Origin of the sequence: Falsiroseomonas oleicola, assembly GCF_019029495.1 — a bacterium.
Taxonomy (GTDB): Bacteria; Pseudomonadota; Alphaproteobacteria; order Acetobacterales; family Acetobacteraceae; genus Falsiroseomonas; species Falsiroseomonas oleicola.
In genome coordinates this window covers 338,940-757,856 of sequence record NZ_JAERQM010000002.1, presented here as the reverse complement: position 1 = coordinate 757,856, position 418,917 = coordinate 338,940, and the positions used below count along the sequence as shown (strand labels likewise).

General features: G+C 70.5%; 400 protein-coding genes, 3 tRNA genes, 1 pseudogene and 1 riboswitch (1 of these 405 cut by a window edge). Of the genes and pseudogenes, 158 read left to right on the top strand and 246 right to left on the bottom strand.

The window, feature by feature from the left end; genetic code table 11:
* Positions 1–217: 217 nt before the first annotated feature.
* From JJQ90_RS10445 to JJQ90_RS10430, 4 genes are all read right to left on the bottom strand, one after another.
* A complete protein-coding gene (locus JJQ90_RS10445) occupies positions 218–1,198 on the bottom strand; it encodes an NAD(P)-dependent oxidoreductase (RefSeq protein ID WP_216875003.1) in 981 nt (326 codons plus the stop codon).
* 117 nt (positions 1,199–1,315) lie between these two features.
* Positions 1,316–2,257: a PDR/VanB family oxidoreductase gene (locus JJQ90_RS10440; protein ID WP_216875002.1), complete on the bottom strand. Its 942-nt coding sequence runs from the start codon at positions 2,255–2,257 to the stop codon at positions 1,316–1,318.
* A 167-nt stretch (positions 2,258–2,424) separates the two neighbouring features.
* On the bottom strand, positions 2,425–2,712 hold the full coding sequence (locus JJQ90_RS27625; protein WP_230410582.1) for an MOSC domain-containing protein: 288 nt from the start codon (positions 2,710–2,712) through the stop codon (positions 2,425–2,427).
* Between the two features lie 213 nt (positions 2,713–2,925).
* Positions 2,926–3,909: a Bug family tripartite tricarboxylate transporter substrate binding protein gene (locus tag JJQ90_RS10430; RefSeq protein ID WP_216874998.1), complete on the bottom strand. Its 984-nt coding sequence runs from the start codon at positions 3,907–3,909 to the stop codon at positions 2,926–2,928.
* 96 nt (positions 3,910–4,005) lie between these two features.
* Between JJQ90_RS10430 and JJQ90_RS10425 the strand changes: the two genes are divergently transcribed.
* Positions 4,006–4,575, top strand: a complete 570-nt coding sequence (locus JJQ90_RS10425; RefSeq protein ID WP_216874996.1) for a helix-turn-helix domain-containing protein — start codon at positions 4,006–4,008, stop codon at positions 4,573–4,575.
* 288 nt (positions 4,576–4,863) lie between these two features.
* Here the strand turns inward: JJQ90_RS10425 and JJQ90_RS10420 are convergent, their stop codons facing one another.
* From JJQ90_RS10420 to JJQ90_RS10385, 8 genes are read right to left on the bottom strand one after another with little or no spacing between them, the layout of a single operon-like run.
* Complete coding sequence (locus tag JJQ90_RS10420; RefSeq protein ID WP_216874994.1) at positions 4,864–5,229, bottom strand: HesB/IscA family protein; 366 nt, start codon at positions 5,227–5,229, stop codon at positions 4,864–4,866.
* 14 nt (positions 5,230–5,243) lie between these two features.
* Positions 5,244–5,615 carry an SUF system Fe-S cluster assembly protein gene (locus tag JJQ90_RS10415; RefSeq protein WP_216874992.1) on the bottom strand — a complete coding sequence of 124 codons (372 nt, stop codon included), beginning with the start codon at positions 5,613–5,615 and terminating at the stop codon, positions 5,244–5,246.
* Positions 5,608–6,087, bottom strand: a complete 480-nt coding sequence (sufU, locus tag JJQ90_RS10410; protein ID WP_457851882.1) for a Fe-S cluster assembly sulfur transfer protein SufU — start codon at positions 6,085–6,087, stop codon at positions 5,608–5,610. The genes JJQ90_RS10415 and sufU overlap by 8 nt, the downstream gene beginning before the upstream one ends.
* Positions 6,084–7,325: an aminotransferase class V-fold PLP-dependent enzyme gene (locus JJQ90_RS10405; RefSeq protein ID WP_216875262.1), complete on the bottom strand. Its 1,242-nt coding sequence runs from the start codon at positions 7,323–7,325 to the stop codon at positions 6,084–6,086. Before JJQ90_RS10405 ends, sufU begins: the two co-directional genes overlap by 4 nt.
* Entirely contained in the window at positions 7,325–8,635 is a 1,311-nt protein-coding gene (sufD, locus tag JJQ90_RS10400; RefSeq protein WP_216874990.1) for a Fe-S cluster assembly protein SufD, read from the bottom strand. Before sufD ends, JJQ90_RS10405 begins: the two co-directional genes overlap by 1 nt.
* On the bottom strand, positions 8,632–9,381 hold the full coding sequence (gene sufC, locus JJQ90_RS10395) for a Fe-S cluster assembly ATPase SufC (protein ID WP_216874988.1): 750 nt from the start codon (positions 9,379–9,381) through the stop codon (positions 8,632–8,634). Before sufC ends, sufD begins: the two co-directional genes overlap by 4 nt.
* Positions 9,382–9,392: 11 nt before the next feature.
* Complete coding sequence (gene sufB, locus JJQ90_RS10390) at positions 9,393–10,886, bottom strand: Fe-S cluster assembly protein SufB (protein ID WP_216874985.1); 1,494 nt, start codon at positions 10,884–10,886, stop codon at positions 9,393–9,395.
* An 11-nt stretch (positions 10,887–10,897) separates the two neighbouring features.
* Positions 10,898–11,344, bottom strand: coding sequence for an Rrf2 family transcriptional regulator (locus JJQ90_RS10385; protein ID WP_216874983.1), 447 nt, complete (start codon positions 11,342–11,344; stop codon positions 10,898–10,900).
* A gap of 149 nt (positions 11,345–11,493) precedes the next feature.
* Here JJQ90_RS10385 and JJQ90_RS10380 point away from each other — a divergent pair, with 149 nt between their 5' ends.
* A complete protein-coding gene (locus JJQ90_RS10380) occupies positions 11,494–12,381 on the top strand; it encodes an alpha/beta fold hydrolase (RefSeq protein ID WP_216874981.1) in 888 nt (295 codons plus the stop codon).
* Here JJQ90_RS10380 and JJQ90_RS10375 read toward each other — a convergent pair.
* Genes JJQ90_RS10375 through JJQ90_RS10360 form a run of 4 tightly spaced genes read right to left on the bottom strand, consistent with a single transcriptional unit; the run spans position 12,359 to position 15,215 of the window.
* Positions 12,359–12,718 carry a hypothetical protein gene (locus JJQ90_RS10375; RefSeq protein WP_216874979.1) on the bottom strand — a complete coding sequence of 120 codons (360 nt, stop codon included), beginning with the start codon at positions 12,716–12,718 and terminating at the stop codon, positions 12,359–12,361. The genes JJQ90_RS10380 and JJQ90_RS10375 overlap by 23 nt on opposite strands.
* Positions 12,719–12,737: 19 nt before the next feature.
* On the bottom strand, positions 12,738–13,703 hold the full coding sequence (locus tag JJQ90_RS10370) for an ABC transporter substrate-binding protein (RefSeq protein ID WP_216874977.1): 966 nt from the start codon (positions 13,701–13,703) through the stop codon (positions 12,738–12,740).
* A gap of 20 nt (positions 13,704–13,723) precedes the next feature.
* On the bottom strand, positions 13,724–14,485 hold the full coding sequence (locus JJQ90_RS10365) for an ABC transporter permease (protein ID WP_216874975.1): 762 nt from the start codon (positions 14,483–14,485) through the stop codon (positions 13,724–13,726).
* The gene (locus tag JJQ90_RS10360; protein WP_216874972.1) at positions 14,478–15,215 is read right to left on the bottom strand and encodes an ABC transporter ATP-binding protein; all 738 of its coding nucleotides are present in this window, start codon (positions 15,213–15,215) and stop codon (positions 14,478–14,480) included. Before JJQ90_RS10360 ends, JJQ90_RS10365 begins: the two co-directional genes overlap by 8 nt.
* Positions 15,216–15,363: 148 nt before the next feature.
* Here JJQ90_RS10360 and JJQ90_RS10355 point away from each other — a divergent pair, with 148 nt between their 5' ends.
* From JJQ90_RS10355 to JJQ90_RS10335, 5 genes are read left to right on the top strand one after another with little or no spacing between them, the layout of a single operon-like run.
* Entirely contained in the window at positions 15,364–16,275 is a 912-nt protein-coding gene (locus JJQ90_RS10355) for an SDR family NAD(P)-dependent oxidoreductase (RefSeq protein WP_216874970.1), read from the top strand.
* A complete protein-coding gene (locus JJQ90_RS10350; protein ID WP_216874968.1) occupies positions 16,275–17,426 on the top strand; it encodes an acyl-CoA dehydrogenase family protein in 1,152 nt (383 codons plus the stop codon). Before JJQ90_RS10355 ends, JJQ90_RS10350 begins: the two co-directional genes overlap by 1 nt.
* Positions 17,423–19,465, top strand: a complete 2,043-nt coding sequence (locus JJQ90_RS10345) for an acetate--CoA ligase family protein (protein WP_216874966.1) — start codon at positions 17,423–17,425, stop codon at positions 19,463–19,465. Before JJQ90_RS10350 ends, JJQ90_RS10345 begins: the two co-directional genes overlap by 4 nt.
* A gap of 22 nt (positions 19,466–19,487) precedes the next feature.
* Complete coding sequence (locus tag JJQ90_RS10340; protein WP_216874964.1) at positions 19,488–20,300, top strand: nitroreductase family protein; 813 nt, start codon at positions 19,488–19,490, stop codon at positions 20,298–20,300.
* Entirely contained in the window at positions 20,293–20,982 is a 690-nt protein-coding gene (locus JJQ90_RS10335) for an NUDIX hydrolase (RefSeq protein WP_230410521.1), read from the top strand. Before JJQ90_RS10340 ends, JJQ90_RS10335 begins: the two co-directional genes overlap by 8 nt.
* A gap of 21 nt (positions 20,983–21,003) precedes the next feature.
* Here JJQ90_RS10335 and JJQ90_RS10330 read toward each other — a convergent pair whose 3' ends face one another.
* From JJQ90_RS10330 to JJQ90_RS10310, 5 genes are read right to left on the bottom strand one after another with little or no spacing between them, the layout of a single operon-like run.
* The gene (locus JJQ90_RS10330) at positions 21,004–21,876 is read right to left on the bottom strand and encodes an MBL fold metallo-hydrolase (protein WP_216874960.1); all 873 of its coding nucleotides are present in this window, start codon (positions 21,874–21,876) and stop codon (positions 21,004–21,006) included.
* Positions 21,873–22,787, bottom strand: a complete 915-nt coding sequence (locus tag JJQ90_RS10325) for a DMT family transporter (protein WP_216874958.1) — start codon at positions 22,785–22,787, stop codon at positions 21,873–21,875. The genes JJQ90_RS10330 and JJQ90_RS10325 overlap by 4 nt, the downstream gene beginning before the upstream one ends.
* The gene (locus tag JJQ90_RS10320) at positions 22,787–23,731 is read right to left on the bottom strand and encodes a DMT family transporter (protein WP_230410520.1); all 945 of its coding nucleotides are present in this window, start codon (positions 23,729–23,731) and stop codon (positions 22,787–22,789) included. The genes JJQ90_RS10325 and JJQ90_RS10320 overlap by 1 nt, the downstream gene beginning before the upstream one ends.
* Complete coding sequence (locus JJQ90_RS10315) at positions 23,724–24,557, bottom strand: FAS1-like dehydratase domain-containing protein (RefSeq protein WP_216874956.1); 834 nt, start codon at positions 24,555–24,557, stop codon at positions 23,724–23,726. Before JJQ90_RS10315 ends, JJQ90_RS10320 begins: the two co-directional genes overlap by 8 nt.
* Positions 24,557–26,155: a hypothetical protein gene (locus JJQ90_RS10310; RefSeq protein ID WP_230410519.1), complete on the bottom strand. Its 1,599-nt coding sequence runs from the start codon at positions 26,153–26,155 to the stop codon at positions 24,557–24,559. Before JJQ90_RS10310 ends, JJQ90_RS10315 begins: the two co-directional genes overlap by 1 nt.
* Positions 26,156–26,384: 229 nt before the next feature.
* Here JJQ90_RS10310 and JJQ90_RS10305 point away from each other — a divergent pair, with 229 nt between their 5' ends.
* From JJQ90_RS10305 to JJQ90_RS10280, 6 genes are read left to right on the top strand one after another with little or no spacing between them, the layout of a single operon-like run.
* Positions 26,385–27,140 (top strand): class I SAM-dependent methyltransferase, encoded by a 756-nt coding sequence (locus tag JJQ90_RS10305; RefSeq protein ID WP_329959421.1) that lies wholly within the window; start codon positions 26,385–26,387, stop codon positions 27,138–27,140.
* Between the two features lie 14 nt (positions 27,141–27,154).
* Entirely contained in the window at positions 27,155–28,204 is a 1,050-nt protein-coding gene (locus JJQ90_RS10300; protein WP_329959420.1) for a glycosyltransferase family 2 protein, read from the top strand.
* A complete protein-coding gene (locus JJQ90_RS10295; protein WP_216874954.1) occupies positions 28,201–28,551 on the top strand; it encodes a DMT family transporter in 351 nt (116 codons plus the stop codon). Before JJQ90_RS10300 ends, JJQ90_RS10295 begins: the two co-directional genes overlap by 4 nt.
* A 1-nt stretch (position 28,552) precedes the next feature.
* A complete protein-coding gene (locus JJQ90_RS10290) occupies positions 28,553–29,698 on the top strand; it encodes an MFS transporter (protein ID WP_216874952.1) in 1,146 nt (381 codons plus the stop codon).
* Between the two features lie 10 nt (positions 29,699–29,708).
* Positions 29,709–30,101, top strand: coding sequence for a DUF3574 domain-containing protein (locus JJQ90_RS10285; RefSeq protein ID WP_216874950.1), 393 nt, complete (start codon positions 29,709–29,711; stop codon positions 30,099–30,101).
* A 48-nt stretch (positions 30,102–30,149) separates the two neighbouring features.
* On the top strand, positions 30,150–30,530 hold the full coding sequence (locus JJQ90_RS10280) for a rhodanese-like domain-containing protein (protein WP_216874948.1): 381 nt from the start codon (positions 30,150–30,152) through the stop codon (positions 30,528–30,530).
* A gap of 134 nt (positions 30,531–30,664) precedes the next feature.
* Here the strand turns inward: JJQ90_RS10280 and JJQ90_RS10275 are convergent, their stop codons facing one another.
* From JJQ90_RS10275 to JJQ90_RS10255, 5 genes are all read right to left on the bottom strand, one after another.
* Positions 30,665–33,496 (bottom strand): phosphoenolpyruvate carboxylase, encoded by a 2,832-nt coding sequence (locus JJQ90_RS10275; protein ID WP_216874946.1) that lies wholly within the window; start codon positions 33,494–33,496, stop codon positions 30,665–30,667.
* Positions 33,497–33,607: 111 nt separating this feature from the next.
* Positions 33,608–34,738 carry a DegT/DnrJ/EryC1/StrS family aminotransferase gene (locus tag JJQ90_RS10270; RefSeq protein WP_216874944.1) on the bottom strand — a complete coding sequence of 377 codons (1,131 nt, stop codon included), beginning with the start codon at positions 34,736–34,738 and terminating at the stop codon, positions 33,608–33,610.
* Positions 34,739–34,753: 15 nt separating this feature from the next.
* On the bottom strand, positions 34,754–35,740 hold the full coding sequence (locus JJQ90_RS10265) for an NAD-dependent epimerase/dehydratase family protein (protein WP_216874942.1): 987 nt from the start codon (positions 35,738–35,740) through the stop codon (positions 34,754–34,756).
* Positions 35,741–35,820: 80 nt separating this feature from the next.
* Complete coding sequence (rfbB, locus tag JJQ90_RS10260; protein WP_216874940.1) at positions 35,821–36,882, bottom strand: dTDP-glucose 4,6-dehydratase; 1,062 nt, start codon at positions 36,880–36,882, stop codon at positions 35,821–35,823.
* A gap of 131 nt (positions 36,883–37,013) precedes the next feature.
* The gene (locus tag JJQ90_RS10255) at positions 37,014–37,364 is read right to left on the bottom strand and encodes a RidA family protein (RefSeq protein ID WP_216874938.1); all 351 of its coding nucleotides are present in this window, start codon (positions 37,362–37,364) and stop codon (positions 37,014–37,016) included.
* A gap of 66 nt (positions 37,365–37,430) precedes the next feature.
* On the opposite strand from JJQ90_RS10255, the gene JJQ90_RS10250 reads away from it, so the two are divergent.
* The 3 genes from JJQ90_RS10250 to JJQ90_RS10240 all read left to right on the top strand — a co-directional run bounded on the left by JJQ90_RS10250 (position 37,431) and on the right by JJQ90_RS10240 (position 38,736).
* Positions 37,431–37,919, top strand: coding sequence for a YqhA family protein (locus tag JJQ90_RS10250; RefSeq protein ID WP_216874936.1), 489 nt, complete (start codon positions 37,431–37,433; stop codon positions 37,917–37,919).
* A 2-nt stretch (positions 37,920–37,921) separates the two neighbouring features.
* A complete protein-coding gene (locus JJQ90_RS10245) occupies positions 37,922–38,368 on the top strand; it encodes a GNAT family N-acetyltransferase (protein WP_230410518.1) in 447 nt (148 codons plus the stop codon).
* 113 nt (positions 38,369–38,481) lie between these two features.
* Complete coding sequence (locus JJQ90_RS10240) at positions 38,482–38,736, top strand: hypothetical protein (protein WP_216874935.1); 255 nt, start codon at positions 38,482–38,484, stop codon at positions 38,734–38,736.
* A gap of 25 nt (positions 38,737–38,761) precedes the next feature.
* Here JJQ90_RS10240 and JJQ90_RS10235 read toward each other — a convergent pair whose 3' ends face one another.
* Genes JJQ90_RS10235 through JJQ90_RS27275 form a run of 3 tightly spaced genes read right to left on the bottom strand, consistent with a single transcriptional unit; the run spans position 38,762 to position 40,502 of the window.
* Complete coding sequence (locus tag JJQ90_RS10235) at positions 38,762–39,625, bottom strand: metal ABC transporter permease (protein WP_216874934.1); 864 nt, start codon at positions 39,623–39,625, stop codon at positions 38,762–38,764.
* Between the two features lie 5 nt (positions 39,626–39,630).
* Positions 39,631–40,368, bottom strand: coding sequence for a metal ABC transporter ATP-binding protein (locus tag JJQ90_RS10230; RefSeq protein WP_216874933.1), 738 nt, complete (start codon positions 40,366–40,368; stop codon positions 39,631–39,633).
* Positions 40,368–40,502 carry a hypothetical protein gene (locus JJQ90_RS27275; protein ID WP_268958611.1) on the bottom strand — a complete coding sequence of 45 codons (135 nt, stop codon included), beginning with the start codon at positions 40,500–40,502 and terminating at the stop codon, positions 40,368–40,370. Before JJQ90_RS27275 ends, JJQ90_RS10230 begins: the two co-directional genes overlap by 1 nt.
* A 65-nt stretch (positions 40,503–40,567) precedes the next feature.
* Here JJQ90_RS27275 and JJQ90_RS10225 point away from each other — a divergent pair, with 65 nt between their 5' ends.
* Entirely contained in the window at positions 40,568–41,869 is a 1,302-nt protein-coding gene (locus tag JJQ90_RS10225) for a DUF445 domain-containing protein (RefSeq protein ID WP_216874932.1), read from the top strand.
* 223 nt (positions 41,870–42,092) lie between these two features.
* Here the strand turns inward: JJQ90_RS10225 and JJQ90_RS10220 are convergent, their stop codons facing one another.
* Entirely contained in the window at positions 42,093–43,211 is a 1,119-nt protein-coding gene (locus tag JJQ90_RS10220; protein ID WP_216874931.1) for a class I SAM-dependent methyltransferase, read from the bottom strand.
* A gap of 74 nt (positions 43,212–43,285) precedes the next feature.
* Positions 43,286–43,756, bottom strand: coding sequence for a nucleoside deaminase (locus JJQ90_RS10215; RefSeq protein WP_216874930.1), 471 nt, complete (start codon positions 43,754–43,756; stop codon positions 43,286–43,288).
* A 56-nt stretch (positions 43,757–43,812) separates the two neighbouring features.
* On the opposite strand from JJQ90_RS10215, the gene JJQ90_RS10210 reads away from it, so the two are divergent.
* Positions 43,813–44,862, top strand: coding sequence for an LLM class flavin-dependent oxidoreductase (locus JJQ90_RS10210; protein ID WP_216874928.1), 1,050 nt, complete (start codon positions 43,813–43,815; stop codon positions 44,860–44,862).
* A gap of 327 nt (positions 44,863–45,189) precedes the next feature.
* Here the strand turns inward: JJQ90_RS10210 and JJQ90_RS10205 are convergent, their stop codons facing one another.
* Together JJQ90_RS10205 and JJQ90_RS10200 are read right to left on the bottom strand one after the other, a co-directional pair.
* Positions 45,190–45,501, bottom strand: coding sequence for a hypothetical protein (locus JJQ90_RS10205; protein WP_230410517.1), 312 nt, complete (start codon positions 45,499–45,501; stop codon positions 45,190–45,192).
* A gap of 26 nt (positions 45,502–45,527) precedes the next feature.
* The gene (locus tag JJQ90_RS10200; RefSeq protein ID WP_230410516.1) at positions 45,528–45,794 is read right to left on the bottom strand and encodes a hypothetical protein; all 267 of its coding nucleotides are present in this window, start codon (positions 45,792–45,794) and stop codon (positions 45,528–45,530) included.
* 211 nt (positions 45,795–46,005) lie between these two features.
* Here JJQ90_RS10200 and JJQ90_RS10195 point away from each other — a divergent pair, with 211 nt between their 5' ends.
* Positions 46,006–47,607, top strand: coding sequence for an ArnT family glycosyltransferase (locus JJQ90_RS10195; RefSeq protein ID WP_216874923.1), 1,602 nt, complete (start codon positions 46,006–46,008; stop codon positions 47,605–47,607).
* A 7-nt stretch (positions 47,608–47,614) separates the two neighbouring features.
* On the opposite strand, the gene JJQ90_RS10190 is transcribed toward JJQ90_RS10195, so the two are convergent.
* From JJQ90_RS10190 to JJQ90_RS10155, 8 genes are all read right to left on the bottom strand, one after another.
* A complete protein-coding gene (locus tag JJQ90_RS10190) occupies positions 47,615–48,064 on the bottom strand; it encodes a hypothetical protein (RefSeq protein WP_216874921.1) in 450 nt (149 codons plus the stop codon).
* A 75-nt stretch (positions 48,065–48,139) separates the two neighbouring features.
* On the bottom strand, positions 48,140–48,937 hold the full coding sequence (locus JJQ90_RS10185; RefSeq protein WP_216874919.1) for a YdcF family protein: 798 nt from the start codon (positions 48,935–48,937) through the stop codon (positions 48,140–48,142).
* Positions 48,938–48,940: 3 nt separating this feature from the next.
* The gene (locus JJQ90_RS10180) at positions 48,941–49,813 is read right to left on the bottom strand and encodes a glycosyltransferase family 2 protein (protein ID WP_216874917.1); all 873 of its coding nucleotides are present in this window, start codon (positions 49,811–49,813) and stop codon (positions 48,941–48,943) included.
* Complete coding sequence (locus JJQ90_RS10175) at positions 49,813–50,703, bottom strand: glycosyltransferase family 2 protein (protein ID WP_216874915.1); 891 nt, start codon at positions 50,701–50,703, stop codon at positions 49,813–49,815. The genes JJQ90_RS10180 and JJQ90_RS10175 overlap by 1 nt, the downstream gene beginning before the upstream one ends.
* Positions 50,700–51,821, bottom strand: a complete 1,122-nt coding sequence (locus JJQ90_RS10170) for a glycosyltransferase (RefSeq protein WP_216874913.1) — start codon at positions 51,819–51,821, stop codon at positions 50,700–50,702. Before JJQ90_RS10170 ends, JJQ90_RS10175 begins: the two co-directional genes overlap by 4 nt.
* Complete coding sequence (locus JJQ90_RS10165) at positions 51,818–52,864, bottom strand: glycosyltransferase family 4 protein (protein ID WP_216874911.1); 1,047 nt, start codon at positions 52,862–52,864, stop codon at positions 51,818–51,820. The genes JJQ90_RS10170 and JJQ90_RS10165 overlap by 4 nt, the downstream gene beginning before the upstream one ends.
* Complete coding sequence (locus tag JJQ90_RS10160; protein ID WP_216874909.1) at positions 52,861–54,381, bottom strand: flippase; 1,521 nt, start codon at positions 54,379–54,381, stop codon at positions 52,861–52,863. The genes JJQ90_RS10165 and JJQ90_RS10160 overlap by 4 nt, the downstream gene beginning before the upstream one ends.
* Positions 54,382–54,496: 115 nt before the next feature.
* Positions 54,497–55,228 carry a sugar transferase gene (locus JJQ90_RS10155; protein ID WP_216874907.1) on the bottom strand — a complete coding sequence of 244 codons (732 nt, stop codon included), beginning with the start codon at positions 55,226–55,228 and terminating at the stop codon, positions 54,497–54,499.
* Between the two features lie 273 nt (positions 55,229–55,501).
* Here JJQ90_RS10155 and JJQ90_RS10150 point away from each other — a divergent pair, with 273 nt between their 5' ends.
* Both JJQ90_RS10150 and JJQ90_RS10145 read left to right on the top strand, forming a co-directional pair.
* A complete protein-coding gene (locus JJQ90_RS10150) occupies positions 55,502–55,669 on the top strand; it encodes a hypothetical protein (protein ID WP_216874905.1) in 168 nt (55 codons plus the stop codon).
* Between the two features lie 146 nt (positions 55,670–55,815).
* Positions 55,816–57,330 (top strand): DUF6311 domain-containing protein, encoded by a 1,515-nt coding sequence (locus tag JJQ90_RS10145; protein ID WP_216874903.1) that lies wholly within the window; start codon positions 55,816–55,818, stop codon positions 57,328–57,330.
* 6 nt (positions 57,331–57,336) lie between these two features.
* Here the strand turns inward: JJQ90_RS10145 and JJQ90_RS10140 are convergent, their stop codons facing one another.
* From JJQ90_RS10140 to JJQ90_RS10120, 5 genes are all read right to left on the bottom strand, one after another.
* The gene (locus tag JJQ90_RS10140) at positions 57,337–59,385 is read right to left on the bottom strand and encodes a hybrid sensor histidine kinase/response regulator (RefSeq protein WP_216874901.1); all 2,049 of its coding nucleotides are present in this window, start codon (positions 59,383–59,385) and stop codon (positions 57,337–57,339) included.
* Between the two features lie 218 nt (positions 59,386–59,603).
* The gene (locus JJQ90_RS10135) at positions 59,604–60,581 is read right to left on the bottom strand and encodes a Bug family tripartite tricarboxylate transporter substrate binding protein (protein ID WP_216874899.1); all 978 of its coding nucleotides are present in this window, start codon (positions 60,579–60,581) and stop codon (positions 59,604–59,606) included.
* A gap of 97 nt (positions 60,582–60,678) precedes the next feature.
* Positions 60,679–62,664 (bottom strand): acetyl/propionyl/methylcrotonyl-CoA carboxylase subunit alpha, encoded by a 1,986-nt coding sequence (locus tag JJQ90_RS10130; RefSeq protein WP_216874897.1) that lies wholly within the window; start codon positions 62,662–62,664, stop codon positions 60,679–60,681.
* The gene (locus JJQ90_RS10125) at positions 62,661–64,283 is read right to left on the bottom strand and encodes a carboxyl transferase domain-containing protein (RefSeq protein ID WP_216875250.1); all 1,623 of its coding nucleotides are present in this window, start codon (positions 64,281–64,283) and stop codon (positions 62,661–62,663) included. The genes JJQ90_RS10130 and JJQ90_RS10125 overlap by 4 nt, the downstream gene beginning before the upstream one ends.
* A gap of 144 nt (positions 64,284–64,427) precedes the next feature.
* Positions 64,428–65,534 (bottom strand): OmpA family protein, encoded by a 1,107-nt coding sequence (locus tag JJQ90_RS10120; RefSeq protein WP_230410515.1) that lies wholly within the window; start codon positions 65,532–65,534, stop codon positions 64,428–64,430.
* A 301-nt stretch (positions 65,535–65,835) separates the two neighbouring features.
* Between JJQ90_RS10120 and JJQ90_RS10115 the strand changes: the two genes are divergently transcribed.
* Complete coding sequence (locus JJQ90_RS10115) at positions 65,836–66,711, top strand: TauD/TfdA dioxygenase family protein (RefSeq protein ID WP_216874895.1); 876 nt, start codon at positions 65,836–65,838, stop codon at positions 66,709–66,711.
* Between the two features lie 57 nt (positions 66,712–66,768).
* Here the strand turns inward: JJQ90_RS10115 and JJQ90_RS10110 are convergent, their stop codons facing one another.
* Positions 66,769–67,857, bottom strand: a complete 1,089-nt coding sequence (locus JJQ90_RS10110) for an alpha/beta fold hydrolase (RefSeq protein WP_216874893.1) — start codon at positions 67,855–67,857, stop codon at positions 66,769–66,771.
* 80 nt (positions 67,858–67,937) lie between these two features.
* Here JJQ90_RS10110 and JJQ90_RS10105 point away from each other — a divergent pair, with 80 nt between their 5' ends.
* Complete coding sequence (locus tag JJQ90_RS10105) at positions 67,938–68,846, top strand: aminotransferase class IV (RefSeq protein ID WP_216874891.1); 909 nt, start codon at positions 67,938–67,940, stop codon at positions 68,844–68,846.
* Between the two features lie 152 nt (positions 68,847–68,998).
* Here JJQ90_RS10105 and JJQ90_RS10100 read toward each other — a convergent pair whose 3' ends face one another.
* Entirely contained in the window at positions 68,999–70,612 is a 1,614-nt protein-coding gene (locus JJQ90_RS10100; RefSeq protein WP_216874889.1) for a thiamine pyrophosphate-binding protein, read from the bottom strand.
* Between the two features lie 108 nt (positions 70,613–70,720).
* Between JJQ90_RS10100 and JJQ90_RS10095 the strand changes: the two genes are divergently transcribed.
* From JJQ90_RS10095 to JJQ90_RS10085, 3 genes are all read left to right on the top strand, one after another.
* Positions 70,721–71,467 (top strand): SDR family NAD(P)-dependent oxidoreductase, encoded by a 747-nt coding sequence (locus JJQ90_RS10095; protein WP_216874887.1) that lies wholly within the window; start codon positions 70,721–70,723, stop codon positions 71,465–71,467.
* A 74-nt stretch (positions 71,468–71,541) separates the two neighbouring features.
* Positions 71,542–73,089, top strand: a complete 1,548-nt coding sequence (locus JJQ90_RS10090; protein ID WP_216874885.1) for a UxaA family hydrolase — start codon at positions 71,542–71,544, stop codon at positions 73,087–73,089.
* A 57-nt stretch (positions 73,090–73,146) separates the two neighbouring features.
* Positions 73,147–73,473: a TM2 domain-containing protein gene (locus JJQ90_RS10085; RefSeq protein WP_216874883.1), complete on the top strand. Its 327-nt coding sequence runs from the start codon at positions 73,147–73,149 to the stop codon at positions 73,471–73,473.
* Here the strand turns inward: JJQ90_RS10085 and JJQ90_RS10080 are convergent, their stop codons facing one another.
* Entirely contained in the window at positions 73,474–74,511 is a 1,038-nt protein-coding gene (locus JJQ90_RS10080) for a phosphotriesterase family protein (protein WP_216874881.1), read from the bottom strand.
* A 316-nt stretch (positions 74,512–74,827) separates the two neighbouring features.
* Between JJQ90_RS10080 and JJQ90_RS10075 the strand changes: the two genes are divergently transcribed.
* Positions 74,828–75,475, top strand: coding sequence for a DUF4189 domain-containing protein (locus tag JJQ90_RS10075; RefSeq protein WP_216874879.1), 648 nt, complete (start codon positions 74,828–74,830; stop codon positions 75,473–75,475).
* 1 nt (position 75,476) lies between these two features.
* Here JJQ90_RS10075 and JJQ90_RS10070 read toward each other — a convergent pair whose 3' ends face one another.
* The 4 genes from JJQ90_RS10070 to JJQ90_RS10055 form a co-directional block, all read right to left on the bottom strand.
* Positions 75,477–75,833, bottom strand: coding sequence for a DUF952 domain-containing protein (locus JJQ90_RS10070; protein WP_216874877.1), 357 nt, complete (start codon positions 75,831–75,833; stop codon positions 75,477–75,479).
* Between the two features lie 34 nt (positions 75,834–75,867).
* Positions 75,868–76,176, bottom strand: coding sequence for a hypothetical protein (locus tag JJQ90_RS10065; protein ID WP_216874875.1), 309 nt, complete (start codon positions 76,174–76,176; stop codon positions 75,868–75,870).
* A gap of 388 nt (positions 76,177–76,564) precedes the next feature.
* Positions 76,565–77,011, bottom strand: a complete 447-nt coding sequence (locus tag JJQ90_RS10060) for a cell wall hydrolase (protein WP_216874873.1) — start codon at positions 77,009–77,011, stop codon at positions 76,565–76,567.
* Positions 77,008–77,385: a hypothetical protein gene (locus JJQ90_RS10055; RefSeq protein ID WP_216874871.1), complete on the bottom strand. Its 378-nt coding sequence runs from the start codon at positions 77,383–77,385 to the stop codon at positions 77,008–77,010. The genes JJQ90_RS10060 and JJQ90_RS10055 overlap by 4 nt, the downstream gene beginning before the upstream one ends.
* Positions 77,386–77,457: 72 nt before the next feature.
* On the opposite strand from JJQ90_RS10055, the gene JJQ90_RS10050 reads away from it, so the two are divergent.
* Entirely contained in the window at positions 77,458–77,682 is a 225-nt protein-coding gene (locus tag JJQ90_RS10050; protein WP_216875248.1) for a hypothetical protein, read from the top strand.
* Here the strand turns inward: JJQ90_RS10050 and terL are convergent.
* The 12 genes from terL to JJQ90_RS09990 form a co-directional block, all read right to left on the bottom strand.
* Positions 77,679–79,115, bottom strand: a complete 1,437-nt coding sequence (gene terL / locus JJQ90_RS10045; protein ID WP_216874869.1) for a phage terminase large subunit — start codon at positions 79,113–79,115, stop codon at positions 77,679–77,681. The two genes, JJQ90_RS10050 and terL, sit on opposite strands and share 4 nt — an antisense overlap.
* Positions 79,112–79,420 carry a hypothetical protein gene (locus JJQ90_RS10040; RefSeq protein WP_216874867.1) on the bottom strand — a complete coding sequence of 103 codons (309 nt, stop codon included), beginning with the start codon at positions 79,418–79,420 and terminating at the stop codon, positions 79,112–79,114. Before JJQ90_RS10040 ends, terL begins: the two co-directional genes overlap by 4 nt.
* On the bottom strand, positions 79,417–81,699 hold the full coding sequence (locus JJQ90_RS10035; protein WP_216874865.1) for a hydrolase: 2,283 nt from the start codon (positions 81,697–81,699) through the stop codon (positions 79,417–79,419). Before JJQ90_RS10035 ends, JJQ90_RS10040 begins: the two co-directional genes overlap by 4 nt.
* Before the next feature lie 26 nt (positions 81,700–81,725).
* Positions 81,726–82,166 (bottom strand): hypothetical protein, encoded by a 441-nt coding sequence (locus tag JJQ90_RS10030; protein WP_216874863.1) that lies wholly within the window; start codon positions 82,164–82,166, stop codon positions 81,726–81,728.
* Positions 82,166–84,046, bottom strand: coding sequence for a hypothetical protein (locus JJQ90_RS10025; RefSeq protein WP_216874861.1), 1,881 nt, complete (start codon positions 84,044–84,046; stop codon positions 82,166–82,168). The genes JJQ90_RS10030 and JJQ90_RS10025 overlap by 1 nt, the downstream gene beginning before the upstream one ends.
* On the bottom strand, positions 84,043–84,618 hold the full coding sequence (locus tag JJQ90_RS10020) for a hypothetical protein (RefSeq protein WP_216874859.1): 576 nt from the start codon (positions 84,616–84,618) through the stop codon (positions 84,043–84,045). Before JJQ90_RS10020 ends, JJQ90_RS10025 begins: the two co-directional genes overlap by 4 nt.
* Positions 84,619–84,714: 96 nt before the next feature.
* Complete coding sequence (locus tag JJQ90_RS10015) at positions 84,715–85,554, bottom strand: phage capsid protein (protein ID WP_216874857.1); 840 nt, start codon at positions 85,552–85,554, stop codon at positions 84,715–84,717.
* A 144-nt stretch (positions 85,555–85,698) separates the two neighbouring features.
* The gene (locus JJQ90_RS10010) at positions 85,699–86,421 is read right to left on the bottom strand and encodes a capsid assembly protein (protein WP_216874855.1); all 723 of its coding nucleotides are present in this window, start codon (positions 86,419–86,421) and stop codon (positions 85,699–85,701) included.
* 8 nt (positions 86,422–86,429) lie between these two features.
* Positions 86,430–87,857, bottom strand: a complete 1,428-nt coding sequence (locus tag JJQ90_RS10005; protein WP_216874853.1) for a portal protein — start codon at positions 87,855–87,857, stop codon at positions 86,430–86,432.
* Positions 87,858–87,861: 4 nt separating this feature from the next.
* The gene (locus JJQ90_RS10000; protein ID WP_216874851.1) at positions 87,862–88,107 is read right to left on the bottom strand and encodes a hypothetical protein; all 246 of its coding nucleotides are present in this window, start codon (positions 88,105–88,107) and stop codon (positions 87,862–87,864) included.
* Between the two features lie 183 nt (positions 88,108–88,290).
* Positions 88,291–88,725 carry a hypothetical protein gene (locus tag JJQ90_RS09995; RefSeq protein ID WP_216874849.1) on the bottom strand — a complete coding sequence of 145 codons (435 nt, stop codon included), beginning with the start codon at positions 88,723–88,725 and terminating at the stop codon, positions 88,291–88,293.
* A complete protein-coding gene (locus tag JJQ90_RS09990) occupies positions 88,722–89,147 on the bottom strand; it encodes a hypothetical protein (RefSeq protein ID WP_216874847.1) in 426 nt (141 codons plus the stop codon). The genes JJQ90_RS09995 and JJQ90_RS09990 overlap by 4 nt, the downstream gene beginning before the upstream one ends.
* Before the next feature lie 196 nt (positions 89,148–89,343).
* Between JJQ90_RS09990 and JJQ90_RS09985 the strand changes: the two genes are divergently transcribed.
* Positions 89,344–89,994 carry a S24 family peptidase gene (locus tag JJQ90_RS09985; RefSeq protein WP_216874845.1) on the top strand — a complete coding sequence of 217 codons (651 nt, stop codon included), beginning with the start codon at positions 89,344–89,346 and terminating at the stop codon, positions 89,992–89,994.
* Between the two features lie 60 nt (positions 89,995–90,054).
* Here the strand turns inward: JJQ90_RS09985 and JJQ90_RS09980 are convergent, their stop codons facing one another.
* Genes JJQ90_RS09980 through JJQ90_RS09970 form a run of 3 tightly spaced genes read right to left on the bottom strand, consistent with a single transcriptional unit; the run spans position 90,055 to position 94,017 of the window.
* Positions 90,055–90,447 (bottom strand): VOC family protein, encoded by a 393-nt coding sequence (locus JJQ90_RS09980; RefSeq protein ID WP_216874842.1) that lies wholly within the window; start codon positions 90,445–90,447, stop codon positions 90,055–90,057.
* Positions 90,448–90,463: 16 nt separating this feature from the next.
* Complete coding sequence (locus tag JJQ90_RS09975) at positions 90,464–92,401, bottom strand: lysylphosphatidylglycerol synthase domain-containing protein (RefSeq protein WP_216874840.1); 1,938 nt, start codon at positions 92,399–92,401, stop codon at positions 90,464–90,466.
* Positions 92,398–94,017 (bottom strand): lysine--tRNA ligase, encoded by a 1,620-nt coding sequence (locus tag JJQ90_RS09970; protein WP_216874838.1) that lies wholly within the window; start codon positions 94,015–94,017, stop codon positions 92,398–92,400. Before JJQ90_RS09970 ends, JJQ90_RS09975 begins: the two co-directional genes overlap by 4 nt.
* Positions 94,018–94,313: 296 nt before the next feature.
* Between JJQ90_RS09970 and JJQ90_RS09965 the strand changes: the two genes are divergently transcribed.
* The 5 genes from JJQ90_RS09965 to JJQ90_RS09945 all read left to right on the top strand — a co-directional run bounded on the left by JJQ90_RS09965 (position 94,314) and on the right by JJQ90_RS09945 (position 101,721).
* On the top strand, positions 94,314–94,979 hold the full coding sequence (locus JJQ90_RS09965; RefSeq protein WP_216874836.1) for a carbonic anhydrase: 666 nt from the start codon (positions 94,314–94,316) through the stop codon (positions 94,977–94,979).
* A 62-nt stretch (positions 94,980–95,041) separates the two neighbouring features.
* Entirely contained in the window at positions 95,042–96,052 is a 1,011-nt protein-coding gene (locus JJQ90_RS09960) for an aspartate-semialdehyde dehydrogenase (protein WP_216874834.1), read from the top strand.
* 294 nt (positions 96,053–96,346) lie between these two features.
* A complete protein-coding gene (locus tag JJQ90_RS09955) occupies positions 96,347–99,163 on the top strand; it encodes an ATP-dependent DNA helicase (protein ID WP_216874832.1) in 2,817 nt (938 codons plus the stop codon).
* 3 nt (positions 99,164–99,166) lie between these two features.
* Positions 99,167–101,218, top strand: coding sequence for a prolyl oligopeptidase family serine peptidase (locus JJQ90_RS09950; protein ID WP_216874830.1), 2,052 nt, complete (start codon positions 99,167–99,169; stop codon positions 101,216–101,218).
* Positions 101,219–101,280: 62 nt separating this feature from the next.
* Positions 101,281–101,721 carry a tellurite resistance TerB family protein gene (locus JJQ90_RS09945; RefSeq protein ID WP_216874828.1) on the top strand — a complete coding sequence of 147 codons (441 nt, stop codon included), beginning with the start codon at positions 101,281–101,283 and terminating at the stop codon, positions 101,719–101,721.
* Positions 101,722–101,730: 9 nt separating this feature from the next.
* On the opposite strand, the gene JJQ90_RS09940 is transcribed toward JJQ90_RS09945, so the two are convergent.
* Both JJQ90_RS09940 and JJQ90_RS09935 read right to left on the bottom strand, forming a co-directional pair.
* Positions 101,731–102,912 carry an amidohydrolase family protein gene (locus JJQ90_RS09940; protein WP_216874826.1) on the bottom strand — a complete coding sequence of 394 codons (1,182 nt, stop codon included), beginning with the start codon at positions 102,910–102,912 and terminating at the stop codon, positions 101,731–101,733.
* Positions 102,909–103,865 (bottom strand): threonine dehydratase, encoded by a 957-nt coding sequence (locus tag JJQ90_RS09935; RefSeq protein WP_216874824.1) that lies wholly within the window; start codon positions 103,863–103,865, stop codon positions 102,909–102,911. The genes JJQ90_RS09940 and JJQ90_RS09935 overlap by 4 nt, the downstream gene beginning before the upstream one ends.
* A 74-nt stretch (positions 103,866–103,939) precedes the next feature.
* On the opposite strand from JJQ90_RS09935, the gene JJQ90_RS09930 reads away from it, so the two are divergent.
* Complete coding sequence (locus tag JJQ90_RS09930) at positions 103,940–104,464, top strand: hypothetical protein (RefSeq protein ID WP_216874822.1); 525 nt, start codon at positions 103,940–103,942, stop codon at positions 104,462–104,464.
* 70 nt (positions 104,465–104,534) lie between these two features.
* Here JJQ90_RS09930 and JJQ90_RS09925 read toward each other — a convergent pair whose 3' ends face one another.
* The 3 genes from JJQ90_RS09925 to groES form a co-directional block, all read right to left on the bottom strand.
* Positions 104,535–104,738 carry a cold-shock protein gene (locus JJQ90_RS09925; RefSeq protein ID WP_216874820.1) on the bottom strand — a complete coding sequence of 68 codons (204 nt, stop codon included), beginning with the start codon at positions 104,736–104,738 and terminating at the stop codon, positions 104,535–104,537.
* Between the two features lie 324 nt (positions 104,739–105,062).
* A complete protein-coding gene (gene groL / locus JJQ90_RS09920; RefSeq protein WP_216874818.1) occupies positions 105,063–106,709 on the bottom strand; it encodes a chaperonin GroEL in 1,647 nt (548 codons plus the stop codon).
* 98 nt (positions 106,710–106,807) lie between these two features.
* Positions 106,808–107,119 carry a co-chaperone GroES gene (groES, locus tag JJQ90_RS09915; RefSeq protein WP_216874817.1) on the bottom strand — a complete coding sequence of 104 codons (312 nt, stop codon included), beginning with the start codon at positions 107,117–107,119 and terminating at the stop codon, positions 106,808–106,810.
* Positions 107,120–107,411: 292 nt separating this feature from the next.
* Between groES and JJQ90_RS09910 the strand changes: the two genes are divergently transcribed.
* The gene (locus JJQ90_RS09910) at positions 107,412–107,696 is read left to right on the top strand and encodes an usg protein (protein ID WP_216874815.1); all 285 of its coding nucleotides are present in this window, start codon (positions 107,412–107,414) and stop codon (positions 107,694–107,696) included.
* A 211-nt stretch (positions 107,697–107,907) separates the two neighbouring features.
* Here JJQ90_RS09910 and ubiM read toward each other — a convergent pair whose 3' ends face one another.
* The 3 genes from ubiM to JJQ90_RS09895 all read right to left on the bottom strand — a co-directional run bounded on the left by ubiM (position 107,908) and on the right by JJQ90_RS09895 (position 110,662).
* Positions 107,908–109,101 carry a 5-demethoxyubiquinol-8 5-hydroxylase UbiM gene (gene ubiM / locus JJQ90_RS09905; RefSeq protein WP_216874813.1) on the bottom strand — a complete coding sequence of 398 codons (1,194 nt, stop codon included), beginning with the start codon at positions 109,099–109,101 and terminating at the stop codon, positions 107,908–107,910.
* A gap of 71 nt (positions 109,102–109,172) precedes the next feature.
* Entirely contained in the window at positions 109,173–109,850 is a 678-nt protein-coding gene (locus JJQ90_RS09900) for a TVP38/TMEM64 family protein (protein ID WP_216874811.1), read from the bottom strand.
* Positions 109,851–109,852: 2 nt separating this feature from the next.
* Positions 109,853–110,662: a glycosyltransferase family 2 protein gene (locus JJQ90_RS09895; RefSeq protein ID WP_216874809.1), complete on the bottom strand. Its 810-nt coding sequence runs from the start codon at positions 110,660–110,662 to the stop codon at positions 109,853–109,855.
* Between the two features lie 97 nt (positions 110,663–110,759).
* On the opposite strand from JJQ90_RS09895, the gene JJQ90_RS09890 reads away from it, so the two are divergent.
* Genes JJQ90_RS09890 through tldD form a run of 3 tightly spaced genes read left to right on the top strand, consistent with a single transcriptional unit; the run spans position 110,760 to position 115,539 of the window.
* A complete protein-coding gene (locus JJQ90_RS09890; protein WP_216874807.1) occupies positions 110,760–111,827 on the top strand; it encodes a COX15/CtaA family protein in 1,068 nt (355 codons plus the stop codon).
* Positions 111,824–114,112, top strand: coding sequence for a PAS-domain containing protein (locus JJQ90_RS09885; RefSeq protein WP_216874805.1), 2,289 nt, complete (start codon positions 111,824–111,826; stop codon positions 114,110–114,112). Before JJQ90_RS09890 ends, JJQ90_RS09885 begins: the two co-directional genes overlap by 4 nt.
* Complete coding sequence (gene tldD, locus JJQ90_RS09880) at positions 114,109–115,539, top strand: metalloprotease TldD (protein WP_329959419.1); 1,431 nt, start codon at positions 114,109–114,111, stop codon at positions 115,537–115,539. The genes JJQ90_RS09885 and tldD overlap by 4 nt, the downstream gene beginning before the upstream one ends.
* 524 nt (positions 115,540–116,063) lie before the next feature.
* Here the strand turns inward: tldD and JJQ90_RS09875 are convergent.
* From JJQ90_RS09875 to JJQ90_RS09710, 34 genes are all read right to left on the bottom strand, one after another.
* The gene (locus JJQ90_RS09875) at positions 116,064–116,285 is read right to left on the bottom strand and encodes a hypothetical protein (protein WP_216874803.1); all 222 of its coding nucleotides are present in this window, start codon (positions 116,283–116,285) and stop codon (positions 116,064–116,066) included.
* A 112-nt stretch (positions 116,286–116,397) separates the two neighbouring features.
* Complete coding sequence (locus JJQ90_RS09870) at positions 116,398–116,790, bottom strand: hypothetical protein (protein ID WP_216874801.1); 393 nt, start codon at positions 116,788–116,790, stop codon at positions 116,398–116,400.
* On the bottom strand, positions 116,787–117,410 hold the full coding sequence (locus JJQ90_RS09865) for a hypothetical protein (RefSeq protein ID WP_216874799.1): 624 nt from the start codon (positions 117,408–117,410) through the stop codon (positions 116,787–116,789). Before JJQ90_RS09865 ends, JJQ90_RS09870 begins: the two co-directional genes overlap by 4 nt.
* A 381-nt stretch (positions 117,411–117,791) precedes the next feature.
* Positions 117,792–118,565: an N-acetylmuramoyl-L-alanine amidase gene (locus JJQ90_RS09860; RefSeq protein WP_216874797.1), complete on the bottom strand. Its 774-nt coding sequence runs from the start codon at positions 118,563–118,565 to the stop codon at positions 117,792–117,794.
* Complete coding sequence (locus tag JJQ90_RS09855; RefSeq protein ID WP_216874795.1) at positions 118,562–118,909, bottom strand: hypothetical protein; 348 nt, start codon at positions 118,907–118,909, stop codon at positions 118,562–118,564. The genes JJQ90_RS09860 and JJQ90_RS09855 overlap by 4 nt, the downstream gene beginning before the upstream one ends.
* 46 nt (positions 118,910–118,955) lie before the next feature.
* Positions 118,956–119,273, bottom strand: a complete 318-nt coding sequence (locus JJQ90_RS09850; protein WP_216874793.1) for a hypothetical protein — start codon at positions 119,271–119,273, stop codon at positions 118,956–118,958.
* Positions 119,274–119,369: 96 nt separating this feature from the next.
* The gene (locus tag JJQ90_RS09845) at positions 119,370–120,101 is read right to left on the bottom strand and encodes a hypothetical protein (RefSeq protein WP_216874791.1); all 732 of its coding nucleotides are present in this window, start codon (positions 120,099–120,101) and stop codon (positions 119,370–119,372) included.
* Positions 120,102–120,114: 13 nt separating this feature from the next.
* The gene (locus JJQ90_RS09840; protein ID WP_216874789.1) at positions 120,115–122,307 is read right to left on the bottom strand and encodes a hypothetical protein; all 2,193 of its coding nucleotides are present in this window, start codon (positions 122,305–122,307) and stop codon (positions 120,115–120,117) included.
* A gap of 3 nt (positions 122,308–122,310) precedes the next feature.
* On the bottom strand, positions 122,311–122,730 hold the full coding sequence (locus JJQ90_RS09835; protein ID WP_216874788.1) for a hypothetical protein: 420 nt from the start codon (positions 122,728–122,730) through the stop codon (positions 122,311–122,313).
* Between the two features lie 43 nt (positions 122,731–122,773).
* Positions 122,774–123,046, bottom strand: coding sequence for a hypothetical protein (locus tag JJQ90_RS09830; RefSeq protein ID WP_216874786.1), 273 nt, complete (start codon positions 123,044–123,046; stop codon positions 122,774–122,776).
* Positions 123,043–123,285 carry a hypothetical protein gene (locus JJQ90_RS09825; RefSeq protein WP_216874785.1) on the bottom strand — a complete coding sequence of 81 codons (243 nt, stop codon included), beginning with the start codon at positions 123,283–123,285 and terminating at the stop codon, positions 123,043–123,045. Before JJQ90_RS09825 ends, JJQ90_RS09830 begins: the two co-directional genes overlap by 4 nt.
* Complete coding sequence (locus JJQ90_RS09820) at positions 123,285–123,974, bottom strand: hypothetical protein (protein ID WP_216874784.1); 690 nt, start codon at positions 123,972–123,974, stop codon at positions 123,285–123,287. Before JJQ90_RS09820 ends, JJQ90_RS09825 begins: the two co-directional genes overlap by 1 nt.
* Complete coding sequence (locus JJQ90_RS09815) at positions 123,975–124,760, bottom strand: hypothetical protein (RefSeq protein WP_216874783.1); 786 nt, start codon at positions 124,758–124,760, stop codon at positions 123,975–123,977.
* Between the two features lies 1 nt (position 124,761).
* Positions 124,762–126,468 (bottom strand): hypothetical protein, encoded by a 1,707-nt coding sequence (locus JJQ90_RS09810; RefSeq protein ID WP_216874782.1) that lies wholly within the window; start codon positions 126,466–126,468, stop codon positions 124,762–124,764.
* Positions 126,465–129,371: a hypothetical protein gene (locus JJQ90_RS09805; protein WP_216874781.1), complete on the bottom strand. Its 2,907-nt coding sequence runs from the start codon at positions 129,369–129,371 to the stop codon at positions 126,465–126,467. The genes JJQ90_RS09810 and JJQ90_RS09805 overlap by 4 nt, the downstream gene beginning before the upstream one ends.
* 3 nt (positions 129,372–129,374) lie before the next feature.
* Entirely contained in the window at positions 129,375–130,052 is a 678-nt protein-coding gene (locus tag JJQ90_RS09800; RefSeq protein WP_216874780.1) for a hypothetical protein, read from the bottom strand.
* Positions 130,049–130,264, bottom strand: a complete 216-nt coding sequence (locus JJQ90_RS09795; protein WP_216874778.1) for a hypothetical protein — start codon at positions 130,262–130,264, stop codon at positions 130,049–130,051. Before JJQ90_RS09795 ends, JJQ90_RS09800 begins: the two co-directional genes overlap by 4 nt.
* Positions 130,265–130,365: 101 nt before the next feature.
* Entirely contained in the window at positions 130,366–130,965 is a 600-nt protein-coding gene (locus JJQ90_RS09790) for a hypothetical protein (RefSeq protein ID WP_216874776.1), read from the bottom strand.
* Positions 130,966–130,969: 4 nt separating this feature from the next.
* Entirely contained in the window at positions 130,970–131,209 is a 240-nt protein-coding gene (locus tag JJQ90_RS09785; protein WP_216874774.1) for a hypothetical protein, read from the bottom strand.
* A gap of 102 nt (positions 131,210–131,311) precedes the next feature.
* On the bottom strand, positions 131,312–132,496 hold the full coding sequence (locus JJQ90_RS09780; RefSeq protein ID WP_216874772.1) for a phage tail tube protein: 1,185 nt from the start codon (positions 132,494–132,496) through the stop codon (positions 131,312–131,314).
* A 16-nt stretch (positions 132,497–132,512) separates the two neighbouring features.
* The gene (locus JJQ90_RS09775) at positions 132,513–133,010 is read right to left on the bottom strand and encodes a hypothetical protein (RefSeq protein ID WP_216874770.1); all 498 of its coding nucleotides are present in this window, start codon (positions 133,008–133,010) and stop codon (positions 132,513–132,515) included.
* Positions 133,003–133,332, bottom strand: coding sequence for a head-tail joining protein (locus tag JJQ90_RS09770; protein ID WP_216874768.1), 330 nt, complete (start codon positions 133,330–133,332; stop codon positions 133,003–133,005). Before JJQ90_RS09770 ends, JJQ90_RS09775 begins: the two co-directional genes overlap by 8 nt.
* On the bottom strand, positions 133,329–134,108 hold the full coding sequence (locus JJQ90_RS09765; RefSeq protein WP_216874766.1) for a hypothetical protein: 780 nt from the start codon (positions 134,106–134,108) through the stop codon (positions 133,329–133,331). Before JJQ90_RS09765 ends, JJQ90_RS09770 begins: the two co-directional genes overlap by 4 nt.
* Positions 134,109–134,112: 4 nt before the next feature.
* Complete coding sequence (locus tag JJQ90_RS09760) at positions 134,113–134,448, bottom strand: DUF2190 family protein (protein ID WP_216874764.1); 336 nt, start codon at positions 134,446–134,448, stop codon at positions 134,113–134,115.
* 65 nt (positions 134,449–134,513) lie between these two features.
* Positions 134,514–136,496, bottom strand: a complete 1,983-nt coding sequence (locus JJQ90_RS09755) for a prohead protease/major capsid protein fusion protein (protein ID WP_216874762.1) — start codon at positions 136,494–136,496, stop codon at positions 134,514–134,516.
* Positions 136,497–136,528: 32 nt separating this feature from the next.
* Positions 136,529–138,007 carry a phage portal protein gene (locus tag JJQ90_RS09750; RefSeq protein WP_216874760.1) on the bottom strand — a complete coding sequence of 493 codons (1,479 nt, stop codon included), beginning with the start codon at positions 138,005–138,007 and terminating at the stop codon, positions 136,529–136,531.
* A 3-nt stretch (positions 138,008–138,010) separates the two neighbouring features.
* Positions 138,011–138,229 carry a phage head-tail joining protein gene (locus tag JJQ90_RS09745; protein WP_216874758.1) on the bottom strand — a complete coding sequence of 73 codons (219 nt, stop codon included), beginning with the start codon at positions 138,227–138,229 and terminating at the stop codon, positions 138,011–138,013.
* Positions 138,230–138,238: 9 nt separating this feature from the next.
* Positions 138,239–140,293 carry a phage terminase large subunit family protein gene (locus JJQ90_RS09740; RefSeq protein ID WP_216874756.1) on the bottom strand — a complete coding sequence of 685 codons (2,055 nt, stop codon included), beginning with the start codon at positions 140,291–140,293 and terminating at the stop codon, positions 138,239–138,241.
* A complete protein-coding gene (locus tag JJQ90_RS09735; protein WP_216874754.1) occupies positions 140,259–140,801 on the bottom strand; it encodes a hypothetical protein in 543 nt (180 codons plus the stop codon). Before JJQ90_RS09735 ends, JJQ90_RS09740 begins: the two co-directional genes overlap by 35 nt.
* Positions 140,802–141,068: 267 nt before the next feature.
* Positions 141,069–141,596 carry a hypothetical protein gene (locus JJQ90_RS09730; protein ID WP_216874752.1) on the bottom strand — a complete coding sequence of 176 codons (528 nt, stop codon included), beginning with the start codon at positions 141,594–141,596 and terminating at the stop codon, positions 141,069–141,071.
* 242 nt (positions 141,597–141,838) lie between these two features.
* On the bottom strand, positions 141,839–143,686 hold the full coding sequence (locus JJQ90_RS09725) for a hypothetical protein (protein WP_216874750.1): 1,848 nt from the start codon (positions 143,684–143,686) through the stop codon (positions 141,839–141,841).
* Positions 143,683–144,168: a hypothetical protein gene (locus JJQ90_RS09720; RefSeq protein WP_216874748.1), complete on the bottom strand. Its 486-nt coding sequence runs from the start codon at positions 144,166–144,168 to the stop codon at positions 143,683–143,685. The genes JJQ90_RS09725 and JJQ90_RS09720 overlap by 4 nt, the downstream gene beginning before the upstream one ends.
* 176 nt (positions 144,169–144,344) lie before the next feature.
* Positions 144,345–144,668, bottom strand: a complete 324-nt coding sequence (locus JJQ90_RS09715) for a hypothetical protein (protein WP_216874746.1) — start codon at positions 144,666–144,668, stop codon at positions 144,345–144,347.
* Positions 144,665–145,168 (bottom strand): phage regulatory CII family protein, encoded by a 504-nt coding sequence (locus JJQ90_RS09710; RefSeq protein ID WP_216874744.1) that lies wholly within the window; start codon positions 145,166–145,168, stop codon positions 144,665–144,667. The genes JJQ90_RS09715 and JJQ90_RS09710 overlap by 4 nt, the downstream gene beginning before the upstream one ends.
* A 112-nt stretch (positions 145,169–145,280) precedes the next feature.
* Between JJQ90_RS09710 and JJQ90_RS09705 the strand changes: the two genes are divergently transcribed.
* Positions 145,281–145,817 (top strand): hypothetical protein, encoded by a 537-nt coding sequence (locus JJQ90_RS09705; protein WP_216874742.1) that lies wholly within the window; start codon positions 145,281–145,283, stop codon positions 145,815–145,817.
* Between the two features lie 6 nt (positions 145,818–145,823).
* Entirely contained in the window at positions 145,824–146,153 is a 330-nt protein-coding gene (locus JJQ90_RS09700) for a hypothetical protein (protein WP_216874740.1), read from the top strand.
* Here the strand turns inward: JJQ90_RS09700 and JJQ90_RS09695 are convergent.
* Positions 146,150–146,386: a carph-isopro domain-containing protein gene (locus tag JJQ90_RS09695; protein ID WP_216874738.1), complete on the bottom strand. Its 237-nt coding sequence runs from the start codon at positions 146,384–146,386 to the stop codon at positions 146,150–146,152. The two genes, JJQ90_RS09700 and JJQ90_RS09695, sit on opposite strands and share 4 nt — an antisense overlap.
* Positions 146,387–146,410: 24 nt before the next feature.
* Between JJQ90_RS09695 and JJQ90_RS09690 the strand changes: the two genes are divergently transcribed.
* The 3 genes from JJQ90_RS09690 (at position 146,411) to JJQ90_RS09680 (ending at position 148,092) form a co-directional block, all read left to right on the top strand.
* On the top strand, positions 146,411–147,046 hold the full coding sequence (locus JJQ90_RS09690; protein ID WP_216874736.1) for a helix-turn-helix domain-containing protein: 636 nt from the start codon (positions 146,411–146,413) through the stop codon (positions 147,044–147,046).
* Positions 147,047–147,139: 93 nt separating this feature from the next.
* Positions 147,140–147,529 carry a hypothetical protein gene (locus JJQ90_RS09685; RefSeq protein ID WP_216874734.1) on the top strand — a complete coding sequence of 130 codons (390 nt, stop codon included), beginning with the start codon at positions 147,140–147,142 and terminating at the stop codon, positions 147,527–147,529.
* A gap of 20 nt (positions 147,530–147,549) precedes the next feature.
* Positions 147,550–148,092: a hypothetical protein gene (locus tag JJQ90_RS09680; RefSeq protein WP_216874732.1), complete on the top strand. Its 543-nt coding sequence runs from the start codon at positions 147,550–147,552 to the stop codon at positions 148,090–148,092.
* Here the strand turns inward: JJQ90_RS09680 and JJQ90_RS09675 are convergent.
* Positions 148,059–148,355, bottom strand: a complete 297-nt coding sequence (locus tag JJQ90_RS09675) for a hypothetical protein (RefSeq protein ID WP_216874730.1) — start codon at positions 148,353–148,355, stop codon at positions 148,059–148,061. The genes JJQ90_RS09680 and JJQ90_RS09675 overlap by 34 nt on opposite strands.
* On the opposite strand from JJQ90_RS09675, the gene JJQ90_RS09670 reads away from it, so the two are divergent.
* From JJQ90_RS09670 to JJQ90_RS09620, 11 genes are all read left to right on the top strand, one after another.
* Complete coding sequence (locus JJQ90_RS09670) at positions 148,354–148,671, top strand: hypothetical protein (protein WP_216874728.1); 318 nt, start codon at positions 148,354–148,356, stop codon at positions 148,669–148,671. The genes JJQ90_RS09675 and JJQ90_RS09670 overlap by 2 nt on opposite strands.
* A gap of 67 nt (positions 148,672–148,738) precedes the next feature.
* Positions 148,739–149,959, top strand: a complete 1,221-nt coding sequence (locus tag JJQ90_RS09665) for a helix-turn-helix domain-containing protein (RefSeq protein ID WP_216874726.1) — start codon at positions 148,739–148,741, stop codon at positions 149,957–149,959.
* Entirely contained in the window at positions 149,956–150,387 is a 432-nt protein-coding gene (locus tag JJQ90_RS09660; protein ID WP_216874724.1) for a hypothetical protein, read from the top strand. The genes JJQ90_RS09665 and JJQ90_RS09660 overlap by 4 nt, the downstream gene beginning before the upstream one ends.
* A gap of 223 nt (positions 150,388–150,610) precedes the next feature.
* Positions 150,611–150,829: a hypothetical protein gene (locus JJQ90_RS09655; protein WP_216874722.1), complete on the top strand. Its 219-nt coding sequence runs from the start codon at positions 150,611–150,613 to the stop codon at positions 150,827–150,829.
* Entirely contained in the window at positions 150,826–151,026 is a 201-nt protein-coding gene (locus JJQ90_RS09650) for a hypothetical protein (protein ID WP_216874720.1), read from the top strand. Before JJQ90_RS09655 ends, JJQ90_RS09650 begins: the two co-directional genes overlap by 4 nt.
* Complete coding sequence (locus tag JJQ90_RS09645; protein ID WP_216874718.1) at positions 151,023–153,257, top strand: ParB/RepB/Spo0J family partition protein; 2,235 nt, start codon at positions 151,023–151,025, stop codon at positions 153,255–153,257. Before JJQ90_RS09650 ends, JJQ90_RS09645 begins: the two co-directional genes overlap by 4 nt.
* A complete protein-coding gene (locus tag JJQ90_RS09640; protein WP_216874716.1) occupies positions 153,254–154,426 on the top strand; it encodes a DNA polymerase III subunit beta in 1,173 nt (390 codons plus the stop codon). The genes JJQ90_RS09645 and JJQ90_RS09640 overlap by 4 nt, the downstream gene beginning before the upstream one ends.
* Complete coding sequence (locus JJQ90_RS27270; protein WP_216874714.1) at positions 154,426–154,539, top strand: DUF5131 family protein; 114 nt, start codon at positions 154,426–154,428, stop codon at positions 154,537–154,539. Before JJQ90_RS09640 ends, JJQ90_RS27270 begins: the two co-directional genes overlap by 1 nt.
* Positions 154,540–154,773: 234 nt before the next feature.
* A complete protein-coding gene (locus tag JJQ90_RS09630) occupies positions 154,774–155,115 on the top strand; it encodes a hypothetical protein (RefSeq protein WP_216874712.1) in 342 nt (113 codons plus the stop codon).
* Between the two features lie 50 nt (positions 155,116–155,165).
* Complete coding sequence (locus tag JJQ90_RS09625) at positions 155,166–155,465, top strand: helix-turn-helix transcriptional regulator (protein WP_230410514.1); 300 nt, start codon at positions 155,166–155,168, stop codon at positions 155,463–155,465.
* Positions 155,422–156,633, top strand: coding sequence for a site-specific integrase (locus JJQ90_RS09620; protein WP_216874708.1), 1,212 nt, complete (start codon positions 155,422–155,424; stop codon positions 156,631–156,633). The genes JJQ90_RS09625 and JJQ90_RS09620 overlap by 44 nt, the downstream gene beginning before the upstream one ends.
* Positions 156,634–156,713: 80 nt before the next feature.
* Here JJQ90_RS09620 and JJQ90_RS09615 read toward each other — a convergent pair.
* From JJQ90_RS09615 to thrS, 11 genes are all read right to left on the bottom strand, one after another.
* A tRNA-Arg gene (locus JJQ90_RS09615) sits at positions 156,714–156,790 on the bottom strand.
* Between the two features lie 133 nt (positions 156,791–156,923).
* Positions 156,924–158,036 (bottom strand): 3-isopropylmalate dehydrogenase, encoded by a 1,113-nt coding sequence (gene leuB, locus JJQ90_RS09610; RefSeq protein ID WP_216874707.1) that lies wholly within the window; start codon positions 158,034–158,036, stop codon positions 156,924–156,926.
* A gap of 87 nt (positions 158,037–158,123) precedes the next feature.
* Positions 158,124–158,741 (bottom strand): 3-isopropylmalate dehydratase small subunit, encoded by a 618-nt coding sequence (gene leuD, locus JJQ90_RS09605; RefSeq protein ID WP_216874706.1) that lies wholly within the window; start codon positions 158,739–158,741, stop codon positions 158,124–158,126.
* A gap of 1 nt (position 158,742) precedes the next feature.
* Entirely contained in the window at positions 158,743–160,167 is a 1,425-nt protein-coding gene (gene leuC, locus JJQ90_RS09600) for a 3-isopropylmalate dehydratase large subunit (RefSeq protein WP_216874705.1), read from the bottom strand.
* Between the two features lie 69 nt (positions 160,168–160,236).
* Positions 160,237–160,620, bottom strand: coding sequence for a 50S ribosomal protein L19 (gene rplS, locus JJQ90_RS09595; protein ID WP_216874704.1), 384 nt, complete (start codon positions 160,618–160,620; stop codon positions 160,237–160,239).
* Between the two features lie 25 nt (positions 160,621–160,645).
* Positions 160,646–161,404: a tRNA (guanosine(37)-N1)-methyltransferase TrmD gene (gene trmD / locus JJQ90_RS09590; RefSeq protein WP_216874703.1), complete on the bottom strand. Its 759-nt coding sequence runs from the start codon at positions 161,402–161,404 to the stop codon at positions 160,646–160,648.
* The gene (gene rimM / locus JJQ90_RS09585) at positions 161,401–161,916 is read right to left on the bottom strand and encodes a ribosome maturation factor RimM (protein ID WP_216875246.1); all 516 of its coding nucleotides are present in this window, start codon (positions 161,914–161,916) and stop codon (positions 161,401–161,403) included. Before rimM ends, trmD begins: the two co-directional genes overlap by 4 nt.
* Positions 161,917–161,948: 32 nt before the next feature.
* A complete protein-coding gene (gene rpsP, locus JJQ90_RS09580) occupies positions 161,949–162,290 on the bottom strand; it encodes a 30S ribosomal protein S16 (protein ID WP_216874702.1) in 342 nt (113 codons plus the stop codon).
* A 22-nt stretch (positions 162,291–162,312) separates the two neighbouring features.
* Positions 162,313–163,698, bottom strand: a complete 1,386-nt coding sequence (gene ffh / locus JJQ90_RS09575; protein ID WP_216874701.1) for a signal recognition particle protein — start codon at positions 163,696–163,698, stop codon at positions 162,313–162,315.
* Positions 163,699–163,944: 246 nt separating this feature from the next.
* On the bottom strand, positions 163,945–164,469 hold the full coding sequence (infC, locus tag JJQ90_RS09570; RefSeq protein ID WP_216874699.1) for a translation initiation factor IF-3: 525 nt from the start codon (positions 164,467–164,469) through the stop codon (positions 163,945–163,947).
* 127 nt (positions 164,470–164,596) lie between these two features.
* Positions 164,597–166,558, bottom strand: a complete 1,962-nt coding sequence (thrS, locus tag JJQ90_RS09565) for a threonine--tRNA ligase (RefSeq protein WP_216874697.1) — start codon at positions 166,556–166,558, stop codon at positions 164,597–164,599.
* A 136-nt stretch (positions 166,559–166,694) separates the two neighbouring features.
* On the opposite strand from thrS, the gene JJQ90_RS09560 reads away from it, so the two are divergent.
* Positions 166,695–168,194: an NYN domain-containing protein gene (locus JJQ90_RS09560; protein WP_216874695.1), complete on the top strand. Its 1,500-nt coding sequence runs from the start codon at positions 166,695–166,697 to the stop codon at positions 168,192–168,194.
* Between the two features lie 37 nt (positions 168,195–168,231).
* Positions 168,232–168,774: a hypothetical protein gene (locus JJQ90_RS09555; protein WP_216874693.1), complete on the top strand. Its 543-nt coding sequence runs from the start codon at positions 168,232–168,234 to the stop codon at positions 168,772–168,774.
* Here JJQ90_RS09555 and JJQ90_RS09550 read toward each other — a convergent pair.
* From JJQ90_RS09550 to JJQ90_RS09525, 6 genes are read right to left on the bottom strand one after another with little or no spacing between them, the layout of a single operon-like run.
* The gene (locus JJQ90_RS09550; protein WP_216874691.1) at positions 168,740–169,660 is read right to left on the bottom strand and encodes a glycosyltransferase family 9 protein; all 921 of its coding nucleotides are present in this window, start codon (positions 169,658–169,660) and stop codon (positions 168,740–168,742) included. The genes JJQ90_RS09555 and JJQ90_RS09550 overlap by 35 nt on opposite strands.
* The gene (locus tag JJQ90_RS09545; RefSeq protein WP_216874689.1) at positions 169,657–170,781 is read right to left on the bottom strand and encodes a glycosyltransferase family 4 protein; all 1,125 of its coding nucleotides are present in this window, start codon (positions 170,779–170,781) and stop codon (positions 169,657–169,659) included. Before JJQ90_RS09545 ends, JJQ90_RS09550 begins: the two co-directional genes overlap by 4 nt.
* A 57-nt stretch (positions 170,782–170,838) precedes the next feature.
* Complete coding sequence (locus tag JJQ90_RS09540; protein ID WP_216874687.1) at positions 170,839–171,792, bottom strand: isopenicillin N synthase family dioxygenase; 954 nt, start codon at positions 171,790–171,792, stop codon at positions 170,839–170,841.
* Positions 171,793–171,805: 13 nt separating this feature from the next.
* Complete coding sequence (locus JJQ90_RS09535; RefSeq protein WP_216874686.1) at positions 171,806–172,414, bottom strand: TRM11 family methyltransferase; 609 nt, start codon at positions 172,412–172,414, stop codon at positions 171,806–171,808.
* A 39-nt stretch (positions 172,415–172,453) separates the two neighbouring features.
* Positions 172,454–172,987: an SRPBCC family protein gene (locus JJQ90_RS09530; RefSeq protein WP_216874685.1), complete on the bottom strand. Its 534-nt coding sequence runs from the start codon at positions 172,985–172,987 to the stop codon at positions 172,454–172,456.
* Positions 172,984–173,385, bottom strand: coding sequence for an ArsR/SmtB family transcription factor (locus tag JJQ90_RS09525; protein ID WP_230410513.1), 402 nt, complete (start codon positions 173,383–173,385; stop codon positions 172,984–172,986). The genes JJQ90_RS09530 and JJQ90_RS09525 overlap by 4 nt, the downstream gene beginning before the upstream one ends.
* 308 nt (positions 173,386–173,693) lie before the next feature.
* On the opposite strand from JJQ90_RS09525, the gene JJQ90_RS09520 reads away from it, so the two are divergent.
* Complete coding sequence (locus JJQ90_RS09520) at positions 173,694–174,854, top strand: fumarylacetoacetate hydrolase family protein (RefSeq protein ID WP_216874684.1); 1,161 nt, start codon at positions 173,694–173,696, stop codon at positions 174,852–174,854.
* Positions 174,851–175,585: an alpha/beta hydrolase gene (locus JJQ90_RS09515; RefSeq protein ID WP_216874683.1), complete on the top strand. Its 735-nt coding sequence runs from the start codon at positions 174,851–174,853 to the stop codon at positions 175,583–175,585. Before JJQ90_RS09520 ends, JJQ90_RS09515 begins: the two co-directional genes overlap by 4 nt.
* Position 175,586: 1 nt before the next feature.
* Here JJQ90_RS09515 and JJQ90_RS09510 read toward each other — a convergent pair whose 3' ends face one another.
* Positions 175,587–176,426 (bottom strand): Rossmann-fold NAD(P)-binding domain-containing protein, encoded by an 840-nt coding sequence (locus JJQ90_RS09510; RefSeq protein WP_216874682.1) that lies wholly within the window; start codon positions 176,424–176,426, stop codon positions 175,587–175,589.
* Between the two features lie 67 nt (positions 176,427–176,493).
* Here JJQ90_RS09510 and JJQ90_RS09505 point away from each other — a divergent pair, with 67 nt between their 5' ends.
* The gene (locus tag JJQ90_RS09505) at positions 176,494–177,330 is read left to right on the top strand and encodes a tetratricopeptide repeat protein (RefSeq protein ID WP_216874681.1); all 837 of its coding nucleotides are present in this window, start codon (positions 176,494–176,496) and stop codon (positions 177,328–177,330) included.
* 3 nt (positions 177,331–177,333) lie between these two features.
* Here JJQ90_RS09505 and JJQ90_RS09500 read toward each other — a convergent pair whose 3' ends face one another.
* From JJQ90_RS09500 to JJQ90_RS09475, 6 genes are all read right to left on the bottom strand, one after another.
* Complete coding sequence (locus JJQ90_RS09500) at positions 177,334–178,059, bottom strand: hypothetical protein (RefSeq protein ID WP_216874679.1); 726 nt, start codon at positions 178,057–178,059, stop codon at positions 177,334–177,336.
* Between the two features lie 64 nt (positions 178,060–178,123).
* The gene (fzlA, locus tag JJQ90_RS09495; RefSeq protein ID WP_216874677.1) at positions 178,124–178,792 is read right to left on the bottom strand and encodes an FtsZ-binding protein FzlA; all 669 of its coding nucleotides are present in this window, start codon (positions 178,790–178,792) and stop codon (positions 178,124–178,126) included.
* 94 nt (positions 178,793–178,886) lie between these two features.
* Positions 178,887–179,999 (bottom strand): endo-1,4-beta-xylanase, encoded by a 1,113-nt coding sequence (locus tag JJQ90_RS09490; protein ID WP_216874675.1) that lies wholly within the window; start codon positions 179,997–179,999, stop codon positions 178,887–178,889.
* Positions 179,996–184,519, bottom strand: a complete 4,524-nt coding sequence (gene gltB / locus JJQ90_RS09485; protein WP_216874673.1) for a glutamate synthase large subunit — start codon at positions 184,517–184,519, stop codon at positions 179,996–179,998. The genes JJQ90_RS09490 and gltB overlap by 4 nt, the downstream gene beginning before the upstream one ends.
* Before the next feature lie 5 nt (positions 184,520–184,524).
* Positions 184,525–185,964, bottom strand: coding sequence for an NAD(P)-dependent oxidoreductase (locus tag JJQ90_RS09480; RefSeq protein ID WP_216874671.1), 1,440 nt, complete (start codon positions 185,962–185,964; stop codon positions 184,525–184,527).
* A 187-nt stretch (positions 185,965–186,151) separates the two neighbouring features.
* Positions 186,152–187,099 (bottom strand): complex I NDUFA9 subunit family protein, encoded by a 948-nt coding sequence (locus tag JJQ90_RS09475; protein ID WP_216874669.1) that lies wholly within the window; start codon positions 187,097–187,099, stop codon positions 186,152–186,154.
* A gap of 150 nt (positions 187,100–187,249) precedes the next feature.
* Between JJQ90_RS09475 and JJQ90_RS09470 the strand changes: the two genes are divergently transcribed.
* From JJQ90_RS09470 to JJQ90_RS09425, 10 genes are all read left to right on the top strand, one after another.
* A tRNA-Leu gene (locus tag JJQ90_RS09470) sits at positions 187,250–187,336 on the top strand.
* A gap of 50 nt (positions 187,337–187,386) precedes the next feature.
* Positions 187,387–188,010 (top strand): ribonuclease D, encoded by a 624-nt coding sequence (locus tag JJQ90_RS09465; RefSeq protein ID WP_216875244.1) that lies wholly within the window; start codon positions 187,387–187,389, stop codon positions 188,008–188,010.
* Between the two features lie 230 nt (positions 188,011–188,240).
* Positions 188,241–188,867, top strand: coding sequence for an LPS export ABC transporter periplasmic protein LptC (lptC, locus tag JJQ90_RS09460; RefSeq protein ID WP_216874667.1), 627 nt, complete (start codon positions 188,241–188,243; stop codon positions 188,865–188,867).
* The gene (locus JJQ90_RS09455) at positions 188,864–189,871 is read left to right on the top strand and encodes an LptA/OstA family protein (RefSeq protein WP_216874666.1); all 1,008 of its coding nucleotides are present in this window, start codon (positions 188,864–188,866) and stop codon (positions 189,869–189,871) included. Before lptC ends, JJQ90_RS09455 begins: the two co-directional genes overlap by 4 nt.
* An 8-nt stretch (positions 189,872–189,879) precedes the next feature.
* The gene (gene lptB, locus JJQ90_RS09450; protein WP_216874665.1) at positions 189,880–190,659 is read left to right on the top strand and encodes an LPS export ABC transporter ATP-binding protein; all 780 of its coding nucleotides are present in this window, start codon (positions 189,880–189,882) and stop codon (positions 190,657–190,659) included.
* Positions 190,660–190,709: 50 nt separating this feature from the next.
* On the top strand, positions 190,710–192,194 hold the full coding sequence (gene rpoN / locus JJQ90_RS09445) for an RNA polymerase factor sigma-54 (protein ID WP_216874664.1): 1,485 nt from the start codon (positions 190,710–190,712) through the stop codon (positions 192,192–192,194).
* Between the two features lie 72 nt (positions 192,195–192,266).
* Positions 192,267–192,869 (top strand): ribosome hibernation-promoting factor, HPF/YfiA family, encoded by a 603-nt coding sequence (gene hpf, locus JJQ90_RS09440; RefSeq protein ID WP_216874663.1) that lies wholly within the window; start codon positions 192,267–192,269, stop codon positions 192,867–192,869.
* A gap of 81 nt (positions 192,870–192,950) precedes the next feature.
* Positions 192,951–194,762 carry an ABC-F family ATP-binding cassette domain-containing protein gene (locus JJQ90_RS09435; RefSeq protein WP_216874662.1) on the top strand — a complete coding sequence of 604 codons (1,812 nt, stop codon included), beginning with the start codon at positions 192,951–192,953 and terminating at the stop codon, positions 194,760–194,762.
* Entirely contained in the window at positions 194,759–195,973 is a 1,215-nt protein-coding gene (locus tag JJQ90_RS09430) for a M24 family metallopeptidase (RefSeq protein ID WP_216874661.1), read from the top strand. Before JJQ90_RS09435 ends, JJQ90_RS09430 begins: the two co-directional genes overlap by 4 nt.
* A 5-nt stretch (positions 195,974–195,978) precedes the next feature.
* Positions 195,979–196,635, top strand: coding sequence for a glutathione S-transferase family protein (locus JJQ90_RS09425; protein ID WP_216874660.1), 657 nt, complete (start codon positions 195,979–195,981; stop codon positions 196,633–196,635).
* A 3-nt stretch (positions 196,636–196,638) separates the two neighbouring features.
* Here the strand turns inward: JJQ90_RS09425 and JJQ90_RS09420 are convergent, their stop codons facing one another.
* Positions 196,639–197,331 (bottom strand): FadR/GntR family transcriptional regulator, encoded by a 693-nt coding sequence (locus JJQ90_RS09420; RefSeq protein ID WP_216874658.1) that lies wholly within the window; start codon positions 197,329–197,331, stop codon positions 196,639–196,641.
* Between the two features lie 121 nt (positions 197,332–197,452).
* On the opposite strand from JJQ90_RS09420, the gene JJQ90_RS09415 reads away from it, so the two are divergent.
* The 7 genes from JJQ90_RS09415 (at position 197,453) to JJQ90_RS09385 (ending at position 206,707) form a co-directional block, all read left to right on the top strand.
* The gene (locus JJQ90_RS09415; RefSeq protein WP_216874656.1) at positions 197,453–198,439 is read left to right on the top strand and encodes a Bug family tripartite tricarboxylate transporter substrate binding protein; all 987 of its coding nucleotides are present in this window, start codon (positions 197,453–197,455) and stop codon (positions 198,437–198,439) included.
* On the top strand, positions 198,436–199,899 hold the full coding sequence (locus JJQ90_RS09410) for a sulfatase family protein (protein ID WP_216874654.1): 1,464 nt from the start codon (positions 198,436–198,438) through the stop codon (positions 199,897–199,899). The genes JJQ90_RS09415 and JJQ90_RS09410 overlap by 4 nt, the downstream gene beginning before the upstream one ends.
* A 13-nt stretch (positions 199,900–199,912) precedes the next feature.
* On the top strand, positions 199,913–200,881 hold the full coding sequence (locus tag JJQ90_RS09405; RefSeq protein WP_216874652.1) for a Bug family tripartite tricarboxylate transporter substrate binding protein: 969 nt from the start codon (positions 199,913–199,915) through the stop codon (positions 200,879–200,881).
* An 8-nt stretch (positions 200,882–200,889) separates the two neighbouring features.
* On the top strand, positions 200,890–202,371 hold the full coding sequence (locus tag JJQ90_RS09400; protein ID WP_216874650.1) for a sulfatase-like hydrolase/transferase: 1,482 nt from the start codon (positions 200,890–200,892) through the stop codon (positions 202,369–202,371).
* A 4-nt stretch (positions 202,372–202,375) separates the two neighbouring features.
* Positions 202,376–203,326, top strand: coding sequence for a formylglycine-generating enzyme family protein (locus tag JJQ90_RS09395; RefSeq protein ID WP_216874648.1), 951 nt, complete (start codon positions 202,376–202,378; stop codon positions 203,324–203,326).
* Between the two features lie 173 nt (positions 203,327–203,499).
* Positions 203,500–205,452, top strand: coding sequence for a BCCT family transporter (locus JJQ90_RS09390; RefSeq protein ID WP_216874646.1), 1,953 nt, complete (start codon positions 203,500–203,502; stop codon positions 205,450–205,452).
* A 4-nt stretch (positions 205,453–205,456) separates the two neighbouring features.
* On the top strand, positions 205,457–206,707 hold the full coding sequence (locus tag JJQ90_RS09385) for an MFS transporter (protein ID WP_216874644.1): 1,251 nt from the start codon (positions 205,457–205,459) through the stop codon (positions 206,705–206,707).
* Here the strand turns inward: JJQ90_RS09385 and JJQ90_RS09380 are convergent, their stop codons facing one another.
* From JJQ90_RS09380 to JJQ90_RS09335, 10 genes are all read right to left on the bottom strand, one after another.
* On the bottom strand, positions 206,708–207,694 hold the full coding sequence (locus JJQ90_RS09380) for a Bug family tripartite tricarboxylate transporter substrate binding protein (protein WP_216874642.1): 987 nt from the start codon (positions 207,692–207,694) through the stop codon (positions 206,708–206,710).
* Between the two features lie 32 nt (positions 207,695–207,726).
* Positions 207,727–208,914 (bottom strand): hypothetical protein, encoded by a 1,188-nt coding sequence (locus JJQ90_RS09375; protein WP_216874640.1) that lies wholly within the window; start codon positions 208,912–208,914, stop codon positions 207,727–207,729.
* A 114-nt stretch (positions 208,915–209,028) separates the two neighbouring features.
* Positions 209,029–209,523, bottom strand: a complete 495-nt coding sequence (locus tag JJQ90_RS09370) for a GAF domain-containing protein (RefSeq protein ID WP_216874638.1) — start codon at positions 209,521–209,523, stop codon at positions 209,029–209,031.
* Entirely contained in the window at positions 209,520–210,422 is a 903-nt protein-coding gene (locus tag JJQ90_RS09365) for a branched-chain amino acid ABC transporter permease (RefSeq protein ID WP_216874636.1), read from the bottom strand. The genes JJQ90_RS09370 and JJQ90_RS09365 overlap by 4 nt, the downstream gene beginning before the upstream one ends.
* Positions 210,422–211,294 carry a branched-chain amino acid ABC transporter permease gene (locus tag JJQ90_RS09360; RefSeq protein WP_216874634.1) on the bottom strand — a complete coding sequence of 291 codons (873 nt, stop codon included), beginning with the start codon at positions 211,292–211,294 and terminating at the stop codon, positions 210,422–210,424. The genes JJQ90_RS09365 and JJQ90_RS09360 overlap by 1 nt, the downstream gene beginning before the upstream one ends.
* A 127-nt stretch (positions 211,295–211,421) precedes the next feature.
* Positions 211,422–212,627 (bottom strand): ABC transporter substrate-binding protein, encoded by a 1,206-nt coding sequence (locus JJQ90_RS09355; RefSeq protein WP_230410511.1) that lies wholly within the window; start codon positions 212,625–212,627, stop codon positions 211,422–211,424.
* A 31-nt stretch (positions 212,628–212,658) separates the two neighbouring features.
* The gene (locus JJQ90_RS09350) at positions 212,659–213,372 is read right to left on the bottom strand and encodes an ABC transporter ATP-binding protein (RefSeq protein WP_216874632.1); all 714 of its coding nucleotides are present in this window, start codon (positions 213,370–213,372) and stop codon (positions 212,659–212,661) included.
* Complete coding sequence (locus JJQ90_RS09345) at positions 213,369–214,157, bottom strand: ABC transporter ATP-binding protein (RefSeq protein ID WP_216874630.1); 789 nt, start codon at positions 214,155–214,157, stop codon at positions 213,369–213,371. The genes JJQ90_RS09350 and JJQ90_RS09345 overlap by 4 nt, the downstream gene beginning before the upstream one ends.
* Before the next feature lie 69 nt (positions 214,158–214,226).
* Complete coding sequence (locus JJQ90_RS09340) at positions 214,227–214,448, bottom strand: hypothetical protein (protein WP_216874628.1); 222 nt, start codon at positions 214,446–214,448, stop codon at positions 214,227–214,229.
* A 184-nt stretch (positions 214,449–214,632) separates the two neighbouring features.
* Positions 214,633–215,247 (bottom strand): nuclear transport factor 2 family protein, encoded by a 615-nt coding sequence (locus JJQ90_RS09335; RefSeq protein ID WP_216874626.1) that lies wholly within the window; start codon positions 215,245–215,247, stop codon positions 214,633–214,635.
* A gap of 130 nt (positions 215,248–215,377) precedes the next feature.
* Here JJQ90_RS09335 and JJQ90_RS09330 point away from each other — a divergent pair, with 130 nt between their 5' ends.
* The 4 genes from JJQ90_RS09330 to JJQ90_RS09315 all read left to right on the top strand — a co-directional run bounded on the left by JJQ90_RS09330 (position 215,378) and on the right by JJQ90_RS09315 (position 219,494).
* Positions 215,378–216,349 carry a tripartite tricarboxylate transporter substrate-binding protein gene (locus JJQ90_RS09330; RefSeq protein WP_216874624.1) on the top strand — a complete coding sequence of 324 codons (972 nt, stop codon included), beginning with the start codon at positions 215,378–215,380 and terminating at the stop codon, positions 216,347–216,349.
* A gap of 11 nt (positions 216,350–216,360) precedes the next feature.
* Positions 216,361–216,963 (top strand): nitroreductase family protein, encoded by a 603-nt coding sequence (locus tag JJQ90_RS09325; protein WP_216874621.1) that lies wholly within the window; start codon positions 216,361–216,363, stop codon positions 216,961–216,963.
* Positions 216,964–217,222: 259 nt separating this feature from the next.
* The gene (locus JJQ90_RS09320; RefSeq protein ID WP_216874619.1) at positions 217,223–217,969 is read left to right on the top strand and encodes a response regulator; all 747 of its coding nucleotides are present in this window, start codon (positions 217,223–217,225) and stop codon (positions 217,967–217,969) included.
* A complete protein-coding gene (locus JJQ90_RS09315) occupies positions 217,857–219,494 on the top strand; it encodes a PAS domain-containing sensor histidine kinase (protein ID WP_329959417.1) in 1,638 nt (545 codons plus the stop codon). Before JJQ90_RS09320 ends, JJQ90_RS09315 begins: the two co-directional genes overlap by 113 nt.
* Before the next feature lie 408 nt (positions 219,495–219,902).
* On the opposite strand, the gene JJQ90_RS09310 is transcribed toward JJQ90_RS09315, so the two are convergent.
* Together JJQ90_RS09310 and JJQ90_RS09305 are read right to left on the bottom strand one after the other, a co-directional pair.
* Positions 219,903–220,499 (bottom strand): nucleotidyltransferase domain-containing protein, encoded by a 597-nt coding sequence (locus JJQ90_RS09310; RefSeq protein WP_216874616.1) that lies wholly within the window; start codon positions 220,497–220,499, stop codon positions 219,903–219,905.
* 193 nt (positions 220,500–220,692) lie between these two features.
* A complete protein-coding gene (locus JJQ90_RS09305; protein WP_216874615.1) occupies positions 220,693–221,736 on the bottom strand; it encodes an alpha/beta hydrolase in 1,044 nt (347 codons plus the stop codon).
* Between the two features lie 119 nt (positions 221,737–221,855).
* Here JJQ90_RS09305 and JJQ90_RS09300 point away from each other — a divergent pair, with 119 nt between their 5' ends.
* The 3 genes from JJQ90_RS09300 to JJQ90_RS09290 all read left to right on the top strand — a co-directional run bounded on the left by JJQ90_RS09300 (position 221,856) and on the right by JJQ90_RS09290 (position 224,811).
* Positions 221,856–223,265, top strand: coding sequence for an MATE family efflux transporter (locus JJQ90_RS09300; protein WP_216874614.1), 1,410 nt, complete (start codon positions 221,856–221,858; stop codon positions 223,263–223,265).
* A gap of 54 nt (positions 223,266–223,319) precedes the next feature.
* Positions 223,320–223,742, top strand: a complete 423-nt coding sequence (locus JJQ90_RS09295; protein ID WP_216874613.1) for a hotdog fold thioesterase — start codon at positions 223,320–223,322, stop codon at positions 223,740–223,742.
* Positions 223,743–223,809: 67 nt separating this feature from the next.
* Positions 223,810–224,811, top strand: coding sequence for an asparaginase (locus JJQ90_RS09290; protein ID WP_216874612.1), 1,002 nt, complete (start codon positions 223,810–223,812; stop codon positions 224,809–224,811).
* A 183-nt stretch (positions 224,812–224,994) separates the two neighbouring features.
* Here JJQ90_RS09290 and JJQ90_RS09285 read toward each other — a convergent pair whose 3' ends face one another.
* Together JJQ90_RS09285 and aspS are read right to left on the bottom strand one after the other, a co-directional pair.
* Complete coding sequence (locus JJQ90_RS09285) at positions 224,995–225,861, bottom strand: EipB family protein (protein WP_216874611.1); 867 nt, start codon at positions 225,859–225,861, stop codon at positions 224,995–224,997.
* Between the two features lie 30 nt (positions 225,862–225,891).
* The gene (gene aspS / locus JJQ90_RS09280; protein WP_216874609.1) at positions 225,892–227,709 is read right to left on the bottom strand and encodes an aspartate--tRNA ligase; all 1,818 of its coding nucleotides are present in this window, start codon (positions 227,707–227,709) and stop codon (positions 225,892–225,894) included.
* Positions 227,710–227,819: 110 nt separating this feature from the next.
* Between aspS and rnd the strand changes: the two genes are divergently transcribed.
* The 3 genes from rnd (at position 227,820) to JJQ90_RS09265 (ending at position 230,283) form a co-directional block, all read left to right on the top strand.
* Positions 227,820–229,001 carry a ribonuclease D gene (gene rnd, locus JJQ90_RS09275; RefSeq protein WP_216874607.1) on the top strand — a complete coding sequence of 394 codons (1,182 nt, stop codon included), beginning with the start codon at positions 227,820–227,822 and terminating at the stop codon, positions 228,999–229,001.
* 126 nt (positions 229,002–229,127) lie between these two features.
* Positions 229,128–229,568, top strand: a complete 441-nt coding sequence (locus tag JJQ90_RS09270; protein WP_216874605.1) for a hypothetical protein — start codon at positions 229,128–229,130, stop codon at positions 229,566–229,568.
* Positions 229,569–229,713: 145 nt separating this feature from the next.
* The gene (locus JJQ90_RS09265) at positions 229,714–230,283 is read left to right on the top strand and encodes a lipid-binding SYLF domain-containing protein (protein ID WP_216874603.1); all 570 of its coding nucleotides are present in this window, start codon (positions 229,714–229,716) and stop codon (positions 230,281–230,283) included.
* A 189-nt stretch (positions 230,284–230,472) separates the two neighbouring features.
* Here the strand turns inward: JJQ90_RS09265 and JJQ90_RS09260 are convergent, their stop codons facing one another.
* Entirely contained in the window at positions 230,473–231,099 is a 627-nt protein-coding gene (locus tag JJQ90_RS09260; protein ID WP_216874601.1) for a transposase, read from the bottom strand.
* Between the two features lie 76 nt (positions 231,100–231,175).
* Positions 231,176–232,828, bottom strand: a complete 1,653-nt coding sequence (locus tag JJQ90_RS09255; protein WP_216874599.1) for a DNA methyltransferase — start codon at positions 232,826–232,828, stop codon at positions 231,176–231,178.
* A 240-nt stretch (positions 232,829–233,068) separates the two neighbouring features.
* On the opposite strand from JJQ90_RS09255, the gene JJQ90_RS09250 reads away from it, so the two are divergent.
* Both JJQ90_RS09250 and JJQ90_RS09245 read left to right on the top strand, forming a co-directional pair.
* The gene (locus JJQ90_RS09250) at positions 233,069–233,569 is read left to right on the top strand and encodes a GNAT family N-acetyltransferase (RefSeq protein WP_216874597.1); all 501 of its coding nucleotides are present in this window, start codon (positions 233,069–233,071) and stop codon (positions 233,567–233,569) included.
* Positions 233,570–233,682: 113 nt separating this feature from the next.
* The gene (locus JJQ90_RS09245) at positions 233,683–234,186 is read left to right on the top strand and encodes a DUF5675 family protein (RefSeq protein WP_216874595.1); all 504 of its coding nucleotides are present in this window, start codon (positions 233,683–233,685) and stop codon (positions 234,184–234,186) included.
* Between the two features lie 129 nt (positions 234,187–234,315).
* Here JJQ90_RS09245 and JJQ90_RS09240 read toward each other — a convergent pair whose 3' ends face one another.
* The 3 genes from JJQ90_RS09240 to JJQ90_RS09230 all read right to left on the bottom strand — a co-directional run bounded on the left by JJQ90_RS09240 (position 234,316) and on the right by JJQ90_RS09230 (position 238,837).
* Complete coding sequence (locus JJQ90_RS09240) at positions 234,316–235,815, bottom strand: Ppx/GppA family phosphatase (protein WP_216874593.1); 1,500 nt, start codon at positions 235,813–235,815, stop codon at positions 234,316–234,318.
* A 76-nt stretch (positions 235,816–235,891) separates the two neighbouring features.
* A complete protein-coding gene (locus tag JJQ90_RS09235) occupies positions 235,892–238,126 on the bottom strand; it encodes an RNA degradosome polyphosphate kinase (protein ID WP_216874591.1) in 2,235 nt (744 codons plus the stop codon).
* Between the two features lie 9 nt (positions 238,127–238,135).
* Positions 238,136–238,837, bottom strand: a complete 702-nt coding sequence (locus JJQ90_RS09230) for an HdaA/DnaA family protein (protein ID WP_216874589.1) — start codon at positions 238,835–238,837, stop codon at positions 238,136–238,138.
* A gap of 238 nt (positions 238,838–239,075) precedes the next feature.
* On the opposite strand from JJQ90_RS09230, the gene JJQ90_RS09225 reads away from it, so the two are divergent.
* Positions 239,076–240,296: a sensor domain-containing phosphodiesterase gene (locus JJQ90_RS09225; protein WP_216874586.1), complete on the top strand. Its 1,221-nt coding sequence runs from the start codon at positions 239,076–239,078 to the stop codon at positions 240,294–240,296.
* 13 nt (positions 240,297–240,309) lie between these two features.
* Here the strand turns inward: JJQ90_RS09225 and JJQ90_RS09220 are convergent, their stop codons facing one another.
* From JJQ90_RS09220 to JJQ90_RS09200, 5 genes are all read right to left on the bottom strand, one after another.
* Positions 240,310–240,789: an RES family NAD+ phosphorylase gene (locus JJQ90_RS09220; RefSeq protein ID WP_216874584.1), complete on the bottom strand. Its 480-nt coding sequence runs from the start codon at positions 240,787–240,789 to the stop codon at positions 240,310–240,312.
* Complete coding sequence (locus tag JJQ90_RS09215; RefSeq protein ID WP_216874582.1) at positions 240,786–241,232, bottom strand: antitoxin Xre/MbcA/ParS toxin-binding domain-containing protein; 447 nt, start codon at positions 241,230–241,232, stop codon at positions 240,786–240,788. Before JJQ90_RS09215 ends, JJQ90_RS09220 begins: the two co-directional genes overlap by 4 nt.
* Before the next feature lie 80 nt (positions 241,233–241,312).
* Complete coding sequence (locus JJQ90_RS09210; RefSeq protein WP_230410509.1) at positions 241,313–242,506, bottom strand: AI-2E family transporter; 1,194 nt, start codon at positions 242,504–242,506, stop codon at positions 241,313–241,315.
* A complete protein-coding gene (locus JJQ90_RS09205; RefSeq protein ID WP_230410508.1) occupies positions 242,503–243,084 on the bottom strand; it encodes a CDP-alcohol phosphatidyltransferase family protein in 582 nt (193 codons plus the stop codon). Before JJQ90_RS09205 ends, JJQ90_RS09210 begins: the two co-directional genes overlap by 4 nt.
* Positions 243,068–243,814 (bottom strand): hypothetical protein, encoded by a 747-nt coding sequence (locus JJQ90_RS09200; RefSeq protein WP_216874580.1) that lies wholly within the window; start codon positions 243,812–243,814, stop codon positions 243,068–243,070. The genes JJQ90_RS09205 and JJQ90_RS09200 overlap by 17 nt, the downstream gene beginning before the upstream one ends.
* A gap of 117 nt (positions 243,815–243,931) precedes the next feature.
* On the opposite strand from JJQ90_RS09200, the gene purM reads away from it, so the two are divergent.
* Genes purM through JJQ90_RS09185 form a run of 3 tightly spaced genes read left to right on the top strand, consistent with a single transcriptional unit; the run spans position 243,932 to position 245,849 of the window.
* Complete coding sequence (gene purM / locus JJQ90_RS09195; protein WP_216874578.1) at positions 243,932–244,993, top strand: phosphoribosylformylglycinamidine cyclo-ligase; 1,062 nt, start codon at positions 243,932–243,934, stop codon at positions 244,991–244,993.
* Positions 244,994–244,995: 2 nt separating this feature from the next.
* A complete protein-coding gene (purN, locus tag JJQ90_RS09190) occupies positions 244,996–245,673 on the top strand; it encodes a phosphoribosylglycinamide formyltransferase (RefSeq protein ID WP_216874576.1) in 678 nt (225 codons plus the stop codon).
* Between the two features lie 17 nt (positions 245,674–245,690).
* The gene (locus tag JJQ90_RS09185) at positions 245,691–245,849 is read left to right on the top strand and encodes an aa3-type cytochrome c oxidase subunit IV (RefSeq protein WP_216874574.1); all 159 of its coding nucleotides are present in this window, start codon (positions 245,691–245,693) and stop codon (positions 245,847–245,849) included.
* A 64-nt stretch (positions 245,850–245,913) separates the two neighbouring features.
* On the opposite strand, the gene ndk is transcribed toward JJQ90_RS09185, so the two are convergent.
* Complete coding sequence (ndk, locus tag JJQ90_RS09180; RefSeq protein ID WP_216874572.1) at positions 245,914–246,336, bottom strand: nucleoside-diphosphate kinase; 423 nt, start codon at positions 246,334–246,336, stop codon at positions 245,914–245,916.
* 68 nt (positions 246,337–246,404) lie between these two features.
* Entirely contained in the window at positions 246,405–246,890 is a 486-nt protein-coding gene (locus tag JJQ90_RS09175; protein ID WP_216874570.1) for a nucleoside deaminase, read from the bottom strand.
* Positions 246,891–246,968: 78 nt separating this feature from the next.
* Between JJQ90_RS09175 and JJQ90_RS09170 the strand changes: the two genes are divergently transcribed.
* Complete coding sequence (locus tag JJQ90_RS09170; RefSeq protein ID WP_216874568.1) at positions 246,969–248,837, top strand: ABC-F family ATP-binding cassette domain-containing protein; 1,869 nt, start codon at positions 246,969–246,971, stop codon at positions 248,835–248,837.
* Positions 248,838–249,121: 284 nt separating this feature from the next.
* Complete coding sequence (locus JJQ90_RS09165) at positions 249,122–250,081, top strand: Bug family tripartite tricarboxylate transporter substrate binding protein (protein ID WP_216874566.1); 960 nt, start codon at positions 249,122–249,124, stop codon at positions 250,079–250,081.
* Between the two features lie 84 nt (positions 250,082–250,165).
* Here the strand turns inward: JJQ90_RS09165 and JJQ90_RS27620 are convergent.
* The 4 genes and pseudogenes from JJQ90_RS27620 to JJQ90_RS09140 all read right to left on the bottom strand — a co-directional run.
* Positions 250,166–250,801, bottom strand: a pseudogene (locus JJQ90_RS27620) (N-acetylmuramoyl-L-alanine amidase); the annotation flags it as partial.
* A gap of 224 nt (positions 250,802–251,025) precedes the next feature.
* Entirely contained in the window at positions 251,026–251,484 is a 459-nt protein-coding gene (locus JJQ90_RS09150) for a DNA polymerase III subunit chi (protein ID WP_216874564.1), read from the bottom strand.
* Entirely contained in the window at positions 251,484–252,773 is a 1,290-nt protein-coding gene (locus JJQ90_RS09145; protein ID WP_216874562.1) for a leucyl aminopeptidase family protein, read from the bottom strand. The genes JJQ90_RS09150 and JJQ90_RS09145 overlap by 1 nt, the downstream gene beginning before the upstream one ends.
* 302 nt (positions 252,774–253,075) lie before the next feature.
* Positions 253,076–254,563 carry a leucyl aminopeptidase gene (locus JJQ90_RS09140; RefSeq protein WP_216874560.1) on the bottom strand — a complete coding sequence of 496 codons (1,488 nt, stop codon included), beginning with the start codon at positions 254,561–254,563 and terminating at the stop codon, positions 253,076–253,078.
* A 108-nt stretch (positions 254,564–254,671) separates the two neighbouring features.
* On the opposite strand from JJQ90_RS09140, the gene cysQ reads away from it, so the two are divergent.
* Both cysQ and JJQ90_RS09130 read left to right on the top strand, forming a co-directional pair.
* Entirely contained in the window at positions 254,672–255,430 is a 759-nt protein-coding gene (cysQ, locus tag JJQ90_RS09135; RefSeq protein WP_216874558.1) for a 3'(2'),5'-bisphosphate nucleotidase CysQ, read from the top strand.
* Positions 255,427–256,398: an L-threonylcarbamoyladenylate synthase gene (locus JJQ90_RS09130; RefSeq protein ID WP_216874556.1), complete on the top strand. Its 972-nt coding sequence runs from the start codon at positions 255,427–255,429 to the stop codon at positions 256,396–256,398. The genes cysQ and JJQ90_RS09130 overlap by 4 nt, the downstream gene beginning before the upstream one ends.
* Positions 256,399–256,483: 85 nt before the next feature.
* Here the strand turns inward: JJQ90_RS09130 and JJQ90_RS09125 are convergent, their stop codons facing one another.
* The 3 genes from JJQ90_RS09125 to JJQ90_RS09115 all read right to left on the bottom strand — a co-directional run bounded on the left by JJQ90_RS09125 (position 256,484) and on the right by JJQ90_RS09115 (position 259,226).
* Positions 256,484–256,873, bottom strand: a complete 390-nt coding sequence (locus JJQ90_RS09125) for a hypothetical protein (RefSeq protein WP_216874554.1) — start codon at positions 256,871–256,873, stop codon at positions 256,484–256,486.
* Positions 256,874–257,089: 216 nt separating this feature from the next.
* Positions 257,090–258,139: an alpha/beta hydrolase family protein gene (locus JJQ90_RS09120; protein ID WP_230410505.1), complete on the bottom strand. Its 1,050-nt coding sequence runs from the start codon at positions 258,137–258,139 to the stop codon at positions 257,090–257,092.
* 112 nt (positions 258,140–258,251) lie between these two features.
* Positions 258,252–259,226: a Bug family tripartite tricarboxylate transporter substrate binding protein gene (locus JJQ90_RS09115; protein ID WP_216874552.1), complete on the bottom strand. Its 975-nt coding sequence runs from the start codon at positions 259,224–259,226 to the stop codon at positions 258,252–258,254.
* Positions 259,227–259,375: 149 nt separating this feature from the next.
* On the opposite strand from JJQ90_RS09115, the gene JJQ90_RS09110 reads away from it, so the two are divergent.
* The 10 genes from JJQ90_RS09110 to JJQ90_RS09065 all read left to right on the top strand — a co-directional run bounded on the left by JJQ90_RS09110 (position 259,376) and on the right by JJQ90_RS09065 (position 270,937).
* The gene (locus JJQ90_RS09110) at positions 259,376–259,948 is read left to right on the top strand and encodes a chromate transporter (protein WP_216874550.1); all 573 of its coding nucleotides are present in this window, start codon (positions 259,376–259,378) and stop codon (positions 259,946–259,948) included.
* Positions 259,945–260,475 (top strand): chromate transporter, encoded by a 531-nt coding sequence (locus JJQ90_RS09105; protein WP_216874548.1) that lies wholly within the window; start codon positions 259,945–259,947, stop codon positions 260,473–260,475. Before JJQ90_RS09110 ends, JJQ90_RS09105 begins: the two co-directional genes overlap by 4 nt.
* 26 nt (positions 260,476–260,501) lie before the next feature.
* The gene (locus JJQ90_RS09100; protein ID WP_216874546.1) at positions 260,502–261,941 is read left to right on the top strand and encodes an FAD-binding oxidoreductase; all 1,440 of its coding nucleotides are present in this window, start codon (positions 260,502–260,504) and stop codon (positions 261,939–261,941) included.
* A gap of 29 nt (positions 261,942–261,970) precedes the next feature.
* Positions 261,971–262,651, top strand: coding sequence for a trypsin-like peptidase domain-containing protein (locus JJQ90_RS09095; protein WP_216874544.1), 681 nt, complete (start codon positions 261,971–261,973; stop codon positions 262,649–262,651).
* 66 nt (positions 262,652–262,717) lie between these two features.
* Entirely contained in the window at positions 262,718–263,890 is a 1,173-nt protein-coding gene (locus tag JJQ90_RS09090; protein WP_216874542.1) for an LptF/LptG family permease, read from the top strand.
* Positions 263,891–263,982: 92 nt separating this feature from the next.
* Positions 263,983–265,116, top strand: a complete 1,134-nt coding sequence (lptG, locus tag JJQ90_RS09085) for an LPS export ABC transporter permease LptG (protein WP_216874539.1) — start codon at positions 263,983–263,985, stop codon at positions 265,114–265,116.
* Positions 265,116–267,419 (top strand): LPS-assembly protein LptD, encoded by a 2,304-nt coding sequence (locus JJQ90_RS09080; protein WP_230410504.1) that lies wholly within the window; start codon positions 265,116–265,118, stop codon positions 267,417–267,419. Before lptG ends, JJQ90_RS09080 begins: the two co-directional genes overlap by 1 nt.
* Before the next feature lie 191 nt (positions 267,420–267,610).
* On the top strand, positions 267,611–268,933 hold the full coding sequence (locus tag JJQ90_RS09075; protein ID WP_216874537.1) for a peptidylprolyl isomerase: 1,323 nt from the start codon (positions 267,611–267,613) through the stop codon (positions 268,931–268,933).
* Positions 268,934–269,071: 138 nt separating this feature from the next.
* Positions 269,072–269,905 (top strand): 16S rRNA (adenine(1518)-N(6)/adenine(1519)-N(6))-dimethyltransferase RsmA, encoded by an 834-nt coding sequence (gene rsmA, locus JJQ90_RS09070; RefSeq protein WP_216874535.1) that lies wholly within the window; start codon positions 269,072–269,074, stop codon positions 269,903–269,905.
* A 66-nt stretch (positions 269,906–269,971) separates the two neighbouring features.
* Positions 269,972–270,937, top strand: coding sequence for a D-2-hydroxyacid dehydrogenase (locus JJQ90_RS09065; RefSeq protein WP_216874533.1), 966 nt, complete (start codon positions 269,972–269,974; stop codon positions 270,935–270,937).
* 24 nt (positions 270,938–270,961) lie between these two features.
* Here JJQ90_RS09065 and JJQ90_RS09060 read toward each other — a convergent pair whose 3' ends face one another.
* Both JJQ90_RS09060 and JJQ90_RS09055 read right to left on the bottom strand, forming a co-directional pair.
* Entirely contained in the window at positions 270,962–271,348 is a 387-nt protein-coding gene (locus tag JJQ90_RS09060) for a PH domain-containing protein (RefSeq protein ID WP_216874532.1), read from the bottom strand.
* Between the two features lie 12 nt (positions 271,349–271,360).
* A complete protein-coding gene (locus tag JJQ90_RS09055; protein ID WP_230410503.1) occupies positions 271,361–272,083 on the bottom strand; it encodes an alpha/beta fold hydrolase in 723 nt (240 codons plus the stop codon).
* 233 nt (positions 272,084–272,316) lie between these two features.
* Here JJQ90_RS09055 and JJQ90_RS09050 point away from each other — a divergent pair, with 233 nt between their 5' ends.
* From JJQ90_RS09050 to JJQ90_RS09030, 5 genes are all read left to right on the top strand, one after another.
* A complete protein-coding gene (locus JJQ90_RS09050) occupies positions 272,317–274,446 on the top strand; it encodes a DEAD/DEAH box helicase (protein WP_216874528.1) in 2,130 nt (709 codons plus the stop codon).
* A gap of 128 nt (positions 274,447–274,574) precedes the next feature.
* A complete protein-coding gene (locus tag JJQ90_RS09045) occupies positions 274,575–275,795 on the top strand; it encodes an acyl-CoA dehydrogenase (RefSeq protein WP_216874526.1) in 1,221 nt (406 codons plus the stop codon).
* Positions 275,796–276,154: 359 nt separating this feature from the next.
* Positions 276,155–277,078, top strand: coding sequence for a Bug family tripartite tricarboxylate transporter substrate binding protein (locus JJQ90_RS26905; protein ID WP_268958609.1), 924 nt, complete (start codon positions 276,155–276,157; stop codon positions 277,076–277,078).
* 44 nt (positions 277,079–277,122) lie between these two features.
* The gene (locus JJQ90_RS09035) at positions 277,123–277,392 is read left to right on the top strand and encodes a CopG family ribbon-helix-helix protein (protein ID WP_216874524.1); all 270 of its coding nucleotides are present in this window, start codon (positions 277,123–277,125) and stop codon (positions 277,390–277,392) included.
* Positions 277,389–277,697, top strand: a complete 309-nt coding sequence (locus JJQ90_RS09030; protein ID WP_230410502.1) for a type II toxin-antitoxin system RelE/ParE family toxin — start codon at positions 277,389–277,391, stop codon at positions 277,695–277,697. The genes JJQ90_RS09035 and JJQ90_RS09030 overlap by 4 nt, the downstream gene beginning before the upstream one ends.
* 13 nt (positions 277,698–277,710) lie before the next feature.
* Here the strand turns inward: JJQ90_RS09030 and JJQ90_RS09025 are convergent, their stop codons facing one another.
* The 9 genes from JJQ90_RS09025 to JJQ90_RS08985 all read right to left on the bottom strand — a co-directional run bounded on the left by JJQ90_RS09025 (position 277,711) and on the right by JJQ90_RS08985 (position 289,564).
* Positions 277,711–278,421, bottom strand: coding sequence for a PP2C family protein-serine/threonine phosphatase (locus JJQ90_RS09025; RefSeq protein WP_216874522.1), 711 nt, complete (start codon positions 278,419–278,421; stop codon positions 277,711–277,713).
* The gene (tagF, locus tag JJQ90_RS09020) at positions 278,418–278,936 is read right to left on the bottom strand and encodes a type VI secretion system-associated protein TagF (protein ID WP_216874520.1); all 519 of its coding nucleotides are present in this window, start codon (positions 278,934–278,936) and stop codon (positions 278,418–278,420) included. The genes JJQ90_RS09025 and tagF overlap by 4 nt, the downstream gene beginning before the upstream one ends.
* 64 nt (positions 278,937–279,000) lie before the next feature.
* Positions 279,001–282,489, bottom strand: coding sequence for a type VI secretion system membrane subunit TssM (gene tssM / locus JJQ90_RS09015; protein WP_216874518.1), 3,489 nt, complete (start codon positions 282,487–282,489; stop codon positions 279,001–279,003).
* 1 nt (position 282,490) lies between these two features.
* On the bottom strand, positions 282,491–283,864 hold the full coding sequence (gene tssL / locus JJQ90_RS09010; RefSeq protein ID WP_216874516.1) for a type VI secretion system protein TssL, long form: 1,374 nt from the start codon (positions 283,862–283,864) through the stop codon (positions 282,491–282,493).
* Entirely contained in the window at positions 283,861–285,201 is a 1,341-nt protein-coding gene (tssK, locus tag JJQ90_RS09005; protein WP_216874514.1) for a type VI secretion system baseplate subunit TssK, read from the bottom strand. The genes tssL and tssK overlap by 4 nt, the downstream gene beginning before the upstream one ends.
* Before the next feature lie 26 nt (positions 285,202–285,227).
* Positions 285,228–286,673, bottom strand: coding sequence for a type VI secretion system-associated FHA domain protein TagH (tagH, locus tag JJQ90_RS09000; protein ID WP_216874512.1), 1,446 nt, complete (start codon positions 286,671–286,673; stop codon positions 285,228–285,230).
* Between the two features lie 11 nt (positions 286,674–286,684).
* The gene (locus JJQ90_RS08995; RefSeq protein ID WP_216874510.1) at positions 286,685–286,987 is read right to left on the bottom strand and encodes a PAAR domain-containing protein; all 303 of its coding nucleotides are present in this window, start codon (positions 286,985–286,987) and stop codon (positions 286,685–286,687) included.
* 1 nt (position 286,988) lies between these two features.
* Positions 286,989–287,579: a DUF6931 family protein gene (locus JJQ90_RS08990; protein WP_216874508.1), complete on the bottom strand. Its 591-nt coding sequence runs from the start codon at positions 287,577–287,579 to the stop codon at positions 286,989–286,991.
* Positions 287,579–289,564 carry a type VI secretion system Vgr family protein gene (locus JJQ90_RS08985; protein ID WP_216874506.1) on the bottom strand — a complete coding sequence of 662 codons (1,986 nt, stop codon included), beginning with the start codon at positions 289,562–289,564 and terminating at the stop codon, positions 287,579–287,581. Before JJQ90_RS08985 ends, JJQ90_RS08990 begins: the two co-directional genes overlap by 1 nt.
* Positions 289,565–289,813: 249 nt before the next feature.
* Between JJQ90_RS08985 and JJQ90_RS08980 the strand changes: the two genes are divergently transcribed.
* Both JJQ90_RS08980 and JJQ90_RS08975 read left to right on the top strand, forming a co-directional pair.
* Positions 289,814–290,854: a hypothetical protein gene (locus JJQ90_RS08980; RefSeq protein WP_216874504.1), complete on the top strand. Its 1,041-nt coding sequence runs from the start codon at positions 289,814–289,816 to the stop codon at positions 290,852–290,854.
* A 105-nt stretch (positions 290,855–290,959) separates the two neighbouring features.
* Complete coding sequence (locus JJQ90_RS08975) at positions 290,960–293,959, top strand: caspase family protein (protein ID WP_216874502.1); 3,000 nt, start codon at positions 290,960–290,962, stop codon at positions 293,957–293,959.
* Between the two features lie 103 nt (positions 293,960–294,062).
* Here JJQ90_RS08975 and JJQ90_RS08970 read toward each other — a convergent pair whose 3' ends face one another.
* Complete coding sequence (locus JJQ90_RS08970) at positions 294,063–294,542, bottom strand: Hcp family type VI secretion system effector (protein WP_216874500.1); 480 nt, start codon at positions 294,540–294,542, stop codon at positions 294,063–294,065.
* A gap of 66 nt (positions 294,543–294,608) precedes the next feature.
* Positions 294,609–297,260 carry a type VI secretion system ATPase TssH gene (gene tssH, locus JJQ90_RS08965; protein WP_216874498.1) on the bottom strand — a complete coding sequence of 884 codons (2,652 nt, stop codon included), beginning with the start codon at positions 297,258–297,260 and terminating at the stop codon, positions 294,609–294,611.
* Between the two features lie 263 nt (positions 297,261–297,523).
* On the opposite strand from tssH, the gene tssA reads away from it, so the two are divergent.
* The 12 genes from tssA to JJQ90_RS08905 all read left to right on the top strand — a co-directional run bounded on the left by tssA (position 297,524) and on the right by JJQ90_RS08905 (position 310,765).
* Positions 297,524–298,639, top strand: coding sequence for a type VI secretion system protein TssA (tssA, locus tag JJQ90_RS08960; protein WP_216874496.1), 1,116 nt, complete (start codon positions 297,524–297,526; stop codon positions 298,637–298,639).
* Between the two features lie 187 nt (positions 298,640–298,826).
* Positions 298,827–299,333: a type VI secretion system contractile sheath small subunit gene (tssB, locus tag JJQ90_RS08955; protein ID WP_216874494.1), complete on the top strand. Its 507-nt coding sequence runs from the start codon at positions 298,827–298,829 to the stop codon at positions 299,331–299,333.
* 3 nt (positions 299,334–299,336) lie between these two features.
* A complete protein-coding gene (gene tssC / locus JJQ90_RS08950) occupies positions 299,337–300,827 on the top strand; it encodes a type VI secretion system contractile sheath large subunit (RefSeq protein WP_216874492.1) in 1,491 nt (496 codons plus the stop codon).
* Between the two features lie 4 nt (positions 300,828–300,831).
* Positions 300,832–302,346 (top strand): type VI secretion system contractile sheath large subunit, encoded by a 1,515-nt coding sequence (gene tssC / locus JJQ90_RS08945; protein ID WP_216874490.1) that lies wholly within the window; start codon positions 300,832–300,834, stop codon positions 302,344–302,346.
* A 121-nt stretch (positions 302,347–302,467) separates the two neighbouring features.
* The gene (locus JJQ90_RS08940) at positions 302,468–303,256 is read left to right on the top strand and encodes a type VI secretion system accessory protein TagJ (protein ID WP_230410501.1); all 789 of its coding nucleotides are present in this window, start codon (positions 302,468–302,470) and stop codon (positions 303,254–303,256) included.
* A gap of 2 nt (positions 303,257–303,258) precedes the next feature.
* Complete coding sequence (tssE, locus tag JJQ90_RS08935; RefSeq protein ID WP_216874486.1) at positions 303,259–303,750, top strand: type VI secretion system baseplate subunit TssE; 492 nt, start codon at positions 303,259–303,261, stop codon at positions 303,748–303,750.
* 79 nt (positions 303,751–303,829) lie between these two features.
* Positions 303,830–305,659, top strand: coding sequence for a type VI secretion system baseplate subunit TssF (tssF, locus tag JJQ90_RS08930; protein ID WP_216874484.1), 1,830 nt, complete (start codon positions 303,830–303,832; stop codon positions 305,657–305,659).
* A complete protein-coding gene (gene tssG, locus JJQ90_RS08925) occupies positions 305,656–306,645 on the top strand; it encodes a type VI secretion system baseplate subunit TssG (protein WP_216874482.1) in 990 nt (329 codons plus the stop codon). Before tssF ends, tssG begins: the two co-directional genes overlap by 4 nt.
* Complete coding sequence (locus JJQ90_RS08920) at positions 306,642–308,156, top strand: class I SAM-dependent methyltransferase (RefSeq protein WP_216874480.1); 1,515 nt, start codon at positions 306,642–306,644, stop codon at positions 308,154–308,156. Before tssG ends, JJQ90_RS08920 begins: the two co-directional genes overlap by 4 nt.
* 68 nt (positions 308,157–308,224) lie before the next feature.
* Positions 308,225–308,848: an OmpA family protein gene (locus JJQ90_RS26900; RefSeq protein WP_329959416.1), complete on the top strand. Its 624-nt coding sequence runs from the start codon at positions 308,225–308,227 to the stop codon at positions 308,846–308,848.
* 64 nt (positions 308,849–308,912) lie between these two features.
* Positions 308,913–309,554 carry an OmpA family protein gene (locus JJQ90_RS08910; protein ID WP_216874478.1) on the top strand — a complete coding sequence of 214 codons (642 nt, stop codon included), beginning with the start codon at positions 308,913–308,915 and terminating at the stop codon, positions 309,552–309,554.
* 107 nt (positions 309,555–309,661) lie between these two features.
* Positions 309,662–310,765 (top strand): hypothetical protein, encoded by a 1,104-nt coding sequence (locus tag JJQ90_RS08905; RefSeq protein ID WP_216874476.1) that lies wholly within the window; start codon positions 309,662–309,664, stop codon positions 310,763–310,765.
* Positions 310,766–310,786: 21 nt separating this feature from the next.
* Here JJQ90_RS08905 and JJQ90_RS08900 read toward each other — a convergent pair whose 3' ends face one another.
* Complete coding sequence (locus JJQ90_RS08900) at positions 310,787–312,811, bottom strand: serine/threonine-protein kinase (RefSeq protein ID WP_216874473.1); 2,025 nt, start codon at positions 312,809–312,811, stop codon at positions 310,787–310,789.
* Positions 312,812–312,915: 104 nt separating this feature from the next.
* Positions 312,916–313,653, bottom strand: a complete 738-nt coding sequence (locus JJQ90_RS08895) for an FkbM family methyltransferase (protein ID WP_216874471.1) — start codon at positions 313,651–313,653, stop codon at positions 312,916–312,918.
* Between the two features lie 139 nt (positions 313,654–313,792).
* Here JJQ90_RS08895 and JJQ90_RS08890 point away from each other — a divergent pair, with 139 nt between their 5' ends.
* The 3 genes from JJQ90_RS08890 (at position 313,793) to JJQ90_RS08880 (ending at position 317,074) form a co-directional block, all read left to right on the top strand.
* Positions 313,793–315,061, top strand: coding sequence for a class I SAM-dependent RNA methyltransferase (locus tag JJQ90_RS08890; protein ID WP_216874469.1), 1,269 nt, complete (start codon positions 313,793–313,795; stop codon positions 315,059–315,061).
* 98 nt (positions 315,062–315,159) lie between these two features.
* Positions 315,160–316,137: an MBL fold metallo-hydrolase gene (locus tag JJQ90_RS08885; protein ID WP_216874467.1), complete on the top strand. Its 978-nt coding sequence runs from the start codon at positions 315,160–315,162 to the stop codon at positions 316,135–316,137.
* A 13-nt stretch (positions 316,138–316,150) separates the two neighbouring features.
* Complete coding sequence (locus JJQ90_RS08880; RefSeq protein ID WP_216874465.1) at positions 316,151–317,074, top strand: MBL fold metallo-hydrolase; 924 nt, start codon at positions 316,151–316,153, stop codon at positions 317,072–317,074.
* Positions 317,075–317,199: 125 nt separating this feature from the next.
* Here JJQ90_RS08880 and JJQ90_RS08875 read toward each other — a convergent pair whose 3' ends face one another.
* The 6 genes from JJQ90_RS08875 to hrpB form a co-directional block, all read right to left on the bottom strand.
* Positions 317,200–318,318: a YbfB/YjiJ family MFS transporter gene (locus JJQ90_RS08875; RefSeq protein ID WP_216874463.1), complete on the bottom strand. Its 1,119-nt coding sequence runs from the start codon at positions 318,316–318,318 to the stop codon at positions 317,200–317,202.
* A gap of 48 nt (positions 318,319–318,366) precedes the next feature.
* Positions 318,367–318,684 carry a hypothetical protein gene (locus tag JJQ90_RS08870; protein ID WP_216874461.1) on the bottom strand — a complete coding sequence of 106 codons (318 nt, stop codon included), beginning with the start codon at positions 318,682–318,684 and terminating at the stop codon, positions 318,367–318,369.
* 10 nt (positions 318,685–318,694) lie between these two features.
* Entirely contained in the window at positions 318,695–320,155 is a 1,461-nt protein-coding gene (locus tag JJQ90_RS08865) for a HAMP domain-containing sensor histidine kinase (protein ID WP_329959415.1), read from the bottom strand.
* A gap of 13 nt (positions 320,156–320,168) precedes the next feature.
* Positions 320,169–320,846 carry a response regulator transcription factor gene (locus tag JJQ90_RS08860; protein ID WP_216874459.1) on the bottom strand — a complete coding sequence of 226 codons (678 nt, stop codon included), beginning with the start codon at positions 320,844–320,846 and terminating at the stop codon, positions 320,169–320,171.
* 111 nt (positions 320,847–320,957) lie between these two features.
* Complete coding sequence (locus JJQ90_RS08855; RefSeq protein ID WP_216874457.1) at positions 320,958–322,055, bottom strand: S1C family serine protease; 1,098 nt, start codon at positions 322,053–322,055, stop codon at positions 320,958–320,960.
* Positions 322,056–322,133: 78 nt separating this feature from the next.
* Positions 322,134–324,608, bottom strand: coding sequence for an ATP-dependent helicase HrpB (hrpB, locus tag JJQ90_RS08850; protein WP_216874455.1), 2,475 nt, complete (start codon positions 324,606–324,608; stop codon positions 322,134–322,136).
* A 186-nt stretch (positions 324,609–324,794) separates the two neighbouring features.
* Between hrpB and JJQ90_RS08845 the strand changes: the two genes are divergently transcribed.
* Positions 324,795–325,571 carry a DUF4189 domain-containing protein gene (locus JJQ90_RS08845; RefSeq protein ID WP_216874453.1) on the top strand — a complete coding sequence of 259 codons (777 nt, stop codon included), beginning with the start codon at positions 324,795–324,797 and terminating at the stop codon, positions 325,569–325,571.
* A gap of 59 nt (positions 325,572–325,630) precedes the next feature.
* Positions 325,631–326,545 (top strand): polysaccharide deacetylase family protein, encoded by a 915-nt coding sequence (locus JJQ90_RS08840; protein WP_216874451.1) that lies wholly within the window; start codon positions 325,631–325,633, stop codon positions 326,543–326,545.
* Positions 326,546–326,789: 244 nt separating this feature from the next.
* Here JJQ90_RS08840 and JJQ90_RS08835 read toward each other — a convergent pair whose 3' ends face one another.
* The 12 genes from JJQ90_RS08835 to JJQ90_RS08780 all read right to left on the bottom strand — a co-directional run bounded on the left by JJQ90_RS08835 (position 326,790) and on the right by JJQ90_RS08780 (position 340,383).
* Positions 326,790–327,740, bottom strand: coding sequence for a Bug family tripartite tricarboxylate transporter substrate binding protein (locus JJQ90_RS08835; protein ID WP_216874449.1), 951 nt, complete (start codon positions 327,738–327,740; stop codon positions 326,790–326,792).
* 10 nt (positions 327,741–327,750) lie between these two features.
* Positions 327,751–328,725: a tripartite tricarboxylate transporter substrate binding protein gene (locus JJQ90_RS08830; RefSeq protein WP_216874447.1), complete on the bottom strand. Its 975-nt coding sequence runs from the start codon at positions 328,723–328,725 to the stop codon at positions 327,751–327,753.
* Between the two features lie 32 nt (positions 328,726–328,757).
* Positions 328,758–329,747, bottom strand: coding sequence for a substrate-binding domain-containing protein (locus JJQ90_RS08825; RefSeq protein WP_216874445.1), 990 nt, complete (start codon positions 329,745–329,747; stop codon positions 328,758–328,760).
* A 2-nt stretch (positions 329,748–329,749) separates the two neighbouring features.
* On the bottom strand, positions 329,750–330,328 hold the full coding sequence (locus tag JJQ90_RS08820; protein ID WP_216874443.1) for an SRPBCC family protein: 579 nt from the start codon (positions 330,326–330,328) through the stop codon (positions 329,750–329,752).
* Positions 330,325–332,658: a xanthine dehydrogenase family protein molybdopterin-binding subunit gene (locus JJQ90_RS08815; RefSeq protein WP_216874441.1), complete on the bottom strand. Its 2,334-nt coding sequence runs from the start codon at positions 332,656–332,658 to the stop codon at positions 330,325–330,327. Before JJQ90_RS08815 ends, JJQ90_RS08820 begins: the two co-directional genes overlap by 4 nt.
* Positions 332,655–333,140, bottom strand: a complete 486-nt coding sequence (locus JJQ90_RS08810) for a (2Fe-2S)-binding protein (RefSeq protein ID WP_216874439.1) — start codon at positions 333,138–333,140, stop codon at positions 332,655–332,657. The genes JJQ90_RS08815 and JJQ90_RS08810 overlap by 4 nt, the downstream gene beginning before the upstream one ends.
* On the bottom strand, positions 333,137–334,000 hold the full coding sequence (locus JJQ90_RS08805; RefSeq protein ID WP_216874437.1) for an FAD binding domain-containing protein: 864 nt from the start codon (positions 333,998–334,000) through the stop codon (positions 333,137–333,139). The genes JJQ90_RS08810 and JJQ90_RS08805 overlap by 4 nt, the downstream gene beginning before the upstream one ends.
* Complete coding sequence (locus tag JJQ90_RS08800; protein ID WP_216874434.1) at positions 333,997–336,297, bottom strand: xanthine dehydrogenase family protein molybdopterin-binding subunit; 2,301 nt, start codon at positions 336,295–336,297, stop codon at positions 333,997–333,999. Before JJQ90_RS08800 ends, JJQ90_RS08805 begins: the two co-directional genes overlap by 4 nt.
* Entirely contained in the window at positions 336,294–336,764 is a 471-nt protein-coding gene (locus JJQ90_RS08795) for a (2Fe-2S)-binding protein (protein ID WP_216874433.1), read from the bottom strand. Before JJQ90_RS08795 ends, JJQ90_RS08800 begins: the two co-directional genes overlap by 4 nt.
* Complete coding sequence (locus tag JJQ90_RS08790) at positions 336,761–337,612, bottom strand: FAD binding domain-containing protein (RefSeq protein ID WP_216874432.1); 852 nt, start codon at positions 337,610–337,612, stop codon at positions 336,761–336,763. The genes JJQ90_RS08795 and JJQ90_RS08790 overlap by 4 nt, the downstream gene beginning before the upstream one ends.
* Positions 337,609–339,426 carry a thiamine pyrophosphate-binding protein gene (locus JJQ90_RS08785; protein ID WP_216874431.1) on the bottom strand — a complete coding sequence of 606 codons (1,818 nt, stop codon included), beginning with the start codon at positions 339,424–339,426 and terminating at the stop codon, positions 337,609–337,611. The genes JJQ90_RS08790 and JJQ90_RS08785 overlap by 4 nt, the downstream gene beginning before the upstream one ends.
* 99 nt (positions 339,427–339,525) lie before the next feature.
* Positions 339,526–340,383, bottom strand: a complete 858-nt coding sequence (locus JJQ90_RS08780) for a GntR family transcriptional regulator (protein ID WP_216874430.1) — start codon at positions 340,381–340,383, stop codon at positions 339,526–339,528.
* 164 nt (positions 340,384–340,547) lie between these two features.
* Here JJQ90_RS08780 and JJQ90_RS08775 point away from each other — a divergent pair, with 164 nt between their 5' ends.
* Genes JJQ90_RS08775 through JJQ90_RS08765 form a run of 3 tightly spaced genes read left to right on the top strand, consistent with a single transcriptional unit; the run spans position 340,548 to position 344,328 of the window.
* The gene (locus JJQ90_RS08775) at positions 340,548–342,203 is read left to right on the top strand and encodes a class I adenylate-forming enzyme family protein (RefSeq protein WP_216874429.1); all 1,656 of its coding nucleotides are present in this window, start codon (positions 340,548–340,550) and stop codon (positions 342,201–342,203) included.
* Complete coding sequence (locus JJQ90_RS08770; RefSeq protein WP_216874428.1) at positions 342,200–343,180, top strand: NADPH:quinone oxidoreductase family protein; 981 nt, start codon at positions 342,200–342,202, stop codon at positions 343,178–343,180. Before JJQ90_RS08775 ends, JJQ90_RS08770 begins: the two co-directional genes overlap by 4 nt.
* Before the next feature lie 14 nt (positions 343,181–343,194).
* A complete protein-coding gene (locus tag JJQ90_RS08765) occupies positions 343,195–344,328 on the top strand; it encodes a glutamate cyclase domain-containing protein (RefSeq protein ID WP_216874425.1) in 1,134 nt (377 codons plus the stop codon).
* Here JJQ90_RS08765 and JJQ90_RS08760 read toward each other — a convergent pair.
* The 6 genes from JJQ90_RS08760 to JJQ90_RS08735 form a co-directional block, all read right to left on the bottom strand.
* Positions 344,315–345,166 carry an alpha/beta fold hydrolase gene (locus JJQ90_RS08760; RefSeq protein ID WP_216874423.1) on the bottom strand — a complete coding sequence of 284 codons (852 nt, stop codon included), beginning with the start codon at positions 345,164–345,166 and terminating at the stop codon, positions 344,315–344,317. The genes JJQ90_RS08765 and JJQ90_RS08760 overlap by 14 nt on opposite strands.
* Positions 345,159–345,881: an ABC transporter ATP-binding protein gene (locus JJQ90_RS08755; RefSeq protein ID WP_216874421.1), complete on the bottom strand. Its 723-nt coding sequence runs from the start codon at positions 345,879–345,881 to the stop codon at positions 345,159–345,161. Before JJQ90_RS08755 ends, JJQ90_RS08760 begins: the two co-directional genes overlap by 8 nt.
* Positions 345,874–346,743, bottom strand: a complete 870-nt coding sequence (locus JJQ90_RS08750) for an ABC transporter ATP-binding protein (RefSeq protein ID WP_216874419.1) — start codon at positions 346,741–346,743, stop codon at positions 345,874–345,876. The genes JJQ90_RS08755 and JJQ90_RS08750 overlap by 8 nt, the downstream gene beginning before the upstream one ends.
* Positions 346,740–348,611, bottom strand: a complete 1,872-nt coding sequence (locus tag JJQ90_RS08745; protein ID WP_216874417.1) for an ABC transporter permease — start codon at positions 348,609–348,611, stop codon at positions 346,740–346,742. Before JJQ90_RS08745 ends, JJQ90_RS08750 begins: the two co-directional genes overlap by 4 nt.
* Positions 348,612–348,627: 16 nt before the next feature.
* A complete protein-coding gene (locus JJQ90_RS08740) occupies positions 348,628–349,755 on the bottom strand; it encodes an ABC transporter substrate-binding protein (protein WP_216874415.1) in 1,128 nt (375 codons plus the stop codon).
* 89 nt (positions 349,756–349,844) lie between these two features.
* Positions 349,845–351,248 (bottom strand): NAD(P)/FAD-dependent oxidoreductase, encoded by a 1,404-nt coding sequence (locus tag JJQ90_RS08735; RefSeq protein ID WP_329959414.1) that lies wholly within the window; start codon positions 351,246–351,248, stop codon positions 349,845–349,847.
* A 105-nt stretch (positions 351,249–351,353) separates the two neighbouring features.
* On the opposite strand from JJQ90_RS08735, the gene JJQ90_RS08730 reads away from it, so the two are divergent.
* Positions 351,354–351,575, top strand: coding sequence for a DUF4089 domain-containing protein (locus JJQ90_RS08730; RefSeq protein WP_216874411.1), 222 nt, complete (start codon positions 351,354–351,356; stop codon positions 351,573–351,575).
* Positions 351,572–352,966, top strand: a complete 1,395-nt coding sequence (locus JJQ90_RS08725; protein ID WP_216874409.1) for an AtzE family amidohydrolase — start codon at positions 351,572–351,574, stop codon at positions 352,964–352,966. The genes JJQ90_RS08730 and JJQ90_RS08725 overlap by 4 nt, the downstream gene beginning before the upstream one ends.
* A 16-nt stretch (positions 352,967–352,982) precedes the next feature.
* Here the strand turns inward: JJQ90_RS08725 and JJQ90_RS08720 are convergent, their stop codons facing one another.
* Complete coding sequence (locus tag JJQ90_RS08720; protein ID WP_216874408.1) at positions 352,983–353,945, bottom strand: Bug family tripartite tricarboxylate transporter substrate binding protein; 963 nt, start codon at positions 353,943–353,945, stop codon at positions 352,983–352,985.
* Positions 353,946–354,168: 223 nt separating this feature from the next.
* Here JJQ90_RS08720 and JJQ90_RS08715 point away from each other — a divergent pair, with 223 nt between their 5' ends.
* Entirely contained in the window at positions 354,169–355,140 is a 972-nt protein-coding gene (locus tag JJQ90_RS08715) for a Bug family tripartite tricarboxylate transporter substrate binding protein (protein WP_216874407.1), read from the top strand.
* Positions 355,140–356,114: an NAD(P)-dependent oxidoreductase gene (locus JJQ90_RS27475; protein WP_216874406.1), complete on the top strand. Its 975-nt coding sequence runs from the start codon at positions 355,140–355,142 to the stop codon at positions 356,112–356,114. Before JJQ90_RS08715 ends, JJQ90_RS27475 begins: the two co-directional genes overlap by 1 nt.
* On the opposite strand, the gene JJQ90_RS08705 is transcribed toward JJQ90_RS27475, so the two are convergent.
* The 3 genes from JJQ90_RS08705 to JJQ90_RS08695 are packed head-to-tail and all read right to left on the bottom strand — an operon-like array spanning position 356,108 to position 359,555.
* The gene (locus JJQ90_RS08705) at positions 356,108–356,554 is read right to left on the bottom strand and encodes a (2Fe-2S)-binding protein (RefSeq protein ID WP_216874405.1); all 447 of its coding nucleotides are present in this window, start codon (positions 356,552–356,554) and stop codon (positions 356,108–356,110) included. The two genes, JJQ90_RS27475 and JJQ90_RS08705, sit on opposite strands and share 7 nt — an antisense overlap.
* Positions 356,551–357,276 carry an FAD binding domain-containing protein gene (locus JJQ90_RS08700; RefSeq protein WP_216874404.1) on the bottom strand — a complete coding sequence of 242 codons (726 nt, stop codon included), beginning with the start codon at positions 357,274–357,276 and terminating at the stop codon, positions 356,551–356,553. Before JJQ90_RS08700 ends, JJQ90_RS08705 begins: the two co-directional genes overlap by 4 nt.
* Entirely contained in the window at positions 357,273–359,555 is a 2,283-nt protein-coding gene (locus JJQ90_RS08695; protein ID WP_216874403.1) for a xanthine dehydrogenase family protein molybdopterin-binding subunit, read from the bottom strand. The genes JJQ90_RS08700 and JJQ90_RS08695 overlap by 4 nt, the downstream gene beginning before the upstream one ends.
* A 61-nt stretch (positions 359,556–359,616) precedes the next feature.
* Here JJQ90_RS08695 and JJQ90_RS08690 point away from each other — a divergent pair, with 61 nt between their 5' ends.
* Positions 359,617–360,783, top strand: a complete 1,167-nt coding sequence (locus JJQ90_RS08690; RefSeq protein ID WP_216874401.1) for an NADH:flavin oxidoreductase/NADH oxidase — start codon at positions 359,617–359,619, stop codon at positions 360,781–360,783.
* Between the two features lie 262 nt (positions 360,784–361,045).
* Here JJQ90_RS08690 and JJQ90_RS08685 read toward each other — a convergent pair whose 3' ends face one another.
* Positions 361,046–362,065, bottom strand: coding sequence for an ABC transporter substrate-binding protein (locus JJQ90_RS08685; protein WP_216874399.1), 1,020 nt, complete (start codon positions 362,063–362,065; stop codon positions 361,046–361,048).
* A gap of 66 nt (positions 362,066–362,131) precedes the next feature.
* A complete protein-coding gene (locus JJQ90_RS08680) occupies positions 362,132–365,506 on the bottom strand; it encodes a DEAD/DEAH box helicase (RefSeq protein ID WP_216874397.1) in 3,375 nt (1,124 codons plus the stop codon).
* Between the two features lie 244 nt (positions 365,507–365,750).
* Between JJQ90_RS08680 and JJQ90_RS27470 the strand changes: the two genes are divergently transcribed.
* The 3 genes from JJQ90_RS27470 to JJQ90_RS08665 all read left to right on the top strand — a co-directional run bounded on the left by JJQ90_RS27470 (position 365,751) and on the right by JJQ90_RS08665 (position 369,754).
* Positions 365,751–366,437, top strand: a complete 687-nt coding sequence (locus tag JJQ90_RS27470; RefSeq protein ID WP_329959413.1) for a cold-shock protein — start codon at positions 365,751–365,753, stop codon at positions 366,435–366,437.
* Between the two features lie 175 nt (positions 366,438–366,612).
* Positions 366,613–367,584, top strand: a complete 972-nt coding sequence (locus JJQ90_RS08670; protein WP_230410499.1) for a Bug family tripartite tricarboxylate transporter substrate binding protein — start codon at positions 366,613–366,615, stop codon at positions 367,582–367,584.
* A 106-nt stretch (positions 367,585–367,690) separates the two neighbouring features.
* Positions 367,691–369,754 (top strand): LysM peptidoglycan-binding domain-containing protein, encoded by a 2,064-nt coding sequence (locus JJQ90_RS08665; protein ID WP_216874395.1) that lies wholly within the window; start codon positions 367,691–367,693, stop codon positions 369,752–369,754.
* On the opposite strand, the gene JJQ90_RS08660 is transcribed toward JJQ90_RS08665, so the two are convergent.
* Positions 369,700–370,113 (bottom strand): hypothetical protein, encoded by a 414-nt coding sequence (locus tag JJQ90_RS08660; protein ID WP_216874393.1) that lies wholly within the window; start codon positions 370,111–370,113, stop codon positions 369,700–369,702. The two genes, JJQ90_RS08665 and JJQ90_RS08660, sit on opposite strands and share 55 nt — an antisense overlap.
* A gap of 6 nt (positions 370,114–370,119) precedes the next feature.
* Between JJQ90_RS08660 and JJQ90_RS08655 the strand changes: the two genes are divergently transcribed.
* From JJQ90_RS08655 to JJQ90_RS08640, 4 genes are all read left to right on the top strand, one after another.
* On the top strand, positions 370,120–370,848 hold the full coding sequence (locus JJQ90_RS08655) for a phosphatidylserine decarboxylase (protein WP_268958608.1): 729 nt from the start codon (positions 370,120–370,122) through the stop codon (positions 370,846–370,848).
* On the top strand, positions 370,845–371,738 hold the full coding sequence (gene pssA / locus JJQ90_RS08650; protein ID WP_216874389.1) for a CDP-diacylglycerol--serine O-phosphatidyltransferase: 894 nt from the start codon (positions 370,845–370,847) through the stop codon (positions 371,736–371,738). The genes JJQ90_RS08655 and pssA overlap by 4 nt, the downstream gene beginning before the upstream one ends.
* A 95-nt stretch (positions 371,739–371,833) precedes the next feature.
* On the top strand, positions 371,834–372,676 hold the full coding sequence (locus JJQ90_RS08645) for a c-type cytochrome (RefSeq protein ID WP_216874387.1): 843 nt from the start codon (positions 371,834–371,836) through the stop codon (positions 372,674–372,676).
* The gene (locus JJQ90_RS08640; RefSeq protein ID WP_216874385.1) at positions 372,673–373,086 is read left to right on the top strand and encodes a protein-tyrosine phosphatase family protein; all 414 of its coding nucleotides are present in this window, start codon (positions 372,673–372,675) and stop codon (positions 373,084–373,086) included. The genes JJQ90_RS08645 and JJQ90_RS08640 overlap by 4 nt, the downstream gene beginning before the upstream one ends.
* A 12-nt stretch (positions 373,087–373,098) precedes the next feature.
* Here the strand turns inward: JJQ90_RS08640 and JJQ90_RS08635 are convergent, their stop codons facing one another.
* The 6 genes from JJQ90_RS08635 to JJQ90_RS08610 form a co-directional block, all read right to left on the bottom strand.
* Positions 373,099–376,839 carry a cellulose synthase subunit BcsC-related outer membrane protein gene (locus JJQ90_RS08635; RefSeq protein WP_216874383.1) on the bottom strand — a complete coding sequence of 1,247 codons (3,741 nt, stop codon included), beginning with the start codon at positions 376,837–376,839 and terminating at the stop codon, positions 373,099–373,101.
* 1 nt (position 376,840) lies between these two features.
* On the bottom strand, positions 376,841–381,391 hold the full coding sequence (gene bcsA / locus JJQ90_RS08630) for a UDP-forming cellulose synthase catalytic subunit (RefSeq protein ID WP_216874381.1): 4,551 nt from the start codon (positions 381,389–381,391) through the stop codon (positions 376,841–376,843).
* Positions 381,388–382,215, bottom strand: a complete 828-nt coding sequence (locus tag JJQ90_RS08625; RefSeq protein ID WP_216874379.1) for a cellulose synthase operon protein YhjQ/BcsQ — start codon at positions 382,213–382,215, stop codon at positions 381,388–381,390. The genes bcsA and JJQ90_RS08625 overlap by 4 nt, the downstream gene beginning before the upstream one ends.
* Positions 382,216–382,245: 30 nt before the next feature.
* Complete coding sequence (locus JJQ90_RS08620) at positions 382,246–382,806, bottom strand: hypothetical protein (RefSeq protein WP_216874377.1); 561 nt, start codon at positions 382,804–382,806, stop codon at positions 382,246–382,248.
* 360 nt (positions 382,807–383,166) lie between these two features.
* A complete protein-coding gene (locus JJQ90_RS08615; RefSeq protein WP_216874375.1) occupies positions 383,167–384,279 on the bottom strand; it encodes a 2-aminoethylphosphonate--pyruvate transaminase in 1,113 nt (370 codons plus the stop codon).
* A gap of 48 nt (positions 384,280–384,327) precedes the next feature.
* The gene (locus JJQ90_RS08610) at positions 384,328–384,951 is read right to left on the bottom strand and encodes a DUF1194 domain-containing protein (protein WP_216874373.1); all 624 of its coding nucleotides are present in this window, start codon (positions 384,949–384,951) and stop codon (positions 384,328–384,330) included.
* 88 nt (positions 384,952–385,039) lie between these two features.
* On the opposite strand from JJQ90_RS08610, the gene JJQ90_RS08605 reads away from it, so the two are divergent.
* The 4 genes from JJQ90_RS08605 to JJQ90_RS08590 all read left to right on the top strand — a co-directional run bounded on the left by JJQ90_RS08605 (position 385,040) and on the right by JJQ90_RS08590 (position 389,967).
* Complete coding sequence (locus tag JJQ90_RS08605) at positions 385,040–386,017, top strand: Bug family tripartite tricarboxylate transporter substrate binding protein (protein WP_216874371.1); 978 nt, start codon at positions 385,040–385,042, stop codon at positions 386,015–386,017.
* 230 nt (positions 386,018–386,247) lie between these two features.
* A complete protein-coding gene (locus JJQ90_RS08600; protein WP_216874369.1) occupies positions 386,248–386,955 on the top strand; it encodes an exopolysaccharide biosynthesis protein in 708 nt (235 codons plus the stop codon).
* A 19-nt stretch (positions 386,956–386,974) separates the two neighbouring features.
* Positions 386,975–387,595: an exopolysaccharide biosynthesis protein gene (locus tag JJQ90_RS08595; protein ID WP_216874367.1), complete on the top strand. Its 621-nt coding sequence runs from the start codon at positions 386,975–386,977 to the stop codon at positions 387,593–387,595.
* A 31-nt stretch (positions 387,596–387,626) separates the two neighbouring features.
* A riboswitch (cobalamin riboswitch) is annotated at positions 387,627–387,860 on the top strand.
* Between the two features lie 160 nt (positions 387,861–388,020).
* Positions 388,021–389,967 carry a TonB-dependent receptor plug domain-containing protein gene (locus JJQ90_RS08590; protein WP_216874365.1) on the top strand — a complete coding sequence of 649 codons (1,947 nt, stop codon included), beginning with the start codon at positions 388,021–388,023 and terminating at the stop codon, positions 389,965–389,967.
* 63 nt (positions 389,968–390,030) lie between these two features.
* Here the strand turns inward: JJQ90_RS08590 and JJQ90_RS08585 are convergent, their stop codons facing one another.
* The 3 genes from JJQ90_RS08585 to otsB form a co-directional block, all read right to left on the bottom strand.
* Positions 390,031–391,083 (bottom strand): acyltransferase family protein, encoded by a 1,053-nt coding sequence (locus tag JJQ90_RS08585; protein ID WP_216874363.1) that lies wholly within the window; start codon positions 391,081–391,083, stop codon positions 390,031–390,033.
* 116 nt (positions 391,084–391,199) lie between these two features.
* A complete protein-coding gene (locus JJQ90_RS08580; protein ID WP_216874361.1) occupies positions 391,200–392,612 on the bottom strand; it encodes an alpha,alpha-trehalose-phosphate synthase (UDP-forming) in 1,413 nt (470 codons plus the stop codon).
* Complete coding sequence (otsB, locus tag JJQ90_RS08575; protein WP_216874359.1) at positions 392,609–393,337, bottom strand: trehalose-phosphatase; 729 nt, start codon at positions 393,335–393,337, stop codon at positions 392,609–392,611. The genes JJQ90_RS08580 and otsB overlap by 4 nt, the downstream gene beginning before the upstream one ends.
* Positions 393,338–393,457: 120 nt before the next feature.
* Here otsB and JJQ90_RS08570 point away from each other — a divergent pair, with 120 nt between their 5' ends.
* Complete coding sequence (locus JJQ90_RS08570) at positions 393,458–393,856, top strand: cupin domain-containing protein (RefSeq protein ID WP_216874358.1); 399 nt, start codon at positions 393,458–393,460, stop codon at positions 393,854–393,856.
* A gap of 28 nt (positions 393,857–393,884) precedes the next feature.
* Positions 393,885–393,969: transfer RNA gene (locus JJQ90_RS08565), tRNA-Leu, on the top strand.
* Positions 393,970–394,002: 33 nt separating this feature from the next.
* Here JJQ90_RS08565 and JJQ90_RS08560 read toward each other — a convergent pair.
* From JJQ90_RS08560 to JJQ90_RS08540, 5 genes are all read right to left on the bottom strand, one after another.
* Complete coding sequence (locus JJQ90_RS08560; protein ID WP_230410498.1) at positions 394,003–394,905, bottom strand: DMT family transporter; 903 nt, start codon at positions 394,903–394,905, stop codon at positions 394,003–394,005.
* Between the two features lie 111 nt (positions 394,906–395,016).
* Positions 395,017–395,547, bottom strand: a complete 531-nt coding sequence (locus JJQ90_RS08555) for a hypothetical protein (RefSeq protein WP_216874356.1) — start codon at positions 395,545–395,547, stop codon at positions 395,017–395,019.
* A 2-nt stretch (positions 395,548–395,549) separates the two neighbouring features.
* On the bottom strand, positions 395,550–396,785 hold the full coding sequence (locus JJQ90_RS08550; RefSeq protein WP_216874355.1) for a CaiB/BaiF CoA transferase family protein: 1,236 nt from the start codon (positions 396,783–396,785) through the stop codon (positions 395,550–395,552).
* A complete protein-coding gene (locus JJQ90_RS08545) occupies positions 396,782–397,537 on the bottom strand; it encodes a CoA-transferase (protein WP_230410497.1) in 756 nt (251 codons plus the stop codon). Before JJQ90_RS08545 ends, JJQ90_RS08550 begins: the two co-directional genes overlap by 4 nt.
* A 124-nt stretch (positions 397,538–397,661) precedes the next feature.
* Positions 397,662–398,489 carry a CoA transferase subunit A gene (locus tag JJQ90_RS08540; protein ID WP_216874354.1) on the bottom strand — a complete coding sequence of 276 codons (828 nt, stop codon included), beginning with the start codon at positions 398,487–398,489 and terminating at the stop codon, positions 397,662–397,664.
* A gap of 118 nt (positions 398,490–398,607) precedes the next feature.
* On the opposite strand from JJQ90_RS08540, the gene JJQ90_RS08535 reads away from it, so the two are divergent.
* The 4 genes from JJQ90_RS08535 (at position 398,608) to JJQ90_RS08520 (ending at position 401,668) form a co-directional block, all read left to right on the top strand.
* On the top strand, positions 398,608–399,750 hold the full coding sequence (locus tag JJQ90_RS08535; protein WP_216874353.1) for a hypothetical protein: 1,143 nt from the start codon (positions 398,608–398,610) through the stop codon (positions 399,748–399,750).
* Between the two features lie 21 nt (positions 399,751–399,771).
* Positions 399,772–400,326 (top strand): GNAT family N-acetyltransferase, encoded by a 555-nt coding sequence (locus JJQ90_RS08530; RefSeq protein ID WP_216874352.1) that lies wholly within the window; start codon positions 399,772–399,774, stop codon positions 400,324–400,326.
* A 58-nt stretch (positions 400,327–400,384) separates the two neighbouring features.
* Positions 400,385–401,095 (top strand): DUF3047 domain-containing protein, encoded by a 711-nt coding sequence (locus JJQ90_RS08525; RefSeq protein ID WP_216874350.1) that lies wholly within the window; start codon positions 400,385–400,387, stop codon positions 401,093–401,095.
* 69 nt (positions 401,096–401,164) lie between these two features.
* Positions 401,165–401,668 carry a flavin reductase gene (locus tag JJQ90_RS08520; protein ID WP_216874348.1) on the top strand — a complete coding sequence of 168 codons (504 nt, stop codon included), beginning with the start codon at positions 401,165–401,167 and terminating at the stop codon, positions 401,666–401,668.
* On the opposite strand, the gene JJQ90_RS08515 is transcribed toward JJQ90_RS08520, so the two are convergent.
* The 4 genes from JJQ90_RS08515 to JJQ90_RS08500 all read right to left on the bottom strand — a co-directional run bounded on the left by JJQ90_RS08515 (position 401,669) and on the right by JJQ90_RS08500 (position 406,376).
* Positions 401,669–402,487, bottom strand: coding sequence for a carbohydrate ABC transporter permease (locus JJQ90_RS08515; RefSeq protein WP_230410496.1), 819 nt, complete (start codon positions 402,485–402,487; stop codon positions 401,669–401,671).
* Between the two features lie 14 nt (positions 402,488–402,501).
* Positions 402,502–403,401 (bottom strand): carbohydrate ABC transporter permease, encoded by a 900-nt coding sequence (locus JJQ90_RS08510; protein WP_230410495.1) that lies wholly within the window; start codon positions 403,399–403,401, stop codon positions 402,502–402,504.
* The gene (locus tag JJQ90_RS08505; RefSeq protein WP_216874344.1) at positions 403,398–404,720 is read right to left on the bottom strand and encodes an ABC transporter substrate-binding protein; all 1,323 of its coding nucleotides are present in this window, start codon (positions 404,718–404,720) and stop codon (positions 403,398–403,400) included. Before JJQ90_RS08505 ends, JJQ90_RS08510 begins: the two co-directional genes overlap by 4 nt.
* Positions 404,721–404,813: 93 nt before the next feature.
* Entirely contained in the window at positions 404,814–406,376 is a 1,563-nt protein-coding gene (locus JJQ90_RS08500; protein ID WP_216874342.1) for a sulfatase-like hydrolase/transferase, read from the bottom strand.
* A gap of 65 nt (positions 406,377–406,441) precedes the next feature.
* On the opposite strand from JJQ90_RS08500, the gene JJQ90_RS08495 reads away from it, so the two are divergent.
* Positions 406,442–407,404: a Bug family tripartite tricarboxylate transporter substrate binding protein gene (locus tag JJQ90_RS08495; protein WP_216874339.1), complete on the top strand. Its 963-nt coding sequence runs from the start codon at positions 406,442–406,444 to the stop codon at positions 407,402–407,404.
* 31 nt (positions 407,405–407,435) lie between these two features.
* On the opposite strand, the gene JJQ90_RS08490 is transcribed toward JJQ90_RS08495, so the two are convergent.
* Together JJQ90_RS08490 and JJQ90_RS08485 are read right to left on the bottom strand one after the other, a co-directional pair.
* Positions 407,436–408,557: a branched-chain amino acid ABC transporter substrate-binding protein gene (locus JJQ90_RS08490; RefSeq protein WP_216874337.1), complete on the bottom strand. Its 1,122-nt coding sequence runs from the start codon at positions 408,555–408,557 to the stop codon at positions 407,436–407,438.
* Between the two features lie 77 nt (positions 408,558–408,634).
* Positions 408,635–408,937, bottom strand: coding sequence for a 4a-hydroxytetrahydrobiopterin dehydratase (locus JJQ90_RS08485; protein ID WP_216874335.1), 303 nt, complete (start codon positions 408,935–408,937; stop codon positions 408,635–408,637).
* Between the two features lie 61 nt (positions 408,938–408,998).
* Between JJQ90_RS08485 and JJQ90_RS08480 the strand changes: the two genes are divergently transcribed.
* Positions 408,999–409,391 carry a metallopeptidase family protein gene (locus JJQ90_RS08480; protein WP_216874333.1) on the top strand — a complete coding sequence of 131 codons (393 nt, stop codon included), beginning with the start codon at positions 408,999–409,001 and terminating at the stop codon, positions 409,389–409,391.
* Between the two features lie 50 nt (positions 409,392–409,441).
* On the opposite strand, the gene JJQ90_RS08475 is transcribed toward JJQ90_RS08480, so the two are convergent.
* From JJQ90_RS08475 to JJQ90_RS08430, 10 genes are all read right to left on the bottom strand, one after another.
* A complete protein-coding gene (locus JJQ90_RS08475) occupies positions 409,442–410,533 on the bottom strand; it encodes a branched-chain amino acid aminotransferase (RefSeq protein ID WP_216874331.1) in 1,092 nt (363 codons plus the stop codon).
* 162 nt (positions 410,534–410,695) lie between these two features.
* Positions 410,696–412,279, bottom strand: coding sequence for an ABC transporter substrate-binding protein (locus tag JJQ90_RS08470; RefSeq protein ID WP_230410494.1), 1,584 nt, complete (start codon positions 412,277–412,279; stop codon positions 410,696–410,698).
* A gap of 178 nt (positions 412,280–412,457) precedes the next feature.
* On the bottom strand, positions 412,458–412,967 hold the full coding sequence (locus tag JJQ90_RS08465) for a F0F1 ATP synthase subunit B family protein (RefSeq protein ID WP_216874329.1): 510 nt from the start codon (positions 412,965–412,967) through the stop codon (positions 412,458–412,460).
* A gap of 12 nt (positions 412,968–412,979) precedes the next feature.
* Positions 412,980–413,480 carry a F0F1 ATP synthase subunit B family protein gene (locus JJQ90_RS08460; RefSeq protein ID WP_216874327.1) on the bottom strand — a complete coding sequence of 167 codons (501 nt, stop codon included), beginning with the start codon at positions 413,478–413,480 and terminating at the stop codon, positions 412,980–412,982.
* A 91-nt stretch (positions 413,481–413,571) separates the two neighbouring features.
* On the bottom strand, positions 413,572–413,799 hold the full coding sequence (locus tag JJQ90_RS08455; protein WP_216874325.1) for an ATP synthase subunit C family protein: 228 nt from the start codon (positions 413,797–413,799) through the stop codon (positions 413,572–413,574).
* A 75-nt stretch (positions 413,800–413,874) separates the two neighbouring features.
* Complete coding sequence (locus tag JJQ90_RS08450) at positions 413,875–414,630, bottom strand: F0F1 ATP synthase subunit A (protein ID WP_216874323.1); 756 nt, start codon at positions 414,628–414,630, stop codon at positions 413,875–413,877.
* A 58-nt stretch (positions 414,631–414,688) separates the two neighbouring features.
* Positions 414,689–414,988, bottom strand: coding sequence for an AtpZ/AtpI family protein (locus JJQ90_RS08445; protein WP_329959411.1), 300 nt, complete (start codon positions 414,986–414,988; stop codon positions 414,689–414,691).
* A gap of 115 nt (positions 414,989–415,103) precedes the next feature.
* Complete coding sequence (locus tag JJQ90_RS08440) at positions 415,104–416,996, bottom strand: ABC transporter ATP-binding protein (protein ID WP_329959410.1); 1,893 nt, start codon at positions 416,994–416,996, stop codon at positions 415,104–415,106.
* 121 nt (positions 416,997–417,117) lie between these two features.
* Positions 417,118–418,092: a Bug family tripartite tricarboxylate transporter substrate binding protein gene (locus JJQ90_RS08435; RefSeq protein ID WP_216874322.1), complete on the bottom strand. Its 975-nt coding sequence runs from the start codon at positions 418,090–418,092 to the stop codon at positions 417,118–417,120.
* Between the two features lie 124 nt (positions 418,093–418,216).
* Positions 418,217–418,917: the end of a putative bifunctional diguanylate cyclase/phosphodiesterase gene (locus JJQ90_RS08430; RefSeq protein ID WP_216874321.1), read on the bottom strand. The gene runs 1,630 nt beyond the window's last position; the window shows 701 of its 2,331 coding nt (coding positions 1,631–2,331); its start codon lies beyond the right edge, outside the window; its stop codon occupies positions 418,217–418,219.

Below are 418,917 nucleotides of genomic sequence, written 5' to 3'. Positions count from 1 at the left end.
CCGCCTCAATCGCCGGCGCGTCCTCCGGACGCTTGGCTGCGCGACACATGTCGCGGCGGCCATCCGGCCGCTCAGACCGGTCATGCGACCGGTCTGCACATGATTCCGCCTCAATCGCCGGCGCGTCCTCCGGACGCTTGGCTGCGCGACACATGTCGCGGCGGCCATCCGGCCGCTCAGACCGGTCATGCGACCGGTCTGCCGGTCGGGTGCGCGTCTAACCCGCTACGCCCAGCGCCTGCGGATTGACGCAGGCATCCGGCGGCAGCGCCTGCCCGCGCAGCGCCGCCAGCACATGGGTCGCGGCGGCCTGGGCGGTGGCGCTGCGGGCGACGGTGGTGGCCGCGCCCATATGCGGGCTGAGCACCGCATTCGGCACGCCGATCAGCGGATTGCCCGGCAGCGGCGGCTCGGTGGAGAGCACGTCGAGGCCGGCGCCGTAGATCCGGCCCTCCCGCAGCACCTCGGCCAGCGCCGCCTCGTCGATCAGCCCGCCGCGCCCGGTATTCACCAGGATCGCCTCCGGCCCCAGCAAGGCGAGTTCGGCGGCGCCGATCATCTGGCGGTTCTGCGCGCTCATCGGCGCATGCAGCGACACGACATCCGACTGCCGCAGCAGATCATGCAGCGACGCCGCGGCGGTGACGGGCGCGATGTCGCCGCGCCGCGCCAGGTTGGGGCTATAGGCCGAGACCTTCATCCCGATGGCCAGCGCCATTCGCGCCAGCCCCTGCGCGATGCGCCCATAGCCCACCAGGCCGAGCCGGCGGCCATGCAGCTCGATCCCCATCCTGGACCGGTCCCAGGCCCCGCCCTGGGTGGCGACCGTATGGCGCGGGATGTTGCGCGCCACGGCCAGCATCAGGCCAAGGCTGTATTCCGCCACCGACTGCGCATTGGCGCCCACCGCCGTCAGCACCGGAATGCCGCGCGCCGTGGCACCTTCCACATCGATCAGGTCATAGCCCACCGCGGCGCGGGAGATGACGCGCAGGCTCGGGCAGCTCGCCATGGCCGCCCCGGTGATCGGAATGGCGCGGGAGATGACGCCCTGCACCGGGGTGGTGGCGAGCTTGCGCTCCATCTCCGCCCGCCCGCCCTCCAGGCTGACGAAATCCACCGTGCAGCCGGCGGCTTCGAGGAGCGAAAGGCCCGCGGGTTCCAGGCGGGCGGCGGTCACGAGGATATGGAAGCTCATATGGTGGGAATCGCGCGCGAGCGGGGCGCGGTCAATACGCGCATGGCGTTCCACCACTGATGCGCGATTCGCAGCCGCGGCCGGTTTCCCCGGCCGCAGGTCGCCCGTTAGGGGGCATCACAGCGCCAGCCGCAGCCGCCCCCTGCCCCGCGACACGCAGGCCGTCATCACGCCGCGCCGGGCGGCGGGGGAAAGACACACGTCGCGATGCTCCGGCTGCCCGGCCTCCACGCCCACCACGCAACTGCCGCAGGCGCCATATTCGCAGGCGGCGTCCACATTGTGGCCGGCCTCGCGCAGCACCTCCAGCAGGCTGCGATTCGCCGGCACGGGCAGCACGGCGCCGGAGGAGGCGATCTCCACCTCGAAGGCCTCGCCCTGGCGCGCCACCTCCCGGTCCAGGCCGGTGAAGTGTTCCAGATGCGCCGTGCCTTCCGGCCAATGCGCAGTCGCGGCGGCAAAGCCTTCCAGCATCCGCGCCGGGCCGCAGGCATAAGCATGGGTGCCGGGTGTGGGCGTCGCGAGCAGCGCGGCCAGGTCGAGTCGCGCACCCTCCGCCGCGATCCAGGGATGCAGACGCGGGCCGAGCCGGTCCCGAAGCTCCGCCAGGAAGGGCGCCTCCACCCGGGATCGCGCGCAGAAATGGAGCGCAAAATCGGCGCCAGAGCGCTCCAGCTCCGGCAGCATGGACAGGAAGGGGGTGATGCCGATGCCGCCCGCCACCAGCACATGGCGCACCGCGCCCTCCGCCAGGCCGAAACCCTGCTGGGGGTGGCTGGCCAGCAGCCGGGTGCCGGGCAACGCGGCCGCATGCAGCCAGGCGCTGCCGCCCTGCCCCGCATCCTCCCGCAGCACCGCCACCTGCCATTCCTCGGGCCGCGCCGGGTCGGAGGTGAGCGAGTAGAGGCGCCGCCGGCCATCCGGCAGCGCCAGGATGGTATGCGCGCCACCCCGGAAGGCGGGGAAGGCCGGGCGCTTCGTCGGCCGCAGGGTCAGCGCCACCACGCGCGGCGTCACCTGCTGCCGCGCAACCACCTCCACCCCCATCAGCAGCTTCATATAAAAGCCCTCAGTCGTGCCACAGGCACGCCCATGGCGTGACGGGCGCGCGCTTGGCTCGTCGCGCCGAAGGCGCGCCTTCGGCGCGAAGCACTTGCGGCGGCGGCCATTCGGCCGCTCGGCCGGCAAAAGGCGCCGGCCGCAGGTGGCACAGTCGTGAGCACTGTTCAGACCGGCTCGATCACATCGCCCGGCCGGATCGTCCCACCCTGGATGATGCGGCAGTTGAGGCCGGAGCGGTTCAGCAGCGGGTTGAACAGCGGCCGGCCCAGCAGGTCGTCCAGGTACTTGCAGGGCACGTTCAGCCGGCCGCCGAACAGCACCACCTCCCCCACCTTGAAGTGGCGGCCGACCAGATGGTTCAGCGGCACGCCCTGCGTCGTCAGGTTGCGGCGGCTTTCATGCGGCGCCAGGTCCAGCCCATGGTCGCGGCGCAGCCCTTCGAGCGTTTCCATCTCGATCAGCGTGCATTGCCGGTCCTCATGCGGCTTGTAGCTGTAGGTGCCGCGGCCGGTGGCGTAGCGGTCGCCCTCGATGCCGACACCGGCGATCATATGGGCGGCCGCCAGTTCCTCCATCTCCATCGAGGCCTGTTCAGCGATATGGGCGGCGATCAGCCGGCCGCGCCATGGGTATGTTTCTGTCACCTGCGTTCCCTTTTATCGTGTTCAGCCTGCGGTGACGCCCGCCAGCAGCGGACGCCAGCGCGTCACCTCCCGGTCCACCAGCGCCCGGAAATCCGCGCCGCTGCCACCCAGCGGCAAGGTGCCCTGCTGCGTCAGCCGCGCCTTCGTCTCCGGCGCGGCCAGCGCCTCCGCAAAAACCTGGTTGAGCCGGACCAGCACCGCGTCCGGCGTGCCGCGCGGCGCGACGATGCCGGAGGTGGAGCCATTCTCCAGCCCTGGCAAGCCAGCCTCGGCCGCCGTCGGCACATCCGGCATCAGCCCCACCCGTTCCGGCGAGGCCACCGCATAGCCGCGCAGCGTGCCGGCCTGGACATGGGCGATGATGACCGGCGTGGCCTCCGCCGTCATGGAGACCTGGCCGGCCAGCACCGACTGCACGCTGGCGGAACCGCTGCGGAAATGCACCTCCAGCAGCTTCGCCCCGGTCAGGTTCTGGAAGGCCAGTTGCGTGAGATGCGGCGAACTGCCGGCGCCGGCGGTGCCATAGGTCAGCGCCTCCGGCCGCGCCTTCGCGGCAGCGATCAAACCGGCCAGGTCGCGGGCGCCGACGGAGGGATGCGCCACCAGCACATGCGGCGTGCTCGCCACCGCCACCACCGGCACGAAATCCCGCCCTGGATCATAGGGCATGTTCGGATAGATGACGGTGTTGACCGAGAACATCGAGACCGAAGCCACCAGCAGCGTATAGCCATCCGGGGCCGCCTTCGCGACGAAATCCCCGGCGATATTGCCATTCGCCCCCGGCCGGTTCTCCACCACGATCGGCACGCCAAGCCGGCTGCCCGCACCTTCCGCGACGATGCGGGAAACCAGGTCGGTGATGCCGCCCGGCCCGAAAGGCACCACCAGCCGCACCGGGCGGCTGGGATAGGCCTGCGCCCTGGCCAGGCCAGGGGCCAGGAACGGCGCGGCGAGGCCCGCAGCCAGCAACAGGCGGCGGGGAATCGGCTTGCAATCGGTCATGTCACGTCAGCCCTCTGTCGGTGATGCCTCCCCGGTTGAGCCTGTGCTAGGCTGTCCGGGTTTCCTGTGTGGAAACAAGTATCCTGCGAGGAAACCGTGTCGTCAACAGAAATGGAAGCACCCGAGGCCGCCGGGCTGGGCGACCGCCTGCGCGCCCGGCGACAGGCCGCCGGGCTGAGCCTCGCCGCCCTGGCGGAAGCCACCGGCCTGACCAAAGGCTACCTCTCCAAGGTCGAACGCGGCGTCGGACAACCCTCGATCGGCACCATCTACCGCCTGGCCGACGCCCTCGGCCTGCCCGCCGCACAACTGCTCACCCATGGCGGCCCACCCAGCGCCCTGGCCGACATCACCCGCGCCAGCCCCGCCACCCCACCCCAGGACGGCGACCTGCTGTTGCGCCCGCTCTTCCCCAGCAACACCGGCCAACTCATCGCCCTGGAAATGTGGCCACCCCTGCAAGCCCGCCCGAGCCAGGACACCTCCACCCACGCCGGCGAAGAACTCCTCCACGTCCTCTCCGGCCAGATGGAAATCCTGTTCGAAAACCAAACCCTGCTGCTCAACACCGGCGACACCCTGCGCTTCGACGCCCGCCGCCCCCACCGCACCCGCTCCCTCGGCCCACAGCGGGCCCGGGTGCTGCTGGTTCTGGTCGAAGGGTAGGCCGGGGGTGCTGCGCTGGTTGTTTGCAAGGAGGGCTCCGCCCTCCCTGCACGCTCCCGCCAAGGGGCAGTGGCCCCTTGGAACCCTTTGATTCATGAGCGGAAATGGAAAGGGGCCAGAGGTCCCGCCTGTTCGACGGTCCCGCTGGCCCCTTTCCATTTCCGCTCAAGGTCCTGAGGTCCAGGAGGCCACTGCCTCCTGGCAGGGGGTGCAGGGGGACGGCGTCCCCCTGCAAATCACCCAGCGCAACCCCAGGCCTAACCCTCCGCCAGAATCACCCGCCCGGGTTCAGACGTGGAAGCTTTCGCCGCAGCCGCAGCGGCCTTTTTCGTTGGGGTTGGTGAAGGTGAAGCCGGCGGACATGGCTTTCACTTCGTAGTCCATGATGGTGCCGATCAGGAACAGGGTGGCTTTGCGGTCGACCACGACGGTGACGCCCTTGTCGGTCACCACTTCGTCGCCGGGGCCGGGGCCGTCGACCCAGGTCAGGTCGTAGGCCATGCCGGAGCAGCCTTTGGTCTTGACCGCGATGCGCAGCGTCTTGCCGGCTTCACCGGTGGCGTAGAGGCCGCGCAGGCGTTCGGCGGCGGCGTCGGACAGGCCCATCAGGGGTGGCAGGGCGCGGCGTGGGCGGGTCTGGGTGGTGGTGCTCATCGGGGTATCCCCCTTCAATACATGTTCAGCGCGAGGCGCGCGTCTTCGCTCATCCGGCTCTGGTCCCAGGGTGGGTCCCAGACGACTTCGACGGTCACGTCGGTGACGCCGGGCACGGCGCGCACCGCTTCCTCCGCCTGGGCCGGCAATTCCTGGGCCGAGGGGCAGGAGGGGGTGGTGAGGGTCATTTCCACCTTGACGTGGCCGTCATCGCCGATTTCGACGGCGTAGATCAGGCCGAGTTCGTAGATGTCGACCGGGATTTCCGGGTCGAAGACCGTCTTGAGGACGGAGATGACGGCGTCCTCGTTCACCCGCACGGGGGGTTCCGTGCCGCCCTCGGGGGTCCAGGTGCCGTGGATTGGCGCTGTCGGGGTCTCACTCACTGCTCGCCTCCTTCGCGCCGCCGTCGAGCGCCGCGTTCAGCGTGTGCCAGGCCAGCGTCGCGCATTTCACCCGGCTCGGAAAGTCATGCACGCCGGAGAGTGGTGCCAGGCGTTCCATGTCCTCCGCGATGTCGCCGCCGCAATCGGGGCAGATGCCCGTCATGGCCAACGCCCGGAAGTTCTCGCCCATCTTGCGGGCCTGGTCCTGCGTCTTGCCGCGGACCGTGTCGGTCATCAGGGAGGCGCTGGCCATGGAGATGGCGCAGCCCCGCCCTTGAAAGGCCGCGTCCTGGATATGGCCATCCGGCGCGAGTTTCAAAAACAATTCCATGCGGTCGCCGCACATCGGGTTGTCCCCGCGCGCGCTGCGATCCGCGTCGTCGAGCCGCTTGAAATTGCGCGGCTTGCGACCGTGATCGAGGATCACTTCCTGGTACAGGTCGCGAAGGTCATCGAACAGACCGCCACTCATCGAAAGAACTCCCGCGCCTGTTGCAGCGCATCGGCCAGCAGATCGACCTCCGCCGGCGTGGTGTAGAGGCCGAAGGAGGCGCGGCAGGTGCTTTCCACATCGAAGCGCGCATGCAGCGGCTCCGCGCAATGCCGGCCGGAGCGAACGGCGATGCCGGCGCGGTCCAGCAACGTCGCCACGTCATGCGCATGGGCCGTGTCGAGTGCGAAGGCGAAGACGCCGCCGCGATCCTGGGCGCGGCCGAGCAGCGTCACGCCCTCGATCTGCGGCAGGCGGGCCATGGCGCGATCGACCAGGGCGCGTTCATGCGCCTCGATCGCCGGCATGCCGATGGCGGTGACGTAGTCGATGGCGGCGTGCAGGCCGATCGCCTCGATGATCGGCGGGGTGCCCGCTTCGAACTTTGCCGGGTAGGGCGCCCAGACGGACCGCTCGAAGGACACCTCGGCGATCATGTCGCCGCCGCCGAGGAAGGGGGGCATCGCCTCCTGCAAAGCGCCCTTGGCATAGAGCACGCCGATGCCCGTCGGGCCGTAGAGCTTATGGCCCGTGAAGACGTAGAAATCGGCGTCGATCTCGCGCACATCGACGCGGCGATGCACGGCGGCCTGGCTGCCATCGAACAGCACCTTGGCGCCGGCCTCATGCGCCATGCGGGCGATCTGCGCGGCGGGGGTGACGGTGCCGAGCACGTTGGACATATGCGTGACGGCAACGAGGCCAACCTTGCCGTCCGCCAGCTTCGCGGCGAGATCGTCGAGATCCAGCTCGCCGCTGTCGGTGATGCGGCACACCCGCAACTCCAGGCCGTGCGCGTCGCGCGCCATCTGCCAGGGCACGATATTCGCGTGATGCTCCATCTCGGAGATCACCACCGCCTGCCCCGGCTTCATCACGCCGCGGCCATAGCTGTGCGCGACAAGGTTGATGGCGTTGGTGCTGCTGCCGGTGAATATGATCTCGCGCACATCGCCCGCGTTGAGAAAACGCGCCACGGCGCCGCGCGCGGCCTCATAGGCCTCGGTCGCCTGCTCGCTCATGTGGTAGGCGCCGCGATGGACGTTGGCGTAGGCCGTCTCCATCATCCGCACCATGGCGCCGATCACCTGGCGCGGCTTCTGGGCGGAGGCGCCGCTGTCGAGGAAGGTGAAGGGCTTGCCCCGCACCTTCTCCGCCAGGATCGGGAAATCCGCGCGGATTGCTTCCAGGTTCAGCGGCGGCGCCATGTGCCCGTCCATCACGCGGCCTCGATCCCGCCCTGGATGCCCTGGCGCTGCCACCAGCCGGCAACGGCGCCCGACAGCGCTTCCCGGATGTGTTCATCCGCCACGGCGTCCACCGCCTCCGTCAGGAAGGCCTCGACCAGGATCGCCTTGGCCTGCTCCGCCGGAATGCCGCGGGAGCGCAGGAAGAAGATCTGCTCCGCATCCAGCTCGCCCACCGTGGCGCCATGGCTGCACTTCACATCGTCGGCGTAGATTTCGAGCTGCGGCTTGCTGTCGATCTCGGCCTCGGGCGAGAGCAGCAGCGCCTGGTTCATCTGATAGCCGTCGGTCTTCTGCGCCACCTGCCGCACCAGGATCTTGCCCTGGAACACACCGCGCGATTTTCCCGAGAGCACCGTCTTGTAGGTCTGGCGCGAGGAACAGTCGGGGGCGGCGTGATCCAGCGCGGTCGTGGTATCCGCATGCTGCCCATCGGCCAGCAATTGCACGCCGTTCATGTGGCATTCCGCCTTCGGCCCGCAAAGCGCGACATGGATCTCGTTGCGCGCCAGCCGGCTACCCGCGTTGAGCGTGAAATTGTCGTAGGTGCCGCCTTCCTGCACGCGGGCATAGACGGTCGACAGGAAGAAGGCCTCGCGCCCCTCCTGCTGAAGCCGGCCATGATTCATCCGCGCACCTGCGGCGACCTCGATCTCGAATACCGGATTGTGCAGGTAGCGCGCGCGCACCGGCCCCGCCGCCGTCTCGATCAGCGTCAGCGACGCGCCGGCGCCGAGCCGCACCAGGTGGCGCGGATGGAAGGCAGGCGCCCGCTCGCTTTCGGTCGCGAAGGAAACGAGGTGCAGCACGCCGGCCGCGACACCTTCCGGCACGCTGACCACCAGCCCATCCTCGAACAGCATGCCGTTCAGCGCGGCGAGCGCCTGCTCCTCCGGCCGCACCAGCGCGCCGAGGCGCGCCTCCAGCGTCGGCAGCGCCCAGGCGAGGTTCTCGACCGTGTAGGACAGGCCCTCGAGGTTCGAGAGATCGGCGCGAAAACGGCCGTCGATGAAGACGGCGCGCGGGCCGGTCGCCGGCGGCAGGGCCAGCGCATCATCCACGCCGGTCAGCGGCTCGCCGAAGACGCTCGCATTGACCGCAGCAAGGTCGGTGTACTTCCAGGCTTCGACGCGCCGCGTCGGAAAGCCCTGCGCGCGGAAAGCGGCGGCGCTGCGGTCGCGCAGCGCCTCCACCCAGGGAAGGGAGGCGCCGGGCAGCCGCCCGCGCAGCCCCTCATGCCGCCCCAGGAAGGCGGCGGGTCCGGTACCGTTCATCGCGGTCATGCGGCGGCTGCCTGGATGGCGCCGTAGCCGGAGGCTTCCAGCTCCTCGGCCAGTTCCGGCCCGCCCGACTTCACGATGCGGCCGGCGGAGAGCACATGCACCCGGTCCGGCACGATATGCGTCAGCAGTCGCTGGTAGTGGGTGATGACAAGTGCCGAAAACGCCGGCCCGCGCAGGCTGTTCACCGTATCCGCCACCAGCTTCAGCGCATCGATGTCGAGGCCACTGTCGGTCTCATCCAGCAGCGCCAGCTTCGGCGACAGCAGCGCCATCTGGAGCATTTCGTTGCGCTTCTTCTCGCCGCCGGAGAAGCCGACATTCACCGGGCGCTTCAGCATGTCATCCGGCATGTTCAGCACCTTCATGCGGGCGCGTGCCAGCTTGAGGAACTGGATGGCGTCGATCTCCGCCTCGCCCTTGGCGCGCCGCACCGCGTTCAGCGCCGTGCGCAGGAAGTTGGCATTGCCGACTCCGGGCAGCTCAACCGGCGCCTGAAAAGCCAGGAACACGCCGGCCACGGCGCGTTCCTCCGGCTCCATCGCCAGCAGGTCGATGTCGCCGAGGGTGACGGAGCCTTCCGTCACCTCATAGCCATCACGCCCCGCCAGCACGTAGCTCAGCGTGGACTTGCCGGAGCCGTTCGGCCCCATGATGGCGTGGATCTCACCCGCCGGAATCGTCAGGTTCAGCCCATTCAGGATCTGCTTGCCGTCGACGGTGGCGTGCAGGTTTTCGATCTTCAACATATCAGCAATCCTTACCCGACCGAGCCTTCAAGACTGATCTGCAGCAGCTTCTGCGCTTCCACGGCGAATTCCATCGGCAGCTCCTTCAGTACCTCGCGGCAGAAGCCGTTGACGATCATGCCAACCGCATCTTCCTGCGTCAGGCCGCGGGAGCGGCAGTAGAACAACTGGTCTTCCGCGATGCGGCTGGTGGTGGCTTCGTGCTCCACCTTCGCCGTCATGCAGCGGTTCTCGATATAGGGCACGGTATGCGCGCCACACTGGTCACCGATCAGCAGGCTGTCGCATTGCGTGAAGTTGCGCGCGCCGGCCGCCTTCGGGCTGATTTTTACCAATCCACGATAGGTGTTCTGGCCGAAGCCCGCCGAGATGCCCTTGCTGACGATCGTGCTGCGCGTGCGCTGGCCGATGTGGAACATCTTCGTGCCAGTATCGGCCTGCTGGTGGTTGTTGGTGATCGCCACCGAATAGAACTCGCCCACGCTGTCATCGCCGATCAGCAGGCAGGACGGGTACTTCCAGGTGATGGCGGAGCCGGTTTCCACCTGCGTCCAGGACACCTTGCTGCGCTTGCCGCGGCAGGCGGCGCGCTTGGTGACGAAGTTGTAGATTCCGCCCTTGCCTTCCGCATCGCCCGGATACCAGTTCTGGACCGTGCTGTACTTGATGCTGGCGTCATCGAGCGCGACGAGTTCCACCACCGCCGCATGCAGCTGGTTCTCGTCCCGCATCGGCGCGGTGCAGCCCTCGAGGTAGCTGACCTTGCTGCCCTCATCCGCGATGATGAGCGTCCGCTCGAACTGCCCCGTGCTCTTCGCATTGATGCGGAAGTAGGTGGACAACTCCATCGGGCACTTCACGCCCTTGGGGATGTAGACGAAGCTGCCATCGGTGAAGACGGCGCTGTTCAGCGCGGCATAGTAGTTGTCGCCCTGCGGCACCACCGAACCGAGATATTGCTGCACCAGTTCGGGATGCGTCTGCACCGCCTCGCTGATCGCGCAGAACACGATCCCGTCCTTCGCCAGCCGCTCCTTGTAGGAGGTGGCGACGGAGACGCTGTCGAACACCGCATCCACCGCGATCGGCATGCGCCCGCCTTCGGAGGGGCTGTCGCCCGCGCCCTCGACGCCGGCCAGGATCGCTTGCTCCTTCAGCGGAATGCCGAGCTTGGCATAGGTCTTCAGCAACTCCGGATCGACCTCATCGAGGGACTTCGGACCCTGCTTCGGCGCCGCGTAGTAATAGGCGTCCTGGAAATCGATCGGCGGATGCTTCACGGCGGCCCAATGCGGCACTTCCATGGTCAGCCAATGGCGATACGCCTTCAGCCGCCATTCCAGCAGCCAGGCGGGCTCCTTCTTCTTCGCGCTGATGAAGCGAACGATGTCCTCGTTCAGCCCCTTCGGCGCGAAGTCCATCTCGATATCGGTCTCGAAGCCCCACTTGTACCCGCCGTCATTGACGGCCTGAACGGCTTCGATGGTTTCAGTGACGGCGGCCATAGCGGCTGCTCCTACTCGGCGGCGAGAACGGGCTGGGGGACGGCACGGCGGGCGGGCATGGGGGAGGCGATTTCGCTGACCATGATGGCGGAAAGCGCGCCGCGGATGGCGGCATTCACCGGGTCCCAGCGACCGCGCACGGGGCAGGTCTGCTCCGCCTCGCAGAAGCCGAAACCGCCATCGACGCAGGCGGTCAGCGCGATCGGTCCGTCCATGGCGACGATCACCTCCGACAGGCCAAGGGAGGCCAGGGGGCGCAGCAGGCGGTAGCCGCCGCGGGCACCGCGCAGCCCCTCCACCACCCCGGCCTGGGACAGCATTTTCAACACCTTGGCCACCGTGGGCTCGGCAATGCCGGTGCCGGCGGCAAGGCCGGGCGCGGTCTGCACCCCGCCCTCCGCCTCAAGACGGGAGAGCACCACCACGGCGTAATCGGTGAATTTCGAAACCCGCAACATGCGGTAAGAACTCCTGCCGCCGTTTAAAGGGGACCTTATCAGTCCGGATTGCAGATGCGCTTGCCCCCCTTCGATGTCAAGGCGAGGCGTCTTGCGATAGGAGGACTCAATCGGCACGATTGGGCTTTCCGACCTGGGATACCAATACCATGCCGAGTCTGCTGACCGATGACGGGGTGACCCTGCACTATGAGGAGGCCGGCAGCGGCACCCCGATGGTCTTCGTCCATGAATATGCGGGCGACCATCGGTCCTGGGAGGCGCAGATGCGCTTCTTCTCCCGCCGCTATCGCTGCATCGCCTATGCCGCCCGGGGCTACACCCCCTCCGAAGTGCCCTCCGACCCGGAAAAGTACAGCCAGGACCGGGCGACGGATGACATCGCCGCCGTCATCAAGGGGCTGGGCCTGGGCCCGACCCATGTGGTGGGGCTTTCCATGGGCGGCTTCGCCACGCTGCATATGGGCCTGCGCCATCCGGACCTGGCCCGCAGCCTGGTCGCCGCCGGCGTCGGCTATGGCGCCGCCCCGGGCAAGACCGCGCAATTCCATGCGGAGACGGACGCCGCCATCGCCCGCATCCGGGCGGAGGGGATGGACAGGTTCGGCCTGACCTACAGCCGCGGCCCGACCCGCCTGGTCTTCGAGGAGAAGGACCCGCGCGGCTATGCCGAATTCCAGGCCCAGCTCTGCGAGCACAGCACGGAGGGCTCCGCGCTGACCATGAACGGCGTGCAGCGCCGCCGGCCCAGCCTGTTCGACCTGGAAGCCCAGTTCCGCGCCATGACGGTGCCGACGCTGGTGATCGCCGGCGACGAGGACGACCCCACGCTGGAGGCCAGCCTCTACCTCAAGCGCACCATCAAGAGCAGCGCCCTGCTGGTGATGCCGAAGTGTGGGCACACCATGAACCTGGAGGACCCGGACGCCTTCAACCGCGCGGTGCTGGATTTCGTGACCCAGGTGGATGGCGGCCGCTGGACCAACCGCATTCCGGCCAGCCTGGCCGGCGGGATTATCGCGGCGTCGGAGAAGTAGGCGCGGCGCCGGCCTGCCGGCGCAGCCGCTTCACGCGGCGGCGCTGGTAGGCCGCAATATCCCGCGCCAGCGGCAGGCGCGGGTCGAAGCGCAGATGCGTGAGGGAGACATAGGCCGCCTGCCCCGTCGCATCCGCGCCGAAGTCCAGCTTGCAGACGATGCCACCCTCATCCCCCGCATAGCTGAGCGCCACGATATGGCAGTCCGGCCCGAGCCGCATGGTCGGATTCTGCTGCCGGAGCATGGCGAGCAGCTCCGGCGTGGGGTGCGCGGGCAAGGGCAGCGCGGCTTCGATCCGCGCCTGAAGGCGGCCGGTGGCCTCGATATCGTCGATCACCCCGGCCGCCCTCCCCTGCTCAGATCATAACGCGCCCAGCGGCAGCCGCCGCCAGCGGTTCCTTCCAGATCACTTCGGCCGGCGTCACTTCCTTGCTCAGCCGGTTCATGCCGCGAAGCTGGTCGATGGCGAGCTGGATATTGCCGACGCTGTCGGGCGTCAGGTTCATCTTGTACTCGACCTTGGTCATCAGCTCCGCGATGAAGGCACGGTCCTGGCGCAGGAAGCGCGCGACCTGGGCGGCGGCCTCCGTCGGGTTGCTGGCGATGAATTCCTGCGCCTGGATCAGCGCGCGCATCATGCGCGTCGTCGCCTCCATGTTCGACTGCGCCCAGCCCTTGTTCATGTAGACGAAGTTGCGGACGATCTGGATCTGCTCGTTGGAGACGAGGATCTTGGTGTTCGGAATGGCGCGCATGGCGCGCGTCGGCCAGGGCTCCCACACCGCGAAGGCGTCGATATTGCCGCGCTCCAGCGCCGCCACCATCTCCGGCGCCTCGACATTGACGATGGTGTAATCTGCGGGATTGAGATTGAGCTTGGAGACGACGGATAACCAAAAAGTCTCGCTGCCGGTGCCGCGCGCGACGCCGACCTTCTTGCCCTTCAGCGCCTCCATATTCTCCACATTGCGGCCGAGCACGCTGATCCAGCGCAGCAGCGCCGTGCCCTCCGCCACCGCGACCACATTCGGGTCCACCAGATGGGCGGAGACGCCGGCCTGTTCGGCGCCATAGGCGGAGTTGATCTGATTGCCGATCAGGAAGGCGATCATGGCGGAGCCGGAGGGGCCGGTGTTCACCGTCACGTCCAGCCCGTTGCGGGTGAAGAACCCGCCTTCGCGGGCGACGTAATAGGGCGCGAAGGACGGGTCCACGCCGGTGGCGATGGTCATCTTGATCGGCGCGTTCTGGGCAAAAGCGGGGGCGGCCAAGGGGGCGGCGAGTGCGGCGCCGCTGGCGGCGAGAAGGGTTCGGCGAAGCATGTTGTTGTTCTCCCTGTTGGTCACATGGTCGGGTTGAAGCGACCCGCGAAGGCGCGGATCAGCAGGCGAAACACGCGGTCCGTCGCGAAGCCCAGCAGACCGAGCGAAATCAGCGCGACAAAGATGTCCTCCACCTGCATGAACAGGCGGGCATCCCACAGCATCTTGCCCAGCCCGTCATTGCTGGCGACAAGCTCCGCCGCCACGATGGTGACGAAGGCATTCGCCATCGCCAGCCGCATGCCGGTCAGGATGTAGGGCACCGTCGCCGGCAGGGCGACAAGCGCAAAAACCTGGAACTTGTTGGCGCCCAGGCATTGCGCCGCGCGAATCTTGTCCTTGCCCACCGCGCCGACGCCGGCCGCCGTGGCGATCACCACCACGAAGACGGTGGTATAGGCGATCAGGAAGATCTTGCTCTCCTCCCCGATGCCGAACCAGATCACCGCGACGGTGATCATGGCGACGGCGGGGATGAAGCGGAAGAACTCCGTCCAGGGTTCCAGCAGCAGACGCACCGGGCGAAAGCTGCCGATGGCGAGGCCGATGGGGATGCCGATGGCGGAGCCCAGCAGAAAACCCTGGATGATGCGGCGCATCGAGGCCCAGACGGATTCCTGCAGCAGCCCGTCCGCGATCAGCACCCAGCCGCGCTCGAAGACCGGAAACGGCGAGGGAAACAGCACCGAGCGGACAATGAAGACGGAGGCCAGGTGCCAGATGGCGAACAGCAGCGCGAAGCCGATCAGATAGCCGGCGACGGTGGCGGCGCGGCTATTCATGGGGGTGGATCTCCTCATGGATCAGCGCATGCACCTGGCGGAAGCAGGCCATGAAGGCGTCGGAGGTGCGTTCCCGCGGGAAGGGCAGGTCGATCGGCACCACGGCCTTCAAGGTGCCGCCCGGACCGCGCTTCATCACGCCGACGCGGGTGGCCAGCGCGCAGGCCTCCTCGATGTCATGGGTGATGAACAGCACCGTCTTGCGGTTCTCCGACCAGATTCGCGAAAGTTCGCCCTGCAGCACCGCCCGCGTCATCGCGTCCAATGCGCCGAATGGTTCGTCCATCAGCAGCATGCGTGGGTCGTTCGCCAAGGCGCGGGCGATCTGGATTCGCTGCTTCATGCCGCCCGAAAGTTCGGAGGGGTGCTTCGCCCCCTGCCCCGTAAGACCCACCATGTTCAAAAAACGGTCGGCAATGGCGCGCCGCTCGCCGCGCCCCATGCTCCGCAACCGCAGGCCGAAGGCAATGTTGTCCCGCGCGGTCAGCCAGTCATAGAGGCTGTCATGCCCCTGGAAGACCACGCCCCGATCGGCGCCCGGGCCGCGCACGGGCCTGCCCTCCAGCCGGATTTCCCCGCTCGTTGGCCTGTCGAACCCCGCCAGCATGTTCATCACCGTGGTCTTGCCGCAGCCCGAAGTGCCCAGCAGGCAGAAGAATTCGCCCTCCGCCAACTCCAGGTTGAAGTCCCGCACCGCCTCATAGGCGCCGGTGCGGCCCCTGAACGTCATGCCGACCCCATCCAGCTCCACAAAGCCCAAGGTGATCTCCCACTTGTATCCAGGGTTGAGTTTAGGGCACCGCCGGGTTGCGGCAAGCCGGCTTCACGCCCCGGCGGTGCGGGATTAGAAGCGGGCTGCGCAGATAGGAGGCAAACGGATGATGCTCGAGGGCAAGGTGGCGGTCGTCACCGGGGCCGGTGGCGGTATTGGGCGCGAAATTGCCCTCGCCATGGCGCTGGCCGGCGCGAAGGTCGTGGTGAACGACATCGGCGCGAGCCTGACCGGCGAGGGTCCGACCAGCGCGAGCCCCGGCGAGCAGACGGTGGCCATCATCCACCAGCGCGGCGGCCAGGCGGTGGCCAATACCGACAGCGTGGCCGACTGGGCCAGCGCCCAGCGCATCATCGGCAGCGCGCTGGAGGCCTTCGGCCGCATCGACATCGTGGTCAACAATGCCGGGATTCTGCGGGACCAGATCTTCCACAAGATGTCGCCGGAGGAATGGCTGGCGGTCATCAATGTGCATCTGAACGGCAGCTTCTTCGTCAGCCGTGCCGCCGCCGAACATTTCCGGAAGCAGTCGTCGGGCGCCTATGTGCACATGACCTCCACCTCCGGCCTCATCGGCAATTTCGGCCAGGCGAATTATTCCGCCGCGAAGCTGGGTGTGGCGGCGCTGTCGAAGTCGATCGCGCTGGACATGCAGCGCTTTGGCGTGCGGTCCAACTGCATCGCCCCCTTCGCCTGGTCGCGCATGACCAGTTCCATCCCTTCCACCACGGAGGCCGAGAAGGCCCGCGTGGCGCGGCTGCAGCAGATGACGCCGGACAAGAACGCGCCGCTCGCGGTGTTCCTGGCCAGCGACGCGGCGAAGGACGTCACGGGGCAGATTTTCGCCGCGCGCCACAACGAACTGTTCCTGTTCAGCCAGCCGCGGCCCATCCGCTCCACGCACAGCGCCGGCGGCTGGACTCCCGAGACGATCGCCGAGACCGCTCTGCCCGCTTTGCGCAGCCACTTCCTGCCGCTCGATCGCTCCGGCGACGTGTTTTCCTGGGATCCCGTCTGATGGACTTCTCGCTCACCGAGGAACAGGTCGCGTTCCAGGATTCCGTCCGCCGCTTCGCCGAGCAGCACCTGGCCAAGGACGCGCTGGCCCGCGCGCATGATGAGCGCTTCCCCTGGGATGTCGCCAAGCTGATGGCGGAGAACGGGCTGTTCGGCATCATGGTGCCGGAAGCCGATGGCGGCCAGGGCGGCACGCTGTTCGATGCGATCCTCGCCATGGAACAGATCGCCTATGTCTGCCCGCGCAGCGCCGATGTGCTGCAGGCCGGCAATTTCGGCGCTTTTCGTACATTCGCCGAATACGCGACCCCGGACCAGAAGACGCGCTATTTCGAACCGCTGCTGCGCGGCGAGACCATCGCCGCCGTTGGCATGACGGAGCCGGATGCGGGATCGGCGCTGACCGACCTGAAGACCACCGCAACCAAGGTGCAGGGCGGCTATCTGCTGAACGGCGGCAAGGTCTTCACCTCCAATACCGAGGATGCGGGCGTCTTCGTCATCTACTGCCGCTTCGCCCCCGGCGTGAACGGCATCGGCTCCGTCCTGCTGGAACGCGGCATGGAGGGATTCCGCCTCGGCCAGCCCAGCCGCTACATGAATGGCGAGACCTGGTGCGCGCTCTATTTCGACAATGTCTTCGTGCCTGACGAGAACCTGCTTCTCGGCGAGGGCGGATTCCGGAAGCAGATCGCGGGCTTCAACGTTGAGCGCGCGGGCAACACGACGCGCGCCTTGGCGCTCGGCGAATACTGCTTTCGCCAGGCCAAGGCCCATGCCGAACAGCGCAAGCAGTTCGGCCGGGCGCTGATGGAATTCCAGGGCCTGCAATGGAAGTTCGCGGAGATGCGCGTCGCGCTGGATAGCGCGCAGCTGCTGCTCTACCGCGCCGCCGTGCGCGCCAAGGACGGGCTGCCGGATGCGCAGGACGTCGCCATGGCGAAATACGCCTGCAACCAGGCGGGCTGGATGTGCTCGAACGAGTCCATGCAGATCATGGGCGGCACGGGCTACAGCCAGGACCTGCTGATCGAATACTGCGTGCGCAAGACGCGTGGCTGGATGATCGCGGGCGGCAGCCTCGAGGTGATGAAGAACCGCATCGCCGAGGGCGTCTTCGGCCGCAGCTTTTCGCAGAGGCCGCCCAAGTGACGCCTCTGGCGCAAGCGCTTCTCAATCCGCGCCGCATCGCACTGATCGGTGCCTCCGCCGACGAACAGCGGCTGACGGCGCGCCCTCAGCGCTACCTGCGCCGCCATGGTTTCACGGGGGAGTTGTTCCCCGTGAATCCGCGTGCAGCCGAGGTGCTGGGCGAGCGCGCCTATGCCACCCTGGCCGACATCCCGGGCGAAATCGATTTCGCCTACATTCTGCTCGGCACGGACAATGTCGAGGCGCAGGTCGTGGCTTGTGCAGCCCGCAAGATTCCCGTGGCCTGCGTGCTGGCCGACGGCTTTGCGGAATCGGGGCCGGAGGGCGCGGCCTTGCAGGCGCGCGTGCTGGCCGCCGCACAGGCCAGCGGCCTCCGGCTGCTCGGCCCCAACTCCATGGGCATCGTCAACCTGAACGCCCGCACGGCGCTCACCACCAATGCGGCGCTGGAGGCGGAGGAACTGCCGGCCGGTCGCGTCGCCCTGGTCTCCCAATCCGGCTCGATGATGGGCGCGCTGCTGTCGCGCGGCGCGGCGCGGGGGCTTGGCTTCTCGCATCTCATCGGCACGGGCAATGAGGCCGATCTGACGGCGGGCGAAATCGCCTCCCTGCTGCTCGACGATCCGGATGTGGATGCGGTCGCGCTGTTCCTGGAAGCGATCCGCGCGCCGGAGCAGATGGCCACCGCCGCCGCCAAGGCGCGCGATCTGCGCAAGCCGATCATAGCCCTGAAGCTCGGCCGCAGCCCCTTCGGCGCGGAGCTTGCCACCAGCCATACCGGCGCACTCGCGGGCAGCGATGCGGCGGCCGATGCCTTCTTCCGCGCCCACGGCATCTTGCGGGTCTCCATGCTGGAATCCCTGCTGGAATTACCCCTACTTGTCGCCGGGCGGCGTGCGCCCGCGCACAGCCATCGCGCGGTCAGCGTGATGACGACGACGGGCGGCGGCGGTGCGCTGGCGGTCGACGCGCTCGGCGTGCTGGGGATCGAGGCACGCAAGCCGGACGCCAAGGCCGGCGCGAAGCTGAGCTCGGGAGGATTCAACAGCCATGCGCGGCTGCTGGACCTGACGCTGGCCGGCGCCCGGCCGGATCGCGTCATGGCGGCGCTGGATGCGCTGCGCGCCGCCGATGACACGGACCTGGTGCTGGCCGTCATCGGCAGCTCGGCGCAGTTCCGGCCGAAGGATGCCGTCGCCGGCATCGTCGAGGGCGTGAAGGTGCCGGGCAAGCCGGTGGCCGCCTTCCTCGCGCCGCAGGCCGAGGCGTCGCTCCGCCTGCTGGCGGAGGCCGGCATCGCCGCCTTCCGCACGGCCGAGAGCGCCGCGGATTGCATCAACGCCTATTGCGCCTGGCAGGCCCCGCGCGACATTCCCGCCCCCACCCCGCCCACCACCACCCTGCCCGCGCGGCCGGATGAGGCGGATGCGCGCGGGTTGTTCGCCACGCTGGGCCTCGATTCGCCCTTCGCCGTCATGCAGGACACGCCGCCGGAGGGCATCGCCTATCCGGTGGCGCTCAAGATCCTGTCGCCGGACATCGCGCATAAGACGGAAGTCGGCGGCGTCATGCTGAACATCCCGGACGCGGCGGCACTGGCGGAGGCTGCCGCCGCCATGCGGGCGCGCGTCGCCGTCGCGGCGCCACAGGCGAAGATCACCGGGCTGCTGGTGCAGACGATGCGCAAGGGTCTGGCGGAGGCCATTCTCGGCTTCCGCCGCGATCCGGAAGTCGGGCCGGTGGTTCTGCTGGGCGCCGGCGGCGTGCTTTCCGAACTGCATCGCGACATCGCCCTGCGCCTGGCACCCGTCGATCTGGAGACAGCTCGGGACATGATCGCGGAGGTGCGCGCGCTGAAACCGCTATCCGGCTGGCGCAACCTGCCGAAGGGCGATCTGGACGCGCTGGCGGAAGCGGTCGTCGCGGCATCGCGCCTCGCGGCGCTGGACCAGGTGGCGGAGGCGGAGATCAACCCGCTGATGGTCGGCCGGCCGGGCGAAGGCGTGACCGTCGCCGATGCCTGGGTGGTGCTGCGCTGAGCGGCGTGGGAGGCTATAGGACATGGACGCCGAAAACCTGATCCGCGCGCGCTACGGCGCCCTGCCCTTCACCCCGCCCGCCGAAATCCCCGCCGGCCTGGCCATGCTGCTGGACCGGCGGGTCACCCGCCGCTACCGGCCGGACCCGCTGCCGGATGCGCTGCTGGATCTGGTGCTGGCCGGCGCGCAATCCGCGCCCGCGAAATCCGACCTGCAGCAATATTCCATCCTGGTGACGCGGGATACGGCCAAGATTGCGCAGGTGGCGGATGCCATCGGCACCATGCCCTGGATCAAGGACGCGCCGGTGCTGCTGCTGTTCTGCGGCGACATCCGGCGCGGGCGCGAAATCTGCGCGGCCCATGGCCGCGACCATGCCAATGACAGCATCGACACCTTCCTGAATGCCAGCGCCGACGCCGCGCTCGCCATGGGCTTTGGCATCCTGGCGGCGGAGGCCCTGGGGCTCGGCACCTGCCCGATCTCCTATGTGCGCAACAACCTGGATCTGGTGCGGCACCTGTTCGGCCTGCCAGAGGGGGTGTTTCCCCTGGCCGGCCTGACGCTCGGCTTCCCCGCGGCGCGCAACGAGACCTCCCCCCGCCTGCCTCCCTCCGTGGTGGTGCATCGGGAGGTCTATGACGACAGTGGCCTTGCCGCCGCCCTGCCCGGCTATGACGCGCTGCGCCCGCCGGGCAAGCCGCGCTATCCGGATGTGCATGGGCCGAAGCCGGAAGGCTGCACATGGTCCGAGAATGCGGCGCGGCAGTTGTCCGTGCCGGAACGCGCGAATTTCCGCGCCTGGCTGGCGACGAGGGGCATCAACCTTGGCTGACGCGACCGCCGACAACCCCGGCGGCGCCGGCGACCTGATCCCGGCGCCGCGCAAGCGCGCGGTGGTGCCGCGCCATGCGGCCAGCCTGATCGTCTGGCGGCCCGGGACCAAGGGGGGCTCCGGCGAGCCCGAGATCCTGATGGGCATGCGCCACGCCAAGCACAAGTTCATGCCGAGCATCCTGGTCTTCCCGGGCGGCCGGGTGGATCGCGGCGACCACGGCGTGAAGACGCTTTCGGAGATGAAGCCGGAGACCCTCGGGCTGCTGGCACACCGGGCCAAGCCGTCGCTGGCGCGCGCCTTGGGCGTCGCCGCCGTGCGTGAATTGTATGAGGAGACGGGGCTGCTTCTGGGCGAGCTTCGCGGCACGCGGCTGCTGGCCGACCTCGCCCCGCTCGACTACCTCTGCCGCGCCGTGACGCCGACCACGCGCAGCATGCGCTTCAACGCCCGCTTCCTGATCGCCCCCGCCGAGGCGGTGCGCGGCGAGATCAGCGGGTCGGGAGAGTTGGAGGGGCTGGCCTGGTATCCGCTGAGCGAGGCTCGCGCGGCGAAGCTGGCGGATATCACCGCCAAGATCCTGACCGAGTTCTCGGAATGGCTGGAGGTGCCGGCGGCGAAGCGGGCGGAGCGGCCGCGGATCGTCTTCCGCGGGCAGGACAACCGGCTGAGCGACGGGTAAGGCGCAGGCCCCCCTCCGAGGTCAGCGCGGCTCGAAGCAGTTCCCATCCTGCCGCGCCGCGCCCTCCGCCACCAGTTTCAGCAGATGCGCCAGCAGGCTGCGCGCCGCGGCGGGCACCAGCTTCATGTCCAGCACCGGACCATAGACCGCCGGCACCAGTTCCAGCGCGCTGGCGCGACCGGCGATGCGCAGGGCGTCCAGGACCATCGCCTCCCGCTCCCGGCGATGCGTCGCCAGCGCGGCGACGAAGGGCGCGGGGTCGGGCAAGGGCGGGCCGTGGCCGGGCAGGTAGAGGCGGGCCTCGCGCGCCGCCAGTTTTCCCAGGGAGGTCATGTAGGCGGCCATGTCGCCATCCGGCGGGCTGACCACGGTGGTCGACCAGCTCATCACATGGTCGGCGCTGAACAGCACGCCGTCCTCCCGCGCGAAGCACAGGTGGTTGGCGCAATGGCCCGGCGTGTGGATCGCGGTCAGGCGAAACTCATCCCCCTCCAGCACCGCGCCATCGGCCAGCGTCACATCGGGGGTGAAGGAATGGTCGCCGCCCTCCCCGCCCTGGTCGGGCGGCGTGAGGTGCGGGCCGAAGCCGTAGCTCGGCGCACCGGTGGCCGCCTGCAGCGCGGCCACCCCCGGCGAATGGTCGCGATGGGTGTGGCTGACCAGGATGTGCGTGATGGTCTCGCCTTCCGTCGCGCGCCGGATGGCGGCGAGATGCGCCGCATCCACCGGCCCGGGATCCAGCACCGCCACCCGCCCCTGCCCGATCAGCCAGGTATTGGTCCCGCGCCAGGTGAAGGGTCCGGGATTGCCGCACAGGATGCGCCGCACGCCCGGCGCCACCTCCGCCACCACGCCCGGCGGCAGCGGGTCGTCCCGCAGGAAGGGGATGCTCATGACTTCTTCCTTCCGCGCAGCATGATCTCGCGATGCATGATGTAGAGGCTGGCCAGCACGATCGCCAAGGCACCGGCCAGTGTCGAGACCCCCGGCACATCGCCGAAGGCGACCCAGCCGAACAGCACCGCCCAGAGCAGCGCCGAATAGGAATAGGGCGCGAGGAAGGACACCTGCGCACTGGCCCAGGCCTCCGTCAGCAGGGTCTGCGCGGCGCCGCCGATCAGGCCGATGGCGATCAGCATCAGCAGGTCCATCGGACCCGGCGTCACCCAGACGAAGGGCAGCCAGAACAGGCTGAAGAAGGTCATCAGCAGGGACTGCCACAGCACGATGGTGCCGGAGGATTCGGTGGAGGACAGCGTCCGCACCAGCATGGTGGTGCCAGCCGAGAACATGCCATGCGCCAGCGCCGCGATCATCCCCCAGCGCGCCGCGCCGCCAAAATCCCCGGTGAAGGCGCCCTGGCCGAGCGCGATGATGACGATGCCCAGGAAGCCCACCAGCACCGCGCCGCCGCGATGGATGCCCACCTTCTCCCCCAGCAGCGGGATCGACAGCAGGGTGACGAAAAGCGGCGTGGTATTGGTCAGCGCCGTGTGCTCGGCCAGCGGCAGATGCGCCAGCGCATAGAAGGAACAGGCCTGCGCCGCGGTGCCGGTCAGCGCCCGCAGCACATGGCCGGGAAAACGCCTGGTGCGCAGCGTGCCAGCAATGTCGCCGCGCAGCCCGACGCGGCGCAGCACGATCAGCATCACCACCGGCAGGGCGAAGGCACCGCGAAAGAACATCTGCTCCAGGAAATGGACGCGGTCCGACAGCTCCTTCACCAGCACGCTCATCGCCGCGAACAGGGCGCAGGCGGCCAGCATGAAGATCACGCCGCGCCTGGGATCATGCCGCAAGGCCATCAGCGAGGCTCCCTCAGCGCCGCGGCGCGGTCCTCGCGCCGGCGCACCTGCTCCCGGTGCAGATTGTACAGGCCGGCGGCGATGACGATGACGGCGCCCGCCACCGTATTCCAGGCCGGCACCTCGGCCCAGATCAGGAAGCCCAGCACCCCGCCCCAGAGCAGCGTGGTGTATTCATAGGGGGCGAGGGCCGAGACCGGCGCGATGGCGAAGGCACGCGAGAACAGCAGATGCGCGAAGCCGTTCGCCATGCCGAGGAAGGCCAGGCAGATCACGATATCCCAGCGCGGCAGCAGCGGGCCGAGCGGCGGGAACACCGGCAACAGAAGCAAACCCACCGGCACATGCGCCGCCAGCAGCCAGAAGGCGATAGTCTGCGGCGTGTCGGTGGAAGCCAGCACCCGGGTCCAGATCCGCGTCAGGCCGAGCGTCGCCGCGCCGGCCAGCAGCATCAGCGCCTCCCACCGCCACAGCTCGCCGCCGGGCTGCAGGATGACCATGACGCCGACGAAGCCGACGCAGGTGCTGGTCCAGCGCCGCCAGCCCACCTTCTCCCCCAGCAGCGGAATCGCCAGCAGCGTCATGATGAGCGGCGCGGCGGCATTCACGGCGTAGGAAGCACCGAGCGGGAAGGCGTTGAACCAGGCCAGGTAGAAGGCCACCGTCACCACGCAATGCAGCAGCGAACGCAGCGCCAGCAGCGGGCGGCGTACGGGCATCAGCCCGCGGCCGCGCACCAGCAGGGCGATGGCCAGCATGCCGAAGGCGCCGCGCCAGATCATGGCGACCGCCACCCCCACCTCCGGCAGCGCCCATTTCACGGCGGCATCGGCGGCGGAGATAACGGTATAGCCGGCAACGATGATGGCGATGCCGCGCAGCGTGTTCTGGGTCAGCGGCAGCAGCGGGCGCGCTGCCGCCGTGCCCGTTTGTCGTTCAGGCAAGGGTATCGGCCAGTTCGGCCTCGGCCTGCATGCAGGTGGCGCCGCCGTCGTCGCGGGTTTCCAGGCGCATCTGATCGCCCTCCACCCGGCCCAGCACGGTCAGCGCCCGGCTGTCGAAGGCCGGGCGGCGGCCGCGGAAGGCGAAGCTGTGCAGGCGCTTGCCGGGCGACTGCGCCAGCGCGTGCTGCGCCATCAGCGTCGCCTGCAAGGGGCCATGGACCACGAGGCCGGGATAGCCCTCCTCCCCGGTCACATAGGGGTGGTCGTAATGGATGCGGTGGCCGTTGCCGGTCAAAGCGGAGTAGCGGAACAGCATCACCGGGTCCGGCATCACCGCCATGCTGCTGGCCTCCGGCCAGGCCGCCGCGGCCGCGGCGGGCTTCACCGCCGCGCCCTCCGCCCCGCGATAGACGATGTCCTGCTCCTCCTCCACCGCCAGCCCGGCCGGGCCGTGCAGCAGGTGGCCCACGGTGACGAAGACCAGCCGGCCCGATCCGCCCGACTTCTCCTCCACCTTCAGGATGGTGCTGGTGCGGGTGACGATGTCATCGGCGTGCAATGCCACCGGGTGGAAGCGCAGCCGCCCGCCGGCCCACATGCGGCGCGGCAGATCGTGCACGGGCGGCAGGAAGCCGCCCCGCTTCGGATGGCCATCCGGGCCGATCCCCTCCGGCATCACCCAGTCCTGGAAGAACATCCAGTGCCACAGCGGCGGCAGCTCGGCGGGAATCGGCAGGCCCAGCGTCGCGGCCATGCCGCGCAGCAGTCTCGGGTCGAGCCGGTCCTCGCGGGTCTCGCTGCGGCCGACGTAATCCTGATGCGACATCAATCCTCGCGCAGATAGAGAAGGTAGGTGTTCATGTGGACCACCCGTGTGTAGTGGCGCCAGGTCTCGGCAAAGGCCGGGTGGCGGGAGAAATAGGCGATCGGGTCGAAATCCTCCGCCCCGCAACGGGGAATGCCGGAGTTCTTCGCCACCAGAACCGCACCCGGCGGGGCACGCGCGAAATCCTCCGCCACCGTGCGGTAGACCAAAAATTCGGGGCGCGACATCTCCCAGGGTTCACGATAGCGCGGCGCACCCTCCGGACAGTCCGGATAGGCGCCGATCAGCAGCCAGAGGTTCATGGTCCGCAGGGTGGACCGTGCGCGGGCGTAGTTCAGCGCCGGATAGACCGGGTAGATGTCCGGCGAGAGCACCAGCAGGCGTTCCCCGGCGACCTCCCGCTTCAGCGTGGCGGAAAGCTGGCCCTCCGCCAGCACCCCGTACCAGATCTGCCGCCAGGGGCTCTCGCCGCGGATATGCACGGCCGCCAGGGCCACCACCATGCCGATCGCCAGCATCGGCGCCGCCGCCATGGCCCGGCCCGGCGCCAAGGCGCGGTCGAACCAGCGGGCGATCACCCAGCCGGCCAGCAGCGCGGTGGCCATGGCCATCGGCACCACATGATAGGACCAGCCCTTGTGCTGCACCCAGGCGGAGAGCATCCCGCCGACCCCCGCCGCCGCCAGCATCCGCGCCGGCACCCCGGCGCCGGGCCAGAGCAGCAATGCCATGGCCGCCAGCAGCGCCAGGGTGGCAGCCCCCATCCGGTCGGTGAACAGCACGTCCCACAGCCCGATGCCGCCATTGCCGAGGTAGAAATCCATCACCAGCGGCACGACGAAGCCGAGATAATCGGGGAAGACCAGCGGCAGGCTGGCCAGGTACAGCAGCCAGATGCCGGCCATCAGCCAGGGCAGCCGGTCGCGCAGCGCCGCCGCCGGGCCGCGATGGGCCAGCACCAGCACCTCCACCAGCGCCGGGATCGCCAGGAAATGCGGCTTCAGCGCGAAGCCGAGCGCGGCGGCGACAGTGACGCCCAGCGCCAGCCCGCGCGGTGTCGCCAGGCCCTGCGCCCGGCGCGCCGCCAGCAGCGCATAGGGCAGCGCGAACAGCGCCATCAGATGCTCCCGCTGGCCGACATCATAGGCGACCATCACCAGCACCAGCGGGATCAGCGCATCCAGCACCGCCCGCTCCACCGGCCCTTCCTCCGCCCTCTGCCGCAGCCGCAGGCACATCCACCAGGACAGGGCGCAGAGGCACAGCACGCAGAGCAGCCAGGCGGTGACGATATCCAGCGGGGTGAAGCGGCTGATCAGCGCCGGGATGGCGGTCAGCACGAAGATCAGCGGAGGGTTGACGTCGATCAGGTCGCGGAAAAGCGATTCGCCCGCCACCCAGCGCTCGGCGAAGTTCAGGATCGCCGCGACGTCGTGATTCAGCGGCGGCGTCAGCGCCATCAGCAGGAAGGCCAGCGCGGGCAGCAGGGCCACGGCACGCAACAGCCGCAGGCGGGTCTCGGGCGCCACCCGGGCCGGCAGATGCGGCAAGGCTTCGGCGATCGGGCGGGCCGGCGGGGACGGATGCTTCGGGGTCATGACTGGCTCTCGGCTGGCCACATCCTCGGCCGCCTTGCCACAGGGTGCAACCGCATTGCGGCATCCGCTGGGCGGATGCTGTGTTTCGTAAAGTACGCCGCATAAGCGGCGGCGGCCGTTCGGCCGCTCGGCCCGCATGGCGGGCCGCCTTCGCTAAAGTGCCGTGGCACCGGGCGGCGGCGCAGCGCCTGCCCCCGATCCGCCTTGCCGGTGCCTTGCGGTTGCCCCGGTGCGGCGTCACAAGGGCGTGGTGGAACCCGCAGAATACGACCTGATGGACGCGGCCGAGGACGGCATGTGGTGGTATCGCGCCGCCCATGCCCGCATCCTCGACGCCTTGCGCGAACGGCCCGGCGCCCCGGGGCCGGTGCTGGATGCCGGCTGTGGCACCGGCGGCTTCCTGGCCAAGCTGGTCCAGGACCAGCCGGCCCGGCCCGCGGTGGGGCTGGAATATGTCGCCGATGCCGCCCGCCGCGCCGCGCAGAAAAGCGGCAGCCCGGTCGCGGCCGGCGATGCCAATGCCCTGCCCTTCGCCGATGCCAGCTTCGGCGCCGCCGTCAGCATCGACGTCATCTGCCATGCCGGCGTGGACCCGGCGCGCGGCATGGCGGAGTTGCACCGGGTGCTGCGCCCCGGCGGCACCGTGGTGCTGAACCTGCCGGCCTATGAATGGCTGCGCAGCGCGCATGATGCGCGGGTGCACACCGCCCGCCGCTACACCGCCCGCACCGCCCGCGCTTTGCTGGAAGCCGGCGGCTTCACTGCCATCACCACCCGCTACTGGAACGGCCTGCTGCTGCCGCTGATGGCGCTGCAACGCAAGGTGTTGCAGGCACGCCCCGGCGCGCCCAGCGACGTGACCCACTTCCCCCCCTGGATCGACACCACCCTGCACACCGTCTCCGAGATCGAGCGACGCATCGGCCGCGCGGGCATTTCCATGCCCGGCGGCGGTTCCGTCCTCGTCATCGGCACGCGGCCCTGACCGGAGAACGCGACGTGACTGAGATCATGGCCAAAGCCGCCGGATCGGCGGATGCCCGCCCCACCGGCACTTTCGGCGCCGGCGCTGCCGCGGGACTGTCCTCCGGCCTGCCGCAGGCCGAGGGCACGCCTGTCGGCCTTTCCATCGTCGTCCCGGTCTATCGCGGCGCCGCCACGGTGGGCGCGCTGGTCGAGGCGCTGTCCGCGCTGCGCCCGGCCGGCGGCATCGAGATCATCCTGGTGAATGACGGCAGCCCGGACAATTCCGGCGAGGTCTGCCGGGCGCTCGCCGCCCGCGCCACCGTGCCACTGGTCTATATCGAGCACGCCCGCAACTTCGGCGAGCACAACGCGGTCATGTCCGGCCTGCGCCAGGCCCGCGGCGCCTATGTCATCACCATGGATGACGACCTTCAGAACCCGCCGGAGGAGGTGGTGAAGCTGTACGACCATGCCCGGCTCGGCGGCTGGGACGTGGTCTATACCCGCTATGCCAAGAAGGAACATGACGGCTGGCGCAACCTCGGCAGCCGCTTCGCCAATGGCGTGGCGGACATGCTGCTGGACAAGCCGAAGGGCCTCTATTTGTCCTCCTTCCGCTGCATGAGCGCCATGGCGGTGCGGGAGGTCGCGAAATACAGCGGTCCCTACCCCTATGTGGACGGGCTGCTGATGCAGGTGACCCAGCGCCTCGACAGCATCGAGGTGATGCACCTGCCGCGCGCCGAGGGACGGTCGAACTACACGCTGAAGCGGCTGGTGCTGCTGTGGATGAACCTCGCCACCAATTTTTCCGTCCTGCCGTTGCGGCTGGCCATCCTGGCCGGTGCGGTGATGGGCATCTTCGGCCTGATCGCCGCGGCCATCGTGCTGTTCGAGGGGCTGAGCGGGGAGACGCCTTCCGGCTGGGCCTCGATGATGACGGTCACGCTGCTGGTCGCCGGCGTGCAGTTCCTGATCCTGGGCGTGCTGGGCGAGTATGTCGGCCGCGCCTTCCTCTCGGCCAATGGCAAGCCGCAGGGCGTGGTGCGGGATGTGGTTCGCAGCGAAGGCAAGGGCGCATGATCGCCGCCTGGACGACGCTCGCCGCGGCCATCACCACCTCCCTCATCGGGCAGATCCTGCTGAAGGCCGGCGCCTCGGGCTCCGTCGCGGCGGAGGCCGGCTTCATCGACCAACTGTTCCGCTGGCAGACCATTGTCGGGCTGGGCTGCTATGGCGGCGCGGCGCTGCTCTACATCATCGCCCTGCGCAAGATCCCGATGTCCGTCGCCCTGCCCTGCACGGCGGCGAGCTATGTGGTCATCGCCCTGATCGGCTGGGGCATGTTCGGGGAGAGCCTGGGCATGGCCAAGATCGCGGCGATCGGGCTGATCTCCGCCGGCGTGGTGCTGCTCGCGACCACGGCCTGACATGCGGCCAGGGCTGGTGCTGGGGGCGCTGGGCGTCACCCAGATCCTCGGCTGGGGCACCGCCTATTTCCTGCCGGGCGTGCTGGGCCCGGCGATGGAGCGCGACCTCGGCCTGGCGCCGGGCGGCGCCTTCCTCGGCATCCTCATCATGCTGGGGCTCGCCGGCGCCCTGGCGCCGATGGTGGGGCGGGCGATCGACCGGCATGGCGCGCGGCTGGCCATGGTCTGCGGCTCCTTCGCCTTCGCCGCCGGGCTGGTGCTGCTGGCCGGCGCGCAGAACAGCGCCCAGGCGCTGATCGCCTGCCTGGTGATGGGCCTGGCTGCTGCCCTGGCGCTGACCGAGGCCGCCAATGCCGCCATCGCCACGCTGGGCGCCGAACGGGCGCGTAAACGCCTTGGCCTGCTGGCATTGGCGAGCGGGCTTTCCTCTGCCGTCACCTGGCCGGCGCTGGCAGCGCTGGAGGCGGGTTTTGGGTGGCGCGGCGCGGTGCTGGCCTCGGCGGCGGTGCATCTGCTGCTGGCGTTGCCGCTGCATCTGTTCTTCGTGCCGGCCGCGCCACGCGGCGCCCGCCCCCTGCGCCTGCCGGGCGGGCGCCTGCCGGCGCGGCTGCGCTGGCTTTCCGCGGCCTTCACCATGCAGACGCTGATGGGCAGCGCCATCCTGGCCAATATGGTCCTGCTGGTGGAGGCGCTGGGCATGGAGCGCGGCAGCGCCATCTGGTGGGCGGCCCTGGTCGGGCCGGCGCAGGTGGCGGCAAGGCTGCTGGATGTGGTGGGCGGCGGGCGCTTCAGCGCCGTGACCATGGCCTCCGCCGCCTTGCTGCTGATTCCCTTCGCCTTGGTCCTGCCGCTGGTCGCGCCGCTGGGCGTGACGATCGCCGCGCCGGTCTTCGTGCTGACCTATGGTCTCGCCTCCGGCATCATGTCCGTCATGCGCCCAGCCTGCCTGATCGAGCTGCATGGGACGGAGGGCTATGCCACCGTCGCCGGCCAGGTGATGGCCCCGGTGACGGGCGCCATGGCCCTAGCACCCGCCCTCTTCGCACCCCTGCTCTTCGCCCTGGGGGCGGAGGCGGCGCTGGCCGTCGCGGCTGTGGGCGTGCTGGGCGCCTTTACCCTGCTGCGCGTGGCGGCACGTTCAGGTTAGCCTGTCCGCCATGCGCCTTCTCGCCCTGCCCCTGCTCCTCGCCGCCTGCGCCACCCCGCCCTGCCCGCCCGGCATGCAGGCCGCCACGCTGGCGGAGGGCTATTTCGGCCGCAACGCGGGCGGTGCCGAAGTGGTGGATGACGCCGCCTGGGCGCGCTTCATGGATGAGGTGGTGACGCCCGCCTTTCCCGATGGCCTGACCGTGCTGGACGGCGCCGGCCAATGGCGCGGCCGGTCGGGCGTGGTGGCGCGGGAACGCAGCAAGGTGCTGGTCCTCGCCTTGCCCGGCGCCGAGGCCGCCACCGCCACCGCCCGCCTCGCCCCCGTCATCGCCGCCTATCGCGCCCGTTTCGGACAGGAGAGCGTGATGGTGACAACCACCGGCACCTGCCTGGCTTTCTGAATCCCCCCGGCCCGGCCTATCGTCCCCGCGACCAAGGGAGAACGATCCATGCCGACCACCGTGAAAGACATGCTCGCCGCCGCCAATGCCGCCGTGCCGCGCATCAGCGCCGCCGAGGCGCAGGCCCTGGCCGCCGATCCGCAAACCGTGCTGCTGGATGTGCGGGATGCGGCGGAGGTGAAGACCAGCGGCAAGGCCAAGGGCGCGCTCGCCGTCTCCCGTGGCCTGCTGGAATTCCGCGCCGATCCCGAAAGCCCGCTGCATGACGCGGCCTTCGACCGCGCCAAAACCATCATCGTCTACTGCGCCTCCGGCGGCCGCGCGGCGATGGCCGGCAAGACGCTGAAGGACATGGGCTACAGCGACGTCCGCAACCTCGGCGGCTTCAAGGACTGGGTCGAGGGCGGCGGCGAGGTCGAGAACGGCTGATTATTTTGGTGCCCTCAAGTGCCGGGCGGCCGCATCCGCGGCCTTGGCTCGCCGCATAAGCGGCGGCGGCCATTCGGCCGCTCGGCCGGCGTAAGACGCCGGCCGCATGTCAGACCTCTGCGGCCTGCCGGCCTTCACCCGAAGGCGCCCACCTCATGCACAATGGCGGCCGAGCATTCGCGCACCTGCGCGAACAGCGCCGCCATCGGCGTGAACAAGGCGGCATGTTCCGCGGCATAGGACGCGCCACCCCGCCCCGGCGCCGGCTCATGGAAATCGAGGCCGCTGGCAGGGTCGGGGCGCGCCGGAAAGACCTCCGCCAGCAGCGCCAGGGCGCGTTCCACATCCAGCTGCAGGATGCCGCGGATCAGCGCCTCTCGCGTCGCGCCGTGGCGCGGGCTGAATTCGGGGATCTGCACGGCCAGAAGCCAGATGCGGTGGATCAGGGCGAGCCGCAGCGCATGCAGCAGCACCAGCCTGTCCGGCATGCGCGGCAGCTCCGGCCAATTGGCGCGCAACGCCAGGTGATCCGCCTGCAAGCGCCGGAACATCCGCCGCACATCGGAGGACAGGCCCAGCTTTTCCAGCGCGGCGGAGATATGCATCAGCTCCTCCCGCCGCCCCGGCCGCCTGGTGGCGCCGGCACGGTCGAGCCAGGGGCCGGGGTCGAGCGTATCCACCCCCGCCCGCAGCACGCCGAGATCCGAACAGGCCGCCGCCCTGGCCGCCATGGCCACGGCACGTGCAAAGCGCGGGCTGCGTGCCAGCATATCGGCGAAACTGTCGGGATTGGCGGCGACCGCCGCGCCCATGCCGTGCAGCGTATTCGCCAGCCAGCCCATCTGGTGCAGGATCGCGTTGTTCGGAATGGCGCGGAGCTGCGACGGATGGCTGATGCGCGCCGGCCCGCCCATGTCGGATTGCCGCGCCGCCGGGCGTGACCCTGTGCGGTCCAGCAGCCCCGGCCCGAAGGCGCCGAGCAGCGCCGCATAGCCCGGATCCTCCACCAGGATCTGCATCTCCCGCCGGATCGTGGCGAAGAAATCCGCGCCATAATCGCTCTCGGCATAGATCGGGTCGGGCTCACCTTCCGGCTCGACAAAGGCATGTTCCGCGATGCGGGCGACGGTCGCCGCCGCCAGCGCCGGCGTGCCGAACAGCAGATAGCCATCGCCACCCTGGAAGCTGCTCTCCTCCCGCAGCTTCAACCCGGCCTTCGCCAGGGCCGCCCGCGCCTGGGGTGGGGAGAGGTAATTGAGCCGGTCCGCCAGGCTGTCCGGATGCCCACCCCGGCCGATGCTCTCGCCATGGGTGTCGAACAGCACCAGCTCGATCTCGCCCAGGCCGTGCCGGTGCAGCTGGTCCCCCAGCCGCAGCTTCAGCCGCTCCGCCAGGTAGCTGGCCGGCAACTGCCCGACATAGCGGCCGGAATCGGAATAGCCGAACTGCAGGCACAGCCGGCCATGGGCGCGCAGATAGTCGCGGAAGAAGGGGCTGCGCAGCGCCTCCTCCACCACCTTGTCGCCACGTTCCAGCGCCTCCGCCGTCTCGAACAGCGGAGAGATTTCGATATGCCGCTCGATCCCCAGGCGTTTCGCGAGCCACAAGGCCCCGAGCAGCGTGTAGCCGCTTTCCGTCTCCGCGATCAGGAAGCGCACGGGCTGGGAGGCATCCACATGCTTGGTGATCTGCGCCACCGTCATCATCAGCCGCACGGCGGAGGCCTGTTCCGCCATCAGCGCGCCGAAATCCACCGGCTGCGGCGTGACCTCCGCCAGCGCCGCATTCATTGCCGCCAGCAGGCCGCGCCGGCTGGCCATGTCGTCCGGGCTGGCCGTCAGCCCCAGGCGCTGGCGCAGCGCATTGTGGATCTGGCTGGCATTCAGCCGGGTATGGGTATGCGCGAGCGCCAGCCCATGCCCGACCAGCCCGGCGCGGATCACCACCAGCGCCAGCCGCGCCGCTTCATCCGGCGCCGCCGCCATCGCCGCGGGAAACAGGCCGAGCAGCGCCGCCGGATTGGTCATCGCCGCCTGGCGCTGGCCGATCAGCACCTCCGCGAAGCCCTGCACCGCCTCCGCCACCGGCGTATGGGGCAGCGCCTCCAACTGCCGGGCCACCGCCGCTTCGGCCTGCGCCACCCTGGCCGACAGCGCCTGGGCGCAATCGCCGAGCGGGGCGAGTTGCGCCGCCATCCGCTGCAATTGCAGCCGCTTCATGGTCAGCCGCAGCCCGATCGTATCCCACCAGCCGATATCGGTGCGGCCATCCGTGTCATAGCCGACCCAGGAGGCCAGCAGGATCGGCGCCGGCAACAGGGTCTGCCAGCGATCGCCCCAGATGCCCCGTGCCGCCCGCAGCAGCGCGCCATTCAACGCATCCAGCGCATCGCGCCCACGCTGGATCGCCGCCACCGCCTGCACGAATTCCTCCGTCAGCGTCGGCGCCGCCGGGCGATGCGACAGGCCGCGCGGCATCTCCGCGCCGGAGGCGGCTGCCGCCACCGCCGCGCCCGTTGCTGGCGGCAGGGAAAAGGTGGGATGCGCGGTGAACACCGCCGCGAAACGCGGCCGCTCCACCACCTCCCGATACGCCGCGAAAGGCACCGGGCTGTCATGCGGATCGGGGCGGACCAGCCGCGCCGCCAGGGCATCCAGCGTCGCCGCCCCGCGCTCCACCCCCACATAAGCGGCAATCCGCCGCGCCCGTTCCGCCGCCGCGGTATCCGCCAGCCGCGCGATCAGCGCGCCCACGCCCGCCACATCCAGCCGCCCATCATCCAGCCGCCGACTGATCGCCAAGGCAATCAACAACACCGGATCCCCGAACGGATCCGTCGCCGCCGCCTCCCGCGCCTCCCTCAGGCGCAGCAGCAACTCAGCCAAGGTGTCACCCACCCCATCCGCCCCAGGCGGCACGGCAGCAGAACGGGTCCCGGCGCCCAGCGCCTCAACGGTCTGATCCATACCCCATGCTGCACCTGCGAAGGCCCGGAACGCCAGCACGTATTTGCCCGGTCGTTGCGAGGGTGTGTGGGTGGTCCTTGCAGGGGGCGCTGCCCCCTGCAAGGACCACCCTCACAACCCTCGCAGCACCTGGCAGACGTGCTCGACCTGGGTGTCGGTCAGTTCGGGGAACATGGGCAGGCTCATGACTTCGCTGGCGGCGCGGGCGGTTTCGGCGCAGCCGGCGGGGCCCATGGGGGTGCGGCCGCGATAGGCGGGTTGCAGGTGGACGGGGGCGGGGTAGTGGATGGCGGTGGCCACGCCTTCGGCGCGCAGGCGGGCCATCAGGGCGGTGCGGTTGGGCACGCGCAGCACGTATTGATGGTAGACATGGCCGGCATCGGCGCGGCGAACGGGCGGCGCGTAGGGGCCGTTGGCCAGCGCCGCGTCGTAGGCGGCGGCGATTTCGGCGCGGCGGGCGTTGGTGCCGTCGAGGTAGGGCAGGCGCGTGCGCAGGATGGCGGCCTGGACCTCGTCGAGGCGGCTGTTCACGCCGATGCTGTCGCTGATGTAGCGCTCCTTCCAGCCATATTGGCGGATGGCGCCGATGCGGTCGGCGAGCGCCGCATCATCGGTGGACATCACGCCGCCATCGCCCAGCGCGCCGAGGTTCTTGGTGGGATAAAGGGAGAAGCAGGCGGCGTCGCCCATGGTGCCGACCTTGCGGCCACCCAGCGTCGCGCCGTGGGCCTGGGAGCAATCCTCGATCACCATCACGCCGTGTTCGCGGCAGGCGGCCAGCATGGGGTCCAGGTCGCAGGACTGGCCGTAGAGGTGGACGGGGATGATGGCGCGGATCGGCGGCAGGCCGGGCGGCGGGTCGTTGAGGACGGCGACGAGTTCGTCCGGATCCATGGTGAAGGTATCCGGGTCGATATCGACCAGCAGCGGTGTGGCGCCCGTCATCTCGATCGCGGCCACGGTGGCGACCGCGGTGTGGGAGACGGTGACGACGGTGCAGCCGGCGCCGATGCCCATGCCGCGGAGCGTCAGCATCAGCGCGTCGGTGCCGTTGGCGCAGCCGACGGCGCGCTGTGCGCCCTGCCAGGCGGCGAATTCCTTCTCGAAGGCCGCGCCTTCCTGGCCGAGGATGTACCAGCCGGAGTTGAGCGCGCGCAGCACCGCCGCGTCGATCTCGTCCTTATGGGCACGGTAGCCGGCGCCGGGATCGGCCTGCGGCACGGTGATGGTGGTGGCGTTCATGGGCGTGCCTCCTGTTCAGGCGACATATTCGGCAAGGCGCGGGCGGTACCATTCGAGCGAACGGCGCAGCCCGTCATCGACATCGACGCGCGGCCACCAGCCGGTGGCGGCGCGGAAGGCGCGATCGTCGGCGGCGTAGCTGCCGATGTCGATCTGCGCCCGATCGGCCGGGAAGGTCTTCGTGACGAAGCTGCCCTGACCGCCATTCGCCGCGATCAGGCGTTCGGCCAGTTCGTGCAGGGACAGTGGGGGCGGCCCGCCGATGTTGAAGACCTTGCCGTTCACCTCGGGCCGCGCGGCCTGCAGGCCAGCTCGGAGAAAGGCGTCGGTGACGTCGTCCAGATAGGTCAGGTCGCGCAACTGCTCCCCGCCCCAGACCTCGAAGGGCTCGTTCTCCAGGACCTTCCGGATCCAGATCCCCAGAAAGGTCTGCTTGGCGTCCTTGATGCGCAGCCGGGGGCCGTAGCAGTTGGTCAGGCGGAGGGAGACCACCGGGCGGCCGTGGACGCGGCTTTCCAGCAGCCAGTACTGCTCGCCGGCCCATTTGGAGACGCCATTGGCGTCCGGCGGGTTCACCGTGTGCTTCTCATCCACCGGCAGGTATTGCGGGCGGCCGTAGAACTGGCGGGTGGAGGCATGCACCACGGTGGCCTTCGGCGCCGCCTCCCGCATCACGCCGATCAGCCGCACCTGGGCCACGGCGTTGATGGCGATGTCGGAAACCGGGTCGCGCTGCCCGCCCATATGGCTGGTCTGGGCGGCCATGTTGAACAGCACGTCGATGCCGTTGCAGAGGCTGTGCAGCTCCGCATCGCGGATGTCGCCCCGCACCAGCATCACGTTGCTGCCTTCGAGGTTCAGCGGATTGGCGCCGCCCTCCGGCTCCATCGCATCCAGCGCCACCACGCGGGCGCCTTCCGCGGCCAGGGCATGGCACAGCCCGCTGCCGAGGAAGCCGGCCCCACCCGTCACCAAAACGCGCTTGCCGCGCCACCCGTCCATTTTGTCGCGTTCCTTCGTTGAGCCGTCGAGCATCTCTGAAAAGCCCTCTCCCCCGCTTATGGGGGAGAGGGCTTTAACTCCTACCCAGTCTGGCCGAGCCGCTGCCCCGCATATCGTGCGGCCCGGATCGGCCCCCACCAGGCCTCGTTGTCGAGGTACCAGCGCAACGTGTGTTCCAGCCCGCGTTCGAAATCGTACTTCGCTGTCCAGCCCAACACCTTCTCCGCGCCCGACGGGTCCATGGCATACCGAAAATCGTGCCCGGGGCGGTCCTTCACGAAGGTGATCAGACGCTCGCGCGGCCCAGCCGGGTCCGGCCGCAGCCGGTCCAGCACGGCGCAGATAGCGCGCACGACGTCGAGGTTGCTGCGTTCCTGCCGTGGTCCGATGCAATAGGTGCCGCCCGGCTTGCCGGCGCCCAGCGCCGCCAGGCACAGCGCCTCCGCATGATCCTCCACATGGATCCAGTCGCGGATATTGGCGCCGTCGCCATAGACCGGCAGCGGCCGCCCCTCCAGCGCGTTCAGCGAGACCAGCGGGATCAGCTTCTCGGGGAATTGCCACGGCCCGTAGTTGTTCGTCGTGTTCGAGACGAAGGCCGGAAAGCCGTAGGTGTGATGCCAGGCGCGGACCAGATGGTCGGAGGCCGCCTTCGACGCGCTGTAGGGGCTGCGCGGGTCGTAGGGCGTGTGTTCGTCGAAGGGTTTTGCTTCAAGCGTCTCCAGCGAACCGAAGACCTCGTCGGTGCTGATGTGGTGGAAACGGAAGGCCGCCTTCCGGGCGGGGTCGAGCGCGGACCAGTAGGCGCGCGCGGCCTCCAGCAGCACCTGGGTGCCCACCACATTGGTCTGGATGAACTCGGCCGGGCCGTCGATGCTGCGGTCGACATGGCTCTCGGCCGCGAGGTGCATCACCACCTCCGGCTGCCACTGCGCAAGCACGGCGCTCATCGCCGCCGGGTCGCAGATATCCGCCTTCACATGCACATGGCGGGCATCGCCCCGCGCGGCGCCCAGCGCCTCATGGCTCGCGGCATAGGTCTCCTTGTCCACATTCACCACCAGATGGTCGGTGGTGGCGATCAGGCGGCGGACGACGGCGGAGCCGATGAAGCCAAGGCCGCCGGTCAGCAGGATATTCATGAAGACTCCTCGGTCGGCCCATCTATGGCAGCGGATTGCGGCGGCCACAGGGCCGAGCCCGGGCGGCGCCATGGCCGTGCGCTAAAATGCCCGGCCCGCCGCCCGCGGTCGAGGGGGGATCACGCCCATTATCACGCGGGCGCGAGCGCCACCCCGGTGATCTCCACCTTCCAGCGCGGATCGACCAGCGCCGCCTCGATGGTCATCCGCGCCGGCTTGGCGGCGGGGTCGAGCCAGGCGTCCCAGGCGCGGTTCATCGCCGGCGCGTCGCGGATATCGGCCAGAACGATGGTGACGCTGAGCAGGGCGCGCTTGTCGGTGCCGGCCTCGGCCAGCAGCGCGTCGATCTGCGCCAGGATGTCGGCGGTCTGGCCCTCCGCATCCAGGGTCGGATCATCGGCCACCTGCCCGGCCAGCCAGATGATGCCGCCACCCATCACGGCGCCCGACAGGCGCTGCTCCTCCGCAATTCGCCGGATCATTCTGTTGTCTTTCCCTTCCAAAATGACGCGGCACAGGGCACATCCTGGCCGTCCCCGGAGGGTGCCATGCAGGTGCTGATCGACAAAGTCGTGCTCGCCAGCCGGCATGTGCTGGTGGTGTTCTTCCTGGGCCTCGGCGTGGCACTGGCCATCTATGCGGTGGGCTTCCTCGCCAAGTTGTGGAAGTTCGCCGGCAATGCGCTGACGGGATCGGACAACCGCCAGTTGCTGGAACTGCTGCACCTGCTGGATGCGGCGCTGGTCGCCTCCCTGGTCGTGACGGTGATGATCTCCTCCTATGACAGCCTGGTGTCGCGGCTGGGCAAGCATGAGGATGCGGAGGGGGTCAGTTGGGTGGCCAACATCGACCCCGGCAATCTGAAGATCAAACTGGCCTCCGCGCTGATCGCCATCTCCTCCATCCACCTTCTCCAGATCTTCATGGAGGTGACCAGTTACGACGACCGTTCCGTGATGTGGGGGCTGGCGATCCATGGGATGTTCGTGGCCGGCGCGGTGGCGCTGGGCGTACTGGACCGGCTGACGAAGAAATAGCGATGACCGTGATCCGAAGCGCGATGCCGGGGGACCTGCCCGGGCTGCTGGCGCTCTATCCCCACCTGAATCCGGGCGACCCGGCGCCGGACCCCGCGCGGGCGGAAGCCGCCTGGGGCGAGATGCTGGCCGCCTCCCCCCTCGTCACCGTCATCGTGGCGGAGCGGTATGGCGACATCGTCGCCTCCTGCATCCTGATCCGCGTCCCGAACCTCACGGTCGGCGCAAGGCCTTATGCGGTGATCGAGAATGTGGTGACCCACGCGGCGCATCGCTGCGAAGGTCTTGGCCAGGCGGTGCTGGCGGCCGCGCTGGAGGCCGCCTGGGCGGCGAATTGCTACAAGGTGAGCCTGGCCACCGGGTCCCATCAGGAATCGACGCTGCGCTTCTACGAAAAGGCGGGCTTCACGCGGAATGCCAAGACCTTCTTCGAGGTCCGGCGGATCTGAAGCGATGCGGCCCTGCGTGGTGGTGCCGCGGGTGCTGGGCCGGCTGCCCGCAAAGAAGACAAAGTCTTAACCATCACGTCGCATCCTGAGCCCGCTGTCTCAGGAGAAGCGACATGTCCGAAAAATCCCTATCCGCTCCGCGCCCATTGACGGAGGCGGAGGCCGCGACCGTGGCGGGCGGCGTCTGGTGGAAAGAGAACGCCAGGCAGCATGCTGTCGACCACTATTACCACCTGAATCCGGACGACGCGCATCCGCGCACCCACAATGATGCCACGGACCAGATGCAGCAGGTGCGGGATGAGATCCAGCGTCTGACCGGGAGCCAGGACCTGTCGGACACCCTGCGGTCCATGGGGGAGCTTTGATAAAGCGGCCTCAAGGCCGCCACGGCTACCCCGCCAGATGCGGCCGGCGCACCCAGCGCGCCACCAGCCCATCCACCGGCCCGGCGATGACCGAGACGGCCCAGAGCACCCCCGCCATCAGCACGATGGCCGGGCCGGAGGGCAGGTCCAGGTGGTAGCTGGCCAGCAGGCCGAAGGTCGCCGACAGCACCGCGATCGCGACCGCCGCATAGGCCATGCCTGACAATTCCCGCGCCCAATGGCGCGACGCCACGGCCGGCAGCATCATCAGCCCGACGGCCATCAACGTGCCCATGGCCTGGAAGGCGGCCAGCACATTCAGCACCACCAGCACCAGGAACAGCGCGTGCCACAGCCCGCCGCGCACACCCTCCGCCTGGGCAAATCCCGGGTCGAAGCATTCCAGCGCCAGCGGCCGCCAGGCGAGCGCCAGCACCGGCAGGGTCAGGGTGGCGACGCCGGCCATCATCAGCAGCGCCGGGTCATCCACGCCGAGCACCTGGCCGAACAGAAGATGCGTCAGGTCGGAGGTATCGCCGCGCAGCGACACCAGGGTGACGCCCAGCGCGAGGGCGATCAGGTACAGCGCCGTCAGCGCCGCATCCTCCCGCCCCCCCGTCGCACGGGACAGCGCTCCGGCACCGACGGCCACCAGCAGCCCCGCGATCAACCCGCCGATCGACATGGCCGGCACCGAAAGCCCCGCGATGAGGAAACCCGCGGCGATGCCAGGGGTGACGCCATGCGCCAGCACCTCCGCCGTCAGCGAGGTCCGCCGCAACATCAGGAACACGCCGAGCAAAGGCGCCGCCACGGCCAGCGCCAGGCAGCCCACCAGGGCGCGGCGCATGAAGCCGAATTCCAGGAACGGCCCGAACAGGAAGTCCATAGGTCCTAGGCCGCGCAGGCGGGGGCGGATTCGTCCCAGGCCTCGGCCATCATCCGGGCGCGCAGGCGGTTCTGGGCGGAGAGCACCTCGGCCGTCGGGCCGCAGGCAATCGCCTCCCGCGCCAGCAGCAGGCAGTCGGGGAATTCGCGCTCGACCAGGTCCAGGTCGTGCAGCACGGCCAGAACCGTGCGGCCCTCGCCATGCCAGCGGCGCAGCACGGCCAGAAGATCGGCGGCGGTGCGCGCATCGACGGCGTTGAAGGGCTCGTCCAGCAGGATCAGGTCGGCATCCTGCACCAGCAGGCGCGCGAAGAGCAGGCGCTGGAACTGGCCGGCGGACATGGCACCGACCGGGCGCCGCGCGAAGCCGCCGAGGCCCACCGCCTCCAGCGCATGCTGCGCCCGGTCCCGGTCCGCCGCGCTGGCGCCGCGAAAGGCGCCGAGGCGGGACCAGAGGCCCTGAAGCACCACATCGAGGCAGAGGATCGGAAAGGCGCGGTCCATGCCGGATTGCTGCGGCAGCAGCGCCACGCGCGGCTTATGGCCCGAAAGGGTGACGCGCCCCTCATCCACCCGGTGCAGCCCGGCAATGCTGCGCAGCAGGGTGGTCTTGCCGGCGCCATTCGGCCCGACGATGGCCGCCAGCGACCCGGCGGCGAAATGCGCGGAGACGTGATGCACCGCCGGATGCCGCTGATGCGTGGCGGTGAGGTTGGCCAGATCGACCGCCGGACCACGCGGCATCACGCCGACATCGCCCAGGCCACGGCCGCCCAAAGCGCCGCCAGCACGGCCCCGGCCAGCACCAGCCGCGCGCCCACGCCGCCGGACAGGGCGAGCGGGTCGGCAAGGGACAGGCGGAGGGGCTGGATTGACATGGTTACCTTATAACATCGGCAGGGGTCCTGGGCAAAGGCCACCGGGCGGACTACCTGCGCAGGCGATGCAGGACAGCCCCCCGCCCCCCGCTCCCCTCCCCACCCCCGATCCGGAGGCTCCGCTGCGCCTGGCGCTGCGCCGGCATCGCGCCGCCGCCACCGGGCTGCTCGCCGGCATGGGCGGGCTGCTGCTGGGCAGCTACGCCCTGCCGCCGGGCTATGGCACGGACCTGCTGCAGGCCGCCGCCAAGGCCGGGGTGGTCGGCGGCATCGCCGACTGGTTCGCCGTGACCGCGCTGTTCCGCCACCCGCTCGGCCTGCCGATCCCGCACACCGCCATCATCCCGATGCAGAAGGAAAGGCTGGGCGCGGGCCTCGGCCGCTTCGTGGCGAACCACGTCTTCACCGAAGCCGAGGTCGCCCGGGTTCTGTCCAAGGTGGACCTGGCGCGGGTGCTGGGGGATTTCTTCTCCGACCCCGCCGCGGTGCAGCCCGCCGCCGGCGCCCTGGCCAAGGCCCTGCCGCGCATCCTGGCCAGCCTGGAGGATGGCCGCGCCCGCCGCCTGCTCGCCCGCCTGCTGCCGCGCATCGCCGGCGGCCCGGGCGCCGCGCGCGTGCTGGCCCGGGCGCTGACCGCGCTGATCGAGGGCGGCCGGCACCAGGAGGTCTTCGACCTCGCCATCGGCCAGCTCAAGGCGATCCTGGCGGCGAAGGAGGACCAGCTCCAGGCCGCCATTTCCGCGCGGGTGCGGGCGGAAGGTGGCGCGCTGGTCGGCTGGATCGCCGGCGCCGGCATCGCGCGGCGCGTGCTCTCCGCCCTGAATGCCGAGCTGGACCGGGTGCAGCCCGGCGATTCCGACCTGCGCGCGGCCTTCGAGACCTGGATCCGCGCCGAGATCAAGCGCCTGGAAACCGACCCCGAGCGTGCCGCTGCCGTGGGCCGCGCGCTGCGGGAGGCGCTGTCCCACCCTGCCGTCGCCGCCTGGCTGTCCGACATCTGGGGCCGGCTGCGAGGGGCGCTGGAGGCGGACGCCACCAATCCGAACGGCCGCACGGTGCAGGCGCTGCAATCCGCGCTCGGCAATCTCGGCACCATGCTGGCCGAGGACCCGGCGGCGCGCGACCGCCTGAACAAGGGCGCCGAACGCGCCCTGATCGCCCTGCTGCCGCGCGCACGAAACCAGCTTTCGGAGTTCATCGCCGGGGTGGTGCGGAACTGGGACACGGCGACGGTGACGGAGAAGATCGAGCTGCGGGTCGGCAAGGACCTGCAATATGTGCGGATGAACGGGACGCTGGTGGGCTTCCTGGTGGGTGGGGCGCTGTATGCGGTGCTGACGGCGGTGTTCGGGCGCGTGGCGGGGTAGGTTCGCACTCCGCGACAAGTCTCATGAAATCGCGTTCAGTTTAGTTTTTTGGAATGTTTCGAAGCGCAAGCTTCCGTCGTTGCCCCAGGAGGAAACGACAGATGCCGAACCACCGCCCCGCCGCCCCCGCCCCGCAGTCCCTGCTCTCCCGCGACCCGCTGCTGGCCTTGCTGGACAGCATGTACCTGGCGGTCATGCGACGCCTGTCACGGGCGCACTGACATCAGGCGGGTTTGTCGCGAAGCAGGTAGGCGCCATAGGAAGCGCCGCCCGCCTCGCGGAACTCGTCCAGAGCCAGGAAATGCCGGGCCAGATAGGCGCGCCCCTCCGCCAATGTCGGCCAGTCGATATCGTCCACCACCAGGACGCCCGACTCGCTCAGCAGGGCAGACCAGCCGATGATGTCGCGCAGCGCCTGATCGGGCGCGTGCGATCCGTCGAGATGGATGAGATCGAAGCGCTGATCGGCCAAGGCGAGGCGGGCCTGGTCGGAGGAAATCTCCAACATGCGGATATGCCGCGTCAGGCCCAGCTTCAGGCCGGCGACGTGGAAGCGGGACTTGACCAGATTGTAGTCGAGATTGCGCCAGTAATCGTCATTGGCCCCGGTGGTCGGCTCGGCGACCGCGATATCGGGCGACCAGGGCTCGACGCCGAACGTTACCCCGTCCCAGGCCGAAATCACCGCCGCGATCGGCAATAGCGACTTGCCGCCATGCACCCCGATTTCCAGCGCCCGCGTGACGTGCCGGCTTTCCACGAGATGCGCGAGCCAGAGCGCCTTTTCCCGGGTGCACCAGCCATCGGCGGCCTGCCAGGCCATCAATGCCCGGTCCTGCGGCGATGCCCTTGAGAACCGGCCGAAATCCACCTCGACCTGCGGCATTCCGGCGCAGAATTCTCGCGCCTTCCGCTCCAGCGCAATGACGTTCTCCTCGAGGTCGCTGATGCGGGCCTCGCGTTCCAAGACAGTGTCCTCGCGGTATTTGAGCCTGATCTCGTAATCGCTCTGGATCTTCCGTGTCGTCGCCTGCTCGTTCTGGATGGCCATCTCGCGCAGATTGATCAGCTCCTCCAGCGCAATGACGTTCTCCTCGAGGTCGCTGATGCGCGCCTCGCGTTCCAGCACCGTGTCCTCGCGATATTTGAGCCTGATCTCGTAATCGCTCTGGATCTTGCGGCTCGACGCCTGCTCGTTCTGGATCGCCATCTCGCGCAGATAGATCAGCTCCTCCAGCGCCTTGATCCGCGACTCGCGCATCAGCAGCCAATCCCGTGCCTCGCGCGCGCTCGCACCCGTCATGTCGCGGTACATCCGCTTCACGCCTGCATAGACATTCATTTCAACTCGCCATCTTCAATCGGATCAACGGCAGGATACGGTATGGAAATGTTCGTGGAGCGTCCATCACCCCCTCAATACGCCACCCGATCCGCCTTCCCCGCCCATTCCTCAAACACCGTCAGCGCTTCCGCCCCCAGCAGCCGCTGCATCGGCAGGCTCCGCGCCGCGATCGGCTTGGGCACTTCCTGGTACAGAAACTCGTCGTCGAAGCCGATCGCCGCCGCCTGCTGGCGGTCATTCGCATAGACCACGCGGTCGCAGCGTGCCCAGTACAGCGCGGCCAGGCACATCGGGCAGGGCTCGCAGCTGGTGAACACCGTGGCGCCGCGCAGGTCGAAGCGGCCGAGCGTCGTGCAGGCGCGACGGATGGCGACGATCTCGGCATGGGCCGTCGGGTCGAGGGTCGAGGTCACCTGGTTCCAGCCCTCCGCCACCACCTGGCCCTCCAGCACCACCACCGCCCCGAAAGGCCCGCCCGCGCCGCCCGCCATGCCGCGGCGGGACAAAGCGATGGCGTGGCGCATGAAATCCTCATCGGTCATCGGCCACCTCGACGCGGCGGGACACAGGCCCCAGGTTACAGGCTGGAGGGTCCCCGATGCCGCTTGCGCTGTCCATTCTCGACCAATCGACCATCGCCTCCGGCCGCGGTGCCGATGACGCGATCCGGGAGACGCTGGCGCTCGCGAAGCTGGCGGACCAATGGGGCTATCGCCGCTACTGGCTGGCGGAGCATCACAACAGCGCCTCCCACGCCGGCACTGCGCCCGAAATCCTGGTGGCCGCCATCGCCGCCACCACCCAGCGCATCCGCATCGGCACCGCCGGCGTCATGCTGCCGCATTATGCCGCGCTGAAGGTGGCCGAGCAGTTCCGGGTGCTGGAGGCAATCGCGCCAGGCCGCATCGACCTCGGCGTCGGCCGCGCCCCGGGCTCGGACGGCCGCACCGCCTATGCGCTTAACCCGGATGCGGCCCAGGCCGGGGACCGATTCCCGCAGCAGGTGCAGGACCTGATGGGCTGGCTCGGCGACGGGCTGCCGGAAAGCCACCCCTTCCGCATGGTTGCCGCCAATCCGGCGATCCCGACGCGGCCGGAGGTCTGGATTCTCGGCAGTTCCGATTTCGGCGCCCAGCTCGCCGCCTATTTCGGCCTGCCCTATTGTTTTGCCCACTTCATCACCGATGGCCGCGGGAGCGAGGAAGCGATGGCCCTGTATCGCGAGGGTTTCCGGCCGCATCCCGGCGTGCCGGGCCGGCTGGCGAAGCCGCAGGGCGTGGTCGCCGTCTTCGCCCTGACCGCGGCGACGGAGGCCGAGGCGTTCCGGCATTTCCGGTCCCGCGCCATCTGGCGCCTGTCCCGCGACCGCGGAATCTACCCGCCTCTGCCAAGCCTGGAGGAGGCGGAGGCCTATCCGCTGACGCCGGAGGACTCCGCAAAGATCGAGCGAATGCGCGCCCGCGCTTTGGTCGGCGCCCCCGAACAGGTGGCGACGCGCCTGGCCGCGCTGGCGGAAGCGCATGGGGTGGAGGAAGTCGCCGTCCTCACCCCCTGCCACGACCCTAAAGCGCGGCAGGAGTCCTTTCGGTTACTGGCGGAGGCGGTGGCGGCCGGCGCCACACGCCACGGTGCGTATCAGCATGCCTAGGAAGGTCATCCTTGGCACCCGGCCCGATACTTCGAAGTGGCCTCCTGGCGTCCGCATGATGACCAATGACGAGACGAGTTGGCTGGGCCTGGACGACGATGGACGGCTCTACTGGGATGGGAAGCCTGTGGAGGTAGGCCGCCGAATTTCACTCTCCCGATGGCAGGCGGTAGGCGCCTCGGTAGTCGCAGCCGCAGCGATATTGGGGGGTTTGGGCGGCTTCATCCAGGGTGCCGTGGTGGGACACGAAACCGCCTGCAAACACGGATGGCTCCAGGCTGGGTGCAGCAGTCACACATCGATCCCGTAGTGGCTTCCACAGATAGCTCACCCCCGCGAAAAATCCGCGGGCCGCTGCCGGTGCACGCGGCGCGCCCGGCGCCGGGCGGCGACTTCGGCGATGGCGGGCAATCCCAGCAGCGGCGCCGTCAGCACCGCCAGCAACCCGAATCCCGCGCCCCAGCGCGGCCCGCCCAGCGCCAGGGCGGCGCCGGCCGCTGTCCAGGTGGCGCCATTGACCAGCAATCCGATGCCGAACAGCCAGCGCATCCGGCGCAGCCGCAGCGCGGCCTCGGCCGGGTCGCCCTCGGTCCAGGGGGTGCCGCGGGGGGAGACGTCGTAAAGCCGGTCCTCCGCCACCCGGAAGGGCGGCTCGGGTGGCGTGCTCAGCGGCGCATCACGACGAAGACGGGCCGGCCCTGCTGGCTCGCGCGCCGCAGCCGCCACCAGATGGAGCCGGCGCCGATCAGCCCGGCCACGAGCAGCACCGGCAGGATCAGCCCGACGAAGACCACGGCCAGCGAGGCGAGCACCAGCCCACCCGCGACCAGCGCGACCAGCAGCGCGACGCCGCCGACACGTGCCAGCACGCGGTCCAGAAGGCCGGGCTGCGGCGGGGTCGGCGGCTGCCGGAATTCCCCGTCGGGCGTCATGTCCAGGACGGGCGGAGGTCGATGCGGTTCCATGGCTGGTCATGTTGCCCGTCCCTGCCCCCGGTTCAAGGGTGCCCCCTGCCCCGATCCCGCCTTCACCCCGCCCGCACAAAGCCACGCGGCGCGCGCATCAGCGCCGATAGAGCGGTTGCATCCGCGCCCCAGCTTTGAGATGGGTAGCGCGTGAGCCATCACGGCCGCGTGAGAGACCATGCTGGACGGTCGCATCCTGCCCGACGCCCCCACCGCCACCCTCGCCCGCCCCGGCGGGAGGGATGCTCTGGCGCTGCTGCTCATCATCACCGCCACCGTGCTGCTGCGGCTGACCTCCTTCGTCCCGGCCGTGGTCGATACGGATGAGGGGCTCTACATGGTGCAGGCGCGGGAATGGCTGAACGGCGGCTGGCCGCTGGTCGCCGCCTGGGACATGCACCCGATCGGCGCGCCGGCCATGTTCGCCCTCGCCTTCCTGGCCTTCGGCGTGTCCGTGGAGGCGGTGCGGCTGCTCGGGCTGATCTGCGTGGCCGCCACGGCCTGCGCGCTGTTCGGCGCGGTGCGGGCGGCGGGGGCGCCGCGTGGCGTCGGCGTCAGCGCCGGCGTGATCTATGCGGCGCATACGCTGCTGCTCAGCGGGCTCTGCACCAATACGGAACTTCTGATCGCGCCCTTCATGGCCAGCGCCATGGCCATCGCCATCCATGGCGCGGCCCAGGCGCTGGGGCCGGAGCGCCGGGCGCCGGGCTGGCCCGCCCTGATCGCGATGGGGCTGCTGGTCGGCTGGGCGCTGGTGGTGAAGCAGGTGGCGGTGCCGGCGGGCTGCCTCGCCTTCGCCGTGCTGCTCGGCCCGGCGCTGTGGCGCGGCGCCCTGCCCTGGCGGCGTGCCCTGGCCATGGCGGGCGCCTATGCCGCGCTCTGCGCCACGCCCTTCCTGGTCTTCGCGCTGATCTACTGGGCGCAGGGCTGGCTGGCGGACTACCTGGACGGCTCGATCCTCGCCCCCTTCCGCTATTCCATGGAGCGGATCGCGAGCGGTGAGGCCTGGCGGCGCATCGCCGCGGCGGCGGTGCAGCTCAGCCTGATCTTCGCGGCGGCGCTGGTGGCGCTGGCGCTGTGGCGGCCGCGCGGGCCGGCGGCGCTGCTGACGGCGGTGGCCTTCGCCTGGTTCGGCATCGCCAGCATCGCCATTGCCGGGCCGGGCTTCTTCTTCGCGCATTACTTTCTGCTGTGGCTGCCCTCGCTCTCCCTGCTCGCGGCGGTCGGCATATGGCGCGTCGCGGGGCTGCTGGCGCGCCCGGATGTGGTGCGGCCGATGATGGCCGTGCTGCTGCTGGCGCTGGCGGCGCAGGGCTGGGTGCCGGAGATGCATGAACGGCTGGAACGCGGCCCCGGCCTGCTGCACCGCGACCCGGTGCGGGAGGTGGCGGCAGCGATGGCGGCGGCGGGCGGGCCGGGGGCGGATGCCTTCATCGCCAACTACCACACCAGCGCCTATGTCCTGTCCGGCCTGCGCATCGCCACGCGCTTCCCCTTCCCACCGCATCTGACCGGCGAATTCGAGGATCTGTCGGATACGAACACCGAGGCCGAGCTGGACCGCGTCCTGGCCGCCCGCCCCCGCGTCATCGTCGTGGACCGCGCCTGGATGCAGAACATGCGCCCGGCCGCGGCGGCGCAGGTGATGGCGGCGGTGGCCCGCGATTATGAACTGGCGGCGACAGTGGCGGAGCGCCGCGGGCCGGTGGAGATCTATCGGGTGAAGGCCGCCATGCCGGTGCCCGCAGCAACTCCGGACGGCTCGACAAGCCCTGGTTGAGGCCGCCTCATGCGAGGCCGGATGACGACGCCACCGCCTGAACGATCAGCCGCCCGATCGGCCTGCCCAGGAGAATGGAGGCAGACACGGCGCCGGCCAGCAACAGGGCGCCCAGACACATCAACAACCCAATCACCGCGGCACTCCGGCTGCCGACGACCATCTGCCAAAGTCCCTGAAGGCAGATGGCCGTAGCGGCGATCAGCGCCAGGAAGGCGAAAGCCCAGCCGGCGATCAGCAGCGCCCCCGCTGGCTCCGCACCCGCCTCGCGCTGGACGAGCGCCAAGCCCGGGGACAACCATTGCTGCGGAAAAGGATCCTGCAGCAGGGCGGCCATCCCCAAGGCCGCCGAGCCGGCCAGCAGCAAGCCGAGCGACATCAGCAACATGCCGCTGCCACGGATCTGGTGTTTGGTCAGATGGTGGTCGATGGCGAAACGTCGGAAGCGGATCTGCATGGCGTCGTCACCTCGCCAGCACCATCTACCTGAGCAGAAAAGTATACAATAGCATCATGGGAAGTTGATCTGCGGTCACGGCCCCGGAAACCAGGCCCCTGTCCGCCCCGTCAGCCAATAGACCGTCAGCCCCACCCATTCCCGCAGCGCCCATTCCGCCTGGTTCAGCCGGGTCGGAAAGGGATTGTCCCACCACAGCGCCGGATCGTCGCCCGTGGTGTAGTTCACCGGCCAGGGTACCACCCGCCACCCCGCCGCGCGGAACACCCCGACCGAGCGCGGCATATGGCTGGCGGAGGTCACCAGCAGCCAGGTCTCGCCTGGCTGGGGGTTCAGCAGGCGGTGGGTGAAGACCGCGTTCTCATGCGTGTTGCGGCTTTCATTCTCCAGCAGCAGCCGGTTCGCCGGCAGGCCGAGCTGAGTGAACAGCAGCCGCGCGGTCTCCGCCTCGGTGGGGCCTGACTGGTCGAGGGCGGCGGTGCCGCCGGTGAAGACCAGCCGCGCCTCGGGATAGCGCAGCGCCAGCGCCATGCCCTCCGTCATGCGTTCCGCCGCGCCATTCAGCGCCGGGATGCCGCGGGCCGCGGTCATGCGCTGTTCCACCGCGCCGCCCAGCACGATGATGCCGGTGACGAAGGGCGGCGCCGTCGCGGGCCGGGGGAAGCGATTTTCCAATGGCAGGGTCAGCAGTGCCGCGACCGGCAGGCAGAACACCGCCGCATACCAGCCGAGGCCGAGCGTCAGCGGCCAGCGCCCGAAGCGCCGCCCGCGCCAGACCAGCACCAGCCCGAGCACCGCCAGGGCCAGCGCCAGCGTGTTCGGCCGCAGCAGCCCCCAGACCAGCTTGGAGACAAGGAAGAAGGCGCCGTCCATCTACTACAGCTCCAGGATGCGCGCGGGATGCGCCCGGCCGCGCAGCAGGTCGAACAGCGCGATCAGATTGCCGCGCAGCCGCCCGAAGCGATCCACATGCGGCTCCGGCGCCAGGGACCGCAGCGCGTTCATCGCGGTGTGGCGCGCGGCGGAGGGGATGGCGTGGCTCCAGGGGAAGGTGCCCTTGCGCGCCAGATAGACCGGGTTCGCCACCTGGCTGTAGCCAAGCCGCAGGCCGGAGACGCGCCCGGACTTGCTGCCGAGATGCACGCCCCGCGCCCCTTCCAGCCGCAGGATGGTGCCGTGCCGGCCGAGCGCCCGGGTCACGTCGATATCCTCGTACCAGCCATAGAGCGGCAGGGCCTCATCCACCCTGATGCCATGCGCGCGCAGGGGGGCGAGGCGAAAGGCCATGTTGCAGCCATAGCCATTGAAATGCGGCGCCACCGCCATGCCGTCGGCGGGCGGCACATCGGCCGCCAGCACGGCGCGGCCTTCCGCCACGCCCAGCCCAGGCCCCTTCGCCCCGTCCGCGATAACCGTGCCGGTGGTGACGACGCAATCGGGATGCGTGACGAGCACCGCCTCCGTCACCGCCAGGTAGTCCGGCGCCGGCAAAAAATCATCGTCGAGGAACAGCACCGCATCGCAATCGCCGAGCCGGTCCAGGATGGCGTTGCGCTGGCGCGGCAGGCCGGCCGGGCTGGCCAGGAATTCCACCTGGGGAAAGCGCGCCGGCAGCCCGGCGACGTCATCCTCCGTCACATGGCAGACCAGCACCCGGTCCGGCGCGCGGGACTGCCGGGCCAACTCGCAAAGCACCTCGCCCAGGATGGCGGCGCGGCCGCGCGTGGCGATGCCGATGGCCAGCCGCATCACTTCGAATCCGGCTTGCGGCCCTGGATCGCCGGGCGGATGCGCCCGGCCGTCGCATCGCCGCGCAGAAAGCCGCGCAGCCTTCCGAGGAAGGTCATGCCGTAATAGGCCGCATCGCGCGGCCGCAGTTTCACCAGGCTCAGCGCCAGCCCGCCCAGCGGGCGGATCGCGAAGGGCATCCAGACGACGGCCGGCACCGAATGACGCCGCAGCGCGAAGCCGAGCCCGGCGCCGTAGAGCCAGGCCCGCGCCACCGCCACTTCCGACAGCCGCTTGTCCGGGTGGATGATGCGCAGGCTGGGGTCGTAGATCGCCTTGTGCCCCACGGTGACCGCGCGCAGGACCAGGTCATTGCCCTCCGCCGAGCCGAGCTGCGTGCCCGGCCCCATCTCATCGTCGAAGCCGCCGAGGCGCAGCGCCAGGTTGCGGCGGAGCCAGAGGTTGAACTCGATGATGCTGGTCCAGGCATTCTCGGGCGTGATCGGCCCGCCCTCCTGCCGCCAGCGGCCCGAACCGAGGCCGCCCTCCGGGCTTTCCGCCGGGCCGGTCAGGATGGTCAGCGCCGGATCGGCGTCGAAGGCCGCCGCCACGCGGTCCAGCAGATGGGGCGGGTAGAGGCAGTCATCATCCGGGAAGCTCACCAGCTCCCCGGCCGCCAGGCGCAGGCCAAGGTTGCGCGCATGGTTGGCGCGGGCGACGGAGGAGCGCAGATGCGTCACTGGCAGCCGGTCGGCATAGGGCGCCAGCAGCGGGGCGAGGCGGCCATCCTCGTTCTGGTCGACCACGATCACCTCGACATCGTCGCGCCCCTGGGCGGTGACGCTGTCGAGGAATTCCACCAGCTCCGTCGTCCGGCCGCGCGTCGCGACCACCAGGCTGAACTGGATCATGATGTGGCGATGCCCCGCGCCGCGCAGGCCTCCGCGACAAGCAACCGCATGCGGTCGCGGAAGACGGCGCGGGAGAAGCGCTCGGCATTGGCGCGGCAGGCCTCGGGCGCGATGGCGAGGGTCTCGAAGCGGTTCACGGCGGCGATCAGGCTGGAAGCCTCCTGGCGAGGGAACAACAGGCCGGTGATGTCCGGCTGGACGATATCGGTGGCGCCGCCGCGGCCATAGGCGATCAGCGGCGTGCCGCAGGCCTGCGCCTCGACCATGCCGATGCCGAAATCCTCCTCCGCCGCGAAGACGAAGGCGCGGGCATCGGCCAGCAGGGCGACGAGATCCGGCTGGCTGACCCGTCCCTTGATCTCGATGTTGTTCGAGTCGCCCGCCGCTTCGCGCACCCGACCCATCTCCGGCCCGTCGCCGGCGATGATGAGGCGCCGGTCGGGCATCTGGCGAAAGGCCTCGGCGATCAGATCGATGCGCTTATAGGGCACCATGCGGGAGGCGACGACATAGGCATCGCCCTTCAGTGGCTGGAAGGGAAAGCCCTCCAGATCCACCGGCGGGTGCACCACCACACTCTCCCGCCGCCAGGACTTGCGGATGCGTTCCGCGATCCAGGCGCTGTTGGCGGCGATGACATCCGGCCGGGCGCCGGAGGCGAAATCCCAGGCCCGCATGCGGCCCAGCAGCCAGCGCGTCAGCGCGCCCTTCATGCCCGATTCCATCCGCGCCTGGCGCAGATACTGGTGCTGAAGGTCCCAGGCATAGCGCATCGGGCTGTGCACATAGCTCACATGCAGTGTCCCCGGCCCGGTCAGCACCCCCTTGGCGACGGCGTGGGAGGAGGACAGGACCAGATCGTAGCCGGAAAGATCGAACTGTTCCACCGCCAGCGGCATCAGGCCGAGATAATGGCGGAACCAGCGCCGCGCCCGCGGCAGGCGCTGGATGAAGGAGGTGGTGGGCACCCGCCCGCCCAGGAAATGGCGCTCGGAGTCCGGCAGGAAGTCGCAGACCGCATAGAGGTCGGCCTCCGGATAGATCGCAAGGAGCTGTTCCAGCACCCGCTCGGACCCGGCATAGCTGTCCAGCCATTCATGGATGATCGCGATCCTCATCGATGCTCCATCAGGGCCAGCAGCCGGTCGGCGGCGGCCGGCCAGGAATAGATGGCGGCGCGGGCACGCCCGGCCATGCGCAGCTTCTCGGCCAGGAAGGGCTCGTCCAGCAGGCGGGTGAGGGCGGCGGCGGGCGTGCGCGCGCCCTCGGCGTCGAACCACAAGGCGGCGTCGCCACAGACTTCCGGCACGGCGCCGGCCTGCGCCGCCAGCACCGGGCAGCCGCACCACATGGCCTCCAGCGGCGGCAGGCCGAAACCCTCATAGCGGGAGGGGAAGATCAGGCAGAGCGCGTTCTCATACAGCGCACGAAGCTCGCCATCGCTGACCCGGCCCAAAGCGAGGGCGGCATCGACATCGCCGGCATCGCGGAAGACGCTGGCATCGGCGGCGCCCGCGACCGCCAGCTTCAACCCGCGCGCGGCCAGCAGCGCCACCGCCTCCCGCAGCGCATCCAGGTTCTTGTGGGCGGCGCGGGTGCCGACGACCAGCACGAAGCGGCCGCGCTCCAGCCCGTGCTTCGTCAACACCCCCGGCTCCGCCGCATCCCGAAGCGCATGCTCCCCCCCTTCCGCCACCACGCCGATACGCGCGACGGGCAGGCCCAGATGCAGGGAAAGGCGCGCGCGGGAAAATTCCGAGACGGTGACGATGCGCGCACCCCGCCGTGGCAGGGTCCAGTGCAAGGCGCGATACCAGGCGCGGAAGGCGAAGGAATAGCTTTCGGGCGTGTCGAAGACGCCGGCATCGTGGATCACCAGGGTCTGCGCCGCGCCCAGGCGCAGCGGCGCGGTATTGCCCAGGTTCAGCAGGTGCTGGCCGGCGACGGCACCGGGCAGGTCGAACTGTTCCCAGGCCTGGCCGCTGCGCCGCCCGACGCGCTCCACCGGCAGGCCGGCAAAGGTCGCGGGCGCATCGCGCGGCGCGAGCAGGCGGAGCGGCGTGCCGGACTGGGCAAGCGCGGTCACGATTTCTCGTGAAAAGCGCTGCACGCCGCTCAGCTTCTGGGTCAGGAAACGGGCGTTGATGGCGAGTGGGGTCATGCGGGTTCCCCGCGCAGCACGGCGCGGATGCGCCAGGGGCGGCGGAGCAGGCCACGCGCATCGCGGCGCTCCGCCTCGGTCAGGGCCAACAGGCCGGCGGCGGCGAAGGCGGCCAGGACCAGCAGGGCCAGCGGGATGGGCAGCAGGCCCGGCAGCAGGATGGCGAGGCCCAGCCCGCCGGCAAATAGCGGCCAGGCAAGCTGGCGCGCCGCGACGCCGGCCGCCGGATACAGCCGCCCGACCAGGAACAGCCGCCCGAAGACATCGGTGGCGCAGCGCAGCGCCCAGGCGGCGGCCGCGCCCTCGATGCCGATCCAGACCAGCAGCAGCGCCGAGAGCGGCAGGAAGACCAGCGCCTGCAGCAACTGCCACTTGGCATTGGCATCCGGCCGCCCGATCGCATCCAGCAGCGCACCGGGGGCGAAGGCGGCACAGGAGAAGAAGACGCCGACCGAGAGGATCTGCAGCACCCGCCCGCCGCCCGTGGCGAAATCCTCGCCGAGCCAGAGGCCCAGGATCTCCGGCCCCCAGATCACCAGCACCAGGCAGGCCGGCAGCACCGCCGCCATCACCAGCAGGGCGCCGCGCCGCAGCAGCCCGGCCGTGGCCTCGGCATGCGAGAGATAGGCGCTGGCCATGGCCGGAAGCAGCGCCTGGGACACCGCGACGGGCAGGATCCACATGCGCATCACCAGGTCGAGCGGCGTGGCGTAATAGGCGACGGCGGCCAGGGTCAGCAGCGCGCCCACCAGGAAGCGGTCCGCATAGAGCAGGGCCTGGGTCAGCACGCCCGATGCGCTCATCCAGCCGCCCATGCGCAGCAGCGGCGCCACCAGGTCCCAGCGCGGCCAGGCCGGGTGCAGGCCGGGCAGGTCCCGCCGCGCCAGCCAGGCATAGGAGAGGGTATTGGCCAGTCGGCAGGCGAGCAGCGCCAGGATCACGCCGACCAGGCTCTGCCAGACCATCAGCACCAGCACCGGACCCAGGTAGTAGAAGATCGCCACCGGGATCGCCGCCAGATTGGCTTCCTTGAACCGCTGATGCGCCGCCAGCGTGCCCCAGAGCGCCGCATTCACCACGACCAGCGGCGCGGCGGCGCATAGCCAGTGGAAGGCGGTGATCGCCTCCGCCTGAAGCTCGGGCGGGGTGTTCAGCACACCGGTGACCAGGGCGGGCACGAAGGCGAAGGCGGCGGCGGCGATAACGGCGCTCAGCAGGAACAGCGCGCCGATCGCGGCCCCCGCCAGCTCCGCCGCGCCCTCAACCTCTCCGGCGCCGATGCGGGCGGACAGCGCCCGGGTCAGCGCCGCGCCGACGCCGAGGTCGAACACGCCGAAGACGCCGACCAGAGCCAGGGCGAGGGTGAAAAGCCCCCAGCGGTCGATGCCCATCTGCGCCACCAGTACCGGCGTCAGCGCCAGGGCCAGCAAAAGCGGAAGGCCACGCCCGGCGGCGTTCCAAAGGGTACCGGAGAGAAGTCGCCCGCCGGAGGCGCGTTGTTCGGCCGAATGGGCCATGACCTGCGCCGTTCCTGCCTGGTCGGTGGCGATGGCCGCCGATCCCTGGTGTCTCATGCCGCGCGGTATGCCCCGCGCGGCATCCTATGGGAAGGCACGCGGTGCTGGCGCGGCCTCAGTAGGCGCCGCGACGGGCCAGCACCGCCTTCGGGGTGCGCAGCAGGATGCTGATATCGCCCAGCAGCGAGTGGTGGCGGGCATAGGCCACGTCCAGCGCCACGCGCTGGGCGTAGGAGGTGTCGTTGCGGCCGCCGACCTGCCAGGGGCCGGTGATGCCAGGACGAACCGCCATGTAGTGCTGCGCGGCCGGGCCGTAATAGACCGCGAGCTCGGCGGCCTGCACCGGGCGCGGGCCGACCAGGCTCATCTCGCCCTTCAGCACATTGATGATCTGCGGCAGCTCGTCCAGCGAGGTCGCGCGCAGGAAGCGGCCGATGGCGGTGATGCGGGGGTCCGCCTTCAGCTTGCGGGTCGCCTCCCATTCAGCCCGGGCCTGCGGGTCGCGGTCGAGCAGCTCGGCAAGGCGACGGTCCGCATCCGCCACCATGGAGCGGAACTTGAGGCAGCCGAACAGACGCCCGCCACGGCCCACACGCTCATGCGCATAGAAGGCCGCGCCACCGTCCATCCGCACCAGCGCCGCGATCACCAGGAAGGCGGGCAAGCAGAACAGCAGCAGGGCGCCGGCGCCGACAATGTCGAGCGCCCGCTTCGCGGCCGCCTGAAAGCCGGCGGGGGTGACGACGGCGGGGCCATGCGGCTCCGCCCCCGCCGGGGCGTAGGTGAAGACGGAGCGCCGGGTTTCCGGTTCGCGAAGCAGGGTATGGACGACTTCCAGGCCGGGCATGGAGGGTCCTCGTTGAACGGCGGGGGGGCCGCAGCTTGTGTTGCGGGTCTGAACCCTGGCTGAGCCGGCTGGCCTTCTGGCCACCCGTTTCAGGTCAGGACCCGTTCCCTTGATGAGCTAGATACGCAGGGGGACGGGCGGGTTTGCGACGCGCTTGCGGCGGGATTGTGGCGGCGCCAAAAACTTCAGGAAATCCCTCGGCTTGCCTTTCAAAATATCATGATTGTGCCGCTTTTGCCTGCCGCCACTGCCCCTTTTGCGCCAGAATTCGGCATGAACAACGCCCTTCACCGCCGCCCGCCCCCCGCAATCCGGTCGCCGCGCCTGCCGTCGCAACGCCGCCTGGCGGACCGGCCGGCGCGTGGCAGCGCGGTGCGGGGGATTGGCGTGGCCTTGCTGCTATCGGCCCTTTTCTGGGTGGGGCTCGCCTGGGTGGTGTGATTTCCAGCGCCTTGCCGCTGCGGTAGAGGATTCGGGCGCAGCCGAGGAACGCCTCCATCCTGACCGATCGCCAGGCCGCCCTGGCCTCCTATCTCGCAGCGCTCGCGCTCGGGCTGGGCCTCGCCCTCTGGGTGTTTCCGCTGGATGTGCTATTCCCCGGCGCCGGGCTGGGCTGGCGGCCGGCGGGCGATGCCGCCCAGCATGTGGTGGCCCAGCGCTACCTGATCGCCGATGCCTGGCGCTGGCCGCCGACCATGGCGCTGAACCTGAACACCCAGGAAGGCGGCATGAACACCGCCTTCGCCGATTCCATCCCGCTGCTGGCGCTGATCCTGAAGGCCCTGCGCGGCTGGCTGCCGGAGGGGTTCCACGGCGTCGGCCTGTTCTACGGACTGGCCTGGCTGGCGCAGCCGCTGACCGCGGTCTGGGCGCTGCGCGGCGCGGGGGAGAAGCGGCTGCTGCCCGCGTTGGGCATCGCGCTCGCCGCCGCCTCCATGCCCGCCTGGATCGGCCGCTTTGGCCATGCCGCCCTCTGCGGCCATTTTCTGCTGCTGCTCGGCCTTGGCTTCTACCTGCGCCTGGTGACCCGACCCGGGGTCGCGCTCTGGATCGCGGCGGGGCTGCTGCAAGTGGCGGCGCTGCTGGTGCACCCCTATCTGGCGGCGATGACCCTGGCGCTGCTCGGCGCGGTGCCGGCGACACGGCTGCTGCGCGGAGAGGCCTTCATCGGACCGGCTCTGGCGGTCGCGGCCAGCTTCGCGGCCGTGCTCGGCGTGATGGCGGGCTTCGGCTATCTCGGCGCGGCCGGCGATGGCGGCTACGGGCAATTCGCCATGAACCTGCTCTCGCCGCTATGGCCGGCGGGGTCGCTGCTGTCCGGCTGGCCCTGGTCGCCGCAGTTGGACGCCACCGGCCATGGCGGGTGGGAAGGGTATAACTGGCTCGGCGCCGGGCTGCTGGCGGCGCTGGCCCTCGGGCTGGTGCTGCGGCCGGGCCTCGCCTGGCGCGGGCTGCGCCGGCAGGCCGGGCTGGCCGTGGTGCTGCTGGCGCTGACGGCGCTGGCGCTGTCCTTCCAGGTCGGCTTCGGCGACCGGATCGTGCTGGATCTCGGCCCGCCACCGGCGGCGCTGGAGCAGTTCCGCGCCTCCGGCCGCTTCTTCTGGCCGGCGGCCTATGCCCTGCTGCTGGCGGGCATGGTTCTGCTGGCGCGGGCCGGCCGCGCCGGGCCGGCGCTGTGCCTCGCCGCCGGGCTGCTGCAATTCGCCGATGCCACGCCGCTCCGCGCCGCCATCGCCGGCTGGGCGCAGTCCCGCCCCGCCTGGTCCTTCGACGCCCCTGCCCTGCGGCAGGAACTGGCGGGCGCGCAAGCGCTCACCCTGCTGCCGAGCTGGCGCTGCGTCCCGGTGGCGGATCACGAGAGTTTCGCCCTGCTGCTGGAAACGCTCGCCTTGGCGGCGGAGCATCCGGTGCCGGCCAGCACCATGTATGTCGCCCGCTGGCGCAGCCCGCCCGCCTGCCGCGACGCGGCGCTGGCGGCGGCAGACTTCGCCCCCGGCGAGGTCCGGCTGATCCTGCCCGCCGCGCAGCCGGAACTGGCACCGCTGGTGCCCGGGGGCGCGACCCGCTGCCGCCCGCTCGGCCCCTTCCTCGCCTGCCGCTGACGTCCCCTATGCCCCCTCGACTTGCTCCACCGGGCGTTCGCGCAGGGTCTCGATCAGGTCGAGCAGGCCACGCATCGTGAAAGGCCTGCGCAGCACCGCATCGAAGCCGGCCGCGCGCCCATCCGCCTCCCGCTGCTCCGCCGGATCGACCGTCATGGCGATCAGCTTCAGCCGCGCCTCCACCCCGGGCAGGTCGCGCACCGTCCGGGCAATGCCAAGCCCGCCCAGACCCGGCATGTGCAGATCCAGCAGCGCCATGTCGAACCGCCCGCCCCGCAGCGCGGCGAGCACGGCGTGCCGGTCATTGGCCAGCGTGACCACATGGCCGGCACGTTCCAGGACCGTGCTCAGCAGCATCCGGCTCGCCTGCACATCCTCCGCCACCAGCAGGCGCAGCGCGAAGCCGCCTTGCATCAGGGCCGGCGACGCGCCGGGGCGGAAGGGCACCCAGAAGACGAAGCGGTTGCCGCCGCCGGCCAGGGCCTCCGCACCGATCGCCCCACCCATCGCCTCCACCAACCGCCGGCAGATGGCCAGGCCGAAACCGCGCCAGTCGCCGGGTGCCGCCTCACGGAAGCGGTCGAACAGCCGCGGCAGTTCTGCCTCCGGTATGGCGGGACCGGCATCGGAGACGGCCACCTCCACCCGCTCCGGCCGCGGCGTCAGCCGGGCGGAGAGCACCACCTCCCCCGCCGGGGTGGCGCGGATCGCGTTGTCCAGCAGCTTGGTCACCATCTGCCGCAGCCGCAGCGGATCGCCGCGGATCCAATGCGGCAGCCCCGGGTTGATCGCGAGCCGCAGTCGAAGACCCTTCTCCTCCGCGAAGCGTCGCAGCAGCGCGGCGCAATCCTCCAGCAGCGGCGCGATTTCGATATCGGTGTCATCGAAGCTGAGGCTGCCATCCTCCAGGCGGGCGAAATCCAGCACATCGCCCACCAGCGCCAGCAGCGCCTGCCCGGCCTCCCGCTGCTGCCGCACCCAATGCGCCGCCTGGGGCGGCAGGTCGGCGCCGGCCAACTGGTCCGTGTAGCTCAGCAGGCCGGACAGCGGTGCGCAAAGCTCCTGGCTCACCATCGCCATCGAGGTGGTGCGATTGCGTTCCGCGGCGGCGTCGCGGGCCAGGGCCTCGTGGTGCAGGCGCCGCCGCAGGGCATCGTGGCCACCCTCGCGCAGGCTCGTCTGGGCCGCGATGGCGATGCCGGCGAGAAGCGCGGCGGCGCCGGCGGCCAGCACCAGCCAGAACACGGCGACCTCCGCCACACCGCGCGGCGCCGCTGCGACAACCAGCGTCCATCGCGAATCGCCGATCGCCAGACCCATCGCCAGCAGGCCGTCCGCCTCGACGATGCCGCGGCGCTGTTCGAAGACCTGGCGCATGGCTTCCGGCTCCGCCCTGCCACTGGCGGCGCGTGCGATCAGCCGGCCGTCGCCATCGAGCAACAGGGCGGACCAGCCGGCCGGCAGGCCGGCGCGGTCCAGCAACTGCGCGAAGGTCGTGGCTTCCTGGGTCGCCACCAGGGCGAAGCGCACCGCGCCATCGACCCGCACCGGCACGCGGAAGGAGATCCGCCCCTCCACCAGCCCGCCCGGGGCGGCGTAGCCGGTGCGCAGCACGCTGCCCACCGCGGCCAGGTCCTGGATGGGCGGCAGCGGCGCGCCTTCCGGATAGCGCAGGTTGAGCAATTGCCGCTCGCCATCGGTCAGGGCGATGGTGAACCAGTAGGGCTCGCGCGCCAGAAGACGCTGGGCTTCCTGGCGGAAGCCGGCCAGGTCGCCGGTCTTCAGATGCTGCGAACCCGCCAGGGCATCCAGCGCCCGCAGCGCGGCGCGCAGTTCCGAATCAAGGCCGGCCGCCAGCACATTGGCGGTGCGCAGCACATCCTCGCGCCGATCCGCCTGGCGCTCCGCCCCCAGGCCGATCAGCAGCACCAGGACATAGAGCGCGAGCGGCAGCAGGGCGAGGAAGGGCGCCAGCCGCGCCAGCAGCCACCAGCCTCGCCGCCCCGAATCCTGCCCCGGCCCCTGCCGCGCTTCAGCCTTCTCGTCCGGGGGCATCCTGGGGGACAGCACGGATGCGCAAAAGCCTCGCGAAATCTGGGTCTGACGATGCGGACGATATCCCGGCGGGCCGGGCGAGACGGCATCGGCCCGGCCGGCACGGTTTATCGCCCCGCCGATCTTATGCATCGGCGGTTGCATTGTCACCCAGACGCGATCAGCGCCGAAGCGGGGGCGAAATCACGTCCCTGCCAGCGGCGCCTCGCCTGGTGTCCTCATTGCGGCTGGATCCGCGCGGCGGCGACCAAGGCCTGGTTCCGCGTGATCTCGTCGGCGATCACCGCCTCGAACCGCGCCGCGGATTCGGTCAGCACCGTCAGGCCGAGATCGGCCATGCGCGCGGCGACCGAGGATTCCGCCGCCGCCTGGTTCACCGCCGCATTGGCGCGCTGCACGAAATCCGCCGGCAGGCCCTTCGGCCCCCAGACACCGGTCCAGCCCTCATAGACCATGTCGGCGAAGCCGGCATCGACCAGGGTCGGCACATCCGGCAGCACCCGCTGGCGGCTGGCGGAGGTGACGCAATAGGCGCGCAGCCGGCCATCCCGCACCAGCGGGATGGCCGGGCCGAGCGGGGCAAAGAACAGGCTGACGGCGCCGGAGACCAGATCGTTCATCGCCGGCCCGGTGCCGCGATAGGACACGAAGGTGGTCTCCACCCCCAACTTCTGCCACAGCGCCGCGGTGGCGAGCTGGCCGACCGAGCCGAGCGAGGAGCCGGCGAAGGAAAAGCGATCCGGCGTCGCGCGCAAGGCGGTCAGCAGCGCCGCCATGTCGGGCGGTGCCAGGCCGCTGCCGCCCACCAGCACATAGGGGATGGAGACGGTGCGGGCGACCGGCGTGAAATCCGCCCGCAGGTCGAAGGGGATGTTGCGCTGCACGAAGGGCAGCACGGTCAGCACCTCGTTCGAATAGAGCAGCGTCGTGCCATCGGCCGGGCTGCGCGCCACCACCTCCGCCCCCACCACGCCATTGGCGCCGGAGCGGTTCTCGATCACCCAGCTCACGCCCAGCCCCTCGGCCGCCTTCGGCGCGATCAGCCGCGCCGTGAGGTCCGTGGTGCCGCCGGGCGGATAGGGCACGACGAGTCGCGCATTGCGCGGCTGGGCCCAGGCGGGTGGGGCCAAGGCGGGTGCCGCCAGGGCGCCGAGGCCAAGCGCCAGCGTGCCGCGGCGGCCGATCCGAATGGTCATCTGCTGTCCTCCCCCTGCGATCCGCTTCTGGCGGGCGCTGAAACGGCCCGACGGCGAATACTTCACTATCTAAGCATGTGAGGGGATGGGGCGCCGGTCAAGCCTCGGCAGGCTCCAGCAGCACCAGTTCATGGCCATCCTCCACCAGGTCGCCCACCCGGCAGCGCAGGCTGCGGACGAGGCCATCGGCGGGGGCGGCGATGCGCATCTGCACCTTCATCGCCTCCATCACCAGCAGCACCGCGCCCCGCGCCACCGCCTGGCCTTCCGCCACCAGGATCTGCAGCACCCGCCCCGGCATCGGCGCGAGCACCCGGCCGCCGCCTTCCGCGACCGAATCGCTGGCAGTGCCAGGGTCGATCAGCCGCAGCTCATGGGTCGCGCCATCCAGCAGCACGGTCAAAGCGGGACCCTCGCGCAGCACGGTGGCGCGCCGCGCCTGGCCGTCCAGCGCCATCTCCAGCCGGTCCCCGGCCCAGGTGGGCGCCACGGCCTCGGCGGGGCCATCGGGCAGGTCGATCCGCGCGGTGGCGCCGGGATGCAGGCGCAGCTTCACCACCGCCTCCCCCTCCGCCAGGGCATAGTCCTGGTAGCCCGTGCCGTTCAGCCGGAAGGCGCTGGCCTGCCCCCAGGGCGAATGCGGATCGGCCGGGTCGGGCCGCGCCGCATCCCGCAGCAGCCGCAGCGCGGCGGCGGCCAGGGCGGCGCGCGGCGCCGGGCCAAGCGGGGCCAGAAGGCTTGCGGCATGGCGGGCGATGAAGCCGGTATCCACCGCGCCCCGCCGGAAATCCGGATGCGCCGCGATGCCGCGCAGCAAGGGCAGGTTGGTCTGGATGCCGGCGACGGCGGCGGCGGCCAGCGCGCGATCCAGCCGCCGCAGCGCCGTGGCCCGGTCCGGCCCATGGGCGATGATCTTGGCCAGCATCGGGTCGTAATGGATGGAGACGGCATCCCCCGGCCGGACTCCCGCATCCACCCGGATACCGGGCAGCCCTTCCGGCAGGTCCAGATGGCGGAGCCGGCCGGTGGAAGGCGCGAAGTCCCGGGCCGGGTCCTCGGCATAGAGCCGCATCTCGATGGCATGGCCTTCCAGCGACACCTGGTGCTGCGCCAGGGGCAGGGCTTCCCCCATGGCGATGCAGATCTGCCATTCGACAAGGTCGAGGCCGGTGATCGCCTCCGTCACCGGATGCTCGACCTGGAGGCGAGTGTTCATCTCCATGAAGTGGAAGTCGTCACCCTGCGCGATGAACTCCACCGTGCCGGCGCCGACATAGCCGACCGCCCGCGCGGCGGCGCAGGCTGCCTCGCCCATCGCGGCGCGACGCGCCGCCGTCATGCCCGGCGCGGGGGCCTCCTCCACCACCTTCTGGTGCCGGCGCTGGATGGAGCAGTCGCGTTCATGCAGATGGATGATGTTGCCCTGGCTGTCGCCGAAGACCTGGATCTCGATATGGCGGGGTGATTGGAGAAAACGTTCCAGCAGCAGGCGGTCATCGCCGAAGGCGGCGCGGGCCTCGCCCCTGGCCAGCGCCAGCGCTTCCTCCAGCTCCGCCGCCGTGGCCGCCACCTTCATGCCCTTGCCGCCACCGCCGGCGCTGGCCTTCACCAGGATGGGGAAGCCGATGCGCGCGGCCTCCGCCAGCAGCCGCGCCTCCGACTGGTCCTCCCCGTGATAGCCGGGCACCAGCGGCACGCCGGATGCCTCCATCAGCGCCTTGGCCGCGGCCTTGGAGCCCATGGCGCGGATGGCGGCCGGGGGCGGGCCGATCCAGACCAGGCCGGCGGCGAGGCAGGCTTCCGCGAAATCCGCATTCTCGGACAGGAAGCCGTAGCCGGGATGCACCGCCTCCGCCCCCGTGGCCCGCGCGGCGGCGAGGATGGCGGGGATGTCCAGATAGCTGTCGCGCGCCGGGGCCGGGCCGATGCGGATCGCGGCATCGGCCTGGGCCACATGCGCGGCGCCGGCATCGGCATCGGAGAAGACGGCGATGCCGCGCAGACCCATGCGGCGGGCGGTGCGCAGGATACGGCAGGCGATCTCGCCGCGATTCGCCACCAGCAGGCTGGAGAAGGGCGTCACAGGCGGAACAGGCCGAAGCGGGCCTCCCCCTGCCAGCCCGGCACCGGGTTGTTCCGGGCTGCGGACAGCGCCAGGGCCAGGACCAGCCGGGTATCCTCCGGCGCGATCACGCCATCGTCCCAGATCCGGGCGGAGGCGTAGCCCGGGCTGCCCTGGGCCTCATACTTTTCCGAAATGGGCGCCTTGAAGGCCGCCTCCTCCTCGGCCGACCAGGTGCCGCCACGCGATTCGATCGAGTCGCGGCGCAGCGTGGCCATCACGGCGGCGGCCTGTGGCCCGCCCATCACGCTGATGCGCGCATTCGGCCACATGAACAGGAAGCGCGGCGAATAGGCGCGGCCGCACATGCCGTAGTTCCCGGCACCGAAACTGCCGCCGATGATGACGGTGAATTTCGGCACCCGGGCGGTGGCCACGGCGGTGACCATCTTGGCGCCATCCTTGGCGATGCCGCCCGATTCGTATTTCCGGCCGACCATGAAGCCGGTGATGTTCTGGAGGAAGACCAGCGGAATGCCGCGCTGGTCGCACAGCTCGATGAAATGCGCGCCCTTCTGGGCCGATTCGGAAAACAGCACGCCGTTATTGGCGACGATGCCGACAGGGTAGCCCCAGATCCGGGCGAAGCCGGTGACCAGGGTGGGGCCGTAGAGCGGCTTGAACTCATCGAAGTCGCTGCCGTCGACGATGCGCGCGATCACCTCCCGCACATCATAGCCCTCCGCGAAGTCGGTGGGCACGACGCCGCCCAGCTCCTCCGGTGGGTAGAGCGGCGGGCGCGGCGGGGCCGGGTCGTCATGGCCGGCGGGCTTGGCGCGGTTCAGCCCGGCGACGATGCGCCGTGCCAGGGCCAGGGCATGGTCATCCGATTCGGCCAGGTGATCGGTGACGCCGGAGGTGCGGCTGTGCAGCTCCGCCCCCCCCAGATCCTCGGCCGAGACCACCTCCCCGGTCGCGGCCTTCACCAAGGGCGGGCCGGCGAGGAAGATGGTGCCCTGGTCGCGGACGATGATGGCCTGGTCGGCCATGGCCGGCACATAGGCGCCGCCGGCCGTGCAACTGCCCATCACCACGGCGATCTGCGGGATGCCGGCGGCCGACATGCGCGCCTGGTTGAAGAAGATTCGGCCGAAATGGTCGCGATCCGGGAAGACCTCGTCCTGGTTCGGCAGGTTGGCGCCGCCACTGTCAACCAGGTAGAGGCAGGGCAGCCGGTTCTGCTCGGCGATCTCCTGCGCCCGCAGGTGCTTCTTCACGGTGATGGGGAAATAGGTGCCGCCCTTCACCGTGGCATCATTGGCGATGACCACGCATTCCCGCCCGGCGACGCGGCCGATGCCCGTGATGATCCCGGCCGCCGGCACCTCCCCACCATACATTCCCTGGGCGGCAAGCTGCGAGAATTCCAGGAAGGGGGAGGCCGGGTCGATCAGGGCGCGGATGCGGTCGCGCGGCAGCAGCTTGCCACGGTCGAGGTGGCGCTTCCGGGCCACCTCCCCGCCACCCTGGCGAATCGCCTCCACCGTGCCGCGCAGCGCCGCCACCAGGGCGGCCATGCGGGCGGCATTGGCGCGGAAGGCCTCGGATCGCGGATCGGCGGTGCTGACAATCGCCGTCATCGCCCAGGCCCCGTCATGCGCCACTCCCCCTTGCTTTGGAGCCAGTGCGACATGCCGGGCAGGTCCCCGTCAACCGCTACCGCGCGCAACAAAAAAGGGCGCCTTGCGGCGCCCTTTCCCGTGATGGTCGCGAGAGGCCTGCGATCAGCGCAGGACGATCTCGACGCGGCGGTTCTGCGGCTCGCGCACGCCGTCGGCGGTGGGCACCAGCGGGCGGCTCTCGCCGAAGGCCTGGATGGCCATGGCGGCGCGCGGAACGCCACGGCGCTCCAACTCGGCGGCAACGGCCGCCGCGCGGCGCTCGGACAGGCGCTGGTTGTACTGCGGCGTGCCGGAGCGGTCGGCGTGGCCGGAGACCTCGATGCGGGTGGCGCCGACGCGCTGGCTGTTCGTCGCGGCCTCGGCGATGATCTGGCGGGCGCGGTCCGTCAGGTCAGCGCGGTCGAAGTCGAAGAACACCAGATAGGTGCGGGCGACGGCCGGGGCGACGGCCGGCGGCGGGGCCGGGGCCACGACCGGCGGCGGCGGCGTCACGCCGAAGGCGTAGCGCAGGCCGAGCAGCAGGCTGTGGTTGAAGTTGTCGACCTCGGCATTGCCGGCGGCGCCCGGGACGATGCTGCTGCGCGCATCGATCTCAGGCGAAAGGGTGCCCATGAAGCGGTATTCGGCGGTCACGGCCAGGCCGGGGACGGCGGCGATCGGGAAGGCGGCGCCGGCGATCGCCTGGTAGGCGAAGCGGCCCTGCTCACCGTCGATCGTGCTCGTGCCATTCACGCCACGGGCGCGCACGCTGTCGTATTCATGCCACTGGTAGCCGGCACCGACGCCGAGATACGGGGTCATGAAGCTGCCCGGACCGAGGTCGAAGTCGTACAGCGCGTTCAGCATCACACCGTAGGAGCGGGCCTTGCCATCGGCGCGGACCGGGCGGACCAGGGCGGTGAAGCCGCTGACGCCATCAACCTCGTTCTCGCGGTAGGAGGCTTCCAGTTCGACGCGCAGCCCGTTGCCGTAGCCATAGCCAAGGCTCAGCACGCCGACATAGCCGTAGTTGAACTCAATCTGGCCACTGCGCTGCGCGGCGGTGGCACCCGCAACCACCGGGCCGGTGATGGAAACGTCGGATTCCTGCAGCAGGTTCGCACCTGCGCCGGCCCCGATATAGAGACCTGTGATCGGCTGCGCCTGGGCTGCCAGAGGCAGGGCCAGGAAGGTGGCGGCCAGCAAGGCGTTCCGAACTCGCATCATCATCGCTCCATATCCCCCGGCGGTGCCGGGGCGGCGGCGGGCCGTCAGACCCGCGCGCTCTATCCAGGTGGCACCCTATCGCCCAACCGTCACGTTATCGAGGGTGGTGCAGGCAAGCTTCGCAGGAGCGCAGGCGCCTGTTGCCGCGGCGCAACACTCCCTGGGGCCGACAGCGCCCCGAGGGTCACCCGGCGGGTGATTCCGCCCGATCCTCACCTCGCGCCAGACAGCTTGACCCGGCCGATTCGGGGGTCGCATAAAACGGGAATGCCAGGCTTCAAGATCTGGCGCGGGAGTGACGGCCATGCAGGTGACCCCGATCGGTCGGGATTTCGTGGCGGAGGTCGCGGACCTCGACCTTCGCCGGCCGCTGACCGCCGAACAGGTGGCAGCATTGGATGCGGCGGTGGACCGCTTCGCGGTGCTGGTGTTCCGCGACCAGGACCTGGACGACGACCAGCAGATGGCCTTCGGCGCCGCCCTCGGCCCGCTGGAACAGGAACCGGCGACGGTCGATGCCGAGAAGCGCCGGCTGCGGCACGCGCAGATGAACGACATCTCCAACCTCGACGAACAGGGCCGGCTGCTGGCGGCCGATGACCGGCGGCGCATGTTCAACCTGGGCAACCGGCTGTGGCACAGCGACAGCAGCTTCAAGCGCGTGCCGGCGAAGTATTCCATGCTGCATGCCCGCAGCGTGCCGCCGGCCGGCGGCAATACCGAATTCGCCGATATGCGCGCAGCCTGGGACGCGCTGCCGGCCGAGGAACAGGCGACGTTGCGGGAGATGGTGGCGGAGCACTCGCTGATCTTCTCCCGCGCCATGCTCGGATTCGGGGAATTCACGCCGGAGGAGCGGCTGAAATTCGCGCCCGTGCCGCAGCGCCTGGTGCGCCGCCATCCGGGGTCGGGGCGGCTGTCGCTGTACCTGTCCTCCCATATCGGCCGCATCCGCGGGCTGCCGGTGCCGGAGGCGCTGGCCCTGGTCCGCGACCTGACGGAACACGCGACGCAGCGCCCATTCGTCCATGCGCATCACTGGCGGCCGCATGACCTGGTGCTGTGGGACAACCGCTGCACCATGCACCGCGCCCGCCCCTTCGAGGATACCCGCTACCCGCGCGACATGCGGCGCGTGACGCTGATGGACAGCGCGCCGACGCTGGAACAGGCGGCCTGAGTCCCGGCCGCGCAGCCAGGTGGCCGCAGGCCGCGCAGGCGACCGAGGGCGTTGTCGCTAGAAAAAGTTCAGCAGCCGTTCGACGACCGCCTCCGGCTGTTCCTGCTGCACCCAATGGCCGGCGCCCTCGATCAGGTGCAGGCCGCGGAAATCGGCGCAGGTCTGCGCCTGCATCTTCGCCAGGGCCAGGGGAAACTGGTGGATTCCCCAGTCGCTGGCGCCGGCGATGAAGGTGGCCGGCACCTCGATCCGCCTGCCGCTGAACAGCACCAGCTCCGCCGCATTCGCCCCGCCGGTGGCGCAGCGATAGGATTGCAGGCCGCCGGCAAAGCCCGTGCGGGCATATTCGCCGACATAGACATCCAGCTCCGCATCCGTCAGCCAGGGCGCCTCCCCGGCCGGGGCATAGGGGCGCACCGCCTCCGGCATCGTCGCGTGCAGCGGCATTACATAGTAGTCGGGCAGCTTCGCCAGTTCCTCGGCGGTCCAGCCGGTCAGCTCGAAGGGCATGTTGCCGGGCCAGTCGGCGCTTTTCTGGTGGTAATAGGCGCGCAGGAAGGCGGGCAGGCCCTGCGGCGGATGGTCCATATCCGCCGCCGCGCGGCGTTCCGCATAGTACCACTGGTAGTGCTTGCGCGGCGGGTCCAGCGCGGCGAGTGCGGCATGCACATCCGGCCCCTGCGGCGGGTTGCGCTGTGGCGGGCCGGCGAAAGGCGAGCTCATCAGGGCGACGCGGCAAAAGACATCCGGCCGGACCAGCGCGCACCAGGCAGCAACCGGCGAGCCATAGTCGTGCCCGACCACGCCATGCAGCGCGGCGATGCCCAGCGCATCGAGCAAGGCCAACTGGTCGCGGACGATGTTCAGCATCTGGAAGGGCGCCAGCGGCGCGTCATACTCCGCGACCCAGCCCGTGGTCCGGCCATAGCCGCGCAGATCCGGCGCGATGACATGAAAGCCCGCCGCTGCGAGGCCCGGCATCACCTTGCGCCAGGAGAAGGCCAGTTCGGGAAAGCCGTGCAAAAGCAGGATGGCGGGGCGACCGGCCTCCCCGGCTTCCAGCAGATGCACATTCAGCCCGTTCACATCCGGCACCATCCGGGCACGCAGGCCCCGCGGCAGCAGCCCGTCATCCATCGGCATCATGCGCCTTGTCTCCCCACTCATATTGCCGCGCCCGACTCGGCCGCGCAGACTTGGCGCATCGCGATACAGGAACATGCGGCATGTGGCAGGCCCACACCATCATCCACAACGGCCAGGCGATCCCCTTCGCCGAGGCGCGGCTGCACCCGCTGGCGGTCGGCGTCGCCTATGGCGTGGCGGTGTTCGAGGGTCTGCGCGCCTATATGAACCCCAGCGATGGCAGCCTCAGCGTGTTCCGGCTGGAGGAGCATCTCGCGCGGCTGCAGCAGGGCATGAAGGTCATGCGTTTCGACTCGCCGCCGAGCACGGAGGTGCTGCGCGCCGCGGTGCTGGAAGTGCTGCGGCTGAACGCGCCGGATGAGGATGCCTATCTGCGGGTGCAGGCGCAGATCGAGGGCATCGGCACGCTGGCCAGCACCGGGCCGGTCGGCTGGATCGCGGCGGCGCTGCCGCGGGAACGTTCGGCCAAATTCGCCACGGGCCTGGCCGCCACCGTCTCCTCCTGGACCCGCATCTCGGACAACGCCATGCCGCCGCGGGTGAAGGCCACCGCCAATTATCACGCCTCGCGCCTGGCGAATCTCCAGGCGCGGACGGATGGCTATGACAGCGCCCTGCTGCTGACGGCGCGCGGCAAGGTCTCGGAGGCCGCGGCGGCCTGCCTGTTCCTGCTGCGCGATGGCGTGCTGGTGACGCCGGGCAAAGGCAGCGACATCCTGGAAAGCGTGACGCGGGAGACGGTGCTGGTGCTGGCCGCCGAGGCCGGGCTTGCCGTCGAACAGCGCGATGTCGATCGGACGGAGCTGTATGTGGCGGAGGAGGTGTTCCTCTGCGGCACGGGGCAGGAGCTGGTGGCGGTGACCAGCGTCGACCGCCTGCCTGTCGGCGACGGCACGCCCGGACCCGTGACCCGGCAGTTGCAGGCGGCCTATGAGGCAGTGGTGCGCGGCACCACCGACGCCCATCCGGAATGGCGCACGCGCGTCTGATATAAGCGGACCGGTCTCTTGACCGGTCCGAGCGCCCGAATGGGCGCCGCCGCTTATGCGGCGAAGCCAAGCCGCCGGAGGCGGCGCCCGGCGCCTGAGGGCGGCCCGGAGCGGTCACGCGAAAGGGCCGTTGGTATGAACCCGCGCCGTCCTCAGCCGCGTAGCGCCTGCAGCTGCGCGGGGTAGCCCGCCGGGTTGACCTGCACGTCGACCAGGCTCGGACCTTCCACCGCGAAGGCCGCGCGCAGCGCGGTGCGGTAGGTTTCGGGCGTGTCGGCCCGGAAACCGGGCACGCCAAAGCCCTCGGCGACCCTGGCGAAATCCGTGGGCGCGAATGCGACGCCGGCCGGGGTGAGTTGCCGCTGCTGCTGCTTGATGTCGATCAGCGACAGGGCGCTGTCGTTGAAGACGATGGTGACCAGCCTTGCGCCCATCTGCCGCGCCGTCGCCAGTTCGCCGACGCACATCATCAGCCCGCCATCGCCGGTGAAGGCCACCGCGCCGCGCGCCGGATCATGCAGTGCCGCAGCAATGCCGGCCGGCAATGCAAAGCCCATGGAGGCGAGGCCGTTCGAGATCAGCAGGTCGCGCGGCTGCTCCGCCTGCCAGAAGGCGGTGGCGGAGAACATATGCGCGCCCGCATCCACCGTGGCGCGCGGCGCGCGGCTGACGGCGCGGGCTTCCTGCTGGGCGATGCGCACGATATCCGGCGGCGAGACACCCCCCTGCCCCTGCCAGTCCAGCGCCGCCAGCGCGGTGTCGCGATGGCCGGCGATTTCGGAATCGGTCCAGGCGGAGGGCTGCGCCACCGAACGCATCACCTCCAGGCTCGCGGCGATATCGCCATGCAGCGCGGCGGTGGGATCGGCATAGCGCACCGGATGCGGCCGCAGCGCGATATCGAGGATCGGCGCCTTGTAGCGCCAGCTCTGCGGAATCAGCTCCACCGGATCGAGGCCGGCCTGGATGATGAGGTCCGCCGCGCCGACGCAGGGCGCCTCCAGCGCGCCGCCGGTGAACAGGCCCGCATAGAGCGGATGCGCATCCGGCAGCACGCCCTTGGCCTTGTAGGTGACCAGCACCGGGCAGCCCAGCGCTTCGGCCAGCGCGCGCAGCGCCATGCTGGCGCCTGGCTCGGCGGCCTCGACGCCCGCCAGGATCACCGGCCGCCTGGCCTGCGCCAGCAACGCCGCCGCATCGCCGATGGGCGCGGCCATGGCCGGCGCTGCCCGGCGCGGCCCGGCCGGCGGCGCCGCGCGCCGCGCCGCCTGGACCGTGAGGTCGAGATGCACGGCGCCGCGCGGCGCCTGCTGCGCGAGGTCCAGGAGCCCGGCGATCTCGTCCCGCGGCGCATCGCCCTCCGCCCGCGCATAGCCCTTGCCGATCGCCGCCGTAGCACCCTGCTGGTCGAAGACCTGATGTGTCACCCAGCCCAATTGCTGGCTGGAAAAACCATCCGAGAGCAGCAGCAGCGGCGCGCGTTCCAGCGTGGCGCAGGCGAGGCCGTTGGCGGCATTGGACACGCCCGGCCCCTTGGTGGTCATCACCACGCCCGGCGCGCCCGTCAGCTCGGCATCTGCCAGCGCCATCATCGCCGCATTGGCTTCCTGCCGGGCCAGGATGAAGTCCACCCCGAAGCGGGGCGCGGCGGCGATGACATCGAGCGAGGAACCACCGCCCGGCACGCCCCAGATGCGCCTGGTGCCGCGCCCCGCGAGGTCCTCCAGCAGCGCCTGCGCCACTGTCTGGCTTGCCGTGTTCGGCATGACTTGGATACTCCCACCCCGCCGCATCACTGCCCCGGACGGCGCGACTTGCCAAGCCGGGGGCGAAGGGCTTCTGCTGCGATCCGAAAATGAGCGAGGGTGACGGCCATGACGAATTTCGCGGGCAAGCATGTGCTGGTGGCGGGCGGCAGCCGTGGCATTGGGCGGTCCATCGCACTTGGCTTCGCCCAGGCCGGCGCCAACGTCTCCATCTGCGCGCGCGATCCCGCGGCGCTGGAGGCAACGCGCGCCGAAATCGCGGCGCTCGGCGTCACCGCCCATGCCGTCTCCGCCGATCTCGGCGTGGCGGGCCAGGTGACGGGTTGGGTGGAACAGGCGGCGGCGGTGCTGGGTGGGGTGGATGTGCTGGTGAACAATGCCAGCGGCTTCGGCGCCAAGGATACGGAGGAGGACTGGGCGCGCGGGCTGAACGTGGATGTGATGGCGACCGTGCGCGCCAGCCGCGCGGCCGCGCCCTTCCTGAAGGCAGCGCGCGGCTCCATCATCAACGTCTCCTCCATCTCCGGCTACCGGCCCTCGCTGCGCACGCCGGCCTATGCGGCGGTGAAGGCGCTGCTGGTGAACTACACATCCAGCCAGGCCGCCGCCTTCGGGCCGGAGGGGGTGCGGGTGAACGCGGTGGCGCCGGGCTCCATCGAATTCCCGGGCGGGTCCTGGGAAGAGCGGCGCAGCAGCGCGCCGGATCTGTACAACCGCGTGCTCGCCGCGATCCCCTTCGGCCGGCTCGGCACGCCGGAGGAAATCGCCGAGGTGGTGCTGTTCCTCGCCAGCCCCGCCGCGCGCTGGGTCACCGGCCAGACCATCATCGTCGATGGCGGCCAGATGCTGAGCTAGCCTCGCCGCGGGCCGGCGGAGGCTGACACGGGCGCCGGAACATGGTGGATTGGGGGCAACAGGAGACGCACCCAATGATCGACCTCAAAGCCAAACGCCTGAACGGTCCGGTGATCCGCCTGCACCCCGACGACAACGTCGTCGTCGCCCGTATCGATATCGAGCCCGGCACCTCCATCCCCGGCGAGAACATGCTGGCGCGCAACAAGGTGCCGGCCGGCTACAAGATCGCCACCACGCAACTCCGCAAGGGCGACCCGGTGCTGAAATACCAGGTCACCATCGGCTTCGCGGCGGAGGACATTCCCGCCGGCACCATGGTGCACGCCCACAACATCGATTTTCGCGAATTCGACCGCGACTACGCGATCGGCCGCGACTACCGGCCCGTGGAGATGATCCCCGAGGATCAGCGCAAGACCTTCGAAGGCTACCTCCGCGCCGATGGCCGCGTCGGCACGCGCAACTTCATCGCTGTCGTCTCCTCCGTGAACTGTTCCGCCACCGTGTCCCACGCCGTGGCGGACTGGTTCACGGCGGATCGCATGGCGGAATGGCCGAATGTGGATGGCGTCGCCGCCTTCACCCATTCCACCGGCTGCGGCATGGAATTGTCGGGCGAGCCGATGCAGCTGCTGCGCCGGACGCTGGGCGGCTATATGCGCCACCCGAACGTCTCCGGCGTCGTCGTCATCGGCCTCGGCTGCGAGCGCAACCAGATCGCGGGGCTGCTGGCGGAACAGGGCCTCACCCCCGGCCCGATGCTGCGATCCCTCGTGATGCAGGAGGTCGGCGGGACTCGGAAGAGCATCGAGGCCGGCGTTGCGGCGGTGCGCGAGATGATGGCTGAGGCCAACAAGGCATCTCGTACAACCGTCTCCGCCGCCCACCTCTCCGTCGGCCTGCAATGCGGCGGCTCCGATGGTTTTTCGTCGATTACCGCCAACCCCGCCCTCGGCGCGGCCATGGACCTTCTTGTCCGCCACGGCGGCACCGCCATCCTCTCCGAAACCCCGGAAATCTACGGCGTTGAACACACGCTGACGCGCCGCGCCGTCAGCCGGGAAGTCGGCGAAAAACTGATCGAGCGCATCCGCTGGTGGAAGGACGTCTACACCCCCGGCCGCGACACCCAGATCAACGGCGTGGTCAGCCCCGGCAACCAGGCCGGCGGCCTCGCCAATATCCTGGAGAAATCCCTCGGCTCCTCCATGAAAGGCGGCACCGGCCCGCTGATGGACGTGTTCCACTACGCACAGCCCATCACGACCAAAGGCTTCGTCTTCATGGACACGCCCGGCTTCGACCCCGTCTCCGCCACCGGCCAGGTCGCGGGCGGCGCCAACATGATCGCCTTCACCACCGGCCGCGGATCCATGTACGGCGCCAAACCCGTGCCCAGCGTGAAACTCGCCACCAACACACCCATGTTCCGCCGCCTGGAAGAAGACATGGACATCAACTGCGGCGAAATCCTCGACGGCACCGCCAGCCTCGCCGAAATGGGCGAACGCATCCTCGACCTGCTGCTGCGCACGGCCTCCGGCGAACCCACCAAAAGCGAACTGCTCGGACTCGGCAAACACGAATTCGCGCCCTGGCAGATCGGCATCACCGGTTGATCGCTTGACGCAACGGGGCGGCCGGCCGATGCAGGGCACTCCGTTTCGGAGTGCCCCATGATGTCCAGCAACCTGCCGCCTTCCGGCCCGTCCCGCGACGCCGTCGTGATGATGCAGTACGACGCAGCGAAGAAGAATGCGCTGCTGGCCTATCTGCTGTGGTTCTTCCTCGGCGCTTTTGGCGCGCACCGCTTCTATCTGGGCCAGACCGGCTCCGGCATCGCCATGCTGGTGATCTTCCTGCTGTCCTTCCCGCTCGCCTTCGTGGCGGTGGGTTTCCTGGGATTCCTGGCCATCGGCATCTGGTGGCTGGTCGACGCCTTCCTGATCCCCGGCCTGGTCGCGCGGCACAACACGGCGCTGATCGCGCAGTTGCAGCGCTGATCAGCCGGGCAGGGTCAGCAGCCGGCGCGGTGTGTGCACCAGCATCGCGTCCAACTCGGCCTGGGAAAATCCGCGCTCCCGCATGAAGGGCACGATGTTGCGGAAGATATGGCCGTAGCCGTGGCCGCCATGGCTGCGCAGGCGGGTCAGGCGGCAGATGTCCTGGCTGATGACGACCTGATCGCCATGGCCGCGGTCCAGCAGCCGGCGGATCATGTCGATGCGCGTGCCGTCATTCGGCATGTTGATCGGCGCGAAGGACCAGTAGGCGTGTTCATAGCCGAACAGGTCGAATTCCAGCACGCAGCCGGTATCGGCCAGGGCGAACAGCCGGTCGTCGTCGAAGATGGTGCGGTCGACATGGTCGATGATGGTGCGCGGGATGTCGCCGCCATGGGCGCGCAGGAAGGCGATGATCTCGGCCGGTTGGTCGGGATGCACGCCGGGGTGGATGGTCAGCGCCGCGCCGGTCTCCTGCTGCGCCAGCACGGCGCCGGCCATCACCCGGCGTTCCAGCGCGGTCCAGGGGGCGGAGCAGCCGATCTCCCCGATCAGCCCGGCGCGGATATCCGTGCCCCAGGCGCCCTGGCGCAGCGCGCCGAGCATCTCTGCGGCGAAATCCTCGACACTGCGGGCGTGGTTGGCGGGGTCCTGGAAATCCTCGACATATTGGCCACAGCCCATCACCAGGGTGACGCCCGTGCGGCGCGACACCTCGACCAGGCCTTCGGGGTCGGGCGCCAGGCCGCCGATGGTCATTTCCACCATGCTGGCGCCGCCCTCGGCCCGGAACATCGCGAGTTCCGCCACCGCCAGCTCGCGGTCCAGCATCACGGTCTTGCCGGCATGCGGATGGCGGCCGTAGTCGATGTCGTAGCGGCTTTGCAGCGTGATGGGCTGGACCAGCTCCGGCCGCGCGGCGATGGCCTCGCGCAGGCTGCGCGGCGTGATGTCGCACAGCACATGCTCATGCATCAGGGTGGGGCCGAGGCTGTCCGGGGCTACCGGACCCAGCACCGTCTGCACATAGCCTGCCATATGCCCCGCCTTGAATCCGCCACCACGGCACGATGCTGCGCAGAGCAGAACTGCGCAAGGTCATGACGCGGCCATGACTCTGACAATTGTTCCGCCGCGCGGCGAAATACCTGGCCATGCGAGGTGTTTTGGATCATTATACAAAGTGCTGGATCGCCAAGGATTTTGCAGGGCGCGCGTCTGACGTTTGCCTTCGCAGCGCCGCAACCACGGCTTCAGCTTGACGCTTTTTCAGTGTCATCTACCGACCGGCAGCCCCGACAATTCGTGCGCTGGTGACCGTTGTCGCAAGGCAACCAGACAAAGGAGGCCGTTGATGGCTGATCGAGGTCGCGCAGCGCGATGGATGGGGCTTGCCGGTCTTCTGCTGGGACTGTGCGGCCCGACGATGGAGGCGGCAGCGCAGACGCGCACCGCCAGTCGCTCGTGCCAGCAGCAATGTCTGTCCCAGCCCCTGGCCCGGTCCACCCCCCGGAACATGCAGGTCTGCCTGGTGCGCTGCACCGCCGGCGAGGCGCATGTCGCGCGCCAGCGCCGCGGCGGCGCCGCGGCCGCATCGGGCCTGGGCATCGCATCCCGCAGCACCTCCGTGGTCCGCCAGAGGCCCAGCCTGGTGATCTATACGGGGGCCCTGCCCCAGTCCGGCATCGCCATTTCCCACCCCGCCCCGCGTGGCGTGGCGCATCGGGCGGCGGAGACGAGTTGCTATCGCCGCAACGGCGGCCGCCCCTGCAGCCTGCTGATCGAGACGCAGCAGCGCTGCGTGGCCGTCGCCCGCAGCATCCGGGCGCGTGGCCTGGTCATCACCCGGGACCCCGCCACTTTCGCCGTGCTGCATTATGGCGCGGGCGAGGGCAATACACAGGCCGCCGCGCGCCGCGTCGCCATGCAGGATTGCACCTCGCGGCTGCTTCCGGGCGACGCCTGCCGCCCGATGGTCGCCCGCTGCGCCCCACCCCGCTGACTCAGGGGATTCCTGCCGGGAAGATATGCGTCCCTTCGGGGCTGAGCGGCAGGCGCGTGGCGGACAGCACCGCGTCCATCCCCAGCGGCGCGTAGAGATGCGGGAACAAGCCAGGCCGGCGGCCACCCGCCGCCGGTTCCCAGCGCAGGGCATCGCCGAGGCGCCGGGCATCCACCTCGATCAGCCAGAGGTCAGCCTCACCGACGCGGTGTTTCGCCGCACTGGCCCGCAACTGCGCGGCGGTGGAGAAATGCAGGAATCCGTCCCGCGCATCATCGGCGCTGCCGGCATAGGCGCCGGCCTGTTCCGCCGCGCGCCAATCGGCGTCGCGGACCATGGTGTAGATGCGGTCTTCCATCAGGTGCCCTGACCCAACACAGTTAGCGAAAATACTAATCGGGTAATTTTTCCGGCCATAGAGCAAAAATAGAGTAGGCCACGCCAGCCACACCGGCAACAAGAAGAAAAAAAGTCGTGCTGCCAAGAAGTCTAAGAACAAGCGGATCAATGATGCCCCATAAAAGGGTCGCTGACCCGGACATTGTGGCGCCATCAAATATCTGCGTCAGCAAAACCTTATTATTTGGTACGATCTTCCCTGTGCGGCACGCTCGCAACAGGAGCGCCGTCAAAAGGTAGCCGACCATGATGATCAGCACCCATCTGTAGAAGCCTGCTTCGTCGACCGGGTAGGTGAACAATTACCCTCGCAGCGCGAGAAGGGCTCCAACAAGAGCGCCTAGGCCAGCTGCCGCACCCTCTTTGGCGAGGGTCGGTTCAACACCGAGATAGGGCAGCGATACGCCGAAAAGCGCCAGCGCGGCTATACTGCATCCAGCGGCAGACTTGAGAAGCAACACGAAAGAGACCGCTTTGCGAGCGTGCGTCATCATACGAACGACACTCCCTGGGTTCTCCTTAACGCCGCGTGAAGCCACTCTTGCCATCTCCCGACCAAACGCAGGTATTGCAGCAGGGTTGCGAACCGCTGCGCAATCACCACTGGCTCCCGCTATCGCGCAAAGCACCACGGTCGTCAACATTACGAAATCACACAGATAGGGCGGCAGCGCCCCTATCCTCTCGTGCTCAGCCGAGCAGGCGGTAGAAGACAAGCCCGCCGCGCTCCGCCGCCGGCACCAAGCCGATCGCCCAGCGCGGCAGCCGGTCCGCCGCATGGTAGTGGGTCGCGCCCTGGGTCGCATCCGGCAGGGCGCCGGCCAGCGCGCGGGCGGCGATGCGCCGGCAGATGGCGAAGCCGGGCTCCTCCAGCAGCGCCGGGTCGCGCAGCCGGGCGTAGCGCGGATGCCGGGGGTGCCAGCAGCCGAACTGGAAGGGTGCGCGGCAGATTCCGGGCACGTCCAGGCCCAGATGGCGCGGCCCTTCCGGAAGGCTGGCCAGGCGCTGGCGGTTCATCACCACCGCCGCCACCCCTTCCACCGCCCGCACCGTCAGATGACCGGCCTCCCCCCACAGGGTCAGCTCCAGCACGGCCGCGGCCAGGCTGGCCGGGCGGCGGGACAGGGGTGCGCTCATTGGCCTTCCTCCGACTCGGCGCGGGCGGCAAAGCCCATCTTCCGAGCGGGCATGTTCTGGCCGGCGATGGCGCTGGCCGTGGTGGCGGCGCGGCTCACCTCGTCCAGCTTCTCCTCGATCCGCAGCAACTGCAGCGACAGGCGCGAATCGAGGTCGCGGATCAGCGACAGCGGTACATAGGTGCGCGCCACCTCCAGCTTGAAATCCACCAGCTCGTCGCGGGACGGGCCGGGACGGGATGCGGGCGGAGCGGCTGGTGCCTCGGGGCGCGCCTGAAGCTCGCGCCGCAGGATGTACATCACCCACAGCATCAGCGCGGCCAGCGGCGCATCGGCCAGGGCTGCCAGAAGCTGCGGGGGAAATTCGGGTATCATCGGGGGACTCCTTGAAGGGAAGCGATGACAGGCCCACCCTGGGGGGCGAACCGGAGCGACCGTCACCGAACGATGTGGAACCAGCCCTATCTCGAGACCTGCTGCCGATCCGCCCTGCACCGGCTGACGCTGGTGGGACGGCCCGGCCGGCCGGATGGGCTGAAGGATGGCCCCTGCCTGAAACGGCTGGAGGGGATGGGCCTGGCACGGCAGCGCCCGGATGGGCGCTTCGAGATCACGGCGGCCGGGCAGGACCGCCATGCGACGGAAATCGCGCCCATCAAGAAAAGCGCCTAGCCACCGCGCCAGGGCAGCGTTGTCGGCCGCGCCGGCGGCGCGAAGGGCAGGCGCACCGGCTCGGCGAGCAGGCAGCCCGCCACCGCATCCAGCGCGTCGTCATGCTGGCCCGGCGTATCGGGGCGCCATTCCGCCATTTCCTGGGCGAAGCGGGTGCGGAACACATCCTCCCGCGCCCAAAGCCGGCGTGCGGCGAGAACCGGGTCCAGCGCCGCCAGAATGCGCTCCGCCTTGGCACGGCGGCTGACCGCCTCCACCACCGTGCAATTGTAGCCGATGCGGCGGAATTCGCGCTTGAGCAGGCCGGGCAGGAACTTGCCGATGCCATTGCCCTCCACCCGCATCACCGGCAGCAGCAGGGCGCGCGCGATCTCCGCCACGGCGCGGCATTGCTGGGTGGCGGCATCGTCCTCCGCTTCCGGATCGTGCAGCAGATAGGCCAGGCGATGCAGGTAGTGGCGGCCCTCGCCATCGGCATAGGTGCAGGCCAGCACGCTGGCATCGCCGAGGCCCGGCCGCCCGAAGGCCGGATCCCACCAGCCGCCGCCCGAGACCATCTGCTGGCCCATCAGCGTCAGCACGCCGCGCCCATTCGCCTCGCGGTAGTCGGTATCCTCCGCGTAGCGGATGATCAGCGCGGGATCGAGCCGCGCCGCCTCCTCCGCCACCGCCTCCAGCAGCATCTGCCGACGGAAGGCGAGCGGCCCGACGCGCTGGCGCAGCGCGGCGATGCCGGCTTCCGTGAATCGTTGCGGCCAGGCGCTGGCGCCCGAGGCATCGACCAGCGGCAGCACCAGGCGGCGATAGCCGGCGAGGAAGGCCTCCTCCCCCTCCGCATAGAGGCTGTCGGCGCAATGCGGCGTGCCGACGAAGATCATGCGGCCGCCGGGCACCAGTACGAATTCCGTCTCCGTCAGCCGTTCCCGCAACTCCGCGCGCTGGCCCGGCGATCCGCAATTGCCGGCCACCTCGACATCGTCGCAGATGATGAGGTCGGCGCGCGCGCCGGTGATATTGCCGCCGATTCCGGCGGCCAGCATCGAGGCATCGCGCAGCACCGCCTCCCGCGCCACCGTGAAGCGGTCCGACGCCCAGGAGCCTTCGCCATGATCCGGCAGCAGCGTGCCACACAGCGGATGGCGGCCGAGAATGCGCCGCACCGCGGCGACCATGCGCGTCGCCAGCGCATGGTCGGCGGCGACCACCAGGATGCGCGTCTCCGGCGCGCGATAAAGCTGCCAGGCGCAGTAGAGGCCCACCAGCGTCGATTTGCCGCAGCCGCGAAAGGCCATCAGCAGCAGGCGGAGATCGCCCGCCTCGCCGCGCTCCATCAGCCAGCCGAGCATGCGGCGATGCACATCGGGCGTGCCGAGGCCGGCAAGGCGATTCCAGATCCAGGCGAATTCCAGCAGATCGGCGGGCCGTTCCGTCATCCATCACCTTCCTTCGCCATCTGCGCCCGCATCGCCGCCAGGATCTGTTCCGCATCCGGCGGCGCATCGCCGGGTCTGTGGACCTCGCCCGCCGTCATCGCCGCCAGCTCCGCCATATGCGCCAGCGCCGAGCGCGCGGCGGCCTGGTGCGCGGCGAAGGCTTTTGGGTCCGGCGGCGCCTCCCCACGCGGCCAGGAGGCGACGAATTCGGCATAGTCCACCGCGACGCGCTGCATCGCCGCCTCCAGCGTCTCCCTCGGCAAAGGCGAGCCCTGGGGCGCCTTGCCCCGAGCCGGTCGCTTCATGCCTTCACCACGCGCACGCGCACCGTGCCGGCACTGAGATCCAGCGCCGCGCCGCTGCGATTCCAGACGGTGACCGTCACCACATCCTGCGCGCCGATCTGCGACAGGAAGACGGCACCGGAGGTGGAGAGCGAATAGGCCGCCTGCACGAAATCCCCGGGCCGGGCGCCGGGCAGCGGCACATTCACCTGGGTGCTGCCGCCGGCGGCGATGGAGGGCGGGTCCCAGGCCAGTTCCGCCACCAGGTCACGCTTGCCGATCGGCAGGTCGGGCAGGCCGTACATCAGCGCCGGCGCGTGGCGCGGATCGCAGTTCAGCCGCAGCGCGCGCAACTCGTAATCCGTCGAGATGCGTGCCACGCCGATCACCGCCGTGGCGACGGCCGGCGACAGCCGCAGCGCCTGCAATCGCGACAACCCTTCATCTGTCATGTCCGCAGCGCCCTGCCACCAGCGCGCCGTCGGGTTCCAGACGACGGACTGGCCGGAGGCCAGCACCAGCGGGCCGAGACTGTCGGTCAGCAGGTTGTTCGCGCCATCGAAGCACATCACCACCAGGCGCGGCGCATCGGCATCGACGCTGAGCGCGAAGTCACGGCATTGCCGCGCATCGACGATGAAGCCCAAAGCGCGCCCACCCGTCAGCATCACGCCGCGATTGGTCAGCTCGAAGGCATCCAGGCCCGGGAAGACGAAGTCATGCAGCACGGCCGGACTGCCGGAGACATTGGAGGAAAGACAGGCCAATTTCTCGAAGCCGATCTCCGTCGCATTCCAGCGGATGGCGGCAGCGCGCAGCGAGGGCACGCTCGCCACTTCCCGCGTGGCTTCGCGATGCGCCGCCGCCTGGTGCAGCGCGCGCACCACGCCGCCGAGGCGGGTGGAGGCGCTGGCATGCTCGATCTCCACCATGTAGCCCTGGCTGGCCCAGGCCACTTCGTAGACATGGTCCTGCGCCGGGCCGGTATGGCGGGCGACGAAGCCGGTGCAGCCTTCCATGCGCATGTCACGGGCGATGACGGCGCGGCTGCTGACCTCGCAGAGGAAGGGAATGCCGGCGATCGGCCGGCCTTCCGCATTCAGCTCGAAATTCGGCGCGTCGAAGACATGCCGGTTATGCGCGACATAGGCGCCCGGCGCGGCGGAAAACCGCACGCCGAAGCGGTCCTTGTCCACATGCGTGGTGGAGCCGACGGCGAAGTGGCCGCCATGGTAGCGGATGGAGGTGTTCCAGGCCGCCGCCGTCGCCGTGTGCACATCCAGGCCGATGCGGTTGTTGACGATACGGCCCAGCACCAGCGTGCTGTCCTCGAAGCCCCGCCCATCGCCCAGCGTGCGGATGCCGATCGAAAAACCCTCGACACGCCGCACCTCAATGATGGAGGCATCGTGGTTGCGCAGCAGGATGCCGATGTCGCCTTCATTCTCCCAATCCGACTGGTTGGCGCGCAGCACCGTCAGGCCGCTGTGCAGCTTGCTGGCATTGCGCGCGCTGCCGCCATCGCCGATGGTCAGCGCCGGCTGGCCGGCCGGCCCCGCATAGATGATGCTGCCGCGCATGATGAGGCCGGCGGAAGCGCCCGGCAGGGTCAGGGGCTGGCTGCTGCGGAAGGACCCCTCCCCGATCAGCAGCGCCTTGCCGGAGACGCCGGCCGCATTCATTGCCGCCTGAAGCGCCGGCCCATCCTCCGTCACGCCATCGCCGGTCGCGCCGAAATCGCGCGCGCTGAGCTGCTCGGCGAGCTTGTCCTCCACCGTGTAGGGCACGGCGCCGGGAAAGGGCGCGCCGATCAGTCCGGATTCGCGCGGCAGCACCACCAGGTCGCCGCCGCCGTCGAAGCCCAGCACGCGATTGGCGCGGGCTGTGCGCAGCGGCAGGGTGAAGGCGCCGCCGACCTCGGCCGGGTCCTGGCGCAGCGCGCCCGACAATTCCTCCCGCTGTTCCTGCAGGGCGGCGACGATGCGGTCCAGCTCGTCATTCAGCGTGCGCGCCCGCAGCACGCCGTTGTCCTGGAAATCGGTGCTGCGCTCCACGCGAATGCGACGGCGCAGCGTGACGGTGCTGCCCTCGGCCGGCGCCGCCGCCAGGGTGACGAGGCCGCCCTCGCTGCTGCCGGCGCCGGCGACGCTATAGCCGCCGCTGAGCGGCACGCCATCCAGGCGCAGCTCCAATTCCGAGGCCAGGAAGATCGGGAAGGGATAGGTGAAGGCGGTGCGCAGGCCATCGCCCAGATACTGGACGCGCGGCGCGACATCGCCGATGCGGATATGCTCGGCCATCAGGGCCTCCGTTCAGGGGTTGCGGCTCAATCGAGCAGGTTGCGCAGCGAGGTGCCGAAGCTGGTGCCGGCGCGCAGGTAGCTGGTCAGCGAACCATCATTGTTCAGCAGGCTGCGGCGGCCGGCGGCGAGGCGGCTGGCGAAGATCTGATCGCTGTCGGATTGTGCCGCCGCGGCCTCCCGCTCCATGCCCGTGGTCAGCGCAGCGGCGGAGCCCTCATCCGGCGAGATGCCGCTGGCGGCCAGGCGCGCGCGGGTGGAGGCGAGCGTGCCGGCCAGCCGCGATTCCCGCGCGCGGGCCTCCGCCGCCTGTTGCAGCGCCGTCTGTTCCACCCGCGCCGCCTCCTGCACCCGCGCGGCATTGGCCTGCGCCTTGGCATTGGCGGATTGCGCCTGGCCCTGCTGCACGCTGTTGAAGACCGACACGCCCGCGGTCAGGGCCGTGGCGATGGGGGCGAGTTGGGCCATCAGGTGGTGATCCTCAGATCCATGGTGACGGAGAGCAGCGCGAGCGGCAGCGGCGTGGCCCCTTCGATGCGCCAGAGCGGCGCCATCGCATCGCGCCGCCAGCCCAGCGCACGCAGCGCGACATCGCCGGTGAAGGGCGCCGGCGGCGCATCCAGCAGCGGCGTGTCCAACCGGCGGAAGGGCACGTTCTGCGCGCCGCGCCCCAGATCCACCTCCAGCGCAGGGGTCGCCAGCAGGCGGAAGGTGACGGAGACCAGACGCAGCGGCGCGGCACCGGCGCCGCTGGCACCGCCCAGTTCGGCCGGAAGCGGTTCGATCATGTGCCGGAAGGGCAGGCCGACCTGCACGGCGGTGGCGGGGTTGTCGACGCGGATGACCCCGCCCAGCACCGTCGCCACCGCCTGCGGCGCGCCATCGGCCAGCACGCCGACCGACTGCCCTTCGAGATGCGTGAGCCCCGACCAGTCGTCGCGCGGCGTCGTATCGCTGCCCGTCAGCGCCGCATCGAAGCCGATCGCCGCGTCGAAGCGTTCCAGCCGATGCGTGCCGAAGCGCTCGACCAGCGCATAGACGCGGCCCTCGGTCTCGGCGACCGCACGGAAGGCGCCCTCGGTCTCCTGCCGCGTCCAGGCGATGACCTGCTCGGCGCGGTACAGCGTCAGCGTCGCCAGGGCGCCATCGGCCATCGCCACATGCAGCAGCCGTTCCGCCTGGTCATAGGCCATGGAGACCGGCGCCTGCACCAGATGCCGCGCCACCAGCGCCAGGTCGTTCGCCTGATAGGCGTCGGCCACATCGGTATAGGCGAATTCATGCACGCCGCGACCTGACCGCGCGACGAAGACCGTGGCGCCATCGACATCCACCGGCGGCACCTGCCGGTCCACCAGCGTGCCGACGCGGGTCTGCCGGTTGAGCTGGATGGAGGAGGGCGTCAGCGGATCGCCCGAGACCATCCATTCGGCGCCGGAGGTGAAGACCTGAAGATGCCGGCCGGAGAAGACGGCGCGGATCGCATTCACCTGGTCGGAGACCAGCGAGAAGGCGATCGCCTCGTCATCCAGCCCGGTGCCGCTGTCGAAATTGCCGAGATCGCCGGTGCGCGACAGCCACAGCCGGTTTGGCGCATCGCGTGACCCGCCGAGCACCAGCCGGTCCTGATGGAAGCAGGCGCAGACCGGCCAGCCGCGCACGCCGCTGAAGGCGGTTTCCTGCCAGTCCTGCGTCGCCAGCACATCCTCCAGCACATCCTCCACCAGCGCCGTCGCATTCTGCGGCCCCTCGACGGAAAGGATCACCACGCGCTTGCCCTTCAGCAGGAAGCGGGAGGTGACGTGGCCGCTGGAAAAGACCGGCGCGGAACAGGTCAGCGCCACGGTGCCGCTGGTGGCGGAGGCCGCCATGGCGACGTCACGGGTGAAGTTGAGATAGGGCACTTCGGTGAAGACGAAGGGTGTGATGGTCCAGGCGATATGGCTGGTGCGCGTCAGGCGCTGCGGCGGCATCTCCGGATGGAACAACAGCAGCGTGTCGGCGCTCTGCGTGAAGGCGAGCTGCGGCAGCATGGTGGTGGACCAGGGCGCGGGCAGGCTGGCCACCTCGGCATCCTCCAGGAAGACCTGCAGGCGGCCCTCGCTCAGCACCAGCAGATAGGTCTGCTCCGTGTTGAACTCGAAGGGCACCAGCCGCGCCGCGCCGGGCAGCATCGCCACATGGCGCAGGCCGGGGCGGCGCGCGACGCCGCCGGTCGGCTGGATCACCACATTGCGCAACCGCCTTGCGCCATTGGCGAAGGCGCGCAGATCGGCGCGGCCATACAGCTCCGGCGCCAATTCGCCCGCGGTGAAGGAGGCCTTGATGCGGCGCGTGGCGGCCGTCATGCGCGCCCCCTGACATCGACCAGCGGGAAGTGCTCGATGGCGCGCGGCGTGTCCTGCTGGCTGTCGATCAGCCGCGCGCTGCGCAGCTCCCCCTCCGCCAGGCGGAACAGCATCTCGGCGCGGGATGCGCTCTCGGTCAGCGGCAGACAGAATTCCGCGGCCAGCCGGGCCACCAGTGCCTGGGCAAAGAAGGGCGGAAAAGCGCTTTCGTCGGGCCGAAAAATGTAGGTCAGCGTCACGCTGGTGGCATCCGCATGCAGCCGGTCCTCATGCAGGCGATAGGGCATGCCACGGCCGCGCCCACCGCTGCCGGCCGACAGCGCGCGCAGGAATCCGGCGGGAAGCTGGAAGGCATGCGCCATGTCGGCCGGCGGCACCGCGGCCAGGCGCGGCAGGCCGGTCTGCGCGGTGGCGAAGGACCAGGGATGCGCCGAGAGCAGCGTGTCGCGCGTCGGCGCGTAGAGATTGGCGGCCACCTCCGCTTCCGCGGTGCCCTCATCGAGCGAGGCGACGGGCTGCGCACCAAGGCGCAGCAAGGCGCGCGAGCAGAGCGCGACAGCGGTCAGGGACATTTTGGGGCATCCGATCTGGAATCAGGAGGACTGGTGAGGATGGGAAGCCCCCCTCACCCAACCCTCTCCCCCCCCTTGGGGGGAGAGGGCTTTTTGCTATTCCGCCGCGCGCATGCGCACGACGCCGAAGGCGTCGACCAGAACGGCACCCTGGCTCATCATGTTCGCGACAAAGTGCGCGGCGCGGTCGCCGTGCCAGGTGATGTCGGTCTCCACCTCGGCGGCGCTGGCATGGCCGATGGCGGTGCGGTGGTAGAAGTAGCAGTGACGCAGCGCGCCGGACCTGGTCAGGCCGGAATGCGGCATCCACAGCGCGCCGAGCCAGCGCTTCGCCTGGCTGCCCTTCCACGGCAGCGCGTCGTCACCGACATATTCCGAGGAGGCGAATTCCTCGATCTGCAGCAACTGCGACCACTGCTTCCAGCCGACCACGGCGAAGCGCCCGCCATCATCCGGCACTTCCGCCGCGCCCATCATCTCGAAGGCCAGCAACACCTTCTCCTTCGTCAGGCCATCGGCGTCCGTGGTGCCGGTGGAGGTGCCCACGGCCTCCTGCGTCGCGGTGTCCAGGGCGGCGATGATGAGCTCGTCGGTCTTGCGGCCCAGCGCATAGGCGCCGGCATTGGCGACGACGCCGCGCTCATCGATATTGGTCTTCAGCTCGTCCAGCCGGTCGATCCAGTCGCCGGCATAATAGTCCTGCAGGATGCATTCGACCTGGGCGTGTTCCAGATTCATCACCGGCACGGAGCCATGCCGCGTCTTGGCGGCGGCGACGCCCTTGCCGACCTTGGGGAAGAAGGTGCTGGTGCCGGTCACGCCGGTCTTGGAACGCACGGTGGGGCGCAGCTTGCTGCCCTGGCGCTGATAGGCCTCATGCACCTCCGCCTGGAACTGGCGGGCGAAGACGGCATCGATCTGGGTGGAGACGGACATGCGGATTCCTCATGGAATAGGGGAGATGAAGCGGCCGCGCCGCCGGTTGTCCCTCGCGGGCCGGCGACGGAACGCGCGCCCGCAGGCCCGCCCGGCGCGGCAGCCAGGCGGGTTGGTTGCGGGCGAAATCGGAGGGAGGCGACGCTAGGCGCGGACCAGCCGGCGAAAGCCTTCCGTCACGCGCTGGACGAAATCAGGCTCCCGCGTCCGCCAGTAGCGCGGGTCGCGCATCATCTTCCGCAGCTCCGCCTCATCGGGTCCGGCCTCGGCCTGGGCATCGCGGGACAGGCTGGGCTCCTTGCCCTCCATCATCCGGTGCAGGGCGACGACGCCATCGGCGGTGGAGGACAGGGCGGTGAACACCGCCTCCGGCAGATGCGCGCGGCCCCAGGCGGAAAGCTGAACAGCGATGCGGCGGAAGCGGTCCTCGCCGCCGAAATGCGCACGCAGCTTTTCCACCTGCCGCCCGGCCTCGAATTCCGCCGCCGCCTCGGCGATCAGCGGCAACAGGCGCTCGGCGGCCAGGTCATAGACAAGCTGCACCTGGCGCGCATTGAAGCCGGCCTCGTGCAGCCGCTGGTTCACCGCATTGTCCGGGGTCAGCAGCTCGTTCGGCGGCGTCACCTCATAGCCATCGGGGCTGTCCGGAATGCCGAGGGCACGGCGCCAGCGCAGCCGGTCCTCCTCCGGCGCGTCCTCGGCAGGCGGCGCGAAGCGCTGGGACAGGCGGCGTTCCAGCTCGATGTAGGATTTCAGCAGGGCATCGACGCGCAGCGCGCCCTTCGCCTCGTCCCAGAATTTTTCGGGCACCTCGGCGGGCCGCGTGCTGGCGGTCTCGGTCGCGGCGTCGAGAAGATTGTCGGACATGCCGGGGCTCACTCCTGGATGGGGTTGATGGTCGCGGCCGGGCGGATGATCTCCGCCGGCGCGCCGAGGGTGCGGGCCAGCCAGCGAGCGGCGGCCGGCGCGTCGAGCACCGCCTGCGCCTCCGCCCCCAGCCCGGCGGCGGCCTGCAGGAACAGCAGCGTGTCGGCGGCATCGGCCCGCGCCTGCACCCGGGCGAGCGGGGAGGCGTAGACCAGCCGCGCCTCCTGCCCGTCCAGCAGCAACGGCGGCACCTCCCCCCGCCGCCGCAGCAGCGACAGGCAGCGCGCCACCAGCGGGCCGAGCAGTTCCGCCTGCAACCGGCCATAGATGGCGCCGAGCAGGCGGACCGAGATGGCGCTGCGTTCCGTCACCTCGGTCGCCGTCATCCCCGCCTTGTCGGAGGCGGCGATGCGATCGGCGAGCAGGGCGCCCCGTATGCGCGCCCGCAGATCCTGCAGGATGATCTGCGAGACATCGAAATTGCCCGGCGCGGCCAGCGGCGTCAGCCCCGCCGAGCCCTGCGCCTTCGGGATGATGGCGCCGGGCACCAGCCGCACCGTGGCGGGGTTCAGCACGCCGTCATCCTCCGCCTGCCAGATGCCGGTGGCGGCGATGGAGGCGTTCTTCAGGATCAGCTCCACCACCTTGTTGGCGGTGCGGATATCCGGCAGGGCCTTGGCGACGGGCCCACGGCCATAGGTCTCGCCCGGCCCCTTCAGCCAGCGGAAGGCGATGAACGGATTTTCGCGGAACTGCCCCTCGGCGAGGAGTTCCGGCGCGCCCTCCCCGCCATCCAGCACCACGGCGTAGCGATGGCCGGCAAGGGCGTCCGGCCAGACGGCTTCCACCAGGCGAAGCGGCGCGGCCTCCTCCCCCTGGGGCTTCGGCAGGGCGATCCGCGCCGCCGGCCAGCGGGCCAGGATTTCGGCCGGCGTCAGCCGCAGCGCGCGGAACACGGTCTCCAGCCGGCCGGAAGGTCCTTCCTCCAGCACCGTCTCGCGCAGCGGCACCGCGGTGAAGCGCAGGGCGGAGACCTCGCCCGGTGGCGCTTCCTCCACCAGCAGCACGGCGGTGCCGGTGACCACCAGTTCGAGAAAGGCCTGGTGCAACTCCAGCCCGAAATTGGAGCGGTCGAGATGGCCCTGCAGCGTCGCCGCCGCCATCTCCATCCGCTGCGCCACGGCCTGGGCTTCGGGGCCGGTCTCCAAGTGGCGGGCCGGGGCCAGGTTGAACCAGCGCGACCAGGGCGGCGCCAACTCGGCGAGCAGCGAGGCGGCGAGCTGTTCCGCCGCATCCGCCGCCGTCGCATCGAACAGCGGCGCGGCCTGGGCGCCCGGCAAAGCGTGGTCGTAGCAATCCTGCCAGCCGCCCTCCAGCGGCCGGCGGCGCTGCGCGGCGCGGGCATGGCGGGCGAGGATCTGTTCGGGGGTCAACATCGCCTCACTCCCCCAGCAGGTTCTTGCGCGCGGCGAAGGCCGGCGCCGGGTCCAGAACCCCGCGGGCGGAGGTGGCGATGGTGCCGGCCAGGCCCCGCCGGGCGCGTTCCAGCGCCCGCTGGCGGGCCTGCTGCGCGGCATCCTCCGCGCTGGCCTCGGTGGCGGCGGTCTTTGCCGCGGCCGACTGGGTGGCGAGGTTGGTGTCCTCGGCGGAGACGACCGGCTGCGGCGCCTTGAACAGGCCACCCATGCGCGCTTCCTTCAGCTCGGGGGTTGAGCCTCACCCATGCGCCCAAAAAAGAACCCGCCCGGCGGGGGGCCGGGCGGGTCGAAGTCTGGGGAACCGGGAGAGGAGGATACCGAGGGGCGCATCTCGCCCCGTGGCACGGGTCTGATAGACCCGTGATGCGATCGGCGTCAATATTTATTCCTATTATCCATGATTATTTTCCTGTTCCCGGCCGCCAAGCGCCTGAAACAGTTGGAACGGCGTCCAGGCCGGGGGCGCCTTCGGACCCAGCAAGGCCTGGCACAGCCCGACGCAGCTCAGCGGCCGCGGCAGGGGCCATGCGTGCGGCATGGGCGCCTCCGGCAGGAAGGGACCGAGCACCCGCAGCCCGGCGCGGCGGTAGAAGCCGGGCAGGTCGAAACCAGCATCGACCGGCAGCCGGGCCACCATCAGCCGCCCGGTCAGCGGCTCGATCACCGTCCAGCCCGCCTCATCCGACAGCGCAGCGAAGCAGTGGCGGAAGCCGGGGCGCAACAACCGCATCCAGGGCTGGTCCGCCACCCCGCCAAAGGCGATCCAGACCTGCTGGCCCGCCGCCTGCGCCACGCGCCGATGCGCCGCCTTGCTGGCCGGGGTCACGACCGGCGCCCGGGGAATGCGATCACCTCGGCCTCCGCCATGCCGCGGGTGGGGCCGGCGACGATGCCCTTGGCGCGCAGCGGGAAATCCAGCCGCGCCATCGCCTCCCGCCACAGCCGCAGCTCGCCGGCCTCCTGCGGGATGCGCGGGCTGGGCGCCTCGTGGCGCTCGCCCCAGATGCGCAGGATCCGGGCATGGGCCAGGTCGATGCGACGCTGGCGGTACAGCCGGTCGAGGCATTTCACCACGTCATCCGGCTCGCAGGGCCGCACCACCAGGCCGCGGCCGGCGCCGATGCGCGCGCCATCGCGCCGGGCGGTCAGGGCTGCCATGGTCCAGAACCAGGCATCCTCGGCACTGGCGAAGGGTTGCGCGCGATCCAGGCTGGCCAGGATGGGCGTGTGACGGGGGGCGATGGACATGGATCGGGGGTCCTCCGAGGGGCGCGTTCCCGAACAAAACAGGAACACTTGCTGCGTATCCCGATCCATCGGAGGTTGCAAGGATATAGTTCCTATTGCTTTCCGACTCGAAACCTAGGATGTGCAACCCAGGGCGCGCCTCCCCCGAAGCGCGTCGCGGTCCGATTCGGGCCAAATCCCTTGAGGAACCTTGGCCATGCGGCACGAGGACATCTGGCGGGCGATCGACGCACTCGCCGCCGAGCACGGCCTATCGGCCTCCGGCCTCGCCCGGCGCGCGGGGCTGGACGCCACCGCCTTCAACCCGTCGAAGCGCACCGGCGCCGATGGCCGCGCCCGCTGGCCCTCCACCGAAAGCGTCGCCAAGGTGCTGGGCGCCACCGGAACGGGTTTCGAGGCCTTCGCCTCCCTCGTCACCGGCGCGCCGGCGCTGTCCCGCGGCAGCAGCCGCACCGCCATTGCCCGCCGCATCCCGCTGATCGGCCTGGCCCAGGCGGGCAGCGATGGCTTCTTCGACGATGGCGGCTACCCGGTCGGCGGCGGCTGGGACGAGATATCCGTCCCCGACGTGCCGGACCCCAATGCCTATGCGCTGGAAATCAGCGGGGAGAGCATGGAGCCGGTGTTCCGCGACGGCGACGTGGTCATCGTCTCCCCCGGCGCGCCGGTGCGGCGTGGCGACCGGGTGGTGGTCCGCACCCGGCAGGGGGAGGTGATGGCCAAGCAGTTGCTGCGCCAGTCGGCCCGGCGGGTGGAACTGGCGAGCCTGAACCCCGAACATCCGAACTACAGTTTCGACCTCGCCGAGTTGGCCTGGATGCATCGGATCGTCTGGGCGTCGCAGTAGTATTTTTGCATGCCCTCAGGCGCCGGGCACCGCCTCCGGCGGCCTGACGCCGCGCGAGCCTCAATATTCCGCGTAGATCTCGATGATGTTGTCCTCCGGGTCGCGGAAGAACAGGGTGCGGTGGCGCCAGGATGGCAGGTCCGTCGGACCCCGCAGAATGGGCACGCCCTTGGCGACAAGCTCGGCGCGGCAGGTCTCGATCGCGGGGGGCGCCACGCGGAAGGCCAGTTGCACCGAAGCCGACCCCTCCACCGCTACACCATCGTCACAGACGCTCCAGGTCCCGCGCGGTCGCAGCGACAGCAGCGTGGCGCCGATGCGGAAGCTGACCCAGTTGGGGCGGTCCTCCTCGATCGGAAAGCCCATCACGTCCCGGTAGAAGGCCCGCGTCGCCTCCATCCGGCGGCACAGCAGCACGCTGTGGTCCAGGTTGCGGATGCCGCCGAGACTCATATCTCACCCTCCACGGCTATCGCGGCGGCAGCAGTGGCGCCAGCAGTTCCAGATCCTTCTCCGCCCGGCAGACCAGGAAGCGCGGCCCATCCCCCGGCCCCAGCGCGCCCACCGGGAAGGCGGTCAGGCCGATATCGCCATAGACCCGCAGCAGCCCGGGTCCGACGCGCCAGAAGGCCGCATCCACCCCCGCACGCTCGCACATGTCCCGGAAGCGCCAGATGGCGGAGACGCGGTCCCGCTCCTCCCCCGCCGGATCGCCCAGGCCGAGCCAGAGGCCGTTGCGCCGGACGAAGGCGAAGCCGGCGCGCCCGCTTTCCCCGAACACCGCGCCATCGGCCAGTTCCGGTGCCTCCGCCCCCAAAGCGCGCAGTCGTGCCCGGGTCTCCAGGCTCCAAGCCTCCGGCACCAGCCGGGCCGGGCGCAGCAGCCGCACCACGGCGACCAGCAGCAGCACCGCCGCCAGGCCTACCGAGAAGCGCAGGCTGTCCGGCGCGAGGGGGGAGGCCACGACCTCCCACCAGCTTTCCGTCGCCACCTTGCCGCCATAGCTGACCAGCGCCAGCATCAGCGCGCAAAGCCCCACCACCACCAGCGGCAGCAGCGAGGCGCCGGCCAGCGGTTCCCGCATCAGCCGGGCGCTGCGGTAGAAGGCGCTGCGCATCGCCGCCAGCAGCCCGGCCACCAGCAGGAAGGCGCCCCAGATCCACCAGCCATCCGCCCGCAGCCAGCAGATCAGCGCACCGACGATCAGCAGGACGATGCCCGCCCCCCAGGCCAACGTCAGCCGCCGCAGCAGCCCATAGCCCATCACCAGCAGCAGTGATCCGATCAGGGAGGCCGCGAAATGCGAGGCGACGGCGGCCTCATACCCCGCCCATTCCGCCACCGCCGTGCCGCCCGCCGGCAGCGCGCCGACGAATATCAGCAGCGCGCCGCCCAGGCCGACCAGGCCCGCGATCGCCGGCACTTCCAGCGCATCCGCCACGCGCTGTTCCGCGGCGAAGCGCACCAGCACATGCCGCCGCTGCGCGATCTCGAAGCCCGCGAACAGGATGCCGGCCAGGAACAGCGGCACGATGTAGTAGTACAGGCGGAACAGCAGCAGCGCGCCGACCACCTGCGCAGGCGTCAGCCAGGGCGCCAGCCCGATCAGGATGGCGCCGTCGAACACGCCGATGCCGCCCGGCAGGCTTGCGGCGATGCCGGCGGTATAGGCGGCGACATAGATGCCCAGGAAGCGCAGGAAGGTCAGCCCCTCCGCCTCCGGCAGCAGCACGTAGAAGATCATCGCCGTCACCGCGACATCGACGCTGGCCAGGGTGGTCTGCGCCACCGCCATGCGGAAGCCGGGCAGGTCGATGCGGTGCTTGAAGATCGTCACATGGCTGCGGATGCGCGACAGCGTGACATAGGCGATCACCAGCCCCCACATCGCCAGGCCGATGAGGTTCATGGCCCAATGCGGCACATGCTCGCCGAGGCCGGGCACCACCTCCGGCTCCACCAGCAGCACGAGGCCCCCCAGGGCGAAGCCGCCCAGGCCGAAGGTCAGGCTGGTGAAGGCCACCACCTTGGCGATGGCCAGCGGCGGCAGCCCCCAGGCGGCATAGAAGCGGTAGCGCACCGCGGCGCCGGACACCGCCGCGAAGCCCAGATTATGCGCCAGCGTATAGGCGCAGAAGCTGGCCAGGGAGGTGCGGGCATAGCTGACCGGATAGCCGGCATAGACGCTGCCGAGCCGGTCATAGATGGTCAGCACGGCATAGGCGAGCAGGGTCCAGCCGGCGGCGATCCATAGCGTCAGCGGCGGGATGGCGGCCAGCGAATTGCGGATATCCGCCATCGACAGGCTGCGGAATTCCTTCTGCACCACCCAGATGGCGGCGATCAGCAGCAGCACGCCGAAGCCTGCCACGCCGTGGCGGCGCAGCAGCCCGCCAAGCTTCTTCATGCGGCCGCGTCGCCGACGGCAGGCCGGGCCAGGGCCGTCTCGATCAGCCCGATGGTGCCGGCGATGCCGTACAGCGCGACGAAGCCGCCGAAGCGCGGCCCCTCCGGCTGGCCGAGCAGCACCTGGTACAGCGCGTTGAACCAGGCCCGCGACACGCCTTGGCGGCCATCCTTGGTCATCTCGATGAAAGGCTCCCGCCGCCCGGCATCATAGACGACATCCTGGATGGCGCGGGCCTGCTCATCCGGCGGCAGCAGGTCGAGTTCCGGCAGCCTCTCCCGCAGCATCGCGGCCAGGGCCTCGAAGGCCGGGCGCTCGGCCTCGGTCGCCGGGCGGTGCTGCTTGTTGGGCGCGACGCGGTCCCGGTAGTAGGCGACCGCGTGTTCCACCAGGCGTGCCAGCAGCGGATGCGTCTCGCCGCTCGCCTCGGGGGCGTAGCGGCGCAGAAAGCCCCAGAGCATCTCCGGCGCATCGGCATTGATGACGCTGGCGAGGTTCATCAGCATGGTGAAGGACACCGGCGTGCCCGGGTCGTTCGTCGGCCCGCCATGGATGTGCCAGGCCGGATTGTCCGGCCCCGGCGCCGTGCGCAACCGGTCCAGGTTCTGCACGTATTCGTCGACGGCGCGCGGGATCACGTCGAAATGCAACCGCTTGGCGCGGCCCGGCTGGTTGTACATGAACTGGGACAGGGATTCGGGCGGCGCGTAGTGCAGCCATTCGTCGATGGTCAGCCCATTGCCCTTCGACTTGCTGATCTTGCCGCCGGCCTCGTCCAGGAACAGCTCATAGGTGAAGCCGATCGGCGGCTGGCCGCCCAGCACCTTGCAGATGGCGCCGGAGAGCTTGACGCTGTCGATCAGGTCCTTGCCGGACATCTCGTAATCCACGCCCAGCGCGAACCAGCGCAGCGCCCAGTCGGCCTTCCACTGCGCCTTGCAATGGCCCCCGGTGATGCGCGTGCCGTGGCGTTCGCCGGTCTCGGGATCGACCCAGACCAGCAGGTCCTCGGCCGGCCGCACCTCCTCCATCGGCACCTGCATCACCACGCCGGTTTTCGGATGGATCGGCAGGAAGGGGGAGTAGGTGGCGCGGCGTTCCGGGCCGAGCGTCGGCAGGATCACCGCCCGCACCTCCTCATGCCGTTCCGCCATGCGCAGCAGCGCCGCGTCAAAGCGCCCCGATCGGTAGTAGTCGGAGGACGACGCGAATTCGTATTCGAACCCGAACCGGTCGAGAAAGGCGCGCAGCCGGGCGTTGTTGTGATGCCCGAAGCTTTCATGCGTGCCGAAGGGGTCCGGCACCGCCGTGACCGGTCGGCCGAGATAAGCGGACAACATTTCCCGGTTCGGGACATTGTCCGGCACCTTGCGCAGCCCGTCCATGTCGTCGCTGAAGGCGATCAGCTTGGTGGGCATCCCGGTCAGCTTCTCGAAGGCGCGGCGCACCCAGGTGGTGCGCGCCACCTCACCGAAGGTGCCGATATGCGGCAGGCCGGAGGGGCCGTAGCCGGTCTCGAACAGCGCCGCCGTTTTGCCGCTGGCCTTGACCCGATCGGCGACCTTGCGCGCCTCCTCGAAGGGCCAGGCCTTGGCAGCGGTGAAATCGGCGGTCATGGCGACGGGGCACCTCATTGCTGGAACCGGAGCGGGTTATAGGTGGGGTGCGCGATCCAGGCGAGGGCATCCGCCGCCGCGAGGCCGTTCACCGCTTGGCAGATATTTGAGCCCTATCTTTCGCCACACCCGGTTTCGGACGATGCTGGAACCATTCCAGTGCCGCTCCATGCCCCGCCCCGCTGATCCTGCAACCCCGTGATCCGCAACCCGAGGACAACGCCATGCCGGCCTGCACCTGCTGCCCCCCCCATCTTGGCCGTCATGTCGGAAAAGGCTTTGGCCGCCGCACCCTCATGGCCAGCCTCGCCGGCATCGGACTGGCCAGTCTGGTCGGTCCGGCGCGGGCCGCCAGCGGCCTGCCGCCGACCACGCTCACCCCGGACCAGGCGCTGGAACGGCTGATGGAAGGCAATCGCCGCTTCCTCGCCGGCAGCGCGCCGAGCGGTCCGAGCAACCTCGAGCGCCGCATCCAGCTCGCCACCGGGCAGGCCCCCTTCGCCGCCGTGCTGGGCTGCGCCGACAGCCGCGCGGCCCCGGAAGTGCTGTTCCAGGCCGGGCTGGGGGAGATCTTCGTCGCCCGCAATGCCGGCAACCTCGCCGATACCGGCGCCATCGGCAGCCTGGAATATGCGGTGGGCAATCTCGGCGTGCCGCTCATCATGGTTCTGGGCCACGAGCATTGCGGCGCCGCCGGCGCGGCGCTGGCCATGGCCCAGCAGAACCTCGCTTTGCCCGCCCATCTGCGCGACATGCTGCTGCCGATCCTGCCCGCCGCGCTGACCGCGCTGCGCGCGGGGGGCGACACGCTGGACGGCACGGTGCGGGCCAATGTGACGCTCAATGTCGGGCGACTTCAGACCGAAAGCTCCGTCCTGGCCGCCGCGGTCCAGGCCGGGCGGCTGAAGGTGGTCGGCGCCCATTATGACCTGGACACGCAGCAGGTCTCCGCCATCTCCTGATTGGCCCGGCCCGCGCTTTGCGCTATGCGGGCCGACCATTCTTGCAACAGGAGCAACGTGCGATGCGTGTGGGTGTGATCGGCGCCACCGGAGCGGTGGGGCGGGAGCTGGTGGAGGTCCTCGGGCGGCGTCGCTTCCCGGTGACGAAACTCCGCCTCTTCGCCTCGGGTCGCAGTGCCGGCACGATTATGCCCACGCCCTTCGGCGACACGGTGATCGAGGAATTCAGCCAGGAGGCCGCGCGCGACCTGGACCTGGCCTTGCTCGCCGTCTCCGGCGATTTCGCGAAGAAGCACGCGCCGGGCCTGGTCGCGGCCGGCGTCACCGTGGTGGACAATTCCTCCGCCTTCCGGCTGGAGGACGGCATCCCGCTGGTGGTGCCGGAGGTGAATGCGGCGGCCATCGGCGATGCGAAGCTGATCGCCAACCCGAACTGCACCACCGCCATCCTGGTGGTGGCGCTGGCCCCGCTGCACGCCGCCTTCGGCATCAAGCGCGTCATCGTCTCCACCTACCAGGCCGCCTCCGGCGCCGGAGCGGAGGCAATGGAGGAACTGCTCCGCGAATCCCGCCGCGTGCTGGTGGACGGCGCCGAGGCAGGACACGATGTTTTCGTCCACCCGCTGGCCTTCAACGTCATCCCGCACATCGACAGTTTTCAACCGAATGGTTACACGCGGGAAGAAATGAAAGTGACCTGGGAGACCCGGAAGATCACGGGCCTGCCGGACCTGCTGGTCTCCTGCACCGCCGTCCGCGTGCCGACTTTGCGCGTCCACGCCGAATCCGTCACGATCGAGACCGAGCGCCCCGTCACCGCCGAGGCCGCGCGTGCGGTGCTCCGGGCCGCCGCCGGCATCCGCGTGGTCGACGACGTCGCCAACAACGTCTACCCGATGCCAATCACCGCGACCGGCCAGGACGATGTGGAGGCCGGCCGCATCCGCGCCAATCCGGTGTTCGGCGATCACGGCCTCGATTTCTTCCTCTGCGGCGACCAGCTTCTGAAGGGCGCGGCGCTGAACGCCGTGCAGATCGCGGAGCGTGTGCCGGCGCTGCGCGTGCCGGCCTGAGGCCGGTCTTTCGGCTGACCTGATCCGCCTCTCGGAAACCCAGCGACTCCCTCTCCCCCTGACGGGGGGAGAGGGATGGGGTGAGGGGGGTCTTCCGAGTAGGGCTCTGACGACGCCGAAGGGTGCCTCGCCTTTTCTGTGATTGGCGGACCAACCGGCAAAGCCCCCCTCACCCAACCCTCTCCCCCTGTCAGGGGGAGAGGGCTTTCCCCCGCGCGTCGCCATAATGGGAATTCGCATGCCGCCGCGCTTTTCCCTCTTTGTTCCATCCCGCCCTGCCGCCACATTGGCAGCATGACGACGCCTCGCCCGGCCGCCGCGGCATTCGCGCAACCCCGCCTGCTGCTGCCGGACAGCCCCGCGCTGGTCGCCGGCTTCGGCCGTGGCACGCTGCTCACCCCGGATGGCGAACTCTTCTCCGGCCCCGCCATCGAGATCGGCCGCCGGCTGCGCGACATGCCGCCGCCGATGGTGGTGCATGCCCCCGCCGCCGCCCGCCGCCTTGGCCTGAATCCCTTCCCCGCCTGCGACCTGCTCGAGCTTTTCGCCTTCTGCCAGCCGGCCCGCCCCGCCGCGCCCACCCCGCGCGGCCTGGCCCTCGCGCTCGACCGCGAACCGCCGGAGGAGGAGGAGGCGCTGGCCGCCCTGCTGCCGGAACTCGCCACCGACCTGCTGCGCCACCTGGCCGCCGGCCGCCACAGCCCGATGAACCGGGACGCCGCCGCCCTGGCCGCCAAGCTGCGGCAGGAAACCGGCTGGCCCTGGGCGGATTCGGTGCTTGCCGCGCTCGGCCAGGCCCAGGCGCGGCCCTCCCCCGACCCGCTGAAGGTCTGGCGCCGCCTGCCGGATTGGGAGGAAGCGGCCCCGCCCCCGCCCCCCAGCCAGCACCCCGTCTCCGCCACCGAGGCCCGCCAGCGCCTCGCCGAAATCCTCGGCGAAGGCTCCGAACAGCGGCCGCAACAGGCCGACTACGCCTCCGCCGCCGCCAGCGCCTTCCAGGCGCGGGACGTGCCGGGCGCGCCGCATCTGGTGCTGGCGGAAGCGGGCACCGGCACGGGCAAGACCCTGGGCTATGTGGCGCCGGCCAGCCTCTGGGCGGAACGCAACGGCGCGCCGGTCTGGATCTCCACCTTCACCCGCAACCTGCAACGCCAGATCGACCAGGAAACCGCCCGCCTCTACCCCGACCCGACCGAGCGCCGCCGCCGCATCGTCGTGCGCAAGGGGCGGGAGAACTACCTCTGCCTGCTGAACATGGAGGAGGCGGTGGGCGCCGCCGGCATGGCCGGGCAATGGCTGCCGCTCGGCCTGATCTCCCGCTGGGCCCTGGCGACCCGCGACGGCGACCTGCAAGGCGGCGATTTTCCGGGATGGCTGTCGGAGCTGTTCGGCCCGCACAATGTCTGGCCCCTGGCCGACCGGCGCGGCGAGTGCATCCACTCCGCCTGCGGCCATTACAAGCAGTGCTTCGTCGAACATTCGATCCGCCGCGCCAAGGGCGCGACGCTCGTGGTGGCCAACCACGCGCTGGTGATGGTGCAGGCGGCCCTCGGCGGTGGCGAGGATGGCCGGCCGCAGCGCCTGGTCTTCGATGAGGGCCACCATCTGTTCGATGCCGCCGACGCGGCCTTCTCCGCCGACCTGTCGGGCGGGGAGGCAGCGGAGCTGCGTCGCTGGCTGCTGGGCGCCGAGGGCGGCCGTTCCCGCGCCCGTGGCCTGTCCCGCCGGCTGGAAGAGCTGATCGGCGACCGCCCCGACCTGCTGCTGCCCTTGGAAGAAGCCTTGCAGGCCGCCCGCGCCTTGCCCGGCCCCGGCTGGCCCAACCGGCTGGCGGAGGAGGAAGCGGACAGCGCCCGCGGCGCCACCGAGGTCTTTCTGCAATCCATCCGCCGCCAGGTCCTGGCCCGCGCGCGGGACGAGGAAGCGGGCTACGGCATCGAATGCGACCTGCATCCGCTGGCCGAGCCGGTGGCCGCGGCCGCCGCCGACCTCGCCGACAGCCTGACCCGCCTGCGCACCCCCCTGCAGACCCTGCATGACCGCCTGGCCGCGCGGCTGGAGGATGAGGCGGAGGAGCTGGAGCTCGGCGACCGCATCCGCATCGAGGCCGCCTGCCGGGGCCTGGAACGCCGCGCGCTGATGCCGCTGACCGCCTGGGGCGCCATGCTCGGCACCCTCTCCGCCCCGCCTCGCGCGCCCGGCATCCGCCCGGATTATGTGGACTGGTTCGCGCTGGATCGGCGGGAGGGGCGGGAGGTCGATTGCGGCATGCACCGCCACCACCTGGACCCCACCCAGCCCTTCGCCATGGCTGTTGCCGCCCCGGCCCATGGCGTGCTCATCACCTCCGCCACCCTGCGCGACCATGGCAGCCTCTCCGAGGCCGAGGCGGCGGAGGAAGCGCCGGAGGCCGCCTGGCGCGCGGCCGAAGCCCGCACCGGCGCCGCCCACCTGCCCAGCCCGGCGATCCGGGCCGCCGTTGCCTCTCCTTTCGATTACGCCAGCCGCACCCGCGCCATCGTGGTGGAGGATGTGAACAAGGCCGATCCGGGCCAGGTCGCCAGCGCCTATCGCGCCTTGTTCGGCGCCTCCGGCGGGGGCGCGCTCGGGCTGTTCACGGCGGTGCGGCGGCTGCGGGATGTGCAGTCGCGCATCGCCCAGCCGCTCGCGGAGCGTGGCATCCCGCTCTATGCCCAGCATGTCGATGCGATGGACAATGCGACGCTGGTCGACGTGTTCCGGGCCGAGGAAGCCGCCTGCCTGCTCGGCACCGATGCGATGCGGGACGGCGTGGACGTGCCGGGCCGGTCGCTGCGCCTGCTGGTCTTCGACCGGGTGCCATGGCCGCGGCCCTCCATACTGCACCGGGAACGCCGCACCCATCTCTCGGAAGGCCAGCCCAAATCCTATGACGACGCCATCGCCCGCCACCGGCTGCGCCAGGCCTTCGGGCGGCTGATCCGGCGGCATGACGACAAGGGCGTCTTCGTGCTGCTCGACCGTTCCTGCCCGTCCCGCCTTCTGGCAGGGCTGCCGACCGGCGTGGTGGTGCGGCGGATGGGGCTGCGCGATGCGGTGGCCGAAACCCGGGACTTTCTCGCGGAGAGCTGAATCATGGATGTCCGCCCGACCCTCGATGCGCCGGATGACGACCCGTATCTGTGGCTGGAAGAGGTGGAGGGCGACCGCGCCCTCGCCTGGGTCGCCGACCAAAACGCCCGCACCCGCGCCCGCTTCGCGAATGCGGCGTTCGAGGCCGATCGCGACGCGCTGCGCACCGCGCTGGACCGCCCCGGCCGCCTGCCCCATGTCACCCGCCGGGGCCCGCATCTGTTCAACTACTGGCAGGATGCCGCCAATCCGCGCGGCCTCTGGCGCCGCACCACCATGGACAGCTTCCGCAGCGAATCCCCGGACTGGGAGGTGCTGCTGGACCTGGATGCGCTGACGGCGGCGGAGGGCGCGGACTGGGTCTGGAAGGGCGCCACCACCCTGCCCGGCCGCCATGACCGCGCCTTGCTGCGCCTGTCGCGGGGCGGCGGCGATGCCGTGGTGCTGCGGGAATTCGACCTGACGACCCGCAGCTTCCCCGCCGATGGTTTTGCCCTGCCCGAGGCCAAGGGCGGCGCCGCCTGGCTGGACCGGGACACGCTGCTGCTGTCCTCCGCCCTCGGTGGCGCCACCAGCTCCGGCTATTCCCGCACCGTCCGGATCTGGCGGCGCGGCGCGGACCCGCTGGCCGCCCCGGTGATCTTCGAGGTGCCGGAGACCAGCATGGCGGGCTCCGCCGGGGTGGACCGCGAAGGCGGGAAGGAGGTGCTGGTCTTCTTCGAACAGCTCGGCTTCTACGACGCCCGCATCCATCTGGGCGATCGCGACGGGCCGAAGGCGGAAATCCCGCTGCCCACCGACGCGCATTACGCCTGGCAGCGCGGCCATGTCGCGGTGAAGCCGCGCACGTCCTGGACCGTCGGCGGCACCACCCATGCCCCCGACACGCTGCTCGGCCTGTCCTTCGACGCGGTGATGCAGGGCCAGCCGGTGGCGGAGGTGCTGTTCACCCCCGAACCGCGCCGCGCCCTGCAAGGCTTCACCTGGTGCGACGGCACGCTGGTGCTGAGCATCCTGGACAATCTCGAACCGCATTTCGCCCTGCTGACGCCGGGTGCCGAGGGCTGGCAGCGCCAGGAAGTGCCGGGCCTGCCGCGCATCGGCGTGGTCGACCTCTGGGCGCTGGATGCCGAGGCGGAGGAATCGGACGGCACGCTGCTGGTCATGGCGCAGGACCCGGTGACGCCGCCGCGCCTGCTGCTGACCCGCACCACGCCCACCACGCCCGCCTTGCTGAAATCCGCCTCCCCCAGCTTCGACGCGGCCGGGCTGGTCGTAACGCGGCATGAGGCGGTGTCCTCGGACGGCGAACGCATCCCCTATGTCCAGGTCGGCCCCAAGGACGATAGCGGCCGGGCGCCGGTGCATCTCTCGGCCTATGGCGGCTTCCAGGTCTCCCGCCTGCCGAACTACGCCGCGACCTCCGGCCTGCTCTGGCTGCAGAAGGGTGGCACCACGGTGCTCGGCCAGATCCGCGGCGGCGGGGAATTCGGCGTGGCCTGGCACGAGGCCGGCCGGCTGGCCAACAAGGTGAAGAGCCATGACGATTTCGCGGCCATCGCCGCGGATCTGGTGGCGCGCGGCGTGACCGTGCCCGGGCGCATCGCGGCGGAGGGGGGATCGAATGGCGGGCTGCTGATCGCCAATATGCTGACCCGCTACCCGGAGCGTTTCGGCGCACTGTTCTGCACCATCCCGCTGATCGACATGCGCCGCTACACGAAGCTGCTGGCCGGCGCATCCTGGATGGCGGAGTACGGCGACCCGGACAAGGCCGAGGACTGGGCCTTCATCCGCCACTTCTCCGCCTATCACGCTGCCGAGCCCGGCCGCCCCTACCCGCCCATCCTGCTGGCCACCACCCGCCGCGACGACCGGGTGCATCCCGGCCATGCCCGCAAGATGGCGGCCAAACTCCAGGCGCTGGGCTATGATGCCTGGCTGCTGGAACCGGAGGCCGGCGGCCATGGCTATGGCAAGGACAATGCCGAGGTGGCCAGCTTCGCCGCCCTCGGCGCCGCCTTCCTGCGCCGGTCCATTGGCTGGGATGTGTAAAACCCTCCCTTGACCCGCCTCGCCGCAGGCGCGACCAACGGGCCGGAGATCGGAGACCCATCATGCCCAGCCGCGCCACCACCGAGCCCGCCGTTACCAGCTTCACCGCGCAGGAAGCCCTGGTCTGCGCCATGGTGCTGATGTCAATCGCGGACGGGCCGATGTCCGATTCTGAACTCGCCATGATGTCCCGCATGGTCCAGGACCTGCCGGTCTTCGCCGATTTCCACAGCGCGGATATCGAGACGGTGACGAATATCGTGGCCAGCCTGCTCGGCCGCACCGATGGCCTGGACCGCGCCATCACCATGCTCTGCGACACCCTGCCGATGCGGCTGCGGGAGACTGCCTATCTGCTGGCCTGCGAGGTCTGCGCGGCGGATGGCGATGCGACGCAGGAGGAGCTGCGCTTCCTCCAGGACCTGCGCATCGGCCTGGATATCGACCGGCTGATCGCGGGCGCCATCGAGCGCGCCGCCAAGGCGCGCTTCCAGGTCATCTGAGCAGGGGGGTCACCCTGCCAGGCGGAGCACCCCGTCCCGCGCCACCACCCGCCCATGGCTGAGCACCAGCCGGCGCGGCGGGGTGGCGACCACGGCCTCCGCCACCGTCTCGGCCTCCACCAGCACCAGGTCAGCGCGGGCGCCCACCACCAGACCGTAATCGGCGAAGCCGCAGCCCTCCGCCGCCCAGTCTGTGACGGTGGCCAGCGCCAAAGCGATCTCGTCGTCGCGGCGGAATTCGTTCTTCAGCCCGATCAGCATGGCCCGCTGCAACATGTCCGGCATGTTGTAGGGGGTCCAGGTGTCGCGGATGCCGTCATTGCCGCCAAAAATCCGCCCGCCGGCGGCGCGCATGGCCTTCACGGAGGGCACGGCGCGGGATGGCGGGGCGGTGGTCGCCACCGCGATTCCGGCCTCGGCCAGCGCCGCATAGAGCGCAGGAGCGCGGGCGACATCGCCCAGGCAGAAGCCATGGCTTATGACCACCTTCCCCTGCATGCCCAGCGCCAAAGTCCGCTCCACCGTCAGCTCCAGCGCGAAGGCGCCCAGCTCCCCCGGCTCGTGCAGATGGATATCCAGCGGCTTGCCGTGCTTTTCCGAGAGCCCGAAGACCACATCCAGATGGCCCTTCGGGTCGCGATCAATTCCGGAGGGGTCGAGCCCGCCGACGATATCCGCGCCATTGCGCAGCGCCCGGTCCAGCAATTCCAGCGTGCCGGGGCGGACCAGCAGGCCGGATTGCGGAAAGGCGACCACCTGGAGGTCCATGGTGCCGCGCAGATCCTCCCGCAGTGCCACCAGCGCATCGCTATGGGCCGTGCCGATCTCGGTATCCACATCCGCAAAGCTGCGGATGCGGGTGGTGCCGCGGGCCAAAAATTCGCGGGCCAGCCGGGCGGATTGCGTCGCCGGATCGAAGCCGCCGCGGCGCGTGGCGCGTTCCGTGTCGATGCGGTCGATCAGGCGCGGGCCGACCTCATTGGTCCACCAGCCCATGCCCCAGCGCGACTTGTCGAGATGGGTATGGCCCTCGACGAAGGCCGGCAGCGCCAGCAGCCCCTGCCCGTCCAGCACCGTCGCACCCTCCGGCACGGCAAGCCCCGGCCCGATGGCGGCGATCCGCTCGCCCTCGATCAGCAGGTCGACGGTGGCGCCGCCCAGGGGGCGGCAGTTGCGCAGCAGCGTTGTCATGCGGCGAGCACCCAATCCCGGAACAGGTCGAGGTCGATATTGCCACCGCAGAGGATCGTGGCCACCCGCCGGCCGCGCATGCGGTCCTTTTCCTGCAGCAACGCGGCGAGCGGCGCGGCGCCGGCGCCTTCCGCCAGGTTGTGGGTGTCCTGCCAATAGGCGCGGATGGCTGCTGCCACCTCGTCATCCGTCACCGTCACGATGCGCGCCGCGCCCTTGGCGATGATGGCCAGCGCCGCCGGGTCCGGCACCCGCGTCGCCATGCCATCGGCCAGGGTATCGGCGCGCTCCGTCGTCACCACGCGGCCGGCGGCGAAGCTGCGGGCATAGGAATCGGCGCCGGTGCTCTGCACGCCGATGATCTCGGTGCCCAGGCCCAGCAGGTCGCGGGCCATGATGCAGCCGCAGATGCCGGAACCCAGGCCGATCGGCACATAGAGCGCATCCAGCCTTGGCGCCGCCCGGAACAGCTCCAGCGCATAGGTCGCCACGCCGCGCACCAGGTCCGGCGCGAAGGAGGGGGCGAATTCCAACCCCTCGGCCGTCGCGAGCCGCATGGCATGTTCGCGCGCCGCGTCGAAATCCGCGCCATGTTCCACCAGCCGGGCGCCCTGGGCCCGCATGGCGGCGTTCTTCTCCCGGCTGTTGCCCTCGGGCACCACGATGGTGACCGGCACGCCGAGGCGCTGGCCGGCATAGGCCAGCGACTGCCCGTGATTGCCCCGGGTGGCGGAGATGATGCCCGGCGTCTCCGGCCGTTCCCGCTTCAACCGCTCCATGAAGACCAGCCCGCCGCGCACCTTGAAGGCGCCGGTCGGCGTGTGGTTTTCGTGCTTCACCCAGACTTCGGCGCCGGTCCGTGCCGCCAGCAAGGGCCAGGCATATTGAGGGGTCGCGGGGAATTCCGCGTGAACCAGTCTCGCGGCGGCCTCCAGCCCAGGCAGGTCGAACACGCAACATCCTCCTTTTGGAAACATCGGCCCGCCGCCGCGTTCCTCTCGTGAACAGCATAGTGGAGGAGGCCGCCATGGCCATCACCGTCAACAGCAGCCAGTGGACCGGCGAGAGCAGCGAAAGCGCCAAAGGCGTGCCGGTGGTCTGGGGCGAGTTCGCCAGTGACGCGGCGCGCGATGCCGCCATCGCCCACCTCAAGGCCGATGGCGCGAAGCGACAGACACCGACGACCGACACCGACCGCCCGGTGAGCCCGCCGGATGAGAACCCGGAGGAAGCCGACCTTCGCAACCGCCGTCAGCTTGGCGTGGGCATGTCCATGGCGGCAACGGCGATGGGCGCGGCGGGGCTGGTGATCGCCAGCGGTGGCGCCCTTCTGCCGGCCGTGGCCGCCGCGGCGGCAGCCGGTGCGGGCGCTGGCCTGGCCGGAGAGGCCGTGGCCGGCGCGGTGACGGAAGACCAGCAGGAAGGCGCCCGCCTTCCGCCCAGCGATGCCCCGCTGATTGGCCTTCGCGCGCCGGATGAGGCGACCCGCCATGCGGCGGAGGCGGCGTTGCGGGACGCCGGCGCCATCAACATCATCATCGACGAGGATTGATAAGGGCGCCCCACTGAAAAACGGGGCGGCGGAAGGCGGGCGGCATCAGCCGCCCGCCTCAACCCGTTGACTACAGCGGCCGGAGATTGATGGCAGCCGCCTTGCCGCGCTCCATCGCCACTTCGTAGGAGACCTTCTGGCCCTCATTGAGGCCCTGCAGGCCCGCCTTCTGCACGGCGGTGATGTGGACGAACACATCCTTGCCGCCATCCTGCGGAACGATGAAGCCAAAGCCCTTCGTTGCATTGAACCATTTGACGGTGCCAGTCGACATGCGACTTGGTTCCTCCCTGGACTTGCTCGCCCGAGCGCCGATCGCCTGAGCGGGACGCCATGCGGCGGCGGAACCTGGAGGCACCCTGGACAGAGCCGGGGAGGCACGGCGAGGCAAGCCGATACGCAATGACCGGCCGAGGATGCGCAGCCACATTACAAAGAGTCAAAGCTCACGACCAATCGGTCACGGCGATGTCATATTTGTTGCGGTCGCAACAAAAAAAGAGGCGGACCCTAAGGCCCGCCTCCTTCTTTCGGCAAAATCCTGCTCACGAGAAGCTGCCGTCCCGCTGCGATGCAGCGATCCGGCAGCCCCAGGCGATCAGAAGTCCATGTCGCCGCCCATGCCGCCCATGCCGCCGCCGCCGCCGGCCGGGGCCGAGGCCTTCGCCGGACGCTCGGCCACCATGGCTTCGGTGGTGATCAGCAGGGACGCGACGGAAGCCGCATCCTGCAGGGCCGTGCGCACAACCTTGGTCGGGTCGATGATGCCGGCGTCCACCAGGTCCTTGTACTCGTCCTTCTGGGCGTCGTAGCCGTAGGTGTAGACGTCGCTGCGGAGCACTTCACCCGCAACCACGGCGCCATCCTTGCCGGCGTTCTCGGCGATCTGCTTCAGCGGCGCCTGGATGGCGCGGCGAACGATCTCGATGCCGACCTGCTCGTCGCTGTTCGCACCCTTCAGGGTGTGCAGGTTGGTGCTGGCGCGCAGCAGCGCGGTGCCACCGCCCGGCACGATGCCTTCCTGAACCGCGGCGCGGGTCGCATGCAGCGCGTCGTCGACGCGATCCTTGCGCTCCTTCACCTCGACCTCGGTCGAGCCGCCGACGCGGATGACGGCGACGCCACCGGCCAGCTTGGCCAGACGCTCCTGCAGCTTCTCGCGGTCGTAGTCCGAGGTGGTCTCCTCGATCTGCGCCTTGATCTGCTCGCAGCGGCCCTCGATCTCGGTCTTCTCGCCGGCGCCGTCGACGATCGTGGTGTTTTCCTTCTCGATCTTCACCAGCTTGGCGCGGCCGAGCATGGCGAGGGTCACGTTCTCGAGCTTGATGCCGAGATCCTCGGAAATCACCTGGCCACCGGTCAGGATCGCGATGTCTTCCAGCATCGCCTTGCGGCGATCACCGAAGCCCGGCGCCTTGACGGCGGCGATCTTCAGGCCACCACGCAGCTTGTTGACGACCAGGGTGGCCAGGGCCTCGCCCTCGACATCCTCGGCCACGATCACCAGCGGACGGCCCGACTGCACCACCGATTCGAGCAGCGGCAGCATCGGCTGCAGCTGGGACAGCTTCTTCTCGAAGATCAGGATGTAGGGGTTTTCCATCTCGGCGATCATCTTCTCCGCATTCGTGATGAAATACGGGGAGACATAGCCGCGATCGAACTGCATGCCCTCGACGACGTCGAGCTCGGTCTGGATGGACTTGGCTTCCTCGACGGTGATGACACCCTCGTTGCCGACCTTCTCCATCGCCTTGGCGATCATCTCGCCGATCTCGTTCTCGCCATTGGCGGAGAGCGTGCCGACCTGCGCCACTTCGGCGGAGGTGGTGATCTTCTTCGTCTTGGCCTCGAGCTCGGCCACGATCTGCGTCACGGCCTTGTCGATGCCGCGCTTCAGGTCCATCGGGTTCATGCCGGCGGCAACCGCCTTGGCACCCTCACGGACGATCGCCTGCGCCAGGACGGTCGCGGTGGTCGTGCCGTCGCCGGCCGTGTCGTTGGTCTTCGAGGCCACTTCGCGCACCATCTGCGCGCCCATGTTCTCGAACTTGTCGGCCAGCTCGATCTCCTTGGCGACGGTGACGCCGTCCTTGGTGATGCGCGGCGCGCCGAAGGACTTGTCGATGACCACGTTGCGGCCCTTGGGGCCCAGCGTCACCTTCACGGCGTCGGCCAGGATGTCCACGCCACGGATCATGCGTTCACGCGCATTCGCGCCGAACTTAACGTCTTTAGCTGCCATGTTGATAATTCCCGATCAATCCGTTGAGGAAACCAAGCGAAGAAATGGCCGAGCGGCCGGAAATGGGGCGCGGCGTGCCGTGCCCCGTTCCGCCGTCGTCAGGCCGCCTTCGCCACGGAAGGGGTGTCGAGGATGCCCATGATGTCGGACTCCTTCATGATGAGGAGCTCCTCGCCATCGAGCTTCACTTCGGTGCCCGACCACTTGCCGAACAGGATGCGGTCGCCGGCCTTCACGTCGAGCGCGCGGAGCTCGCCCTTGTCGTTCAGGGTGCCGGAGCCGACGGCGATCACTTCGCCTTCCTGCGGCTTTTCCTTGGCGGTGTCGGGGATGATGATGCCGCCCTTGCTCTTCTCTTCGGCCGTGACACGGCGAACGAGAACGCGGTCATGCAGTGGACGAAAGCCCATGGACTTCTCCTGTCGCTTCCAGTGATTGGCAAGCTCTTCCGGAGATAACGGCGACCAGCGAACCCGTTATGGCGTCCGCTAGCACTCCCCCCAGAGGAGTGCCAGCGATGTAGGCCAAGCCCCCTTTTTCGTCAAGTCTCGGCAGCACTCAGAGAGTGCGAGTGCTAGTGGATTGATTATGAAGGTTTTTCTTGCACTCCCTTAACCCCTCCATGCCATGCTCGCCGTGCCGGGCAGGAACCGCCCGGCATGTCGCGCAGATAGTGACCCAGAAGGGTCAGGAAGGAGCACGATGCAACTCGAAGGCCTGGAACGCTTCGCCCGTCTCGCCGCCATCCCCGACTGGCACCTGACCACCGCCGAGATCCTGTACCACATGCCGGACCATCCCGGCCTGCTGCAGACCTTCATCTGGCAGAAGCACGACCTGGCGCCGAGCTTCCCGGCGCTCGGCAAGTTCCTGGCCTTCTGGCAGCGGGAGATCGAGGGCCCGCTGCATTCCGTCCGCGTCGCCTCCACCGCCCTCACCCGCCCGGCGGAGCTGCGCTATGCGGGGGGGCAGTTCATCCTGCACTGAGCAGGCATGACATCACCGGCCCTATCGCGTGACCGCTACGGGCCGACCTCAAACGTCGGGCGCTCGGACCGGTCAAGTGACCGGTCCGCTGCCATGACGGCTCCGGCAGGGCTTGGTCAGCTTCGCCTCGAATTCGCTGGCGTGGTCCCTGATGGTGCGCCTCCCTGCGACAGGGTGGCACGTTGCCAGAATCGAGGAATTTAATCTCTCGTCATTTCAATTCTGCGCCGATATGCCCCCTGGAATGGCCAGGTGCCGCATCCATCAGCCGGCCCACGATCGCCCGCCGCAGCGGCGCCAGCATGGCCCCCGCCCCGATCAGAGCCGCACGCGCCAGCCGCGCCGGGGCGCGGTCATCCGAATACAGCCGCGCCACCGCATTGGTCGCCAGGAACAGCGGCAGGGTCGCCCCCCGATGTGCGGTGGCGTAGCGGAACAGCCCGGCGATCGCCCCGGGATCAGCGCCACGACGGATTTCGCGCGCCAGGATCTCGGCGCCGGACAGGCCGAAGTTGAAGCCATGCGCCGTCACCGGATGCATCCCCACAGCCGCATCCCCCAGCAAGGCAAAGCGCCGCCCGGCGAAGCGATGGGCATAGGCCGCGACCAGCGGATAGGCATGCCGCGTGCCGGCCAGGATCATGGCGCCAAGCCGTGCCGCATAGCGCCGCGTCACCTCCGCCCCGAAAGCCTCCGGCGTCATCGCCATCGCCGCCGCGGCCTCGGCGGGCGGGAGGGTCAGCACGACGGAGGACATCGCCCCGTTCAGCGGCAGCATGGCGATGGTCTGGCCATGGCCGAACCATTCGGTCGCCACGCCGCCATGCGGCGCCTCATGCGCCACGCGGGCCACGATCATGGTGCGCCCGAAATCCAGCATCGCCGCGCCGATCCCGGCCAGGCGCCGCGCCTCCGAGAAGCGCGAATCCGCCGCGACGACGAGCCGGGCGGTCGCCACCTCCCCGCCCTCCAGCGTCACCCTGGCGCCTTGCGGTGCCAGCGCCAGGCCGGTGACGGCGCGCCCGGCGACCAGCCGCGCCTCCGTGGTGGCGGCCGCCTCGAACAGGGCGCGGCGGATCAACTGGTTTGGCACCAGCCGGCCGAGCGGCTCCCCTGCCCGCCCCGGCGCGAAGCGCAGCGCCAGCGGCGAGGCACCGTTCAGCACCTTCGCCTCCCGCAGCGGCGCGGTCTCGGCAGCCGGAATCCGTCCCCAGGCGCCGAGGTCCCGCAGGATGGCCTGGGAGCGATGGGTCAGCGCGATCTCCCGCCCATCGAAGGCGGGCTCGGCGATGGCCGCCTCGGGCGCCCGCTCCAGCAGCGTCACGCGCAATCCGCTGCCCGCGAGGGCGCAGGCCAAGGCGAGTCCGGCGGGGCCAGCCCCGATGATGGCGACATCCGTATCCATGACGCCTCCTTTCACCCAGGCGAGCTGGGTCGTCCTTGATGCGGCGCAAGCCGCCGCTCAGCTTTCGTCATTCAGCTTTCGTCATCGAGGGCCCGCGCCGCCCGGTGCCGCCGCAGCAGCCACAGGCCGAGCCCGAAGGACACCGCCAGCAGTGCCGCCGCCAGCCCGAGCTGCCAGGCGCCCTCCACGCGAATCCCCTTGCCGAGCAGCGCGAAGACCACCGTCTGCGGCAGGTAGCCGAGCGCGGAGGCCGCGAGGAAAGGGCCCGCCGCCAGACCGGCCATTCCCCCCAACAGGTTCAGCGCCAGGTTGTTCCCCACCGGCAGCAGCCGCAGCGCCAGGGTGGCGGCGAAGGGCTGTGCCTGAAGCGTGTCGCGCAGCGGCCGCAGCCGGTGGCCGAAGCGCCCAGCCATCCGCCGCTCCGCCCATGCCCGCCCCAGCAGCCGCGCCCAGGCATAGGTGGCGGCGCATCCCAGCAACTGCGCCAGCAGGCCCAGCGCCGTGCCCAGCACCGTGCCGAAGCCGTAGCCACCGAGAAAGGCGATGCTCTGCCGTGGCACCCCGGCGGCCGTCAGCGCGGCACCGACCAGCACGAAGATCATCTCGCCCCACAGCCCCTCGCCGCGGATTTCGCGATCGATCCAGCCGGTGCCGGGCACCCCGCCCATCTGCCGCAGCAGGGCGCCCGCCGCCAGCAGCCCGGCCGCCAGCAGCAGCAGCTTCGCGATGGAGCGCCAGCGTTCCGCCATGCTCAGCCCGGCGGCGGCGCGGGCGCCACGCGTTCCGCGCGCGGCCGCTTCCAGCGGCGCTGCAGCCAGATCACGCCCAGCATATCGGAGATGCTGACCAGCAGCCGGTCCAGCGTGCCGTAGTTGGATTGGCCCCGAAGGCGCGGCCGGTGGTTCACCGGCTCGCTCACCACCCGCCCCCCGGCGCGCAGCACCAGGGCCGGCAGATAGCGGTGCATGTGGTCGAAGCGCGGCAGTTCCAGGAACAAGGCGCGCGGAAACACCTTCAGCCCGCAGCCGGTATCCGGCGTCGCATCGCCCAGCAGTTGGGCACGGACGGCATTGGCCAGGCGGCTGGTCACCCGCTTCACGCCGCTGTCCTTGCGCTTCGTGCGATGCCCGGCCACCAGCAGGTCCGCCTGGCCCTGGCTCAGGCCCTGGGCCCGCGCCCAGAGCGCCGGGATATCCGCAGGGTCGTTCTGGCCATCACCATCCAGCGTCGCGATCCACGCGGCCCGCGCCGCCAGCACGCCGCTGACCACGCCGGCCGACTGGCCGCAGGATTGCGCATGGCGCAGCACCACGACCGGGTAGCGCGCCGCGGCCTCCGTCAGCCGGGCCAGCGTGTCGTCGGAGGAACCGTCATCGACGCAGACGATCTCATGGGCCGTGCCGGCCAAAGCCTGTGCGATCTCCTCGATCAGCGGCAGGACGTTCGGACCCTCGTTGCGCATGGGGATGACCACCGAAATCAACGGCGTGTCGCTGTGCGGGGGCAGGTCCGGATTGGCAGGGACGGGCCGCTCCGGCCTCTGGAACGGGTCGGGGGCCATGAGGCGCGGGGTAGCAGGGGGCGGAGCGGGCGGCAAGCGGGGTGGCCGAGGGCGCGGGATGCTGCAAAAATGCCCCGCGCCTTATATATGTCCCGCCATGCCCTTCGATCCCCCGCCTCCTGACATCACCCAGCGCGGCGCCACCCGCGCCGTGGCCACCTGGCTGTTCGGCGTCGCCGGGCTGGTCTGGATCATGGTGGCCATCGGTGGCGCCACCCGGCTGACCGGCTCGGGCCTGTCGATCATGGAATGGGCGCCGTTGTCCGGCACCCTGCCGCCGCTGAGCGAGGCGGAGTGGCAGCGGCTTTACGAACTGTATCGCACCATCCCGCAATATGCCCTGGTCAACCAGGGTTTCGGGATCGAGGGCTTCAAGCAGATCTTCTGGCTGGAATGGATCCACCGTTTCTGGGGCCGGCTGATCGGGCTGGCCTATGCCGCCGGCCTCGCCTGGTTCTGGCTGCGCGGCCAGATTCCCGCAGGATCGAAGGGCCGGCTGCTGGGCCTGCTGGCACTGGGCGGGCTTCAGGGCGCCGTCGGCTGGTACATGGTCGCCTCCGGCTTCGAGGCGGATCGCACCGCCGTCTCCCCCTATCGCCTGGTGATCCATCTGGGGCTGGCGCTGCTGATCTATGCCGCCCTGGTCTGGACCGCGCTCGGCCTGCTGCGGCCACAGGGCGATGCGCCGCCGGCGGCACGTCCGGCGCGGCGCATGCTGAAGGTGGCGGTCTGGACGCTGGTGGGCGCCATGCTGGCCGGCGGCTTCGTGGCCGGCATCCGCGCCGGGCTGAGCTTCAACACCTTCCCGCTGATGGATGGCCAGTTGGTGCCGGACGGCTATTGGCTGCTGTCACCGGCGTGGACCAACCTGACCGCCAATGTCGCCGCGGTGCAGTTCAACCATCGCCTGCTGGCGACCCTGACAGGGCTGTTCGCCATCGGCGCGGTCTGGGCGGCGCTGCGGCGGCTGCCGCCGGGATTGGCCCGCAGCGCCGTGCTCGGCTTCGGCGCCGCGGTCGCCCTGCAATATGCCCTCGGCGTCGCCACGCTGGTCCACGTGGTGCCAGTGTCGCTCGGCACGCTGCACCAGGCGGTGGCGGTGCTGGTGCTGACCACGGCGCTGGTCGCGTTGCACGCGCTGCGGCCGTCGCCCTCCCCCCCGTGACATCTTCTCCCACCGCCCCGGTGGACCGGCTGCGCGCGCTTCTCGCGGCGCTGCCGGTCGCCGTGACGGTCTATGACGCGGAGCATCGCCTGGTGCTCGCCAGCGATGTCAGCTTCGCCTGGCACGGCCTCGACCCCGCGGCGGTGCTGCCCGGGACCAGCCTGGCGGAGATGATCGGCTTTCTCGCCTGGAACGGCGCCTATGGCCCCGGCGACCCGGCCCAGATCATCCGCGCGCTGCTGTCCATCGACCGAAGCCAGCCGCATAGCCGCCTGGTGCGCAGCCGCACCGGCCGCATCGGCCTGACCGAAAGCCGCCCCCTGCCCGGGGGCGGCTTCATGACCTGCACCACCGATGTCACCGCGATCCATCGCGCCGAGACGGAAGCCACCCTGCGCGCCCGCCTGCTGGAGACGGTGCTGGCGCGGCTGCAATCCGGTGTCGCGGTCTTCAATTCGGACCTGCGGCTGACCCTCTCCAACACGGCCTATGAGTCCCTGATCGGCCTGTCCGGCGGCGGCGTCCACCCGGGCATCACGCATCGGGAGATCCTGGACCTGCTGCAGGAACGCGGCGAGATGGATGCGGCGGAGGTGCGGGAGACAGCCGACCGCATGGCGCATGGCCGCTTCCAGTCCGGCACGCGCCAGCGCACGCGCCCGAATGGCGATGTGCTGCGCATCGGCAGCCAGCCACTGCCCCCCGGCGGCTTCATGATCGAGCTGGACGATATCACCGCGCTCAAACGCGCGGAGGATGAGGCCAGCCAACGCGCCGCCCTGCTGGACGGGGTGCTGGAGGCGCTGCCGCACGGCGTCTGCGTCTTCACGCCCGACCGCCGCGTCGCCAGGTTCAACCGGGCCTATGTCTCGATCATGGCCGGCTCCCCCATCGCCAGGGGGGAAAAGCTGGAGGATCTGGTGGCGCGGCGCCTGGCAGAGAGGGAGTTCACCGCCGAGGAAGCGGCCCTGGTGCTGCGCCGCCCCACCGAGGCGACAGATGGCGGGTTGTTGCGGCATGTGCGGCCGAACGGCACGGCTGTGGAAAGCCGCGTCGCGCCGCTGCCGGATGGCGGCCATATCAGCGTCCTGACCGACGTCACCGCCCTCCATCGCGCCGAATCCGAGGCCAGCCACCGCGCCGCGATGCTGGAGGCGATGCAGGGGTCGATCCGCCAGGGCATCTGCATGTATGGCCCGGACCACCGGCTGCTGACCATCAACAGCCGCACCGCGGCGCTGATCGGCCTGCCGGACTCCTTCCTCCAACCCGGCAGGGCCGTGAATGAGGTGCTGGACGAGCAGGTCCGCCGTGGCGAGATCTCGGCGGAATCGGCGGCGCGCGCCAAGGCCAATGACCGGACCAAATCCTACGCCTACCACCGCAGCACCCGCGATGGCCGGGTGATCGAGGTCACCTCCGACCCCATGGCGGATGGGGGCTTCGTCATGACCTTCACCGATGTGACGGAGGAATACCGCATCCGCGCCGAGCTGGAGCGCGCCCGGGTCGCGGCGGAGGCCGCCTCCGAGGCCAAGTCCCGCTTCCTGGCGACGATGAGCCATGAGCTGCGCACCCCGCTGAATGCGGTGATCGGCTATTCCGAGGCGCTGGCCGGCGAACGCGACCGCAAGCGGCAGGAGGATTATGCCCGCTGGATCAACGAGGCCGGGCGCCACCTGCTGCTGCTGATCGACGACATCCTGGATGTGGCGCGCAGCCAGACCGGGGCGCTGGAGATGGCCGAAGCGCCGGTGGAACTGGCCCCGCTGCTCGCCGGCGCCCGTGCGGCGATCGCGGTGGAGGCGGAACGCGCCGGGCTGACGCTGGTGATGGAGGTGCCACAGGGCCTGCCCTCATTGCGCAGCGATGCGAAGCGTCTGCACCAGTTGCTGGTGCAGCTTCTGTCCAACGCGGTGAAGTTCACCCCGGCCGGTGGCCACATCACCCTGACCGCCACCACCTCCGCCGAGGGGCTGGCGATCCGCATCGCCGATACCGGCATCGGTATCGCGCCCGAGGACCGGGAAAGGGTGTTCGAGCCCTTCACCCAGGTGGACAATTCCCTGGCCCGCCGCTTCCATGGCTCCGGCCTCGGCCTGTATCTGGCACGCAGCCTGGCGGAGGCCCTGGGCGGCACGGTGGGGCTGGAAACACCATCCGGCCCCGGCACCGTCGCCATTCTGCGCTTCCCGGCCGACCGGCTGATCGCCATGCCGCCGCCAGGTGACTTGGCGGCCGGGACCCCATATCCCGTCACAACGCCTGTGAAGGACTCGCCGTGACCGACGCCCTGGCTGCCACCGATGCGCTGTTCTTTGCCCGGCTGGACCGTGCGGAGGCCGAGCGCCTGACCCGCCTCGCCACCGCAGGCGCCGAGGATGGCGAATTGTTCCTCGAACACCGGGAGAGCGAGGGGATCACGCTGGAGGACAGCCGCATCCGCTCCGCCAGCTTCGATGTCACCAGCGGCTTTGGCCTGCGAAGCGTGGCCGGCGAGGCCGCCGGCTATGCCCATGCGGCGGAGATCACCGAGGCCGCGCTGGGTCGCGCCGCGGAGACGGTGAAGGCGGTGGCCGCCGGCCATTCCGGCACGCTGGATGTCGGCCCCCGCGCCACCAACACCCGGCTCTATTCCGAGCTGAACCCGCTGTCCGCCATGGAATTCGCCACCAAGACGGAGATGCTGGCGGAGATCGACGCCTATGCCCGCGCCCGCGACCCCCGGGTGAAGCAGGTGATGGCCTCCATCTTCGGCGAATGGCAGGCGGTGCAGATCCTGCGCCCGGATGGCTCCCGGGTGGCCGACCTGCGCCCGCTGGTGCGGCTGAACGTCGCCGTGGTGGTGGAATCGAATGGGCGGCGGGAGACCGGCAGCACCGGCACCGGCGGCCGCTTCGCCTATGAACGCGTGCTGAACCAGGCCACCTGGAAGGCCGCGGTGGAGGAAGCCCTGCGCCAGGCGCTGCTGAACCTCGACAGCGTGCCCGCCCCGGCAGGCGAAATGGAGGTGGTGCTCGGCCCGGGCTGGCCCGGCATCCTGCTGCACGAGGCGATCGGCCATGGGCTGGAGGGCGACTTCAACCGCAAGAAGACCAGCGCTTTCGCGGGGTTGCTCGGCCAGCGCATCGCCTCCCCCGGCGTCACCGTGGTGGATGACGGCACCATGCCGGATCGCCGCGGCTCGCTGAGCGTGGATGATGAGGGCACGCCCTCGGGGCGCACCACGCTGATCGAGGACGGCATCCTGGTGGGCTTCCTGCAGGACCGGCAGAATGCCCGGCTGATGGGCGTGGCGCCGACCGGCAATGGCCGCCGCCAGTCCCATGCCCATATCCCGATGCCGCGCATGACCAATACGGTGATGCTGGGTGGCGACCGCGACCCCGGCGAGATCCTGGCCAGCGTGAAGCGCGGCATCTACGCGGTGAATTTCGGCGGTGGCCAGGTGGACATCACCTCCGGCAAGTTCGTGTTTTCCGCCAGCGAGGCCTATCTGATCGAGGATGGGAAGATCGGCGCGCCGGTGAAGGGCGCAACGCTGATCGGCAACGGGCCGGATGCGCTGACCAAGGTGGCGATGGTCGGCAATGACATGGCGCTGGATGCCGGCATCGGCACCTGCGGCAAGCAGGGCCAGGGCGTGCCGGTGGGCGTCGGCCAGCCGACCCTGAAGATGATGGGGCTGACCATCGGCGGGACCGCCGTCTGATCCAACGCCCGAGAAGGCTGACCTGCGGCCGGTGAAGCCGGCCGAGGTCGCGTATGCGGCGAGCCAAGCCCGCGGAGCGGGTGGTGGAGGCGCTGTTCATCGCGGCAGAGATGCAGCGTGGGCACCGGCGGCTGCGCCTGGCCGACGGTCGGCAGGGGCGCGAGCGCCTGGCCTATGCCGGACACGCGCCGGTTCCGACGCTGGCCATGCCTGACGCCGGGCCGGGTCGCGCCGCAGGCCAACTGCCACAGCGCCCGACGCGCGCCTGGGCCGCCGGAAATCCTACCGAAACCACAAACAAGCTGAGGAAAATGACGTGGCCGCTCTCGCAAAGCGGCAAACCTGGCGGACCCGAAGAGATTCGAACTCCTAACCCCCAGATCCGTAGTTATGGGAATTGTATTATAAATCAACGACTTGTTGCAGTGACAGAGGGGCTGTCGGCGGTCAGAGAGGAATGTGATTGGCGGTCGTGCAACAGAGGTCAAGGCATCCCGGCCGGGTCGTCTTCTGCACGTCATCCATCACCAGTTCCTCCCACGCTTCGCCCGCGCCTTCGCCTTGCGCTTGGCGGTCCATGTGTCGTCGCGAGGCGGCGGGGGGGGCGCCTGCGGCGCCGGCAGGATGCGACCCCCTGGCGCCTTGCGCTCGCCCGGCCCGATCTGCGGCGTGGCGAAATCATGGAGGGGCTGCGCCAGCGCCAGCAGGGCGGCGGCGGCCAGCAGGCTACGGCCATGCGGGTTCATGCGAGCACCCATGTCGCCGCGCTGGCGCCGGCCAGGAAAACCGTCGCCAGCATCAGCGCGTCTGCCAGACGGCCAAGCCGCCGCTCCGCCGGGGTCGTCTCGGGGCTGCTTGTCATTGGGCAATCCTCGGCTTGGCCGCGTGCCGCCGCGCGATGCTCGCTGCGTTGGTCTGGATGTGCAGCAGGTCGGCCTCTCCCGCCGCGGCCATGTCCACCCCAGCGGCCGACGCCAGCGCCGCCAAGGCGAGAACTGCATGCCCAACCTCCAGCGCGATAGGGTCGGGCGGCTTGGCGAAAACATACCTGACGACCTGGATTGCAGCGCCTTCCGTGAGGCCTGGAGAGCCGTCCGGCCCCGGCGCCTGAAAAACCTCCAGCGCCTCTTCCAGGAACCGCAATCGCCGCTCATTCAGATCGGCGGCGCTGGAATCGCCAAGGCACGCCGCAACTGCCACGGCAACCCGCGCCTGGAACGGCACGACGGCCGTCGGATTTTGCTCGGTCATGTCTTGCCCCTCCGCTTGTTCAGCGCGGCGCCGAAGGCTGGCGTCCCGCGCTTTCCGAAATGGCGGGCCAGCGTCCGCTGCCCGATGCCCGTCCGCGCCGCACACTCGGGGCCGGACAGGTCGTGGTTGAACCAGATAGCGCGGGCAGCCTCCAGCCGATCGGCGCTGATCCTGGCCTTGCCTGCCGGCCTGCCGGGGCTTCCCTGGCGCGCGCGCTCCATGACGGCCTTGCGCTCATCCGCCTTGATGTCGGCGGCCAGCCGCAACCCGGCCGCGACCCCATCCTTGGCCTCGGGAGGCACGCTGTAGCGGTCGCCCGTGCTGGCGATGCAGAGGACGGCGCCGTGCTCGCTGATCTTGGCCAGGAAGCGCAGGGCTTCATCCTCCATCGTGGCGATGACCGCCGGGCGAGACACCCACACTTCATCGCCCGGCCGAGCGGAGCCGATGATGTGGTCGCGCTCCGGCTGCGCCGCCTCGCCGGGGCGAGGCTTCCGCATGGCCCGATCGAGATATGCCTCTGCCATCTCAGCTTCGGTCAGGCCGGCCGCTGCAAGGGCCGCTCGCTGATCTGCCAGACTTGGGAGGCCTTTGCGCTCGCATAGATACACCAGCCTCACCGCTTGCCGTCCTATCGTATTTGGCAATTTGCCACTTGCTATGCAGAACGGCAAGGCTAGAATATGGGCACTTAGCGAGCAAGGCCGGAGGGCGGTGCCCGCGATCCCTAACCCCGGAGGCCGAAATGCCCTTACTCCACCCGAACGACCCGGCGGTCGAAGCCAAGGCACGAGCGCTATATGAGGCGCGTCGCAAGACTGTCTCAGGCCGCCCCGCTTGGGATCGGCTGAACCCGGCGGACCCCTACGATATGGGCATGAGGCAGGCCGCGATTGCTCACGCCCGCGACGCCCTCGCCGAAGCGTCCACGCAACCCCCCGAAACGCAAAAAGCCCCGCCCGGCACATGGCCTGGCGGGGCTTTCTGATTCGGCACACCTATCACCCCACCAGCCGCCGAAACCGCGCCATCGGAAAGGCCGGCCCCGGATCCTGCTTGCGGCCGGGCGAGATGTCGTCGTGGCCGACCACGTCCCGGATCGTTGGATAGGCCGCCAGGATGGCGCGGGTCAGATCGTCCAGCGCGCGCAACTGCGCCTCCGGATAGACCTCCCACGCCATACTGGCGCCGCCGTTGCGATGCGCGGCCAGCAGCACCTGCCCCACCGGCACGGCGCGGCTGAGGCCGTCGCGGGTCCAACCATCCGGAACCCGCTTGTTCAGCCAGCCGATATTGGCGATCTCGATCCCGATCGAGTGCCGGTTGAGGTCGGTATGGCCGCCCCAGGCAGACACGCCGGCATGGTAGGCCGCGCGATTGCAGGGCACGGTCTGGATCACCCTGCCGTCACGATCGACGAAAAAATGCGCCGAGAGCCCAGCCTGCTTGATCGCCCGAACCGAGTTGGCCGCCGACCAGCCGGCCGTGTAGTGCATCACCAGGAACAGCGGCGTGATGACGCCGCCCAGGCGCGGGCTCGGGTCGAAATTGGCGCCGACGAGCCTGTGATTGTCGATACGCATCCAGGCGACCGCGGGCGCGGCCACCACGGGCGGCGGGGGCGGCGCCGCCAGGGCATCGCCCACGGCCGGCACCGGCAGGGGCGCGCGTGGCGCCACGGGGGCGCTAGCGATCGGCGCGGCGGTGCTGGCGGCCGGCGCTGCGACCTCCCGCCGCCCGGCCAGCAAGGCGAAGATGGAGGAAAGCCAGCTCATTGGCGGCCCAGCATGCGCGCCGCCTCCTTGCTGCTCAGCACCAGGTTGGGCGCACCTGGCGGCGGGGCGCGCGCCGCCTCACCCAGCAGCTCCGCCGCCTTCAGCACCGCCTGCGCCTCGGGCGGCGGGGCGTCCGGGGTCAGGATGCGCTGCACCTGCACCGCCGCCACAATCACCGCGCCCAGCATGGCCACGATACGCGCGGTATAGGCCTCCGCCTGCGTCAGCAGCGCGTCCATGTCGACGCCGAACGCCACCGCGGCCAGCACAACCAACAGCCCGAGCTGGCCGACGGCCGCGCGCGTACTGTCCTCGCCCAGGCGGGCGAGAATCCATTTCCACATGATCGTCTCCTTGGGATGTGCCGCCCGCACCCGGGGCGGCGCGGGGCTACTGGCCGTTCAGCCGCTTCCTGGCGGCTTCCGCCAGCATATCGATCAGCCGGGTCCCCAGCACGCCGCTGAACCCGCCCACGCCGCCAACCACCAGCATGCCGCGCCCGGCGTCGAATAGCTCCGGGCTCCAATACAGCGCGCCGGACGCCGCGATGATGCCGAGCGTGGCGCCGACGCACGCCTCAATAGCCAGCAGTACCGGCGACCTGAGCCCGCCATGCAGGGCCAGCACGACCCGCGCGAAGGCCCCGAGCAAGCCGGCGCCCGTCGCGATTTTGAGGGCAAGCCACTGGTCATCCGTCATGCGCCGCATGTCTCGTGTCTCCGCATCGTGGTGCCTCCATTCGTGCGGGTGGTGCGGCGTCGCCGCGTTGAGCGGCGCGCCCCTGCGGGGCGCGCCAGCGGCGGCCTACACCGTGATGCTGCGGCGCCCATAGTAGCCGCGCAGGTAGGCCGCCATTGCGGCCCGCTCCAACGTTGTCAGATCGACGTCGTAAATCACGGAGCAATAGGCATCGACGTCGCCCGTATAGCCCGCGTTGTAGCCGGAGCCGATGCGGATCGCGCCGCCGCCGCCCACCTCCCGATCCGCCGTGGTCTCGAATGTGCCAGACAGGCCAGCCGTCTCGTCCCGCATGGTAGGACCGACGCCTTCGGTCACGGTGTTCACCAGGATGCGTGGGACCGTCAGGTCCGGGACGGTCACCGTCCCGTTGCGGATCGCTGCGCCGAAGTCGGCGCCACCTGCGATCACCGCCGCCGAGGGTGTGCCGGACAGCGCGAAGATGTTGGCGCCGCCCTGGCTGCTCGACACGAAATTGCCGATGAAAAAGGGCTTGTCGATCCCATCCATCGTGGCGGGGGAGGACGCCACCTGGATCAGCGTGATGTTCGCGGTGTCCACGAAGGGCGTCTGGAGAAAGTTGGTGAAGCCCTTGAAGCGCGCGGAATGCGCGCTGTAAGTCGGCGACCCGACCACCGTGGCATCCATGGAGCCATCCGGCACCCAGAGGTTTTTCCGGGTCCGCGCGGCGTCGCCACCGTGGAACCACCAGCCCACCAGACCTCGGGTGACCGGCGGCCGGAACCCGGTGGGATTGGCCGCGATGGCCCCGTTGGTCGAGCGCAAAATGAGCGTCATGCGAAAATCCCTTTCAGGCGCTGGCGGCGATGAACGCGGCGGTGGCTTCGGCGAGCTGGCGCCGCGCGATCTCGACTGGATGGATGTGGTCGGTAACGTCGCCGGCGATGACGCCGGTCTCCGGATCCGTGGTGGCGCTGGCCGTGGCCCAGCCGTCGTCCGGCGTTTGGTGCGCCCAGGCCGAGACCACCGTGGCCAGCGGGTCCTCCGCCGCCCGCACAGTGCTGATGAGCGCGCGGATGGCGCGGGCCTTCAGCGTCCATCGCCCCTCGCCCAGTGAGCCGAGGGCCTGGCCTGAGCAGGCAAAACCAATGCGCATCCCCGGCACCGCCGCCCGCGCCTGCGCCAGCACGATCGCGACCGCATCCGCCACCACGGCGTCGACGGTCGTGGGGGTCTCCTGACAGTCGTTTTCGAGGAGGTTGACCCACAGGATGTCCGGGTCCGCAAAACTGAACCGGTCCAGATAGAATCGCAGATCGAACACGTAGCCGTTGCGCACGATCTCCGGCGGGTCCTCTTCGGTTGCCAGCCGCAGGAACGGGTTGCGCGTGATTTTGTCGGCCTTGCTCATTGCAAGATAGGCGGCCTCGTCGCCAGCCGCGACCGGGATCGCCTCACCGTCCAGCACCGAATAGACCAAGTCCCCGTAAGCCCGGCTCTCCCGCGCCTCGGCCAGCGGGCCGCCACTGCCGCCCGAAGTCAGACTGTCAGTTGTGTTGACCGTGCCCATCCAGACAGGATTGATGCCGAGCGCGGCCAGCCGGGCCTGCACGAGTGTCGGTTGCTGGCGGTTGGTGATGCTGTCGCCGATCATCAGCACCCGCGGCGTCTGGCTGGCCGGCGTCGCGACATGGATGGCGAGCGGTATCTTGAGGCGCGCATTTGTCGCCGGCCCGTCCCGCACCACAGTGAGCGTCCCCGTCGCGCCGCAGCGCGCGGGATCGATCAGCAATTCGTCGCGCCCGGTCGTGACGAAGTCATCGCTCGACAGGCTAACGCGCGCGACTGCCGCATCAGCTCGCGCGGCCAGCAGCATCTGCGGATAAAGCGGCATCGGCCTGTCGGGCAGCAGATACAGATCCCCGCCAAACAGCGGATCGAGGTCAGGCGCCGCCGGCTCCGGCTCTGGCGCCACCACTCCGCTGAAATCGCCGTCATCAGTGATGTGGCCGTACCAGAACCCTTCTGGGTCGGCGAACACGACGGCAATGCCGGGGATGTCCGCGTAGCCGATTTCGGCCGCGCCGGGCACCAGCACCCCCCCCTCGGCGAGCGGCACCAGCCGCGCCACGCCCGCGCTGTCCATGATCGCGCCGCGCCCGGCCTCGTCCACGCCGATGCGCAGTTTCGCGATCCGGGCGGCCAGCGGCGTGGCGCTGATGCCCGGCAGCGCCGTCGAGCCGGGCGCCACTTCCAGGAGCTGGTAGCCGTCCTCGTCGCCCACCGCGAACAGCGAGCCGCCGAAAGCCGAGAGCAGCACCCCCGCCAGCGCCAACCCCTCCGCGGTCAACGTCATAACGCCGGAGGCGTCGCGCGTCGTGACCGTGGTGGCCCCGCCAGGGCCGTCGCCCTCCAGGCTGCCACCGCCGAAGATCAGAGACAGAAAGTCGCGGCTGACGCGCAGCCCTTCCATCCCGTCGGTATCGACAAGCGAAAGCGCCGCGCGGTCGTCATTTGCCGCAGCGTAGAACGGCGCGACCAGCGCCAGCGCGGCCTCCAGCGTGCGGGTGGTCGGCCCGTCATAGACCCATGCGGCACCGTCCCAGCGGTATCGCGCGTTGCGGTTGCTGCCGTCCGGATTGGCCGTCGCGGGGGCTGCGGGGTCGGCGTAGACCTCGGCCACCTGGCCTGCCGCCGTGCCGATCACCGATTGCAGCGCCGCCAGCGTGGCGGCCAGCACGGCGGCATTGGCCACCGCGTCGGCCGTGCTGGCGGCGGCGGCCTGGGCTTGGTCGCGCGCGGTTTCCGTCTCGGCCAGGATGGGGGCCGCCGCAGTCTGCACCAGGCCAGGCACAGCGCCCTCTGCCACCGCCCGCGCCTCTGCCTCGGCAGCAATCTCCGCAGCCGCGACGGCGGTATCCTCGATCAGTCCATAGGTGGTACGCTTCACGCCCGTCGCCGTGTTGAGGACAAGCGCGTCCTCACGCGCGGGCGCAACCAGCGGGCGCGAGGAAACGCGCCCGACGCGAATCTTGCTTGCCACGTCTCAGGCCTCCATCGCCGTGCCGTCATCCAGCAGCAGATACTCACCGTCATCGTCGACCAGCACAGGGCCGGCCTCAGCATCCAGATCGATGCTGCTCGCGACGACGCCGAATGCGCGCTCATCGATGCGCGCGCCCAGCACCTCGATCCGCACAAACCACCCCCCGATATCGTCGGGGGTGATCGATGCCGCGTAGACCCCCGTGGACACCACCTGCCCCACCAATCCGTTGAGCGGCGTCCCGTCTGGTGCGGCGTAGACAAAGACGACATCGCCCGGCGCAGCCCGCAGGACCTTCGTCACCGGGTCGCGAAACTCGGCAAGCCAGGTGACGGTGCTGCCCACGAAAAATTGCGGATCGAGCCCCGAGACGCGCGCAGCCGTCCGCAAGCGCCCGATCGGGGCGACGGAAACAGACATCGCAGAACTCCCTCGATGGAATCAGCCGGCGCGCGGCCAGGCGTCAGGCCTGCGGCAGGAACATCGCCGCGTAGCGGTCACGCAGCTCGGCATCCCCGATCGTGCCGGGCAGGTCATCGGGCGCCGCCGCGTCGATCTCCGGCGCTGCCGGCGCATCGCGCAGCGCCTGCTTGCGGGCGACGATGTCCGCCGCGGATTCGCCGGCCTCCAGCGCGCGCAGGAACGCCGCATCCAGCGCTGCCAGCAGCGGCGCGCGTGCGGCGCGCAGCCGGTCCCGATGCACCGCGCGCGCCCGATCAGGATCGATGACGATCATGCCTCACCCCCATGCCCGTCCGGGCTGCTGAAATCGGCGGTCCAGGCATCGCGCCAGGTGCGATCCGCTGGCAGCTCCGACGCGAGCGCGATGCGGAATGGCCGGCCCGCCGGAACCACCTGGCGCGCCAGCCGAAGCAATGCCTCCGGCGGCGTCTCATCGCCCCGCGGCACCACGCGCGCCGGCGTCACCACGGCAATCGGCCCGCCATCCTGCGGATAGATGATCCGTTGCAGCATCACGGCTCTCCCAGAAACGACACGCTCATATAGGGCGCATCAACGGCGGTGCGGCCGGAGGCGCTGACATCATAGCTGCACAGCATCCGGCAGGCGGAGGCGGCGATCTGGCTGGTATCGGATCGCGGCTGAAAGGTGGTGATGGCGCCGTCGCTGGAGATCAGCGATGCCGTGCCCAGGATGCAGTAATTCGCATCCGGAAAGGCTTCGTCGAAGGTGAAGGTCACGTCGCCCACGCCATGATCCGTGATGCTGGCGATGCCATGGCTGGCGATCAGACCAGACCCGTTGAACACCGCCCAGGCCTTCGGAACGTTCACGGCATGCAGCGCATTGTCGGTATCGAGCTGCGGCGTGCGCGCGGCGATCGGCGTGAGAAAGACGTAGCGCGTGCCCGCCGGCCAGTTCAGCGCGCTGCCCGAGACGGATGCGCCGTCGAACAGGCTGTTGCGGATGGTCGCCCGGGTCAGGGTCCAGGGGCTGCCCGTGGTCAGCACACCCTCGCCGATCTCGCGCGCCGTCGGCGCCGTCAGGCTGTCCACCACCACGAAGGACACGCGACTGCCGCTGGCCACATTCGCATCCGCCGGATGGAAGTAGCCGGCCACCGCGCTGCCCAGCGCATAGGTGCCGGTCCCCGTCGTGGTGGTGGTGACCAGCACCGCATCCCCAAGCACCGTCCGTGCCATTCACAGATCCTCCACAACCGAAAAACTCGCGCTCCAGCGCAGGGGCGTCACGATGCGGGGCGAAGGCGGCGTCTCGAATCGCCCAAGGACAAAGCCCGCCGCGCCCGCCTGGGTGCGCGGGCTGGCCACCACCTGGCCGAAGTTGCCGGCCGCCAGGGCCATGTCCTCAACCACGTCTGCCTCCGCATCGGTCAGCAGCGGCAGGCTGAAGGTCGGGTTACGCAGCGTCGCGCCGCGCTGCGCCGACAGGATGCCGGAAATTGTGCTGCGCTCCGCCAGCCCGGCGCTGATAACGCCGCGCGCATGATCGGTGCGGCTGAATGGCACGGCAGGCCGGAAGTCCGGGCCGATCCACAGCCGCCCGAGCTGCAGGTATTCGCCCGCACCGCCGGAGACGAAGCGCAGCTGGATGAATCGCACCTCCGCCGGCACCGGCAGCACATACCGCCATGCGCCGCGCCCAGCCGGCAAATCCAGCGGCGCCAGCGCGACATCCGCCACATCATCGCCGCCGGCGGCGACGGCACTCAGGAACAGTCGCACGCTGTAGCCCGCGACCAGCAGGCCATCCCGCGGGGCGAACAGCGCCACCAGGCCGATCGTCCGCGCGCCGCCGAGGTCCACATTGACATGCGCCGCCGCGCCGGAGGCCAAGGGCGGGCAGCGCCAGACCTCCGCCACGGGTTCGGTCAGCAGGTTGCGCACGCCGAGCCCGGCCCCCTCCGACGTCGCGGAGATCTCCGCCGCCGCATCGGCCAGGTTCACCCAGGAAATCAGCGTGCCCATGTCACCCCCACAGCAGCAACTCGGCACGATCGCCGCGGATCGAAATGCCCCGGGCCAGCAGCGTGCGACCAGAGGTCAGGCCGTGCCGCGGCCAGATCAGCCGCAGCGCCGTGCCCGGCTGTACCGCCAGCCCGGCCCGGTTGAGCGCCACGCGCCATGTCCGGCGCGGCACGCCGTGCAGCCCCTGCAACTGCGTCGCCAACGCCGCAGCATCCCCTTCCTGGTCGAAGACGCTGATTAGGTTCGGCGCTTCATCCGCCTGCGGATAGGTCGCCCGCACCGTGGCGTCGAAGGCAACGGCAGGCTGGAATTCCTTCCCCCAGGCGTCGCGATCGGCGGTGGAAACACTGCCTGCCAGATCCTCCGCCCGCATCACCCGGCCCGGCGCCGCATAGCCCACCGTGGTGCGCCAGCGCGGCGCATCCGGCGTGCCGGCTTCCTCCGGCGGGGCGCGCAGCATCCAGGGCTGGATCACCCAGGCGGCCCCCATGCCCTCCGGCGCGGTCGCCTGCCCACCGTCGTATCGGCCCATCCGATCAGCGCCCCACCAGCCGGCGACCCCGGCCGCGAGCGCGTCCATCGCCTCCGCCACCGTGCCGCCGATCAGGTACAGCCCCGCCTCGCCGACCGGCCAGGCGCCGAACGCGTCCTGGACCAAGGCCGCGGCGGAAAGGCCGCCAGGCCCCAGCAGCAGCTTGCGAGCAATGCTGGCGGGCGTGCCCGCCGAATAGCCGCCAAAGGCCGTGGCGCCCCGCGCATCGACCGTCAGCAGGGACACGCCATCGGCCCCGGCAGGTTCCACCCGCACCATGCCGGCCGACCGGCAGGTGCGGAATTCGCCCGCGCCCGGCACGAAGGATTCCAGCGCCGCGTAGGACAGCGAGTCCCCCACATCGGTCAGGGGTGCGCCGCGATCCCGCACCGCGATGACTTCCTCGATCGCGCCGTCGTGGATCTGGTAGATGTAGCGGGCGGGATCGACCAGCACCGGCTCGATCCGCCGCTTGATCCCGTACAGCACCGGCTTCGGCGCCCCGGCGAGGTCGCTGCCACCCTCCGCCCCACCCGCGCCGGCATAGAGCGGCGCAAGCGGCACGGACAGGTCCGCGCCGGGATCGCGCAGCGGCAGGGCGAGGCGGGATGTACCGCTGGCCGCGCCGCGCGCGCGCAGCCGCGCCACCTCCACAAACTCGGCAAATGGCGCGTGGCGAGGCCGGCGATGCGGGCCGCGCAGCAGCGTCACAGGCTGCCCGCCCACCCGCCAGTCCCCCGCCAGATAGTCCAGCGCGCCATCGCCATTGGCCAGCAGCACCTCCCCCGCCGTCGCGACACGGCGGCGGGCGGATTCGGGCAGCACCGGCAGCGTGAATTCCAACGCCGGCGGCTCCATCATCCGCGCCGCCCAGATCAGGTTCGGCGCGGCCAGGTCATCCGGCTCACCAATCCAGCCGCGGTCGGAAACGCGAATCTCCGGCGCATCGCTGGGCACATCGGCCGGCCGGTCCGGCGCCGCCAGCGGCGCGCCGGCCATCATGCCGAGCGGCGCCGGCGCCGGCGTTCCGGTGGCACCGGACACGCCCAGCAGCAGCATCCACACCGCCTCCCCGCCCACCAGGTCGGCGGGGGCGAGCACGGCGACGGCCTGCGGCGTGGCCTGGGTCCACAGCGCCGCCAGCGGCGCGGCGGCAAGCGGGGCGAGGGCCGTCATCCGCGCGCGGACAGCAGGCGGATGCCACGCAGTTCCTCTCGCATCGCGGTCACCTCATTGCGCAACAGTTGCAGCTCATTCACCTGCCGTTCGCCAGCGCGGTAGATCGCGCCCGTCAGGTCATCGGTGAAACCGGGCAGGTCCAACTGCCCGCCCACCGCGATGATCGCGCCGCGCACCTGCGCTTCCACCGCCGCCGCCTGCGCGCCGCCGCCGTTGAAGGCCGAATTGGCGGTGAGCAAAGCCTCCGCCGACCGCACCAGGCCGGACAGATCGGCGGATTCCGTGCCCGCCGCGCCGGCCGCCGCCAAGGCATTGTCGAACTGCGACCGCGCCGCGGCGAACTGCGACTGCGCCGACCCGGTCGACCGCGCCCGCGTTTCCAGAAAGCCGCCGAGGATCCGCGACCGCTGTGTCAGCCCGCCGAGCAACCCGGCCTCCGACCGGGTCTCGGCCAGCGTCACCGCTTCCTGCTGGCGCCGGTTCAGCTCGTCCTGCGCCAGGCCGTACTCCGCCGCGCTGGCGCGGGCCGCGTCGAAGACGACGCCGATCTGCCGCAGCTCCGCCGTCAGGGCGGAAACCGGCGCGGCCGTCAGCGATTCGATGGCGGCTTTCACCGCCTCGAAATTCTGGGCGATGGCCAGGGCCTCATCCAGCGTCGCTTCCGGCCGGCGATCCAGCGCCGTCTGGACGTTGCCGTTCCCGCTGCTGAAGCGGAAGGTGCGCAGCGCCTCTTCAAAGCTGGCGGATTGGCTGCCATCGGTCGGGCGATTGCCGCCTCCGGTGACAGCGCGGTTGTTGTCGCGCACCGTCAGCCCGGCAGCGGCCAGCGCGGCGTTGATCTGCGCCACCTGCTGCTGCGCCGCGGCGATCGCCTGATCCCCGCCCGCGCCATCGCCCGTGGTGGACAGCCCGGACAGGCCAAGCTGCCCGCCGGCGGCCGTCACGCCATAGCCGAAGGCGTTGGTCTTTTCGCCGGGGCCGAGGACGCCACCCAGCGCGCCACCCAGGCCGCCGCCGATCAGCCCGCCCACCGGCCCGCCGATCAGGAAGCCGGCGCCGGCGCCGAGCCCCGCGCCGATCTGCGCACTGGTCTGCCGCGCCGCGCTGTTGCCGGCGATCAGGCCGCCGATGGTGCTGCCGATGGCGAAGCCGCCACCGATGCCGCCCAGCGCCTGACCGAAGGTCGCGCCGCCCAGCCCGAGGGCCGAAGGCGCCGCCGGGCCGTAGACGCCCGGCCCCAGCGCGGCCAAGGCACTGTTCGTGGAGCTGGTCAGCGCCGCCTGGCCAAAGATCGGCTGTGCCAGCAAGCTGCCGATGCCGCCACCGCTGCCGAGCCCCAGAAGGCTGGTCGCCTGGCCGAAGGTCTGGCCGAGGCCCAGCAGGTCCGACAGGCCGCCGGCGCCGCTTCCCAGCCCCAGCGCATTGACGCCGGAGGCGACCACCGGGCGGATAAGCGCCTCCGCCCCGAAGCGGATGACCGTGCTCTGGGCCGTCTGCTGCAGCTTGCGCAGCGTCGCCGCCCAGCCGCCCTCCACGCTCTGGAACAGGTCCGCGAAGCCATCGGCCGCATAGCGGGTGATGCTGTCCGTGACCCGCTCCGCCGAGCGTTCCCGCACCGCTTCCTCGCGCTGCTGCGCGCGGGTGATTTCGGTCTGGACGCGGCTGAAGGCATCGAACTGCGCCTCCGCCGTTCGCCGGGCCAGTTGCTCGGAACGCTGGAAGTCGCGCTCAAGCTCGGCCGCGTCGCGCGCGGAGGTGTCGGCGATGCGGCGACCGACGGCTGCCGCCGCTGCCGCCGACGCCGGCAGCCCGGCCGGCGCCTCCGGACCGGCAGGCTCGCCGTAGATGGCGCCCTGGATCAACGCGCGGGCGTTCTGGAATTCCGCCGCGGTTTCCGAAAGCCGCTGGATTTCGCCCTCGTATTGAAGGCGCTCGTTTCGCAGCGCGGTCACACGCTCCCGCGCCGCCGCAGCAGCTTGGGCCGCACGATTAGCCTCGTCGATTGTGCTGGCGCCGAGCAGGGTACGGTTTCGCAAAATCGGACTCTGCGCATCCGCCCCCGCCTGCACAGTCAGGCTAACGGCACGCGCCTCCGCCTCTGCGGCCGAACGCTCGGCCTGCACCAACTGTGCGTCAATTTGAGGCAGTCGCGCGATAGCCGCAGCGCGCCGATCAAGGTTAACGCCGAAGCTGCTTTCCAGGCTCGCCAGATTGGCCTTGCGGATTGCATCCGCCGCAGCATTCGCGGCAGCGGCCGTCTGCTCCAGAGTCGGATTGAGGCGCAGCAGCGTCTCTTGCCACTGGCCCATCGCGCCACTGGCGGTCTGCGCCGCCTCGCCAGCGGTGCTGATGCCGAGTCCCACGGATTGCAGGAACAGCGGCAAGGCGACGATACCGGCCACTGCGGCCAGCCGCCCGGACAGTAGCGACAAGGCGCCCTCGAAGCGCCCCGCGGCCAGCCCAGCCGTGCCGAAAAGATCGCCGACGTTAGAGATGATGCTGCTGACATCGCCCACCCGCTGGGCGATGGTGCTGGCGCCGATCAGATCCAGCGCGCCCCGCAAATCACCGGCCGCGCGACGCGCTGCCGTCGTCTTGCCTTCCAGGTCGCCCAGCGCCGTGGACAGCCCGCCCACCGTCTGTGTCGCGCGACCTGCCGAACTGGCACCGCGATCCTGTTGCTCCCGCAACTCCACCGCCCGCTTCGCCGCCCGTTCCGTCGCGGCGGCAGCCACCTCCATGGCGCTGGCCAGTTGCGGGCTGGATCGCACCAGGGTTTCGATGGCGCGGTTGGCGGCCTCGGATTCGCCCGCGACGCTGCGCAGGTCCTGGACGAATTCGGCGAACCCCTCCGCCTGGATGCGGAAGTTGTAGGTGCCGCGGCCGCGCGATCCGCTCATGAGCTATTCCCCAATCAGCGCGGCCGCCCGTTCGATATAGACCGGCGCCAGCTCCACCCATTTTTCGATGATCGGCAGAGGCTTCAGGCGGGCCGGCAGCACCACCGCCCGCACCAGCACAAACAGCAGATCGTACCGCTTCGGCTGCCGCCCGCTCCGGCGCGTGCCGGGCTTGCCGCGCGTGAAATCCCGCCCTGCCTTTCGCGTCGCGGCCAGATAGCCCAACGCTTTTGAGCCCGGCCGTGCCGGCACGAAATGCAGAGAGTCCCGCCCAAAAGTCGCGCGGTATTGTTCCGGCGTCATCTGACGCCGGCGCTGATAGCCGATGCGCGGCACCCCGCGCAGCGGGATCGCCAGCGCCTTGCCGCCACGCGGCGTAATGGTTGCGCCAGTATGCGATTCCAGCAGCTCGGCGACATTGGCGCCACGCCGCGGATAGATCAGCGCGGCCGGCGGCAGCCCCCGCTCCGCCCCGCGAGCTTCCCCCGTGATCGTCGTGGGCAGCCGGCTGGATCGCGGGAAGGCATCACGGATGTTCTGCCGCAGATCCAGCAGGACGCCTTCCGTCACGCCTTCCATGCCCGCTTCAATCGCGGCCAACTGGCGGCGCCCCTGCGCCTCTATCGCGGTCGAGGCCGACATGCCGGAAACGGTCATCGTCGCACGAATGCGCGCCATCACGGCTCCTTCTGGGTTCGCAGCTTTTCCAGGCGCGCGCTTTCCGCATCCAGCACCTGGAAGGCGGAGAGCAACCAGGCCGCCTGGCTGGCGACACCGCCCGCCTCCGGCAGCCAGCCGGCGCCGCCCATGCCGCCCTGGCTGTAGCGCCACAGATCCACCACGCGGCGCCAGGGCTTCGGCAGCACGTAGCGCGGGTTGTGCCACCACTGCACCGGCCGCCCGTCCCATTCCCCGGTGACGATCCACCCGCCCTCCGGCGGGCGAAGGCCCCAGGCGAAGGCGCCAGGCGCGCGGGCCAGATGCAGGGCGGCGATCAGTTTTTTACCGCGTCTCCATTCGGCTGCGCCATCTCCCGCAGCACGGCGACCAGGCCGGCGACATGGCCCGCCGGCATCAGCCCGGCTTCGTCCACCGTCATCTTGATTTCCTTGCCATCGATGGCGATGACACCGGCGGAGACCATGCAGGCCGTCTCGAACTGCACCGCGTCGATCAGTTCCTGCCGCAGGCGGATCACCTCCGCATCGCCCTCCGCCGCATAGACGGCCATGCCGCGGCGCCGCTCCGCCGCCAGCACCGCGCGCTGCGCGGCCCGCAGCTCCGCCGCATTCTGCGCGGTCCACTCCGCCAGGCCGGCCGCGTCAGCCAGCGAGGGCCGCGTGAAAAACAGCGCGGAGAGCGCATCCTGCGCCGCGTCATGCTCGGCGAAGGCCGATGCCAGCTCCGCCTTGCCGCGCGCCTCGCAGGCCGCACGCATGGCGTCGGAGACCACGGCCTCCCCGGGACGGGGCATGGCCAGGGCGGCCATCTGCATGCTGGAGACCTGCGCATGCGTCAGCGCGCGCAGGGTGTAGGAGGTGCCGCCCAGCGGCACCTCCCGCGTCTGGCCCGCGGCCAGGATGGGATGGGTCATGCCGTCACCGCTTCGGCGGCGCGCGGTCGCAGCCCGGCGTCGCCCCATTGCTCAGGACGATCCGCGCCACATCGGGCACCACATCCAGCCGCTGCAGATCGAACCACTGCGATTCGGGCAGCTTGCCATCCGGCTGCATCATTGGCACCACGAGCGCCTGGTTGCAGCCGGTCAGGTATTCGACCACGCCCGTCACCACGCCGGAAAATCCGGTGATGCGGTCGCGCACGGTAAAGCCATTCATCGTCATATCCCCTTGCCGGAGGAGGTGGTGGCGGGCGGCACCGGCATGCCGCCCGCCTTTCGGGTACCCGAATCGCCGCTGCCGGGCGGATCGCGCCCCGCGTCAGAACGACGCGAGGAAAAAACCTGCGCCGGGCTTGGCGTTGACGAGCGTGAGGTTGTCGACGCCCAGGCCGTTGCGGTCGCCCGGCTGGTTGTCCGCGATCGCCAGCAGCGGCAGGGCAATGCCGAAGCGGTTGCCGGCCGTGCTGCCGAGGATGCAGGACAGGTTGGTGCGCCCGCCGGCCCGATAGGCGGCAAAGCGCGTCGGGCTGTTGGTGCTGTTGGCATAGGCCACCAGGCTGGCGGACACCGCGCGACCCGTGATCTGCGCACTGTCGAAGCCGTTCGCATTCTCCGGATTCTCCGGCAGCGCCACCGCGGTGCCGAGGCCGATGGACAGGGTGGCACAGCGCAGGATGGACCGGCCGAGCTGCGCCTCCCCGGCAATCCAGATCGGCGGCGGCAGACGCAGCGCCGCGGCCGTCGCTGCACCGGCCGGCATGGCCTGCTCGGCCGGGTTGGCCACCAGCACACCGATCAGCGTGCCGGACAGCATGGCCGGCTGACCCGCCGCCAGCTCGATCACCGGGTTGGACAGATGGCAGTTGATCGTCTTCATTAACTGCCCGGCAAAGTAGAAATAGGCGGTCAGCCGCTGCCAGTCGGTTTCGAGGTCCGACAGCGCGTAGCGATTGTTGATCGGGATCTGCGCCAGCGTGTCGGTATCCAGCGTCGGATCGAAGGTGCGGCCCAGAGTGGCGACGCGCCCCACGCTGTAGTCGGTAACCATGGTGGTGCGCGGCACCACCGGCTCGCCCGACAAGGTGATGGGCATGCCGGCGTAGAGGTCCGCCGTTGCGGCAAAGGGATCGGCCAGCGTCGCCGTGGTGGTGGTGCCGGCCGTCGCGGCGGTGGGTGCGCCCACGGCCGCGGCGGTGGCGGTGGGCTTGAGGCTCGCAGCCAGCAGCAACCGCGCGATCTCCGGCTCCGCTCCTGCCGCGCCGGCGCCGCGCAGCATCATCCGGATCGGCACGGCGATGGAGGCGCCGCCGACGATGGGCGGTGCGCCGTCCAGGCTGCCGGTGTAGCTGGTATCCTGCACCTGCTGCACCAGCACGCGCGGATCGAAGCTGGCATCGACCCAGTCGCCGGCCGCGGGCGTGCCGTCGATGGCGTCCACATCATCGGTGGATTGCAGCTTGAGCGCGAGCGCCGACCCCGTGCGGGACCGTTCGAAGGTGGACATGCGATGGTCTCCGCGTTCAGGGGATGGTGATGAAGGGGTCGCCCCAGGGCGTCCGCAGATCGAAATTCAGTTCCAGCAGGAAGGAGGCCATGGGCGCCTCACTTTCCGTCACGCTGGCAACCTCGACGCGCAGCGCGCCTTCCAGGATCTGGATGTCGTGGATGCCGTCGCCCAGCGGAATCGCCATGGGCTGCGCCGCGCCACCAGGCCGCACCAGGGCGCGCACCACCTGCGCATGCAGCAGGTTGATGGCGGTCGCGACCTGCGCCGTCGTCTCTCCCACCAGATAGCCTTCCAGCAGGCCACGGCAGGCGTGGCGGGCTTCGAGCGTGTCGCCTTCCTCGGGCTCCTGGTCCCCGTCATGCAGCACCAGGCGCGGCATCTCGCCCTCGCCGACCGGATCGGCCCGGTTGCGCTCCACCGCCAGCGGATAGCCGAGGCTGGTCAGCGCCGCCGCAACCAGCGCAGCTTCGATCGCCACGAAGGCGGCCTCGCGGATCGGGATTTCAGCCATCGCTCAGTTGCCGCTTGAGGCCGAGGGCGAAGCTGGTGCCGCGCGGATCCTGCGAGATGCTAGAAATCTTGTAGGACAGGCCGGAAAAGGCCAGCAGGTCGCCCGCTTCCGGTCGCCCCGGCAGCGCGTCCGCCGGCAGCATGACCACGACCTGCACGCCCATCATCGGGGTGGTGCCGGTGCCGAAGGCCTGTTCGGGGCTGGAGGGCACCACGCGCACGTCCAGATGCGGCCCACCCTCACGGGACGTCCACCTGGCGTCGACGCCGACATTCGGGTCGGCGGCGACGTCGCGCAGCATCGCGGCGATCGCGTCGTTCATCGCAGGTCTCCCCAGGCGTCGCCTTCGAAGGTCGCCGTGCCGCTATGCGTCAGCTGCACCGCCGGATCAGCCCAGACATCGCCGCCCAGGTCGCGCCAGCGACGGCAAAAGGCAAAGTCTTCCGAGAGGTAGTTTCCGGCCTCATCGATCCAGCAATCGAACAGCGCATATGTGTGGTCGCGCCAGGCGCCTGCATCGCCGGGGCCGGGCAGGTAGCGAAGCGGGCTCGTCAGGGGCTGGCCCTTCCTGCCCCGCCGCAGCGTCGCGCGGATCATCCGGTTGATCGTGCCGCGCTGGATCAGCAGGAAGCCGGTGCCGACCGCCGCGCAGCTGACGGCGCCGGTCACCGGATTCCGCTTTTCCTGGTCGGCCGGCATCCGGTTCCAGCACCAGTCGCTGGCCGCCAGGGTCTTGCGCCGGTACAGGCCGCCGATCAGCGGCACGTCATGCGCGATCAGCCGGAAGGCGGCCTCGGCGGTGAAGCCGATATCGGCGTCGACGAACAGCAGATGGCTAAAGCCGGGCCGGGCCAGGAATTCCGCGACGCAGCGGTTGCGGGCACGCTGCACCAGGCTTTCGTTTCGGATGGTCGTGGTGCAGAAGGGGATGCCACGGATGTGGCAGGCCATCTGCAATTCCATCAGCCCATGCAGCGCATGGTCTAACAGCACCCCACCATAGCAGGGCATGCCCACCATGATGCCGCCAACGGGCAGGTCCGCTGCGATCGGCGGCGCGGCCGGGGCAATGCCGCGCCGCGCCGCCGGATCGGCCACGGCCTCAGAAACTCCCGTTCAGGCGGATATCCACAGACGTCACGCCATCGGCCACCGGCGTGGTCACGACGCCGGCCAGCGTGTTGCTGGTCGCACTGGTCGTGATCTGCTTGCCGGTGTCATCCCAATAGACCTTCGCGCCGCGCGTCATCGCACCGGAGCCGGGCTTGGGCAGCGTCACCACGCCGCGCGTCTTCAGCGCCAGGGGGGCGCCGGATTCGGCGGCATGCATCGCCACGCCGAACATGGCGCCCACCAGGGCTCCGGCACCGGAGGCAACGGCATAGGGCGCCACCGTGTCGATGATGTCGCCGTCTTCCTGAACGATATTCTTCGCCATGACCGAAATGTCCTTCCACGGGACGGAGGGGATGGAAGGCGCGCGCCGCGGCGCGCGCCGCGCCGTCAGGCGCCGGGGTTGAAATAGGCGCTGCGCCAGTCGATGCCGCCGACGGCGAAGTCGAGCTTCACCTCGACCTCGAAGCCATCCACGCCGCGCTGCGGCCCGGCCGCGACCATCGGCCCCTGCTGCCCGCCGAGGTAGCCGTAGACGAAGGCCGGGTGCTGGCCGGGCTCGGCGAACAGGTACCACTTGTTGCCGGTCACATTCGCATCCGCCACCGGCTCCAGCCGCCCCGCGAAGGGATTGACCTTCGCCGCCTCGGCCGGCTGCACGCCGGCGGCGGTGAACTGCTCGGCCACGGTCAGATAGGCCGGGCCGGTCAGCAGGATGCGCGGCACGATGTTGAGCTTCAGGCCATCGAGGCTGGTGAAGCCCATCATCGCCGTGCGGCCGGCGCTGATGGTGGTGACATCGATGGCGCCGCCGGAGGTCGCGCGATTGCCGCGCCCCGTGGTCATCATCGCCGCGGCGCCTTCCAGCAGCGTCGGGCCGGCGCCGCTGTTCTCCGCCAGCTTGGCGAAGGCGGTGGCGTTCTCGAAATCCAGCACGCGACGGCCGATCAGCCGACCGAAATCGGCGAAGGCGCCCAGGCTGTCATTCACCAGCAGCTTGCGCGTCACGGAAATCCGGCGCGCGAAGGTCTTGAGGCTGACGACCTCCTTCTTCTCCGACATGGCGCCGGACTTGATCTCGCCATGCTCGCCCAGCTCCAGCAGCTGGGGGAAGTCGCCGGCCTGGAGGAACTGGTGTTCCTTGAAGTCGTTGAAGTTCCGCTGGGCGAAGATGCGGCGATAGGTCGGCGTCGCCTGCATGTAGTCCGCCATCAGCATCATGTTGGTGGCGGCGGCCATCAGCAGCGGGAAGTCCGTGGTGCCCAGCATGTTGCGGGTGCCGAAGGCCAGGTCCGCCAGTTCCTCCCGCGCCTTCGGGATCACCCGCTCGCCCCGCGCGCGCAGCAGCTCCGCCGCCATGTCGGAGGGGCGCCAGCCGCGATATTCGGCGGCGCGGGCATGGGTGACCTTGAAGCTGGGCTGGTGCGCGGCGGCGATGGCCTGGGCCATGGCCGTGCGGATTTCCGCCGGGTCCGTGTGGTCCTGGCCCATCTCCACCCGCGGATTGGCCGGCGGCGGCGCCGGAGTGCGCTTGGCCAGCTCGTCGGTCATGCGCATCGCGGCCTGTTCCACGGTCAGGCCGCTGTCGCACATTTCGTCGATCAGCGGCTCGCCCAGGTTCAGCGCGCGGGCGCGCTTGCGGATTTCGGCGGAGCGCGCGCGCTCCGCCTTGCGGGCGTCTTCGGGGGTTTCGGTCGCGGGAGCGGCCGGCGTCTGGGTCTCGTCGGGCATCTGCCCCTCCGGGATATGGGCGCCGGGCGCCCGGGTGGTGGTGGTGGGTTCGGGTTGCGGCGGCGCGCCGCAGGCGCTCCGCGTGCCGGCGCCCGCATCGGCGGGGACCGGCACGAAGCTGACCTCGTGCGGGATCCAGGCGCGCGCGATCCAGCGCGGCACCTGGCCCTGCGCCTCGATCTTTTCCCAGGTCTGCACCCGGTAGCCGATCGAGACGTGGCGCAGATGGCCGGCGGCCACCTTGGCCTCCGCCATCTGGCCCTCCTCGCTGGTACGGTCGAAGCGCAGCCGGGCCGTGCCCTGGTTGCCTTCGACTCGGGCACTGCCGGGGGCGATGCTGCCGACCAGGTTCCGGACTTCAGCCCAGTGGTCCAGCAGCAGCGGCGCCCCGGCCTGGAAACGCGACAGGTCCGCGCCGGCCAGGTCCAGCTCCTCGTCGTAATAGGTGCCGTCCCACCAGTCGAAGCGCCGCACGGCCGCGCCGGTGGACCACACCACGTCGACCTCGCCCGTATCGGCATTGTAGCTGGCCGGGGCGAAGGCCAGCGCCGCATCCGCCAGCAGGCGCACGGCATTGTCGCCCGCGCGCGGCGCGCGACGGGTCAGCACCGCGCCTTCCGGCGCCGCCTGGGCTTCGGGCATGTCTCTGTCCTCTCAGTTCAGCGGCGGCGGCTTCACGCGCCACCTTCCGGCTGCGCCGTCCCGGTCGTGGATTTCGGCCGCTGCACCCGGCCACGCCCCACCGGCATGCCCAGGCCCACCAGCCTTTCGTTCCATTCCTCGATCCGCGCCGCCTGATCTTCCGGATCCATGCCGCGCGCGGCGACCGCATCGGGCCAGGTGGTCAGGCCCAGGTCGAGTTCGGCTTCCACCGCCTCGATGTCCTTTTTCGGGTCCACCCAGGGGCGCTTCGGGAAGGCCCATTCGACGGCCGGCGCGATGCCGCCCGTGGTCCGGCCCGCCGCGAAGCGTGCCTCCCCGAACCGGCGCCAGGCGCCGCGCAGCAACTGGTCGTAGACCATGTGCCACTGCCACTGGTCGACCAGGTCCCAGAACAACAGCTTGCCCTCGCGCAGGCTGCTGTAGTTGGCCTTGGAAAGGTCACCCGAAATCATGTGCGCCGGCAGGCCGATACCCGCCGCGATGGCGAATATCCGCGTGTCCCAGAACATCCGGAAGTTCTCGTCGGGCGGCGGCGTGATCTGAGAAACGGTCTCGCCCGGCGCAACGTCCAGCACCGCCGCCGGCGAAAGCTGCAACGTGTCCCGCCCTTTCGTATCCTTGCCGGGCGCACCAAGCGGCGTCCCGGCCACACCCGCGCGGGTGCGCACCAAAGCGAGGCTGGACGCCATGCGGGCCTTCCAGATGGCGGCCTTGTCGTTCTGGGCCATGTCATCGATATCGACGGCCACCGGCGACAACCAGGGCACGCCGCGCCGCTGGCCCAGCCACAGCGCTTCGTGCAGCAGGTCCACCTGATCGGCCGGGTAGAACCGGCTTTGCGGCAGGCGGGCGTTGATGGTGTCCAGCGGATGCCGGTCATACAGCCACCAGCCCACCGTCACCCCGTCCGGGTCGACCTCCGCCCCGCCGATCACCGTGTTGTCGCGGCCCTGCGGCTGGATGCGCAGCGCATCGATGTAATCCGGCGGCAGCGCCCGCCAGGTCAGCGGGATGCGGCGATTCTCGGCGGAGGGGCGGAAGTTCCACACCACCAGGCAATCGCCCGTCTCCACGATGGTGCGCACCATGCGCGCGACCTCGGCATCCCAGTTGGCCGCGCGGGCACCGCTGGCATTGCCCTGTTCGCGGAACCACGACCAGTCATCCGCCACCGCCTGGCGCACCCGCTTGCCCTTCTCGGCCACGCTGGCCGTCACCTGCGTGCCGACGATGGCGGCAGGCAGGCGGCGCAGGGCGGCGGCGGCCCAGGCATTGTTGCGCCCCAGGTCCCGCACCCGGCGCAGCATCAGCGGCGCGCCGGCCTGCAAGACCTGGTTGGGCGACAGCCCCGTGGGCTGCCAGTCCTGCGTCAGCCGCCCCGATTCCCCGGCCGCGTAGCCGCGAATCTGCGCCAGCTGCGCGCGGTGCACCGCCCGCTCATGCGCCGCGGCGGGGCTGAACCATTCGATCAGGCGTTCCAGGACCGGCATGCCTCACCCCCGATCCCAGGTCGCATAGCGCACGCCCGGGCCGCCGGGCGGGGTCAGCAGGCCGGCGCTGACCAGCTCGGCCTCCACCATCGAAATGGCGCGGCCGAGGGCGTCCAGGCTCTCGTACTGCACCGTGGTGCCATCCGGCGTCGTCACGCGCAGCACGCCACGGGCGTACTGCGTTTTCATCGCGGTCAGATGGGCCAGGGTGAAGGCGGTCATGCGGGGTCCTCACCAGGCGGCGCCTCCCGTCCAGCTCGGTGCGGGGCCCCACGCGGTCATGTTGGGCGGCGGCGCCTCGGGCTCCGCCTCGTTGAGTCTCTCGCGCTCCGCCTGCCCGCGCCTCGCGGCCTCGGCCTCCGCCTTCAGGCTGGGCGTCACCATGGCCAGCAGGTCGCCCTGCGCGGCTTCGGGGGCGCCCTGTGTCTCCGCGATCAGCGCATCCCAGTCCTCGGCGGTCAGGGACATCGACATCGCCCGCGCCTGGGCGCGGGTATAGACGGCCAGGTCCCAGGCCTCGTTGCGGGCGGCGAGCCGCGCCCAGACCCGCTTTCCGGTCTTCGGGTCCTCCATGAATCGCTCGGCGAGCAATTCTTCGATCCAGGCCCGGTCCACCATCTGGCCGTTCCAGCGCAGCGCGCCGGGCGACCAGCCTTCCGGCCCCGGACCGCGCTCCGTCAGCCGGATCGCGGAGGCAAGTTCCGACTTCAGGTCCCAGGTGCCCACCGGATAGATCGGACACTTCGGCAGTTGTTCCGGCGGGATGTGTTCCTGGCCCGGCGAACGGACCGGGCGCCAGCTTTCCTTACCGATGGGCGGCAGGCCCCATTTTTCGCGGCCGTCCAACGCCATGACCTGGAACGGGTGGCGTCCGGCCTGCATCAGGACGTGCCGATAGACGTGGCCGGACAGGTAGCCCGAGTCGATTCCCCAGCTACGCGGCCTGACCTCCCGCCCCCAGGCATCGCGCCAGCTTCGGCCCAGCAGGGCCTCATGCTGGCGCCAGACCAGGTCCTGCGTCGGATCGCCGTGCAGCTCGCCCGTCTCGATCAGCCACTGGCCGAAGTTGCGGTCGAAGCCCCACACCGCCCAGACCAGGCGATTGCCCTGCACGTCGGTGCCGCCGGCCAGGAACAGCACCCCGGGTGGGATGCGCTTGACCGGCCAGGCGTCGCCACGGGCCAGCAGGATGTCCGCCTTCGGCAGGTCAAAGGCTTCGTCCCAGGGCTCGCCGAGCGCCTGCTGGTAGAACGGCCGCAACCCGCCGGTCGGGTCCTTCCGCGCCTTCTGGTACCGGCGCGCCACATCCACCCAGGGCACCACCGGCGAGTACAGGATGTTGATCCGGTAGCTCGGGTGGATGTTCTCCAGCTCCGGTCGCTCATGCACCCAGGCGCCGGCCGTCATCATCGCTTCCTTTTGGTGCGGCGCGATGGCCTCCCCACACAGCGGCGACTGGCAGAAATATTCCGCGCTGTCCGGCTCATCCGCCTCGCTGTCGAAGCGCAGGTTGGCGAACAACAGTTCCTGGCCGAAGCCGCAATGCGGGCAGGGCACATGGAAGGCGGCCTTGCTGCCCAGCTCGTATTCCGAGGATACCTCGCACTGCCCCTTCACATGCGGGGTGGAGCAATCGAAGATCTTCTCGCGGCCGGTGTACATGTCGGTCCGCGACAGGGCGAGCTTGATGGGGCTGCCGCGCCCCTCGACATTTCGCGGATACTTCGAGATTTCCTCGAACAGGATCACCCGCGCGGTCCGCATCTCCAGCTTCTTCGGCGTGTTCGCGCCGACCAGTTGCAGGTAGCCGCCCGGGAACCGCTTGAAGAAGCTGGTCGACCCCCGTTCATCCCGGCTGGTCTGGTCCTTCACCTGGCTGCGTAGTGCGGGGGTTTCGCGGATCGTCGGGTCCAGCTTCAGGCGGTTGTAGTCGGCCGCCTCGCCATCGGTCGGCAGCACCACCAGCACCGGCGCCGGCGTCTCGGCCATGATCTGGCCCAGCATGTTGACGCCGCACTCGCTGCCACCGATCTGCGCCGACTTGCGGAAGGTGACGCGCCTGGCGGGGTGGGAGAGGCTCAACTTCTTCATGATCTCGCGCAGGTAGGGCACGCGCGCCGTGCTCCACCGGCCCGGCCAGGGGGAGCCCGACTCCGCCGAGACCACGCGCTCCGCCTCGGCCCATTCGGCGACGTTGCGTCGCGGGTTCGGGCGCAGCGCCCGCGCCGCTGCGCCGAAGACGGCAGTGGCTTCAGGCGGCGCCGCCATCCTCGGCGGCGGGCTCATGGCGGGCTAGATCCTCCAGGTTCTCGGCGAGGCGGGTCAGCTTGTCTTCGAGGTCCGTGCGCAAGGCATCGGCGACCAGGCGGTCGCTGGTCATCGGCACCAACTGCGGCGCGATGGTCTCGGGCCAGGCCAGCAGCTCATCGCGTAGACGGCGCAGCAGGTCGAATACGCGCGCCTCGACACTGGCCCGCGTCAGCCGCAGGCCCTCCATCTCATCGGCCCGCACCCGGGCGATGCGCGCCTGCGCGTACTCCCGCTCGGCGCGGGCGGAGATGGGGGATGATGTGGGCAGCGCCGCGGCGGGCGCGAATTCCAGCTCGTCGGCGCCGGGCGCGCCCAGCATCTGGTCCGCCAGGATGACGTTGATGCGCCCGTTGGCCATCAGCGCCGGCGCCGCCAACCGCTCCTGCCGGATGAGCTTGGAGATGTAGGCGGCGGAGCACCCGCGATGCTCGGCATAGCGCGCCTTGGTGACGACGCCGACGGCAGGCTTAACCTCCCCCGCCATGCTGAACCCCACTGAACCGTTTTTCTGAACCACCCCACTGCCGAACCCGGGCGGGCATTCTCACCGTATTAGCCGGAGCGCCAGAGGGACCCACCGCCGGCAAGCGGCGTGCCAACCAGAGGCCGTCAAGCCCGAAATGCGACATTCGGCCTTGTAAAGGGCCAAATGCGACATGGAGGCCCGCAAACGCGAACGCCCGGCCGAATTTCCCCGGCCGGGCGCGCAACTCCATCATGCCGAACCGATACCCCTTCGTGCCGTGCCGCGTCAAGCGGCTTCGCGGTCCTCCACCCACCCCGCCAAGTCCGCGTAGTGCAGCAGGCCTTCCTGGATCAGCCGCAGCGCCCGCCCGTCATCCATCCCGTACTCCCGCCGGATCGCGCGAGGCGTCCACCCATCCACGCAAAGCTTGAGCGTGATGGTCAGCAGGCTCAGCTCCGGCTTGACCCTCTGCCCCTCCGCCCACTCCGCCCAGGCCCGATACCGCGCCGCCCGCAGCCGCACCGACGCCGGCTCCCCGCCGCCCGCCGCCCCGCCCCCATCCACCCGCTCCGCCATCCCGCCCGAGCTGCGCCCGATCGGCACGATCCATCCCGCGACATAGGCCTCGATGTCCCGCGCCGCCGCCACCTGGTGCGCGCGCAGCCGCCCATCCTCCGCCAGCTCATCGATGATATGCGCGTGCCGCACCCTGGCCCGCACCTCGCAAGCCCCTGCCAGACTGGCCGACTTCGCATCCTCCGCCAGCACGAAGGCCTCGCCTGCCACCACGCCCGCCATCGCCACCCGCTTCATCGCCCGCCCCTTTCCGAAACCTCACGCCGCCTCACACCAACTCACAAGCTAACTATCTCTATTCATTCATTTATATTGATATTGTGAGTTTGTGAGTTTGTGAGTTGCCACCCCTTAAGCACACCAACAAAGCCGGCCCTGCCCTTCCGACCTTCGCGCCTACGCGCGCGCGACCTCACAAACTCACAAACTCACACCCGTTGCTACGACTGGCGTTTCGCTGTGAGCCCGCGTGAGCCGTCTCACAAAACCGGAGGCGCCTCCCCTTCCGGGGGCGCGGGGGGCAGCCCGCCCAGCGCATCGCGGGACACGAAGAAAGCCCCGCTCGCCACATCCCCGATCCGGATATTCTTCAGCCCGCGCCACGCCCCCGGCTGCGACTGCATCGCCCGCCACCAGGCCTCCCCAGGGCTCGCCGTCTTGTCGAACAGCCGCTGCAACTCCGAATGCTTGCGCCCGAACCACACCCCGACCAGCGGCCATTTGCGGACCTGCGTGTCATCGATGTCCCGCAGCAGCCGAACCGCATCCTCCGGCGAGAGGCTGTCCGTTCGCATCCCCCATTGTCGCAACTCAGTCTCCGCCGCCGAGGCCAGCCCGATATCCTCGCGCAGCGCATCCCGCACCAGCTCCCCGATCTGCCGCCTTTGCGTGCCGGATCGCAGCGTGACGGAGGTGGTGGCCAGCGCCAGCCAGGCGCGCCGCGCCGCCGATTCCTCCCGCACCATCGCCTGCTCGGGAATGTAGGCCGCGCACATCGCCACCAGCCCCTTCGCCTCCGCCTCCGAGGGCAGCGCGTCCGACGACAAAATCCACCACCCCGCCAGCAGCGAGCCGAGCTGGTCCGAATCCCGTGGCGAGCATCCATGCCGCAGCAGCGCCCCGCGCAGCGTCGCCAGCGTCGCCACCCAGCGCGGAAAGCCCGCCAGCACGCGCCCGAACAGGGCCGGCGCCAGCTTGCGCGCATGGCTGCGCAATTCGGAGATCGACTCCTTCGCGCTCTGCCCGTCGCGCGGCGGCATCAGGTTGATTTCGGTGAAGCGGTTGCGGTGTTCCACCTGCATCGGCGGCGGATGGATCGCGGCGAAACACACCGCGCCGAGCACCCGGAAGCCACGCCCCGTGCCATCGGCCCGCGCGCGATACCCCTCCGATCCCTTGCCGCCCGTCGCCGGCAGCATCAGGTTCAGCAGCTCCTTCGCGCCACCCTTGTCACCCTGCACCGCCTCTTCGACATGGATCGGCCCCGGCCGCATCGTGATGCGCGCGACAAGCCCGGCGCGGGAGGTGTCGTTGCTGTAGACATGCACGATCTGCAAGGCGCGCATCAGCGCCATCAACTCGGATTTGCCCGAGCCCGAATCACCCAGCAGGAACAGGTTCGCGCGCCACTCCGCCGCCGCACCCAGCAGCGCCATCGCGACATGGCCGAGCACCAGCATCGCCCCCGCCGGCCCGTCTCGAAAAAGCCAGATGTCCTGGATCCGCTCCAACAGATGCGCGATCTCCGCCGCCGCGCAGGGCCGCGCCGGCCGGGGCGCCGCACCGCGCCGCTCATAGATCACGCCGTCATGCCGTCCGCCGGCATCGACCAGCGACCCATCCGGCATCGCCAGCACATCGCCGAGATGCGCCACCGGCCGCCCCGCCTCATCCGCCCAGATGCCGGGCTGACGAATCTCCACCACCTCGGGATCGAAGACGCCCATCACATGGCAGCGCCGTTGCAGCGCCTGCGCCGCACCACTCACCGAAACCCGCTTCCGGCCATCATCCCCCAGCGCGAAGAAATGCTTCTTCAGCCAGCGGTCATCGCCGCCGAACATCGCCAGCAGCTCCGGCTTGCCGAACAGATCGCGCGAGCGCAGCTCCCGGAACTGCCCCGAGGAATCGAGGAAGAAATACACCCCCTTGCCGTGCCCGATACAGGTGACGGGGCAGCCATCCCAATCGACGACGATCCGCCCGCCCTCGCCGCCGTCGCCGCCATCCTCCGGCGCGTCGTCAGCTTCCCGCGCGCGCTTGCGGCGTTCCTTCTTCGCGGCGCGCTCCATCTCCCCGAAGGGCACGATTTTTTCGGAGGAGGTCATGCCGCGACGAACAGCTTTGGCATCGCCACAGGCACCTCCAGCAGTTTCTTCATCGCCCGCGCCGAGGCCAGGTCCGGCGCCGTCACCGCCGCCGCCCCGCGCAGATAGGCCGCGCGCGCCGCATCATCGCCCAGCGGCAGCACCGCGACCCGCCCACCGAACAGCACATCCGCCACGCTGGCGGCGACGCGCAGCGGCGCGGATTCGGTCGCCCGCATCGCCACCTCCCCATGCGGATCGCCGAGCGCGGAGGCCATGCCCGTCAAGGCACGGGGCGGCCTGGAAAGGCGGAAATCGCAGGCCAGCAGGTCCACAACCTCCGCCCCCGACAGCAGGCAGCAAAGGTCGATCTCTTCGTGATCGCGTGGGAGCCCGCTGACTGGGTCGGCAAACTCGGCGGGGTAGGCGATCCCGAAGCCGTCGTCGCCGACCACCATCCAGCGATCAGGAATGCCCGCCCGGACCGCAACGATAGGCCGCACATTTCGCGCCTCCGCCGCGCCTGCGGGCAGCACCTCGAAATGATACGCACCGACCGCCCGAACAGGCGCCAACGCAAGCACATCCCGGAACCGCCACCACGTCGGACCAAGCCGATCACGCAGCCAGGGCGCGGAGCCGCGCTGCCAATGCCGAAACACGCCCTCCGGATCGCCGATCATCGCGCCAGCACCTCGCCGCCGATCGCCAAGGCCTCAGTCTTGCCAAGGGCTGTCGCTTTCAGGAAGGTGACGGTGCGCGACGGCGACTGGCCGGAAACCACAACCCGCGCGACGGAACCCAGCAGGTCCCACATCCGATCCGCGCCGCCCGCCACATCGCCCGCGCGAAACTGCGCCAGCGCCGGCGCAAACCCCTTGTCCCGCCGCGCCGCGAATTCCAGCAGCACCTCCGCACCCCAGAGGTTCCCGCCGCCTTCCAGTTGCAGCAGCACCGCCGCCGCGTCGTAGCGCGCTTCGGCTTCGAGATCGGCCGCTGTCACGGCCGCGCCACCTTCCCGAACCCCGGAAAGCTCGCCAGCTTCGGCCCCGCCAGCACCGCCCTTGCCTCCATCGCCGCGGCGATCAGCGCATCCAGCGGCCCGCCGATCCCGGCGCGCTCCGCATCCGTCAGCGCCCCATCCGCCGCCGCCTCCAGCTGCAACGCGGCGGCCTCCGCGCAGGCGCGCACCGTCTCCGCCATCGCGCGGGACAGGCACTCGCCGCCCGTCGGCACCGGCACCGCCACATACCCCACCTGCCGCGCCATCAACCCCACGATCAGCGGCCGATGCCCGACCTGCACCGCCGCCCGATCCAGCCGCACCGCGTCATCGATCCGCAGAAACGCGGAGGCATGCACATTGGTGAACCCGTGCAGATGCCCCCGGCCGTGCCCGGCGACCCCCTCCGCCACATCCCAGCCGCCGAGATTGTCGATGGTCTGGCGCACCACCACCTTCAGCCCGGACTTTTCCCAGTCCGCCAGCGAGTCACCCGGCATCGCGATCACTCCCCCGAACATTGTTTGGATGCGTCATCTGTGTTGACGCGCTTGGATGCGCGCCATGCGCAATCCCGGCTATCGTGGCGCCCCCGCAATGGAGGACTGCCCCATGGAACTCATGACCCTGGCCATCGGCCTCGGCACCGTCGCCATCCTGTTTTTCGGAATCCGCGCCCTGTTCAACAGCGGCGGCGACAACCCGGACATCACCGGCCTGACCACGCTCGCCCGCATCACCCAGACCATCGCCGCACTGACGATCCTCGGCGCGATCGTCATCCGCCTGTGGTGGCACCCGGCCTTGCACGACCTGGCCTATGCCGGCGGCTTTGCCGGGCTGCTGATTCTGCTGCTGGCCACCGCCGCCGCCCGCTTCGACGCGGCGGCCGGCGCGCTGCAACGCGAAACGGCGGCGGCCACCGCCCATCTGGCGAAGCTGGCGGCGCTGGCAGAGGCGGAGGAGATGCGCCGCGAAATGGCCCCCATCGCCGCCCGCCTGCGCGAGAAACACGCGCCCGAGATCGCCGACGCGGCGGTCGCCGAGATGATCCGCACCCGCCAGCAGGGGCACCAGCTGGCGGAGGCCGACGCGGTCAGCCGCGCCGAGTCCAATGCCCGCTACTACGCCAGCCGGCGGCAGGGATGACCGGCGATGCAGGACTTTGCCACATGGATTGGCCGCCTCGCCGCCGCTGGCGCCGCGGTGCTGGCCATCGTCTGGTTGCTGGAGGCACGGCCGCCCGGCCCGCAGCAGCCCACCGCCGCCGAGGCCGAGATGCAATGGCGATGCACCGTCGACCGCCTCAACCCGCCACCCCGAGGCAGCCAGGCCGCCCTCGAAGCCGCCCGGCGCTTTTGCCCCGAGGTTCGGCCGCCGCGCACCGGCTGGGACACGGACCTCGCCATGCGCGGCCTGCTGGCGGCGCTCGCGGCGGTCTGCATCCTGCTGCTGAGCGCGATGGCTGGGCGGCGGCATGATTAGGCGACCCTCGCCTGGTCCATTCCGGGCCGGGCGAGCAACTGCCGAAGGGCGTCCGCATTCGGCGGCGCCCAGCCAATCTCTCGCTCCAATGCGATCCGCCAGAGGGCCAAATGATGCTCGGCGGGAATCGCCCCCCGCGTGCGCCACATCGCCACGCGCCCCCGGGCAAGCCCCAGCAGCCTCGCGCAAGTCGTCGCGCCACCGAGGGCGTCAATGAGGTCTGCATCGGTCATGGCCCGCATCATACGTCACATAGCGTGACATTCGTCAATCACCATCCCGAGTCAAAGCGGGTCGTGCTGCGCTGCGGCACCAGCGTCACAACCTGTGGCATGCCGAAAACGACAACGCGCCCCGCCGGCGCCACCGAGCAACTGCGCCAGGCAGGCCTACGCCTTGCGGCGGCGCGGGAGGCAATGCGCCTCAGCCAGGACCAACTCGCCAAGCAGATAGGCGCCAGCCGAACCGCATTGGCCAACTGGGAAGGCGGCACGCGCAAGCCGGATGTGCTGGCCCTCGCGCGCGCCCAAGAGATCGGCATCCCGATGGAATGGGTCATGCTCGGCAACCGCCGACACATAGAATTCGGCATTATGAATGACTTAGAAGAAGCATGCGCCCGCATGGGCGCCGTCATGGACGGCCCGGTCGCGAGCTGGCCTATGGCGGCGGAGCGGCGCCAGGCCGTCGATCCGCGGGCACCCTCCGCCGCCGCCGCGCCGCGCCGGAACGATACCGCCTTGCACGAGACACCGAAGCCGCCGGCCGGGATGAAGGAACACCAAACCGCCGCACCGCGGCCAGGCCGGAAACGCGGGCGCCCACCCGGCTCCGGAAGGTCAGGCAAGAAGACGCCAAAGAATGACCCGCCAAAGCGACATCCGGCCGCCTAGGCGAATCTTCTTACGTCACTGCGCGTGACATTTCATATTGCACCCCGTCACGTTGCGTGACATTTTTGCCCCCGTCCCCAGACGGAGGCGTCCATGCCCACCCGCACACCCCCACCCGGCACGCAGCTCGTGGCCGGCGCCGGCCTTGCCCGCCCCGCCTTCTGGCCCAGCCCGGCGGGCGAGGGCCGCGAATGGCGCTACGGCAGCAATGCCGGCTCCGCGCACCTCGCGCCCCACCTCACCATCCCGCCACTGCCCCGCGCCACGGCCCAGGCCCTGGCCGCCCCGCGCCAGCCCGGTATCCCGGCGGATGTGGTGCAGCAGATGCTGGAGGCCCTGCGCTCCTTCGACCTGCTGCTGACCACCCAATGCCCGGCGGGTCCTGACAGCGCCCTGGCCCGCGCCCAGGACATCGGCCCCCAAACCCTCGCCACCTGGCGCGCCGCCCGCGCCGCGATCGCGGTTGGGGAGGCCGCGCTGTGATGTCAGAACGCACCCCGCCCGTGGCGCCCGCCTGGCCGCCCCACATCCTCGAAGCCGCCGCCCTGGCGCTGATGACGCCGATGGCGCGCGAGCATGCGGACACCTTCCACGGCGGCAGGCCCGGCCCCGGCCACATCGCCGACGTGCGGCGCGTGCTGGAAGCCGTCGCCCCGCACCTCCCGGCCGCGCGCCAGCCCGGCTTCGACCTTAGGGCATTCGGCGTCGAAAACCGCACGCGCTGCGAGGCGCCGAACGGCTTTGGCCACCGGCTCCACGACTGGTCCCTGTCGGACTGGATGACCGCGACCCTCGGCGAACTCGGCGAGGCCGCGAACATCGCCAAGAAGCTGAACCGGGTGCGCGACGGCCTCGGCCGATTCAACGCGGAAACCGAAGACGCGCTTTGCACCAAGATGGCCGACGAAATCGCCGACTGCGCCATCTATCTCGACCTGATGGCGCAGGCCGCCGGCATCGACCTGGCCACGGCGATCCGCCGCAAGTTCGACCGCACTTCCGCCAAGATCGGCTACGTGGCGGCGCCTGGGGCGCCGGCGCCATGACCCGCTTCACCTTTGCCCCTCCGCCGGAATGCCTCGATTGGAACTGGCAACTGGAGGAGAGCATCCAGGCTGACCTGGATCGCACCACCACGCCCCTCCAGGTCAGCCAGCACCGCTACGCGGCCGGCGTGGCCTACGCCCGCACCGTCGCCATCCAGCTCTGCACCGCCGAACAGGCGGATCAGACCCTGGCCCGCATCGGCCAGATGGCCGCCGAGGCCCTGACCCGCATCGCCGCTTTGCCGGCCGGAGTAACCAGCCATGCCCGACCTCACCCGCACCCTGGCCCGGCTGACCATGCTGCTGCACCACCTGCCGCAGGTCCCACCGCCCTACCATGCCGACGCCCTGCTGATCTCGGCGGAGGCGATCGAGCAATTGGCGGCAGCCCTGCCGCCGGAACATCGCCCGTCCCGCGCCTGGGGCCAGACGCTGGCGCAGCAGCTTCGGCAGGTGGCGGAGACCTGCCAGCGCCTCGCGCCACAGGTGGCCGATGCCCCCTATCCCGCCCAGGCCACCGCCCGCCTGCTGGCCCGCGACCTGCCCGCACCGCGCGGGATCTGGCCCTCGCCGCGCTGATCCTGCTGGGCGCGGCAGCCATCGAGGTCGCGCTCGGCGTAGGCATCATCGTCCAAGGCATGACGCCATGACCCCCGCCACCCACCGGCTGGCCACCCTCCGCCGCCTGTATGACGGCGCGCCCGACGCCGCCCGCCACTACCTCGGCGCCGCGCTGATCGGCGCCGAGCTGATCGCGGAGACCCTGCCCGCCGATCCCGCGCCCTCGCTCGCGACGATGCGCGCCCTTTTTGTCGCCAGCGCCCCGCCGCCGCCCGCCCCGGCGGCCCTCGGCCCGACGGACATGCACGACGCCACCTGCGTCGTCCTGCCGGCCGAGGCAGGGCCATCGGCCGCGAGCATCCTGGCCAACGCCCTCAACATCACCGGCGCTCAGATGGCCGCCGACCTGGCCGCCGCCGACCACACCACCCTGCCCTCCGCCCCGCCGGCCGCCCCGGCCCCGGCGGCGGAGAGCCCGCCGCCCGAGGCGGAAACCGCCCACGCCGCTTGCACGGCCGAGGGCGGAATCGGGCAGAGCCCGCCCGCCGAACCCTCCCCCCACGGCCGGGGCGCAGCGGGTGGAAGCCCCGCCGGCCGGGGCAGTGCCCCCCCCAAGCCGCGGCCTGCGCCAATGGATAGCCCGCGCCGCACCGGCACCACCTGGACCGAGGCGCGCCGCGCCATCCTGACGGCGCGCTACCCGGCCGGCGACCCCATCCAGGACATCACGGCCGCCATCAATGCGGAGCCCGGCCCGACCGTCACCGCGAAGCGGGCCGGCATCCAGGCGGCCAAGATGGGGCTGCGCCGCCCCGCGACGCCGCCGCCCGCGCGCGCCAGGCCGGAACCGGTCAGCAAGGCGCCCGGCACCGCCAGGCCCAGCCCTGCCCCGAAGCCGCCGAAGGCCGAGGCCCCGCCGCCGGCCATCCTGCCGAAGGACGTCGCGGAGGCGCGGGAGATGATGCGGAATTCCAGTTGCGACCACGAAAAGCTCGCCCAGTGGTTTGGCTGGGCGCCGCCGGATGCCAAGCGGATCGCCGCCGAGCTGCTCGACGAAATCGCCAGCGCCGACCGCGACAAGGCGCCTGCCGCCGCGCCGCCAGCGCGCCCCGAGCACGGCCGCCATGGCACCGGGCGACGCGCCGACCTGCCGGCCGAGCACCCGGACAAGGCGGAGGCCCGCGCGATGTTCGCGGGCGGCGGCACCGCCCGCGACATTGCCGCGGACTTCGGCATCCCGCTGGCCACCGTCAGCACCTGGATCGCCGAGTGGCGCCTGTTGGCGCGCACGGCAGGTGCCGCATGACCCGCGCCCGCCCCGCCGCCCAGCAGCCCGATTGGCTGACGCCGGAGCGCGCGGCGCTGCTGCGCACCCTCTGGCCCGCCAAGGACCTGACCGTGCCCGAAATCCGCCAGCGCCTGTCCGCCCTGCCCGGCCCGGATGTTCCGGCACCCGACGCGCTCCGCTGGCAGGCCGCGCGCCGCCTCCGCCTGCCCAACCGGCGCCATCGCCCGCGCGGCCCGCGCGCCGCCAAGGACCTGCCGCAGGACCCGGCGCTGGACGGCCTGTGGCCGCAGGATATCGCGGAGGCGCGCGTTCTGCTGCGCAGGCCCAGCACCGACGCCAGCTACCTCGCCGAGTATTTCGGCTGGCCGCCGGATCGCGCCGTGACCGTCGCCGCCATCCTACGCGACGACCTCGCCAGCGCCGACCGCGACAAGGCGCGCGCCTGATGTTCGCGCCCACCCGCCCCTGCACCACCTGCCGCTGGCCCCATTGCGGGTGGTTCGCCCGCGTTTTCCACGCCCGGAGCAGCGCCCGATGCAATCATCCCTCTTCGCGCCCGCCACACCCCACCGCGCCGACCGCCGAGCCCACGCCGCCCCCGAGGCGCGGTTGCTGGATCCAGCGCCCGCCCGCCACGCCCAGCGGCCCGAGCGGCCAGCTTCACCAGCCGTGACCGCGCTGGCCCTGACGGGTGACGAGCGCCTGGCCCTGGCCAGCATCGCCGCGCTGCTGTCCTGCCGCATGCCGGCGGAGGCGCTGGCCCTGCTGCGCGGCCGGGCGCAGCGCGTCGGCCAGGCCATCGCCGCGGCGATCGAGGCCGGCACCAACCACCTGGCCGCCAGCCGCATGGCCCGCGACCTGCTGGCCGAGGCGGCCCCACGCCGATGACCCCGCGCCGCCCCTGGCCGCCCGAGCCCGCCGAGTTGCTGCCACCCTTCCCCATCCCCGGCCGTCGCCGCCTCGGCACCCCGACCATCCTGGTCGTGCTGCACGACGACGCCACGCGGCAGGACCGCATCGACACAGCCCGGGAGCTGCTGGCCGGCACCGGCCTGACCCTCGCACCGGAGAGCCCGACGCCATGACCGCCCGCCCCAACAGCGGCCTCGCCCTCACCATCCCCCTCGCCTCCATCGTGGTGCCGGAGGATGGGCTGCGCCGGGTGCGCGCGACGGCGCAGCAGGACGCCAACCTGCTGTCCACCGTCCAGGCGCTCGGCCTGCTGGTGCCCATCATCGTGCGCCCGCATCCCGCCGACGCCGCGCTGTGGCTGCTGGTCGACGGGCGCCGCCGCCTTGCCGCCGCCAAGGCCGCCGAGCTGGAGACCATCGCCGCCGTCGAGCGCGCCGACCTGACGGATGCCGACGCCACCGCGATCGAGGCCGCCGCGAACATCCAGCGCGCCGCCCTCGCGCCCGTCGACCAGTGGCGCGCGATCCGGCAGTTGCAGGATCTCGGCTGGACGCTGGACATGGCCGCCGAGGCCCTGGGCCTGTCGCAACGCCTGGCCAGGCGCCTCGACAAACTGTCCCGGCTGCACCCCACCGTGCTGGCCGCCATCGAGGCGCATGGCATGCCGCACGCCGACTACCTGGCCATCATGGCCATGGCCCCGCTCGACGTGCAGGCCGCCGCCATGGCCAAGACGCCGGAGGGCCATGAGCCCGCCTGGCACTTCATCGCCCACGCCTGCAGCCAGCGGCGCATCTTCCGCGAGCGCGCGATCTTCGACACGGACCTCGCCGGCGTGGTGTTCGAGGAGGATCTGTTCGCCGAGCCCGGCACGCCCGCCCAATTCGCCACCACGGACATCGAGGGCTTCATGGAGGCGCAGCGCGCCGCCCTGGCCAAGCGCGTGGAGGATTCGCGCGGCCGGTTGCAGATTGCGACCGTCGACAAGCACGGCGACGCGAAGCTGCCCAAGGGCTGGCAGCACACCGGCGGCTGGACCTTCGGCGATGCGAAGATGCCACGGGGCATCACGGGTTTCGTGTGGGTCGACGCGAACGGCGATGTCCGGTCCGAGGCCGCCCGCGCCCCCGCCACCGAACGCCCCGCGACAAGGGTCAAGGCGCCCCTGCCCGCCGGCCACGACACACCGCCGGCCGAGGACACGCCGGAGCCCGACGCCGGGCGCGGCGATGACCATGATGATGATGATGATGCCGACGCCGGCGAGGCCGACGAACCGCCGCCGCCGCCCGCACCCAAGCCGCGCCTGACCGAGGCGGGCCGCCAACTGCTGGCGGAGCTGCGCACCGATGCCCTGCGCGCCGCGCTCCGCGACCGCCCGGCGCCCGCCACGCCCGCCCTCGCCCTGCTGCTGCTGGCCCTGTCCGCCCGCAACCTGACCGTCCACGGCGAGCGTGGCAACAAATACGGCCGCACGGATTTCGAGGATATCGCCGCCGCCACCTTCGCCGCCTTCGCCGAGCCCGACGCGCGCCGTCATCGCGAGATGCTCGACCACATCGCGCGGGAGGCCGTCGCCCGCATCCTGATCTGCGACCAGACCAAGGCTGGCAATGGCAGCGGCCCCGCCGCGGAATGGATCGGCATGCTGGTCGGCGCCGGCGCCGTGATGCCGCGCCTCGATCGCGCGGACCTGCTGGCCACCCTCTCCGCCGACACGCTGCGCGAGCTGGCCCAGGCCGCCGAGATCAAGCCCGGCAAGGTCGGCACCATGCGCGCCGCCCTGACCGGCAACACCCCGAACATGCACCTGGCCGAGACCGCCTTCGGCGCGCCCCTGCCGGAGCTGGAGCCCGAGCCCGCGCCCTGCGACCGCGCCGCCGGCGCCGACCGCTGCCATTGCGGCTGGAGGACCAGCGACGGCGACACGGCCGAGGACTGCGCGCTGGCCACCTGGCAGGCCCAGATGCGCCGGCTAGGCCTGGCCCGCGCGCCTGAGCCGCCGCCCGCGCCACCGCCCGAGGCCCCGCGCGCCTGCCCCTGGGATGGCGCCAGCCCCTGCCCCGCCCGCGCCGAGGATCACTGCCAGCACGCCTGCGACCGCCGCGCCGCCTACGACCGCTGGATCGTGGACGACGCCGCGCGCGCGACGCGCCAGCAGCACGAGGCCCAGCGCGCCGCCGACGCCACCGTGTTCGACGCGCCACGCGACCCGGTCACCTGCGGCTGGGACGGCGAGACGATCTGCCGGGATGAGGGCACGACCGTCTGCCACAAGCTGTGCGACCGCCACGCCAAATACGCCACCTGGGTGACCACTCCCATCGGCAAGGCCGCCCGTCGCCGCCTGGACAACGCGGAGGCCCGCAAGCGCATGCGCGAAGGCCGAAGGATCGCACCATGACCGCCCGCCGCAAGCCCGCCGCCGAGCCCGGTGGCGAAGTGCAACTGACCGCCGAAGATCTCCGCGCCGTGCTGGCCGCCGCCAACCAGGGCGCGGAGCGCAAGGCCACCGTGCCCATCCTCGCCAACGTGCTGATCGCCGCGACCGGCGGCCGGCTGACCGTGACCGGCACGGACATGGAGATCCACGTCACCGCCTCCACCGATGCCGACGGCGACCTGTCGCCGGCCACCGTCAATGCCGAGCGCCTGATGGGACTGGTGGCGTCGGCGGACTCGGCCGAGACGGCGACACTGACGATGGACTGCGATGGCGACGCGCTCATTCTGCGCATCGGCAGCCTCCGCGCGCGGCTGATGACCCTGCCGGTGGAGGACTTCCCGAGCGTCACCCGCAAGCGCGGCAAGGCCTGGGAGGTGGACGCCGCCGAGCTGCGCCGCCTGCTGACCCGGCCGGCGCATGCGATCTCCACGGAGACCGCCCGCTACTACCTCAACGGCATCTATCTGCACCTGCGGCAGGATGGCGCCACCCGAATCCTGGCAGGCAGCGCCACCGATGGGCACCGCCTGTTCGTGGCGCTGGCGGATGCCCGCGCCTCGGCAGCGGCGCCGGCGGACATGCCCGGCATGATCGTGCCCCGCGCCACCTGCGGCGCCCTGGCGGCGCTGCTGGAGGGCGAGGCGACCGGCGCCGCGGTGGAGGTGACCGCCACCGACAACCTGCTGTCGGTCGCCGGCCGGGACTGGCAGATGGACAGCAAGCTGATCGACGGCCAGTTCCCGGAATACGACCGGGTGATTCCCGCGCCGGGCGGCACCGTGCTGCATGTGCCCGCCCCGGGGACGCTCGCCAAGCACATCACCACGGTCAGCATCATGGGCGAGGGCAAGGCCAAGCCGGTGCGGCTCGGCGCGGCCGAGGACGGCCTGGGCGTGACCCTGCAAGGCGCCTCGCTGGATGCCGGCGAGGCGACGATCGACCTGTCGGACACCGTGGCGGTGTGGGAGGCGCCGGGCGGGCCGCCCCTTAGCATCCAGGCCCGCTACCTGCGCGACCTCTGCGCCGCCCTGCCGAACGGATTCCGCGCGCAGATCAAGGCGAGCGACACGCCGGCGCTGATCCAGGAGGATGACGCGATCGCGGTCCTCATGCCGATGAGGGTGTGATGGGCCAGGACAGCAAGATCGAATGGACCGACCACACCTTCAACCCGTGGTCCGGGTGCCTCCGCGTCAGTCCAGGCTGCGACAACTGCCGGCGGCAGGGGTGGTGCCCGTGACGCCGGCCGCCAACCCCATCCGCGGTGACCAAGCCGACAGGCGTAGCTGCGCCACCTGTCGGTACTGGGGCACTGCGCCCGCGACCAACGTGCCCGCGTCGCTGGTGAAATGGATGCCGGGAGACCCTTCCGCTTACCGTTGGTGCCATCAGGACACCACGCCAGAGCATATCGCAGCCGGAGACGCCACGGTCAGCACAGCCGCAGGGCTCTGCGATGGATATGAGGCAGCCGATGCCTAACCCTAGCCCCATCCACGGCGACGCCCGCGCCGCCCGCGTGATCCAGCAGGCCAGGGAGCTGCGTGCCGCATCCGAGCCTCTGGCCCGCGCCTTCCTGGCCGGCCTCCGCGCCGCCGAGCAGGCCTGCCGCGACCGTGCCGACACGCATTACGAGGCCAGCGATCGCGCAGCCGGCACCACCCGTGCCGCCGAGAATCAGCGCGCCGCCGAGGCCATCGCCTGCGCCGAGCGGCTGCTGGACCTCTCCATCACCGCCGCCCGCGCCACCGGCCAGCCCCTGGCCGGCAAGCGCAGCATCCGGACGCTGCTGGCGCGGCTGACGGGGGCCAAATGACCGCTCGCGCCACACCTGGCGCCGGCCGCAGGGCCGCGCTGCCGCCGGGTATGGAGCCCCGCTATCTGTCGCGCGAGGAGGCGGCGGCCTATCTCGGCGTCTCGCTCGACACCTTCCTGGGCGAGGTCGCCCGGGGGGAATGGCCGCCGCCCCGGCTTCGCGGCGCCGAGGGCCAGCGGTTGACATGGGACCGCCGGGCGCTGGACGCTGCGGCCGACCAGGCCTCCGGCCTCTGCCCATCGCCCCCCGAGGTCGCGGCCGCGATGCGGGCGGGCGCGGAGGCGGCAGCCATTGCGGGAGCGCAGAATGCCCAGGCCGGTAAGCAGCGGGCTCAACGCCGTCAGGCGTAAGCTGGCGGACGGAACCACCACGACCGACTTCTACCACCGCCGATCCGGCGCCCTGCTGGGCCGGGAGCGGGACGGCATGACGCGCGACCAGGCCGTGGCCCTGTCCACCGCCCGCGAAGCGCCAGAGGCTCCGCGCCGCCCGCCGACCGGCAGCTTCGGGGAACTGGCCGCGCTGTACCTGGGCAGCACCGGCTACGGCAAAAAGGCGCCGAGGACCAAGGCGGAATATGCCGACCATATCGAGATCCTGCGCGAGGCCTGGGAAGCTGTGCCCCTGGCCGGCATTACCCGGAAGGCCGTGGCGGTGTTCCACGCCGGCTACCGGGATCGCCCCTTCCGCGGCAACGCCATCCTCCGCACCCTCCGCCTGGTGCTGAACTACGGGAAGGATGAGCTGCAACTGCCGGAACTGGCGCAGAACCCGGTGGAGGGGTTCGAGATGTTCGACACACGCCCTCGCGACCAGGTCTGGCCGCAGCATCACATTGATGCCGTGCTGCAGATCGCCAGCGAGCTGGACATGCCTCGGGTACGCAAGGCGATGGCGCTGCTGCTGTACAGCGTGCAACGGCTCTCGGATGTGCTGGCCATGGGCACGCCGATGGTCTGGGTTGGGGAGGGGCGCACCTGGATCCGGCTGCGCCAGGCCAAGACGGGCGCGCTGCTGGACGTGCCGTGCCATGCCGTCCTGGCCGAGGAGATGCTGCGGCCGGAACCTGCGCCGCCGCGAATCCGGAAGGGCACCTCAGCATCCACGCTGCTGCTGCCCAGCCCCACCGGCCTGCCCTGGAGCCGTCGGAATTTCTCGCGAACCTGGGACCGGGTGATTGATCGGGTGAACCTGCGCCTGGCGCGGCAGGCGATGCGCGCCCGCGGCGGCCTGCCCCGCAACCGTGACGGCCGCGCCAAGGCCAAGGCCATCATCCGCGCCGGGCTGATTCTGGATCTGCAACGCCGAGACCTGCGGCGGACCGGGGTAGTGCAGATGGCACTGGCCGGCGCCACCGTGCCGCAGATCGCCGCCATCGCCGGCTGGAAGATCGACTACACGCAGGCGATCATCGACACCTACCTGCCCCGCCGGCGTGACGTGGCCGCCCTGGCGATGGATGCGTGGGAGGCGGCGCCCGGCCCAAGCGTTATCCCCATGGCGCCGCGCCGCCGATAGCTGTTGCACAACGCCTCAGACGTTCTGCAACCATTGTGCAACAGGCTGACAGCCGGCCGTCGCTAAGGGATTGGAAAACCTGGCGGACCCGAAGAGATTCGAACTCCTAACCCCCAGATCCGTAGTCTGGTGCTCTATCCAATTGAGCTACGGGTCCCGCGCAGGTGCCGGTAAATAGCGGGGGAGCCGGGGGGACGCAACCCCGCGGAGACAGATTCCAGGGCAAAAAAAATCCGCCGGCGCGATCGCGTCCGGCGGATTTGTTGCTTGCGATTCAAGTGCTTCTGAGGTCAGGCGGAGAGCTTCTCCAGCTCCCGCAGCACCGCCTCGCCCATCACCGTGGTGCCGACGCGGGCCATGCCCGGGGCCATGATGTCGGCGGTGCGCAGGCCGCCGGCCAGCACCTTCTCGACCGACTTCTCGATCAGCGTCGCATCCTCATCCATGTCGAAGGACAGGCGCAGCAGCATGGCGAAGGACAGGATCTGCGCGCAGGGATTGGCGATGCCCTTGCCGGCGATATCCGGCGCGCTGCCATGGATCGGCTCGTACAGCGCATGGCGGCGGCCATCGGCCTGCACGGCGCCGATGGTGGCGGAGGGCAACATGCCGAGCGAGCCCGTCAGCGCCGCCGCGAGGTCCGACAGCACGTCGCCGAACAGGTTGCCGCCGAGCACCACGTCGAACTGCTTCGGCCGGCTGGCCAGCTGCATGGCGCAGTTGTCGGCATACATGTGCTCCAGCTCGACGTCGGGGTATTCGGCCTTGCCGACCTCACCCACCACGGCGCGCCACAAGCGGCCGGACTGCATGACATTCGCCTTCTCGACGCTCGTCACCTTGTTGCGGCGCTTGCGCGCCAGGTCGAAGGCCACGCGGGCAACGCGGGAAATCTCGTCCTCGGAATAGACCTCGGTGTCGATGCCGACGCGCTTGCCCTGCTCATTCACATGGATGCCGCGCGGCTCGCCGAAATAGATGCCGCCGGTCGTCTCGCGCACGATCATGATGTCGAGGCCGCGGACGAGATCGGCCCGCAGGGCGGAAGCCTCCACCAGCGGGGCCAGCACCACGGCCGGGCGCAGATTGGCGAAGAGCTGCAGATCCTTGCGCAGCCGCAAAATGCCGAGTTCCGGCCGCTGGTCGAAGGGCAGGCTGTCCCATTTCGGGCCGCCGACGGAGCCGAACAGCACCGCATCGGCGGCGCTGGCCGCGGCCACCGTCTCATCCGGGCAGGGAGAGCCGGTAGCGTCCAGCGCGGCGCCGCCGACCAGGCCCTCATTGATGTCGAAGGTCACGCTGCGACGGCGGTCCATCCAGTCGATGATGCGGCGCACTTCGCGCATCACTTCCGGCCCGATGCCGTCGCCGGGCAGGATGAGGAGCTTTTTGTTGGCGGGCATCTTGGCGTTCATCCTGGTCAGGGGAGTCGGAAAGACCCTGCCCGACCGCCCAGGCGCCGCCAGAGCCGGTCAGGCAGGTCCTTGGTCTCAGGCCTCGGCATACAGCCAGGGCTGGGCGGCGCGCTGCTTCGCCTCGAAGCTGTCGATCGCCGGGGCGTGCTGAAGCGTCTGGCCGATATCGTCCAGGCCGTTCAGCAGCAGGTGGCGGCGGAAGGGGTCGATCTGGAAGGGAATTTCCTCGCCGTTGGGGCGCACCACCACCTGGCGTTCCAGATCCACCGTCAGGCGCGCATTGCCGCCCATCCGCGCATCTTCCATCAACTGCTCGCAGACCGCGCGCGGCAGGGCCACCGGCAGCACGCCGTTCTTGAAGCTGTTGGAATGGAAGATATCGGCGAAATCCGGCGCGATGACGCAGCGGATGCCGAAATCCAGCAGCGCCCAGGGCGCATGTTCGCGGGAGGAGCCGCAGCCGAAATTGTCGAAGGCGATCAGGATTTCCGCGTGGCGATACGGCTCCTGGTTCAGGACGAAGTCGGGATTCTCCGACCCGTCCTCCCGGTAGCGCATATTGGCGAAGAGGCTCTTGCCCAGGCCGGTGCGGGCGATGGTCTTCAGGAAGCGCGCCGGGATGATCTTGTCGGTGTCGATATTGGCGGCCGGCATCGGCGCGGCCACGCCGGTGAGTGTGGTGAAAGCCCGCATCTCACACGCCCTCCTTGATCTCGACCTTGCGGATATCGACCAGATGGCCGTGCACCGCCGCCGCCGCGGCCATGGCCGGGGAGACGAGATGCGTGCGGCCGCCCGGGCCCTGGCGGCCCTCGAAATTGCGGTTCGAGGTGCTGGCGCTGCGCTGGCCCGGGGTCAGCTTGTCCGGATTCATGCCGAGGCACATGGAGCAGCCGGCCTCCCGCCATTCGAAGCCGGCCGTCTTCAGGATGACGTCCAGCCCCTCATCCTCCGCCTGCTTCTTCACCAGGCCGGAGCCGGGGACGACCAGGGCGCGCACGCCCTCCGCCACCTTGCGGCCACGGGCCACGGCGGCTGCGGCGCGGATGTCCTCGATGCGGGAATTGGTGCAGGAGCCGATGAAGGCGACGTCGATCTTCAGCCCTTCCAGCTTCTGGCCGGGCTGAAGGTCCATGTACTGCAGCATCCGCGCCATCTGCGCGCGGCGGTCCTCATCCTCGACCAAGGCCGGGTCGGGCACTTCGCCGGTGATCGGCAGCACGGCCTCGGGGTTCGTGCCCCAGGTGACCTGCGGCGCGATCTCGGCGGCGTCGAGCACCACTTCCTTGTCGAAATGCGCACCCTCATCGGTCGGCAAAGTGGACCACCAGGCGACGGCGCGGTCGAAGGCCTCGCCCTTTGGTGCGAAGGGGCGGCCCTTCACATAGTCGAAGGTGGTCTGGTCCGGTGCCACCATGCCGGCGCGGGCGCCGGCCTCGATGGTCATGTTGCAGAGCGTCATGCGCCCGGCCATGTCGAGGGCACGGATCGCCTCGCCGGCATATTCGATGACATGGCCGGTGCCGCCGCCGGTGCCGATCTTGCCGATGATGGCCAGCACGATGTCCTTGGCGGTGCAGCCCGGCGTCAGCGTGCCGTTCACCGTGACCCGCATGTTCTTCGCCGGCTTCTGGAGCAGCGTCTGGGTGGCCATCACATGCTCCACCTCCGACGTGCCGATGCCGAAGGCGAGCGCGCCGAGCGCGCCATGAGTCGAGGTGTGGCTGTCACCGCAGACCAGCGTCATGCCCGGCAGGGACAGGCCCAGCTCCGGGCCGATCACATGCACGATGCCCTGGCGGATATCGGTCAGCGGGATATAGGGCACGCCGAATTCGACGACGTTCCGCTCCAGCGTCTCGACCTGCTGGCGGCTTTCCGGATCCTCGATGCGGCCGTAGCGGCTGCTGTCGGTGGCGATGTTGTGGTCGACCACCGCAATGGTGGCATCCGGCCGGCGCAGCTTGCGGCCGGCGAGGCGAAGGCCTTCGAAGGCCTGGGGGCTGGTGACTTCGTGGGTGAGGTGCTTGTCGATGTAGAGGACCGCGGTGCCATCCGGCAGCGTATCCACCACATGGGCGTCCCAGATCTTGTCGAACAGCGTGCGTGGCTTGGCCATCGCTTTCCCCTTTGCCTTCTCGCCCCCCAGCCCAAAGGCCCCGCCATCATTGGCGGGGCCGATGCCGGATCAGGCTGCCGCGGTTTCGCGCTTGTCGCGCGCCCGCTCCTCGATGCGCGCGGACTTGCCGGTCCGGCCACGCAGGTAATACAGCTTGGCGCGCCGCACCTTGCCGCGGCGGACCACGATGATCTCCGCCACATTCGGCGAATAGAGCGGGAAGATGCGCTCCACGCCCTCGCCATAGGACAGCTTGCGCACGGTGAAGTTGCTGTTCAGGCCGCGGTTGCTGCGGGCGATGCAGACGCCTTCATAGGCCTGGATACGCGTGCGCTCGCCTTCCACGACCTTCACCATGACGCGGACGGTATCGCCCGCATCGAAGGCCGGGGTCGCCCGGTTGGCGGAGAGGCGCGCCTGCTGGGCGGCCTCGAACTGCTGGAGCAGGTTCATCGGTGGTTCCTTCCAATCATTGCATCTAGGCGGCGGCCGGGTGGCCGTCCAGCCGCCCCGCCTTGGCCGTGTTCTGTTGTTCCGCCATGCGGCGGGAGAATTGGTCCCAGAGGTCCGGCCGCCGCGCGCGGGTCGCGGCCTCCGCCTCGGCGCGGCGCCAGCGTGCGACCTCGGCATGGTGGCCGGAGAGCAGCACGTCCGGCACGCGCCGGCCCTGCCATTCGGCAGGGCGGGTATAATGCGGGTATTCCAGCAGGCCCTCGGCGCCGTGGCTTTCCTCCGCCGCGCTGGCCGCCCCGCCCATCACCCCCGGCAGCAGCCGGATGCAGGCATCGAGCAGCAGCAGCGCCGCGGGTTCGCCGCCGGACAGCACGAAGTCCCCGGCGGAGACCTCGACCATGTTCCGGGCCTCGATCACCCGCTGGTCGACGCCTTCGTAGCGACCACACAGCACCACCACGCCGGGACCGGCCGACAGGTCACGAACCAGCGCCTGGTCCAGCAGCCGCCCGCGGGGCGTCAGATAGACCAGCGGCGCGTCGGGATTGGCCGCCGTCGCCGCTTCGCAGGCCGCGTCCAGCACATCCGGCCGCATCACCATGCCGGCGCCGCCACCGAAGGGGGTGTCGTCCACCGTGCGGTGCCTGTCCGTGGCGAAGCCGCGGATATCCATCGCCTCCAGCGCCCAGCGCCCCTCCCGCAACGCCTTGCCCGCGAGGGACAGACCGAGCGGGCCGGGGAACATCTCCGGGAAAAGGGTCAGGATGGTGGCCCGCCAGCTCACGCCGCGTCCTCCCCGGCTTGCGGGGCGACGATCACCTCGGCCGGCGGTGCGACCACCACCCGGCCCGCGGCGATATCCACCACCGGCACCACCTTCTTCGTGAAAGGCAGCAGCACTTCCCCGGCCGGGCCATCGATCACCAGGAAGGCCCCGGCGCCGTGATCCTCCACCGCGCGGATGGTGCCCAGCGTGGCGCCGTCCTCGGTCAGTGCGGGCAGCCCCTCCAGGTCACAGAGGAAGAACTCCTCCGGATCCTCAGGCGGCGGCAGGCGGTCGCGTTCGGCATAGAGCTTGATGCCGGTCAGCTTCGCGGCCTGGTCGCGATCCGCCACTCCCTCGATACGGGCGAGCCCGTCCGGCAGGGCGGTCAGCGCGATGCGGCGCGTGCCTTCGGCATCGGTCAGGGGACCGTAATTGGCGATGGCCATCGGGTCGGCGGTGAAGGCGCGCAGGCGCAGCAGGCCGCGCACGCCATGCGGCCGCCCGATCTCCCCCACCAGCACCCGTTTCACCCGCGCCACGGCCTAAGGCCCCCTGTCCTGCCTCAGCCCGCCGCGGCGGCGTTGGCGGCGGCGCGTTCCTGCGCCTTCTTCTTCGGCAGCGACTGCTTCGGCTGCTCGGCGAAGACCGGCATCGGCGCGAGGCCGGCATGGCCGAGGAACTTGGCGACGCGATCGGTCGGCAGCGCGCCGACCGACTTCCAATGCGCGATGCGCTCGGCGAACAGACGCACCCGCTCCGGATGGTCGGAGGGCAGCATCGGGTTGTAGCTGCCCAGCTTCTCGATGAAGCGGCCGTCGCGCGGGCTGCGGCTGTCCGCCACCACGATGTGGTAGTAGGGGCGCTTCTTGGCGCCGGCGCGCGCGAGGCGGATCTTGAGGCCCATGAGGGTTACCTTCTCCTGATCTTCAAAACGGTCGTTTGTTACCAAGGCCGGGCATCAGCGAGGCGAGACCGCCGCGCATCATCCCCTTCTGGCCCATCTTGTTCATCCGCTTCATCATGTCCGACATGTCGTCGAACTGCTTCAGCAGGCGATTCACTTCCTGCACCGTGGTGCCGGAGCCGGCGGCGATGCGCTTCTTCCGCGATGCCTTGATGAGATCCGGCTTGCGCCGTTCCTTCATCGTCATCGAGGAGATGATCGCCGACTGGCGCTTCAACATGGACTGGTCAAGATTGGCGTTCTCGATCTGCGCCTTCATCTTGCCGATGCCGGGCAGCATGCCGAGGATGCCGGAGAGCGAGCCCATCTTGCCGATCTGCTTGATCTGCTGGGCATAGTCCTCGAGGTCGAAAGACCCCTTCTGCATCTTCTTGGCGAGCTTTTCCGCCTCGGCCTGGTCGATGGTCTCCGCCGCACGCTCGACGAGGGAGACGATGTCGCCCATGCCGAGGATGCGGTTGGCGATGCGGTCGGGATGGAAGTCTTCCAGCGCATCCAGCTTCTCGCCGGCACCCAGCAGCTTGATCGGCGCGCCGGTGACGGCCCGCATGGACAGTGCCGCGCCACCGCGCGCATCGCCATCGACGCGCGTCATGACGATGCCGGTGACGCCGACCTGTTCGTTGAAGGCGCGCGCCGTCTGCACCGCGTCCTGGCCGGTCATGGCATCGACCACCAGCAGCGTCTCATGCGGTTTTGCGAATGCCTTCACCGCGGCCACTTCGGCCATCAACTCGGCGTCGATGGAAAGGCGGCCCGCCGTGTCGAGGATGACCACGTCGAACAACTCGCGCCGCGCCACGTCCATGGCACGCGCCGCGATCTCCAGCGGCCGCTGGCCCATGACGATCGGCAGGCAGGTGACCTCGGCGCGATCCGCCAATTGCTGCAACTGCAACTGCGCCGCCGGGCGATGCACGTCGAGCGAGGCCAGCAGGACCTTCTTGCGATCCCGCACCCGCAGCCGCAGCGCGATCTTGCCGGAGGTCGTGGTCTTGCCGGAGCCCTGGAGGCCGACCATCAGGATCGGCAACGGGGACGGCGCATTCAGGTCGATGCCGCGCTTGCCGTCATCGCCTTCGCCACCACCCAGCGCCTCAACCAGCGCGTCGTTGACGATCTTGATGACCTGTTGGGCAGGGGAGACGCTGCGGATGACTTCCTGGCCCACGGCGCGGTCGCGCACGCGGTTCACCAGGTCCTTCACCACCGGCAGGGCGACGTCGGCTTCCAGCAGCGCGATGCGGACTTCCCGCAGCGCCTCCTGGACATCGGCATCCGACAGCGCGCCACGACGGCGCAGCTTGTCGAAAACCCCTGTCAGCCTGTTGCCCAACGCCTCGAACATCGTGGCGGAAACACCCCTTGCGGTCCCTGCGCTCACCCCAAACGAAATCGCGCCGCTGCGCGAGCCTTCGCGGAGCGACGGAGCCGATCCGCACGAGGCGGGCCGACCAATGCATCAGGGGTGACCTGATCGGCGCTTCCTACCCCCCCGGGACCGGGCGGGTCAAGCGGCGCGCCAGCCGCCTGCCCCATTGGCTGCCCCGCGCGGGGCGCGGACCAGCCAGAAGGGAGCCAAACGTCCAGGCGCCTATTTCGGCGCGAGCACCATGATCATCTGGCGATTTTCCAGGCGCGGCATGGATTCCACCTTCGTGGCCTCCGCCAGCTCCGTCCGGATCCGGTCCAGCACCTTCAGGCCGAGGTCCTGATGCGCCATCTCGCGGCCGCGGAAGCGGAGCGTGACCTTCACCTTGTCGCCCTCGCCGATGAATTCCTTCATCTGGCGCATCTTCACGTCGTAATCGTGGTCGTCGATATTCGGACGAACCTTGATTTCCTTCAGCTCGACAACCTTCTGGCGCTTGCGCGCCTCGTTGGCCTTCTTCTGCTGTTCATATTTGTACTTGCCGTAATCCGTGATCTTGCAGACCGGCGGGACGGCATTCGGGCTGATCTCGAGCAGGTCAAGGCCGACCTCATAAGCCCGCAGCAGTGCATCGCGCGCCGACATCACCCCGATCATTTCACCGTCCTGATCGATCAGGCGGACCTGGGGTACACGGATGTCTTCATTGACCCGCGGGCCGTCGCGCGTCGGCAACTGGGCGGGCATCGGACCTCGGGCTATAGCGCTCTCCTGTCGTCGTTCAAGGCGTAATCGGGCTTGTTATGGCGATGCGACCCCGCCGAAGCAAGCGGGCGCCGCGCGCCACGGGCGCGCGACTCCGTAAAATATGGCATTATTGCGCCGCAATATCCGCCATTGCGGCCTCGGCCAGGTCCGGCGCCGTGGCTTCCGCCACCAGCCGGGCGACTGCCTCTGCAAGCGGCAGGCTCTCCTGCTCCCGCCCCGGAAGGCGGCGCAGGACCAGCATGCCCTCCTCCGCCTCCCGCCGCCCGACCACGGCCAGCACCGGCACGCGCTGGGCGATGTGGTCCGGCACCTTGCGGTTGATCTTTTCGTTCCGCAGGTCGAGCTCCACCCGCAGCCCGGCCTTGGCGAGCGCCGCCGCCGCCTTGCGCGCATAATCGTCGGCATCCGAGACGATGGTCGCCACGACCACCTGCACCGGCGCCAGCCACAGCGGGAAGCGCCCCGCATGCTGCTCGATCAGGATGCCGAGGAAGCGCTCGAAGCTGCCCAGGATCGCCCGGTGCAGCATGACCGGCCGCTTGCGGGTGCCATCCTCCGCCGCATAGACAGCATCCAGCCGCTCCGGCAGCACGAAGTCCACCTGCAGGGTACCGCATTGCCAGTCGCGGCCGATGGCGTCGCGCAGCACGAATTCCAGCTTCGGGCCGTAGAAGGCGCCCTCCCCCGGGTTCAGCTCATACGCCACGCCGGCGACGGCGCAGGCCTCCTTCAGCGCGCCCTCGGCCCGGTCCCAGGTGGCGTCGTCGCCGGCCCGCACCGCGGGGCGATCCGAGAACTTCACCCGGAACTCGGAAAAGCCGAGGTCGCGGTAGACGCCCGACAGCAGCGCCACGAACTGCACCGTCTCATCCGCGATCTGGTGCTCCTCGCAGAAGATATGCGCATCGTCCTGGGTGAAGGCGCGCACGCGCATGATCCCGTGCAGCGCGCCCGAAGGCTCGAAGCGGTGGCAGGCGCCGAATTCGGCCATGCGCAGCGGCAGTTCGCGGTAGCTGCGGACGCCCTGGTTGAAGATCTGCACATGGCAGGGGCAGTTCATCGGCTTCAGCGCATAGGTGCGGTCCGCCTCGTCCTTGTCCTCGACCTTGGCGAGGAACATGGCGTGGCGGAATTTCTCCCAATGCCCCGATTCCTCCCACAACCGGCGGTCCACCAGCTGCGGTGTCTTCACCTCCTGGTAGTCGGCCTGGTCCAGGCGGCGACGCATATAGTCTTCCACCGTCCGGTACAGCTTCCAGCCCTTCGGGTGCCAGAAGACGCTGCCGGTGGCTTCCTCCTGGAGATGGAACAGGCCCATTTCCTTGCCGATGCGGCGGTGGTCGCGCTTTTCCGCCTCCTCGACCTGAAGGAGGTAGGCATCCAGCTCCTTCTGGTCGCGCCAGGCGGTGCCGTAGATGCGGCTCAGCACCGGGTTCTCGGACTTGCCGCGCCAATAGGCGCCGGCGACCTTGGTCAGCTTGAAGGCGGTGCCGACATCGCCGGTGGAGCGCATATGCGGCCCGCGGCAAAGGTCGATCCAGTCGCCCTGGCTGTAGAGGCTGATCTCCACGCCCTCCGGCAGGTCGCGGATCAGCTCGACCTTGAAGGCCTCGCCCTTCTTCTCGAACAGCGAAGTGGCTTCCGCACGCGAAACCACACTGCGCTTGAACGCGGCATTTCGGGCGACGATCTCCCGCATCCGCCCTTCGATCGCGGCGAAGTCCTCGACGCTGAAGGGCTGATTGCGGAAAAAGTCGTAATAGAAGCCGTTCTCGATGGTCGGGCCAATCGTCACCTGGGTGCCCGGAAACAGGTCCTGCACCGCCTCCGCCAGCACATGGGCGGTGTCGTGGCGGATCATCTCCAGCGCCTCGGGGTCGCGGCGGGTGATGAAGCGCAGGCTGGCATCGGCCGAAATCTCGTCCGACAGGTCGCGCAGCACGCCGTCCACCATCATGGCGAGGGCGGCCTTGGCCAGGCCGGGGCCTATGCCGGCGGCGACCGTCGTGCCCGAGACGGGCCCGGCGAAGTCGCGGACAGAACCGTCAGGCAGGGTGATCGCGGGCATCGGGATACAAGGCTCCTGGTCTGTGCCATAAAGGGCGCGGACCATGACCAGCCTGCCGCCTTGCCGTCAAGGCGACTTCCGACATGACTGCCCCCTGATGACCAGAATGCCGACACTCCTTCGGCCGGATGACTCCATGACCCCACAAGAACAGCCGCCCCGCGCGGCGCTCTACGTTGATTTCGACAATGTCTTCATGGCGCTGCTGCGATGGGATGAAAGGGCCGCCTACGCCTTCGGCGAACGCCCCGACGCCTGGCTCGCCTGGCTGGAAGGGCGCGGCGAAAGCGGCCCGCCGGCCACCCGGCGCACGCTGGTGCGGCGCTGCTACCTCAATCCCGGCGGATATCATGATTTCCAGCCGGGCCGCCCGGTGGCGCGCTACCGCGCCACGCGGGACCTGCGCAACCGCGCCTATTTCTCGGAATTCCGCGCCAATTTCGTCCAGGCCGGCTTCGACGTGGTGGATTGCCCGCCGGTCGCCTGGCTGAAGAACAGCGCCGACATGAAGATGGCGCTGGATATCCGGGAGGCGCTGGACCACCGCACGCGCTTCGATGAATTCGTGCTGCTCTCGGGCGACAGCGACTTCCTGCCGGCGCTGGCCCGGCTGCGGGCGCATGACCGGCGCATCACCATTCTGGCGCAGGACACGGCCAAGGCCGCCTATCTGGCGGCTGCGGACCTGGTGGTCGGCCTCGATGAATTCGCGCATGAGGGCATGGGCAACCTGCCCATCGCCCAGGTCAGCGCCGCGGCCCCCACCCCTGCCCCACCCCAGCGCGGCCCGGATGCGGCGGATCTGCGTGGCCAGGTGCTGGCCTGGCTGCGGGATGCGCTGGCGCGCAGCCCGGCCGGTGCGCTGCGCCTGGCCGATCTCGGCCAGACCCTGCCGCGCACCTTTCCGGCGCTGCGGCAGACCGACTATGCCGGCGCCGGCTCGCTCGGCGCGCTGATCGAAAGCGCGCAGGATCCGCGGCTGTCGCTTTCCGGCCCCCCCGCCCGGCGCTGGGTCTTCGATGCCGAGCGCGGCGGCGCCCCGGCCGAGGAAACGGCCCCCGAGGCGGAGGCGGAGCCGGCTGCCGTCCCACAGGTCGAGGCCCCACAGGTCGAGGCCCCATCGGTGGAGGAGGCCTCCGCGCCCGCGGCGGTGGCGGAGGAACGGCCCACACCGCAACCCCCCGCTTCCGAACCCTCAGCACCGGATGAGCTGACTCCCGAGGCCGCGGCGATGGAGGCCGCGCTGCTGCTGCGCGACCTGCTCTGGGGCTCCCGCGACCCCAAGGGCCTGCCGCATGACCTGCCCGCCTTCACCCCGGCCGAGATCGGCTTCCTGCTGCCCGCCATCGCCGCCGCTTTGCCGCTGGAGCCCGTCAGCGCCGCGCCCGAACTGGCGGAAGCCGCCGCCGCCCAGGGGCTGTACATCTCGGCGCGGGAGGTGACGGCGCTGCTGCGCTGGCTGATGCGCGGCTATGTGAAGCTGCATGAGCCGGTGGGGCCGGAAGGCACCGCGCGCCTCGCCCGGGTGCTCTACGCCACCCTGCTCAACACCACGCGCGGCCTGGGCGAAAAGCTGTCTGAGGTGGAGATGGAGGCGCTGCGCGCCTGGGCGCATGGCGGCGTCCCTGCCGGCTGACAGGCCTTGATGGAATCAGGAGGTTGCCGCAGGCGCCATGCGCAACTTTCCTGGTGACATCTCATCGCTGTCCTGTCTCATATTTCGTATGCGCGAAACAGCCATCGAGATGGTGCAAAAGCTTGATGCCGAGGTTGCTGCCGCCTCGCGCTGGGCTTTTGGGCTTCTGATCGGCTTCCTCGGCACGGCGGCGACGGTTGCTGCCAACGGCAAGGAAATCGTCCCAAGCCAGGCGCTATTCAACGAAAAGCTGCCGATCCTATCCATTTTTTTGCTGACGACCGCCCTCTATGATTACTATGTCTTCGCGGTCCGACGCCAGGCGATGAAGCTGATTGAGATCGGATCAGGACGGCCACCAAGATCCAAGCATTGGTCTGATGATGCCCCTTCAGAAACCGAACAAAACCCCATCCTTGAATTCTTGAAACGGAAACTGAGCCGAGACACCTGGTTTCGGTTCGGGGCCTTCACGACGCTAATGATCTTAGCCATCTTCGTCATCATCGAACCATTTGACTCGATGCCGACGAAAAAGTTCAAAATTATCGCTCCGGCAGCGCTGCCATGGCGGCCCTGACCTCCGCCAGCCCCAGCGCCGCCAGTGGCAGGTGTCGCAGCACCGCCACGGCGGGGCCGCGCGGGGCGCAGAGGGCCGGGTCGCTGTCGCCGCCGAACAAAGCGAGCGTCGGGCAGCCGGCGGCGGCGATCAGGTGGGTCGGGCCGGTGTCATTGCCCAGGGCGAAGCTGGCGCGCCGTGCCAGGGCCGCGATCTCGGCGAAGCCGGTGCGGCCGGCCAGGCTGATCGTGCCAGGCGCCGCCGCGACGATAGCCTCGGCCAGGGCCACCTCCGCCCTGCCACCCAGAACCACGCAGGGCAGCGAGCTGGTGGCGGCGAATTCGGCGAAGCGCGCCTCCGGCCAGCGTTTGCCCGGCCGCAGCGGGGACGCGCCCGGCACCAGCAGGACAAAGCGCGGCGGCAGGTCGAAGGCCGACAGGTCCGCATCCAGCCAATCCAGCGCCGGCGGCGGAAATTCCGTGATCCCCGCCGCTTCCAACTGCTCCCGCTGCCGCTCGATGGTGTGCAGACGGTCGCGGTCGGGGTTGGCGTGGGGGTGCGAAGCACCGCGCGCGATGCCGGACCACTCCACGCCCAGCCCCACCAGCCAGCGATAGCGGGAAGACCGGCTGGAGGTCTGCAGGTCGTAGACCCGTCCGAACCGCGCCGCCCGCAACCTCCGCCGCAGGCCGAGCACCGCCCGCGGATCGCGCCAGGAGGGGCGGCCCTCCGCCCAGACCTCGTCGAACCAGGGGCTGCGCCGGGCGAGGTCGGCGAAGGGCGGCGTGGTCAGCAGCACGATGCGCGCGCCGGGGTGATGCGCGCGGATCGCGGCGAAGGGGCCGAAGGACTGCACGAAATCGCCCAGCGCGCCGAGCCGGATGACCAGGATGGCAGGCTCGGTCATCCCAGAAGCTCCCGATAGACGGCGATGGTCGCCGCCTGCATCGCGGCGGTGCTGTAGTGGCGCAGCACGGAGTCGCGGGCTGCATCGCCCACCGCCTGCCGCGCGGCCGTCGGCATCGCCAGCACCCACGCCAGCATCGCCGCCAGCGCCAGGGGATCGCCGGGCGGCACGCGCCAGCCGGTCACGCCATGCTCCACCGTCTCGCGCGGCCCGCCGAGATCGGCGGCGACAACGGGGCGCGCCATGGCCTGGGCCTCGATCACCGTGCGCCCGAAAGCCTCGGCATCGGTGCTGGCATGCACGACGATATCGGCGGCGGCCATGGCCAGGGCCAGGTCGGGCACATGGCCGGCCAAGCGCAGCCGGTCGGCGACGCCATGGCGCGCGGCCAGGGCCAGCAATTCGTCGCGGAAATTGTCGCGGCCGCCGCCCGCCAGCACGATGCGGGCGGTGGGTGGCAGATGGGCCAGCGCCTCGACCAGCACGGCCTGGCCCTTCCAGCGCGTCAGCCGCGCCGGCAGCAGGATCACCGCATCGCCCGGCCCCGCGCCCCATTCAGCGCGCTGCGCCGCGACGGCCTCTGCCGAGAGGCTGGCCGGGTCGAAGCGTCGCGGATCGACGCCGCGTGGGATCAGCCGGATGCCGGATTCGGGCACGCCATGCCGGGCCTGGATCAGGTCGGCGATGAAGCGGCTGATGGCGATCACCCGGTCGCCGCGCGCCATGACGGAGTTGTAGATCCGCTTGCCCGGCAGATTCTCGTTATAGGCGCCGTGATAGGTGGTGACGAAGGCCGCGCCGCTGCGCCGCGCCGCGAGCAGCGCCGACCAGGCGGGCGCGCGCGACCGGGCATGGATGATCCGTACGCCCTCCGCCTGCGCCAGTGCCGTCAAAGCCGCCGCGTTACGCCACAGGCCGAGCGGCGACTTGGTCGCCAGTGGCAGCGTCACATGGGTAACGCCCAGCCGTTCCAGCTCCGTCACCAGCGAACCGCCGGCGGAGGCCACGATGGGCCGCAGCCCGGCGTCGCGGATCGCCTCGGCGATTTCGATGGTGCCGCGCTCGACCCCGCCGGAGGCCAGAGCGGGCAGCACCTGGAGCACGGCGGGGGGTAGGGTCATGGCAGGCGGTTCCTACCGCCACCCACGCACCGCGTCCATCAGCCGGCCGGTGATGGATCAGGACCCGCGGCGATGCGCATAGGTCGCGTCCAGCTTCTCCCGCAGATAGTCGGCGCCGGTCACCGGCGGGTAGCGGGCCGGGTTGTCCGGCCCGGTGCAGCCGGGCAGCACCGTCACCATCGTGTCCGGATTGGGGTCGAGGAAGAAGGCGGCGGAATAGCGCTCCGCCGACGGTGCCCGCACCCGATGCGGCGTCGAGACATAGACATCATTGGTCCAGCGCATCAGGCAGTCGCCGATGTTGCAGACGAAGGCGCCCGCCACCTGCGGCACCTCCTCCCAGCCCCCACCGCGGCGTTTCACCTCCAGCCCCGCCACGCCATCGGTCGCCAGCACGGTGACATTGCCGTAGTCGGTATGCTCGCCGGCCCCCAGCGCCGCCTCCGCGCCACCCCCGGCCGGGTAGTGCAGCAGGCGCAGCGTCGCCAGCGGGCGGTCGAGCTTGTCCTCGAAAAAGTCCTCGGCGATGCCGAGGTCCAGCGCGAAGCCGCGATGCAGCAGCCGGCCGAGCGCCCAGGCCGCGTCGAAATGCGCCATGATGGCCGTGCGCAATTCCGGCGCGCCCTCCGGCCACAGGTTCACGCCCCGGAAGGGCTTTCCCGCAAGCACCTCCGAATCATCGGCGGCCAGGTCGAGGCCAATATTGAAAGCCTCCTTCCGGTCCGCCGGCTTCGTCGGGTCGAGCTGTTCCTCCGACATGCCGACATAGCCGCGATTATGCGGGGAGCGGCGGATGGACATCGCCTGCTTCGCCGCCTCCGGCAGCGCGAACAGCGCCCGCGCGGCGCCGAACAGCCCGGCGGTGGTGGAGTCGGGAATGCCATGCCCGGTCACCAGGAAGAACCCCGCGCCGCGACAGGCCGCGCCCAGCTCCGCGGCCACGGCGCGGCGCGCATCCGGCTCAGCCGCGCGCAGCCCAGCGACATCGATGATCGGCACGGTCGGGCTCATCAGCAAAACTCCTTCAATCGGCGAACAGGAAGGCGGGCGGGCCGCGCCGCTTGCGGGCGTGGTCGAAGACCAGCCAGGCATGGTGATGCTGCGCGCCATTGGTTGCCTCGCCCTGGTCGAACCAGCGGATGCGGCGGGTCAGGGCGATGACATGGGTGCAGGGCGCGGCCTGGATCAGCGCGGCGGCGCGCTGGCCCGCGATCCATTGCAGCCGCACCAGCAAGGCGAGCTGCGCCTGCCGCACGGCGGTCAGCGCCAGCATATGCCGCAACAGGTCCAGCAGGGCGGAAGGCGCGCGCGGCCGCGCCCGCTGCTCACCGCCATCGCCATAGGGCGGGTTGGTCACCAAGGCACCGCAGCCCGGCGGCATCTCGGTGCAGCCCAGCAGGTCGATTCCCGTCCGGCCATAGCCATGATCGGCGATGTCGCTGGCCTCCACCGGATAGGCGCGGCGCATCAGCACCTCCGCGATGGCGCCGGTGCCGCAGCAGGGTTCCCAGACCCGTCCGCGCAGCGTGACGTGGCGCAGCAGCGCCTCCGTCACCCAGGCGGGCGTCGCGTAGAAATCATGCGCAATCCGGGCATGGGTGGAGGTGTGGATGGGGCGGGGCGGCGCGGGCATGACCGCCATGCTGCACCGCCCCGGGGGATGGCGTGAAGCTCAGGCCGGGAAGCGCCCGTCATATTCCGCGCGCAGCCGCACCCAATTGTCCCAATGCGCGGGCTTCGCCTGCCCGGTGACATCCGCCGCCAGCATGTCGAGATGCGCGTGCCAGCCGGCGCTGACATTCAGCAGCGTGTTCCGATCCGGCGCGCGGCGGTGCAGGATGGTCAGCAGCACCTGCGTCCCCCTTGGCTCCAGCGTGAAGGTCACGCCGCCGCTGGCACCCCAGGTGATGCCGAGGCGGCGGGGCGGGTCGATCTCCGTGACGGTCACCACCATCCGGTGTTCCTCCGGCATGCCTTCCGGGCGCGCGGTCGGCGGATCGTTCAGCTCCTGGTTGCGCCAGACCAGCTCGGTGCTGGCGCCGAGGCGCTGTTCCATCGCGCCGGAGGCCAGCCAGCGGCGACGCAAGTCGCTGTCGGTCAGATAGGCCCAGATGCGCTCGATCGGGCCGGGCAGAAGGCGTTCGATGCGCAGCGTGGTGGGCTCCACCAGCACGCCATGGAAGTCGAGCAGGGCGGTGTCGTTCATGGGTCATCTCCTTTCGGGGTGGGGCGGGCATCCTCCTCGCGCAGGAGCCCTTCGAGCACGTCGAGACGCTCGGTCCAGAACGGCTCGTAGACGCCCAGCCAGCGATGGGCGCTGGCGAGCGGACCGGGGTCGAGGCGGCACAGATGGGTGCGGCCGCGCACCTCGCGGCGGATCAGCCCCGCATGTTCCAGCGCCTTGATGTGCTTGGAGGCGGCGGCCAGCGACATGGCAAAGGGCTTTGCCAACTCGCCGACCGTGCGCGCGCCGCCAGCCAGTTCGCGCAGCATGCGCCGGCGCGTGGCGTCGCCGAGGGCGTGGAAGACGCTGTCCAGATGGGCGGTGTCGATGCGGGGGGTTTGTAATTCAACCATGAAGTTGAATATAAAATCGCCCCGCAAAGAGTCAACCGTTCGGTTTAATTAAATCCGGCAGACGGCCCGCGGCGCCCGCCTCACGCAGCCCGCGCCATCTGCACCCCCGTAGCGATCGGTGGCCAGCATGGCGCGTGTTCCTCGTCTGATGCCCATCCTGGGCGGAGGGGCCTTCTGCCGTCCAACCGTTTCGCGACGGTGGCGCGCCGGTGGGGAAACGGGTTTCGCGCGCATGTCGCCTGTTGCATCCGTGACGGCGCCGCGCCGCCTTTGGCAGGCGCGACCGCTGCGGCTAGGCTGCCGGAAAGACCGGAACAGGGAGAGTCCAGCCCGTCATGACCCAGCACGCCGCCTTGCCCGCCGACCTCGATTCGGGGAGTTTCGCACTGCGCCTGATGACGCCGGAGGGGCCGAGCGTCCTTGCCCTGCGCCAGGGCGCCGCCTTCGACATGACGCCCGCCTTCGCCACCGCCAGCGCCTGGCTGAACAGCGAGGACCCCATCGCCGCGATCGCCGCGCGCGGCGTGCCGGCCTCGCTGGATCTGCCGGCGGCGCTGGCCAATGCGCATCACGCGGCGCACGACCCTGCCCGCCCCTGGCTGCTGGCGCCGATCGACCTTCAGGTCATCAAGGCGGCCGGCGTCACCTATGTGCGGTCGATGCTGGAACGGGTGATCGAGGAGCGCTGCCGCGGCGATGCCAGCCAGGCAGAGGCGATCCGCGCCGAGGTGCGCGGCATCATCGGCGACGACCTGGCAAGTCTCATACCCGGTAGCCCGGAGGCGATGCGGGTCAAGGCCTCCCTGGTCGAGAAGGGCTGGTGGAGCCAGTACCTGGAAGTCGGCATCGGCCCCGACGCCGAGATTTTTACGAAGGGTCCCGTGCTGTCGGCCGTTGGCGCCGGCGCCAAGGTCGGCGTGCACCCCGGCAGCAAATGGTCGAACCCCGAGCCGGAAGCGGTGATGGTGGTGAATGCGTCCGGAAGAATCGTCGGCGCGACGCTGGGCAATGACGTGAACCTGCGCGACGTGGAAGGCCGCAGCGCCCTGCTGCTCGGCCGCGCCAAGGACAACAACGCCGCCTGCGCCCTCGGCCCGCTGATCCGCCTGTTCGACGAAGGTTTTGCGCTGGAGGATGTGCGGCAGGCCGAGCTGACGCTCGACATCACCGGCCGCGACGGCTTCGAACTGCATGAGACCGGCCGCATCGGCGCCATCAGCCGCGACCCGACGGAGGTGGTGGGCCAGATGATCGGCGCGCATCACCAATACCCCGATGGCGCGGTGCTGTTCCTCGGCACGCCCTTCTCGCCGAGCAAGGACCGCGGCGCGCCGGGCATGGGCTTCACCCATCATCCGGGCGACGTGGTCCGCATCTCGACGCCGCGCCTGGGCGCCCTGGCCAATGAGGTGGACCGCACCGATTCCTGCCCGCCCTGGTCCTTCGGAATCGGCGCGCTGATGGCGAACCTGGCGAAGCGGGGCTACCTGGCGTGAGCGAGGAAACAGGGCGCCTGGATGGCCGACTGGCCTGGGCAAGGCTGCCGGGGCGCGGCCCCGGCGTGGTCTTCCTGCCGGGCTATCGCAGCGACATGCAGGGGTCGAAGGCGCTGGCGCTGCGCGACCATTGCGCCGCGCGCGGCCAGGCCTTCCTGCGGCTGGATTATTCGGGCCATGGCGAAAGCGCCGGGCGGTTCGAGGACGGCACCATCGGCCAATGGGCGGCCGATGCCCTGGCGGTCTTCGATGCGCTGACCACCGGGCCTCAGATCCTCGTCGGCTCCTCCATGGGCGGCTGGATCGGGCTGCTGCTGGCGCGGCAGCGACGCGAGCGCCTCGCCGGCTTCATCGGCCTGGCGCCCGCGCCCGATTTTTCTGAGTTGCTGATGTGGCCTTCCTTCTCCGCTGAGCAGAAGCAGGCGGTGATGCGGGAGGGGGTGATCCACCTGCCCAGCCAGTATGGCGAGCCCACGCCGGTGACCCGCGCCCTGATCGAGGATGGCCGCCACCAATCCGTCCTCGGCACCCCGCTCGACCTGCCCTGCCCCGTGCGCATCCTGCAGGGCATGGCCGACCCCGACGTGCCCTGGCGCCACGCGCTGCGGCTGGTCGACACACTGACCGGCGGCGATGTGCGGCTGCACCTGATCAAGGATGGCGACCACCGCCTGTCCCGGCCGGAAGACCTGCGATTGCTGGCCGAGACCTTGGACAGCCTTCTGGTGTGACCTACCCCGCCAGGATCGCTGCCAGCCCGGCGCGGTAGGTCGGATAGCGCCATTCCAGGCGCAGCGCCGCCTTGGTCTGGGCATTCGCCACGCGGCGATTTTCCGCCCAGAAGGACAGCGCCATGGGCGACATCGCCTGGGCGGCCTCCGCAAAGGGGATCTCGGGCGGCGGCGTCACGCCGAGCAGCCGCGCCGCCTCCGCCACCACATCCGCATTGGGCGCGGGCTCGTCATCCACCAGGTGCAGCACGCGTTGCCCCTGGCCGCCCTGCCGCGCCGCGGTGACGACGGCCAGGGCGATGTCGTCGCGATGGATGCGGCTGAAGGCATGGCCGGGCTTCACCACCCGCCGCGCCGTTCCGCGCCGCAGATCCTCCAGCGGCGAACGCCCGGGGCCATAGATGCCGCCGACCCGGAACAGGTCCAGCGCCGCGCCGCCCACCGCCTGCCGCCAGGCGTCTTCCGCCGCCAGGCGCTCGATGGAGCGCGGCTGGCCCGGCGTGGGGGCGGTGGCCTCCCTCACCTCCCCCCCATCCCGATCCCCATAGACGCCGGTGGTCGAGAGATAGCCGATCCAGCGCAGGCCCGACGTGGCTGCAATGGCGGCCGCATGGGCCGCGAGCACCGGGCAGCCGGCCTCGCCCGGCGCGGCGGTCACCACCAGATGCGTCGCCGCGGCAATCGCCGGCCCGGCTTCCGCGAAAGCGCACAATTCCACCCCGGCCGGCGCCACCGCCCGGGACGGATCGCGCGCGGTGCCGATCACGGAAAAGCCCGCCGCCAAAGCCTCCGCCGCGATCGCCGCGCCGCTATAGCCCAGCCCCGCCACCACCATGCGCATGCCCTGAAATCCCCTGAAACCGCGTGCAACTGGCGTCGTGCCACGGTGATGGGTAGGATCAGACGCCATGCGACGCCAGACCCGAACCGTCCTGCTCGGTGCCTTCGCCGCCGCCGCCCTCGCGGCGGTGGGTCTGGCCGGCTGGGTGACGCTGACCCCCCGCACCGCCATGACGGCGGAAGACACGCTGCCGACTCCGCCGCAGCCGCCGCCCAGGCTGACCGAGGCGCCGGAATTCGAGCGTTGCCTGACCCTGCTGCGCAGCGACCCCGAGGCCGCCCGCCGCTTCGCCGAGAATTGGGACGCGGCCGGCGGCGGCGAAGGGGCGCGGCAATGCACCGCTTTGGCCCTGCTGGCCATGGGCGAGCCGGCCTCCGCCGCGCAGAGGCTGGAAAGCCTCGCCAGCCTGTCGGAGGCCAGCGGCCCGGCCCGCGCCGCGGTCTTCGCCCAGGCAACCCAGGCCTGGCTGATGGCCGGCGAGCCGAATCGGGCCTATGGCGCCGCCACCATGGCGCTGACCCTGGTGCCGGAGGATGTGGACCTGCTGGTGGACCGCGCGGTGACCCTCGGCGGCCTGTCGCGCTATGCCGAGGCGATCCAGGACCTCGACCGCGCCCTGGCGCTGGAGCCGGAGCGGGCGGAGGCGCTGGTCTTCCGCGCCGCCTCCCACCGCCATCTCGACCGCGCCGAACTGGCCGCCCGCGATATCGAGCGTGCCCTGGCGCTGGAACCCGCGAATGCCGAGGCGCTGCTGGAACGCGGCATCATCCGCCAGCTTCGCGGTGATGCAGCCGGGGCGCGGGCGGATTGGGAACGTGCCATCGAGGCCGCGCCGCTTTCCGCCACCGCCGACCTCGCGGCGCAGAATCTCGCTTTGAACGAGGCCGGGCCGGCGCGGCGCTGAGTTTCAGAACGGCCCGGCCAGCGGCGTGGCGGGGCTGCGGCCATACAGGCCGCGCCGCAGTTCGGTGCGCGCGGCGAGGGTGAAGGTCTCCAGCCGATCCAGGAAGGCGGTCTGCTCGGCGGTCCGCACGCCGTCATGCCAGTTGGCGGCATTTCGGGCAGTGCCGGTGGCATAGGCGGCGGGGGCGAAGCGGTAGTCCACCCGCAGCAGGTGCATGTCCTCGCTGAGCAGCAGCTGGGCCGCGATCCAGCGCGGCGGGATGAAGCCCGGGCGACCCTCGCCCAGCCTGTAAAGGCTGCGCATCCAGGCCGGGGTCGTGGTTCCAGCGCCGGCGCCCTGGTTCACCAATCCGCGGCAATCCAGGCTGCCGCGCACCGCCTGTTCGACATGCCGACGCAGCGCATCGGTGCGGGTGCAGATGCCATGCGGGTCCCAGACGGTGCCGACATCCGCGGCAGCGGTGGCCAGGATCACGCCGGCCGCGCGGCCCGCCACTTCCTGCACCAGCACCGCGCGGTGCAGCGCGGTGGGAACGGTGAGATCGCGTGTCCGCCCCGGCTCCGCGCCCTGATACACGACACGCCACGGCCCCGGCGGCAGCGCCACCACCTTGCTGCCCAGGGTGAACGCCCCCCGCACCGTCTGCGTCCCCTGCGCCGATGCCTCCGGCACGGCGACCCGCAGCGCCATCAGCAGCGCGAGCAGCGGAAACAGGCACAGGCGACGCATGGAGCCTCCGAGGCGCGATCCGGTGCACCATACGGACCGTTCCGAGAACCGGACAAGTTACCGCTCAGAAATCCAGGTCGTCGTAATGCGCCGGCGGCGTCACGCCGGTCACCCGGTCGCCGAGCAGCGGGCGGAAGCTGGGGCGGGACTTCACCCGCGCATACCAGTCCTTGGCAGCATCCGAGATGCTCCAATCCACATCGCCGATATAGTCCAGCGCGGAAAGCTGCGCCGCGGCCGCGAGATCGGCGAGGCCGAGCTGCGGTCCCGCCAGCCAGGCCCGGCTTTCCGCCAGCCAGCCGATATATTCCAGATGCGGCTTCAGGTTCGCATAGCCCGCGCGCATCGCCGCCGCATCCGGATTGCCGCGGCCGAGCACCCGCTTCATCTGCTTTTCGAAGACCAGGTTGCGGGTGACCTCGGCGTAGAACTTCTGGTCGAACCAGGCGACCAGCCGCCGCACCTCCGCGCGCTCCGCCAGCGTGCGGCCGAGCAGCGGATTGTCCGGATAGGCCTCGTCCAGATATTCGCAGATCGCGTAGGAATCGGCGATCCAGAGGCCATTCGCCTCCTGGAGCACGGGCACGGTGCCGGCGGGGTTCACGGTCATGAACTCCTCCCGCCTTTCCCAGACCCTTTCGATACGAAGATCAAAAGGTAGCCGTTTCTCGGCCAGCGCGAGCCGGACCTTGCGGGCGAAGGGTGAGAGCGGGAGATGGAAAAGGATCCGCATGCGGGCCTATATTTGAGACGCCCTGACATATGACACGCGCCGCCGCCGGGGCCAACCCGCGGCCCGGCCATGACCCCGGTCAGCCGCGCCCGATTCAGCCGCGCCGGGGCGCCGCGTCGAAGGCCGAAGCGATGGCCGCCCACATCGGCTTGCGCCGCATCGCCTCGTCATAGGGCAGCGGGCGCGGCCGGGCATTGTCGGACCGGCGATGTTCGGCCAGCAGGCCCTGCTGGATCCAGGAGTGGCGGTCGCTGAGGCCCCAGGTGATGACGCTGCGCACGGCAGGCTCCGCCAGGGTCGCATCCAGGAAGCGGCGCACCAGATCGGCAGCCAGCGCATCGCGCCGCGCCGCGGCGGCCGGCAGCGCGGCGCAGTTCACATCCAGCTCGGTAATCTCGATGGTCAGGCCGAGCGCCGCGACCTCCGCCAGGAAGGCCCGCCACTCGGAGGCCTCGAAGGGCTGGCCGGCCTGGAGATGCCCCTGCACCCCCAGCACCTGCACCGGCGCCCCCGCCCGCCGCAGCGCCTGCAACAGGTTGAGCACGCCCAGCCGCCGCCGGCGCGACCAGAGATTGGCGTGCTCGATGCCGAAGTCGTTATAGGCCAGCCGGGCATCGGGATCGGCGGCACGGGCAATGTGGAAGGCCTGCGGCAGGTAGTCCGGCCCCAGACGGTTCAGCAGCCAGGTGCGGCGCAGGAAATCCGGCCGGCCATGTTCCGGCGCCACCGCCTCATTCACCACATCCCAGGTGCCGATGGCACCCCGCCAGCGCAGCGCCGTGGCATCGACATGCGACGCCATGGCCGCCGCCGTGCCCCGCGCATCCAGGCTGCTGAGCCAGCGCGGCTCACTTTCATGCCAGAGCAGGGTATGGCCACGCAGCGCCATGCGATTGCGGCGCGCGAAGCTGACCAGCTGGTCCGCGAGGCGGAAGCGGCGCTGCCCGGCCTCCGGCTCCAGCTGCGACCACTTCATCTCATATTCCGCGACCAGCAGCCCGCAATCGGCGCGGTAGGCCGCCATCAGATCCGGCTCACCCATGTGCCGCGTGGCCAGCGCCGCGCCGAAGGCGAGGCCCTTGGCCGCCGCCCGCGCATGCAGCCCGCCACCGGGCGCCGCCGGTGGCGTGACCAGCCCGGGCTGTGCCGAGGCACAGCCGGGAACCGCCGCCGCCAGCAGCGCGCGGCGTGTCGCGCGGAAAGTCACTCCGCGGCGATGGCCACAGCCTCTTCCATCGGCTGCGGCAGGTAGCGGGCATAGTCCTTCGGCACGACATGCCAGAAGTTCAGCCGTTCCGTCGCCCAGTCGTTCAGCAGGCGGCTGGCGAAGGGGCTGCCGGTTTCCTCGACATGGCGGGCGATGTGCTCGCGCAACACACCGTCCCAATGGGCGGAGGCGCCGATGCGACGCCAGCGCAGCGTCTCCGGATTCACCCGCTGCTCGAAGGCGCCTTCCGCGTCGTAGAGGAAGGCCATGCCGCCGGTAAAGCCGGCGCCGAAATTGTCGCCGACCGGGCCGAGGCTCACGACGGTGCCACCCGTCATGTATTCGCAGCCATTGGCGCCGACGCCTTCCACCACGGCCAGCGCGCCGGAATTGCGCACCGCGAAACGCTCCCCCGCCTGGCCTGCCGCGAACAGCGCGCCGCCGGTCGCGCCATAGAGGCAGGTATTGCCGACGATTGTGTTGTCGCGCCAGACGAGGCCGGAAGACGGCGCCGGACGCACCACGATGGTGCCGCCCGACAGGCCCTTGCCGACATAGTCATTGGCATCGCCGAAGACTTCCAGCTTCAGGCCCCGCACCGCGAAGGCGCCGAGCGACTGGCCGGCGGAACCGCGCAGGCGCACCGTGAGATGGCCGCGCTGCAGCCCCTCCATCCCGAACTTGCGGACGATCTTGCTGCTGATCTTCGTGCCGATGGCGCGGTGCGTGTTCCGGATGTTGTAGGCGAGTTGCATCTTCTCGCCACGCTCGAACAGCGCCGCGGCGTCGCGGATCATGTCGGCATCCAGCGTCTCCGGCACCTCATTGCGGCCCTCGATGGTGCAATAGGCGGCATGCGCGCCGGCATCGGCCTTCACCAGCAGCGGGTTCAGGTCGAGGTCGTCGAGATCCTCCGCGCCACGGCTGACCTGGCGCAGCAGGTCGGTGCGGCCGATCACATCCGTCAGCTTGCGGAAGCCAAGGCCGGCGAGGATTTCCCGCACCTCCTCCGCCACGAAGCTGAACAGGTTGATGACCTTCTCCGGCGTGCCCGCGAACTTCTGGCGCAGGGCATCGTCCTGCGTGCAGACGCCGACCGGGCAGGTGTTGCTGTGGCACTGGCGGACCATGATGCAGCCCATGGCAACGAGCGACGCCGTGCCGATGCCGAATTCCTCGGCGCCGAGCATCGCCGCGATCACCACGTCGCGGCCGGTCTTGATGCCGCCATCGGTGCGCAGCTTCACGCGATGGCGCAGGCGGTTGAGCATCAGCACCTGATGCGTCTCCGTCAGCCCCATCTCCCAGGGCAGGCCGGCATGCTTGATGGAGGAGACCGGGGAAGCTCCCGTGCCGCCGGAATGGCCGGAGACCAGGATCGCATCCGCCTTCGCCTTGGCCACGCCGGCGGCGATGGTGCCGATGCCGCTGCGCGCCACCAGCTTCACGCAGACGGTGGCTTCCGGGTTGATCTGCTTCAGGTCGTAGATGAGCTGCGCCAGATCCTCGATCGAATAGATGTCGTGATGCGGCGGGGGGCTGATGAGCATCACGCCCGGCGTGGAATGCCGCAGCTTGGCGATCAGTTCCGTCACCTTGAAGCCGGGCAACTGCCCGCCCTCACCGGGCTTGGCGCCCTGCGCGACCTTGATCTCGATTTCCTTGCAGTTGTTCAGGTATTCGGCGGTGACGCCGAAGCGGCCCGAGGCGATCTGCTTGATGGCGGAATTCGCATTGTCGCCATTGCGGCGCGGCCGCGCCCGCACCGGGTCCTCGCCGCCCTCGCCGCTGTCGCTGCGCGCGCCGATGCGGTTCATGGCGATGGACAGCGTCTCATGCGCCTCCGGGCTCAGCGCGCCGAGCGAAATGCCGGGCGCGACAAGGCGCTTGCGGATTTCCGTGATGCTCTCGACTTCCTCCAGCGAGACGGCCACGCGGCCCTCCGCGCGGAAATCCAGCAGGTCGCGCAGCGCCACCGGCGGCAGGCGGCGCACGCCTTCCGAATAGCGCTTGAAGGTCTGGTAGCTGTCGGTTTCCACCGCGCGCTGCAAGGTGTGGATCAGCGAGCCGTCGAAGGCGTGGTTCTCGCCGCTCTTGCGCAGCTTGTAGAGCCCGCCGACCGGCAGCGTCACCGCATCCGCATCCCAGGCCTTGGCATGCAGCGCCAGCACGCGGCGCGCGATGCCGGACAGGCCGATGCCGGAGATGCGGCTGGCGATGCCGGGGAAGAATTCGGCGACCAGCGCGCGCGACAGACCAATGGCCTCGAAGTTCATGCCGCCGCGATAGGAGGAGATGACGGAGATGCCCATCTTGGACATCACCTTCAACAGCCCCTTATCGACCGCCTTCTTGTAGCGACCGACGCAATCCTTCAGCGACAGCCCTTCGAACAACCCGCGGCGATGCCGGTCGGCAATGCTCTCCTGCGCCAGATAGGCATTCACCGTGGTGGCGCCGGCGCCGATCAGCACGGCGATGTAGTGCACGTCGATGGATTCGGCGCTGCGAACGTTCAGGCTGGTGAAGGTGCGCAGCGAGTTCTTGACCAGATGCGTGTGCACGCCACCGACGGCCAGGATCATCGGAATGGCGGCACGCTCGGCGCACTGCCCCTCATCGGTCAGGATCACATGCGCGCAGCCGCTGCGCACACCTTCCTCCGCCTCACGCCGGATGCGCTCGATGGCGTCGCGCAGCCCCTGCTCGCCGGCGGAAACCGGGAAGGTGGAATCCACCACGCAGGCGGTGTCGCCCATATAGGCGCGCATGGCGGCGAATTCCGCGTTGGACAGCACCGGGCTGTCCAGCATCAGCATGTCGCACTGGGTCGGATCCTCATCGAGGATATTGCCCAGATTGCCGAGCCGCGTCTTCAGCGACATCACCCGCGTCTCACGCAGGCTGTCGATCGGCGGATTGGTGACCTGGCTGAAGCTCTGCCGGAAGTAGTGGTGAAGGCCGCGATACTGGCTGGAGAGCACGGCGATGGGCGTGTCGTCGCCCATGCTGCCGATGGCCTCGGCCGCTTCCTCCACCATCGGATGCAGGATCGTCTCCAGCTCCTCCAGCGTATAGCCCATGGCGAGCTGGCGGCGGCGCAGCGCCTCTCCGGTCAGCTCCGCATGCTCATCGGCGCCAGTCTTGACGATGGCGTCGATGCGCGTGGTGCGGCTGGTCCATTCGCCGAAGGGCTTGCCCGAGCTCAGCCGGTCCTTCAGCTCGGTATCGCCGTAGAAGCGCCCGGTCGCCAGTTCCACGCCGACGCACTGCCCAGGGCCGACGCGGCCCTTGGAAAGAATGCGGTCCTCGGCGATCTTCACCATCCCGGTCTCGGAGCCGATGACCAGGATGCCGTCATGGGTGATGGTGTAGCGCATCGGGCGCAGGCCGTTGCGGTCCAGCCCGCCGATCACCCATTTGCCGTCGGTCGCCGCGATGGCCGCCGGGCCGTCCCAGGGCTCCATCACCGCATTGCAGTACAGGAAGAATTCGCGATGCGCGTCGGGCATGGTCGCGTTGCTGCCCAGGCTTTCCGGGATCAGCATGGACTTCGCCATCGGCGCGTCGCGGCCGCCGCGCACCAGCAGTTCGAAGACATTGTCCAGCGTCGCGGTGTCGGAGCCGCCGGCCTGCACGATGGGCTTGATGTCGTCCATATGCGCATCGAGCAGAGGATGGGCCAGCCGCGTCTCATGCGACTTCATCCAGTTGATGTTGCCGTGGACGGTGTTGATCTCGCCGTTATGCGCCAGCATGCGGAAGGGCTGCGCCAGCCGCCAGGTCGGGAAGGTGTTGGTGGAATAGCGCTGGTGGTAGATGGCGAAGCGCGAGACGAAGCGCACATCCAGCAGGTCCGGGTAGAATTCCGTCAGGCTCTCCGCGAGGAACATGCCCTTGTAGACGATGGAGCGGCAGGACAGCGAACAGAGGTACAGTTCCGGAATCTGCGCCGCGATCGCCTGCTTCTCGATCTTGCGGCGGATCACGAACATGTCGCGCTCGTAGCTGTCCTCATCGACGCCGCGCGGATTCCACAGCAGGATCTGCTCGATCTCCGGCCGCGTCGCATTGGCCTTCTCGCCGATGCAGGCGACGTCGATCGGCACCTGGCGCCAGGAATAGATGCTGTAGCCGGCGGCGAGGATTTCGGATTCCACGATCTGCCGGCAGCGCTCCTGCGCGCCGAGATCGGTCTTCGGCAGGAAGACCATGCCCACCGCGATGCGGCCCGGGCGCAGGCGGTCGCCACCACGCTCCACGACCTCGGCGAAGAAGTCCTGCGGGATCTCGACATGGATGCCGGCGCCGTCGCCGGTCTTGCCATCCGCATCCACCGCGCCGCGGTGCCACACCGCCTTCAGCGCATCGATGCCGGCCTGCACCACCTTGCGATGCGCCTGGCCATCGAGCGAGGCCACCAGGCCGACACCGCAGGCGTCATGCTCCGTCAGGTCCACATGCGCGGTGGACGACAGCAGCGCGTGCTGGGACTGGTAGTCTGCGACGTAGTTGTCCATCGTCGTCACTCCGCCGCCACGGCGAGCGCCGCGGTCTTCTGCTCGATATAGCTGTGCATGGTCTCGGCCGCGTCGCGCCCGTCGCGGATCGCCCAGACGACGAGGGATGCGCCGCGCACGATGTCACCGGCGGCGAAGACGCCCGGCAGCGCCGTCATCATCGTGCGATGGTCCACCTTCAGCGTGCCCCATTTCGTCACCGGCAAGGCCGGCTCGTTGAAGGCCTTGGGCAGGTCCTCCGGGTCGAAGCCGAGTGCCATGATGACGATATCGGCCGGCAGGTCGAAGCCGCTGCCCGGGATCGGCTGCACCTGCTGGCGGCCGGTCGCATCCGGCAGGCCGAGATGCATGCGGTGCGCGCGCACGGCAGTGACCGCGCCATCGCCCAGGAAGGCCTCCGGCGCGCCGAGCCATTCGAAGACGACGCCTTCTTCCTCGGCGTTGTACACCTCCCGCATCGAGCCCGGCATATTCGCCTTGTCGCGCCGATAGAGGCAGGTGACGGAGGTGGCGCCCTGGCGCACCGCGGTGCGGACGCAATCCATCGCCGTGTCGCCGCCGCCGATGACCACCACGCGCTTGCCGGCGGCGTTCATCGCCCCATTGGCCATGCCGGGCACAACCTCCCCCAGCCCGGCGCGGTTCGAGGCGGTCAGGTAATCCAGCGCCGGCACGATGCCGTCGAGGCCAATGCCCGGCGCGGCCATGTCGCGCGCCTTGTAGACGCCGGTCGCGATCAGCACGGCGTCGTGCTTCAGGCGCAGCGCCTCCAGCGTGATGTCCTGGCCGACGGCGGTGTTCAGGTGGAACTGGATGCCGCCTTCCTCGAACTGCTTCCAGCGGCGCAGCACCACCTCTTTCTCCAGTTTGAAGTTGGGGATGCCGTAGATCATCAGCCCGCCGACGCGGTCGTAGCGGTCATAGACATGCACCTGGTAGCCGCGCATGCGCAGCCGTTCCGCCGCCGCCAGCCCACCAGGCCCCGCGCCGATGATGCCGACGGACTGCGGCAGTTCCCGCCGCGGCTTCGGCGCCTTGACCCAGCCCATCTCCCAGGCCGTGTCGGTGATGTACTTTTCCACCGACCCGATGGTGACGCTGCCAAAATCTTTCTCAATGACGCAGTTGCCCTCGCACAGGCGATCCTGTGGGCAGATGCGGCCGCAAATCTCCGGAAAAGTGTTGGTGGCGGCGGAGACCTCATAGGCCTCCTCCAGCCGGCCTTCCGCCGTCAGCTTCAACCAGTCCGGAATATTGTTGTTCAGCGGGCAATGCACCTGGCAGAAGGGCACGCCGCACTGGCTGCAGCGGCTGGATTGCGCCTTCGCCGCCGCCGGGTCGAATTCCTTGTAGATCTCGGCGAAATCCTCGCGCCGCGCCGTGGCCGGACGCTTGTCCGGCTGGTGCTGGTCGAGGCGCACGAATTGCAGCATCCGTTCGGCCATGGCGGCGAGGCTCCTAGAGTCGCGCGCCGTCCGGCGGCGGCGCGGGGGAGCCTCCTACACCAGCATAGCAACGGATGCGAGTCCGTTTTGCGTCGAAAGGACAGCATGACTGTCCTAAAATCGTATTTTCCTTACCGCCCCACCTCGAGGCACCCCGGACCTCCATCATAAAAGGCCCGATCCGGCCTCATGCGGTCGCGAGGTCGCGGCGACCGCCGCCGGGCCGGAAGCGGCGCAGATAGGCCGGAACCACCGCCTCCACCGATTTCGGCGCAATCCCCAGCGCGGCGAGGCCCGGCGCGCCCTCCGCCACCACATTGTCCTTGGCCAGCAGCAGAAGCTGGTCGCGGGTCAGCGCCGGGCTCGGCAGTTTCTCCAGCACCGCGGCCTGAAGCCGCATCAGGCCCATCGGCATGTCCACCATTCGGCGCGGACGCCGGATGGTGTCCAGGATGAAGCGCAGCACCTCCCGCATCGTCATCACGCGCGGCCCGCCGAGTTCATAGGTGCGGCCCTGCGCCGCATCGTCCTTCAGCGCCACCATCACCGCATCGGCCACATCGCCGACGAAGACCGGCTGGAAGCGGCTGTCGCCGGAGACCACCGGCATGAAGGGCAGCATCTGTGCCATGCCGGCGAAGCGGTTGAAGAACTGGTCCTCCGCCCCGAACACCACGGAGGGACGCAGGATGGTCGCGCCAGGGAAGGCCGCCAGCACGCCCGCCTCCCCCGCCGCCTTGCTGCGGGCATAGCGGCTTTCGCTGCCCGCATCGGCACCGATGGCGGAAAGATGCACCATCCGGCGCGCGCCCGCCTTGCTGGCGGCAGCGGCGATCAGGCCGGGCGCCTCGCCCTGGATGCGGTCGAAATCGCCATGCAGGATGCCGACCAGGTTGATGACGACATCCGCCCCCTCCACAGCCCGGGCCAGCGCCGCCGGGTCGGTGACGGAGACCTGCAAGGGCACGATCTGCCCGACCCGCCCCTGGGTGGTCAGGAAGCGCGTCGCGGCCGGGTGGCGGGTGGCGACCCGCACGCCATAGCCCTGCGCCGCCAGGCGCTGCACCACATAGCGTCCGATGAAGCCGGCGCCGCCGAACACCGTCGCCACCTTGCGATCCTGCCCCACCTGCATCACCCGCGCTCCATATCCATGCCGCCCTTCTATACGCCGCCGGCCGGGTCCGTACCAAGCGACACGACATTGCAAGAAACCGCATGACCCCCGCTTGACGGCCCCGAGGCCCGCCCGTAAATCCCGCCCCACGTCGGAAGACGCCCCTTTGCCCAGGTGGCGGAATTGGTAGACGCGCTGGCTTCAGGTGCCAGTGACCGCAAGGTCGTGAAGGTTCGAGTCCTTTCCTGGGCACCACCAAGCGGGATCATCATGGCGTGGGTTCCACCCTTTTCACCCGGGACGCCATGATCCGCCTCCATAAACATGACCTTCCCGACGGCATCGACTTCGGCGCCTCCGTCGCCATCGACACCGAGACCATGGGCCTCGACCCGCGGCGCGACCGGCTGTGCCTGGTGCAGCTTTCGGCCGGCGACGGCACCGCCCATTGCGTCCAGATCCTGCCGGAGCGGCTGGGCGGCCGTGGCGCGGATTGCCCAAACCTGAAGCGCCTGCTGGCCGACCCCGCGGTGCTGAAGATCTTCCACTTCGCGCGCTTCGATGTCGCCGCGCTGTACAATGCGCTGGGCGTGGTCGTGGCGCCGGTGGTCTGCACCAAGATCGCCTCCAAGCTGGTCCGCACCTACACGGATCGGCACGGGTTGAAGGACCTCTGCCGCGACCTGCTGGGCGTCGACCTGTCGAAGCAGCAGCAGTCCAGCGACTGGGGCGCGCCGGAGCTCACGCCAGAGCAACTGACCTATGCGGCCTCCGACGTGCTGCACCTGCATGCGCTCTGGGCCCGCTTGAAGGCGGTGCTGGAACGTGAGGGGCGGCTGGACATTGCCGAGGCCTGCTACCACTTCCTGCCCATGCGCGGTCGGTTGGACCTGCTGGGCTATGAGGACCCGGACATCTTCGCGCATTGACCCTCCGGCGCGACGCGCTGGCGGAGGGCAGGCTGACTGCCACGTGACATCGAAGGTGCCGTCGCACCCAATATGTGGCACGTTTTTTGTCCGGGGAGGCGCCGCGGATCGCTTCGCGCGTTGACCCCTCGCCCAGCAAGGCCCTAGAAAGCACCGTGAGACTGCCGCCGCCCACTTCTCTTCGGCCCAGCGCCGCCCCGGGCGCCGCCTCGCGCCCGCCGGCGCGGCGCATGCTGGCGCCCTCGCGGGAACGCACCGCGCCCAGTGCGGGGCAGTTGGCGCGGCGGCGTATCCTGGTGGCCGTCGCCAAGCGCATACTGCCCCTGGCCGCCGTCTGCCTTTTGGCCGCCGTGGCTCTCTGGCCGGAGATCGACAGCGCCGCCGATCGCGGTCGCGTCGCCTTCCGCCGCGTGTTGCAGGCCGCGCCCGACGCGCTGCGCATCGTCGATCCGCGCTACCAGGGGGTGGATGAGCAGGACCGCCCCTATACCGTCACCGCCGACCTCGCGACCCAGGGTGGCAATGAGGATGTGGTGGCGCTGGCAGCACCCCGCGCCGACCTGCTGCTCGGCGATGGCGCCTGGGTCTACCTCGAATCGCGGGAGGGTCGCTTCAATCGCCCGACCAACAGGCTGGGTCTGGCCGGGCAGGTGACGGTGCATCATGACGACGGGACCCAATTCGTGACCGAGGCCGCGGAGATCGACCTGAAGGCGGGCGCCGCCTCTGGCGACCTGCCGGTCGCGGCGCAGGGCCCCTTCGGCAATCTGACCGCCGAGGGCTTCCGGTTGTATGACCGGGGCCAGGTGGTGATCTTCACCGGACGCGCCCGCGCGGTGCTGGAGGGCGGACAATGAGGCGCTTGCTGCCGCCGCTGGCGGCGCTGCTGCTGCTGGCGAACCCGGCCTGGCCGCAGAGCCTGGATCTGAACCAGGGCGGTCCCGTCGAGATCACCGCCAATGACGGCATCGAATGGCGCCAGCAGGACCAGCTGGTGGTCGCCCGCGGCGCCGCGCGGGCGGTGCGCGATGGCGTGTCCGTCGATGCCGACCGGCTGATCGCCCGCTACCGCCCGCGCGGCGGCCCCCAGGCCCCCGCTCCGGCGGGACAGCCCGGCGACAGCCCGCTTTCGGGCGGCGAGATCTGGCGGCTGGAGGCGGAGGGCAATGTGCGCGTCACCTCCGCCACGGAAACGGCGGAGGGCCAGCGCGCGGTCTATGACATGGACCAGGCGGTCATGGTGCTGTCGGGCAGCGGCCTGTCGCTGACCACGCCGGACCAGCGCATCACCGCCCGCGACAGCCTGGAATACTGGCCGCAGCGACGCATGGCCGTGGCGCGTGGCGCCGCCGTGGTGGTCAGCAGCGACAACCGCCGCATCGCCGCCGATACGCTGGTCGCCTATTTCCTGGAGGAGGGTGCCGAGGGCGCCCCCACCCCAGCCGCACCCGCGCGCCCCGCCGCCCCCCCCGTCGCCGGCCTGCCCGTCGCCGGGGAGAACAGCCGGATCGACCGGGTCGAGGCCTATGGCAATGTCGAAATCCGCACGGCGGATGAGGTGGTCCGCGGGGAACGCGGCATGTACAGCCCCCAGACCGCACTCGCGCGGCTGGTCGGCGGCGTGCGTATCACCCGGGGGGAGAACCAGTTGAACGGCCAGGAAGCCATCGTGAACCTGCGCAGCGGAGTCTCCCGGCTGGTTTCGGCGCCAGGCACCCGCGTACAGGGCCTGATCGTTCAGGGGCAGCAGCAGCCGAGCCAGGCGACGGTGCCGCCGGCACAACGCCCGGCCCGACGCACCCCCGCCCCGCCGCCGCAGCGACGGCCGAGCCAGGGCGCGGCCGAGACGCCGGCCCGATGAACGGCCCAATGAACGGCCCGGATCGCCCCGGCGAAACCCGCCCGAATGTGCGGCTCGCCACGCAGAACAGTGGCCTGGTCGCGACCGGCCTGGGCAAGCGCTACAAGAAGCGGCCGGTGGTGCGGAATGTCTCCCTGACCCTGCGGCGGGGGGAGGCTGTGGGCCTGCTCGGCCCGAATGGCGCCGGCAAGACCACGACCTTCTACATGATCACCGGCCTGGTGCAGCCGGATGAAGGCACGGTGACCATGGATGGCCATGACGTCACCTTCCTGCCCATGTACCGCCGCGCCCGCCTCGGCCTCGGCTACCTGCCGCAGGAGGCCTCGATCTTCCGGGGCCTGTCGGTGGAAGACAATATCCGCGCGGCGCTGGAGGTGGTCGAGCCGGTGCGCGACCGGCGGGAGCAGATGCTGGACAGCCTGCTGGCGGAATTCGGCATCGCCCATCTGCGCCGCGCCCCGGCCCTGGCGCTTTCGGGCGGTGAACGCCGGCGCTGCGAGATCGCCCGCGCCTTGGCGACCCAGCCCAGCTATATCCTGCTGGACGAGCCGCTGGCCGGCATCGACCCCATCGCCGTCGGCGAGATCCGTGACCTTGTAAAACATCTGAAGGATCGCGGCCTCGGCGTGCTCATCACCGACCACAATGTGCGGGAGACGCTGGAGATCATCGACCGCGCCTATATCCTGCATGACGGCCAGGTGCTGATGGAGGGCAACCCCCGCGACATCGTCGCGCATGAGGGTGTGCGGCGTGTCTATCTCGGCGAAAGGTTTTCGCTCTAGGCTCGCACCATGGACAGGGCCGCGCATAACCGGGTTGGGGACTGAGGACCGTGGCACTCGGGCCGCGCCTCGACCTGCGCCATTCGCAGTCCCTGGTGATGACGCCGCAATTGCGGCAGGCCATCAAGCTGCTGCAATCGAGCAATGTCGAAGTTTCCGCCTTCGTCGAGGAGGAGCTGGAGCGCAACCCGCTGCTGGAGCGGGATGAGCGCCCGGAACTGCCGAGAACCGCGGAGGACAACCCTGCCCCGGCCACCGAGCACCTCGATTCCCACGCCGCCGCCACCTCCGGCGAGATGCCGACGGAGGCCTCGGCGCCGCTCGATGCCGATTGGGGCAATGTCTATGACAGCGATGGCGGCGGCGGCGGCTTCGCCGAATCCGGCGGACGTGGCGGACGGGCCGATTTCGACGACAGCCTGTCGGATATCGAGGACCTGGCCGATGGCCGGAAGTCGCTCCGCGAGCACCTCGGCGAACAGGTCCGCCTGACCTTCGGCGATGCGCGGGACCGGCTGATCGCGGCGCAGATGCTGGCGCTGGTCGACCCCGCCGGGCGGATGACCATCACCGACCTGCAGATCGCCAATGCCATGGGCTGCCCGGAGGCCCAGGTGGCGGGCGTGCGCCGGCTGCTGCAGCGCCTCGACCCCGTCGGCATGTTCTGCCGCGACCTGCGCGAATGCCTGGCGGTGCAGCTGGCCGACCGCAACCGGCTGGACCCCTGCATGGAAAGGCTGCTGGACAATCTGGACATGCTGGCGCGGCGCGACCTGCGCGGGCTGATGAAGGTCTGCGAGGTCGATTCGGAAGACCTCGCCGACATGATCGCGGAGCTGAAGCGCCTCGACCCCAAGCCCGGCGCCAGCTTCGACGCGCCGCCGGCCATGGCGGTGGTGCCGGATGTGCTGATGAAGCGCCTGCCGGATGGCGGCTGGGCGGTGGAGCTGAACCCCGAGACCCTGCCCCGCGTGCTGGTCAATCGTGGCTTTCACGCCCGCGCCGTGGTCGGCGTGAAGACCCGCGACGACAAGGCCTTCATCGCCGACCGGCTGCAATCGGCCACCTGGCTGGTGAAATCCCTGGAACAGCGGGCCAATACCATCCTGAAGGTCGCCGCCGAGATCGTCCGCCGGCAGGACGCCTTCTTCCGCCTCGGCGTCGCGCATCTGCGGCCGCTGATCCTGCGCGACGTCGCCGAATATGTGGCGATGCACGAAAGCACTGTCAGCCGCGTCACCGCCAACAAATACATCGCGACGCCGCGCGGCACTTTTGAGCTTAAGTATTTCTTTACCACTGCCATCGCCGGGACCTTGGGCGGGGAGAGTCATTCGGCCGAGGCGGTGCGCTTCCGCATCCGGGAGATGATCGGCGCCGAAAGCAGCGAGGATGTGCTTTCGGATGACGCAATCGTCGAGCGTTTGCGCAAGGAGGGAGTGGACATCGCCCGCCGAACGGTGGCCAAATACCGCGAGGCGTTGCGCATTCCATCGTCCGTGCAACGCAAGCGGGAGAAGGCCGTCCCGGCCTGATCCGCGGCGCGGTTCACGCCGCTTTTCCCCGGGCGCGGCCTTCCCCATAGGTGAGGAAGGAGCAAAGCTCGCATGCATATCACCGTGGCCGGCAAACAGGTCGAAACAGGCGAAGCGTTGAAAACGCATGTCCGTGACGGGCTGACCGTTATATCCCGCAAGTATTTCGACCACGCCGTCGAAGCAAACGTCACCTTCAGCCGGGACGCCAAGGGCCACGCCTTCCTGTGCGACATCAACCTCAAGGCCGGGCGGAACCTGTTCCTGCGCGGCGAGGGGGAAGGCGCCGATGCGCATCGCGCCTTCACGGTGGCGGCCGAGCATGTCGCCAAGCGGCTGCGCCGCTACCGCCGCCGCATGAACGACCACGCCCGCAGCATGGCCGCCGAGCGCGAGCCGGAACAGGCCGAGATGGCCCGCCAGGTGGTGCTGCGGCAGGAGGAGGAGATCGAGGAAACCCCCGATCCGGCGATGGAGGAGGCCGGCGACAACCCCGCGGTGGTCGCCGAGACCCCGGCCGAAATTCATCGCCTGACGGTGGGGGAGGCGGTGATGCGCATGGATCTGGCGCATGTCCCGGTGCTGATGTTCCGCAACCGCGCGACCAACGGGCTGAACGTGGTCTATCGCCGCGGCGACGGCCATATCGGCTGGATCGATCCGAAGACCACGTAACTCCAGGCATGGGAGGGTCCCACCCCCTCCCACCCGCGATGCGCGCTTGACGGGCGCCGCGCATCCCCGCAATCCCCGCCCATGGCCCTGCCCCCCCTTCTGCATCTCCGTGACATCCGCCTTCGCCTCGGCTCCACCCAGTTGCTGGACGGGGCGGAAATCGCCGTCTCGGCGGGGGACCGGCTGGCGCTGGTCGGGCGCAATGGCTCGGGCAAATCCACCCTGCTGAAGATCGCCGCCGGAATCATCGATTCCGATGCGGGCTCCGTCTTCATCCAGCCCGGCGCGACCATCCGCTACCTGCCGCAGGAGCCGGACCTGGCCGGCTTCGCCACCACCGGCGCCTATGTCGCCGCCGGCCTCGGCCCGGGCGACGATCCGCACCGGGCGCGGGTGCTGATCGAGGGCCTCGGCCTGACCGGGGAGGAGCACCCGGCCAACCTCTCGGGCGGCGAGGCGCGGCGCGCGGCGCTGGCCCGCGTGCTGGCGCCGGAGCCCGATATTCTTCTGCTGGACGAGCCCACCAACCATCTCGACCTGCCGGCGATCGAATGGCTGGAACAGGCGCTCGGCCCGCTGCGCAGCGCGCTGGTGCTCATCAGCCACGACCGGCGCTTCCTGGAACGCCTCTCGAAATCCATGGTCTGGCTCGACCGCGGCACCACCCGCCGCCTCGATCAGGGTTTTTCGCATTTCGAGGCCTGGCGCGACCAGGTGCTGGAGGAGGAGGAAACCCAGGCGCACAAACTGGCCCGCAAGATCGTGCGGGAGGAGCATTGGCTGCGCTATGGCGTCACCGCGCGGCGCAAGCGCAATGTGAAGCGCCTCGCCGGGCTCCAGGACCTGCGCAAGCGGCACCGCGAACGTGTGACGGTGCCTGGCGCCGTGCGGATGGCGGCGAGCGAGGGCGATGCCTCCGGCTCGCTCGTGGTGGCGCTGGAAGGCGTGACCAAGGCCTATGGCGATGCGCCGCCCGTCGTGCGCGATTTCTCCACGCGGATCATGCGCGGCGACCGGGTCGGCATCGTCGGGCCGAATGGCGCCGGCAAGACCACGCTGCTGAACCTGCTGACCGGCGCGCTGAAGCCGGATGAGGGGCGCGTGCGGCTGGGCGCGAGCCTCGAGATGGTCACGATGGACCAGACGCGGGACAGCCTGGACCCCGCAACCTCCCTGCAATCGGCGCTGACCGGCGGTTCCGGCGACGTGGTGCGGATCGGCGGCGAGGTGAAGCACGTCATCGGCTATATGAAGGACTTTCTGTTCCTGCCCGAACAGGCGCGGACGCCGGTCAGCGCGCTGTCGGGTGGCGAGCGGGGCAGGTTGATGCTGGCGCGCGCCTTGGCGACACCGTCGAACCTGCTGGTGCTGGACGAGCCGACCAACGACCTCGACCTCGAAACGCTCGACCTGTTGCAGGAACTGCTGGCCGAGTATTCGGGCACCGTCATCGTCGTCAGCCATGACCGCGACTTCCTCGACCGCGTCGCCACCAACGTCATCGTCAGCGAGGGCAACGGCCACTGGCAGGACTATGCCGGCGGCTATTCCGACATGGTGGCGCAGCGCGGCCGTGGCGTGCAGGCGAAGGCGCGCGCCGCCGCGGCGGAAGCGGCCGAGCGTAGCGGGGTCGAGGCCCCGCGCCTGGCCGCAAAAGCCAAGATGTCGTTCAAGGACAAGCACGCGCTCGAATCCCTGCCCGTGCGCATCGCGCAGTTGGAACGGGAAATCGGCGTGCTGCAGAAGGCGCTGGCCGACCCGGCCCTCTACACCAACGACCCGCCCGGCTTCGCCGCCCGCAGCAATCTCCTGGCGAAGAAGCAGGCGGAACGCGATGCGGCCGAGGAAGACTGGCTGCGGCTCGAAATGCTGCGCGAGGAGATCGAGGGATGACCATCGGCGTCGGCGGGTCCGACTTCGCCACCGAACTGGCCCGCATCACCAACCAGCGCGATGTCGTGCCGCCGATCGGCGCCGAAGCGCATGAACAGCGCGTCGCCGCGGCGCAGGCGCGCATGGCGGAACTCGGCATCGATGCGCTGTGGCTGGACGGCACCACCAACCTCGCCTGGCTGACCGGGCTGAAGCACGGCCAGTCCGAGCGCCCGGTCGGCGCCGTGCTGCCGGTGCGCGGCGCCCTCACCTATCTCTGCCCGGAATTCGAGGTGGAGAAGCTGAAGACCATGCTGGCCCTGCCCGGCGCGGTGCTTGGCTGGGAGGAGGATGAAGACCCCTACGCCCTGTTCAGCGACATCCTGCGCGCCGGCGACATCGCGGGTGGCACGGTGGCGCTGGACGACATGGCACGGGTCTTCGTGGCGGAAGGGCTGCGCGCCGCGCTGCCGAATCACCGCTTCATCGCCAGCGGCGCCGTCACCAGCCATCTGCGCCAGCGCAAGTCGGAGCACGAGGTGGCGCTGCTGCGCCAGGCCATGGGCATGACGCTGGCGATCCAGGCCGCCGCCGCCCGCGCGCTGCGCCCGGGTGTGACCACGACGGAGGTCGGCGAATTTCTCGCCGCCGCGCATCGCAAGGCCGGCTTCGATGGCGGCCCGTCCTTCTCCATCGTGCTCTTCGGCGAGGCCACGGCCTATCCGCATGGCGTGCCCTATCCGCAGACGCTGCGGGACGGCGATGTGGTGCTGATCGATGTCGGCGCGCCGCTGCATGGCTATGTCTCCGACATCACGCGCAGCTACGTCTTCGGCACGCCGACGCAGCGCCAGCGCGACATCTGGAACCTGGACCATGCGGCGCAGGCCGCCGGCATCGCCGTGGCGAAACCGGGCATCACCGGCGGTGCGATCGACGATGCGGTGCGCGGCGTTGTGGTGGCCGCCGGCTTCGGCCCTGGCCACAAGACTCCCGGCCTGCCGCATCGCGCGGGGCACGGCATCGGCATGGATGTGCATGAGGCGCCCTATTTCGTGAAGGGCGGCAAGGAAGTCCTCGCCCCTGGCGTCACCGGCAGCATCGAGCCCACCATCGCCATCTACGGCGAATTCGGCATCCGGCTGGAAGACCACATCGTCATCACCGAGACGGGTGCGGCCTGGCTGACGCCGCCGGCGAAATCCGTCGACGATCCCTTCGGACAGGATTGAAACCCATGCTGACCATCTATGGCTGCCTGCGCTCCCGCGCCTCGCGCAATGTCTGGCTGGCGCATGAGGCCGGGCTGGAATTCCGGCAGGTGCCGGTGATCCAGGCCTACCGCCTGGCGGACCCGGATGCGGCGGATGCGCCGATGCACACGCGGTCGCCCGAATTCCTCGCGGTCAATCCGAACGGCCATATCCCGTCCCTGGTCGATGTCGAACTGGTTCTGCATGAGAGCCTGGCCATCAACCTGTACCTCGCCCGCAAATATGGCGGCGCGCTCGGCCCGGCCGATGCGGCGGAGGATGGGTTGATGGGCATGTGGTCGCTCTGGGCGGCGACCGAGGTCGAGCCGCACAGCATCGAAATCCTCTACAACCGCATCGGCAAGCCGCCGGCAGAGCGCGATGCGGCGAAGGCCGATGCGGCGGTCGCCGCCCTGCGCGCGCCGGTCGCGGTGCTGGACCAGGCGCTGGCCGCCACGGGCTACCTGGTCGGGGGCCGCTTCACGGTGGCGGACATCAATGTGGCGGAGGTGATGCGCTACGCCCTGCCCGCGCCCGAACTTTTCGCCAATGCCCCGCAGGTGAAGGCCTGGATCGCCGCCTGCCACGCCCGCCCGGCCTATCAGCGCATGATGGCGGAACGGGAGAAGGAGCCCGCCTGAGGCTCACCCAGCCAGCGCCGCCAGCCGGGCACGCCGCACCGCCAGAAGGTGCCGGCGCATCGCCGCCCGCGCCGCCGTCGCCGCGCCCGCCGCGATGGCCTCCGCGATCTGCGCATGCTCGCCGAGATTCTGCCGGCGCCGCAGCGGTGACACCGCGAGCCGGGTGAGGCGGGAGGCGACGGGCGCGGCCTGATCCGTCCAGAGCTCGCCGACGATGCGCGCCAGCACCGGATTGCCGGAGGCCTCGGCAATGGCCAGGTGAAAGTCGCGATCCGCCGGATCGCCCACGCGGCCGGCCACGGTCTCGGCGCGCATCCGGCCGAAGGCTTCCGCAACCGCCGCCCGCGCCGCCGCATCCGTGCTGCGCGCCGCCAGGGCCGCGCAATCCGGCTCCACCAGCAGCCGCGCCTCCAGCACGTCGAAGGGGCCGGGCGCATCCGTGGCGGGGCGTGACGGCGCCGGGGCGGCGGCGCGGACATAGACGCCGGACCCGCCGCGCACCTCGACCAGCCCCTCGATCTCCAGCGCGATCAGCGCCTCCCGCAAGGAGGGCCGACTGACATTCAGCCGGGGTGCCAGGTCGCGTTCGGAGGGCAGGCGGCTGCCGGGCGGCAATTCGCCGGCGGCGATCATGGCGGCGATCTGCTCGGCGATGCGGCGGAACAGGCGGCGGGGTTCGAGTGGCTGGAAGGGCATCCGGCAGATATCCAGGCGGTTGACAGTCCTGGCAAGGCGGCGCCAGCATGCCGAAACTGGTCAGGCCACTTTGCCAAACGGGGGTGGACCAAACAAGGACCGGAGAGGAAAGGGAAACGCCATGACGACGCAATCGGCTATGGGTCGGCGCGCGATGCTGGCCGGGACGGCCTTCGCCCTGGCGGGGCCAGCCCTGGCACAAAGCACGGCGCCCTGGCCCTCCCGCCCCATCCGCTTCATCGTGCCCTTCGCCCCCGGCGGCGCCTCCGACACCACGGCGCCGCTGACCGGCCAGCACCTGTCGCAGCGCCTCGGCCAGCCGGTGGTGGTGGAGAACAGGGCCGGCGCCGCCTCCGTCATCGGCACGGCGGAGGCAGCGCGGGCAGCGCCGGATGGCTACACGATCCTGCTGGCGCCGCCGCCCTTCGTCATCACGCAATTCGCCTATCCCAATCTGCCCTATGACCCGGAAGCCGCCTTCCGCCCGGTGATCCTGCTGGTCACCAGCCCCTCCCTGCTCTTCTCCCGCACCGGGCTGGCAACGCGGGGATGGCCCGAGATCGCGGAGATGGCGAAGGCGCGGCCCGGCGTGCTGACCTATGGCAGCCCGGGCAATGGCAGCCTGCCGCATCTGGCGATGGAATTGCTGAAGCTGCGCACGGGCGTCGATATCCTGCATGTGCCCTATCGCGGCGGCGGTCCGGCGGCGGCGGACCTCGCCGGCGGGCGGATCGACCTGATGATCTCGAGCCCCCTGGATATGGCCGGCAACCTGGCCAGCGGCCGCGCCGTGCCGGTGGCCGCCGCCACCGCCCGCCGCGCCCGCGCCTTCCCCGACCTGCCGACGCTGGGGGAGCTGGGCGTGCCGGATTACGACAGCAGCGGCTGGTTCGGCGTGGTGATGCCCGCCGCCACGCCGGATGCCATCGCCACGCGCCTCAACACCGAATTCCAGGCGGTGCTGCAAGTGGAGGAGGTGGCGGCACGGCTGCTGACCCTGGGCGTCGAGCCTGCCGTCGGCAGTGCCGCGGACTTCCAGGGCCATCTGACCGCCGAACGCAACCGCTGGCGCGTCGCCGTGCCGGCCGCCGGGGTGACGGTGCAGTGAAGCGACCGAACATCCTCTGGGTCTGCACCGACCAGCAGCGCTGGGACACGGTCGGCGCGCTGGGCAATACGCATATCCGCACGCCGGCCATGGACAGCCTGGTCGCCTCCGGCACCGCCTTCACCCGCTGCTACACGCAGTCGCCCATCTGCACACCCTCCCGCGCCAGCATGATGACCGGGCGGTATCCGGCGACGCATCAGGTGCAGCGCAACGGCAATGCCTTCTGGCCGGCGCATGAGGTGCTGGTGACGAAGCGGCTGGCCGATGCCGGCTATGATTGCGGGCTGATCGGCAAGTTGCACCTCTCCGCCGCGAAGTATCACGAACAGCGCGTCGATGACGGCTACCGCGTCTTCCACTGGAACCACCATCCGACGCCGGATGCGGCGCGGGGCGATGCCTATGAACATTGGCTGCGGCATGAGAAGGGCGTCGATCCGCAGGCGCTGTACCGCGACAAGGGCGCCTTCTGCGGCCCCGGCGTGCCGGCGGCGCTGCATCAATCGACCTGGTGCGCGGAGATGGCGATCCGCTTCATCACCGACCGTCGCGACGCGCCCTGGTGCCTGTCGCTGAACTTCTTCGACCCGCACGCGCCCTTCGACGCGCCGCCGGAAGCCCTGGCCAAGGTCGATGCCGCCGGCCTGCCCCTGCCGCTGTGGCGCGACAGCGATGGCGAGCGCTGGGTGGATTTCCAGAATGTCGACCAGCAGCAGGTCCGCCCGCAGGACCCGCGCATCCGCCACGCCGAGCAGCCGCCGCCCCCCGCCGAGCGCGACCACGACAAGGTCGCGAGCCATGTGCCGGAGGGCTATGACGCGCTTCAGGTGAAGGCGAACTACTACGCCATGATCGAGCACCTGGATGCGCAGCTCGGCCGCATCCTGGCGGCGCTGCGCGACAGCGGCCAGGAGCAGGACACCATCGTGCTGTTCCATTCCGACCATGGCGAGATGCTGGGCGACCACGGCCTGGTCCTGAAGGGCTGCCGCTTCTTCGAAGGGCTGGTCCATGTGCCGATGATCTGGTCCTGGCCCGGCCGGGTGACGCCCGGCCTGGTCAGCGACGCGCTGGTCGAGCTGGTGGACATCACGCCGACATTGCTGGAGGCGGCCGGCATCGAAATCCCGTGGACGGTGCAGGGGAAATCGCTGCTGCCGATCCTGGAAGGCCGCGCCGACCCAGGCCGCCACAAGCCGCATGTGGTCTGCGAGTTCCACGACGCCATCGGCGCCGGGCGCGATCACAGCCACGGCACCATGGTCTTCGACGGGCGCCATAAATCCGTGATCTATCACGGCCATCCCATGGGCGAGATCTTCGACCACGCCACCGACCCTGGCGAGTTCGACAATCTGTGGCACGATGTCGCGCTGCGGGCGGAGCGGCTGCAATTCCACCTCGATGCCATGGCCGCCACCACCAGCGCGGGTCCACCGCGCAGTGCCAATTACTGAAGGGGGATTCACCATGATCGCTCGCAGGCTTCTGACGCTGCTGGGTGCCGGATTGCTCGCCGCGCCCTTCATCGCCACGCCGGCCCGTGCCGCATGGCCGGAACGGCCGGTGACCGTGGTGGTGCCCTATCCGCCCGGCGGCAACAACGACATCCTGGCGCGGCTGCTGGCGCCGGTTGTGGAACGGCAGATCGGCCAGCCACTGGTCATCGACAATCGCGGCGGCGGCGGCGGCACCATTGGTGCGGGCATCGCCTCCCGCGCCGCCGCGGATGGCTATACCGTGCTCTTCGCGGATATCGGCATCCTGGCCATCGCGCCGCATCTGTTTGCGCGGCTGCCCTTCGATCCCGACAGTTTTGTGCCGATCGTGCGGCTGACGGAGGTTTCGCTGCTGGTCGGCGTGCCGCGGCAGTCGCCCCATCAGAACCTGGGCAGCCTGCTGGCAGCGGCCCGCGCACGGCCGAATGCGCTGACCTTCGCGACGCCGGGCAATGGCACGGCGGGACATCTGGCGACGCAGATGCTGATGTCGCTGGCGAATGTGCCGATGACGCATGTGCCCTATCGCGGCAGTGCCCCGGCGCAGATCGACCTGATCGGCGGCAATGTCGACCTGCTGATCGACGGCACGCTGCTGCCGGCCGTGACCCAGGGCCAGGTGCGCGCGCTGGCCGTCACCGGCCCCAGCCGTTCCCCCTTCACGCCGGACCTGCCAACGGTCGCGGAGGCGGGGGTGGCCAACTACAACTTCCTCTCCTGGCACGGTGTGGTGGCACCGCGCGGCACGCCGGCCGAGGCGATCACGCGCCTCAACGCCGCCTATAACGTCGCCGTGGCCGATCCCGGGGTGCTGGAACGCGCACGCCAGCTCGGCCTGCCGCTGAAGGGCGGCTCGGCACAGGACTTCGTCGCCTTCATCGCGGCGGAACGCGCCAAGCTGGGGCCGGTGGTGCAGGCGAGCGGAGCGCGGGTGGAGTGAGTGCGGCCATGAAGCGCCCGAACATCATGCTGGTCACGGTGGACCAGTGGCCGGCCTCCCTGATGGGCTATGCCGGCCATCCCACCGTGCTGACGCCCACGCTGGACCAGCTCGCGCGCAATGGCGTGTGCTTCCCCAATACCTATTCCGAATGCCCGATCTGCATCCCGGCGCGGCGCACCATGATGACGGGCAATACCGCCCGAATCCATGGCGACCGCAGCTTCGATCCGGTGGCGCGGATGCCGGACAGCCCGACGCTGGCCGCGACGCTCGGCGCCGCCGGCTACCAGACCACCGCGGTCGGCAAGCTGCATGTCTATCCGCCGCGCGACCGCATCGGCTTCGACGACGTGCATCTGGCGGAGGAAGGCCGGCCGCATCTCGGCGGCTATGACGATTACGACCTGTTCCTGGCCGACCAGGGTTTTCCGGGCCAGGGCTTCAACCATGGCATGAACAACAACGACTATCTCTGGCGACCCTTCCACCTGCCGGAGCCTTGCCATGTGACCAACTGGACCACCTGGAAGATGTGCCGCGAGATCAAGCGGCGCGACCCGACGCGGCCGGGCTTCTGGCACCTGTCCTACACCGCGCCGCATCCGCCGCTGGCGCCCCTTCAGGCCTATCTCGACATCTATCGCGACGCCGAGCCGCCCGTGCCGCCCATCGCCGACTGGGCCAGGGACGAGGCCGCCCTGCCCTACGCCCTGCGCTCCATCACCGACTACTGGTCGCATGTGAAGCCGCACCATATGCGCGGCATCCAGCGCGCCTTCATGGCGCTGTGTACCCATATCGACCACCAGTTCCGCCTGGTGCTCGGCACGCTGCGGGAGGAGGGGCTGCTGGACGATACGGTGGTGCTGTTCACCGCCGACCATGGCGACATGCTGGGCACCCACGGCTTATGGGCCAAGCGCATCTTCTACGAGGACAGCGCCCGGGTGCCGACCATCCTGCTCGGCCCGGCCGGCGATGCCCGCACCGCGCCCGGCAGCATCGACCGGCGGCTGGTACAGCTCGCCGATGTGATGCCGACGCTGCTCGATTTCGCCGGCGTCACGCCGCAGGCGCCGATGGAGGGGCTTTCGATGATCGGCGCTGCGCGGCGGCAGGTGCTGACGGCGGCCTGCCGCGACGATGCCTCCGCCACCCGCATGGCGACGGATGGGCGGCACAAGCTGATCTGGTACCCGAACGGCAATACCATCCAGCTTTTCGACCTGGCGGAGGACCCGCAGGAGATGCGGAACCTCGCCGGCGAAACGGCGCTGGCCGATGTCCAGACGAAGCTGGAGGCGGCGCTGGTCGCCGATGCCTGGGGCGCCGATACCGGCTGGATCATGGATGGAAAGCTGGTCGGCACCCCGGCCAAGCCCTTTGTCAGCCAGACCAATCGCGGCCTGTCCGGCCAGCGCGGCTTCCACTTTCCGCCGCCGCCCCAGGCCGGGGCTGATGTCGTGGTGGGGACGCCCGGGGGCTAGGCGCGTGGAGGCTCCCGTCAAATCCTGCTGCGTGCCCGCCAGTGGGCGCGCGGCCGGGCCGGCTCCCAGCCTGCTGGCCGCGGGTGGCGTCGATGACGCGCGGGTCGTCGACATCCCCGGCGGCAGCGTCACCCTCGGAACCGACACGCCCTTCTTCCGCGAGGATGGCGAAGGGCCGGCGCGGCGCGCGGCGCTGCGCCCCTTCCGCATCGACGCCCATGCCGTGAGCAACCGCCGCTACGCCGCCTTCGTCGCCGCCACCGGCTACCGCACCGAGGCGGAGCGCTATGGCTGGTCCTATGTCTTCCACAGCTTCCTGGCCGCCGGGACAGAGGCCCCGAGCCCCGAGGGCACGCCCTGGTGGCGCCAGGTGCATGGCGCGTATTGGGCGGTGCCGGAGGGGCCGGGCTCGACCATCGCCGACCGCCTCGACCACCCCGCCACCCATATCGGCTGGAACGACGCCGCCGCCTTCGCCGCCTGGGCGGGCGGCCGGCTGCCGAGCGAGGCGGAATGGGAACATGCGGCCAAGGGCGGCGACGACAGCGCCCGCTTTCCCTGGGGCGCGGCGGAGCCGGATGACGGCAACGCGCTGTGCAACATCTGGCAGGGCCGCTTCCCGGTGCGGAACAGCCTGGCCGACGGCTTTCTCGGCACCGCCCCGGTCGATGCCTATCGCCCGAACGGCTTCGGGCTGTTCAACACCTGCGGCAATGTCTGGGAATGGTGCGCCGACCCGTTCCGCGTGCGCTCCCTCTCGGCGGCGGCGAAGCAGCGCAACCAGGCGGCGACGGCGGAGCGGGAGCGGGTGATGAAGGGTGGCTCCTACCTGTGCCACCGCAGCTACTGCTACCGCTACCGCATCGCCGCCCGTTCCGGCCGCAGCCCCGACACCTCCGCCGGGCATACGGGGTTCCGGGTGGCCTATGACGCGGGCGCCAGCCAAGCCATGTGACGAAATCGTAACCACGGTAGCGTGAACGGGAACGGCGCCAATTCGCGCGCACGTTGTAACCCCAAAGGTGTTCGCGACGTCTTCCCGCGCCTATGCTGGGTCGCTTTCCTCCACAACCCTCGGGAAGAAGGCACCCAGCATGGCACGCCCTCCACAAAAGACCTGGCCAAGCCATGTCTGAGCCCACCCCCCTCGCCGGCCGTTCCACGCTCTGCTGGCCGGTCTTTCTCTCCGCCGGCGGGGTGCTGCTGGCGCTGGTCGGCTTCGCGGCGATCTGGCCCGATATCGCCGCCACCTCCTTCACCGCCGCCCAGGCCTGGGTGATCGGGCATTTCGGCTGGTTCTACATGCTGGCCGTGACGGCCTTCCTGGTGCTCGCCATCGTCCTGGCCTTCGGTCGGCATGGCGCGGTGCGGCTGGGCGCGGATGACGAGACGCCGGAATTCGGCAATGCCTCCTGGTTCGCCATGCTGTTCAGCGCCGGCATGGGCATCGGCCTGATGTTCTTCGGCGTCGCCGAGCCGGTCATGCACTACGCCACGCCGCCCCCCGGCACCCCCAACGCCCCGCAAAGCGTCGGCGCGGCGCGGGAGGCACTGGTCTCCACCTTCTTCCACTGGGGCCTGCATGCCTGGGCGGTCTATGCCATGGTCGGCCTGGTGCTGGCCTATTTCGGCTTTCGCCGCGGCCTGCCGCTGACGCTGCGCTCCGCGCTGTATCCCTTCCTCGGCGAGCGTTTTCGTGGCTGGCCGGGGCATGCGGTGGACAGTTTCGCGGTGATCGGCACCATGCTCGGCGTCGCCACCTCGCTCGGCTATGGCGCGGCGCAGGCCAATGCGGGGTTGGCGCATCTCATCGGCCTGCCGACCGGCCCGCTGGTGCAGGTGGCCTTGATCGCCGGTATCATCGGCATCGCGCTGGTCTCCGTCATGCTGGGGCTGGATGGCGGCATCCGGCGGCTGTCGGTGCTCAACCTGGCGCTGGCCGGCACGCTGATGGTCTTCGTGCTGGCCACGGGACCCACGCTTTTCCTGGTGCAGGCTTTCTTCCAGAACACCGGCGCCTATCTGGCCGATATCGTCGGCCGCACCCTGCGGCTGCATGCCTATGAGCCCTCCGGCTGGCTCGGCGGCTGGACCCTGCTCTACTGGGCCTGGTGGATCGCCTGGTCGCCCTTCGTCGGCATGTTCATCGCCCGCGTCAGCCGGGGGCGGACCATCAAGGAATTCGTCCTCGGCGTGCTGGTCGCCCCGGCCGGCTTCACCTTCGCCTGGATGACCATCTTCGGAAACACCGCGATCCAGCTCGACATGCTCCAGGGCGGCTGGCTCTCGGCCGCGGTGGGGCAGGACGTGACGACCGCGCTGTTCCGCTTCCTTGATGCCCTGCCGCTCTCGGCGATCTCCGCCTGGGTGGCGACGCTGCTGATCGTGACCTTCTTTGTCACCTCCGCCGACAGCGCCGCCCTGGTGGTGGACACCATCGCGTCGGGAGGGCGGGAGGAGAATCCGGTCTGGCAGCGCATCTTCTGGTGCGTCGCCATCGGTGCGCTGGCGGCGGCGCTGCTGCTGGCCGGCGGGCTTTCGGCCTTGCAGACCGCGTCGCTGATCGGTGCCCTGCCCTTCACGGCGATCATGCTGGTCGCCTGCTGGGGGCTGGTGCGCGCCCTGAACGAGGAACAGGACTGGCGCGCCGGCCTGCTGCCCGCCCGCGCCCCCGCCGCCGCCGAGGGCTGGCAGCGTCGCCTCGGCGCGGCGCTGCACCGGCCCACGCGCGGCACCGCGGAGCGCCACCTGGACGCCGCGGTGCGCCCGGCGCTGGAGGAGGTGGCGGAGGCGCTGCGCAAGCGCGGTGGCCTGGCCGAGCTGATCACGGAGGATGGCCGTGCCGCCCTGTCCGCCGAACTGCCGGGCGGGGCGCGCTTCACCTATGCCGTGCAGCTTCGCCCGATGAAGGAAGCCGCCTTCGCCCTGGCCGGCGCGCAACCGACCGAGGCCAGTCGCCATCGTTGGTGGCGCGCCGAGGTCGGCGGCGCCGGCTACGATGTCTTCGGCTGGTCAAAGGAGGATATCATCGGCGACGTCATGGCGGTGCTCGACCGCGCCTTGGCCCGCGCGAGCCGCTGAGGGCATGGGCTCCGTCCTGCGTTCCGCGGCTTCGCTGTTCGGCGGCGTGGCGCTGCTGCTGACCGGGCACGGGCTGCTGACGCTGCTGCTGCCGCTGCGCGGCGCGGCGGAAGGGTTCGGGCCGGTGGCCATCGGCCTGCTCGGCTCGGCCTATTTCGCCGGTTTCGTGGCGGGCTGCCTGCATGGGCCGCATCTGGTGGGGCGGGCGGGGCATATCCGCGCCTTCGCGGCGGTGGTCTGCGGCGTCTCGGCCGTGGCCTTCGCCTATCCGCTGCTGGTCGGCGAGGTGGCCTGGGCCCTGATGCGCTTCGGCTTCGGCTACGGGCTGGCGGTGTTCTACCTGGTGGTGGAATCCTGGCTGAACGACCGCGCCACCAACACCACCCGCGGGTTGTTGCTCGGCACCTATGTGATGATCAACCACGCCGCCATCGCGGCGGGGCAGATGATGCTGCTGGCCTATCCGGTGGCGGGGTTCGAGCTGTTCGCGGTGGCCGGCATCCTCATCAGCGTCGCCGCCATCCCCGTGGCGCTGACCCGCGCGCCGCAACCCGCGCCGGTGACAGATGTGCGCTTCCGGCCGGGCCGGTTGTGGCGCGCCTCCCCGGTCGGGCTGGTCGGCAGCCTGATGGTGGGGCTGGCCAATGGCGCCTTCTGGGGCCTGGGTGCGGTGGCGGCCACCGGCTTCGGGCTGGATGAGAATGGCGCCGCCTTGTTCATGACGGCGGCGGTGCTGGCCGGGGCGGTGACGCAGATGCCGGTGGGCCGGCTGTCGGATCGCATGGACCGGCGCTTCGTCCTCGCCGGGCTGCTGCTGGCCTCGATCTGCGTCGGGCTGGCGCTGGGGCTGTTGGCGCCGCAGGGCATCTGGCTGCTGGTGCTGGCGGCGGTCTTCGGCGGGGTGTCGCTGCCCTGCTATTCCATCGCGGCGGCCCATGCCTATGACCATGCCGACCCGTCCGACTATGTCGGCACCGCCTCCTCCCTGCTGCTGGTCAATGGGCTGGGCTCCATCGCCGGGCCGATCGGGGCGGCGCTGCTGATGCGATCCGTCCCCGGCGGCGGGCTGTTCCTGTTCATCGCCATGACCCAGGCCGGATTGCTGGCCTTCGTGCTCTGGCGCCTGCGCCGCCGCGCCGCCCCCGCGCCGGAATCGCGTGAAACCTTCGACATGGCGGCGACCTCCCCGGCCACGGTCGGCGGCGTGATGACGCCGGTGCCAGGGGAGGTATCCGAGGAAGAGGCGCGGGGCTGATCAGCCGAGCTGGGCGCCGGAGGCGCGGACGGCGGCGCCCCAGCGCTGCCGTTCCGTCGCGATGAAGGCGGCGAAGGCGTCGGGGTTCATCGCCGGTGCCGGCTCCGCCCCCCGGGCCCGCAGCGCGGCCACCACGGACTCCTCCCGCAGCCCTGCGGTGAAGGCCGCGTTCAGACGCTCGATCACCGGCAGGGGCGTGCCGGCCGGGGCGAAGATCCCGTCCCAGGCGCTGACCGCAAAACCCGGCAGCACGGAGGCGACGGTCGGCAGGTTCGGATGCGTCGCCAGGGGCGTGGCCGAGGTGACAGCGAGCGTCCGCACCGCGTCATTCTGCATGGCGGCGAAGGCGGCCGGGATCAGCTCGATCGCCATGTCGATCCGCCCGGCGGCGAGATCGGTCATCGCCGCCGCATTGCCGCGATAGGGCACATGCAGGATGTCCACCCCGGCGGCCATGCGGAACATCTCCGCCGCGATATGCCCGGTGGTGCCATTGCCGGCGGAGCCATAGCTGGCCTTGCCGGGATTGGCCTTCAGCCAGGCGATGAGCTGCGGCAGCGTCTCCACCGGCAGGTCGCGCTTGACCAGCACCACCAGCACGATGCGCGACAACGGCGCGATGGGGACGAAATCCTCATGCGGGCGGAAGCTGAGGCGGGGGTACAGCGCCTCATTGATCGCATGGGTGCCGTTGGTGCCGTAGAACAGCGTGTAGCCATCCGGCGCGGCCCGCGCCGCCACCTCCGCCCCCACATTGCCGCCGGCGCCGGGCCGGTTCTCCACCACGAAGTTCTGGCCGAGCCGCGTCTGGGCCGGGCCGGTGGCGAGGCGCGACAGCGTGTCGCCACCGCCACCCGCCAGGAAGGGCACCACCAGCCGGATCGGCCGGTCCGGATAGCTCTGCGCCCGCGCACCGCCCGCCGCCAGCAGCAACCCGGCCGCCAGCGCACCCCGCCGCGACAGGCGCGGCCCGTGTTCCGTCTTCATCGCTTCCTCCCTTTCGTTGATGTGGCCCGGCTTCAGACCGGCCAGGCTTCCAACAGATCCACCGGGTCGCCATAGGTCTCCGCCAGGGCGCGCACCTTGGGATCGCGCAGCGACAGCAGGTAACCATCCTCGACCAGCGGACGGTTCCCCGCCGTCACCGTGGCGTCGTAGAGCACCAGATCCATGTGGATATGCGGCTCCTCCCAATTCGGCATCACGCGGCGGAGGTATTCCGATGGTTTCGGCGCGTTGATGCCGACATGCAGGCTGCCCGGCGAATTGGGGCCGGCGGGGTAGATGTCGAAGCGCGGGGCCTTGGGGTTATGGCCGCAGCCCAGCTCCTCCAGCGTGCCGCCGATCAGGTAGTCGCGCATCACCTCGGCGGCGAAGCCCTCGCCATGCACGGCGTGGACCAGGTCGTCCTTGAATTCGACGCCGACCGGGCTTTCGAAGGGCTTGTCGAAGCCGACCGCCCAATTCGCCCAGACCGTGCCGGAGACGCCCACCTTGTCCTCCGGCTTCAGCCCGACCATCGAATATTCGAACAGGTTCGGCCCATGCGTCGGCAGGTAGTGCACGTAGCAGCCGGGCTCATCCGCCACGTTGTGGCCGCGCCAGCGGTTGTGCTTCCGCAGGTGCTGGAGCATCGCATCGGTGTAGGGGATGCGCAGGTCGGTGCCGCGCGGGTCGGACAGGCGCAACGTGAAGTCGCCCTGTTCCGGGAACAGCCGGCCCGTGGCGCGGATGATCTCGCCCAGCAGGTCCAGCGGGAACTGCGCCTGCGGCGTGTGCAGCAGGTCGAGGTCGCGGAAGAAGGTGATCTTCACCCAGCGCTGCCCCTGGTTGCGGCGCAGCCCGATGCAATAGGGATCGAGCACGGAGGCGAACCAGGTGGAGACGACGAAGGTGGCCCGCGACAGCATCGCCTTCGCCTCCTCCGGCACCGTCACATAGCGGGTGCTCTCGCCCATGTAGCTGGCGAAGGTGGCGCCTCGCCCGCGCGCGAGGCCCTGCACGGCCTGGATCACGCGCGGGTCCAGCAGCGGGTCGGTCAGCATCACAACATGGTCGCCGGGGCGGATCGCCATGACCCGGCAGAAATTGTCCACGCCGCGCAGATAGGCGCCGATATCGGCAGGCTTGTGCTGCACCGGCCGCGGCAGGCCGCGGCGCGTCGGCGCGGCCAGGATGTCTTCGATGCGCGTCGGGAAGCGCGACATGGGGTTTCCTCCGCTGGGTCGTTGAGACCCTTACATCCCTAAGTATTGCGGAGGGACGGCGCCGCCGTCCAGCCCCCCTTTGGAAGGTTGGACGGCGCAATGCGGGCGGGGTGGCTAACCCTCCGCGATCACCTTCAGCACGCCCGGCACGGCGAGTGCGGCGAAGTGCCGGGCGGTGGCGATGTCGGCCTCACTGTACCAGCCGGCCTCATGCAGCAGGTTGATGGTGGCGATGCTCTGGCCGTTCCAGCGGACGGGGACATTCAGCACGCTCTCGCAGCCCAGGCTGCGGATCAACTCGTGGTCGTAGAAGACGTCGGTGATGTCCGCGTAGTTGTAGCCGACATAGGGCACGCCCTCGCCGAGGACCTTCTGGAACCAGGGCGTGGTCGTGATCGGCTTGCGGCCGCCGACGGGGTATTCCTTCGGCATGTTGGAATAGTAGCGCTGGCTCTCCTGCGCGCCCGGATGGATCACCAGGATGGTGAACAGCTTGTGGCCGATCGCCTGGCCCATGGCGGCGTCGAGCGCGGCGAACAGCGTGCCGGGTTGGCCGGCTTCCGCCATGGCGCTGACAACGGGCGAGAAATCGGGGACGGGGCGGGTCATGGGAAGGCCTTGGTGCGGGTTTTCTCGGGGATCAGGCCCTGCGGCCGGAAGCGCAGCAGCAGGATCAGGCTCAGCGCGATGGCGCCCTCGCGCAAGGCCGCCTTCTGCACCGGGCTGACGCCGGGGATGATGGCGGAGAGGAAGCGCGTCGATTCCAGCAGCGCGATGACGAACAGCGCGCCGATGATCGCGCCGCGCATGGCGCCGACGCCGCCGGCCGTCAGCGCCAGCACGATGTAGATGGTCAGCAGCGGCGCAAAACCGTCGGGGGCGATGTAGGCGTTGTAGTGGGCATAGAGCGCGCCCGCCCCGCCCAGCACCGCAGCGCCGATGGTGAAGGCGCGCACCTTGAACCACAGCACCGGCTTGCCGGCGACGGCGGCGACATCCTCATCCTCCCGGATCGCGCGCAGCACGCGGCCGAAGGGGGAATGCGACAGGCGCGCGAGCAGCACGAAGACCACGGCGACGGCCGTCCAGACGATGCCGAGATAGATCAGGTTGAACTCGGGCGGCGAGACATCGCCGCGCCAGGGACCGGGGATGCCCGAAATGCCGTCCGTGCCATTGGTCAGCCAGATTTCGTTGGAGGCCGTCAGGCGGATGACTTCCGCAAAACCCAGCGTGACGATGGCGAGATAGTCGCCGCGCAGCCGCGCCACGATCAGCGCCATGACGGCGCCCGCGGCGGCGGCCACCACGGCGCCCGCGGCCCAGCCCAGCGGCATCGGCCAGAACAGTTTTGTCGTCAGCAGCGCGGAGGCATAGGCGCCGAGGGCGAAGAAGCCGACCAGGCCGAGATTGACCATGCCGGTCAGTCCCCAGATCACGTTCAGCCCCAGCGCCATCAGCGCATAGAAGCCGGCGAAGACCAGCATGGCGATCAGATAGGCGTCCATCAGTTCCGCCCCCCGAGAATCCCCTGCGGCCGGAACATCAGCACCAGCAGGATGGCGAGGAAGGCGGTGACGGTGCGGTAGGCCGGCGACAGCACCAGCCCGGCCATTTCTTCTCCGACGCCGACCACCATCGCGCCCAGCGCCGCGCCGGGGATGGAGCCGAGCCCACCCACCACGGCAGCCGCGAAGACCGACAGCACGACGCGAAAACCCGTGAGCGGATCGATGGAAGTGTCGATGCCGATCAGCATGCCGCCGCAGCCCGCCAGCCCGCCGCCGATGAACACCGCGACCCGCGCGATACGGTTGGGATCGACGCCCTTGATGTCGGCCAGCACGGGATTGTCGGCGACGGCCCGCATGGCACGCCCCAGTCGCGAAAAGCCCAGCAGCAGAAAAAGCCCGCCCGCCGCGACGATGGCATAGCCCGTGTTCTGCAATTGCTGCGGGTTGATGCGGATGCCGTCGAAGCGCCAGTCGCGCAGGATCGGCAGGTCATAGCCGCGCAGGTCATTGCCGAAGCTGAACCGCAGGATGTTCTCCAGCAGGATGGTCATGGCGACGGAGGCGATGGCGACCGTCAGCGGCCCGGCCGGGCGCAGCGGCCGGAAGGCCAGTTCCTCCGCCGTCAGGGAGACCAGCCCCGCCACCAGGAAGGCGAGCGGTAGCGCCAGACCCACCGGCCAGCCATAGACCGCATTCGCCACCCAGCCCGCGAAGGCGCCGGCGGTGGCGAAGCCGGCGATGGCGAAGTTGGGGTAGCGCAGCACCGCGAAGATGCAGTTGAAGCCGATGGCGGGCAGCATCAGCACGCTGCCCGCCATCACGCCGTTCAGCAGGACCTGCGCGAGGTCCCTCCAATCTTGAATCATTTTCGTGCCCTCAGGCGCCGGGCGCACGCTCCGCGTGCTTGGCTGCGCGGCATAAGCCGCGGCGGCCGTTCGGCCGCTCGGCCGGCGGAGATCGCCGGCCGCAGGTCGTGCCCGTTCAGGATAGGGCTCAAACGAGTTCGAGCACCCGGTACGCGCCGCCCTCGGCGATCTCGTAGCGGAACTTCGTGCCGCGGATGTCGCCGCGCTCGTCGAATTCGCAGGGGCCGGAGGCGCCCTCGAAATTCACCGCGCGGCCGGCCGCGATCAGCCGCAGCCCGTCCGTGACATTGTCCACCTTCTCCCCATCGCCCTGGCAGATTTTTCGCACATTGTCCCGGATGACGCTGCCGGTGGCGTCGCCTCCTTGCGCCGCGGCCAGGATCGCCATGGTGGCGTGGTCATGAACCTGTGCCGAATAGGGATCGACCTCGGTGCTGCCGAAGGCGGCCTTCAGGCGGGTGAAGGCGGGGCTGTTGAGGTCCGGGCTCGGCTGGAAGGTGGTCAGCCCGTTGGTCACCTCGTTCGGCAACGTGCCGAAGACGCTGGCCGGCGCGGCATAGGCAAAGGTGAAGCGGCGGCCATCGAAGCCGGCGCGATACAGCTCGCGCAGCAGGATCGTCACATCCGGCAGGTAGCCGTTCAGCATCACGGTGTCGGAGTTTGACTTCATGATGGTGTCCACCTCCGAGCGGAAGGCGGTCTTGTCGCGCTCGTACACGATATAGCCGGAAACGGCGCCGCCGGCGGCGCCCAGCGTCGCGGTCATCACATCCTGGCTCGACTGCGCGAAGGGCGACTGCGCCGCCATGTGGAAGACGCGCTTCGCGCCCTTGCCGAGCAGCCACTTGCTGGCGGTCTCGATCTGCAACCTGCTGTTCGGCTGGGTGCGGAAGATATGCCCCTGATGCGGCAGCAGGGTGATGCTGTCGGCGCCGGAGACGGTGAACAGCGGCACCCGGTTCTCCCAGCACAGCGGCGCCACGGCCGTGGTGACGGAAGACGCCCAGGTGCCCATCAGCGCCTGCACGCGGTCCACATCGATCAGCTTGCGCGCGCCGCGCACGCCGGCATCCGGGTTGGTCTGGTCATCCTCGAAGGCGAGGCGGATCTGGCGGCCCTTGATGCCGCCGGCGCTGTTCGCGGCTTCGACCACGCCCTGGGCGGCGCGGAGCATGGCGGGGCCATAGGGGCCGCCCGCGCCGGTCAGCGGCGGCAGCGCGCCGAAGACCACCGGCGTGGTCTGGGAAAAGGCGCGCCCGCCAATGGCGAAGCTGGAGAAGGCCGCCGCCGCCCCCAGCAGGGCGCCACGGCGCCCGATTGTCGTCTGCATCATCCGTCAGCTTCCCTTCTGTTGTTTGTTCGTCTCAGCCGCCGAGGAACAGGCGGCGCACTTCGGGGTCGGAGGCCAGCTCGGCGGCCGGGCCGGTGCGGGCGACGCGGCCATCGACCAGCACGATGCCCTCCTCCGCAATCGCCAGCGCCTCCAGCGCATTCTGCTCCACCATCAGGATGGCGGTGCCCTCCGCATGGATGGCGGCGATGTCGTCGAACAGGCTTTCGGCGGCCTTGGGACTGAGGCCCGCCGAGGGCTCGTCCAGCAGCAGCAGCTTCGGCGCCACCATCAGCGCCATGCCCATCGCCAGGATCTGCCGCTGGCCGCCCGAGAGCGTGCGCGCCGCGCGGCGGCGCTTCTCGGCCAGCATGGGGAATCGGGCAAACAGCCCCTCCACCCGCTGCGTGACGGTGGCGCGGGGTTCCAGGTAGCCGCCCATCTCCAGATTCTCCCGCACCGAGAGGCTGGGGAAGATATTGGCCTCCTGCGGCACGAAGGCGACGCCGCGCGCCGCCACGCCACGCGGCGGCAGGCCGGTCAGCACCTCCCCGGCCAGGCGCACCTGGCCGGATTTCGCGCGCAGCATGCCGGCGATGGCCTTCAACAGCGTCGACTTGCCGGCGCCGTTCGGGCCGACGATGGCCGCCATGCGACGCTCCGGCAGCGCCACGGTGATGCCCTTGAGGATTTCATCCGCCGCGCCATAGCCGCCGACCAGCGCCTCGACTTCCAACAACGCGGTCATGCGTGCACCCGCCGGCCCATATAGGCCTCCTGCACCCGCGCATCCGCGGCGACATGCGCAAAACTGCCCTGCACCAGGAAGCGGCCTTCCGCCATGACGATGACGGGGTCGCAGAGGGAGGCGACGAAATCCATGTGGTGCTCGACGATCAGCACCGTCATGCCCTCATCCCGCAGGCTGCCGATATGCGTCGCGATCTCCGCCGAGAGGCTGGGATTCACCCCCGCCACCGGCTCATCCAGCAGCAGCAGTTTCGGTTCCGCCATCAGGGCGCGGCCGATCTCCATCAGCTTCTTCTGGCCGCCGGAGAGGGCCGCCGCCTGGTTGTCCAGCACGCGGGTCAGGTTCAGCCGCGCCGCCACCGCCTTGGCGCGCTCGCGCAGCGCCTCCTCCCGCGCCCGCATCGCGGCAGGGCGCAGGATGGCGGAGATCACCCCCTCCCCCGGCTGCGCCGGGCCATAGAGAAGCAGGTTCTCCAGCACCGTCAGGCGGGGGATGCCGCGGGCGATCTGGAAGCTGCGCACCAGGCCGGCGCCGGTGATGCGATCCGGCCGCCAGCCGGTGATGTCCCGCCCCTGGAACAGCACCTGCCCGCCATCGGGCGGGATCACGCCGGAGACGCATTGGAAGGCGGTGGACTTGCCCGCCCCGTTGGGCCCGATCAGCGCGGTGACGGTGCCCGGCCGCACCGCCAGGTCCAGCCCATCCAGGGCCACCACACCGCCGAAGCGGCGCGTCAGGGCACGGACCTCAAGGATCGGCGCAGGGGAGGAGTCGCGGGTCATGACCGCGAAGGCTACACGCGCCCCCGCCGCGCCGGAAGCGGGGTTCAGCCCCCGCCGTTCATGCGCCTTTCAGCCGATGACGGCGCGTGGGCGGCGATAGCTCGGCCGCGTGGGCAGGCTGGCCAGGGCCAGACTGGCCCGGCTGGCGGCGGCGCTCTCCACGCCGCGCGTCGCCTCAAGGGCAGTCGCGCCTTCCATAAGCCGCGTCAGCTTCGCCAGCTCCGCCGGCGAAGGCTCCCGCAACAGGCCCGAGGCGAGCATCCGCTCGCGTCGGAAAGCCTGGTCGTCCATCCCAACCTCCATCCATCACGGAAGCATTCCGCTGCCCATCCTGGGCCAGGCCATGACACGCGACCGGGCGAAAAGTTCCCGCGCGGCCGGCGCACCCTCTACCCCGCAAAGACGACGTCCATAGGGCAGCGGCGTGACGTGCAGGTGACACCGGATCGGGTTAAGCTTCGTTGAATCTACGGAATTATTCTTCCCAGCCATGCGCCTCGCCGGCCAGCCAACGGCGGCCGGCGGCGTAGAGCGCCTGCACCTTCTCCCCCTTCAGCCCGGGCATGTCGGTCTTCACCTCATAGCCGATGCCGGTCTGAAGATAGGCCAGGTGGCGATAGCCCTCCGGGAAGCGGGCCAGCAGCGCCGGGTCCAGTTCCAGCCGGGCCGCGGGGTCCACCGGGTCCATGCGGTCCTTCTCATAGATCGGCTGGCGCAGGACGATGCCCCACTTGCCGTCCCTCTGCTCGATGAAGTCGTGGAAGCGGCCGGTGCAGACCACGTCCACCAGCACCCCATGCACCTCCGCCCGTTGGCTGATGGTCATCTTCGTCTGCGCGATGGCGCGGTTGCCCGAGAGGTCCACCGAACAGCCGCCCAGGAAATGCAGGATGGAGACGCCGCGCGCCCAGCCGGCCTTGGAGGCCGCGATGAAATCCGCCGCCGAGGCCTGGCACCAGGTGGCCATCATCCGCCCGTCCTCGTGCCAGCAGGTGGCGAAGCGGTCCCAGTCGCCGGCATCGCGCCAGACCGCCCAGTTCTGCACCAGCTCGGCGACCTGCAGGCGGCGGAGGAATTCGGCATCGGACATTTCGGGTCTCCCATTCGAGCAGGCCTTGTGGCTTGCCTCCCGCCCCGCCGCAATCGGCGCTTGACCTGCGCGACCGGTGCCGTAAGGGGAAAGCAACAATCGATTGCACAATAAACGGAGGATGACGTCCATGGCCCCCCTGTCCCGCCGCGCCGCCCTGGCCCTTCCCGCCTTGCTGTTGCCGACGCTGGCAAAGGCCCAGCCCGCCTGGCCCGACCGGCCGGTGCGCTTCATCCAGGGATTCGGGGCGGGCGGCACCACGGATATCGTGGCGCGGCTGCTCGCCCCTTCCATGTCCGCCGCCTGGGGGCAGCCCGTGGTGGTGGAGAACCGGCCCGGCGCCGGCGGCACCCTGGCCGCCAATACCCTGGCCCGGGCCAATGACGGCCATACGCTGATGCTGCTCAACAACGGCTTCGCGGTGTCCGCCGCGCTGTATCGCAGCCTGCCCTATGACCCGCGCGCCGATATCGCCCCGGTCGCCATGGTCGCCTCCACCGGCCTGGTCATCCTGGCCGGCCCCAACGGGCCGAAGGACATGGCCGAGCTGGTGGCCCAGGCCAAGGCGCGGCCGGATGGGCTGAACTTCGCCACCGTCGGCGTCGGCAGCACCCAGCATTTCGTGGCGGAGGCGGTGCAGACCGCCGGCGGCTTCAAGATGACCCATGTGCCCTATCGCGGCACCCCCGCCGCCATCATCGCCCTGCGCAACAATGAGGTGCAGATGGTGGCGGAGACCGCCTCCGCCGTGCTCGGCCAGATTCGCGGCGGGGAGGTGCGCGCTTTGGCCATCACCTCCGGCACCCGTTCCCCCTTGCTGCCGGAGGTGCCGACGGTGGCGGAGGCGCTGGGCGCCGCCGATTTCGACATCGTCACCTGGTACGCCATCGGCACCCCCGCCAATACACCGCTCGCCGTGGTCCAGCGCATCACCGCCGTGGCCCAGGCGATGCATGCCGATGTCGAGCTCCAGGCCCGGCTCGGCGCCCTCGGCCTGTCACCCCGCGCGCCGGGCACGCCGGACCAGACCCGCGCCGCCGTGCATGCCGAAATGGCCCGCTGGACCGAGGTGGTGACGCGGACCAACATGGAACGCCAATGAAGGAGACTTGCGTGACCGATCGCTCCGCCCCCACCGCCCACCCCATCCACGACCTGCTGCGGGCGCGCTGGAGCCCGCGCAGCTTCACCGATGCGCCGGTGAGCGCGGCGCAGGAGGCCAGCCTGCTGGAAGCGGCGCGCTGGTCGGCCTCCTGCTTCAACGAGCAGCCCTGGGTCTTCATCACCGCGCGTCGGGCGGATGCGCCGGAGGATTTCGCGAAGCTGGCCTCGCTGCTCAGCGCCAACAACCAGGCCTGGGCGCCGAAGGCCGGGCTGCTGATGATCGGCTTCGCCCGGTCCAGCTTCGCCGCCAATGGCAATCCCAATGCCGTCGCGGCCTATGACCTCGGCCAGGCCGTGGCGCAGATGGCGCTTCAGGCGGTGGCGCTGGGCCTCGGCAGCCACCAGATGCGCGGCTTCGACCTGGCAAGGGCGACGGCGGAGCTGGGCGTGCCGGAGGGGCATGAGCCGGTTGTCGCCATCGCCTTCGGCGTGACCGGCACGCCCGACCTGCTGCCGGAGAAGATCGCCGAACGGGAAGTGGCGCCCAGGGTCCGCAAGCCGATCACGGACTTCGCCCATCTCGGCCGCCACGGCACGCCGCTGAAGCTGTAGCGCAAAGCCGCGCCGCCTTCCGGGGCGGCGCGGCCAGCCGGGTCAATCCCGCGCCGCCAGCCGGGACAACCAGCGGCGGGACAGCACCTCCCAAAGGGTTTCCTCGCAGGACATCGGCGCTTCTCCGCAATGCCTCCCCGATGTGCCGCAGACAGGTTTCGCCGCGGTTTCGCGGCGGCGGTGGCCTGTTGTGCTTTATTGCGCGCCCGTCCTCGGCCATGCTCCGCGCCAGCCCCCACCCCGAAGGACGCTGCCGCCCATGGCGGACTCCCCCGCGATCATCATCTGCGACGATGAAACCGACCTACGCGAGGCCATCGCCGAATACCTGACCCGTCGCGGCTTCGCCGTGCGCCAGGCGCCCGATGCCGCCGCGCTGCGCCACCTGCTCACGGAGTCCACGGCCGATCTCGTGCTGCTCGATATCGCCATGCCGGGGGAGGATGGCCTGTCGCTGGCCCGCGCACTGCGCGCCGAATCGGATATCGGCATCGTCATGCTCTCGGCGGCGGGGGATGTGGTGGACCGGGTGGTGGGACTCGAGGTCGGCGCCGACGACTACATCGCCAAGCCGGTCGATCTGCGCGAACTGCTCGCCCGACTGCGCGCCGTGCTGCGGCGGCGGGAGGCAACGGCCGCCGCGCTGCCGGCCCTGCCCACCGCACCGCCCACCAGGCTCCTCGCCGCCGCCCACCGCATCCGCATGGGCCGCACCTGGCTGGATCTGGAGGCCCGCCGCCTGACCGGGCCGGAAGGGCAGGAGATTCCCCTCGGCCCCTCCGAATTCGCTTTGCTCCGCGCCTTCGCCGAGCGCCCCGGCCGGGTCCTGACGCGAGAGGCGCTGCTGGAACTCGCCCATCCCAGGGGGGATGAGCATTTCGACCGCTCCATCGATGTCCGCATCGCCCGCATCCGCCGCAAGGTGGAAGCCGTGCCGGACCGTCCCGCGGTCATCCGCACCATTCGCGGCGCCGGCTATGTCTTCGATCCCAGCGCCGAGAGCTGAGGCGATCCCGGGCGGGGGAGCCCCAAGGGACGCAGCAGGGGACGCAGGCGGGGAAGCCGATGTCGCCCTGCTGCGCGGCGTGCTGGATGCGGCGCCGACGCGGGTCTGCGTCATCTCCCGCGACCGGCGCTATCTGTATGTGAACCGGGAATTCACCGAATTCGCCCAGCGCCCGATGGAGGAAATCCTTCGCCTGCACACCCGCGACCTGGTGGGGGAGGAGGTGTCGGCGCGGCTCGACCCCTATGCCGACCGCGCCTTGGCCGGGGAGGTGGTCAGCCTGGAAGGCTGGATCAATTACCGGCGCAATGGCCGCCGCTTCATCGCCTGGACCTTTACCCCCTTTGGCACCGCCACCGGCCGCCAGGACGCCTTCATCCTGTTCATGCGCGACCTGACCGACCAGAAACTGCGGGAGGAGGAGGCGGAGGCCAATCGCGACCGGCTGCGCGCCATCCTGGAAGGGATCGCCGACGGGGTGAATATCGTCGCCCCCGATTCGCGGCTGGTGCTCGCCAATCCCGGCTTCCTGCGGATGTTCGACTTTCCGCCCGAACTCGGCACGCCCGGCACGCCGCTGGCCGATTTCGTCCGCAACCGCCTGCGCCGCGCCGATCTGCGCCCCGACGAGGATCCCCGCGATCCCGAGGAGGCGATGGTGCAACGCCGCGTTACCGACATCATGAACCGCCCGCCGGGGCGGCAGGAGGAAACCCGGCCGGACGGCAGCATCATCGAACTGCGCACCACCCGCCTCGCCGATGGCACGCTGGTCAACACCTATAGCGACCTGACCCTGCAGCGGGAGGCCGAGCGCACCCGCCGCGCCAACCTGGAGGCGCTGCGGCGGAATGAGCGGCTGTCCGCCATCGCCTCCCTGCTCGGCGGCGTGGCGCATGAGATCAACAACCCCCTGGCCGTGGTCGCCGCCCAGGCCCTGCTGCTGGCTGAAGAAGCGGAGGGCACGCCCCTGGCCGAGCGGGCGGAGAAGGTGCGCCTCGCCGCCGAGCGCTGCGGCCGCATCGTCACCAGCCTGCTCGCCTCCGCCCGCCAGCAGCCCCCGAAGCGGGAGGTGGTGGACCTGGCCCAGGTGCTGGAGGCCGGGCTGGAGCTGGCCGAGACCGCCGAGACGGTGGAGCTGGTGACGGAGGTGCCGCCCGGCCTGCCGGCGATCCGTGGCGATGCCGTGCAGCTCGCGCATCTCGTCGGCAACCTCGTCGGCAATGCCCGCGCCGCGCTGGCCGGGCACGCCGTGCCCGATGGGCGCCCCCGCATCCTGCTGCGGCTAAGCGCCCTGCCGGAGGCGGTGGAGTTGCGGGTGGAGGATAATGGCCCGGGAATTCCGGAAGCGCTGCGGGAGCGCGTCTTCGACCCCTTCTTCACCACCAAGCCGCAGGGCCAGGGCACCGGCGTCGGCCTTGCCCTGTGCCGCACCATCGCCAAGGCGCATGGTGGCAGCATCGCCGTGGAAACGGCGGCGGGGGGCGGGGCCGCTTTGGTGGTCCGGCTGCCCCGGCCAAATTAACAAGCGGCAGTATTTGAGCGGTACCGGAGAGAACTGTCGCTAAGCCACACATAAGCGCGACCTCAATCAGTACCGTAACAATAACCGGCGACCACTAGCCGACCAAAGCGCTAAACTGACCCATCTTTAAGGGATGCCCAGGATTTGGATCGTGCAGCCATAGCTTGACGCCCCAGGCTCAAAAAACGTACGCCATAACACACAACAGAGGCGCTATTATCCCGAACGTAATCTCGCATAGGCTCAGGACTCATTTGCCGAGCCAGAAGATTGACTGTGGCAGCGATGCAGATGGGGGAAATCGACAGATCTTCCTGCCGCGCTTGAAGCACGACGCTACATCGGATGGAATCCAGCTGTTCATTCAAGATCCGCTCTGCGGACGGAGCCTGCGTTTGTAGTGTTCCCTTATAAACGCGTTATCCATTCATGCCCGGGATGCAGGGCCTCTAGCCAAAGGCGCAGATCAAGCTTTTCCTGGAAATTGAGTTTGGGGAGCGCGGCCTCGAAGTCGCGCTCGTCTTTCTCTCTACGGTACTTTGCCTTGAAGAGCAGAACGTTGGCCGGTGCGAGATAGGGAGTACCCAGTTCGTTCCTTCGAACAGCGGCCGCTCTGGGCATCTGGATCGAACGATCACGTTTGTACGCCCAGACTTCCGGCGTTCCCCGCTCCACCATCATATCAATACGCCAGAAACCAGCGGCTGTGTCAGCGCCCCAAAGCTGCCAAAGGTCTGCCGGTGGCCCAGCGTTTGGGGCGAGGTAGGAGAGCTTCCCCTCCCTTACCTCAAAGAAATCCAGCTCGGACAAGATTTTGCGGCAACCATCTATGCCGGCGGGTAGAACGGCGAATTCCAGATCTTCATGCGCCCGGGTCTGATGGCCGTGCCACAGGTCCAAAGCCCAACCACCGACGACATACCAGTCTGATCTCCAGCGTCCAAGACGTGCATGCAGCTCATCTGGCGACCAGGCATCCCAAGAATCTTCTGGGAGAGGATTCATACGGAGGACCAGACTCGGGTTGGTACGAATTCAGGCATCTTGTTGGGCCAACGTCCGATCTGACGCAATAGGATCGAGTCATCCGGGTCTTTCGCCCGGTTTATAGGTCCTGAACCTGGGATAGCAGCCCTCAAAATAGACGCATCCCGGGATCCATCTACAAAGACTCATGACCTCGCCTGTCGATAGCGCCTCAGGCCGCAGATTCCTCCAGGAAGCCCTGCACCGCCTGGAACAGCGCGCCGCGATTGCGCTCCATCCACATGTTGTGGGTGCCTTCCGCCAGCACGGTCATGCGCTTGCCGGGGGATTGCGTCATCAGCCCGAAGATGGCGAGGCCGAGCGGCGCCGGGGTGGTGCGGTCCCACTCGCCGACCACGATCAGGCTGGGCGCGGTGACCTTGCCCGGCTCCCACCAGGGCTTGCCGGCATTCCAGAACTCCCGCCCATCCGCCACCGGGCCGTTCGGCACGCGGAGGACGGAGGGGTTGGCGCGGATGCCATCGGGGTCGAGCGCCCAGGTGACGCCGGCGAAATGCTCGAACCAGCCGGGCGGGATCAGCCCGGCGCGCTGCGCTTCCGGCGCCTGGGCCAGGATACCCTCCCGCAAGGCGCGCTGGGTCAGCGGCCGCCAGGCGCCGAGCGGACCGCCGCCGGGATCTGTCCGGCTCGGCCCGTCGCGCAGCCAGGGCGGCGCGAACAGCACCAGGCGTTCCACCTGCGCCGGCTGGTCGGCGGCGAAACGGCCCACCAGCTTGGTGCCCCAGCTATGGCCCAGCAGCGAGAGCTTTTCGAGCGACCGGCGCTGCTTGATGAAATTCACCGCCGCCGTCAGATCCGCCATCGCCTGCGTGCCACGCGTGACCGGCGGGTTCTGGTCCGCCGGCTGGGACATGGCTGGCGGCCGGGTGGACCGACCGAATCCGGAAATATCCAGCGTCCAGACATCGAAGCCGCGCCCGGCGATGTAGTCCATCCAGGACACGCCACCGAAGGGCAGGTCGAAGGAGGAGGAGGCACCGAAGCCCGCGCCATGGACCATCAGCAGGGTGCGGCTGGCGCCGGTCGTGGCGCCTTCCGGCCGCTTGCTGCGCAGGAACACCTCGATGCCCTCGCCGCTCGGCACCATGAATTCCTCGGTGACGATCTGCGGCGCGGCCTGGGCGTGGGCGCCCCGCGGCAAGGCGCTGGCCAGCGCGGCCAAAGCGGGCGCGGCGAGGATATGGCGTCGCTTCATGAACCAGGCTCCGGACGTCTGTTGCGGCCAATGTAGCCCTGGCCGCGTCCACCCCCAAGGGCCGCGCGCGCGAAGGTCACGGGACGCCGGCCGTGATCCGGGCTATGCCCTCGCCCGCCATGTCACACACAAGAAGCACCACCACCGGCAGGCTCGGCGCCTGGGGACCGGAAGTCTGGACCACGCTCGCCCTCGCCTGGCCTCTGGTGCTGACGAACCTCTCGCAATTCGCCCTGTCGCTGACCGATGCGCTGTTCCTCGGCCGGGTGTCCACCGAAGCCCTGGCGGCCGCGACGCTGGGCGGCAACCTGTATTTCGCCGCGCTCTCCCCGGCCTTCGGACTGGCCCTGGCGGCAGGACCCATGTGCGCGCAGACGCGCGGTCGCGGGCGCGGCCATCTGCGCGGCATGCGGCGGGATGTGCGGGCCGCCTTCTGGGCCTGCGCCGCGGCCACCATCCCTGTCTGGCTGGCGCTCTGGCATACGGAGGCGCTGCTGCGCGGGTTGGGCCAGGACCCGCTGCTGGCGGCGCTGGCGGCCGAGTATGTCGGCGCGCTGATGTGGGGCATGCCGCTGTTCTGCGGCTTCGTCGTGCTGCGCGGCTTCCTCTCCGCCGAGCAGCGGCCGATCTCGGCCCTGGTGGTGTCCTTCATCGGCGTCGCCGTGAACGTGCCGCTGAACTACTGGCTGATCCATGGCGGCTGGGGCATTCCGCCGCTCGGGGTGCTGGGTGCCGGCATCGCCTCCGCGCTCTGCAACCTGGTGATGTTCGCCGGGCTGGTGGGCTTCATTGCCTGGGACCGGCATCTGCGCCGCTACCACCTGTTCGGCCGGCTCTGGCGCTTCGACCTGGCCCGGCTGCGGGAGGTGGCGCAGATCGGCCTGCCCATCGCCGGGTCGATGGCGCTGGAGATCTCCGTCTTCGCCTTCGCCGCCATCGCCATGGGCTGGTTCGGCGCCGTCGCCGTCGCGGCCCATGCCATCGCGGTGCAGATCGCCTCCGCCACCTTCATGGTGCCCATGGGCATCGCCCAGGCGGCGACCGCCCGCGTCGGGTTGATGACCGGCGCCGGGCGGGCCACGGCCGCGGCGCGCGCGGGGTGGATCGGCATCGCGCTCGGGGCCGGCTTCATGGCGGTGTCGGCGGCGATGCTGGTGGCGCTGGCCGGGTCGATCGCCTGGCTGTTCCTGGCCCCGGGCAATCCGGGTGCTGCGGAAACCGCGGCGCTGGCCGCGACCATGCTGGTGCTGGCCGGGCTGTTCCAGCTTTCCGACGGGGTGCAGGCCGTGGCCTCCGGCGCGCTGCGCGGGCTGAAGGACACAAGGGTGCCAATGCTGCTGGCCGGGCTGGGCTACTGGATCATCGGCCTGCCGCTGGGGCTGCTGCTGGCCCTGCCGGGCGGATTCGGGCCGATCGGGCTGTGGATCGGGCTTTCGGCCGGGCTGTTCCTGGTGGCCGGCATGATGCTCGCCCGCTGGATGCGGCTTTCCGCCAGCGGTGGCTTGACGCTGCGCCGCCGGCTGGGATGACTGGCGGCCTCGCCAAGACGAAACTTGCGCGGCTTGGCCGCGACGGAGCCCGCCATGTCCCTGTGGAAACGCGACTGGACCCCGGACCAGATCAACGCCCGCATGGCCGATACCATGGCCGGGCTGCTGGACATCGCGGTGACGCAGGTGGCCCCGGATGCGCTGCACGCGACCATGCCGGTGGATGCCCGCCACGCCCAGCCCTTCGGCCTGCTGCATGGCGGCTGCAGCGTGGTGCTGAGCGAGACGCTCGGCACGCTGGCCTGCATCATGACCCTGCCCGGCCATCAGCGCGCGGTCGGCATCGAGGTGAACGCCAACCACATGGCCGGTGTGAAACGCGGAGAGGTCGTGACCGCCATCTGCCGCCCGCTGCACACCGGCGCGCGCACCCATGTCTGGCAGACCGAGATCCGCCGCCCCGACGGCAAGCTCGCCTGCGTCTCCCGCCTCACCTGCGCGGTCGTGGATGCGTGATGGCCCGCGGCGCCGTCAAACGCGGGGCGGACTGCCTTTCCTCGTGCCCGAACTGGAGAACAGCCCCATGAGCAAACCGAAAGTCGCCGTGATCGGCACCGGCGGCACCATCGCCTCCCAGGGGCTGCATCCGCTGGATGTGCAGGACTACGCCTCCTCCGGCCGGCCGATCCTGGATGCCGCGGCGCTGGTCGCCGGCGTGCCGGAGCTGGCGCGCGTCGCCGATGTCTTTGCCGTGCCCTTCACCGCCATCCCCTCCACCGCCATCGGCTGGTCCGACTGGCGCGCTTTGCTGGCGAAGATCGTGGAGCTGGAGGCGGCGCATCCCGACCTCGCCGGCGTGGTCATCGCCCACGGCACCGCGACGCTGGAGGAGACGGCCTATTTCCTGTCCCTCACCCTGCCCACCGACCTGCCCGTGGTGGTTACCGGCGCGCAGCGGCCCTTCACCGGCCTGTCCTCCGACGGGCCGATGAACCTGGTGGCGGCGGTGCGCGTGGCCGCCGACCCGCAGGCGCGCGGCCTCGGCGTGCTGGTGGTGCTGAATGACGAGATCCAGGCGGCGCGGGAGGTGACAAAGACCTCCACCGGCCGCATGCAGACCTTCCGCAGCCCCGATGTCGGCGTGCTCGGCCATGTCGATGCCGACCGCAACACCTTCTGGCGCCGCCCTACCCGCGTGCTGCCGCCGGCCGACCGTTTCGACATCCTGGGCCTGGAAACGCCGCCCCGCGTCGACGTGCTGTATTCGGTGGCGGGTGGCGATGGCGTCGCCGTGCATGCCTTCCTGGCGGCCGGCGCCAGGGGGCTGGTCGGCGCGGCCCTCGCCCCCGGCTTCCTGACGCCCGCCGAGCGCGCCGCCATGGGGGAGGCCATCGCCCAGGGCTGCACGGTGGTGCTGTCCTCCCGCGCCGGATCGGGGCGGACCTTCCCGACGAAGCGCTATGGGGAGGAGGGCTTCATCAATGCCGACAACCTCAACCCGCAGAAGGCCCGCATCCTGCTGATGCTGGCACTGACTCGGACCCGAGACCGGGCGGAGATCGCGGCGCTGTTCGACGCCGCGTGATGCCTATGGCCCTTCGGGCCACCCTCAGGCGTGCCGCAGGCACGCCTATGGCGTGACGGGCGCCGCGCATCCGCGCGGCTTGGCTCATCGCGCCGAAGGCACGCCTTTGGCGCGACGCATTTGCGGCGGTGCCCATTCGGGCGCTCGGACCGGTCAAGCGACCGGCCCGCCGGGTCGTGCCGATCAGCAGCCGCCCGGCAGCGGGGACAGTTCCAGGGCCTGGCCGGTGACGGAAAACTCGCCGAAATCCATGACGATCTCATCCGCCACGCCATTGTCGTAGTAGCGCAGCCCGACCTCGTAATCGGGCTGGGAGGCACCGCCGGACGCCGCGCCGCGTTCGAAGAAGGCGATGCGCATATGGCCGGAGGCCGCGCCGGTCAGCAGCGGGAAGCGCGGCGCGCCGGTCGCCTGCACCCAGCTCGGGATCACCGTGGTGGTGTCCTGCGCACCCTCATCCGAGGTGCCGTCGAACAGCGGCGAGGTCAGGATGCGCTTGCCGGCGCGGGCGGCTTCCACCGCCAGCACCGTGTGGCGCATCGGCAGCAGCGTGCCGGCGGGCAGGGTTTCCTCCTGCCCCGCGGGCTCGCTGAATCGGACGGTGCCGGAGCCATCCGGCTGGAGCGTCGCCTCGCCGGAGATGCGCTGGCTGACCGCGCCCTCCGTCGTCTGGGTCAGGGAGAAACGGAGGCTGGAATTGTCCTTGGCCTCATAGGTCGCGTAGTCGGAGACGGTCTCGATGTCCCGCCCGTCCCGGTCCGTCACCGTCATGGTCATGCGCTGGCGGGTGGCCCAGCCCTCGCAGGCATCCGCCACGTCGAAGACCATGGCGCCACGCACCGCGGCGATGCCGGAGCTGCGGCCCTCGCCGAGATCCAGCCGATAGGCGGCCCGATGCGGCGCCATGCGGGCGATGCCCGCCGCCAGTGCCTCCGCCGACACGCCGGCCCGGGGACCAGCGGTGATCGCCGGCGCCGCAGGCTGGGCCGCCGCCGGCAAGGCAAGGCAGCACAGGGCGGCGAGGAGGCTCAGGCGACGGGTCTGCTTCATGGGGGCTCCGGGATGCGTGCTGCGCTGCATCTAGGAAGCCTTGGGGCCGCCCGCACCACCTTTCGGGGGCGGCAGGTCCAGCTTGATGGACAATTCCTTCAACCGTGCGGCATCGACCGGCGCCGGCGCGCCCATCATCAAGTCTTCCGCCTGTTGATTCATGGGGAAGAGAATGACTTCGCGAATATTCGGTTCATCGGCCAATAGCATAACAATGCGGTCGATGCCGGGGGCGGAGCCGCCGTGGGGTGGGGCGCCGTAGCGGAAAGCGTTCAGCATGCCGCCGAAGCGGTCTTCCACTGTCTGGGCGGTATAGCCGGCGATTTCGAAGGCGCGGACCATGACGTCGGGGCGGTGGTTGCGGATCGCGCCGGAGGAAAGCTCGATGCCATTGCAGACGATGTCGTACTGATACGCCTTGATCTTCAGCGGATCCATGGTGTTCAGCGCCTCCAACTCCCCCTGCGGCATGGAGAAGGGGTTGTGGCTGAAGTCGATCTGGCCGGTGTCCTCGTTCAATTCATACATGGGGAAGTCTGTGACCCAGCAGAATCGGTAGGAATCCTTCTCGATCAGCCCCAATTCATTGCCGAGACGCGTGCGCGCCTGCCCTGCCAACTTGGCGGCGACATCCACCTTGTCGGCGGCGAAGAACACCGCGTCCCCATCCGCCAACCCGCAGGCGGATTTGATGGCGGCGACGCGCTCCGGCTGGAGGTTCTTGGCGATCGGGCCGCCGGCCTCCCCATTGGCGAAGGTGATGTAGCCCAACCCGCCGGCGCCCTGTTCGCGGGCCCATTCGTTCATCTTGTCGAAGAAGCTGCGCGGGTTGCCCGCCGCCCCCGGCGCCGGGATGGCGCGCACCACCGCGCCCTTGTCCACCGCCCGGGCGAACAGCCCGAAGCCGCCGCCGGCAAAATGCTCGGTCACGTCGGCGATGCGGATCGGGTTGCGCAGGTCCGGCTTGTCGGAGCCGAATTCCAGCATGGACTGGTCATAGGGGATGCGCGGGAAGGGCGCCGGGGTCACCGACCGCTTGGTGCCGGAAAACGAGGAAAATTCCTCGAAGACCCCGGCCAGCACCGGCTCGATGGCGGCGAAGACGTCTTCCTGCGTCACGAAGGACATCTCGAAGTCGAGCTGGTAGAATTCGCCCGGCGAACGGTCCGCGCGGGACGCCTCATCCCGGAAGCAGGGCGCGATCTGGAAGTAACGGTCGAAGCCGGCCACCATGGCGAGCTGCTTGAACTGCTGCGGCGCCTGCGGCAGGGCATAGAACTTGCCCGGATGATTGCGCGCCGGCACCAGGAAGTCCCGCGCACCTTCCGGGCTGCTCGCCGTCAGGATCGGCGTCTGGAACTCCGTAAAACCCTGGTCGATCATGCGGCGGCGGATGCTGGCGATCACCGCGCTGCGCAGCATCAGGTTGCGGTGCTGGCGGTCGCGGCGCAGGTCGATGAAGCGGTAGCGCAGGCGCAGGTCCTCGGGGAATTCCTGCTCGCCCGCGACCTGGATCGGCAGGACCTCGGCCGCCGACTGCACGGTGACCTCGGCCACCCGCAGCTCGATCTCGCCGGTCGGCAGCTTGGTGTTGATGGTGGCGCCCTCACGCGGCACCACCTCCCCCGTCACGGTCACCACCGATTCGGGCCGGGCACCGTCCAAGGTGGCAAAACTCGGCGACCCCTGGGCCACCACGCATTGGGTCAGCCCGTAATGGTCGCGCAGGTCGACGAACAGCAGCCCGCCATGGTCGCGCTTGCGGTGCACCCAGCCCGAAAGGCGGACGGTCTTGCCGGCGTCGGCGGCGCGGAGCGCGCCACAGTGATGGGTGCGGTAGGCGTGCATGGTGAATTGGCCCGGCGGTGATGTGCTGAAGCGGCAAACCGCCCGACCGCGCCTGCGATGTCAAGGGCGACGCCTTCCGCCGGGGCCCGCCGGGCGCTACAGACACCCTTATGAGTCGCCGCACCCCGGGCGCCGAAGCGGCGCCATACCTCGTCACCGACACCGCGGCGCTTGCCGCCCTTTGCACCCGGCTCCGCGCCGAGCGCTTCGTGACGGTGGATACGGAATTCATGCGGGAGCGGACCTACTGGCCCGAACTCTGCGTGGTCCAGCTCGCCGGCGACAACGAGGTCGCCGTGGTCGACGCCCTGGCGCCCGATATCGACCTGGCGCCGCTGGGCGAATTGCTGGCCGATACGGCCGTGATGAAGGTGTTCCACGCGGCCCGGCAGGATGTGGAAATCTTCCTGCTGCGCTTCCACGCGGTGCCCACGCCCATCTTCGACACCCAGATCGCGGCCACCGTCGCCGGCTTCGGCGACCAGGTGAGCTATGACCAGCTCGCCCGGTCGCTGGCCAATGCGCAGATCGACAAGGCGCATCGCTTCAGCGACTGGGCCGCCCGGCCGCTTTCCCCCGCCCAGATCGCCTATGCCGCCGCCGACGTCACCCATCTGCGCCGCATCTACACCGCTTTGACCGGCAAGCTGGAGCGGGAGGGCCGCACCCCCTGGGTGGCGGAGGAAATGGGCGCGCTCGCCGAGCCCGCCACCTACCTCCAGGACCCCGAGACGGCCTGGGAGAAGCTGCGCCCGCGCAGCAACAACCGCCGCTTCCTCGGCCTGCTGCGCGCCGCGACGGCATGGCGGGAGCGGGAGGCGCAGCGCGTCAACATCCCCCGCCAGCGCCTGGTGAAGGACGAGACGCTGCTGGAGATCGCCGCCACGGCGCCCAGCAATATCAACGAACTGGCCCGCGCGCGCGGCATTTCGGAAGGCTTCGCCAAGGGCAAGTCCGGCGCCTCCCTGCTGCTGGCGCTGGAGGCGGCGAAGGCCCTGCCGGAGTCGGCGCTGCCGGAAGCGCCGAAGGAACGCGGCGGCGGGGCCAACCCCTCCCCGGCTTTGGTCGCGCTGCTGAAGGTGCTGCTGGCCGCCAAGAGCGAGGAGCATCAGGTGGCCCCGCGCCTGCTGGCCAATTCCGAGGAGCTGGAGCGGCTGGCGGCGGGCGAGACGGAGCTGGCCGCCCTTCAGGGCTGGCGGCGGGAGGTGTTTGGCGAGGCGGCGCTCGACCTGCGCGCCGGCCGCGTGGCGATGGGCGTGGATGGGCGGAAGGTGCGGCTGATCCGCGCCTGACGAGGCCCGTTCGAATCGCGAGACGCCTGCCAGGATTTCCCGAAAATTAAGATTCGACCAGGAAATCCATTCCCATCCCCGGCATCGTCGCTATGTTGGGCGGCAAGATGATCCGGGGGACACGGCGTGGCACGGTTGATGATGGGGCTTGGCGCCGCAGTATTGGGCGCGATGACGCTCGGCGCGGCCTTCGCGGCGCCAGTTCAGGCGCAATCGCAGTCCGGGATGACCTATATCCGCTGCAGCTCGACCGTCACCATGTCGCGGCTCAATAATATCCAGGTCGGGCAGCGCTACACCTCCTATTACGGGGTGAACAACGGCAGCCGCTCGGTGCAGGAATTCTACAACAACCAGTGGCGCGGCTGGCAGGTGCAGGAATTCACGCCGGGCCGGATGGTGGCGAGCATTCCCAACCTGAACAACTGCCGGCAGGTGGCGACCTTCGACCGCGGCACCGGCGGCTATATCCGCACCACGCGATGCCCGAGCGGCGCGACCCTGTCGCATCAGGGAAGCTGCGAGCGCTCCGAAGCCCCGCGCGCGCGGCCGACGCAACGTTTCTGAGACCAGCGGCCGGCGGCCTCGCCCGCCCAAGGCGGGCGCAGGTCAGCGCGCAGGGCCGTTGGCATGAGACATTCCGAGGCGGAGTCTGCAACCCTTTCGGCGCGGCGACGTTGTTGCGGCAATCCCGATCCAACGGAGCTTCGCCATGCCCATCGACCGCCGCACCCTCGCCCGCCACGCCGCCATCGCCCTGACCGGTGGCAGCCTGCTCTCCACCCTGCCCGTGGTCCCCGCCCAGGCGGCGACCCGCGCCGAGATCGACGCGCAGGTGGCGACCGCGATGGCGACGCTGCGCGCCCAGCCCAACACCGCCCCGCTGTTCGAGCGCGCGCAGGCGGTGCTGATCTTCCCGCGCATCATCTCCGGCGGGTTGATCGTCGGCGGGCAATATGGCGAGGGCGCGCTGTTCCGCGGCAATCAGCGCCAGGCCTATTACCAGATCGCCGGCGCCTCCTTCGGCCTGCAGGCCGGGGCGCAGGTGGCCGGGCTGGCCATGTTCTTCATGACGGATGAGGCGCTGCGCGCGCTTCAGGCTGCGAATGGCTGGGAGATCGGCACCGGCCCCTCCGTGGTGGTGCTGGACCGCGGCGTGCAGGCGAATATGTCGGCCACGACCCTGCGCGAGCCGGTCTATGCCGTGACCTTCGCGCAGGAGGGTCTGATGGCCGCGCTGGCGATCAACGGGACCAAGATCACGCCGATCAGCCCGAACTGAGGGGCGGCGCCCCGGGGTCTCCCGGGGGCCATTTCCGATTTTCATCGATGCCGCCCCTGTGGGGTGGCGAGGGCCGGGGGCCAGCGGAAGCTGGGCCCCGGCCTTTTTCATGGCCTCCGCCGGCGCTGGTTTGTGGGAAATGGTTTTGGGCGCCCATCCGGGCCAATTGAGGCGGCTTTGTGGCGGGCTTCACACCCGCCTCTGGCTGCGCAGCACCAGATGCCGCCCGCGGCGCGGCGCCTTCACCACCAGCCTGGGCAGTTCCGGCACATGCATTCGCGGCGGCGGCAGGCCGCGCAGGGTGCGGCGGGGAATGCGGGGCATCGCCTCATAGCCGAGCGGCGGCAGCGGCATGCCGGGCTCGTGGGGCGGCACCTCCGGCAGCAAAGCCGGGTCGAAGGGCAATGCGCTTTGCAGCCCCAGGCCGCGGGCCATGAAAAGGCTGTAAGGCGGAAGCTGCCGCGCGGCGCGCCGGAAGGCGCGGACGATGCGCCATTCCATGCTGTCCATCGCCGGGTCCGAAAACGGGTGGCGGGAGACGGCGAGCAACAGCCGGTCCAGCGTGCCGTTGCGGGCCTGATACATCAGCGCGTTATGTGCCGTGCCATAGTCGCAGAAGTCTTTGGGCAGCGCCGCCCAGGGGTCCGTGCCGCAGGCGACCCAGAAGATGGCGTCCCAGACCTTGCGACGGTCCCTCGGCGGGCGGCCACGGCCGGTGGGGAGGTAGTGGGACAGGGCGGCCCATTCGGCATCGGTCATCGCGACCCAGGCATGGGGGGCGGTGGGGCGGAGGGGGTAGGTGAGCGGGGGTTTCATGGGGCCTCGCGGAGGGGTGCGAGGCTTTATAGGAACATTGTCTCCAAACGGCGCAAGTATTTCTTCCTGCCCCGAATCAGATATCGAGGGTCGGCTGGGCCGACGCGCCGCGCTTCGTGGCCTCCCGCGTCGCGCGCCGAAAGCCTTCCTGGCGGCCCAGCGGGGGCAGGCGCTCATGCTCGTCCTGCACGCCGTGCAGCAGTTCCTCGACCGTCTTGACCATGATCTTGCGGAACTCGCCGAGGCCGGTGCTGGCGAAGCCGGCGCTGGCGGCTTCGCGCATCATGTCCTTGGTCGGCCGGGCGAGGGTGACGAGGACGCCGCCGAGGGCGCCTTCCCGCTGCACCGTGCCGACCAGGTCGCGGACATCGCGGACCGAGATGTTTTCGCCGCCCTTCACCGAGATGATGACGCGGTCCAGATCCTCCGTGCGCGGGCCGGTGCGGACCCAGCGGATGCCGTCGATGCCGCGATCCGCGCCCTTCTTCTTGCCGCCCTGGGGCACGGCATCGAGCAGGGAGACGGCCCACCACTGGAACTGGTGCTTGTCCCGGCTGGCGAGGTCGCGGGCCGAGGCGAGGTCGCGCGGCGTGCCCAGCACCTCGAAGGCGATGCCCGGGAAAGCGTCCTTCAGGCGGCGCTCGATCAGGCTGATGGCCAGATGCGTGACATCCATGCCGATCCAGCGCCGGCCCAGCTTCTGGGCGGCGTGGACGGCGGTGCCGCAGCCGCAGAAGGGGTCGAGGACGACATCGCCGGGGTTGGAGGAGGCGGCGATGATGCGTTCGAGAAGGGCGAGCGGTTTTTGGGTGGGGTAGCCGAGGCGTTCCTGGGCCTGCGAGTTGATGGCAGGGATATCATCCCAAACGTCACCAATCGGCACTCCCTCCTGCTCGTCAAGGTAGCGCTTGAAACGTGGAACGCCCTTGCCATCCTTCGGGACGACGATCTCACCGCGCGCATCGGCCGCAAGCATTCGTTCCCGTGTCCAACGCCACGTGCGCACAACACCTTTAAACTCATACCGCAGGTTAGGCCGATCCGGATTGGGGTTTAGCAGCGAGGTTAACTGGTAGGCGCGCCCATCACTATCTGATTGCCCATATTTTGCTTGAATCTGATCCTCACTATGCGGTCGATAAACTGGATTCCAAATTGCCAAATCTTGATTCTTAGCATATTTCAAAACAACATCGTGCGTACTTGCAAAACGGGTGAATGCCAAACCTTTTGGTGTAGTCCGCTTCCAAATTATCTCGTTGCGAAAGCACTCTGGCCCAAAAATCCCGTCCAGAACAATCTTCAGATAGTGGCTGGCGGTCGGGTCGCAGTGCAAATAAAGGCTGCCGGTCGGCTTCAGCACCCGGTGCAGTTCCATCAGCCGTACTGCCATCATCACCAGATAGGCGGTCATGTCGTTGCGGCCGAGGGCGGTGACGATGCCGCGCATCAACGTCGCCGCATCGGTATGGGTCACCTGGGTCAGCACGTCGTTATAGGCGTGCTCGGCGCTGTCGCCCCAGTGCCAGGTGTCGTCAAAAGCCTCCAACTGGCTGTCGCTCGCCTTGCCGTCCGGGGCGCGGAACAGGACGTTGTAGTTGGCGGCGGAGTTGAAGGGCGGGTCGAGGTAGATCAGGTCCACCGACTCATCCGGCATCACCGGCCGGCCATCGGCGTCCCGCCCGCGCAGCACTTCGAGATTGTCGCCGTAAAACAGCTTGTTGCTCATGCGCGCAGTCTGGACGGTCGCGGCGCCTCTGCGAAGGCGCCATGGCAGGAAACCGCACGAAACGCGCGCAACATTCCTCCTCCTGCGCCCGGCGCCCGCCCGTGTCCCGCGCCGCGCCGCCCGGCATGAGGCCCGCCGCGCCGGAACAGCACGGCCTTCAGGGGCATGCGACCCAGGCTAGGTGCCCGCCCCTGCCTGTGGTGTGAATATGCGCGTCGTCCATTCCGACGAGGATCACAGATGACCGACATGCTCATCCGCCGGGCGGCGCAGAACGACCTTCCGATGCTCGTGGATATCTTCAACCACTACGTCATCCACAGCCACGCCACCTTCCAGACGGCGCTGCAGACCGTCGAATCCCGCCAGCCCTGGTTCGACACCTATGGCGAGGGGCGCCACCAGCTTCTGGTGGCGAGCCTGGAGGGGGCCGTGGTCGGCTACGCCTCCAGCAGCCCCTACCGCCCAGGTCCCGCCTTCGAAACCACGGTCGAGACCAGCGTCTATCTGCATCCGGACCACCGCGCCCGCGGCACCGGATCGGCGCTCTATGCAGCCCTGTTCGAGCGCATGCGGCAGCAGGACGTGCATCTGGCCGTGGCCGGCGTCGCCCTGCCGAATGCCGCCTCCCTCGCTTTGCATCGCAGGATGGGTTTTGCGGAGGTCGGCACCTTCCGGGAATATGCCCGCAAGAACGGAAGCTGGATCAGCTCCACCTGGCTTCAGCGCGGCTTTGCATGACCGGGCGGCCGGAAGCGGGACAGGCGCGCGGTTTCGCAATGTGGCGCAATCCGCCGCGTGACGGGCGGCGCTAGGCTTCTGTCACTGTCGCACGCCGTGCCGAGGAATCTGTCATGGAAATCAACCTGCGTCGCCATGTCGCGGTCGGGGATGCCACCATCGGCACCATGACCATCGGCGACTTCACCTGCTACACGCTGGAAGACGTGATCCGCGACAAGAAGGTGTGGGGGAAAACCGCCATCCCGGCCGGCATCTACCCGGTGCTGATGTGCGAAAGCCCGCGCTTCACCGAACGCTACGAGAAGAAGGGGCTGGGCCGCATCGTGCCGCTGCTGGATGGCGTGCCGGAATTCACCGGCGTGCGCATCCATGTCGGCAATGTCGCGGAACACAGCCATGGCTGCATCCTGGTCGGCGTGAACTGGGACCAGAAGTCGGCGCGCATCACCGGGTCGGAGACGGCCTTCAAGGGCATGATGAAGGTGCTGAATGCCGTGGCCGGCAACCACCGGATCACCATTGTGAACGACATCGCGGAGGCGAAGGTGAAGCTGAGCCATCCGCCGGCGCCGCTGTTCAACATGATGTATCGGGGGAGTTGCTTTCCGGCGTGAGGCGGTGGGGGCTGCGGTTCCTGAGAGGCTTGGGTGGGTGGCGAAGCCCCCCTCACCCAACCTTTGACGCATGCGTCGAACCCCCCGTTGGGGGTAGAGGGCTTTTGCGTCGGTGGGGGGCTTTTGCGGCTACAGCGCCGCGACCTCGACGCTCGGCACCAGGCCCAGCGCGGCGGCCAGCGAATCCAGGCGGCGCTGCACGCTTTCGCCGGCAAAAACGCCGCTGCCCTCGACCAGACGAAGCTGCAATTCCCCGCCGCGCCGGCGCAGCGCCGTGCCGGCCAGCAGAACCGGCGTGCCGCCCGAAAGGGTGAAAGCCAGGCGCAGGGCGGCGCCGAGGGTCTCGGCGCGCTTCACGGCGACGGCGTCCAGCAACTGCTTCGCCGTGTCCAGGAAGGGGGCGGTGGTGTCGGCCTCGTAGCGCAGGGCGACCACCATCGCCAGGAAGGCGCGCTGGTGGTGGTCCAGCCCCACGCCGGGCTGGCGCAGCACGCGGAAGAAGGCGTGTTCGGACCGGTAGTCGGGGTGGTCGTGGCTGCCGATATCGGCGATCCAGCAGGAAGCCTCCCGCATCGCGGCCTGTTCGGCGGTTTCCTCCTCGAACAGGCCCTCGGTCCAGGCTTGCAGGGCGCAAGGCAGGTCGGGGTCGCGGCCCCAATGCTGGGCGAGCTCGCGGCCGGCGGCCAGCATCGGCTCCTCCTGCCGCACCTCCTCCGTCAGCAGGCGGGCGTACCAGCCCTCCCGCAGCCCATTGGCGGAAAACACCACGCGGCGGGCGCCGGTGGCGCGCAGCAGCCGGCGCAGCACCACGGCGGCGTAGCCCATATCCCCCAGCCGCTTGGCCGGCGCGCCGGGCATCCCGGCCAGCATCTTGCGGTCGGCCTTGGCGACGACGCCGGCCAGGTCCCGCGCCTCCTCCCGCCGCAGCACGTAGTGGTGGACGATGGACAGGGGATAGCTGGTCTGGGCGATGTGCATCCGCGCGAGCGCGCGCCAGGCGCCGCCGACCAGATACAGGTCCCGCCCCTCCCCCCGCTTCAGCCAGGGCACGCGGGCGAGGTCGGATTCGACGATGGCGCGGGCCTTCGCCACCTCCCCGCCCGCGCGGTCGGCCAGGCGGATGGCGCCGATGGGCAGGGAGGCCGCATTGGTGGCGCGGCCGCGATCCAGCTCCACCAGTTCCAGCGACCCGCCGCCGATATCCCCCAGGATGCCATCGGCGCCGGGAAAGCCGAGCAGCACGCCATCGGCGGAGAACATCGCCTCCTCCTGCCCCGTCAGCACGCGGACGGAGATGTCGGGGTGGCGGTCGCGGAGGGCGGCGATGAAGTCGGGGCCGTTCTCGGCATCGCGGGCGGCGGCGGTGGCCAGAACCTCCACCCGCTCCGCCCCCATGGCCTGGGCGACGGCGGCGTAGCGGCCCATGACGGTCAGGGCCGGGCCGATCGCCTCCTCATTCAGCATGCCGGTGTTCTGGAGGCCGCGGCCGAGGCCGAGCACGGCCTTTTCGTTGAAGATGGTCAGAGGGTTGCGGGTGAGACCCTCGAACACCACCAGGCGGACGGAGTTGGAGCCGAGATCCACCACCGCGAGGCGGGGCGGTGGCTGGGTGATGCGGCTGCGGGGCATGGTGCGGTGCAATGTCCAGACAGGATGGCCGCTGCGTGACGAAAAGCAGCGGGCGCGTCAACGGCTGGAGACCACTTCAGTCCTGCAACACGCGGTCCTGACGACGGCGGGTGGCGGTGGCCGGGCGTTGCAGGGCGCTGCCGCGGCCGGAGAGGGAGGGGTTGGTCATGAAGTATTCATGCGCCGAGACCGGCTTCGCCCCGGGCGCCATGCGGCGATAGGTGCCATCGGCGCGCAACTGCCAGGACTGCATCGTGTCCTGCAAATTCACCGCCATCACCTGGTCGAGGATCTGGGTGTGCACGGTGGGGTTCTCGATCGGGACCATCGTCTCCACCCGCCAATCCATGTTGCGGGCCATCATGTCGGCGCTGCTGATGAAGACGCGGGCGCGGCGGGACGGCAGGCGGTGGCCATTGCCGAAGACATAGATGCGGCTGTGTTCCAGGAAGCGGCCGACGATGGACTTGACCCGGATATGCTCTGACAGGCCGGGCACGCCGGGGCGCAGGCAGCAGATGCCGCGGACGACGCATTCCACGCGCACCCCGGCCTGGCTGGCGCGATACAGGGCGTCGATGACCTGCTCATCGACCAGGGAGTTCATCTTCAGCCAGATGCCGGCGGGCTTGCCTTCGCGGGCGAAGGCGATCTCGCGCTCGATCAGGCCGAGCAGGGAGGGGCGGATGGTGAGCGGGGCGAAGGCGAGGCCTTCCATCGTCTCCGGCCGCGCATAGCCGGTCATGTAGTTGAACAGTTTCGCGGCGTCGCGGGTCAGGGCCGGGTCGGCGGTGAAGAAGGACAGGTCGGTGTAGATGCGCGCGGTGATCGGGTGGTAGTTGCCGGTGCCGAAATGGGCGTAGCTGCGCAGGATCTCGCGTTCGCGGCGGACCACCAGGGACACCTTGGCGTGGGTCTTGAGTTCCACGAAGCCGAAGACGACCTGCACGCCGGCGGCTTCCAGCTCGCGGGCCAAAGCGATGTTCCGCTCCTCGTCGAAGCGGGCCTTGATCTCGACGATGCCGGTGACGGATTTGCCGGCCTCGGCGGCCTCGATCAGGGCGCGGGCGATCGGGCTGTCGCGGCTGGTGCGGTACAGGGTCTGCTTGATGGCGACGACGTTCGGGTCGCGCGCCGCCTGGCGCAGGAACTGCACCACCACGTCGAAGGATTCGTACGGGTGGTGGACGACGATGTCCTTGGCGGCGATGGCCGCGAAACAGTCGCCGCCGAAGTCCAGGATGCGTTCGGGGAAGCGCGGGGTGTAGGGGGTGAACAGCAGGTCGGGGCGGTCGTCCACGATCAGCTGCTTGATGTCGGCGATGCCGATCAGCCCGTCCAGCTTCACCACGCCCGCGCGGTCCGAATCCAGCTCCTCCGCCACCAGATGCACCATGTCGGGGGCCATGCGGCTGTCGACCGAGAGCATGATGGCCTGGCCACGGCGGCGGCGCTTCAGCGCGGTTTCGTAGGAGCGGACGAGATCCTCCGCCTCCTCCTCGAATTCCACATCGGTGTCGCGGATCAGGCGGAACAGGCCGTGCTCGGCGGCGATGAAGCCGGGGAACAGGCGATGCAGGAACAGGACGATCAGGTCCTCCAGCATCACGAAGCGGATCGGGGCGCGCTCGCCCGGCGGGGCGATGCCGGCGGGCAGGCGGATGAAGCGCTCGATCTGCGGCGGCAGCGGCAGCAGCGCGCGCATGGTGCCGCCATCCTCCTCCCGCACCAGCTTCAGGACCATGCAGAGCGCCAGGTTGGCGATGAAGGGGAAGGGATGCGCGGGGTCGACGGCCAGCGGCGTCAGCACCGCGAAGACGCGGTCCATGAACCAGCCTTCGAGCCAGGCGCGATCGGCCTCCGACAACTCGCCGGGCTTGCAGACGGTGACGCCGGCATTGGCCAGCAGGCCGCGCAATTCGTGCCAGGCGGATTGCTGGCCCTCGATCAGCGCCTGGGCGGCGGCGTTCACGGCGGCGAGCTGCTGCGCCGGGGTCAGGCCATCGGGGGACGGGGTGGAAATGCCCGCGCGGTCCTGGCCGATCAGCCCGGCGACGCGCACGGAATAAAACTCGTCGAGGTTGGAGGCGGAGATGGCGACGAAGCGCAGCCGCTCCAGCAGCGGATGGCGCGGATTGGCCGCCTCCTCCAGCACCCGGGTGTTGAAGGCGAGCCAGGACAGCTCCCGGTTGATGAAGCGCGCCGGGCTGTCGGCGGCGATGGCCGGGGGCCGCACGACGCCGGTGGGCGCCCCGGGCTTCGGGGTGCTCGTCGGGGCGGAGGCAGGCGCAGGGGTGGGAAGCGTGTCCATGGGCTGAGACTAGCCCAGCCCCGGGTCGTTCGGGGAGGCGCTTTGAGATATCGTCTCGGAACGGTCATCCAGCGCCAGAACCTGGCGCGCCAGCGGCCGGGTGATCGCCGCCCCGCCGGCCAGCGCCGCCGCATCCAGCCGCGCCACCGCCTGCGCCAGCGCCGCCGCGCTACGCGGCAGGCGGGCGAGCAGGAAGGCCTGCACCCCCGGCTCCACCCGCAATTGCCGGTCCGCCAGTTGCTTGGCCAGCAGGGCCGCCAGCAGCGCCTCCGACGGCGGCTGGATCGCCACCGCCTGGGTGGCGCGCAGCCGGCTGGCGAGGTCGGGCAGGCGTGTCGGCCAGCGGGCGGGCGGCGCGCGGGCGGCGAGCAGCAGCGGGCTGCCGGCTTCCGCCGCATGGTTCACCAGATGGAACAGCGCCGCCTCCGGCGCCGCCTCCGCCGCATCCAGCGCCGTGCCGGGCACATCGGCCAGGGCCAGGTCGAGGTTCAGCGCCCGCCCGTCGAGGAAGCGCCAGCCCCGGCCGGCGGCGGCGGCCCGCAGCATATGGGTCTTGCCCACCCCTTCCGGCCCGTGCAGCGCCAGGCGGCGCAGCGGCCAGGCCTCCGGCGTCTCCAGCCAGGCCAGCGCCTCGGCATTGGAGGCGTCGGGGATCAGATCCGCGGCATCGGCGGAGTCCTGCGACGGCAGCGGCAAGGGAAGCTGAATCATGGGTGAGGTGCAGATAGGCCATCGGCGGCCGCGATGCGAAGGGCGATGCGCATTTTCAGGCCGCCCGCTCACGAAATCGCGATCACTCTTTGGCCTGGGCGTCAACCTCTCCTTCACAGGGCCTCCTTCAAATGGAACCCCCGGCCCCGCCGGATCGCCGCAAGATGCCGCACCCCTTTGCATCGGCCTGCCCCGCAGGCCCTTCAAACACCTGCTTCGCAGGCGGAGATGACGCGGCATGTTCGACGGCCTGATGACCCAGCCCAATACCGGCGCCAGCACCATCCAGCGTGGCCTGGCTTCGGTTCGGCGGCACCTCGGGATGGAGGTGGCCTATGTCTCGAAATTCGTGGATGGCATGTCGCTGTACCGGGAGGTGGATGCGCCGGGGCTGGAGGCGCTGATCAAGCCGGGCGATACGCGGTCGCTCGAGGAGGTCTATTGCCGCCACATCCTGGCCGGCACGCTGCCGGAGCTCATTCCGGACACCTCGCGCGAAAGCCTCGCCGCCAGCTTGCCGATCACCGCGGCGTTGCCGATCGGGTCGCATATGAGCGTGCCGATCCGCCTGCCGGATGGCACGCCCTATGGCATGTTCTGCTGCCTCAGCCCGCGCGCCAACCCGACCCTGAACGCCCGCGACCTGGCGGTGATGCGCGTCTTCGCCGAACTTGCGGCGCATGAGATCGCGCGGGAGGTGGCGGAGGAGGAAACCCGCGCGACACGGCTCGCCGAGGTGCGGGAGGTGATCCGGGACGGCATGTTCGCCTTCCGCTTCCAGCCGATCCTGGCGATCCAGCCCTTCCAGGTGGTGGGCTTCGAGGCGCTGACCCGCTTCACGGCGGAACCCTATCGCAGCCCCGATATCTGGTTCGACGCGGCACATGCGGTGGGCCTGGGGGTGGAGCTGGAAAGCGCCGTGCTGCGCCAGGCGGCGCGGGCGGTGATCCGCCTGCCCTACCCCACCTTCGTCTCGGTCAATGCCTCCCCCCGCGTCATTCTCGCCGGCAAGCTGGCCTCGGTCTTCGCCGGCCTGCCGCTGGACCGGCTGGTGCTGGAGGTGACGGAGCACGAGAAGGTGGAGGATTACGCGGCGCTGCGCGTCGCGCTGGCGCCGCTGCGCAAGGAAGGCATAAGGCTGGCGATCGACGATGCGGGGGCCGGCTATTCCAGCCTGCGGCACATCCTTCAGCTTCGCCCGGACATCATCAAGCTGGACATGGGCCTGACCCGCGACGTGGACCGCGACCCGGCCAAGCGCGCCCTGGCCGCCGCGCTGTGCCACTTCGCGCGGGAGACCGGCTGCCAGATCGTGGCGGAGGGGATCGAGACGGAGGCGGAATTCTCGACGCTGGAGGCGCTGGGCGTGGCCAAGGGCCAGGGCTACCTGCTGGGCAAGCCGGGCGACCTGGCGACGGCGAACGGGCTGGTGGGGCTGCCGGCGGAGTTGCGGGGGTGATGGCGGAGCGCCCTCACCGCCGCAGCCGCGGATCATAAAGCCATTTGCGCAGCTTGCGGCAGGTCACCCCAGCCGCATCCGGATGGTCCGGATTCAGCAGCACGTTGAACTCCTCCGGCACGATCACCGAGGGCAGCACCAGCAGGGCGCTGCCAGCGCCGCGCAGCCAGTCGGTGCCGAAGCCGGTGCTGGTCAGGCTGGCCGGCTCGGCATCCCAGCCGACCGGCAGGCTGTGCTGGGTCTCGCGTTGCGCGGCGGCCCAGACCGGATCGGGGATGGTGATCTCGACCAGATAGCGGTTCAGCGGCAGGCCGCCGGCATTCAGATGCACCACGGTTTCCAGGCAGGCCAGCGCCCGCGTGGTGGAGGCGTAGACCACCGCGTGGTCCGGCGCGTTCCAGCGCCCGCCCGTCAGCCTGGCTCCGGTGCCGGCCAGATCCTCCGCCGGGTAGCGCGCCGTGTCGGCGGCGATCCGCCATACCAACCGGGTCACGCGTAGGCGCCGCCACCGATCTGCGCGAGTTTCTGGGACACCAGGGCCTGACCCTCCATGGTGTTCATGAAGTCGATCGGCCGGGCCTGGCCCAGCGCCGGCAGGGGCTCGGTCAGCCAGCGCGCCAGCCAGGCCCGGGCGTCGAAATCGGCCGGAGCGCCGGCCTCCTCCAACAGCGCCTCCACCTGGCCCACCAGCCGTGCGAAGCCGATGACCCTTTCGCTTTCCGCCGGCGACAGCCGTGCATTCGCCTTGACCTTCCGGTTGAAGGTGGCGACGGGCAGGTCCAGCGCCTTGAGGGTGCTGCTGCGCCCAAGCTCGGCGATCTCCAGCCAGCGCTTGGCGTCGGCGGCCCGCACGCCATCCGTCATCAGGCGGATGCGTTCCATGGCGGGGGCCCGGTAGAGGGTGCCGTAGAGGCGGGTCGTACCGGTGGCGGACATCGGCTCAGCTCCTTTGAGCAATTCCTACACTCAAATGAGCAGCCGGGTCGAGAATATCCAGGGTGGGGGCGCCCCGCCCCTCACCCGCTGCCCGTTCGCGGCGGGTCCAGATACAGCGGGCTTTCCAGGTAGCGCCGCAGCCAGTAGCGGGCGACCACGCCGATGGCGGCGGCCATCGGCACCGCCAGCAGCACGCCGAGGAAGCCGAAGGCGACGCCGCCGGCGAACAGCGCAAAGATCACCCAGACGGCGTGCAGCTCCACCCGGTCGCCCAGCAGCCGGGGGTAGATCACATAGCCCTCCACGATCTGGCCGATGACGAAGACGGCGACCACCAGCCCCACCTCGTTCCAGGTGCCGAACTGCGCCATCGCCAGCACCACCGCGGTGACGAAGCCGGTCATCGACCCGACATAGGGGATGAAGGACAGCAGCCCCGCCATCAGCCCCACGGTCAGCCCCAGCTCCAGCCCCACCGCCGAAAGTCCCGCCGCGTAGAAGGCGGCCAGGATGGCGCAGCACAGAAGCTGGCCGCGCAGCCAGGCGGACAGCACGCGGTCCGTGTCGAAGGCCAGTTGCCGCAGCGTCTGGGCGGATTTGCGCGGCAGCCAACTGTCGATGCGGGTCATCACCCGCTGCCAGTCGCGCAGCAGGTAGAAGCCGACGATCGGCGTCACCACCAGCAGGGTGAAGACGTTGAACAGCGCAACGCCGCCGCCGATCAGCCGCGCCACGGCGGTGCCGAGGAAGGTCACCACCTGCCCGGCCTGGCCGATCACCAGGTCCCGCAGCTGCGAATCCACCACCTCCGGCCCAAAGGCGTTCTGCGCCGCTTCCAGCGCCTGGCGCACCGCCTGGCCGATGCCGGTGACATAGGCAGGCATGCGCACCACCAGCACGCCGATCTGCGCCACCAGCAGCGGATAGAGCAGCAGCATGGCGAGCAGCGCCGTCGCCGTCAGACCCAGCACCAGCAGGAAGGCGGCAATGGAGCGCGGCACGCCGATGCGGGCCAGCCGCGTCGTGGGTGGGTCGAGGAAATAGGCGATGCAGCCGGCCAGGACGAAAGGCGTCAGGATGGCGGAGAACAGCCAGATGGCGAAGAACAGCGCCGTCAGCCCGCCGATCACCAGCGTCCAGCGTTCGGCCCGGGTGGCGACGCGGCCGGGCTGCACCGGGGGCGGCAGCGGCGCCGGGCCGGGGCGCGGCTTTGGCAGGTCGCCGGCCGGCATCGGTACGGCCGGCGGCAGGCCGGGGGGGCGAAAACCGCTCATCCGCCGCGCCGCGCCGCCTGCACCACATAGGCCGCGCCGGAGGCCAGGGTGGTGCCGGCCACCAGCAGGATGGCGGCATCGAGCAGCGCCCGGGCGCCCAGCCCGTAGCCGGCCAGGAGCAAGGCGAGGGCCGCGAGGCCGATCTGAAGCACGGTGTTCAGCTTGGAAATCCAGAGCGGTTTGATCAGCGGGGGCTGCCCAAGCATATACAATGCCAGCACGCCGCCGACGATCAGCAGATCGCGGAACACCACCAGGATCGCCAGCCAGTCCGGCAGCACGCCGAGCACCGCCAGCGTGACATAGACCGAGACCAGCAGCGCCTTGTCCGCCACCGGGTCCATCAGCGCGCCGAGGGCGGAGCGGCTGTTGCGCACCCGCGCCAGCCAGCCATCCAGCCCATCCGAGATGCCGGCGGCGACGAAGACCCAGAAGGCGATGTCCAGGCGATGCTGCAGCATCAGCCAGATGGCGCCGGGAACGGCGCAAAGCCGGGCGAAGGTGATGGCATTGGGCAGCGTGAACAGCCCGGCATCGGGGACCTTCGCCTGCGGTGGCGTGTCAGCGGGTTCCTGCAAGGCTGAGGCGCCATCCCTCGCCGGCGCTTGGGGCAGGCGGCGGGCCGGGGGCGGCCATGCGCCGGTCGATCAGCGTCGGGGACATCATCAGCCCGGTCGCCGCCAGGTCCATCGCCGCCTGCGCCGGCTGGCTGCGCAGGCCGAGGCGCAGGCGGGCCTGGTCGCCGGCGACGCTCACCACATCCACCCGCGCCACGGGACCCGCGGCGCTCAGGCGGCGGGTGATCTCCACCCATTCGGCGAAGCCGCGATAGCTGGCCAGGGCCTCCACCGTCGCGACGGCCGGGCCGGTGGCGGCCGCGGCGACCGGCGTCTCCGGCCCGCCGCCGGGGGAGGTTTCGGTGGAGGAGCCGGTGGACGCCCCGGGCGGCGCATCGGGGTTGGCGGGCAGGCGGCCGCCGGCGGCGGCAACGCGCTGCGGGTTGAAGTTCACCGTGATTCGGGCGGTGTAGGTGCGGGCCGAAATCCGCTCCGATTCGATAATCAGGGAGCGGACCATGGAATCGATCTGGGCGGCGGAGGCGGAGGTGCTCATGCCCAGCGCCGCGGCCATCCGCTCATAGGCCAGACGCTGGCCGGCGTTCAGCGCCTGTTCGCGCGCCAGCACCGCCGTCTCCGCCGTTGCCTCGGCCGGCACGCCGCGCTGCACCAGCGGGTTGTCCTGCGCCTGGGCCATGGGCGCCATGAGCAGAAGGGTCAGCAGGCCGAGGGCGCGCATTGCGAAGGCCACGCGCGCGTGGTTGTTTCCGCGCCGCTGGCCCCGCCACGGGCGGACCGGCATCATCCTGCTGACCAGCATCTCGCCATCCTTTTCCGTTCTCAGCCGCATACCCGATCGGGGGCCGCCATGACCAGCCTGACCTACCGTGACGCGGGGGTGGATATCGAAGCCGGCGACGCGCTGGTGGAGGCCATCAAGCCCCTGGCGCGCAGCACCGACCGTAGCGGAACGATGGGCGGGCTCGGCGGTTTCGGGGCCTTGTTCGATCTGAAGGCGGCGGGGTTCAAGGATCCGGTGCTGGTCTCCTCCACCGATGGGGTGGGGACCAAGCTGAAGCTGGCGATCGACAGCGGCATCCATGGCTTCGTCGGCCAGGACCTGGTGGCGATGTGCGTCAACGACCTGGTGGTGCAGGGCGCGGAGCCGCTGTTTTTCCTCGATTACTTCGCGACCGGCAAGCTGGAGGTGGCGCAGGCCGCCGCGGTGGTGGGCGGCATCGCGGAAGGCTGCCGCATCGCCGGCTGCGCTTTGGTGGGCGGCGAGACGGCGGAGATGCCGGGGCTCTACAAGGGCGGCGACTACGACCTGGCCGGCTTCACGGTGGGCGCGGCGGAGCGGGACGCGCTGCTGCCGAAGCCGGATGTGGGCCCGGGCGACGTGCTGCTCGGGCTGGCCAGTTCCGGGGTGCATTCCAACGGGTTCTCGCTGGTGCGGCGCATCCTGGAAGGCACCAACCTGACCATGTCCGCCCCCGCCCCCTTCGCCGGCGGCGGCACGGTGGCGGAGGCGCTGCTGGTGCCGACGCGGATCTACGTGAAGCCGGTGCTGGCGCTGCACAAGGCCGGGCTGCTGAAGGCGGCCGCCCATATCACCGGCGGCGGCCTGCCGGGCAACCTGCCGCGGGTGCTGCCGGAGGGTGTGGTCGCCGCGCTGGATGCCGGCGCCTGGACCCTGCCGCCGGTCTTCGGCTGGCTGGCGCGGACCGGGAATGTCGCGGCGGAGGAGATGCTGCGCGTCTTCAATTGCGGGCTCGGCATGGTGCTGGTGGTGGCGGAGGGCGATGCCGAGGCCGCGCAGGCCCAGCTTCAGGCGGCCGGGGAGACGGTGTTCCGGATCGGTGCGCTGGAGGCCGGGGAGGGCAAGGCCGGCGTGCGGATCGACAATCTGCGGCCTGGCTGGCCGGGGTGACCATGCGCGTCGCCATCCTGATCTCCGGCCGCGGCAGCAACATGGCCGCCGTGCTGCGCGCGGCGGCGGTGCCGGGCTATCCGGCGACCATCGCGCTGGTGCTGTCGAACCGGGTGGATGCGGCCGGGCTGGCGGTGGCACAGGCGGCGGGCGTGCCGACCGCGGTGGTGGAAAGCCGCTCCTTCAAGGGCGACCGCGCGGGGTTCGAGCTGGCGATGGAGGCGGAACTCGCCCGCCACGGGGTGGAGCTGGTGGCGCTGGCCGGCTTCATGCGGGTGCTGACGGAGGGGTTCGTGGCGCGCTGGCGCGACCGGCTGGTGAATATCCACCCCTCGCTGCTGCCGCTGTTCAAGGGGCTGGATACCCACAACCGGGCGCTGGAGGCCGGCGTGAAGCTGCATGGCTGCAGCGTGCATCTGGTGCGCTTCGGCGTGGATGAGGGGCCGATCCTGGCCCAGGCCGCGGTACCGGTGCTGCCGGAGGATGACGAGGCGTCGCTGGCGGCGCGGGTGCTGGAACAGGAACATCGCATTTACCCGGCCGCGATAGCCTGGCTGGCCGCCGGGCTGGTGCGGGTGGAGGGCGATGTGGTGCGGGTCGCGGCCCCGGCCGCCTCCGGCGCCCTCGCCAACCCCTTGCCCGCCTTCGCGCCGCTTCCTACAACCGCCGCCACAAGCTGACCCGCACGAGGACCCCCATGGCCGAACAGGCGCCGACCTACGAGATGATCGAAGTCAAGGCCGAGGACATCATGGCCGAGCGCGAGGGCCTCTATTCGGGCTTCCTGCGCGCCACCGTCTGGGGCATCGGCATCACCGTCGCCATCCTGGTGCTGATGTGGATTTTCCTGGTCTGAGAGGGGCCTGACCCCCTCACCCAACCCTCTCCCCCAAAGCGGGGGAGAGGGCCTTGGCGAAAAATCAGCCGACGATTTCGGTGCCGGCGAAGAAGTAGGCGATCTCGATCGCGGCGTTCTCCAGGCTGTCGGAGCCATGGACGGAATTCGCCTCGATGCTCTCGGCGAACAGCTTGCGCACGGTGCCCTCGGCGGCGTTCGCCGGGTTGGTGGCGCCCATCACGTCGCGGTGCTTGGCAACCGCGTTCTCGCCTTCCAGGACCTGCACGACCACGGGGCCGGAGATCATGAAGCTCACCAGATCGTTGAAGAAGCCACGCTCCTTGTGCACGCCGTAGAAGGCCTCGGCCTGGGCGCGCGTCATGTGGATGCGCTTCTGGGCGACGATGCGCAGGCCGGCTTCCTCGAACACGGCATTGATCTTGCCGGTCAGGTTGCGCCGGGTGGCGTCGGGCTTGAGGATGCTGAAGGTGCGCTCGATGGCCATAATGGTGATCCTTGGTTGGTGGCGCGCCGGATAGGCGGGGTTTCACGCGTGCGCAAGGGTCGGGGCGGTTAAGCCTGCCTGGCCCAGGCCTCCAGCACCCCCACCGCCTCCGCCACCAGCGCCCGCCGCGCCTTCATCCGATGCGTGCCGATGGGGGCGGAGGTCTCCAGGCGCAGCGCCACGCTGTCCACCCGGACGCGGCGGTCCGGTCCAAGGGCGGCCAGCACGCGGGCGCTATCGGCCATGGCAGCCGCAAAAACCACCGCCTCCACCTTGGCGATCTGCATCGCGGCGACACAGAGCGCGCAGGGCTCGCAGCTGGTGAAGACGGTGCAGCCGCTGAGGTCCAGCGTGCCGAGCCGGTTGCAGGCATCGCGCATCGCCTCCGTCTCCCCATGCGAGGTCGGGTCGAGCTTGCCGATCGCCTGGTTGAACCCCTCCCCCACCACCTGCCCGTCCTTCACCACCACGGCGCCGAAGGGCTGCGCGCCGGGGGTGGCGGCGGCCTGGGCTGAAAGCGCGATGGCGCGGCGCATGAAGGTCTCGTCGGTCATGGGTCAGGGCCTGTCTGGAGGAGGCGGCAGCTTGAAGCCCCTACGCCTTGCGGGGAAGGCCGGCTATGAAGCCGTCCCATGACCGTTCTCATCATCCGCGACCTCACCATCCGCTTTGGCGGGCGGGAATTGCTCAACGGGGCCGAGCTGACGCTCGACACCGGCCACAAGGTCGGCCTTGTCGGCCGCAACGGTGCCGGCAAGTCCACCTTGCTCAAGGCCATCACCAAGGAGCTGATCCCGGATGGCGGCGAGATCCGCCTGGCCGCCCGCGCCCGCATGGGCGTGGTGGCGCAGGAGGCGCCGGGGGGTGAGTCCAGCCTGCTGGAGGCGGTGCTGGAGGCGGATACCGAACGGGCGGAGCTGCTCGGCGCCCTGGAACGCGACGACCAGGCGCATCGCGTGGCGGAAATCCATGAACGGCTGATGGCGATCCAGGCCGATGCGGCGCCGGCCCGCGCGGCGACGGTGCTGGCCGGCCTCGGCTTCGACGCGGCGGCGCAGGCGCGGCCGCTGAATTCCTTCTCCGGCGGCTGGCGCATGCGCGTGGCGCTGGCCCGCGCGCTGTTCCTGGAGCCGGATCTGCTGCTGCTGGACGAGCCGACCAACCACCTCGACCTGGAGGCGACGCTGTGGCTGGAGGGATGGCTCAGCCGCTTCGCCGGCGCAGCCATCATCGTCAGCCATGATCGCGGGCTGCTGGACCGGGCGGTGGATGGGATCGCGCATCTCGATCGCGGCAAGATCCTCTACTACCCCGGCAATTACGAACGCTTCGTCCGCATCCGCACGGAACGCGCGGCGCAGGTGGAGGCGCAGCGCGGCAAGATCGCGGCGCAGCGGGCGCATATGCAGTCCTTCGTGGACCGCTTCCGCGCCAAGGCGACCAAGGCCAAGCAGGCGCAGTCCCGCATCAAGGCGCTGGAAAAGCTGCCGGTGATCGAATCGGTGGTCGAGGACGCCGCCAGCACCTTCAACTTCCCCGAGCCGGAGGAGCTGGCGCCCCCCGTGCTCGCCCTGGAACAGGTCGATGTCGGCTATGGCGGCCCGCCGATCCTGAAGGGCCTCGACCTGCGCATCGACCAGGACGACCGCATCGCCTTGCTGGGCGCGAACGGCAACGGCAAGTCCACATTGGCAAAGCTGCTGGCGGGGCGGCTGGGGCCGTCGCGCGGCACGGTGAAGCGAGCGCCGCGGCTGCGCGTCGGCTTCTTCGCGCAGCATCAGTCGGAGGATCTGGACGCCAGCGGCACGCCGCTGTCGCACATGCAATCCGCGCTGCCCAGCGCCACCATCAGCCAGTGCCGCAGCCAGCTCGCCCGTTTCGGCCTGACGGTGGAACGCGCTGAGACGAAGATCGCGAATTGCTCGGGCGGCGAGAAGGCGCGGCTTCTGCTGGCGCTCTGCACCCGCGACGCGCCGCAATTGCTGATCCTGGACGAGCCGACCAACCACCTCGACATCGATGCGCGGGAGGCGATGGTGCGCGCCTTGGCCGATTACGGCGGCGCCGTGCTCATCATCACCCACGACCCGCATCTGGTGGAGCTGGTGGCCGACCGGCTGTGGCTGGTGACGGATGGCACCGTGCGCAATTTCGACGGCGACATGGACGAATACCGCACCCTGCTGGCCGAGCGCGCCCGGGGTGGCGGCGGCCGGGAGGCGGAGGCCGGCGGCAAGGCCACCGAGCGCCGCAAATCCGCCAGCAGCCGCGCCGCCCTCGCACCGATGCGCACCCGCCTGCGGGAGATCGAGAAGGAAATCGAGAAACTGGCGCTGGAGCGCAAGCTGATCGAGCGGCGCCTCTCCGACCCCGCGACCTATGCCAAGCGCAAGCCGGAGGACATCACCTGGGCCAATACCCGCCAGGTGGTCATCGCCCGTCAGACCGCGGCGCTGGAGGAGGAGTGGCTGAAGTTGTCGGAGCAGTTGGACGCGGCCTGACGGACCGCACCACCTCCTCCTCCGCCAGGGTCCGGCGCAGGAAGGTGGGCCAGAGCGCCCGTTGCGTGCAGGGCTCGGCGGGGGCCCGCGTGCCAAGGGGCGGGCGGATGACGGGCGTGTCGGCGTGCATGGCCTCACCCTCTCGTTGGAAAACCGGCGTTAAGGCAGCCTGAACCGGCAGGCCCGCGCCGCGCAATCAAAACCGGGGAGGTGCCGGGGAGGTGATGGGCCTTGACGCCCCCCGGCGCGATTGCGACACGGCAGGAAAGCCCGGGAGAACGACCATGATCCGCCGCCGCAGCCTCGCCGCCCTGCCCTTCCTCGGCCTTGCCGCGCCGGCACTGGCCCAAGGTGGCGGCACCATCCGCCTGATCGTTCCCGCCCCGCCCGGCGGCCCCACCGACATCCTGGCGCGGCTGACCGGCGAACGCGCCGCCGCGACCCTCGGCCAGCCGGTGGTGGTGGACAACCGCGCCGGCGCCGGCGGGGTGATCGGGGCGGAGGCCGCGACCCGCGCCGCGCCGGACGGGCTGACCATCATGGTCGGCCACAACCAGACCCATGCCTCCAACCAGTCGATGATGGCGCGCCTGCCCTTCCATGTGGTGGAGGGCTTCACGCCGATCGCCAAGCTGGGGACGGTGCATCACGCCACGGTGGTGCCGGCCAATTCGCGGGCGCGGAGCATGGCGGAACTGGCGGCGATGGGGCGCGATGGCGGGCGGGTGACCTATGCCTCCTCCCAGGCCGGCTCGGCCAGCCATGTGATCTCGGAGACCTTCGTCCGCCGGTCGAACATGAATGCGACGCATGTGCCCTATCGCGGCGCGGCGCCGGCGGCGACCGATACGGTGGCGGGGGTGGTGGATTTCTACACCTCCACCTTCCCGACCGTGGCCGGGCTGATCCGCGACGGGCGGCTGCGGGCGCTTCAGGTGGGGGCGCCGGCGCGGCTGGCGGATTTCCCGGATGTGCCGACCTCCGCCGAGGCGGGCGTGCCCTTCATGGCGGTGGATGCCTGGTTCGGCCTGTTCGGCCCGGCCGGCGTGCCGGCGCCGGTGGCCGAACGCCTGGCGGCGGCCTTCCTCGGGGCGCTGGAAGTGCCGGAGGTGCAGCAGCGCCTGCGCGCCGCCGGCTTCACGCTGGACCCGCTGCGCCCGGCCGCCTTCGCCGAATTCCAGCGCCGGGAAGTGTCGCGCTGGGCGGAGATGGTGCAGCTGACCGGGGTGAAGCTGGAGGATTGAGGGGGGCCTCTCCACCCGACGGGGGAAGGCGCCGTGGACGAAACCGTCCGGCACGGCGTCGCCATGGAGGTCCACCAGGCGCCAATCCCCCTCCTCCCGCAGCGCCCGCAGCCGCGCGCCGGGTGGCAGCTTGCCGATGACGGAAAAGCCCGTGCCGGGGCCGCCGCGCAGGTTCAGATTGTCCCGCGACGCGACCTCGAAGGCGCCGAGGTCGTTCGCCGCCAGCGCGGCATCCAGGTTCTGGAAGCGCGCCATCGGAAAGGCCGGGCCGGGGTCCTGCTTGCGGCCGGGGGAGATGTCGTCATGGCCGACCACCTCCTGGATGGTCGGATAGGCGGTGAGGATGGCGCGCGTCAGCGCCTCCACCGCCTTGAGCTGCGCTTCCGGATAGGCCTCCCACCCCATGATCCGGCCACCGTTCTTATGCGCGGCGACCACCACCTCCGCCTCCGGCAGCACGCGGCCGAGGCCGGCGCGGGTCCAGCCTGAACCCTCCTTCCGGTCGAGCCAGCCGAGATTGGCGATCTCGATGCCGATGGAGCAGCCGTTCAGCCCGTCATGCCCGCGCCAGTGGGACGGGCCGGCATGATGCGCGAGGCGGTCGCAGGGCACGGTCTGGATCACCGTGCCATCGCGATCGATGAAGAAATGCGCCGACAACCCGCGATCCTGGATGGCGCGCACGGAATTCCGCGCCGATCCGCCAGCCGTATAGTGCATGACCAGGAAGCGGGGCGTGATGGCGCGCCCGACATGCGGTGACGCGTCGAAGTGCACGCCCTTCAGACGGTGGTTCTCGATCTGCATGATGGCTTTCCCAAGGGAGGCGTCGGCCGCTGCCAGGGGCAACGGGTGACGGCAGGCCCACGGGCAGGGCTTCGCCGTGGTCTAGGAATATTATCTGTTTCGGTCTTTAAAATGCAAGCCTGAAGCGTCGGACCCGTTCAGGCCTTCTTTTCCCAGCCCCGCGCGCCCTGCTGCCAATAGGTCAGGGCATGGCCGGCCGCCTTGGCCGCCCGCCAGCGGGCGCGCGCCGCGGCCACCGCCTGGTCATCGCCGCCATCGAACAGGTCCAGCACGCGGTCGAAGGCCTCCAGCCGGGCGCTCTCCGTCCCCTCCAGCAGGAACAGGAATTTCGCGCCATTGGGCGCACCCTCCGGCCCCGCATCCTCGGTGGTCAGCCAGATCGGCTGCAAGGTCGCATGGCCCAGTCGCGGCGTGCCATGCGGCAGCCAGTCCGGGTCCTGGGAGGTCCAGAGCGCGGCGTCCAGCGCCTCCAGCCGCGCCGGCTCGGCCATGCGAACCATCGCCCGGCCACCGCCCGCCAGCACCCGGCCCAGCAGCTTGGGCAGGACCTGTTCCAGCGGGCTGCGGGTCAGGTGGTAGAATCCGTAATCGGCCATCAGGGGCGGCCACCAACTGGTTCCGGAGGCTCCTCATACTGCGCCGCGACCAGCCGATCCAGCAGCCTGACGCCGAAGCCCGTGGGGCCGGCGGGACCCAGCGCATCCTCCTTGTCCCGCGTATCCACGCCCGCAATGTCCAGATGCGCCCAGGGCGTGGCCTCCCCCACGAAGGTCTCCAGGAAGGCCGCCGCATGGCTGGCATCGGGCTGGAAGCGCAGCCCCGCCGGCATGCATTGGCGGATATCGGCGATGTCGGAGCGCAAATCCTCCCGATGCCGCGCACCGATCGGCATGGGCCAGAGATGCTCCCCCGCCTCCTCCCCCGCCGCCGCCAGGGCTGCCAGCAGCGCCGCGTCATTGCCGAACAGGCCGGCGCGATGGTGCCCCAGCGCCGTGACCACCGCCCCGGTCAGCGTCGCCGCATCCACCACCACCCGCGGCCGCAACGCCGTCACCGCATGGTGCAGCGCATCGGCCAGCACCAGCCGCCCCTCCGCATCCGTGTCCACCACCTCCACCGTCCGGCCCGAGGCGGTGCGCAGCACATCGCCGGGGCGATAAGACTCAGCGCCCGTCGCATTCTCCGCGATCGCCAGCACCGCCATCGCCGGCGCCGGAGAGCGCCGCAAGGCCAAGGCCAGCAGCGCCCCCGCGCAGGCCGCCGCCCCCGCCATGTCGGCGCGCATGGACTCCATACCCTTGGCCGGCTTGATCGAAATGCCGCCCGTGTCGAAGACCAGCCCCTTGCCCACGAAGACCACCGGCGGCGCCTCGAACCCACCCCGCCAGCGCAGCACCACCAGCCGCGGCGGGCTGGCACTGCCACCCCCGACCGCCAGCAAAGCCCCGAACCCCGCCCGCGTCAGCCGCTTGCGACCCCAGACCTCCACCTCGATCCCGAACTCGGCCAGACCCTCCAGCCGCTTCGCGAAGCTGCGCGTCGTCAGATGATTGGCCGGCTCCGCAACCAGATCCCGGGCGAACACACAGCCCCGAACCCCCGCCTCAACCCCCTCCCAAGCCTCCCGGCACGCCGCCGGGTCATCGACCAGCACCGTCACCCGCTCCAGCCCCGGCGTCCCCCGCGTCCGATGCGCGACAAACCGCCAGGCCCGCAGCACCATCCCCGCCACGAACGCCGCCACATCCCCCGGCGCCCGCCCCTCCAGCACCACCTGCACCTGCGGCCGCTCCAACACCCGCGCCGCCGCACCCGCCCCCGCCTCCTCCCACGCCCGCCGCCCGACCGGCACAGACCCGCCACCACCCTCCAGGGGCCAGGCCACGGGATGCGCCGGATCGGCCGGGGGGCGTTTGAAACGAGGCTTCAGCATGAGGGTGCGTGGGTGGCTTGCAGGGGGACGCCGTCCCCCTGCACCCCCTGCCAAAGGGACAGTGGTCCCTTTGGAATCCCGTTAAGGGGCAGGAAGGAGGAGGGGCATGGCGGGACCGCGGGTTCAGCGCGCGCGCTGGCCCCTCCTCCTTCCTGCCCCTCATCCATGGGTTCGAAGGGGCCACTGCCCCTTCGCGGGAGGGTGCAGGGAGGGCGGAGCCCTCCTTGCAAGACCACCCGCGCAGCCTTCATCGCTCAGCCCTCGTCCCAATCCGCGACCAGCCGGTCCAGGAGGCGCACCCCGTAGGCCGTGGCGCCCTTCGGGATGGTGGGGTGGTCCTTGTTGGTCCAGGCGGTGCCGGCGATGTCGAGGTGGGCCCAGGGCATGGGGCCGTGTTTGGTGTTGATGAAGCGTTGGATGAATTGGGCGGCGGTGATGGCGCCGCCCGGGCGGCCGCCGACGTTTTTCATGTCGGCGATGTCGGAGCGGATGGCTTTGTCGTAGGCGTCGCCGAGGGGCATGCGCCAGGCGGCTTCGCCGGTGAGCTGGCCGGCGGCGAGGATGCGCTGGGCGAGGTCGTCGTCGTTGGAGAAGAGGCCGGCGTGTTCGTGGCCCAGCGCCACGATGATGGCGCCGGTCAGGGTCGCCAGGTCGATCATGCAGCGCGGTTCGAAGCGTTCCTGGCAGTACCAGAGCACGTCGGCGAGGACGAGGCGGCCTTCGGCGTCGGTGTTGATGACTTCGATGGTCTGGCCGGAATAGGATTTCACCACGTCGCCGGGCCGCTGGGCGGTGCCGGAGGGCATGTTCTCGACCAGGCCGATCAGGCCGACGACGTCAACCTTGGCCTTCCGGCCGGCGAGGGCCGCCATCAGGCCGACGACGGTGCCGGCGCCGGCCATGTCCCACTTCATGTCTTCCATGCCGCCGGCGGGCTTGATGGAGATGCCGCCGGTGTCGAAGGTGACGCCCTTGCCGATGAAGGCGAGGGGCTTGGCCTTTTTGGATTTCGGCGCGCCCTTCCACTGCATGACGACCAGGCGCGGTTCCTGGGCGCTGCCCATGGAGACGCCGAGCAGGGCGCCGAAGCCGAGGCGCTTCATCTCCTTCGGGCCGAGGATTTCGACCTCGACGCCGAGCTTTTCGAGCGCCTTGCAGCGGTCGGCGAATTCGGTGGGGTGCAGGATGTTGGGCGGTTCGCTGACCAGTTCGCGGGTCAGGAAGACGCCGTCGGCGACGGCGCGCATCGGCGCGAAGGCGTGCTTGGCGGCGCTGGTGTCGGAGGTCGCGAAGGCGATGCGTTCGAGCTTCGGCTTGTCTTCCTCCTTCTCCTTCGTGCGGTAGCGGTCGAAGCGCCAGGAGCGCAGCAGGGCGCCCATGGCGAGGGAGGCGGCGAGGGCGGGCGGCAGGGTGTCGGCGGCGATGGTCGCCTCCCGGTCCTGGGCCAAAGCCGGGATCAGGCTGCCGCCGGCGGCCTCGGCGGCCTGGGGGGTGAGGTCGGCGAGCTTGCCGAGGCCGATGGCGACGACCTTGGAGAGATTGCCGCCGGGCGCCCAGAGCGTGGTGGTCTGGCCCTTGCGGCCCTTGAAGCCGGCGGCCTCCAGCGCCCGGGTCAGGGCGCCGCCGGTCGCGGCATCGGCCTCGGCGTGGAGGCCGGTGGCTGGGGTATCGGCTTCGGGAAGCGGCAGCACCAGGGTGGCGGAGCGTGGCAGGGTGGGCTTCACGAAGGCGATATCGGGCATGGGGACGTGATCCGACGAATTTTTGTGACGCCCAGCCTATCATCCCGCGCGGGCTTCGTCGCAAGCGGGGCCTCGCTTGCGCGGCGCGGCGCGGCTAGAGGCTGGACCATGGATGAGGACGAGCTTCTGGCGCTGGCGGAGCGCCTGGCCGCGCAGGCGGCGGCGGCGATCATGGCGGTGCGCGCGGCCGGCTTCGTGGTGGAGCGCAAGCGCGACCATTCGCCGGTGACGGTGGCCGACCGGATCGCGGAGGCGCTGATCGTCGAGGGGCTGTTGCTAGCCGCGCCGGGCATCCCGGTTGTGGCGGAGGAGGCGCATGAGGCCAGCGCCGTGGCCGTGCCGCAGGGGCGCTTCTGGCTGGTCGATCCGCTGGACGGCACGCGGGATTTTGCCGAGGGGCTGGACGGCTATGCCGTGAATATCGGGCTGGTGGCGAATGGGCGGCCGGTGCTGGGCGCCGTGGCCCTGCCGGCGTTCGAAGAAGTGTTTTCGGGGATCGTGGGGCGCGGCGCCTGGAAGCTGGCGGCGGGCGAAAGGCGGCCGATCCTGGCGCGGGCGCTGGCGCGGGACCCGGTGGCGATGGTCAGCCGCCGGCATGGGCGGGACCCCCGCATCGTCGATTTCCTGGCCGATCGCGGCGTGGCGCAGCTGGTGCCGCTGGGCTCGGCGGCCAAGCTGTGCCGGGTGGCGGAGGGGGCGGCGGATCTCTATCCGCGCCGGGGGCCGACCATGGAATGGGACACGGCGGCGCCGGAGGCGGTGCTGATCGCGGCGGGGGGACGCATGGCGGATTGGGACGGGGTGGCGCTGCGCTATGGCAAGCCGGGCTGGCGCAATCCCGGCTTCCTGGCGGAGGGGCGCGCGTGACACGGCTGCTGACCGATCCGGCCGAGGCCGCCGCGCTGCTTTGCGCGGGCGAGCTGGTCGCCTTCCCCAGCGAGACGGTCTACGGCCTGGGCGCCGATGCCTGGAACGGCGCCGCGGTGGCCGCCGTGTTCACGGCCAAGGGCCGACCGCATTTCAACCCGCTGATCTGCCATTTTGCGAGTTCCGAGGCGGCCTTTGCGGAGGTGGTGGCGGATGCCCGCGCCAGGGCGCTGGCCCAGAAATTCTGGCCGGGGCCGCTGACGCTGGTGCTGCCGCGCCGGCCATCCTGCCGGGTGGATCTGCTGGCGGGCGCGGGGCTCGACACGCTGGCGGTGCGGGTGCCGGCACATGCGGCGACGCTGGCGATGCTGCGGCAGGTGGCGCGGCCCATCGCCGGGCCTTCCGCCAACCGCTCCGGCCAGGTCAGCCCGACCAGCGCCGCCCATGTGCTGGCCGGGCTCGCGGGGCGCATCGCGGCGGTGCTGGAGGGGGGCGACTGCCCGGTTGGGGTGGAGAGCACGGTGCTCGACCTGACCGGCGCGGGGGCGGTGCTGCTGCGCCCCGGCGGGGTGCCGGCGGCGGCCATCGAGGCGGTGATCGGCCGGGTCGGCCGCCCTTTGCCGCTGGCCACCGCCGAGGCCACGCGCAGCCTGCGCAGCCCGGGGATGCTGCTGTCCCATTACGCCCCCAGCCTGCCGCTGCGGCTGGAGGCGCAGGCGGTGACGGGCGCGGAAGCGCTGCTCGCCTTCGGGCCGAGGCCGCTGCCGGGCGCGGGGGCGCTGTGGAACCTGTCGCCCGGCGGCGATGTGGCGGAAGCCGCGACGCGGCTGTTCTCCGGCCTGCGCTGGCTGGATGCGGAAGGGCAGCGCCTGGGGCTGACGGGGATGGCCGCGATGCCGGTGCCGGCGGAGGGGTTGGGGGAGGCGATCCTGGATCGCCTGGCGCGGGCCGCAGCGCCGCGAGAATGAAGGGCGGGGGGATGGTGGGCGCATCTTGCGCCGGGCAGGCACGTGTTGTGTCGGCGGATGGAACTAGGGTGGATGGATTGAGGGGTCAGGCCCCCTGCGAGACCCCTCGGCCGCTGGCCACCTCATCTTCGGGCGCATAGGCGGTCAGCGCGCGTTGCAGCATGGCGGTCAGCCGTGCGGCGACATCCGGATTGGCCTCGGCGGTCACGTTGCCGTCATCGGCCTGCGCGCTGAACAGCACATTCAGCATCGCGGCGCTGAGGCTCGCCTGCGGCTGGCCGGCGGAGGACGCGACGGCGTCGTCCGGATCGCTCTCCGGCACCGCGCCTGCGGTGATTCCTGCCGGGGACTGGGCAAGTCCTGCCGAGGCGGAGGCGGCATTTGCTGCCGGGTCCTCCTCACGCGGCAGGCGCCGGTCCCGCATCTGTTGCAGCAGGGCGGCGCTTATGGCGCCACCCGAGCCTGAAAGCTCCATCGTGGAGTCTCCTGAACCCGGCGGCGGAATGCCGCGGGACGGAACCCGTCATTCACGCGGCGTGCCGCGACGGGGAGGCGCGCCGGTCACAACCCCTTGCTGCCGGCGGCCGCCACTCCATTTTGGAAGGCAGCCGGATGCCGGCGGGTCGATGACGGTACACATGGTGGACCGACTGGGTTTTCCAAGTCGTTAACGCGGCCAGGCCATGTGAAGTTAGCGCCACAAGCCCTTGGTGGCCAGCCAATCTTGCACCAACTGCGCGACCTCGTCCGAATTGCGGTCCATCATGATCATGTGGCTGTTGCCGCGGATGCCGCGTTCCGGCAGGTCCACCACATCGACGCTGCCGCCAGCCGCCCGCACCGCTTCGGCGAAGCGCACGCCATTGCCGCGGATGGTGGGCCAGCGGCTGTCCTGGGCGATATAGTCGCCATAGACCATCAGCACAGGGATATTGCGCAGCGCCGCCACCTTGGCGATGTCGCCGATCGCCGCCGGCTCGATCAGCACCAAGGCGCGCACCTTGTCCGGCCGTTCCTGCGCCGCGCGCCAGCCGAACAGCCCCGCCTGGCTATGCGCCACCACGACCGAGGGCCCCACGCGGTCGAGCAGCGCCAGATAGGCCTCCAGCGTCATGCCATCCGTGGTGGTGAAGCGCGGCACGATCTGGCGCATGAAGTTCATGTAGCTGTCGCGATCGGCCGGGAACTGGTTGCCGGGCAGAACCTCCCCGCGCGCAAAACTGCCCTGACCGGCGCCGATGCGGAAACGCTCGAAGGGGTTGTCCACGGTCAGCAGCACCGGCTGGCCGCCCGTCTGGTCCGGGATCATGGTCCAGCCGGCGCGGCCGCGCTCCACGGCGTCGGAGACATAGGTGGGCCAGCCGCGGCGGAGGAAGAAGTTCTGCCAGCCCTCGCGGCCATCCGGCGTCGATTCCCAGGTCACGCCGGTCAGGCCGCCGCCATGCCACAGCAGCATCGGCGCCTGGCCGCGCGGATTGGCCGGGATCATGTACTGGGCATACATGCTGCCCATCAGATAGGTGCCGTTCGGATCGACCCGGGCGGGCACGCCACCCGGGGTGAACAGCACTTCCCGCACCGGCTGGCCGGAGATCACCACCTCCCGCCCCCCGACATGCAGGCTGCCCCAGCTTTGCAGCGTCACAGGGGGCTGGGTGGTGCCGGCTTGTTGCGCGCTGGCGGGCATGGATGGGCCGGCCACCACGGCGGCCAGCGCCATGGCGAGGATGGTCTTGTGCATGGTCTCACTCCCTCGGACCCCGGTCGTGCCGGGTAACGCGGAGTGGATCACGCGGCGCGGCGGACCGCCATTCCCCGCGGGCATGGCTGCCACCGCGCCTGTGCCACGATGCTCAATCCACCGTGATGCCGGCCTGGCGCACCACCGTCGCCCAGCGCTCCCGCTCCCACTTGATGAGCGCGGCGAAGCCGGCGCCGTCCATGGAGGAAGGCTCGGCACCCTCGTCCCGCAGGCGGCGCACCACATCCGGGTTGGACAGCGCGGCGCGCATGGAGGCGAAGATATGGGCGCGGATCGGCTCCGGCGTGCCCTTCGGCGCCAGGATGCCGTACCAGGCGGTCGCCTTGTAGGTGGGGATGGTCTCGGCGACGGTCGGGATGTTCGGGAACAGCGACATGCGCGCCTCCCCGGTCACCGCCAGCGGCCGCACCGCATTGCTGTTCATCAGCCCGACCACGGAAGGCAGGGTGGTGACCATGAAATGCAGATGGCCGGCGACGACATCGGTCAGCGCCGGGGCGGCGCCGCGGAAGGGCACGTGCTCGGCCTGCAGCCCCGTCATCTGCAGCATCAGCGCCGCCGCCAGGTGGCTGGCAGAGCCGTTGGAGGCGCTGGCATAGTTCACCCGGCCATTGGCGGCCCGGATCTCGGCCAGCAGTTCCGGCAGGGTGGTGGCCTTCGACGCCGGGCCAACCACCACGATCAGCGGCGCATCGGCGACCAGCCCGATCGGCTCCAGCGCCGTCTCGGGGTTCACCCGCATGTTGCGGAACAGGGAGACGTTGACGCTCATCGGGCCGTGATTGCCCATCAGCAGCGTGTAGCCATCCGGCCGGGCGCTGGCGACCTGCTCGGTCGCGATATTGCCGCCGGCGCCGGGGCGGTTTTCCACGACCAGGGTCTGGCCCAGGCTGGGCGTCATCGCCGCGCCCAGGGTGCGGGCGATCAGGTCGGTGCCGCCGCCGGGGGCGAAGGCCAGCAGCAGGCGGACCGGGCGGGTGGGATAGGCCTCCTGCGCGATGGCCGAGCCAGCGCCGAGAAGGGGTGCGCCGAGGCTGGCGGCAAGCAGGGTGCGGCGGTCGAGCATGGAGGCTCCTTGGGACGTAGCGGCGCATTTACCCTGCGCCTGCCAGTCTTTCGCAATGGTTGCCAGCGCGGGGCTGGGATGCACACAGGATGCTGGCGCGGAGCCATCGGGGGGCTTGATCCGCCGCGCGGCGCGCGGTCACCTGCGGCATGTCAGAATCCCCGGCACGGCCGCGCCCCAGCGTCGCGGCGCTGTTTCTCACCTACCTCAAGATCGGGCTGGTCGGCTTCGGCGGCGTCAATGCCTGGGCGCGGCGCGTGCTGGTGGAGGAAAAGCGCTGGGTGACGGAGCAGGAATATGCCGAGGTGCTGGGCCTGGGCCAGGTGCTGCCCGGCCCCAATGCGCTGAATGTGGCGATCCAGCTCGGCGACCGTTTCGGCGGCGGCCGGGGCGCGCTGGCGGCGAGTGTCGGGCTGTTCGGCGGGCCGCTGGTCGTGCTGATCGGGCTGGCGGTGCTGCATGATGCCTATGGCGACCTGCCGATGGTGCAGGCGGTGCTGGCCGGCACGGCGGCGGCGGCGGCCGGCATGATCCTCGGCACCGCCGCCAAGATCACCACCAACCTGAAGCCGGCCTGGCCGATCCTGGCGGTGGGCCTCGCCGCGCTGCTGGGCGGTTCCGTGCTGCGGCTGCCGCTGCCCTGGATCGTGCTGGGCCTGGCCCCCTTCGGCATCCTGGCCGCCTGGTGGACGCTCCGACACCCTGGGAGGGTGCGGCCATGAGCGATGGCGAGGATGTGCTGGGCCAACTCGCGCTCGGCTTCCTGGCGATCTCCCTGATCGCGGTCGGTGGCGGCATCGCCGTGGTGCCGGAGATGAACCGGCTGGCGGTCGATGTGCATGGCTGGATGACCAATGAGCGCTTCGCCCAGCTTTTCGCTTTGGCGCAGGCGGCGCCGGGGCCGAATGTGCTGGTGGTGGGGCTGATCGGCTGGCATGTGGCCGGGCTGACCGGGATGCTGGTGGCCACCCTGGCGATGACCGGGCCGGCCGGGCTGCTGGCCTACGGCTTTTCCCGCATGCGGACGCGGCTGTCCGGTGCGGCCTGGCTGCGGGTGACGGAAAAGGGGCTGGTGCCGATCGCGGTCGGGCTGATCTTCTCCTCCGGCATCATCCTGGCGCAGGCGGCGGCGGTGCATTGGACCGCGCTGGTGGTGACCATCGGCTCCACCCTCTTCGTCTGGCGGACGGAGTTCTCGCCGCTCTGGGTGCTGGTGGCGGGCGCGCTGCTGGGCGCGGTTTTCCTCTAGCCGTCGTTCCTGTAGGAGGCCTGACCATGCCCGACACAAGCGCTGCCTCCCCCACCCCACCCGGCCTGCTGGATGCCCTGGCCGCCCTGCTCGGCCCGCGCGGCCTGCTGACGGCGCCGGAAGACCTGGAACCGCATCTGGCCGATTGGCGGGCGCTGTACCGCGGCGCCACGCCCTGCGTGATCCGGCCCGCGGATACGGCGGAGCTGGCGGCGGCGGTGAAGCTGTGTGCCTCGGCCGGGGTGCCGATGGTGCCGCAGGGGGGCAATACCTCGATGGTCGGCGGCGCCACGCCGGATGAATCGGGGCGGCAGGTGGTGGTCAGCCTGGCCCGGCTGAACCGCATCCGCGCCATCGACCCGGTGGACATGACCATGACGGCGGAGGCGGGCGTGGTGCTGAAGGCGGCGCAGAACGCCGCGGCCGATTCCGGCTGCCTGTTCCCGCTCAGCCTGGGCGCCGAGGGCACGGCCACCATCGGCGGCGTGCTGTCCACCAATGCCGGCGGCAATACCACCGTGCGCTACGGCAATGCCCGCGAGCTGATGCTGGGGCTCGAGGTGGTGCTGCCGGACGGCCAGATCTGGGACGGGCTGCGCCGGCTGCGCAAGGACAATACCGGCTACGCCCTGCGCCACCTGTTCACCGGGGCGGAGGGCACGCTGGGCTTCATCACCGCCGCCGTGCTGCGCATGTATCCCCGCCCGCGCGACACCGCGCTGGCCTTCTGCGCCGTGGCGGATGAGGACGCGGCGCTGGCCCTGTTCCGCCGCTTCCGCGACCGGGACGAAAGCGCCGTGCGCGCCTTCGAATACATGTCCGGCACCGGCGTCGATTTTTGCCTGACGCATATCGAGGGCATCACGCTGCCTGTCCAGGCGCGGGCCGACCACTACGTGCTGGTCGACCTCGCCTCCCCCCGCCCCGATGCCGGGCTGCGCGACATGGCGGAGTCCCTGCTCGGCGAGGCGATGGAGGCCGGCGAGGTGCTGGACGCCGTGCTCGCCGAATCCGAGGCCCAGGCCCAGAAACTGTGGAAGATCCGGGAGGAGCATCCGGAGGCGCAGAAGCGCGAGGGCGCCTCGGTGAAGTCCGACGTCTCCGTCCCCGTCTCCCGCGTGCCGGAGATGATCCGGCGCTGCTCGGCCGATCTGCGGAAGCTGATCCCCGGCAGCCGGCCGGTGCCCTTCGGCCATATCGGCGACGGCAATATCCACATGAACCTGGAACAGCCGCCGGGCATGGACCCCGCCGCCTTCCTGGCCCGCAGCCATGACATCATGGATTGCGTGAACGCCGTGGTGCGGGAGATGGATGGCTCCTTCAGCGCGGAACACGGCATCGGCCGGCTCAAGACCGACATGATGCCGGATTGGCGGGGCGGGGCGGAGCTGGACACGATGCGGCGCATCAAGACGGCGCTGGACCCCTGGGGCCTGATGAATCCCGGCAAGGTCTTTCCCTGACGCCCTGGGCGGCGCTGCTGTCCCTGCCGATGCTGGTGGCCTGCGCCACGGCGCCGGCCCCGCGTGCGCCCGACCCGGCGCTGCTGGCCGCCACCGCCGTGGCACGGATCCGCTCCGGCGAATCCGCGCGCTGCCTGGCGACGGGGGCGGCGATCCATCTCGGTGGCGGGCATTTCGTGACCGCGGCGCATGTGGTGGATGGCTCGGCCCAGACGGCGCGCGGCGTCTGCCCGGGTGGCGCGGGGGCGCTGGCGATCTCGGTCGCCGGCACTGTCGCGCCGGTGCGGCTGTTGCGCGCGGGGCAGGACCACATCGATCGCGACTTCGGCCAGCGCTACCTGGGCGGGGAGGATGTGGCGCTGCTGCGCGCGGCCGGCCCCCTGCCGAGCCTCGGCCGCGCCACGCCCTGCGCCGCCCCGCCTGTGCCGGGCGCCCCCGCCCTGCTCGTCACCCCGCGCCGGTCGCAGCGGACCCGTCTGCTGGGGCTGGTGGCGGAAGCCGATCCGCGCTTCGGCGCCTATCTGGAAATCCCGGAGACGCTGGCCCAGGGCGAATCGGGTGGCGCGGTGTTCGAATCGGCCTCGGGCTGCCTTGCCGGGCTGGTCAGCCATCGCGACGACCCGGCGCCGGGCGAGACCGGCCCGCCCCGCACGAGGCTGGTGCCGGCCGCCGTGATCGGCCGTTTCATCGCGCCCCTCACGGGCCCGTGACCCGCTTCGTGACGGCCCCGGCAGGCGCTTTGCCGCGCCCCCCCCAGCCCTGCTAGAAGGGGTGGGATGACCCGGATCGACAGCTACATCCTGCGCCAATTGCTGGGCGGCCTGCTGGCGGTGACCTGCGGCCTCGCGGCGCTGGTCTGGCTGACCCAGTCGCTGCGCTTCATCGAGCTGGTGCTGGATCGCGGCCTGTCGATGGCGGTCTTCGTCCAACTCACCGGGCTGATGCTGCCCGGATTCATCGCGGTGATCCTGCCGATCACCACCTTCGTGGTGGTGCTGTTCATCTATGTGCGGATGAATTCGGACCGGGAACTGGTGGTGCTGCGCGCCGCCGGCCTGTCGCAACTCCGCCTCGCCCGGCCGGCCCTGGTGCTGGCCATGGCCTCGGTCGGCATCGGCTACATGCTGAACCTGTGGCTGGTGCCGATGTCCCACACCGCCTTCCGCATCTGGCAGTATGAAATCCGCAACGAAATGGCGGCGATCCTGGTGCAGGAAGGCGTGTTCTCCTCGGTCGGTGGCGACCTGACAGTCTATGCCCGGCTGCGCGACCGGGACGGCACGCTTCGCGGCATCCTGGTGCATGATGCGCGGGAAGCGGGCGCGCCGGCCACCATCCTGGCCGAGGTGGGGCGCATCTCCAACGGCCCCTTCGGGCCGCGCGTGACGCTTCAGAACGGCGTGCGCCAGCAGATGGAACGGGTGCCACCGCCCGCCAATGCGCCGCCGGGCACGCCCGCGACCATGCGGCTGTCCGTGCTCAGCTTCAACGAGAACAGCGTCGACCTGGCCCGCGCCACGCGGCAGGAGGAGGTGCGCTTCCGGGATTCGCGGGAACGCGGCATCACCGAATTGCTGCACCCGGACCCGGAGGAACAGCTTCGCCCGCGCGACCAGACCCGTTTCGTAGCGGAGGCGCATCAGCGCCTGTCGGCACCGCTGACGGCGATGACCTTCGCCCTGGTCGGCATGGCCGTGGCGCTGACCGGCCAGTTCCGGCGCCATGGCGGCGGGCTGCGGCTGGCGATCGGCGTCGGGCTTGTGGTCGGGCTGCTGGCGGTGGGGCTGACCATCGGCAACCTGGCGACACGGGACAATGCCTTCGTCTGGCTCATCTGGGCGCATGCCACCCTGCCCGGGGTGGTCGCCGTCTGGTGGCTGCTCGGCGCGCCGGGCCTGCCGCGCTTCCGACCCGCCCCGATGCCCGCCGCCCGCGAGCTTGCGAATTAATGCCCGACAGCGCTGGCATCACAGGAATCATCCCATGATCCCGACGGGCATTCCTTCGCCAGCTCGATTCTCCGACGGCATCTGAGCCCGGCATGGTCCTGACCCCCACGCTGTCGCTCTATGTCGCGCGCGGCTTCCTGTTCGCCACGCTGCTGGTGCTGGCCGCGCTGATCGGGCTGGTGGCGCTGTTCGACTTCATCGAGCTGCTGCGCCGCGCCGCCAGCCGGCCGGATGTGGATTTCGGCATCCCCCTGCAGATCGCGGCGATGCGGCTGCCCTTCGTGGCCATGCAGATCCTGCCCTTCGCCATCCTGCTCGGCGGCATCATCGCCTTCTGGCGCCTGACCCGGTCCTCGGAGCTGATCGTGGCGCGCGCCGCCGGCATCTCCGCCTGGGGCTTCCTGACCGGGCCGCTGATCGTGGCGGTGCTGATGGGCATGCTCGGCACCTTCGCCATCTCCCCCATCTCCTCCGCCATGCTGTCGCGGGCGGAACGGATGGACCAGAATTTCCTGCGCACGGGTGGTGGCCTGACCTCGCTCGCGGGTGGGCGGCTGTGGCTGCGGCAGGCGGACCGGGCGCTGGACCCGCAGGGGGTCGCCATCCTGTCCGGCCGCCCGGTGGCGATGCGTGACGCCGCCCCCTCCCCCCGCGGCCCGCGATTCGAATTGCAGGAGGTGACGGTCTGGCGGCTTTCCGCCGATGACCGCCCGCTGGCACGGCTGGAGGCGCCGCGCGCCCGGCTGGTCCCCGGCGCCTGGGTGCTGGAGGAGGCGGTGAGCTTCGGCGCCGACCGCCGCGCCAGCCCGGCCGAGCGTATCAGCCTGCCGACGGAACTGACCCCCGACCGCATCCAGGAAAGCTTCGCCTCACCCGAAACGCTCGATTTCTGGTCCCTGCCCCGCTTCATCACGGTGCTGGAGGAGGCCGGCTTCTCCGCCGTGCGGCATCGCATCCAGTATCAATCGCTGCTCGCCATGCCGGTGCTGGCGCTCGGCATGGCGCTGCTGGCCGCCGGCTTCTCCATGCGCCAGACCCGGCGCGGCGGCGTGGCGCAGATGATCGGCGGCGGGGTCGCCGCCGGATTCGCCCTTTTCGTGTTGGACAGGGTGAGCAATGAAATGGGCGAGGCCGGGTCGCTGCCGGTGATCCTGGCCGCCTGGGCCCCGGCGCTCGCCGGGCTGCTGCTGGCCTTGGCGCTGCTCTTGCATCTGGAGGATGGCTGATGCCGCCGACCACCCGGCCCGCCGCCCCCCACCGGCCCAGGCCCCCGCGCAAGCTGCCGCCGCCGATCCGCCCGGTGACGGTCGCCGCGCCGCCGCCGCTGCCACCCGCCCGGCACCCCTGGCGGCTGACCGGCCTCGCCGCGCTGACGGCGCTCGGCCTGGTACTGGCGCCGACCGGACCCGGCGCGCAGCAGGGGCTGATGGGCCTTGGCAATCGCGCCACCGATGACGGCCCGGTCACCTTCACGGCGGAGGAGGTGGAATACGACCAGACCAGCAACACCGTGACGGCGCGTGGCCGGGTGGAGGCCTGGCAGGGCGACCGCGTGCTGCGCGCCGATGAATTCACCTATGCCCGTGACACCGGCGTGGCGACCGCGACCGGCAATGTCGCGCTGATCGAGCCCGATGGGCAGACCCTGTTCGCCGACCGGGTGGAGCTGACCGACGGCATGCGCGATGCCGCCATCGAGGGCATTCGCGGCCTGCTCGCCTCCAACGCCCGGCTGGCCGCGGCCGGGGCGCGGCGCACCGGCGGCACGGTCACCGACCTGGCCCGCGTCGTCTATTCCTCCTGCGACCTCTGCCCGGAAGATCCGACCCGGCCGCCGCTCTGGCAGTTGCGCGCCCGGATCGCGACGCTGGACAGCACGGAACAGCGCGTGCGCTACCGCGATGCGGCGGTGGAATTCGGCGGCGTGCCGCTGCTCTACACCCCCTATTTCAGCCACGCCTCGCCGGACGCGCCGCGCGCCTCCGGCTTCCTCTCGCCCACCTTCGGCCAGACCCGCTTCCTCGGCGGCTTCCTGGAGCTGCCCTATTACTGGGCGATCGACGACCATTCCGACGCGACCATCAGCCTGACCGCCTCGACCAAGCAGGTGCCCAATCTGGGCGCCACCTATCGCCGCCGCTTCAATTCCGGCGAGATCGCCCTGGAGGGGTCGGTCGGCAGCCTGGAGAACACGGATGCGGATGGCTATGGCGGCCACATCTTCGCCCAGGGCCGCTTCACCCTGGATGAGAACTGGCGCACCGGCTTCGCGGTGAATCGCGCCTCCTCCCGCGAATATCTCCAGGCCTGGCGCTATGGCGCGCCACGGGTGCTGACCACCACGGCCTATCTGGAAGGCTTCTGGGGGCCGGAAGGCTATGCCCGGGTCGACAGCATGCTCTACCAGGGGCTGGACGCGGCCAATTCCACCTCTCTGACGCCCTTCGTGCTGCCGCGCGGCTATGCCGACTACGTCTTCCCGACCGACAGCCTGGGCGGGCGCTTCACCCTCGATGCCTCCGCCTTCAGCCTGTTCCGCAGCAGCGGCACCGACACAAGGCGCATCGCCACCCGCGGCAACTACGAATTGCCGGTGATGGGCGACATGGGCGAGATCTGGACCTTCCGCACCCAGGCCGACATCGTCGGCGGCTGGGTCGATGGGCTGGCACTCGCGCCGACCTATGGCGATGCCAGCGGTGATGGCTTCTACGGCCGCGGCCATGTCCGCACCGCGGTGGACTGGCGCATGCCCTTCCTGCGCAGCGCCGGCGAATACGGATCCCAGATCATCGAGCCGCGGGTGCAGCTGGTGACCGGGCCGGCGACGGGTGCGCAGCTGCGCTTCCCGAATGAGGACAGCCTGGACTTCGAATTCACCGACGCCAACCTGTTCAGCCTGAACCGCTTCCAGGGCCGCGACCGGTTCGAGGGCGGCACCCGCGTGGATGCCGCGCTGCGCGGCGCCTGGCTGTTCCCGAATGGCGGGCAGTTGGAGGGCCTGGCCGGCCGATCCCTCCGCATGGCGACCGACGAGACCTTCGCCGATGGCTCCGGGCTGGAAAACCGCTCCTCCGACTGGGTCGGCCGGCTGCGGCTGGCGCCGGTCTCCTGGCTGGAGATGGTGGGCCGGGCGCGGCTGGACCGGGAAACCGGGGAAGGCCGCCTCTGGGACGGCACCGCCACGGTCTTCGGCGGCCCCTTCAGCCTGTCCGGCGGCTACCTGCTGACCAACCCGGCGCCGAATGTCACCACCCGGAAGCGGGAGGAATTCTCCCTCGGCGGCACGCTGCGGGTGAACGAGAACTGGCGGGTCGGCGTCTTCGGTCGCTACGACATCGGGCTCGACCGCCCCGTCGCCGCCCAGGCCTCCGCCACCTATGAGGATGAGTGCTTCATCTTCGAGACGCGATTCGTGCGGAGCTGGGCGGAGGATCCGAGCACACGGGCCGACTATACCGGCGGCACGCTGCTGCTGTTCCGCATCGGCCTCAAGACGGTGGGCGATTTCGGCCTGCGGGCATTGTGAGGGTGCCTCAGGCGCCGGCGCCCCCTGCGGGGGCTTGGCTGCGCGCCACCTGGCGCGGCGGCCATTCGGCCGCTCACCCGCCTGCGGCGGGTGCCGGGGTTGGACAATGGTCGCACGGCTTTTCGTTGCGGCCCAAGAATGCGCTCGGTCAGGTGATTTCGCCGGCCCGGGGAATGCTCTAGGAAAGCGTCATGCGTCCCACATTCCGCGTCCTGCTGCTGTCCGCCCTGGCCAGCGCCCCGCTCATCCTCCTGCCCGGCGCCGCATCGGCCCAGGGGGCGGCGCCGCGCGCCGCCACCCAGGCCGGCGCATCCCAGGTCAACCGCATCGTCGCCGTCATCAACGGGGACATCGTCACCCGCGCCGATGTCGATGGCCGGCGGCGCCTCTTCGCCCTGAATGCCGGGCTGAACATCACGCCGCAGGTGCTGGAACGCCTGACCCCGCAGGTCACCCGCCTGCTGGTGGATGAACGCCTGCGCATGCAGGAGGTGCAGCGCCGCCGCATCGCCGTCACCGACAACGACATCGCCACCGCGGTGGCGGAGCTGGAACGCCGCAACGGCCTGCCCGCCGGCGCCCTGGTGGGGCAGTTGCGTCGCGCCGGGGTGGAGCCGCGGGTGCTGTATGACCAGCTCCGCGTCCAGATCGGCTGGGCGCGGCTGGTGCGCCAGCTTCTCGGGCCGCAGGCCGAACCCGGGGAGGCGGAGGTGGCGGAGCTGATCGCCGGCCAGCGCGCCCGCACCGGCCAGCCCGAATTCCTGGTCAGCGAGATCTTCGTGCCGATCGACGACCCGACCGAGGAAGCCGAGGTGCGGACCTTCGTGGACGAGGTGGTCGCCCAGCTTCGCCGCGGCGTGCCCTTCCCCGTCGCCGCCACCCAGTTCAGCCAGTCCCAGACCGCCCTGCAGGGCGGCGACCTCGGCTGGGTGGGCGCGGAGGCCCTGGACCGGGAGGTGGCGGAGGTGGTGCGGCAGATGCCGCCCGGCGCCATCGCCAACCCGATCCGCGTGCCCGGCGGCTTCCAGATCATCACCCTGCGCCAGCGGCGGGAGGTGGGGCGCGACATGGCGACCATCCTGACGCTGCGCCAGGCCTTCTTCCCCTTCTCCTCGCCGCTCGACCCCAACAACCCGACGCAGCAGCAGATCCAGACCGTGGAACGCGCCCGCGCCCTGGCCGGCTCCGCCCGGACCTGCGAGGCGGTGGAAGCGGCGGGCCGCGCCGCCAATAGCGGCCGCGACCCCGATCCGGGCGAGGTGCGGCTGGAAGGCGTGCAGCCGCCGCCGCTGCGGCAATTGATCGGCAGCCTGCAGCCGGGCCGCGCCAGCCAGCCGGTGATCGCCCCGGATGGCGTCGCCGTCATCATGGTCTGCACGCGGGAGACCCGGAACCAGGCGGAGCTGACGCCGGATGCCGCCCGCGCCCAGCTGGTGCGCGACCGCGCCGAGCTGCTGTCCCGCCAGGTCCAGCGCGACCTGCGCCGCCGCGCGCAGATCGAGATGCGCAGTTGAGGCAGATGGTCTGCGACCATCTGCCTCAACTGCTGTATTTTTGCCCTCAGGCGCCGGGCGCCGCCTCCGGCGGCTTGGCTCGCCGCATAGGCGGCGGCGGCCGTTCGGCCGCTCGGACCGCCGGAGCGGTCCGCAGGCATGTCTGAAACTTCTGCGCTTCCGAGCCTCCGCGACACGGTCCGCGAATACGGGCTCGACGCCCGCAAATCGCTCGGCCAGCACTTCCTGCTGGACCCGGCGGTCTGCGCCCGCATCGCGTCGCTCGCCGGCGACCTCACGGGGCGGCAGGTGCTGGAGGTGGGGCCGGGCCCCGGTGGGCTGACGCGCGCGCTGCTGGCGACGCCGGCCGCCCATGTGCTGGCGGTGGAGTTGGACCGGCGGGCGATCGCCGCGCAGGCCGCCCTGGCCGCGCATCACCCCGGCCGCCTGACGGTGCGGGAGGCGGATGCGCTGGAGGTGGACGTGCTGGCCGAGATGCCGGCGCCGCGCCGCATCATCGCCAACCTGCCCTACAACGTCGCCACCCCCCTGCTGGTCGGCTGGCTGCGCCAGGCTTCCGGCATCGAGGGCATGACCCTGATGTTCCAGCAGGAGGTGGCGGAGCGCATCTGCGCCGCCCCCGGCAGCGACGCCTATGGCCGACTCGGCGTGCTGGCGCAGTGGCGCTGCCGGGCGCAGTTCCTGCTCAGCCTGCCACCGGGCGCCTTCACCCCGCCGCCTAAGGTGTTCTCCGCCGTGGTCGGCCTGACCCCGCATGCCGAGGACCCCGGTCCGGCGCTGTTCGCCGCCATGGAACGCACCACCGCCGCCGCCTTCGGCCAGCGCCGCAAGATGCTGCGCGGCGCGCTGAAGACCCTGGGCAATGCCGAGGCGCTGCTGGAGGCCGCCGGAATCGCCGGCGACCGACGGGCGGAGACGCTGGAGATCGCCGAATTCGACCGGCTGGCGCGGGCGCTTCTGGCGCGCGGGTAGCGGGACGGGGTTGCCTGCGCCGTCTCGCCCCTGTTTGGTGCGCCTCCAAACTCCCGGAGAAACGCCATGCTGCCCCCCGATGACCAGCTCACCCTCTGCTTCGCCCATGTCGCCTACCGCTTCGGCGAGAGCTACGCGGCGCGCGGCGGCAAGCTGAAGCATTTCGAGGTCCGCAGCCTGGAGGAGCTGGAGTCCAGGCTGCCGGAGGCCGATGTGCTGCTGGTCTCGGGCATGTGGCGCAACCACCTGACCGCCAAGTCGCCCAAGCTGAAGTTCATCCAGTCGATCAGCGCCGGCGTCGACCAGTATGACAAGGCGGTGCTCGGCGGCGCCGGCATCCGGCTGGCCTCCGCCCAGGGCGCCAATGCCAATGCGGTGTCGGAACACGCGCTGTCGCTGATCCTCGCCATCACCCGCCGCCTGCCGGAAGCCCGCGACAACCAGGCGAAGCAGCATTGGCGCGGCATGATCGGCGACCTGTCCCGGCGCGAGGATGAGCTGGGCGGCAAGACCCTGCTGGTGGTCGGCATCGGCCGCATCGGCGGGCGGCTGGCGCGCCTCGCCAAGGCTTTTGATATGAAGGTGGTGGGGCTGCGGCAGGACCCGTCCAAGGGCAGCGAGGGTGCCGACGAGATCCACGGCATGGAGGCGCTGCACGCCCAGCTCGGCCGCGCCGACATCGTCGCCCTGACCTGCGCGCTGACGCCGGAGACGCGCGGCCTGATGAACGCCGCCGCCTTCGCCGCCATGAAGCCGGGCGCGACGCTGGTGAACGTCGCGCGCGGCGCGGTCTGCGACGAGGCGGCGCTGATCGCGGCCCTGGCCTCCGGCCAGATCGGCAATGCCGCGCTGGATGTGACGACGGAGGAGCCGCTGGCCGCCGGCAGCCCGCTCTGGGCGATGCCGAACGTCTTCATCACGCCGCATACCGGCGGCGAGACGCGGGCCTATGAGGGCAATGTGCTCGATCTGCTGGAAGCCAACCTGCCGCGGCTGCGGGCGGGGGAGAAGCTGGTCAACCAGGTGGTGTGAACGGCGGGGGGCTCACGCCCCCCTTCAATCCAGGTTGGTGCTGGTCCGCGGCCGCCCGCTGGCGTTCCAGGCGGCGCGGATCGCCTCGCTGACCGCCACCGGGTCGGGCACGCCGCGCAGCACATGCGATTCATCGGTGCGGCCCTCGGTGGCCTTGATGACCACGTCGCCGATTCCCAGCATGCGATGCCAGATCGCCTGTTTCGAGACCACGTCGCGGATGCGGAACACCTCCACATCGTCGCGCAGCTTGGTCCAGAAGCCTTCCTCGATGATGACGCGCTCCGTCGTCACGCGGATTCGCTGGCGGCCGAGGAAGGGCAGGCCCAGCATCAGCACGGCCAGCCCGCCCCGGACCAGGCCGAAGGAGCGCTTGGTCTCACGCGTCACCAGGATATCGGTCTCAGCCATGGGCGGATCTCCTCAAAGCGGCCCATGCTGCGGGGCGATCGTGGCGGCAGCAAGCCAGTCGCGCAGCAGGGCGGTCACGGTCGCGGGGTCTTCCATCGGCGGCAGATGGGCGCAGCCGGGCAGGATGCGCAGCACGGCGCCGGGGATCAGCGCGGCCATCTCCGCCGCCAAGTCCGGCGGGGTCAGCAGATCGGCCTCGCCCACCGCGACCAAAGTGGGCACGCGGAGGCCGGGCAGGTCCGGGCGGCTGTCGGGGCGGGCGAGGATGGCGCGCTGCTGGCGGGCGAAGGCGTCGCGACCGACACGCTCCGCCATCTGGCGAACCTCCTCCCCCAGCGGACCCTCCAGGCGGTCGGGATGCAGCAGTTGCGGCAGCAGGCGCGGGGTGACTCCGCGGAACTGGCCGGATTGCGACAGCGCCAGCAGGCCGCGCCGGCGGCGGGCCTGTTGCGGCGTGTCGGGCCGCGCGGAGGTGTCCATCAGCGCCAGGCGGGCGATGCGATGCGGCGCCTGGCGCATCGCCTCCAGCGCCACATAGCCGCCCATGGACAGGCCCACCAGCGCGATGGGCGAGCCCTCCGGCACCAGGGCCAAGGCGCGGGCCGCCATGGCCGGCAGCGTGTCGTCCCGGGTCAGGTCGGCCACCTGGCAGGGCAGCGTGCCGCCCAGCGCGGCGACCTGGTCGCGCCACAGCCGCGCGTCGCAGAGCAGGCCGGGCAGCAACAGAAGCGTCATGGATGGAGACATCTTCCGGTGCTAGGGCGGCGAAACCGTGCCGTCCAGCGCGGGACAGGCGGCATCTTGCCTTGATTTCCGTGCCATAGCGGCGCATATGGCGTCCATCCCGCCCGGTCCCGCGAAGCGTCCAGTCTTGCGCCTGCGGGGCGCCCCCGCCGGATGCGCCTTCTGGCTCACCAGGAGTCGTGCAGGTGGCGGGCAGGTCCGAGGCAAGCAGAGAACCAAGCACGTTGAGCGATCATAGCGACGCCACGGCCCCACACGCGGCCGAGACAGACCATAACGACGCCGCGACAGCCGGCGCCCCGGCGCAGGCCGAGGCAACGGGGAAGGCCGCGCCTGCCCCGCGCAAGCGCCGCGCGCCCGCCGCGAAGACCAAGCCTGTCGCCGCCGAGGAAGGTGCCGCCGAGGCGCCGGCCAAGCCGAAGCCCAAGCCGCGCACGCGCGCCAAGGCCGCCAAGCCGGCGGCCGAGCCGGGGTTGCTGCCCGAGGTCGTGGCACAGCCGGTGGTGGTTGCCGCGCCGGAGCCTGTCGCGGAAGCTGCCCCCGAGCCGGTCGCGGAAGCGACGCCCGAGGCGGTTGCCGAGACCGTCGCCGAAGCGGCGCCGGGGCCTGTCGCCGAAGCGGCGCCCGAGCATGTGGCCGAAGCGGCGCCCGAGCCTGTCGCGGAAGCGGCACCCGCGCCGACCGAAGCCGAGTCGCAGGCCGCCGAAGAAGCCGCCAGCTGGGCCGCCGAGGAAGCGCCCCGCGTCACCTTCGCCGATCTCGGCCTGTCGGAGCCGATTCTCCGCGCCGTTACCGATACCGGCTACCTGCACCCGACCCCGATCCAGGAACAGGCGATCCCGATCGTGCTGATGGGCCGGGACGTGCTGGGCTGCGCCCAGACCGGCACCGGCAAGACCGCCGGCTTCACCCTGCCGATGCTCGACATTCTGGCCGGGTCCCGCGCCAAGGCGCGCATGCCGCGCAGCCTGATCCTGGAACCGACCCGGGAACTGGCGCTCCAGGTCGCCGAGAACTTCGTCAAATACGGCAAGTACCTGAACCTGAATCATGCCCTGCTGATCGGCGGGGAGAGCATGAACGACCAGCGCGACGTGCTGGAAAAGGGCGTGGACGTGCTGATCGCCACGCCGGGCCGGTTGCTCGACCTGTTCGATCGCGGCCGCATCCTGCTGGCAGACTGCAAGGTGCTCGTCATCGACGAGGCCGACCGCATGCTCGACATGGGCTTCATCCCGGATGTCGAGCGCATCGTTTCGTTCCTGCCGAAGCTGCGCCAGACGCTGTTCTTCTCCGCCACCATGGCGCCGGAAATCCGCCGCCTGGCGGATGCCTTCCTGCAGAACCCGAAGGAGATCACGGTCTCCGCCCCCGCCACCGTGGCCACCACCATCACCACGGGCCTGGTCTGGGTGCGGGAGCATGACAAGCGGGAAGCCCTGCGGCGGATGCTGAACAAGGAGGCGGTGCAGAACGCGCTGATCTTCTGCAACCGCAAGGTCGAGGTCGACATCCTCTACAAGTCGCTGAAGAAGCACGGCTTCTCGGTCGGCGCGCTTCATGGGGACCTGGACCAGTCGACCCGCTTCGCGACCCTCAACCGCTTCAAGGCGAATGAGATCCAGCTTCTGGTGTGCAGCGACGTGGCGGCGCGCGGCCTCGACATCGGCGGCCTCTCCCACGTCTTCAACTTCGACGTGCCCTTCCATGCGGAGGACTACGTCCACCGCATCGGCCGAACCGGCCGCGCCGGGCGCGAGGGCCATGCCTATTCGCTGGCGGCGCCGGAAGACGCGAAATCCGTCGCGGCGATCGAGAAGCTGACCGGCATGCCGATCCCGCGCATGGAGGTCGAAGGCATCGACCCCGTGACGGCCGAGGAAATCGAGGAAGGCGCCAAGGCCAAGCGCGGCCGCGGTGGCCGCGGTGCGCCCCCCGCCCGCGATGCCGGCCGCGGTCGCGGCGGGCGTGACGAACGCCCCCGCCGTGGCGAGGCCACCAGCCGCGACCCCGGCCCGCCGCCGCCGCGTGAGGCGGAAGCCCCGCGCCCGCCGCGGGAGGAACGCGCGCCCCGCGAGGAGCGTGCGCCGCGTGAGGATCGCGCCCCGCGCCGGGATGCCGCGCCGCCGCCGGCGGCACGCGACGACCGCCGGCCCAGCACGCGCCGTGACCCCGGCCCGCGCGAGGCGCCGCAATCCATGGAAGCGCGGCGCGAGGAATTCCGCCGCGAACGGCGCGAAGACCGCGACGCCGGCCCCTCGCCGCTCGGCTTCGGTGACACCGTGCCCGCCTTCATGCTGCTGCCCCTGCCCCGGCCCCGCCGGGACCAGGCTTCGGACGCCGAAGCCGCCTGATGGACCTGCGCGCGGTTGCCGGATGACGGCAGCCGCGCCAGATTGCCCAACAAGGGCTGGTTGCCATGGGGCTCGCTTCGGCGCGCATCCCCCTCCCAGCCCGTCGCCCGCCCCGCGAGGAGGAAGCCATGAACGTCGTCGCCCCGGTGCCCGCCCAGGCCGCCGCCAAGAAATCCAGCCAGTCCGCCTTCACCTGGGACGACCCCCTGCTGCTCGACCAGGCGCTGAGCGAGGACGAGCGCATGATCCGCGATGCGGCGCGCGACTTCTGCCAGGAAAAGCTGATGCCGCGGGTCCTCATGGCCAACCGGAACGAGCATTTCGACCGGGAGATCATGAACGAGTTCGGCGAGATGGGCTTCCTGGGCGCCACCCTCGACGGCTACGGCTGCGCCGGCGTCAACTACGTCTCCTACGGCCTGATGTCCCGCGAAGTGGAGCGCGTCGACAGCGGCTATCGCTCCGCCTTCTCCGTGCAGTCCTCCCTGGTCATGTACCCGATCCACGCCTTCGGCTCCGAAGAGCAGAAGCAGAAGTTCCTGCCGAAGCTGCGCACCGGCGAATGGGTCGGCTGCTTCGGCCTGACCGAGCCCGATGCCGGCTCCGACCCCTCCTCCATGCGCACCCGCGCCAAGAAGGTGGACGGCGGCTACCTGGTCTCCGGCTCCAAGACCTGGATCACCAACTCCCCCATCGCCGACGTCGCCGTGGTCTGGGCCAAGGACGATGAAGGCATCCTGCGCGGCTTCCTGCTGGAACGCGGCATGAAGGGCCTGTCCTTCCCCAAGATCGAAGGCAAGTTCAGCCTGCGCGCCAGCGTCACCGGCATGATCATGATGGACGAGGTCTTCGTCCCTGAGGAAAACAAGCTGCCGGGCGTCAAATCCCTCGCCGGCCCCTTCTCCTGCCTCAACCGCGCCCGCTACGGCATCGCCTGGGGCGCCCTCGGCGCCGCGGAATTCTGCTGGCACGCCGCGCGTGACTACACCATGGGCCGCAAGATGTTCGGCAAGCCCCTGGCCCAGACCCAGCTCATCCAGAAGAAGCTGGCCGACATGCAGACCGAAATCACCCTCGGCCTGCACGCCGTGCTCCGCGTCGGCCGCCTGTTCGACGAACACAAGGTCGCGCCGGAAATGATCTCCCTGGTCAAGCGCAACAACTGCGGCAAATCCCTGGACATCGCCCGCATGTCCCGCGACATGCACGGCGGCAACGGCATCGTCGACGAGTACCACGTGATCCGCCACGTCATGAACCTCGAAACCGTCAACACCTACGAAGGCACCCACGACGTCCACGCCCTGATCCTCGGCCGCGCCCAGACCGGCCTGAACGCCTTCGGCTGAAGCAGACGGGGTGTTGCGCGAGTAGCTTGCAAGGAGGGCTCCGCCCTCCCTGCACCCTCCCGCCAAGGGGCAGTGGCCCCTTGGAACCCTTTGATTCATGAACGGAAATGGAGAGGGGCCAGAGGTACCGCATGTTCAGCGGTCCTGCTGGCCCCTCTCCATTTCCGTTCAAGGTCCTGAGGTCCAGGAGGCCACTGCCTCCTGGCGGGGAGGGTGCGGGAGGGGCAGAGCCCCTCCTGCAATCACCCGCGCGCCCCCGTTGCTGCGCCGCAGCATTCAGGGTTACGGTTTGGCGTCGGTTGGGGGGTCCTGGGATGTTGACGCGGCGTGGGTTGGGTGGGGTTGCGGTGGCGTCGGTGATGGCGTCCGGGGTTCGGGCGCAGGGGGCTTGGCCGACGCGGCCGGTGCGGATGTTGGTGGGTTTTGCGCCGGGTGGTTTCGCGGACATTGTGGCGCGGGCGGTGGCGGAGCAGTGCACGGCGTTGCTGGGTCAGAATTTCGTGGTGGAGAACCGGTCGGGCGCGTCGGGGACCATTGCGGCGGATGCGGTGGCGAAGGCGGCGCCGGATGGGTCGGTGTTGTTGCTGGGGCATTCCACGCCGAATGCGGTGGCCGCGGCCTTGTTCAGCAATCTGCCGTTTGATCCGTTGAAGGATTTGACTCCGGTGGCGCAGATCGCGGTGCATCCGCATCTGCTGGTGGTGCCGGCGGCCTCACCGTTCCGGACCACGGCGGATTTGATCGCGGCGGCGAAGGTGCGGCCGGGGGCGGTCAGTTTCTGTTCGGCGGGGATTGGCTCCGTGCATCACACGGCCTGTTCGATGCTGGCGCAGGCGGCGGGGGTGGAGTTCACCCATGTGCCCTATCGCGGCAGTGCGCCGGCCATGGCGGATCTGATCGCCGGGCGGGTGGATATGACGATCGAGGGTATCAACACGGTCGGGCAGATGATCGCCGATGGGCGGCTGCGGGCGCTGGCGGCGGGCACCCTGGACCGGATCGCGGTGCTGCCGGAGCTGACGACCTTGCGGGAGCAGGGTTATGGCGAGATCGATGCGGCGAGCTGGGTGGGGGTGTTCGGCCCGGCCGGGCTGCCGGAGGAGATCGTGGTGACCATGGGTCGCGCGGTGGACCGGGCGATGGAGGCGCCGGCCATGCAGCGCATCATGACCAGTGGCGGCACCATTCCGGCGCGGCGCCGGGGCGCGGAGTTCCGGGCCTTCCTGGCGCTGGAGATCGAGCGCTACAAGGCCGTGCTCGGCGATGGGAAGATCGCGCTGTAGGCGGGATTTGAAGCCTGCGGCAGGCGCCCATATGATGACCTGCGATGACCAGGGATCACGTCATGCCGCAGCGCGCCGCGTCCGAGCCGATCACCATTCGCACGACGAAGGTGGCCGAGATTGACGCCCTGGCGGTGGCGATGGACCGCTCCCGCGACGACATCGTGAACCAGGCGATTGAGCAGTATCTCGAAGCCAATGCCTGGCAGATGGAGCGCATCGAGGAAGGTCTCGCCGCCGCCCGTGGCGGCAAGGTCGTCCCGGCCGAAGATGTTTTTGCCGGGATCGCCACGAAACATGGCTGGACCCGTTGACGCTTCTGGTTATCGCTGAACCGGCGGCCCGCGATCTCGAAGCGATTGTCGACCATATTGCACAGGACAATCCTGTCGCCGCGGAGACGGTGTACCGGGGCATTGTCCGCGCAGTGGAAAGATTGCCCGGATTTCCGGCGCTGGGCCGTCCCGGTCGCCATCCGGGGACACGGGAACTGAGCATCCCCAGGTTGCCCTATCTGATCGTCTACGACGCCAGCCCCAAGGCCGTGACGATCCTGGCGATATTCCACACGTCGCGCGATCTTGCGCGGGCGCTGCGCGACCGGATCAAGGGCGGTTGACGATGTGCCGGGACTACCCCGCGCGCACGACCACGGCGGTGACGTTGTCGCGCGCCCCATTGGCCAGCGCGACTTCCAGAATGGCGTCCGGGCCGTGGCCCGCGGCGAGCATGGCGCCGATCTCGGCTTCCGGCACCGCCTTGAACAGCCCGTCGGAGCACAGGAGAAAGACGTCGCCCGCGGCGAGGCGGGCGCTGGTCTTGTCCAGCGTCAGCTCGCCTTCGGCGCCCACGGCGCGGGTGATGACATTGGCCTGGGGGTGGGATTCGGCCTCCGCTTCCGCGACCAGCCCCTGATCCACCAGATCCTGCACCAGGCTGTGGTCGCGGGTCAGGCGGGTGAAGCTGCCCTGGCGCAGCAGGTAGATGCGGCTGTCGCCGGCCCAGAGGCAGGCGAAGTGTCCGCCGCGGGCCAGCAGCACGACGATGGTGGTGGCGATGATCCGCCCCGGCCCGGCCTCGGCCGCCTGGCGCTGCAGATCGGCGTGGACGGCGTTGATGCGCAGCCGCACCTGGGCGAGCATCTCGGCGGCGGAAAAGCCCGGCGGCAGGTCCTGAAGCGCGGCGGTGGCGGCGGCGGAGGCGACATCGCCCGCGCCATGCCCGCCGGCGCCATCCGCCACCGCCCATAACCCGATGTCCGGACGATCGACGAAGGCGTCCTCGTTGCGGGGGCGCACCGTGCCGGGGTGCGTGGCGGCCTGGCTGGTCAGGGATCCGCTCATGCGCCGCCCTCCACCAGCACGCGGAACAGCAAGGGCGGCGGCAGTTCGGGCAGCGGCCAATGCGCGTCGGGCGTCACCCACCAGCCCTCCTCCGGCGCGGTGTCATCCGTCCAGGGTTCCGCCAGGGCGGCGAGCAGGGTGTCGGCGTCCTGGCCGAGGCCGCGGGCGGCGCGGCCCGCGGCCTCCAGCGCGGCATACCAGTCCTCCGCCGGGGCCGGGGCCTCGGCGGGCAGGGTGGCGGCGAGGGTCAGGGGGAAGCGGCGGCCGACCATGTCCTCGCTGGGCAGGATCACCCCGGCGATGCGGTCGATGCCGCAGGCGCCGGCCGGCAGCAGGAAGCGCCAGGCGGGACCGGCCTCCCAGGCCTCGGCGAAGCCGTCCTCGCCCAGCGCCTCCCGCGCCTCGGTCAGCCCCTCCTGGAGCCATGTATCCCAGGGCAGGCAGAAATCCTCGGGCAGTGCCCGGCGCAGGAAGTCGCCATGCGCCGGCAGCTTGCCGAGGAGGCCGGTGGACATCTCAGCCTCCGCAGGAAGGCAGGGCGGACAAACGGGCGCGCATCTTGGTGGTCCTCGGGGGGTTTCAGGGCGCCAAAGTGGGGCAGCGGAAATCCTGCAATTCCCGCAGCGCGAAGGGATGCACGATGGAGGAGGCGCGCAGCTCGAACTCCGCCCGGCGCTCGCCCTGGGTCAGGGCCAGGCGCAGGCGGTCGGCGGCGCGGGTGGTGGTCAGGCGGCCGCGGGCGATCAGGCGCATGGAGGCCCAGGCGCCATCGGTGGCCAGCGGCCCGGCGGAGCTGGGCGGGTCGAAGGTCAGGGTGATGCCGGCGCGGGACGGCCATTGCATCGGGATCGGCCGGGTGGTCGCGCCCTCCCCGGCCAGGACCACGCGGTTGCCCTCCACCTCCAGCACCGCCCCGGTGGCGCCGGGATCGACGCCGAGCGGCACCAGGTCGAAGCGCAGGCCGAGCGCGGCGCCGGCCAGCCCGGCGGGCCAGAAGGCGTCGCGAATGGCGGCCGCGCGCTGGAACTGCATCAGGTCGGCGGGGGTGATGGGCGGCGTCAGGCCTTCCGCCGCCACCGGGCGCCAGGGGCGCTGGGTGGTGTCGACGAAGTTGCGCAGGTGCTGGGCGAAGAACTGGTCGAAGACGCCGCCCGGGCCGAACAGCCGGACGAAATCGTCATAGGGCGTGTCCGGCGCCGAGATCGTCTGGCGGAAGGGGAAGCGGGTTTCCAGGCCCCGGCAGAAGGGCGCCAGCGCCGCGCCGCCCGCCGCCGCGATCGCCGCCCGCGCGCCGCCGCTGCGGGCGGTGGCGGTGGAGAGCGAGAGGGTCTGGAGCCAGCGGGACAGTGGCTCCGGCGCGCGCTGGGCCTCGGCGGCCAGGCGTTGGCCGGGATCGAGGCCGGGGCTGGGCGGGATGACGGTGCCGGGCGGGGAGGACACCACGCGCGCCACCTGCACGTACAGCTCGTTCACCGTGGCCAGGATGCCATCCAGCGGCTGGCCGGCGACCTCCCGCAGCGGCTTGAAGCGTTCCTCCACCACGGTGGCGACAGGGGCGGCGGAGGAAGGCTGCAAGGCGGCGCCCACGGCGGCGGCGAGGCGGCTGCTGGTCGCCGCGGCCGCGGCCTGCGCCGCCGCATCGGTGGCGGCTGCGGCACCGGGCGGCGCTTCCGGCGGCGTGCCGGGCGAAAGCTGGCGGGCGGCGCCGCGCAGCACGTCCCGCATCGGCGAATTGGGCGCGCCGAGCAGGTTCAGCGCCTCCGCCGCCTGGGGCAGGTTGCGGAAGGGCGGCAGCACGATATCGGCCAGAACGGCCTGCCAGGCGCGGGCGTAGTCCTCCGCATAGAGGCGCAGGACGGAGGCTTCGAGCTGGCGCGGATCGCCGGCCAAAGCGGTCGCTGCCTCCGGCCCCAGCACCCAGCTTTCCGAGGCAGCTTCCAGGATGGCGCGCGGCAATTGCGGCAGCAGCGCCTTGTGCAGCCCGTCCACGGTGAACAGCCCCGGCACGGCAAGTTCCGCGATGGGGCGGCCGGAGGCGGTGGCGAACCAGCGCTGGCCGGCGACGCCCATGGCATCGCCCGGCTTCCAGGGCGGGACGGCGTTGGCGGCGGTGCGCAGCCGGCTGTAGATGCGCTCCGCCATCGGCAGGCGGGAGAAGATGCGCCGCGCCTGATCGACCAGCGCGCCATCCAGCGGGTAGCGGCTGAAATCGGTGGCGAGCAGGGCTTCGAGGTGGCGGCCCAAAGCCTCGCGGGTCGGCGTGCCCACGGCACCCGGAAAGGCCTGCTGCCAGTCCAGCGACATCCATTCCTGCACCAGGGCGCGGTCCATCGGCCCGGCGCGGCCGAGCATCAGGTAGATGCGCGTCGCCTCGTACAGAAATTCGGGCCGCATGATGCCGGCGCGGATCTGGCTTTCCAGCCGTGCCAGAAGGCGGGGCAGCAGAACGCGGTCCAGCGCGTGTTCGTAGGCGAGGCCACCGGCCTCCACCAGCTTCGGCTCCTGGCTCAGCCCGAGGCCGACGCCATCGGCGCGGGCGGCCGGCGGCAGATCCCGCACCGCGTCGAGATAGGGGATCACGCGGGCCAGGGCATCATCCGCCGTGATGCGGTCCAGCGGCAGGTTCTGGGCCGCCTGTTCGGCGCGGGCGACGGCGGCTTCCAGCTTTGTGCGGCGGACCTGTTCGGCGGAGATGGCGGCATAGCCCCAGGCGCCGCCGCCGATCAGCAGCAGCACCGCGGCGGCCCAGGCGCCGATCTGCACCAGACGGCCCCGCTGGGCCTGGCCCCGGTCGCGCGCGGCCAGCCGCGCCTCGCCGAACACCACATCCTTCAGCAGCCGGCCGAGGAAATAGCTGCGGCCCTTCTGGCCCATGACGGAGGCCGGGCGGCGCGGATCGAGCCCGAAGGCGCGGGACAGCGCCCCGGTCAGCCGGTCGATCGGCGTGCCTTCCTGGGTGCCGGAGGTGAAGTAGACGCCGCGCAGGAAGGGTGCGGGATCGAGCTTGGAACCGCCGAAGGCGGCGCGGGCGAAGGCGACCAGCGGCGCCTCCAGCGAGGCGAATTGCGCCGGGAAGCCGCCGATGCGGGCACGCTGTTCCGGCCCGCGCTCCGCCTGGAGGCGTTCCAGCAGCCGGTCCTGCAGGCGTTTTGTGAGTGCCGCGAATTCCTCGGGCAGCCTCGCGGCATGGCCCTCGGGGCCGGCCTGTTCCGGGAAGGTCACGCCCCAGACCTGGCTCCGCGCCGCCTTGTCCAGGTCGTCGAAGAACTCGGAAAAACCGACGATCAGGTCGGCCTTGCTGACCAGGAAATAGACCGGCAGGCGCTGGCCAAGCCGCTGTTCCAGCTCCCGGATGCGGTTGCGCACGGTCTGGGCATGGGCATCGCGCTGCGCCGCATCCAGCCGGCTGATCATATCCGCGCCAAAAGCGACAACCACGCCGTTCAACGGCTGCTTCGGCCGCTGGCGCTTCAGCAATTCAAGAAAACGTTCCCAGCCGGCCTTGTCGGCCTGGGCGTCGGAATCCTGGGTGGTGTAGCGGCCGGCGGTGTCGATCAGCACCGCCTGTTCGGCGATCCACCAGTCGCAGTTGCGCGTGCCGCCCACGCCGGCCACACGCCCGGCCGACAGGGGAAAATCCAGGCCCGAATTCTGGATGGCCGTGGTCTTGCCCGAGCCCGGCGGGCCGATGATGACGTACCAGGGCCGCTCATACAGATAGCCGCCCTTGCCGCCGCCGGCCTGTTTCAACGCGCCCAGCGCTTCCGCCAGCCGGGCGGAGACGGCCTGTTCCTCGGCGCTCGCGGCCTCGGCGCTGGCCTTGTCCTTGGCAGCGCGGCTATCGGCCTCCGTCACGCCGGCGATCAGCCCGGCCTCCCGCTTGCGGCGCCGCTGGACCACGACGAGCATCACCACCAGCCAGATCAGCACCGGCAGGGCGGCGAGCAGGGCCAGCAGCCAGATCGCCTCCACGCCCAGCAGGGCCGGGGCGAAGAGCCAGATGACCGGCGCCAGGATCAGCGCGCCGAACAGCCCGCCCAAGGCGGGGATGGTGAGGAAGGCCTTCATCTCAACGGCGCTCCCCACGCGACAGCACCAACTCGATGCGGCGGTTTTCCTCGCGCCCCTCCGCCGTGGCGTTGCTCGCCAGCGGTTCGGTATCGGCGCGGCCGACGGCGGTGAAGCGGCTGGAATCTGCGCTGGCCGCCGCGATCACCCGCATCGCGGCCTCGGCGCGGGCCAGCGACAGGTGGTGGTTGGAGGGGAAGCGCACGGAGCGGATCGGCTGGCTGTCCGAATGGCCATAGAGAATGACGCGCCCGCGTTCCTCGGCCAGCGCCTCCGCGATGCGGTTCAGCAGCGGCAGGAAGTTGGATTCGACGGCCGCGCTGCCGGAGCCGAACATGCCGCGGCCCTTGATGCGAATGGTCAGGCGCTGCGCATCGCCATCCACCACCACCAGGTTCTGGCGGATTTCCGGCGCCAGGAAGGTCCGCACCCGATCAACCAGGTCGGGCCGCGCGCTGGGCGGCGGCGGCGGTGGCGGGGCGGGCGGCACGGGGGGCGCGCTGCGGTCGATGGCGGGCAGCCCGCCCGGCGGCAGGCTGGCGAGCCGCTGCTGCAAGCCGTCGCCGGCCGCATTCACCGTGTCGGACACAAAGATCCAGCCGAAGGCCAGCAGCGCCACGGCGACGGCACCGGCCACCCAGGCCGGCACGGAGCGGCCCGGCCCGCGATGCGGCGCGTCCACGCCGCGCCAATGCGGCGACAGCTCCCGCTCCCAATTGCCGCGGAGCTGGACCAGAAGCTGGTACAGACCCTCCCGGATCCGGTCCAGCTCGGCATGGCCGCGCGGGGCCAGGCGGTAGCGGCCCTGGAAGCCGAGGGCGAGGCAGAGGTAGCAGATCTCCAGCGCCGGCAGGTACCGGCCCGGGTCCTTCTGCATGCCCGCCAGCAGGTCGAAGAAACGATCGCCGCTGCGCACCTCCTGGTGGAAGGAGGAGACGAGGGAACGCGTGGCCCAGCCGCTGGCCTGGCCCCAGGGGGTGGCCAGCGCCACATCGTCCAGCGCGGCACAGAGCGCATAATGCGCGGCGCGAAGCTGGTCGGGCGAGACCTCCATGGCGCGGCACTCGGCCTCGAAGGCGCGCAGCGCCCGCATGGCGCGTTCGCGCAGCTCCTCCGGGTTGGCGACCTGCGCCGCCTGCGGCCCGGCGCCGAGCCGCGCCAGCAGGTCGAGCAGGGGCGCGGCGGCGGCGGCGATGGGCGAGAGGCCGACCTTGGGCAGGGCCTCCGCCTCCCCCGCCATGCGGGGCGCGGCCTGGGCCGGCGCAGCGGGCTGGGCGGTGGCGGCGCGGGGCGGTGGCGGTGGCATGGCGCCGCCGGCACCCCGCACCACCGTGCGGTCATTGTCGTCCGGTTCGGAGAAGGGATTGTCGCTCATGCGCGGATCGCCCAGAGCTCCATGCGCAGATTCGGGAACTCGCCGGAGACATGGATGGCGAAGCCGCCGGAGGTCTGCATCTGCTGCCAGTGTGGGCTGCCCCTATCGAGCTCGAAATAGGTGGCGCCGGCATTGAAGGGGATCTGGCGCGGCGCGACGGGCAGCGGCCGGATGGCGATGCCCGGCAGCGCGACGTTCACCAGCTCGCGGATATGTTCGACGGCGCCGATCTTCACCTGGTTCGGGAAAATCCGGCGAAGCTGTTCGCCGGGCACATCCGCCGCGACGGTGAGGACGAACTGGCTGGCGCGCAGCAGGTTGCGGTCGACGATGGCGCCGACGCGGACGCCGAACTTGCGGTCCTGCAAGGGGATGGAAACCGCGTTCGTCTCCAGCACCTGCGACAGCGACCGGCGCAGATCGGCGACGACGGGCGCGAAGCTGCGCTGCAGGTCGTCATGGCGATAGGCGGGATAGGCGGTGGCGCGCTTGTCCGGCGCGGTGAAGGTCGCCAGTTCCCCGGCCAGTTGCACCAGCGCCGAAAACAGCGTCTCGGGATGCAGATTGCCCGCATCCGCCCAATGGGCGATCAGCGGCTGCCAGCGGTTGATGGTCTGCAGCAGAAGAAAATCCGCCACCTGCGCCACGCCCTGGGCGCCGGGCTGGCCGAGCCGCGCCGCCAATGCCTCCCCGCGCTGGCCCAGCATGCCGACAAGCTCGGAGACCAGGTTGTTCAGCACGGCGGCGGCGGAGACGCGCAGGCAGGGCGGGATGAAGCGCTCATCCAGCACCACGCGGCGATCCGCCTGCACCTCCACCACCCGGGCGAGGCCGAGGCAGGCATAGCCGGCGCGTTCCTCGCTTTCGAGCATGTAGCGCATGCGCAGCTTTCCGATGGCCAGTTCGGCGGCCATGGTGCTGTCGCTATGGGTGTCGAAGGCCTCGAAGGCGCGCAGCGTGTGGCGGGCATGGGTCGCTTCCGGTCCGGCCTCCGGGCTGGCGACTTCCTGGGTGCCGGCGCGGCGCAGCGGCAGGGCCAGATAGACCACGGCGTTGCGCGTGCCCTCCGGCAGGTCGAGCGGCAGCGGCGCGTCGGCGGTGCCGGGGATGGCGAAGGGGGTGCCATCCTCCATCACCCCGGCCGCGCCGGACAGGGCGAAGCGCCCGGCCGCCAGCAGGTCCCGGTCCAGGCCGAGTTCGGTGACGCCCCAGGGATGCGGGCGCAGCGGCGCGGCCCGGGACTGGAGCAGATGCTCGAAGTGCCGGTCCTGCTGCTGGAAGTGCTGGGCGCGGAGGAACATGCCCTCCTGCCACACGACCTTGTCGTGCCAGACCATCGCTATGCGTCATCCCTCAAGCCGGTTCAGTGGCCGCGCATGGCCTGTTCATAGGCACGGGCGAAAGCCTTGCCGAAGGCGCTGTCGAAGTCATCCTCGAATTGTTCTGCCAGCAGCGCGTGCCGCCGCCTATAGGCTTCCCAGAGACGCTTCTCCCGCGCCCCGGGCAAAAGGCCGCCGCCGGGGTCCTCCGCCTCGATCGAGGCGGGCGAGAGCCGTTCCAGCAAAGCGCGCGCGGCGGCCTGGGTGGCGGCCAGCGTCGCCACCTGATGCGCCGTCAGATCCTCCACCGTCTCCCGCACCGCGGCCAAAGCCGGGGTGCGCGGGTCGAGCAGCGTGGCCAGGGCCTGGTCCTCGGTGGCGGCGAATTTCAGCGGGTTGTTGTTGGCGGCGCGCAGCATGGTCTGCTCGATGCGGAATTCGCGCTTCACATCGGCCCGCGCGATCAGCAGGGCGCGGATGCCGGTAATGGCGGCGCGCAGCACGGCGCCGGCGGCGCGCAGCGCGGCATCGGGGTCCTGCGCCGCGGGCTGCGGCGGCAGGCCGGCGCCGGCCAGCAATGCGGCCAGGCCACCAGCAGCTGCCATCGGCGCGGGTGCGACCGGCGGTGGCGTGGCGGGGATCGGCGCGGCCTGCGGCGTTGGCACGGGGTCGCCGGCTTCCAGGAAGGGATCGCGTGGCGGCGAAAGCGGCGTCGTGGGCAGGGGGTAGGACGCGGCCGGCGGCGGAAAGCTGGGCGCCGGGACGCCGAAGGGATCGGGCGTCGGCGGTGGATAGGCGGCGGCGGGCGGCGTCGGTGCCAGAGGGGGCGCGGCCGGGGGCACGGCCGGGCGCGGGGTCAGGTCCAGGTCCCAGTCATCCGGGATCTGCGACTTGCCCACCGGCAGGCTCGGCGGGACCATGAAGGCCTCGGCGGTGGAGGGCGCGTGATCCGGCATCGGCGCGGGATCCTGGCCGAAGGGATCGAAATCATCCGGCAGCATGCCGCCGCCCATGCCGCCACCGAGGCCGACACCGGAGGATGCGCCGAACGTCGGGGGCGGGCTGGCGCCAAAGCCAGGCAGGCTGGCCGCGCCAAACCCCTGGCTCGGCGGGGCATCCGCGGCTGGGTCGCTGGCCGCGCCCCAGCCGCGGCTCGCGCCAGGCGCGGCGGCCTCGGCGATCCGCACCTCGATCTCATAGGCGCCGAGCCGCAGCCGGTCGCCATCCAGCAGCGGCCGCACCTGGTCGCGGCCGAGCGGCGCCTCTGCATGGTTCACGAAGGTGCCGTTGGTGGAGAGGTCCCGCACCTGCCAGCCACCGCCATAGAATTCCAGCACGCAATGGCGCTTGGACAGCACGCGGTCCGGGTCCTGCAAGGGCCAGTCGCAATCCGCGCCACGGCCCAGGCTGATCTCCCCACCCGCCGCGCGGCGCTGGCCGGGCGCCACGGCATCGGGGCAGCGCAGGACCGAAAGGGTGATTTCCGCCATGCCGTGCCTCCTCAGCCGCCGATCAGGACGGTTGGATAGCCCATGACCAGCACGCCGCCATGGCCGCACATGTCGCCGATGCGCGCCGCCGGCAGCTTGTTCACCAGCACCGTCATGCTGCCCTTCACGATGACATCGGGCGGGCCGACGCACATGCACATGTCGCTGATGCGCGCCTGCGGCAGCTTGCCGGTCAGCACATTGGGGGAGCCGGTCAGCACCGGCCCGCCGACATGGGGAATCGGCGGCAGGCCCGGCGTCACCATCGGGCAGACATGCATGTCGGTGATGCGGGAGGCCGGGGGTCCCGCCATGCTAATCCTGCTCCTTCTCGATGCGCCCGGCACCGCCAGCCGCGATGTCCCGGGCCGAGACCAGGAAGCGCACGAGCCGGTCCTGCGCCCGCTCCGGCCTCAGCCGCACCGCCGCCAGCACCACGCCGCCGCTGATGGCGACGCCGGTCAGGTGATCGGGCGGCGGCACCTCCGGCTGGCCGAGCGGGGCCATGCTGCCGCTGGACCAGAAGGCGCCGACGGCGGCCCAGGCCTCCGGCGTGCGGAAGCCGGTGCGTTGCGCGGCCTCCATCGCCGCGCGGCGCAGCCCGTCATCGCCCGGCTTGCGCACCCAGGCCTCGGCGGCCAGCAATGCCTCGGCATCCACGGTCAGCAGAGCGGGGTCGGGGACGGCGCGGGCGCACATGCAGCCCCACCACACCGCCTCCCGCTTCGGCAGGGCATGGGCGGCCAGCCGCGCGGCCTCGTTGCGCAGGCCCGCCGCTTCCAGCCGGGCGATGCCCTCCGCCGCCGTCGCGACGCCGGCGATGGCATTGGCGGCCGGCGGGTCCAGCTCCAGCCGCGGCAGCAGGGGGGCCAGCGGGGTCGCCAGCTTGGGAAAGTTGCCGGTCATCAGTTGATCATCACCAGCAGACCTTCGGTCTGGAGCAGGGTATCCGCCTTCTCCTGCACCATCAGCCCCTTGGTCTTGTGCATGAGCTGCGCCTCGCTGCTGATCAGCAGGCCCTTCAGCGTGATGCCGGCCTGGTCCACGACGAGGGAGGACTGCCCGACCTTCAGCGTGATCGACTGCATCGCCTCCAGCGTGATAGCGCCGAGGTCACACTTGATCGAGAGATTGCCGAGTTGCAGTTGCGTGCTGTCGTTTCCCATTTTCAGCACGGTGTCACGGTTGCCCATCTCGATGGCCAGTGAATCATTGCCCATCTTGATGGTTTCGCTGCGGCTGCCCTTTTCCAGTGTCAGCGTGTCGTCCGCATCCTTCACCGTCACGGTGCGGGCGTTCTGCACCACCTCCGTCTGGTTGTGGCCGATCGTGCGCTTCTCGTCGTTCTCGACCTCGACCGTCAGGTTCTTCTGCGCATGCAGCGTGATGTCCTCGCTGCCCTTCTTGTCCTCGAAGCGCAGCATGTTGGCATCCGCCGCGCTGTCGGATTTGTAGCTGCGCGTCAGGATGCCGCTCTGCGCCTTGTTCGTGCCGGGCTTGAAGGGCGGCGGCGCATCCTTGCCATAGACGGAGCCGACGACGATCGGCCGGTCGGGATCGCCATCGAGGAAGGCGACCAGCACCTCATCCCCCACCCGCGGCGGGAACCAGGTGCCGCCCCAGGCGCCGGCCGCGGTCTGCATGACGCGCACCCAGATGGAGGAGGTATCGTCATCCTCCGCCCAGCGGTCCCAGCGGAAGCGCAGCTTCACCCGGCCGAATTCGTCGAGATGGATCTTCTCGCCCTTCGGCCCGGTGACCTTGGCCGAATGCATCCCCGGCATCATCGGGCGCGGATGGCGCGGCTGCGGCATCCAGACGCGGGAGGCGAGGACCAGCATGACGGAGGATGAGTAGTTCTCGGTCCCGCCGGCGCCGGCCGTGATGCCGGACATGTCCTGCGCCTCGTGCCGCACCCCCGTCTCCAGGTACTGGCGGGTCAGCAGCGAGCCATCCTCCCGCCGGACGCCGACGGTCAGGCGAAGCCCGGCGCAATGCCGCGGGTCGCGCGCCAGGGCGGCATAGGCCTCGGAGGCCGCCTCCATCGCGCCCATCGCCACCTCGGCCGTGTCGGTGCCGGGCCGCGTGCTGTTGCCGCCGGGCCAGTGGAAGACCTCGGCGCCGTCCCACATCGGCGGCTCCTCCAGGAAGTTCCGGGTTGGCCGCGCCTGGTGCAGCACTTCAGACGGCTTGCTGCGCTCGTCGTCCATGTCGTCGAGCACGACGCCGAGGCTGCGCATGCGGTTGACGCGGTGCCAGCCGCTCAGCTCATCGAGCGCGGTGGAGGCGTGTTCGGCCACCACCTCGCCGCCCGGGAACTGCGGAAAGCCCTGCGCCGTATGCGCCACGCCCATCTCATGGCCGGAGGCCGTGTGGGTGAAGTAGTAGCTGAGGCCGTGCTCCTCCAGCAGGCGGGAGACGAAGTGCAGGTCGGTCTCGTTGAACTGGGTGCAGTAGGGCATCGGCTCGAAGTCGGGCAGCATGCTCCACTTCGGCGCGGGCAGGCCGTGATCCTCCAGCACCTGGGTGACGACGTCCTGCACGGACTTGTCCTGGAAGATGCGGCAGTTGCGGCGCAGGCCGAGCCGCCAGAGGCCCGGCACCGCGATCAGCCGATAGGCCATGCGGCCACCCGCCCCGGGGCCGAGGCGCCGGAATTCGGCGATGACGCCGTGGAAGTGACGCGTCAGCGGCGAGGGTCCGCGCTGCGTCACGGTCAGGCAGACCTCCTTGGCCAGCATGTCCTTCGGCAGCAGGTTGGGATCGTCGCCGAGCACATCGGCCTCGATCGTATAGGGCTGGCCCAGCTCCTCGGTCACGGCGAGTCGCACGGCCAGCAGGGCGCGGTCGGGAAGATGCGACTTGATGCCGAGTAGTCGCGGAGGCTCCATCCCGTTCAAGACCTCCCTCACCGCCCGGTGGATACGCACGGGTCGAACCGCATTGCGGGCGACCTGGGACGCGCCGCGCGACCTGCAAGATAGACAGGCTTGGCCGCCATAGGAAGCGAGCGCGCCACCCGGCGCAACACCCCGCAACAGTGTTGCGTCGCACGCGCAATGCGGGGAACGGGGCGGTCATCGCCCCATGCGCGATGGGCTGATAGGCTCGGTCCCACAATCCCGAATGGGTTCCCGCTCATGCCGCGCGCCATCGCATATCGCCACACACCGCCGCCCTCCATCGGTTCCCCCTGGCGCCGCGGCCTGTCGCTGCTGACCGCCGCCGCGCTGCTCAGCGCCTGCGTGACGACGCGGGAGGGGCGGATCGGCGCCGATGACGGCGATGCCTGCCGCACCCAGCTCGTGGCGCTGGACAGCACCGGCAATTTCTTCGGCGAGGACATTCTGCGCGGTGCCGCCATGGGCGCGGTCGGCGGCGCGGTGCTCGGCGGGTTGCTGGCGGCGGCGACCGGCCAGCGCGGCAGCGGCATCGCCGCCGGCGCGGGCATCGGCGCGGTGGCGGGCGGCCTGACGGGTGGCACGCTCGGCTACCTCTCCGCCCGGCAGCAGCAGGCCGCCGACCAGGCCTCGCTGAACCAGGCGATCGCCACCGACCTGGCGGCGGAGAACGCCCAGCTCGACCGCACCCAGATCGCCTTCGACCAGCTGATGGATTGCCGCTTCCGCAGCGCCCAGCAAATTCGCGCCGACGCCGCCAACGGTCGTCTGGCCCGGCCGCAGGCCCAGGCGGCGATGGACAATCTGCGCGCCCGCACCCAGCGCGACGTGCAACTGGCCCAGACCATCAACACCCAGATCACCCGGCGCGGCGCCGAATTCGACACGGCGATCGACACGGTGGCGCCGGAAGCGAAGCAGATGGCGCAGGCGCCGTCCCGCACCATCCCGGCCGCCGCGCGCGGCGAGGTGAAGCTGCGGCTGCGCCCCGATGCCGGCGCGCCGGAAGTCGCGGCCGTCTCCGCCCGCGAAAGAGTGACGCTGCGCCCGGCGCGCAATGGCTATGCCCAGGTCGAAACCGCCTCCGGCCTGCGCGGCTATGCCCCGGCCAGCGCCTTCCCGGAAGCGCGCAGCCTGGCCGCGCGGCCGGCCGTGGCGGAGGGCGGCGATGTGCGCTCCCTGGCCGCCAGCAACATCGCCCGGCGCGACAATTTCGCCGAGAGCGTCGGCACGGCGGACCGCCTGGCGCAGCAGGGCCAGGGATTCGAGCTGGCGACCTGAGGGCAAGCCTGCTTCCGCCGGCAGGCGCGCGATGCCACCCTGCGCCGCCACGCATGACCGGCACAGGGGAGGCAGGCGATGACCGCGCATCGAAGGTGGCCCGCCATGGACAGGACGGGCCTCAGCGATCCGCGCCGCGTCGCGCGGCTTCTGCTTCTGCTGCTGCTGACCGCGATGGCCGGCGCGGCGCGCGCCCAGGACCCGCCCCAGCAACCCTTCCTGCGGGTGGAGGCGGCGGCGCATACCGCGCCCGTGGCGCGGCTGGCCACCGATGCGGTGGGGCGCGTGCTGGCCAGCGTCTCCGACGACAAGACGCTGCGGCTCTGGGACCTGCCGGAGGGCACGCTGCGCGCCGTGCTGCGCCCGCCCATCGCGCCGGAGGCGGAGGGCGAGCTCTATGCCGTGGCGCTGACGCCGGATGGGCGCCGCGCCTTCGTCGCCGGCTATACCGGCGCCGCCTGGGATCGCAGCTTCGCCATCTATCTGTTCGACACCGCGACCGGCCGCATGCTGGCCCGCCTGCCCGGCCTGCCGGCGCCGGTGCAGCATCTGGCCGTCTCCGCCGACGGCACGCGGCTGGCGGCGGCACTCGGCGGGCGCGCCGGCATCCGCGTCTGGAACGCCAGCAATGGCACGGCGCTGTGGGAGGATACCGGCTTCACGGGCCCGGCCCGCATGGTGGCCTTCGAACCGCAGGGCGCGCGACTGGCGGCGAGCGGCGCCGATGGCCGGCTGCGCATTTATGATTCGAACGGCCGCAAGCTGGCGGAGCGTGTGCCGCTGGCCAATGCCCGGCCCTTCGGCCTGGCCTGGTCGCCCGATGGCGGGCTGCTGGCGGTGGGGTTCGAGGACCGGCTGCGGGTGGAGGTGCTGGCGGCGGCCGACCTGCGCGCCGTCTTCAGCCCCGATGTCACGGGGCTGGCCGGTGAGGGCCTGCCGGCGGTGGCCTGGGCGATGGATGGGCGCGGCGGCGTGCAGCTTCACGCGGCCGGCTATGCGCGGCGCGCCGTGTCACCGGCCACCGCGCGCGGCGTCGTCGCGCCAGCCGGCGCGCGTGGCGTCGTGGTGCCGGGTGGCGCGGCGGAAAGTGCGCGGCGCGACTTCGTCATCCGCCGCTGGGGCGACTACGGGCTCGGCGCCTTCACCGATATCCCGGCCGCGCGGGATGCCATCGCGCATCTGCTGCCTTTGCCCGGCGGCGGTCTGGCCTTCGCCGCGGCCGATCCGGGCTGGGGCATGCTGGCGCCGGATGGGCACCTCGCCATCGCGCCGCGGCCGCCGGGGGCGGATTTCCGGGCGACCGGCGCGGCCATCGCCGTGTCGCCGGACGGCACGCGGCTGCGCCTGGCGCTGCGACCGGGCGCCGCGCCGCTGGTCTTCGACGCGCTGGCGGGCAGCCTCGGCCCGGCCGAGACGTCCGGCTTCGTCACGGCGCGGACCGAAAGCGCGCGGCTGGCGGTGAGCGACTGGCAGAATGCCAACCGCCCGCGCCTGGGCCGCACGCCGCTGGCGCTGGGCGCCGGCGAATTCGCCCGCAGCCTGGCCCTGCGGGAGGGCGATACCGGGTTGCTGCTCGGCACCGACAACCATCTGCGCCTGTTCGACGCGCAGGGCCGGCCGCAGGCGAGCCTGCAGGTGCCGGGCGCGGTCTGGGGCCTGACCCTGGCCGGCGATATCGCGGTCGGCGCGCTGGGCGACGGCACGCTGCGCTGGTGGCGGATCGGGGCCGGCGAGATCACCGAACTGGCGGCGCTGTTCATCCACGCCGAATCCCGGCGCTGGGTTCTCTGGACGCCGGAGGGGCTGTTCGACCACGCGCCGAATGGCGGTCAGGAACTGGTGGGGCTGCACCTGAATGGCGGCCGCGCCCAGACCCCCGAATGGGCCAGCTTCCGCCAGGCCTATCGCGCGCTCTATGCCCCCGCCGCCGTGCGCGGGCGCATCGCAGGCGACGGCGCGCCGGCCCGCGCCCGGCTGGCCCAGCTCGGCGCGATCCGCGAAAGGGTCGGACGCCTGCCGCAACTTGCCGCGCAAGATGCCTGCGCCGTGGTGGGAGAAGACTGCATGCCGGTCGCATGGAATGCGCGCGACCTGCCGGCCGGCGCCACCGCGCTGCGGCTGCGCTTCGGCACCACCGATCGGGGCCTGGGACTCGGCCCGCTGGATGTGCTGGTGAATGACCGCATCGCCGCCCGAGCGGAGACGCGCGGCGCGGCGCAAGGCGGGGTGCTGGAGGCGGAGGTGCCGCTCGACCCCGGCGCGAATCGCATCGCCACCCGGCTTTATGCCGAGGATCGCACGCTGTTCACCGAAGGGCCCGCGCTGGATCTGCGCCGGGCGGGCGAGGCGGCGCCGCCGGCCGCGGGGCGGCTGGTGGTGCTGGCCATCGGCATCAACCGCTACGCCAACCCTGCCCTGAACCTGAACTTCGCGGTGGCGGATGCGGATTCGGTGGCGCAGGCGCTGCGCAGCCGCGCCGGCGGGCTGTTCCGCGATGTCGAGGTGACGGTGCTGCGCGACGCCCAGGCGACCCGGCGCGGCATATTGGCGGCGCTGGAGGCGGTGGCGCGGACGACGCAGCCCAACGATACCTTCGTGCTCTATCTCGGCGGCCATGGCCTGCGCACGGAGCCCGACCAGCGCTTCCTGTTCCTGCCGCAGGACACGACCGATACCAGCAACTGGGCGGCGCTGCGGCGCCAGGGCATCGAGGATTCCGCGCTGGTCGCGGCCATCGCCCGCATCCGCGCGCGCGACGGGCTGCTGCTGCTGGACACCTGCCATGCCGGGCAGCTCACCCTCGACCAGCTTTCGGCCCTGGGCAATGAGACGGGGCGCTTCCTGCTGGCGGCCAGCACCTCGGTGCAGGAGGCGCTGGACAGCTACAACGACCGCAACGGCGTCTTCGCCCATGCGGTGCTGGAGGCGCTGGGCGGCAGCGCGGCCACGGATGCGGAAGGGCGCGTCAGCGCGCTGGCGCTCGGCGAATGGGTGACACGGCGCGTGCCGCAGCTCGCCGCCGAGAAGCGCCACAGCCAGGATGCGGTGTTCCGCAGTGCCAGCCGCGACCTGCGGAGCTTTCCGCTGGCGCTGGTGCCGCGCTGATCCCGCGTTGCCAAGTGCCCGACAGCAAAACGCCTCCGTCGCATAGCGACGGAGGCGTTCTGGGTCGGGGGCCGCGCCGGGGGTCCGGCGCGGCGCGGCGACGTCAGCCGGACTTGGCGTTGGAGATGTCGTAGATGACATGGCCCGTCGTGGTCGACTTGAACTTGTCGTCGACCTTGATGTACTCGCTGTCGAACTTCGTGAAGTTGAACGACAGCGACTCCGAGGGGCGATCACCGCCGCTGCTGATCGAATAGCCGCTGATCAGCGTGTTGGTCAGGATGTACTTCTGGTAGGCGACGTGCTTGCCGGCGCCATCCGTCTGCGTCATCTCGATCTTCACGGTCTTCGCGTCGCCGCCGATCGACTCCTTCAGCATGAGCGGGGAGATCGCGTCCATGGTCTTGGTCACGACGATCTCCGACACGCTCGGCGCCGTCGCCTCGCGCTTGGAACCGCCGCCGACGCCGGAGGAGATGCCGCGGCCGACGCCCCACTGCATGGAGTTGACCTCCATCCAGTCCTTGTAGCCCTCGGCGGTCGCCTCGCCCTTCAGGTCGCCATACTTGATGAAGATCGCCATTGTCCGGTCCCTTGCCTGTGGTTGACCAACATTCCCCGAATTCCGTTGCCTCGGCGGCGGGGCCTTTCAGCCGAGGTCGTACCGGAAGCCGCCGGCATCATCGATGCCGACCTGCACCCGGCCTATCTCGCCACCCTCCGCCAGGCGCCCCAATATGCCGGCCGAAAGCTCCGGCAGCAGGGTGCGGCTGAGGATGTTGTCGATGTTGCGCGCGCCCGATTCGACCTCCTTGCAGCGGGAGACGATGGTCTCCGGCACCGCATCGTCGAATTCCAGCGGCACGCCATAGCTCTCCTGCATCCTGCGGCCGATGCTGCGCAGCTTCAGCACGCAGATCTTCTTCAGGATGTCATCCGCCAGCGGGTAGTAGATGACGGTGTTGCAGCGGCCCAGGAAGGCCGGCTTGAAGACCTTCAGCAGGTCGGGCTGCAGCGCCTCCCGCAACGGCTCCGGATCCGGCGCGGTGTCCGGGTCGGCGCAGAGCTTGGCGATGGTGTCGGTCCCCGCATTGCTGGTCATGATGATGACGCAGTTGCGGAAGTCGATGTCCCGCCCCTCCCCGTCCTTCATCTGGCCCTTGTCGAAGACCTGGTAGAACACGTCCTGCACGCCGGGATGGGCCTTCTCCATCTCATCCAGCAGCACGACGCTGTAGGGACGGCGGCGCACGGCCTCCGTCAGCACGCCGCCCTCGCCATAGCCGACATAGCCGGGCGGCGAGCCCATGAGGAGCGAGACCTTATGCTCCTCCTTGAACTCGCTCATGTTGATGACGGTGAGGTTCTGCTCACCGCCATAGAGAAGATCGGCCACCGCCAGCGCGGTTTCCGTCTTGCCGACGCCGGAGGTGCCGGCCATCAGGAAGACGCCGATCGGCTTGCGCGGATCGGTCAGGCCGGCGCGGCTGGTGCGGATGGCCTGGGCGATGGCGTCCAGCGCATGGTCCTGGCCGACGACGCGCTCCATCAGCTTCTGCTTCAGGTTGAGCACGGTCTTGATCTCGTCGGAGACCATGCGCCCCACCGGAATGCCGGTCCAGGTCGCGACGACTTCCGCCACCGCCTGGCCATCGACCACCGGATGCACCAGCGGCGTCTCGCCTTGCAGCGTCTTCAGTTCCTTCGACGCATCCGCCAGATCCTGCTTGATCTGCGCGGCATCGACCGGCGGCGCATCGGGCGTCAGGCCCAGCGCCGCGGTTTCCGCCTGCAGGCGCAGATCCCGGATCCGCGCGACCAGCGCCTTCTCCTGCTCCCATCGCGTGTTCAGCTCGGCCAGCTCGGCCTCCGCCTTCGTGCGCTCCGCTTCCAGCGTCGCGATGCGCGTGGCGTGGTCGCTGCCGGTGGCGGATTCGCGGCCCACCGCGCCGAGTTCCGTCGCGATCATCTCCAGCCGGCGCGTGCGATCCTCGATCGGCGCGGGGATGGAGGCCTGGCTCATCGACACGCGGGCGCAGGCTGTGTCCAGCAGCGACACGCCCTTGTCGGGCAATTGCCGCGAGGGGATGAAGCGCGCCGACAACTTCACCGCATCGGTGATCGCCTCGTCCAGGATGCGCACGCCGTGGTGCTTCTCCAGCGTCGCGACCAGGCCGCGCAGCATGGCCATGGCCAGCGGCTCCGACGGCTCCTCCACCTTCACCACCTGGAAGCGGCGGGTCAGGGCGGCGTCCTTCTCGAAGTACTTCTTGTATTCGGCCCAGGTGGTGGCAGCGACGCAGCGCAGCTCGCCACGCGCCAGCGCGGGCTTCAGCAGATTCGCAGCATCGTTCTGCCCGGCCTGGCCGCCGGCGCCGATCAGCGTATGCGCCTCGTCGATGAACATCACGATCGGCGTCGGCGAGGCCTTCACCGTGTCGATGACACCCTTGAGTCGATTCTCGAATTCGCCCTTCACGCCGGCGCCCGCCTGCAGCAGGCCGAGGTCGAGCGACATCAGCTTCACATTGCGCAGCGCCGCCGGCACGTCGCCCTGGGCGATGCGCAAGGCGAGCCCCTCCACCACCGCGGTCTTGCCGACGCCGGGCTCCCCGGTGAGGATCGGGTTGTTCTGACGGCGGCGCGTCAGGATATCCACCATCTGGCGGATTTCCGCATCGCGACCGAGGATCGGGTCGATTTTTCCCGCCTTCGCCTGCGCCGTCAGGTCGGTGCAGAATTGTTCGAGCGGACCGTCGCCACGCGGCGCGCCGGCGGCGGGCGCGGCACCCGGCGCGGCGGCCGTCGCTTCCGCCTGCCCGGCCTCGTCGCTGCCGCTGGTGAGATCGGTGAGGTTGCGCCGCACGCGGTCCGGCGGGACGGCGGCCAGCGTCGCGGAACTGTCACGCAGCGTGCGCGCCAGCGCATCATCGGCCAGCAGCGCCGCCAGCAGATGGCCGCTGCGAATCCGCGTGGCATTCGCCTCCAGCGAGGCGATCAGCCAGGCCTCCCGCAACCAGGCCACGATGTCGGGCGACAGAGCGGGCGCGCGGGCATTGCCGGTGCGCAGCCGGTCGAGCGCCCTGGTCAGTTCCCCGGCGACCTTGCCGGCATCGACCTCCAGCTTGCGCAGCGCATGGGCGATGTCGCTGCCAGGCGTTTCCACCAGCTTCAGCAGCACATGCTCGATCTCGACATTGTAGTGGCTGCGCGACAGCGTCAGCCCGGCGGCGGCTTCCACCTGCCTGCGGCAGAGATCGCTCAGGCGACCGACGACGGATTTCAGGTCCACAGCCACCATGTGAGAAAACGCTCCTCGACCCGCGCCTGGCGTTGATTGTTGACCGCTAGACCATAACGGTGTCGCAAGCTAACCATCGGTTGCGCAGGTGTCCACAATGCCAGCGGTTCGGCCGGAGCGTGTTTCAGGACGTTTCGCCGCGTTTCGTGCCGCCCAGCGCGCGCTATCGCTGAGACCGGAAGCTGCGGCAGAGTAGGATACGGGCAATCTGGCGGCGCCCAGGCGCGCCGACCACACACGCATGACGCGCAAAGGGGGGCTGGGTGGCCGAGGATCCGATCGAGCTGGAGGCGCTGCTGGCGCCGGTCGAGGGCAGCGAAGGCGGCGCCGGCGCGAATCTGCGCGAGGATTATTCGCCCAGCTCGCCCTATCAGCGCCTGCGCGACGCCCGCGCCGCCGCCCGCGCCGAGGAACGCGCCCGCGACAGCGAGGGCGACACCGAAAGCCCGCCCGCCGATGGCTGGCGCGACGTGATGCGCGTGGGCCAGGAGGCGCTGGCCAACCGCGCCAAGGATTTCGAGATCGCCGCCTGGCTGACGGAGGCGCTGGTGCGCCATCACGGGCTGGCCGGGCTGGCGGCCGGGGCGAAGCTCATCACCGGGCTCTGCGAGACCTATTGGGACGCCGGCTTCCCGCAGCCGGATGAGGATGGGCTGGCTGCCCGCGCCGCGCCGATCGGCGGCCTGGCGGGTTCGGGCGGCGACGGCACGGTGATGCAGCCGCTGCGCCGCCTGCCGCTGTTCCGCCGCACGGACGGCACGCCGCTCGGCCTGTACCAATGGGATCAGGCGGAGGAGACGGAGGCGATCGTCAATGAGGAACGCCTGGCCGCGCGGCGCGCGGCGGGGGTGCCGGAACTGGCGACGCTGAAGGCCGAGGCCCGCATCGACCGCGCCTTCCTGGCGGGCGTGGCCGTGGACGCGGCTGCCGCGAAAGCAGCCTGGGCCGCGATGGAACAGACCACGGAGGACCGCTTCGGGTCCGAGGCGCCCTCCACCGGCAATGTCGCGCGGCTGCTCGACCGGCTGATCGAGGTGACCGGGCAGTTGGGCGGCGGTGCCTCCGCCGCGCCTGAACCGGTGGCGGCACCCGCAGCCGGCCCCGTCCCCTCGGCCGGCGTGCCCGTCGTCGCCCAGGCGGCCGCCACGGGCGGCCCGGCGGTGATCGCGACGCGGGAGGATGCGCTGCGCGAACTGGGCCGGATCGCCGAGTTCTTCCGCCGCACGGAGCCGCATTCCCCCCTGGCCTATACGCTGGAGGAGGCGGTGCGCCGTGGCCGCATGACGCTCGCCGAACTGCTGGCGGAGGTGCTGCCGGATGAGGAGGCGCGGCACGGGCTGCTGGCGCGGCTCGGCATCCGGCCGGTGGAACCGGAATGAGGAGCCCCCGCCCGCGCAACGCGGCGAAACCATTGGCGGCACCCGCAAAGGTTGACGCCACCCGAACCGAAAGCGTTCACTGCCGCCCTGGCAATGACAGAGGTCGGAACGACCCCGAAACCGGCTGGCCGCCTTGCGGCCGGCATCCCCACCCCACTTTCCCCAGCATGAGGAACCGCGAAGCGCCATGACAAGTGTCCATGACAAGCTGGCGCGCGTGCGCAAGCCCCGCGTCCACATCACCTATGAGGTCGAGACCGAAGGCGCCGCCATCGTGCGCGAGCTGCCCTTCGTCGTCGGCGTGATGGGCGATTATGCCGGCGACCCGGCCGAGCCGCTGAAGCCGCTGGCCGAGCGCAAGTTCGTGCAGATCGACCGCGACAACTTCAACGACGTGATGGCCCGCATCGCGCCCGGCCTGAACCTGAAGGTGGACAACACCCTGGCCGGCGATGGCAGCCAGATGGCGGTCAACCTGAAGTTCAGGTCGATGGAGGACTTCGAGCCGGCCAAGGTGGCCGAGCAGGTCCCCGCCCTGAAGGCCCTGCTGGAGACCCGCGCGAAGCTGCGCGACCTGATGAGCAAGGTGGATCGCTCCGACGAGCTGGAGGGCCTGCTGGAGCAGGTGCTCAACGACAAGTCGAAGCTCGATGCGCTGTCCGCGGAACTCGGCCTCGACAAGAAGGAGGGCTGACCGATGAGCTCGACCCAGTCACAACCGGGCGGCGCCACGACCACCACCGAAGAAGGCGGCCTCGGCCTGCTGGACCAGGTGATCGGCGCCACCAAGCAGACCGAGCGCGACCGCGCGCAGGAACTGATCAAGGCGCTGACCGAGGAAGCGCTGAAGGGCACCGTCACCTTCAGCCGCAACCTGTCGCAGACCTTCGACCGCGCCATCGCCGCGATCGACGCCAAGGTGTCCGAACAGCTCAACCAGGTGATGCACCATCCGCGCTTCACCAAGCTGGAAGGGTCCTGGCGCGGTCTGAACTACCTGGTGATGAACAGCGAGACCGGCACCAGCCTGAAGATCCGCATGCTTCAGGCCAGCAAGAAGGACCTGTCCCGCGATCTGCAGCGGGCCGTCGAATTCGACCAGTCCGGCCTGTTCAAGAAGATCTATGAGAACGAGTTCGGCACCCCGGGTGGCGAGCCCTACGGGTCGCTGGTCGGCGACTATGAATGGACCGCGCATCCGGACGATGTCGAGACGCTGCGGCTGATCTCCAACGTCGCCGCCGGCGCCTTCGCGCCCTTCATCTCCGGCGTCGGCGCGGAGATGTTCGGCTTCCAGGACTGGCGCGAATTGTCCAAGCCGCGCGACCTCGCGAAGATCTTCGAGACGCAGGAATACGCCAAGTGGCGTTCCTTCCGCGAGACGGAGGATGCGCGCTTCGTGGCGCTGGTCATGCCGCGCGTCATCGCCCGCCTGCCCTATGGCGCGGCGACCAAGCCGATCGAGGAATTCGCCTATGAGGAGGCGCCCTACAAGGATGGCGTCGCCCAGGCGCAGGGGCATCACGACTATTGCTGGATGAACGCGGCCTATGTGAAGGCGGCGCGGCTGACGGATGCCTTCGCGCAATACGGCTTCTGCACCGCGATCCGGGGCGCGGAGGGCGGCGGCAAGGTCTCCAACCTGCCGAACCACGTCTTCACCTCGGATGACGGCGACAGCGACGCGAAGTGCCCGACCGAGATCGGCATCACCGACCGGCGCGAGGCGGAGCTTTCCGGCCTCGGCTTCCTGCCGCTCTGCCACTACAAGAACACCGACTACGCGGTCTTCTTCGGCAGCCAGTCCGCCCAGAAGCCGAAGAAGTATGACCGGCCGGAGGCGACGGCCAATGCCGCCATCTCCGCCCGCCTGCCCTATATGATGGCGACGAGCCGTTTCGCGCACTACCTGAAGGTGATGGCGCGGGACAAGATCGGCTCCTTCATGGAGGCGTCGGATTGCGAGATCTGGCTGAACCGCTGGATCCAGAACTTCGTCAATCCGATGGAAGGCGCCGGCCAGGAATCGCGCGCCAAATATCCGCTGCGGGAGGCGCAGATCGAGGTGAAGGAGGTGCCGGGCAAGCCCGGCGTCTACAACGCCGTCGCCCATCTCCGCCCCTGGCTGCAGATGGAGGAGCTGACCACCTCCATGCGGATGGTGGCGCGGATTCCGCAGAAGTCCTGAACCGGTGAACCCGGCCACGCCGTTGCGCGATGCGGTGCTGGCCGGGCGTTTCCTCGGCCGCGATGCGGCGGCGGCCGGGCTTGCCGCCTTCATCGCGGAACCCGCGCCGGCCGGGCAGTTGCTGGGCTGGTTCGGGGAAGACCGGCTGGCGGCCATCGCGCGCGATGCCGCGCCGGTGGAGGCGCTGCGCGGGCTGCTCGACCGGGATATCGCGGCGCTGGATGCGATGCTCTCGGCGCAGTTGGACGCGGTGCTGCAGGCGCCGCGCCTGCGCCGGCTGGAAGGGTCCTGGCGCGGCCTCGCCTGGCTGGTGGACCGGCTGCCCGCCGCCAATGCGCGCATCCGGGTGAAGCTGCTGACGGCGCGCTGGGCGGAGATATGCCGCGACCTGGAACGCGCGGTGGAATTCGACCAGAGCCAGATCTTCCGCAAGGTCTATGAGGAGGAGTTCGGCATCGCCGGCGGCGAGCCCTTCGGCATGATCGCCGCCGATTACGAGCTGCGCCACCTGCCCGCCCCCGGCCACCCGACCGATGATGTGGGCGCGCTGACGGCGCTGGCCGGGGTCGCCGCCGCGGCCTTCGTGCCGATCGCGCTGGCCGCCTCGGCGGAGCTGGTCGGGCTCGACAGCTTCGCGGAAGCGCCGCCCGCCTTCGACCTGGGCGCGGCGCTGGCCGGCCCGGAACATGCGCGCTGGCGCAATGCGGCGGCGCAGGAGGATATGCGCTTCCTCTGCGTCACCCTGCCCCGGGTGCTCGGCCGTGCGCCCTGGCCGGATGACGGCGCGCGGGTGGACCGCTTCCGCTATCGCGGCCATGCGGCGGGTGCGGCGCAGCGGGTCTGGACCACGCCGGTCTATGGCCTGGCGGCCGCGGCGATCCGCGCCTTCGACCGCTTCGCCTGGCCCGGCGAGGTGCGTGGCGCGGAGCCGCAGGAGGAGGCGGTGGGCGGCGTTCTGGACGGCCTGCCCTATGAGCGCTTTGCCTCCGACCCCCCCGGCCCGCCGCCGCGCGCGCCGCTGGACCTCGCCTTGACCGATGAGCAGGAACGGCAGTTGAGCGATGCGCGGCTGGTGCCGCTTTCGGCGCTGGAGGGGCTGGCGGAGGCGAGCTTCGGCGCGCTGCCCGCGCTGCATCGCCCGCCGCGCATGAACAGCGCCATCGCGGAGGCCAATCAGCGCCTGTCGACGCAGATCAACACGCTGCTCTGCGTCAGTCGCTTCGCGCATTGCATCAAGCTGATGGGCCGGGACATGGTGGGCTCGGCGCGGGAGGCGCCGGATGTGGAGCAGGAATTGCAGCGCTGGCTGGATCGCTTCGTCAGCGGGTTGGGCTCCGGCGGCGCCGAGGTGACGGCCAAGTACCCGCTGCTGGATGCGCGGGTGGAGGTGCGGGAGCGGCGCGGCAAGCCGGGCGTCTATGGCTGCACCGTGCATCTGCGGCCGCATCACCAGTTGGATGAGGTGGGGGCGGCGTTCCGGCTGGTGACGGAATTCGCGCCGCGCCGAGGGGCAGCGTGATGGGCGGCAGGGCAGGATGCATGCAGCCCAATGAAATATTTCGGGGCGCGGCGACGGCTAGGCTGCCCGTCGCGCCGATCGCAGGACAGCGCCGCCTCGCGGCCAGGGGGAAATGGAAGAAATGACCACCGCAGGGGATGCCTTTCATGCCGGCGACCTGGCCGGCGCCCTGGCCGCCGCCACCGCCGCGGTGAAGGCCGCGCCGGCCGATTCCGACGCGCGCTGGCTGCTGGCGGAGCTGATGCTCTATACCGGGGAGGCGGAGCGCGCCGACCGCATGCTGGATGCGGCGGCGCTGCGGGAGCCCAACCCCGCCGTGCTGGAATTCCGCAAGCTGCTGCGGGCGGAGGTGCTGCGCGGCCAGGTGCTGGGCGAGGGCCGCGCGCCGAAATACCAGGGCGACGACGCGACCCCGGCCCAGCAGGCGGCGCTGCGCGCCCGTGTCCTGCTGCGCGCCGGGGAGGTGGAGGCGGCGATCGCCGCGGCGGCGGAGGTGGAATCGCTGCGGCCCCGCATCGCCGGCACCGCCGATGACACGCCCTTCGACGACCTGCGCGACACCGACGACCTGTTCGCGGCGGAATTCGAAATCCTGACCACGGCCGGCGAGCATATGCTGGTGCCGGTCGAGCGCGTCCGCTCCCTGTCCTTCGACCCGCCGCGCCGTCCCCGCGACCTGTTCTGGCGCCGCTGCGCCATCGAGTTGAAGGACGGCACGGAAGGCGTGGTCTTCATGCCGGCGCTGTATTTCGGCGCCGACAAGGAAGCCGAGGGCGCGCTGAAGCTCGGCCGGGCCACCGAATGGACCGACCCCGATGCCGGCCCGGTGCGCGGGCGTGGCCAGCGGCTGCTGCTGGCGGGGGATGAGGCGCTGGCTATTGCCACCGTCACCACGCTGGTCTTCGACTGACGATGAGTGGCACCAGGGTACCAGCGCAGCGGGCACGGCTGCCGCTGCTGGATCGGCTGATGGATTCCGATCCGGGCGCGCCCGAACCGCCGCCGCCCAGCGCCGCCATGGCGCTGGAGATGCTGCACCAGGCCGTGCGTCGGGACCTGGAGGCGGTGCTGAACGCCCGCCGCCGTCGCCGCCCGGTGCCCGCGGCGCTGGAGGAGCTGGTGGTCTCGCCGCTGAACTACGGCATCCCCGATGCCACCTCCGGCGCCTATGCCGTGCCGGCCCGCCGCCAGGCTTTGGCGCGGGAGGTGGAGGCGACGATCCGGCGCTTCGAACCCCGGCTGATGTCCGTCCATGTCGAGTTGATCGCCGCCGAGGACGACCTCGGCCGCGCCCTGCGGCTGAAGGTGGATGCCGTGCTGCGCGCCGACCCGGTGCCGGAGCCGGTGAGCTTCGAGACGCTGCTCGAACCCGTCTCCCGCGACGTCACCGTACGGGAAGGCTGAGGGCATGCTCGGGAACGGCGCGATCCGACTAGTCTTGTCCGCCCGGCTCATCGCCGCCCCCTCGCCGAGCAGGCCCTGAATGTCCGACGATCTCCTCCCCTTCTACAACCGCGAACTCGCCGCCATCCGGCGGCTGGCGGGGGAATTCGCCGAGGCCAATCCGAAGGTCGCCGGCCGGCTGCGGATGACGCCGGATGCGGTGGACGACCCGCATGTCGAACGCCTGCTGGAAGGCGTCGCCTTCCTCGCCGCGCGGGTGCAGCACCGGCTGGATGACGAACTGCCAGAGCTGACGGATGCGCTGCTGGAACTGCTCTGCCCGCATCTGCTGGCGCCCGTCCCCTCCCTGACCACGGTGCGGCTGCTGCCCAAGCCCGAAGCCGCCGGCCCCGCCGTGGTGCCGCGCGGCACGCGGCTGGAGACGGAGAAGGTGCGGGGCGAGACGCTGACCTACCGCACCTGCCAGGACACCACGCTCTGGCCGCTGGCGGTGGAATCCGCGCGCCTCACCGGCCTGCCGCTGCCGGCGCCGGCCAATCCGCAGGCGCAGGGGGCGGTGGCGGTACTGCGGCTGGGCCTGTCGACCACCCTGCCCGGGCTGGGCATCGCCGATATCGGGCTGGACAGGCTGCGCCTGCATCTGCGCGGCGCCGGGCCGGTGCCGGTGCAATTGCTGGAACTGCTCTGCACCTCGACCCTGTCGATCGCGCTGGCCGATGGTCCCTCCGATCCGCGCCCGGTGCTGCTCGGGCGGGAATGCCTGCGCCAGGCCGGCTTCGCGCCGGAGGAAGCGGCCCTGCCCTGGCCGCCGCGCGCCTTTTCCGGCCATCGGCTGCTGACCGAATACTTCGCCTTCCCGGAGAAATTCCTCTACCTCGACCTCGATGGGCTGGAGCGCCGCGGCGCGGTGCAGCGCGGGCCGAAGATGGAGGTTTTCATCTATCTTTCCCGTGCGGTGCCCGAATTGGAACGCGCGGTTTCCGTCGAGAATTTCGCGCTGGGCTGCACGCCGGCCATCAACCTGTTCAAGCAGATCTGCGAGCCCATCGCGCTGGATGGCACGCAATCCGACTGGCTGGTGGTGCCCGATGCCCGCCGGCCGGCGGCGCTGGAAGTCTATGCGGTGGAGACGGTGCGGCTGAGCCGGGCGGAGGATCCCCGCCCCCGCCGCGTGCCCGCCTTCCACCGCCTGCTCGCCGAGGATGGGGCGGAGGCCGAGGCGCAGGGCGTCAGCTGGATCGCCGCCCGGCGCCCCGCGCCCGGCCTGCTGGGCGGCAGCGAGACGCGGCTGATGCTGCGCGACCCGCATTTCGACCCGTCCCTGCCGGCGGATGGGGTGCTTGGCGTCGATGCGCTGTGCTGCAACCGGGACCTGCCCTCGCTGCTGCCCTTCGGCGGCGGTCAGCCGCGTCTGCGCCTCGGCGATCCGGCGACGCCGGCGGCCAGCGCCGAATGCCTCTCCCCACCCACGCCGACGCTGCGGCCGCAGTTGCGGGAACGCAGCGGCTGGCGGCTGGTCTCGCACCTGGCGCTGAACCATCTGGGCGTCACCGGCGGGCCGCAGGCGGCGTTGGCCCTGAAGGAAATGCTCCGGCTGCACGACCTGCGGGACACGCCGGAGACGCGGCTGGCGCTGGAAGGGCTGCTCAGCGTCACCGCCACCCCCGGCGTGGCCCGCCTGCCCGGCCTGCGCCCCGGCAGCTTCGCGCGCGGGCTGGAGGTGACGCTGACCTTCGAGCCCCAGGCCTGGACCGCCGGCGGTCTCTTTCTTCTGTCCGGCGTGCTGGAACGCTTTTTGGCCTTGCAGGTCTCGATCAACGGTTTTGTCCGCAGCCAGGCGGTTTTGCGCGGGCGCAGCGGCACCGTCGCGAGCTGGCCGGCGCGCAGCGGGACGCGGGTACTGCTGTGACCGCGAAAGTCCCGCTTTCGCCACTCGAAAGACTGAAGGCCGAGCCGGCGCGGTTCAGCCTGGACCAGGCGGCCATCGTGCTCGGCGGCGATCCGCTGGACCTGCGCTACCGCAGCCAGGCCCGGCTGGGCGCCCCGGGCGGCGAAGTCGCCAGCGCCAATCCGGAGACGCGGGAGGTCGTCACCCCCACCTTCGGCCTGATCGGCCCCGGCGGCGTGCTGCCGCGCCACTACACGGCGACGGTGGGGGCGGAGGCGCGCAAACGCTCCACCGCGCTGCACCAGTTCATGGACATGCTGGCGCGCCGCTTCACCGGCCTGTTCGTCAAGGCCGGCGCGAAATACCGCCCGGCGCGGGACCCGAAGCCGGCCGAGACGGTGCTGGCCGCCGCCGCCGGCCTCGGCACGCCGCATCTGGTGGCGCGGCTGGCCACGCCGCTGCCGGCGCTGCTGTATCATGCGGGGGCGCTCGCCTCCCGCTCCCGCAGCGCCGAAAGGCTGCGTGGGCTGCTGACGGAGGAAACCGGCACGCCGGTGGAAATCGTGGAATTCGCCGGCGGCTGGATCCGCCTGCCGGCGGGCGAACAGTCCCGCATGGCCGGGCGCGGGCGACCGGGGGTGAATTGCGGGCTCGGCACCGATGCGGCGCTGGGCGCCCAGGCCTGGGACCCCTCCGCACGCTTCCTGCTGCGCCTCGGCCCGCTGAAATTGCGGGAGTTCGAGGCGCTGCTGCCCGGCAGCCCGCTGCATGGAAGGCTGGTGGAGCTGGTGCGGCTTCAGATCGGGCTGGAACAGGATTTCGCCTTGAATCCGGTCCTGGCGGCCGACGAGGTTCCGCCCCTGCGGCTCGGCGGGCCGGGCGGCGGCGCGCGGCTCGGCTGGACCGGCTGGCTGACCACGCCGCGGCCGCGCCGTGCCGATGTGAAGGACGCGCTGCTGCGCCCCGCCGCGCCGCAAACCCCACCCCAGCGAATGGACGCCGCATGAACGCCCCCTCCCCCTGGTCGCGCGGCTATCCGGTGGCGGAGCCCTACCCGGCCTCCTGGCACAGCTTCCAGTCGCCGGGGCATATCGCCGCCGCCTGCGCGCTGATGGGCGCGGCCTGGGAGGTGGCGCCCGGCCAGCCGATGCGGATCGCCGAGATCGGCTGCGGCAGCGGCTATACCGCCAATGTGCTGGCCGCCGGCAATCCGGACGCCGAGGTGCTCGGCCTGGACTACAACCCGGCGCATATCGCCGAGGCACGCTCCATGGCCGCCGCCGTCGGCCTCGCCAATGCCCGCTTCGAGGCGACCGATCTGGCGGAGCTGGACGGGGCGGAGCTGGACCGGCTGCCGGAATTCGACCTGGTGACGGTGCATGGCGTCTGGTCCTGGGTCGGCGATCCGGTGCGGGAGGGAATCCTGCGGCTGCTGCGGCGCAAGGTGAAGCCGGGCGGCGTGGTGCTGATGACCTACAACGCCCTGCCCGGGGCTGGCGGCGCGCTGGGCCTGTCGCGGCTGGTGCGCGGCTTCCTGCGCAGTTCGGGCTCCACCGCCGAGGGCATCGAGGCGGCGCGCGCCCAGGTGGAAAAGCTGGTGGCGGCGGAGGCGCCGAACCTGCCCAATTCCACCTGGCGCACTTTGCTGCTGGGCGAGGTGGCGAAGGCGCGGCAGGGCTACATGCTGCATGAATTCATCACCGACCATTGGCGCCCCTGCTTCTTCGCCGATGTGCAGGAGGCAATGGCCAGCGCCCGCTGCGACTATGTCGGCAGCGCCTCGCTGGACGAGAATTTCCCGTCCATGAGCCTGAGCCCGGCGCAGCGCGAAATCTGGGAGGCGGCGCCGGACGAGGCGGCGCGGCAGTTGATCTTCGACATGTGCGTCCCCCGCGCCTTCCGCCGCGATGTCTATGTGCGCGGGCTGCGCCGGGTGAACCGGGAGGCCGCGGTGGCGGCGATTCCGCTGGCCATCGCCACCCATGCCGGCGGCGGCCGCGCCATCCGCACCCAGGCCGGGGAGGCAGCGCTGCCGCCGGCGATCCTGGAGCCGATGCTGGCGGCGCTGCGGCAGGGACCACAGCAGGTGGGCGCGCTGCTCGCCCTGCCCGGCTGTGGCAATGTGACGCCGGCCGAGGCGCTGGCCATGCTGATCGGCAGCGGCAGCGCCCTGCCGCTCTGGCTGCGGCCGGGCGATGCGGGCTGGGACGAGGCGGCGGCGGCGGCGCGGCGGCTGAATGCGGTGGCGGCGCGGCGGCTGGCGGCGCATGGGCTCGGCACCGCCCGGCTGGCGCTGGCCACGCCGGCCCTGGCCGGCGGGCTTGCGGTGAATGCGATGGAACTGGCCGTCGCCGCCCTGGCCGCCGAAACGCCGGAGGCCGAACCGGATGCGCTGATCCGCCGCCTGATACCCCAAGGCCCCCTGCCGCCGGAGGAGGTTCTGGCCGGGGTGCGGGAGGAGGTGGCGGGGCTGCTGCGCGACCGGGGGCCGGTCTGGCGCGCGCTCGGGATCGTGTGAACGACACAGAGCGACATATGCGCGGCAGCGCCGCATGGCAGGATTTCCCCGACTGCCGGAGGAACGCGATGCGCCCCCAAGACCTGATCCGCCCCCTCGCCGTGCTGCTGGCCCTGGCCGCCGGCCCGGCGCTGCCGGGCACCGCGCGGGCGCAGGATGCCGTGCCGGATGTGCAGCGGATGATCGATGGGCTGGACCCCGCCCGGCGCGGCGTGCGCGGCATTCGCGTGCCCTCCACGCCCGGGCCGGCTGAGCCGGATGCCGCGAAGCCACCGGTCACCGGCCGGCCCAATACCGGCATCGCCGTGCCGGATGTGTCCTCCACCACGGCGCCGGAGGGGGCGGCGGCGATTTCGCTGACCGTCACCTTCGACACCGGCTCCGCCACCCTGTCGCCGCGCGCCACGGGGGTGCTGGACAATCTGGGCCAGGCGCTCGGCTCCAGCCGCCTCGCCGGCTACCGCTTCCGGGTGGAAGGCCATACGGATTCGGTGGGCGATGCGGCGATGAACCAGGCGCTGTCGGAACGGCGCGCCGCCGCGGTGCGGGACTTCCTGGTGCAGCGTCATGGCCTCGACCCCGGCCGGATCGAGGTGCTGGGCCTGGGCGAACAGCAATTGCTGGTGGCGACGCCGGATGGGGTGGATGAGCCGCGGAACCGGCGCGTGCAGGTGGTCAATCTCGGCGGTTAGTTTCGGCATCGGCGCATGGGCCGCACCGTTCTATACTGGTCGCCACAACCGAGGAGGCTGAGCCATGTCGATGCAATCCTTCCGCCTTGCAGCCCTGGCCCTGGCCGGCTGGACGATGCTGCCACCGCTGCCCGCCCTGGCACAGACCGACCCGGCGGCGCTGCGGCTGATCGAGCAGTTGCGGCCGCGCGCCGGCGATTCCACCCGTGGCATCCGCCTGCCCGCCCCGGCCGATGCCACGCCGCCGCCCCGGCCGGTGACGTCTGCCAATGTGCCGGCGCCGCAGCGCCCGGTGCCGCCGCCGCGCCCCGTCATCCCGGCCGCAGCACCCGCGACCACCACGGCGCCGGAGGGGGTGGCCGCCGCCTCCATCACCGTGACCTTCCCCAGCGGTTCCGCCACGCTGACACCGCAGGCCGAGGCCCGGCTGGCACCCTTGGGCAGCGCCCTGTCATCCCCCGACCTCGCGCCCTACCGTTTCCGTATCGAGGGTCATACGGATTCGGTCGGCGACGCGGCGATGAACCAGGCCCTGTCCGAACGCCGGGCGGCCGCGGTGCGCGATCATCTGATCCGGCGCTACGGCGTCTCCGCCAGCCGGCTGGAATCGGTGGGCCTGGGCCAGACCCAGCTTCTGGTGCCGACCGGCGACGGGGTGAACGAGCCGCGCAACCGGCGGGTGCAGGTCATCAACCTGGACGGCTGATCCGGGCGGCCGCCCCCGCGGCCTCGCGGAAGCGGCCCCGCCGCCTCGCGGCATCTGCAACGAAATCGGGGGCGGAGAAGCCAGCCCCAGCTTGGATGACGCGCCCGATGCCGGCAGAGGAAGACGCCACGATCCGCCGCAGCCTGGGCATCGTGCCGCGCCCGGCCACGCCGCATGTCGAATGGGGGTCGCCGGCCCCCGCTCCAGCCGTGCAGCGGCGACGCGCCGCCTGGCCGGTGCTGGGCGTTGCCGGCCTGGCGGGGGTTGCCGGGATCGCGGCGGGCTGGTGGTGGGTGCAGCGGGACGGCGCGGCGCCCGCCGTGCCGGCCCCCATCGTGATGATCGCGCCGCCCAGCCCGCCTGATCCGGTGCCGCAGCCCGTGCCCCCGCCAGCGCCCGCCCCCCCCGCCGCCTTCGGCCTGCCCGCCGGGCCGCCCGCGCCGGAGCCGGTGCCCGAGACGCCGCGCCTCGCCGCCTTGCCGCCGCTGATGGAGGAGCCGGCGATCCGCGACCATCGGGCGGACCGCCCCGTGCTGCTGCGCCTCGCCACCAACCCCGCCATCTTCCTGATCGACTATCCGACGATGGAGGCGCAGGGCGCGGCGCTGAACCGGGTGGCGGCGCTGGTCGAGAAGGCCGGGCTGCCGCGCGACCGGGTGCTGAACGAGGCGGAGATGGCGGAGGCCATCGCCCGCGCCGGCGACACGCCGGCCACCTTCTATTTCGGCCACAACTACCGCGGCACCGACCTGGCGCGCTTCTTCCAGCTTGCCGAACGCGACGGGCTGGCGCTGTCCCCGGCCGAGGACTGGCTGCACGCGCAGTTCCGGCTGGCGCGCGGCCTGGTGCCGCCGGGGCAGGAGATCGTGCTGCTGTCCCTCGCCGCGCCGGGTGAGCGGATGGATGCGGCCGGGCGCGCCACCATCCTGCACCACGAGCTCAGCCATGGCCGCTTCGGCACCGATCCGGCCTATGCAGCCCATGTCCGCCGGGTCTGGCACGACCGCTTCACCGAGGCCGAGCGCGCCGCCTTCCGCCATTTTCTGGGGCGGGAGGGCTATGACACCGGGATCGAGGAGTTGGTGATCGACGAGGCCCAGGCCTATCTGCTGCACACCCCCGACCCGCGCTTCTTCACCCCGGCGCATCTCGGCCTGGACGCGGCAGAGGTGGAACGGCTGCGCGGGCTGATGCGGGACGGGATGCCGTAGGCGGGGGCGGCGGAGCCTCTTCTACCGCCGCGCCACCGTCTCCAGCAGCACGGCGCGGGCGCTGACGCGATGGCCCTGGTTGCGGGCCTCCCGCAAGGCGGCGGCCAGGGCCGGCAGATAGTCGTCGATCGGCTCCACCACCGGGCGCGGCTGCGGGAAAAGCGGGCGTTCGGAGGCGAAGACCACGATCATGTCGGTGCCGAAGGGCTCATCCACCTCCCACCCCGTGAAGCCGGGGCGGGGCTCGCCGAGGCGCAGGCTGGCACCGGCGGGCTGCGGCTCGGAGGGGACGAGATGCACGATCTCGTTCGATTTCATCAGGTAGCTGACATAGAGCTGCCCGGCATAGGCCGGCATCCGCACATCCAGCCGCAGCAGGTCACCGCGCTGCAAGGGCATGCTGCCGGCAATGGCGACCAGCGGCGCCTCCTGCGCCCCGGCCGCGACCTGGCGGATGGTGTCGAGCGCGCCGCAATAGGGGCCTTCGAAAGCCTGCAGGTGCAGGGTCGCGGTGCCGGAGGGCACACCCCGATCGGCCAAAGCGCGGCGCACCGCCTCCTCCCCGCCCCGGCGCAGCAGGCCGGTGATGGTCAGGCTGGTGTCGGTGGCGGCGTAGTCCAGCAGGCTGCAGGGCGCGGCGGAGGCCGCGGCGGCGCCGGCGGCGCGCAGATCGGGGCGCGGCGCGGGGGCCGGTGACGGGGCGGGCGCCGGAGGCGGGACCGGGGTTGGCACGGGCGTCGGAATCGGCGCGGGTGCCGGGCTTGGCTCGGGCGCCGGGGCCGGTGCGGGAGTCGGCGCGGGTGCCGGGGTTGGCGCAGGCCCAGGCTCCGGAGTGGGCAAGGGGGTCGAAGAGGGTGCCGGGGCCGGCACGGGCGCCGGAGCTGGGGTTGGCGTCGGGGGCGGCGCCGGAGCAGGCGCCGGTGGCGGGGTCGGCGCAGGCGTGTCGCCGGTCGCGACCTGGGTGGTCGGAACCGGCGTGCCCGCGGGCCAGAACAGGAATCCGGCGGCCCCGGCCGCCAGCAGCGCGACGCCGCCGAGCAGCGCCCATTTCAGCCCACCGCCATCGCGCCGGGGCGGCGGCGCGACGACCGGCGGCGGCGGGGCCGCAGGCCGATGCGTGCCGGTGGCGAGCATGGTCGCATCATCCAGCCCCGGCAGCTTGCCCGCGCCGGCAAAGCCCGTGGCACCGCCGAAGCCCGTGGCCTCCGCCGCCACCCCGGACCCGGCCGCGCGGATCGCCTCGGCGAAGGCGCCGGCACTGGCGAAGCGGTCGTCCGGGCGCTTCGCCAGGGCGCGCGCCACCACCGCGTCGAAGGCGCGGGGCGCGCTGACGGCCAGTTGGCTCGGCGGCGGCGGCTCGGTGGTCAGCACGCGGTGCATCAGCGCGCTGTAGCCGCCATCGAAGGGCTTCTCGCCGGTCAGCAGCTGGTACAGCAGCACCCCGGCGGCCCAGATATCGGCCCGCGCATCCACCGGCTCCCCACGCAACTGTTCCGGCGCCATGTAGCTCGGCGTGCCCATCACCGTGCCGACCTGGGTCATGGTCGAGCTTTCGATCCGGGCGATGCCGAAATCGGCGATCTTCACCTGCGGCCCGCCCGGAGCATCGGCCGTGAGCATGATATTGGCCGGCTTGATGTCCCGGTGCACCACGCCCCGGCCGTGGGAATAGGCCAGGGCGCCCAGGATCTGGTCCATCAGCCGGACGATCTGCGGCACCGGCAGGCGCTCGCCACGGTCCATCACGCCCTTCAGCGTGCCGCCCTCGACCAGCTCCATGACGATCCAGGCGGTATCGGCATTCTCGCCATAGTCGAAGACGCCGACGATATTGGGGTGGGAGAGTCGGCCCGCCGCCTGCGCCTCGCGCCGGAACCGCGCATGCGCCTCCCGCGCCTCCGCATCGTCGCCGGCGGGCAGGCGCACCAGCTTCACCGCGACGCGGCGCTCGATCATCCGGTCGAAGGCGTCGATGACGGTGCCCATGGCGCCGGCGCCGAGCGTGCCGCGCGCTTCGTACTTGCCCGAAATCTCGCTCGGCAGCATGCCCTGGCGCCCTCCTGTCGCCGGCGCCCCCTCAGGCGACGCCGCGACCACCAGTCATAGAGCCGCTTGGGCCGGGCAGGAAGCGGCGCTGTCAGGCGGCTCTGTCAGGCAGGGCGGTCGAGCACCAGGTCACAATGCTCCAGGCCCGGCATCTGCGCCGCCGTCACCGGGGTGAAGCTGCCGTCCTTGCCGATCCGCTGGCAGCGGAAGCCGAGCGCCTCGATCCAGTTGGCCAGCTCCGCCACGTCGCCGCGCGCCTGGAGCATGATGGGCGACCATTCCAGGACGATGCACAGGCGCGGGGAACGGGCCAGCAATTCGGTGGCGCCAAACAGGACCAGGCCTTCCGTCCCCTCCGAATCCATGCGCAGCAGGTCGAGCGCCGGCACCTCCGCCAGGGCATCGTCCAGGCGCATGGCGGGGGTGACGAAGCCGTCGCTGTAATTCGTCGCGGCGACGGCGATGGCCAGATGCGCGCTGCCGGTCTGCTCGGGATCGGCGGCGAAGCGCACCTCCCCGGGCTCGTGCAGGATCGCCACCTCGCGCAGCGTCACCCTTGCGCCGAGATGATTGGCGGCGATGGTGCGGCGCAGCAGCGGCAGCACCTTGGGATAGGGCTCGAAGCTGTGTATATGGCCGGTGGGGCCCACCGCCTCCGCCATCACCAGCGTGTGGAAACCGAGGCTGGCGCCGACCTCCGCCACCTGCATGCCGGGCTTCAGGCGGTTGCGCAGCACGGCTTCCACATGCGGCTCCCACTGGCCGCGCAGGATGATCTCCGGCGTCATGCCGGCATCGTCGCCGGGCAGGTAGATCTTGCGGCCGAAGTGGGTCAGGGCCAAACCCATCCCATTCCCGAGATAATACCATTCGCGCCTTGGCCGAAGCCGGTCGCGCAGCAAGGAAGACAGCTTGTCGAGCATGGAGCCCCGTCCAGAGTCGGACCCAGATCGCATCCGGCGGGACGCGATGCAACCGGCGATGGACGTCACGATTTCATGGCTGGGCTCGGCCGGGGACGGGGTGGCGGAGACGCCGCAGGGCCTCGTCTTCCTGCCCGGCACCCTGCCCGGCGAGCAGGTGCGGGCGCGGCTGGGCGCCCGGCGCGGGGAAGGCGTGGCGGCGGAGGTGGAGGCGATCCTGGCGCCGAGCCCGGACCGCGTGGACCCGCCCTGCCCGCATTTCCTGATCGAATGCGGCGCCTGCGCGCTGCAACATCTGGCCCTGCCCGCCTATGCCGCCTGGAAGCGGGAGAGGCTGGTGGCGGCGCTGGACCGGGCCGGCCAGCCGGATGCGGCGGTGGCGGAGATCGTGCTGGCACCCCCGGGCACGCGTCGCCGCGCCGACCTGGCGGTGAAGCGGCTTCAGGGCGGGGCGGTGGCGCTGGGCTTCCACCAGCGCGGCAGCGCGGCGGTGGCGGATCTGTCCACCTGCCATGTGCTGGACCCGGCGCTGGTGGCGCTGTTCCGCCCGTTGCGGGAATTGCTGCGGCGGATGCCGGCGCTGAAGCGGGAGGGCTCCGCCGTGCTGAACCTGCTGGACAGTGGGCCGGACCTGCTGCTGCGCACCGATGGGCCGCTCGATGCCTCCCAGCGCGCCATGCTGGCGGCCTTCGGCCAGGCGCATGGCCTGCCCCGCATCGCCTGGGCACTGAAGGACGGGCCGGTGGAGAATGCCGCGCAGGCCGGGCCGGTGCGGCTGGACCTTTCGGGCGTCTCCGTCGCGCCCGCCCCCGGCGCCTTCCTCCAGGCCGCCCCGGTGGGGGAGGCGGCGATCATCGCCGCGGTGCTGGCCGGGCTGGCGGCGCAGAAACTGCCGGTGCGGGCGCGCATCGCGGATCTCTATGCCGGCATCGGCACCCTGTCCTTCCCGCTCTCGGCCAAGGGGCGCGTCGCGGCCTATGAGGGCGATGCGGCGGCGGTGGCGACGCTGGATGCCGGGGCGCGCAAGGCCGGCGGCCGGGTGGAGGCGATCCGCCGCGACCTGGCCTATCGTCCCTTGTTGCCGGCGGAGCTGAACGGCTTCGGCGCGGTGGTGCTGGACCCGCCCTATAATGGCGCGGCGGAGCAGGTGGCGCAGATCACCCGCAGCAAGGTGCCGGTGGTGATCTATGTCTCCTGCAACCCGGTGGCGCTGGCGCGCGATGCGGGGGCGCTGGTGAAGGCGGGGTTCAAGGTGACGCAGGCGACGCCGGTGGACCAGTTCCCCTGGTCGCCACATCTGGAATCGGTGGTCAGCTTCCGGCGCTGAGGCTCGCGAAAGATCGTTGCGCGGCGCGGCCTGCAGGCCTTGCAACCGGGGGCCGGCATCCAAACTGACCGCAGGTTGCGAATGCGGGAGGCCTCCACATGAATCGCCGTCACCTGATGCTGGGCGCCGCGGGGGCGCTGGCCGCCCCGGCGCTGATTCGCGCCATGCCGGCTTTGGCCCAGGCGCCTGCGCCGGCGCCGCTGGTCCAGGCGCCGGGCTTCTTCCGGTTCCGGCTCGGCACGAAGACGGTGGTGATGCTGCATGATGGCAGCCGCGCCATCCCGCTGGCGCAGGGTTTCGTTCCGGCGACCCCGCTGGCCGAGGTTCAGCGCGTGTTGGCGGAAAGCTTCCTGCCGACCGACACCTTCCGCATTCCCTTCACCCTGACCTGCCTGGAAACGCCAGCCGGCCTGGTGCTGTTCGACACCGGCAACGGGGCGCAGCCGGCCGGGTCCCCGGTGGGTCTGATGGTGGCCAATATGCGCGCCGCCGGGCTGGACCCCGCCCGCGTCACCACCGTGGTGTTCAGCCACTTCCACGGCGACCATGTGAACGGCCTTCTGAACGCCGATGGCAGCGCCGCCTTCCCGAATGCGGAGATCGTGGTGCCCCAGGCGGAATGGGCCTGGTGGACCGACACGGGCAATGAAAGCCGCAGCCCGCAGGGCCAGCGCGGCACCTTCCCGAATGTGGCGCAGCGTTTTGCCCCCTATCGGGACAAGGTGCGGCAGATCGCCGGGAATGCGGAGGTGATGCCGGGCGTGACCGCCATCGCCGCCCATGGCCATACGCCGGGCCACACCATCTACCGCATCGCCGATGGCCAGGATCAGATGATCTTCCTGGCCGACCTCACCAACCGGCCGGAGCTTTTCGCCCGCCGTCCGGACTTCCGGGTGGCCTTCGATTTCGATGGCGCGGCGGCGGAAGCCACGCGGCGCCGGGTCTTCGACATGGTCTCGACCGACCGCATCCGCGTCAGCGGCTACCACTTCCCCTTCCCCGCCACCGGCTTCATGGCGAAGGAAGGCGAGGGCTACCGCTTCGTCCCCGCCGACTGGGCGGCAGCAGGCTGAGGAGCGCGCACCGATGATCGACCGCCGCACCCTGCTGGCCGCCGGCACCGCCGCCGCCATGTCTCCCGCCTTGCCCGCCTGGGCGCAGGGCGGCGGGGCGACCAATCCGCCCTTCCACCACATCGCGGTGGGATCCCTGCGCGCCACGGTGGTGAATGACGGCGCCGCCACCCGGCCCGACGCCACCCAGGGCTTCGTGGTGAATGCGGAGCCCGCCCAGGTGGCCAGCGCCTTCCGCGCCGCCGGCCAGGCCGGCAATGCGCTGGAGAATCCCTACAACGTCACCCTCGTCCGCACCCCCGCCGGGCTGGTGGCGCTGGATGTCGGCACCGGGGCGACGCCCGCCCTGATGACCAATATGCGCGCCGCCGGCCTCGACCCGGCGGAGGTGGTGCTGATCGCCCACACCCATTTCCACGGCGACCATATCGGCGGCCTGATCTCGTCCGATGGCAGCGCCGCCTTCCCCAATGCGCGGATCATGGTGCCGGAAGGCGAGTGGCGCTTCTGGATGGATGCGGGGGAGGAAAGCCGTGCCACCCCGGCGCGCCGCCCCGGCTTCGCCAATGCCCGGCGCCGCTTCGCGCCCTATCAGGGGAAGATCACGCCCTTCGCCCCGGGCGCGCAGGTGGCGCCGGGCATTTCCGCGGCCGCCAGCCATGGGCATTCCCCGGGGCACGTCTCCTTCCTGGTGGCGGATGGCGGGGCGCAGTTGCTGGTGATCGGCGACGCCATCACCACGCCGTCCCTCTTCATGGCGAATCCCGAATGGTATCCGGTGTTCGACATGGACCCGACCATGGCGGTGGCGACCCGCAGGCGGCTGCTGGACCAGTTGGCGACGGACCGGATTCCGGTGGTCGGCTACCACTTCCCCATGCCTGCGACCGGCCGGGTGGAACGCGCCGGCACGGGCTACCGGCTGATCGCAGGCTGATTGGCCTGCGTTTTCGCCAAGACGAAAACGCCCTCAGTCGCCGGCGCGGCCTCCGGCCGCTTGGCTTCGCGACACCTGTCGCGGCGCCCATTCGGGCGCTCGGCCCGCGATGCGGGCCGCGGGTCTCAGCCCCGCCCCAGCGAGGCCGCCAGCGCGGCCAACGATAGCACCAGGCCCGCGCCAAACACCGCCGCATGGCTGTCCCCCGTCGCGGCGAACAGCGCGGCGAGGGCGAAGGCCACCGCCGCCTGGGCCACCGCATAGCAGGCGGTGGCCCGCACCCAGACCACCCCGGCCTGGGCGCCCGCCACCTCCCGCGCCGCGGCCAGGGTCACCGCCGTGGCGCCGATGCCGGCGAAGCCACCCAGCGGCGCGGCCAGCAGCAAGGCGGGCCACCAGGGCAGCAGCGCCGCCGCCAGCGCGGCCACCTGCACCCCGAGCCAGATCGGCAGCGCCCGCCTTCCGCCGATCCGCCCGGCGATCCGCCCGCCCAGCAGCGTGCCCGCCACCGCCCCCAATCCGAACAGCACCCAGAGCAGGGAGGCCGCCTCGATCGGCAGGCCGCGTCCCCGCGCGGCGAGGTCAGCCAGATAGACCATCGGCGCCACCATACCGGCGCCCGACAGGCCATAGGCCAGCAGCAGCCGCAGCGCCCGGGGCACCGCCTGCGCCACCTCCGTCGCCGGCAAAGCGGGCGGCCTCGGCCAGGCGGGGCGCGCGGCCAGCCACAGCAGCAGCACCGCCACGGCCAGGCCCGCCCAGGTGAAGGACAGCCCGCCCCAGAGCAGCGCCGGCACCAGCAGACCCGCCACCACCACCCCGGCCCCCGCCCCGGCGATCACCACGCCGCTGGCCATGCCGCGCGCTTCCGGCGCCACGCTGGCCTGCACGGCCGGCCCCACCAGCGCCATCAGCAGCCCGCCCGCCACGCCGGCCAGGGCCCGCCAGGCGACCAGCCAGGCCAGCCCCCAGGGCAGGGCGCAGGCGGCGAAGGCGAGCAGCGCCAGCACCATCCCGGCATCCAGCGCCCGCGGCACGCCGAGCCCGCGCGCCAGCCCGCGCCCGCCCAGCACCCCCGCCACATAGCCCGCGAGATTCGCCGCCCCCAGCAGCCCGGCGCCGCCGCCATCCACCCAGCCCGCCCCCACCATGGCCGGAAACAGCGGCACATAGGCGAAGCGCGCCAGACCGATTCCCGCCAGGGTCGCGGCGGCACCGGCCAAGGCAGGGCGCCAGAAGCTCACGCCAGCGCGGCTCCGTTGGCGCGGCGCCTGCGTCGCCCGAAGCGCGCTTCAGCGCGGCGCCTGCGCACCCCGAAGCGCGCGGCGCAGCTTGGCGATTCCGGCGCGGGGATGGCCATCGTCACAAAGCTGACGGCCTTCCGCCAGAAGACGCCGGTCGGCCTCGGCACGCGGGGCCAATTCGGCCATGCGGGCGGCCAGCGCCCGGCAATAGCCGACGCTGTCGGTGGTGACGCGCAGCGGCGCTTTCGGCTGATCGGACTGCGCGGCGGCCGAACCGGCCAGGAGAATCGGAAGCCACAGGGCAAGGAAGGCGCGCATGCCCGCCATGGTGCCGCATCGCGCCACAGCGCGGCGTGGCAACGCCATGAAAACGGTGTCATGCGGCGGTGGACCCCGTGCCCTCCGGCACCGTGCCGAGCGGCAGGCGCAAGGTCACCCGCAGCCCGGGCGGGGTCGCGCCGGGATAGGTATCCTCCAGCACCACCTCCCCGCCATGCAGCGCCACCACGGCGCGGACCAGCGACAGGCCGAGGCCGGAGCCCGGCGTGGTGCGCGCGGCGTCGGTGCGGAAGAAGCGCTCGCCGACCCGGCCGCGATCATCGGGCGAGAGGCCCGGCCCCTCATCCGCCACCGTCACCTCCGCCAGCCCCGCCACCTGTTGCGCCTGGATCAGCACGCGGCCGCCGGCCGGATTGAACTTCAGCGCATTGTCCAGAAGATTGGCCACCGCCTGAAGCAGCAGGTCGCGATCGCCAACCAGGGGCAGCGACTCGGGCAGCTCGGCTGTCAGCGCCTGGTCCAGCGCCTCCGCCGCCGCGCCATACAATTCGGCCGCATCGGCCAGCATCGGCGCCAGGTCGAGCGGGGCGAAGGCGGCGCGGCGGGCGCCGGCCTCCACCTCCGCGATGCGCAGCACCGCCTTGAACACCCGGGCGATATCGTCGAGGTCGGCGATGCCCTGTTCCACCGCCGCCCGCAGCGCTTCCTCATCCGCCGCGGAATCGAGCGATTCCTCCAGCTTGGCGCGGGCGCGGGCGATCGGGGTGCGCAGGTCATGGGCGATGGCGTCCGAAACACCGCGCACGCCCTCCATCAACTGGGCGATGCGGTCCAGCATGGCGTTCATGGTCATGCCGAGCCGGTCGAATTCATCCTGCCGGTCCGACAGCGGCACGCGGCGCGACAGGTCGCCGCCGCCGATCGCGGCGGCCGTGCCATAGACCGGCGCCAGCCGGTCCTCCAGCGCCCGGCGCAGCATCCAGGCGCCGAGCACGGCAATCAGGGCGGAGGAGGCGGCGGCCCAGGCCAGCCCCTCGCTCAGCAGCGCCCGCAGCCGCAGCTTTTCCGCCACGTCGCGGCCGACCAGCAGGCGATGGCCATCGCCGAGTTCCACGCGCAGCAGCCGCGCCTCGCTCTCGGCGCCGTCCCGCAGCAGCGGCATGCGGATCCAGGGCTGGTCGGCATTGGCCTCCGCCGGCCAGGTGTCGAGGTTGCCGGCCAGGATCTGCCTCTCCGGCCCCAGCAGCAGGTACAGCGCCTCATTCTGCACATCGAGGGCGAGGCGATCGATGATGGCCGGGACCAGCGCCATCAGCCCGGCATCGGCCCGGCGCTCCATGAGCGCCGTGGCATCGGCGCGGATCGCGGCATCGGTCTGCCGGTCCAGCGCGCCGGCGGTGTTCCACCACAACACCATGGCGGCGGCCGTGGCGGAAGCGGCGAACAGCGCGGTGAACAGCAGCGCGAAGCGGCCGGAGGCGCTGCGCAGCAGGCCGATCAGCGGCAGTTGCGCCAGGCTGGCCGTAACCGGCGGAAGCGCGGGCGCGCCCCGCCTCACGCCTCCAGCCTGCTCATTGGGCGCGGATCATGTAGCCGGCATTGCGCACGGTCTGGATCAGCGGCTTGTCGAAGCCCTTGTCCAGCTTGTGCCGCAGCCGGCTGACATGCACGTCGATGACATTGGTCTGCGGGTCGAAATGGTAGTCCCAGACCTTCTCCAGCAGCATGGTGCGGGTGACCACCTGGCCGGCATGGCGCATCAGATGCTCCAGCAGGCGGAATTCGCGCGGCTGCACGTCGATCTTGCGCCCGCCACGCGTCACGGTGCGGGACAACAGGTCGAGCTCCAGGTCGGCCACCTTCAGCCGCGTGGTCGGCACCTCGGCCGAGGGGCGGCGGCCCAGCGCCTCCACCCGCGCCAGCAGCTCGGCGAAGGCGAAGGGTTTTGTCAGGTAATCATCGCCGCCTGCCTTGAGGCCCTTCACCCGTTCATCGACGGCCGTGAGCGCGGAGAGGAACAGGACAGGGCTGCGATTGCCCTGGCCGCGCAGGGTCTCCACCAGCCGCACCCCGTCGACACCGCCGGGCAGCATGCGGTCCAGCACCAGCACGTCGAAACCCTCCGACGCCGCCAGGAACAGGCCGTCGCGGCCATTCGCGGCGTGCTCGACCGTATGCCCGGCCTCCTGAAGCCCCTTCTTCACGAAGCGGGCGACTTCGGCGTCGTCCTCGACCAGCAGGATCCGCATGGGTGTTCCAGTGAAATGCGCAGGGTGCCAGGATAGGGCCGGAAGCGGCGCCGCGTCACCTGTGCCGGGAACGCAGCCGCCATGCCGGGATGGCGAAGGGGCCTGGCCGGCTCAGCCCTGCGATGGCGGCGGCCGGCGGCCGACCTGCACCGGCAGGTCCATCGGCCGGCCATTGCGCAGCACGGAAAGACGCACCGTCTGCCCCGGCGCCACCGCCGCGATGCCGCGCACCAGGGCGCGGCTGGTATCCACCCGGTCGCCATTGATGGCGATCACCTGGTCGCCCTGGCGTATCCCCGCGCGGGCGGCCGGGCTGCCGCGCTCCACCCCCGCCACCAGCACGCCGGCGCCGGCCCGCGCCGCGCCGGGCTCCCCGGCATCCTGCACCGAAACGCCCAGCCAGCCGCGCTCCACCCGCCCGGTGGCGCGCAACTGGTCGATCACCCCCCGCGCGAGGTCGGAGGGCACCGCGAAGCCGATGCCGGCGGAGGCGCCGGAGGGCGAGTAGATGGCCGTGTTGATGCCGATCACCTCGCCGGCCGTGTTGAACAGCGGCCCGCCGGAATTGCCCGGGTTGATCGGCGCATCGGTCTGGATGAAGTCGTCGAAGGGTCCGGCGCCGATCTCCCGCCCCCGGGCGGACACAATACCGGAGGTGATGGACCCGCCGAGGCCGAAGGGATTGCCCGCCGCCAGCACCCAGTTGCCGACCCGCAGCGCCGCCGAACTGCCCCAGGCCACCGCGGGCAGCGCCGCGCGCGCCTCGATCCGCAGCAGGGCGAGGTCGGTCAGCTCATCCATCCCGACGAGCTGGGCGGTGTAGTCCTGGCCGTTCTGGAAGGTGATCTGCACCCGGCTGGCATTGCCGATGACATGGTTGTTGGTGACCACCAGGCCGGAGGGATCGATGACGAAGCCCGACCCGGCCCCCATCACCTGCGGACCCCGGCCACGCTGCCGGTCGCGGAAATAGCGCTCGAAAGGCGTGCCGCGCAGTTCCGCCGGGATTTCGGTGCGCGCCTCGGAGGTGACGGAGATGCTGACCACCGCCGGCAGCACCCGCTCCGCCAGGTCGGCGAAGTCCGGCAGGGCCAGCAGCGCGCCGCGCTGCGCCTGGGCGGGCGGCGCGGCGCAGCCGACCACGGGCAGCAGGGCGAGGCCGGCGAAGGCGCGGCGGGACAGGCCCTGTCGGGACAATGCTTGGGACATGCGGACTCCGGGGCGAAAGGGCACGGGGCAGATGGGGATATGGGTTTGCATCAAGCGGGCGCCATGACTGCCAAACGGTCAAGATGCGCGCGGCGGCGGCGGTTGCGCGGCCCAGGGCTCCTCCGGCCAGGGATGGCGGGGATAGCGGCCGCGCATGTCGCGCCGCACATCGGCCCAGGCGCCGCGCCAGAAGCCGGCGAGGTCCCCGGTGATCGCCACCGGCCGCCCGGCCGGCGACAGCAGCGCCACCTGAAGCGGCACCTGGCCCTGGGCCAGCGGCGGCAGGCGTTCCAGGCCGAACAGATGCTGGGCGCGGGCCTCCAGCGTCGGCACGTCCCGGTCATAGTCGATCGCGGCGGAACGCCCGGCGGGCAGGTCGAGTCGCGCCGGCAGCGCCGCATCCAGCCGCCGCTGCTGGTCCCAGGGCAGCAGGCCGCGCAGCACCGCGACCATGTCGAGCGCCTTGGCCTCCGCCAGTTTGGTCCGCCCATGCAGATGCGGCGCCAGCCAGTCGGCGGCGGTCGCGGCCAGGGCCTCGTCCGACAGGTCGGGCCAGGCCTCCCCCTCTGCCCGCCGCATCCAGCCGATGCGGGCGCGGGTCTGCTTCGCGGCATTGGACCAGTCGAGGTCGCGCAGGCCGCGCTCCGCGATGCCCTGGGCCAGGGCGGCGGCGATGGTGGCGGGGTCGGCGCTGGGCAGCGCGTGATCCTCCAGCACCAGAGGGCCGAACATCAGCCGGCGGCGGGCCAGCACGGCGCCGGCGCGGGCGTCGAAGGCCGCGCCCTCCACCCAGCGCAGCCGTTCCGGGAAGCGCGCCTCCAGCGCGGCGCGGTCCAGCGGCGCGGCCATGCGGATGCGCGCCTCCGTCCCCAGCAATTCCAGGTCCGCCACGGCCAGCAGCGGCGCGCGGGACAGAGGGTCGGTGGCGCCGAGCCGGGCGCCCTGGCCGGAGGCGAGGCGGAAGGCGCCATCCATGCCGCCGCGCTTGGCCGCGATGCGATCCGGAAACCCCGCCGCCAGCAGCGGCCCGGCCTCGCCCCCCGGCAGCGCCGTGCCATGCAGCCGCAGCCGGCGGCGATGCAGCGCCCCGGCGCGGCGGATGCGCTGGACCGTCGCGCGATCCGCATCCGCATGGTCGCCGCCATGCAGCAGTTCCAGCCGCAGGTTGATATTGGCCGGCTGGTCGCGGCCGCGCAGCGGGTCCCGTTCCTCCAGCAGCGCGGCGAGGTCGGCGGCCAGCGCCTTCTCCCCCTCATCCACCGCCGCCAGCAGCATGCGCGCCAGGCGCGGATGCGTGCCCATGCGCGCCATGCCCCGCCCCATGGCGGTGATGCGCCCTTCCCCGTCCAGCGCATCCAGATCCCGCAGCAGCGCCCGCGCCGCCGCCAGGGCGCCCGCCGGTGGCGGGTCGAGGAAGGCGAGATCGGCCGGCGCCGCGCCCCAGGCGGCACAGTCCAAAGCGAGGCCGGACAGCTCCGCCTCCAGGATCTCGGGCCGGTCCTGCACCGCCATGCCGCGATGCGCCGCCTCCGTCCACAGGCGTATCGCCACCCCCGGCGCGGTGCGGCCGGCGCGGCCGGCGCGCTGTTCCGCCGCCGCCCGGCTGATCCGCACCGTCGCCAGCCGCGCCAGGCCCGAAGCCGGGTCCAGCCGCGGCGTGCGGCGGAATCCGCCATCCACCACGATCCGCACCCCCGGCACCGTCAGCGAGGTTTCGGCGATGGAGGTCGCCAGCACCACCTTTCGCCGGTCGGAGGGATTCAGCGCGCGGTCCTGCTCGGCCGGCGGCATTTCGCCGTGCAGCGGCAGCACCTCCGCCTCGATCCCCGAAAGCCGCTCCGCCGTGCGGCGGATTTCGCCCCAGCCGGGCAGGAAGGCGAGCACATCGCCCGGATGCGCCCGCAGCGCGTCGCGGATCGCGCTCGCCATCGCCTCCGGCAATTCACGCGATTCCTTAATGTCCCGCAGCCTATGCTCAACTTTGACCGGATAGGCACGGCCGAGGGATTCGATGACCGGGCAATCGCCCAGCAAGCCGACAAAGCGCGCGACATCGAGGGTGGCGGACATCGCCAGCAGCCGCAGTTCCGGCCGCAGCGCCCTTTGCAGGTCGAGGCAGAAGGCCAGCGCCAGGTCGGTGTCGAGGTTGCGCTCATGCGCCTCGTCGAACAGCACCGCGGCCACGCCCTCCAGCCCCGGATCGGATTGCAGCCGGCGCACCAGCAGCCCCTCCGTCACCACCTCCACCCGCGTGCGGTCGGAGACCATGCGGTCGAGCCGGGTGGAAAGGCCGATGGTGCCGCCCGGCGCACCCTCCCCGATCAGCTCCGCCATCCGCCGCGCCGCCGCGCGCGCAGCGACCCGCCGCGGTTCCAGCACCAGGATCTTCCCACCCTGCGCCCAGGGCTCCGCCATCAGGGCCAGCGGCGCCAGCGTGGTCTTGCCGGCGCCCGGCGGCGCCACCAGGACGGCATTGGCGCCGACGCGCAACGCCGCCGTCAGGCGGGGCAGGGCTTCGGAAACGGGCAGTTCAGGCAGGTCGGGCAGGGTCATGGCCGCGCCTGCCTACGCCGCCGTGAAACAGATGTCACATCGCATGTCACACTGATCTCACGCGGCGAAACACCCTAAGGTTCTGCATCACAAGCGCGACATCGCGCGGCAAGGTCAGGCGCGCAAAAGGACGCCACCACGACGCCCCAGGCTCTGCCCCGGGGCATGGCTTCCGAGGACATCATCATGCGCCCCGCTCTGATCGCCGCCAGCCTCGCCTTCCTGTCCCTGCCCGGCCTCGCCATGGCGCAGCAGCGGCTGCACCCGGAGGCCGCCGCCATGTGCCGCGCGAGCTGCAATGCGGAGGGCAACGCCCAGCTCGGCGCCAACCGCGCCCGCACCGCCCAGGCCTGCACCATCCGCTGCGACGCGTCGATGGCCTACCTCGCCAGCCAGTCCCATCGCGGCAGCGCGGAAGCCACCGGCCGCGGCCGCACCCCCGGCAGCGCCCAACCGGCCCGCACCACATCGGCGCCGCGCAACGCCACGCCGCCGGCCGCCCAGCGCGTGTCGCATCGCGCGGCCGCCCCGGCGCCGCGCCCCGTGGTCCAGCCCGCCGCCCCGGCCGCCATCCCGATCGCCGTCCCCGCCGGCGCGCGCCCCAGCGTCAGCCACGGCGTGATCTACGGCGCCCGCACCCCCTCCGCCGGCTTCGGCCTGGTGGTGGGGGAGCGGGACCGGATGGCCGCGCACCGCCTGGCCGAACGCGCCTGCACCGCCAGCGGCCCCGGCTGCCGGCCGCTGGCCGAATTCACCGAGGCCTGCGGCGCCGCGGCGCATGGCGTGAAGCGCAGCCAATGGGCGCTGTTCATGACCTCCGACCCCAATTCCTACGTCGTCACCTCGCTCTCCGCCGGCAGCGGGCCGACGCAGCAGCGCGCCGAGCAGCAGGCCATCGCCGAATGCCGGTCCCGCGACCCGATGGCCGTCTGCCGCATCACCGCCGCCGCCTGCCGCGGCTGAGGTTGCCGGCGGCGTCCTTGCGCCATAGCGTCAGCACAACCTGCAAAGGACCTGACATTATGAAGCTGCCGAGCCACAGCCGCTACGCGCCCAGCGCCATCCCCACGCGCCCCACCTACACCTGGCCGAACGGCGCCAAGCTCGCCGTCATCGTCTGCAACAACATCGAACACTTCGCCTTCCGCGCCGGCATGGGCAGCGACAGCGCCCAGGTCAACGCCCCGCAATCCGCGCGCAACTACGCCTGGCGCGACTACGGCAACCGCGTCGGGTTGTGGAACATGCTGGACATGCTGGACGAGCTGGAAATCCCCTCCGCCCACAACGTCAACAGCGCCGCCCTCGACTACATGCCCGAAATCGCGCCCGCCCTTCTGAAACGCGGCGACGAATTCATCGGCCACGGCCGCAGCAACGCCGAACGCCAGGACACCCTCTGGGAAGACGACGAACGCCGTCTGATCGTCGAAACCCGCGACGCCATCACCCGCCACGCCGGCGCGCCACCCACCGGCTGGCTCGGCCCCTACCTCGCGCAAAGCAACGTCACCCTCGACCTGCTGCGCGAAGAAGGCTTCCGCTACATGATGGACCTGCCCGCCGACGACCAACCCTTCTGGATGGCCACCCGCGCCGGCCCCATCCTCTCCGTCCCCTACTCCATCGAGCTGAACGACAGCCCCGCCATGGTCTTCCGCCAACACAGCGGACGCGAATTCGCCGACATGATCACCGACCAGTTCGACGAAATGCTCGAACAATCCAAAAAACGCCCCCTGGTCTGCAGCATCGTCCTGCACACCTTCGTCGTCGGCCAACCCTTCCGCCTGCGCCCCCTGCGCAACGCCCTGCGCCACATCCTGACCCACCGCGACGACATCTGGCTGACCCGCCCCGGCGACCTCGCCACCTACGCGACCAACCTGCCCCAAGGCACGATACCCGGGTCGGAAATGCTGGGAGAGGCACGCTGAGCGATTTGCAGGGGGACGCTGTCCCCCTGCACCCCCTGCCAAGGGTCAGTGGACCCTTGGAACCCTTTGATTCATGAACAGAAATGGAGAGGGGCCAGAGGTACCGCGTGTCCGGCGGTCCTGCTGGCCCCTCTCCATTTCTGTTCAAGGTCCTGAGGTCCAGGAGGCCACTGCCTCCTGGCGGGGAGGGTGCGGGAGGGGCAGAGCCCCTCCTGCAAAGCCACCCAGCGCCGCCACTCCAGGATCACCCGATCCGGATATTCGCGTCCCGGATCAGGGTGCCGAGGCGGGTGGATTCGCGGGCCAGGTGTTGGGTGAAGGCTTCGGGGGTGCTGCCGACGGGTTCGGTGCTGAGGTCGCGCAGGCGGGTTTGCACGTCGGGGTTCGCCAAAGCGTGGGTCAGGGCGGCGTGGGTTCGGGTCAGGGTTGCTGTGGCGGTCCCGGCGGGGGCGAAGATGGCGCACCAGTCGTTGAGTTCGAAGCCGGGGATGCCGGATTCGGCGATGGTGGCGGTGTTTGGGTAGGCGCGCAGGCGGGTGGTGGTGGCGGCGGCCAGCAGGCGCGCGCGGTTGCCGGAGAGGATGGGCAAGGCGGTGGAGGTGGTCATGAAGGCCGCGTCGATGACGCCGGCCGAGAGGTCGCGCGCGGCGTCGGCGCCGCCGCGATAGGGCACGTGGACCAGGCGGATATCGGCCTGGCGTTGCAGCATTTCGCCGATCAGGTGTTGGGCGGTGGCGTTGCCGGGGGTGCCGTAGCTGATGGTGGCGGGGCGGGCACGCGCCAGGGCCAGGAATTCGGCGAAGGACTGGGCGGGGAAGTCGTTCTTCACCGCCAGGATCTGCGGCCAGATCACCACCTGGCTGACCGGGGCGAAGGCGGTGGCGTAGTCGAAGGGCAGGCCCTGGAACAGGAAGGGGTTGGTCGCGTGGGTCAGCGTGGCGAAGAGCAGGGATGTGCCATCGGGCGCGGATTGCGCGACCTGTGCGGCGGCGATGGTGCCGCTGGCGCCGCTGCGGTTTTCCACGACGACGGTCTGGCCGAGATGTTCGCCCATGCGGGCGCTGACCAGCCGGGCGATGGTATCCGCCGCCCCGCCGGGGGCGAAGCCCACCAGCAGGCGGACCGGCCGCGCCTGGGCAAGTGCCGGCGCGGCGAGGAAGGGCAGCGCCAGGGTGGCGCGGCGTGTGAGGGTCATGGTGCGGCCCTCAGCCCAGGGTGATCTTGGCGGTGGTGATCAGCTCCCGCCACATCGCGTGCTCGGTGCGCAGGATCTCGGCGGCCTCGGCGGGCGAGGTGTGGCGGACTTGCGCGCCGGCGCGCAGGAAGGCGGCCGCGGTCTCGGGCTTGGCGAGTGCCGCCTGGATGGCGCGGTGCATGGTGGCGATGGTGGCGTCCGGTGTCGCGCTGGGCACGAAGACGCCGAGCCAGAGGTCGATGACGAAGTTCGGCAGGCCGGCTTCCACGGCGGTGGGCAGGTCGGGCAGCGCGGGTGGGCGGGCGGCGCCGGTGGTGGCCAGGCCGCGCATGCGCCCATCCAGCACCAGGCCACGCGCGCCGGCGATGCTGCTGAAGGCGAAGTGGACCTTGCCGGACATGATATCGGCGAAGGAGGTGGCGATGCCGCGATAGGGGATATGCGTCGCCTCGATGCCCGTGCGCTGGTTCAGCATCTCGCCCGCCAGATGCGGCGTGGTGCCGACGCCGGCGGAGGCGTAGCTGAGCTCACCACGATGCGCGCGGCCGTATTCCACGAGTTCCATCAGTGTGGTCACCGGCAGGGTCGGCGAGACGACGCAGACCAGCGGGGAGGAGCTGAAGATGGAGACGGGCTTGAGGTCGCGGAAGACGTCGTAGGGCACGCTGGCCTGCAGCGAGGGGTTGATGATGATGGCCGGGTCCATCACCAGCGCGGTGGTGCCATCCGGCGTGGCTTTCGCGACGTGGTCGGAGCCGATCATGCCGCCGGCGCCCGGGCGGTTGTCGGCGACCACGGGCACGCCCATGGCATCCGTCATGCCCTGCGCCAGCACGCGGCCCAGCGTGTCCACCACGCCGCCGGGCGCGTAGGGCAGTACGATGCGCAGCGGTCGTCCCTGCGCCTGGGCGCTGCGGCCACCGGCGAAGGCCAGCGCGGCGGCGCCGGACAGGAATGCGGCACGTGTGATGTTCGGTGCGGTCATGTTGAAGCCCCCAGACGATGGTTCAGATGCCGTCAGACTTTGGCGAGGTCGATGACCGATGCGGGAAACAGGTCCTCCACCGACAGGTGTCGCCGGGTCAGTCCCTGTTCCGCCGCGTAGCGTGCCATCGCCTGGATCACCCGCGTGTTCTTGTGCACGCCGTAGGCCCAGAAATCCTCTCCCATCAACGCGCGGGTGCGCGCCAATTCTTCCACGGCCCAGGGCAGCGTGGTGAACAGATGGCCGATCTTCGCGAGGTCCGTGTAGCAGAGCTGCTTCGCGCGTTCGAAGGCCATGAAGACATTGACCGGCAGCCAGGGGAATTGCTCGACCAGGCTGCGACGGATGCCGACCAGATGCATGATCGGGAAGATGCCGGTGCGGCGGAAATAGTCTTCCTCGGCCGCGCGATAATCGGGGAACAGCCGCACGACGTTCGGGTTGCGGCCGAAGCAGGAGGGGGCGCGGGCGGTCAGCAGCGCGTCGATGCGACCTTCGTCGAGCAGGGCGGAGAGGGTTTCCTCGGCGCCAATCGCCTGCAACTCGACATCGGTCGGCAGGTTCAACGCGACCACCTGGCCGCGACCCGACTCTTCCAAACCGCCGCTGCGCCAACGCATCTCGGCAGGCGCGACGCCATATTCGTCCTGGAGGATGCCGCGCAACCAGAGCGCCGCGGTCATCTGGTATTCGGGCACGCCGACGATGCGGCCGCGCAGATCCTCCGGCCGCGCGATGCCACGATCGGCGCGGATGTAGATGGCGGAATGACGAAACAGTCGGGAGGGGAAGACCGGGATCGGCACATAGGCGCAACGGCCCTCGGCGATCTGCACCATGGTGCTCGACATCGAGAGTTCGGAGATGTCGAATTCCTGGTGGCGGAAGGCGCGGTGGAAGGCTTCTTCCGGCGACATCGCCACGGGGATGATGTCGCAGCCCTCGATGCTCACCCGCCCGTCGAACAGTGCCCGGGTGCGATCATAGGCGGGGCAGGACAGGCTGAGGGTGAGGCGCTTCATGCTCAGCGCCCCGTCGCGCGGCGCAGCCAGGCGAGGAAGGCGCGCCAGAGCAGGCCGAAGCCACCGATGGGGGCGGCGGGTGGTGGTGGCGGCGGGGGTGGTGCATCCGCGGCGGCGGGTGCCGGGCTGCGGCGGGCGATATCGGCGCGCAGGGCCTCGGCGAATTGCCGGATGATCTGCGAGGCGACTTCCTGGATCATGCCGGCGCCACGGCCATATTGCGCGACGGAGCCGGAGAGGTTCAGGTCAGTGGCGATGTCCACGCGCGTGCCGGTTTCGATGGGCGACAGTGCGAAAGTGGCAACCGCATTGGCACCGCCGCGGCCCTTCGCATCCGTGCCCTGTGCCTTCACCGTCGCGCTGCGCGCGGCCTCGTCGATGGTCTCGAAACGCGCGGTGCCGGCGAAGGTCAGCGCGACCGGGCCGAGCTTGACGGAGACGCGGCCCTTGAAGCTGCGCTCGTCGATCACCTCCGTCAGTTCGGCACCGGGCACGCAGGGCGCGATGCGCTGCACATCCAGCAGCAGCGCCCAGGCCTCATCCGGTGGCAGCGGCACTTCGAAGTGATTGGTGAATTTCATCGCACCGCCTCCGGCGAAATCTGCGCGACCAGATGCTGCGGCATCACCGGGACGCGCGTGATGTGGACGTTGAAGGGCGACAGCGCATCCTCGATGGCGGAGGCGATGGCCGCCGCCACGGGAATGACGCCGGATTCGCCGACACCCTTGATGCCCAGAGGGTTCAACGGCGTGGGGCTTTCGATATGCCCGATGGAGATCTCCGCCGGCATCTCGGTGGAGGTCACCAGCAGATATTCCGCCAGGGTGGTGGTGACGGGCTGCGCCTGCTCGTCATAGCCCATCCATTCATACAGCGCATTGCCGATGCCATGCGCGATGCCGCCGAGCACCTGGCCATCGACGATGCGCGGATGCAAGGCACGGCCGCAATCATGCACGAAGCTGATGCGGCGGAGGGTGACGGCGCCGGTGGCCTCATCCACCTCCACCTCCGCCACGCAACTGCCATTGGCGTAGCTCATCGGGTCGATGACCACTTCCTCCGAGGCCGCGAGGCCCGGGCCGGCACCGCCCGGAATGCTGAAGCCCGGCAGGCCGGCGGCGGCGCGCGCAACTTCCGCCAAGGTCACGCGCATGGCGGGCACGCCCTTCACCTGCACGGCGCGGCCTTCGATCTCCAGATCGGCCTCCGCGGCTTCCAGCAGCGTCGCCGCCACGCGCAGCACGCGTTCCCGCACCTTCAGCGCCGCGACATGGGCGGAGGTGCCGGCCAGCACCGCCTGCCGGCTGTTGAAGCCACCAAGGCCGAGTGGTGCGGCGGCGGTGTCGCCGGCCACCACCTCGATATTCGCCATGTCGAAGCCGAGTTGTTCGGCGACGATCTGCGCCAGCATGGTGTGCGTGGACTGCCCCATCGCTGCCGCACCCGTGGCGACGAAGATGCGGCCGGAGGCCTCGATGCGGACCGAGACATGTTCGTAGGGCCCGCGCCCCGTGCCCTCGACATAATTCGCGAGACCGATGCCGAGATAACGCCCCTGCGCCCGCGCCGCCGCCTGACGTGCCGCGAAGCCATCCCATTCCGCGCGATCCAGTGCCGCCTGCAGGCAGCGCGGATAGTCGCCGCTGTCGAGCACAACCTGCATCCCGCCGCGGGTACGCAGCGGCGTCGCATAGGGCATGGCATCGCCGGGCACGAGATTGCGGCGGCGAATCTCCGCGCGATCCAGCCCCAGCTTGCGCGCCGCCGCGTCCAGCAAGCGCTCCATCGCGAAGACGCCCTGCGGCTGCCCCGCGCCGCGCACCGGCGTGACCGGCACCTTGTTGGTGACGGCGGATCGGCAACGCATGGCATAGGCCGGCACGACATAGGCCAGCGGCATGGCGGAGACGGCGCCGTAGGCGACGTTGATGCCGCGTGCGGTATAGGCGCCGTGGTCGTGAATCACCTCGCCGCGCACTCCGAGGATGCGGCCCGTATCGTCGAAGGCGATCTCCACATCCCAGCGCTGGTCGCGTTCCTGCGTGGTGGCGACGAAATGTTCGCGCCGGTCCTCGATCCATTTGACGGGGCACTTCAGCAGCCGCGCGGCGACGGCCACCGCCGCATCCTCCGGATAGAAGACCAGTTTTGGGCCAAAGCCGCCGCCGACATCGGGGGTCGCGACGCGGATACGGTCTTCCGCCAGGCCGAGCATGTCGCAGAGCATGCGGCGCGCGACATGGGGCGTCTGGGTGGAAGACCACAGCGTCAGCCGGTCCTCCACCGCATCGGGAATCGCAACGCAACCGCGACATTCCATGGAATGGCTGCCACCGCGATGCTGATCCAGGCTTTCGCGCAGCACATGCGGCGCGGCGGCGAAGGCGGCGTCGACATCGCCATAGGCCAGGGTGAATTCAGCGAGCAGATTGTGCGGCGCCGTGCGATGCGCGCGCGGCGCATCGGGCTCCAGCGCCGCCACCGCATCGGCTACCGGATCGAGCAGGTCATACTCCACCTCGATCAACGCGGCGGCGTCCTCGGCGATGGCGCGATCCGTCGCGACGACAATGGCCACGGGCTCGCCGACATGCACCACCTCATCCATCGCGAGGATCGGGCGGTCCAGCGTCTGGCGGTAGGCGGGGCTCGGCAGGGCCACGCGCAGGCGCGGCTCCGCCAGCAGCGGGGCGATATCCGCATAGCTCAGCACGGCATGAACACCGGGCATGGCGCGGGCCGCGCTGCAATCGACGGACAGGATTGCAGCATGGGCATGCGGGCTGCGCAGGAATGCGACGTGCAGCAGGCCGGGCGGCGCGATGTCATCGACGAAGCGGCCCCGCCCACGCAGAAGCGCGGGATCCTCGATGCGCTTCACGTCACGGCCGACGATCCGCGTCATGCCGCCTCCCCCCGCATCACGGCGGCGGCTTCCAGTGTCGCAGCGACGATCGTCTCATAGCCCGTGCAGCGGCAGAGGTTGCCGGAGATGGCGACGCGAACCTCCGCCGCACTCGGCGAAGGGTTCTCGGCCAGCAGCTCCACCAGCGTGGTCAGCATGCCCGGCGTGCAGAAGCCGCATTGCAGCGCGTGGTTGTTGGCAAAAGCCTGCTGCAAGGGATGGAGCATCGCTGCGTCCGGCGCCAACCCTTCCACGGTGGTGATGGCCAGATTTTCGGCCTGCACCGCCAGCATCAGGCAGGCGCGGGCGGAACGGCCATCGACCAACACGGTGCAGGCACCGCAGACGCCATGCTCGCAGCCCAGATGCGTGCCGGTCAGCCCGCAATCCTGGCGCAGCGCATCGGCCAGGCTGCGGCGCACCGGCACGGTGATGTCGTGGCGCTGGCCGTTGACCGCCAGCGTGATCCGCCGCTCGCTCATGCCATGCGCTCCCGGGCGATGCCCAGCGCGCGGCCGAGCAGCACGCCGGCCAGGTGGCGGCGATACCAGCCGGGCACCAGCGCATCCTCCATCGGATCGAGCGATGCTGTGGTGGCCAGGGCGCGGGCGATGGCGTCGTCCTCCACCGCCGTGCCGCGCAGCAGCGCCTCCGCCTCCGCGAGCCGCAGTGGCGCCGGGCCGACACCGCCGAGCGCGACGGAGGCGCGCGCCACGCGCCCATCCGGCCCGGGGTCCAGCAGCACCGCCACGGCGACGATGGCGAAGTCGCCGTGCCGACGTGCGAATTCCAGGAAGGCATGCCCCTGCCCCTTCGGCGCCGCCGGCACATGCAGACCGACCAGCAACTCGTCAGGCCCCACCGCGGGAGTCATGTAGCCCAGCGGAAATTCGGCGAAGGGAATCTCCCTTTCGCCGCCCGGCCCGGCGATCCGCACGACCGCATCCACCGCCGCGCAGACCAGCGGCAGTTCCGCCGCCGGGTCCATGTGGCAGAGCGATCCGCCGATGGTGCCGCGATTGCGCGTCTGCCTATGGCCGACCTGCGCCAGCGCCTCCACCATCAGCGGGCAGGCCTGGGCGACGCGCGCATCACGTTCGATGTCGCGCTGCCGCGTCATCGCGCCGATCTCCAGCGCGCCATCGGGCAGCACGCGAATGCCCGATAGCTCGGCGATGCGGTTGAGATCGACCACATGGTCCGGCTGTACGAAGCGCATGTTCAGCATCGGCATCAGCGACTGCCCGCCGGCCAGCGGCCGCGCATTCTCCAGCCGACAGAGCAGGGCGATCGCCTCCGCCAGCGTCGTCGGATCGTGATATTCGAAGGCCGGCGCCTTCATGCCGCACCCTCCGCCAGGAAGCGCAGCACGTCGCGCGGCATGATCGGAAGCTGCGTGACCTGGCCGCGACCACCCAGCGCATCATCGACGGCGGAGGCGATGGCGGCGCCGACGGCGTTGGTGCCACCCTCCCCCGCGCCCTTCACGCCGATCGGGTTCAGCGGGCTCGGCGCATCCTCCGTCACCAGGATGTCCAGCGGCGGCATCTCCGCGATGGTCGGCATCAGGTAATCCGCGAAGGTGGTGGAGAGCGGCTGGCCGCGTTCGTCGTAGCGGAATTCCTCATAGAGCGCGCCGCCGAGACCCTGCGCAAAGCCGCCGGCGATCTGGCCTTCGACCAGCATCGGATTCACCGCGCGGCCGACATCATAACCCACCAGGTAATGCTCCACCTTCACCTGCCCGGTACCACGATCCAGCGCCACCTGCGCCAGATGCACGCCATAGGGATAGGCCATGTGATCGCTGTGGAACCAACTCTCCACCGTCAGCCCCGGCGTCGCACGGTCGCGCGACAGCTTTGTTCCTGGCGCCAGGGCGCGCGCGACTTCGCCCAGCGTGACGGAGGCACCCTCCGGCGTATCAACACGGCGCACCACGCCATCGACAATCTCCAGCGCATCTTCCGGCGTCTGCAACAACGCCGCCGCCGTCTGCTTCGCCAGCGCCGCCAACGCCAGCCCCGCCTGATGCGTCGCGGAGCCGGACATGACGGTGACGCGGGAGGCATGGGCGCCGCTGCCGAACTCGATGCGATCCGTGCGACCGCGCACCACGCGCACACGCCGGTAATCCACACCGAGCGCCGCCGCCGCGATCTGCGCCAGCGCCGTCTCCACCCCCTGCCCGACCGAAGCCGCGCCCGTCACCAGCTCCACCGCACCGGTCGCATCCACCGTCATGCGCACGCCGTCCGAAGGACCGAGCCCGCTTTTCTCCACGAATACGCCCAGCCCGAGCCCGACGGACTCGCCAGCCGCGCGCCGCCGCGCCACATCGGCCACCCGCGCATCCCATCCGAAACGTGCCAGCGCCTTGTCCAGCAGCAGCGCATAGTCGCCGGAATCCAGCACCACATCCGTGCCCAGCGCATCCAGTGGCCGCGCATAGGGCATCTCCGACACATCGACAAAATTGCGTCGCCGCACCTCAACACGGTCCAAGCCGCAGCGTGCAGCGATGGCATCCATCAGCCGTTCCCGCACAAAGCTGCCTTCGAAGCGGCCGGGGGAACGGTAGGTCGCCGCGGGCGTCTTGTTGGTCAGGCGAAAATGGCCGGTGGCACGATAGGCCGGCACGCGATACGGGCCGAGCAGCAGCCCGGCGGACATATCCGCCACCCGCGCGCCATGGGTTCGGATATAGGCGCCCTGGTCGTGGAAGAAGACATTGTCGATGGCAAGGATGCGCCCCTCCGCATCCACCGCCGCGCGAATCCGGTGCCGCTGTTCCCGCGAATGATTCGTCGCGACCAGATGTTCCCGCCGGTCCTCGATCCACTTCACCGGCCGGCGCAGACGCAGCGCCGCGAGGCATACCAACAGGTCCTCGGGATACAGCTCCCCCCGCACACCGAAGCCACCGCCGACATGGCCCTCGAAGAGATGCACGGAGGACGGCGCCCGGCCGAGCAGGCGGGCGATCTCGTCGCGGTTCCAATGCTGCTTCTTCGCCGTACCATGCAGTTCCAGCACATCCTGCGCCGCATCGTAGCGGGCGATGGCGCCGCGCGTTTCCATCGGCACGCCGGAATGCCGCCCGATGGCGAGGTCCAGCGCCACCACCACATGCGCGTCACGAAAGGCAGCGTCGAGCTCGCCATAGGATTTGCGGACGATGGTGGGTTCAGTGTTCCGCGTCGCGTCGAAATCAGTGGGCTCGGCCGCGGCGTCCAGCAGCGCCGGCAGTTCCTCCAGCTCCACCAGAACGAGGTCGGCGGCATCCTCCGCCACCGCCGCATCCTCGGCAAAGATCACCGCCACCGGCTCGCCTACATAGCGCACGCGGCCCTGGGCGAGGATCGGCTGGCAATAGGGTTCCAGCCCGCGCACCTTGGTGGCGCGGAAGGGAATCGGCGGCACCTCCGCCACGTCCGCGGCCGACCAGGCCGCGATCACGCCCGGTAGATCGAGCGCCGGCGTGACATCGACCGAGACCAACCGCGCATGCGCCATTTCCGCCCGCACCACGCGCATATGGATCTGGCGAGGGAAGTCGATATCGGCCGCGAAGGCGCCCTCGCCGCGCAGCAGCGGCGCATCCTCCAGCCGCATCACGCTTTGCCCGAAGACGCTCATCGCCGCGCCGCCGCGACGGCCTGAACCGCCCTCAGGATATTGGTGTAGCCGGTGCAGCGGCAGAGGTTCGCGGAAAGCCGGTCCACCATCTCCGCCTCCTCCATCGCCGGATTCTCCTCCAGCATCGCGGTGGCGAGCATCAGGAAGCCCGGCGTGCAGAAACCGCATTGCAGCGCGTGGTGGTCGGTGAAGGCCTGTTGCAAGGGGTTCAGCGTGCCGCCGGAGGCCAGTCCCTCCACGGTGCGGATTTCCGCGCCCTCCGCCTGCACCGCGAGCATCAGACAGGCACGGATCGGCGCGCCATCCACCAGCACGGTGCAGGCACCGCAGACGCCATGCTCGCAACCCAGATGTGTTCCGGTCAGCCCGCAATCCTCGCGCAGCGCATCGGCCAGGCTGCGGCGCGCGGGGACGGTGATGCGATGGGCCGCGCCATTCACCGTCAGGGTCAGGGCATGGTCCTTCATGCCGGGCAGGCCTGATGCAGCGCGCGCAACGTCACGGTGCGGGTCAAGGCGCGGCGATACGCCGCATCCTCCATCGGATCGACTGCCCCGGCCGCGGCCTCCGCCGCCGCGGCGAATAGCGCGGCGGAGGGCGTCTGGCCTTCCAACACGGCTTCAACGACCGCCAGGCGGCGCGGCACCGCCTCCACCCCGCCAATCCCCACGCGCGGCGTCACAATGCGCCCCTGCGCGTCCAGGCGCAGCACCACCAGTGCCATGGCCTGGGCGAAGTCGCCGGCGCGGCGGCTGACCTCGACAAAGCCCCAGCACGCATCCTGCGGCAGCAATGGAATCTCGACGCCGCGCAGCAGTTCATCCGGTGCCAGCGCCGTGTCCAGCAACCCGCGCAGAAAATCCACTGCCGCGATGCGCCGGTCGCCACGCAGCGAATGCGCCAGCATCACCGCCTCGAGCACCACCGCCACCAGCGGCCATTCGGCGGCGGGATCGGCATGGCACAGGCTGCCACAGAAGGTGCCGCGCTGGCGGATCGGCCAATGGGCGATGTGGCGCACCACCTCCGCCAGCAGGGCGCCCAGCGGCCCCGGCGCGACCGGCTTCTCGAAGGCCACATGGCGCACCACCGCGCCGATGCGCAGCAACCCGCCCTCCACCGCCAGAACGTCCAGGCCGGCGACGCGGTTGATGTCCACAAGATGCGGCGGCCGCGCCACGCGCAACGCCATCGCCGGCAGCAGGCTCTGCCCGCCGGCCAGCACGCGTCCATCCTCCGGCGCCAGCCGCGCCAGCAGGGAAGCGGCCTCCGCCAGCGTGGTGGGCGCGTGCCAGTCGAAGGGCGCGGGCTTCATGCCTTGGCGCCGCGCTGCATCATGCCGCTGGCGGTGGCGACCTCGTAGCCCGGGCGGATGCGCACATCGACGACGACGAAATGGCCTTCCGCCACCTGTGCCAGCGCGTCCCGGAACACGCCCTCCAGCGCCGCCGGATCGCTCACCGGGCCGAGCCCCACGGCGCCCTGCGCGCGCACCAGCGCGGCGATGTCGATATCCGGCCCGGCGATCGCCTGGCCGATGCTACGGTTTTCCACCGGCCGGCCGCGCGTCAGCGCCACGCGTTCCTGGTGCAGCTCGTCATTGAAATTGGAACGGTTGTTGGCAACCACGATCAGCCCGGGAATGCGGTAACGCGCGGCGGTCCACAGCGCCGTCGCGCCCATCATGAAGTCGCCATCGCCCAGCACCGCCACCGGCACCCGCCCGCTGCCCCGCAGGGCCAGCGCCGCGCCGATGGCCAGCCCCGGCCCGGAGCCCAGCCCCGCCCCGCCATCGCCGCCGAGGAAATCCAGCGGCCCACCGAAATCCCACAGCGTGCCGGGCCAGGAGATGGTGACGCGCACCAGCGTCGTCGGTGTCTCCCCCAGCGCGGCGCGCAGGGCGCTGGCCAGCTCTGGCAGGCCGATCTCATTGTCCGCCGTCGGCGCCGGCCAGGGGCGTGCGACGGCCGCCGGCAGCGCGCGCGCCGAAAGATCGGCCAGGGCATCGAGCAGCGCCGCGACCGCGGCATCCGGCTCACAGAGCAGATAGACATCGGCCGGCGGCAGGCCCTGGTAGTCCATCGACCAGGCATTGTGGATCAACTGGTCCACCGAGGCCCGAATGATCTTCGCCGGCGGCGGCTGCCCGTCCCAGACCAGCTTGCAGGTGCCGGCCAGGTCGATGCAGTCCAGCGCCAGGATCACATCGGCGTCCCGCAGCACGGCGGCATTGGCGGGCGTCAGGAAGCCGCTCGGTGGCGGGCCGTGCAGCGGATGGGTGCTGGGGAAGGCGGCGCCGGCCTTCAGGTCCGTCACCACGGTCGCGCCCAGCCTTTCCGCCAGGGCTACGCGCCGGTCCCAGTCGTCCTGGTTGCGGGAGACACGGCCCATCAGGATCACGGGCCGCTGCGCGCCCCGCAGCAGCGCCGCGGCTTCCGCAACCAGCTTCGGGGACGGCACCGGCGATTCCGGCGCGCGGTAGCGGGCGACGGGCGGCACCACCAGCGGCGCCGGCGCCGCTTCCTCCTGCAAGGAAACGTCGAGGTTGATATAGACCGGCCCCTGCGGCGCGGTCGTCGCGATCTGGTTGGCGCGCAGCAGGGACTCGACGGCGGCGGGCACGGAGGCCGGCTGGTCGTCCCATTTGCAGAAATTGCGCACCAGCGCGCCCTGGTCCTGCGCGGTGTGGATCCAGTCGATCCAGGGCCGCCGCCGCGCCGCATCCACCGGGCCGGTGGCGCCCAGCACGATCATCGGCACGCGGTCGCACCAGGCGTTGAAGATCGCCATGCTGCCATGCATCAGCCCGACATTGCTGTGCAGCACCACCGCCAGCGGGTTGCCCGTCACCTTCGCCCAGCCATGCGCGATGGACACCGCATGTTCCTCATGCAGGCAGAGCAGCATCTGGGGGTCGCGGTTGCCCAGGTGGTTGACCAGGCTGTCATGCAGCCCGCGGAACGACGCCCCCGGGTTCAGCGGCACATAGGGCACGCCCAGCGCGCGCAGCATGTCGGCCACAGCATCGCTGCCCCAGGCCGTCTCCGGCTGGGTCAGCGGCGCCGGGCGGTCGATCGCCCCCGGCCCGTCATTCGGCAGCGCATTCGGTATCCTGCTGTCCGGCGGCATGCCCTGTCCCGCGCCTGTTGCGTGAATGTCCTGACAATAGGACGGCGCAGGGCGGCGGCGTCAAGGGGCGATGATGTCAGGCAGGCGGCGCAGGCGGGATCAGAGCTGCGCCTCGCTGCGGATCTCGGCCTCCGCGATGAACTGGAAGCGGTCGCCGTGGAAGCGCACGAAGCCGCACAGCACCGGCGCGCCCGAGGCAAGCCGGTAGACATGCTCGCTTTCCAGCAGCGGCATGCCGCGCTTCACGCCGAGCAGGCGGGCGATGCGCGTATCCGCCGGCACGCTGCGGACAACCAGGCGCATGCGCTTCGGCGCCTCCCCCACCGCCGCGCGCAGCAGCGTGTTCACCGCCTGGCGCTCCAGCATGCGCGCCGTCACATGGCGGGCGATGGCGGTCGGCAGGTAGCGCAGCTCATGGCCGAAGACCTCGCCATCCAGCAACCGCAACCGCTCCACCATCTCCACCTCCGCCCCGGCGGGCAGGTCGAGCGCCGCGCGCACCGTTGCGGGGGCCAGCACGGTGCGGCGGTCCAGCACCTGGAAGGAAACACGTTTGCGCGCGTTGCGCGCCTCATCCTCGAAGGCCAGGCTGAGGTCATGGTCGAGACGGCGCGGCGCGACGAAGGTGCCGCGGCCGCGACCACGGGTGATGAGGCCGAGATTCGCCAGATGCGCCATGGCCTGGCGCACGGTTGGCCGGCTGATGCCGAAATGCGCCATGCATTCGCTTTCGGTCGGCAGCGACTGCCCCACCAGCGCATCCTGTCCCTGCGACACCAGGGCTACGAAACGTTCGGCAAGCTGCATGTAGAGCGGCATGGCATGGGCGGGATTCAACGGCGCGACGCGACCCAGCACGAAAGCGCGCGCCGTACCCCGACTGCCCGGCGACGGGGTTGGCGGCGCGGCGGCGGGCGCCGGCATCGCGGACGGGTTGCGTCGGGCGGGAGAGCTCACGGACCACAGACTCCTGTCGTATCCTGTGGTCGAGATTAGCTGCGCCGCAACATGGGGGGAAGATGGTTGACAGGCGGCCGCAACGACATGGTTAAATGTCAGGATAATTCCTTCACCCAGCGCCCCGCACCCCTCGCGCCGCGCACATCCGGCATCCATTCCTGATGACAAGTCTGTTGACCACGCTCAGCCCGGAACGCCTGCGGCAAGGCTATGACACGGGTTTCTGGCAACCACACAGCTTGCATGCCAGGGCCGTGGCGCAGGCCGCGCGCGCGCCGGACTCCATCGCCATGCGCGATCGCCAGCGCGCCATCACCTGGCGCGCGATGGTGGATGCGGCGGATGCGCTGGCCGCCGATCTGCGCGCGGCGGGGCTGCGCCCGGGCCAGCGCGTCGCCGTTTGGCTGCCGAGCCGGATCGAGACGCTGGTGGCGCTGCTGGCCTGTTCGCGCGACGGGCTGGTCTGCTGCCCTTCCCTGCATCGCGACCACACGGTCGGCGAAGTGGTGGAACTGCTGTCCCGCATGCGCGCCGCCGCGCTGATCGCGGAGGAAGGCTACGGCGCCGATGCGTCCCGGCACGACATTTTCGCGCGTATCCGCGACATCCCCTCGTTGAAGCGGGTGCACCAAATGGCCAAACTGTCGCCGGATGCGCGGCAGGCCTGGGCGGGGCCGGCCTTGGCAACCGCGACGGAGGCAGCGCCTGTGGGGCATCCGGACGGCGTGCTCTATCTGGCCTTCACCTCCGGCACCACGGCGGCGCCGAAGGGCGTGATGCACAGCGACAACACCGTGCTGGCCAATGCGCGTGCCATCCTCGCCGACTGGTCGCTGGATGCGCGCGACGTGATCGCGACCTTGAGCCCGCTCAGCCACAATCTCGGCTTCGGCTGCATGGTGATGGCGGTGGAAGCGGGTTGCGAGCTGGTGCTGCCCGACCTGCCGCGTGGCGGATCGCTGCTCGACCGGCTGGTGGAGACCGGCACCACCTTCCTTGTCGGCGTGCCGACCCATGCGATCGACCTGCTCTCGGAGTTGAAGCGCCGCAACGCGACCCGCATCGGCGCGCTGCGCGGCTTCCGCATCTCCGGCGCCGCGGCGCCGCCGCAGGTGGTGGCGGATCTGCTGGCGCATGGCGTCACGCCGCAATCGGGCTATGGCATGACGGAGGCCTGCTCCACCCACTACACCCTGCCCGGCGACGATCCCGCGCTGATCACTGGCAGTTCCGGCCGCCCGGCGCCGGGCTATGAGATTCAGGTCGTCTCCCGCGACGATCCGGATCAGGCGCTGCCGCCGGGCGAGGTCGGCCAGATCGCCGGGCGCGGCACCAGCCTGATGCTCGGCTATTTCGACGACCAGGCCTCGACCGAGGACAGCTTCAATCGCGCGGGCTGGTTCCTGACCGGCGATCTCGGCTGGGTGGACGAGGGCGGTTACATCCGCATCACCGGCCGCAAGAAGGATGTGATCATCCGCGGTGGCCACAACATCTTCCCCGCGAAGATCGAGACGCTGGCCATGCAGCACCCCGCCATCGCCCGCGCCGCCGCGCTGCCGGTGGCGGATGCGCGGCTGGGGGAGAAGGTGTGCCTCGCGGTGATGCGCAGGCCAGGGCAGGAGGTGACGGCGGAGGCGCTGCTCGCGCATCTCGATGCCGCTGGCCTGTCGCGCTACGACATGCCGGAATTCTTCCTCGACCTGCCGGAGATTCCCTTGACGGCCAGCGGCAAGATCCTGAAGCGCGGCGTGGCGGCGGAGGTCGAGGCCGGGCGGCTGGTGCCGGTGCCGGTGCGCTGGAGCGCGCCGGCATGAGGGCGGCGCAGGTCACCGCCTTTGGCGGGCCGGAGGCGGTGATCGTCACCGAGGTTCCGCGCCCGGCGCCAGGGCCGGGCGAGGTGCTGGTCCGCGTGCAGGCGGTGTCCGTCAATTATGTGGACCTGGTGGTGATCGCCGGGCGCTATCAGTTCGTGCCGCCTTTGCCCTTCACGCCCGGCAAGGGTCCGGCCGGCATCATCGAGGCGGTGGGCGAGGGCGTCACCGCATGGGCGCCGGGCGATCGCGTGCTGGCGATGGCGGAAATCGGCAGCTATGCAGAATACACGCTCGCCCCCGCCAACCAGTGCTACCGCCTGCCGGCAGCGATGCCCTTCACCGAGGCGGCCTCCATGGCGCTGGCCTATGACACCGCCTGGTTCGCGCTGCGCGAACGCGCGCGGTTCCAGCCGGGCGAGACGGTGCTGGTGCTGGGCGCGACCGGTGCGGTGGGTCTCGCCGCCGTGGCGTTGGCGAAGGCCTTGGGTGGCCGCGTGCTGGCGGGTGTGTCCTCCGCATCCAAGGCGCAGCTCGCGCTTGATGCGGGGGCGGATGCGATCATCGACCTGTCGCAGCCGGACATCCGCGAAAGCCTGCGCGCGCAGGTGAAGGAAGTGGCCGGGGCCGTTGACATCGTCATCGATCCCCTCGGCGATATCTATTTCGAGGCCGCGCTGCGCGCCCTCGCCTGGAAGGGGCGGCTGGTGGTGGTGGGCTTCGCGGCGGGGAACATCCCGACGCTGAAGGCCAACTACCTGCTGGTGAAGAACATCGAGGTCAGCGGGCTTCAGATCAGCGACTACCGCAAGCGCGTGCCCCAGGACGTCGCCGCCTGCTTCGCCGAGATTTTTTCCCTGTATGAACGCGGGTTGGTGAAGCCGGCGCCGGCGACCGTCATGAAGCTGGACGATGTGGCGCAAGCCCTTGCGATGTTGCGGGATCGCGCCGTGAATGGCCGCATCGTGCTGACGCCCTGAGGAGACGCCCAAAGATGGAACCGGATTTCGATCTCTGCCAGGTCGTCGGCGAATCCGCCGACCGGCTGGTCTCGGCCCAGGTCTTCATGTCGGGCGGTGGCGCCGACATCACCAACCGCAACATCACCAAGGAGCTGTATGAGGCCGCCCGCGCGCTGCAGGGCGCGCCGCTGTCCTCGCTCGCCGCGCGCGCACTGGTGGAGCGGGTGCAGCCGCGCGACGTGGTGCTGATCTGTGCCGGCTTCTTCGACCCGCCGGCGATGATCTCGGAAGCCGATGGCCCGGTCGGCGCCGCACTGCTCGGCCGCGCCGTGGCGGTGGCGCTGGATGCCACGCCGGTCTTCCTCACCGAAGTCACCAATATCGCGCGGATGGAGGCGCTGGTCCGCGCCACCGGCCTCGACGTGATCGGCCTGGAGATGGCCGTCACCACCCCCTTCAAGGCCGCCATCCTGGCCCTGCCCATCGACCCCGCCCGCGCGGCGGTGGAGGCCGTGCGCTGCTTCGAGACCACCAAGGCCAGGGCGATGGTCAGCATCGAGAAGCCAGCGCCCAACTTCAACGGCACCACCCATACCGGCCCGGGCCTCGACGTCACCGACGTGGTCGGCAAGGTGGAGCTCTATATCGATGAGGCGAAGCGCCGCGGCGTGCTGACCATCGGCATCGGCGATGGCGGCAACGAGGTCGGCATGGGCCGGATTCCGGAGGCGGTGCGGGATGTCGTGCCGACCGGCCGGCTGATCGGCACCAAGGTCGAAACCGACATCCTGATGGTCGCCACCATCGCCAATTGGGGCAGCTACGCCATCGAGGCCTGCCTCGCCGCCGCGCTGCATCTGCCGGAAGCCCTGCATTCGCTGGATGTGGAACGGCGCGTCGCCGATGCGGCCTCCCGCGCCGGCTTCATCGACCCGACCAGCGGCATGGCGCATGGCTGGGTGGATGGCACGCCGCCCATCGCGGGCGAGTCCATCCTGGAACTGCTGCGCTGCATGGTGGAGCTGCGGCTGGACCGCAAGCGCCGGCCGCACGGCATGTCCGGCTTCGGCCGCCGCTGGCAGGAAACCGGCAAGGCAGAGGCGACCGTCGCGATGTGGGCGAAGCACCTGGCGGCGGAGGAGGAGGCCTTCTTCAGCCAGCCCTGACGCGGCGGGCGAAGTCGGCGAGATCGGCGTCGAAGCGCGCCGGCTCCTCCAGGAAGGGCGCATGGCCGCTGGCCTCGTAGATGCGCAGCTCGGCGCCGGGCAGCAGGGCGGCGATATGGTGTCCGGCGCTGGGCAGCAGCACCTGGTCCTGGGCGCCATGGATCACCAGGGCGGGCACCCGCAGGGTCGGCAGCAGGTCGTCATGGTCCACCTGCCAGCCCATCATGGCGCGGCGCACCCAGGGCGGCGTCATGCCATTGGTCAGGTCCATCAGCCGTTGCAGATCGGGCGGCAGCGGCGCGGCGGTGCAGGCCTGGATGAAGCGCAGCGTGCCCGCCGCCGCCTCGGCCATATCCGCCGAGCCCATCGCCGCCTGGAAGGGGCCGGTGATGCCGCGAAAACGCTGGGCATCCGGCACGCCGCCCTTGCTGATGGCGCCGACGAAGGCGAGGCCACCCAGCCCCGCCGTGCCATGCCGCCGCGCCACCGCGCCCAGCACCCGACCGCCGAAGGACCAGCCGGCGAGCACCGGGCGCTCCAGCCCGAAGGCCGCGATCACCGCCGCCACGTCATCGGCCCATAACTCGGGGGATTGATAGGCGGCCGGGTCCTCCGGTTTGTCCGAGTGCCCATGCCCGCGCAGGTCGAAGCCGATCAGGCGAAAATCCCGCGCCAATTCGCCGGTGAACTGTCGGGTCCAGCACAAAGCGGCCTGCGAAAAGCCGTGGATGAACAGGATGGGCGGGCCATCGGGGTTGCCCTCTTCCACCGCCGCCAGCCGCACGCCCCCGGCGCCCACCACCTGGCGCATCGTCGCGCCGCCCAACAAATCAGCCACCGAGATAGGCCTTGCGCAATTCCGGGTCCCCCGCCAGCTCCGCCGCCGCGCCCTGCACCACGATGGCACCGTTGCGCAGCACATAGGCACGATCGGCCAGTTGCAGGGCCATATTGGCGTTCTGCTCCACCATCAGGATGGTCAGGCCGGCCGCCTTCCAGCGGGCCAGCACCTCATAGACATGATCCACGAACAGTGGCGAGAGGCCCATGGAGGGCTCGTCGATGCAGAGCAGCTCCGGCCGGCGCATCCATGCGCGGGCCATGGCCAGCATCTGCTGTTCGCCGCCCGACAGCGTGCCGGCGGCCTGGCGGCGGCGCTCCGCCAGGCGCGGGAACAGCGCGAAGGCCTCTTGCAGATCCGCCTGAAGGCTGGCGGGGGGCTCGCCGCGCCGCGCATAGGCGCCGAGGCGCAGATTCTCCTCCACGCTCATCTCGGCAAAGACGCGGCGGCCCTCGGGGATCGAGCCGACGCCGCGGCCGATGATCTGGTGCGGGTCCAGCCCGTCGATGCGCTGGCCCGCCAGGGTGATCCGCCCGCCGCGCGGCCGCACCAGGCCGAGCGCCGCCTTCACCGTGGTGGATTTGCCGCTGGCATTGCCGCCGAGCACCGCCACCACCTCCCCCCGCCCGACCGTCACGGTCACGCCGAACAGCGCCTGCACCGGGCCGTAGAAGACGTCGATGCTGTCGATGGAGAGATAGGGCTCAGCCATGGGCGTGGCTCGTCTCGGCGCGGCCGAGATAGGCGGTGACGACGCGCGGATCGGCCAGGGCCTCCTCCGGCGTCGCATCCACCAGCACGCTGCCATGGTTCATGACGATGACGCGGGAGGCGAGCTGCCGCACCACCTGGAGCTTGTGCTCGATCATCACGATGGTCAGCGCCGGGCGGTCGGCATGGAGCTGGGCGATGAGGTCCGCGAGTTCGCCGGTCTCGGTGGGGTTCATGCCGGCGGTGGGCTCATCCAGCAGCAGCAGGTCGGGCTCCGCCACCAAGGCGCGGGCGATCTCCAGTCGGCGGCGATTGGCGTAGGACAGGCTGAAGGCCGGCGCGTCCCGGCGCGGCCAGAGGCGGTCGCCGAACAGCTTCAGGGTCGCCTCCGCGCGGTCCTCCAGCAGGCGGCGGCGCGCCGCATAGGCGGGCAGGCCGAACAGGACGGAGGCGGTCTCGGCCAAAGTGTTGAAGGCGCGCGGCAGGCGGCCGCCGCCGATCAGCTGCACCTGGGTGCCGACCAGCACGCTTTCCAGCACGGTCAGGCCGGGAAAGACCCGGCTGGTCTGGAAGCTGCGCGCCACGCCGAGCGCGCTGATGCGTTCCGGCGGCAGCCGCGTCAGGTCATGCGGGCCAAGGCGGATGCGCCCCGCATCCGGCCGCACGAAGCCGGTGATGAGCTGCACCAGCGTGGATTTGCCCGCGCCGTTGGGGCCGACGATGGCCAGAAGTTCGCCGCCGGGCACGGTGAAGGTGACCTCATTGGTGGCGACCAGCCCGCCGAATCGGCGCGTGACGCCTTCCAGCACCAGCGCACCGGGATGGCGATGCGCGGCCAGGGCCTGGGTCAGCGCCGCGCTCATCGCACGCCGCCCAGCCCCTGCGGGCGGAAGCGCAGCAGGGCCAGCAGGATCAGGCCGTAGACGATCATCCGCCAGTCGTCGAAGGCACGCAGCGCCTCCGGCAATATGGCCAGCAGCACGCCGGCGATGACGGCGCCGGCGATATTCCCCATGCCGCCCAGCACCACCATGGAGATCAGCACGATGCTGGTTTCCAGCACGAAGGAATCCGGGCTGACGAAGGCCTGGAGCCAGGCGAATTGCGCGCCGGCCAGCCCCGCGATCAGGCCGGAGGTCGCGGCCGCCAGCACCAGGTAGCGCCGCACCGGCACGCCCGCCGCATGGGCGGCCGGCCGATCCTCCCGGATCGCGCGCCAGCTTCGGCCGATGGGCGACTCCAGCAGGCGATGGGCGATGACGTAGCAGACCGCCAGCAGCAGCAGGGCCAGCCAGTATTGCCGATCCAGCGGCTGCATCGGGATGCCCAGCAGCGTGCCGCGCGAAATGCCGGCGATGCCCATGGGGCCGCGCGTCAGCTCGATCCAGTTCAGGAACAGCAGATAGCCCACCTGTCCCACCGCCAGAGTCGCCAGCGCCACCGCATGGCCGGTCAGGCGGATCGCCGGCAGCGTCGCCACCGCCGCCATCAGCGCGGTGCCGAAGGCGGCGGCGGCCAGGATGCCCTCCACCGGCCAGCCATGGTTGCGGCCGAGGATGGCGCAGAGATAGGCGCCGAAGCCGAACAGCGCCGCATGGCCGATGGAGATGATGCCGGCGGAGCCCGAGAGTAGCGTCAGGCTCAGCGCCAGCATGGCGAAGACCGCGCAGCCCGCCGCCACCTGCACGATATAGGCCGAGCCCAGCCAGGGCAGCACCGCCGCCAGCGCGATCGCCGCCAGCATCATCCAGAGTTTCGGCCGCAGCACCCAGTTGCGCGTCCGCGCCGTGGCGCCGCCGAGGCTGGCGATGATGGAGGTGGTGGGAATGGCGCCGGAGGCCCCGCCGACGCCGCCCAGCGCCTCCAGCTTCCCGGTGCCCAGCAGCCCCTGCGGGCGGACCATCAGCACCAGGATCAGCAGCGAATAGGCGATCAGGTCGCGCGAGCCCTCGCCCACATAGCCGCTGGCGAGATTCTCGAAGATGCCGAGCAGGAAGCCGCCCAGCACCGCGCCCGGAATGCTGGCGAGGCCGCCCAGCAGCGCCGCGGCAAAGCCCTTGATGCCGAAGGGCACGCCCATCTGCGGGAAGACGGACTGGTAGTACATCGCGACCAATATGCCCGCGAGCGCCCCCAGCGCGCCGGCCAGGCCGAAGGCGATCTGCCGCATCAATGCCACGTCGATGCCCATCTGCGCCGCCGCTTCCGGGTCCTGCGCCGTGGCGCGCAAGGCGCGGCCGGTCCAGGAGCGCGAGAGGAAGATCATCAGCCCGCCCATCACGGCCAGCGAGACGATGAAGGTCGCGATGTCCACGCCGGTCAGGAAGGCGCCGCCGACGAAGACGACGAAGGATTGCAGCGGGCTCGGGAAGGGCTGCGATTCCGCGGACCAGATCAGCTCCGCCCCCGCATCGGCGATGACGGCGATGGCGAGGGTCGACAGCAGCGGCGCGATGGCCGGCGCATTGCGCAGCGGCCGCAGTGCCAGCCGTTCCACCAGCATCCCCACCGCCGCCGTGGCGAGCACGGAGAGGAGGCCCGCCACCACGATCGGCAGGCCCCACTGGATCAGCGTGAAGGCGAAGAAGGCGCCCAGCATCAGCAGCGCGCCCTGGGCGAAGTTGATCAGGTTGGCGACGCCGAAGACCAGCGAGAAGCCCAGCGCGATCAGCGCATAGACCGAGCCGATCACCAGCCCGTTCAGCAACTGGCTGAGGAACAGCTCGATCATCAGAAAGTCTCAGTCCTCAGCTATAGAGCTCGTACCTGCCGTTGCGGATCACCAGCAAGGTCATCGGCTTGCGCGGGCTGCCATTGACGAATTCGGTCACGCCGCTGGCGCCGTCATAGGGCGGCAGCGCGTCGATGGCGTCGCGCAGCGCCTCCCGCGTCACCGGGCGGCCGGCGGTGATCAGCGCCTTGGCGCCTTCCGCCGCGATGGCGATGGCGTCATAGGCGAAGGCGGCCCATTGATCCGGCTCCCGCCCATACTTCGCCTTGTAGCCCTCGGTGAAGGCGGCCTTGGAGGGGTCGGAGGGGAAGAAATAGGTGGTGCAGATCACCCCTTCCGCCGCCGCGCCGGCCAGGCGCAGGAATTCCGGATTGTACAGCGGATCGGCGCCACCCACCGGCACGGTGATGCCGGCCTGGCGCAACTGCTGCATGAAGATGGCGGAGGGCGCGTAATGGCTGGCGATGAAGATGCCATCGGCGCGGGCGGCGCGGATCTTGGTGATCATGGCGCGGAAGTCGCGCGCCTGCTGGGTCATTGCCTCGGAGAGGATCACCTCCCCGCCGCGCTTCTCGATCTCCGCCTTGGTGGCCTGGGCGACGAAGATGCCCCAGTCGTCCTGGAAATAGGGCAGCGCGATGCGCTTGGTGCCCAGCCGGTTGACCATCAGCTCCGCATTCAGCTCCGCCACGATGTCCTGCGTATTGGGCATGCGGAACTGATAGGGGCTGATCTTGGTGTAGTCGGGATGCGAGGAGGTCGGGCTGACCTGCGGCATCCTCGCCTGGGCGAAGATCTGCCCCGCGGCCATCGAGGATGTGCTGGTGAAGCTGCCGATGGCGGCCACCACCTCGGCATCCGCCACGAAGCGCTGGGCGATGTTGGTGGATTGCAGCGGGTCACCGCGATCATCCTGGAAATCCACCACCAGCCGCCGCCCGGCGAGGCCGCCGGCGGCGTTGGTCTGTTCCAGGAACAGCTCCCCGGCCTCACGGAAGCGCTGGCCATTGGCGGCGAAATTGCCGGTGAAGGGGCCGAAGAAGCCGAACTTCACGGTATTGCCCTGGGCGACGACCCGATCCGGCATCAGCGCCACGGCGCCCAGGCCGGCGAGGCCACCCATCAAGCTGCGACGTTGGATCATGGCGCGATGCCCCAAGGATTCATGGTGGAGGTCCGGCGAGCGTAAAGCTCGATCCCGCCCATGCAAGTGTCATGCCTCCGAATGGCAGATCATCCCCCCACGAGTGCCGCGGGTGGAATTTCATCCCCCAGAAGCTCCCTGTCGGAATAGCCGCGCACGGCCGCCAGGTGATGCGCCGCATCCTCCACGAACAGCGACCGTGCGATCGACTCCGCCAGCCGTCGCGCGCCGTCGCCGACGCCGGGGATGTCGCCGCTGATGAGGCCGAGGCTGGCGATGGCGCTGATGTTGAAGGCATGCACCCGCCCGACCCAGCCGGTGCGGGCGCCGCCGCGCGGCTGGAACTCGAAGCCCGGGCCGAGATAGGGGTAGGTGGCGAATTCGCCGAGCCCGCCCGGCACCTCCACCGCATCGGCCCAGAGCCGCACATGCGGCGCGAGATCCGCCAGTTCGGGGCGGCGCGACAGGTCGATGGCGAAGCCGGTGCCGAGGATCAGCATCGCCACCCGCATCGGCCCGCCCGGCAGGGTCAGCGTCACGCCTGCAGCCTCCTCCGCCACCCCCAGCACCGGGGTGGCGAGGTGCAGCCGGAAGCCGGGATGGGCGGCGAGGCGCAGCAGCGATTCGCGCGGCGGCGCGACCGAACCCTCGAAGGCCGCCATCAGGATGGCGAGGCGCGTGGCGTCGTCCAGCCCCGGCATGCCATGGGTGAAGCCCGCATGCACCATGGACTTGAAGCGGTTGAGCACCGGCAGCGCCGCGCGGCGCACCAGCAGATGCACCTCCGCCGCGCCGTGTTCCAGCGCCGTCGCGGCATTGTCGACGGCGGAGGCGCTGGCGCCCACCACGGCGACCACCTGGCCGGCCAGCGCGGCGAAATCGATCGGGTCCTTGCTGTGGCGGATGCGCGGCCCCTGCCTGGCCGGCATCCAGTCCGGCAGGCGCGGCCCGCCGAGCCCGTCCCGCCCGGTGGCGAGCACCAGGCGGCGCGTCAGGATCAGACCTTCCCGATCCGTCTGCACCGCCACCACCCCGTCGCGGCCGGGGCGGATGCGGGTGGCGGTGATGCCATTGGTGACCGGCAGCGCCAGCACGCGGCGCAGCCAGACCAGATAGTCCATCCACATCGCGCGGGGGATCTTGCCCAGCGCCTCCCACCCCGCCTCGCCATGCTGGGCGGTGTGCCAAGCGCGGAAGGTCAGGCTCGGCAGGTCCTGCGCCGGGCCGACCAGATGCTTCGGCGAGCGCAGGGTCAGCATGCGGGCATAGGTCACCCAGGGTCCCTCCTGCCCCGCCGGCGCCGCTTCCAGCACCCGGTGCCGGGCGATGCCCAGGCGTTGCAGCGCGAAGCTGGCGGACAGGCCGAGCATGCCGCCGCCCAGCACCAGCACATCCAGCGCCCCATCCGGGCGCGGCGGCACCCAATTGGCGGACGGCAGGTTCAGCATCGCCAGATCCTGGCGCAGGCGGGCCTCAAGCAGATCCAGGGACACGGGCTTCTCCGGTTGCGGGTGGCACGGGCCTTGCTGTGCCCCCGCCGCAGCACGCAGCCTTATCGGCGCCGTTCCGCCTGTCCAGCCCCGCATGCGAGAGACGCCATGGCCCCCAGCGCGCCCGCCGCCGGCCCACCCCAGGGTCCCGCCTTCGATGCGGCGGCGCATGCCCGCGAGACGGCCCGGCTGATCGGGCTGGAGATCGCGCCGGCGCATCTGCCGGGCGTCGTCGCCAACCTCCAGCTCGCGGCGCAGATGGCCGCCCTGGTGCAGGGCTGGCCGCTCGACATCACCGATGAACCGGCACCGGTCTTCGTCGCCCGATGAGCGCCGCCGCCACCGCCGCCGCCATCCGGTCCCGCCAGCTGCGCGCGGCGGAGGTGACGGAAGCGGCGCTGGCCGACATCGCCGCGCGCAACCCCCGCACACATGCCTTCACCGAGGTCACCGCCGCCCGCGCCCGGGCGGAGGCCGCGGCGGTGGATGCCACCATCGCCGCGGGGCGGGACCCCGGCCCGCTGGCCGGCGTGCCCTATGCCGTGAAGAACCTGTTCAACCTGGAAGGCGTCACCACCCGGGCCGGCGCGAAGATCGAGCGCGGCCGGCCCGCCGCCGCCCGTGACGCCTTCCTGGTGCGGCGGCTGCGGGCGGCGGGGGCGGTCTGCCTCGGCGCGCTCAACATGGATGAATATGCCTATGGCTTCACCACGGAGAATGCGCATGACGGCGATTGCCGCAACCCGCACGACCTGACGCGCATCGCCGGCGGGTCCTCCGGCGGCTCGGCGGCGGCGGCGGCGGATGGGCTGGTGCCGCTGGCGCTGGGCAGCGACACCAATGGCTCGATCCGCGTGCCGGCCTCGCTCTGCGGCATCTATGGGCTGAAGCCGAGCTATGGCCGGCTGTCGCGGCAGGGCAGCTACCCCTTCGTCGCCGCGCTGGACCATCTGGGTCCCTTCGCGCGGGACATCGCCGACCTGGCGCTGGCCTATGACGCGCTGCAGGGTTTTGACGCGGAGGACCCGGCGCAGCAGCGGCGCGACGCCGAGCCGGTGTCGGGCCTGCTGGGAGCGGGACCTGGCGGGCTGCGCATCGCGGTGGCGGATGACCATTTCGCGCGCAATGGCCATGCGGAGGCCTTCGCCGCCGTCGCCGTGCTGGCCCGGGCCTTGGGCGCCACGCGGCGCGTCACCATCCCCGAGGCGGCGCGTGGCCGGGCAGCGGCCTTCCTCATCACCATGGCGGAGGGTGGCCAGCTGCACCTGCCCGATCTGCGCGACCGGCCCGGGGACTTCGACCCCGGCACGCGGGACCGCTTCCTGGCCGGCGCATTGCTGCCGGCGGGCTGGGTGGTGCAGGCGCAGCGGATGCGCGCGGCCTATCGCGCGGCGGTGCTGGCGCTGTTCGACAGCGTGGATGTCATCCTCGCCCCGGCGACGCCCTTCGTCGCGCCGCCGCTCGGTCAGGCGATGACGGAGCTGGATGGGCGCATCCTGCCGATCCGTCCCAATCTCGGCGTCCATACCCAGCCGATTTCCTGCATCGGCCTGCCGGTGCTGGTGGTGCCGCTGGCCGATCCCGCCGCCGCCGGCACGCCGCACAACCTGCCGATCGGCGTGCAACTGATCGCGGCACCCTGGCGCGAGGATGTGCTGTTTCGCGTCGCCGCCGCGCTGGAACGCGCCGGCATCGCCGGCGCGCCCCAGCCGCTGGGATGAGCCCCGGGCGAAGCGCTTACCCCGCCGTGAGATTCGCGGCGCGGATGATCTCGGCATAGGTGGTGGTGTCGCGCTGGATGCGGTCGCGCAGTTCCGTCGGCCCGCGCGCCAGCACATCGAGGCCAACCGCCGCCAGACGCTCCCGCGCCTCCGGCCGGCCGATGGATTGGAGGAAGGCGCCGGACAGCGCCGCCTTCACCGGCTCCGGCGCCCCGGCCGGCAGCACCACGCCATACCAGGTGTCGGACAGAAGCTGCGGGAAGCCCAGCTCCGTCAGCGTCGGCAGCGCGGGCAGCAGCGGGTGGCGCGCATCGGCGACGATGCCGAGCGGCACCAGCCGGTTGTCGCGCACCGCCGGCAGCACATCGGACAGGTTGCCGATGGAATAGTCGACGCGGCCGGCCAGCAGATCGGTCAGCATCGGCGCCACGCCGCGATAGGGGATGTGCTCCGCATTCAGCCCGGCCAGCATCTTCAGATGCTCCAGCCCCATATGCTGGCTGGTGCCCTGGCCATTGGTGCCGAAGGACAGGCCGCGCCCCGCGGCCTTCGCCTTGGCCATGAAGCCGGCGAAATCTGCGGCCAGCGACGGGTGGCAGACCAGCACATGCGGCGTGTAGACCAGCAGCGCCAGCGGGTCGAAATCCCGGATCGCGCTATAGGGCTGCGGCTTGTGCAGCGACTGGTTCACGGTGAAGCTGTTGGCCACCATCAGCACGGTCTGGCCATCGGCCGGCATGGTCTTCACCGACTGCACCGCCACCAGTGTGCCGGCGCCGGGCCGGTTCTCCACCACCACGGTCTGGCCGAGCAGCGGCGCCGCGCCCTCCGCCACGATGCGGCCGACCATGTCGAAGCTGGAGCCGGGCGGGAAGCCGATGACGTAGCGAACCGGGGCGTTGGGGCGCCAGGCGGGCGCCTGGGCCAAGGCGGGGGTGGCGAGCAGAGCGGGCAAGGCGAGCAGCGAGCGACGGCGCATGGGAACTCCAATTCGGGGCCGGATGACGCTTCCGGCGCGGATGAACATGCTGAAAAACAGCAATTCGCGTCCCGCGAGGGCAGCAATCCGCGTGCCACGATTCGGAACGTCATCGGTCACGACACCCCGCCGCGCATCGGCGGCCTTGTGGCGCCGTCCACCGGGCGTGAAACTCCGCCCGATCGCGCCCGGAGAGGCGCAGCACCTGGGAGAGACCCGCGCCATGCAACGCCGCACCATCCTGCAAACCCTGGCCGCCGCGCCGCTGCTGGCCGCGCCCGGCATCCTGCGCGCCCAGGACTTCACCCAGACCGTCCGCCTGATCGTGCCCTTCAATCCCGGCGGGACCAGCGACATCCTGGCGCGCCTGGTCGCGCCCTCGCTCAGCCAGAAGATCGGGCAATCCGTGGTGGTGGAGAACCGGGCCGGCGCGGGCGGCAATATCGGCGCCGACCTGGTGGCGAAAAGCCGCCCGGATGGGCATGCCATGGTGCTGCTGGACATCTCCGTCCTCGCCACCAACCCGCATCTGTTCCCGCGCCTGCCCTTCGACAGCCTGCGCGACCTGGCGCCGGTGCAGATGGTGGTCTACGCGCCCTATATCCTGGCGGTGAACAACCAGCTTCCGGTGCAGAACGCGGCGGAACTCGCAGCCTATGCCAAGGCCAATCCGGGCAAGCTGAACGCCGCCAATTCGGGCACCGGCACGCTCAGCCACCTGGTCGCCGCTTCGCTCGCCAATGGCTGGGGCGGCGATGTGGTGCATGTGCCCTATCGCGGCGGTGCCCCGGCGCTGACCTCCCTGGTCACCAATGAGGCGAATTTCACCCTGGCCGGCGCCACGCAGTCGCAGACCTTCGTGGTGAACAACCAGATGCGCGGCATCGCCGTGACCGGCACCAGGCGCCTGGCCGCCCTGCCCAACCTGCCGACCTTCCGCGAGCTCGGCTGGCCGGAGCCGGATTCCGGTACCTGGCAGGGCATCCTGACCCAGGGCAACACACCGGCACCCGTCATCGCGCGGCTGGAGCGGGAGATCGCGCAGGTGCTGGAGGAGCCAAACATCGTGCGGCGCATCGGCGAGCTGGGCGGCGAGGTCCGCGCCGAGGGCGCCGCCACCTTCCGCCGCATCCTGACGGAGCAGACCGAAAGCTACGGCCGCATCATCCGCGCCAACAACATCCGCATCGAATAGTGGCCCCCACGCGACTGCATGTGCAGGTGAACCCGGCCTCCGCCATCGCGGAGGCCTTTTCCGAGCCGCGTCTCCGCGCCGCCGCCGCGGGGCAGCCGGTGGAACTCAGCTTCGGCCAGACGGCGGCGGCGCTGGAGGCGGGGCTGGCGACGGCGGAGGTGCTGCTGCTGGCCGGCGGCGCGCCCTTGCACGACCTGGCGCGGCGTGCGCCGAAACTGCGCTGGATCAGCTATACCAGCGCCGGCGTCGAATGGCTGCTGAAGGCCGGGCTGCCGGAGGCGGTGGTGCTGACCAATGCCAGCGGCACGCATATTCCGAAGGCGGCGGAATTCACGCTGCTGTCGGTGCTGATGCTGAACAACCAGATCCCCTTCTTCGCCACCGCGCAGCGCTCGCATCGCTGGGCGCCGAATCCCGGGGGCACGGTGACGGGGAAGACCGCGCTGATCCTTGGCATGGGGGCGCTCGGCGGGGCCGCCGCGACGGCGCTGGCGCGGCAGGGCATGCGGGTGCTGGGCAACAGCCAGTCGGGCCGGCCGCATCCGGATGTCGTGGAGATGAGCCGGGGCGATGGCTTCCGGGCGCAATTGCCGCAGGCGGATTTCCTCGTCATCGCCCTGCCGCTGACCCCGGCGACCAACGGCCTGATCGGCGCGGCGGAGCTGGACCTGCTGCCGCGTCATGCGGGCGTGGTGAATATCGGCCGGGGCGAAATCCTCGACGCCGCGGCGCTGGCCGCAAGGCTGGCGGAGGGGCGGCTGGCCGGCGCGGTGCTGGATGCGCTGCCGCAGGAACCGCTGCCGCCGGAGCATCCGCTGTGGGATACGCCGAACCTGGTCATCACGCCGCATTGCGGGCTTTACGATCCGGCGGACTACGCCCCGCGCTGCCTGGAGGCCTTCTTCGCCAACCTGGCGCGCTTCCGCGCCGGCCAACCGCTGCATCAGGTGGTGGATCGCGCGCGGGGCTATTGAGCCGCGAGCACCGCCGCGACGATGCCGTCATAGCCGGTGCAGCGGCAGAGCTGCCCGGCAAGGCCGGCCCGCACCTCCGCCGCGGATCCCGCGCGGCCGCGCAGGATCAGGTCCCGCGCGGCGATCAGCATGCCGGCGGTGCAATAGCCGCATTGCAGCGCGTGATGCGCGGTGAAAGCCGCGCGAAGGCGGATCATCACGGCGTCGTCGCGCAGGCCTTCCAGGGTGGTGACGGCCTGGCCCTCGGCGAGTGCCGCCGGCACCAGGCAGCCACGTACGGGCACATCCTCCAGCAGCACATTGCAGGCGCCGCAACTGCCGTGCTGGCAGCCGATCCGCGTCGCCGTCAGGCCGAGGGCATCGCGCAGCACCAGCGCCAGCGAATCGCGATCCTCGCAGCGGACATCATGGGTCTCGCCATTGACACACAGCCGGGTCATGCGCCGGCCCGCCGGATCGCGACGGCGCGCAGCCGCGCCAGATGCGGGTCGTCAGGCGGCGGCGCCTCGGGCATCAAACGCGCACCCGCCGGGCTCGCCACGGCGATGCGCGGCGCGGCGCCGGGCGCGCGAAACACGCCGGCCAGCGCATCCGCAAAGGCGCCCGGGGCGGGGGCGAGCTTGCACCAGCCGAAGCGCGTGCCGGGGGCGGGGATCGGGATGGTCACGGCCTCGATCACCTCGCCGGGTTGCAGCGCCGTGGCGAAGGCGCCGGTCAGGAATTGCGCCATCGGCAGCACCCGCCGCGTATCGCCCTGCCGCAGAACGGCGCTCGCGCCCAGCGCCAGCAGCGCCACCGGCCAATCCGCGGCCGGGTCGTGCAGCGCCAGGCTGCCGCCGATCGTGCCGAGGTTGCGCACGGGGCGATAGGCGATGCCGGCAGCCACCTGCGACAGCCAATCGCGCAAGGGGGCCGGGCCGATGCCGTCCTCGATCCGCGCATGGGTGACGCCGGCGCCGATCCACAGCGCGCCGTCGCGCTCCGCAATGTCGGAAAAGCCGGGCAGCGCGCGCAGCGCCACCAAGGCGGTAGGCTCCGCCAGTCGCAGCGCCAGCAGCGGCATCAGCGACTGGCCGCCGCCGAGTGGCAGCGCGTCTTCCAGCAGTTCGGGCAGCGCCTGCCAGGTCGCGGCGCGGCGCAGGGTGAAGGGGGCCGGGATCATGGCAGCACCGCCAGAACACGGCGCGGCGTCACCGGCGTCTGCGTCACCACCATGCCGAGGCCGAGCGCCTGCTCGACCGCAGAGGCGATGGCCGCCGGCGGTGCGATGGCGCCACCCTCCCCCACGCCCTTCGCGCCATGCACGGTGCTGCGCGCCGGCGTCACCAGGTGCAGCACGCGGATTTCCGGCAGGCTGGGCGCATCCGGCAGGCGATACTCGGCAAAGGTGGTGGACAGCGGCTGGGCCTCGGCATCGAAGCGCAGCTCTTCCGTCAGCGCGGTGCCGATGCCCTGCACCACGCCGCCCTTCACCTGGCCGTCGACGACCATCGGGTTGATCATGGTGCCGCAATCCTCGGCGACGCAGTAATCCTCCAGCGCCACCGCGCCGGTCTCCGCATCCACCCGCACCACGGCGGCGTGCACGCCGTAGGAGAAGACGCCGGCATCCTCGGGCGGGCAGTAATCGGCGGTCGCTTCCAGCCCCGGCGGCTCGCCGGGCGGCAGGCGTTCCTGGCGCATGGTGGCGGCATGGGCGAGGTCGACCAGCGGGATCGAAGCGGCGCCCGCCCAGGCGCGCCCCTCCCGCAGATCCACCAGCGTCACATCCGCCTGCAGGAAATGCGCGGCGATGCGCCGCAGCTTCGCACCCAACATTTCGGCCGCCGCCTTGGCCGCGCCGCCCGCGAAGACCAGGGAGCGGGAGGCGAAGGTGCCGAAGCCGAATGGCGAAAGACCAGTATCGCCGTGCCGCACCGCGATGGCATCCGGGTGCAGGCCCAGCTCCTCCGCCACGATCTGCGCCAGCGTCGTCTCCAGCCCCTGGCCGTGATTGTGGATGGCGGTCAGCAGCGTAAGGCTGCCATCCGGGTGCATGCGGAGCGTCGCCGTCTCGTGCCCCGGCACCACGCGCGCCTTTCGCCCGGCCCATTCCGTGGTGCCGTGGCCGGATTGCTCGGTGTAGATGGCGAAGCCGACGCCCACCTTCTCCCCCGCCGCGCGCCGCGCTTCCAGTGCCGGCAGGTCGAGCATGCCGGCACAGGCTTCCAGCGCGGCCGGGTAGTCGCCGGTATCCAGCGTCATGCCCGCCGCGGTGGTGTGCGGCAGCTGGGCGATCAGGTTGCGGCGGCGGATGTCGTACCGCGAAACCCCCACCTCATCGGCCAGCGCATCCATCAGCCGCTCGATCGCGAAGCAGGCGCCGGTGCGGCCGACGCCGCGATAGGGGCCCATCGGCGGCTTGGTGGTCGCCACCGTATGGTGCCGCACATCCAGATGCGCGATGCCATAGGGCCCGCCGAGATTGCGCGCCGCCATGCCGGCCTCGGCGAAGGCGCCGGTCGGCCAGAGCGCATAGGCGCCGGCATCGACCCATAACTCGCCTTCAATTCCCAGCGCGATGCCGTCGCGCGTCGCATGCAGGGTCAGGTCGTACAGATGTTCGCGGGCCTGGGCCCCCGCCATCAGATGCTCGCGGCGGTCCTCCACCCAGCGGATCGGGCGGTCCAGCTTCAGGGCGAGGGCGCAGGCCACCACCTCCTCCGGCATCAGGCGGTTCTTGGCGCCGAACCCGCCGCCGACATCGGGCGCCACCACCCGCAGCCGCGATTCCGGCAGGCCGAGCATCGCCGCCAGCGCATGCCGCAGCACATGCGGCCCCTGGGAGGAGATGTGCAGCACCAACTCCCCGGTGCGCCGGTCCGGCACGGCGATCAGCGCGCGGGGCTCCATCGGCGCCGCCGATTGCCGGCCGAGGCCGAGCTGTCGGCGGATGCGGATGGGCGCATCCAGCCCCGCCACATCGCCCGCCTTCACATGGCCGGACCCGTAGCGGTTGTCAGCCCAGCCCGGATGCAGCACCGCGGCCCCCGGCGCCAAGGCCGCAGGCACATCGGCGAAAGCAGGCAGCGGCGCGATCTCCACCTCGCAGCGCGCACACAAATCCTCCGCCGCGCCGCGCGTCGCGGCCAGCGCCGCCAGCACCGGCTGGCCGACGAAGCGCACCACCTCCTCCGCCAGCGGCGGATAGGGCGCCTGCCGGAAACCCGGCATGTCCGGCCCCGCCGGCAGCAGCGTCACCGGCCCGATCTCGCCTGCCACATAGACGCCGGCCGGCCGCGTCACCGCGCCGATCCGCCCATGCGCCACCGGGCTGCGCCAGAAGGCCAGCTCCAGCATCCCCGGCGCCGTCACATCCCCCGCAAACACCCCCTGGCCGAGCAGATGCCGCGCATCCTCCCGCCGCGGCACCGAAGCGCCGATCCATCCCTTGGCATCCATGGCCACCATCTTGCATCCCACAGCCGCCCGGGCCTACCTGCCCGCACGACCGGAGTTGCCGATGACCGACGCCGCCACACCCCTTCTGCTCACCCCTTACGCATTGCGTGGCGTGACACTGCGCAATCGCATCGTCGTCTCGCCGATGTCGCAGTACCGCTCCGACCCCGGCGGCATCCCTGGCGACTGGCACCTGGTCCATCTCGGCAAATTCGCCCTCGGCGGCGCCGGCCTGGTCTTCTGCGAGGAAACCAGCGTCTCCGAACGCTCCCGCAAGACCTATGACTGCCCCGGCATCTACACCGACGAACAGGCCCGCGCCTGGCGCCGCATCACCGACTTCCTGCGCGCGAACGGCAGCGCCAGCGCCATGCAGATCGGCCATGCCGGCCGCAAGGTCGCCACCCGCGCCCCCTGGGACGGTTTTTCTCCACTGACCGAGGAAGACGCCGCCAACGGCCGCCCGCCCTGGTCCGGCCTGGCGCCCAGCCCCATCCCCTTCAAGCCCGGCGCCATGATCCCGAAGGAAATGGACGCCAACGACATCCGCCACGTCATCCAGCTCCACGCCGACGCCGCCCGCCGCGCCGATGACGCCGGCTTCGACATCCTCGAAATCCACGCCGCGCACGGCTACATCATCCAGCAATTCCTCTCGCCCATCACCAACCACCGCACCGACTCCTACGGCGGCGACCGGCAGGGACGCATGCGCTTCGGCCTCGAACTGGTGGAGGCCGTCCGCGCCGCCTGGCCCGCCACCAAACCCCTGCTCATCCGCCTGTCCTGCGTCGACGGCCGCGGCGGCGGCTGGCACATGGAAGACACGCTGGCCCTCTGCCACGCCCTGAAACCACGCGGCATCGACCTGGTCGACTGCTCCTCCGGCGGCATCGAAGGCCCCCTCACCCTCGCCGTCGTCCCCCGCACCCCCGGCTACCACGTGCCCTTCGCCGCCGAGATCCTCCGCGAAACCGGCCTCCCCACCATGGCCGTCGGCCTCATCACCGACCCCCACCAGGCCGAATCCTACCTGCAGGACGGTTCCTGCCACCTCATCGCCCTGGCCCGCGAAATGATGTGGAACCCCAACTGGCCCACCCACGCCGCCCAAACCCTCGGCCAAAACCCCCTCCCCCTCCTCCCCCCCTCCTACGCCTGGTGGCTCGAACGCCGCGACGAAGTCCGCCGCCGCTTCCCCACCGGACAAGAGACGGCTGCGGAGTAGGGCGCGAAGGGGGACAGCGCTGCGTGATTGCAGGGGGACGCTGTCCCCCTGCACCCCCTGCCAAGGGTCAGTGGACCCTTGGAACCCTTTGATTCATGAACAGAAATGGAGAGGGGCCAGAGGTACCGCGTGTTCGGCGGTCCTGCTGGCCCCTCTCCATTTCTGTTCAAGGTCCTGAGGTCCAGGAGGCCACTGCCTCCTGGCGGGAGGGTGCAGGGAGGGCAGAGCCCTCCTTGCAAACCACCCGCGCTGACCCTCGCTCCTACCCCCGCAGGCGTCGCTCGTCGGCGCTGGGCAGGAAGCGGCCGTCGTAGATTTCGGGGTTGGGGGGGGCGGATGGCAGGCCGAAGCCGTCTTTGACGAGGGCGATGGTTTCGGTAAGGCGGGTGTCGGAGAGGGTGCCGAGGCCGTCGGCTTGGGTGCGGGGGGTGATCATCAGGCGGTCGCGCAGGTAGATGATGCGTTCGGCTTCGATGGATTCTTCCAGCAGGGGGAATTGGCGCTTGAGTTCGGAGGCGGCCTTGGCGGGGTCGGCCATGACGTCGTGCCAGCAGCGGGTGGAGGCCGAGAGGAAGCGGCGGACGGCGTCGGGTTTTTCGGCGATGAAGCTGCGGCTGGCGAGCATGGCGTTGCCGGGGAAGTCCATGCCGTGGTCGGCGTAGCGAAGGGTGTGGATGTCCTCGGGTTTCGCGCCGTTGGCCTTGAGGTTGAAGAAGACGGTGTAGTCGAAGCCAGTGACCGCATCGACCTGGCGGGTCATCAGCATCTGGTCGCGCAGTGCCGGGGTGACCTGCTGGAGGCGCATCCGCTCCATCGGGATGTTGTTGATGCGGCAGAAGGCCGGGAACATGCGGGAGGCGCCGTCGGCGGGGCCTTGGCCGATGGTGCGGCCGGCGAGGTCCTCGGGCTTCAGGATGCGGGTGGCGCCGAGGCTCATGATCGCCTGGGGCGATGAGTCGTGCAGGGACATCACCACCTTCGGCGCGGCGGCGGGGTTGCGGGCATGGAATTCGATGAGGGTGGCGATATCGCCGCTGCCCATCTGGTAGTTGCCGGAGGCGACGCGGGTGATGGCGTCGCCGGAGCCGGAGGAGCCGTCGATGGTCACGTCGAGCCCGGCTTCGCGGTAGTAGCCGCGCGACAGGGCCAGCAGGTAGCCGGCGGTGCCGCCATCGGGCCGGAAGTTCAGCACGAAGCGCATGCGCTCCGGCGCCTGGGCGAGGGCGGGCGCGGCGAGCAGGCCGGCTGTGGCGCCGAGCAGGGTGCGGCGGGCCAGGGTCATGCGATTCCTCCGGAAGATGCGGGTAATGTCCGGACCTTAGCTAGCAAGACCGGTGCCAGGGCCGCCTCATCCCCCCGGGGCGAACAGCGCCTCGATATCCGCCTCGGTCCAGTTCAGCGCGGCGCCTTCCTCCCCGCCCAGCACGCCGGCCACCAGCTCGCGCTTGCGCGCTTTCAGCGTTTCCATCTTGTCCTCGATGGTGCCGAGGGTGACCAGGCGGTGCACGAAAACCGGGCGGTCCTGGCCGATCCGATGGGCGCGGTCGGTGGCCTGGTCCTCCACCGCGGGGTTCCACCAGGGGTCGTAATGGATGACCGTGTCGGCCGCCGTCAGGTTCAGCCCGACGCCGCCGGCCTTCAGGCCGATGAGGAAGACCGGCACCGCCCCGTCCTGGAACTGCCGCACCGGCGTGTCGCGGTCCCTGGTGTCGCCCGTCAGGATCAGGTGGGGGATGGCGTCGGCGCGCAGCCTGTCCTCGATCAGCGCCAGCATGCTGGTGAACTGGGAGAAGACCAGCACGCGGCGGCCTTCCTCCAGCAGCGTCTCCAGCAGCTCCATCAGCCGGTCGAGCTTGGCGGAGCCTGGTCTGGCGCTGCGCGCGACGGGCAGCTTCAGCAGCCGCGGATCGCAGCAGGCCTGGCGCAGCTTGAGCAGCGCATCGAGGATGATGATGCCGGAGCGTGCCAGGCCGCGCTTGGCGATGGCGGCCTTCACCTTCTCATGCATCGCCAGGCGGATGCCTTCATAGATGGCGCGCTGGGCGGCTTCGAGTTCGACGGGTTCGACGATCTCGGTCTTGGGTGGCAGGTCGCGCACCACCTCCGCCTTGGTCCGCCGCAGCAGGAAGGGCCGCACCCTTTGCACCAGGGCGGCCTGGCGGGCCGTGTCGCCGCGCTTCTCGACGGGGGTGCGGTAGCGGCTGCGGAAGCTTTTCTCGCTGCCGAGAAAGCCGGGGGCGAGCAGGTCGAACAGCGCCCAGAGGTCGCCCAGGTGGTTCTGCAGCGGCGTGCCGGACAGGCACAGCACCTGGTCCGCCTTCAGCCGCCGCGCCGCCTGGCTGGTTTCCGCCTTCGGATTGCGGATCGCCTGGGCCTCGTCGAGGATCAGGATGCGCCAGTCCTGGGCGGCCAGGGTCTCGATGTCGCGGCCCAGCAGCGGGTAGCTGGTCAGCACCAGATGGTGCCCCGCGATCTCGCCGAAGGCGGCCTTGCGGGCGGTGCCGTGCAGCACCAGCAGCCGCAGATCGGGCGCGAAACGCGCCGCTTCCCGCCGCCAATTCGGGATCAGGCTGGTGGGGCAGAGGATCAGCGCCGGGCGATCGAGCCGCCCCTGCGCCTGTTCGATGGCCAGATGCGCCAGGGTCTGCACCGTCTTGCCCAGGCCCATGTCATCCGCGAGGATTCCACCCAGGCCCGCGCCGCGCAACATTTGCAGCCAGGCGACGCCTTCCGCCTGATAGGGGCGGAGATCCGCCTGGAAGCCGGGCGGGATGGTCACCGGCGGCACCGTGCCGCCGGCCTCGCGCAATTGCCGGCCGAGGCTGCGCAGCGCCTCCCCGCCCTCGAAGCGGAGCTGGCTGGCGGCTTCGAAGGCGGCGAGGCGGGGGGCATCGAGGCGGGAGAAGCCGATGCCCGCCGCCTCCGGGTCCTGCGCCCCGTCGGCCAGCAATTCGTCCAGGGCCTGCAGCGTCGGGCGCAGCCGCGCCATCGGCAGGCGCAGCAGCCTTCCATCCGCCATGGGCAGCAGCAGCGGCTTGTCGTCCGGCTGGTCCGCCAGCAGGGCCTGCCCCTTCCCGCCGCCGATCATCCGCAGCAGCAGCGGCACCAGGTCGAGCCTTTCGCCATCCACGGTGACGCCGAGTTCCAACTCGAACCAGTCGATGCCGGAGCCCTCGCGCAGTGTCGCGCTGGGCGCGTCGGCGGGCTCCACCAGGCGCAGCGGGAAGTCCTCGGCGATCTCCACCTGCCAGCCCTGGGCCTGGAGCGCGGGGACCTGGTCGAGCAGGAAGCCGAGCCAGCCGCCCAGGGCGGCGTCCTCGGCCAGCAGCCACTCGCCCTTCGACCGGAAGGGCAGATAGGCCGGCGCCAGATCCCCGGCCGGGGTGAGGCCGGCGTCGACGAGCCGGTCCAGCGCCAGCCATTCCGCCTGGGCGTCGCGGTTCAGGCGATACAGCCGGCCGTCATGGCGCAGGGTGCGCGGCGCCATGTCGCCGCCTGGCGGCAGCGTCAGCGGGCCGTAGCGGAAGGATGGCAGCGCCGCCGGCACCTCGGATTCGAGGGGCTTGCCATAGGCGGGCCGGCGGTTGCGGGGGGCCGCCGGGTCGAAGGGCAGCGTGGTGCGGATCAGCCGCAGCAGCGGGGCCGGCGGGCCGTCCAGCGGCTGCGGCGGGTCCAGCGCCACGGGTGGCGGCGTGCCGGGCAGCAGCCGGGCGAGGGCCTCCGTGACATGCGGCGCGGCGTCGGGCGGGATCGGGGGCCCCGTCAGCAGCGGCAGCAGCAGGGCCGGCGGCAGTTCGGTGCGGACCGGCCCGACCTCGCCCCTGGCGGGATCGAGGTAGCGATAGCCGTCCAGCAGGAAGCCCTGCAGGCCGGCCGGCAGGGTCAGCACGGGGCGTTGCCCGCCATCCTCCTCCACCTGCCAAGCAATGTCGCCCGGCCGCGGCCGCCCCTCCCGCAGGGTGGGGCCTTCCGCCGTTCTCCATCGCGCCCGGCCGGTGGCGAGGATGCGGCGCAGCAATTCAGCGGGCTCCTCATCACGGCCCAGCTCGTGATGGCTCCAGCGCAGGTTATCCAGCCGGCGCAGCAGCGGCGCGTCGGCCTCCTCGATATAGGCCGGCCGGGGCGGAACGCCGCGCCAGCCGAGATTGCGCGCGGCACCGATACTGCCGTCCTTGCGAATCTGCACGGTGACCGGCTTCGCGGTCAGGCGGCCCATCTGGCCACCCGTCTGGCCCGGCGGCATCGGCGGCAGGTCGAACAGGAACAGCACCTGTCGCTGGTCGCGGGGCGGGGCGGGTGGCGTGGCCTCGCTGGTAAGGCGGGACAGCCAGGCCGCGACCTCGGGCGGCACGGCCGGCGCCGCGGGGGCGGGTGCCAGCCGAAGCGCGTGTTGCAGGCTGGCCAGTTGCGCCGGCGCCGCGCGCAGCCGCACCAGCACCGCCGCCACATGCTTGCAATGCAGGCCGACCGGGCAGGTGCAGCTGTGCAGGAACGCGATACCGCCGGTCGGTCGCGGCAGCAGGGTGATGGACTGGCGATAGGGCCGCGTGGCCGTGCCCTGCACCTGCGCCAGGATCTGGCCATTCGCCGCCATCTCCATCCGGCGCACCCGCCCCTGGCTGGCATAGGCGCTGCCGGCCTGGAGCGCCGCCTCGCCGAAGGAGCGGCGCAGCACCGTATCGCTGAGCGCATGCAGCAGCAGGGACGAGTTCGTCGGGTCCATGGGCGGATCATGGCGGCGCTTCCTGGGCCTTTCCAGGCCGTCCAGGCAGGCAGGGCGGGCTTCTGGCGTCGCCGTGACCAGATTCGCCGCAGCTTTCCGCGCTTCATTGCGCTTCATACGTTGAAGCACGGCGCTGGTGACCTATACTGCGGGTCAGGCCGGTGCGGCCGCTCCTCCTCCCCGGGCTCGAATCCACGAGACGGCGGGGCCGGACGCGGTCGCGGCCGAACAGGCGAGTCCAGAGATGACCAACACGCACGACTGGCGGCGAGACCGCAAAGCCCGCAGCAAGCGAGGCTTCGACGACGACATGCCGCAGGAGGGCGGGTGGGCACCTCCGCCCACCCCGAGCTATTCGCCCTCCTCCGCCGGCGCACCGCGCCGGTCCTCCGGGCCCGTGGCCTCGGGGCCGGACGTCGCCGCGGTGGTGAAGCGCTTCGATCCGGAACGGGGCTTCGGCTTCGTCGCGGTCGATGGCGGTGGCGGCGACGCCTTCCTGCATATCAGCGTGCTGCAGCGCGCCGGCGCCGATTCGGCGCTGCCCGGCACCAAGCTGCGCATCCGTGTCGGCCAGGGCGAGCGCGGCCCGCAGGTGACCGAGGTGCTGGAGGTCGGCGAGGTGGGTGAGGTTCCGGCCTCGCCGCCGCGCGGCGCCGGCCCGCGCCCGGGTGGCCCGCCCTCGGGTGGCGCCGGCTTCCGCGCCCCGCCCCCCCCCGGCGCGGGCGAGGAAGTCCAGGGCACGGTGAAATGGTACAGTGCCGAGAAGGGCTTCGGCTTCGTCACGCCGAGCGATGGCGGCAAGGACGTCTTCGTCCACGCCACGGCGCTGGAACGCAGCGGCCTGCGCCCGTTGACCGAAGGTCAGTCGGTCACGCTGCGCGTGGTGCAGGGCAAGAAGGGGCCGGAAGCGGCCTCCGTCACCGCCGCCTGAGGATTTCGATCCCAAGGTGAGATCAGGGCGGCAACCGCGGGGTTGCCGCCTTTTTTCGTGGCCCCCCTTTTTCATGGGGCACCGGACAGGCGCCCGTTTGCCGGGCAGCGCGATGCGGCGATAGAAGGACAGGGCATCAGGCGGCCATCCGAGCCGCCGAAAGGGAAATGTCCTCATGATCCTGCCCCGCCGCGGCCTGATGGCCGCCGCCTTCGCCACCGGACTCGCCGCGCCCGCCTTCAGCCAGGCCTGGCCCGATCGCCCGCTGCGCATCGTCGTGCCCTTCCCGCCCGGCGGCTCGAACGACATCATCGCCCGGCAACTGGCCGAGGCGCTGCGCGAACGGCTGGGCCAGCCGGTGATCGTGGAAAACCGCGCCGGGGCCGGCGGCAATGTCGGGGCCGACAGCATCGCCAAGGCGTCGCCAGACGGTCTCAGCCTGCTGCTGACCGCGCCCGGGCCGCTGGCGATCAACGAACACCTGTTCCGCAACATGCCCTTCGTCCCGCAGCGGGACTTCGCGCCGGTCGCGCTGGTGGCCAGCGTGCCGATCGTGCTGATGGTCACCAACGGCCTGGCCGTGCGCTCGGTGGCGGAGCTGGTGGCGCTGGCGAAGCGCGATCCGGGCAAGCTGGCCTTCGGCTCCTCCGGCAATGGCAGCACCAACCACCTGGCCGGGGAGTTGTTCAAGTCGATGGCGGGGATCGACATCGTCCACGTGCCCTATCGCGGCGCGGCCCCGGCGATGACGGACCTGGTGGGCGGGCAGATCCAGATGATGTTCGACAACATGCCCGCCGCCCTGCCGCAGGTGCGTGGCGGCCAGGTGCGTGGCCTGGCGGTGGCCGGGGCGGCCCGCGCCGAGGCCCTGCCCGAGCTGCCGACGGTGGCCGAATCGGGCGTGCCGGGTTTTGCGGCGGAGGCCTGGTTCGGCCTGGTGGCGCCCGCCGCCACGCCGGAGGCGGTGCTGCAGCGGCTTCAGGCGGCCTGCGGCGCGGCGCTGGCGGATGCCGGGCTGCGCGCCCGCTTCGCCCAGGGCGGCGCGACGCCGGGCACCCGGCTCGGCGCGGATTTCGGCCGTTTCGTGGTGGAGGAGCGGGCCAAATGGGGCCGCGTTGTCGCCGCCTCCGGCGCCCAGGCGAACTGACCGGGCGCCAGGGGGGGGATTTCGGCGCCGGTGGGTGCGGAAGGGCTGAAATGCAAGGCGCCTAAGCCCTTGTGCGCGCAGGGCATCACGGCCTAGTTACATGGGCATGACGAGCAGCGGGCGCGCCCTCCTGATCGTGGTCGTGGTCTCCTCGGGACTCGCCACGTTTGTCGCCAGCCGGTTCGTGAAGAACGATCCGGCGGGGGATGCGCCGTCGCGTCCAGTGTCCCAGGCCCCCTCCAGCGCCCCGGCCGCCGCATCGTCGCCAGGCGTGACGGTGCCGGCGATACCGGCGCCTGCGGTGACAGCACCGGCGCCTGCGGCGACGGCACCGGCCGTCATCGCGCCGGCTGTGCCGCAGGGTACCGCCACCGTCACCGCCCCCGCCGCGGCACCCCCGCCGCCCGAGCCGCCGCGCTTCGACGTGGTGCGGGTCGGTGCCCGTGGCGGAGTTGTGGTCGCCGGCCGTGCGGCCGCGGGGGCAGAGGTGATCCTGTTCGAGGATGGGCGGGAGATCGGCCGCGCCCGCGCGGATGCGCGCGGCGAATGGGTGATCCTGCCCCCCGATCCGATGCGCCCGGGCAGCCGGCAATTCTCGCTGCGCGCCCGGATCGGCGGCGTCGAGATCGCCGGCCCCGATATTGTCGTCGTGGTGGTGCCTGAGCCGGTCCTGGTGGCGGAGACGCCGCGGCCGGAGGCCGAGGCTGCCGCACAGGCCCAACGCCTCGCCGAGGCCGAGGCCGCCGCACAGGCCCAACGCCTCGCCCAGGCCGAGGCCGCCGCACAGGCCCAACGCCTCGCCCAGGCCGAAGCCGCCGCACAGGCGCAACGTCTCGCCGAGGCCGAAGCCGCCGCACAGGCGCAACGCCTCGCCCAGGCCGAAGCCGCCGCCCAGGCGCAACGCCTCGCCGAGGCCGAAGCCGCCGCGCAGGCCCAGCGCCGCGCCCAGGCCGAGGCCGCCGCACAGGCGGCAGCGACCGCGGAGGCGGAACGTCTGGCGCAGGCAGAGACCGCGGCCCGCAGGCTGCGGGAGGCCCAGCAGCTCGCCGCCGCCCAGGCGGAACAATCCTCACGCGCGGCAGCCGCCCGCGCCGAAGCCGCCGCGCGGACCGATGACCTGGCCCAGGCGGAGGCCACCCGCCTCGTCGACGCCGCCCTACAGGCGGCCGTGGCCGCCGCGGAAGCGACCGAAGCCGCGCGTGATGCGGAGGCCGCGCGCCTCCAGGCCAGCGCTGACGCCGCCGCGCGCGAAGCCCGGGCGATCGCCGAGGCACGGGCCGCGGCCGAAGCCCTGGCGCAGGCCGAGGCCGAGGCGCGCCTGGCTGCCCTTGCCCTCGCCGAGGCCGAAGCCCGCGCCACGGCCATCGCCCGCGCGGAAGCCGCGGCGGCCGCCAAGGCCGTGGCGGAGGCCGAGGCCCGCGCCGCCGCCATCGCCCGCGCGGAGGCCGAGAGCCGCGCCGCCACCATCGCGCGCGCCGAGGCCGAGGCCCGCATCGCCGCCATCGCCCAGGCCGAGGCCGAGCGCCGCGCCGCCGCACAGGCACCTGCCGCCACATCGCCCCCGATCCCGGCCACGGTCCAGGCACCCGCACCGGCGCGTCCCCTTGTCGTGCTGCTGCCGCCCGCCGAGGCTGGACCTGCCCGCGTGCTGCAGGGCACAACCGCGCTGTCCACGGTGGGGACCTCCCCGGCGGCCGGCCCCGCTTTGGGGCTGGAGGTGGTGGACTACACCGATGCCGGCAGCATCCGCTTCGCCGGCACGGCCGCGCCCGGCGCCTCCGTCCGCATCTATGTCAACGACAGCCACGCCGGGGATGCGGAGGCCGATGCGCAGGGCCGCTGGACCATGGCGCCGGCGGAAGCGCCCGCCATCGGCCGGCACCGCCTGCGGCTCGACCAGGTCGCGGCCAATGGCGCCGTCGCGGCACGGATCGAGCTGCCCTTCCAACGCGACCAATTGCCGCCCGGCAGCGTCGCGGAAGGACGGGTGGTAGTGCAGCCGGGCAACAACCTGTGGCGCCTGGCGCGGGCCGCCTATGGCCAGGGCATCCGCTACACCGTGATCTTCGAGGCCAACCGGGACCAGATCCGCAATCCGAACCTGATCTTCCCCGGTCAGGTCTTCACGATCCCGGCCTCCATCCCGGCCGATTCCAGCCGGTCGAGATAGGGGTCCAGCGCCAGGGCGAAGCCCACCATGGCGCTGACCAGCGCGGTCGCCGTCGTCGTCCCCTCCAGCTCCATCGCATGTTCCAGCCGCACCCGATGGTCGGGCAGCAGGCGCAGGCGCCAGCCTTCCGGCAGTTCCGCCGGCAGAGCCTCCAGCGCCGCGAAGGCGGCCGGGCGTAGCGCGGCGCGATCGATGGTATAGGGCACCGCACCGGCCTGGGCCGCCAGGGTGATATGGCCGGCGCTGACCACGGCCTCGCAGCCGCGCCCTCGCCAGGCGAAGCGCAGCGCGGGGCGGCCGACCGGGGTCAACTGGCCGTCAAGCGCGACCAGGAAAGGTCCATGCGGGGTAGGGTCCATGGATGCATGTTGTCCGCGAAGGATGAACATACCATAAGCGACCGCATGAGCCTGATCTCCAGCCTTCGACTCGTCCTCTCCCGCCCGCACCCGGCCGGGCGTCCCTTCATCTATGGCGGCCTCGCCGTCGCCGTGATCGGCGGGCTGCTGCTCGGCGGCTGGCTGTTCTGGCCCGGCGTGCTCTTCACGCTGTTCTGCCTGTACTTCTTCCGCGACCCGGAACGGGTGCCCCCGCCCCGGGGACAGGTGGTGCTGGCCCCGGCGGATGGCCGCGTGGTGATGGCCGGCCCGGCCGTGCCGCCGGAGGAGCTGGGCCTCGGCCCGGCGCCGCGCTACCGCGTCTGCATCTTCCTCTCGGTCCTCGACGTGCATGTGAACCGCATGCCGGTGGATGGCGTTGTCACCAGGATCGCCTACCGGCATGGCGCCTTCCTGAATGCCAGCCTGGACAAGGCGAGCGTGGACAATGAGCGTAATGCGCTCGCCATCCGCATGCCGGATGGGCGGGACGTGGCCGTGGTGCAGATTGCCGGGCTGATCGCCCGCCGCATCCTGTGCCATGTGCGGGAGGGGGATCAGGTGCAGGCAGGCGACCGTTTCGGCATCATCCGCTTTGGCAGCCGCACCGACGTGTACCTGCCGGAAGGCGCCCGGCCGCTGGTCGCGGTCGGCCAGCTCATGATCGGCGGCGAGACGGTGGTGGCGGAGCTGCTGCCGATGGCCAACCCGGCATGAATGCCGATGGCGAATCCCGCGTGAGTGAGGCGGCACCGGAGGCACAACGCCTGCGCGGCCTGCGGCGCTTCCGCCGGCGCACCCGGCCGCGCTTCGAGGGCCTGTCCTTCAACCGGCTGATCCCGAACATCCTGACCATGCTCGGCCTTTGCGCCGGGCTGGTGGCCATCCGCGCCGCGATCGAGGGACGCTTCGCCCTGGCCGCGGCGCTGATCGTGGTGGCGGCGGTGATCGATGGGCTGGACGGGCGGCTGGCGCGGCTGCTGAAGGCGACATCCCGCTTCGGCGCGGAATTCGACAGCCTGGCGGATTTTCTGTCCTTCGGCGTGGCGCCGGCCATGGTGCTGTATCTGTGGTCGATGCAGACGGTCGGGCCGCTGGGCTTCGTGCCCTGCCTGCTCTTCGCCGTCTGCTCCGCCCTGCGGCTGGCGCGGTTCAATGCCTCGCTGGATATCGGCCCGGCGCCCAAGCCCGCCTATGCCCACAGCTTCTTCACCGGCGTCCCGGCGCCGGCCGGGGCCGGCTGCGCCCTGTTCCCGTTGTTTGGTGCCCTGGCCTTTTCCGAATGGGGCTGGGTCGGCACCGGGGATGCCATCCGCCATCCGGTGCTGGTGGGCGTCGTGCTGGTCGCGGTCGGCGTGCTGATGGTCAGCACCCTGCCGACCTGGTCCTTCAAGAACTTCCGGGTTCCGCGCGCCGCGGTGCTGCCGCTGCTGCTGGGCGCGGGGCTGTATGTGGCCTTCCTGGTGGCGGAGCCCTGGGCCGCGCTGGCGGCGGCGGGCGTGATCTATCTCGGCATGCTGCCCTTCTCGCTGAAGTCCTACGTGACCCTGAAGCGGGAGGCGGAGTCGCTGATCGAGCCGGAGGCCGCGCAGACCCCGACCGCATGACATGATGTGAAGCGAAGGGGCCGCGCTCCGCCCTTGCGGACGTAACGTTGCGACGCCAGTCTGCGCGCGCTGCCGCAGCCTGGGGAAACGCGAACATGTTCCGGATCATCGGCCTGGCCCTGGGGGCATTGCTGCCCGCCCTGGCCTCCTCCGCCCTTGCCCAGCCCGCGCTGCTGGAGCGTGGCCGCCATCTGGTGGAGGTCACCGGCGCCTGCGGCAATTGCCACACGCCGATGGGGCCGCAGGGGCCGGTGGCGGGTCGCATCCTGGCGGGCGGCACGGTGTTCGACGAGCCGCCCTTCCGCGCCGTCGCCCCCAATATCACCCCCGACCCGGAGACCGGCATCGGCCGCTGGACCGATGCGCAGCTCGCCCGCGCGATCCGGGAGGGCATCCGCCCCGATGGCAGCCTGATCGGCCCGCCGATGCCGATGACGCTGTATCGCGGCCTGTCGGACCAGGACCTGGCCGCCATCGTCGCCTATCTGCGCACGGTGCCGCCGGTGGCGAACCGGGTGGAGCGCAGCGTCTATCGCATCACTTTGCCGCCGGCCTATGGCCCGCCCGTCGTCAGCGTGGCGCCGCCGGCCGACACGCCCGTGGCGCGCGGGGAATACCTGGCCAATGCCGTCGCCCACTGCATGGAATGCCACACCCCGATGCTGCCCACCGGGCAGAACGACCGGACCCGGCTGGGGGCCGGCGGCATGGAATTCCGCGGCCCCTGGGGCGTCTCCGTGGCGCGCAACCTGACGCCGCATGCGAACGGGCTGGGCGGCTGGACCGATGCGCAGATCGTCGAGGCGATCACCAAGGGCGTGTCCAGTAGCGGCCGCCAGCTCGCCCCGCCCATGGCCTTCTGGGCCTATGCGAACATGACGCAGCAGGAGTTGGGCGACCTGGTCGCCTATCTGCGCAGCCTGCCGGTGCAGCCATGACCATCCGTGGCAGGCTGCCGCTGACGGTCGCCGGGCGGCCGGTGACCATCACCGGCGGCCCCTTCGATTCCCTGCCCGACGGCGCCTTCGGCGTCTGCCTGGAGATGCAGTCCCAGAAGGCCTGGCTGGCGGATGTGCCGCTGCCCACCGCCGATTTCGGCCTGCCGGAGCCGGCGGCGCTGCGCGCGGCGGTGGGCGAGGTGCTGCGCCAGTTGGAAGCGGAGCCGGACCGGCCCGTGCATATCGGCTGCCGCGCCGGGGTCGGCCGCACCGGGCTGTTCATGGCCTGCCTCGTCAAGGCGGCGGGCGTGGCGGGCGATCCGCTGGACTATGTGCGTGCCCACTACCTGCCGCACGCCGCCGAGACCCCGGCCCAGGAAGCCACGGCGCGCGGCTTCACCTGGCCCTGACGGGGCCAGGGCTCAGAACCGGTTGCGCAGCCGCAACTGGAAGCGCGTCTCGTCGAAGTCGGAGGCCTTGTCGTAGTTCAGCCCGGCGCCGATCGAGAGATTGGTGTTCAGCGCGTAATCCATCTCCGCCCGCACGCCGCCCACGGCGCCGGCCGAGGACTGGCTGCGGTAATTGGCCAGCACCGCATCCGCGGTTCCGGCCGTCGCCTCCGCCATCGAGGCGAGCTGGCCCTGCAGGTTCGAATCATTCGGGAAGACCGGGGCTGAATCCTCGCGCCAGGCGGCATAGCCGATGGTTGCGCCGACACGGTAGGAGAGGTCGCCGCTGCGCCCGCGATAATCCACCGGGATGTTCAGCGCCGTATATTGCTGCGGCGAGAAGTAGCCGCCATGGCCGAGCGTGAAGTAGCGCAGGTTCCGCTCATAGGCGAGGTAGACGAGGTCGAGGCCCGTCCGCAGCTCCCCCTCCCCCTGGCGCCAGACCGGGATGGACACGCCCGCGCCGCCCTCGATCCGGCTGTTGGAGACGACGCCGCTGCCATCGAGCATGGAATAGCCACCGCCGACATAGCCGTAGCCATTGCCGATCGGGAATTCGAGCTGCGCCCGCCCGCCGGTCCGCAGCACCGGACCCCAGCTCGTGCCGGTGCGCGGATCGGTGACGCCGGACCAGGACAGAAGGCTGTCATTCATGCCGCGCCGCTCGGCGGTCATGCGCAGGCGCAGCCCGCCCGCCGTCAGCTCCGGCGCCAGCTCGGCGCCGCCGACGATGTTGGAGGTCTGGAAGCCGATCGGCGTGCTGCCGACATCGAAGCGCAGCCAGTCGCCCCGCCGATAGGCAAGGCCCACGGCGACGCCGGAGGCGCCGCTGTCGGTCGGCGCCGGCAGGGTGCCCGCGCCGTTCAATATGCTGGTGCCGAAGCGCTGCCGCGCCTGGCGGGAATTGGCCACGGAGCCGGCATCGATGGTGGTCGGCTCGGCATAGGCGGTCAGCCTGCCGCCCACGGCAGGCACCGCCGCCACCCCCTCCAGCCGCGTCGACAGCTCGCTCAGCTTGTCGAGGCCATCATCGCCGGAGCGCATGCGGCCATGGGCGACGGCGGCGAGGCTCGGCCCGACATCGTCACGCAGCGCCGCCAGCTCCCGCTCGATCTCGCGGGCCAGCGGGTCCGGCGGTGCGCCGGTGCGGGCCACGGCGCTGGGGCCGAAGGGGTTGGCCATGCCGCTGGGCGTCGCCGCGGCCGAGCCGCGCCCGCCAACGCCCAACTCGACGGCCCGCTGGCGGGAGGCCGATTCCAGCGCCCGCCGCGCCGCATCGCCATCGCCCGCATCGCGCGCCACCCGCGCCTCCAGCAGCAGCATCCGGGCATCGCCCGGCATCGCCGTCCGCCCCTCCGCCAGAAGCTGCGCGGCGCGCTGGCGGTCGCCGGCGGCGATGGCGGCCTCGATCGCGGCGCGGCGGGTTTCCACATTGCGCGGGTCGCGGGCCAGCAGGGTCTCGGCGATGCGCAGCGCCTCCGCCGGCTGGCGCGCGGTGATGTAGAGGCGTGCCAGGGCGAGCTGCGCCGCCGGATTGTCGCCCGAGGCGAGGGCCGGGCGCAGCCTTTCGAAGGCGCCGGCCTGGTCGCCGGCCTCGTTCAGCCGGTCGGCGGCGCGGATCGCGGCACCTCCGCGCAGCGCGGCGAGGTCCCGCTGCACGGCCGGGCTGACGCCGCCAGCCTCGATCTCCGCCGCCAGGGCCACGGCCTCCGGCTCCAGCCCGGCGGAGAGCAGCGCGCCGGCGATGGCGACGCGGGCCGGGGTCTGGGTGCGGTTGGCGATGGCGGCGACGCGCGCGGCCTCCCCGGCGCCGGGGCGGTCCCCGGCCTCGCCGAAGGCGCGGATCACGGCGGCGGCGGTGGCCCCGGTCGGGTCGGGGCGCGCGGCGATGGTCAGCAGCCGGGTCCGGCCATCCAGCGGCGAGGCCGCCATCAGCGCCACCGCCGCCGCCACATCCCGCTGGCTGCGGATGCGCACCGCAAGACGCTGCATGTCGGTGCTGCGCCGGGCGGCGGGGATGCGGGACAGGAAGGCATCGGCATCGGCCGGGCGGCCATCCTCCTCCGCCATCAGGGCGGCGGCATAGGTCGCGTCCGGCGTCATCAGGCGGCCGGCGAGTTCCTCGACCAGCGCGCGGCCCTCCGCGCCCCGGCCCTGGCGGCGCAGGGCGCGGGCGAGGTCGAGGCGGATCCAGGGATCGTCCGGCGCGGCGGCCACGGCGTTGCGCAGCAAAGCGGCGGCGGCGGCGGGGTCGGCCGCCCGGGCGGCCTCGTTGCGGAAGCGGGAGGCGGCGGCGGGCGCGGGGGCGGTGCCGCCGGCGGGCTCGCCCCGGGGCACGGCTTCCTGGCGCGGCGCGGCGACCACCTCGCCACCCCGGTTCTGCGCCCGCAGCGCCGCATTCAGCCCGGCCTGGGCGGAGGGCAGGCCCGGGCGGCGGGCGAGCGCTGCGCGGAAGCGTGCCTCGGCACCGGGCGCGTCGCCCCGGCGCAGGGCGATCTCACCCAGCACCGCCTCGGCATCGGAGCGATCCTCCACGTCGCGCAGGGCGGCGCGGCGGCCCTCGATCCCCGCCTCCTCCAGCGCGCCACGGCGCAGCGCGGCGCGGGCGGCGGCGACCTCCGACCCGAAACTGGCCGCATCCAGCGCCCGCTGCCATTGCGCCGCGCCGGCCGGATTGGCGGCGATGGCGCGTTCCAGCAGGTCCCGCGCCTGGGCCTGATTGCCCTCCCGCAGCCGGATGATGCCGAGGCCGCCAAGCGCATCGGCGTCGCGGGGATTGTCGCGCAGCAGAGCCTCGAAGCGCTGCGCGCTGTCGCCCAGCGCGCCGGCCTCCAGGCGCTGGAAGGCCTGCTGGCGGGCGAGGGCGTCGGGGTCGGCTGCGGCCGGGGCGGGTGCCTCCCGCATCGCGGCCAGGCGTTCCGTCATGGCGGCGTCGCCGGGGAAGCGCCGCAGGAAGGCCTCGGCCTGGGGGCGCATCGCCGGGTCGCCGGCGGCGAAGCCGATGGCGGTGGACCAGGCGCGCCGCGCATCCACCGCGACGGCCGGCACCTCGGCCAAGGCGCGCAGACGCTCGATGCCCTGGAGTCGGGTGGCGGGGTCGAAGGTGAGCGATTGCGCATAGGCGAGCCGCGCCCAGACATCCGCCTCGGGCTGGTCGGCGATGCGGCCGAGGTTGCGCAGACCCTCCGCCCGTGTCGTCGGCGCACCGGCCATGGCCTGGTAGTATTCGGTGGCGAATTCCTCGGGCGGCGGGCGGTTGCCGAAGACGGCGCGATAGCGCTGCACCGCCGCCGCGGCGCGACCGTCCTGGGCCAGTTGGCGGGCTTCCTCCAGGGCGTTGCGGTCCAGCGTGGCGGCGCGCACGGCGTCCTCCACCGCCGCGAGCTGCGTCACGGCGCCGGTGCGCTGCAGGCGGGCGAGGTAGCTGGCGGCGGCATCGCGATTGCCGCGCGCCAGTTCCAGCCGCGCGGCCGTGGCCAGCGCCGAGGGGTTCTGGGGCTCCGCCGCCAAGGCGCGCTCGATCGCGGCGGAGGCCAAGGCGAGCTGGTTCTGGGCGATCAGGCGCTCGGCCTGGCGGATCAGGATGGTGATGGCGGGGGAGCCGGATGGCGCGGCGGCGGCTGGTGCGGGCGCGGCGGCCGGCGCCTCCCCCTGTGCCCATGCGGAGGTGGCCGCCAGGGTGGCGATCAGGGCCAGGGGAAGGCGCGGTCCCATCTCAATGACCTTTCGGGCTGCGCGCGCGCAGGCGCATGGCGGAACGGCGGCGCAGCATCCAGGCGGTGGGCAGGCCCAGCAACAGGGCCGCCGCCAGCATGAGGAGGCCGACCGCCCAGGGCTGCTCATCGATCCACAGATAGGGCATCAGCCAGAGGGGCGGATCGCCGACCGTATAGCCGCGGCCGGTGCTGAAGGCGCTGACACGGTTGCCATTCAGCACGGAGAGATCGCCCTGCACCTGCCCCGCCGTCGCCGGGTCGCGCAGCGTGGTGACGGCATTGGCCAAAGCCAGCGGCGTGACACCCAGCATGGCGACCACGGAACGGCCGGAATGGCTGGGGGATTCAGTGCCGACGATCAGCGCGACGTTGTCGCCCAGCCCCGACAAGGCGGCGGCGGCGCGCTGCCGTTCCTCCCCCTCGCCCAGGAACAGCGCGCGCAGCGAGGACAGGCGGTCGGAGGCGCCGAGGCTGACGCGCCCGTCCGCAAGCTGGACCGCGCTGCCGCGCAGCAGCGCAGGCGCCGCCGGCTGGCGCGCGAGCGTGCCGAGCAGGATCACATCCCGGTCCCCGATGCTGGACAGCCCGTTGGGGAAGACGACCTGGAGCCCGGTCGCCGGCAGCCCGACCTTCAGGGCCAGCGTGCCGACCAGGTCGAGGAAGGCGCCGATCTCGACCGTGTTCGGCTGCTCCGGCAGCACCACCGTGGTGGCGGAGAGGTCCGCCATGCGGGTGAAGGGGAAGCCCGAGGAGGCGAAGAAGCCGAGCGAGGGCAGGCGCGCATAGCGCCAGGCGCCCGAGATATCGATGGTCGAATCCGGCTCGATCGCGGCGCGGATGTCGCCCGGGATGCCGGCGCAATCGCCCCGCGCCAGGGGGCGCATGTCGAAGCGCATCTGAAGCTCGTCCTGGCCCGCCAGCAGATAGGTGGGCACCAGCACCCTGCCCCGCCGCACCGCCGGATCGTCCAGCAGCGTGCCGGTCAGCCAGTTCGTGGCGAAGCCGGGCAGCCACCAGCGCTCGCCCGAGCCCAGCGGCAGCGATTTCAGGAAGGCGCCGGAGACGGCGACATCCAGCCGCGACGCTGCGACATCCAGCACCTGCCCGGCCGGGGCGCGGAAGGCGATGTCCACCGGAATGCCGCGCCCGGCCCAGGTCAGCAGGTCCGGCGCCGTGCGCAGCGGCACGCGGATGGTGCCGGGGGTGTAGCCATAGGCCTGGAGGTCGTTCCGATCGGTCCGCCGGCCGAATTCCTCCGGCCCACTGGCCGAGACCCAGCGCGGCGCGTCATAGGGCCGGCGCGGCGCCAGGCTGGGCGGCGCCGAGACCTCCACCGATTCGCCGCCGAAGCTGTTGCCGGCCACGGCCAGGGTGGTCGCCACCTGCACCAGTTCGACCTCCGACCGGCCGGCGATCACCAGCACCGTGCCGAAGGGGTCGGTCGGGTTCGGCACCAGGGACAAAGTGGGCCCGGCGATGCGCGGCAGTGGGAGGTTGGGGACGGCATCCTCGCTGGTCACCAGGACGATGGCATTGCCGGTCTGCGGAATCTGCCGGAAGACCGGGAAGCGGGCGCCCCGGTAATCGGCCTCCACCGCGAAGTAGGAGGTGGCGATGGCCGCCGCGCGCAGCGCCGTGGCCCCGGATTCGGAGGCCATGACCACCGGCAGCGTCAGCGCCTGGCGCAGGTTGCGGCGGTCGAACAACGGCTCCGGCAGCCGCGCCAGATCGCGCTGGGGGATCAGCCGCTCGATGGTCAGCGACAGCGTGGAGAGATCCGACACATTGGCCGAGAGCAGGCCGGAGAGCGGGTCGTTGCATTCGGTGGTGTAGCGGCCGCTGAAGCGGAAGTTCAGCCGGTTCAGCTCGGCGAAGGCCACCGGGTCCAGGTCGTAGCCGACCGGCCCGAAGGCGCCGCGCGCCGGGTCCAGCGGGATATTGCCGACGAATTGTTCGTTCAGCGTCACCGCGACCTGCGACTGGGAGGGCAGGAGCTGGGCGGAGGAGCCGCCCTGCACCACCAGCCGTGCCGCCGTCACCACCTCGTCGCGGGAAAAGCCGAACAGCACGCCCTGCAGATCCGCCGTGCCGCGGAACTGCATCGGGCCGGCCAGGCCCAGCTCCCGCAAGGTGAAGCGCAGCTCACGCACCGAGGGCGAGGACAGCGGCGCGGCGGCGAGCGGCGGCGGCGCGGCCAGGGGCGTCGGTGCCGCGGGTGGCAGCGCGGGGGGCAGCGGCTGCGCCATCAGCGCGCCCGGGTCCAACAGGGGCGCCTGGGCGAAGGCCGGCGCGGCGAGGCCCAGCATCGCCGCGAGCAGCAAGCCGGCGGCGACATCAGGCAGCCGGACCGGCGCCGGAGCCGGCGCGACCGCGCGCGGTTGACGCGGGCGCAGCATCTCCGACTTGCGTTCGGAGGCGGCGATCAGCGCCGCCGGGGTGCGCACCGGCGTGCCGCGGATGCGGAAGCGGTAGCGCACGAAGACCGCGTCGCGCGTCGCCGCGACCACGTCGCGCAGCGCCCGCAGCGGCTTGTCGCGCGCCCAGTTGTCCCATTCGATCCAGGCATCCGGGCGGCCGAAGAACACACGCACCAAGGCCATTTCGTCCCGGACATCCTTGAGCTGGAAACGCACCATCGCCTCATTGTCGTCCCAGCGCACAAGCTGCGCCGGCACTTCCTGCACCTCGCCCCCCACATGAAGGGCGATGCGGCAGTTTTCCTCATCCGCCACGCCCAGCGGCCGGTCCAGCCGCAGCCGCGCGCCGGACAGCGACAGGTCGGAGGTCGTGGCCGGCATGCGCCGCCCGTCCGGCAGCACCACCTCCGCCGGGATGGCGGTCTGGATCCGGGCGCGGGCGCGCATCTGCTCCCGCTCCACGCCGACGGCGACGGCGGCCGAGACCGGCACCAGGCAGAGCACGGCCCAGAGCGTGTTCAGGGCATAGGCCTGGAATTCCAGCGAGGCGGTGGGCGTGGTGAACAGCCCGTAGAGGCCGATGGAAACGCCGATCAGCAGCAGGCCGAGGATGATCATGGTCGGCAGCACGGCGCGCACGTCGAGATAGCCTTCCTCCACCATGCCGCCCTTGTCGGTCACGTTGAACTTGCCCTTCAACGGGTCCCACAGCGTGGCGAGGGTGACCCGCACCAGCGGGCCGGCCAGCGTCGCCTCATAGATTTCGGACCAGAAGGAATGGCGGTTCTTGCCGTTCAGGCGCGCGGCGGTGCCGAAGGCGTGGATCATGTGGCTGCCGGCATAGGCGATGATGGCCAGCGGCGAGGCGGCGATGATGTTCTGGCCGAGGAACAGGAAGGCCAGCGGCGAGGTCAGGAAGACGATGCGCGGCAGCGCGAACAGGAAGGAGAAGCCCGCGGTGGTGTAGCAAAGCCGCTGCGCCACCGTCAGCTCCCGCGCCATCGGCGTGTTTTCCTGGCGCAGGATCTGGATCATCCCGCGCGCCCAGCGCATGCGCTGGCCCATATGGATGGACAGGCGTTCGGTGGCGAGGCCGGCGGCCAGCGGCAGGCGGATATAGGCGGTGTGCCAGCCCTTCTTCTGCATCAGGAAGGAACAGTGGCAGTCCTCCGTCACCGTCTGGTGCGGCACGCCGCCCACCTCCTCCAGCGCCGTGCGCCGGATCAGGGCGCAGGAGCCGCAGAAGAAGGCGGCGTTCCACAGGTCGTTGCCGGGCTGGATCGCGCCGTAGAACAGCAGGCCCTCATTCGGCACCGGGCGCTGGCGTGCCAGGTTCCGCTCGAAGGGGTCGGCCGAGTAGAAGAAGTGCGGCGTCTGCACCAGCGCGATGCGCCTGTCCCGCACCATCCAGCCGGCGGTCAATTGCAGGAAGGCGCGGGTCGGCGCGTGGTCGCAGTCGAAGATGGCGATGTATTCGCCATCGGTGTGCTTCAGCGCATGGTTGATATTGCCGGCCTTGGCGCCCTTGTTGTCCGGGCGGATGATGTAGCCGCAGCCGATGTCCTCGGCGAATTGCCGGAAGGCGGGGCGGCGCCCGTCATCCAGGATGTAGACGTTCATCTTGTCGCGCGGCCAGTCGATGTTCATCGCGGCCAGCACGGTGGGGCGGACGATCTCCAGATCCTCGTTGTAGGACGGGACGTAGATGTCGACGGTCGGCCATTCGTCCATGTTCGCCGGCAGGGGCACCGGCTTGCGTTCCAGCGGCCAGGTGAGCTGGACATAGGACAGGAACAGCAGCGTCGCCGCGTAGAACTCCGCCAGGATCAGGCCGATGGAGAGGACGCCGCCCAGGAAGGTTTCGAATTCCAGGGTCTGGGTCACCCGCCAGAACAGGTAGCGGCTGGTGATGGCGACCGAGAGCATCACCAGCACCACGGTCACCAACCGCGAGCGGAAACGGTTGAGGATGATGAAGGCGGCGGCGCCGGCCAGGGTCAGCACGCCCTGCGCCGGTCCCGGCAGCGGCACCGTGACGACGATGACCAGCGCCAGCAGGCCGAGACCCACCAGGGTGCCGCGCAGCAGACGGCCGGGCAGCGGCAGCCTGCCCTCCGTCGCGGCGCGGATCAACGCCGGTGCCCCCAGGAGGCCAGGGCGGAGAAGGCCGGGCGCGGCTTGTCCCTGTCCGGCGGCGCGGCCAGGGCCAGCAGACCCTCGATCCGCTCCGCCAGCAGCACCAGGTCGTCCGCGCCCGGGCCGGCGCCCTCCACCGGCAGGCGGCGATCGGCCAGCGCTTCCGCCACCGCGGGATCGCGCGCAACGACACTCACCGGGCGGTCGCCCATGGCCTGCTGGGCGAAATCCAGCACGGCATCGGAGAGCGGCGCGCCCAGCTCCACCTGGTTCAACACCAGCATGGCCTTCAGCGCCGAGCGCGCCGCCAGGGTCCCGCGCCCCAGGAAGCGCCCGGTGACGATGGAGGGGATGAAGGAGGCCGAGCCGGAATCGGAGAGCAGCACGACGCAGATCACATCCGCCAGCGGCAAGACGGCTGACAGCGCCGGCGAGGGTCCCGGCGGGGCATCGACCACCACGACGCGCTGCGGCGCGGCCAGCATGTCCTTCACCTGGTTGGCCAACACCTCCGGCTGTTCCAGCAGCAGGCGGGTCAGGGCCAGGGCGGCATGGGGTTCGGTGTAGCCATGCGGCAGCAGCGCGACATTGGCCCGCGTCTGGCGCAGTCCTTCGCGCCAGGGGCGCTCCTGCCCGAGCTGCGCGAGGAAGCCGTCATCGTGATCGATCGGCACGCCGAGATGCAGGCGCAGCGCGTTCTGCGGATCGAGGTCGAGGCCCACAACCTCATGCCCCCGCGCCGCCAGCACGGCGGCGACATTGGCGGCGAGGGTGGTCTTGCCGACGCCCCCCTTGGGCGAGACGAATGCGACGAGCGGCATGATGCTGGGCGTGCTCTATTTGGAGTGGGATTAATCCGGGGGCAGATGCGACGCGCCGCGGCGCGGGTCAACGCGCCGCCTGGCGACGGCGATTTCGTCGAGCAGCGCGAAGCGGCGCGGGGCCGCCGCCGCGCGTGGCGTTTGTGGCGCCTTCGGTGCCGGCAGGTAGCCGACATGGACGGGCGCTTCATAGCCAGGGGGCGGGCCGGGTGGACGCTCCTGTGCCCGGCGACCAAGACCCGGTGGCGCGATCGGCGCGACAGGCGGTTCCGCGATGACGATCCGTGGCGGCGGTGATTCGATCAGCTTCGCAAGACCCGCCAGCAAGGACCTGGCGCGCGGCCTCGACATCGCCTCGTCGCCGGAACGCGGGTCGGGCGAGGACGGCGCGGGCCGCGATGCCTCGGGCGGCTGCGTCTTGGCCGGCGCTGGCTGGGGCAACACCGGCTGGGGCTGGCTCGCCTGGAGCGGCATCGCCGCCGCCGCATCCTCCGCAGCGGCGCCAGACACCTCATCGGCGGCAGGCGGTGCCGCCTCGTCCTCCCGCGGCGCGGGCGGTGCATCCTCCCGCGCTGCGGGCTGTGCGACCACGACTTCGATGCCCGGCCATGCGCGGTAGTCGAATCGCGAAAGCCCGCAAGAAGAAACGAGCCTCGCGATATGTTGCTGCATGTTTCTTCGGGCCAACCAAAAAAATGGACGCGTGATTACAGTTAGCCATTGATTTTGCTAAAGTCAACAAAATGTCGGCGTCGGATTCCATTCTCTACAAGAAACAACTTTCGGTAAATCGCCTTCGCTCGCGGGCCTTCTGGCGGCGCCTGTTGAAATGGATGCGGCGCCGGGTCCGGCGACTGCCCGCGGCGGGAAGAAAAACGTGATTCTGTCGTGTCGACAGCGCGACAAACCTTGGTCGTGTCAAGCAACAGGGCGCAGCCAGACCCGGCGTTGTCAGACGCCGCGCTGCGTCACGCCCATCTCCGCCAACACCGCCTCGGCCTGCGTCAGGGCGAAGCGGATGTCCTTCTCGTCGATCGCGCCGATGCAGCCGAAGCGCATGCTGGGCACCTTGGTCGAGGAGAAGTCGGAAAGGATCACGCCGCGCGCCTTCATGCCCCGCTGGAAGGCCTCCAGGCTCCATTTCGGGTCGTTGGGCTGGTAGACGTTGACGATGATCGGCCCCTGATGCTCCGGCGCGACATAGGGCGTGAAGCCGAGCGCCTTCAGCCCCGCATACATCACGTCCCGGTTGCGGCTGTAGCGCGCGAGGCGCGCCGGCTGACCCCCCTCCGCCTCATAGACCTCCATCGCCTTGCCGAAGGCCCGCAGCGCCTGCACCGCCGGGGTGAAGCGGAAGCTGCCCCACCCGTTCTTCAGGGCGTGGTCGTAGACGTCCGACAGATCCATCACCCAGGATCCGGCCTGGCCACGGCAGGCTTCCAGCCGCGCGATCGGCGCCACGGCGAAGCCGAAGCCCGGCAGACCCTCCAGGCACTTGTTGGAGGTGAAGACCACGACATCGCATTCCGGATGCGCGTCCATGCGGAACGGCAGCGCGCCGAAGGCGGAGACCGCGTCGCAGATCATCCGCCGCCCCGCCGCCGCGATCACCGGCCCCAGGATCTGCGGGTCGTTGATGATGCCGGTGCCGGTCTCGCTGACCACCAGCGCGACATGGCCGCAATCGGGGTTCTCCGCCAATGCCTGGGCAAGTCGCTCCGGCGACATCGGCACGTCGTCCGGCCCGTCGAGCGCCACCACCACCCGGCCCGCCGTCTCCGCCAGCCGTGCCAGACGCTCGGCATAGCCGCCATTGCGCACCACCAGCAGCTTCCGGCCGGCGGGCACGAAGGTGCGGATCGCCGCCTCGATGATCATATGGCCGCAGCCCGGCAGCGGCATGGAGGCATGCACCCCTTCCACCCCACCGGCGATCTGCACGATGCGCGGCCGCATGGCGGCGTATTCGTCGCGGAAATCCTCGTCCCAGGGGGCGATATCCTCGGCCATGCAGGCGCGGACTTCGGGGCGGGTCTGCACGGGGCCGGGGATCAGCAGCAGCATGGGGATTTCACCGTCTGAGGCATTGCCCCCCGGCTATACCACCCCCGGCTATACGACCAAGGTGCCACCCAGCAATTCCCGGCGCAGCTTGCGCAGGATGGCGTCCGCGAAATCGATGGTGTCGGCGCAGGGCATGGCGAAGCTGCCGGGGCCGCCGATCACCTCCGCCACATAATGGTCCAGCAGGTCCGGCTCCTCGTTCAGGATGGCGAGGCCGTTCACCGTCAGCCCCGCTGCCACCGCCAGGTCCCGCACCGGCCCGGGCGCCCGCCCGGCATTGTGGCGGCCGTCGCCCGAGACATCGAGCACCAGTCGCGTGGGGTCGCCCGGCGCGCGGGCCAGCACGGCGAGGCCGGCGGCCATCCCCTCCCCCAGCGCGGTGGCGCCGGGGCGGGGCAGGCGCGGGCAGTTCTCGATGGCGACGGCCAAAGCCTCCGCCCCCGCCGCATCGGCGATGCGGGTCCAGCCCACCGCCAGGTCCTGCGCCCCGGGTCCGGACCACAGCAGCAGCGCCACCGCCGCCGCGCCGCGCGGCCCGGCGGTGGCGGCGGCCAGCACATCGGGGTCGCGGAAGGCGGCAGCGGTACCGCCGGCCATCAGGTTGAACTCGGCGAAATCGACGCTCGCGGAGACATCCATGGCGAGGCAGAGGGCGATATCCACGTCATCCATCGGTATAACCATCCTGTTCCACGAAGCTGTTTGCATCCCCGCCTGGCCGATGCCAGCATGCCTCACGAACAAGACAGGTGAGCGCAGGATGATCGACAGGCGTGGCATTCTGGCGGCAGGCGGTGGTCTGCTGGCATCCTCCCTCGCGGCCCCCCGGGTCCTGGCCCAGGCCTGGCCGGCGCGTCCGATCCGCATGATCGTCCCCTACACACCCGGCGCCGCGACCGATGCCATGGCCCGGCTGTCCGCCCAGAAACTTCAGGAAAAGCTCGGCGTCCCGGTGGTGGTGGAAAACCGCGCCGGGGCCAATGGCGCTATCGGCAGCCAGGCGGTGCTCCAGGCCGCGCCCGATGGCTATACCATCCTGGCCTCCGCCTCGATCCACCCGATGGCGCGTCATGTGATGAAGGCGGCGCCCTATGACCCGGTGGCGGATTTCATCCCCCTGGCCCGCACCGCGCGCGGCCCGCTGGTGCTGGTCTCCAACCCCCGCCTGCCGCAGACCACGATCGCGGCGGTGGTGGAGGCGGCGAAGCGCGATCCGGCGCGCTGGACCTTCGCCACCAGCAGCCTCGGCGCCGCCGGGCACCTGGCCAGCATCGAGTTCAACCGCGTCACCGGCGCCAATATCGAGATCGTCGGCTATCGCGGCAGTTCGCCGGCGCTGACCGATGTGGCGGCGGGCAATACCCAGTTGATGTTCGACCCCGTGCTGTCCACGCTGCCGCTGGTGCGCGGCGGGCAGTTGCGCGGGCTCGCCATCGCCACCCCCACCCGCACACCCCTGGCGCCGGAACTGCCGACGGCAGTCGAAGGCGGGCTGGCCGGCTTCGAATTCTATTCCTGGTACGGCGTCTGGGGCCCCCGCGCCATGCCGCGGGAGATCGCGGATCGGATCAATGCCGCCCTCGTCGCCGGGCTGCGGGAGCCGGAGGTGGTGCAGCGCCTGACCGGCCTGGGCTTCGAACCGGTGGCCGAGACGGTGGAGGAGGCGGAGCGCTTCATCGTCGCCGATGTCGCGCGAAATGCGGAGCTGCTGCGGATCGCGAATTTCCAGCCGCAATAGCCCGCGGCGGCGCTGGCCGCCTTGTGGATTGATCTTCAACCGTTTTTCATGTGGACGACAGGCCGGGGCGTTTCGCCCCGGCGGCCGATGCGCTACAGCCTGGGCAAAGAAAGCTAGGATCGTCCCCTGCCCCGGCGCAAGCAAAGCCCCGATGCCCAGATACAAGTCACGCGGGCGTGAGCATGCCCCTGTGAAGCCCCGGGAAGCCGTGCTATCCAGCGGTCCAGGGAATGGCTGCCGGACCGAAATGTCCGGGCTGGGACAGGAGTGGAAGCGCCATCGACGGGCTTCACGACACGCAGCATGCGACGGATTCGCATGCCCACCCCGTCCCCGTCTCCGAACTGGTCACCGCCCTGGCGCGGGACTGGCCATCCGAACGGGTAACCCTGGGCGATCTGATGCAGGCGCTTGGCGCGCGCGGCTATGGCGTGCTGATCGTTCTCTTCGCCCTGCCCAACCTGCTGCCGGTCTATATCCCTGGCCTCAGCCCCATCTTCGGCGTGCCGCTGCTCATCATCTGCGCGCAACTGGCCTATGGGCTGCCGACACCGAAGCTGCCCGTGATGCTCACCCGCCGGTCGATGCGCCGCGCCGATCTGCGGATGATCGCGGACAAGGCGCTGCCCTGGCTGCGCCGGGTGGAACGCTTCGTGAAGCCGCGCCCCTCCTGGCTCACCACCCGGATGGGCGAAAGGCTGATCGGCTATTACGGCGTCTTCCTGGCCGCGATCGTCTGCATCCCGCTGCCCTTCACCAATGGTCCGCCCTCGCTCGCCTGCCTCATCATGGCGATCGGGCTGATGGAGGAGGATACGCGCACCATCCTGGCCGGCGCGGTCTTTGGCATCTGCGGCACGCTGCTGGCGCTGTCGATCATCGGCAGCGTCGGCTGGATGCTGATGGCGGGTTTCACCTGGCTGTTCGGGCTCAACTGACCCGCGCAGAAGGTGGCGCATGAGCCCGGAGACAGGGCCGTCCGCCGAGTCCGCCCCGATCTCCCGCATCGTCGCGGAGGTCGCGGCCGCCTTCCCCGGGGAGCGTATCAGCCTGGGCGAGATGGCGGAGGCCTTCGGCGACCGCGCCTTCGGCATGCTGCTGCTGCTGTTGCTGCTGCCGGGCCTGCTGCCCGGCATGGCCAGCGTCTTCGGCACGCCGCTGCTGATCCTCGGCGTGCAGATGGGGCTGGGCCTGCGGGTGCCGAAACTGCCGGGCATCCTGGCGCGGCAGACCATCAAGCGGGCCGACCTGCTGCGGCTCGCCTCCGCCTCCTCCAAGGGTCTCGGGCGGATCGAGAAATACGTGAAGCCACGGCCGGGCTTCTTCACCTCCCCGCTCGGGGAACGGATCATCGGCTGGCTGACCGCCTATGTCGCCATCATGCTGATCCTGCCGGGTCCCGGTACCAACGGCCCGCCGGCCTTCGGCAATATCGTCATGGCCCTCGGCCTGATCGAACATGACAGCAAGGTCACCGGCTGGGGCGTGGCGCTGACCATCGCCGGCTGCGTCTTCGCCACCGTGGTGCTCGGGATGCTGGGCTGGCTGGGTCTGCAGGCGCTGGGCTGGATGTTCTGAAGCCTGGTTGGCGGCGCCGCGACGCAATGGTAACAGGCCGCCATGCGACGGTGGCCCGCAAGGGCTGAAACGGGAACGCGCGAAGGCCAGCCGGGGCAACCCGCCGGGCCACGTCCGCGGCTGCCCCCGCAACTGTAGGCGGAGACCCTGTCTCCCTGACGCCATTGGACCCTGATCCGGGTCCGAGAAGGCGGGGACAGGATCCGGGTGGTGTGCCACCCGGTGCTCCGCGAGCCAGGAGACCGGCCGGCGCAGAGACGTCACGCGCGTGCCGGGCGGGGTGCACCGGCGCAACGGAACGACAGGCCAGTGGCGAAGGATCGCCGCTGTCCGCTCGTCTCCGCCGGCGGCGACGACGCCAGCCGCCTGATGGCCCGGAAGGGTCGCCGGGCATGTCGTCTGATCGCACGGAGGAACCGATGCGAATGAAGTCCATGAACCGGGCCGCGCCCCTCGCGCTCGCCCTGCCCTTGCTGCTGTCCGCCCCAGGCCTGGCCCAGCAGGCCATCCCCGAGACCATCGTCACCGCCACCCGCATCCCGACCGAGGCGGAGCGTGTGCCCGCCGCCATCACCGTGCTGACCCGCGCGGATATCGAGGAGCGCGGCTACCAGACCCTGGCCGAGGCCATGGCCACCGTGCCCGGCATGAACCTGGTCCAGGGCGGCGGCCTCGGCCAGCAGGCCAGCGTCTTCATCCGCGGCACCGCTTCCCGCCACGTTCTCGTCCTGCTGGACGGCGTGCCGGTGAACGACCCGTCGGAGGCCAATGGCGCCTTCAACTTCGGCAATGAGCTGCTGGGCGATATCGAGCGCATCGAGATCGTGCGCGGCCCGGGCTCCGCCCTCTATGGCTCCGGCGCCATCGGCGGCGTCATCAACCTGGTGACCCGGCGCGCGCCGGCCGGCGTGCCGGTGCAGGTCTTCGGCGACGTCGCCGGCGGCAGCCAGGGCACGGCGCGCGGTGCGCTGGGCGCGGCGGGTTCGCTCGGCAACTGGAACTACATGGTCATGGGCCAGGGCCTGACCACCCAGGGCAGCGATGCCACGCCGAGTCGCTTCCGCGCCGATACCAAGGAGACGGAGGCGCTGCGCGCCGGCGCCGGCACCGCCCGCTTCGGCTGGGCCGATGGCACCAGCATGGTGGAGGGCCTGCTGCGCTGGCGCGAGAACCAGCTCGACCTCGACAACATCCCGAATGACGACCCGAATTACGAGGGCAATGACCGCCGCTGGTTCGGCCAGCTGCGGACCGAGACCCGCCTGTTCGACGGCGTCTGGACCACCGGGCTGCGCGCCGCGGTGACCGAGGATCGCCGCCGCTACATCAACCTGCCCGATGCGCGCAGCAGCGCCAGCACGGACGACCTTTATCGCGGCCAGCGCCAGACGCTGGACTGGGGCAACCGGGTGCGGCTGGGCGATGTCGGCCCCTTCTCCATGGCCGGCCTCGCCTTCGGCGTGACGCATGAGCGGGAGAGCGTGGACGCCACCTCCGGCTCCCCGGGTTTCCGGACCGTGACGGATGCGCGGGCCAGCAGCACCGCGCTGCATGCGGGCGTGCAGGCACGGCTGGGCGACCGGCTCGACCTGTCCGCCGGGCTGCGGCAGGACCTGGCGGAGGATTATGACGGCTTCCTGTCCTGGCGCGCCGGTGCGGTGCTGGCGGTGCCGGAGGTGGCCTCCCGCCTCCGCGTCTCGGCGGGCACGGCCTTCAAGGCGCCGTCGCTGTACCAGCGCTTCGGCCGCATCGGCAGCTTCTTCCGCGGCAATCCGGATCTGGAGGCCGAGACCTCCTTCGCCTGGGAGGCCGGCTTCGACACCGACCTGCCGATCTTCGGCCGGCGCGACGGCGCGACCGTGGGCGTCACCTACTTCAACACCCGCACCAACGACCTGATCAACTTCAACCGGGCCTTCTCCAGCCTGGAGAACATCGAGAAGGCGAGCAGCCAGGGCGTGGAGATGGAGCTGCGACTGCGCCCGGCGCGCTGGCTGGAGACAAGGCTGGCCTGGACCATCACGGATGCGCGGGACGAGGTCACCGACGCGCCGCTGGCCCGCCGGCCGCGCAACGTGGTTTCCGCCGGGGCGCGGCTGTCGCCCACCGACCGGCTGGTGATCGCGCCGGAGGTGCTGTTCACCGGGCCGTCTCCGGACACCGCCTCCTATGACGACAGCGGCAACTTCCTGTCGGGCGTGCGCTACAACAAGTCCGGCACCGTGCTGAACCTGACGGCGTCCTACCGCGTGACGCCGGCCATCACCGCCTATGCGGAGGGCCGCAACCTGGGCAACAGCCGGTGGGAGCCGGCGAACGGCTTCGTCACGCCGGGGCGCAGCCTGCTGGTCGGCACGCGCTTCGTGTTCTGATCCCCGCGGGCCGGTCTCTTGACCGGCCCGAGCACCCGGATGGGCGCCGCGGCATCAGGCCGCTCAGGCCGCGACCCGCAAGGTCCTGGCCGACCCCATGTCACGGCCCAGACGAAGCAGCCGCCGGTTGAGCGGCCTCTCGAACGCCATATGGATCGCGAGGGAGGCCAGTTGCGTGGCGACGCAGGCCAGCAGGACAAAGATCACCAGCCCGCCCGGCAGCCCACCGAGGCCGAGGCGGTAGGCGACCTGGCCCATGGCCGACAGCACGATGGTATGTGTGAGATAGAGCGCGTAGGAGGCGTCGCCCAGCAGGTTCGGGACGCGCAGGCTGGGCACCTTTCCGGCCACCTCCAGCGAGACGACGCCGGCGACGATGGCCAGTGATGGCAGCCCGGCAACGATGACCCGGTGTGCCCAGGCCTCGTCGCCCATCGCCAGCGCCACGAAGCCGAGCCCGATCGTCGGCCAGGCGAGCCAGGGGGGCATCGCCCAGCCGCGCCCCAATGCGGCGCCAAGCGCCACGCCGAAGCCGAATTCCAGGATGATGGGTGAGGTGTAGAAGGCAAGCATCACGCCTCCCGGCCGCATGATCTCGCCCAGCGCGACGAGCAGGGCCAGAACGCCGCAGATCGCCGGCAACCGCTGCCCTGGCGGCAGCAGCAGCGACAATCCGAAGATGGCGTAGAAGAACATCTCGTAGTTCAGCGTCCAGCCGGGGATGAGCGCTGGCGCGACCATGTCGATGACCGGGTGGGATGCGGGCAGGAAGAGGTAGGAGGCCACCACATGCCAGACCTCGAAGCGCCCACTCTGCACCAGGGCCGGCGCGAGAAGCAGCAGGCCGACGATGAAGCTGGTGAGCAGCCAATAGATCGGGACGATGCGCACGACCCTTCGGTAGAAGAAGTCCCGCAGCCGAACATTCCGGTCGGCCGTCACCACCCACATGATGAGGCCGCTGATGACGAAGAAGATGTCGATCCCGCGCGCCGGCCAATCCGGCCAGGACCCCTCATAGCCAAGGCGCTGCAGCGGCACACCCATGTGGAACAGCACGACCATCATGGCCGCGATCGCCCGCAGATACTGAACGCTATTGAGATGCGCGGGCATGGTGCGGGTCCAACGGTTGCTCCGGTCAACAACCGCCAGGCTGCTTCCCACCTGGGAAGGTTAATCGTTCTTTAGACGACGTGCCAGCACCGACGCCGGCGCGCCGCCAGCAATCATCACGCCGCGCGCTTGCGCCTCGGCTTGCGGGTCGGGGCCGGCTGGGCTTCCGCCTGGCCCGCATCGGCCACCGCCTCCGTCCCCTCCAGCGCCGAGAGGAAACGGCGGCACCAGATATTGGCGGAGCCTGCCTTCACGCTGGCCCAGTTGCGATTCCAGCGGTCCAGGCGTTCATCCGCCGGCATGTCCATCGCCGCATCCAGCGCTTCCGCGATGTCGTCCGGGTCGAGCGGATTGACGATCAGCGCGCCATCCAGTTCCACCGCCGCGCCAGCAAAGCGCGACAGCACCAGCACGCCGGGGTCGGCCGGGTCCTGCGCCGCGACATACTCCTTCGCCACCAGGTTCATCCCGTCCCGCAGCGGCGTCACCAGGCCGATGCGGGCCATGCGCATGAAGCCTGCGAGTGTCGGCCGCGCCACCGCGCGGGTGATGTAGCGGATCGGCGCCCAGTCGGGCTCCGCCATCTGGCCGTTGATGCGGCCCACACCCTCATCCAGTTCACGCCGCAGCGCGCGATACATGGCCACGTCGCCACGGCTGACCGGGGCGACCTGGAGGAAGGTGATCTTGCCGCGATGCCGGGGGAAGCGTTCCAGCATGGCGCCGAAGCCGGCAATGCGCTGCGGCAGGCCCTTGGTATAATCCAGCCGGTCGATGCCGATGGCCAGCGAGCGCCCGCCGAGCGAATCGCGCAGGCGCTGAACCTCCTTCACCCGCGCGCGCTGGGCGGCGAGCTTGGCGAAGCCGGTGGCGTCGATGCCGATGGCGAAGGCGCCGACCCGCAGCGCCACATCCCCCTTGCCGATGGCGATCAGCGCGGCGCGCAGGTTTTCCGCATCGTCCTCGGTCTGGGTGCCGATGCAGTCCACCGCCTCCAGCGTCGCCAGCAGCGCCTCCGCATGCGGCAGGCCGTTGAAGACGGAGCGCGGCGGAAAGGGGACATGCAGGAAGAAGCCGATGCGCTGCTTGCAGCCCAGCGCGCGCAAATCCGCCGCCATCGGGAACAGGTGGAAGTCGTGGATCCAGACCGTGTCGTCCGGCTTCAGCAGCGGTGCCAGGGCCGCGGCGAAAGCGGCATTGGTGCGCTGGTAGCCGGCGAAATCGCGCCGGTCGAAGCGCGCGATGCCGAGGCGGTAATGCAGCACGGGCCAGAGCGCGGCATTCGAGAAGCCCTGGTAGTAGTGCTTGTAGTCGTCATGGCCCAGATCGATCGTTGCATAGGTGGTGTTGCCATGCGGCACCAGCTTCGCCTCGGTGCCGGTCTGGTCCGCGGTCTTGCCCGACCAGCCGAACCACACCGCTTCCCGCTTCGCCAGCGCGTCGTGCATGGCGACCGCAAGACCGCCCGCCGTCGCGCCGGCCTCCTTCGGGTCGGGGACGCGATTGGCGACGATGACAAGCCGGCTCATGCCGCCACCCCGCGCGCGAGCTGCCCTTCCAGCACGGCCAGCCAGTCGCGGAAGCGACCCGGCGTGCCGAAACTGTCCTGGAGCCGCAGGCCGAGCCCGCCGGCTTCCCGCGCCACCGCCATTCCGGCCTCATCCGTGACATCGTCCCCGATGAACACCGGCACACGCCCGGCGAAGGGGCTGCGGGACATCAGATAGGCCACGGCGGTGCCCTTGGAGACGCTGCGCGGCGTCACCTCCCAGGCCATATGCGCGGGCATCAGGGCGAAATCATCCGGCGCTTCCGAAACCAGGGAGGTCAGCAGCATCCCGGCCTCCGGACCCGCCTCGGGCGCCTGACGGAAATGCAGGACGAAGCCATGCGCCTTGTCCTCGATGAAGGCCCCGGGGAAGGCTTCCGCGAAGGCCCCCGCCTTGGCGCGCCAGGCCGCAGGGGGGGATGCCAGGGCCGGCTGTTCCACCGGACCATCCGGCAGCGGGCGCAGCACCGCGCCGTGATTGCCGGCCTTGGCGATGGCCACCGGCAGGAAATGGTCGAGTTCCAGAAGCGGGCGGCCGGAGACGATGGCCAGCGCCCCGCCCAGATGCGCGGAGAGCCGTTCCAGCAGGCTCGGCAGGTCAGGCGGGACCACGACGGCGTCGGGCCGTTCGGCGATCTCCACCAGGGTTCCATCGAAGTCGAGGAAAAGCGCCGCCTGGGCGGGCGCGGTGGGAAAGTCTTGCATGCCCCAGCCTAGCACATTGCAGGCGTTTCGGTTCCCTCGCGGTCACGCGATCGTGAGGACAATCTGCCGCGGCCCGTGGAGAGCGTGTTAACTTCAGGCCAAAGACGCAGGAGGAACCGCATGTCCCCATCACCCCGCACGACGGTCAGCCATGCCGCGGAGGCGGTTTTCGAGACCGGGCTGCGCAGCTTCTTCGCCTATCGCGACCTGGGCGTCCGCCAGGCGAGCGGCGGCGCCTTCGGCGCGCATGTGATCCGCGCCGTGCCCGGCCAGGGGGCGGCGCCGGAATGGCACAGCCACGCGCTGGGCTTCCAGCTTGTCTATGTGCTGCGCGGCTGGGTGACCTTCACCTATGAGGATATCGGCACGGTCACCTTCCATCCCGGCGATTCAGTGCTGCAGCCGCCCGGCATCCGCCATGTGGAGGTGGCGCATTCCGAGGATCTGGAGCTGCTGGAGATCACCAGCCCCGCCGACTTCGCCACGCAACGGGAGACACCTCCGGACAGTTTCCCCTGAGCGGTTTTTCCGCTAGGCTGTGCGCCGCGCGGGCGTGGTGGAACTGGTAGACGCGCCGGACTCAAAATCCGGTTCCGAGAGGAGTGTCGGTTCGATTCCGACCGCCCGCACCACTTTTCGTGGCGCGATGCCGCCCACGGGCAGGCCTAAAGGCGAGCCCGGGCGGCGCGCAGAATTCGCCCGTCGATCGCCAGCAGGCCCAGCCCGATCACCGCCATGCCGCCGAAGTGGCGCGGCGCCAGCACCTCCCCCAGCGCCAGCGCGCCGAGCAGCAAAGCGGTGACCGGCACCAGCAGGGTCACCAGCATGGTGTTGGTGGCCCCCGCCCCGGCCAGGATGGCGTAGAACAGCGCATAGGCCAGCGCGGTTGCCAGCAGCCCCAGCGCCAGCAGCGCCGCCACCGCCTCCAGCGAGGGGGTGGGCAGCGCCCAGGGCCGGTCGAAGGCCAGCACCAGCGGCAGCATCATCAGGCTGGAGGCGATGCACTGCCCCGTCGCCGCCGGCAGCGGCGCCAGCCCGGCCCGGCGCACCCGGCGCGACCAGACACCCGACAGGCCATAGGAGAGGCAGGCGCCCAGGCACAGCGCGATGCCCAAGGCCTCATCCGCCGCGCCACGGCCGAAGGCGGCGGGGCCGGCGAGGATGGCGACCCCCAGCAGGCCCAGCAGCGTGCCGGCCAGGCGGTTGGGCGTGAGTTTCTCGTCCGTGGTCAGCCCATGCGCCGCCAGCACGGCGAAGACCGGCGTCGCCGCATTCACCACGGCGGCGAGGCCGGAGGGGATGTATTGCTGGCCGACCACGATCAGGGTGAAGGGGATGGCATTGTTCAGCAGCCCCATCCCGGCGCAGGCGAGCCAGGCGGCGCGCGTCGCCGGCAGCGCCAGGCCCAGGATGCGGCAGGCCAGAGCGAGCGCGCCGGCGGCCAGGGCCACGCGCGCCAGCACGATGGTGAAGGGCGGAAAGCCCCGCAGCGCGACGGCCATGAAGAAGAAGGACCCGCCCCAGATGACGGCCAGCGCCAGCAGCAGGGTCCAGAGACGGGCATTCATGGGGGTGGTCATGGCGGGTGGATAGGACGCGGCGGCGGCGCGGCGCCATCCGGTCGTTGCGCGGGACTGATCCGCGCAACCCTCTCCCCCACTGGGGGAGAGGGCTTCGGGTCAGACGAAGCCGAACTTCTCGTTGGCCGCGGTCTGGCGGGCGATGGCGGCCGCGGTCTGTTCGCGGATGGCCTCGGGCGGCTGGGTCAGGTCGGCCACCACCTGGTACAGCCGGCGCTCCGACGGCGCGCCGCGATGCACGCCGGGGGTGACGTAGAAGGGCGCCTCCTCCGTCACCTGCGCGATCTCGGCGGCGGAGAGCGAGGCGTCGGTGGGCGCCCGCTTCACATACCATTGCCGCAGCAGCACCGGGGTGCCGTCCATCAGGGCCAGCGCGCCCTGATTGCCATGGTCCAGCCGCCAGCGGTTGGAGGTGACCTCCTCCAGGCAGATGTTCATGTCGAGGCCGGCCACCTTGGCCTGCCACAGGGTGCATCCGGCCTTGCGGCCGGTGGCCGCGGGGCGCAGCCGGGGCTTGGCGCGGGCGGGGATGGATTTTTCATCGAAGGCGGCTGCCCAGAGGGCCAGCAGCCTTTCAATCTCGGCCGGTTGCTCGATCGCGCGTAGGCTGCGCGGCGGTTCCTTGCTCATGCTCATGTCCGGCGTACCGCCACCACAATTCCCTTTTCCTTCAAGGCCGTGACTTCCTCCGCCGAAAAACCGTGGCGGGCGAGGATGTCATCGCCATGTTCGTTGAAGCGCGGCGGGGCGGCGCGTGTGCCGCCCGGCGTCCGGCTCATCTTGATCGGCGTGCCGAGGCCCCGGTAGCTGCCGAGCTCCGTGACCATCTGCCGATGCGCTGTATGGGGCGCGGCCATCGCCTCGTCCACATGCAGCACCGGCCCGGCCGGCACGCCGGCGCGCAGCAGGCGGTCGCACAGCTCGTGCCCATCCTCCGCCGCCAGGCGCGCTTCGAGGATTTCGGTCAGCGTGTCCCGGTTGGTCAGGCGGTCGCCATTGCTGCGGAAGCGCGCATCATCCGGCAGGCCATCCAGCGACAGGAACTTGCAGACTTTCCGGAAGGTCGGGTCGTTGCCGACCGCCAGGAAGATCTCGCAGGTCTTCGTCCGGTACTTGGAATAGGGCGAGATATTCGGGTGCGGGTTGCCCGTGGCCTTCGGGCGCTTGTCGTTAAGGAAGAAATTCGCCGCCTGAGGGTGCAGCAGCGCCATGCCGCAATCATGCAGGCTCATATCCAGGAACTGGCCTTGGCCGCTTTTCGTCCGCTCCTGCAGCGCCATCAGGATGGCGATGGCGGAGTAGAGGCCGGTGGCGAGGTCGACGATCGGCGTGCCCATGCGCAGTGGGCCGGTGGTGTCGTTGCCATTGATCGACATCAGCCCGACCATGGCCTGGATCACCGCGTCATAGCCCGGCAGCGCACCCAGCGGCCCATCCGGCCCGAAGCCGGAAACGCGGCAGTGCACCAGCTTCGGGAAACGCTTGGACAGGACATCGGCATAGCCCATGCCCCATTTCTCCATGGCGCCGGGCTTGTAGTTCTCGATCAGCACATCGGCGCCGTCGAGCAGGCGCATCAGCACCTCCCGCCCCTCCGGCTTGCCGAGATCGAGCGCGAGCGACCGCTTGTTGCGGTTCACACCGATGAAATAGCTGGCGGAGTCATCGACGAAGGGCGGGCCCCAGTCGCGCACCTCGTCGCCCTGCGGCGGCTCGATCTTCACCACCTCCGCCCCGTGGTCGGAGAGGATCATGGTGCAATAGGGGCCGCCGAGAACGCGGGTGAGGTCGATGACCTTGAGGCCGGCGAGCGCGCCGGGTGACAGGGCCAGGCCCTTGCCCTGCGCCATGGGAACCGCGTCGGTCATGCGGCAAGTTTCCTGTCGAACACGCGGGCACAGAACTCCGGATAGGTTTCCAGCATCTCGTCGCAGATCGGCCCGCGCAGCAAAGCGAGCTCGGCCTCGGTCGGATCGGGGGTCTGCGGCACGTCATCCGCCACGTCGAAGTCGAAGCCGGTCGCGGCGCGGATGCTGTCGACGGTCTCGCCGGGATGGATGCTGGCCAGCGAGAAGCGCGCGCGGTCCGGATGGAAGGCAAAAACGCATTTGCCGGTGACCAGGGCCTGCGCCGTGCCGCGGCGGAAGACGCCGGGCTCCGACACGCCGGGCGCCGAGATATTGTCCACCTTCTGCACCAGCACGCGGGCGGAGTGTTCCTCGCGGAACAGGATGGTGCGCGGCGTCATGAAATACATGTAGGCGCTGCCGAAGCTGCCGGGGAAGCGCACGGACTTGCCGGGCCATTCGCCGGTGCCGACCAGGTTGAGGTTCGCCTGGCCGTCGATCTGCCCGCCGCCGAGGAAGAACAGGTCGATCCGCCCCTGCCCGGTCAGGTCGAACAGCTCCCGCGATCCCTCGCTGAAGGGATTGCCGGTGCGCTTGTGCAGCAGGGAGAGCCGCACGGGATGGCCCTGCTTCTTCACCAGCCAGCAGGCCGCGGCCGGAATCGGGCTGGCCGCGCCCACCGCGATATGGCGCGCCGGCGGCGCCGCCGGGTCCAGGATCAGCCGTGCCAGGGTGGCGGCGAGGCGTTCTTCCAATTTAATCGTCATATCCATGTGGCCCTCAGTCGCCGGGCGCGGCCTCCGGCCGCTTGGCTACGCGCCACTGGGCGCGGCGGCCGTTCGGCCGCTCGGCCGGCGAAGGATGCCGGCCGCAGGTCGGTCGTTTGCTTAAAAGGTCTCATTCCGCGGCCTGCGCCTGCTGGGTCAGAACGTAGCGGTCGAGATATTCGGCAAAGCCGGCTTCGGTCTTGGCCATGCGGGCATATTCCGCGACATGCGCCGCGTCGAAGCCGTATTCGTCCAGCAGCGCCACCGGCCAGGCGCCGCGCTCGGCCACGGCCACCGCCTCGATATAGGTGCCGCTGATGCAGCCGGGGGCGAGCTTCTCATCCTCCAGCATGTCGCCCTTCACCATCCGCTCGACGGTGGCGAGCACGCGCTTCGAGGCATGGGCGACCGTCGCCAGTTCCCGCCGGCGGCCGACCCAGATATTGCCGGCCTCATCCGCCATCACGCCATGGATCAGCGCCACATCGGGCGACAGAGCGGGCAGCAGCACGATGGGGTCGGAGACGCCGTCGCCCATCGGGTTCGGCACCACCTTCCAGTCGGGGCGATTGGCCAAAATGTCGCTGCCGATGATGCCGCGCAGCGCCATGAAGGGAATGCCCTTCTCGGCCGCCTGGAGCATGGAATGGATCGCCGGGCAGGTGGCGTCGCGCAGCGTGATGCTGCCGGCCTTCAGCGCGGCGGAAAAGCGCGGCGCGAAACCGGCCTCGCCGAGCGAGGCGGCGCTGGTCTGGATCTCCGCGACGCAGCCGGCGCCGATCAGCAGATCCGTGGCAAAGCCGGAGACCGGCACGCCCAGCAGCCGCAGCCGCTTCGCGCCACGCCGCACCAGCGCCCGGGCCAGGGCCACGGAAGGCAGCGAATTGTCGGGGGGAAGGGCCAGCAGCGCGCCATCCGGCACGGTCGCGGCGAGGCTATCGGGCGAGTTTGGGGTCATGTGACGGTCCTCATGCACCCTAACTACGCCGGCTTGCCCCGCGCGCGAAGGGGTTTGGGTGGACAAGCCTCCCCGGAAGCCGCACGTTGCGACTTCGATTCGGAAACGGGGTGGGGCCATGGCCAAGGACGCTGAGGTCCTCGTGGGAATCGATGGGAGCCACGCCAATCTGTTCGGGGACATGGCGCCGGACGTCTACGATGAGAAATTCGCGGACAGCCATGTGCGCCGCATCATTGTCAATTCCCGCCTCCCTGCTTCGCACAGCCACTATGTCCGCGGTCCCAACGCCCTCGGCCGCTATGTCAACAGGTCCTTCAAGGAAGCGCTGGATCATATCGAGCGGCACGCGAAGACGGCGGATGGGATGCTGGGCATCCACCTCGCCGGCTACAGCCGGGGTGCCGCCATGGCGCTCGATATCGCCAATGCGCTGTCGCAACCGCCCCAGGGCTGGGCGTCCAACACCGCGCGCCTTTTGACCTTCGGCAAGTCCAAGCCCGTGGTTCAGCAGCTCCAACGACTGCGCGACCGCCATGCCGGGCGGCTGCGCATTGCCAGCCTGGCCCTATTCGATCCGGTGGATATGTCGAGCGACATCGACGACACCTGGATCGCGCGCGACGTGGGTCCGAGCGCGGTCGTCCGCCGGTCCCGCCACTGGGGCAGCCGCGTCGGCTGGACCAATGTCGGCGACGAAGGTGAGCCAGGGACCCGGACGCCGCGCCCGCGACTGGTGCTGGACGGCACCCACGCGGCCCTCGGCGGCATGCCCCGAGAAGGCGACATTCCCAAGCCATTGGCCCGCGAGTTGCTCAAGATGCTGAAACATATCGAGGAGTGGCGGCTGGTGGATGCGCGCTTCGACCAGAATGTCGCCCGCCATCCGATCGTTCGCGGCGCCCTCGGGGGCGTGGGTCTCTTTGTCCATCCGGTCAATGCTGGCCTGCTCGGCCCCGGGGCCTTCGCGGCCGTGAAGCTGTTGGGCGTGGTGAAGCCGAAGCTCTCGCCGGCAGGCGGATGGCGCGTTCGCACCCTGCTGACAAGTTATGCGTCAGAGGGGGGCGCCCTGGGCGGGCTTGTGAGCGATCAGCTCAGCACGGCCCTCGGGAAATTCAAAGGAATCGACATCCTCTTCTCGGACTTCCAAAAATGCACCGACAAGATTGCCCAGTACCGGCAGGAAAATGAGACCGCGAGCCGCTTCGCCAGGCGGTGGATGGCACAAGCCCTGGGCCAGGCCTACCCTGCGCGGCTCTGACACCACCCTCACGGACGCCCCATGCTGCTGCACGGCCCCCGCCTGACCCTCCGCCCCCTGGCGCCCGGGGACCGCGATGCGGTCTTCGCGATGAACAGCGACCCGGAGGTGATGCGCCATTTCGCCGCGCCGATGGACCGGGCGGAGAGCGATGCCTGGGTGGCGCGGATGATGGCGCATCAGGCGGCACACGGCTTTTCCTTCGGCGCGGTGGACCTGCCGGGCGCCGGCTGCGTCGGCGTGGTCGGGCTGCTGGAGGTGCCCTGGCAGGCGCCCTTCACCCCCGCCATCGAGATCGGCTGGCGCATCACCCGCGCGCATCAGCGCCAGGGCCTGGCCGAGGAAGCGGCGCGGCTGGCGCTGGCCTACGGTTTTGGCCGGCTGCGGCTGGACCGCATCATCGCCTTCACCCCGCCGGCAAACGAAGCCTCCTGGCGGTTGATGGAGCGGCTGGGGATGCGGCGGCAGGGGGACTTCCTGCATCCGCGGCTGCCGGCGGGGCATCGGCTCAGCCGGCATTTCTGGTACGCGCTGGACCGGGCGGGGTGGATGGCGGCGCGCGATCTGGAGGAATGAATCGCCGCGCCGCGAAGTAACACTTGTTTCACGGACCGCCAGCCGCAACTCTATCCGCATGAAACGACCCGCCCTTGCGCTGGCCGTGGCCTGCGCCGCCCCGTTGCTCATCGCCGCCATCGCACCCGGCATCACGCCGCCGGACCTCGAACGGCTGGGCTGGCGCAAGGTGCGCTGGCAGGGCATCGAGCCCGCCCAGTTCCAGGCAACACCCTCCGGCGGCGTCCGGGTGCAGGGGCGTGGGCAGGCAGCCTTCGTGCATCGCCCCCTGCCCGGCCAGGCCACCTGCCTCGCCTGGCGCTGGCGCGTCGATGCCGGGCCGCCGCCCACCGACCTGCGCCGCAAGGGCGGCGATGACCGGGCGCTGGCGCTGACCGTGGGTTTCACGGATTACGGGCCGAATGCAGGCCTTGGCGCCCGCGCCCAGATGGCGATGGCCCAGGCCGTGGCCGGCGACCACCGCCTGCCGCGCAGCGCGCTGTCCTATGTCTGGGGTGGCACGGGGCAGGAGGCGGCGGGCGCGCCGCGCGGTTTCTTCGCCAGCCCCTGGAGCACCGCCATCTCCCGCGTCCGCATCATGCACCCCGCCGAGGCCCGGCGCGGGCAATGGGTGGAGGAGAAGGTGGATCTCGGCACAGATTGGCGCGTGGCCTTCGGCGGCCAGGCCGTGCCCGGGCTGCTGGAAGTGGCGATCGGCACGGATGTGGACGACACCAACAGCCCGATCGACGCCCAGGTGGAGAACATCCGGCTGGTCCCCTGCGGCTGAAGGCGGCTTCCCAAGTCGGCTGTCGCGACCCATGTTGCAGGGCAGCGTGACCAGACAAGACCGAGGGCCATGACAGTCAGCCGAGACGAATTCCGTGATGCCATGGCCCGGCTCGGCGCCGCGGTGAATGTGGTGACCAGCGCCGGCAGCGCCGGGCGGGGCGGCTTCACGGCCAGCGCCGTGTGTTCCGTGACGGATGATCCGCCGACTCTGCTGGTCTGCCTGAACCGCTCCTCCTCCGGCAATGCGCTGGTCAAGGCGAATGGCGTGCTGTGTGTGAATGCGCTGGCGGCCGGCCAGCGGGATATCTCGGATGCCTTTGCCGGCATTGGCGGGCTGAAGGGCGAAGGGCGCTTCGCCTTCGGCGCCTGGTCCACCTTGGCCACGGGCGCCCCGGTGCTGGAGGCCGCGGCCGTGTCCTTCGACTGCCACATCGTCGATGTCATCGAGAAGGGCACCCATAGCGTGCTGTTCGCCGAGGTCGCGGCGATCCGCCAGGGCCTGCCGGGGCGGGCGCTGATCTGGTACGGGCGCGGCTACCACCCGGTGGGGCACGACGAAGCGGCAGCGTGACTACCCCTTCACCGCCCCCGCGGTCAGCCCGGCCACGATGCGGCGCTGGAAGACGAGCACCAGCAGGATCAGCGGCACGGTGACGATGACGCTGGCGGCCATGATGCGACCCCAGGGCAGCTCAAAACTGCTGGCGCCGGTGATGAGCGCGATGGCCACCGGCACCGTCCGCATCTCATCGGTCAGGGTGAAGGTCAGGGCGAACAGGAACTCGTTCCAGGCGGCTATGAAGGCCAGCAGGCCGGTGGTCGCCATGGCCGGACCCATCAGCGGCAGGAAGATGCGGGTCAGCACGGTGAAGGGGCCGGCGCCGTCCATCATCGCCGCTTCCTCCAACTCCACGGGCATCTCCCGCAGGAAGGTGGTCAGCACCCAGACGGTGAAGGGCAGGGTGAAGATCAGGTAGCTCAGCGTCAGGCCGAGCAGGTTGTTGTAGAGGCCCAGCGCGCGGATCAGCTCGAACAGGCCCGACAGCACCGCCACCTGCGGAAACATCGACACGCCCAGGATCACCAGCAGCAGCATTTTGCGCCCGCGGAACTGCACCCGGCCGAGGGCGAAGGCGGCAGACAGGCCGAGCGCCAGGGACAGGGCAACGACGCCACCCGCCACGATCACGGAATTCAGGATGTTCCGCCCAAAAGGCTGTTCGCGAAAAACGGCCAAATAGTTGTCCCAGGCGGGGCGGGACGGCCAGGCCTCCACCGTGAACAGCGCGCTGCCCTCCTTCAGGGAGGCGACGATGGCCCAGTAGAAGGGAAAGACGGTGTAGGCGACGATCACCAGCACCAACAGGAAGAAGGCCGCGCGGCCCAGCATGCGTCCCGGCCTCCTCATCGCCCCGGCTCCGCGCCCAGCCGCAGCCGCCCGAAGGTCAGGAACAGCGCGGTGACGATGGCGATCACCAGGAACAGCCCGGTGGCCGCCGCCGAGCCATAGCCAACATCCTGGAAGTCCACGAGCTGCTGCCGCGCATAGACCGACATCGACGCCGTGGCGCGGCTGTTGCCGGTCAGCACATACATCAGGTCGAAGACCCGCAGCGCGTCCAGGGTGCGGAAGATGATCGCGACCATCAGCGCCGGCCAGATCAGCGGCAGGGTGATGCGGAAGAAGCGGCCGACCGGGCCGAGGCCGTCGATCTCCGCCGCCTCGTACAATTCCTCCGGCAGCAATTGCAGCGCCGCCAGCACCAGCAGCGCCATGAAGGGCGTTGTCTTCCAGACATCCACGGCGATGATGGCGGCCAGCGCCGTGCCGTAATCCGCCGTCCAGGCACGTGGTTCCGCGATCAGGCCGACAGCCAAGAACATCTCGTTGATGACGCCATACTGGTCATGCAGCATCCAGCCCCACATCTGCGCCGAGACCACGGTCGGGATCGCCCAGGGGATCAGCATCGCCGCCCGCAACAGCCCGCGCCCGCGCATCCTGGCGTTCAGGACCAGGGCGATGACGATGCCCAGCAGCGTTTCCAGGCTGACGGAGATGCTGGCGAAGACCAGCGTGTTGCGCACCGCCGCCCACCATTCCGGGTCGCGCGCCAGCCAGAGGTAGTTCTCCAGCCCGATGAAGCCATAATCGCCCAGCAGGTCGAGTCGCGCATCGGTCAGGGAGAAGAAGATCGTTCGCCCCAGCGGCCAGCCGGCGATGCCCGCCAGCACCAGCAGCATCGGCGCCAGGAACAGCCAGGCCCCGCGCCGCCGCGCCCGCTGCATCGGCGAGACGCTCATCGGTCCCACCGCCCGCCGCGACCGATCCGGGTCAGGTTGCGTTCCAGCCGGTCCAGCGCCGGCCCCGGCGCCACCTGCCCGGCCAGCACCACATGCACCGCGTTCCAGAATTCCGCCGAGACCTGGTTGTAGCGGCTGCCGGTGACGGCGGAGGGGCGCGGCACGGCGTTGACGAACACCTCGAACAACTCGCCGAAGAACGGGTTCGCGCCCAGCACCTCCGCATCCTCATACAGGTCGAGCCGGCTGGGGTTGAAGCCGCCGGTGATGGCACGGCGCTTCTGTTCCTCCCGACCCGTCAGATACAGCACCAGGGACAGCGCCTGTTCGGGATGGCGCGAATAGCGTGAGACGGCGAGCTGTTCGCCGCCCAGCGTCGCGCTATGCGCGCCCTGCGGTGTCGCGCTATGCGTGCCCCCTGGCCCGCCGCGCGGCAGCAGCGCCACGCCAACGCGGCCGCGCACCACGCTGTCCTCCGCGTTGAGGAGCGGCCAGGCATAGGGCCAGTTGCGCATGAAGACGGCATTGCCGGTCTGGAAGACGCCGCGCGCCTCCTCCTCCGCATAGTTCAGCACGCCGCGCGGGGTGATGGTGCCGATCCAGGACGCGGCCTGGGCGATGGCGACGCGGGCGTCCGGCGTATTGACGGAAACGCGGCCATCGGCCTCCACGATGCTGCCGCCGCCATGGCTGTGCAGCCATTCCAGCGCATTCACCGTCAGCCCCTCATAGGCGCGGCCCTGGAAGACCAGGCCCCAGAGGCGGTCCTCCCCGGCGGCGCGTTCGGCGCGCATGATGAGGCCGGCGGTCTCCGCCAGCTCCTGCCAGCTCTCCGGCACCGTGCGGCCGTGGCGTTCCAGAAGATCGCGGCGGTAGTAGAGAAGGCCCGCATTGGTCAGCCAGGGCATGGCGAGGAAGCGGCCCTCCACCGTGTTGTTGCGGACCAGCGCGGGGAAATGGCGGACACGCTCCGCCGCATCCACATGCGGGCTGAGGTCCATCAGGTGGCGCGCCAGGATGCCGGGCCAGACGACGTCGAGCTGCAGCACGTCGATATCCGCCGATCGCGCCGCCAGAAGCTGCTGGTACAGCGCCAGCCGTTCGGTGCTGCCGCTGGGGGTGGAGACCATGGTGATGCGGTTGCCGGTCTGCCGCGCCCAGGCCTCGGCGCCTTCACGGCACAGCTCCAGCTCCATGCCCACGGCGCCGCAGGATATCGCCAGCGTGACCTGGGCCCGCGCCGGAGGCGCGCTCACCTGGGCCGCCGCCGGTGCGATCGCCAGGGCCACGGCGAAGCCGATGGCCGCGCGCCATGCCATGCGCATTCCCTCCCCCCGGCGTTTCCGTTCCGGGCAGGACAACGCGAACGGAAGGTCGGCGCAACCGCCGGTCGCGGCTTCGTGAAGCCGGCGCTACCACTCCCCGTAGAAGACGCCCGCCGCCTTGTGCCGGTCGGTGCGCAATTCGGCCTCCGCCCAGGTCAGGGTCGTGCGGCGCTTCAGCCCGGTGAACCAGGTCAGCAGCCTTTCGCGCATGGCGGCCCGCACCGGCTCGAACGCCGGATCGGCGCCAAGATCGAAAAACTCCTGCGGGTCGGCCTGCAGGTCGAACAATTGGGGGCGGTAGCCGCTGGTCCAGTGCACGTATTTCCAGCGCGCATCGCGCAGCATCCAGGCGTGGTGCTGCCCCACCTTCTCGCCCAGCCGCCGCCGCGCACCACGAAAGGTCCAATCCAGCTCGGAGACCACCGAATCACGCCAGGGCACGCCTTGGCCGCGCGTCAGCGGCAGCAGCGACCTTCCCTCCAGCAGATGCGGTGCGGGATCGAGGCCGAGCGCGTCCAGAAAGGTCGGCACCAGGTCGATCGCCTCCACGAAGCGGTCATCGACGGTGCCGCGCGTGGCATTGGCTTCCGGCGAGGGGTCGTAGACCAGCATGGGCACGCGCTGCACGCAGTCGTGGAACAGCTCCTTCTCCCCCATCCAATGGTCGCCGAGGTAGTCGCCATGGTCGGAGCAGAAGACCACCAGCGTGTCCTGCCAGCGCCCCAGCCGGGTCAGTGTGTCCCACACCCGGCCGAGATGGTCGTCGAGCTGGGTGATGAGGCCCTGATAGGCCGGGCGGACGGTGCTGATGCAGTCATCCTGCTGGAAGCTTTCCGACACTTCCTCCCTCTGCCATTCGCGCAGCAGCGGATGTGCCTCCGCCCCCCGCTCCGCCGGGTGGCGCGCGACGGGCAGGCATTGATTGGCGGAATACATCGCGTGGTAGGGCGCGGGGGCGATATAGGGCCAGTGCGGTTTCACGAATGACAGGTGCAGAACCCAGGGCGTTTCGCCCTGCTGCTCCATGAAGGCGATGCCCTGGTCCGCCGTATAGGCCGTTTCGCTGTGTTCCTCCGCCACGCGCGCGGGCAGGCGGGCATTGCGCATCTTCCAGCCGTTATGGACCTGGCCTTGCGCGTCCTGCACGGCGATGACGTAGTCGGTCCAGGGATCGGCGCTGTCGTAGCCCTTGCCGCGCAGCCAATGGGCATAGGCGCTGTCGGGCTCGGCATGGTGGCCATCATGGCGATCCACCAGCGTGAACCAGCCCTCCCGCAACAGCGCGGCCAGGTCGTGCTGGCCATCGAGCCGCAGGCGCTTCATGCCATGCGCGTCCGGCAGGACATGGGTCTTGCCGGCCAGGGCCAGGGTCCGCCCCGCCTCCCGCAAATGCCAGCCGAGCGTCACCTCTCCGACAGAAAGCGGCACGCGGTTGTGGGTGGCCCCATGCGAGGAGACATAGCGGCCGGTGTAGTAGGACATGCGGGAGGGGCCGCAGATACCTGACTGCACATAGGACTGAGAAAAACGCACGCCGCGGGCGGCCAGCGCATCCAGGTTCGGCGTCTTCAGGAAGGGATGGCCGGCGCAGGCCATGTGGTCCCAGCGCAGCTGGTCGCACATGATGAACAGCACATTGCGCGTGGCCATCGGCCTTGTCCCCCCAGGTTCCGTCCCGCAGCATAGGGGCCAACAACACGCCTGGGGAGAAGCGGATGAGACTGTCCCGACGCGCGGCCCTGGCCGCGGCGCTGACCTTGGCCGGCAGGCCGGCTTTGGCCCAGGGTGGCGACCCGCTGCGCATCATCGCCGCCTTCCCGCCCGGCGCGGCGCTGGACGGCATCGCCCGGCTGCTGGCGGAGGCCGCGCCAAGGCTCGGCCTGGGCACTGCCATGGTGGACAACCGCCCCGGCGCCAATGGCAATATCGCCGCGGCGCTGACCGCCCGCGCCGCGCCGGATGGCCGCACCCTGCTGCTGGCGATCGACAGCAGCTTCACGGTCAACCCGCATGTCTATGGCAATCTGGGATTCGACCCGGCCGCGCTGCGGCCCGTGGCGGTGGCCGGAACCTATCCGGTGGTGCTTCTGGTGCATCCCTCCGCCGGGATCGGGACGCTGGCGGAATTCCTCGACCGGGCGCGGCGGCAGCCGGTGCAATATGCCTCGGCCGGCTATGGCTCCCCGGGGCATCTGGCGATGGAACATCTCAGCCATTCGCTTGGCCTACGGCCCGGGCAGTTGGAGCACATCCCCTTCCGCGGCAATGCCCAGGCGGTGACGGAGCTGCTGGCCGGGCGGGTGCAGGCCGGCTTCATCGCTATCTCCGGCGGGGCGGAAATCGTGAAGGATGGAAGGCTGCGGGCACTGGCCATTTCCGGCCCGGCAAGGCTGCCGATGCTGCCCGATGTGCCGACCGTGGCGGAGCAGGGCCATGCCGGCTTCGACATCCGCTTCGCCTATCTGCTGATGGCGCCGCGCGACGTGCCGGAGGCCGCGCGGGCGGCGGCGGCCCGGCTGGTCGCCACGGTCTTCGCCGACCCGGCGGCGCAGGCGCGGCTGGCCAATTGGGCCGTGACGCCGGAGGCCGGGGACGGCGCGGCGGCGGAGGCCTGGGTGGCGCGAGCTTCCGGCAGGTGGCGGGAGGTGGTGCAGGCGACGGGGATGCGGGTGGAATAGGGGCGGCACCGCGCCGCCCCCTCCCGGCAGGCTACATCTCGGCGTAGGTGCCGTTGCGCCAGACGTAGAAGACATAATCCGGCACGGTGACATCGCCCTTCTGGTCGAAGTTGATGTCGCCCAGCACGCTGGCCCAGGGGCCGCCGGACTTCAGCAGGGCGGCGATGCGGCGCGGATCGGTGCCGCCCGCGCGGGTCGCGGCCGCCGCCCAGATCTGCATGGCGGCGTAGGTGTAGAGGACATAGCCCTCCGGATCGACATTGCGGGCGCGGAAGCGCTGCACCACCTGCGCCGCGGTCGGGCGCTTGCGGGGGTCGCTGCTGAAGGTCATCAGCGTGCCCTCACCGGCCGCGCCGGTGATCTGCCAGAACTCGTTGGTCACCAGCGCGTCGCCGCCGATCAGGGTCAGGTTCATCCCGACTTCCTTGGCCTGGCGCAGGATCAGCCCGGATTCGGTGTGGTAGCCGCCGACATAGACCACGCCGATCTCCGCCTGCTGGAGGCGGGAGACGATGGCCGAATAGTCGCGCTCGCCGGGGGTATAGGCGGAATACAGCGTCTCCGTCACACCCGCCGCGTTCAGCGACTTCTTGGTCTCCTCCGCCAGGCCACGGCCATAGGCGGTGTTGTCGTGCAGGATGGCGATGCGGCGGTCGCGCATGTTCTGGGCGATGTAGCGCCCGGCCACCAGGCCCTGCTGGTCGTCGCGACCGCAGACGCGGAAGGTGTTCCAGTCGCCACTATCCGTATAGGCCGGGTTGGTCGAGGCCGGGCTGATCTGCAGCACGCCTTCCTCGCCATAGACCTTGCTGGCTGGGATGGAGCTGCCGGAGCAGAAATGCCCCGCCACCAGCGCCACGCGGCGGGAGGCGAGCTGGTTGGCGACGGAGACCGCCTGGCGCGGGTCGCAGGCATCGTCGCCCACTTCCAGCGCAAGCTGCCGGCCGAGCACGCCGCCGGCGGCGTTGAGGTCGGTGATCGCCTGTTCGGCACCCGCGCGCATCTGGCCACCGAAAGCCGCATACTGCCCGGTCATCGGCCCCGCGGTCGCCACCCGGATCGGGCCGGAACCCTGGGCGAAGGCACCACGTCCGCCCGCCAGCAGCATCGGTGCGGCCAAGCTGCCGCCAAGCATCGTCCTGCGCTTCATCATCCCACCCACTCCCTGTTTCAGGGCGCCATTGGCCCGGTGACGCAAGGGTAAGCGAGTGTCGGGGCGCCTGACCAGCGTCAGAGAATGCGCGGGGGCTCGATCGCGTCGATCGCCTGCGCCATGGCGATGTCCCGCTCCGAGAGGCCGCCGGCATCATGGGTGGTCAGCAGGATCTCCACCCGGTTCCACACATTGGACCATTCCGGATGGTGATCCAGCTTCTCCGCCAGCAAGGCCACACGGGACATGAAGGCCCAGGCGGTGGAGAAATCGGCGAAGCGGAAGCGGCGGGTGATGGCATCCCGCCCCTCCGCCAGCTGCCACAGCGGCAGGGTATGGGGCAGTTCGGCGCGGGTCGCGGCATCCAGCGGACGGATCATGGCGGGGTGTTCTCCCTCATCGGACTTGACGCCGGCGGCGGCTGCGGGAAGGAAGCACCCGATGACCCGATTCCACCACCCCCCCACGCTTGAGGACATCGTGGAGATGGCCGAGCAGGCCTTCTCCGCCATTCCCAAGGAGCTGCGCGACCTGGTCCGCGGCGCGGCCATCGTGGTGGAGGAGGTGGCGGATGACGAAACCGCCGCCGAACTCGGCTTCGAGAGCCCCTGGGCGCTGACCGGCCTGTATCGCGGCGTGCCGATGACCCAGAAGAGCGTCTTCGACGCCCCGGGCGAGCCCGACAGCATCACCCTGTACCGGGAACCGATCCTGCTGGAATGGGTGGAGACCGGAGAGGATCTGTTCCGGCTTGTCCGAAATGTGCTGATCCATGAGATCGCGCATCATTTCGGCTTTTCGGACGATGATATCGACCGGCTGGAGAGCGAGTAGCGAGGCCGCCGCGTGGCCTCTCCCCCTGACAGGGGGAGAGGGCCTTGCGGTTACGCCTCCACGGGCACCGGCACCGTGCTCATCCAGCCATGCGCATCCGGCAGTCGGCCGTATTGGATGCCGATGATGCTGTCATACAACTTCTGGGTCAGCGCGCCGGTCTGGCCATTGCCGATGCTGATGCGGTCGCCCTTGTAGCCCAGCTCGCCCACCGGGGAGACAACGGCGGCGGTGCCGGTGCCCCACATCTCGGTCAGCCTGCCCTCGCGCCCGGCCTGCATCACTTCCTGGATGCTCACCGGGCGTTCGGAGACGGTGTGGCCCCAGTCGCGCAGCAGGGTCAGGATGGAGTTGCGGGTGACGCCATCCAGGATGGTGCCGGCCAAGGGCGGGGTCACCACCTCGTCGCCGATCTTCATCATGATGTTCATGGTGCCGACCTCGTCGATCCAGCGCCGCTCCACGCCATCCAGCCACAGCACCTGGGTGAAGCCCTGGCGCTCCGCCTCCTGCTGCGCCGAGAGGGAGGCCGCGTAGTTGGCGGCGGCCTTGGACTCGCCGAGGCCGCCCTGCACCGCGCGCACATGCGTGTCGGTCGCCAGGATGCGGACCGGCTTCACGCCTTCCTTGTAATAGGCGCCGACCGGCGAGCAGATGACGAAATAGGTGTAGCTGTGCGACGGATGCACGCCGAGCATCACATCGGTCGCGATCACGGTCGGGCGGATATAGAGGCTGGTGCCCTCGGTCCGCGGCACCCAGTCATGGTCCACGCCGACGATCGCCTCGAAGCTCTGGCGCACGAGGTCGGCCGGGATCGGCGGGATGCAGAGGCCGGCGCAGGACTTGCCGAGGCGCTCCGCATGGCGCTGGGCGCGGAACAGGCGGATGGTGCCATCGGCGCCGCGATAGGCCTTCAGCCCGTCGAACACCGCCTGGGCGTAGTGCAGCACGGTGGTCGCCGGGTCCATGCTGAGCGGGCCGTAGGGGACGATGCGCGGATCGTGCCAGCCCTTCCCCTCGACATAGTCCATCAGGAACATGTGGTCGGTGAAGCTCTTGCCGAAGGCCAGGGCGGAGTCCGGCTGCCGCGGCTTCGAGTTGCGCGTGAGGGTGGTGGGGAAGCGGGCGGACTGGGTCATGGCGTCTGTCGCTCTCGGTTTTTATTGCGTGTGACCCGATGCTATCGCAACACCCATGCGTAAGGGAGCCACCGAAGCTAACAATGCACCCATGCGCCGGAGGCATAATAGGTCAGCTACACTGCCGTAGTGGGACGCCAGTCGCCTGGCGCCCCCATGAGACTAATTGCCCATGCGCACGAAGCGCAGCGGGAACCAGTTGTCGGCCAGCTGCTGGAGCTGGACGTTGCTGCGCGCCGCCCAGATCACCGTCTGCTGGTGCAGCGGGGCGTGGCCGGCCTGTTCGGTGTGGATGCGCATCGCCTCCTCCACCATGGCGTTGCGCTTCGCGACGTCGGTTTCCACCGCCATCAGGCCCACCAGCTCGTCGAAGCGGGCGTTGCTGAAGCCGCCGACATTGAACATGCCGCGATTGCCTTCCCGCGACGCCATCAGGTTGAAGAAGGCGTTGTGGGCGTCGTAGGTGTTGGGGGTCCAACCCAGCATGTAGAAGCTGGTGTTGTAGCGCGGGCCCAGGATCTCGGCGAAGTAGCGGGCGCGGGTCTGGGCGTTCAGCGTCACCCGGATGCCGACGCGCGCCAGCATGGAAACCGCCGCCGTGCAGATCGCCTCGTCATTCACGTAGCGGTCGTTCGGGCAGTCCAGAGTCACGCCGAAGCCGTTGGGATAGCCGGCCTCGGTCAGCAGGCGGCGCGCCAGGTCGGGGTTGTAGGCCGGGATCTGGTCCCGCGCCTCGGTATGGCCGTTCACCCCCGGGCCGATCATCAACCCGGTGGCACGGGCCTGGCCGCGCATGACGGTGCGGACGATCGCGGCGCGATCCAGCGCATGGTTGAAGGCCTGGCGCACCCGCACATCCTGGAAGGGATTGCGGCCGCGCACATCGGACTTCAGCAGTTCCGGCCGAAGCTGGTCGAAGCCGAAATAGATCGTCCGCAGTTCCGCCTGCTGGTGGATGGTGATGCCATTGGTGCGGGACAGGCGCTGCGTGTCCTGCGGCGGCACGGTGTAGACCATGTCCACCTCGCCCGAGAGCAGGGCGGCCACGCGCGTCGCGTCATTGGCGATGACGTTGAACTCGACGCGGGTCAGGTTGTGCTCCGCGCGGTCCCACCAGCCGGGGTTCGGCGCCAGCACCGTGCGGCGGTCCGGCTCCCGGCTCACCAGGCGGAACGGCCCCGTGCCCATGGCGTTGCGCGTCGCGAAATTCTCGGCGCCCGAGGTCAGGTCGGCGCTGCGGGTGGCGTTGTTCGCCTCGGCCCAGCGCTGCGACATGATGCCGATGCCGGTGATCTCCTCCAGGAAGATCGGGTTCGGCGCCGTGGTCTCGATTTCCAGCGTGTGGTCGTCGATCGCGCGCGCTTCCTTCACGCTGGCCAGGCTGCCGCCGACATTGCTGCCCTGGGCCTTGGCGCGGGTGTAGGAGAAGACGACGTCCTGCGCGGTGAAGGGCGTGCCGTCCTGGAAGGTGACGCCGCGGCGCAGCTGGAAGCGCCAGACGGTCGGGCTGGGCTGCGTCCAGCTCTCGGCCAGCGCGGCCTCGACCTGGAGCTGGCGGTTCCGGCGCACCAGCGGCTCATAGATATTGCCGTTGAACATCAGCAGGAAGGTTTCCTGCCGCGCATAGGGGTCCATGGAATTGACGTCGCCGTCATTGGCCCATCGGAACAGGTTGGCCTGGGCGGCCATCGGCACGGCGCAGGCGGTGCCGGCCAAGAGCGCGGCAGCGAGAAGGTGGCGACGCATGGAGTCTCCTGATTCTTCGATCCCGCGAAGACTACCGGCATCCGCCGGGAAGGAAACCCGCATCAACGCAAAACGGGGACCCCAAGGGGTCCCCGTTCGGCAGGCACGACATTCAGGAAAGATCAGGCCGCGCGCAACGCGACCACTGTCTCAGGCCGCGCGAAGCGCGACCACTGTCTCAGGCCGCACGAAGCGCGCGAGGCAGATCGGCCACCGCGCGGTCGATCAGCACGGCGTCCTTCTCGGCATCCATGGTCTGCGCCAGCACGTCGCGCGCCGCCTGGCCGGCGATCTCGGCGGCGGCGTTGCGCACCTCGGCGACCGCGGAGGCCTCCGCGGCGGCGATGCGGTCCATCGCCATGCGCTCACGCCGCTTGGCGGATTGCTCCGCCTCCAGCGCCGCGGCCTCGGCCACGCGGCCGGCCTCGACGCGGGCGCGGGCGATCATCTGCTCCGCCTCCGCCAGGGCGGCGGCGCGGTCGGCCTCGGCCTGCCGGCGCATCGCCTCGGCCTCGACCCGCAGGCGGGACGCCTCGGAAAGCTCCGACTGGATGCGGGCGCCGCGGGCGTCCAGCATGCCGGTGATCCGGCTCCAGGCCATCTTGCCGACCAGCAGCACGAACAGCACGAAGGACATGGCGACCCAGAACTTCGGGTCGAGCCAGAAATGCGCGTAGTGATGGGCCATGGCGGCGGGTCCTTACGCTTGGCCGCGCGCGACGAGCGCACGGTCCACCGCGGCACCCACCGCGGCTTGGTCGGCCTCACCGGTCAGGCGCTGCAGCACGGCGACCGTGGTCTCGGTGGAGACCTGGCGCAGCGACCGCATGGCGGAATCCCGCGCCGCGACGATGCGGCCCTCGGCCGCCTCGATCTGCTGCGCCAGCCTCGCGGCCAGGGCTTCCGACCGCTGGGCGGATTCGGCCTGCGCCGCCTGAAGGGCAGCGGCGATGGCGGCCTGTGCCTCGGCACGGGCCTTGGCGGTCGCCTCGCGATGCGTCGCCATGGCCGCATCGGCTTCGGCCTTCGCCGCCTGGGCGGCCTCGAGGTCACCCTCGATCCGGCGCCGGCGATCCTCCAGCACCGCCTCCACGCGCGGCAGCGCGTAGGTGGCGAGCACGAAGTAGAGGACTCCGAAGATGATCAGCAACCAGACGATCTGGGCGATCATCAGCGGGTTGCCGAAATCGAGCTGCGGCATGATGTTCCCCGTCAACGTCCCTGATGCGCGCCAACCCCCTTGGCCGGCGCGCCACTCGCACGTCGCGGCCGGCACGTGCCGGCCGCGAAAATCAGGCGAACAGGATCAGGAAGGCGATCAGCAGGGCGAACAGCGCCACGGCTTCCGTCAGCGCGAAGCCCAGGATGCCGATCGGGAACACGGCATCGCGGGACGCCGGGTTGCGGGCCACGGAGGCGATCAGCGTGGAGAAGATGTTGCCAAGGGCCAGGCCGACGCCGAACAGGGCGAGGACCGCGATGCCGGCACCGATCGCCTTCGCAGCAAGCACGATTTCCATGAAAGTAATCCTTTTCGACGTCGAGAGGGTGGATCTTGGTCCGGCGCGCGGGGCGCCTGCCTGAGCCGGAGCGGCCTAGTGCAGGTGCACCGCGTCGTGGAGGTAGATGCTGGTCAGGATCGCGAAGACATAGGCCTGGAGGAAGGCCACCAGGATCTCGAACCCGATCAGCAGCACGTTCACCGCCAGCGGCAGCGTGGCCACGAGGGGCCCCACCGCGCCGAGCGCCCCGAGCATGACCACGAAGGTGGCGAACACCTTCAGCAGCACGTGGCCGGCGACCATGTTGGCAAACAGACGCACCGAGAGGCTCACCGGGCGCGAGAGGTAGGACACCACCTCGACCGGCACGATGATCGGCGCCAGCCACAGCGGCGCACCCTCGGGGAAGAAGTAGCCGAAGAACTTCCGGCCATGCAGCGCCAGCGCGACCGCGGTGATCACCACGAAGACGATCAGCGCCAGGCCGAAGGTCACCGCCAGATGGCTGGTATAGGTGAAGGCGTAGGGGAACAGGCCCAGCATGTTGCCGAACAGCACGAACATGAACAGCGTGAAGACGAAGGGGAAGAAGCGCTTGCCGCCATGCCCCACCTGGCTGTCGACGATGCCGTGAACGAATTCGTAGGATGATTCGGCCAAGGATTGCAGGCGCCCCGGCACCACGGCGCGGGCGGCCATGCCGAACATCAGGAGCGCGGTGATCAGCCCGGCCGCCAGCAGCATATGCGCATTGGACTGGGTGAAGCCGACGGCGGCGCCGACCGGCCCGAAAACGGGGGCAAGCTCAAACTGGCTCAGGGCGTCGATCGATCCGGATTCGGCGGCCACTCGCAATCTCCCGTCCCCCCGCGAACGGGGGAGCATACTTGCCGCGCTGCGGCAGCCTCTAATCCTGCTTCCCGGAACTGCGCCGAGGGTCGAACAAACGATAGACGTTCATCACCCCTGCGACGCTGCCGATAACGAAGAACAGCAGGAAAAGCCACGGCCAGGTACCGAGCCAGCGATCCAGGTACCAGCCAAGGGCAATGCCCACGACCAGCGCCGAAACCACCTCGACACCGGCGCGGAAACCAACACTCGCGCTGCTCCCCGACAGAGGACCGTTGAGGCGCGGCTTGGGATCCATCCCCTGCCGTGCCCGGGCCTGCCGGAGCCTTTGCTCGAAGCCGTCGTCTTCCGCCACCCGTCGCTCTCCCCTGCGGCGCCCCGCCCGGAAGGCGGCCCGCTCCTACGGTGTAGGGGCCGGGGTGTCAAGGTGATGAACGCGCTGCAACATGGCTTCGCCGCCGTAAGCGCCCCTACTCCCCGATGAACCCGCCCGACTGCCGCTGCCACAGATTGGCATAGACGCCGCGCTGCGCCAGCAATTCCGCGTGGCTTCCCTGCTCCGCCACCCGCCCCTGCGACAGCACCACCAGCCGGTCCATCCGCGCCAGGGTGGACAGGCGATGCGCCACCGCGATCACCGTCTTACCCGCCATCAGCCGTTCCAGGCTGGCCTGGATCGCCGCCTCCACCTCCGAGTCGAGGGCGCTGGTGGCCTCGTCCAGCAGCAGGATGGGCGCGTCCTTCAGCAGCACCCGGGCGATCGCCACGCGCTGGCGCTGGCCACCCGAGAGCTTCACCCCACGCTCCCCCACATGGGCGTCATAGCCGGTGCGGCCGCGCCAGTCGGACAGGGCCATGATGAAGTCATGCGCCTCCGCGCGTTCCGCCGCCGCCACCACCTCCGCCACGCTGGCCTCCGGCCGGCCGTAGCGGATGTTCTCCAGGATCGAGCGGTGCAGCAGGGCCGTGTCCTGCGTCACCACGCCGATCGAGGTCCGCAGGCTTTCCTGGGTGACCCCGGCGATGTCCTGGCCGTCGATCAGGATGCGCCCGCCCTCCGGCGTGAAGAAGCGCAGCAGCAGGTTGATGGCGGTGGTCTTGCCCGCCCCGGAATGGCCGACCAGCCCGACCCGCTCCCCCGGTGCGATGTCCAGGTCGAAGTCATGCAGCACGGCGCCGCGCGGCGGCGCGCCGATGGCACTCGCCCGGCCATAGCCGAATCGGACCTGCTCGAAGCGAATCGCGCCCTGGCGCACCGCCAGCGGCTTCGCCCCCGGCGGATCAGGCGCGGTCTGCGGCACGGCGATGCTGCCCATCGCCTCCTGCACCACGCCGATATTCTCGAAGATGCCGGCCACGTTGAAGGCGACCCAGCCGGAGATATTGGCGATCTGCCAGGCCATCGGCAAAGCCGAGGCCACCACCGCCAAGGGAATCTCCCCCCGCGACCACAGCCAGATGGCCAGCCCCGCGGTGGAGGTCAGCATGGAGGCATTCAGCGTGGACAGCAGGAAGCCGTTCAGCGTCACCAGCCGGGTCTGCCGGGCGAAATCGCGATTGAGCTGCTCCACCCCCTCCCGCACCCAGGCGTCTTCCTGTTCGGCGCGGGCAAACAGCTTGACGGTGACGATATTGGTGTAGCTGTCCACCACCCGCCCGGTCAGCAGGCTGCGCGCCTCGCTGGCTTTCCGCGCGCGGTCGCGCATGCGCGGCACGATCAGCCGCAGCAGCGTGGCGTAAAGCGCGAACCAGACCAGGATCGGAATCGCCAGCCGCCATTCGGTCGACGCCAGCACCAGCACCGCCCCGGTGCCATAGACCAGGATGTACCAGACGGCATTCACCGACTGCACGACCGATTCGCGCAACGCCGGGCCGGACTGCATCACCCGGTTGGCGATTCGCCCCGCGAAATCCTCCTGGAAGAAGGTCCAGCCCTGGCGCACCACCTGCCAATGGCTCTGCCAGCGGATCATGGAGGTGACGGCGGGAATGATCGCCTGCTGCGTCACCAGGTTCTGGCAGAGTATGGCGGTCGGCCGGGCCAGCAGCAGCACAGCCGCCATGCCGGCCAGCGTGCCGCCGGCCTCCGCCCAGATCCGCTGCGGCCCATGCTGTTCCAGCAGGCCGACGACGCGGCCGATGAAGACCGGGATCAGCAGGTCGAGCAGCGCCACCGTCAGCCCGGTGGCGAACAGCAGCCCGAACAGCGCCCGCGCCTGGCGCGCGAAATGCCAGTAGAAGCCGGTCAGCCGCGCCGGGGGCGGGGCTTCGGGCACGGGAACCCCGAACCAGCGCGCGGCGCGGGCCCCGGGTGGCGCCACCGGATCGACGGCGCGCTCGAAGAGACGGAACAGGAACATCGACGGCACAACGCGCCGTCATCGGGGCGGCGTCAACGGGGGGCGCGGATGACAAATTGAGGGGGCGTTGCCCCCTCAAGCTCCCCCACCAAGGGGCAGTGGCCCCTTGGGACCCTCGACTTTAGCCATCCAAGCGGACGTTCGCGGCCCTTGCGACTTCCCGCCACTTGGCGATCTCGGCCTTGATGAAGGCGCCATATTCCTCGGGCGTGCCGGGGTCGGGGAAACCGCCGAGCTGGAGCATGCGGGCCGAAACCGCGGGATCGCGCAGGATCGCCACGGCATCGGCATTCACCTTGCGGATGATATCGGCGGGCGTGCCGGCGGGGGCGACGATGCCGGACCAGCCCAGCGCCTCGAAGCCGGGCGACACCGTCTCCGCCACCGTCGGCACATTCGGCAATTGCGGCGTGCGTGCCCGGCCGGTGACGGCCAGCGCCTTGATGCGGCCGCCCTGGATATGCGGCAGGGCGGAAGCCAGGCTGTCCACCATCACCTTCACATTGCCACCCAGCAGATCCGCCATGGCCGGCCCGCTGCCGCGATAGGGCACGTGCTGCATCTGCAGGCCGAGCCTGTGCGACAGCATCTCCGCCGTCATGTGCTGCGCCGTGCCCGGCCCGGCGGAGGCATATTGCACCTGCCCGGGCTGCGCCTTGGCCAGCGCCACGAAGCCGGCGATGTCATTCGCCTCGAAGCTCGGATGGGCGACGAAGATCAGCGGCAGAGTGAAGATATTGGTGACCGCGGCGAAATCCTTCTCCGCGTCATAGGGCAGCCGCGACATGACGGAGGGGTTCACGCCCAGCGTGCCGGAGGTGCCGATGCCCAGCGTATAGCCATCCGCCGTGGCGCGGGCCACCGCATCCATGCCGATGGCCCCGGCCCCGCCGGCGCGGTTTTCCACCACCACCCGCTGCGGCCAGCGCTTCGACAATTCATCGGCCATGACGCGCGCGAAGATGTCGGCGGCCTGGCCCGGCGGAAAGGGCACGATCATGCGCACCGGCCGTTCCGGCCAGTTCCCCTGGGCCCGGGCGCTGGCCAGGGCCGGCAAGGCCAGGGTGGCGCCAAGCAAAGCGCGGCGTGTGGTCATCGGATGGTCTCCCCCATGCACCGGCGGTTGTCCCGCCTGCTTTCCCGACGCCAAAGCGCGCCATCAAGGCGCGCGCCAGCGAATGGGCTAACGCATGCATTGTTGGGGGCCGCAGCCTCGGCGGTCAAGCCACGCTGCGGCTACCCGCGCCCTCCGCCTGCCCGCGCGCGACCTCGGACAGCGCCTCGGCCGGCATCGGCCGGCCCAGCAGGAAGCCCTGCGCATGGTCGCAACCAAGCTGGCGCAGCACGTTGAGCTGCGCCTCCGTCTCCACCCCTTCCGCCACCACCTCCGCCCCCAGCCCATGCGCCAGCCGCATGATGGCATCGGCGATCCGCCGGCCCGGCACGGAATCCGCTGTCGCCGGTTCGCCCAGGCCGAGGATGAAGCTGCGGTCCAGCTTGATGACGTCGAAGGACAGGTGCTGGAGATAGCCGAGCGAGGAATAACCGGTGCCGAAGTCGTCGAGGGCGATGCGCACGCCCAGCCCACGCAGCGCCTCCAGGTTCCGCCGGGCCGTCTCGGCGCAGCGCAGGAACAGACCCTCCGTCACCTCCACCTCCAGCAGCGCCGGGTCGCAGCCGGTCTCGGCCAGCGCCGTCTCCACCAGCCGCAGGCCCTGGTCGGCGCCGAAATGCCCCGCGGAGAGATTGACCGCGACCGGCACTTCCAGCCCCTGCAGGCGCCAGGCCATCGCCTGGCGGCAGGCGAGATCCAGCACCCGCTGGGTGATCGGGTGGATCAGCCCGGTCTCCTCCGCCACCGGGATGAACGTGCCCGGGGACACCAGGCCGCGTTGCGGATGCTGCCAGCGCAGCAGCGCCT

Coding starts and splice junctions, on each gene's coding strand:
- JJQ90_RS10445 (WP_216875003.1), bottom strand. CDS start 1,198: ATGAGCTTCCATATCCTCGTGACCGCCGCCCGCCTGGAACCCGCGGGC.
- JJQ90_RS10440 (WP_216875002.1), bottom strand. CDS start 2,257: ATGAAGCTGCTGATGGGGGTGGAGGTGGTTGCGCGGCAGCAGGTGACG.
- JJQ90_RS27625 (WP_230410582.1), bottom strand. CDS start 2,712: ATGGAAACGCTCGAAGGGCTGCGCCGCGACCATGGGCTGGACCTGGCG.
- JJQ90_RS10430 (WP_216874998.1), bottom strand. CDS start 3,909: ATGACCGATTGCAAGCCGATTCCCCGCCGCCTGTTGCTGGCTGCGGGC.
- JJQ90_RS10420 (WP_216874994.1), bottom strand. CDS start 5,229: ATGAGCACCACCACCCAGACCCGCCCACGCCGCGCCCTGCCACCCCTG.
- sufU (WP_457851882.1), bottom strand. CDS start 6,087: ATGAGTGGCGGTCTGTTCGATGACCTTCGCGACCTGTACCAGGAAGTG.
- JJQ90_RS10405 (WP_216875262.1), bottom strand. CDS start 7,325: ATGGACGGGCACATGGCGCCGCCGCTGAACCTGGAAGCAATCCGCGCG.
- sufD (WP_216874990.1), bottom strand. CDS start 8,635: ATGACCGCGATGAACGGTACCGGACCCGCCGCCTTCCTGGGGCGGCAT.
- sufC (WP_216874988.1), bottom strand. CDS start 9,381: ATGTTGAAGATCGAAAACCTGCACGCCACCGTCGACGGCAAGCAGATC.
- sufB (WP_216874985.1), bottom strand. CDS start 10,886: ATGGCCGCCGTCACTGAAACCATCGAAGCCGTTCAGGCCGTCAATGAC.
- JJQ90_RS10385 (WP_216874983.1), bottom strand. CDS start 11,344: ATGTTGCGGGTTTCGAAATTCACCGATTACGCCGTGGTGGTGCTCTCC.
- JJQ90_RS10380 (WP_216874981.1), top strand. CDS start 11,494: ATGCCGAGTCTGCTGACCGATGACGGGGTGACCCTGCACTATGAGGAG.
- JJQ90_RS10370 (WP_216874977.1), bottom strand. CDS start 13,703: ATGCTTCGCCGAACCCTTCTCGCCGCCAGCGGCGCCGCACTCGCCGCC.
- JJQ90_RS10365 (WP_216874975.1), bottom strand. CDS start 14,485: ATGAATAGCCGCGCCGCCACCGTCGCCGGCTATCTGATCGGCTTCGCG.
- JJQ90_RS10360 (WP_216874972.1), bottom strand. CDS start 15,215: ATGACGTTCAGGGGCCGCACCGGCGCCTATGAGGCGGTGCGGGACTTC.
- JJQ90_RS10355 (WP_216874970.1), top strand. CDS start 15,364: ATGATGCTCGAGGGCAAGGTGGCGGTCGTCACCGGGGCCGGTGGCGGT.
- JJQ90_RS10350 (WP_216874968.1), top strand. CDS start 16,275: ATGGACTTCTCGCTCACCGAGGAACAGGTCGCGTTCCAGGATTCCGTC.
- JJQ90_RS10340 (WP_216874964.1), top strand. CDS start 19,488: ATGGACGCCGAAAACCTGATCCGCGCGCGCTACGGCGCCCTGCCCTTC.
- JJQ90_RS10330 (WP_216874960.1), bottom strand. CDS start 21,876: ATGAGCATCCCCTTCCTGCGGGACGACCCGCTGCCGCCGGGCGTGGTG.
- JJQ90_RS10325 (WP_216874958.1), bottom strand. CDS start 22,787: ATGGCCTTGCGGCATGATCCCAGGCGCGGCGTGATCTTCATGCTGGCC.
- JJQ90_RS10315 (WP_216874956.1), bottom strand. CDS start 24,557: ATGTCGCATCAGGATTACGTCGGCCGCAGCGAGACCCGCGAGGACCGG.
- JJQ90_RS10310 (WP_230410519.1), bottom strand. CDS start 26,155: ATGACCCCGAAGCATCCGTCCCCGCCGGCCCGCCCGATCGCCGAAGCC.
- JJQ90_RS10295 (WP_216874954.1), top strand. CDS start 28,201: ATGATCGCCGCCTGGACGACGCTCGCCGCGGCCATCACCACCTCCCTC.
- JJQ90_RS10290 (WP_216874952.1), top strand. CDS start 28,553: ATGCGGCCAGGGCTGGTGCTGGGGGCGCTGGGCGTCACCCAGATCCTC.
- JJQ90_RS10285 (WP_216874950.1), top strand. CDS start 29,709: ATGCGCCTTCTCGCCCTGCCCCTGCTCCTCGCCGCCTGCGCCACCCCG.
- JJQ90_RS10280 (WP_216874948.1), top strand. CDS start 30,150: ATGCCGACCACCGTGAAAGACATGCTCGCCGCCGCCAATGCCGCCGTG.
- JJQ90_RS10275 (WP_216874946.1), bottom strand. CDS start 33,496: ATGGATCAGACCGTTGAGGCGCTGGGCGCCGGGACCCGTTCTGCTGCC.
- JJQ90_RS10270 (WP_216874944.1), bottom strand. CDS start 34,738: ATGAACGCCACCACCATCACCGTGCCGCAGGCCGATCCCGGCGCCGGC.
- JJQ90_RS10265 (WP_216874942.1), bottom strand. CDS start 35,740: ATGGACGGGTGGCGCGGCAAGCGCGTTTTGGTGACGGGTGGGGCCGGC.
- rfbB (WP_216874940.1), bottom strand. CDS start 36,882: ATGAATATCCTGCTGACCGGCGGCCTTGGCTTCATCGGCTCCGCCGTC.
- JJQ90_RS10255 (WP_216874938.1), bottom strand. CDS start 37,364: ATGATCCGGCGAATTGCGGAGGAGCAGCGCCTGTCGGGCGCCGTGATG.
- JJQ90_RS10250 (WP_216874936.1), top strand. CDS start 37,431: ATGCAGGTGCTGATCGACAAAGTCGTGCTCGCCAGCCGGCATGTGCTG.
- JJQ90_RS10245 (WP_230410518.1), top strand. CDS start 37,922: ATGACCGTGATCCGAAGCGCGATGCCGGGGGACCTGCCCGGGCTGCTG.
- JJQ90_RS10240 (WP_216874935.1), top strand. CDS start 38,482: ATGTCCGAAAAATCCCTATCCGCTCCGCGCCCATTGACGGAGGCGGAG.
- JJQ90_RS10235 (WP_216874934.1), bottom strand. CDS start 39,625: ATGGACTTCCTGTTCGGGCCGTTCCTGGAATTCGGCTTCATGCGCCGC.
- JJQ90_RS10230 (WP_216874933.1), bottom strand. CDS start 40,368: ATGCCGCGTGGTCCGGCGGTCGATCTGGCCAACCTCACCGCCACGCAT.
- JJQ90_RS27275 (WP_268958611.1), bottom strand. CDS start 40,502: ATGTCAATCCAGCCCCTCCGCCTGTCCCTTGCCGACCCGCTCGCCCTG.
- JJQ90_RS10225 (WP_216874932.1), top strand. CDS start 40,568: ATGCAGGACAGCCCCCCGCCCCCCGCTCCCCTCCCCACCCCCGATCCG.
- JJQ90_RS10220 (WP_216874931.1), bottom strand. CDS start 43,211: ATGAATGTCTATGCAGGCGTGAAGCGGATGTACCGCGACATGACGGGT.
- JJQ90_RS10215 (WP_216874930.1), bottom strand. CDS start 43,756: ATGACCGATGAGGATTTCATGCGCCACGCCATCGCTTTGTCCCGCCGC.
- JJQ90_RS10210 (WP_216874928.1), top strand. CDS start 43,813: ATGCCGCTTGCGCTGTCCATTCTCGACCAATCGACCATCGCCTCCGGC.
- JJQ90_RS10200 (WP_230410516.1), bottom strand. CDS start 45,794: ATGACGCCCGACGGGGAATTCCGGCAGCCGCCGACCCCGCCGCAGCCC.
- JJQ90_RS10195 (WP_216874923.1), top strand. CDS start 46,006: ATGCTGGACGGTCGCATCCTGCCCGACGCCCCCACCGCCACCCTCGCC.
- JJQ90_RS10190 (WP_216874921.1), bottom strand. CDS start 48,064: ATGCAGATCCGCTTCCGACGTTTCGCCATCGACCACCATCTGACCAAA.
- JJQ90_RS10185 (WP_216874919.1), bottom strand. CDS start 48,937: ATGGACGGCGCCTTCTTCCTTGTCTCCAAGCTGGTCTGGGGGCTGCTG.
- JJQ90_RS10180 (WP_216874917.1), bottom strand. CDS start 49,813: ATGCGGCTGGCCATCGGCATCGCCACGCGCGGCCGCGCCGCCATCCTG.
- JJQ90_RS10175 (WP_216874915.1), bottom strand. CDS start 50,703: ATGATCCAGTTCAGCCTGGTGGTCGCGACGCGCGGCCGGACGACGGAG.
- JJQ90_RS10170 (WP_216874913.1), bottom strand. CDS start 51,821: ATGAGGATCGCGATCATCCATGAATGGCTGGACAGCTATGCCGGGTCC.
- JJQ90_RS10165 (WP_216874911.1), bottom strand. CDS start 52,864: ATGACCCCACTCGCCATCAACGCCCGTTTCCTGACCCAGAAGCTGAGC.
- JJQ90_RS10160 (WP_216874909.1), bottom strand. CDS start 54,381: ATGGCCCATTCGGCCGAACAACGCGCCTCCGGCGGGCGACTTCTCTCC.
- JJQ90_RS10155 (WP_216874907.1), bottom strand. CDS start 55,228: ATGCCCGGCCTGGAAGTCGTCCATACCCTGCTTCGCGAACCGGAAACC.
- JJQ90_RS10150 (WP_216874905.1), top strand. CDS start 55,502: ATGAACAACGCCCTTCACCGCCGCCCGCCCCCCGCAATCCGGTCGCCG.
- JJQ90_RS10140 (WP_216874901.1), bottom strand. CDS start 59,385: ATGCCCCCGGACGAGAAGGCTGAAGCGCGGCAGGGGCCGGGGCAGGAT.
- JJQ90_RS10135 (WP_216874899.1), bottom strand. CDS start 60,581: ATGACCATTCGGATCGGCCGCCGCGGCACGCTGGCGCTTGGCCTCGGC.
- JJQ90_RS10125 (WP_216875250.1), bottom strand. CDS start 64,283: ATGACGGCGATTGTCAGCACCGCCGATCCGCGATCCGAGGCCTTCCGC.
- JJQ90_RS10120 (WP_230410515.1), bottom strand. CDS start 65,534: ATGATGATGCGAGTTCGGAACGCCTTGCTGGCCGCCACCTTCCTGGCC.
- JJQ90_RS10115 (WP_216874895.1), top strand. CDS start 65,836: ATGCAGGTGACCCCGATCGGTCGGGATTTCGTGGCGGAGGTCGCGGAC.
- JJQ90_RS10110 (WP_216874893.1), bottom strand. CDS start 67,857: ATGATGCCGATGGATGACGGGCTGCTGCCGCGGGGCCTGCGTGCCCGG.
- JJQ90_RS10105 (WP_216874891.1), top strand. CDS start 67,938: ATGTGGCAGGCCCACACCATCATCCACAACGGCCAGGCGATCCCCTTC.
- JJQ90_RS10100 (WP_216874889.1), bottom strand. CDS start 70,612: ATGCCGAACACGGCAAGCCAGACAGTGGCGCAGGCGCTGCTGGAGGAC.
- JJQ90_RS10095 (WP_216874887.1), top strand. CDS start 70,721: ATGACGAATTTCGCGGGCAAGCATGTGCTGGTGGCGGGCGGCAGCCGT.
- JJQ90_RS10090 (WP_216874885.1), top strand. CDS start 71,542: ATGATCGACCTCAAAGCCAAACGCCTGAACGGTCCGGTGATCCGCCTG.
- JJQ90_RS10085 (WP_216874883.1), top strand. CDS start 73,147: ATGATGTCCAGCAACCTGCCGCCTTCCGGCCCGTCCCGCGACGCCGTC.
- JJQ90_RS10080 (WP_216874881.1), bottom strand. CDS start 74,511: ATGGCAGGCTATGTGCAGACGGTGCTGGGTCCGGTAGCCCCGGACAGC.
- JJQ90_RS10075 (WP_216874879.1), top strand. CDS start 74,828: ATGGCTGATCGAGGTCGCGCAGCGCGATGGATGGGGCTTGCCGGTCTT.
- JJQ90_RS10070 (WP_216874877.1), bottom strand. CDS start 75,833: ATGGAAGACCGCATCTACACCATGGTCCGCGACGCCGATTGGCGCGCG.
- JJQ90_RS10060 (WP_216874873.1), bottom strand. CDS start 77,011: ATGAGCGCACCCCTGTCCCGCCGCCCGGCCAGCCTGGCCGCGGCCGTG.
- JJQ90_RS10055 (WP_216874871.1), bottom strand. CDS start 77,385: ATGATACCCGAATTTCCCCCGCAGCTTCTGGCAGCCCTGGCCGATGCG.
- JJQ90_RS10050 (WP_216875248.1), top strand. CDS start 77,458: ATGTGGAACCAGCCCTATCTCGAGACCTGCTGCCGATCCGCCCTGCAC.
- terL (WP_216874869.1), bottom strand. CDS start 79,115: ATGACGGAACGGCCCGCCGATCTGCTGGAATTCGCCTGGATCTGGAAT.
- JJQ90_RS10040 (WP_216874867.1), bottom strand. CDS start 79,420: ATGAAGCGACCGGCTCGGGGCAAGGCGCCCCAGGGCTCGCCTTTGCCG.
- JJQ90_RS10035 (WP_216874865.1), bottom strand. CDS start 81,699: ATGGCCGAGCATATCCGCATCGGCGATGTCGCGCCGCGCGTCCAGTAT.
- JJQ90_RS10030 (WP_216874863.1), bottom strand. CDS start 82,166: ATGGCCCAACTCGCCCCCATCGCCACGGCCCTGACCGCGGGCGTGTCG.
- JJQ90_RS10025 (WP_216874861.1), bottom strand. CDS start 84,046: ATGACGGCCGCCACGCGCCGCATCAAGGCCTCCTTCACCGCGGGCGAA.
- JJQ90_RS10020 (WP_216874859.1), bottom strand. CDS start 84,618: ATGTCCCTGACCGCTGTCGCGCTCTGCTCGCGCGCCTTGCTGCGCCTT.
- JJQ90_RS10015 (WP_216874857.1), bottom strand. CDS start 85,554: ATGTCCGTCTCCACCCAGATCGATGCCGTCTTCGCCCGCCAGTTCCAG.
- JJQ90_RS10010 (WP_216874855.1), bottom strand. CDS start 86,421: ATGTCCGACAATCTTCTCGACGCCGCGACCGAGACCGCCAGCACGCGG.
- JJQ90_RS10005 (WP_216874853.1), bottom strand. CDS start 87,857: ATGTTGACCCCCGAACAGATCCTCGCCCGCCATGCCCGCGCCGCGCAG.
- JJQ90_RS10000 (WP_216874851.1), bottom strand. CDS start 88,107: ATGGGTGGCCTGTTCAAGGCGCCGCAGCCGGTCGTCTCCGCCGAGGAC.
- JJQ90_RS09990 (WP_216874847.1), bottom strand. CDS start 89,147: ATGTCCATCGCCCCCCGTCACACGCCCATCCTGGCCAGCCTGGATCGC.
- JJQ90_RS09985 (WP_216874845.1), top strand. CDS start 89,344: ATGCGGCACGAGGACATCTGGCGGGCGATCGACGCACTCGCCGCCGAG.
- JJQ90_RS09980 (WP_216874842.1), bottom strand. CDS start 90,447: ATGAGTCTCGGCGGCATCCGCAACCTGGACCACAGCGTGCTGCTGTGC.
- JJQ90_RS09975 (WP_216874840.1), bottom strand. CDS start 92,401: ATGAAGAAGCTTGGCGGGCTGCTGCGCCGCCACGGCGTGGCAGGCTTC.
- JJQ90_RS09970 (WP_216874838.1), bottom strand. CDS start 94,017: ATGACCGCCGATTTCACCGCTGCCAAGGCCTGGCCCTTCGAGGAGGCG.
- JJQ90_RS09965 (WP_216874836.1), top strand. CDS start 94,314: ATGGCCAGCCTCGCCGGCATCGGACTGGCCAGTCTGGTCGGTCCGGCG.
- JJQ90_RS09960 (WP_216874834.1), top strand. CDS start 95,042: ATGCGTGTGGGTGTGATCGGCGCCACCGGAGCGGTGGGGCGGGAGCTG.
- JJQ90_RS09955 (WP_216874832.1), top strand. CDS start 96,347: ATGACGACGCCTCGCCCGGCCGCCGCGGCATTCGCGCAACCCCGCCTG.
- JJQ90_RS09950 (WP_216874830.1), top strand. CDS start 99,167: ATGGATGTCCGCCCGACCCTCGATGCGCCGGATGACGACCCGTATCTG.
- JJQ90_RS09945 (WP_216874828.1), top strand. CDS start 101,281: ATGCCCAGCCGCGCCACCACCGAGCCCGCCGTTACCAGCTTCACCGCG.
- JJQ90_RS09940 (WP_216874826.1), bottom strand. CDS start 102,912: ATGACAACGCTGCTGCGCAACTGCCGCCCCCTGGGCGGCGCCACCGTC.
- JJQ90_RS09930 (WP_216874822.1), top strand. CDS start 103,940: ATGGCCATCACCGTCAACAGCAGCCAGTGGACCGGCGAGAGCAGCGAA.
- JJQ90_RS09925 (WP_216874820.1), bottom strand. CDS start 104,738: ATGTCGACTGGCACCGTCAAATGGTTCAATGCAACGAAGGGCTTTGGC.
- groL (WP_216874818.1), bottom strand. CDS start 106,709: ATGGCAGCTAAAGACGTTAAGTTCGGCGCGAATGCGCGTGAACGCATG.
- groES (WP_216874817.1), bottom strand. CDS start 107,119: ATGGGCTTTCGTCCACTGCATGACCGCGTTCTCGTTCGCCGTGTCACG.
- JJQ90_RS09910 (WP_216874815.1), top strand. CDS start 107,412: ATGCAACTCGAAGGCCTGGAACGCTTCGCCCGTCTCGCCGCCATCCCC.
- ubiM (WP_216874813.1), bottom strand. CDS start 109,101: ATGGATACGGATGTCGCCATCATCGGGGCTGGCCCCGCCGGACTCGCC.
- JJQ90_RS09900 (WP_216874811.1), bottom strand. CDS start 109,850: ATGGCGGAACGCTGGCGCTCCATCGCGAAGCTGCTGCTGCTGGCGGCC.
- JJQ90_RS09895 (WP_216874809.1), bottom strand. CDS start 110,662: ATGGCCCCCGACCCGTTCCAGAGGCCGGAGCGGCCCGTCCCTGCCAAT.
- JJQ90_RS09890 (WP_216874807.1), top strand. CDS start 110,760: ATGCCCTTCGATCCCCCGCCTCCTGACATCACCCAGCGCGGCGCCACC.
- JJQ90_RS09875 (WP_216874803.1), bottom strand. CDS start 116,285: ATGAACCCGCATGGCCGTAGCCTGCTGGCCGCCGCCGCCCTGCTGGCG.
- JJQ90_RS09870 (WP_216874801.1), bottom strand. CDS start 116,790: ATGACCGAGCAAAATCCGACGGCCGTCGTGCCGTTCCAGGCGCGGGTT.
- JJQ90_RS09860 (WP_216874797.1), bottom strand. CDS start 118,565: ATGAGCTGGCTTTCCTCCATCTTCGCCTTGCTGGCCGGGCGGCGGGAG.
- JJQ90_RS09855 (WP_216874795.1), bottom strand. CDS start 118,909: ATGTGGAAATGGATTCTCGCCCGCCTGGGCGAGGACAGTACGCGCGCG.
- JJQ90_RS09850 (WP_216874793.1), bottom strand. CDS start 119,273: ATGCGGCGCATGACGGATGACCAGTGGCTTGCCCTCAAAATCGCGACG.
- JJQ90_RS09845 (WP_216874791.1), bottom strand. CDS start 120,101: ATGACGCTCATTTTGCGCTCGACCAACGGGGCCATCGCGGCCAATCCC.
- JJQ90_RS09835 (WP_216874788.1), bottom strand. CDS start 122,730: ATGTCTGTTTCCGTCGCCCCGATCGGGCGCTTGCGGACGGCTGCGCGC.
- JJQ90_RS09830 (WP_216874786.1), bottom strand. CDS start 123,046: ATGATCGTCATCGATCCTGATCGGGCGCGCGCGGTGCATCGGGACCGG.
- JJQ90_RS09825 (WP_216874785.1), bottom strand. CDS start 123,285: ATGCTGCAACGGATCATCTATCCGCAGGATGGCGGGCCGATTGCCGTG.
- JJQ90_RS09820 (WP_216874784.1), bottom strand. CDS start 123,974: ATGGCACGGACGGTGCTTGGGGATGCGGTGCTGGTCACCACCACCACG.
- JJQ90_RS09815 (WP_216874783.1), bottom strand. CDS start 124,760: ATGGGCACGCTGATTTCCTGGGTGAACCTGGCCGATGCGGCGGCGGAG.
- JJQ90_RS09810 (WP_216874782.1), bottom strand. CDS start 126,468: ATGACGGCCCTCGCCCCGCTTGCCGCCGCGCCGCTGGCGGCGCTGTGG.
- JJQ90_RS09805 (WP_216874781.1), bottom strand. CDS start 129,371: ATGAGCGGATCGCGCGGCCGCGGCACCTACAACTTCCGCATCCAGGCG.
- JJQ90_RS09790 (WP_216874776.1), bottom strand. CDS start 130,965: ATGACCCATCCCATCCTGGCCGCGGGCCAGACGCGGGAGGTGCCGCTG.
- JJQ90_RS09785 (WP_216874774.1), bottom strand. CDS start 131,209: ATGAATGGCTTTACCGTGCGCGACCGCATCACCGGATTTTCCGGCGTG.
- JJQ90_RS09780 (WP_216874772.1), bottom strand. CDS start 132,496: ATGTCCACCTTCGAACGGTCCCGCACGGGGTCGGCGCTCGCGCTCAAG.
- JJQ90_RS09775 (WP_216874770.1), bottom strand. CDS start 133,010: ATGGCTGAAATCCCGATCCGCGAGGCCGCCTTCGTGGCGATCGAAGCT.
- JJQ90_RS09770 (WP_216874768.1), bottom strand. CDS start 133,332: ATGAACGACGCGATCGCCGCGATGCTGCGCGACGTCGCCGCCGACCCG.
- JJQ90_RS09760 (WP_216874764.1), bottom strand. CDS start 134,448: ATGGCGAAGAATATCGTTCAGGAAGACGGCGACATCATCGACACGGTG.
- JJQ90_RS09755 (WP_216874762.1), bottom strand. CDS start 136,496: ATGCCCGAAGCCCAGGCGGCGCCGGAAGGCGCGGTGCTGACCCGTCGC.
- JJQ90_RS09750 (WP_216874760.1), bottom strand. CDS start 138,007: ATGCCGGTCCTGGAACGCCTGATCGAATGGTTCAGCCCCGCCGCGGCG.
- JJQ90_RS09745 (WP_216874758.1), bottom strand. CDS start 138,229: ATGACCGCCTTCACCCTGGCCCATCTGACCGCGATGAAAACGCAGTAC.
- JJQ90_RS09740 (WP_216874756.1), bottom strand. CDS start 140,293: ATGAGCCCGCCGCCGAGGATGGCGGCGCCGCCTGAAGCCACTGCCGTC.
- JJQ90_RS09735 (WP_216874754.1), bottom strand. CDS start 140,801: ATGGCGGGGGAGGTTAAGCCTGCCGTCGGCGTCGTCACCAAGGCGCGC.
- JJQ90_RS09730 (WP_216874752.1), bottom strand. CDS start 141,596: ATGAAGCGGGTGGCGATGGCGGGCGTGGTGGCAGGCGAGGCCTTCGTG.
- JJQ90_RS09725 (WP_216874750.1), bottom strand. CDS start 143,686: ATGACCTCCTCCGAAAAAATCGTGCCCTTCGGGGAGATGGAGCGCGCC.
- JJQ90_RS09710 (WP_216874744.1), bottom strand. CDS start 145,168: ATGCCGGGTGACTCGCTGGCGGACTGGGAAAAGTCCGGGCTGAAGGTG.
- JJQ90_RS09705 (WP_216874742.1), top strand. CDS start 145,281: ATGGAACTCATGACCCTGGCCATCGGCCTCGGCACCGTCGCCATCCTG.
- JJQ90_RS09700 (WP_216874740.1), top strand. CDS start 145,824: ATGCAGGACTTTGCCACATGGATTGGCCGCCTCGCCGCCGCTGGCGCC.
- JJQ90_RS09695 (WP_216874738.1), bottom strand. CDS start 146,386: ATGACCGATGCAGACCTCATTGACGCCCTCGGTGGCGCGACGACTTGC.
- JJQ90_RS09685 (WP_216874734.1), top strand. CDS start 147,140: ATGCCCACCCGCACACCCCCACCCGGCACGCAGCTCGTGGCCGGCGCC.
- JJQ90_RS09670 (WP_216874728.1), top strand. CDS start 148,354: ATGCCCGACCTCACCCGCACCCTGGCCCGGCTGACCATGCTGCTGCAC.
- JJQ90_RS09675 (WP_216874730.1), bottom strand. CDS start 148,355: ATGGCTGGTTACTCCGGCCGGCAAAGCGGCGATGCGGGTCAGGGCCTC.
- JJQ90_RS09665 (WP_216874726.1), top strand. CDS start 148,739: ATGACCCCCGCCACCCACCGGCTGGCCACCCTCCGCCGCCTGTATGAC.
- JJQ90_RS09660 (WP_216874724.1), top strand. CDS start 149,956: ATGACCCGCGCCCGCCCCGCCGCCCAGCAGCCCGATTGGCTGACGCCG.
- JJQ90_RS09650 (WP_216874720.1), top strand. CDS start 150,826: ATGACCCCGCGCCGCCCCTGGCCGCCCGAGCCCGCCGAGTTGCTGCCA.
- JJQ90_RS09645 (WP_216874718.1), top strand. CDS start 151,023: ATGACCGCCCGCCCCAACAGCGGCCTCGCCCTCACCATCCCCCTCGCC.
- JJQ90_RS09640 (WP_216874716.1), top strand. CDS start 153,254: ATGACCGCCCGCCGCAAGCCCGCCGCCGAGCCCGGTGGCGAAGTGCAA.
- JJQ90_RS27270 (WP_216874714.1), top strand. CDS start 154,426: ATGGGCCAGGACAGCAAGATCGAATGGACCGACCACACCTTCAACCCG.
- JJQ90_RS09630 (WP_216874712.1), top strand. CDS start 154,774: ATGCCTAACCCTAGCCCCATCCACGGCGACGCCCGCGCCGCCCGCGTG.
- JJQ90_RS09625 (WP_230410514.1), top strand. CDS start 155,166: ATGGAGCCCCGCTATCTGTCGCGCGAGGAGGCGGCGGCCTATCTCGGC.
- JJQ90_RS09620 (WP_216874708.1), top strand. CDS start 155,422: ATGCCCAGGCCGGTAAGCAGCGGGCTCAACGCCGTCAGGCGTAAGCTG.
- leuB (WP_216874707.1), bottom strand. CDS start 158,036: ATGCCCGCCAACAAAAAGCTCCTCATCCTGCCCGGCGACGGCATCGGG.
- leuD (WP_216874706.1), bottom strand. CDS start 158,741: ATGCGGGCTTTCACCACACTCACCGGCGTGGCCGCGCCGATGCCGGCC.
- leuC (WP_216874705.1), bottom strand. CDS start 160,167: ATGGCCAAGCCACGCACGCTGTTCGACAAGATCTGGGACGCCCATGTG.
- rplS (WP_216874704.1), bottom strand. CDS start 160,620: ATGAACCTGCTCCAGCAGTTCGAGGCCGCCCAGCAGGCGCGCCTCTCC.
- rpsP (WP_216874702.1), bottom strand. CDS start 162,290: ATGGGCCTCAAGATCCGCCTCGCGCGCGCCGGCGCCAAGAAGCGCCCC.
- ffh (WP_216874701.1), bottom strand. CDS start 163,698: ATGTTCGAGGCGTTGGGCAACAGGCTGACAGGGGTTTTCGACAAGCTG.
- infC (WP_216874699.1), bottom strand. CDS start 164,469: ATGCCCGCCCAGTTGCCGACGCGCGACGGCCCGCGGGTCAATGAAGAC.
- thrS (WP_216874697.1), bottom strand. CDS start 166,558: ATGCCCGCGATCACCCTGCCTGACGGTTCTGTCCGCGACTTCGCCGGG.
- JJQ90_RS09560 (WP_216874695.1), top strand. CDS start 166,695: ATGACCCCACAAGAACAGCCGCCCCGCGCGGCGCTCTACGTTGATTTC.
- JJQ90_RS09555 (WP_216874693.1), top strand. CDS start 168,232: ATGCGCAACTTTCCTGGTGACATCTCATCGCTGTCCTGTCTCATATTT.
- JJQ90_RS09550 (WP_216874691.1), bottom strand. CDS start 169,660: ATGACCGAGCCTGCCATCCTGGTCATCCGGCTCGGCGCGCTGGGCGAT.
- JJQ90_RS09545 (WP_216874689.1), bottom strand. CDS start 170,781: ATGACCCTACCCCCCGCCGTGCTCCAGGTGCTGCCCGCTCTGGCCTCC.
- JJQ90_RS09540 (WP_216874687.1), bottom strand. CDS start 171,792: ATGAGCCCGACCGTGCCGATCATCGATGTCGCTGGGCTGCGCGCGGCT.
- JJQ90_RS09535 (WP_216874686.1), bottom strand. CDS start 172,414: ATGCCCGCGCCGCCCCGCCCCATCCACACCTCCACCCATGCCCGGATT.
- JJQ90_RS09530 (WP_216874685.1), bottom strand. CDS start 172,987: ATGAACGACACCGCCCTGCTCGACTTCCATGGCGTGCTGGTGGAGCCC.
- JJQ90_RS09520 (WP_216874684.1), top strand. CDS start 173,694: ATGACCCAGCACGCCGCCTTGCCCGCCGACCTCGATTCGGGGAGTTTC.
- JJQ90_RS09510 (WP_216874682.1), bottom strand. CDS start 176,426: ATGCGCATGGTGGTGGCGGGGCTGGGCTATAGCGGCGCGGCGATCGCG.
- JJQ90_RS09505 (WP_216874681.1), top strand. CDS start 176,494: ATGCGACGCCAGACCCGAACCGTCCTGCTCGGTGCCTTCGCCGCCGCC.
- JJQ90_RS09500 (WP_216874679.1), bottom strand. CDS start 178,059: ATGCGTCGCCTGTGCCTGTTTCCGCTGCTCGCGCTGCTGATGGCGCTG.
- fzlA (WP_216874677.1), bottom strand. CDS start 178,792: ATGCGGATCCTTTTCCATCTCCCGCTCTCACCCTTCGCCCGCAAGGTC.
- gltB (WP_216874673.1), bottom strand. CDS start 184,519: ATGGACAACTACGTCGCAGACTACCAGTCCCAGCACGCGCTGCTGTCG.
- JJQ90_RS09480 (WP_216874671.1), bottom strand. CDS start 185,964: ATGGCCGAACGGATGCTGCAATTCGTGCGCCTCGACCAGCACCAGCCG.
- JJQ90_RS09475 (WP_216874669.1), bottom strand. CDS start 187,099: ATGCAGGTGGGGCAGGATCGCAAGGTGGCGACGGTGTTCGGCGGCGCC.
- JJQ90_RS09465 (WP_216875244.1), top strand. CDS start 187,387: ATGATCCGCCTCCATAAACATGACCTTCCCGACGGCATCGACTTCGGC.
- lptC (WP_216874667.1), top strand. CDS start 188,241: ATGCTGGCGCCCTCGCGGGAACGCACCGCGCCCAGTGCGGGGCAGTTG.
- JJQ90_RS09455 (WP_216874666.1), top strand. CDS start 188,864: ATGAGGCGCTTGCTGCCGCCGCTGGCGGCGCTGCTGCTGCTGGCGAAC.
- lptB (WP_216874665.1), top strand. CDS start 189,880: ATGAACGGCCCGGATCGCCCCGGCGAAACCCGCCCGAATGTGCGGCTC.
- hpf (WP_216874663.1), top strand. CDS start 192,267: ATGCATATCACCGTGGCCGGCAAACAGGTCGAAACAGGCGAAGCGTTG.
- JJQ90_RS09435 (WP_216874662.1), top strand. CDS start 192,951: ATGGCCCTGCCCCCCCTTCTGCATCTCCGTGACATCCGCCTTCGCCTC.
- JJQ90_RS09430 (WP_216874661.1), top strand. CDS start 194,759: ATGACCATCGGCGTCGGCGGGTCCGACTTCGCCACCGAACTGGCCCGC.
- JJQ90_RS09425 (WP_216874660.1), top strand. CDS start 195,979: ATGCTGACCATCTATGGCTGCCTGCGCTCCCGCGCCTCGCGCAATGTC.
- JJQ90_RS09420 (WP_216874658.1), bottom strand. CDS start 197,331: ATGCCCTTCCAGCCACTCGAACCCCGCCGCCTGTTCCGCCGCATCGCC.
- JJQ90_RS09415 (WP_216874656.1), top strand. CDS start 197,453: ATGACGACGCAATCGGCTATGGGTCGGCGCGCGATGCTGGCCGGGACG.
- JJQ90_RS09405 (WP_216874652.1), top strand. CDS start 199,913: ATGATCGCTCGCAGGCTTCTGACGCTGCTGGGTGCCGGATTGCTCGCC.
- JJQ90_RS09400 (WP_216874650.1), top strand. CDS start 200,890: ATGAAGCGCCCGAACATCATGCTGGTCACGGTGGACCAGTGGCCGGCC.
- JJQ90_RS09390 (WP_216874646.1), top strand. CDS start 203,500: ATGTCTGAGCCCACCCCCCTCGCCGGCCGTTCCACGCTCTGCTGGCCG.
- JJQ90_RS09385 (WP_216874644.1), top strand. CDS start 205,457: ATGGGCTCCGTCCTGCGTTCCGCGGCTTCGCTGTTCGGCGGCGTGGCG.
- JJQ90_RS09380 (WP_216874642.1), bottom strand. CDS start 207,694: ATGAAGACGGAACACGGGCCGCGCCTGTCGCGGCGGGGTGCGCTGGCG.
- JJQ90_RS09375 (WP_216874640.1), bottom strand. CDS start 208,914: ATGTCGCGCTTCCCGACGCGCATCGAAGACATCCTGGCCGCGCCGACG.
- JJQ90_RS09370 (WP_216874638.1), bottom strand. CDS start 209,523: ATGACCCGCCCCGTCCCCGATTTCTCGCCCGTTGTCAGCGCCATGGCG.
- JJQ90_RS09365 (WP_216874636.1), bottom strand. CDS start 210,422: ATGGACGCCTATCTGATCGCCATGCTGGTCTTCGCCGGCTTCTATGCG.
- JJQ90_RS09360 (WP_216874634.1), bottom strand. CDS start 211,294: ATGATTCAAGATTGGAGGGACCTCGCGCAGGTCCTGCTGAACGGCGTG.
- JJQ90_RS09355 (WP_230410511.1), bottom strand. CDS start 212,627: ATGATGCAGACGACAATCGGGCGCCGTGGCGCCCTGCTGGGGGCGGCG.
- JJQ90_RS09350 (WP_216874632.1), bottom strand. CDS start 213,372: ATGACCGCGTTGTTGGAAGTCGAGGCGCTGGTCGGCGGCTATGGCGCG.
- JJQ90_RS09345 (WP_216874630.1), bottom strand. CDS start 214,157: ATGACCCGCGACTCCTCCCCTGCGCCGATCCTTGAGGTCCGTGCCCTG.
- JJQ90_RS09340 (WP_216874628.1), bottom strand. CDS start 214,448: ATGGACGACCAGGCTTTCCGACGCGAGCGGATGCTCGCCTCGGGCCTG.
- JJQ90_RS09335 (WP_216874626.1), bottom strand. CDS start 215,247: ATGTCCGATGCCGAATTCCTCCGCCGCCTGCAGGTCGCCGAGCTGGTG.
- JJQ90_RS09330 (WP_216874624.1), top strand. CDS start 215,378: ATGGCCCCCCTGTCCCGCCGCGCCGCCCTGGCCCTTCCCGCCTTGCTG.
- JJQ90_RS09320 (WP_216874619.1), top strand. CDS start 217,223: ATGGCGGACTCCCCCGCGATCATCATCTGCGACGATGAAACCGACCTA.
- JJQ90_RS09315 (WP_329959417.1), top strand. CDS start 217,857: ATGTCCGCATCGCCCGCATCCGCCGCAAGGTGGAAGCCGTGCCGGACC.
- JJQ90_RS09310 (WP_216874616.1), bottom strand. CDS start 220,499: ATGAATCCTCTCCCAGAAGATTCTTGGGATGCCTGGTCGCCAGATGAG.
- JJQ90_RS09305 (WP_216874615.1), bottom strand. CDS start 221,736: ATGAAGCGACGCCATATCCTCGCCGCGCCCGCTTTGGCCGCGCTGGCC.
- JJQ90_RS09300 (WP_216874614.1), top strand. CDS start 221,856: ATGTCACACACAAGAAGCACCACCACCGGCAGGCTCGGCGCCTGGGGA.
- JJQ90_RS09295 (WP_216874613.1), top strand. CDS start 223,320: ATGTCCCTGTGGAAACGCGACTGGACCCCGGACCAGATCAACGCCCGC.
- JJQ90_RS09290 (WP_216874612.1), top strand. CDS start 223,810: ATGAGCAAACCGAAAGTCGCCGTGATCGGCACCGGCGGCACCATCGCC.
- JJQ90_RS09285 (WP_216874611.1), bottom strand. CDS start 225,861: ATGAAGCAGACCCGTCGCCTGAGCCTCCTCGCCGCCCTGTGCTGCCTT.
- aspS (WP_216874609.1), bottom strand. CDS start 227,709: ATGCACGCCTACCGCACCCATCACTGTGGCGCGCTCCGCGCCGCCGAC.
- rnd (WP_216874607.1), top strand. CDS start 227,820: ATGAGTCGCCGCACCCCGGGCGCCGAAGCGGCGCCATACCTCGTCACC.
- JJQ90_RS09265 (WP_216874603.1), top strand. CDS start 229,714: ATGCCCATCGACCGCCGCACCCTCGCCCGCCACGCCGCCATCGCCCTG.
- JJQ90_RS09260 (WP_216874601.1), bottom strand. CDS start 231,099: ATGAAACCCCCGCTCACCTACCCCCTCCGCCCCACCGCCCCCCATGCC.
- JJQ90_RS09255 (WP_216874599.1), bottom strand. CDS start 232,828: ATGAGCAACAAGCTGTTTTACGGCGACAATCTCGAAGTGCTGCGCGGG.
- JJQ90_RS09250 (WP_216874597.1), top strand. CDS start 233,069: ATGACCGACATGCTCATCCGCCGGGCGGCGCAGAACGACCTTCCGATG.
- JJQ90_RS09245 (WP_216874595.1), top strand. CDS start 233,683: ATGGAAATCAACCTGCGTCGCCATGTCGCGGTCGGGGATGCCACCATC.
- JJQ90_RS09240 (WP_216874593.1), bottom strand. CDS start 235,815: ATGCCCCGCAGCCGCATCACCCAGCCACCGCCCCGCCTCGCGGTGGTG.
- JJQ90_RS09235 (WP_216874591.1), bottom strand. CDS start 238,126: ATGGACACGCTTCCCACCCCTGCGCCTGCCTCCGCCCCGACGAGCACC.
- JJQ90_RS09230 (WP_216874589.1), bottom strand. CDS start 238,837: ATGATTCAGCTTCCCTTGCCGCTGCCGTCGCAGGACTCCGCCGATGCC.
- JJQ90_RS09225 (WP_216874586.1), top strand. CDS start 239,076: ATGTTCGACGGCCTGATGACCCAGCCCAATACCGGCGCCAGCACCATC.
- JJQ90_RS09215 (WP_216874582.1), bottom strand. CDS start 241,232: ATGTCCGCCACCGGTACGACCCGCCTCTACGGCACCCTCTACCGGGCC.
- JJQ90_RS09210 (WP_230410509.1), bottom strand. CDS start 242,506: ATGAGCGGTTTTCGCCCCCCCGGCCTGCCGCCGGCCGTACCGATGCCG.
- purM (WP_216874578.1), top strand. CDS start 243,932: ATGACCAGCCTGACCTACCGTGACGCGGGGGTGGATATCGAAGCCGGC.
- purN (WP_216874576.1), top strand. CDS start 244,996: ATGCGCGTCGCCATCCTGATCTCCGGCCGCGGCAGCAACATGGCCGCC.
- JJQ90_RS09185 (WP_216874574.1), top strand. CDS start 245,691: ATGGCCGAACAGGCGCCGACCTACGAGATGATCGAAGTCAAGGCCGAG.
- ndk (WP_216874572.1), bottom strand. CDS start 246,336: ATGGCCATCGAGCGCACCTTCAGCATCCTCAAGCCCGACGCCACCCGG.
- JJQ90_RS09175 (WP_216874570.1), bottom strand. CDS start 246,890: ATGACCGACGAGACCTTCATGCGCCGCGCCATCGCGCTTTCAGCCCAG.
- JJQ90_RS09170 (WP_216874568.1), top strand. CDS start 246,969: ATGACCGTTCTCATCATCCGCGACCTCACCATCCGCTTTGGCGGGCGG.
- JJQ90_RS09165 (WP_216874566.1), top strand. CDS start 249,122: ATGATCCGCCGCCGCAGCCTCGCCGCCCTGCCCTTCCTCGGCCTTGCC.
- JJQ90_RS09150 (WP_216874564.1), bottom strand. CDS start 251,484: ATGGCCGATTACGGATTCTACCACCTGACCCGCAGCCCGCTGGAACAG.
- JJQ90_RS09140 (WP_216874560.1), bottom strand. CDS start 254,563: ATGCCCGATATCGCCTTCGTGAAGCCCACCCTGCCACGCTCCGCCACC.
- cysQ (WP_216874558.1), top strand. CDS start 254,672: ATGGATGAGGACGAGCTTCTGGCGCTGGCGGAGCGCCTGGCCGCGCAG.
- JJQ90_RS09125 (WP_216874554.1), bottom strand. CDS start 256,873: ATGGAGCTTTCAGGCTCGGGTGGCGCCATAAGCGCCGCCCTGCTGCAA.
- JJQ90_RS09120 (WP_230410505.1), bottom strand. CDS start 258,139: ATGCACAAGACCATCCTCGCCATGGCGCTGGCCGCCGTGGTGGCCGGC.
- JJQ90_RS09115 (WP_216874552.1), bottom strand. CDS start 259,226: ATGCTCGACCGCCGCACCCTGCTTGCCGCCAGCCTCGGCGCACCCCTT.
- JJQ90_RS09110 (WP_216874550.1), top strand. CDS start 259,376: ATGTCAGAATCCCCGGCACGGCCGCGCCCCAGCGTCGCGGCGCTGTTT.
- JJQ90_RS09105 (WP_216874548.1), top strand. CDS start 259,945: ATGAGCGATGGCGAGGATGTGCTGGGCCAACTCGCGCTCGGCTTCCTG.
- JJQ90_RS09100 (WP_216874546.1), top strand. CDS start 260,502: ATGCCCGACACAAGCGCTGCCTCCCCCACCCCACCCGGCCTGCTGGAT.
- JJQ90_RS09095 (WP_216874544.1), top strand. CDS start 261,971: ATGCTGGTGGCCTGCGCCACGGCGCCGGCCCCGCGTGCGCCCGACCCG.
- JJQ90_RS09090 (WP_216874542.1), top strand. CDS start 262,718: ATGACCCGGATCGACAGCTACATCCTGCGCCAATTGCTGGGCGGCCTG.
- lptG (WP_216874539.1), top strand. CDS start 263,983: ATGGTCCTGACCCCCACGCTGTCGCTCTATGTCGCGCGCGGCTTCCTG.
- JJQ90_RS09080 (WP_230410504.1), top strand. CDS start 265,116: ATGCCGCCGACCACCCGGCCCGCCGCCCCCCACCGGCCCAGGCCCCCG.
- JJQ90_RS09075 (WP_216874537.1), top strand. CDS start 267,611: ATGCGTCCCACATTCCGCGTCCTGCTGCTGTCCGCCCTGGCCAGCGCC.
- rsmA (WP_216874535.1), top strand. CDS start 269,072: ATGTCTGAAACTTCTGCGCTTCCGAGCCTCCGCGACACGGTCCGCGAA.
- JJQ90_RS09065 (WP_216874533.1), top strand. CDS start 269,972: ATGCTGCCCCCCGATGACCAGCTCACCCTCTGCTTCGCCCATGTCGCC.
- JJQ90_RS09060 (WP_216874532.1), bottom strand. CDS start 271,348: ATGGCTGAGACCGATATCCTGGTGACGCGTGAGACCAAGCGCTCCTTC.
- JJQ90_RS09055 (WP_230410503.1), bottom strand. CDS start 272,083: ATGACGCTTCTGTTGCTGCCCGGCCTGCTCTGCGACGCGCGGCTGTGG.
- JJQ90_RS09045 (WP_216874526.1), top strand. CDS start 274,575: ATGAACGTCGTCGCCCCGGTGCCCGCCCAGGCCGCCGCCAAGAAATCC.
- JJQ90_RS26905 (WP_268958609.1), top strand. CDS start 276,155: ATGGCGTCCGGGGTTCGGGCGCAGGGGGCTTGGCCGACGCGGCCGGTG.
- JJQ90_RS09035 (WP_216874524.1), top strand. CDS start 277,123: ATGACCAGGGATCACGTCATGCCGCAGCGCGCCGCGTCCGAGCCGATC.
- JJQ90_RS09025 (WP_216874522.1), bottom strand. CDS start 278,421: ATGAGCGGATCCCTGACCAGCCAGGCCGCCACGCACCCCGGCACGGTG.
- tagF (WP_216874520.1), bottom strand. CDS start 278,936: ATGTCCACCGGCCTCCTCGGCAAGCTGCCGGCGCATGGCGACTTCCTG.
- tssM (WP_216874518.1), bottom strand. CDS start 282,489: ATGAAGGCCTTCCTCACCATCCCCGCCTTGGGCGGGCTGTTCGGCGCG.
- tssL (WP_216874516.1), bottom strand. CDS start 283,864: ATGAGCGACAATCCCTTCTCCGAACCGGACGACAATGACCGCACGGTG.
- tssK (WP_216874514.1), bottom strand. CDS start 285,201: ATGGTCTGGCACGACAAGGTCGTGTGGCAGGAGGGCATGTTCCTCCGC.
- tagH (WP_216874512.1), bottom strand. CDS start 286,673: ATGGCGGAAATCACCCTTTCGGTCCTGCGCTGCCCCGATGCCGTGGCG.
- JJQ90_RS08995 (WP_216874510.1), bottom strand. CDS start 286,987: ATGGCGGGACCCCCGGCCTCCCGCATCACCGACATGCATGTCTGCCCG.
- JJQ90_RS08990 (WP_216874508.1), bottom strand. CDS start 287,579: ATGACCGGCAACTTTCCCAAGCTGGCGACCCCGCTGGCCCCCCTGCTG.
- JJQ90_RS08985 (WP_216874506.1), bottom strand. CDS start 289,564: ATGGAGCCTCCGCGACTACTCGGCATCAAGTCGCATCTTCCCGACCGC.
- JJQ90_RS08980 (WP_216874504.1), top strand. CDS start 289,814: ATGCCGCGCGCCATCGCATATCGCCACACACCGCCGCCCTCCATCGGT.
- JJQ90_RS08975 (WP_216874502.1), top strand. CDS start 290,960: ATGGACAGGACGGGCCTCAGCGATCCGCGCCGCGTCGCGCGGCTTCTG.
- JJQ90_RS08970 (WP_216874500.1), bottom strand. CDS start 294,542: ATGGCGATCTTCATCAAGTATGGCGACCTGAAGGGCGAGGCGACCGCC.
- tssH (WP_216874498.1), bottom strand. CDS start 297,260: ATGGTGGCTGTGGACCTGAAATCCGTCGTCGGTCGCCTGAGCGATCTC.
- tssB (WP_216874494.1), top strand. CDS start 298,827: ATGACAAGTGTCCATGACAAGCTGGCGCGCGTGCGCAAGCCCCGCGTC.
- tssC (WP_216874492.1), top strand. CDS start 299,337: ATGAGCTCGACCCAGTCACAACCGGGCGGCGCCACGACCACCACCGAA.
- JJQ90_RS08940 (WP_230410501.1), top strand. CDS start 302,468: ATGACCACCGCAGGGGATGCCTTTCATGCCGGCGACCTGGCCGGCGCC.
- tssE (WP_216874486.1), top strand. CDS start 303,259: ATGAGTGGCACCAGGGTACCAGCGCAGCGGGCACGGCTGCCGCTGCTG.
- tssF (WP_216874484.1), top strand. CDS start 303,830: ATGTCCGACGATCTCCTCCCCTTCTACAACCGCGAACTCGCCGCCATC.
- JJQ90_RS08920 (WP_216874480.1), top strand. CDS start 306,642: ATGAACGCCCCCTCCCCCTGGTCGCGCGGCTATCCGGTGGCGGAGCCC.
- JJQ90_RS26900 (WP_329959416.1), top strand. CDS start 308,225: ATGCGCCCCCAAGACCTGATCCGCCCCCTCGCCGTGCTGCTGGCCCTG.
- JJQ90_RS08910 (WP_216874478.1), top strand. CDS start 308,913: ATGTCGATGCAATCCTTCCGCCTTGCAGCCCTGGCCCTGGCCGGCTGG.
- JJQ90_RS08905 (WP_216874476.1), top strand. CDS start 309,662: ATGCCGGCAGAGGAAGACGCCACGATCCGCCGCAGCCTGGGCATCGTG.
- JJQ90_RS08900 (WP_216874473.1), bottom strand. CDS start 312,811: ATGCTGCCGAGCGAGATTTCGGGCAAGTACGAAGCGCGCGGCACGCTC.
- JJQ90_RS08890 (WP_216874469.1), top strand. CDS start 313,793: ATGGACGTCACGATTTCATGGCTGGGCTCGGCCGGGGACGGGGTGGCG.
- JJQ90_RS08885 (WP_216874467.1), top strand. CDS start 315,160: ATGAATCGCCGTCACCTGATGCTGGGCGCCGCGGGGGCGCTGGCCGCC.
- JJQ90_RS08880 (WP_216874465.1), top strand. CDS start 316,151: ATGATCGACCGCCGCACCCTGCTGGCCGCCGGCACCGCCGCCGCCATG.
- JJQ90_RS08870 (WP_216874461.1), bottom strand. CDS start 318,684: ATGGCGTTGCCACGCCGCGCTGTGGCGCGATGCGGCACCATGGCGGGC.
- JJQ90_RS08860 (WP_216874459.1), bottom strand. CDS start 320,846: ATGCGGATCCTGCTGGTCGAGGACGACGCCGAAGTCGCCCGCTTCGTG.
- JJQ90_RS08855 (WP_216874457.1), bottom strand. CDS start 322,055: ATGTCCCAAGCATTGTCCCGACAGGGCCTGTCCCGCCGCGCCTTCGCC.
- hrpB (WP_216874455.1), bottom strand. CDS start 324,608: ATGACCCTGCCCGACCTGCCTGAACTGCCCGTTTCCGAAGCCCTGCCC.
- JJQ90_RS08845 (WP_216874453.1), top strand. CDS start 324,795: ATGCGCCCCGCTCTGATCGCCGCCAGCCTCGCCTTCCTGTCCCTGCCC.
- JJQ90_RS08840 (WP_216874451.1), top strand. CDS start 325,631: ATGAAGCTGCCGAGCCACAGCCGCTACGCGCCCAGCGCCATCCCCACG.
- JJQ90_RS08835 (WP_216874449.1), bottom strand. CDS start 327,740: ATGACCCTCACACGCCGCGCCACCCTGGCGCTGCCCTTCCTCGCCGCG.
- JJQ90_RS08830 (WP_216874447.1), bottom strand. CDS start 328,725: ATGACCGCACCGAACATCACACGTGCCGCATTCCTGTCCGGCGCCGCC.
- JJQ90_RS08825 (WP_216874445.1), bottom strand. CDS start 329,747: ATGAAGCGCCTCACCCTCAGCCTGTCCTGCCCCGCCTATGATCGCACC.
- JJQ90_RS08820 (WP_216874443.1), bottom strand. CDS start 330,328: ATGAAATTCACCAATCACTTCGAAGTGCCGCTGCCACCGGATGAGGCC.
- JJQ90_RS08815 (WP_216874441.1), bottom strand. CDS start 332,658: ATGACGCGGATCGTCGGCCGTGACGTGAAGCGCATCGAGGATCCCGCG.
- JJQ90_RS08810 (WP_216874439.1), bottom strand. CDS start 333,140: ATGAGCGAGCGGCGGATCACGCTGGCGGTCAACGGCCAGCGCCACGAC.
- JJQ90_RS08805 (WP_216874437.1), bottom strand. CDS start 334,000: ATGAAGGCGCCGGCCTTCGAATATCACGATCCGACGACGCTGGCGGAG.
- JJQ90_RS08800 (WP_216874434.1), bottom strand. CDS start 336,297: ATGAGCGTCTTCGGGCAAAGCGTGATGCGGCTGGAGGATGCGCCGCTG.
- JJQ90_RS08795 (WP_216874433.1), bottom strand. CDS start 336,764: ATGAAGGACCATGCCCTGACCCTGACGGTGAATGGCGCGGCCCATCGC.
- JJQ90_RS08790 (WP_216874432.1), bottom strand. CDS start 337,612: ATGAAGCCCGCGCCCTTCGACTGGCACGCGCCCACCACGCTGGCGGAG.
- JJQ90_RS08785 (WP_216874431.1), bottom strand. CDS start 339,426: ATGCCGCCGGACAGCAGGATACCGAATGCGCTGCCGAATGACGGGCCG.
- JJQ90_RS08775 (WP_216874429.1), top strand. CDS start 340,548: ATGACAAGTCTGTTGACCACGCTCAGCCCGGAACGCCTGCGGCAAGGC.
- JJQ90_RS08770 (WP_216874428.1), top strand. CDS start 342,200: ATGAGGGCGGCGCAGGTCACCGCCTTTGGCGGGCCGGAGGCGGTGATC.
- JJQ90_RS08765 (WP_216874425.1), top strand. CDS start 343,195: ATGGAACCGGATTTCGATCTCTGCCAGGTCGTCGGCGAATCCGCCGAC.
- JJQ90_RS08755 (WP_216874421.1), bottom strand. CDS start 345,881: ATGGCTGAGCCCTATCTCTCCATCGACAGCATCGACGTCTTCTACGGC.
- JJQ90_RS08750 (WP_216874419.1), bottom strand. CDS start 346,743: ATGAGCGCGGCGCTGACCCAGGCCCTGGCCGCGCATCGCCATCCCGGT.
- JJQ90_RS08745 (WP_216874417.1), bottom strand. CDS start 348,611: ATGATCGAGCTGTTCCTCAGCCAGTTGCTGAACGGGCTGGTGATCGGC.
- JJQ90_RS08740 (WP_216874415.1), bottom strand. CDS start 349,755: ATGATCCAACGTCGCAGCTTGATGGGTGGCCTCGCCGGCCTGGGCGCC.
- JJQ90_RS08730 (WP_216874411.1), top strand. CDS start 351,354: ATGGCCCCCAGCGCGCCCGCCGCCGGCCCACCCCAGGGTCCCGCCTTC.
- JJQ90_RS08725 (WP_216874409.1), top strand. CDS start 351,572: ATGAGCGCCGCCGCCACCGCCGCCGCCATCCGGTCCCGCCAGCTGCGC.
- JJQ90_RS08720 (WP_216874408.1), bottom strand. CDS start 353,945: ATGCGCCGTCGCTCGCTGCTCGCCTTGCCCGCTCTGCTCGCCACCCCC.
- JJQ90_RS08715 (WP_216874407.1), top strand. CDS start 354,169: ATGCAACGCCGCACCATCCTGCAAACCCTGGCCGCCGCGCCGCTGCTG.
- JJQ90_RS08705 (WP_216874405.1), bottom strand. CDS start 356,554: ATGACCCGGCTGTGTGTCAATGGCGAGACCCATGATGTCCGCTGCGAG.
- JJQ90_RS08700 (WP_216874404.1), bottom strand. CDS start 357,276: ATGATCCCGGCCCCCTTCACCCTGCGCCGCGCCGCGACCTGGCAGGCG.
- JJQ90_RS08695 (WP_216874403.1), bottom strand. CDS start 359,555: ATGGATGCCAAGGGATGGATCGGCGCTTCGGTGCCGCGGCGGGAGGAT.
- JJQ90_RS08690 (WP_216874401.1), top strand. CDS start 359,617: ATGACCGACGCCGCCACACCCCTTCTGCTCACCCCTTACGCATTGCGT.
- JJQ90_RS08685 (WP_216874399.1), bottom strand. CDS start 362,065: ATGACCCTGGCCCGCCGCACCCTGCTCGGCGCCACAGCCGGCCTGCTC.
- JJQ90_RS08680 (WP_216874397.1), bottom strand. CDS start 365,506: ATGGACCCGACGAACTCGTCCCTGCTGCTGCATGCGCTCAGCGATACG.
- JJQ90_RS27470 (WP_329959413.1), top strand. CDS start 365,751: ATGACCAACACGCACGACTGGCGGCGAGACCGCAAAGCCCGCAGCAAG.
- JJQ90_RS08670 (WP_230410499.1), top strand. CDS start 366,613: ATGATCCTGCCCCGCCGCGGCCTGATGGCCGCCGCCTTCGCCACCGGA.
- JJQ90_RS08665 (WP_216874395.1), top strand. CDS start 367,691: ATGACGAGCAGCGGGCGCGCCCTCCTGATCGTGGTCGTGGTCTCCTCG.
- JJQ90_RS08660 (WP_216874393.1), bottom strand. CDS start 370,113: ATGGACCCTACCCCGCATGGACCTTTCCTGGTCGCGCTTGACGGCCAG.
- JJQ90_RS08655 (WP_268958608.1), top strand. CDS start 370,120: ATGTTGTCCGCGAAGGATGAACATACCATAAGCGACCGCATGAGCCTG.
- pssA (WP_216874389.1), top strand. CDS start 370,845: ATGAATGCCGATGGCGAATCCCGCGTGAGTGAGGCGGCACCGGAGGCA.
- JJQ90_RS08645 (WP_216874387.1), top strand. CDS start 371,834: ATGTTCCGGATCATCGGCCTGGCCCTGGGGGCATTGCTGCCCGCCCTG.
- JJQ90_RS08640 (WP_216874385.1), top strand. CDS start 372,673: ATGACCATCCGTGGCAGGCTGCCGCTGACGGTCGCCGGGCGGCCGGTG.
- JJQ90_RS08635 (WP_216874383.1), bottom strand. CDS start 376,839: ATGGGACCGCGCCTTCCCCTGGCCCTGATCGCCACCCTGGCGGCCACC.
- JJQ90_RS08625 (WP_216874379.1), bottom strand. CDS start 382,215: ATGCCGCTCGTCGCATTCGTCTCGCCCAAGGGGGGCGTCGGCAAGACC.
- JJQ90_RS08615 (WP_216874375.1), bottom strand. CDS start 384,279: ATGCTGCTGCTGATCCCCGGCCCCGTGCAGACCCGCCCCGAAGTCCGC.
- JJQ90_RS08610 (WP_216874373.1), bottom strand. CDS start 384,951: ATGGATGACGTGGATATCGCCCTCTGCCTCGCCATGGATGTCTCCGCG.
- JJQ90_RS08605 (WP_216874371.1), top strand. CDS start 385,040: ATGATCGACAGGCGTGGCATTCTGGCGGCAGGCGGTGGTCTGCTGGCA.
- JJQ90_RS08600 (WP_216874369.1), top strand. CDS start 386,248: ATGGCTGCCGGACCGAAATGTCCGGGCTGGGACAGGAGTGGAAGCGCC.
- JJQ90_RS08595 (WP_216874367.1), top strand. CDS start 386,975: ATGAGCCCGGAGACAGGGCCGTCCGCCGAGTCCGCCCCGATCTCCCGC.
- JJQ90_RS08590 (WP_216874365.1), top strand. CDS start 388,021: ATGAAGTCCATGAACCGGGCCGCGCCCCTCGCGCTCGCCCTGCCCTTG.
- JJQ90_RS08585 (WP_216874363.1), bottom strand. CDS start 391,083: ATGCCCGCGCATCTCAATAGCGTTCAGTATCTGCGGGCGATCGCGGCC.
- JJQ90_RS08580 (WP_216874361.1), bottom strand. CDS start 392,612: ATGAGCCGGCTTGTCATCGTCGCCAATCGCGTCCCCGACCCGAAGGAG.
- otsB (WP_216874359.1), bottom strand. CDS start 393,337: ATGCAAGACTTTCCCACCGCGCCCGCCCAGGCGGCGCTTTTCCTCGAC.
- JJQ90_RS08570 (WP_216874358.1), top strand. CDS start 393,458: ATGTCCCCATCACCCCGCACGACGGTCAGCCATGCCGCGGAGGCGGTT.
- JJQ90_RS08560 (WP_230410498.1), bottom strand. CDS start 394,905: ATGAATGCCCGTCTCTGGACCCTGCTGCTGGCGCTGGCCGTCATCTGG.
- JJQ90_RS08555 (WP_216874356.1), bottom strand. CDS start 395,547: ATGAGCAAGGAACCGCCGCGCAGCCTACGCGCGATCGAGCAACCGGCC.
- JJQ90_RS08550 (WP_216874355.1), bottom strand. CDS start 396,785: ATGACCGACGCGGTTCCCATGGCGCAGGGCAAGGGCCTGGCCCTGTCA.
- JJQ90_RS08545 (WP_230410497.1), bottom strand. CDS start 397,537: ATGGATATGACGATTAAATTGGAAGAACGCCTCGCCGCCACCCTGGCA.
- JJQ90_RS08540 (WP_216874354.1), bottom strand. CDS start 398,489: ATGACCCCAAACTCGCCCGATAGCCTCGCCGCGACCGTGCCGGATGGC.
- JJQ90_RS08535 (WP_216874353.1), top strand. CDS start 398,608: ATGGCCAAGGACGCTGAGGTCCTCGTGGGAATCGATGGGAGCCACGCC.
- JJQ90_RS08530 (WP_216874352.1), top strand. CDS start 399,772: ATGCTGCTGCACGGCCCCCGCCTGACCCTCCGCCCCCTGGCGCCCGGG.
- JJQ90_RS08525 (WP_216874350.1), top strand. CDS start 400,385: ATGAAACGACCCGCCCTTGCGCTGGCCGTGGCCTGCGCCGCCCCGTTG.
- JJQ90_RS08520 (WP_216874348.1), top strand. CDS start 401,165: ATGACAGTCAGCCGAGACGAATTCCGTGATGCCATGGCCCGGCTCGGC.
- JJQ90_RS08515 (WP_230410496.1), bottom strand. CDS start 402,487: ATGCTGGGCCGCGCGGCCTTCTTCCTGTTGGTGCTGGTGATCGTCGCC.
- JJQ90_RS08510 (WP_230410495.1), bottom strand. CDS start 403,401: ATGAGCGTCTCGCCGATGCAGCGGGCGCGGCGGCGCGGGGCCTGGCTG.
- JJQ90_RS08505 (WP_216874344.1), bottom strand. CDS start 404,720: ATGGCATGGCGCGCGGCCATCGGCTTCGCCGTGGCCCTGGCGATCGCA.
- JJQ90_RS08500 (WP_216874342.1), bottom strand. CDS start 406,376: ATGGCCACGCGCAATGTGCTGTTCATCATGTGCGACCAGCTGCGCTGG.
- JJQ90_RS08495 (WP_216874339.1), top strand. CDS start 406,442: ATGAGACTGTCCCGACGCGCGGCCCTGGCCGCGGCGCTGACCTTGGCC.
- JJQ90_RS08490 (WP_216874337.1), bottom strand. CDS start 408,557: ATGATGAAGCGCAGGACGATGCTTGGCGGCAGCTTGGCCGCACCGATG.
- JJQ90_RS08485 (WP_216874335.1), bottom strand. CDS start 408,937: ATGATCCGTCCGCTGGATGCCGCGACCCGCGCCGAACTGCCCCATACC.
- JJQ90_RS08480 (WP_216874333.1), top strand. CDS start 408,999: ATGACCCGATTCCACCACCCCCCCACGCTTGAGGACATCGTGGAGATG.
- JJQ90_RS08475 (WP_216874331.1), bottom strand. CDS start 410,533: ATGACCCAGTCCGCCCGCTTCCCCACCACCCTCACGCGCAACTCGAAG.
- JJQ90_RS08470 (WP_230410494.1), bottom strand. CDS start 412,279: ATGCGTCGCCACCTTCTCGCTGCCGCGCTCTTGGCCGGCACCGCCTGC.
- JJQ90_RS08465 (WP_216874329.1), bottom strand. CDS start 412,967: ATGGCCCATCACTACGCGCATTTCTGGCTCGACCCGAAGTTCTGGGTC.
- JJQ90_RS08460 (WP_216874327.1), bottom strand. CDS start 413,480: ATGCCGCAGCTCGATTTCGGCAACCCGCTGATGATCGCCCAGATCGTC.
- JJQ90_RS08455 (WP_216874325.1), bottom strand. CDS start 413,799: ATGGAAATCGTGCTTGCTGCGAAGGCGATCGGTGCCGGCATCGCGGTC.
- JJQ90_RS08440 (WP_329959410.1), bottom strand. CDS start 416,996: ATGTTCCTGTTCCGTCTCTTCGAGCGCGCCGTCGATCCGGTGGCGCCA.
- JJQ90_RS08435 (WP_216874322.1), bottom strand. CDS start 418,092: ATGACCACACGCCGCGCTTTGCTTGGCGCCACCCTGGCCTTGCCGGCC.